The 456,764-nt window shown below is 53.7% G+C and carries 442 protein-coding genes, 12 pseudogenes and 1 riboswitch (1 of these 455 only partly in view); of the genes and pseudogenes, 228 read left to right on the forward strand and 226 right to left on the reverse strand.

The window, feature by feature from the left end:
• The 13 genes from AC6I8D_RS20370 to AC6I8D_RS20430 all read right to left on the reverse strand — a co-directional run.
• A protein-coding gene (locus AC6I8D_RS20370) for a phage integrase Arm DNA-binding domain-containing protein (protein ID WP_497820749.1) crosses the window boundary here: on the reverse strand, positions 1-42 show its 5' end (the start). Its footprint begins 1,086 nt before the window's first position; 42 of the gene's 1,128 nt are visible here — the first part of the coding sequence; it begins with the start codon at positions 40-42; its stop codon lies off the left edge, out of view.
• Positions 20-268, reverse strand: coding sequence for an excisionase (locus tag AC6I8D_RS20375; protein WP_497820750.1), 249 nt, complete (start codon positions 266-268; stop codon positions 20-22). The genes AC6I8D_RS20370 and AC6I8D_RS20375 overlap by 23 nt, the downstream gene beginning before the upstream one ends.
• 125 nt (positions 269-393) lie before the next feature.
• On the reverse strand, positions 394-648 hold the full coding sequence (locus AC6I8D_RS20380) for an ANR family transcriptional regulator (protein WP_497820751.1): 255 nt from the start codon (positions 646-648) through the stop codon (positions 394-396).
• A 1-nt stretch (position 649) separates the two neighbouring features.
• A complete protein-coding gene (locus tag AC6I8D_RS20385) occupies positions 650-1,723 on the reverse strand; it encodes a RecT family recombinase (RefSeq protein WP_497820752.1) in 1,074 nt (357 codons plus the stop codon).
• Positions 1,720-2,538 carry a PD-(D/E)XK nuclease-like domain-containing protein gene (locus AC6I8D_RS20390; protein WP_497820753.1) on the reverse strand — a complete coding sequence of 273 codons (819 nt, stop codon included), beginning with the start codon at positions 2,536-2,538 and terminating at the stop codon, positions 1,720-1,722. Before AC6I8D_RS20390 ends, AC6I8D_RS20385 begins: the two co-directional genes overlap by 4 nt.
• Entirely contained in the window at positions 2,535-2,831 is a 297-nt protein-coding gene (gene gamL, locus AC6I8D_RS20395) for a host nuclease inhibitor GamL (RefSeq protein WP_497820754.1), read from the reverse strand. Before gamL ends, AC6I8D_RS20390 begins: the two co-directional genes overlap by 4 nt.
• The gene (locus tag AC6I8D_RS20400; RefSeq protein WP_497820755.1) at positions 2,828-3,037 is read right to left on the reverse strand and encodes a hypothetical protein; all 210 of its coding nucleotides are present in this window, start codon (positions 3,035-3,037) and stop codon (positions 2,828-2,830) included. The genes gamL and AC6I8D_RS20400 overlap by 4 nt, the downstream gene beginning before the upstream one ends.
• A gap of 137 nt (positions 3,038-3,174) precedes the next feature.
• Positions 3,175-3,399, reverse strand: a complete 225-nt coding sequence (locus tag AC6I8D_RS20405; protein ID WP_069729679.1) for a hypothetical protein — start codon at positions 3,397-3,399, stop codon at positions 3,175-3,177.
• 104 nt (positions 3,400-3,503) lie between these two features.
• On the reverse strand, positions 3,504-3,710 hold the full coding sequence (locus tag AC6I8D_RS20410) for a ParE family toxin-like protein (RefSeq protein WP_122983653.1): 207 nt from the start codon (positions 3,708-3,710) through the stop codon (positions 3,504-3,506).
• A gap of 186 nt (positions 3,711-3,896) precedes the next feature.
• Positions 3,897-4,169 carry a hypothetical protein gene (locus tag AC6I8D_RS20415; protein ID WP_497820756.1) on the reverse strand — a complete coding sequence of 91 codons (273 nt, stop codon included), beginning with the start codon at positions 4,167-4,169 and terminating at the stop codon, positions 3,897-3,899.
• A gap of 56 nt (positions 4,170-4,225) precedes the next feature.
• Positions 4,226-4,444: a hypothetical protein gene (locus AC6I8D_RS20420; RefSeq protein ID WP_497820757.1), complete on the reverse strand. Its 219-nt coding sequence runs from the start codon at positions 4,442-4,444 to the stop codon at positions 4,226-4,228.
• A 69-nt stretch (positions 4,445-4,513) separates the two neighbouring features.
• Positions 4,514-4,789, reverse strand: coding sequence for a hypothetical protein (locus AC6I8D_RS20425; RefSeq protein ID WP_497820758.1), 276 nt, complete (start codon positions 4,787-4,789; stop codon positions 4,514-4,516).
• An 873-nt stretch (positions 4,790-5,662) separates the two neighbouring features.
• The gene (locus tag AC6I8D_RS20430) at positions 5,663-6,325 is read right to left on the reverse strand and encodes a LexA family protein (RefSeq protein WP_497820759.1); all 663 of its coding nucleotides are present in this window, start codon (positions 6,323-6,325) and stop codon (positions 5,663-5,665) included.
• Between the two features lie 115 nt (positions 6,326-6,440).
• Between AC6I8D_RS20430 and AC6I8D_RS20435 the strand changes: the two genes are divergently transcribed.
• From AC6I8D_RS20435 to AC6I8D_RS20455, 5 genes are all read left to right on the forward strand, one after another.
• Entirely contained in the window at positions 6,441-6,686 is a 246-nt protein-coding gene (locus AC6I8D_RS20435) for a helix-turn-helix transcriptional regulator (protein WP_497820760.1), read from the forward strand.
• Positions 6,687-6,730: 44 nt separating this feature from the next.
• Positions 6,731-7,933 (forward strand): DnaT-like ssDNA-binding domain-containing protein, encoded by a 1,203-nt coding sequence (locus AC6I8D_RS20440; protein ID WP_497820761.1) that lies wholly within the window; start codon positions 6,731-6,733, stop codon positions 7,931-7,933.
• A gap of 690 nt (positions 7,934-8,623) precedes the next feature.
• Entirely contained in the window at positions 8,624-9,994 is a 1,371-nt protein-coding gene (locus AC6I8D_RS20445; RefSeq protein WP_497820762.1) for an MFS transporter, read from the forward strand.
• A gap of 12 nt (positions 9,995-10,006) precedes the next feature.
• Entirely contained in the window at positions 10,007-10,930 is a 924-nt protein-coding gene (locus tag AC6I8D_RS20450) for an NAD(P)-dependent oxidoreductase (RefSeq protein WP_497820763.1), read from the forward strand.
• Between the two features lie 15 nt (positions 10,931-10,945).
• Entirely contained in the window at positions 10,946-11,638 is a 693-nt protein-coding gene (locus tag AC6I8D_RS20455; RefSeq protein ID WP_497820764.1) for an RraA family protein, read from the forward strand.
• 21 nt (positions 11,639-11,659) lie between these two features.
• On the opposite strand, the gene AC6I8D_RS20460 is transcribed toward AC6I8D_RS20455, so the two are convergent.
• On the reverse strand, positions 11,660-12,556 hold the full coding sequence (locus AC6I8D_RS20460) for a LysR family transcriptional regulator (protein WP_497820765.1): 897 nt from the start codon (positions 12,554-12,556) through the stop codon (positions 11,660-11,662).
• 90 nt (positions 12,557-12,646) lie between these two features.
• Between AC6I8D_RS20460 and AC6I8D_RS20465 the strand changes: the two genes are divergently transcribed.
• The 4 genes from AC6I8D_RS20465 to AC6I8D_RS20480 all read left to right on the forward strand — a co-directional run bounded on the left by AC6I8D_RS20465 (position 12,647) and on the right by AC6I8D_RS20480 (position 16,189).
• The gene (locus tag AC6I8D_RS20465) at positions 12,647-12,988 is read left to right on the forward strand and encodes a hypothetical protein (protein ID WP_497820766.1); all 342 of its coding nucleotides are present in this window, start codon (positions 12,647-12,649) and stop codon (positions 12,986-12,988) included.
• Between the two features lie 1,027 nt (positions 12,989-14,015).
• A complete protein-coding gene (locus AC6I8D_RS20470) occupies positions 14,016-14,762 on the forward strand; it encodes an SDR family NAD(P)-dependent oxidoreductase (RefSeq protein WP_497820767.1) in 747 nt (248 codons plus the stop codon).
• A gap of 208 nt (positions 14,763-14,970) precedes the next feature.
• Positions 14,971-15,501 carry a nuclear transport factor 2 family protein gene (locus tag AC6I8D_RS20475; RefSeq protein ID WP_497820768.1) on the forward strand — a complete coding sequence of 177 codons (531 nt, stop codon included), beginning with the start codon at positions 14,971-14,973 and terminating at the stop codon, positions 15,499-15,501.
• Positions 15,467-16,189: an SDR family oxidoreductase gene (locus AC6I8D_RS20480; protein WP_497820769.1), complete on the forward strand. Its 723-nt coding sequence runs from the start codon at positions 15,467-15,469 to the stop codon at positions 16,187-16,189. The genes AC6I8D_RS20475 and AC6I8D_RS20480 overlap by 35 nt, the downstream gene beginning before the upstream one ends.
• Positions 16,190-16,286: 97 nt before the next feature.
• Here AC6I8D_RS20480 and AC6I8D_RS20485 read toward each other — a convergent pair whose 3' ends face one another.
• From AC6I8D_RS20485 to AC6I8D_RS20500, 4 genes are all read right to left on the reverse strand, one after another.
• A complete protein-coding gene (locus AC6I8D_RS20485) occupies positions 16,287-17,072 on the reverse strand; it encodes an EamA family transporter (RefSeq protein ID WP_497820770.1) in 786 nt (261 codons plus the stop codon).
• A gap of 186 nt (positions 17,073-17,258) precedes the next feature.
• Complete coding sequence (locus AC6I8D_RS20490) at positions 17,259-18,242, reverse strand: saccharopine dehydrogenase family protein (protein WP_497820771.1); 984 nt, start codon at positions 18,240-18,242, stop codon at positions 17,259-17,261.
• Positions 18,239-18,643: a VOC family protein gene (locus AC6I8D_RS20495; RefSeq protein ID WP_497820772.1), complete on the reverse strand. Its 405-nt coding sequence runs from the start codon at positions 18,641-18,643 to the stop codon at positions 18,239-18,241. Before AC6I8D_RS20495 ends, AC6I8D_RS20490 begins: the two co-directional genes overlap by 4 nt.
• A gap of 17 nt (positions 18,644-18,660) precedes the next feature.
• On the reverse strand, positions 18,661-19,404 hold the full coding sequence (locus AC6I8D_RS20500; RefSeq protein ID WP_497820773.1) for an SDR family NAD(P)-dependent oxidoreductase: 744 nt from the start codon (positions 19,402-19,404) through the stop codon (positions 18,661-18,663).
• Positions 19,405-19,499: 95 nt separating this feature from the next.
• Between AC6I8D_RS20500 and AC6I8D_RS20505 the strand changes: the two genes are divergently transcribed.
• On the forward strand, positions 19,500-20,450 hold the full coding sequence (locus tag AC6I8D_RS20505) for an AraC family transcriptional regulator (protein ID WP_497820774.1): 951 nt from the start codon (positions 19,500-19,502) through the stop codon (positions 20,448-20,450).
• 141 nt (positions 20,451-20,591) lie between these two features.
• On the opposite strand, the gene AC6I8D_RS20510 is transcribed toward AC6I8D_RS20505, so the two are convergent.
• Both AC6I8D_RS20510 and AC6I8D_RS20515 read right to left on the reverse strand, forming a co-directional pair.
• Entirely contained in the window at positions 20,592-20,984 is a 393-nt protein-coding gene (locus AC6I8D_RS20510) for a VOC family protein (protein ID WP_497820775.1), read from the reverse strand.
• A 16-nt stretch (positions 20,985-21,000) separates the two neighbouring features.
• Complete coding sequence (locus tag AC6I8D_RS20515) at positions 21,001-21,600, reverse strand: TetR/AcrR family transcriptional regulator (RefSeq protein WP_497820776.1); 600 nt, start codon at positions 21,598-21,600, stop codon at positions 21,001-21,003.
• A 137-nt stretch (positions 21,601-21,737) separates the two neighbouring features.
• Between AC6I8D_RS20515 and AC6I8D_RS20520 the strand changes: the two genes are divergently transcribed.
• The 3 genes from AC6I8D_RS20520 to AC6I8D_RS20530 all read left to right on the forward strand — a co-directional run bounded on the left by AC6I8D_RS20520 (position 21,738) and on the right by AC6I8D_RS20530 (position 24,258).
• Positions 21,738-22,484: an SDR family NAD(P)-dependent oxidoreductase gene (locus tag AC6I8D_RS20520; protein ID WP_497820777.1), complete on the forward strand. Its 747-nt coding sequence runs from the start codon at positions 21,738-21,740 to the stop codon at positions 22,482-22,484.
• 498 nt (positions 22,485-22,982) lie between these two features.
• Complete coding sequence (locus tag AC6I8D_RS20525) at positions 22,983-23,360, forward strand: Ltp family lipoprotein (protein ID WP_497820778.1); 378 nt, start codon at positions 22,983-22,985, stop codon at positions 23,358-23,360.
• 424 nt (positions 23,361-23,784) lie between these two features.
• Complete coding sequence (locus tag AC6I8D_RS20530; protein WP_497820779.1) at positions 23,785-24,258, forward strand: NUDIX hydrolase; 474 nt, start codon at positions 23,785-23,787, stop codon at positions 24,256-24,258.
• Positions 24,259-24,441: 183 nt separating this feature from the next.
• Here AC6I8D_RS20530 and AC6I8D_RS20535 read toward each other — a convergent pair whose 3' ends face one another.
• The 3 genes from AC6I8D_RS20535 to AC6I8D_RS20545 form a co-directional block, all read right to left on the reverse strand.
• Complete coding sequence (locus tag AC6I8D_RS20535; protein ID WP_497820780.1) at positions 24,442-25,827, reverse strand: hypothetical protein; 1,386 nt, start codon at positions 25,825-25,827, stop codon at positions 24,442-24,444.
• Positions 25,828-26,187: 360 nt separating this feature from the next.
• A complete protein-coding gene (locus tag AC6I8D_RS20540; RefSeq protein ID WP_497820781.1) occupies positions 26,188-26,451 on the reverse strand; it encodes a hypothetical protein in 264 nt (87 codons plus the stop codon).
• A gap of 967 nt (positions 26,452-27,418) precedes the next feature.
• Positions 27,419-28,587, reverse strand: a protein-coding gene (locus AC6I8D_RS20545; protein ID WP_497820782.1) for an IS3 family transposase whose coding sequence is annotated in 2 segments (ribosomal slippage) — positions 27,419-28,338 and positions 28,338-28,587 — 1,170 coding nt in all. Because the reading frame shifts where the segments join, the coding sequence is not laid out codon by codon here.
• Positions 28,588-28,661: 74 nt separating this feature from the next.
• Here AC6I8D_RS20545 and AC6I8D_RS20550 point away from each other — a divergent pair.
• Positions 28,662-28,754 (forward strand): annotated as a pseudogene (locus AC6I8D_RS20550) (LysR family transcriptional regulator); the annotation flags it as partial.
• Positions 28,755-28,929: 175 nt separating this feature from the next.
• Positions 28,930-29,580, forward strand: a complete 651-nt coding sequence (locus tag AC6I8D_RS20555) for a GntR family transcriptional regulator (protein WP_497820783.1) — start codon at positions 28,930-28,932, stop codon at positions 29,578-29,580.
• A gap of 41 nt (positions 29,581-29,621) precedes the next feature.
• Here the strand turns inward: AC6I8D_RS20555 and AC6I8D_RS20560 are convergent, their stop codons facing one another.
• The 6 genes from AC6I8D_RS20560 to AC6I8D_RS20585 are packed head-to-tail and all read right to left on the reverse strand — an operon-like array spanning position 29,622 to position 35,082.
• Entirely contained in the window at positions 29,622-29,840 is a 219-nt protein-coding gene (locus AC6I8D_RS20560; protein ID WP_497820784.1) for an FmdB family zinc ribbon protein, read from the reverse strand.
• Between the two features lie 9 nt (positions 29,841-29,849).
• The gene (hydA, locus tag AC6I8D_RS20565) at positions 29,850-31,274 is read right to left on the reverse strand and encodes a dihydropyrimidinase (protein WP_497820785.1); all 1,425 of its coding nucleotides are present in this window, start codon (positions 31,272-31,274) and stop codon (positions 29,850-29,852) included.
• 18 nt (positions 31,275-31,292) lie between these two features.
• Positions 31,293-32,234 (reverse strand): dihydrodipicolinate synthase family protein, encoded by a 942-nt coding sequence (locus tag AC6I8D_RS20570; RefSeq protein ID WP_497820786.1) that lies wholly within the window; start codon positions 32,232-32,234, stop codon positions 31,293-31,295.
• Between the two features lie 22 nt (positions 32,235-32,256).
• Positions 32,257-33,399, reverse strand: coding sequence for an NAD(P)/FAD-dependent oxidoreductase (locus AC6I8D_RS20575; RefSeq protein WP_497820787.1), 1,143 nt, complete (start codon positions 33,397-33,399; stop codon positions 32,257-32,259).
• Positions 33,396-34,811: an FAD-dependent oxidoreductase gene (locus AC6I8D_RS20580; protein WP_497820788.1), complete on the reverse strand. Its 1,416-nt coding sequence runs from the start codon at positions 34,809-34,811 to the stop codon at positions 33,396-33,398. Before AC6I8D_RS20580 ends, AC6I8D_RS20575 begins: the two co-directional genes overlap by 4 nt.
• Entirely contained in the window at positions 34,798-35,082 is a 285-nt protein-coding gene (locus tag AC6I8D_RS20585) for a (2Fe-2S)-binding protein (RefSeq protein ID WP_497820789.1), read from the reverse strand. The genes AC6I8D_RS20580 and AC6I8D_RS20585 overlap by 14 nt, the downstream gene beginning before the upstream one ends.
• 158 nt (positions 35,083-35,240) lie before the next feature.
• Between AC6I8D_RS20585 and AC6I8D_RS20590 the strand changes: the two genes are divergently transcribed.
• From AC6I8D_RS20590 to AC6I8D_RS20615, 6 genes and pseudogenes are all read left to right on the forward strand, one after another.
• Positions 35,241-36,059: a transporter substrate-binding domain-containing protein gene (locus AC6I8D_RS20590; RefSeq protein ID WP_497820790.1), complete on the forward strand. Its 819-nt coding sequence runs from the start codon at positions 35,241-35,243 to the stop codon at positions 36,057-36,059.
• 66 nt (positions 36,060-36,125) lie between these two features.
• Complete coding sequence (locus tag AC6I8D_RS20595; protein WP_497820791.1) at positions 36,126-36,794, forward strand: amino acid ABC transporter permease; 669 nt, start codon at positions 36,126-36,128, stop codon at positions 36,792-36,794.
• A complete protein-coding gene (locus tag AC6I8D_RS20600; RefSeq protein ID WP_497820792.1) occupies positions 36,794-37,483 on the forward strand; it encodes an amino acid ABC transporter permease in 690 nt (229 codons plus the stop codon). Before AC6I8D_RS20595 ends, AC6I8D_RS20600 begins: the two co-directional genes overlap by 1 nt.
• Positions 37,461-38,198: an amino acid ABC transporter ATP-binding protein gene (locus AC6I8D_RS20605; protein WP_426768581.1), complete on the forward strand. Its 738-nt coding sequence runs from the start codon at positions 37,461-37,463 to the stop codon at positions 38,196-38,198. Before AC6I8D_RS20600 ends, AC6I8D_RS20605 begins: the two co-directional genes overlap by 23 nt.
• A gap of 15 nt (positions 38,199-38,213) precedes the next feature.
• Positions 38,214-38,456, forward strand: a pseudogene (locus AC6I8D_RS20610) (alanine--glyoxylate aminotransferase family protein); the annotation flags it as partial.
• A pseudogene (locus AC6I8D_RS20615) lies at positions 38,417-38,851 on the forward strand (DUF4113 domain-containing protein); the annotation flags it as partial. The pseudogenes AC6I8D_RS20610 and AC6I8D_RS20615, both read left to right, overlap by 40 nt.
• Before the next feature lie 166 nt (positions 38,852-39,017).
• Here AC6I8D_RS20615 and AC6I8D_RS20620 read toward each other — a convergent pair.
• A pseudogene (locus AC6I8D_RS20620) lies at positions 39,018-39,122 on the reverse strand (phage integrase family protein); the annotation flags it as partial.
• Between the two features lie 111 nt (positions 39,123-39,233).
• Positions 39,234-40,181, reverse strand: a complete 948-nt coding sequence (locus AC6I8D_RS20625) for a LysR family transcriptional regulator (RefSeq protein WP_497820793.1) — start codon at positions 40,179-40,181, stop codon at positions 39,234-39,236.
• 167 nt (positions 40,182-40,348) lie between these two features.
• Here AC6I8D_RS20625 and AC6I8D_RS20630 point away from each other — a divergent pair, with 167 nt between their 5' ends.
• The 4 genes from AC6I8D_RS20630 to AC6I8D_RS20645 all read left to right on the forward strand — a co-directional run bounded on the left by AC6I8D_RS20630 (position 40,349) and on the right by AC6I8D_RS20645 (position 44,540).
• Positions 40,349-41,467, forward strand: coding sequence for a metallophosphoesterase (locus AC6I8D_RS20630; RefSeq protein ID WP_497820794.1), 1,119 nt, complete (start codon positions 40,349-40,351; stop codon positions 41,465-41,467).
• A 247-nt stretch (positions 41,468-41,714) separates the two neighbouring features.
• Positions 41,715-42,917, forward strand: a complete 1,203-nt coding sequence (locus AC6I8D_RS20635; protein ID WP_497820795.1) for an MFS transporter — start codon at positions 41,715-41,717, stop codon at positions 42,915-42,917.
• On the forward strand, positions 42,914-43,753 hold the full coding sequence (locus tag AC6I8D_RS20640) for an SDR family NAD(P)-dependent oxidoreductase (protein WP_497821053.1): 840 nt from the start codon (positions 42,914-42,916) through the stop codon (positions 43,751-43,753). Before AC6I8D_RS20635 ends, AC6I8D_RS20640 begins: the two co-directional genes overlap by 4 nt.
• A gap of 79 nt (positions 43,754-43,832) precedes the next feature.
• Positions 43,833-44,540, forward strand: a complete 708-nt coding sequence (locus tag AC6I8D_RS20645; protein ID WP_497820796.1) for a dienelactone hydrolase family protein — start codon at positions 43,833-43,835, stop codon at positions 44,538-44,540.
• Positions 44,541-44,865: 325 nt separating this feature from the next.
• Here the strand turns inward: AC6I8D_RS20645 and AC6I8D_RS20650 are convergent, their stop codons facing one another.
• Complete coding sequence (locus AC6I8D_RS20650) at positions 44,866-45,663, reverse strand: SDR family NAD(P)-dependent oxidoreductase (RefSeq protein WP_497820797.1); 798 nt, start codon at positions 45,661-45,663, stop codon at positions 44,866-44,868.
• 301 nt (positions 45,664-45,964) lie between these two features.
• On the opposite strand from AC6I8D_RS20650, the gene AC6I8D_RS20655 reads away from it, so the two are divergent.
• From AC6I8D_RS20655 to AC6I8D_RS20665, 3 genes are all read left to right on the forward strand, one after another.
• Positions 45,965-46,708 (forward strand): SDR family oxidoreductase, encoded by a 744-nt coding sequence (locus AC6I8D_RS20655; protein WP_497820798.1) that lies wholly within the window; start codon positions 45,965-45,967, stop codon positions 46,706-46,708.
• Between the two features lie 206 nt (positions 46,709-46,914).
• Entirely contained in the window at positions 46,915-47,769 is an 855-nt protein-coding gene (locus AC6I8D_RS20660) for an alpha/beta fold hydrolase (protein ID WP_497820799.1), read from the forward strand.
• A gap of 478 nt (positions 47,770-48,247) precedes the next feature.
• Complete coding sequence (locus AC6I8D_RS20665) at positions 48,248-49,030, forward strand: SDR family NAD(P)-dependent oxidoreductase (RefSeq protein WP_497820800.1); 783 nt, start codon at positions 48,248-48,250, stop codon at positions 49,028-49,030.
• Positions 49,031-49,210: 180 nt separating this feature from the next.
• Here AC6I8D_RS20665 and AC6I8D_RS20670 read toward each other — a convergent pair whose 3' ends face one another.
• The 4 genes and pseudogenes from AC6I8D_RS20670 to AC6I8D_RS20685 form a co-directional block, all read right to left on the reverse strand.
• On the reverse strand, positions 49,211-50,098 hold the full coding sequence (locus AC6I8D_RS20670; RefSeq protein WP_497821054.1) for an NAD-dependent epimerase/dehydratase family protein: 888 nt from the start codon (positions 50,096-50,098) through the stop codon (positions 49,211-49,213).
• Between the two features lie 118 nt (positions 50,099-50,216).
• Positions 50,217-51,191, reverse strand: a complete 975-nt coding sequence (locus AC6I8D_RS20675; protein ID WP_497820801.1) for an alpha/beta fold hydrolase — start codon at positions 51,189-51,191, stop codon at positions 50,217-50,219.
• 619 nt (positions 51,192-51,810) lie between these two features.
• Positions 51,811-52,125, reverse strand: a complete 315-nt coding sequence (locus AC6I8D_RS20680) for a site-specific recombinase (protein WP_497821055.1) — start codon at positions 52,123-52,125, stop codon at positions 51,811-51,813.
• Positions 52,108-52,272 (reverse strand): annotated as a pseudogene (locus tag AC6I8D_RS20685) (sodium-independent anion transporter); the annotation flags it as partial. The pseudogene AC6I8D_RS20685 and the gene AC6I8D_RS20680, both read right to left, overlap by 18 nt.
• Positions 52,273-52,765: 493 nt before the next feature.
• On the opposite strand from AC6I8D_RS20685, the gene AC6I8D_RS20690 reads away from it, so the two are divergent.
• The 6 genes from AC6I8D_RS20690 to AC6I8D_RS20715 all read left to right on the forward strand — a co-directional run bounded on the left by AC6I8D_RS20690 (position 52,766) and on the right by AC6I8D_RS20715 (position 55,834).
• Positions 52,766-53,362, forward strand: a complete 597-nt coding sequence (locus AC6I8D_RS20690) for a helix-turn-helix transcriptional regulator (RefSeq protein WP_497820802.1) — start codon at positions 52,766-52,768, stop codon at positions 53,360-53,362.
• Positions 53,363-53,380: 18 nt separating this feature from the next.
• Positions 53,381-53,665 carry a hypothetical protein gene (locus AC6I8D_RS20695; protein ID WP_497820803.1) on the forward strand — a complete coding sequence of 95 codons (285 nt, stop codon included), beginning with the start codon at positions 53,381-53,383 and terminating at the stop codon, positions 53,663-53,665.
• A 47-nt stretch (positions 53,666-53,712) separates the two neighbouring features.
• Entirely contained in the window at positions 53,713-54,420 is a 708-nt protein-coding gene (locus AC6I8D_RS20700; RefSeq protein ID WP_497820804.1) for an antitermination protein Q, read from the forward strand.
• A 219-nt stretch (positions 54,421-54,639) separates the two neighbouring features.
• On the forward strand, positions 54,640-54,861 hold the full coding sequence (locus AC6I8D_RS20705) for a class II holin family protein (RefSeq protein WP_497820805.1): 222 nt from the start codon (positions 54,640-54,642) through the stop codon (positions 54,859-54,861).
• Between the two features lie 3 nt (positions 54,862-54,864).
• The gene (locus tag AC6I8D_RS20710; RefSeq protein ID WP_497820806.1) at positions 54,865-55,374 is read left to right on the forward strand and encodes a lysozyme; all 510 of its coding nucleotides are present in this window, start codon (positions 54,865-54,867) and stop codon (positions 55,372-55,374) included.
• Entirely contained in the window at positions 55,358-55,834 is a 477-nt protein-coding gene (locus AC6I8D_RS20715) for a lysis protein (RefSeq protein ID WP_497820807.1), read from the forward strand. Before AC6I8D_RS20710 ends, AC6I8D_RS20715 begins: the two co-directional genes overlap by 17 nt.
• A gap of 405 nt (positions 55,835-56,239) precedes the next feature.
• Here AC6I8D_RS20715 and AC6I8D_RS20720 read toward each other — a convergent pair whose 3' ends face one another.
• Positions 56,240-56,698, reverse strand: a complete 459-nt coding sequence (locus tag AC6I8D_RS20720; RefSeq protein ID WP_497820808.1) for a hypothetical protein — start codon at positions 56,696-56,698, stop codon at positions 56,240-56,242.
• Positions 56,699-57,155: 457 nt separating this feature from the next.
• Between AC6I8D_RS20720 and AC6I8D_RS20725 the strand changes: the two genes are divergently transcribed.
• The 28 genes and pseudogenes from AC6I8D_RS20725 (at position 57,156) to AC6I8D_RS20860 (ending at position 82,338) form a co-directional block, all read left to right on the forward strand.
• Complete coding sequence (locus AC6I8D_RS20725) at positions 57,156-57,731, forward strand: terminase small subunit (protein ID WP_497820809.1); 576 nt, start codon at positions 57,156-57,158, stop codon at positions 57,729-57,731.
• Complete coding sequence (locus tag AC6I8D_RS20730) at positions 57,718-59,190, forward strand: phage terminase large subunit family protein (protein ID WP_497820810.1); 1,473 nt, start codon at positions 57,718-57,720, stop codon at positions 59,188-59,190. The genes AC6I8D_RS20725 and AC6I8D_RS20730 overlap by 14 nt, the downstream gene beginning before the upstream one ends.
• Positions 59,191-59,262: 72 nt before the next feature.
• Positions 59,263-60,606 (forward strand): DUF4055 domain-containing protein, encoded by a 1,344-nt coding sequence (locus AC6I8D_RS20735; protein WP_497820811.1) that lies wholly within the window; start codon positions 59,263-59,265, stop codon positions 60,604-60,606.
• Between the two features lie 104 nt (positions 60,607-60,710).
• Positions 60,711-61,463, forward strand: a complete 753-nt coding sequence (locus tag AC6I8D_RS20740; protein ID WP_497821056.1) for a DUF6651 domain-containing protein — start codon at positions 60,711-60,713, stop codon at positions 61,461-61,463.
• Between the two features lie 14 nt (positions 61,464-61,477).
• Complete coding sequence (locus tag AC6I8D_RS20745; protein ID WP_497820812.1) at positions 61,478-62,626, forward strand: P22 coat - protein 5 family protein; 1,149 nt, start codon at positions 61,478-61,480, stop codon at positions 62,624-62,626.
• 65 nt (positions 62,627-62,691) lie between these two features.
• Entirely contained in the window at positions 62,692-63,546 is an 855-nt protein-coding gene (locus AC6I8D_RS20750; protein ID WP_497820813.1) for a hypothetical protein, read from the forward strand.
• Positions 63,547-63,580: 34 nt separating this feature from the next.
• A complete protein-coding gene (locus tag AC6I8D_RS20755) occupies positions 63,581-63,766 on the forward strand; it encodes a hypothetical protein (protein WP_497820814.1) in 186 nt (61 codons plus the stop codon).
• A 13-nt stretch (positions 63,767-63,779) separates the two neighbouring features.
• Positions 63,780-64,172: a hypothetical protein gene (locus tag AC6I8D_RS20760; protein WP_497820815.1), complete on the forward strand. Its 393-nt coding sequence runs from the start codon at positions 63,780-63,782 to the stop codon at positions 64,170-64,172.
• Between the two features lies 1 nt (position 64,173).
• Entirely contained in the window at positions 64,174-64,815 is a 642-nt protein-coding gene (locus tag AC6I8D_RS20765) for a hypothetical protein (protein ID WP_497820816.1), read from the forward strand.
• 1 nt (position 64,816) lies between these two features.
• Positions 64,817-65,620 carry a hypothetical protein gene (locus tag AC6I8D_RS20770; protein ID WP_354474534.1) on the forward strand — a complete coding sequence of 268 codons (804 nt, stop codon included), beginning with the start codon at positions 64,817-64,819 and terminating at the stop codon, positions 65,618-65,620.
• A 46-nt stretch (positions 65,621-65,666) separates the two neighbouring features.
• Positions 65,667-67,220, forward strand: coding sequence for a phage tail protein (locus tag AC6I8D_RS20775; RefSeq protein WP_497820817.1), 1,554 nt, complete (start codon positions 65,667-65,669; stop codon positions 67,218-67,220).
• A 32-nt stretch (positions 67,221-67,252) separates the two neighbouring features.
• On the forward strand, positions 67,253-67,684 hold the full coding sequence (locus AC6I8D_RS20780) for a hypothetical protein (protein WP_497820818.1): 432 nt from the start codon (positions 67,253-67,255) through the stop codon (positions 67,682-67,684).
• Positions 67,685-67,694: 10 nt separating this feature from the next.
• Positions 67,695-68,105: a hypothetical protein gene (locus AC6I8D_RS20785; RefSeq protein ID WP_497820819.1), complete on the forward strand. Its 411-nt coding sequence runs from the start codon at positions 67,695-67,697 to the stop codon at positions 68,103-68,105.
• Between the two features lie 145 nt (positions 68,106-68,250).
• The gene (locus tag AC6I8D_RS20790) at positions 68,251-68,688 is read left to right on the forward strand and encodes a hypothetical protein (protein WP_497821057.1); all 438 of its coding nucleotides are present in this window, start codon (positions 68,251-68,253) and stop codon (positions 68,686-68,688) included.
• 269 nt (positions 68,689-68,957) lie between these two features.
• A complete protein-coding gene (locus AC6I8D_RS20795) occupies positions 68,958-70,010 on the forward strand; it encodes a hypothetical protein (protein WP_497820820.1) in 1,053 nt (350 codons plus the stop codon).
• Positions 70,011-70,026: 16 nt separating this feature from the next.
• Positions 70,027-70,527: a hypothetical protein gene (locus AC6I8D_RS20800; RefSeq protein ID WP_497820821.1), complete on the forward strand. Its 501-nt coding sequence runs from the start codon at positions 70,027-70,029 to the stop codon at positions 70,525-70,527.
• A gap of 73 nt (positions 70,528-70,600) precedes the next feature.
• Positions 70,601-72,880 (forward strand): hypothetical protein, encoded by a 2,280-nt coding sequence (locus tag AC6I8D_RS20805; protein ID WP_497820822.1) that lies wholly within the window; start codon positions 70,601-70,603, stop codon positions 72,878-72,880.
• A gap of 255 nt (positions 72,881-73,135) precedes the next feature.
• Complete coding sequence (locus AC6I8D_RS20810; protein ID WP_409520458.1) at positions 73,136-73,399, forward strand: hypothetical protein; 264 nt, start codon at positions 73,136-73,138, stop codon at positions 73,397-73,399.
• Between the two features lie 296 nt (positions 73,400-73,695).
• Entirely contained in the window at positions 73,696-74,685 is a 990-nt protein-coding gene (locus tag AC6I8D_RS20815; RefSeq protein WP_497820823.1) for a hypothetical protein, read from the forward strand.
• Positions 74,686-74,687: 2 nt separating this feature from the next.
• Positions 74,688-75,803, forward strand: a complete 1,116-nt coding sequence (locus AC6I8D_RS20820) for a phage late control D family protein (RefSeq protein WP_497820824.1) — start codon at positions 74,688-74,690, stop codon at positions 75,801-75,803.
• Positions 75,800-76,414 carry a baseplate assembly protein gene (locus AC6I8D_RS20825; RefSeq protein WP_497820825.1) on the forward strand — a complete coding sequence of 205 codons (615 nt, stop codon included), beginning with the start codon at positions 75,800-75,802 and terminating at the stop codon, positions 76,412-76,414. Before AC6I8D_RS20820 ends, AC6I8D_RS20825 begins: the two co-directional genes overlap by 4 nt.
• On the forward strand, positions 76,407-76,772 hold the full coding sequence (locus tag AC6I8D_RS20830) for a phage tail protein (protein WP_497820826.1): 366 nt from the start codon (positions 76,407-76,409) through the stop codon (positions 76,770-76,772). Before AC6I8D_RS20825 ends, AC6I8D_RS20830 begins: the two co-directional genes overlap by 8 nt.
• A 4-nt stretch (positions 76,773-76,776) precedes the next feature.
• Complete coding sequence (locus AC6I8D_RS20835; protein WP_497820827.1) at positions 76,777-77,925, forward strand: baseplate J/gp47 family protein; 1,149 nt, start codon at positions 76,777-76,779, stop codon at positions 77,923-77,925.
• Positions 77,926-78,588, forward strand: coding sequence for a UCP028438 family phage-derived protein (locus AC6I8D_RS20840; RefSeq protein WP_497820828.1), 663 nt, complete (start codon positions 77,926-77,928; stop codon positions 78,586-78,588).
• A gap of 64 nt (positions 78,589-78,652) precedes the next feature.
• Positions 78,653-80,158 carry a gp53-like domain-containing protein gene (locus AC6I8D_RS20845; RefSeq protein ID WP_497820829.1) on the forward strand — a complete coding sequence of 502 codons (1,506 nt, stop codon included), beginning with the start codon at positions 78,653-78,655 and terminating at the stop codon, positions 80,156-80,158.
• Positions 80,131-80,601, forward strand: a complete 471-nt coding sequence (locus AC6I8D_RS20850; RefSeq protein WP_497820830.1) for a tail fiber assembly protein — start codon at positions 80,131-80,133, stop codon at positions 80,599-80,601. The genes AC6I8D_RS20845 and AC6I8D_RS20850 overlap by 28 nt, the downstream gene beginning before the upstream one ends.
• Positions 80,602-81,168: 567 nt before the next feature.
• A pseudogene (locus AC6I8D_RS20855) lies at positions 81,169-81,561 on the forward strand (uroporphyrinogen decarboxylase/cobalamine-independent methonine synthase family protein); the annotation flags it as partial.
• A 627-nt stretch (positions 81,562-82,188) separates the two neighbouring features.
• Entirely contained in the window at positions 82,189-82,338 is a 150-nt protein-coding gene (locus AC6I8D_RS20860; RefSeq protein ID WP_497820831.1) for a DnaT-like ssDNA-binding domain-containing protein, read from the forward strand.
• 300 nt (positions 82,339-82,638) lie between these two features.
• On the opposite strand, the gene AC6I8D_RS20865 is transcribed toward AC6I8D_RS20860, so the two are convergent.
• A complete protein-coding gene (locus AC6I8D_RS20865; protein WP_497820832.1) occupies positions 82,639-83,484 on the reverse strand; it encodes a helix-turn-helix domain-containing protein in 846 nt (281 codons plus the stop codon).
• Positions 83,485-83,686: 202 nt separating this feature from the next.
• Here AC6I8D_RS20865 and AC6I8D_RS20870 point away from each other — a divergent pair, with 202 nt between their 5' ends.
• Genes AC6I8D_RS20870 through AC6I8D_RS20880 form a run of 3 tightly spaced genes read left to right on the forward strand, consistent with a single transcriptional unit; the run spans position 83,687 to position 88,312 of the window.
• On the forward strand, positions 83,687-85,249 hold the full coding sequence (locus tag AC6I8D_RS20870) for an alpha-L-rhamnosidase-related protein (RefSeq protein WP_497820833.1): 1,563 nt from the start codon (positions 83,687-83,689) through the stop codon (positions 85,247-85,249).
• A gap of 17 nt (positions 85,250-85,266) precedes the next feature.
• A complete protein-coding gene (locus AC6I8D_RS20875; protein ID WP_497820834.1) occupies positions 85,267-86,664 on the forward strand; it encodes an MFS transporter in 1,398 nt (465 codons plus the stop codon).
• Between the two features lie 10 nt (positions 86,665-86,674).
• A complete protein-coding gene (locus AC6I8D_RS20880; protein WP_497820835.1) occupies positions 86,675-88,312 on the forward strand; it encodes a carbohydrate porin in 1,638 nt (545 codons plus the stop codon).
• Positions 88,313-88,485: 173 nt separating this feature from the next.
• Here the strand turns inward: AC6I8D_RS20880 and AC6I8D_RS20885 are convergent.
• A protein-coding gene (locus AC6I8D_RS20885; protein WP_497820836.1) for an IS3 family transposase occupies positions 88,486-89,666 on the reverse strand; the annotation gives its coding sequence in 2 pieces (ribosomal slippage) (positions 88,486-89,402 and positions 89,402-89,666; 1,182 coding nt in all).
• 662 nt (positions 89,667-90,328) lie between these two features.
• Between AC6I8D_RS20885 and AC6I8D_RS20890 the strand changes: the two genes are divergently transcribed.
• Positions 90,329-90,676 carry a cupin domain-containing protein gene (locus tag AC6I8D_RS20890; RefSeq protein WP_312757839.1) on the forward strand — a complete coding sequence of 116 codons (348 nt, stop codon included), beginning with the start codon at positions 90,329-90,331 and terminating at the stop codon, positions 90,674-90,676.
• Positions 90,677-90,824: 148 nt separating this feature from the next.
• Here the strand turns inward: AC6I8D_RS20890 and AC6I8D_RS20895 are convergent, their stop codons facing one another.
• Positions 90,825-91,556, reverse strand: a complete 732-nt coding sequence (locus AC6I8D_RS20895) for an aspartate/glutamate racemase family protein (RefSeq protein ID WP_312757841.1) — start codon at positions 91,554-91,556, stop codon at positions 90,825-90,827.
• A gap of 474 nt (positions 91,557-92,030) precedes the next feature.
• On the opposite strand from AC6I8D_RS20895, the pseudogene AC6I8D_RS20900 reads away from it, so the two are divergent.
• Positions 92,031-92,291 (forward strand): annotated as a pseudogene (locus AC6I8D_RS20900) (methionine synthase); the annotation flags it as partial.
• 166 nt (positions 92,292-92,457) lie between these two features.
• Here AC6I8D_RS20900 and AC6I8D_RS20905 read toward each other — a convergent pair.
• Both AC6I8D_RS20905 and aspT read right to left on the reverse strand, forming a co-directional pair.
• Entirely contained in the window at positions 92,458-94,050 is a 1,593-nt protein-coding gene (locus tag AC6I8D_RS20905) for a bifunctional aspartate transaminase/aspartate 4-decarboxylase (RefSeq protein WP_497820837.1), read from the reverse strand.
• Between the two features lie 19 nt (positions 94,051-94,069).
• A complete protein-coding gene (gene aspT, locus AC6I8D_RS20910) occupies positions 94,070-95,755 on the reverse strand; it encodes an aspartate-alanine antiporter (RefSeq protein WP_497820838.1) in 1,686 nt (561 codons plus the stop codon).
• Positions 95,756-96,186: 431 nt separating this feature from the next.
• Between aspT and AC6I8D_RS20915 the strand changes: the two genes are divergently transcribed.
• A complete protein-coding gene (locus AC6I8D_RS20915) occupies positions 96,187-98,031 on the forward strand; it encodes a sensor histidine kinase (RefSeq protein WP_497820839.1) in 1,845 nt (614 codons plus the stop codon).
• 3 nt (positions 98,032-98,034) lie between these two features.
• Complete coding sequence (locus AC6I8D_RS20920) at positions 98,035-99,348, forward strand: sigma-54-dependent transcriptional regulator (RefSeq protein ID WP_312053786.1); 1,314 nt, start codon at positions 98,035-98,037, stop codon at positions 99,346-99,348.
• Positions 99,349-99,511: 163 nt separating this feature from the next.
• On the opposite strand, the gene AC6I8D_RS20925 is transcribed toward AC6I8D_RS20920, so the two are convergent.
• A complete protein-coding gene (locus AC6I8D_RS20925) occupies positions 99,512-99,664 on the reverse strand; it encodes a hypothetical protein (RefSeq protein WP_497820840.1) in 153 nt (50 codons plus the stop codon).
• A 1,028-nt stretch (positions 99,665-100,692) separates the two neighbouring features.
• On the opposite strand from AC6I8D_RS20925, the gene iraP reads away from it, so the two are divergent.
• The gene (gene iraP / locus AC6I8D_RS20930) at positions 100,693-101,058 is read left to right on the forward strand and encodes an anti-adapter protein IraP (RefSeq protein WP_031377586.1); all 366 of its coding nucleotides are present in this window, start codon (positions 100,693-100,695) and stop codon (positions 101,056-101,058) included.
• Between the two features lie 522 nt (positions 101,059-101,580).
• Here the strand turns inward: iraP and AC6I8D_RS20935 are convergent.
• From AC6I8D_RS20935 to AC6I8D_RS20945, 3 genes are all read right to left on the reverse strand, one after another.
• Positions 101,581-102,111 carry a GDYXXLXY domain-containing protein gene (locus AC6I8D_RS20935; protein ID WP_497820841.1) on the reverse strand — a complete coding sequence of 177 codons (531 nt, stop codon included), beginning with the start codon at positions 102,109-102,111 and terminating at the stop codon, positions 101,581-101,583.
• On the reverse strand, positions 102,104-104,311 hold the full coding sequence (locus AC6I8D_RS20940) for a DUF4401 domain-containing protein (RefSeq protein WP_497820842.1): 2,208 nt from the start codon (positions 104,309-104,311) through the stop codon (positions 102,104-102,106). Before AC6I8D_RS20940 ends, AC6I8D_RS20935 begins: the two co-directional genes overlap by 8 nt.
• A 197-nt stretch (positions 104,312-104,508) precedes the next feature.
• Entirely contained in the window at positions 104,509-104,889 is a 381-nt protein-coding gene (locus AC6I8D_RS20945) for a winged helix-turn-helix transcriptional regulator (RefSeq protein WP_312757854.1), read from the reverse strand.
• 99 nt (positions 104,890-104,988) lie between these two features.
• On the opposite strand from AC6I8D_RS20945, the gene AC6I8D_RS20950 reads away from it, so the two are divergent.
• Positions 104,989-105,720 carry an SDR family NAD(P)-dependent oxidoreductase gene (locus AC6I8D_RS20950; RefSeq protein WP_497820843.1) on the forward strand — a complete coding sequence of 244 codons (732 nt, stop codon included), beginning with the start codon at positions 104,989-104,991 and terminating at the stop codon, positions 105,718-105,720.
• A gap of 103 nt (positions 105,721-105,823) precedes the next feature.
• Here AC6I8D_RS20950 and AC6I8D_RS20955 read toward each other — a convergent pair whose 3' ends face one another.
• The 7 genes from AC6I8D_RS20955 to AC6I8D_RS20985 all read right to left on the reverse strand — a co-directional run bounded on the left by AC6I8D_RS20955 (position 105,824) and on the right by AC6I8D_RS20985 (position 113,805).
• Entirely contained in the window at positions 105,824-106,387 is a 564-nt protein-coding gene (locus AC6I8D_RS20955) for a TetR/AcrR family transcriptional regulator (protein ID WP_312053795.1), read from the reverse strand.
• A gap of 240 nt (positions 106,388-106,627) precedes the next feature.
• Positions 106,628-107,329, reverse strand: a complete 702-nt coding sequence (locus tag AC6I8D_RS20960; RefSeq protein WP_312757857.1) for a glutathione S-transferase family protein — start codon at positions 107,327-107,329, stop codon at positions 106,628-106,630.
• Between the two features lie 507 nt (positions 107,330-107,836).
• The gene (locus AC6I8D_RS20965; protein WP_497820844.1) at positions 107,837-109,150 is read right to left on the reverse strand and encodes an amidase; all 1,314 of its coding nucleotides are present in this window, start codon (positions 109,148-109,150) and stop codon (positions 107,837-107,839) included.
• Positions 109,151-109,202: 52 nt separating this feature from the next.
• Positions 109,203-110,513, reverse strand: a complete 1,311-nt coding sequence (gene hisD / locus AC6I8D_RS20970; protein ID WP_312053801.1) for a histidinol dehydrogenase — start codon at positions 110,511-110,513, stop codon at positions 109,203-109,205.
• Positions 110,513-111,649, reverse strand: coding sequence for a nuclear transport factor 2 family protein (locus AC6I8D_RS20975; RefSeq protein ID WP_312053802.1), 1,137 nt, complete (start codon positions 111,647-111,649; stop codon positions 110,513-110,515). Before AC6I8D_RS20975 ends, hisD (AC6I8D_RS20970) begins: the two co-directional genes overlap by 1 nt.
• A gap of 114 nt (positions 111,650-111,763) precedes the next feature.
• Complete coding sequence (locus AC6I8D_RS20980) at positions 111,764-112,738, reverse strand: nuclear transport factor 2 family protein (RefSeq protein ID WP_312053803.1); 975 nt, start codon at positions 112,736-112,738, stop codon at positions 111,764-111,766.
• A complete protein-coding gene (locus AC6I8D_RS20985; RefSeq protein WP_497820845.1) occupies positions 112,735-113,805 on the reverse strand; it encodes a LacI family DNA-binding transcriptional regulator in 1,071 nt (356 codons plus the stop codon). The genes AC6I8D_RS20980 and AC6I8D_RS20985 overlap by 4 nt, the downstream gene beginning before the upstream one ends.
• Before the next feature lie 299 nt (positions 113,806-114,104).
• Here AC6I8D_RS20985 and AC6I8D_RS20990 point away from each other — a divergent pair, with 299 nt between their 5' ends.
• The 6 genes from AC6I8D_RS20990 (at position 114,105) to AC6I8D_RS21015 (ending at position 120,202) form a co-directional block, all read left to right on the forward strand.
• Positions 114,105-115,343 (forward strand): MFS transporter, encoded by a 1,239-nt coding sequence (locus AC6I8D_RS20990; RefSeq protein WP_497820846.1) that lies wholly within the window; start codon positions 114,105-114,107, stop codon positions 115,341-115,343.
• A gap of 70 nt (positions 115,344-115,413) precedes the next feature.
• On the forward strand, positions 115,414-116,739 hold the full coding sequence (gene hisD / locus AC6I8D_RS20995; protein WP_312053810.1) for a histidinol dehydrogenase: 1,326 nt from the start codon (positions 115,414-115,416) through the stop codon (positions 116,737-116,739).
• Entirely contained in the window at positions 116,739-117,503 is a 765-nt protein-coding gene (locus AC6I8D_RS21000; RefSeq protein WP_497821058.1) for an SDR family NAD(P)-dependent oxidoreductase, read from the forward strand. Before hisD (AC6I8D_RS20995) ends, AC6I8D_RS21000 begins: the two co-directional genes overlap by 1 nt.
• Positions 117,500-118,237, forward strand: a complete 738-nt coding sequence (locus AC6I8D_RS21005) for an alpha/beta fold hydrolase (RefSeq protein ID WP_497820847.1) — start codon at positions 117,500-117,502, stop codon at positions 118,235-118,237. The genes AC6I8D_RS21000 and AC6I8D_RS21005 overlap by 4 nt, the downstream gene beginning before the upstream one ends.
• A complete protein-coding gene (locus AC6I8D_RS21010) occupies positions 118,224-119,015 on the forward strand; it encodes an HpcH/HpaI aldolase family protein (RefSeq protein WP_312053813.1) in 792 nt (263 codons plus the stop codon). The genes AC6I8D_RS21005 and AC6I8D_RS21010 overlap by 14 nt, the downstream gene beginning before the upstream one ends.
• A gap of 11 nt (positions 119,016-119,026) precedes the next feature.
• Positions 119,027-120,202: a cupin domain-containing protein gene (locus AC6I8D_RS21015; protein ID WP_312053814.1), complete on the forward strand. Its 1,176-nt coding sequence runs from the start codon at positions 119,027-119,029 to the stop codon at positions 120,200-120,202.
• A 265-nt stretch (positions 120,203-120,467) separates the two neighbouring features.
• On the opposite strand, the pseudogene AC6I8D_RS21020 reads toward AC6I8D_RS21015, so the two are convergent.
• The 5 genes and pseudogenes from AC6I8D_RS21020 to AC6I8D_RS21040 form a co-directional block, all read right to left on the reverse strand.
• Positions 120,468-120,581, reverse strand: a pseudogene (locus AC6I8D_RS21020) (LysR family transcriptional regulator); the annotation flags it as partial.
• Between the two features lie 62 nt (positions 120,582-120,643).
• Positions 120,644-121,906, reverse strand: a complete 1,263-nt coding sequence (locus AC6I8D_RS21025; RefSeq protein WP_497820848.1) for an MFS transporter — start codon at positions 121,904-121,906, stop codon at positions 120,644-120,646.
• A 115-nt stretch (positions 121,907-122,021) separates the two neighbouring features.
• Positions 122,022-122,867, reverse strand: coding sequence for an NAD(P)-dependent oxidoreductase (locus AC6I8D_RS21030; RefSeq protein ID WP_497820849.1), 846 nt, complete (start codon positions 122,865-122,867; stop codon positions 122,022-122,024).
• A 10-nt stretch (positions 122,868-122,877) separates the two neighbouring features.
• Complete coding sequence (locus AC6I8D_RS21035; RefSeq protein ID WP_497820850.1) at positions 122,878-123,879, reverse strand: transketolase family protein; 1,002 nt, start codon at positions 123,877-123,879, stop codon at positions 122,878-122,880.
• Positions 123,876-124,745, reverse strand: a complete 870-nt coding sequence (locus AC6I8D_RS21040; RefSeq protein WP_312757873.1) for a transketolase — start codon at positions 124,743-124,745, stop codon at positions 123,876-123,878. The genes AC6I8D_RS21035 and AC6I8D_RS21040 overlap by 4 nt, the downstream gene beginning before the upstream one ends.
• Positions 124,746-124,972: 227 nt before the next feature.
• On the opposite strand from AC6I8D_RS21040, the gene AC6I8D_RS21045 reads away from it, so the two are divergent.
• From AC6I8D_RS21045 to AC6I8D_RS21085, 9 genes are all read left to right on the forward strand, one after another.
• Positions 124,973-125,866: a LysR substrate-binding domain-containing protein gene (locus AC6I8D_RS21045; protein WP_497820851.1), complete on the forward strand. Its 894-nt coding sequence runs from the start codon at positions 124,973-124,975 to the stop codon at positions 125,864-125,866.
• An 848-nt stretch (positions 125,867-126,714) separates the two neighbouring features.
• Positions 126,715-127,692: a hypothetical protein gene (locus AC6I8D_RS21050; protein WP_497820852.1), complete on the forward strand. Its 978-nt coding sequence runs from the start codon at positions 126,715-126,717 to the stop codon at positions 127,690-127,692.
• 448 nt (positions 127,693-128,140) lie between these two features.
• Positions 128,141-129,427 carry a site-specific integrase gene (locus tag AC6I8D_RS21055; protein ID WP_497820853.1) on the forward strand — a complete coding sequence of 429 codons (1,287 nt, stop codon included), beginning with the start codon at positions 128,141-128,143 and terminating at the stop codon, positions 129,425-129,427.
• 2,299 nt (positions 129,428-131,726) lie between these two features.
• Complete coding sequence (locus AC6I8D_RS21060) at positions 131,727-133,133, forward strand: hypothetical protein (protein ID WP_497820854.1); 1,407 nt, start codon at positions 131,727-131,729, stop codon at positions 133,131-133,133.
• A gap of 176 nt (positions 133,134-133,309) precedes the next feature.
• On the forward strand, positions 133,310-133,486 hold the full coding sequence (locus AC6I8D_RS21065) for a hypothetical protein (protein WP_312053829.1): 177 nt from the start codon (positions 133,310-133,312) through the stop codon (positions 133,484-133,486).
• Positions 133,487-133,656: 170 nt separating this feature from the next.
• Positions 133,657-133,947 carry a hypothetical protein gene (locus tag AC6I8D_RS21070; RefSeq protein WP_312053831.1) on the forward strand — a complete coding sequence of 97 codons (291 nt, stop codon included), beginning with the start codon at positions 133,657-133,659 and terminating at the stop codon, positions 133,945-133,947.
• A 396-nt stretch (positions 133,948-134,343) separates the two neighbouring features.
• A complete protein-coding gene (locus AC6I8D_RS21075) occupies positions 134,344-134,733 on the forward strand; it encodes an Exc2 family lipoprotein (RefSeq protein ID WP_312053832.1) in 390 nt (129 codons plus the stop codon).
• Positions 134,734-134,756: 23 nt separating this feature from the next.
• Positions 134,757-135,140, forward strand: coding sequence for a hypothetical protein (locus AC6I8D_RS21080; protein ID WP_312053834.1), 384 nt, complete (start codon positions 134,757-134,759; stop codon positions 135,138-135,140).
• 14 nt (positions 135,141-135,154) lie between these two features.
• Entirely contained in the window at positions 135,155-135,346 is a 192-nt protein-coding gene (locus AC6I8D_RS21085; protein ID WP_312053835.1) for a hypothetical protein, read from the forward strand.
• A gap of 119 nt (positions 135,347-135,465) precedes the next feature.
• Here the strand turns inward: AC6I8D_RS21085 and AC6I8D_RS21090 are convergent, their stop codons facing one another.
• Complete coding sequence (locus AC6I8D_RS21090; RefSeq protein WP_497820855.1) at positions 135,466-135,771, reverse strand: hypothetical protein; 306 nt, start codon at positions 135,769-135,771, stop codon at positions 135,466-135,468.
• 294 nt (positions 135,772-136,065) lie between these two features.
• Positions 136,066-136,935, reverse strand: a complete 870-nt coding sequence (locus AC6I8D_RS21095) for a LysR family transcriptional regulator (protein ID WP_312053836.1) — start codon at positions 136,933-136,935, stop codon at positions 136,066-136,068.
• Positions 136,936-137,037: 102 nt separating this feature from the next.
• Between AC6I8D_RS21095 and AC6I8D_RS21100 the strand changes: the two genes are divergently transcribed.
• A complete protein-coding gene (locus tag AC6I8D_RS21100; protein WP_312757886.1) occupies positions 137,038-138,000 on the forward strand; it encodes an NAD(P)H-dependent flavin oxidoreductase in 963 nt (320 codons plus the stop codon).
• Positions 138,001-138,214: 214 nt separating this feature from the next.
• Here AC6I8D_RS21100 and AC6I8D_RS21105 read toward each other — a convergent pair whose 3' ends face one another.
• Positions 138,215-138,733 (reverse strand): GrpB family protein, encoded by a 519-nt coding sequence (locus AC6I8D_RS21105; RefSeq protein WP_497820856.1) that lies wholly within the window; start codon positions 138,731-138,733, stop codon positions 138,215-138,217.
• Between the two features lie 182 nt (positions 138,734-138,915).
• On the opposite strand from AC6I8D_RS21105, the gene AC6I8D_RS21110 reads away from it, so the two are divergent.
• A complete protein-coding gene (locus tag AC6I8D_RS21110; protein ID WP_497820857.1) occupies positions 138,916-140,274 on the forward strand; it encodes an esterase-like activity of phytase family protein in 1,359 nt (452 codons plus the stop codon).
• A 365-nt stretch (positions 140,275-140,639) separates the two neighbouring features.
• Here the strand turns inward: AC6I8D_RS21110 and AC6I8D_RS21115 are convergent, their stop codons facing one another.
• From AC6I8D_RS21115 to AC6I8D_RS21160, 10 genes are all read right to left on the reverse strand, one after another.
• A complete protein-coding gene (locus tag AC6I8D_RS21115; protein WP_312053843.1) occupies positions 140,640-141,134 on the reverse strand; it encodes a glutathione peroxidase in 495 nt (164 codons plus the stop codon).
• A 435-nt stretch (positions 141,135-141,569) separates the two neighbouring features.
• Positions 141,570-141,962 carry a VOC family protein gene (locus tag AC6I8D_RS21120; protein ID WP_497820858.1) on the reverse strand — a complete coding sequence of 131 codons (393 nt, stop codon included), beginning with the start codon at positions 141,960-141,962 and terminating at the stop codon, positions 141,570-141,572.
• 211 nt (positions 141,963-142,173) lie between these two features.
• Positions 142,174-142,875, reverse strand: coding sequence for an O-methyltransferase (locus AC6I8D_RS21125; RefSeq protein WP_497820859.1), 702 nt, complete (start codon positions 142,873-142,875; stop codon positions 142,174-142,176).
• Positions 142,876-143,184: 309 nt separating this feature from the next.
• Positions 143,185-144,177: a zinc-dependent alcohol dehydrogenase family protein gene (locus AC6I8D_RS21130; RefSeq protein WP_312053845.1), complete on the reverse strand. Its 993-nt coding sequence runs from the start codon at positions 144,175-144,177 to the stop codon at positions 143,185-143,187.
• Positions 144,178-144,530: 353 nt separating this feature from the next.
• Complete coding sequence (locus AC6I8D_RS21135; RefSeq protein ID WP_497820860.1) at positions 144,531-145,196, reverse strand: helix-turn-helix transcriptional regulator; 666 nt, start codon at positions 145,194-145,196, stop codon at positions 144,531-144,533.
• A gap of 300 nt (positions 145,197-145,496) precedes the next feature.
• Entirely contained in the window at positions 145,497-146,039 is a 543-nt protein-coding gene (locus AC6I8D_RS21140) for a TetR/AcrR family transcriptional regulator (RefSeq protein WP_497820861.1), read from the reverse strand.
• Complete coding sequence (locus AC6I8D_RS21145; RefSeq protein WP_497820862.1) at positions 146,039-148,027, reverse strand: FUSC family protein; 1,989 nt, start codon at positions 148,025-148,027, stop codon at positions 146,039-146,041. The genes AC6I8D_RS21140 and AC6I8D_RS21145 overlap by 1 nt, the downstream gene beginning before the upstream one ends.
• Before the next feature lie 89 nt (positions 148,028-148,116).
• Positions 148,117-149,181, reverse strand: a complete 1,065-nt coding sequence (mdtN, locus tag AC6I8D_RS21150; protein WP_497820863.1) for a multidrug transporter subunit MdtN — start codon at positions 149,179-149,181, stop codon at positions 148,117-148,119.
• Positions 149,182-149,208: 27 nt separating this feature from the next.
• Positions 149,209-149,484, reverse strand: a complete 276-nt coding sequence (locus AC6I8D_RS21155) for a YtcA family lipoprotein (RefSeq protein WP_202966903.1) — start codon at positions 149,482-149,484, stop codon at positions 149,209-149,211.
• 518 nt (positions 149,485-150,002) lie between these two features.
• Positions 150,003-150,512 carry a cytochrome b gene (locus tag AC6I8D_RS21160; RefSeq protein ID WP_312053855.1) on the reverse strand — a complete coding sequence of 170 codons (510 nt, stop codon included), beginning with the start codon at positions 150,510-150,512 and terminating at the stop codon, positions 150,003-150,005.
• A gap of 840 nt (positions 150,513-151,352) precedes the next feature.
• On the opposite strand from AC6I8D_RS21160, the gene AC6I8D_RS21165 reads away from it, so the two are divergent.
• Positions 151,353-152,222 carry an alpha/beta fold hydrolase gene (locus AC6I8D_RS21165; protein WP_031375198.1) on the forward strand — a complete coding sequence of 290 codons (870 nt, stop codon included), beginning with the start codon at positions 151,353-151,355 and terminating at the stop codon, positions 152,220-152,222.
• A gap of 131 nt (positions 152,223-152,353) precedes the next feature.
• Here AC6I8D_RS21165 and AC6I8D_RS21170 read toward each other — a convergent pair whose 3' ends face one another.
• On the reverse strand, positions 152,354-153,766 hold the full coding sequence (locus AC6I8D_RS21170) for a hypothetical protein (RefSeq protein WP_497820864.1): 1,413 nt from the start codon (positions 153,764-153,766) through the stop codon (positions 152,354-152,356).
• 679 nt (positions 153,767-154,445) lie between these two features.
• On the opposite strand from AC6I8D_RS21170, the gene AC6I8D_RS21175 reads away from it, so the two are divergent.
• Complete coding sequence (locus AC6I8D_RS21175) at positions 154,446-155,009, forward strand: DUF4142 domain-containing protein (RefSeq protein WP_312053859.1); 564 nt, start codon at positions 154,446-154,448, stop codon at positions 155,007-155,009.
• A 288-nt stretch (positions 155,010-155,297) separates the two neighbouring features.
• Here AC6I8D_RS21175 and AC6I8D_RS21180 read toward each other — a convergent pair whose 3' ends face one another.
• From AC6I8D_RS21180 to AC6I8D_RS21190, 3 genes are all read right to left on the reverse strand, one after another.
• Positions 155,298-155,837 carry a GNAT family N-acetyltransferase gene (locus tag AC6I8D_RS21180; protein WP_312053860.1) on the reverse strand — a complete coding sequence of 180 codons (540 nt, stop codon included), beginning with the start codon at positions 155,835-155,837 and terminating at the stop codon, positions 155,298-155,300.
• Positions 155,838-156,378: 541 nt separating this feature from the next.
• On the reverse strand, positions 156,379-156,714 hold the full coding sequence (locus AC6I8D_RS21185) for a HigA family addiction module antitoxin (RefSeq protein ID WP_312053862.1): 336 nt from the start codon (positions 156,712-156,714) through the stop codon (positions 156,379-156,381).
• A 73-nt stretch (positions 156,715-156,787) separates the two neighbouring features.
• Positions 156,788-157,084, reverse strand: a complete 297-nt coding sequence (locus AC6I8D_RS21190; protein WP_312053864.1) for a type II toxin-antitoxin system RelE/ParE family toxin — start codon at positions 157,082-157,084, stop codon at positions 156,788-156,790.
• Positions 157,085-157,506: 422 nt separating this feature from the next.
• Here AC6I8D_RS21190 and yajD point away from each other — a divergent pair, with 422 nt between their 5' ends.
• Positions 157,507-157,854: an HNH nuclease YajD gene (gene yajD / locus AC6I8D_RS21195; RefSeq protein WP_063879236.1), complete on the forward strand. Its 348-nt coding sequence runs from the start codon at positions 157,507-157,509 to the stop codon at positions 157,852-157,854.
• 71 nt (positions 157,855-157,925) lie between these two features.
• Here yajD and AC6I8D_RS21200 read toward each other — a convergent pair.
• The 3 genes and pseudogenes from AC6I8D_RS21200 to AC6I8D_RS21210 form a co-directional block, all read right to left on the reverse strand.
• A pseudogene (locus tag AC6I8D_RS21200) lies at positions 157,926-158,826 on the reverse strand (sulfonate ABC transporter substrate-binding protein).
• A 142-nt stretch (positions 158,827-158,968) separates the two neighbouring features.
• On the reverse strand, positions 158,969-159,163 hold the full coding sequence (locus AC6I8D_RS21205; RefSeq protein WP_312054114.1) for a hypothetical protein: 195 nt from the start codon (positions 159,161-159,163) through the stop codon (positions 158,969-158,971).
• A 21-nt stretch (positions 159,164-159,184) separates the two neighbouring features.
• Complete coding sequence (locus AC6I8D_RS21210) at positions 159,185-159,535, reverse strand: DUF3147 family protein (protein WP_497820865.1); 351 nt, start codon at positions 159,533-159,535, stop codon at positions 159,185-159,187.
• 658 nt (positions 159,536-160,193) lie between these two features.
• On the opposite strand from AC6I8D_RS21210, the gene AC6I8D_RS21215 reads away from it, so the two are divergent.
• Complete coding sequence (locus tag AC6I8D_RS21215; RefSeq protein ID WP_312053869.1) at positions 160,194-161,483, forward strand: MFS transporter; 1,290 nt, start codon at positions 160,194-160,196, stop codon at positions 161,481-161,483.
• A gap of 10 nt (positions 161,484-161,493) precedes the next feature.
• On the forward strand, positions 161,494-162,492 hold the full coding sequence (locus AC6I8D_RS21220; RefSeq protein ID WP_497820866.1) for a 4-hydroxythreonine-4-phosphate dehydrogenase PdxA: 999 nt from the start codon (positions 161,494-161,496) through the stop codon (positions 162,490-162,492).
• 203 nt (positions 162,493-162,695) lie between these two features.
• Here AC6I8D_RS21220 and arsC read toward each other — a convergent pair whose 3' ends face one another.
• From arsC to AC6I8D_RS21240, 4 genes are all read right to left on the reverse strand, one after another.
• Complete coding sequence (gene arsC, locus AC6I8D_RS21225) at positions 162,696-163,124, reverse strand: arsenate reductase (glutaredoxin) (protein WP_497820867.1); 429 nt, start codon at positions 163,122-163,124, stop codon at positions 162,696-162,698.
• 48 nt (positions 163,125-163,172) lie between these two features.
• Positions 163,173-164,456 carry an arsenic transporter gene (locus AC6I8D_RS21230; RefSeq protein ID WP_497820868.1) on the reverse strand — a complete coding sequence of 428 codons (1,284 nt, stop codon included), beginning with the start codon at positions 164,454-164,456 and terminating at the stop codon, positions 163,173-163,175.
• A 94-nt stretch (positions 164,457-164,550) separates the two neighbouring features.
• Entirely contained in the window at positions 164,551-164,904 is a 354-nt protein-coding gene (locus AC6I8D_RS21235) for a metalloregulator ArsR/SmtB family transcription factor (protein WP_497820869.1), read from the reverse strand.
• Between the two features lie 268 nt (positions 164,905-165,172).
• Positions 165,173-165,796, reverse strand: a complete 624-nt coding sequence (locus AC6I8D_RS21240; RefSeq protein WP_497820870.1) for a pyridoxamine 5'-phosphate oxidase family protein — start codon at positions 165,794-165,796, stop codon at positions 165,173-165,175.
• Between the two features lie 223 nt (positions 165,797-166,019).
• On the opposite strand from AC6I8D_RS21240, the gene AC6I8D_RS21245 reads away from it, so the two are divergent.
• From AC6I8D_RS21245 to AC6I8D_RS21255, 3 genes are all read left to right on the forward strand, one after another.
• A complete protein-coding gene (locus AC6I8D_RS21245) occupies positions 166,020-166,829 on the forward strand; it encodes a helix-turn-helix transcriptional regulator (RefSeq protein WP_497820871.1) in 810 nt (269 codons plus the stop codon).
• A 99-nt stretch (positions 166,830-166,928) separates the two neighbouring features.
• Positions 166,929-168,344, forward strand: coding sequence for an NAD-dependent succinate-semialdehyde dehydrogenase (locus tag AC6I8D_RS21250; RefSeq protein ID WP_031377717.1), 1,416 nt, complete (start codon positions 166,929-166,931; stop codon positions 168,342-168,344).
• 166 nt (positions 168,345-168,510) lie between these two features.
• On the forward strand, positions 168,511-169,263 hold the full coding sequence (locus AC6I8D_RS21255; RefSeq protein ID WP_312757925.1) for an alpha/beta hydrolase: 753 nt from the start codon (positions 168,511-168,513) through the stop codon (positions 169,261-169,263).
• Between the two features lie 121 nt (positions 169,264-169,384).
• On the opposite strand, the gene AC6I8D_RS21260 is transcribed toward AC6I8D_RS21255, so the two are convergent.
• Positions 169,385-170,827: an amidase gene (locus tag AC6I8D_RS21260; RefSeq protein ID WP_497820872.1), complete on the reverse strand. Its 1,443-nt coding sequence runs from the start codon at positions 170,825-170,827 to the stop codon at positions 169,385-169,387.
• Between the two features lie 118 nt (positions 170,828-170,945).
• On the opposite strand from AC6I8D_RS21260, the gene AC6I8D_RS21265 reads away from it, so the two are divergent.
• The 4 genes from AC6I8D_RS21265 (at position 170,946) to AC6I8D_RS21280 (ending at position 173,502) form a co-directional block, all read left to right on the forward strand.
• Positions 170,946-171,521: a TetR/AcrR family transcriptional regulator gene (locus AC6I8D_RS21265; RefSeq protein ID WP_312053885.1), complete on the forward strand. Its 576-nt coding sequence runs from the start codon at positions 170,946-170,948 to the stop codon at positions 171,519-171,521.
• Positions 171,522-171,538: 17 nt separating this feature from the next.
• On the forward strand, positions 171,539-172,087 hold the full coding sequence (locus AC6I8D_RS21270; RefSeq protein WP_497820873.1) for an NUDIX domain-containing protein: 549 nt from the start codon (positions 171,539-171,541) through the stop codon (positions 172,085-172,087).
• A gap of 838 nt (positions 172,088-172,925) precedes the next feature.
• A complete protein-coding gene (locus AC6I8D_RS21275) occupies positions 172,926-173,117 on the forward strand; it encodes a con-10 family general stress protein (protein ID WP_072051044.1) in 192 nt (63 codons plus the stop codon).
• Positions 173,118-173,262: 145 nt separating this feature from the next.
• Positions 173,263-173,502, forward strand: a complete 240-nt coding sequence (locus AC6I8D_RS21280; RefSeq protein ID WP_084227913.1) for a biofilm development regulator YmgB/AriR family protein — start codon at positions 173,263-173,265, stop codon at positions 173,500-173,502.
• 325 nt (positions 173,503-173,827) lie between these two features.
• On the opposite strand, the gene AC6I8D_RS21285 is transcribed toward AC6I8D_RS21280, so the two are convergent.
• From AC6I8D_RS21285 to AC6I8D_RS21300, 4 genes are all read right to left on the reverse strand, one after another.
• Positions 173,828-174,232, reverse strand: coding sequence for a (R)-mandelonitrile lyase (locus tag AC6I8D_RS21285; RefSeq protein WP_031377662.1), 405 nt, complete (start codon positions 174,230-174,232; stop codon positions 173,828-173,830).
• Between the two features lie 71 nt (positions 174,233-174,303).
• On the reverse strand, positions 174,304-175,068 hold the full coding sequence (locus AC6I8D_RS21290; protein ID WP_497820874.1) for an SDR family oxidoreductase: 765 nt from the start codon (positions 175,066-175,068) through the stop codon (positions 174,304-174,306).
• A 24-nt stretch (positions 175,069-175,092) separates the two neighbouring features.
• On the reverse strand, positions 175,093-175,323 hold the full coding sequence (locus AC6I8D_RS21295) for a tautomerase family protein (protein ID WP_497820875.1): 231 nt from the start codon (positions 175,321-175,323) through the stop codon (positions 175,093-175,095).
• 296 nt (positions 175,324-175,619) lie between these two features.
• Positions 175,620-176,504: a LysR family transcriptional regulator gene (locus tag AC6I8D_RS21300; RefSeq protein WP_497820876.1), complete on the reverse strand. Its 885-nt coding sequence runs from the start codon at positions 176,502-176,504 to the stop codon at positions 175,620-175,622.
• A gap of 370 nt (positions 176,505-176,874) precedes the next feature.
• Here AC6I8D_RS21300 and AC6I8D_RS21305 point away from each other — a divergent pair, with 370 nt between their 5' ends.
• The 7 genes from AC6I8D_RS21305 to AC6I8D_RS21335 all read left to right on the forward strand — a co-directional run bounded on the left by AC6I8D_RS21305 (position 176,875) and on the right by AC6I8D_RS21335 (position 184,621).
• Positions 176,875-177,333 (forward strand): (2Fe-2S)-binding protein, encoded by a 459-nt coding sequence (locus tag AC6I8D_RS21305; RefSeq protein WP_312053894.1) that lies wholly within the window; start codon positions 176,875-176,877, stop codon positions 177,331-177,333.
• Positions 177,330-179,567, forward strand: a complete 2,238-nt coding sequence (locus AC6I8D_RS21310; protein WP_497820877.1) for a xanthine dehydrogenase family protein molybdopterin-binding subunit — start codon at positions 177,330-177,332, stop codon at positions 179,565-179,567. Before AC6I8D_RS21305 ends, AC6I8D_RS21310 begins: the two co-directional genes overlap by 4 nt.
• A gap of 24 nt (positions 179,568-179,591) precedes the next feature.
• Positions 179,592-180,932 carry a c-type cytochrome gene (locus AC6I8D_RS21315; RefSeq protein ID WP_497820878.1) on the forward strand — a complete coding sequence of 447 codons (1,341 nt, stop codon included), beginning with the start codon at positions 179,592-179,594 and terminating at the stop codon, positions 180,930-180,932.
• A gap of 170 nt (positions 180,933-181,102) precedes the next feature.
• Positions 181,103-182,314, forward strand: coding sequence for an MFS transporter (locus tag AC6I8D_RS21320; RefSeq protein WP_497820879.1), 1,212 nt, complete (start codon positions 181,103-181,105; stop codon positions 182,312-182,314).
• Positions 182,307-183,329, forward strand: coding sequence for an XdhC family protein (locus AC6I8D_RS21325; protein WP_497820880.1), 1,023 nt, complete (start codon positions 182,307-182,309; stop codon positions 183,327-183,329). The genes AC6I8D_RS21320 and AC6I8D_RS21325 overlap by 8 nt, the downstream gene beginning before the upstream one ends.
• Before the next feature lie 48 nt (positions 183,330-183,377).
• Positions 183,378-183,863, forward strand: coding sequence for a (R)-mandelonitrile lyase (locus AC6I8D_RS21330; RefSeq protein ID WP_497820881.1), 486 nt, complete (start codon positions 183,378-183,380; stop codon positions 183,861-183,863).
• 8 nt (positions 183,864-183,871) lie between these two features.
• Positions 183,872-184,621 carry a carboxymuconolactone decarboxylase family protein gene (locus tag AC6I8D_RS21335; protein WP_497820882.1) on the forward strand — a complete coding sequence of 250 codons (750 nt, stop codon included), beginning with the start codon at positions 183,872-183,874 and terminating at the stop codon, positions 184,619-184,621.
• A 51-nt stretch (positions 184,622-184,672) separates the two neighbouring features.
• Here AC6I8D_RS21335 and AC6I8D_RS21340 read toward each other — a convergent pair whose 3' ends face one another.
• The 4 genes from AC6I8D_RS21340 to AC6I8D_RS21355 form a co-directional block, all read right to left on the reverse strand.
• On the reverse strand, positions 184,673-185,023 hold the full coding sequence (locus AC6I8D_RS21340; RefSeq protein WP_497820883.1) for a cyclophilin-like fold protein: 351 nt from the start codon (positions 185,021-185,023) through the stop codon (positions 184,673-184,675).
• Between the two features lie 662 nt (positions 185,024-185,685).
• Positions 185,686-186,555: an ATP-grasp fold amidoligase family protein gene (locus AC6I8D_RS21345; protein ID WP_312053906.1), complete on the reverse strand. Its 870-nt coding sequence runs from the start codon at positions 186,553-186,555 to the stop codon at positions 185,686-185,688.
• 5 nt (positions 186,556-186,560) lie between these two features.
• On the reverse strand, positions 186,561-187,796 hold the full coding sequence (locus AC6I8D_RS21350) for an oligosaccharide flippase family protein (RefSeq protein ID WP_312053907.1): 1,236 nt from the start codon (positions 187,794-187,796) through the stop codon (positions 186,561-186,563).
• 987 nt (positions 187,797-188,783) lie between these two features.
• Positions 188,784-189,158 carry a hypothetical protein gene (locus tag AC6I8D_RS21355; protein WP_312054095.1) on the reverse strand — a complete coding sequence of 125 codons (375 nt, stop codon included), beginning with the start codon at positions 189,156-189,158 and terminating at the stop codon, positions 188,784-188,786.
• Between the two features lie 460 nt (positions 189,159-189,618).
• On the opposite strand from AC6I8D_RS21355, the gene AC6I8D_RS21360 reads away from it, so the two are divergent.
• Together AC6I8D_RS21360 and AC6I8D_RS21365 are read left to right on the forward strand one after the other, a co-directional pair.
• Complete coding sequence (locus tag AC6I8D_RS21360) at positions 189,619-190,740, forward strand: serine hydrolase domain-containing protein (RefSeq protein WP_497820884.1); 1,122 nt, start codon at positions 189,619-189,621, stop codon at positions 190,738-190,740.
• A gap of 120 nt (positions 190,741-190,860) precedes the next feature.
• The gene (locus AC6I8D_RS21365; RefSeq protein ID WP_312053909.1) at positions 190,861-191,439 is read left to right on the forward strand and encodes a TetR/AcrR family transcriptional regulator; all 579 of its coding nucleotides are present in this window, start codon (positions 190,861-190,863) and stop codon (positions 191,437-191,439) included.
• Here AC6I8D_RS21365 and AC6I8D_RS21370 read toward each other — a convergent pair.
• Positions 191,426-192,307, reverse strand: coding sequence for a LysR substrate-binding domain-containing protein (locus AC6I8D_RS21370; protein WP_312053910.1), 882 nt, complete (start codon positions 192,305-192,307; stop codon positions 191,426-191,428). The two genes, AC6I8D_RS21365 and AC6I8D_RS21370, sit on opposite strands and share 14 nt — an antisense overlap.
• Positions 192,308-192,404: 97 nt before the next feature.
• Between AC6I8D_RS21370 and AC6I8D_RS21375 the strand changes: the two genes are divergently transcribed.
• The 3 genes from AC6I8D_RS21375 to AC6I8D_RS21385 are packed head-to-tail and all read left to right on the forward strand — an operon-like array spanning position 192,405 to position 193,632.
• Positions 192,405-192,719: a carboxymuconolactone decarboxylase family protein gene (locus AC6I8D_RS21375; protein WP_497820885.1), complete on the forward strand. Its 315-nt coding sequence runs from the start codon at positions 192,405-192,407 to the stop codon at positions 192,717-192,719.
• Positions 192,710-193,099, forward strand: a complete 390-nt coding sequence (locus AC6I8D_RS21380; RefSeq protein ID WP_312757947.1) for a tautomerase family protein — start codon at positions 192,710-192,712, stop codon at positions 193,097-193,099. Before AC6I8D_RS21375 ends, AC6I8D_RS21380 begins: the two co-directional genes overlap by 10 nt.
• Positions 193,096-193,632 (forward strand): DUF4865 family protein, encoded by a 537-nt coding sequence (locus AC6I8D_RS21385; RefSeq protein WP_497820886.1) that lies wholly within the window; start codon positions 193,096-193,098, stop codon positions 193,630-193,632. Before AC6I8D_RS21380 ends, AC6I8D_RS21385 begins: the two co-directional genes overlap by 4 nt.
• Here the strand turns inward: AC6I8D_RS21385 and AC6I8D_RS21390 are convergent.
• From AC6I8D_RS21390 to AC6I8D_RS21405, 4 genes are all read right to left on the reverse strand, one after another.
• Positions 193,612-194,214, reverse strand: coding sequence for a LysE family translocator (locus AC6I8D_RS21390; protein ID WP_497820887.1), 603 nt, complete (start codon positions 194,212-194,214; stop codon positions 193,612-193,614). The genes AC6I8D_RS21385 and AC6I8D_RS21390 overlap by 21 nt on opposite strands.
• A 32-nt stretch (positions 194,215-194,246) precedes the next feature.
• Positions 194,247-194,624 (reverse strand): RidA family protein, encoded by a 378-nt coding sequence (locus AC6I8D_RS21395; protein ID WP_312757953.1) that lies wholly within the window; start codon positions 194,622-194,624, stop codon positions 194,247-194,249.
• Between the two features lie 48 nt (positions 194,625-194,672).
• Complete coding sequence (locus AC6I8D_RS21400) at positions 194,673-194,999, reverse strand: hypothetical protein (RefSeq protein ID WP_497820888.1); 327 nt, start codon at positions 194,997-194,999, stop codon at positions 194,673-194,675.
• 118 nt (positions 195,000-195,117) lie between these two features.
• Positions 195,118-195,813 (reverse strand): B3/B4 domain-containing protein, encoded by a 696-nt coding sequence (locus tag AC6I8D_RS21405; RefSeq protein ID WP_312757957.1) that lies wholly within the window; start codon positions 195,811-195,813, stop codon positions 195,118-195,120.
• Between the two features lie 43 nt (positions 195,814-195,856).
• Between AC6I8D_RS21405 and AC6I8D_RS21410 the strand changes: the two genes are divergently transcribed.
• On the forward strand, positions 195,857-196,459 hold the full coding sequence (locus AC6I8D_RS21410) for a helix-turn-helix domain-containing protein (protein WP_312053922.1): 603 nt from the start codon (positions 195,857-195,859) through the stop codon (positions 196,457-196,459).
• Here the strand turns inward: AC6I8D_RS21410 and AC6I8D_RS21415 are convergent.
• Positions 196,456-196,974: a MarR family winged helix-turn-helix transcriptional regulator gene (locus AC6I8D_RS21415; RefSeq protein WP_312054097.1), complete on the reverse strand. Its 519-nt coding sequence runs from the start codon at positions 196,972-196,974 to the stop codon at positions 196,456-196,458. The genes AC6I8D_RS21410 and AC6I8D_RS21415 overlap by 4 nt on opposite strands.
• Positions 196,975-197,110: 136 nt before the next feature.
• On the opposite strand from AC6I8D_RS21415, the gene AC6I8D_RS21420 reads away from it, so the two are divergent.
• From AC6I8D_RS21420 to AC6I8D_RS21435, 4 genes are all read left to right on the forward strand, one after another.
• Positions 197,111-198,265, forward strand: coding sequence for an MFS transporter (locus AC6I8D_RS21420; protein WP_497820889.1), 1,155 nt, complete (start codon positions 197,111-197,113; stop codon positions 198,263-198,265).
• An 86-nt stretch (positions 198,266-198,351) separates the two neighbouring features.
• Entirely contained in the window at positions 198,352-199,044 is a 693-nt protein-coding gene (locus AC6I8D_RS21425; RefSeq protein ID WP_312757961.1) for an aspartate/glutamate racemase family protein, read from the forward strand.
• A gap of 48 nt (positions 199,045-199,092) precedes the next feature.
• Positions 199,093-199,422, forward strand: a complete 330-nt coding sequence (locus AC6I8D_RS21430; protein WP_312053926.1) for a DHCW motif cupin fold protein — start codon at positions 199,093-199,095, stop codon at positions 199,420-199,422.
• A 234-nt stretch (positions 199,423-199,656) separates the two neighbouring features.
• A complete protein-coding gene (locus AC6I8D_RS21435) occupies positions 199,657-200,388 on the forward strand; it encodes a YoaK family protein (RefSeq protein WP_312053928.1) in 732 nt (243 codons plus the stop codon).
• A gap of 46 nt (positions 200,389-200,434) precedes the next feature.
• Here AC6I8D_RS21435 and AC6I8D_RS21440 read toward each other — a convergent pair whose 3' ends face one another.
• A complete protein-coding gene (locus AC6I8D_RS21440; RefSeq protein WP_312053929.1) occupies positions 200,435-201,160 on the reverse strand; it encodes an SDR family oxidoreductase in 726 nt (241 codons plus the stop codon).
• 99 nt (positions 201,161-201,259) lie between these two features.
• On the opposite strand from AC6I8D_RS21440, the gene AC6I8D_RS21445 reads away from it, so the two are divergent.
• A complete protein-coding gene (locus AC6I8D_RS21445) occupies positions 201,260-202,144 on the forward strand; it encodes a LysR family transcriptional regulator (protein WP_312053930.1) in 885 nt (294 codons plus the stop codon).
• A gap of 24 nt (positions 202,145-202,168) precedes the next feature.
• Here the strand turns inward: AC6I8D_RS21445 and AC6I8D_RS21450 are convergent, their stop codons facing one another.
• Complete coding sequence (locus AC6I8D_RS21450; protein ID WP_312053932.1) at positions 202,169-203,185, reverse strand: substrate-binding domain-containing protein; 1,017 nt, start codon at positions 203,183-203,185, stop codon at positions 202,169-202,171.
• A 471-nt stretch (positions 203,186-203,656) separates the two neighbouring features.
• On the opposite strand from AC6I8D_RS21450, the gene AC6I8D_RS21455 reads away from it, so the two are divergent.
• Positions 203,657-203,851, forward strand: coding sequence for a hypothetical protein (locus AC6I8D_RS21455; protein WP_497820890.1), 195 nt, complete (start codon positions 203,657-203,659; stop codon positions 203,849-203,851).
• Between the two features lie 638 nt (positions 203,852-204,489).
• Positions 204,490-204,789, forward strand: a complete 300-nt coding sequence (locus tag AC6I8D_RS21460) for a hypothetical protein (RefSeq protein WP_312053935.1) — start codon at positions 204,490-204,492, stop codon at positions 204,787-204,789.
• Positions 204,790-204,937: 148 nt separating this feature from the next.
• On the opposite strand, the gene AC6I8D_RS21465 is transcribed toward AC6I8D_RS21460, so the two are convergent.
• The 4 genes from AC6I8D_RS21465 to AC6I8D_RS21480 form a co-directional block, all read right to left on the reverse strand.
• Positions 204,938-205,192 carry a biofilm/acid-resistance regulator YmgB/AriR gene (locus AC6I8D_RS21465; protein WP_312053937.1) on the reverse strand — a complete coding sequence of 85 codons (255 nt, stop codon included), beginning with the start codon at positions 205,190-205,192 and terminating at the stop codon, positions 204,938-204,940.
• A gap of 168 nt (positions 205,193-205,360) precedes the next feature.
• Entirely contained in the window at positions 205,361-205,654 is a 294-nt protein-coding gene (locus AC6I8D_RS21470; RefSeq protein ID WP_312053939.1) for a hypothetical protein, read from the reverse strand.
• 182 nt (positions 205,655-205,836) lie between these two features.
• Positions 205,837-206,082 (reverse strand): regulatory protein YcgZ, encoded by a 246-nt coding sequence (ycgZ, locus tag AC6I8D_RS21475; RefSeq protein ID WP_031375952.1) that lies wholly within the window; start codon positions 206,080-206,082, stop codon positions 205,837-205,839.
• A 251-nt stretch (positions 206,083-206,333) separates the two neighbouring features.
• Positions 206,334-206,786, reverse strand: a complete 453-nt coding sequence (locus AC6I8D_RS21480) for a hypothetical protein (RefSeq protein WP_312757969.1) — start codon at positions 206,784-206,786, stop codon at positions 206,334-206,336.
• A gap of 300 nt (positions 206,787-207,086) precedes the next feature.
• Between AC6I8D_RS21480 and AC6I8D_RS21485 the strand changes: the two genes are divergently transcribed.
• From AC6I8D_RS21485 to AC6I8D_RS21500, 4 genes are read left to right on the forward strand one after another with little or no spacing between them, the layout of a single operon-like run.
• The gene (locus tag AC6I8D_RS21485; protein ID WP_497820891.1) at positions 207,087-208,001 is read left to right on the forward strand and encodes a metal ABC transporter substrate-binding protein; all 915 of its coding nucleotides are present in this window, start codon (positions 207,087-207,089) and stop codon (positions 207,999-208,001) included.
• A complete protein-coding gene (locus tag AC6I8D_RS21490; RefSeq protein ID WP_312053943.1) occupies positions 207,998-208,813 on the forward strand; it encodes a manganese/iron ABC transporter ATP-binding protein in 816 nt (271 codons plus the stop codon). The genes AC6I8D_RS21485 and AC6I8D_RS21490 overlap by 4 nt, the downstream gene beginning before the upstream one ends.
• Positions 208,814-208,815: 2 nt before the next feature.
• Positions 208,816-209,676 (forward strand): iron/manganese ABC transporter permease subunit SitC, encoded by an 861-nt coding sequence (sitC, locus tag AC6I8D_RS21495; RefSeq protein ID WP_312053944.1) that lies wholly within the window; start codon positions 208,816-208,818, stop codon positions 209,674-209,676.
• Positions 209,676-210,515 (forward strand): metal ABC transporter permease, encoded by an 840-nt coding sequence (locus AC6I8D_RS21500; protein WP_497820892.1) that lies wholly within the window; start codon positions 209,676-209,678, stop codon positions 210,513-210,515. Before sitC ends, AC6I8D_RS21500 begins: the two co-directional genes overlap by 1 nt.
• Positions 210,516-210,537: 22 nt before the next feature.
• Here the strand turns inward: AC6I8D_RS21500 and AC6I8D_RS21505 are convergent, their stop codons facing one another.
• Positions 210,538-211,434, reverse strand: coding sequence for a LysR family transcriptional regulator (locus tag AC6I8D_RS21505; protein WP_497820893.1), 897 nt, complete (start codon positions 211,432-211,434; stop codon positions 210,538-210,540).
• A gap of 435 nt (positions 211,435-211,869) precedes the next feature.
• Here AC6I8D_RS21505 and AC6I8D_RS21510 point away from each other — a divergent pair, with 435 nt between their 5' ends.
• The 5 genes from AC6I8D_RS21510 to AC6I8D_RS21530 all read left to right on the forward strand — a co-directional run bounded on the left by AC6I8D_RS21510 (position 211,870) and on the right by AC6I8D_RS21530 (position 217,352).
• Positions 211,870-212,358: a (2Fe-2S)-binding protein gene (locus AC6I8D_RS21510; protein ID WP_312053949.1), complete on the forward strand. Its 489-nt coding sequence runs from the start codon at positions 211,870-211,872 to the stop codon at positions 212,356-212,358.
• The gene (locus tag AC6I8D_RS21515; protein WP_312053950.1) at positions 212,355-213,347 is read left to right on the forward strand and encodes an FAD binding domain-containing protein; all 993 of its coding nucleotides are present in this window, start codon (positions 212,355-212,357) and stop codon (positions 213,345-213,347) included. Before AC6I8D_RS21510 ends, AC6I8D_RS21515 begins: the two co-directional genes overlap by 4 nt.
• A complete protein-coding gene (locus AC6I8D_RS21520; RefSeq protein WP_497820894.1) occupies positions 213,344-215,689 on the forward strand; it encodes a xanthine dehydrogenase family protein molybdopterin-binding subunit in 2,346 nt (781 codons plus the stop codon). The genes AC6I8D_RS21515 and AC6I8D_RS21520 overlap by 4 nt, the downstream gene beginning before the upstream one ends.
• A 110-nt stretch (positions 215,690-215,799) precedes the next feature.
• Positions 215,800-216,366 carry a nucleotidyltransferase family protein gene (locus tag AC6I8D_RS21525; protein ID WP_497820895.1) on the forward strand — a complete coding sequence of 189 codons (567 nt, stop codon included), beginning with the start codon at positions 215,800-215,802 and terminating at the stop codon, positions 216,364-216,366.
• Positions 216,363-217,352, forward strand: a complete 990-nt coding sequence (locus AC6I8D_RS21530) for an XdhC family protein (protein ID WP_312053955.1) — start codon at positions 216,363-216,365, stop codon at positions 217,350-217,352. Before AC6I8D_RS21525 ends, AC6I8D_RS21530 begins: the two co-directional genes overlap by 4 nt.
• Here AC6I8D_RS21530 and AC6I8D_RS21535 read toward each other — a convergent pair.
• Both AC6I8D_RS21535 and AC6I8D_RS21540 read right to left on the reverse strand, forming a co-directional pair.
• Positions 217,290-218,495, reverse strand: a complete 1,206-nt coding sequence (locus tag AC6I8D_RS21535) for an ABC transporter substrate-binding protein (protein WP_497820896.1) — start codon at positions 218,493-218,495, stop codon at positions 217,290-217,292. The two genes, AC6I8D_RS21530 and AC6I8D_RS21535, sit on opposite strands and share 63 nt — an antisense overlap.
• On the reverse strand, positions 218,482-220,611 hold the full coding sequence (locus tag AC6I8D_RS21540) for a TonB-dependent siderophore receptor (protein WP_497820897.1): 2,130 nt from the start codon (positions 220,609-220,611) through the stop codon (positions 218,482-218,484). Before AC6I8D_RS21540 ends, AC6I8D_RS21535 begins: the two co-directional genes overlap by 14 nt.
• Before the next feature lie 469 nt (positions 220,612-221,080).
• Here AC6I8D_RS21540 and AC6I8D_RS21545 point away from each other — a divergent pair, with 469 nt between their 5' ends.
• The 4 genes from AC6I8D_RS21545 to rluF all read left to right on the forward strand — a co-directional run bounded on the left by AC6I8D_RS21545 (position 221,081) and on the right by rluF (position 225,695).
• Complete coding sequence (locus tag AC6I8D_RS21545; protein WP_497820898.1) at positions 221,081-221,971, forward strand: MurR/RpiR family transcriptional regulator; 891 nt, start codon at positions 221,081-221,083, stop codon at positions 221,969-221,971.
• Positions 221,972-222,162: 191 nt separating this feature from the next.
• On the forward strand, positions 222,163-224,145 hold the full coding sequence (locus tag AC6I8D_RS21550; RefSeq protein WP_497820899.1) for an autotransporter outer membrane beta-barrel domain-containing protein: 1,983 nt from the start codon (positions 222,163-222,165) through the stop codon (positions 224,143-224,145).
• A gap of 77 nt (positions 224,146-224,222) precedes the next feature.
• Positions 224,223-224,708: a GNAT family N-acetyltransferase gene (locus tag AC6I8D_RS21555; RefSeq protein WP_497821059.1), complete on the forward strand. Its 486-nt coding sequence runs from the start codon at positions 224,223-224,225 to the stop codon at positions 224,706-224,708.
• Between the two features lie 111 nt (positions 224,709-224,819).
• On the forward strand, positions 224,820-225,695 hold the full coding sequence (rluF, locus tag AC6I8D_RS21560; protein ID WP_497820900.1) for a 23S rRNA pseudouridine(2604) synthase RluF: 876 nt from the start codon (positions 224,820-224,822) through the stop codon (positions 225,693-225,695).
• A gap of 69 nt (positions 225,696-225,764) precedes the next feature.
• Here the strand turns inward: rluF and AC6I8D_RS21565 are convergent, their stop codons facing one another.
• Entirely contained in the window at positions 225,765-226,838 is a 1,074-nt protein-coding gene (locus AC6I8D_RS21565) for an SDR family oxidoreductase (RefSeq protein WP_497820901.1), read from the reverse strand.
• A 98-nt stretch (positions 226,839-226,936) separates the two neighbouring features.
• Here AC6I8D_RS21565 and AC6I8D_RS21570 point away from each other — a divergent pair, with 98 nt between their 5' ends.
• From AC6I8D_RS21570 to AC6I8D_RS21585, 4 genes and pseudogenes are all read left to right on the forward strand, one after another.
• Positions 226,937-227,851 carry a LysR family transcriptional regulator gene (locus AC6I8D_RS21570; protein WP_497820902.1) on the forward strand — a complete coding sequence of 305 codons (915 nt, stop codon included), beginning with the start codon at positions 226,937-226,939 and terminating at the stop codon, positions 227,849-227,851.
• 109 nt (positions 227,852-227,960) lie between these two features.
• Positions 227,961-228,632: a hypothetical protein gene (locus tag AC6I8D_RS21575; RefSeq protein ID WP_312757991.1), complete on the forward strand. Its 672-nt coding sequence runs from the start codon at positions 227,961-227,963 to the stop codon at positions 228,630-228,632.
• Between the two features lie 540 nt (positions 228,633-229,172).
• Positions 229,173-229,349, forward strand: a complete 177-nt coding sequence (locus tag AC6I8D_RS21580; RefSeq protein ID WP_497820903.1) for a hypothetical protein — start codon at positions 229,173-229,175, stop codon at positions 229,347-229,349.
• Between the two features lie 151 nt (positions 229,350-229,500).
• Positions 229,501-229,830 (forward strand): annotated as a pseudogene (locus tag AC6I8D_RS21585) (beta-barrel domain-containing protein); the annotation flags it as partial.
• A gap of 87 nt (positions 229,831-229,917) precedes the next feature.
• Here AC6I8D_RS21585 and AC6I8D_RS21590 read toward each other — a convergent pair.
• The gene (locus tag AC6I8D_RS21590) at positions 229,918-230,481 is read right to left on the reverse strand and encodes a TetR/AcrR family transcriptional regulator (protein ID WP_497820904.1); all 564 of its coding nucleotides are present in this window, start codon (positions 230,479-230,481) and stop codon (positions 229,918-229,920) included.
• A 110-nt stretch (positions 230,482-230,591) separates the two neighbouring features.
• Between AC6I8D_RS21590 and AC6I8D_RS21595 the strand changes: the two genes are divergently transcribed.
• A complete protein-coding gene (locus tag AC6I8D_RS21595; RefSeq protein WP_497820905.1) occupies positions 230,592-232,010 on the forward strand; it encodes an amidase in 1,419 nt (472 codons plus the stop codon).
• A 78-nt stretch (positions 232,011-232,088) separates the two neighbouring features.
• On the opposite strand, the gene AC6I8D_RS21600 is transcribed toward AC6I8D_RS21595, so the two are convergent.
• On the reverse strand, positions 232,089-232,940 hold the full coding sequence (locus AC6I8D_RS21600; protein ID WP_312757373.1) for a Vmh family MBL fold metallo-hydrolase: 852 nt from the start codon (positions 232,938-232,940) through the stop codon (positions 232,089-232,091).
• A 193-nt stretch (positions 232,941-233,133) separates the two neighbouring features.
• On the opposite strand from AC6I8D_RS21600, the gene AC6I8D_RS21605 reads away from it, so the two are divergent.
• The 3 genes from AC6I8D_RS21605 to AC6I8D_RS21615 all read left to right on the forward strand — a co-directional run bounded on the left by AC6I8D_RS21605 (position 233,134) and on the right by AC6I8D_RS21615 (position 235,260).
• The gene (locus AC6I8D_RS21605) at positions 233,134-234,018 is read left to right on the forward strand and encodes a LysR family transcriptional regulator (RefSeq protein ID WP_497820906.1); all 885 of its coding nucleotides are present in this window, start codon (positions 233,134-233,136) and stop codon (positions 234,016-234,018) included.
• Between the two features lie 46 nt (positions 234,019-234,064).
• Positions 234,065-234,484, forward strand: coding sequence for a bleomycin resistance protein (locus AC6I8D_RS21610; protein ID WP_497820907.1), 420 nt, complete (start codon positions 234,065-234,067; stop codon positions 234,482-234,484).
• A gap of 464 nt (positions 234,485-234,948) precedes the next feature.
• Complete coding sequence (locus AC6I8D_RS21615) at positions 234,949-235,260, forward strand: YmdA family protein (protein WP_497820908.1); 312 nt, start codon at positions 234,949-234,951, stop codon at positions 235,258-235,260.
• 281 nt (positions 235,261-235,541) lie between these two features.
• On the opposite strand, the gene gabP is transcribed toward AC6I8D_RS21615, so the two are convergent.
• Together gabP and gabT are read right to left on the reverse strand one after the other, a co-directional pair.
• The gene (gabP, locus tag AC6I8D_RS21620) at positions 235,542-236,957 is read right to left on the reverse strand and encodes a GABA permease (RefSeq protein ID WP_312757380.1); all 1,416 of its coding nucleotides are present in this window, start codon (positions 236,955-236,957) and stop codon (positions 235,542-235,544) included.
• Positions 236,958-237,033: 76 nt separating this feature from the next.
• A complete protein-coding gene (gene gabT / locus AC6I8D_RS21625) occupies positions 237,034-238,320 on the reverse strand; it encodes a 4-aminobutyrate--2-oxoglutarate transaminase (RefSeq protein WP_312053983.1) in 1,287 nt (428 codons plus the stop codon).
• A 110-nt stretch (positions 238,321-238,430) separates the two neighbouring features.
• Here gabT and pdxR point away from each other — a divergent pair, with 110 nt between their 5' ends.
• The 7 genes from pdxR (at position 238,431) to AC6I8D_RS21660 (ending at position 247,077) form a co-directional block, all read left to right on the forward strand.
• Positions 238,431-239,921: a MocR-like pyridoxine biosynthesis transcription factor PdxR gene (pdxR, locus tag AC6I8D_RS21630; RefSeq protein ID WP_497820909.1), complete on the forward strand. Its 1,491-nt coding sequence runs from the start codon at positions 238,431-238,433 to the stop codon at positions 239,919-239,921.
• 425 nt (positions 239,922-240,346) lie between these two features.
• Positions 240,347-240,688 carry a hypothetical protein gene (locus AC6I8D_RS21635; protein ID WP_497820910.1) on the forward strand — a complete coding sequence of 114 codons (342 nt, stop codon included), beginning with the start codon at positions 240,347-240,349 and terminating at the stop codon, positions 240,686-240,688.
• A 33-nt stretch (positions 240,689-240,721) separates the two neighbouring features.
• A complete protein-coding gene (locus tag AC6I8D_RS21640) occupies positions 240,722-240,958 on the forward strand; it encodes a hypothetical protein (RefSeq protein WP_497820911.1) in 237 nt (78 codons plus the stop codon).
• Positions 240,959-241,244: 286 nt separating this feature from the next.
• Positions 241,245-243,392, forward strand: a complete 2,148-nt coding sequence (locus AC6I8D_RS21645; RefSeq protein WP_497820912.1) for a glycoside hydrolase family 3 C-terminal domain-containing protein — start codon at positions 241,245-241,247, stop codon at positions 243,390-243,392.
• Positions 243,393-243,503: 111 nt separating this feature from the next.
• Positions 243,504-244,871: a glycoside hydrolase family 10-like protein gene (locus AC6I8D_RS21650; RefSeq protein ID WP_497821060.1), complete on the forward strand. Its 1,368-nt coding sequence runs from the start codon at positions 243,504-243,506 to the stop codon at positions 244,869-244,871.
• A gap of 83 nt (positions 244,872-244,954) precedes the next feature.
• Positions 244,955-245,695, forward strand: coding sequence for a nitroreductase family protein (locus tag AC6I8D_RS21655; RefSeq protein ID WP_312053990.1), 741 nt, complete (start codon positions 244,955-244,957; stop codon positions 245,693-245,695).
• A gap of 179 nt (positions 245,696-245,874) precedes the next feature.
• A complete protein-coding gene (locus AC6I8D_RS21660) occupies positions 245,875-247,077 on the forward strand; it encodes an MFS transporter (protein WP_497820913.1) in 1,203 nt (400 codons plus the stop codon).
• A gap of 64 nt (positions 247,078-247,141) precedes the next feature.
• On the opposite strand, the gene AC6I8D_RS21665 is transcribed toward AC6I8D_RS21660, so the two are convergent.
• Both AC6I8D_RS21665 and AC6I8D_RS21670 read right to left on the reverse strand, forming a co-directional pair.
• Positions 247,142-247,357: a YdgH/BhsA/McbA-like domain containing protein gene (locus AC6I8D_RS21665; RefSeq protein ID WP_312053993.1), complete on the reverse strand. Its 216-nt coding sequence runs from the start codon at positions 247,355-247,357 to the stop codon at positions 247,142-247,144.
• 107 nt (positions 247,358-247,464) lie between these two features.
• Positions 247,465-248,382, reverse strand: a complete 918-nt coding sequence (locus AC6I8D_RS21670; RefSeq protein ID WP_497820914.1) for a LysR family transcriptional regulator — start codon at positions 248,380-248,382, stop codon at positions 247,465-247,467.
• A 161-nt stretch (positions 248,383-248,543) separates the two neighbouring features.
• Between AC6I8D_RS21670 and AC6I8D_RS21675 the strand changes: the two genes are divergently transcribed.
• Positions 248,544-249,224: a type 1 glutamine amidotransferase domain-containing protein gene (locus tag AC6I8D_RS21675; RefSeq protein WP_312053996.1), complete on the forward strand. Its 681-nt coding sequence runs from the start codon at positions 248,544-248,546 to the stop codon at positions 249,222-249,224.
• A gap of 1,035 nt (positions 249,225-250,259) precedes the next feature.
• Here AC6I8D_RS21675 and AC6I8D_RS21680 read toward each other — a convergent pair.
• On the reverse strand, positions 250,260-250,421 hold the full coding sequence (locus tag AC6I8D_RS21680) for a hypothetical protein (RefSeq protein WP_497820915.1): 162 nt from the start codon (positions 250,419-250,421) through the stop codon (positions 250,260-250,262).
• Positions 250,422-251,033: 612 nt separating this feature from the next.
• Here AC6I8D_RS21680 and AC6I8D_RS21685 point away from each other — a divergent pair.
• Positions 251,034-251,213, forward strand: coding sequence for a con-10 family general stress protein (locus AC6I8D_RS21685; RefSeq protein ID WP_031377499.1), 180 nt, complete (start codon positions 251,034-251,036; stop codon positions 251,211-251,213).
• Between the two features lie 389 nt (positions 251,214-251,602).
• On the opposite strand, the gene AC6I8D_RS21690 is transcribed toward AC6I8D_RS21685, so the two are convergent.
• On the reverse strand, positions 251,603-252,523 hold the full coding sequence (locus AC6I8D_RS21690; protein ID WP_312757396.1) for a LysR family transcriptional regulator: 921 nt from the start codon (positions 252,521-252,523) through the stop codon (positions 251,603-251,605).
• 162 nt (positions 252,524-252,685) lie between these two features.
• On the opposite strand from AC6I8D_RS21690, the gene AC6I8D_RS21695 reads away from it, so the two are divergent.
• Positions 252,686-253,201, forward strand: a complete 516-nt coding sequence (locus AC6I8D_RS21695; protein WP_497821061.1) for an SRPBCC family protein — start codon at positions 252,686-252,688, stop codon at positions 253,199-253,201.
• A gap of 1,020 nt (positions 253,202-254,221) precedes the next feature.
• Positions 254,222-254,746, forward strand: a complete 525-nt coding sequence (locus tag AC6I8D_RS21700; RefSeq protein WP_312054002.1) for a phenolic acid decarboxylase — start codon at positions 254,222-254,224, stop codon at positions 254,744-254,746.
• 9 nt (positions 254,747-254,755) lie between these two features.
• On the opposite strand, the gene clcA is transcribed toward AC6I8D_RS21700, so the two are convergent.
• Positions 254,756-256,156 carry a H(+)/Cl(-) exchange transporter ClcA gene (gene clcA, locus AC6I8D_RS21705; protein WP_312757398.1) on the reverse strand — a complete coding sequence of 467 codons (1,401 nt, stop codon included), beginning with the start codon at positions 256,154-256,156 and terminating at the stop codon, positions 254,756-254,758.
• A gap of 107 nt (positions 256,157-256,263) precedes the next feature.
• On the reverse strand, positions 256,264-256,563 hold the full coding sequence (locus AC6I8D_RS21710; protein ID WP_312054005.1) for a YicS family protein: 300 nt from the start codon (positions 256,561-256,563) through the stop codon (positions 256,264-256,266).
• Between the two features lie 165 nt (positions 256,564-256,728).
• Here AC6I8D_RS21710 and AC6I8D_RS21715 point away from each other — a divergent pair, with 165 nt between their 5' ends.
• Both AC6I8D_RS21715 and AC6I8D_RS21720 read left to right on the forward strand, forming a co-directional pair.
• Positions 256,729-257,940 (forward strand): FAD-dependent oxidoreductase, encoded by a 1,212-nt coding sequence (locus tag AC6I8D_RS21715; protein ID WP_497820916.1) that lies wholly within the window; start codon positions 256,729-256,731, stop codon positions 257,938-257,940.
• Positions 257,941-258,105: 165 nt separating this feature from the next.
• A complete protein-coding gene (locus AC6I8D_RS21720) occupies positions 258,106-259,878 on the forward strand; it encodes a sensor domain-containing phosphodiesterase (protein ID WP_312054008.1) in 1,773 nt (590 codons plus the stop codon).
• A 36-nt stretch (positions 259,879-259,914) separates the two neighbouring features.
• On the opposite strand, the gene AC6I8D_RS21725 is transcribed toward AC6I8D_RS21720, so the two are convergent.
• The 6 genes from AC6I8D_RS21725 to ascF form a co-directional block, all read right to left on the reverse strand.
• On the reverse strand, positions 259,915-260,850 hold the full coding sequence (locus AC6I8D_RS21725) for an ABC transporter substrate-binding protein (RefSeq protein ID WP_497820917.1): 936 nt from the start codon (positions 260,848-260,850) through the stop codon (positions 259,915-259,917).
• Between the two features lie 23 nt (positions 260,851-260,873).
• Positions 260,874-261,638: an ABC transporter permease gene (locus tag AC6I8D_RS21730; RefSeq protein WP_497820918.1), complete on the reverse strand. Its 765-nt coding sequence runs from the start codon at positions 261,636-261,638 to the stop codon at positions 260,874-260,876.
• Complete coding sequence (locus tag AC6I8D_RS21735; RefSeq protein WP_497820919.1) at positions 261,635-262,375, reverse strand: ABC transporter ATP-binding protein; 741 nt, start codon at positions 262,373-262,375, stop codon at positions 261,635-261,637. The genes AC6I8D_RS21730 and AC6I8D_RS21735 overlap by 4 nt, the downstream gene beginning before the upstream one ends.
• Positions 262,372-263,088: a thiaminase II gene (gene tenA, locus AC6I8D_RS21740; protein WP_497820920.1), complete on the reverse strand. Its 717-nt coding sequence runs from the start codon at positions 263,086-263,088 to the stop codon at positions 262,372-262,374. Before tenA ends, AC6I8D_RS21735 begins: the two co-directional genes overlap by 4 nt.
• 81 nt (positions 263,089-263,169) lie before the next feature.
• Positions 263,170-263,272: riboswitch (TPP riboswitch) on the reverse strand.
• 123 nt (positions 263,273-263,395) lie between these two features.
• Positions 263,396-264,826, reverse strand: a complete 1,431-nt coding sequence (locus tag AC6I8D_RS21745; protein ID WP_312054016.1) for a 6-phospho-beta-glucosidase — start codon at positions 264,824-264,826, stop codon at positions 263,396-263,398.
• Between the two features lie 31 nt (positions 264,827-264,857).
• Positions 264,858-266,318: a PTS cellobiose/arbutin/salicin transporter subunit IIBC gene (gene ascF, locus AC6I8D_RS21750; protein ID WP_312054017.1), complete on the reverse strand. Its 1,461-nt coding sequence runs from the start codon at positions 266,316-266,318 to the stop codon at positions 264,858-264,860.
• Positions 266,319-266,571: 253 nt separating this feature from the next.
• Between ascF and AC6I8D_RS21755 the strand changes: the two genes are divergently transcribed.
• On the forward strand, positions 266,572-267,585 hold the full coding sequence (locus AC6I8D_RS21755; protein ID WP_497820921.1) for a LacI family DNA-binding transcriptional regulator: 1,014 nt from the start codon (positions 266,572-266,574) through the stop codon (positions 267,583-267,585).
• A 3-nt stretch (positions 267,586-267,588) separates the two neighbouring features.
• On the opposite strand, the gene AC6I8D_RS21760 is transcribed toward AC6I8D_RS21755, so the two are convergent.
• Positions 267,589-268,338: a DeoR family transcriptional regulator gene (locus AC6I8D_RS21760; protein ID WP_497820922.1), complete on the reverse strand. Its 750-nt coding sequence runs from the start codon at positions 268,336-268,338 to the stop codon at positions 267,589-267,591.
• Positions 268,339-268,413: 75 nt separating this feature from the next.
• Complete coding sequence (locus AC6I8D_RS21765; protein ID WP_497820923.1) at positions 268,414-269,676, reverse strand: DUF1479 domain-containing protein; 1,263 nt, start codon at positions 269,674-269,676, stop codon at positions 268,414-268,416.
• 255 nt (positions 269,677-269,931) lie between these two features.
• Between AC6I8D_RS21765 and AC6I8D_RS21770 the strand changes: the two genes are divergently transcribed.
• Positions 269,932-270,753, forward strand: coding sequence for a Cof-type HAD-IIB family hydrolase (locus tag AC6I8D_RS21770; protein WP_312054104.1), 822 nt, complete (start codon positions 269,932-269,934; stop codon positions 270,751-270,753).
• 36 nt (positions 270,754-270,789) lie between these two features.
• Here the strand turns inward: AC6I8D_RS21770 and AC6I8D_RS21775 are convergent, their stop codons facing one another.
• Positions 270,790-271,182 carry a winged helix-turn-helix transcriptional regulator gene (locus AC6I8D_RS21775; protein ID WP_312757418.1) on the reverse strand — a complete coding sequence of 131 codons (393 nt, stop codon included), beginning with the start codon at positions 271,180-271,182 and terminating at the stop codon, positions 270,790-270,792.
• A gap of 110 nt (positions 271,183-271,292) precedes the next feature.
• Between AC6I8D_RS21775 and AC6I8D_RS21780 the strand changes: the two genes are divergently transcribed.
• Positions 271,293-272,342: an NAD(P)-dependent alcohol dehydrogenase gene (locus AC6I8D_RS21780; protein ID WP_312054023.1), complete on the forward strand. Its 1,050-nt coding sequence runs from the start codon at positions 271,293-271,295 to the stop codon at positions 272,340-272,342.
• Positions 272,343-272,567: 225 nt separating this feature from the next.
• Here the strand turns inward: AC6I8D_RS21780 and AC6I8D_RS21785 are convergent, their stop codons facing one another.
• The 3 genes from AC6I8D_RS21785 to AC6I8D_RS21795 all read right to left on the reverse strand — a co-directional run bounded on the left by AC6I8D_RS21785 (position 272,568) and on the right by AC6I8D_RS21795 (position 275,034).
• Positions 272,568-272,924, reverse strand: a complete 357-nt coding sequence (locus AC6I8D_RS21785; protein ID WP_497820924.1) for an SDR family oxidoreductase — start codon at positions 272,922-272,924, stop codon at positions 272,568-272,570.
• 297 nt (positions 272,925-273,221) lie between these two features.
• Entirely contained in the window at positions 273,222-273,920 is a 699-nt protein-coding gene (locus AC6I8D_RS21790; protein ID WP_497820925.1) for a RipA family octameric membrane protein, read from the reverse strand.
• Positions 273,921-274,134: 214 nt separating this feature from the next.
• Entirely contained in the window at positions 274,135-275,034 is a 900-nt protein-coding gene (locus AC6I8D_RS21795) for a LysR family transcriptional regulator (RefSeq protein WP_312054028.1), read from the reverse strand.
• Positions 275,035-275,675: 641 nt separating this feature from the next.
• On the opposite strand from AC6I8D_RS21795, the gene AC6I8D_RS21800 reads away from it, so the two are divergent.
• The 5 genes from AC6I8D_RS21800 to AC6I8D_RS21820 all read left to right on the forward strand — a co-directional run bounded on the left by AC6I8D_RS21800 (position 275,676) and on the right by AC6I8D_RS21820 (position 279,037).
• Positions 275,676-276,251: an NAD(P)H-dependent oxidoreductase gene (locus AC6I8D_RS21800; protein ID WP_312757423.1), complete on the forward strand. Its 576-nt coding sequence runs from the start codon at positions 275,676-275,678 to the stop codon at positions 276,249-276,251.
• A 13-nt stretch (positions 276,252-276,264) separates the two neighbouring features.
• Entirely contained in the window at positions 276,265-276,561 is a 297-nt protein-coding gene (locus tag AC6I8D_RS21805) for a YciI family protein (protein WP_312757425.1), read from the forward strand.
• Between the two features lie 41 nt (positions 276,562-276,602).
• Positions 276,603-277,625 carry an aldo/keto reductase gene (locus AC6I8D_RS21810; protein WP_312054106.1) on the forward strand — a complete coding sequence of 341 codons (1,023 nt, stop codon included), beginning with the start codon at positions 276,603-276,605 and terminating at the stop codon, positions 277,623-277,625.
• A 35-nt stretch (positions 277,626-277,660) separates the two neighbouring features.
• A complete protein-coding gene (locus AC6I8D_RS21815) occupies positions 277,661-278,035 on the forward strand; it encodes a DUF1330 domain-containing protein (protein ID WP_312757426.1) in 375 nt (124 codons plus the stop codon).
• A gap of 282 nt (positions 278,036-278,317) precedes the next feature.
• Entirely contained in the window at positions 278,318-279,037 is a 720-nt protein-coding gene (locus tag AC6I8D_RS21820; RefSeq protein ID WP_409519750.1) for a putative quinol monooxygenase, read from the forward strand.
• Positions 279,038-279,290: 253 nt separating this feature from the next.
• Here the strand turns inward: AC6I8D_RS21820 and AC6I8D_RS21825 are convergent, their stop codons facing one another.
• Entirely contained in the window at positions 279,291-279,503 is a 213-nt protein-coding gene (locus AC6I8D_RS21825) for a hypothetical protein (protein WP_312054036.1), read from the reverse strand.
• 241 nt (positions 279,504-279,744) lie between these two features.
• On the opposite strand from AC6I8D_RS21825, the gene AC6I8D_RS21830 reads away from it, so the two are divergent.
• Positions 279,745-280,053 (forward strand): hypothetical protein, encoded by a 309-nt coding sequence (locus tag AC6I8D_RS21830; protein WP_312054038.1) that lies wholly within the window; start codon positions 279,745-279,747, stop codon positions 280,051-280,053.
• Between the two features lie 58 nt (positions 280,054-280,111).
• On the opposite strand, the gene map is transcribed toward AC6I8D_RS21830, so the two are convergent.
• The gene (map, locus tag AC6I8D_RS21835) at positions 280,112-280,897 is read right to left on the reverse strand and encodes a type I methionyl aminopeptidase (RefSeq protein ID WP_312757429.1); all 786 of its coding nucleotides are present in this window, start codon (positions 280,895-280,897) and stop codon (positions 280,112-280,114) included.
• Positions 280,894-281,139: a ParD-like family protein gene (locus AC6I8D_RS21840; RefSeq protein WP_312054041.1), complete on the reverse strand. Its 246-nt coding sequence runs from the start codon at positions 281,137-281,139 to the stop codon at positions 280,894-280,896. The genes map and AC6I8D_RS21840 overlap by 4 nt, the downstream gene beginning before the upstream one ends.
• 920 nt (positions 281,140-282,059) lie before the next feature.
• On the opposite strand from AC6I8D_RS21840, the gene AC6I8D_RS21845 reads away from it, so the two are divergent.
• Positions 282,060-284,051 (forward strand): BCCT family transporter, encoded by a 1,992-nt coding sequence (locus tag AC6I8D_RS21845; protein WP_497820926.1) that lies wholly within the window; start codon positions 282,060-282,062, stop codon positions 284,049-284,051.
• A gap of 207 nt (positions 284,052-284,258) precedes the next feature.
• Here the strand turns inward: AC6I8D_RS21845 and AC6I8D_RS21850 are convergent, their stop codons facing one another.
• A complete protein-coding gene (locus tag AC6I8D_RS21850; RefSeq protein ID WP_497821062.1) occupies positions 284,259-286,436 on the reverse strand; it encodes a TonB-dependent siderophore receptor in 2,178 nt (725 codons plus the stop codon).
• 430 nt (positions 286,437-286,866) lie between these two features.
• Between AC6I8D_RS21850 and AC6I8D_RS21855 the strand changes: the two genes are divergently transcribed.
• Together AC6I8D_RS21855 and AC6I8D_RS21860 are read left to right on the forward strand one after the other, a co-directional pair.
• Complete coding sequence (locus tag AC6I8D_RS21855; RefSeq protein WP_497820927.1) at positions 286,867-287,784, forward strand: LysR family transcriptional regulator; 918 nt, start codon at positions 286,867-286,869, stop codon at positions 287,782-287,784.
• A gap of 132 nt (positions 287,785-287,916) precedes the next feature.
• Positions 287,917-289,128, forward strand: a complete 1,212-nt coding sequence (locus AC6I8D_RS21860) for an MFS transporter (RefSeq protein WP_312054046.1) — start codon at positions 287,917-287,919, stop codon at positions 289,126-289,128.
• Positions 289,129-289,334: 206 nt separating this feature from the next.
• Here AC6I8D_RS21860 and AC6I8D_RS21865 read toward each other — a convergent pair whose 3' ends face one another.
• Positions 289,335-290,264 carry an alpha/beta hydrolase gene (locus AC6I8D_RS21865; protein ID WP_312757437.1) on the reverse strand — a complete coding sequence of 310 codons (930 nt, stop codon included), beginning with the start codon at positions 290,262-290,264 and terminating at the stop codon, positions 289,335-289,337.
• Between the two features lie 118 nt (positions 290,265-290,382).
• On the opposite strand from AC6I8D_RS21865, the gene AC6I8D_RS21870 reads away from it, so the two are divergent.
• The gene (locus AC6I8D_RS21870; protein ID WP_312757439.1) at positions 290,383-291,291 is read left to right on the forward strand and encodes a LysR family transcriptional regulator; all 909 of its coding nucleotides are present in this window, start codon (positions 290,383-290,385) and stop codon (positions 291,289-291,291) included.
• Positions 291,292-291,482: 191 nt separating this feature from the next.
• Entirely contained in the window at positions 291,483-292,577 is a 1,095-nt protein-coding gene (locus AC6I8D_RS21875; RefSeq protein ID WP_497820928.1) for a tyrosine-type recombinase/integrase, read from the forward strand.
• Positions 292,578-292,594: 17 nt separating this feature from the next.
• Here AC6I8D_RS21875 and pagP read toward each other — a convergent pair whose 3' ends face one another.
• On the reverse strand, positions 292,595-293,167 hold the full coding sequence (gene pagP / locus AC6I8D_RS21880; protein WP_497820929.1) for a lipid IV(A) palmitoyltransferase PagP: 573 nt from the start codon (positions 293,165-293,167) through the stop codon (positions 292,595-292,597).
• Between the two features lie 452 nt (positions 293,168-293,619).
• On the opposite strand from pagP, the gene fhuE reads away from it, so the two are divergent.
• On the forward strand, positions 293,620-295,845 hold the full coding sequence (gene fhuE, locus AC6I8D_RS21885; protein ID WP_497820930.1) for a ferric-rhodotorulic acid/ferric-coprogen receptor FhuE: 2,226 nt from the start codon (positions 293,620-293,622) through the stop codon (positions 295,843-295,845).
• A gap of 63 nt (positions 295,846-295,908) precedes the next feature.
• Here the strand turns inward: fhuE and AC6I8D_RS21890 are convergent, their stop codons facing one another.
• The 12 genes from AC6I8D_RS21890 to AC6I8D_RS21945 all read right to left on the reverse strand — a co-directional run bounded on the left by AC6I8D_RS21890 (position 295,909) and on the right by AC6I8D_RS21945 (position 311,821).
• Positions 295,909-296,754, reverse strand: coding sequence for a VOC family protein (locus AC6I8D_RS21890; RefSeq protein WP_497820931.1), 846 nt, complete (start codon positions 296,752-296,754; stop codon positions 295,909-295,911).
• Positions 296,755-296,774: 20 nt separating this feature from the next.
• Entirely contained in the window at positions 296,775-297,914 is a 1,140-nt protein-coding gene (locus AC6I8D_RS21895; protein WP_497820932.1) for an amidohydrolase, read from the reverse strand.
• Between the two features lie 2 nt (positions 297,915-297,916).
• Positions 297,917-299,026 carry an alkylhydroperoxidase domain protein gene (locus tag AC6I8D_RS21900; protein WP_497820933.1) on the reverse strand — a complete coding sequence of 370 codons (1,110 nt, stop codon included), beginning with the start codon at positions 299,024-299,026 and terminating at the stop codon, positions 297,917-297,919.
• Positions 299,027-299,038: 12 nt separating this feature from the next.
• Positions 299,039-300,043 carry a putative FMN-dependent luciferase-like monooxygenase gene (locus AC6I8D_RS21905; protein WP_312054058.1) on the reverse strand — a complete coding sequence of 335 codons (1,005 nt, stop codon included), beginning with the start codon at positions 300,041-300,043 and terminating at the stop codon, positions 299,039-299,041.
• Positions 300,040-301,674: a dipeptide ABC transporter ATP-binding protein gene (locus tag AC6I8D_RS21910; protein ID WP_497820934.1), complete on the reverse strand. Its 1,635-nt coding sequence runs from the start codon at positions 301,672-301,674 to the stop codon at positions 300,040-300,042. The genes AC6I8D_RS21905 and AC6I8D_RS21910 overlap by 4 nt, the downstream gene beginning before the upstream one ends.
• Positions 301,671-302,522, reverse strand: coding sequence for an ABC transporter permease (locus AC6I8D_RS21915; protein WP_497820935.1), 852 nt, complete (start codon positions 302,520-302,522; stop codon positions 301,671-301,673). The genes AC6I8D_RS21910 and AC6I8D_RS21915 overlap by 4 nt, the downstream gene beginning before the upstream one ends.
• The gene (locus tag AC6I8D_RS21920; protein WP_497821063.1) at positions 302,519-303,460 is read right to left on the reverse strand and encodes an ABC transporter permease; all 942 of its coding nucleotides are present in this window, start codon (positions 303,458-303,460) and stop codon (positions 302,519-302,521) included. The genes AC6I8D_RS21915 and AC6I8D_RS21920 overlap by 4 nt, the downstream gene beginning before the upstream one ends.
• 13 nt (positions 303,461-303,473) lie before the next feature.
• Positions 303,474-305,108, reverse strand: a complete 1,635-nt coding sequence (locus tag AC6I8D_RS21925; protein ID WP_497820936.1) for a TIGR04028 family ABC transporter substrate-binding protein — start codon at positions 305,106-305,108, stop codon at positions 303,474-303,476.
• Positions 305,109-305,278: 170 nt separating this feature from the next.
• Positions 305,279-306,514: an MFS transporter gene (locus AC6I8D_RS21930; RefSeq protein ID WP_497820937.1), complete on the reverse strand. Its 1,236-nt coding sequence runs from the start codon at positions 306,512-306,514 to the stop codon at positions 305,279-305,281.
• Positions 306,515-306,608: 94 nt separating this feature from the next.
• Complete coding sequence (locus AC6I8D_RS21935; protein ID WP_497820938.1) at positions 306,609-308,963, reverse strand: GNAT family N-acetyltransferase; 2,355 nt, start codon at positions 308,961-308,963, stop codon at positions 306,609-306,611.
• A 1-nt stretch (position 308,964) separates the two neighbouring features.
• Positions 308,965-310,257: a lysine N(6)-hydroxylase/L-ornithine N(5)-oxygenase family protein gene (locus tag AC6I8D_RS21940; protein WP_497820939.1), complete on the reverse strand. Its 1,293-nt coding sequence runs from the start codon at positions 310,255-310,257 to the stop codon at positions 308,965-308,967.
• A 10-nt stretch (positions 310,258-310,267) separates the two neighbouring features.
• Entirely contained in the window at positions 310,268-311,821 is a 1,554-nt protein-coding gene (locus tag AC6I8D_RS21945) for a pyridoxal phosphate-dependent decarboxylase family protein (protein WP_497820940.1), read from the reverse strand.
• A 216-nt stretch (positions 311,822-312,037) separates the two neighbouring features.
• Between AC6I8D_RS21945 and AC6I8D_RS21950 the strand changes: the two genes are divergently transcribed.
• From AC6I8D_RS21950 to AC6I8D_RS22020, 15 genes are all read left to right on the forward strand, one after another.
• On the forward strand, positions 312,038-312,223 hold the full coding sequence (locus AC6I8D_RS21950) for a hypothetical protein (RefSeq protein WP_312054074.1): 186 nt from the start codon (positions 312,038-312,040) through the stop codon (positions 312,221-312,223).
• A gap of 519 nt (positions 312,224-312,742) precedes the next feature.
• On the forward strand, positions 312,743-313,747 hold the full coding sequence (locus tag AC6I8D_RS21955; protein WP_312054075.1) for an MsnO8 family LLM class oxidoreductase: 1,005 nt from the start codon (positions 312,743-312,745) through the stop codon (positions 313,745-313,747).
• A gap of 23 nt (positions 313,748-313,770) precedes the next feature.
• Positions 313,771-314,925 (forward strand): amidohydrolase, encoded by a 1,155-nt coding sequence (locus AC6I8D_RS21960; RefSeq protein ID WP_497820941.1) that lies wholly within the window; start codon positions 313,771-313,773, stop codon positions 314,923-314,925.
• Between the two features lie 83 nt (positions 314,926-315,008).
• Positions 315,009-316,322: an LLM class flavin-dependent oxidoreductase gene (locus AC6I8D_RS21965; protein WP_497820942.1), complete on the forward strand. Its 1,314-nt coding sequence runs from the start codon at positions 315,009-315,011 to the stop codon at positions 316,320-316,322.
• An 11-nt stretch (positions 316,323-316,333) separates the two neighbouring features.
• Entirely contained in the window at positions 316,334-317,275 is a 942-nt protein-coding gene (locus AC6I8D_RS21970; RefSeq protein WP_497820943.1) for an ABC transporter substrate-binding protein, read from the forward strand.
• Between the two features lie 10 nt (positions 317,276-317,285).
• Positions 317,286-317,798 (forward strand): GNAT family N-acetyltransferase, encoded by a 513-nt coding sequence (locus AC6I8D_RS21975; RefSeq protein ID WP_312757468.1) that lies wholly within the window; start codon positions 317,286-317,288, stop codon positions 317,796-317,798.
• Positions 317,799-317,807: 9 nt separating this feature from the next.
• Positions 317,808-318,734 (forward strand): amino acid ABC transporter permease, encoded by a 927-nt coding sequence (locus AC6I8D_RS21980; protein WP_312054081.1) that lies wholly within the window; start codon positions 317,808-317,810, stop codon positions 318,732-318,734.
• Positions 318,718-319,512 (forward strand): amino acid ABC transporter ATP-binding protein, encoded by a 795-nt coding sequence (locus AC6I8D_RS21985; protein WP_312054082.1) that lies wholly within the window; start codon positions 318,718-318,720, stop codon positions 319,510-319,512. Before AC6I8D_RS21980 ends, AC6I8D_RS21985 begins: the two co-directional genes overlap by 17 nt.
• An 8-nt stretch (positions 319,513-319,520) precedes the next feature.
• Positions 319,521-320,417 carry an ABC transporter substrate-binding protein gene (locus AC6I8D_RS21990; protein ID WP_497820944.1) on the forward strand — a complete coding sequence of 299 codons (897 nt, stop codon included), beginning with the start codon at positions 319,521-319,523 and terminating at the stop codon, positions 320,415-320,417.
• A gap of 167 nt (positions 320,418-320,584) precedes the next feature.
• Positions 320,585-321,145, forward strand: coding sequence for a non-canonical purine NTP pyrophosphatase (locus AC6I8D_RS21995; RefSeq protein ID WP_312054085.1), 561 nt, complete (start codon positions 320,585-320,587; stop codon positions 321,143-321,145).
• Positions 321,142-321,936, forward strand: a complete 795-nt coding sequence (locus AC6I8D_RS22000) for an SIR2 family protein (protein WP_031377692.1) — start codon at positions 321,142-321,144, stop codon at positions 321,934-321,936. The genes AC6I8D_RS21995 and AC6I8D_RS22000 overlap by 4 nt, the downstream gene beginning before the upstream one ends.
• Before the next feature lie 147 nt (positions 321,937-322,083).
• Entirely contained in the window at positions 322,084-322,425 is a 342-nt protein-coding gene (locus tag AC6I8D_RS22005) for a YebG family protein (protein WP_312054090.1), read from the forward strand.
• A 422-nt stretch (positions 322,426-322,847) separates the two neighbouring features.
• The gene (licT, locus tag AC6I8D_RS22010; RefSeq protein ID WP_312757473.1) at positions 322,848-323,681 is read left to right on the forward strand and encodes a BglG family transcription antiterminator LicT; all 834 of its coding nucleotides are present in this window, start codon (positions 322,848-322,850) and stop codon (positions 323,679-323,681) included.
• Between the two features lie 170 nt (positions 323,682-323,851).
• On the forward strand, positions 323,852-325,717 hold the full coding sequence (gene bglF / locus AC6I8D_RS22015) for a PTS beta-glucoside transporter subunit IIABC (protein WP_497820945.1): 1,866 nt from the start codon (positions 323,852-323,854) through the stop codon (positions 325,715-325,717).
• A gap of 12 nt (positions 325,718-325,729) precedes the next feature.
• Positions 325,730-327,124 (forward strand): glycoside hydrolase family 1 protein, encoded by a 1,395-nt coding sequence (locus tag AC6I8D_RS22020; protein ID WP_497820946.1) that lies wholly within the window; start codon positions 325,730-325,732, stop codon positions 327,122-327,124.
• Positions 327,125-327,307: 183 nt separating this feature from the next.
• Here the strand turns inward: AC6I8D_RS22020 and AC6I8D_RS22025 are convergent, their stop codons facing one another.
• Positions 327,308-328,435 (reverse strand): Fic family protein, encoded by a 1,128-nt coding sequence (locus AC6I8D_RS22025; protein ID WP_497820947.1) that lies wholly within the window; start codon positions 328,433-328,435, stop codon positions 327,308-327,310.
• 519 nt (positions 328,436-328,954) lie between these two features.
• Between AC6I8D_RS22025 and AC6I8D_RS22030 the strand changes: the two genes are divergently transcribed.
• A complete protein-coding gene (locus tag AC6I8D_RS22030) occupies positions 328,955-330,895 on the forward strand; it encodes a methyl-accepting chemotaxis protein (RefSeq protein ID WP_497820948.1) in 1,941 nt (646 codons plus the stop codon).
• A 50-nt stretch (positions 330,896-330,945) separates the two neighbouring features.
• Here AC6I8D_RS22030 and AC6I8D_RS22035 read toward each other — a convergent pair whose 3' ends face one another.
• From AC6I8D_RS22035 to AC6I8D_RS22055, 5 genes are read right to left on the reverse strand one after another with little or no spacing between them, the layout of a single operon-like run.
• Positions 330,946-332,028 carry an ABC transporter ATP-binding protein gene (locus AC6I8D_RS22035; RefSeq protein ID WP_497820949.1) on the reverse strand — a complete coding sequence of 361 codons (1,083 nt, stop codon included), beginning with the start codon at positions 332,026-332,028 and terminating at the stop codon, positions 330,946-330,948.
• 2 nt (positions 332,029-332,030) lie between these two features.
• Positions 332,031-332,978, reverse strand: coding sequence for a carbohydrate kinase family protein (locus AC6I8D_RS22040; RefSeq protein ID WP_312055702.1), 948 nt, complete (start codon positions 332,976-332,978; stop codon positions 332,031-332,033).
• Between the two features lie 2 nt (positions 332,979-332,980).
• Complete coding sequence (locus AC6I8D_RS22045; protein WP_312055701.1) at positions 332,981-333,820, reverse strand: carbohydrate ABC transporter permease; 840 nt, start codon at positions 333,818-333,820, stop codon at positions 332,981-332,983.
• On the reverse strand, positions 333,810-334,718 hold the full coding sequence (locus AC6I8D_RS22050; protein WP_312055718.1) for a carbohydrate ABC transporter permease: 909 nt from the start codon (positions 334,716-334,718) through the stop codon (positions 333,810-333,812). The genes AC6I8D_RS22045 and AC6I8D_RS22050 overlap by 11 nt, the downstream gene beginning before the upstream one ends.
• A gap of 9 nt (positions 334,719-334,727) precedes the next feature.
• Positions 334,728-335,975, reverse strand: coding sequence for an extracellular solute-binding protein (locus tag AC6I8D_RS22055; protein ID WP_312757486.1), 1,248 nt, complete (start codon positions 335,973-335,975; stop codon positions 334,728-334,730).
• Between the two features lie 296 nt (positions 335,976-336,271).
• Between AC6I8D_RS22055 and AC6I8D_RS22060 the strand changes: the two genes are divergently transcribed.
• Positions 336,272-337,447, forward strand: coding sequence for an ROK family transcriptional regulator (locus tag AC6I8D_RS22060; RefSeq protein WP_312055699.1), 1,176 nt, complete (start codon positions 336,272-336,274; stop codon positions 337,445-337,447).
• 36 nt (positions 337,448-337,483) lie between these two features.
• Here the strand turns inward: AC6I8D_RS22060 and AC6I8D_RS22065 are convergent, their stop codons facing one another.
• From AC6I8D_RS22065 to AC6I8D_RS22075, 3 genes are all read right to left on the reverse strand, one after another.
• Positions 337,484-338,758, reverse strand: a complete 1,275-nt coding sequence (locus AC6I8D_RS22065) for a Glu/Leu/Phe/Val family dehydrogenase (RefSeq protein ID WP_312055698.1) — start codon at positions 338,756-338,758, stop codon at positions 337,484-337,486.
• A gap of 483 nt (positions 338,759-339,241) precedes the next feature.
• Entirely contained in the window at positions 339,242-339,631 is a 390-nt protein-coding gene (locus AC6I8D_RS22070; protein WP_312055697.1) for a DUF1090 domain-containing protein, read from the reverse strand.
• A 131-nt stretch (positions 339,632-339,762) separates the two neighbouring features.
• On the reverse strand, positions 339,763-340,542 hold the full coding sequence (locus AC6I8D_RS22075) for a MerR family transcriptional regulator (RefSeq protein ID WP_312055696.1): 780 nt from the start codon (positions 340,540-340,542) through the stop codon (positions 339,763-339,765).
• Positions 340,543-340,904: 362 nt separating this feature from the next.
• Between AC6I8D_RS22075 and AC6I8D_RS22080 the strand changes: the two genes are divergently transcribed.
• Positions 340,905-341,300 (forward strand): hypothetical protein, encoded by a 396-nt coding sequence (locus AC6I8D_RS22080; RefSeq protein ID WP_312055695.1) that lies wholly within the window; start codon positions 340,905-340,907, stop codon positions 341,298-341,300.
• A 145-nt stretch (positions 341,301-341,445) separates the two neighbouring features.
• Here AC6I8D_RS22080 and AC6I8D_RS22085 read toward each other — a convergent pair whose 3' ends face one another.
• Together AC6I8D_RS22085 and AC6I8D_RS22090 are read right to left on the reverse strand one after the other, a co-directional pair.
• On the reverse strand, positions 341,446-341,919 hold the full coding sequence (locus tag AC6I8D_RS22085) for a nuclear transport factor 2 family protein (RefSeq protein WP_312055717.1): 474 nt from the start codon (positions 341,917-341,919) through the stop codon (positions 341,446-341,448).
• Between the two features lie 151 nt (positions 341,920-342,070).
• On the reverse strand, positions 342,071-342,505 hold the full coding sequence (locus AC6I8D_RS22090) for a 6,7-dimethyl-8-ribityllumazine synthase (RefSeq protein ID WP_312055694.1): 435 nt from the start codon (positions 342,503-342,505) through the stop codon (positions 342,071-342,073).
• A 586-nt stretch (positions 342,506-343,091) separates the two neighbouring features.
• Here AC6I8D_RS22090 and AC6I8D_RS22095 point away from each other — a divergent pair.
• The gene (locus tag AC6I8D_RS22095; protein WP_312757493.1) at positions 343,092-343,799 is read left to right on the forward strand and encodes a phage antirepressor KilAC domain-containing protein; all 708 of its coding nucleotides are present in this window, start codon (positions 343,092-343,094) and stop codon (positions 343,797-343,799) included.
• A gap of 135 nt (positions 343,800-343,934) precedes the next feature.
• Here the strand turns inward: AC6I8D_RS22095 and AC6I8D_RS22100 are convergent, their stop codons facing one another.
• Positions 343,935-344,732, reverse strand: coding sequence for a MetQ/NlpA family ABC transporter substrate-binding protein (locus AC6I8D_RS22100; protein WP_312055692.1), 798 nt, complete (start codon positions 344,730-344,732; stop codon positions 343,935-343,937).
• 304 nt (positions 344,733-345,036) lie between these two features.
• Here AC6I8D_RS22100 and AC6I8D_RS22105 point away from each other — a divergent pair, with 304 nt between their 5' ends.
• Positions 345,037-345,429, forward strand: coding sequence for a cupin domain-containing protein (locus AC6I8D_RS22105; RefSeq protein WP_312055691.1), 393 nt, complete (start codon positions 345,037-345,039; stop codon positions 345,427-345,429).
• 31 nt (positions 345,430-345,460) lie between these two features.
• Here the strand turns inward: AC6I8D_RS22105 and AC6I8D_RS22110 are convergent, their stop codons facing one another.
• From AC6I8D_RS22110 to AC6I8D_RS22125, 4 genes are all read right to left on the reverse strand, one after another.
• Positions 345,461-346,144: a molybdate ABC transporter substrate-binding protein gene (locus tag AC6I8D_RS22110; protein ID WP_497820950.1), complete on the reverse strand. Its 684-nt coding sequence runs from the start codon at positions 346,142-346,144 to the stop codon at positions 345,461-345,463.
• Positions 346,144-347,196: an ABC transporter substrate-binding protein gene (locus AC6I8D_RS22115; protein WP_497820951.1), complete on the reverse strand. Its 1,053-nt coding sequence runs from the start codon at positions 347,194-347,196 to the stop codon at positions 346,144-346,146. The genes AC6I8D_RS22110 and AC6I8D_RS22115 overlap by 1 nt, the downstream gene beginning before the upstream one ends.
• A gap of 205 nt (positions 347,197-347,401) precedes the next feature.
• Positions 347,402-347,746, reverse strand: coding sequence for a cupin domain-containing protein (locus AC6I8D_RS22120; protein WP_312757499.1), 345 nt, complete (start codon positions 347,744-347,746; stop codon positions 347,402-347,404).
• A 143-nt stretch (positions 347,747-347,889) separates the two neighbouring features.
• Positions 347,890-349,098: an aldose 1-epimerase family protein gene (locus AC6I8D_RS22125; RefSeq protein ID WP_497820952.1), complete on the reverse strand. Its 1,209-nt coding sequence runs from the start codon at positions 349,096-349,098 to the stop codon at positions 347,890-347,892.
• A gap of 405 nt (positions 349,099-349,503) precedes the next feature.
• On the opposite strand from AC6I8D_RS22125, the gene AC6I8D_RS22130 reads away from it, so the two are divergent.
• Genes AC6I8D_RS22130 through AC6I8D_RS22145 form a run of 4 tightly spaced genes read left to right on the forward strand, consistent with a single transcriptional unit; the run spans position 349,504 to position 352,571 of the window.
• On the forward strand, positions 349,504-350,067 hold the full coding sequence (locus AC6I8D_RS22130) for a peroxiredoxin (protein ID WP_497821064.1): 564 nt from the start codon (positions 349,504-349,506) through the stop codon (positions 350,065-350,067).
• 24 nt (positions 350,068-350,091) lie between these two features.
• Positions 350,092-351,330, forward strand: coding sequence for a protein-disulfide reductase DsbD family protein (locus tag AC6I8D_RS22135; protein WP_497820953.1), 1,239 nt, complete (start codon positions 350,092-350,094; stop codon positions 351,328-351,330).
• Positions 351,331-351,388: 58 nt separating this feature from the next.
• A complete protein-coding gene (locus AC6I8D_RS22140; protein WP_312055686.1) occupies positions 351,389-351,940 on the forward strand; it encodes a sigma-70 family RNA polymerase sigma factor in 552 nt (183 codons plus the stop codon).
• Positions 351,927-352,571 carry an NrsF family protein gene (locus AC6I8D_RS22145; RefSeq protein ID WP_497820954.1) on the forward strand — a complete coding sequence of 215 codons (645 nt, stop codon included), beginning with the start codon at positions 351,927-351,929 and terminating at the stop codon, positions 352,569-352,571. Before AC6I8D_RS22140 ends, AC6I8D_RS22145 begins: the two co-directional genes overlap by 14 nt.
• Before the next feature lie 55 nt (positions 352,572-352,626).
• Here the strand turns inward: AC6I8D_RS22145 and AC6I8D_RS22150 are convergent, their stop codons facing one another.
• The gene (locus tag AC6I8D_RS22150) at positions 352,627-353,013 is read right to left on the reverse strand and encodes a VOC family protein (protein ID WP_497820955.1); all 387 of its coding nucleotides are present in this window, start codon (positions 353,011-353,013) and stop codon (positions 352,627-352,629) included.
• Positions 353,010-354,173: an MFS transporter gene (locus AC6I8D_RS22155; RefSeq protein ID WP_497820956.1), complete on the reverse strand. Its 1,164-nt coding sequence runs from the start codon at positions 354,171-354,173 to the stop codon at positions 353,010-353,012. The genes AC6I8D_RS22150 and AC6I8D_RS22155 overlap by 4 nt, the downstream gene beginning before the upstream one ends.
• A gap of 141 nt (positions 354,174-354,314) precedes the next feature.
• On the opposite strand from AC6I8D_RS22155, the gene AC6I8D_RS22160 reads away from it, so the two are divergent.
• Positions 354,315-355,085, forward strand: a complete 771-nt coding sequence (locus AC6I8D_RS22160) for a DeoR/GlpR family DNA-binding transcription regulator (RefSeq protein ID WP_497820957.1) — start codon at positions 354,315-354,317, stop codon at positions 355,083-355,085.
• A gap of 98 nt (positions 355,086-355,183) precedes the next feature.
• On the forward strand, positions 355,184-355,588 hold the full coding sequence (locus tag AC6I8D_RS22165) for a GFA family protein (protein WP_497820958.1): 405 nt from the start codon (positions 355,184-355,186) through the stop codon (positions 355,586-355,588).
• Positions 355,589-355,625: 37 nt separating this feature from the next.
• Here the strand turns inward: AC6I8D_RS22165 and AC6I8D_RS22170 are convergent, their stop codons facing one another.
• The 3 genes from AC6I8D_RS22170 to AC6I8D_RS22180 all read right to left on the reverse strand — a co-directional run bounded on the left by AC6I8D_RS22170 (position 355,626) and on the right by AC6I8D_RS22180 (position 359,913).
• Entirely contained in the window at positions 355,626-356,111 is a 486-nt protein-coding gene (locus tag AC6I8D_RS22170) for a helical membrane plugin domain-containing protein (protein ID WP_312055680.1), read from the reverse strand.
• On the reverse strand, positions 356,111-359,083 hold the full coding sequence (gene fdhF, locus AC6I8D_RS22175) for a formate dehydrogenase subunit alpha (RefSeq protein WP_497820959.1): 2,973 nt from the start codon (positions 359,081-359,083) through the stop codon (positions 356,111-356,113). The genes AC6I8D_RS22170 and fdhF overlap by 1 nt, the downstream gene beginning before the upstream one ends.
• Positions 359,084-359,409: 326 nt before the next feature.
• The gene (locus AC6I8D_RS22180) at positions 359,410-359,913 is read right to left on the reverse strand and encodes a helix-turn-helix domain-containing protein (RefSeq protein WP_312757517.1); all 504 of its coding nucleotides are present in this window, start codon (positions 359,911-359,913) and stop codon (positions 359,410-359,412) included.
• Between the two features lie 849 nt (positions 359,914-360,762).
• Here AC6I8D_RS22180 and AC6I8D_RS22185 point away from each other — a divergent pair.
• The gene (locus AC6I8D_RS22185; RefSeq protein ID WP_312055677.1) at positions 360,763-361,383 is read left to right on the forward strand and encodes a response regulator transcription factor; all 621 of its coding nucleotides are present in this window, start codon (positions 360,763-360,765) and stop codon (positions 361,381-361,383) included.
• Positions 361,384-361,510: 127 nt separating this feature from the next.
• On the opposite strand, the gene AC6I8D_RS22190 is transcribed toward AC6I8D_RS22185, so the two are convergent.
• The 4 genes from AC6I8D_RS22190 to AC6I8D_RS22205 all read right to left on the reverse strand — a co-directional run bounded on the left by AC6I8D_RS22190 (position 361,511) and on the right by AC6I8D_RS22205 (position 363,192).
• Complete coding sequence (locus AC6I8D_RS22190) at positions 361,511-361,915, reverse strand: response regulator transcription factor (protein WP_312055676.1); 405 nt, start codon at positions 361,913-361,915, stop codon at positions 361,511-361,513.
• Between the two features lie 41 nt (positions 361,916-361,956).
• A complete protein-coding gene (locus AC6I8D_RS22195; RefSeq protein WP_312055675.1) occupies positions 361,957-362,211 on the reverse strand; it encodes a XapX domain-containing protein in 255 nt (84 codons plus the stop codon).
• Positions 362,208-362,438, reverse strand: a complete 231-nt coding sequence (locus AC6I8D_RS22200) for a DUF1427 family protein (RefSeq protein ID WP_497820960.1) — start codon at positions 362,436-362,438, stop codon at positions 362,208-362,210. The genes AC6I8D_RS22195 and AC6I8D_RS22200 overlap by 4 nt, the downstream gene beginning before the upstream one ends.
• A 61-nt stretch (positions 362,439-362,499) precedes the next feature.
• Positions 362,500-363,192: a hydrolase gene (locus AC6I8D_RS22205; RefSeq protein ID WP_233988720.1), complete on the reverse strand. Its 693-nt coding sequence runs from the start codon at positions 363,190-363,192 to the stop codon at positions 362,500-362,502.
• 302 nt (positions 363,193-363,494) lie between these two features.
• Here AC6I8D_RS22205 and AC6I8D_RS22210 point away from each other — a divergent pair, with 302 nt between their 5' ends.
• The 4 genes from AC6I8D_RS22210 to AC6I8D_RS22225 are packed head-to-tail and all read left to right on the forward strand — an operon-like array spanning position 363,495 to position 368,284.
• Entirely contained in the window at positions 363,495-365,372 is a 1,878-nt protein-coding gene (locus tag AC6I8D_RS22210; RefSeq protein WP_089561783.1) for an amidohydrolase, read from the forward strand.
• 2 nt (positions 365,373-365,374) lie between these two features.
• Entirely contained in the window at positions 365,375-365,797 is a 423-nt protein-coding gene (locus AC6I8D_RS22215) for a DoxX family protein (RefSeq protein ID WP_031374438.1), read from the forward strand.
• The gene (locus AC6I8D_RS22220; RefSeq protein ID WP_497820961.1) at positions 365,784-367,412 is read left to right on the forward strand and encodes an MFS transporter; all 1,629 of its coding nucleotides are present in this window, start codon (positions 365,784-365,786) and stop codon (positions 367,410-367,412) included. Before AC6I8D_RS22215 ends, AC6I8D_RS22220 begins: the two co-directional genes overlap by 14 nt.
• Positions 367,413-367,462: 50 nt before the next feature.
• Positions 367,463-368,284 (forward strand): alpha/beta fold hydrolase, encoded by an 822-nt coding sequence (locus AC6I8D_RS22225; RefSeq protein WP_069729745.1) that lies wholly within the window; start codon positions 367,463-367,465, stop codon positions 368,282-368,284.
• Between the two features lie 45 nt (positions 368,285-368,329).
• Here AC6I8D_RS22225 and AC6I8D_RS22230 read toward each other — a convergent pair whose 3' ends face one another.
• From AC6I8D_RS22230 to AC6I8D_RS22255, 6 genes and pseudogenes are all read right to left on the reverse strand, one after another.
• On the reverse strand, positions 368,330-369,055 hold the full coding sequence (locus AC6I8D_RS22230; RefSeq protein ID WP_497820962.1) for a pirin family protein: 726 nt from the start codon (positions 369,053-369,055) through the stop codon (positions 368,330-368,332).
• Positions 369,056-369,234: 179 nt separating this feature from the next.
• A complete protein-coding gene (locus tag AC6I8D_RS22235; RefSeq protein ID WP_497820963.1) occupies positions 369,235-370,215 on the reverse strand; it encodes a LacI family DNA-binding transcriptional regulator in 981 nt (326 codons plus the stop codon).
• An 84-nt stretch (positions 370,216-370,299) separates the two neighbouring features.
• On the reverse strand, positions 370,300-371,346 hold the full coding sequence (locus tag AC6I8D_RS22240) for a sugar phosphate isomerase/epimerase family protein (RefSeq protein WP_497820964.1): 1,047 nt from the start codon (positions 371,344-371,346) through the stop codon (positions 370,300-370,302).
• A gap of 23 nt (positions 371,347-371,369) precedes the next feature.
• Positions 371,370-372,599, reverse strand: coding sequence for an MFS transporter (locus tag AC6I8D_RS22245; RefSeq protein WP_312055668.1), 1,230 nt, complete (start codon positions 372,597-372,599; stop codon positions 371,370-371,372).
• A gap of 162 nt (positions 372,600-372,761) precedes the next feature.
• Positions 372,762-373,667, reverse strand: coding sequence for a DMT family transporter (locus tag AC6I8D_RS22250; RefSeq protein ID WP_312757528.1), 906 nt, complete (start codon positions 373,665-373,667; stop codon positions 372,762-372,764).
• A gap of 263 nt (positions 373,668-373,930) precedes the next feature.
• Positions 373,931-374,008: pseudogene (locus AC6I8D_RS22255) on the reverse strand (type II toxin-antitoxin system Phd/YefM family antitoxin); the annotation flags it as partial.
• Between the two features lie 301 nt (positions 374,009-374,309).
• Here AC6I8D_RS22255 and lplA point away from each other — a divergent pair.
• Positions 374,310-375,326: a lipoate--protein ligase gene (gene lplA / locus AC6I8D_RS22260; RefSeq protein ID WP_497820965.1), complete on the forward strand. Its 1,017-nt coding sequence runs from the start codon at positions 374,310-374,312 to the stop codon at positions 375,324-375,326.
• 38 nt (positions 375,327-375,364) lie between these two features.
• Here lplA and gap read toward each other — a convergent pair whose 3' ends face one another.
• The 3 genes from gap to AC6I8D_RS22275 form a co-directional block, all read right to left on the reverse strand.
• Positions 375,365-376,366 (reverse strand): type I glyceraldehyde-3-phosphate dehydrogenase, encoded by a 1,002-nt coding sequence (gap, locus tag AC6I8D_RS22265; protein WP_497820966.1) that lies wholly within the window; start codon positions 376,364-376,366, stop codon positions 375,365-375,367.
• A 335-nt stretch (positions 376,367-376,701) separates the two neighbouring features.
• Positions 376,702-376,914: a transcription antiterminator/RNA stability regulator CspE gene (gene cspE, locus AC6I8D_RS22270; protein WP_312055664.1), complete on the reverse strand. Its 213-nt coding sequence runs from the start codon at positions 376,912-376,914 to the stop codon at positions 376,702-376,704.
• 439 nt (positions 376,915-377,353) lie between these two features.
• Positions 377,354-378,553 carry an MFS transporter gene (locus AC6I8D_RS22275; protein ID WP_497820967.1) on the reverse strand — a complete coding sequence of 400 codons (1,200 nt, stop codon included), beginning with the start codon at positions 378,551-378,553 and terminating at the stop codon, positions 377,354-377,356.
• 303 nt (positions 378,554-378,856) lie between these two features.
• On the opposite strand from AC6I8D_RS22275, the gene AC6I8D_RS22280 reads away from it, so the two are divergent.
• Positions 378,857-379,879: an FUSC family protein gene (locus AC6I8D_RS22280; protein ID WP_497820968.1), complete on the forward strand. Its 1,023-nt coding sequence runs from the start codon at positions 378,857-378,859 to the stop codon at positions 379,877-379,879.
• A gap of 17 nt (positions 379,880-379,896) precedes the next feature.
• Here AC6I8D_RS22280 and AC6I8D_RS22285 read toward each other — a convergent pair whose 3' ends face one another.
• The 3 genes from AC6I8D_RS22285 to AC6I8D_RS22295 all read right to left on the reverse strand — a co-directional run bounded on the left by AC6I8D_RS22285 (position 379,897) and on the right by AC6I8D_RS22295 (position 381,928).
• Complete coding sequence (locus tag AC6I8D_RS22285; protein ID WP_312055662.1) at positions 379,897-380,052, reverse strand: hypothetical protein; 156 nt, start codon at positions 380,050-380,052, stop codon at positions 379,897-379,899.
• A 351-nt stretch (positions 380,053-380,403) separates the two neighbouring features.
• Positions 380,404-380,835: an SRPBCC family protein gene (locus AC6I8D_RS22290; RefSeq protein ID WP_312055661.1), complete on the reverse strand. Its 432-nt coding sequence runs from the start codon at positions 380,833-380,835 to the stop codon at positions 380,404-380,406.
• A 199-nt stretch (positions 380,836-381,034) separates the two neighbouring features.
• Entirely contained in the window at positions 381,035-381,928 is an 894-nt protein-coding gene (locus AC6I8D_RS22295; RefSeq protein WP_312055660.1) for an ABC transporter six-transmembrane domain-containing protein, read from the reverse strand.
• A 95-nt stretch (positions 381,929-382,023) separates the two neighbouring features.
• Here AC6I8D_RS22295 and AC6I8D_RS22300 point away from each other — a divergent pair, with 95 nt between their 5' ends.
• From AC6I8D_RS22300 to AC6I8D_RS22310, 3 genes are all read left to right on the forward strand, one after another.
• Positions 382,024-382,599, forward strand: a complete 576-nt coding sequence (locus AC6I8D_RS22300) for a TetR/AcrR family transcriptional regulator (protein ID WP_312055713.1) — start codon at positions 382,024-382,026, stop codon at positions 382,597-382,599.
• 479 nt (positions 382,600-383,078) lie between these two features.
• The gene (locus tag AC6I8D_RS22305) at positions 383,079-384,464 is read left to right on the forward strand and encodes a diaminobutyrate--2-oxoglutarate transaminase (RefSeq protein WP_312055659.1); all 1,386 of its coding nucleotides are present in this window, start codon (positions 383,079-383,081) and stop codon (positions 384,462-384,464) included.
• Positions 384,465-384,478: 14 nt separating this feature from the next.
• Positions 384,479-385,945 (forward strand): pyridoxal phosphate-dependent decarboxylase family protein, encoded by a 1,467-nt coding sequence (locus AC6I8D_RS22310; protein WP_312055658.1) that lies wholly within the window; start codon positions 384,479-384,481, stop codon positions 385,943-385,945.
• 58 nt (positions 385,946-386,003) lie between these two features.
• On the opposite strand, the gene AC6I8D_RS22315 is transcribed toward AC6I8D_RS22310, so the two are convergent.
• On the reverse strand, positions 386,004-387,320 hold the full coding sequence (locus tag AC6I8D_RS22315; protein WP_312055657.1) for an MFS transporter: 1,317 nt from the start codon (positions 387,318-387,320) through the stop codon (positions 386,004-386,006).
• 206 nt (positions 387,321-387,526) lie between these two features.
• Here AC6I8D_RS22315 and AC6I8D_RS22320 point away from each other — a divergent pair, with 206 nt between their 5' ends.
• Complete coding sequence (locus tag AC6I8D_RS22320) at positions 387,527-387,814, forward strand: VF530 family protein (protein WP_312757543.1); 288 nt, start codon at positions 387,527-387,529, stop codon at positions 387,812-387,814.
• Between the two features lie 73 nt (positions 387,815-387,887).
• On the opposite strand, the gene mqo is transcribed toward AC6I8D_RS22320, so the two are convergent.
• On the reverse strand, positions 387,888-389,537 hold the full coding sequence (gene mqo, locus AC6I8D_RS22325; protein WP_497820969.1) for a malate dehydrogenase (quinone): 1,650 nt from the start codon (positions 389,535-389,537) through the stop codon (positions 387,888-387,890).
• 312 nt (positions 389,538-389,849) lie between these two features.
• On the opposite strand from mqo, the gene AC6I8D_RS22330 reads away from it, so the two are divergent.
• Together AC6I8D_RS22330 and dcuR are read left to right on the forward strand one after the other, a co-directional pair.
• A complete protein-coding gene (locus AC6I8D_RS22330; protein WP_497820970.1) occupies positions 389,850-391,484 on the forward strand; it encodes a sensor histidine kinase in 1,635 nt (544 codons plus the stop codon).
• Positions 391,481-392,200 (forward strand): two-component system response regulator DcuR, encoded by a 720-nt coding sequence (dcuR, locus tag AC6I8D_RS22335; RefSeq protein ID WP_312055653.1) that lies wholly within the window; start codon positions 391,481-391,483, stop codon positions 392,198-392,200. Before AC6I8D_RS22330 ends, dcuR begins: the two co-directional genes overlap by 4 nt.
• Here the strand turns inward: dcuR and AC6I8D_RS22340 are convergent.
• Both AC6I8D_RS22340 and AC6I8D_RS22345 read right to left on the reverse strand, forming a co-directional pair.
• Positions 392,194-393,162 (reverse strand): FAD:protein FMN transferase, encoded by a 969-nt coding sequence (locus AC6I8D_RS22340; RefSeq protein WP_497820971.1) that lies wholly within the window; start codon positions 393,160-393,162, stop codon positions 392,194-392,196. The genes dcuR and AC6I8D_RS22340 overlap by 7 nt on opposite strands.
• Positions 393,163-393,224: 62 nt before the next feature.
• Positions 393,225-396,002 (reverse strand): flavocytochrome c, encoded by a 2,778-nt coding sequence (locus AC6I8D_RS22345; protein ID WP_497820972.1) that lies wholly within the window; start codon positions 396,000-396,002, stop codon positions 393,225-393,227.
• Between the two features lie 586 nt (positions 396,003-396,588).
• On the opposite strand from AC6I8D_RS22345, the gene AC6I8D_RS22350 reads away from it, so the two are divergent.
• Together AC6I8D_RS22350 and fumA are read left to right on the forward strand one after the other, a co-directional pair.
• A complete protein-coding gene (locus AC6I8D_RS22350) occupies positions 396,589-398,097 on the forward strand; it encodes an anion permease (protein WP_031374416.1) in 1,509 nt (502 codons plus the stop codon).
• Between the two features lie 159 nt (positions 398,098-398,256).
• Entirely contained in the window at positions 398,257-399,903 is a 1,647-nt protein-coding gene (gene fumA, locus AC6I8D_RS22355; RefSeq protein ID WP_312757546.1) for a class I fumarate hydratase FumA, read from the forward strand.
• A gap of 37 nt (positions 399,904-399,940) precedes the next feature.
• Here the strand turns inward: fumA and AC6I8D_RS22360 are convergent, their stop codons facing one another.
• The gene (locus AC6I8D_RS22360; protein WP_497820973.1) at positions 399,941-400,597 is read right to left on the reverse strand and encodes an NAD(P)H-binding protein; all 657 of its coding nucleotides are present in this window, start codon (positions 400,595-400,597) and stop codon (positions 399,941-399,943) included.
• An 88-nt stretch (positions 400,598-400,685) separates the two neighbouring features.
• Positions 400,686-401,753 carry an SDR family oxidoreductase gene (locus AC6I8D_RS22365; RefSeq protein WP_312055647.1) on the reverse strand — a complete coding sequence of 356 codons (1,068 nt, stop codon included), beginning with the start codon at positions 401,751-401,753 and terminating at the stop codon, positions 400,686-400,688.
• 100 nt (positions 401,754-401,853) lie between these two features.
• Here AC6I8D_RS22365 and AC6I8D_RS22370 point away from each other — a divergent pair, with 100 nt between their 5' ends.
• The 4 genes from AC6I8D_RS22370 to iolG all read left to right on the forward strand — a co-directional run bounded on the left by AC6I8D_RS22370 (position 401,854) and on the right by iolG (position 406,566).
• On the forward strand, positions 401,854-402,756 hold the full coding sequence (locus tag AC6I8D_RS22370) for a LysR family transcriptional regulator (protein ID WP_312055646.1): 903 nt from the start codon (positions 401,854-401,856) through the stop codon (positions 402,754-402,756).
• A 379-nt stretch (positions 402,757-403,135) separates the two neighbouring features.
• A complete protein-coding gene (locus AC6I8D_RS22375; RefSeq protein ID WP_312757551.1) occupies positions 403,136-404,578 on the forward strand; it encodes a sugar porter family MFS transporter in 1,443 nt (480 codons plus the stop codon).
• A 136-nt stretch (positions 404,579-404,714) separates the two neighbouring features.
• Positions 404,715-405,542, forward strand: a complete 828-nt coding sequence (locus AC6I8D_RS22380; RefSeq protein ID WP_497820974.1) for a TIM barrel protein — start codon at positions 404,715-404,717, stop codon at positions 405,540-405,542.
• Between the two features lie 13 nt (positions 405,543-405,555).
• Complete coding sequence (gene iolG / locus AC6I8D_RS22385) at positions 405,556-406,566, forward strand: bifunctional inositol 2-dehydrogenase/D-chiro-inositol 1-dehydrogenase (protein ID WP_497820975.1); 1,011 nt, start codon at positions 405,556-405,558, stop codon at positions 406,564-406,566.
• Positions 406,567-406,603: 37 nt separating this feature from the next.
• Here the strand turns inward: iolG and AC6I8D_RS22390 are convergent, their stop codons facing one another.
• The 18 genes from AC6I8D_RS22390 to AC6I8D_RS22475 form a co-directional block, all read right to left on the reverse strand.
• Complete coding sequence (locus AC6I8D_RS22390; RefSeq protein WP_497820976.1) at positions 406,604-408,097, reverse strand: MDR family MFS transporter; 1,494 nt, start codon at positions 408,095-408,097, stop codon at positions 406,604-406,606.
• Between the two features lie 292 nt (positions 408,098-408,389).
• Positions 408,390-410,189 (reverse strand): O-antigen ligase family protein, encoded by a 1,800-nt coding sequence (locus AC6I8D_RS22395; RefSeq protein ID WP_497820977.1) that lies wholly within the window; start codon positions 410,187-410,189, stop codon positions 408,390-408,392.
• A gap of 286 nt (positions 410,190-410,475) precedes the next feature.
• On the reverse strand, positions 410,476-411,264 hold the full coding sequence (locus tag AC6I8D_RS22400) for a LuxR C-terminal-related transcriptional regulator (RefSeq protein WP_497820978.1): 789 nt from the start codon (positions 411,262-411,264) through the stop codon (positions 410,476-410,478).
• Between the two features lie 303 nt (positions 411,265-411,567).
• Positions 411,568-412,059 carry a FidL-like protein gene (locus AC6I8D_RS22405; protein WP_497820979.1) on the reverse strand — a complete coding sequence of 164 codons (492 nt, stop codon included), beginning with the start codon at positions 412,057-412,059 and terminating at the stop codon, positions 411,568-411,570.
• Positions 412,031-412,771: a winged helix-turn-helix domain-containing protein gene (locus AC6I8D_RS22410; protein WP_497820980.1), complete on the reverse strand. Its 741-nt coding sequence runs from the start codon at positions 412,769-412,771 to the stop codon at positions 412,031-412,033. Before AC6I8D_RS22410 ends, AC6I8D_RS22405 begins: the two co-directional genes overlap by 29 nt.
• An 842-nt stretch (positions 412,772-413,613) precedes the next feature.
• Positions 413,614-415,113 carry a hypothetical protein gene (locus AC6I8D_RS22415; RefSeq protein WP_497820981.1) on the reverse strand — a complete coding sequence of 500 codons (1,500 nt, stop codon included), beginning with the start codon at positions 415,111-415,113 and terminating at the stop codon, positions 413,614-413,616.
• An 11-nt stretch (positions 415,114-415,124) separates the two neighbouring features.
• Positions 415,125-415,544 (reverse strand): YuaE family lipoprotein, encoded by a 420-nt coding sequence (locus AC6I8D_RS22420; RefSeq protein ID WP_312055636.1) that lies wholly within the window; start codon positions 415,542-415,544, stop codon positions 415,125-415,127.
• 18 nt (positions 415,545-415,562) lie between these two features.
• The gene (locus AC6I8D_RS22425; protein WP_312055635.1) at positions 415,563-416,405 is read right to left on the reverse strand and encodes an MrpH family fimbial adhesin; all 843 of its coding nucleotides are present in this window, start codon (positions 416,403-416,405) and stop codon (positions 415,563-415,565) included.
• A gap of 98 nt (positions 416,406-416,503) precedes the next feature.
• Positions 416,504-417,043 (reverse strand): fimbrial protein, encoded by a 540-nt coding sequence (locus tag AC6I8D_RS22430; protein ID WP_312055634.1) that lies wholly within the window; start codon positions 417,041-417,043, stop codon positions 416,504-416,506.
• A complete protein-coding gene (locus AC6I8D_RS22435; protein WP_497820982.1) occupies positions 417,040-417,558 on the reverse strand; it encodes a fimbrial protein in 519 nt (172 codons plus the stop codon). Before AC6I8D_RS22435 ends, AC6I8D_RS22430 begins: the two co-directional genes overlap by 4 nt.
• Positions 417,559-417,567: 9 nt before the next feature.
• Positions 417,568-418,098 carry a fimbrial protein gene (locus AC6I8D_RS22440; RefSeq protein ID WP_233988549.1) on the reverse strand — a complete coding sequence of 177 codons (531 nt, stop codon included), beginning with the start codon at positions 418,096-418,098 and terminating at the stop codon, positions 417,568-417,570.
• A 15-nt stretch (positions 418,099-418,113) separates the two neighbouring features.
• On the reverse strand, positions 418,114-418,641 hold the full coding sequence (locus AC6I8D_RS22445) for a fimbrial protein (protein WP_312055632.1): 528 nt from the start codon (positions 418,639-418,641) through the stop codon (positions 418,114-418,116).
• A gap of 7 nt (positions 418,642-418,648) precedes the next feature.
• Entirely contained in the window at positions 418,649-419,287 is a 639-nt protein-coding gene (locus tag AC6I8D_RS22450; RefSeq protein ID WP_497820983.1) for a fimbrial protein, read from the reverse strand.
• A 54-nt stretch (positions 419,288-419,341) separates the two neighbouring features.
• Complete coding sequence (locus tag AC6I8D_RS22455) at positions 419,342-420,085, reverse strand: fimbria/pilus periplasmic chaperone (protein WP_409455995.1); 744 nt, start codon at positions 420,083-420,085, stop codon at positions 419,342-419,344.
• Positions 420,086-420,194: 109 nt separating this feature from the next.
• Complete coding sequence (locus AC6I8D_RS22460) at positions 420,195-422,813, reverse strand: outer membrane usher protein (protein ID WP_312757578.1); 2,619 nt, start codon at positions 422,811-422,813, stop codon at positions 420,195-420,197.
• Positions 422,813-423,349, reverse strand: a complete 537-nt coding sequence (locus AC6I8D_RS22465) for a fimbrial protein (protein ID WP_312055629.1) — start codon at positions 423,347-423,349, stop codon at positions 422,813-422,815. Before AC6I8D_RS22465 ends, AC6I8D_RS22460 begins: the two co-directional genes overlap by 1 nt.
• Positions 423,350-423,414: 65 nt before the next feature.
• A complete protein-coding gene (locus AC6I8D_RS22470) occupies positions 423,415-423,954 on the reverse strand; it encodes a fimbrial protein (RefSeq protein WP_312055628.1) in 540 nt (179 codons plus the stop codon).
• 916 nt (positions 423,955-424,870) lie between these two features.
• Positions 424,871-425,746 carry a LysR family transcriptional regulator gene (locus AC6I8D_RS22475; protein ID WP_312055627.1) on the reverse strand — a complete coding sequence of 292 codons (876 nt, stop codon included), beginning with the start codon at positions 425,744-425,746 and terminating at the stop codon, positions 424,871-424,873.
• 130 nt (positions 425,747-425,876) lie between these two features.
• Between AC6I8D_RS22475 and gstA the strand changes: the two genes are divergently transcribed.
• Positions 425,877-426,482: a glutathione transferase GstA gene (gene gstA / locus AC6I8D_RS22480; protein ID WP_312055626.1), complete on the forward strand. Its 606-nt coding sequence runs from the start codon at positions 425,877-425,879 to the stop codon at positions 426,480-426,482.
• Between the two features lie 277 nt (positions 426,483-426,759).
• Here the strand turns inward: gstA and AC6I8D_RS22485 are convergent, their stop codons facing one another.
• From AC6I8D_RS22485 to AC6I8D_RS22495, 3 genes are read right to left on the reverse strand one after another with little or no spacing between them, the layout of a single operon-like run.
• A complete protein-coding gene (locus tag AC6I8D_RS22485) occupies positions 426,760-428,019 on the reverse strand; it encodes a glycerate kinase type-2 family protein (protein WP_312055625.1) in 1,260 nt (419 codons plus the stop codon).
• 2 nt (positions 428,020-428,021) lie between these two features.
• Complete coding sequence (locus tag AC6I8D_RS22490; RefSeq protein ID WP_312055624.1) at positions 428,022-429,110, reverse strand: tartrate dehydrogenase; 1,089 nt, start codon at positions 429,108-429,110, stop codon at positions 428,022-428,024.
• Positions 429,111-429,128: 18 nt separating this feature from the next.
• Positions 429,129-430,439 carry an MFS transporter gene (locus tag AC6I8D_RS22495; RefSeq protein ID WP_069727982.1) on the reverse strand — a complete coding sequence of 437 codons (1,311 nt, stop codon included), beginning with the start codon at positions 430,437-430,439 and terminating at the stop codon, positions 429,129-429,131.
• Between the two features lie 128 nt (positions 430,440-430,567).
• On the opposite strand from AC6I8D_RS22495, the gene AC6I8D_RS22500 reads away from it, so the two are divergent.
• On the forward strand, positions 430,568-431,476 hold the full coding sequence (locus tag AC6I8D_RS22500) for a LysR family transcriptional regulator (RefSeq protein ID WP_312055623.1): 909 nt from the start codon (positions 430,568-430,570) through the stop codon (positions 431,474-431,476).
• Positions 431,477-431,932: 456 nt separating this feature from the next.
• On the opposite strand, the gene AC6I8D_RS22505 is transcribed toward AC6I8D_RS22500, so the two are convergent.
• A complete protein-coding gene (locus AC6I8D_RS22505; protein WP_312055622.1) occupies positions 431,933-432,823 on the reverse strand; it encodes a LysR family transcriptional regulator in 891 nt (296 codons plus the stop codon).
• 129 nt (positions 432,824-432,952) lie between these two features.
• On the opposite strand from AC6I8D_RS22505, the gene AC6I8D_RS22510 reads away from it, so the two are divergent.
• Positions 432,953-434,266, forward strand: a complete 1,314-nt coding sequence (locus AC6I8D_RS22510) for a nucleobase:cation symporter-2 family protein (protein WP_312055621.1) — start codon at positions 432,953-432,955, stop codon at positions 434,264-434,266.
• Positions 434,259-434,744, forward strand: coding sequence for a nucleoside deaminase (locus AC6I8D_RS22515; protein ID WP_497820984.1), 486 nt, complete (start codon positions 434,259-434,261; stop codon positions 434,742-434,744). The genes AC6I8D_RS22510 and AC6I8D_RS22515 overlap by 8 nt, the downstream gene beginning before the upstream one ends.
• Before the next feature lie 369 nt (positions 434,745-435,113).
• Here AC6I8D_RS22515 and AC6I8D_RS22520 read toward each other — a convergent pair whose 3' ends face one another.
• The 3 genes from AC6I8D_RS22520 to AC6I8D_RS22530 all read right to left on the reverse strand — a co-directional run bounded on the left by AC6I8D_RS22520 (position 435,114) and on the right by AC6I8D_RS22530 (position 438,374).
• On the reverse strand, positions 435,114-436,373 hold the full coding sequence (locus AC6I8D_RS22520) for a diguanylate cyclase domain-containing protein (protein ID WP_312055619.1): 1,260 nt from the start codon (positions 436,371-436,373) through the stop codon (positions 435,114-435,116).
• Between the two features lie 402 nt (positions 436,374-436,775).
• Positions 436,776-437,279: a P-loop nucleotide/nucleoside kinase family protein gene (locus tag AC6I8D_RS22525; RefSeq protein WP_312055711.1), complete on the reverse strand. Its 504-nt coding sequence runs from the start codon at positions 437,277-437,279 to the stop codon at positions 436,776-436,778.
• A 150-nt stretch (positions 437,280-437,429) separates the two neighbouring features.
• Entirely contained in the window at positions 437,430-438,374 is a 945-nt protein-coding gene (locus AC6I8D_RS22530) for a LysR family transcriptional regulator (RefSeq protein WP_046289312.1), read from the reverse strand.
• 33 nt (positions 438,375-438,407) lie between these two features.
• Between AC6I8D_RS22530 and AC6I8D_RS22535 the strand changes: the two genes are divergently transcribed.
• The 3 genes from AC6I8D_RS22535 to AC6I8D_RS22545 are packed head-to-tail and all read left to right on the forward strand — an operon-like array spanning position 438,408 to position 440,146.
• Entirely contained in the window at positions 438,408-438,905 is a 498-nt protein-coding gene (locus AC6I8D_RS22535) for a DMT family transporter (RefSeq protein ID WP_497820985.1), read from the forward strand.
• A complete protein-coding gene (locus tag AC6I8D_RS22540; RefSeq protein ID WP_031374403.1) occupies positions 438,906-439,367 on the forward strand; it encodes a DMT family transporter in 462 nt (153 codons plus the stop codon).
• Between the two features lie 26 nt (positions 439,368-439,393).
• The gene (locus tag AC6I8D_RS22545; protein WP_497820986.1) at positions 439,394-440,146 is read left to right on the forward strand and encodes an SDR family NAD(P)-dependent oxidoreductase; all 753 of its coding nucleotides are present in this window, start codon (positions 439,394-439,396) and stop codon (positions 440,144-440,146) included.
• A gap of 234 nt (positions 440,147-440,380) precedes the next feature.
• On the opposite strand, the gene AC6I8D_RS22550 is transcribed toward AC6I8D_RS22545, so the two are convergent.
• Complete coding sequence (locus tag AC6I8D_RS22550; protein WP_031374401.1) at positions 440,381-441,253, reverse strand: LysR family transcriptional regulator; 873 nt, start codon at positions 441,251-441,253, stop codon at positions 440,381-440,383.
• A gap of 286 nt (positions 441,254-441,539) precedes the next feature.
• On the opposite strand from AC6I8D_RS22550, the gene AC6I8D_RS22555 reads away from it, so the two are divergent.
• Complete coding sequence (locus AC6I8D_RS22555) at positions 441,540-442,643, forward strand: oxidoreductase (protein WP_312055617.1); 1,104 nt, start codon at positions 441,540-441,542, stop codon at positions 442,641-442,643.
• Positions 442,644-442,952: 309 nt separating this feature from the next.
• Here the strand turns inward: AC6I8D_RS22555 and AC6I8D_RS22560 are convergent, their stop codons facing one another.
• Entirely contained in the window at positions 442,953-443,858 is a 906-nt protein-coding gene (locus AC6I8D_RS22560) for a LysR family transcriptional regulator (RefSeq protein WP_497820987.1), read from the reverse strand.
• 385 nt (positions 443,859-444,243) lie between these two features.
• On the opposite strand from AC6I8D_RS22560, the gene AC6I8D_RS22565 reads away from it, so the two are divergent.
• The gene (locus AC6I8D_RS22565; RefSeq protein WP_497820988.1) at positions 444,244-444,537 is read left to right on the forward strand and encodes a DUF1330 domain-containing protein; all 294 of its coding nucleotides are present in this window, start codon (positions 444,244-444,246) and stop codon (positions 444,535-444,537) included.
• Positions 444,538-444,710: 173 nt separating this feature from the next.
• On the opposite strand, the gene AC6I8D_RS22570 is transcribed toward AC6I8D_RS22565, so the two are convergent.
• The 3 genes from AC6I8D_RS22570 to hprR all read right to left on the reverse strand — a co-directional run bounded on the left by AC6I8D_RS22570 (position 444,711) and on the right by hprR (position 447,632).
• Positions 444,711-445,289 (reverse strand): RBBP9/YdeN family alpha/beta hydrolase, encoded by a 579-nt coding sequence (locus AC6I8D_RS22570; protein ID WP_312757598.1) that lies wholly within the window; start codon positions 445,287-445,289, stop codon positions 444,711-444,713.
• Positions 445,290-445,603: 314 nt separating this feature from the next.
• The gene (locus AC6I8D_RS22575; RefSeq protein ID WP_497821065.1) at positions 445,604-446,959 is read right to left on the reverse strand and encodes a heavy metal sensor histidine kinase; all 1,356 of its coding nucleotides are present in this window, start codon (positions 446,957-446,959) and stop codon (positions 445,604-445,606) included.
• Positions 446,952-447,632, reverse strand: coding sequence for a response regulator transcription factor HprR (gene hprR / locus AC6I8D_RS22580; RefSeq protein WP_312055614.1), 681 nt, complete (start codon positions 447,630-447,632; stop codon positions 446,952-446,954). The genes AC6I8D_RS22575 and hprR overlap by 8 nt, the downstream gene beginning before the upstream one ends.
• Positions 447,633-447,769: 137 nt before the next feature.
• On the opposite strand from hprR, the gene uraH reads away from it, so the two are divergent.
• From uraH to AC6I8D_RS22595, 3 genes are all read left to right on the forward strand, one after another.
• Positions 447,770-448,180 (forward strand): hydroxyisourate hydrolase, encoded by a 411-nt coding sequence (gene uraH / locus AC6I8D_RS22585; RefSeq protein WP_497820989.1) that lies wholly within the window; start codon positions 447,770-447,772, stop codon positions 448,178-448,180.
• Between the two features lie 5 nt (positions 448,181-448,185).
• Positions 448,186-448,677: a GlcG/HbpS family heme-binding protein gene (locus AC6I8D_RS22590; RefSeq protein ID WP_312055612.1), complete on the forward strand. Its 492-nt coding sequence runs from the start codon at positions 448,186-448,188 to the stop codon at positions 448,675-448,677.
• 257 nt (positions 448,678-448,934) lie between these two features.
• Positions 448,935-449,678 (forward strand): SDR family oxidoreductase, encoded by a 744-nt coding sequence (locus tag AC6I8D_RS22595; protein ID WP_312055611.1) that lies wholly within the window; start codon positions 448,935-448,937, stop codon positions 449,676-449,678.
• A gap of 198 nt (positions 449,679-449,876) precedes the next feature.
• Here the strand turns inward: AC6I8D_RS22595 and AC6I8D_RS22600 are convergent, their stop codons facing one another.
• Positions 449,877-450,497 (reverse strand): LysE family translocator, encoded by a 621-nt coding sequence (locus AC6I8D_RS22600; protein WP_312757607.1) that lies wholly within the window; start codon positions 450,495-450,497, stop codon positions 449,877-449,879.
• A 965-nt stretch (positions 450,498-451,462) separates the two neighbouring features.
• The gene (locus AC6I8D_RS22605) at positions 451,463-451,603 is read right to left on the reverse strand and encodes a hypothetical protein (protein WP_156475007.1); all 141 of its coding nucleotides are present in this window, start codon (positions 451,601-451,603) and stop codon (positions 451,463-451,465) included.
• Positions 451,604-451,778: 175 nt separating this feature from the next.
• On the opposite strand from AC6I8D_RS22605, the gene AC6I8D_RS22610 reads away from it, so the two are divergent.
• Entirely contained in the window at positions 451,779-452,165 is a 387-nt protein-coding gene (locus AC6I8D_RS22610; RefSeq protein WP_312057417.1) for a Rid family hydrolase, read from the forward strand.
• 663 nt (positions 452,166-452,828) lie between these two features.
• Here the strand turns inward: AC6I8D_RS22610 and AC6I8D_RS22615 are convergent.
• The 3 genes and pseudogenes from AC6I8D_RS22615 to AC6I8D_RS22625 all read right to left on the reverse strand — a co-directional run.
• Positions 452,829-453,020 (reverse strand): annotated as a pseudogene (locus AC6I8D_RS22615) (helix-turn-helix transcriptional regulator); the annotation flags it as partial.
• A gap of 104 nt (positions 453,021-453,124) precedes the next feature.
• Positions 453,125-454,582: an MFS transporter gene (locus AC6I8D_RS22620; RefSeq protein WP_083069410.1), complete on the reverse strand. Its 1,458-nt coding sequence runs from the start codon at positions 454,580-454,582 to the stop codon at positions 453,125-453,127.
• Positions 454,583-454,685: 103 nt separating this feature from the next.
• The gene (locus AC6I8D_RS22625; RefSeq protein WP_061704204.1) at positions 454,686-455,432 is read right to left on the reverse strand and encodes an SDR family NAD(P)-dependent oxidoreductase; all 747 of its coding nucleotides are present in this window, start codon (positions 455,430-455,432) and stop codon (positions 454,686-454,688) included.
• 128 nt (positions 455,433-455,560) lie between these two features.
• On the opposite strand from AC6I8D_RS22625, the gene AC6I8D_RS22630 reads away from it, so the two are divergent.
• Positions 455,561-456,409, forward strand: a complete 849-nt coding sequence (locus tag AC6I8D_RS22630) for a LysR family transcriptional regulator (RefSeq protein WP_061704203.1) — start codon at positions 455,561-455,563, stop codon at positions 456,407-456,409.
• A gap of 27 nt (positions 456,410-456,436) precedes the next feature.
• Here the strand turns inward: AC6I8D_RS22630 and AC6I8D_RS22635 are convergent, their stop codons facing one another.
• Positions 456,437-456,748, reverse strand: coding sequence for a chorismate mutase (locus AC6I8D_RS22635; RefSeq protein WP_073999548.1), 312 nt, complete (start codon positions 456,746-456,748; stop codon positions 456,437-456,439).
• Positions 456,749-456,764 lie beyond the last annotated feature (16 nt).

Below are 456,764 nucleotides of genomic sequence, written 5' to 3' on the forward strand. Positions count from 1 at the left end.
AAGCCCGGGTATAGTTACGTTATATTTTCTTGGTCTGGCCATCTTCAAGGATCCTTTTCAGCACAGGGTTATCATCTGTGTAAACCGCGGGCTTACCCTGCGTTCCTGTAAACCGGGCAGACCGGTCCACGCGCCAGCAGTTTCCGACCTTAACTGGAAGGGGATATATCATGCCGTTCTTCGCGTATTTGCTGAGAGTGGCGATTCCCGGAACGGGTTCACCAAACTCTTCTGCTGCCCATGCGGTTAATTTGATCATACGGGCCATAATTTTTTCCGCATAATTTCTGCTGTTCTGATCTGATGCCGCGTCTCACATGACTTCTGCGGCGAGCATAATATTTTATTCCGCTTTATCCGGGACCGGCCCGTGCCTGGTAACAGGCTGTACGGTCACGGTAAGCTGACAGGTTTGCTGTCATTACCATCGCTTTTTCCCCAGGCATTGCGTTTTGCCGTCTGGCAGAACTGTTTTCTTAATCCGGCCCACTCCCTGTCTGCTTCAGAGCAGGGCAGTGAACGCGCTTTTTCCCATAATGTTGCTGCACGACCATACAGGTTCAGCCTTTCAGCCCTGGCGGCCTCGATGGCATACGAACCATAGGTCGTCAGGATTTCCCCGCTGACGGGGTCTTTCCATATCCACATTTCACTGCTCCTGTTCAGTACCCGGCTCAGAGGGCATACGGCCTGTCTTCTGCTCACTGAGTTCTTCTCTTCTTATACGCGCGACATCCGTTGCCTTACTCAGCAGGTTAGTGTCATCCGACAGCATCTGGGCTGCGTAGCGGTAGCAACGGGCCAGCTCATCAATGGTCTCTGCCTTCGCAGCTGCCTCGGTGAAATCAGCCAGGAGCGTTTCTGCCGTTCGCTTTGCCGGTGACGGGCTTTCGGGCGTTCCCTGAGAGGTCCTGGTCACGGCGTTTTTGCCGGCAGTTTCTTCTGATGTCGTCAACGGTTCTGAACGTTCTGCCGGCCTGGCCTCCGGTTCAGTGTGCTGAGCCGGTCTGGTTTCCGTCTGGGCATTGATGAGGGCATTCAGATCTTCTGCTGTTTCCACCGGCGTGATGTCACGCATAGGAGGCGTCTCTGACCCGATCTCATCCGGGGTATAAACCCCGAGAATGACATCCGGACAGTGCAGCCGGGCCCAGCGCTTCACTGCCAGGTACGCTAACTGCTGCTTAGGATCCGTGGCCCAGAGCGGTGAGTTTCTGGGCTGTGCCTGGGAAAGCAGTAATTCAAGGACCCGGGGATGTTTCTCGCCTTTCATGGTTGCCCAGACACGTACGCCGCATTTCTCCTCATCTGTGAACGTCCAGGCCTGAACGTAAAATTTTTTGTCGCTGTCTTTTGCAGATGTTTTTTCTTTAAACCTGCCGATAACGTTTTCCCAGGGGCCGTACCACTCGTAATGAAGGCGATCATGAGTCGGTGCCATGCTCGTGATGACCGCGTTCACAAGTTGTGCCTCATACCCCAGAACACCGTGAACGAGGTGGGTTTTCTGCGCCACCGCGAAGGGGTTCATGCCCCACTGAACCGCCTGCATGCTTACGGCCAGGCAGTCGGAAGCATTACCTTTCAGGTGTGCAGGGACGGTAACGTGTCCCTCAGCCATGACAGCAGCAAAGCGGATGAGCTTATCGAGCCCGTCCGGGCTGAATACGGCCGAGCGGCTGTCTGTTCCGGTCAGGGATGTTTCGGTCATGTCGTTACTCATAGTCTGTCCTTTTTCCGGGCCCATTCAGGGCGTGAGATTTCTTGAATGCCACCCCAGTTACCTGTGATGACGCAGTCATGAAAGCGGTTCAGGTCACGCCGGAACAGATCGTAACCGGCTGCGACATCATCCCGGCTCAGCTCATAGAGGCGTACCGGATAGCGGCCACAGTCAGCCGATTCGCTGACGGCGATAAAAATGAACTGCGGGGTCTCACCGAAGTGCCGGCGGAAACCTTCGCGATACATGGCGACCTGGACGTGATAGCGGAACTCTTCGATGTGTCGCGCGAAGCGCGCCATGTCAGCGACTTTCTTCACATCCACCATGACGGGGCGCTCTGTCAGGTATTTATCCGGGCGGATGCGGCACAGCTCGTCTGTTTCATCATCCATCCAGTAGATGGACGCTTCACACTGCCCCGCGGCTTCCAGAAAAAAGCGCGCGCCGTGGTGGGAAAAGACGCTGTCGCGCATGAGCCAGAGTCTGCGGCCCTGTTCAGCGTCCATAACCTTTCTGCCGCTCTCAGCACACTCCTGCAGAAACTGTTTTTCGTCCGCCTTGCCAGCAGTGGTCCGCCGGTTAAATTCCGGCGCGACGATAAAGCGCGCATCAAACGCATCGGGTTCAAGCAGCAGGCAGTGCAGGGCAGTGCCCATATCCAGTGCTGTGATCTTCTCATCGTCGACCGGCGCATTTTTCCGCCAGAGGTAGATCGCCGGATCAACTGCAATATCATCCAGCTGTGATTTGCTGACGCCCGGGCCCGACTGATAGGCCTCATTACTGAGGCCAAAATAAATACCGGGTTTCATTGCGCAGGTTCCTCCCACCCAAGCACGACCTGAAGCTCGTAATTGCGGGTCGCCTGCAGGTAAGCCAGTTTCGTAATAAAATCGATGTAAGTCTCATTTGCTTCCAGATGAGCACAGCATTTCTTCACCTCAGGATGCAGGTTCCAGTGGCGGAACAGATAAAGATGATCCGGAAAGCAGGTCAGAAGTCGCTGTGCCTCATCATCGATCCACTGCTCCTTCCTTATCGCCTCCTGCTCCTGCACATCAAGCAGGTCCTTGTGTCTTTCCAGCAAAGCATATGGCGTCATCATGGCTGACCCTCCTTAAGCAGAATTCCGATAACACGATCGAAAGCCACCTGAATCAGCGGCAGTGGTGGTTGAGGTGGCAGTGCCGGAGAGGATGACGATGAAAAACTGGCACCGGTAACGATGTTTTCTGCTGAAAACTCGATATCGCGGATGGCGTGAGAAGGGCGAGCAAAAGCGGCATCGCCCCTGATGGCTGGTTGCATCATGGGAAATGGTCCTTTGAACAGTTGGGTTAAACGAATACGCTTAGTGAAAAGCCGGGCTGGCTGTCAGAAAGAGGTGTGGCCAGAAGGTAAAATGGAAATTTACCGGACAAGACCACAACCCGTTAAAGGGGGGTAGTTCAATACTCCTCCTCTTGTCTTGCGGCGTTCAGCGCGGCAAAGATACTCACCGGATCACCTGATATCAGTGTCCGGAGAATAATAATGCCGGTAGTTGTGACATCAGCTTCAGGGGCGGCTTCCAGTGCAGCCTCAACAACACGGATATGCTCAGAAAGACATAAAATGAAGCTCTTGATGGTGAGTATCGAACGCACACCATTGGTGATGTAATCAATTTTCACGGTTACTCCTTAATCGCGCTGGCCCGTCCTCAGCAGAAGGTCAGTGATTAAACATTGATGATTGGCTGCCTAAGCCAGCGGGGTGCCTAAGCGAAGCGCTGGCCTTAAATCTGTTTGTCATAATCTGCGTGACTGAGCAACTCCCAATGCTGTCCGTTATCTCTGGAGAGGAGCCGCCATTGCGGGGTGACCCGAAGCGTGAGGTATCTGTCACGACAGGTTCGCCTCGCCCGGATTTGTCCGGCACGCCATGAATGGATAATCCTTTCGGCGCGCTGTTTGATCCTTACCGGAGCACGAGGTTTCGGCATGAGCGCAACCTCATCTCAGCAGCACAGGCTGCCGCGAGTTTCTGAACAATAGGCACCATTCGGTTCAGCGAACCGGGTATGCCGATGAACATGCTATTACGGGCAGGGATATTCATGTCTCGTCTCCGTTGAGGTATAAAAAAACCGCCACAGCGGGCGGTTATGTTTACGTTATGAGAGACACCGTTATGACTGGTTATCCTCTTCTGCCTCTGGATCTGCACAGCAACAGCAGCCTGAAGGCCGTAAATCAGGGTGAATGTCGACAATAGGCGTGAGGGTTGAAGTCAGTAATTCATCCATTGAGCCCATTACGGCGCGCCGGTATGTTTCTCCTTCTTCTTTACTGATTTTTCCCTCCTTCTCACTCGCTTCGAACATATTTATTAATGAACACAGCTGATAAGCCACATTCAGCAGCGCTTCTGTGGCTTTTTCTGCAGTCTCACGATGTTGCATGATGACCTCCGGGTCAGGTGAATATGCTGTCGGTAAAGGGCTGGCGGAACGGCCACTTAAAGTTCGTATTTGCCTTTTTCATCTATGACGATGAGGCGTGTATTTCTGATGAAATCACTCATGTTCACGCCCACATCCTGCCAGTGGGCCAGCGCAAGCAGCACATCGCGGCGGGACTGGCAGTGACAGGCATTGACATACGCCTGCACGTGAACAAGAGCGAGGCTGCGCATTTCTTTCTGGCTCAGCACACGCGAAGGTTTGTTTTTGTGCATAGTTTTCTCCGGGTTTGGACGAAAAAAAACCGCCTTAATGGCGGTTTATGACTCAGGGGAGGGTTAAGGTTAAAATTGCTTGTTACCATCTCCTTCGGCTTCTGAATCGGCACAGCAGCAGCATGCAGGGCCTAAATCAGGATAGGCAGCAATAATAGGGTCCAGTAGTTCGGCATAAAGGATTTCCAGGATCACATTGACCTTGTGCATGTGGGTACCTGCCTGTTCTTCTGTAATTTTGCCCTCCTTTTCGTAACTGAACATCTGTTCAGCCGACATGTTGAGTACATCGGAGACCATATGTACGGTCTGGCTGATACGCACTGCAGCTTCGCGATATAACATAATTACTCCTTAGAAGAGTTTGCCATTCTGGCAGAGTGATAGGGTGGCAGAGCACGAGAGGCTCTGTGTGAGCATCTTCGTGATAAAAAAAATCCCGCACGAGGCGGGATAAAAGAGCAGGCACTTGGTCAGTTAGTTAACACTCGTAATTATGGAATCAAGCTGCCTGAACATTCAGAACTGCATGGTGCTAAAGCCCCCCTGACAGTGAAGTTATAGTGGTGTTCAGCTTCACAATTCTGAATGAATGCAGAAACCATTCCCGCTAAACCTCGTTCTGAACTGCGGTAATGGTTTCCAATAAGTCATGGGAAAAGGGATGACTCAGAGTAAGCAGGGTGATTTATTTTTGACGGGCTTACTCTTCCCGAAGCAGAGACGTCGGGCGTCGCGTATCAGGATTAACTCATGAGTCGATGCTGATTGATGATGACTACTGATGTGTATCAGTGGTGACCGTGGGTCAAACCTGCGACCACAAACGGGGCACAGGGCACTGTGCTTCTTCATGAAAACCTCCATCAACAAAGGAAATGACACTGGCAAGTGCCATCTCGTTTGTTGAGAGGAAGGTGGGTTCTGCCACTTCGGGATCTTGCGCTTGTGCACTCCTCCCGCCCGACGGTATGCTGCGCCGTTCAGCATGCTTAAGTAGAAAGTTTATCTTCCAGCCTTAACTAATGTGTCACAACGGATGACACAAAACTGGAACAACTAAAAAATACATATTGTATTAATATTAGTCAATACAATTTGTGCTATAAATGGTAAATAATTGCAATTATATGATTTACCGGTAATTTTATTCAGTTAAGAACTAAGCAGATAAGCTTTACTTGAAATTTGTATTGTCGTAAGCAATCTAAACGATCGTCAAAGCCCTTCAAGTTTGGCTTCTATAACTACCCCAATGATTCGACAGTTACTATCAAACGGGATCATGTGATAACTAGGGTTAAGAGGCTTGAGATAATGTTGACCTGCATCAATAACATACTTCTTAAAGGTTGCTTCGTTTTCCTTTTCAAGTTTAGCAACTACTAATCTGCCATTAGCGGGTTCAACAGCTGGATCTACCAAAATTTTCATCCCTTCCGGTATACTTAAGCCGGTTGGAGCAGTCATAGAATCACCTTTGACTGTCAGCCAAAAGCTTTTTTCGCTGGCTTTAGCTGTTGTCTGTGACCAATCCTCAATATCTTTAGAGTCAAAAGGTTCCAGAGCTTCAGACCAATTTCCTGCTGATACCCAGCTTATTACCGGGAAGCTTTTGACCTCGTGGTGAGGTTGCGGATCAGAGACATTTAAAAGCGCTTCATCTGGATAAATTACCATACCAGAGGAGCTTAGAATCAGTTCCTTGAGACCCAACACTTTCATCATTGCAGATATATCTTCAATGCTTGGCTCGCGGCGTCCATTCAGCCAATGGCCAATCGCACCTTGGGTTTTGCCCAAAGCCTCTGCAAGCCTTTCCTGTGTAAGGCCAATTTGTTTCATTCTGGCCTTAGCCAGTTGATTCCATGGAATATGCATACGCAAATTATTACGAAGCGTATTAATTCTAACAACACACAAAATGTATTAACCCTCTTGCCTGTATTTAGTACGATATGTATTATTAACTTCTTTCGTTGTTTTGGAGTTCCCTATGTGTCATCTAAAGACAATTCGACAACAAATTAATGTATCTCAATCTCTTCTGGCTCAAAGAGTTGGATGTAGCCAAGGCGCTATCGGACATTATGAAAATAAGCGCCGAAAACCTAACCTCCAGACTTGCAGAATGTTAGTGCATGCGCTTAGAGAGTTAGGTGCCGACGTTGAGCTAGATGATGTCTTTCCTCCCGACCCTCACTTGGTTCCAAATGCTTATCCTTACCATCAATACCTTTAGCGTCACTATTGGTCTAACGATTTTTGACTCAGGGAGGTGCCGTTATGTCAGAAAACTGGATCAAAATGCGTACTTCTCTGAAGTCACACCCCAAAGTTAATGAGATTGCTGCTCTGCTTGAGAACCCGGCGGATGGCAGTGAAGGGTTCGATGTCTCTGTCGGCGGACAACGCTCCACACTTATGACGCGTAACGTGACGCGGTGCGTCACGCTCGCGGCGCTTCATGCGATCTGGAGTGCCGCCAATGAGCACACCAGTGACGGCGTGTTCCATAACGTCGATCTCAGTTACTTGGATGTTCTGGCAGAATTCGATGGATTCGGGGAAGCGATGGCCGCTGTCGGATGGGCCATCTTCGATGCGGAAAACCGCTGGGTCATTCTGCCTAACTTCTGTGAAAATAACGTTCCCGAATGCAAGCGGGCTTCAACAGGTGCTGAGCGGCAGCGGCGCTATCGTGAGCGTCAGAAGGCAAAGCGTAACGTAACGGGTGACGTAACGCATAACGTAACGGAGAGCGTAACGCGTGACGTAACGGTGACGTTAGATAAGATAAGAAAAGAAGATCTAAAACAAAACACACACACCGCGCGCGCGAGGACTTTTCCGGATTCTGTGGATAACTTTGAGGCTGAACAGCCACAAACCCAGACAGGTCAAGGGCTGAGAGCAGGGCAGGGTGCTCAGGCGGCACAGGTAGCAACGGTCAGATACCCTGTCACAGGGCGTAACCGTAACGTTACTGAAGACGTAACGCATAACGTAACGGCCGGCGTAACGCGTAACGGTGATGTACAACGTTACGTTTCTGACCAGCGTTACGGTGACACACCTCCTGGCGTAACGAACATTCGTAACGCATCCGGCGTAACGCAACGAAACCCTGCAGAACCTGTCCCTCTGAATGACCCGGCAGCAAGCATGCGAACATGCCATATCTTTTCGCCGGTACCACAGGAACGGTTCGCCATGCATCCTGAGTGGCAACCATCTTCTGACCTGATTCAGATTGCAGCAGAGGCAGGCATGACGCTTGATAAACCCCCGGAGCCGTCTCAGATAGCTGAGTTCTGCGCGTTCTGGCGATCGGAAGGAAAACAGTTCAGACAGGCGCAGTGGGACCTTAAGCTGGCTCAGCGGCTGGCGGAGGGACAAAAGTTAAAGGTGAAAAGGGCGTCACGCCGTGACGTGAACGCGATAGCTGATGCGCCCTATGAAATTCCGGAGGGGTTCAGGGGGGCGTGAACGTGACAGGCATCATGTTGCTCTTAGTCCGCTTTGAGCGAAAAGCAGACGTTCTGTTTGCAGCTGATATGGCAGTGAGCTGTCCAGATTAGGAATGACCTTCAGATATTTCAGGAACGCTATAATTTCCGCGCAGCATGACTACAAAGGGCGGATAAGAAGCAGTAACCGTGTAAACCTCAGGTATGCGGGCAGCACAGGCAGGAAGAGCCGCTGTCCGACCATAAGTAGCGGCTCAGGTATCTGAAATCGTAGAGGATCTGGCATTATTTACAGAAATAGGCGATTAGTCTGAACATTGCGGGAAATGAAGGTAAACCTTGATTCTGAGAAAAGAAGCATTGCATCGCTAAAATGTTTTATAACAACATGGAGGCTGATTTATCTGAGCAACATATGTGATCTGCGTTGAATTTTTTTCATATGCCTGTAAAGAATGCTTTTGTGAAGCGACTTTCATAAAACAAAACGAAGAGTGATTTTCATCACGCATTGAAACGTAAAATTATTAATTTAGGCGACGAAGATCACATTATTTATACTGTATCTTTTGATTATATCAAAAAATGTTGCTCATTCGAAAAATTCATAACCCCTCACCGATAAATTTCTTTAACAGATTTGTCACAGTACAGGTAATTATTTTACTGAAGCAGTGACCCTACATCTGTAAACAACCAGGATAAATATATGACAACGACATCTCCCAAAGCTGGAAAATATCGCTGGGTAGTCGCCGTAATGTTTTTTATGGTGTACATGATTGCTGGCGCGGACAGGGCTAATATCGGTGTGGTGGTGCCTTTCATTAAGAAAGAATATCACCTGACAAATACAGATATTGGCATGCTCGCCAGTCTTTTTTACATTACTTACGCTGCGGTGCAGATCCCCTCTGGCTTTTTATTCAGCAGGTTTGGAATTGGACGTATTTTATCCGGCTGTATGATCCTGACCTCGCTGTCGACCCTTTTGATGGGCTTTACGACCAGTGTACTGCAGCTAAAAATTGCCCGAGCGCTACTGGGTGCCTCTGAAGGCCCGCTTAATATCGGCATTGTATCCATTATTAACCGCTGGTTCCCTGCCCGTGAAAAAGGATTAGCGACCGGCATTTTCATGTCGTCAATAAAGTTTGCGCCAGCTTTTGTGCCTCCCCTCTGTGCTTTCATTGTATTTAACTGGGGATGGCGTGAAGTGTTTTATATTTTTGCTGTTCCTGGCTTTATTATTGCCGTCTTGTGGCTTTTCCTGGTTAAAGATGACCCATCGAAAAGCAAATTCTGCTCAGAAAGTGAAAAAGATTACATCCTTAATTCAGATGCTAATGAGCGCGCATTAAATAAGAAGTCAGGGGTTGTTGAAAAAACCAGATTTGATTTCCTTATCCGTGCCCGTCGCGTTGAGAAACTGAGCACTTCCCGTCAGATATTTTCATCATGGAATAACTGGGCATGTGCAATAGGTTATGGCCTGATGGTAGGCATCACCTACTCAATAATGACCTGGATCCCGACTTATCTGGTCAATGTTAAACATCTTTCAATACTCAGTATGGGCTTCGTTGCATCTGCTCCGTGGCTGGGTGCCATCGTTGGCAACATCCTGGGTGGCATGATGTCTGATCGTCTTTTCAGGAAGAGACGTAAGCCGGTTATGTTTATCACTTCAGCCTCAACGGTAGTGATGATGTATGTACTGATCAATACACCATCTGTACCTGCCCTGATTGCCGTGCTTTTCTTTGTCACCGGCGTACTGCTTAACATTGGATATTCAACGTTTCTCGTTTATCCCATGGGTCTCGTAGAAAAAGAAAAAGTTCCTTTAGCCGTTTCAGTCGTGAATACCGTTGGTTCCGTTGGAGGTGCTGTCGCGCCGTTTGTCGTCGGACTGATTCTTGATTCAGGCGGCTGGGATCAGGTGTTTATTTTCCTCAGCATCAGCTCTCTGGTTGCGTTTATGTTGCTAATAACCATGACTGAGCCACTGGAGAAAGAACACACACATGCTGAGCCAGCAGTAAGCACAGAAAAACATCAGATAGGTCACCAGTTATAACAAGGAGTAGGTATGAAAATTTATGTGCTCGATCCTGTACATGAAAGCGTCATTGCTAAGGCACGCGAAAACCATGAAGTTGTGGCATATCCCGAATCACGTGACCGTGACTGGAGAAATGAGGCCGATGCCCTGATTGTCCGTACCTGGGTGGTAAGCCGTGAGGATCTTGAACAGGCCAGATGCCTGAAAATTGTTGCCAAACATGGTGTGGGCGTTGACAACATTGATATTAATGCTGCCAGAGAGCTTGGCGTAATTGTCACTAATACACCGTCAGCGAATGCAGTCAGCGTTGCGGAATACGTAGTGGCTTTAACACTGTCACTTTATCGCAACGTAAATATCTATCCTTCCAGGCTCAAGCAAGGCGTGTTCCGCGCTGAGCCGGCTGCATTTGAAATTGCGGGCAAGACAGTCGGCCTGATTGGCCTTGGGGATATAGGCGGGCGCGTCGCAGCAATATTTACTCACGGGTTTGGGGCAAAAGTCGTGGCCTATGATCCCTTCGCCTCCGACAGCACCTTCAGTAAATACGGAGCTGAGCGGGTAACAGAGCTGAATGTTCTGCTTGAATCCAGCGACATAATCAGCCTGCATGTCCCGCTGACAAAAGCAACGAATAACCTGATTTCTGCGGAGCAGTTACGCATCATGAAAGCGGAAAGCATTCTGATTAATGTTTCCCGTGGCGGTGTGGTTAATGAGGCGGATCTTTATGATGCATTAAGAAACAGCGTTATTTTTGCTGCAGCCTGTGACGTATTCGTGGATGAACCTGTTGATCCTGCTCACCCGTTATTATCCCTGAACAATTTTATCGGCTCACCGCACGTAGCCGGGACCAGTAATGAATCTCTGGTCCGTATGGGTATGGGCGCGCTGGAAAATATCGAAGCCGTCCTGAGCGGCTCAGAACCTAAAAACGCAGTTTGAATAAAGGAGTCAGAAATGCGCACGACTAAATTTGATCAGCTGGTTGCGTTTGAACGCCTGCCAGAAAGTGTAATTTCACGTGCACGCGAGTATCAGGCAGCAATCCTGTCAGATGTTGCCGGTCGTCGAGGTGCACTACACAGCGCTGTTGCGCCATTGCGAAATGACATGAAACTGGTCGGTACGGCTTTTACGGTTGAAGTCAGGCCTGGTGATAACCTGATGTTTCATGTTGCACTGGCATTAGCTAAACCAGGAGATGTTATCGTTGTTGCTGGTCACGGTTACGGTTCCGGAGCACTGTTTGGGGAACTGATGGTGAAACAGGCAGAGGCCGCAGGACTGGGCGGTTTTGTAGTGGATGGTGCTTCGCGTGATTTTGACACAATCAGTCACTCCTCAATGCCGATTTTTGCTGCAGGGCGCAACCCGGCCGGTCCAACTAAAAACATTGACGGTAAGATTTGTCACCCCGTTTCGCTGGGTAACGTTTCAGTCTCGTCTGGCGATCTGGTGGTAGGTGACTGCGATGGCGTAGTCGTCATTCCCGCAGCGGAGGTTGAACAGGTACTTGAGGCTGCGGCTAAAAAAGTTGAGCAGGAAGGACAGCGACTTGAAGAAATTGCCAGCGGTATCCTGGTTTCGCCCTGGCTGGATGATGCACTTCGTGCTGCAGGTGTAATCCAAAAGGATGAGACGCTTATTTAATTTTTAAATTTAATTAAGTTATCAGTTATCTTTTAAATCGTAATTAGCGTATTCAACAGCAATATTCGCCATCGCGGAAATTGACAGCCTTGTATCGTCTTTTTTCCAGCAGAAAGAATATTCTATCTGAGGGAGTGGCACATCGCATAAATGAGCTGTCAGTTCTCCGCGTTCAGAGAGTTTTTTTACCAGGCTTTCAGGAAGCAGGCTTATTCCGACATCAGCAATTGTCAGTGCAACAATGGCATTAAGTAAATTACATGAAATGAAACGCTTTGGATTTATTTTATGCATGGCAGCCCATGTATCATATGCACTTTTTAACTGAGATTCGCTGGTCATAGTAATATGAGGATGAATGCTGATTTCCTTTAAATTTAATCTGCGGTTTTCAGGAATACGTTGTGGAGAAGAAGCCCATAAAAAATTAACGACAGACAAAGGGACGGAGTTAAAACTGTGATTACTGTAAGAACTGAAGGGTAATATAGCAAAGTCAATTTCACCCTTTAACAGTTTTTTGGAGAGTGCAGATGCGAGATCAACGTGAGACTCAAGGGTAAGATTTTCATTATCCTGATATAAACGTGCCGCGAAGGCCGGAAACCAGGTTGTTGCCGTAAGCTCACTGATACCAGCCCGGTAAAAGCCCCCAATCCATGTATCACCTGTGGCAGATTTAACGATTTCATTCTCCATCTGCAGCATCTGATGGGACAGGGCCAGAATGCGGTGGCCTGAGTCGGTCAGAGAGATGTTTTGCGTTGTACGAGTGAAGAGGGATCGTCCTAATGTGACTTCCAGTTCCTGAATACGCTTGGAAAGCGTTGACTGTGTAACGTTCAGTTTGTTCGCTGCAGCACTGAAACTACCCAGACTGGCTGCCCAGTAGAATGCTTCGAGCTGTTTCAGTGTCATAAGTGTTTCCTTCAGGTTTCTTTGGGCAGTAAGAGTAACGGGTAGTGAGAGCCAGCTCAGTTTACAGTTCTGGCGGGAGGTTAGTACATTATGCAAAATAAAAAGTTGCTTTTAGGGATGAACGATCCAGTGCTGAAAGCTTTTCAGAACCCATATGCGCGTGAAATGATTGACCGCTTTCAGGAACTCGCGTCTGAAGACAGAGAAACAGAATGGCAAATATTTAACTCCCTGACTTCCGGGTTTATAAATAACTGGAAATGGAAGTCGAATGAGATTAAATGCAAAGTATTTATTCATGCCAGTAAAAATTTTGAAACGAGACAGGATATTCTTTTTTTTACGGTGAAGCTAAGCGGTATATATATTAATGAGTTCATGAAGCCTGTCAGCTTTCAACTGCCTTTAAGTAAAGGGAAGTATGAAATATGACGCTGGAAAAACGCTATAGGTTATGATCTGTCCGGCAATTACCGCACTAATTCAGGTGTGTTTAGCAGAGTAAAAAAGTATAGCAGCGATGAGCAACTCATATGGCAAGGCCGGGTTAATGTATTTGACCGTAGCCTGTTACGGGGAGCAAATAAAAATCACACTCTGACTGGTTTAACTTACAAGCTCAGTCAGAGCGTAAATGAAGGATTAAGAAATTATGTCATGCTTTACGATGTGCTTTTTCAGTACACCATGCAGACGTCCAGGCGAAGTATCTCATTTGCAGAAAACTTAAAATTGAAAACTAAATCACATAATACTGATGATTCAATCGTCACAGGCAAATAATAAACCACTGCGATTATTGAACTTTCTAATCCTGCATATAACATTCAGGTTTGTTCAAATATCACAAATTGAATACATAAAGGTCCGCTTCTGGCACGAAGCGGACTGATGCAGTCCCTTTAGGCATGCAGGCGCAGTGGGATCTGAAACTGGCTCAGCGGCTGGTAGGGGGACAAAAGTTTAAAGTGAGAAGGGCGCCACGCCGTGACGTGAACGCGATAGTTGATGCGCGCTATGAGATTCCAGAGGGGTTCAGAGGGGGCTGAGCATCAAGAGCCATGTTGCATATAGTGCGTGATGAGCACAAAGCAGACGTTGCCATAAACGGTGTAACCTGTTCTGACCACGCAACATACCAATACAGCGCTTTTTCTCAGACTAAAACTTTGCAAGCTCGCTGAACCACCAGAGAATTTCAGCATACAGCAATATAGCCTGTGCAAAAGTTACTTTTGCATCACGCACAAAGGCAGTATATCCCAGCCTGTTTTTTATTTCATTTCGGTGATAATTTCACCAACATAGTGACCGCTAAAATCTTTAGCATCAAATGTTAAGTTTAACTTATTGATTTTATTTAATTAAAAATTGTTGGTGTAATTTCCTGTTGTGTATCGTGCTGTTTGAGTGTAGTGATCACTACATTCTTAGCTCACAACAATCAGGACAATACACAATGGCTCAGTCTTTTCAGAAAAAAATCGCAGTTATAACTGGCGCGTCATCCGGCATTGGTCTGGGAATAGCACAGGAGCTTTCAGCACTTGGCGCAACCGTAATCATTACCGGGCGAGACAAAAATAAACTGGAACTGGCAATCAGTACGCTTGGGCCGGATGCATGTCAGTTTCAGGTGGATGTATCCAGCCTCACCGAACTGGATAATTTTTATAAGCAAATATTGTCCCGGTTTGGTCGCATCGACATCCTGGTAGCAAATGCCGGAATGGGCGAATTTGAACCCCTCGGGCAGATAACCCCGGAGAAGTTCGATCGTCAGTTCACAACGAACGTCAGGGGTATCACGTTTACCGTTCAGAAAGCATTACCACTGATGAAACCAGGCAGCAGCATTGTAATTACAGGTTCAACGGCCTCAATTAATCCCGGTCAGGGCCTCAGTGTTTATGGAGGCACCAAGGCTGCTTTACGTGCAATGGTACGCAGCTGGATTCTGGACATAAAAGGTGCTGGCGTTCGCATTAATATCCTCAGCCCCGGACCGGTGGATACTCAATCCTTACACGATTTCCTTCCCGAACCTGCTGACGCCATCCTGCAGTCTTTGCGTGACCGCAGTCCGATTGGTCGCATCGGCCAGACAGACGAAATAGCAAAAGCTGTTGTTTTCCTTGCCAGTGATGATGCCAGTTATATCAACGGCGCGGAAATTTTTGCCGATGGCGGCGCATCTCAGATCTGAACATTGTTACTGAAGAATGAAGGTCTTGGGCAAAATGATAGTTCCTCCTTCAAGAGGAACCGGCCCTACTGGCACGACGTGGTCCGGCACAGATGCTTCGTGCCGGAAGGGTACCTGTTGCGCTAATTTTCAGTGGCATTATTTAACGTGATTCGCCGGGTATATGCGTGGCGGATCTATTTCCATCCTGATATGAAGAGAATAAATTATGGTTAATTCAGTTCACGCAGAAAATGAACAACGTTATTTCGATGAATTAAAAATTCAGCGGTTACTTGCTTCTTACGTCCACAACCTGGATGACGGAAAGTTTGCAGAGAACGCCGAGTTATTTAAATATGCTGAATTTACTGTTCTCAGTGATACGGTACATGGTAGTGAAGAGGTCGAGCAGTTTTTTAACCGTGGCGTTCAGCGCCATAAGGATGGAACTCCCCGGACGTGGCATAACGTTTCTAATGTGCTGATAGATGTATCCCCATCCGGTAGTTCAGCCACTTGCGTCAGTTATTTCACTGTACATCAGGAGCTCGAGGGGTTTCCATTGCAGCCTATATGTACAGGGCGGTATTACGACAGTTTTGAAAAACATGACGGTCAGTGGCGTTTTACGTCGCGCAACGTTGTTCCCCGGCTGATGGGCGAACTTCAGTTTCACGTAGGCACGCCCCTCGACAGTTCACAGACTGAGGGGGGTAGTGGAGATGAAAAAGACCGCGCTTGTTACCGGGGGCAATAAAGGGATTGGCTTCGCTATAGTCAGAGGCCTCGCAAGAACGGGTATGTCAGTCTGGATGGGTGCGCGTGATCGCAGTCGTGGTGAAGAAGCAGTTGCCATCCTGCGACAGGAAGGTCTTAACGTCAGGCTACTGGAACTGGATGTTGCAGATGAAGCGAGCGTGCAGAACGCTGCTGCAGTACTTGCGCATGAACTGGGTTCTCTCGACGTTCTTGTTAATAATGCGGGCATTCTCAGTGACGTCATCACACCTCCGAGCCAGGTCAGTATTAAAGACATGAAAGCGGTTTATGAAGTCAATCTCTTTGGCCCGGTACGCGTGACGCAGGCCTTTCTGTCGCTGCTTAAAGCTTCTGGAGAGGCCCGGATCGTTATGATGAGCAGCGGCGTGGGTTCTCTGACGCTGATTACCGATCCAACTTCGATATATTCAGGCGTTAATCTCCTTGATTATACCTCTTCGAAGGTCGCCCTGAATGCTGTGACGGTTTCATTTGCAAAGGAACTTGAGCCCTTTGGGATCAAAGTGAACGCTGTTGAACCCGGCCATGTACGAACCGATTTAAATGCCAACACCGGCTTTCTGACACCGGATGAAGGGGCTGCAACGGCAATAAAAATGGCGTTAACGGGACCGGACGGACCTACAGGTGGTTTCTTCGGCAGTCACGGACGCCAGCCCTGGTAACAGAGGATGTCCGTTCACCTGATACAATAACCGGGATGTCGGGAAAACAGACAAGCTACTGACTCAGCCGACAAACTGTCAGCCCGATGTCCTATCATTATCCACTGCGGTACGCAGTAAATTTGACTTTTCTATACCCGTCCATCAGTGCCAGAACGGCAAGCCATATCGGGACATATGCTAACAGTGATGACAGTGTCAGTTTTTCTTCCGGCAGAAAAAGTGATACCAGAGACAATAATAAAGGTTCGACATAAGACAGCATGCCAAACAGCGTAAACGAGAGACTGCTGCTGGCAAGCAGAAAGCAGAGTAATGCAGAACAACTCAGTAAGCCCAATCCTGTGACTGTGTGCCACCCACCGGTGGATAACCATTCATTTCCGCTCCCCTGATAAATCAGAAGAACAACTGCCGATATTATGAGAAATAAATTCTCTGCTATCACGCTGAAAAAAGCGTCGCTTTTAAGCTGACGTTTAATAATTAAATAGGACGGATATCCCAGCATAACCACAAGGGCTACAAGAGAAAGTGAACGGACCATTAGCACTTCAGCCGTAACGCCGCAAGCAGCACAGCAATTTTCTGCCATCCCGATATCGTTTCGCCGTATAGGGCTCTGCCGGTTATTACCATGACCAGAGGAAGCAGAAAGTAACCGAGTGCCAGTGACCGGCTTTGCCCGTTGACCGGAGCTCAGCAGAAAATGATTATCTGCAGGCCAGGCAGCGCTGCGCAGACACACGTTGCAGCGAGCAGCTACATACTTTTTACCACTGATAATAAATAGCGCCGGAAAGGCTTTAGCTTTTTTCGAAAAGCCAGCGCCAGTATCAGCAACAATGCAGTGGTTAAAGCACGCAATCCGGCTATCTGCCATCCGTTCAGCGGATACAAAAATACACTGTAATAACAGAGTACAGAAAACAGTACTGACGACAGTAATGCCAGCGTGATGCCCGTGAGTGCAGACATATTTCCCCCTGCCGTGAATCAAAATCAAAGCAGTGACGTAATGCGGTGCACCGGCCAGCTCAATGCTGACCGGTGCACCTTATTAACAGAGTCAGGAGAGCTGGAGCCACGTACCCGAAATACTCAGCGCAAACTCACTACCAAAAACGATCGCCGGCGTCTGAAAACCAGGGAAACTGTCACCGTTCAGGACACGCCTTGCAGCCTCTGTGGCCGCAAGTGGCGTATAGGAATATCCGTTAACCGTTCCAATCACAGCCCGGTTGATCTTCCCGTCAGCCCCGGTAACCTCAGCAACAGCGCGTGCGCGGTTTGCATCGCGTTCATCCTGCCCGGGCCCTTCAGGAAGCAGGGACAAATCACCCTGCGGAAAGGCATCTCCAGTCACATGCACAAACATCTCAATATCCGGAATGCCGGTTGAATGCCATGCTGTCACCAGATCGCCAAAGGAAAGCGGCGCACAGGCCACAGGGCCTTCACCAAAATCAAACCAGCCGGGCTGCGCATCCTCTTTCGTCATCAGAATACCGTTAACACGTTCCAGCAGGCCGGCTGCGATTATTTCGCCTGCGCTGACGGCAGACCCCCGGGACATCGTTCCGGCCACCTGTAATGCTATACGCAACCGTCGTGGTTCCGGTACATGCCGCGCAAGGCGAACGGCCAGGCAGTCGGTTGGCACCACGTCCCAGCCCACGCCCGGCAGCAGCATACTCCCGGCCCGCGCCGCTCTTTCTCCCAGTGACTCAGCCAGCCGGTAAACGTTAATTTCCGCTGTGATATCAAGGTAATGAATGCCCAGGTCTATACAGGCTTTCATCAGCGGTTCTGCCGTAGCGGCAAACGGACCGGCGCAGTTCAGCACAACGCCGACGCCTGCAAGCTGCAACGCAGTTTCAGCAGCGTCCTCCAGGCCAAATACCCGCATACTGACGTCAAGTTCACCGGCAAGTGCGGCCAGCCGCTGCCTGTTTCTGCCGGCAATAATAGTATTCAGGCCGGCACTTTTAGCCTGCGCAGCGATCATGCGTCCCGTGTAACCGGTGGCGCCATAAATCAGTAATGTTTTCATGGTTGAGGGTGCTGCCATTCTTTATAAACAAATTCAAGGCTGTATCCATCGGGGTCGTAAACGCCGGCGGCGTAGTAGCGGGGATCGTAGTGAAGCCGGGCACCGGGTGCGCCATTGTCAGACGCGCCGGCACGCATGGCTGAAGCATAGGCTTCATTCACCATTGTCTGATTTCGCGCAACAAACCCGACATGTACAGCAGCTGGCGCAACAGTTCCTTCGCGTAGCCAGAAAAAGATCCGGCCCTGAGCCCCGAACCCTTTCAAATCCGGGTGGCCGGGCGGCCCTTCTTTTCCGTCATAATCATGACGAACTGTGATGCCGAGAGGGGCAAGCGCTTCCGTATAGAAACGGACAGAACGGTCTGTATCGCTGACCGTTAAGAACAGATGATCGAGCATAAAACCTCCGGAAGAATTTAGATTTGGTAGCCGCCGGCAACCTCGATGGATTGTGCGTTAATCCAGACGCTGTCATCAGAGACCAGGCCTGCGATAACCCGGCCGACATCGTCCGGCTCCCCCACGCGTTCCAGCGCGGTTTGTGAGGCGAGCAGAGACTCAAATTCATCATTCAGTCCTCCGCCAAGCGACGTACGGATTGCACCCGGAGAGACTGCATTTGCCCGGATGCGCCGCGGCCCGAACTCTTTGGCCATATAGCGGGTCAGTACTTCAAGGCCGCCTTTAAAGGCAGCGTAGGGCGCAACACCTGCTGTGGCCACGCGCGTGGTGGCGCTGGTAACGTTGATGATGTGTCCTCCATCGCAAATCAGAGGCAGCAGCTTTTGGGTCAGGAAAAAAGGGCCCTTCAGGTGTACGGCAAAAAGACTGTCGAACTCACTCTCCGTGACCGTTTCAATCGGGTTAAAGAGCCCAAACCCGGCGTTGTTTACCAGCACGTCAATCTGCTCACATTCCCAGGTGACACTGACTATGTCCAGTAAGGCGTTGCGGAAAGTGCCGAAGGTTTCGGTGCAAGCCACATCCAGATGCAGCGCAACGGCACGGCCGCCTGACGCTTCAATCACCTTCACAACGCTCAGGGCAGATTCAGGATGGCTGTTATAAGTCACAATCACCCCCATCCCTTTAGCCGCGCACTGCTGCGCCACGCTGGCGCCGATCCCGCCACTGCCGCCGGTAATCAGTACAATTTTCATTATTTCATCCTTTCTGTCTGCGATAGAAAAAGGATAAAACTTCCCGGACAGGCCAGCCTCTGCGTTCCTGCTCGATTCTTGCCTTTTTCTGCTTTATGCTCGCTTTAATCATCATACAGAGGAAGCTGACTTTGATACTGGAACCCCTGCTTGAAGAGCTGCGTCTTCTGGCCGCTCATGCCCGAAACTGGCGAACCGAAACCGGTATCCCCCGTGTGGCAATGGTGCAGGGTGACGTTCCCACACATGCACTGGCTGCGGTCTATGAGCCGATGGTTAATCTCATATTGCGAGGCAGTAAATCCATGACGGTGGGAGACCGGGTGTTTAATTACAATCCTGCTTCTTACTTTGTTATGTCGGTAGATTTGCCAGCCGTAGGCGAAGTCCATCCCGAGGCCACCGGTGAGCCGTATCTCGCGGTCAGCCTGACCCTGACGCCGGAACGGATTGCGACACTGCTGGCTGATTTACCTCCCGTGAAGGCTGATTCACAGTCGGGTGCTTTTTCCGTTGCTGCCGTCACGCCAGAACTGCTAGATGCCTGGGTAAGAATGCTTCGCCTGATGAAAAGTCCTGAAGATATCCCTGCTCTCGCACCGGTGTATGAACGTGAAATCCTTTATCATGTTCTTAAAGGCCCACATGGCTGGATGCTGAGGGATATTGCTTCACCGGGAACCATGCTGGCGCGGATAGGTAATGCGATTCGCTGGATAAGACATAATTTTGCTGATGAATTTGTGGTTGAATCACTGGCCGGACAGGAAGCCATGAGCGTATCGGCCTTTCATCGTCATTTTAAGTCTGTGACAAACATGAGTCCGGTCCAGTATCAGAAGCGCGTCCGTCTTCTTCATGCCAGAACCAAATTACTGGCGCGTCAGCAGAGCGTCACGTCTGTTGCCATGGAGGTGGGTTATCGCAGCGTGCCCCAGTTTAATCGTGAGTACGCCCGTTTCTTTGGCCGCTCTCCTTTAAAAGACGCTGCAAGTCTCCGGAACGACGCTGATGATGCGGAAAGCTCTCTGGATCACCACGTTTAATGCGGCAGTGAATTTTGCTGCCGCAACGAAGCAATAACTCACCTCACGATATTTCACTCCGTGGATAGCCGCCAGGGAAAACCCAACAGGCAGTAACTCAGACGTGGTTCAATTTCGCAAAGTGACGGCCGGCACTCTTACTCATTCTTTCTGACAGACGACTTCGATGTTATTACCGTCAGGATCAAGGATGAAAGCCGCATAGTAGTGTGAATGATAATGATCGCGAATTCCCGGCGCGCCATTGTCTCTACCGCCTGCCTGTAGAGCTGCACGCCAGAATTCGTCGACTATGGCCCGCTCACTGGCAGCAAAAGCCAGATGTGTTGAAGCGCCTGTTATGTCTTTATCATGAAGCCAGAGCCTCGGGTATCCCTCCGGGCCCAGCCCGTGCCGGGCACCACCCGTTAAAGTACGCTCCGGAGGCACAGAAATGATCAGGCTGAACCCCAGCGGGGCGAGGGCTGCTTCAAAGAATTTGAGCGATACCAGAGCATTTTTTACAGCAATTTCAACATGATCGATAACAGACATAACTTTTACCTCCTGGTTAAACATTTTTTGGCGTCAGGAGAGCGCTGAATGCCTGACCGGCCAGCTGAGCCACGGCAGTCAACCTGGCTTTTGATAATCCCGTTACTGCGGCTGCAGAAAAGCCTCGCAGCGTTGTCACGACATAATCAGAAAGCTCGCGGTCCCGTGCTGGTTCATACTGCCGGATATAATTTCTGATGAACTGAATTCCTGCCTTACCATAGCGACCTGCCAGCTCCCGGGCCTGCGGATCATTGGCACGCATACCTTCAGCCACAAGACAGCCTCGCTGGACCGGGGATCGGGCGTATAAACGTGCAGCAGTCATAAAAAGATCTGCAACCGCCTCATTCAGCGGCCTGCCCGGAGTCAGAATTTTGTCAGCTGGCAGGTTTCCTTCTGCAACATAGAGATCCAGGCAGCGTTCAAACAGCCCTGCTTTACTACCGTAAGCGGCGTAAAGGCTGGGAGGATTTATATTCAGCGTCTTTGTCAGTTCCGTGATACCTACAGCATCATAACCACGCTGATGAAACAGCGCTTTAGCCGTCTGCACGCCGGACTCTCTGTCAAGCACCCGCCTGGGTGCTTTTATTGTTTTTTCGGTATCGCTCATAGGTTTTTTTCCGCTGCATCAGAAGTGTTTCTGAATGCCATCTTAAAACTTTCTTATAGTGATCGCTACAAGAAGTTAGTGACAGCCTGTTCAGGTTTAAATATAGTGACCACTACAAACAAACATATGGTGCAATTATGAATCAGTTGTTTAAGAGAAAGGTGGCCGTTATCACTGGTGGCGGGAGCGGCATTGGACTGGCTATAGCGAAAAGCATGAGCGATGAAGGCGCAGATGTCATTATCACTGGCCGGAATGCAGAAACCCTTCAGGAGGCGGTAAAGGCTCTGGGGAAAAATGTAAAAGGTATTGTTGCTGATGTCAGCAGCATGGTTAGTATTAATGCGCTTTATGAACAGGTTGAAGCGGAATTTGGCCACATTGATATTCTTGTCGCTAATGCCGGCGGTGGGGTCCATGCTCCGCTTGGTGAAATCACTGAAAAACAGATCCACGACCAGTTCGCTACCAATGTTAAAGGTGTTGTGATGACTGTCCAGCAGGCTTTGCCCCTGCTTGGGAAGGGTTCAAGCGTGATTATCATTGGTTCGACGGCATCAGTAGACCCGGGTCCAACCATGAGCATTTATGGTGCGACTAAAGCCGCTGTGAGAAACATGGTGAGAAGCTGGATTACAGAGCTGCATGGAACGGATATACGCATAAACATCGTCAGTCCGGGTCCTGTGAATACAGAGTCGCTCAGAGCCGCATTTGGTGATAATGCCGAAGAGGGGATCGCCTTCCTCACCGCTAAAAGTCCGCTGGGGCGTATCGGAGAGCCGGAAGAAATTGCCTCTGTTGTTTCTTTCCTGGCCAGTGATGCCGCAAGTTATGTGAATGGTATAGAGCTGTTTGCTGACGGGGGCGCCTCTCAGACCTGACAGAGGATAGGTACGTTCATTTAACACAAAATTACTCTCGCTCACCTGTTGTGTTGGCCCGGAACACAGATGTCCTCTTATGGCTGTGAGTTCAATGGGTCGACGCAACACTATCTCTTAAAGAAAGGAGATACTCTCTTAACCTTCAACCTGTTTCTTAACCAAAGGGCATGTATCTAACTGGGTTGTACTGATTGTCCACTATGAGCGAAAAGCTGACGTCAAAATGAAAGCTACAGGGAAGTCCTGCCACATTAAACATAACATTTCAATCGACTCAAGTTCATATCTATCTTGCCGATAAACACAGTGCACTTTACAAACTTTTTTTAAATCAACGGAGTCTTCAATGGCAACGACTCTTTACCGGGCTAAGTGCTTGGATTGAAAACATGAATGGATAAGTCGTACTGGATATGGAACGCCAGATTACTGCCCAGAATGTCGAAGCCGTCGAATAGCAACAAGCCCAATCGGATAAACTAATGGGGTGTTAAAATGAGTTTTTTGAAGACAGTACTCACTGCAGCTTTGTTTGTCGCAGCGCCCACATGGGCGGGAGATTTAACTGGACCTCAAAATAATGCCGTTAGATCTGCGAAGCAGTATCTCAGTATGACGGGCTTTTCACGGGACGGACTTATTCATCAACTCTCATCGGATGCAGGGGATGGTTACGATATTTCTGACGCTACGGTAGCAGTGGACAGCCTGAATATTGATTGGAACCAGGAGGCGGTGAAATCTGCGAAGGAGTATCTCAGTATGACGGGCTTCTCATGCAAAGGCCTCATTAAGCAACTTTCCTCAAGTGCCGGAGATAAATACACCGTAGACCAAGCAACATACGGGGCAAAACAGGCAGGTGGCTGCTAAAAAACGATGTGGTTTAAGTGATGGTTACACTCGAACTGAACTGCTCCCCGCAGATTAGTACATACCGATGTTAGCAACGTTCGCTTCTGGCACAAAGCGGTCTGGTGCAGGCCCTTTAGGCATTCAGGCGCAGTGGGATCTGAAACTGGCTCAGCGTCTGGCGGTCGTGCGAAAGTTTAAGGTGAGAAGGGCGCCACCGCGCTACGTGAACGCGATAGCTGATGCGCCCTATGAAATTCCGGAGGGGTTTCGGGGTGAGTGAGAGCAACAGGAAGTATGGTGCACTTAGTCCGCCTTGAGGAAAAGCGGACGTTGAGTGAGATTAAAGCTGTAAGAAATTACAGACCTATAGGGCGATTCAGGCTGCAATTTATGTTTATATAAATATTGATAATCAGTATTCAAGCTTTTTTAAGGGGGATATGTGCGCATTCGACCATCATCTCGATTGATCATTCTTTCGCCTGAAAATCATGTCCTGCTCTTTAGGTTCTGTCATAAAGATGATGCTCTGAGGGGAAAAACATACTGGGCAACTCCGGGAGGAGGGCTTGAAAAAAATGAATCTTTCGAGCAGGCCGCTATACGCGAATTATTTGAAGAAACGGGATTGAAAGGAACATTAACAGGACCAGAAATAGCGTCCCGAACCTTCAAAATGATGCTACCAAGTGGGGAGACAGTACTTGCTGATGAGCGTTTCTTTATGATTAATGCAAATACAGTAGATCTCGATCGTTCAGGATGGAGTAGCAATGAAAAGAAAGTCATTCGCGATCATCATTGGTGGACAATAGAAGAGCTAATGCACACTAATGAGACAATTTTTCCACGCGACTTAATCATTAACATACTTGAAAGCAAGTCAGCCGGATCTTCGACGTTAACTGCGTCATGATATCTTGAACGTCCGCTTCTGGCACAGAGCAGACTTTTGCGAGGGGCAAGGTCTGCTAAGAGCGAGGAGCGGACGTAGGAAATTGTTCTTTCCACCCAACGATAACGTGTGTTAATCAGCGGGAGCAGGTCATGAAACGCGGTGAAGAGTTATGTTCCCAGTATCGCCCTACTCCAGCCACGTTCAACGCGTGATTTTTGCGGCCTTATCTTGCTCCCAATGTGTGACACCTTCGACCCCACGCGTCGAGTCAGATGCAAGCATCAATGACTGTCTAGGGAAGAGCCCCATCAAATGCGGCACGCGGCCAAAGTCTTGCACGGTCTCAGCCCACTCATAGTTTTCCTCTAAGGGATAATAATTCACGGCATGCAGGAAAGCACCCAACACGGTTGTTTTAGAGGCATCGTAGGCCGAGATATTCTCCATGTTTTTATCCCTACGTAGTTCTTCGATATCTATGCCTTCGCAAGTCTCATACCAAATGTGCACTACGCCAGCACGATCAGGGGGAATCTGCATAACTCCATCATTGAGCAAGCTCTTGAAATGTTTGGATCTGAGGCCGAGAGAAATCTCATGATCGCAGCGCCACTGAGCTCCAACGCACTTTGCAACATCCTTTACAAAAAAGTTGAGAATGTCGTTATTGGTGCCAGGACGAATAACTCGCTGAGCGATAGTCGAGATACTTCGTTTCTCATTGCTATCCAGGCCCCCAAATACCAGCAATTCATGCTGTGGGCTATTGGCTCTGACTGAAAATTTTCGGTAGTGACGTTTGAGTCCTAATTTGTCGATGGCTCTTATTCCCACACTGATTGAACTCACATTAGCTTTTCCCGTCCCCCCTTTAATGGCTAGATTCACCGCTTTAATAACGTCTGCCGGAGTCACACTGGCGACCTGCTCATGGAAAATTATATCCACAATGTTCCACGGTGCGACTTTGAGCATATGTTGGCTCAATTCATGCCAGATCTTGGCCCAGCCTTGCTCTTCGGTCTTGGAGTACTTGTTTTGCTTATCCGACCTTTTGCACTCAACGTAGAACTCCAGATCACCTAACTTGACGAGCATATCCGGTGATTTTTTGGTCTTTCCATCGGGCCAGACAATGCTATTTTCCGGGATGAAGACAACCTCATAGCCGTTCTTTAGGTAGAACGATGCCGTCAACAGCTCAAAAATTTGAGTTTCTGGTTTGTTGTTATTTGCTAGCATTTTGTCCAGAACATCATCGACGTATGGGACTTTGCGAAGCTGGTCTGCAACAGCACCTATGGCCATAGCATAGGGGTAAATCCGCCTGCTGCTGTAAGTAGCATCACTATATGGAAAATCATGAGACAGATACGAGGTCAGAATGTACCAGTCGATGTCATCTTCTGCTGGTAAGAAGAGCTGGGGCTCTATCGGCAGATTGATGTTGAACTTAGACTCCTTCTCTCGTATGCGCTTCAAATATGCAGCTTTGCGAGCAGCCCAAGCCTCAGTTCCAAGCCTGTCCACAAGCAACTGATAAAAAGCTTTTGTTCTTAAAAGCTCAACCCGACTGACAATATCCATTGCGGTCTCTCCTGGTACTGGTAGTTGTATAGAGTCATTATCGAGATATGTCATTTTCAACTTATTGAGGGGATTATTCCTCAGAAATCTCAGTTTGCTACCACAAAGAGATAGAAACTCTGTATCGCATTCTGTGTAAGTATCCTATCCAAGCGGACCATAAGTTTTTTATATATCTGACGTCCCGCAACGTCCGCTCTTGGCTATGAGTTCTGCGTTTCATGGCAACGTCCCCCTTTATTTAAGGATAGCGTTGCATCGACCCGTTGAACTCACAGCACATTGCAGACGTCTGAATATAACAAAGATGGCCCCTCCGCTTCCCCGCCGGGACGAGGTCGATTAAGGGTGGATACGTAGCTAGGGATTAGAATGGAAGATAAATCCTTCACTATCTCGAGCTTGATAATAATAGGTTTCAAATTCAGCACGATTAATACTAAATGCAACGTGATGGTCTTGACCTAACCCTGCGAAAAGGATATCAGCCTCTTTACAGCGGAATACTTTAAGCTCATCGTTTTTTACGATCGTTAACCGCCCCATGCGGGTTCCTGCAGTAATTTTCGCATCAAGAGCCAGCTCTGGATGTTGATCTGTTCTTACCGAAACTCTTAGCATCACCAGGTTTCCTTATGATAAAGCGGGTCAGTGTCGTGTGAGTAAGGCAGCGCAACATTACTGTAATACTGCGATCAGTCACGGAAGTAAGGCTCCAGTGCTTCCGGCTGCTGCATCTCCACCCCATGGAGATAACCGGCATATTCATACGCTATCCTGACGGGTCTAAATCCACGTTAACCCTGCAACGATTTTTCTGCTGCGTGCTGCTGGATTGTGTGACATAAGCTACTTCATCTGGAATGTGAAAATGTATGTAACTCCGTCTTCGTCAACAAAGGCACTGTTGAAAGGATCTTGTGAGCCCTTCGAATTCGCTATAGCGTCCGCCCGAAATTTGATATGAGAAAATGGTTTGCATTTTATTTCTAGTTTATCAAAAGCCTGGCGTGCACTGGGAAACTCCATACCATTTACAGAAACCTTATATCTGCGTCGTCTGGCAGCTTCAGACTCACTGGGTGTTGCATACCTCGACATAAGCTATTCCCTCTTAAGTAGACTGAGTAACCATATTATTTATATAACTGAAATATTTCATCCCATAAAACTTATAACACTGGGAGAGGGGGATGTGATTTTTTTTTGCAAAAATAATGTGGCGGAACTAAACAGAAATTGCTCTGAAGGAAGCTGACTATAACCCAAAATGGTTAAATTTAATAAGAAATATTCTATCGAAACGATTCGGTATTGAAATTACTTCTAATTTGATGCTGATCAAGTTTTAAAATAATTAACTGATTAGATTCATAGGCAGTTTAAGTACTGATTTCCTGCTTTTTCAAGGTAAATGGCATGTGTACTTTGTGTTTTTGTTGCCAAAAGTGTGGCTCAAATAAGTTCATATTCACTCAACGAGATCAGGTTCAGAGGATGCCGCATGGAGCTGCCTGCGCAATATGCCGGTACCCTATGACCGTGAGTTCATGCTTCGCCAGACAACGGTACGTACAACGTGATGTAGTGGTCAACAAAAACTGGCCACCGAGTTAGAGTTTTTCCAGTATCGGGTTTCCGATTCATTTGGTGGTAACCCACCATTATAGTCGTGCGGTCTTAGTGCACTGTAATATCCAACGATATAGTCCGTTATGGCGTGAGCTGCATCGCTGAAGCTTAAGTAACCCGTCACCGGCACACATTCGTTCTTCAGGCTTCTGAAGAAGCGTTCCATCGGGCTGTTATCCCAGCATTTTCCGCGCCGGCTCATACTCTGTCTGATCCTGTATCGCCACAGTAACTGCCGGAACTGCCTGCTTGTATAATGACGACCCTGGTCGCTGTGGAACATCACCCCGACGGGCTTACCGCGAGTTTCCCATGCCATTTCCAGCGCTTTCATGGTGAGTCTGCTGTCCGGCGAGAACGACATTGCCCAGCCCACTGGTTTTCTTGCGAACAGGTCGAGAACAACGGCGAGGTACGCCCAGCGTTTACCTGTCCAGATATAGGTCACATCACCGCACCACACCTGGTTGGGCTCCGTTACGGCGAACTGTCGCTCAAGATGATTCGGGATAGCAACGTGCTCATGACCGCCACGCTTATACTGGTGAGTTGGCTGCTGGCAACTCACCGGTCCCAGCTCTTTCATGAGCCTGCCAGCAAGCCAGCGCCCCATCGGGTAGCCTCTCTGGGTTGCCATTGTGGCGATGCTTCTTGCTCCGGCCGAACCGTGGCTGATGCCATGCAGCTCAAGTACCTGACTGCGTAATACAGCCCGTCTGCCGTCCGGCTTTTCAGGACGGTTTTTCCAGTATTTGTAGCTGCTGCGATGAACCCCGAACACATGGCAGAGTGTGGCCACAGGATAACGCGCCCTGAGTTTCACGATTATCGAGAACTGTTCAGGGAGTCTGACATCAAGAGCGCGGTAGCCTTTTTTAATATTTCGTTTTCCATTTCAATATGTTGCATCTTCTTCCTGAGTTCACGTATTTCGATTTGTTCCGGCGTTGTCGGGGAGGCTTTTGGCGTTTTGCCCTGACGCTCATCACGCAGTTGTTTGACCCATTTCGTCATCGTGGAAAGACCTACATCCATAGCCTTAGCGGCATCAGAGACGGTGTAGTTTTGGTCGACAACCAGCTGAGCGGATTCGCGTTTGAATTCAGGACTAAAATTTCTTCTTTTCATTGGAGCACCTGTGTTGTTCTGAGGTGAGCATATCACCTCTGTTCAGGTGGCCAAATTCAGTAAACCACTACACTATGCGCTCTAACATGCTTGAGTTAATGGGTATTTTCGTACAAGTTGTCGAGCTGCGAAGTTTCACTAAAGCCGCTGACACTTTCCAACTGCATTGCAATGCACATGGTTTAACATTCGGGGTAAAGCCCTTTGTTACCAGCTTTGTTGGCGTTAATTGCCCTAAAAAGATTGATTAGTCGTAATGTTAATTCTCAAATTTTTATACTTTTCCTTTCGTATATGTAATGTATACTTTCACTAAAATCCTTCATCATCAATGAGAGTTACGTGACCGCAGTCAAACAAACCTCCGCAGATAAGTTAGGCGAACTGGCCTATCAAACGTTGCGACGAATGATCCTCGAAAAAACCCTTCGTAGTGGCGGTGCAGTGGTGGAGGGAAGACTCGTTGAAGAACTCAACATTTCACGTACTCCTTTGAGAGAAGCACTCCTGAGACTTGAAGGTGAAGGTTTACTTGTCCGGGGTAGCGGTCGTTCTTATTCCGTTCGCTTTATCAGCGCACAGGAATATTTTCAGACTATGAAGGTACGTGAGTTACTGGAAACTGAAGCTATCACGCTGTCCATCAGCAAGATTGACTCAAGTCTAATTGAACAGCTTATCCATCAGGTTCAATCGCTTGCGGCGGCCCAGCCTGAACAAGCTTACTGGAGTGTTGACGATAAGGTTCATACACTGTTCGCTCAGCATTCAGGCAATGAGGTACTGGCTCGAATGATTGAGCAGGCCCGCACTCAGAGCCGGATGTTTGAACTGATCACGCCTTTTAACCGCATCGAAGAAGACCGTGAAGAGCATCTCGCGATTCTTAATGCCTGGAAAAGTGGTGATCCCTCGCTGGCCAGCCAGGCTGTAAGGACGCACCTCCGAAACCTGTCGGCTTTCGTGATGAAAAGACTGACTGGAGGCAATTAAATACGGAAGGGTATGCCGCAAGGCATACCCTTCATTACCTGTTATTTGATCTGCCCGGGGCAGCAGGGACAACCCTCAACATGTAACGGGTTACGCACCTGGGCCCCGGGTTTACTGCGCAACAACACCGACTGAAAGCTGGGCTTGCGATCGGCGTTCTTTTGGCAGATCGGGCAGGGCGCTGGTTCATCACGCACAGCAACTGAACGGCACAGTTCAAATGTGCCGCAGTCTGTACAGAGATAGTCATAATAAGGCATCGTATTCTCCTACCACTTACCCACTTCACCGCGCGCTATAAAGCGGCCCTGTCCGGTTTTACCCACCCATTGTTCATCACTGACCAAAAGCTCACCACGCAACATCACTTTTTTCACTTTACCCTGCACCTGATGTCCTTCGAACAACGTGAAGTCGACATCGCTATGTTGCGTCGCTGCACTGATAGTGTGTTTTTCATTGGGGTCGAAGATAACGATGTCGGCATCACTTCCCACGGCAATCGTGCCTTTCTGGGGGAACAGACCAAACAGCTTCGCCGGCGCGGTGGACATCAGTTCAACAAAACGGTTTAACGAGATTCGACCACTACGAACACCGCCGTCGTACACAACGGTCATACGAGTTTCAACACCAGGCACGCCATTGGGAATTTTAGAGAAATTATTCGCGCCCAGCGGCTTCTGATTAATTTTTCCTAAGTGCCCCTCTTTCATACAATACGGACAGTGATCGGTAGAAATCAGCTGGAGATCATCGGTCTTCAGTGCCGTCCACAGTGCATTTTGCGCTTCTTTTGAACGCAATGGGGGGCTCATAACAAAGCGTGCCCCGTCAAAGCTGTCGGCTTCATCACTGTCAGCATAGGATGATTCATCAAAGAATAAGTAATGCGGGCATGTTTCCGCAAAGACCGGGATACCCAGGTCACGCGCTTCCACCACATGCTTCAACGCTTCCTTGGCTGAAAGGTGAACAAAATAGACCGGCGCTTCAGCCAGCTCTGCCAGCTTGATCCCTCGATGTGTAGCTTCCCCTTCCAGCAGAGCGGGGCGCGTGAGGGCATGATGACGTGGGGAGGTGTGTCCCTGCGCCAGTGCTTCCTGAATAAGTAACTCCACGATGGTGCCGTTTTCAGCATGCAGCGCCACCATTCCGCCATGCTGACCGACCAGACGCATAGCCTGGAAGATAGCGGCGTCGTCGGACATCACCGTACCTGGATATGCCATAAACATTTTGAAGCTGGAGACGCCCTCATGACGAATGGCATAGCGCATATCCTCCAATACCTGCTTATCCACCTCAGTAATAATGACGTGGAAACCATAATCAATGCTGGCGACGTTATCTGCTTTCGCCTGCGCACGTTCAATTGCTTGTAAAGGGCTGGTGCCATGCTCCTGTAGAGCGAAATCGATAATGGTCGTCGTGCCCCCATAGGCGGCTGAACGAGTCCCAGATTTGAAATTATCGGCTGTCACCGAGGGGCCGAACGTGTTTTCCATGTGGGTATGGCAGTCAACGCCGCCCGGGAACAGCATCATGCCGGCTGCTTCAATGATTTGGCAGGCTGCAACAGGTTGCAGGTTCAGGCCAATACTGACGATCTTTTCATTTTCGACGAGAATATCGGCGTGATAGTCATCCACTGCCGTGATTATCCGCCCACCGCGAATCAGAGTGCTGGTCATGTATTTCTCCGCTTGTGCTTAAGATGTAACGCTAAATGATTGTGCAAACGTCAGCGCTGCCGCTAACCGTTCGAGCTGTGCGTCATCTACAGCAGGCACAGGCGGACGTGGCATCGCATGGGGAAGATGTCCGGCGAGATATAAGCAGGCTTTCAGGCGTGCATTTGCATGGGTTCCTGGCCAGGTGCCGTAAATCTCCTTTGCCAGCGGATAGACAAACTGATGCAGGCGCTGTGCTTCGGACAGATTTTTCTCCTGCACCGCGTTATAGAGCGCTACCACCAGTTCCGGCACCACTGCAGCAAGGCTGACCAGACTTCCGTCAGTACCCAGGGTGAAACACGTCAGGAGATGTTCATCGCCAGAGGCCATCACCGCCACGTGTGGCGCAACTTCACGAACCAGCCGCAGGTTTGCCTCATAGGTTGCCGTTTCCCAGCTCCCTTCTTTAACCGCGACGACATGGGGCAAGCACACAAGCTGTTTGAGTAAAGCGGGAGGATAAGCCATCCCGCCGCAACCGACGCCTGCCTGGTAAAGCATCATCGGCAAACTGGCGTTCTCATTGGCGATTCGATGATGATTAAGTACCGTTTTTTCATCCGTGGAGAGTGTCCAGGAGTAGGGAGGAAAAAGCAGCAGGGCATCAGCACCGGCAGCTTTCGCATCGTCTGCCTGTGCCTGTGCGTCATAGCTGTCTTCAGCGTTGAGACCGGCCACCAGCAGTATCTCCGGTGGGCATACCTGTCGAGCCAGTGTGATTACCCGACGTTTTTCCTCCAGGGTAAGTGCAAAGTTCTCACCCGCATGGCCGTTAATTAACAAGCCACGTATGCCCGGCACCCGCGAAATCTGCTGTAAATGCGCGATGAGGTTCGTTTCATCTATGTGGCGGCCTGATTCATCCATTGGACAGACCGTGGCTGCATACACACCCTGGTAGTGGTGTAACTCTTTCATTTTATTATTAGCCTCTGGATTATTAAGCGACCACATTGTCGGCATTGGGCAGGAGTCGTGAGGGATTAAACAGCGGCATTTCTGGCTGCTGGCCTAATATCTGTTGTGCCAGTAGCTTGCCCATATAAGGTCCGCTGGTATAACCGGAGTGAACGCAACCAATCACATACAGTTCTGGATGTTGTGCAATCGGGCCGATCATCGGCATGGCATCGGCAGTTTCTGATTCCAGCCCCAGCCAGATACGTGAGACCCTGGCGGCAGCCAGTGCCGGGACAGCGTGTTGTCCCAGCCGCAGGTTACCGATCAGGTTCTCAGGGATGGTTTCTCTGCCGCCCAACTCACGTGAACCGATGCCTTGCCAGCCACCACCAATGACCACAGTGCCATTAGCAAATTGCTTCATTGAGAGCAGCCCGTTAGCGATACTCAATACAGAGCGCATAACGGGGGGCATTCTTTCGGTGACAATCAGCTGATTTATCAGTGTTCTGACCGGTATCGTGATGTCCATCATCGCCAGCATAGGCTCCAGCCACACGCCCCCTGCCAACACTAACCGGGAAGCATTGATGCTCTGGCTACGATCTTCAGTGGAAACGCGATAGCCCACTTTTTGCCGTTCAATATGCCCGACCGGGAACTGTTCTATTATGGTCACACCGGCCTCGTGCAGCGCTGAATGAAACGCTCGACCCGTGAGGTAAGCGCTGGCGAAGCCGTCAATCTCACAGAAGGCGGCGGCTTTTATCGAAGCGTTGATGTTGGGATCGACCTTGCTAGCTGCCTGTGGTGAAATCACAGAGATATCTGCGCCAAATTCACGACGTGCGGCGGCCCGCTCCTCCAGCATCGCCACTTCGGCATCCGTAAAGGCAAGGGATAAGCCAGGCGCAGGCGTTGCCAACACCCCCTGACCCAGCCATGTTTCCGGCCGCATCCACATTTCCCAGGCTTTCATTGCATAAGGCACCAACGCTGCCCGGGTCATATGCAGGGTTAACGTTCCGGCATTTACGCCAGATGCGCCCCGGCACAGGGCATTGCGCTCCACAACCGCCACGCGCATCCCGGCTTTCGCAAGAAATAAGGCGGTTGAGCAGCCCATCACGCCGCCACCGACGATACACACATCTAAGTGTTCAGAAGAGATAAGTCCATTCACAGTGGCGCCGCCTTAGGAATAGGAATATCCGCGTAGTCGTACTCGCCGGTCATATCACTGATGGTCAGCGGGCGCAGCGGCGTACGGGGCGAGAAAATCCCGACGGTTTCACGCGTCACGCCCAGTTTTGTTGCTAAAATTTCGGCGGCGATATCACCACAGGTTCTTCCCTGGCATGGGCCCATCCCGCAGCGTGTCCAGGCTTTCAACTGATTAACATCATGCGCTCCCGCCTCTCCAGCCTGTTCAATTTCGGCCCGTGTCACGTCTTCACAGCGGCATACCACCGTATCCGGCGGAATAGCGGTGACGTGCCCCTCACGTAACGCCATCATCGCCGCCATTTTCTGACCAAAAGCCGCGGCCTGCTGCCAGGCTTTATTGATGGTCAGTGCTTCAGAAGCGGAGGAGTCATCACCGCGAAGCAAAACGGCACAGGCCAGGCCGACGCGCTTACCCTGCTCTGTCGCTGCAGCGGCACCCCGAATCCCCGCACCATCACCCGCAACGAACAACCGTTCACGACTGGTCTGACCGTTTTCATCGGTCTGCGCAATCCAGCCCCCTGCGGCACGAGAATAGTGATGTTTTGCGTGCAGTAAGCGCGTGACATCGGAAGAGGGCGTCAGGCCGTGTCCCACGACAACACAATCTACCAGAATCTCAATATGTCGGCCGGTGACAGGGCGGGCCGAGGCATCACAAGGGGCAAGTTCAGCCAGTAACTGCTCACCCTGCGCGGTAACTCTTACCAGCGTATGGCGTGAATAGATCGGAGTTCTGGCCCGCAGGATTGATAGGCTGTAATGCAGACTTTGCTTAAATATGGCCGGACGATTCAGCATCGCAGGCGCGTTTTTAAGCCACTCGCTGCGTGACGAAATATCGACAATCGCTTTCACCATGCCACCGGCCTTAAGGGTTCCACCCGCTACCGCTGCCAGCAAGGGGCCGCAGCCCGCCACAAGCGTGGTTTTACCCGGCAAAGTACGTTGTGATTTGAGTAAGATCGTTGCGGCTGCCAGTCCTATCACCCCCGGGAGCGTCCATCCTTCAAACGGCACCACACGCTCCGTGGTACCGGTAGCCACCAGCAGCATGTGCGTAGTACAGGAAACAGAACCTTCCGGTCCAAGTGCGTCAACACGGTAGTCACCCGTTACCGCCCACACGACATGCCCCAAAAAGGAGCGGACATTGCTTCGTGATAAAGCATCGCGCAGGTTTTCGCCGGTCCTGAATTCAGAGCCATCTATTTTTTGGTCAGACACGATCGGCGCACGGTAAACCTGTCCGCCTGCGGCCTCATTTTCATCAAACAATGCGACACGCAGTCCTTTTGCTGCAGCCATTAACGCGGCGGATACCCCTGCCGGGCCGGCGCCCAGCACAATCAGGTCATAATGATTCATAGGGATCGGTTTCCAGCACTGAATGAACAATCAGGTTTGCCCTGGCCTCAGTTTTGCAAGCTAAAACCCGCTTACCCTCCACCGTGACCAGACACTCCTGACACGAACCCATCAGGCAAAACATTCCTCGAGGCTGATGTAGATGAGGACTAAAGCGCAACGTTCTGACGCCGCTGGAAAAAAGCGCGGCGGCAATACTCTGGCCTGGTAACGCCATATATCCCTGATTGTTGAAAACGAACTGAACGTTTTTTCCTGAAATGTGCTGCATAAAGTCTTCCTTTCTGGTCGACAACTGCTCATTGAGGCTTGACAAGATGGAACGCATGGTATCGTATATCAATCGTATATGTAAAGCATACGAAACTTATATCGTTGGTGATTTGCCAACATCAGGGTAAGCAATCAGTTAATCTCAGGAGTAAAATAATGAATAAAATTAGTATGTTGGGGAGACTGGCTTTGGCAGGTTGCATTGCCAGCGCGTTGATGAGCGCAACAACGGCCAACGCACGACCGCTGGAAGAAATCATGAAATCTAAAACGCTCATCGTGGGCGTTAACCCAAATTTGCCGCCGCTGGGGGTGTATGACGATAAGAATCAGATTTCAGGTTTCGATGCGGCTGTAGCCAAGAAAATTGCCAATGCAATGGGTGTCAAACTGGAGCTGGTTGCGGTTGGGTCGAACGACCGCGTGCCCTTTATCATGTCGGACAAAATCGATGCGGTGATGGGTGGGATGACACGTAATGACGATCGCATGAAAGTGGTGGATTTTACCAATCCGGTTAATACCGAAGTGCTGGGCATACTCACTACCGATAAAAAACCGTTTAAAAAATGGCAGGATTTAAATGACCCGTCCGTAAAAATGGTGCAGGTCCGCGGCACAACCCCAATCAAATATATTCAGGATAATATCCCTAAAGCACAGCTGTTGATCCTCGATAACTACCCGGATGCGGTGCGAGCCATTTCGCAAGGGCGCGCAGATGCTCTGATTGATGTGCTCGATTTCATGCTGGATTACACCAAAAAATATCCGACCAAATGGCAAGTCGTCGATGAGCCTATCGAAGTTGATTATGACTGCATCGCAGTCAGCAAAGGCAACACAGCACTGCGCGAAAAACTCAATACTGAAATTGCCGCCCTTCATCAGTCCGGCTTTATTGGCTCCAGCTGGAATAAATGGTTTGGGCACGCCATGTTGCATGATCCGACCGCCTCGCCAACGAAATACTGAGTTTCGTTTTAATTACATCGGGCGTCCGAAATCTGGGGCGCCCTTGCTTGCCTGAGTGTCTTGCTGATGAACCTGAACTTTTTTCCCATTCTTAACCAGTTGCCATACCTGCTAGGAGGAGCCTGGATAAGCCTGCAACTTGCGGTGCTGGCTTTCGCCCTGGGTATGATAATTGCGATGATCTGTACCAGCATCCTCCGCTATGGTCCGAAGCTGACAGGAAAGTGCATTAATGCCTACGTAATTTTTGCCACTAACACCCCGCAACTGGTGCAGATCTATTTTCTGTTCTTTGCGCTGCCGGAAGTGGGGATTCTACTGTCTCCCTTTACGGCCGTACTGATTGGCGCCACCTTCAATGCCGGTGCCTATTTGTGTGAAATTCAACGTGCCGGGTTTGACTCGGTACGGCGTCTGGAAATCGAAGCTGCGGAAGTATTGGGTTTCTCTCGTATCCAGGTCATTCGATACGTCATTTTTCCCCATGTTATTAAAGTGATGTTCCGTCCACTCTCCAACCAGTTCATCGTCATGACGCTGGGGACCTCGATGGCCTCCATGTTTGGCGTTGAAGAGCTCACCGGTCGTACCTATAACCTGAGTTCACAAACCTATTTGTCAGTGGAATCCTTCTCCGTGGCAGCGGTTATCTATATCGCGATAACTATTCTCGCGACGTTTGCTTTAGCCATTATGGGACGTTATCTGTTCCGGGTCAGGACGGGAGTACTTTGATGGGTTATATCAACTGGGCTGAAATCACCGGACTGTTCTCGTATTACAACCTGCTGCTGTTATTTCAGGGGCTGGGTATCACCCTGGCGCTTTCGGCATTTGGATGCCTGATTGGTTTTCTGGCAGGCTTTGTACTGGCGGTAGCCATTAACACGAAAGCGGCCATTCTTGGGCCAATACGCAGCGTGGTTCACGTTTACTTCTTTATTTTTCGGCGCATTCCCTTTCTGGTGACGTTGTTTCTGGTGTTTTTCATCAGCCAGTACTCCGGACTCCGTTTCTCTACCTTTACCGTCGCGTTGATCAGCGTCTGTATTATCGCCGCCGCCTATCTGGGAGAGATCATCCGAAGCGGACTGGAGTCGGTGCACCCTAATCAGTGGGAAGCCGCAGTGACCCTGAATTTTTCTTACCTGCAAATGCTGCGCCACGTCATCATTCCGCAATCCATGACCGTGGTCATTGCGCCGACCTTTAGCTTCTTCGTCATGTATATCAAAGACACAACGCTGGCTTCGCAGATTGGCGTAATGGAACTGACCTCCGCCAGCAAGATCCTGTCCGATAAGGGCTATTCCGCCACGCTGGTGTATGCCGTCGTCTTAATACTTTATTTCATTGTGTCTTATCCGCTATCGCGTCTGGGTAAGCGTCTGGAGAGAAAAATTGCCACAGCTCGACATCATTAATTTAAAAGCCGCGTATAACGATCAGCCGGTACTGGAGAACGTCACCTTATCCGTTGAGAAGGGCGATATTGTCAGTCTGATTGGTCCTTCAGGCTCCGGCAAAAGTACGCTACTGCGCGTGCTGATGGGATTACTGCTGCCAAAAGAGGGTCAGGTTCTGCTGAAAGACAAACCCGTAAATTACACCAACAGAAGTGAGCTGCGTCAGTTACGTGAGTCCATTGCTATTGTGTTTCAGCAATACAACCTGTTTCAGAATATGACTGTACTGGAAAACGTCATGATCACCCCGACCAAAATTAAAGGGTGGCCAAAGAAGCAGGTGGAACAGGACGCGCGTCGTTTACTGGAACGTGTGGGGCTTTCGCATCGTATTGATGCGTACCCGGACCAGCTTTCTGGAGGCCAGCAACAGCGCGTGGCGATTGCACGTGCACTTGCGTTGAAGCCGACGATATTGCTACTGGATGAGGTGACGGCAGCGCTTGACCCGGAGATGGTGAACGAAGTGCTTGATACCATCCGTGAGCTGGCTTCTGAAGGGATCACTCTGTTCATCGTTTCCCATGAAATGAGTTTTGTTCGTGAGGTTTCATCGAAGGTGGTGTTCATGGCTGATGGCCAGGTGGTTGAAACCGGCTCACCGCAGCAAGTGTTTGATGCGCCAACTCATGAACGCACGCGCCAGTTCGTCAGTAAAATTTTACGTCATTAACAGCAGGAATACCTTTTGGACAAGCATGTTTTCAGTCAGATAAATCCTCCGCAGCGGCTGTTGATGGGGCCCGGTCCGATCAATGCCGATCCACGCGTGTTACGCGCTATGTCGGCACCGCTTATTGGACAATATGACCCTGCGATGACAGCATATATGAACGATGTGATGATGCTGTATCGTTCCGTTTCCCGCACTGACAACCCATGGATGCTCTTGGTCGACGGCACTTCACGCGCCATATCGGCGTATTTATTAAGACCTCCCCGTTTGTAGAAGGTGATGTTTATTACGGCAATGTGGCCAGCGAGAAGCTGTTGCACCCTACGCGGGATACACGGGACATTATCGCTGCAGCCATGAAGACGCTGGATCGCATCTGGATTGGTGGGCATCGCTATGCCAAAGCAGGAATTATGCTGGGTGATTTTTTCCGACTGGCGTGGCGCAGCTGAAACTGTTTTCTGACGAACACCCCCGCGAGAACAGCGAAGCGCTGATGAAAATCATCGACAGCATAAACACCACGGGACTAGGACAGATATGGTTTGCCGGAAAAGGCGTAGATCAGGCCTGGCAGATGAAACGAGAGATATTATCCCCCCGCCTATACCACTCGATGGAAGGATATACCTGTAGCCCGCATTAGCTGACTTCGCCTGCCTCCTGTCATAGGAAAAACAAATGAAAGTTCAATGCTCAAATTTTTATTTCTATCAAAGCTTTATGTGGAATGGAAAGTCTACAAAGTTTAAATAGTACTAAGTTGTCTGGCGGCTCCTGTTCGTAACTGACGGTTTTTGTACGGTGACAGCTTCATCATTTTTTCAGCATGACCACTGGATCAGTTCCCGGCATCTGAAACCGCGTCAGATGTCGCTCCGCAATATCCAGAGCGAACACCCGCGTGTATATCTCGGTAGACTTCGCCTTAGAAATGAAGTTGTTAAATGACAGGCTGTATTGAGAATAGCGATATATGCTCTCTAATCTTTCCGTATTCGCCCGGCGGTCTTTTTAACCTGTCCGCTTTCGTTAGGGTAAATCTTCAGCAGTCCTCTTTTCCAGCTCTATCTCTTCGCGCAGGACATCAATAAGTTCCCTTAGCCCCTGTGGAATACGTCGGTGCCCCGGATAATAGAGGTGCATAGCCGGTTCTATCGGCGCCCAGTCAGGCAGCACGATTATCAGTCTGCCGTCCCGGATATGTTGTGAGACCCGGTTCTCCAGGCAGTACGTAATGCCGGTTCCGGCAAGAGCAAGCTCAATGGCCAGCGTGGTCTCGCTGACGCAAATCTGTCCCGGCACATCAATTGCGCGGTACTCATCACCCTTGCTGAATTCCCATTTGTAGATAATTCCCTGGCCGGTTCTCAGCTGAATGCAGGCGTGGGCGCGCAAATCTTCAGGCGTCACCGGAACAGGGCGATGGTAGAGATAGCGGGGAGAAGCCACGGCAACCCACTTCAGCTCTGCTCCCAGCTTGATGGCAACCAGATCTTCAGGAACGGTCCCGCCGAAACGTATGCCTGCATCAAATCCTTCAGAAACAATATCCACCATTCTGTCATCGACGCTGATTTCTACTTCAACTTCAGGATACTGACTTAAAAATTTCGGCAGATGCCGGGCCATGATAAGCCGGGCACCGTCGCTGAGCACGTTCAGCCGCAGGCGTCCGACCGGTCGATCCCGCATCCGGTTAATTTCGTCCAGGGCGTCACCGATTTCACGAAAGCCAATATCCAGCCTCAGGGCAAGGCTGGCACCTGCTTCGGTCGGGGCCACCGTCCGGCTTGTGCGGTTAAGCAACCGGACTCCAAGACGAGCTTCAAGATTACGCACGGCGTGGCTGAGCGCTGAAGTGGTTATACCAAGCTCAACGGCAGCTTTAGTAAAGCTTCGCAGCCGCTCCACGACACGAAAAGCATTCAAATCCGCCAGATCGCTGCGCGAAAGACGGGAAACAGGTCTGACTGGCATTGGAAAGCCTTACATAGATGAGCTGAATTCAATGCCACATGCAATAGCACTAAATATTACCAGGTTATTGAGATGTTAAGTTTAGTTAAATTCACAAATAGGATGCAAGCGGTACGCTGTGTTTTATGCAACCGTACTGATTTGTTCATCATTCTGGAGCTGAAAGGATGTTTCATATATGGACGCTGCTGCCGGCAGTGTATGTCTGCCTGCGCTTTGTAAAGCTGTTGGGCTTTAACAAAAAAGTGAAGTGCCTGCTTGGATTGATTGTCGTGGCCGGGTGCGAGTTCCACTTAATCAGCCGCCTTATCTTTGGCACCATGTTTTCGCCCGAACTGCCGCAGCCGGTCATGCTCCTCCTGGGATGGATGTTTGGCTGCACGATATTTCTTGCGCTTATGCTGCTGCTTCAGGACATGTATTTTGTTTTCTGCCACCTGTTTTTACGTCGTGCTGTTACAGCCAGATCAGGGATCAGAATGGTAATGCTGGCGGCTGCAGCGCTGCTTTCCGCCGCAGGCGTATATAACGCCATAAAAGTTCCCGCCGTTAATCGTTCAGAGCTGACGCTTCAGAAGCTGCCGCGTGAGTTTGATGGTTTTACCCTCGTTCAGCTGACTGATCTTCATGCAAGCCGCCTCCTGACCCGGTCATGGATGCAAAGCGTAATGGATAAGACAAACACGCTTCATCCCGATCTGATCGTCGTCACCGGGGACATGGCGGATGGCACGGTTGCAGACCGCCGGGCTGCTGTTTCACCGCTGGCTTCCCTTGAGGCACCGTACGGGGTGTATGCCATTACCGGCAATCATGAGTATTACTTCAACGCTGATGAGTGGGTGGAAGAGTACACCCATCTCGGCCTGCGCTTTCTCAGCAACAGTCATGTCCGCCTGACGAAAGGTAATGCCTCCATTGTTCTGGCAGGCGTGACTGATGACGTTGCCCCCGAATATGGAGGTCCGGGACCTGATCTGATGAAAGCTCTCAGCGGGGTGTCCGCAAAAGAGGTGGTGATCCTTCTGGATCACCGGCCGGGTAATGCGTCGGAGAGTGCCATTGCCGGCGTGAGCCTGCAGCTTTCCGGTCACACTCACGGGGGCATGATCCGCGGGCTGGATATAGCGGCAGGCCCCGCTAACAACAACTTTGTTTCCGGACTTTATTCGGTCGGCAATATGGCGCTTTACGTCAGTAACGGAGCCGGGCTGTGGAACGGTTTTCCGCTGCGGCTGGGAAAACCGTCTGAAATAACATTTATTACCTTACGTGCGAAGCAATAAATCAGAGTTTAGTTGAGTTTAATTCAATAACTCACCGGATTTACTTCAACAATGGGCGTAGCTTTCTGGTTTATAGTTTACTTCGCTTCAACTATGCCACTGCATTGTCTCCCTGCCCGGGCGGGCAGGGAGACAACATCAGCCCTTCTGGCTGAAGACTGCTGCTCCTGAGGGGCAGCAGTTTATTTTTTACGGTTCCTGAGACCTGCAGTGAATAACTATTCTGATTTATGGAGACCCTCAGGTTATGACTGAACAAACTGACGGCCAGGTACAAGGACGGGTGAATGCTCCTTCCGGCCTGCTTCCTGCCATGCTTGCTCTTGGTGCTGGCGGCCTTTGTATCGGAACCGGCGAGTTTGCACCGATGAGCCTGCTTCCGGATCTTGCTAAAGGAACCGGTGTTTCAGTACCCGCTGCAGGTGGCTATATCAGTGCCTACGCTGCAGGTGTGGTGATTGGCGCTCCGGCCATTGCCGTGCTGGCCGCGCGCTGGCCGCGCAAGGCGCTGCTGATGGTACTGTTGTTGATTGCACTTACCGGTTACGCTTTCAGCGCTGCAGCCTGGAGCTATCCGACTATGCTCGTCGCCCGCTTCATTGCCGGACTGCCTCACGGTGCCTGGTACGGTGTGGCAGCGCTGGTAGCCGCCTCAATGGTTCCCGCCGGACAGAAGGCGCGCTATATCGGTTATGTCATGCTTGGGCTTGCCGTGGCCAATGTTGCTGGTGTTCCGCTGGTAACCTGGGCCGGGCAGTCACTGGGATGGCGGACGTCGTTTGCGGCGGTATCGGCGGGCCTCGTACTGACCGGTATTATGGTATCGCTCTTTGTCCCGACGGTCCCGGCTGACGGTAAAGCCTCTCCGTTAAAAGAGCTCAGTGCACTGCGCAGTCCGCAGGTGCTGATGACGTTTGCTGTCGCGTCCGTGAGCTTTGCCGGCATGTTCGCCGTTTACAGCTTTATTACGCCGGCGCTGACGGAGGTGAGCGGATTTAAGCTGTCCACAGTCCCGTGGATCCTGGTGCTCTGGGGGGCGGGCATGGTCACGGGGAATATTATTGGCGGCCGGCTGGCCGACAGAGCGCTCATACCGGCTATTTACGGCATGCTGCTCTGGAATCTCGCGATGCTTGCTCTTTTTGCCCTGGTCTCAGAATGGAAAATGCCGGCGCTGATTGCGCTCTTTTTACTGGGGAATGGATTTTCGCTCGTACCGGCACTGCAGTCACACATGATGAATATTGCCGGTGACGCACAGACGCTCGCTTCATCACTCACGCACAGCGCGTTCAATATTTCTAATGCGCTGGGTGCGGCCTTTGGCGGTCTTGCCATCGCGGCCGGCGGTTCCTGGATTTCAACGGGATGGGTCGGCGTAGCCTTTGCCGTCATAGCCCTTGTCCTGATGTACCTCTCAGTTCATATCACCAGAAGGAGTCAGACATGAAAGAATCAGTCATTAAACCAGGCCGCGTCGCGGTCATTACCGGTGCAGCAAAAGGGATTGGTGCCGCAGCGGCACGTCGCTTTGCCAAGGAAGGCATGCGCCTGAGCCTGTTCGACCGTGACTGTGATGCGCTCAAGGCCTTTGCAAAGACGCTGAACGCTGAATACCGCCTGGTCACGGGAGACGTCACGAATGAGCAGGATTTGATACGCCTGCGGGACATGACCCTTGATGCCTTCGGAGAAGTAGCGCTGCTGATGAACAACGCAGGCATTAAGCACGGGGGCGGCCCGTGGGATACACCCGCCGACTGGCGTCTTCAGATTGAATCCAATCTGCTCTCAGTGGTCACCCTGCAGCACCTTTTTATTCCGTTTATGCTGGGCATGAACAAAACGGCGGCCATTGTGAATCTGGGCTCAAAGGAAGGAATCACCACGCCGCCGGGTAATGCGGCTTACAGCGCAGCAAAAGCCGGTATTAAAGTGCTTACCGAACAGCTGGCCCATGAGCTGCTGACCAGTGCAGGTGACAGGGTCACAGCTCATCTGCTGGTTCCTGGTTTTACCTGGACCGACATGAACTTTCCGGGCATGCAGGCGGATAAGGATGAAAAGCCGTCAGAAGCTTGGACGGCAGATCAGGTCATTGATCATTTTATCGAGCACTATGAGAAAGGCGATTTTTACATTATCTGTCCTGATAACGCCGTCAGTCCTGAAATGGATGCAAAGCGTATTGCATGGGCCAGTCAGGATATCATCGAGAACCGACCGGCGCTGTCCCGCTGGCACCCGGAATGGAAGGATGCATTCAGCCAGTGGATGAATAAATAATCTCTGACAGCGTACAGCACCGGACTCGGGCCTGGTTTTGTCGGTCATAGTTGTCCGGACAAGGCAATAAGGATGAAGAATGAATATTGTGCAAAAAGAGATCAGCTATTACTGCGGCGAAACACGGCTGTGTGGCCTGCTCGTTCATGACGCCGATGGCCAGTGCCCACGCCCGGGTGTCGTTCTTGCGCCTAACATGATGGGCATCACAACGTCAAATATCGGACAGGCCATAAGGGTGGCAAAAGAGGGGTATGTTGTGCTGGTCGCCGATTTGTATGGCTTCCAGCCAGTTTCCGCTGAGCAGGCTTCGTCTGCAATGAACGCGCTTAAGGATACGGATGAAGAGCGCAAGAGGATGAAAGCTGCGCTTCAGGCCCTGGCCACCGATCCTCTGACGGATGCGCTCAGGCTGGGAGCAATCGGCTTTTGTTACGGCGGTCACTGCGTGCTGGAGCTTGCCCGAAGCGGAGCTCCGTTGCGGGCTACTGTCTGTATCCACGGAACGCTCAATACTCAGCGTCCTGCCGCCAACGGGGACATTAAAGGACAGATTCTGGTCCTCAACGGAGCAGACGATCCTTTTGTCTCTCCTGAACAATTGGCGCAGTTCAGTCACGAAATGGCTTCTGCGGGTGCAGGCTTTCAGCTGGTCAACTACGCCCGTGCGGTACATTCCTTTACCTATCCACTGGCAGACGTTCCGGGAAGAATGGAATATAACAAGACGGTCAGTAATCACGCCTTCCGGACGGCATTCAGCGTGATGGATGAAGCCTTTTTATAATCACTATCCGGATACGTTTACCGCTCCGGACCGCATCAGGCCAGAACGATTTTTTTCTTCGCTCTCAGCTCGTTAACCATCTCTTCCGGCGCACTGGTATCGGTGATAATAGTATTAATTTTTTTGAGCGTCAGAACCTGATTAAACCCCTTTCACCCAAACTTTGTTGAATCTGTAACCACGATGACCTGCTTTGCCGCAGATGCCATGACTCCGCTGGCTGAGTGGGATATATAACTGGTCGTCAGAAAGGGTTTTACTTCGTCCGACCCGCAGATCGGACGTATAATAATGCCTGAAGAAGCTGATTCAGCAGGGCGGAACTTTATTTTTTGCTGGCTGAACCCGGCTCAGAAATAATGCGGTGACGCTGTGCTTTTTGTGACTCGCTCTGGAGACGATTAAGCACGTCTCCCTCATGCTCCGCTTCATCATTGCCATAAACATATTCGTGACCGCTCATCAGAGCATACCAGGCGCGCTCAGCCACTTCGTGCGGCTTAGTCGTCTGCGAGGCACCTACGCTGGTATCGGACTGGCCGGCATTTTTGAAGAAATTGGTTTCGGTAGCGCCGGGCATCAGCAGGGTCATATTCAGGCCGTTACCTTTCAGCTCATTGCGGATCGCCCAGAAGAAAGAGTTTACAAAGGCTTTGGAAGCACCATAAACGGCTTCAAATGGAATAGGTGCCGTACCCGAGACAGAGGATGTCATCAGAACATGCCCACCGCCGCGCTTAACCATGTCTGGCAGAAAAATTTTAGACAGGTGTACGTAGGAGTCCACATTCAGCCGGATGAGCTGCAGCTCCTTTTCAAGCTCAGTACCTCCGATAAAACGTCCTCCCAGACCCTGACCCGCATTGATAACCAGTGCATCGATGCTGTGACCGGCGTCATCGATCTTCTTCTTGAGTGACTCAACCTGCTCATAACTGCTCAGATCGGCCGAAAGTGCATGTACGCTGCCACCGAACTGACGGAGCTCGTCACAAGCTTTATTCAGTTTCTCTTCATTCCTTGCAACGGCGATAATGTCATAGTCATTTTTAGCAAAGACTTTTGCCAGTTCAAAACCAATCCCGTTTGAAGCCCCGGTAATAAATGCCAGTTTCTTACTCATTATTTTCTCCTCGTTTTCAATAAAGCCCAGTAAGCATGGCATCAAAAATAAGTTTTTGTTCAGTAAAAGAGTGGAAGCATAAAAAAATATGACAATATATGTCTTTTTTGCATTAAATATCATTGAGTTAGATAAGGATGAGTCAGTTTCAATGCAATGTTGAATTAAATGAAATGTTAATACCATTTATTCGTCTAATCTTAATTCGTTATCTTCACTCTGTTTTTATCCATATGAAAAAAATAGATATACGCATTTATTTTCCAGCGTTTATTAAATTCAAGCCCAGGAGTGTTTTAATATGTCGTTAAGTAAAGATACTGTCACAGTGATTACCGGAGCATCTTCGGGTATTGGTGCAGCAACCGCCCGCAGGATTGCGCAGTCAGGTACCCGTATCATCCTGGCTGCCCGCAGCGAAGATAAACTAAAAAAAATATCTGATGAGATTAATGCAGAGGGCGGTAATGCAGAATATCGGGTAACTGATGTAACGGATACAGACGATGTTCGTCAGCTTATCAGCAGCGTTAAAGAAAAATACGGGCGAGTCGATCATCTTATTAATAATGCCGGCCTGATGTTATTTTCTGACTGGGCAGACACAGCCGTAGATGACTGGAACAAGATGATAGATACCAATATTCATGGTTATCTTAATGCTATCGCCGCCACACTGCCGGTATTCCTTGAACAAAAGCGCGGACATATTCTGAACATGAGCTCTGTCGCAGGACTGCATACCGGGGCTTCCAGTGGTGTATACAGCGCAACAAAGTTTTTCATTCGCGGTGTAACCGAAAGCCTGAGAAAAGAAGTTGGAGTGAGTAATGGCATTCAGGTTTCCATGATCAGCCCGGGTGTGATCGACACGGGCTGGGCCGACAAAGTTAATAATAGTAAAGGTAAAGACGCCGCCAAAAAACTTAATGAAATCGCCATTACTCCTGAGCAGGTTGCGGATGCCGTCGCCTATGCGCTCGATAAACCAGAAGATCTCACTATCAACGATATAGTCATACATCCGACACGCCAGGACTGGTGATCCTTTATTTAATAAGCTGCCGAGATTATTACAGAGTCGAATGCACAAGCTATGTGCTCGGGATAATTCTGTTTCCGGAGAGAAAACTACCTTTCATTATTTTTCTCCGGAGGTTCAGTAAGTCCGCCATTTAAATTCACTCCTCAGGATTTCACAGCCTGTAAATTTCCCCGGAACCCCACTTTTTAATTTATGGAGATCGCATAATGTCTGAAGTTTTTTCGCTGGAGACAGAGCAAAAGGTAAAAATTGGTTATTCAACTGAAGGGAATGGGGATAAGGTATTGCTGCTTATCCACGGCTATCCCCAGACCTCACTGGCATGGCGCCATCTGATAAAACCCCTTACAGATGCAGGATTCAAATTGATCATTCCGGATATGCGGGGAGCTGGCAGATCTTCACGCCCCGTTGACGGCTATGACAAGAAAACGCTGGCATCAGACATGGTCAGTATACTGAACGAGCAGGGGGTAACCGGCCCCGTGCATGTCGCAGGTCACGATATTGGCATGATGGTGGCTTTCGCCATGGGCGCTTTTTTTCCTGAACGAGTAAAGAAACTTGTACTTATGGAAGCCCCTCTTCCCGGCACACGTGGCTTTGACGCAGTCAATGCAGATGATTCCCGCTGCTGGCACTTCCATTTTCATCAGGCAAGAGACGTTCCGGAAGCTCTGACGCGGGGAAATGAGGCCTTTTACCTTGAGCGTTTCTTTCACGATCTGGCCTGGGATTATCAGGCAATAGATCCTGCAGCATTTGAACACTATGTCCGGGCCTTCAGCCAGCCAAGTGCCATGCGTGCAGGTTTTGAGCTATACCGCGCCTTTGCCAGAGATGCCGAAGACAATAAAGATTTTATCAGTAAAGGTCAGCTTAAGATGCCGGTACTGGCAGCGACGGGTGAGGGAAGCCACTTTACTAAAATAATGTCGGGCATGATGGCAGAAGTTGCTGAACGCTGGGAGCATGTCGTTATCGGACGTAGTGGACACTGGATCCCTGAAGAAAATCCTGAAGAACTGGTTGCTCATATGTTGATGTTTTTAAAAGCATAAGGGCATTCACTGCCTCCGGGCAACCTGTTTTCAGGCCCTTCCTGAATGCGTTTAAATCACCAGGCCTGAGGCAGGAAAATTTTCTTCAATCGACCAGAAAGAGCAGTTTATATTTTCGCTATATCTGAAAAAAGCATGACAAACATAAAACATCATCATCTTTCTGATCCTGAAATGATGAAAATCGTCAAAACATCAGAGTTCATGGTGTCCGGACACATAACCTGAAAGATTTATCACTCTCCTTTCCCCGTGACGCATTAGTTGTTTAAAGGGAGTACGCAAGGTAATTACGACCTGGTTGCAACTGACAGTGTGGCGTCCTGAGCAGGATCTGATGTGAAAAATGAGACACTTTTTAATTCTTTTTAGGGCGTCGGTCATGCTCTCTCGCCCTGCGCATGCTGGCACAGGGCTTTCACCCAGTGAGCGTCAGGTACGCTCATCTCTGATATAAACGTTTAGCCGGAGGGTTAAGATGAAAAAACCACTTGCACTTGTCACAGGTGGATCTGCCGGAATCGGTCTTGAAATAGCGCGTCTTTTGGCGGCAGATGGTTATGATCTTGTCATTACAGGGCATGGAAAGCGGGTGTTTGATGCAGCAGACGAGTTAAGACAGTCTGGAGCTGAAGTTTTTCCTGTGCAATCCGATCTTTCAACAGAGGAGGGAAACAAAACTGTCCTGGATGTGCTGTACTCCAGGACTCAGGCACCGGACGTCGTAGTGCTTAATGCCGGCATTGCTACCGGTGGGGCTTTCATCGACATTTCTCTTGAGCGACACCTGCAACTTATTGCGCTAAATGTTATCTCGCCAGTGCGAATTGCGCATGCTTTGATTCCTGGTATGATCGCTAAGGGTGGTGGAAAGATTCTGCTGGTCAGTTCGCTTTCAGCAACGACCCCAACTCCGTATGAGGGTGTTTATGGTCCTTCAAAGGCATTCCTGTCATCCTTTGGCTACGGCCTACGTGAAGAACTTTCGGGCACCGGTGTGCAGGTAACTCTCCTTCATCCCGGAGCAACCGCAACCGGATTTCATGCCAGCGCCGGTATGGGTAATACCGGATTTGGAGACAACAGCTGGAAAAACGATCCGGTAATGGTCGCGCGGCAGGGCTATGAGGGAATGAAACGAGGTGAGGCAAGTGTGGTCGGTGGGGATGAAGCCACTCAGGAGGCGGCCCTTGAGCATCTTCGCCTTTCTGAAGAAGAAAAAGCACGACGTCATGCAGTTATGGCGCGGCCAAAAAATTAGTACCGTGAATGTCATATGGTGCAGACTGGCTTCAGCATTTCGTTTTTGAAGGCATAAATGTCGTAAGCCACAGGACTGCAACCGTTCTGCTTTACGTGATGCCAGCCTGCTTCTTATTATTCATCGAATAAAGTTCAGGCTGGCAGTTTATTACCGGATTAAAACCACCTCAGCCTGGTTTCAGGCACCATCAGTCCAGCGATGTTGAGGTTTATAGCCTAAGACGCGCATGGCTTTTTCACTGGAAAGCACTGATTCATTGCCTTTGAACTCTTTTCGACGTTCAGTGCAAGGATAGTATTTTTCCAGTAATTCCTGAGTCGGTGTGTGCATACAGGTGACATCACTGGTGATGAAAAACTCATCTTTTCCACGCACATCGTACTCAAGTGCAAGTTCGACAGACTGCGCAACATCGCGAACATCGACATAGGTCCACATGTTCCAGAGGCGTTGTGTGGGATCATCCTGCCAGGCGTCAAATTTTGCATATTCTTCCGGATTCATAACGTTCGATAAACGCAGACAGGTAATGCGCATATCCGGATTATTCAGGCAGAACTGACGGGCCATTTCTTCACCCAGAACCTTGGTCAGCGCATAAATGCTCAAAGCACGATGCGGATAAGATTCATCGACTGGCACATAAGGTGCCTCCCACTGATCATAGGGTACACCGGTGGCTACTTCACTGGCTGCCCACACGATATTTTTAATGCCCAGACGACGTGAGGCTTCAAATACGTTAAATGTGGCCACCATGTTATTCTGGAACTCTGCTGAGTCCGGGATCATGCGTGGATGCGGGAGACTGGCCAGATGTACAACAGCATCGAAAGCCTGGGGCTCGGCGGTGGCATAAACATCTTCACCTGCAGATGAAAGCGCATCAAGCGTGGCACCAAAATCCTGCAAATCAGCAATCATGGTAGGATCGCTGAATTCATCATTTTTCACCCGATCAATGAGAAAAATATCATAACCGGCATCCTTTAAACGTTTAACAGTGACCTGCCCAATTTTTCCACAAGCCCCGGTGATAGCTACACGTTTTTTCTTATCAGACATCATATTTTCCCTTTCTTCTTTTAAACACGTCATTAAGCATGGCAACAAATGAAGGGTTTTCTTTGAAGGAGGATGTATAGAGCGTTGAGTTTTACTCAACACTCTGTCAGCCTGGATATTACGATATTGATGTGTTATTCAGGAAAAACTGTTTAAGCTCTTCAGCCAGCTTTTCCGGCGCTTCAAGTGCCAGACTGTGACCACATTGTGCAAAAACAACCGACCGCACGGGGCCGATCACACAGGGCTCAATCTGACGCGAAACATGCTCGCCCATAAACTCCTTTGCACCGATCGCCATTACCGGCACAGAGAGCTTTTCACCCCGAAGCCGGTTATTAATCTCTCCATTTTTTATTGTTGCCCGGTATGAATTCAGTACGCCCTTCAGGCCGCCAGGCGCTTCCAGACAGGTGATCCATTCATCCACCGCTTCGGCTTCAAAAGCTGCAGGATTCCATGTCTCCTGCTTCATAAAGTGCCCCCAGTACTCCCGTTCTTTACCGGTTATCAGCATCTCAGGTATATCGGGCAGCCAGAGAAAGGGGATGTGCCATAGCCAGACGCCGTCCTGGTTAAACCGGCGTGAAATATTCTGGCGTGTGAAAGCTGAATGCTCTTCAAGTAAATCGCCGGATAAAAGCATTTCGCAGAACGAAAGCGCCCGGACCTTATCGCGATAAACCGCAGACATGACATAACCGTATTCTGCACCGCGGTCTTCACCATGGATAAAGTAACGGTCATGACCGAGCGTGTGCATCAGATCATCAAGATCGCGGGCATTAGTCAGAGAGTCATAACCCTCTTCTGCGTCAGGCTTATCGGTGTCGCCGAACCCACGCAGGTCGGGAGCAACTATGAAAAAATGCGCCGACAGTAATGGGATCAGCCTGTACCAGTAATAATGAGTTTTAGGCGTTCCGTGTAAGAGAAGAAGCGGTTCTCCCTGGCCTGCCGTCACGTAATGCATACGAATACCATTTACCCGGGCACGGTGATGGGTAACGGCGTCCCCGTTATGATCATAAATCTCAGGCATACAACCTCTGCAGTTTGAATTCTGTTGAACCGGTTGGTGCTGCTTTTCCATTTTATTTACCCGGAAAAGAGCGCTCCTCTAACTGTAGAAGCGGTATGAACGTGGTCATTAACCTGACATCAACGCTTCGTTGCAAATAATTCAACCCGGCCGTTACGGTCAATTCTTCAGGCACTATACTGAGATGCCTGCGCCTCCCGACAGGAATGTCGGTTGAATGAAATTTAAGGGCCAGGAAAAGGGGGTAATCAATCAGGTTGCTTGAGCAGATAATATTACGAAAGCTCGGGCATAGTGGGTTGCTGCTGATGCAGTCTTGTCGTATGTATGAGTTTTAGCTCATATAAACTTTCCTCAAAGAAAAATAAGAACAGATAAACAAAGGGGCTGTTTAACTGACCTGGAACCATACATTGAAAAGAAAATGATTTTGGTGAAGGGTTGAACATAATCAAATGAAAAAGTTAAGTATTTTATACACCCCGTATTTGTTATACGCCATTTGAGTATCCCCTAATGTCTTAACCTGAAATCATCCATATCACCTTTAAGTTTATACCTCAAAGTCATGCCCCTTTTGGTCATAACTTAAAAGGTAGTGGTGCGCTCTCCATTGGTTGATAAACTCTGATGAATTGTCATGCCCGCTTTCTGCGCAATGCAGCCTGAATCATTCGTCAAACCTTACACTCAGCTTTTTCAGCGCCTGTTCAACTTTTTTTTCATCCTGTTCTATAACGGCTTTCTCATCAGGTGTGAGCGGGACTTCTTCAAGATAACGCCTGATAGATGCTTTACTCTCCAGTATCAGCCCGCGCGCGCTGTCTTTCAGCAGGTTAAAATCACAACCTATACATGCCATTCTGTGCGTGCAGCTGCTCCAGAAGGGATTAGTACAGAAAGAGTCGCCCAAATCATAATATGTCGCAGGCCCCGTGAGGCTGGCTGCTGCCGAGTCATGGTTAATCAGCACGCCAAACGCCAGATTGTGGGTTGCAATCCCCACCTCGACGGTCGACAGCATTACAGCGCTGTTTGAAACAGGATGAGGGTGCAGGTTTGCAACCGGGCGCCAGAATAATGTACCGCTGAGAATCTTAATAGTCACCGCGAACAGCGATGCCACCGGTATCCATAAATGAGAAGGAGTACGCAGATCAGGCTCCGGATTGAAGAACTACCAGACTCAGACTGTCTGATAGCTGGTTTGCCCAAAGCCTGGGTTTTTAAACTGATAACGCATGCAGAATTATGAATATATTAGCATTTAATTCTCACATTTTACTATTTATCAAGATGCAAATTATTTTCCTTTTTTACAGCGGATGAGGTGTAGTCACTGGGCGGCACTAATGACAGATGCCTGTATTTATTCTGAAAGATCTTTTTCCTTCTTTGTTATTAGGAATTATGACTACTAGGATTCTGAAAGTTTCTCTTAATTCAGATTTCACTTAAATGATTAATCATACAATTCAATCACTAAGAAGATATTTTCTGGGTTACATATTTTTCCGGGCAAACGATTGCATTGAATATTTTCAGGGATTTGAGTAGTAATAACATTCGTTTGTTTATGGGCTGGTTTGATTTTTGACTTGAGTTTCTGAGATGGAAGGCAGGATATGAAAAGCAACGAACGCTGTGTGGTTGTAATTGGGGGCGATAACATTTTCCATTATGGCCTTTTCAGGCTGATTGAAACTGAATGTATGAGAAAGCACTTATCCGTTCTTTATTATAATGACGTAAGACAATTCCGCTTAAACTTAGCAAGCAGGAATTATGGTAGTTTTCATCTTGCTATCCTGTGCCTGGGATATTACGAATTTTTCCCTTGCTGGTTCAGCACGTTTTTAACGTTATTGCGGAAAACAGAGGGCAATGTTCTGGTATTTACTGACAATCCTAAGCTACTCAGTAAGCGAAAAAAGAACCTGCTAAACCGTGTCTGTGACATGGAATATGTACTGGACATATCCATGCCGGTCGCTTACATCTCATTCCTGCTTGAGCATTATCTGAACAGGAAGCGCGCACTGGCTGAAACCTGTAAAATATCGATGCGTGAGCTCGCCGTTATTGATGGCTTTCTCAACGGTGTTAATGCCGAATGTCACTCATCAAAGCTGGGCATTGAGATCAGGACGCTTTATCAGCACCGGAAAAACTGCGCGAACAAACTCGGTGTCAGAAATCTCAAAGATTTACTCAGGCTTTGATCATCGGGGGGAAGTAACGTGCCCGTCATCAATATTCATAAAATCGACTGGTTCAGGATACTCACAGACATGAGCCGTTCCGGTTACTCGCTGCAGGACATCGCGAACGAACTGGACGTGGTTGCCTCAACGCTCATCGGGTGGAAGAAAGGGGCAAGCCCCCGTCACCATACCGGGGAAGCTCTCATTGAACTGTGGTGTCGGGTAACAGAGAAGGGCAGGCATGAGTTGCCCAAAGAAAAATTTGTTCAGAAATTCATTTTTCACTCGTCGGAACGTGCCAGCCGTCATTCAGAAAAATGAATCCGGACCGACTCATAGTGCCGGTAAGTTTTTACCGGCACAGAGACATGAAGATGAAGCTTGAAAACGTTGTTAAATATCATTGCCCGCGCTCCGCTACGCCCGTTGTTCGCCTTTCATCACTGTCGCCTGAGGCCATGACCGGCAGCGATGTGATGACTGCTCTGGGTATGATGCAGAAACGTGCCCCCCTCGGTTATGCTGCCTTCTCTGGCAAAATGAACCTCAGTCGCTACGACAGTCACCGCGCCATACAATTGCTCGCGATGATTGGCCTGAAGGAGTCTGTGCGTTATCCGGCCCTGTTAAAACTGGATAAGGAAGAACGCATGGCCGTCATCTTTATCATCGCCACCTATGCATTTCTTGATTACTCACGCAGCCCGGATACTGAATTACCCTGTCATGCCTGCAACTGCACCGGACTGCGTAAAGGAAAGCGCTGCAGCAAATGTGAAGGAAAAGGTATTGTTCGTGCAGCGTGTAAAGACTGTAAAGGCCGCGGGCAGTCAGTTAACCGGAGCAAAACCCGGTTTCAGGGTATACCGGTTTATCAGTCCTGTAAGCGGTGTGCCGGACGGGGCTTTGAGCGGCTCCCTTCGGCTGTCGTGTTCAGGGCCGTGTGTCAGGTGACTCAGGCTATCTCGCTGGATACGTGGAACAAAAGTGTAAAGCAACTGCCAGAGTTCCTGATTACAGAGCTGCACAAAGAAGAGGCATGGGCTGAGAAACAGCTTAGATACATCACCCAATAGCACGCTATTTACAGGTCTGTTATCTTATCGCTTGCTATTTACTTTTCCATTTTTTGTGTTAGATTAGCTCTAACGATGGGTTAATGACCCCCGAAAAAGTTTTATGAAGCCCTGGCATCTTTGTCAGGGCTTTTTTTTATGGCTGGATGTGCCGTCAGTTGATCATTCCCATTTCCCCTCTCCGGCTTCACATCTCAAAACACTGCGCGGCAGGACCTGATGAGCAAACTCACAACCGGTGTGGCTTATGGCGTATCCGCGGGCGAAGTTATCCATGGTGTCCTGACATTTTTCAGTCCGGAAGAGTGGAGTGCCGTGGGTGTTCTGGCCGGCATCAGTCTTGCGACCGTCACCTGCATCATTAACTGGTATTACCGGCGCAAGGCGACACTGGCAGAAATCAGGGCTCTGCGCTGTACCTGCCAGGAAGAACCGCACTGAATCATGGTCATTTCTACCGCGCTGCGTAACAGACTTCTGGCTGTAGCCGGTGCGGGTGCCCTGACTCTGGCAATCACGCTGCTGGGCGGTCCGGATGGCGTTGAAGGGCGCCGCTACATTCCCTATCGGGATGTCGCCGGCGTACTCACGGTGTGTGATGGTCACACCGGCGCAGATATTGTCAGAAGCAAAACCTATAGCGATCGGGAATGCGACAGTCTGCTGCGCGCTGACCTGCAACCTGTTCAGGTAAAAGTTGATAGCCTGGTAAAGGTCCCCCTCAGTGAGTACCAGCGGGCTGCGCTATACAGCTTTGCATTTAACATTGGCATTCCCGCCTTCTCAGAATCGACGCTGCTCAAAAAGCTCAATGCCGGTGACCAGCCGGGAGCATGCGACGAGCTCCGCCGCTGGGTCTTTGCCGGCGGCAGGAAGTGGAAAGGGCTGATGAACCGCCGGGATATTGAGCGTGCACTTTGCCTGGCGGAGGGAAGTGATGACCTTAAAGTTTAAGCTGTACCTGATCCTTGTGCCGATGGCTTTGGTGACTGTTTCATCCGCTGCATCATTTGTCCTTTACTACCGAGCCAATGCGGTCGAGTACAAAACCCAACTGGATAAGGTAAGCAGTAGCCTCAGACTGGCGAACGCCAGCATCGCTGATATGCAGGTCCGTCAGCGCGATGTGGCTGTGCTCGATGCGAAATACACAAAGGAATTAGCCGATGCTCAGGCCGCTATCGATAAGCTGCAGCGTGATGTTGCTGATGGCCATAAGCGGTTGCTGCTGCACGCAAGCTGTCCCGCCATGCCACCCGGTAAAACCTCCGGCTCCCCCAGCATGGATAATGCAGCCAGCGCCCGACTTGATGACGCCGCTCAACGGGATTATTTCACCCTCAGAAACCGAATCGAAATCGCCATAAAACAGATAGCCGGACTGCAGCAGTACATCAGAGAGCAGTGCAAGTAAGGAAAAAATTATTAAAGTCACAAAGCCCTCTACCGATACCAATCTATGAAATTTTAATTACATGGAGAGGTAGTTATGCGAGGTCAGTGCCCTTATTGCAGTCGTGAATCAAACTTCAGAGAAGAATCATTTGGTGAGTTAACAAAGTCACTCTTCTCAGGTATTGGAGCGTTCATCACAAAATCAAAAGTTGGTATGGTCGCTACTGTGGCTGGAGAAATTGGCAGCGGAAAGTGGGAGAATTTCAGGTGTGTCTCTTGTGATCGCAAGGTGCATACCTGCGGTGGGTGCGGTTCAATTGAGCACTATCAAGATTTTGGCGCAGTATGTTCTAAATGTGGTTATCGATAAATCCTGCTTTGATCATCACAAGGCGCATTTGCGAGTGCGCCTGATGATGGAATATCATTTGCAGCCTAATTCCTTTAATGTTTTGACAACTACAGGAAATGCAGGGAATTTCCATGGATCAACGAAATCCGGATGGAGTGTTGTTCCTACAAGGTTTCCTTTATTGTCGTATAGCGGGTCGGAATGGATTGTTTCGTAATCGTGATTTTGTTTATCTATAACTTTTAAAATTTTGCGCAATGACAATGATGGGCATGTGCTAGCCTCATTTTTGGATGTCGCTTGTGCGGCTGCCCTAATGAAGCCAGAACAGAATGCCCAGTCAGCTCTGCTTTGCTTTGACTCAACGGATTCAGCTCCATTTGAACATGCCCGGTAGAGCTCGCTTGTGTCCGGGTACGACATGTGGTCTGAAGCACTGAGTGGTGCAATGACAGGTAAATCGAGAGCACTATCATCTGCTTGAGAATGGTAACTAATGAGGAGCAGCAGGCTTAGGTAAATTTTCTTCATTTTTCAGATACATTCGGTTTTTGTTGTCATTATTATGTCAATTTTAGAGACAGATAAAAATCCGAAAAGAGAACGATAGTCACCCTGTTGAACGTTGCCGGAGTCGCGTTAAGGCTTAATGCATCAAGACATTAAATCAAGGCTGCTCCATCACAGTTAGGGTGTTCACATTTGGCTAGTTTGCCGTTGCGAACGTTGTTCGCTTTTGAAGAAAGAAATAGAAATGCGTATAGAAAATGATCTGGAAGCAATCAAGCCAAGCTTACACCGAATTGCTTACGGTGGGCCTTCTATCGGGAATCTTTGGGTTATAATTGTCGAAGTTATTGTGTTTAACCTGCTCCTTGGTTGCAGACGATGTGTTTAAGAGAAAGAAAAAGTCTCAGCGCAAAGTGTAAAACATATCTTTAATTTTTATCCAGGGCTCGCTTCGGCGAGCTTTTTTATTGGATTGAATATGACAAAGCTCACCAACAAACAAGAGCTGTTTGCTCGTGAGTTCATCAAAGACCTCAACGCCACACAGGCGGTTATTCGGGCAGGGTTCAGCAAAAAGTCAGCCCGTAACCAGGCTTGCCGCCTGATGACAAATGATGACATTTTGAACCGTATTGCTGAGCTGAAAGCTGAGCGTAATGATCGCGTTCGGGTGGATGCCGATTATGTTCTGCTCCGCCTCGTCGAGATTGACCTGATGGACGTTCTCGACATCATGACAGATGACATGAGCATTAAACCCGTGTCGCAATGGCCCGCATCGTGGCGCCGATACCTGAGTGGATTCGATCTGGCCGAGATGTTTGAAGGTCGAAGCGAAGAGCACAAAATGGTCGGCATCCTGAAAAAGATCAAATGGCCGGACAAGGTCAAAAACCTTGAGCTGCTCGGTAAACACATTGCAGTGCAGGCGTTCCGCGAGCAGGCCACGACATCTCTGACAGGCAAAGATGGTGGCCCACTTGAGGTTGCGCTGCTTTCACGCGAGGAATACCGGCAGGCGCGCCGGGAAATGCTGGAGAATGACGACTGCTGACTTCAGGACTGCTGCACGCCGTATAGAGTGTGAAGAGGACGGGCTCTACTTTGCCCGCTACTTCTTTAAGCAGCGCACCGGCAGCAGAATGATCGTCGCGCCACATCATCAGGTGATCCAGCAGGCACTGGACAGGGTGATTAATGGTGACATTCGGCGACTCATCATCAACGTCCCGCCGGGATACACCAAAACTGAACTGGCGACCATCAACTTGATGGGCCGCGGGCTGGCGCTGAACCGCCGCGCCCGATTCATGCACCTGTCTTATTCCCACAATCTGGCGTTACTGAACTCCTCGACCACGCGCAGCATTGTTAAGTCTGCGGCCTTTCAGGCGATGTGGCCCATGACGCTGCGCGATGATGCAGACAGTAAAGGCATGTGGTGGACCGAATACGGCGGTGGGGTATATGCCTCGTCTGCTGCGGGACAGGTTACCGGCTTTCGTGCCGGGCATATGGAGCCGGGCTGGCAGGGGAGTCTTATAATTGACGACCCGGTAAAGCCTGACGATGCCTACAGTGAGCCGGTGCGTAACGGGGTAAACACCCGCTTTAACGAAACCATCCGTTCCCGACTGGCGATCGAGACCACGCCTGTCGTGATCATCATGCAGCGTATCCATTACCACGACCTCAGTGGTTATCTGCTGCGGGGCGGTAGTGGCGAGATGTGGCATCACCTGAATCTGCCTGTACTGATTGACCGCAACCAGTCTTACGCGTTGCAGTATGCTGAAAACTCACACGCGATACCTATTGAACACGGGTTGCCAGATGGCTGGCTCTGGCCGTTCAAGCATAATGAATCGCATCGGGTGCAGCTGTTTTCACACCGGCGCACCGCTGAAGCGCAGTACATGCAGCGTCCGCGCCGTTTCAATGCTGAAGGCGCGCTCTGGACAGAGGCAATGTTGTCCGGAGCGCGAGCACTGGATATCACTCTGCAGCCGTCACGTACGGTGGTCGCCATCGATCCTCAGGCCACCAACAGCGAAGAGAGTGACGAAACCGGAATAATTGTGGCCAGTTCATACGGACGCGGTAACGATCGTCTCTTCTCCGCTGACGCGGATTACTCCGGTAAATACTCACCGAATGGCTGGGCAAAGCGTGCCATCCGGGCCGGTGAAGAACACCACGCTGAAGCCATCGTTATTGAAACCAACCAGGGCGGAGATATGGCAGAAGACACACTGCGCAATGCGGGCTTCCGTGGGCGCATCATTCGCGTTCATGCCAACAGGGGCAAGTTTGCCCGGGCAGAACCCATCTCAGCGCTCTACGAGCAGGGGCGGGTGGCGCACCGTGGCAATCTCTATCAGCTGGAGAATCAGCTGCTGGAATACGTGCCCGCGACAGCTAAGAAATCGCCGGACCGCCTGGACGCGCTGGTCTGGGCAATCACAGAACTTTTCCAGCCGAAAGGCACCACTGTCCGTCCATTTTCTGCCTGACAGAACATTATCATGAGCAACGACGTCCGGAAGAGATCGCCCAAAATTGAGTCATTGGCCGGCTGCTGGCCGATGATTACTGCACTGCTGGACGGTACGGCGGCCATGCGCCTTGCGGGAAAGACCTGGCTGCCCAAATGGCCCAACGAAGAGGATGCGTTCTATCAGAACCGGCTGGCAGTGGCCACGCTGTTTCCGGCGTTCTCCCGTACGGTCGAAGTCCTGAGCGGTAAGCCGTTCTCCCGGCCGGTGACGTGGGATGAGAAAGTCGTGCCTGCCCGGATAAGCGAGATGCTGACGGATGTGGACCTGCAGGGCACTAATCTCCATTCCTTTCTGGCTGATATCTTTGAAGAGGCGATGGCATACGGTCTCTGCGGTATTCTGGTTGAACACCCGCGAGCCGATAAGCCGCTTTCCCTGGCCGAAGAACGGAAACGGGGGCTGCGGCCATACTTCGTCAAAGTGACCGCGAATAGCCTGCTGGACTACGATTCAGAACGCGTTAACGGTCAGGAGACGTTCACCATGTTGCGCTTTGTCGAAGTGGTGAGTGAACGTGATCCGGAGAATGAATTCACTGTACGAGAAATTGAGCAGGTCAGGGTGCTGAATCCGGGCCGATGGCGCATCTATCGCGAGAAACCTGATACCACATCCGGCGCGCTTGAGTGGCAGCTGCACGACGAAGGCACCACCAGCCTGAATAGAATTACTTTTGTCCCGGTTTATGGCGACAGGCGCGGCTTCATGAACGGCAGACCACCGCTTGCGGAGCTGGCCTGGCTTAACGTCGAACACTGGCAGTCACGCAGCGACCAGCAGACTATTCTGCATGTTGCCCGCGTGCCGGTACTGTTCGGTAAAAAACTGGGTGACGGGCCCATCTCGGTGGGAGCTGCGTCGGCCATCATGTCGGAAGAAAATGAGGCGGATTTGCGCTATGTCGAGCACAGCGGTAAAGCCATCGAGGCCGGGCGCACTGACATTATCGACCTTGAGGAGAAGATGCGGCAGATAGGCGCCGAGCTGCTGGTGATCAAACCCGGCCATCGCACCGTCGTGCAGACGCTGGCAGATAATGAGGCGGGGACCAGCGCCCTGCAGCGCATGGTGTGTGACCTCACCGATGCAGCCCGGCTGGCGATGCAGTATCTGGCGGAATGGACCGGTGAGAAAGACGGTGGACACGTCACCATCTTCAGTGACTTTGGTGCCACCACGCTTGCCGAAGCATCGGCAGACTTCCTTGTGAGCATGTATCGGACGCGTGCGCTTTCAGACGAGACGCTCTTCAACGAAATCCAGCGCCGGGGCCTGATTAACAGTGAACTCCGCTGGGCAGACGAGCAGGGGCGTATCCGTGCCATGCCGCTACCCTCGTCAGATAAACCGGTAACAACCGCTCCGGCTTAACCCCTCCAGGCTCATGCATTTGCATGGGCCTTTTTATTGCCGGCCGCTGTGGATGCAGCGCGGCGCCACGAGCCGGATGGCTCCTGTCTGGTTGGATAACCTTAATGAAACTTAAACTCGATGAGAACGGCCATGTTGTCGTAAACGATGGCAAGCCTGTGTACGTGCAGGATGACGGAAAAGAGGTGATGTTTGATGCGCCCGGTACGCTGCAGACCATTTCGCGTCTGAACGGTGAGGCGAAGTCACATCGTGAACGTGCCGAAGCCGCGGAAATCCTGTTGAAGACCTTTGAAGGCATCGACGATCCGGCCGCTGCTCTGGTCGCGCTGGATACCGTGAAAAATTTGGAGGACAAAACGTTGGTAGATGCGGGCGAGGTTGAAAAGGTCCGCACCGAAGCCCTCCGGGCACTGGAAGAGAAGTACGCGCCGATCGTTAAAGAGCGCGACGATCTGAGCCAGAAACTCACGGCGGAGAAAATTGGCGGCAGTTTTGCCCGGTCGAAATTTATCGCCGAGAAGATGAGTATTCCGGCTGACCTGGTGGAAGCCCGCTTCGGCAGCAATTTTCAGGTAGTGGATGATGCCGTCACGGCATTTGACCGCGAAGGAAACAAAATATTCAGTGCGATCAAACCCGGCGAAGCAGCCGGCTTTGATGAAGCGCTGAGTATTCTCGTTGAACACTACCCGTATAAAGATCAGATCCTCAAAGGCACCGGTGCATCAGGCGGCGGTTCCGGCGGCGGCAATGGTCACACCAACCCCAACATGCTCACCCGTGAACAATTTGAATCCCTCAGCCCTCAGGAGCAGAGTGCGAGAGCGTGCGCGGGTCTGCAGATTACCGATTAACAGGACATCCCTGAATGGCTAATACCCTTACCCAACTCATTCCCGACCTCTATCAGTCGCTGGACATTATATCCCGTGAGCTCTGCGGGTTTATCCCATCCATAACACTCGACGCAACCGCAGAGCGCGCGGCACTCAATCAGCCGATCCATATTCCTGTGACTCCTGCCTCAGAAGCTGAAGATGTGAAACCTGGCCAGTTGCCACCGGATGACGGTGACCAGGACATTGGCAACGTGCCGCTGGCCATCACAAAATCCCGCATGGTGCCGTTCCGCTGGGAAGGCGAACAACAGAAGGGGATCAAATCGGGCCCGGGTTATCACGGTATCCGACGCGACCAGGTCACCCAGGCAATGCGTACTCTGGTCAATGAAATTGAAGAGGATCTGGGCCAGCTCTTCTGTCGTGCGTCTCGCGCAGCGGGGGAAGCGGGTAAGACACCATTCAAAGATACCCTGACTGACACGGCACAGGTGCGTAAAATCCTCACCGACAACGGTGCGCCACTCAGCGATCTGCAGTGCGTCATTGATACCACTGCGGGTGCGGCATTACGCACCATGGCGCAGCTGACCAAAGCCAATGAGGCGGGTACCACTGCGCTCCGTTCGCAGGGGACTTTGCTGGAACTGCACGGCTTTACCCTGCGTGAATCGGCGGGTGTGGCAGAAAACACGGGTGCAAAATCAGAAAAACTGTCTGTTGGTGACGACCTTGAGGCTGGATCCGTGATCATCCCTGTGGCTGCTACAAGCACCAACACAAAACCTGATATCCCTGATTCTGTCAGTCCGGGGAGTGTTGTGCTGCTGGGTAAACATAAATATGTAGTAGCTTACGTAACACCAGGGGAAGCCATCATTATTAATGAGCCGGGATTGCTGGAGGATGTGAAAGCTACAACCAAATTCGACGTTGTCAGTGAATTTGTTGCCAATTTTGCCTTCAGCCGCTCAGCCATCATTCTGGCTACCCGGGCACCTGCATTACCTGAAGAAGGTGATATGGCGGATGACCGCATCATGATCACCGACCCGCGCACCAACATGTCGTTCGAGGTCTCCATGTACAAACAGTACCGCCGTGTGCGCTATGAAATCGCCGCGGCATGGGGCTGTCAGAACATCAAGCCGGAGCATACGGCAATTTTAATGGGGTGATTAAATAATAAATACCTATAGAATTGGTTGTTGGTTAAAATAAAGTCTCTTAAACGGGAGGCTCTATGCTTGGAAAGTACGGTTTGCACCCGTGTGATATCAAATCATGCCATGCTGGAAATCGGTTTGGTCGCCTGCAGGTTCTTGCTGTTGGTGTAAAAGGTAGCTATCGGTATTACGCAATCTGTAAGTGTGATTGCGGAGCGGAAAAAGCTATTCGTGTTGATGGGTTAAAGTCTGGAGTCGTGCTTTCTTGTGGTTGCCTGCAAAAAGAGGTAAGCACAAAACATGGAATGTACACTTCTCCACACTATTCCAGATGGAGGGGCATGCTTGACCGCTGCGAGAACCCAGCCTCACCTTCCTTTCCGAACTATGGCGGGAGAGGGATTAAGGTCTGCGAAAGATGGCATGACTTAGCTAATTTTATTAGCGACCTGCCAGACGGGTTTAAGCTTGGTATGGAGATTGATCGCATCGACAACGATGGGGATTACTGCCCCGAAAATATCAGGTGGTCAACCAGAAAAGCCAACACATGCAACAGACGCAGCACAAGGCTTATCACCCACAACGGCATCACCAGAACATCATCAGAGTGGTCGCTGCTGCTTGGCGGCGCTCATAACCTCGTTTCTGAGAGAATTGATGATTTTGGATGGAGCGAAGAGCGTGCTGTAACAACCCCGGTTGCTGACAGGCATGAAAACATACTTCAGGCTCAGCAGAAAAGATGGGCCGGGCATGTGAAAAAGCCCAAACGCGAGACTAACCCTAAAGCACCACGCACGGTGGAACTTAATGGAAAGCAGGTCACTGCACTGGATATATCAAAAATAACTGGCAAGCCAGCCACTCTCATCAGGAAGCAGCTTTTTGAGCGAGGATGGCCGGTTGAAAAAGTGATGAGTAAAAAATAAGGGCTTCGGCTCTTTTTTATTTTCGGAGATAAAAATGGCAGGACTTACCCGAGAACTGCGCGCTGAGCGTGAAGCGCAGACACAGGCTGACAATGACAGCATTCAGTGCGTCATGATGGTTCGTGATGAAGCTACGTACCCGGCACCACACACTGCTCAGGTTAACTCTGATGAAGTGCAGAATTACTACTCCGGCGGCTGGGTAGTGGGTAAAAGCTAACAGGCGATGAACGATGCTGAATCCGCAGCAGCAGGCCGACGCACGTCGCTACATGGGCTATCCCATGCTGGGTGACACATCGCCCGACGACCGTAGTGATGCGGCTTATGCGCTGGTCACGTCAGGTCGGTACCAGACGCTGGCGCACCGGCTGGCTTCGCTCCGGGCTGAAGAGGAAGCCATTGTGGTGAACTATCTGGCGACGCTGGCAGGTCTGGAAAGTGGTATTGCCCGTGCGGCAGACAATCTTGATACGGATAAGGCTGCTGTCTGGCAGCGAAACCGCTCAGAAGTGTCAGACCGCACGCGTCTCTACAATCAGTGGCGACGTCAGCTGTGCGGACTGCTCGGTATTCCACCGGGACCGTCGCTGGGCAATGGCACTACACCCGTTACCCGGTGCTGACATGGACGCGTATCAACTGGCCGCGAAGGTGAACCAGGGTAACGGTAAGGCGGCGAAACGTCTGGGCAGTATGGCCCGTCATTACCGTGCGACGTCACCATTCAGCCCTTTAAACGGAGAACCGCTGCAACAGCTCACTGCGTCATTCATCACCGATTATGGCTATATGCGGGCGGCACGGTTTGGTCAGACCGCCCGCATTGGGATCTTTGATGCGGCGGAATTTGAAGTGGGCGATATTCTGGTCTCAGCAGAAGGTACATTTTACGTGGCAGCGCTGCCGCTGTTACAACCCATCCTGTGTGTCAGATCTGAGCGGCTCGTCAGTATCAGCCGTACCTGTCAGGCGGGTTCCGGTGCCGGGCTTAAGGAGTACGGTGGCACCACCGTCGCGAATGAAACGCTCATCATGTCCGGCTGGCCAGCCAGTATTATTCTGAGCCGGGGCGGTGAGCACAGCCAGCTGAAGTTACCGGGTGAAGTGCGCAGCGCGTGGCATAACATCCTGATGCCAGCGTACAGGGAGCTGCCTGTGCATACGGGGGACTTTGTGACGGATGATACGGGTCATCGTTATGTCATCAGCGGCACCGAACTGACAGCCATGGGCTGGCGGTTCACTGCTTTACAGGTGACGGTATAACATGGCCAGCGTCGATGATGTCTCACATTTCCTGGCAAGGCGGGTCGCTGACGTGGTGTATCCCGGCGGCATTCAGTTACCCGGCATCGTTAATGCTGCGGTGAAAATCTATCCAGGCTGGCCAGTGTCTGGCGACTTACAGCAGGATATCGGGAAGGGCGGCGTTCACATCTCTGTATGGCCATTACCGGCAGAACGTAAAATTGGTAGTGCGCTGGGCAGGCCCTGTCGGGTCATTGCGAAAGGCAGACCCTCCCTTCAGATTACCGTAAACGGCAGCTTGATAGGCGTCTACGGTGTGGCTTCGGCGTTCACTAACGTGCGGGTAAGCCTTGATGAAAAGGAATTCAGCTTTCAGTTCAGAGCGGGAACCACGGCTGCACAGGTGGTTCACTCACTCACTGTATTGTTACCGCTGTCATTCATAGTGGGCAGCAAAGTGTGTGTCCTTATGGTTAAGCATATTAAGGCTCTCGTGACGACCGCAGGCACGGCGGTGAGGGAGTTGCGCAGGCAGATAAAAGATTTTCAGATTACCGTCTGGGCACCCACACCTGTGCTCAGAAACCGGATCGGCAGTGCCATTGATGTTGCTCTGTCTGAGCAGTGTCACATCGATCTTGACGATGGCGCGCCCGCGCAGCTGCTTTACGCCCGACAGTTCGATTCGGACAGGTCGGAAAACTGGCATGTTTACCGGCGCGACCTGATTTTCAGCGTTAATTACGCCACAACGCAGACCCTGACCGCACCAGAAGTTACCCGAACCGTTGTTACCCTTAACGGGCAGCAGACCACGCGGTAACACCTTTTCTTTTCAGCATCAGCTCATTAATCCGGAGTATTTATTCATGCCGATCTATTCAACCGGCGACCTCAACACGTCTGCATTAACGGCACCTGACCTTTACGTCCAGGTTGTTCCGCCACGAGCGCGTTATATTAACGGCGTGCCGACCGACGGGCTGGGGCTGGTGGGTGTGGCAAGCTGGGGGCCGGTTAACAGCGCTTTTCGCATCAGCTCAGATAACGATCTTGCATTTTTTCTGGGCACGCCGAAAGAACGGACGTACGACTTATCCACGGCCGTTGCCATTTCACTTCAGCTGGGTGCCTCAAACCTGAACTGCGTTCGCGTCACCAATGGCCGCGACACGCCTGCCAGTGGCAGGCTCTGTGAAAAGGCCGGTAAGTCAGCTCTGCAGCTGGCGGCACTCTACAGCGGGACGCGTGGAAACCGTATTATCGCGGGCATCGGCAGCGGAACCGCGGTTAACTCGAAAAAGCTGACCATCAGTCTGCCGGGAGTTAGTGCTGAGGTGTTTGATAACCTTACGGGCGAAGGCGATGCGCTCTGGAAAGCCATGGCTGAAGCGGTGAATCAGGGCCAGATGAATATCCGGGGTCCCAGCCAGCTTGTGCGGGCGACGGTTACCGAATCTGAAGCGCCTGCCCAGGCTGCGGTTAAAGAGGTCACGTTTAGCGGTGGAACTGACGGTGCGACCGGCATCACTGATGCTGTACTCCTCGGTACCGACAGCATTGAAGGACCACGTAAAGGCATGTATGCCCTGCGTGGCACTAACTCTCAGGTCATCAATCTGATTGATGTGACCGGCAAAGAGTGCTGGCCCGCAATGGCAGCGTTTGCCCGCTCGGAGGGTGCCTACATCATCGCGCAGGGCGCGGCTTCAGCCGGATGTAAAACCCTCTCCGAAGCACTCAACAGCTCAGGCGTAGACGACTGGCATTTCAAGCTAATCGTGGGTGACTGGCCATCCTGGAAGGACACTGCTAACGGTATCAACCGCATCGTTGCGCCGGCAACGTTCGAGGCGGCGAATATTGCAGCCCGATCACCACATATCTCCACCCTCAACAAACGCATCCCCGGCATCATTGCCACCGAGCGGCAGCTTGCAGGGCGACCTTACTCGGTACCGGAAATCGGTGCCATAAATTCAGCACGCCTCGACGTCATCACCAATCCCTGTCCGGGAGGCAATTACTTCGGCATGCGGTCAGGGCGTAATACTTCCTCCAATCCGACGCAATGCGATGACACCTACACCCGCATGACCAACTTCCTGTCGCTGACCATTGCGGCGAGCTTCGGAAGCGTGGTGGGTGACAATCAGACCACAGACCTGCGCCGGGAGACTAAAAGTACGCTGGAGTCCTTCCTGTCAAACCTTGAGACGCTGAAGATGATTGGTGATCCGAATGGCGGGCCGGCTTTCGCGGTGCGCCTCGATGCGACGAACAACCCGGATTCCCGCGTTGCGCTGGGCTACATGACGGCCGATGTGCAGGTGAAATACCTGAACGTTGTACGCTATTTCCTGGTGAACCTGGAAGGGGGCGGCAGCGTGTCCATCTCCGTCTCAAATGACTCATCCCGCTAACGGCTGCTGCACTCTTAATCCGGAGATAACCCATGCCAACTCTTGGCTATACCGTAGGCCGCGACATTGCTGTCGATATCAATACGCCCACGGGCAGGCTGCGCATTCCCAAAATTATCAGTTTTGACTCTAAGCCGCAGGTCTCGACCCAAAAAATCACGCCACTGAATGGCATTACTGACGAACTGCAAATCCCCATCGGCTGGCATGGCACCATCACGGCTGAACGTATGGATGCCACGCTCGATGATTTCTGGGCGAAGTGGGAAGACAACTATTACAACGGCATCGATCAGCCCCGCGGCACCATTACCGAAACCATCACCGAAGCGGATGGCACGGTCAGCGTGTTTCGGTATGAAGGCGTGTCGTTTCACCTCACCGATGCCGGGAACAAGCAGGGCGAGAAGACGGTGAACCAGACCCTGTCATGGACGGCAAACCGCCGTAAAAAAGTGAACTGAGGAATAAATAATGGTGCAGGTCAGAGTGCATGAAACGTCACCGCCCGCAGTGGCGGAATCTGCGGTGAAATCAAATCAGGTCAGGGATGCTGGTGGGCGCATCATTACCCTGCGCGAGCTGGACCCGGTGCAGGAATCCCGCCTGACGGTTGCGGTCGGTCCGGAAATGTCCATCAACGTGATGTACATGAACATGTATGCCTTTCCGGTTGCGGCGGTTGCTGACATTGACGGGGACGAATATCCGGTGCCACAGAACCCGAAACAGATTGAGAGCATGCTGGCCATCCTCGGTAAAAGCGGGCTTAAAGCGGTGAGCGCCTGGCTGCGTGAAAAGTCGAAAGAGGAAGAAGATGAGGCCACGGAGACCGCTGCAAAAAACTCGCACGGAACCCCGGGTTCATTAACCAGTGCTGGCTGATGAAGTCCGGGGTTCCGTTCAGCGTTATTTTTCCCAGCCTGACAGCGCTGATGCCCCATGAGCGCATTGCGATGGGTGTGGTCATTGGCGAGCTTGAGGGCGGTGCTTATAACTGGAACACGGGCAGGTGGGAGGAGGGTAAGTGATGGACCTTGAGCAGTTTGCGCATGAACTGTCTTCTGCCTCAGCCGAAATCACCACCGGGCTGGAGGCCAGCTTCCGCGCTATCGTCAAAGAGATTGTGGAAATGGCGAAAGAAGAAATTGGCGTGTACCAGCCGGCTTACGGGCCGTTTGATGCCTGGGCTCCGCTAGCTGAATCGACCAAAGCCGATCGTGTTCGGCAAGGTTACTCCGAAGACGAGCCACTACTGCGTTCTGGCGAGCTCAGAGACTCAATCGAGAGTGAAGTTGTAGGGCTAGCTGCCATCGTCGGGATCAAAAGTGACATCGGGCTCTGGCAGGAGGTCGGTACTGAACGCATACCACCGAGACCGATTATAGGACCGGCGTACGTTCGGAGGATTGGCCCGCTGATGGAAGCAATTGAGCAGGCGATTTTTAAAGGCTTTAAGGCTTATTGATTAGAATTATGTGAGTTAGCCAGCGACTAAAGTCTACTAATGTAATAGCGTTAATAAGATCAAATTAGACTCACACATCATCATAAATTTATTTAATTATCAATTTCTTAAAAAAATTTCAAGATAGATTCCTTCTATCAACTTGCCAAAAAAACAGTGCTGTGTTTTTATACAGTCATATAACTGATCATAATTACAGCTAACCAGCCAACAGTTAAACATTTATGATTGATTGATTTTAAGATTAGTCTAATACCAATGGAGTCTGAATGGCTGGCGAAAGTAAACAAAAAGCAGTGCACTACAAAAGGGCTGTCATAAAAAACTCATGCTCATCATTGCAAACGATACTCGAAGATGCAGTAGGCGTTGGAGGTGCCTTTGAAAAGGTTGATCACAGACAAGAATATCTAGTTCCTGGGGATGACTCAGGCGGTGCAAGATTCATTAACAAAAGTACAAACTTTAAAACCTTATTTTTTGGTCAATTGATTTCCTTCGAAAAAGGCAGAAGCCAAGCATTACTTACGATGAATGGGGATGTGTCATTTTATAACATAAAGTCTATAACCTCTAGTCAGATAGCTATTTCAAGCGATAAAGATGAAGAAGGCGAAGAGCAGGTTGATGGTGCGAAAAGAGAGTTTGTTGACTCCTTTCTTTATTTTGGAGTTTATGGAAATCATATAGTGATGATGCAGTCTAGTGCTTTACGATCTAAAGATTTAGAGACTCATCTTAACTGGTTACTTAAAGGCGCAGGTGTTCTTGATTCTTCATCGGAGATAATACTGCAGGATAAACCAACAGAAGAAGCATTTCGTCAATTACAAAACGCTCCAGTCAAAAGTATAAAAATAGGTGCTCCAGTAAAAGGCAGTGCTGTAGAGAATCCTTCAAGTGAAAGGTCTTTGGTTGAAGTTAATCAGGTTAGAAAAATAAAATTTATGCCTGAAGGTAAAGGTGGGGATGTCATCGCCGCAGCAGTAGGTGAAAACTGGGTCGAAAAATTAGATCTAAAAGAAGCGTTGGATGAAGCGAATTTGCAAGTTCAAATAGAAATAACCTATCTCAGAAAAACCACCAAAAGAGGTCAGCAAGTTATTGATTCCATAGCTACTTCCTTGCGTCATATGGATGATGAGGATTTTCAGATAGAACTCAAAGGAGGGGGGGTGTTGGTCGGCAAAGACCTGCGCCTTTCGGGAAATTTAAGTGTAAAGTATCATAATGGTTTAGTTGATGAAGATGACCTTTATTTAAAAATGCATAAGTGGCTAAATTCTAAGATAAGTTTAGGTGATATTGATGATGTTACATGACTAAAGGTGAGTTGAAATGTTAAAATATTTTATAGGATACGCATCTGCTTTTACTGGAGGTGCTTTGCTGTTTTATTTTTTAACATTCCTTCTGGGTAATAACATCATTATTCCACTTGGTATGCTTGGCCTGCTACTACTTCCTGTAGCCGTTTGCTCACAAGTGATATACAAAACTAATGAGTTAAAAGAAAGTGCATCTCTTAAAGCCGCCGAACAGAGAAGGCTTGATTATTACATATCAAAGAAAATATTCCGGTGTTACTGCTGGCTAGTTTTTTATATCTTTACTGCTTTGTTGTTGCTTGTTGTTTATTATCTTGGTGAGGCAAAGTACATCTTTATCAAAGAGGTCGTTGTCGTTGTTGGTGGCCTATTTGGAGTATCGTTATCCTCCATACTCCATTTACACATGAAGTATGTGGAAGTTTCTGACTTTAAAGCTCATTTGATTCAAAGAGAAAATAAACTCAAGAGACAAAGAGAATTATTAAAAGGCTTAAGAGAAAAGAGTTAGTCCGTTGCAACAATTAATTAATAAAATAGCCCGCCTTGGCGGGCATATTTTATGCCTGTAAAAAGAGGTCCCAATGGATGTTCAGGCTTACCGCGTTGCCGTGCGCCTTGCGCTGGATGACCAGATCACGCGCAATCTGCTGCAGGTGAGTCGAGATGTGATCGAACTCAATAAGAAGTTCGTCACCATTACAAAGAACATCAAAGCTCTGACCAGCGCCGCCTACGAAGCAACATCTGCGCTGCGAGCACTTAATCGCTCTCTGAATAATCAGTTTTCTGGCGCATCCCGCGGTGCGCGTGAGTATGCCGGTGCCATCCGGGAGATTGCAGACCAGGCACAACGCATGAACCGTGCTTCCCGTAATGCGCCGCTGCTGGCGGGAAGTTACGGTACGGCAATGACGCTGCCTGTTCTCGCCGCTGGCGCTGCAGCTGCAGGCGGCAGCGGCGGATATGGCAACCATGGCGGGGGACCTGCGCTGCCTTCGCCTTCAGAACAGGGTGGCTGGTGGCATGGCTGGCGTAACGGTGTGCCACCGGGCGGCTGGGGCGGCGGCGCAGGGCATGGCGGAGGAAATGGTTATTCCCCTGGCGGAGGCTCATATTCAAACGGCATGACCAACCTGGCCACCGGCTATATGGGTTTCAGAATGCTGAAGGGCTTTGTTGATGAGGCGGCCCGCTACCAGACCATGACCGAGAAGTTCAGACAGTTCGGCATGAGTCAGGCTGCGACAGAGGAAGCACAGCATTTCGTGGAAACCACACGTGTCAGAGGCTCATCTGCTACTGACATGCTGAAATATCTGGTGGAGGCGCAGGGGGTATTCAGCGAATCCGGTGCAAAAACGCTTGATGAGCAGCTGCGCGCGGCAAAACTGGCAGCACCGGTGCTGGCGCGTCTCACCTTCGCCTCACGCGGACTGGATGAGCATCAGCGCGAAGCCACCACCGCTAAGCAGATGGATATGCTGCGCTTCACAGAAACTGCGGGTGGCCTGAAAAGCCCTGAGCGCTTTAATGAACTGATGGACGCTGTTTTTCGCGCCATTCAGTCTTCAGGTGGCAATGTCGATTTCACCCAGTACCGTCAGTTTATGGCCAAAGCGGGAACCTCCGCGTTCAGCCTCAGCAATAAAGCATTATTCGCCGAGCTTGAGCCCATCATCGGTGAACTGAAGGGCAGTTCAGCAGGTGATGCGCTGATGACCGCTTACAACCGGTTGAACGGTATTATCAGGCTGCCTAATCAGGTGACTCATGACCTGATGAAAATGGGTATCTGGGATGCCAGCAAAATTGAACTCAACAGCCTGGGCGGCGTAAGGCGTTTCCGGGGCAATCCGCTTATCAACCCGCAGCTCTTCAGCAAGTCACCGGTTGAATACTATGAAAACGTCATCCTGCCAATATACCGCAGGAATCATTACACGGATGAGCAAAAGCAGCGTGAGAACGCCCTGATATTCGGGCGGACCGGCGGCAAAATGTTCAGCCTGATCGACAGGCAGCTTGAGACGATTCATCATCGTATTGAAGCCTATGGCATCGCGCGGGGACTGAATGATGCCTATGGTGCAGTCGGGAGCACCTATAACGGCAAAGCGATCGACTTCCACAAGAAATGGCAGAACCTGCAGCTGATAATGGGCAGGGATGGCGGCCTGCTGGACACCTTCACGCATGGGCTGGACAGCCTGACGCACTCACTTAAGCGAATGACAGACATTGCACACAAATACCCTGAGATGGCGAAGTTTGCAGGGCAGGCAGCGCTGGCCGTTACGGGCCTGGCGGGTATCAGCGGTGGGTTCTGGCTCATTAAACATGCGGCTGGTGCATTGCTGTCACCGCTTAAGCTGGCGGGCTGGGGCATCGATCTGCTTATCGGGAAAAGCGCCACCACGGGGCTGACCGGACTCACTGCCGCGCTTACCGGGCTGCCTGGCATCATCTCTGCCGTAACGCTGGCGGCCCTGTATCCGGGAAGCACGGTATCGCATAGCCGGGAAATGGCGGAACGTGACCGGCTGGCTCGTCAGAATGCGCTTGATCACGGGATTGACTATAAGCCCTGGACGCCTTCTCAGTCGGACTTCGACAGACAGCAGCTTCGGGAGCAGGGGTATCGTAAAACCGGCCGGTACCCACCGGTACCGCCAGTGACCGCAAGTCACGACTCACAGCCCGTCAACCTTCTGATGACGTACGAAGGGCGCCAGGTGCTGGTGGCTACCGTAATGAGCGGCATCAGTAAACAGGCCTCCAGGGCACCTTCCACCACCAGCGCTTTTGATCCATCAATGCTGATGGTTTATCCGGGTCAGCCCGGCACACTCTCAACACCCTAGCGGCAGGTTCAGTGAACCTTCGGCCACTAAATTCAGTAGCCGTCATGAAACAGAATAAAGCCCTTAAGAAGCCATATCAGGGGCATGTCTACGGGCTTTATCGACATATGGTTTTTGTCAGGTAATTCGTCACACCAGAACAGGCAATATATTGCCTCTTTTTCACTCGATTGCAGCCTGTTGTGCTGAGCTAATTTATTCCTCTCACTTCTGGAGGGGATCTTGAATAAAAGTAAAATTATCTTTTCTATTCTTATGGCCACCAGTGTCTTTTGGGCTGGTATGTCTGAGGCGAAAACGTCGAAGCAAACCGATGATCAAATCCGTCAGCTTATTATCGAAGATTCAATCGCATCATATCCCGGTGTGTGTGCATGCCCTTTTAACTCTGCGCGAAATGGCAGCAGCTGCGGGAGGCGAAGTGCGTGGAGTAAGCAGGGTGGATATGCACCGGTGTGTTATAAAAAGGAAGTCTCAAAGGAAATGGTTGATGATTGGCGTAACAGTCATGCCTCGTGAATTAACCAGCTCCAGCAGGTTTTAACCCATAAGCCTGGACGGTCAGCAGACAACGGTGCGTAAAGGTTAAGCCCACCGTAAACTTTTTGCTGACCTGTTCACTGTTAATCAGTGCGTCAGATACCGGTTAAGGTGGGTCTCCGCTCAGGGCTGGTGATAAGAACTGAATACGGCTCTTACGTCATCAACAACAGTGATTCTGGCATATCCGTTTTTTTCAAACTTCATGATCTTCCGCTTTTCCCGGCTGTTCCCATATCCCGAAGTCAGTCACTCCTGATACAGGCAAACGCAGCATGTCACTACTGAATTCACTGACGCAGTATGCTCAGGGTATCGATCCGACGATTACACGCCTGATGTTAGGTGAGTTCGAATTCATGCAATTTGAAGTCCCTGAACGCATTGCCATTCGCGGCAGGCAGAAAACCGTACAGCATCAGCTAATTGGCGGCCGGCGCATTATTGATGTGCTGGGTACCGAGTACGAGCCCCTGACCTGGTCAGGCATTATCATCGGGTCACTGGCCGGTGAACGAGTGCGTGCGCTGGAGCTGATGCGGGATAAAGGGCACCCCGTAGTGCTGACGCTGGATGATTATCGTTTTACAGTCGTGATTACAGCTTTCAGCCCGGTCTATGAATTTATCTGGCGCCGCCCTTATTCCATCGAGGTGGCAGTTGTCAGCAATGAGGGCTTCCCGGATAAAATGGATGCACTGACCGGAGCCCTGCGAGGACTGATCGACAGTGACCTCGGACGTACACTGGGGCTGGCCAATATCATCAACATTGATGCCGTCACGCAGGCAGTTAACGTCCTGCATCTGGCCGTGAAGCGGGTTACCGATTTTGCCCATGCCACGGTTGGGCAGATACAGGTGGTTATCAGGCCGCTAGTCGCCGCACGCAACATCGTTGAGCATGAGCTGGCATTACTTGAAGCCGCAGCCGCAGACATCACATCACTGGGAGGTTTGGTGCCCGGTAATCCCATTTCAAAAACCGTCAGCAATCTTCTCCTGCAGTTAGATCACACCACGCGCATCCCCGCCCTTTACCGCCTGCAGGAAATACTGGGGCGGCTGAACAAAAACGTGAACTCTGGCCAGACGGCTGATGGTGTCAGAGCGGTGACGCTTTCGGGTGGTAACCTGTATCAGGTGGCTTCAGAGCAGTATGGCGATGCGTCTCTTTGGGCCAGCATTGCCGAGGCAAATGACCTCACCGATCCGCATCTGAGCGGTATCCGCACACTTAAAATTCCCACCAGCCCGGCGAGTTAACAATGGACGTCAACAACTCCCTCACTGGATCCAGCGCCCGCCATATCAGCGGGCGTTGTTTTTTAAATGGAATGGACGTGCCCTTTGTGTCGTTCAGCATAGAGAACAATGCCTTTCGTGGCGCCGGGACTTTTGATCTTATGCTGGCCATCTCAGCACTGCCCCCGGCCATGAGGATGCTGAACTGGTGGGCGTTGCAGACCTCCATCAGGGTCGAGCTTTTCATATCGATCATTACCCGGGCAGGCACTGATGAGAAAAAGCACATCACTGGCAATATCGATAGCTGGCATTACGATCCGGCACGGTTTGAGATATCGGCAGAAGGGCGCGATTTCACCGCCAGGCTGATTGATGCAAAGACTCCGGGTGAAAGCTTCAGGAACCTCACCAGCTCACAGATAGCGACCATGCTGGCACAGCGTCATGGTCTGACGCCGGTGGTCACGGCAACGACGCAGCGGGTTGGTGAGTATTACCAGATTGATACGGCGCATCTGACCGGCGAGCAGACTGAATGGGACCTCATTACCACACTGGCGGGTATTGAAAACTTCTCAGTTTATGTGAACGGCGACAGTCTGCACTTCGAACCCAAACGGGACCCGGCGAGTCCCGACGACTATGTCATCCGGTGGCAGCCGCCAGGCATGCAGGCGTATCCACAGTGCAATATCTCCGATGACCTGTCTTTTTCACGCTCGCTGACCATTGCAAAAGGGGTGTCGGTTGAAGTGCTGAGCTGGAATGCTAAGCGAAAGAATAAACAGTCCATGGCCTCTTACCCAGGCCCGGGCAAAAGCACAGTCCCCGGAAAAACCTCATCTGAAACTCAGGTCTATCGCGTCATACGCAACGGATTAACGCCAGAGGCAGCCCATGCGCTGGCGCAGTCCATCTACCGGCAGGTGGTACAGCACGAGATGAAATTCAGCGGCTCAACGGCAGGCGACAACCTGCTCATGCCAGACATGCAGGTAAGAATACAGGGTACAAAGAGCCCGTTCGACCAGATTTACCGCTGCGATCGGGTGCGGCGCACATTGAGCCTGGAAACAGGCTACACGATGCATATGTCGGGTAAGAACCACGGCACGGCACTGGAAATCGGGCGATGAGAGCGCTGCTGAATATCATGGCGGCAACGGCACGCCAGAGTAGTGCGGGTGAAAGCGGCACGCGACAGGGCATCATCACCGCCTATGATCCGGACAGTTATGCAGTAAAAGTTCAGCTGCAGCCAACGGGAGAAGAAACAGGCTGGATACCGCTCAGCTCACCCTGGGTAGGTAATCGCTGGGGAATGGCCGCAGGCCCGATGATAGGTGCAGTGGCAGAGGTCGAATTTGATTCGGGGCTCACTGGTGTGGGTATGGCAGCGGGGCAGTTTTATAACGATGAAGACCGTTGTCCTGGGCCGCCTTCGGGGGAATTCTGGCTGGTGCATCAGAGCGGCTCGCTCCTGAAGTTCCTTAACAACGGGGAGGTCATGCTGAGTGCAAAAGAGAGGCTCATCTATGACGCACCGGCACATCATTTCACCGGCGGCGACGTCCTGATGAATGGCAATCTTGTCGTGAAGAAACAGATCAGTGACCTCAATGGTAAGTCGGGTACGGTTGATAACATCCGGGTCATCTATAACGGGCACAGACATCTGGAGACTGGCAGGGGAAGTCTGTCCATGACGCCGGACAGAACAATAGGTCAAAAATTATCTCATGTATGACATCTGGCATTTCACCGGTGGTGATCTGAATATTTCACCGGCTGGCGATCTACGACCGGTCAGCAGCACGGAGCGCGGGAAACAGCGCATCCTTCGACGGCTTATGACCAACCCGGGTGAATATCTTTTCCATCCGGAATACGGCGCGGGGCTCGGCGCCAAGGTAGGTGACGTCGTTCATGTGAATGAATGGAAGGCGCTGATTCGTGGACAGCTTCTGCTTGAGGAGGCTGTTGCTCAGCAACCGCCACCGGAAGTTACGCTCAGTCTTATCAGTCAGGGTGTCAGTGTCATCATCCGTTATACCGATGCCATCGCCGGTACCCCGGAAACCCTTATATTTGACGTGTCGGGCTAACTGTATGACTTCTTTGAATCTGAAATCCTTTGCAGAGCTGGTGAGTGATCAGATTGCAGCCCTTCAGGGACGGGGCCGGGGGCTGGTGGATTTGTCTGTCGGCAGTATTCTTCGTTCACTCGCAGAGTCAAATGCCGGTGTAGTGATGTGGATACAGCAGCTTATTGTCAGGCTGCTGGTAACAACCCGTGCGTCTACCTGTACCGGCGAAGACCTTGATAGCTGGATGGCGGACTACAGCTTTATCCGGCTGTCAGCAGTACAGGCAACCGGAACAGTGACATTCAGCCGCTTTACCGCAAAGCAGCCGGCACTGATCCCTGTGGGTTCCAGAGTCAGTACAGCAGACGGTACGCAGACCTATACCGTTATCGAGGGCATGTCGCGTTCTGACATGGCTAAAACTGAATCGGGTTACGACCCCGGGCAGGTCGCTTATTTTATGCGTGCCGGTGTGCGCTCTGTTGAGGCGATGGTCAGAGCGGAAAATGCCGGCGCGGCCGGTAATGCACAGATCGGCATGGTGTCCGTCATCATGGGATCGGTACCTGATGTTGATACCGTTACCAATACCGCTCATTTTTCTGACGGCAAAGATGCCGAATCAGACGATGATTTCCGGACGCGCTTTGTGGCGTGGATTTCTTCGCTGTCCCGGGCAACGAAATCAGCTATCGGGTATGCATTATCCACGCTGCAAAGTGGTATTACCTACACCCTGACAGAAAATGAAATACCTGATGGCCAGCATAAACCAGGATATTTCTACGCCATTATTGATGATGGCAGCGGCAATCCAGGTGATGATCTGCTTAATCGCGCCCGGCGCGCCATCGACGATGTGAGGGCTTTTACCGTTGCCTTCGATGTGTTTGGCCCCCGGGTTATTGAAGCAAGAGTCTTTATGGTCATTACAACTGACGCTGCAGATAAACATGCTGTGGTCGCTGCAATGGTTCGTGCTGCGATTGAAAATTACATTACAGGCCTCAGACTGGGACAGCTGCTCTCCTGTTCACGTCTTTCGAGCATTGCATATGATACCAGCCCACTTATCACTAATGTCACATCGGTAACCCTCAACGGCGGAACGTCTGATCTTCCGGCGACGGACAAAGAGGTTATCCGTGTCGGCAGCATCGTGGTGAGTTAAATGGCGAAAGGTGATCAGGACGAAATTAAAGGCAGGCTCCGGGAACTGCTGCCACCCGCATGGTTCAGTTCGGACAGCCCGATTCTGGATGCTATTTTAACGGCAGGTGCACAGGCTCTGGCCTGGTGCCATTCACTCCTTACCCTGGCGGGATTACAAACGAGGATTGGCACGGCTTCAGAGGGATGGCTTGATCTGATAGCACATGATTTCTTCGGAAAAGAAGTGCAGCGGGCTATGGGTGAGCCCGACGAGGTGTTCAGAGATCAAATCAGGAATAGCCTGTTCAGTGAAAAGGGAACGCGGCAGTCCATCACTGACACGCTTAAGAATATGACCGGACACACGCCGGTCATTTTTGAGCCACAACGGCCTATGGATACAGGTGTGTACGGTGGCCCGATGACGGGTTACGGCGCAGCAGGCGGATATGGTTCCTGTGTTCTGCCGTGTCAGGCATTTATCATTGTGCACCGGCCGGCGGGAGCGGGGATCCCCTGCGTCGCCGGGTATGCTTCTGGCACTTCAGGTTACAGCATCGCCTCCCGCGGCGAGTATGCGTCTCAGAAAATGATCTACGGCTTTGTTAAAGACCCGCAGATTTACAGCGCCATAGCAGCAATCAAACCCGAAGGGACCCTTGTCTGGGTGCGCATTATATAAAACTACGTCTTACCGTATTCAGTTCAGGGCTGCCTTAAGGGCGGCCTTTTTTACAGGAGATAGTATGGATCGCCAGATTGTGTATCCGGGCGCTATTCCGCTTGAGACTGACCTGCTCAACACAAATAAATACGCGATGACTGGTCTGTCAAAACTCGCGTCAGTCTTGATGGGAACGGCTACTTATCTGCGTGGGCTGGTATGTACGCCCTCTGTTCCTGCTTCGATGACCATCCGTGTCGGACCCGGAGAGATTTACAGTCAGCAGAATATCGATAATACCGCGTATTCTTCACTTGCAGCCGATACGTCAGACACCATCCTGAAGCAGGGGGTTGTGACTACGACCACGGAATTCCCGCTGAAAGCGCCGGAGAAGGCAGGATACAGTATTAACTATCTCATTCAGGCTGCTTATGCCGATCAGGATTCTGGTGCGACTTTACTGCCGTACTATAACGCGGCGGAGCCATCCGTTGCGTTCAGCGGCCCCGGCAACTCAGGTACAGCACAGAATACGGTACGCGCAGGTGTCTGTGAGCTGGTACTCAAAGCGGGTATTGCTGCAAAAACCGGCTCACAGTCAACGCCATCCGTCGATGCAGGCTACATTGCGGCGTGGGTTATCACCGTTACACATGGCACATCAGCTGTCACTGGGGCGAATATCGCTGCAGCAGATAACGCCCCTTTTTTACCGGAAGTGGGGCTGGTTACAGCCATTCAGCAGGGCTCAATGACCTGCGCCACGGACAGTGGAGAATCCAATACTTATGTTGCGCGTATAGTTCCGCCGCCGCCTGCATTCAGCGATGGAATGCGGCTCGCTTTTAAGGCCAGAAAAGCAAATACAGGACCTGGTACGCTCTCCATAAATGGAAGCGCTGCATATCCCATTTTCTCATCTGTAAATACCGAACTGCTTGGGGGTGAAATTGTCAGCAGCGGAACCGTTGAAGTCCGTTGGGACAGCGCCTTAACCGCCTGGATTATGTGCGGAAGCGCAGGCGGGGCCTTGCCGGTGGCTGAGGCCACCGGGCCCGGTCATGCGATTAATCTGCGTCAGGCGGATGAACGGTATCAGGCTAAAGGCTGCGGGCACTTTCTGCCTCTCACTGGTGGTAAGCTCGACGGGGATCTTCACATTAATGGGAGCCTTGATGTACTCGGGGAAATCCGTCTGGTGGAGGCGAAGCTTTCTGACAACGGGGATATTACTGGTAAACGCTGGGGACAAAACCAGAATGACAGCGGGTTGTTATCAGAATGGATCCAGCGTGAAATGAAAAATGCATTGGACTGCGGTGAGGCGGGCGATTACTGGTGGTACAAGAATAAGCTTAGCGGCCTGATTTTTCAGGGTGGGAAATTATCGAGAGAAGATAACAGGACTTCTGTATTGTTTCCGTTGACGTTCCCTTTCGCATGCTGGGGGGTTCAGGTGACGTTAACTAAAACCGGCCATAAAAGCACCTACAACCCCAGTATCCATTCTTATTCAAAACGTGAGTTTACCATCTTCCTTGGTGAACAGGAGAAAGCATGTTTCTGGTGGAGCATAGGGAAGTGATTATGATTTATGGATTTAGTGCAAAGACAAACTCATTCTATCTGATGGACAGTGAGGCCGATTACAGAAAAAATGGAAGCTGGCCGGATGATGTAAAGCCTGTATCAGATGAAATCTGGGCAAAATATTGCGTGCAGCCACCCTCAGGTAAAGCACGCGGCGCGGATGAGCAAGGCTTGCCTTGCTGGGCAGATGCGCCCGAGCCTGATAAGCACTCGCTTTACGAAATGGCACTGCAAAAAAAGAGTTATTTACTTTCAGAAGCCGATCGTGAAATCCGGATGCTGAATGTTGTATCCGATGTGGGTGAGTTGACCAGAGAAGAAAAAAACAATCTAATGAAGTGGAAAACCTACCTGGCAGCTTTATACCGAATTGATCCTCATGATGCTCCGAATATAAGCTGGCCGGTTGAGGTCGCTGAAAATTTGACGGAAGATTAAATGCGCAAAAAAATATCCGCCCCACCAATGAAAGGGCAGATTAATATGAGGTGATGCAACATGAATGCTTAACAAGCATTCTTTTATTATTTGTCTGGCGAATCAGTAAAACAAGACGACTGCTTGTTAATCGATCAGTCAGGATTTTTATTCGACGCTGATGCTATATGGCTTATCTTAGCAATCTCAATTCGCAGGGCAAGCATAAGCGGTAAAAAAAATGATTTTTTTATTGTTGAATTCTGGGGTATATAAAAAGATAAGAAATTCATAAAGATAGTTGTCATCATGAATTCCTTTTTATTAATCAACCCAGGCGGCCGCTGAGCAAAAAAAATAAACGTGACAATTAGTGTGCAACACCTCTGTGAGGTAAAGGTTGCGCTTGTTTTACAGCAGGTGTGTCGGGACAGTCCTGCTCAAAAACTCTTCATTTTTCTTCTGCAAAACCTTTGATATCTTTTTGAAAAATCAGAGGATTATGTTTTTTAAAATTTGCAGGTCTTTGTCTGTGAAATTATCAATCATATCCTTTTAAAACATATAGATAACTCAGGTTGTGGTCGCTATGGCTACGGTATCAAAGCCAACACCGACTGGAAGAAGACGCTCGGCACCGAGTGGCGGCAGTATGAAGAGGTGTTCCCTAAGCTGCAGAAATCAGCCATCGACATCATTTCGCTGGAGTGTCAGAACTCGCGCGTGCCGATGGATCTGATTGAACTGATCCGCGGCAAAAAGGTGATGGTGGGGGCAATTGACGTGGCAACTAACGCCGTTGAAACCGCCGAACAGGTCGCCAGTACCCTGCGTAAGGCGCTGCAATTCGTTGATGCAGATAAACTTTATCCGTCGACCAACTGCGGCATGGTGCCGTTATCCCGTCAGGTCGCCAGCGGCAAACTGGCTGCGTTAAGCGCCGGTGCGGACATCGTGCGCCGGGAAATTCTCGGCAAATAATCCCCCTTTCTGCACATCTGAAAAGGCTCAGTCCGGACGGTATAATCCGGCCGGTTTTCCGAGATCTCCCGGACTGAGTACATCTGAATCTGCGCCGTTTTAGCGGCTGTAAAAAGGGTCTTCTGCAAAACCCCTGCAAAACTCTTCTGCAAAGCGGATTATTTTTGACCGCCAGATGCTTCCATCCCTGGTCACGATCGTCGTTATATTTATCTGTCATCTCCTGTCTTTTATGACCCAGCAGCGTACGTGTAACGTCGATCTCAATTAGTGGATGTCCTGACAAAATTCGATAGCTCCGGTGAAGCGATGGCCACTGTCGGATGTGCTATTTTCGATGCGGAAAACCGCTGCATAATTTTACCGGATTTTCGTGAAAACAATGTCCCTGTAAATCAGTGAGCTTCAAAAGGAGCAGTGCGGCAGCGGCGTTATCGTGAGCGTCAGAAGGCAAAGTGTAACGTTACGACGCAGCATTACGGTGAAACATCTCCTGGCGTAACGGACATGCGTAACGCATCCGGGGTAACGCAACGAAATCTGGCAGATCCTGTGCCTCTGAATGACCCGGTAGCAAGCATGTGAACATGTCATATCTTTTCGCAGGTACCACAGGTACGGTTCACCATGCATCCTGAGTGGCAACCATCTTCTGATCTGATTCAGATTGCAGCAGTGGCAGGCATAACCCTTGATAAGCTACCAGAACCCGCCCAGATTGCTGGATTTCGCGCATTCTGGCGATCAGAAGGGAGACAGTTCAGACAGGCACAGTAAGGCCTGAAGCTGGCTCAGCGACTGGCGGAGGGGTAAAAGTTTAAGGTGAGAAGGGCGCCGTGACGTGAACGCAATATCTGATGCGCCCTATGAAATTCCGGAGCGGTTCAGGGGTAGGTGAGGTAGCAGACAGCACCTGTTATGAGCAAGAAGCGGACATTTTCTTGTAAAAAAAGTGGTGGTGAAGTCGCACAATCAGTTATCGGAATTCTTTGTTAGCTCATTTCTATCGTAGATACTGCGGTGGTGAGAGTCAGCGTTTTGGCGTGCACTGTTCAGCTATGGCAGTTCTCAATATTTTTATTTTCTTCGCAGTAACTGATGAAACAGTCGTTCCTGGCTAGGAGTATGTCCAAAAGCATCCTTATAGCAGGTAGAGAAGTGGTTGCTGTTAGTAAAACCACAATCAAAAGCTATTGCCGTTATGAGATCATCTGATTCGCGAATCTTTGCCCGCGCAGTCACCAGACGTAATCTTTTAAGGAAACCTTCAGGGGTCATACCGGTTGTTTCTTTGATTTGCCTGTGAATGGTACGACGCGTCAGCAAGAACTGGGCTTCAAGTGCATCCCAGTTTACTTCATCAAAACAGTTTTCCTGTAACCAGCTGATTAGCTGGTAGGTTCTGAATTTAGTATGGCTTTTGCTCGCCTGCTGTGTGGAATGTGTTATCGACATGATGAGCTGGAAAAATACAGCCTCCTCGTGAGCCTTGCCCAGCTCTGTTACATCACCGTCAGTTTTTATAGCAGAAAGGTGCTGCGTAATACTGAGGATTTGCTGCCTCTGTTCAGGGTTTATCCATCCGGGCTGACAGGAATTATGTCGCTGGAGTTGATTCAAAATAAAATCAACATTTGTCAGGTATTTAAATCCGGTAGTCTTGTTAATCAGAATGTTTGTAAGCTTAAGTGTGCCAAGTTCATCATAAAAATGGAAATCACCGGATCGGACATAAAACACATCACCTTCCTGTACATAGCCAGGCTTACCGTTCAAAACATGCAACCCGTGGCCTTGTTCAACCATAACTAATTCATCGAATTCATGGCAATGCTCACGATCGTTGTCTTCCGGATTACTGGTGTATACGGAAAACTGGTCACTGGTTTTTGCGAAGTATTCGTCAATATGAAGCTTATACATTTTGCATGTTTTTCGGTTCGGACTTAATGGCACCACACTAAAAGAATCCCGTTGCACTATCCAGCCGTGATGTCGGTTTTGTGATGCTGCCCGGCCCTACCTTTTCCTGACTGACAGTAAACGCAGATCGATGTCTTAAGAAGAAACGCCACCATATCAGGACGAGCCCTACCATCTTCTGCATCAACTGAAGGAGATGGTAATGTCACAGGGTTTTCAGCAAATTAAACAGCATATAACTAACCGAAATGAAATTTTCCTGACCAAAGCCAGGTTAGCCGATCCGGTTATCAACAAGCACGCAGTATCTCCCGTCGGGGAGGTACACATGATAAGGGATAATTCTTTACGTCACGGCTGGCGCGCAGAGCCGGGAAGAACTGTCAGGCAGCTGGAAGAAATCGTGTGGTACGGCGGTGAGGAATTCATTCTGGATCTGGGTACGCACTGCGTGGGATATCTGGAAATATCTGCCGAAACAGTGGGCAGCCCACAGGATGCCCCGGTGCATATGAAGTACATCTTTGGTGAAATTACAGCTGAAGTCGCCGAGGATTTCTCTGCTTATCAGGGCTGGCTGAGCAGCTCCTGGCTACAGCAGGAAGATAAATACTATGACGTAATGCCTGAAAAGATCGTGCTTGAAAGACGCTACTGCTGTCGTTACATAAAAGTGCGCATTATTGCGACATCCCGAAAATTTGGCGTCCGGCTGAGCAATGTTCAGTTCATCAGCGTAACGTCTGCGGCCGGTAAAAATCCGGGCAAGATTTTCAGCGATCCTCTGCTTCAGAAAATCGATGATATCAGCGTGCTGACGCTCAAAAACTGCATGCAGTCGGTTTTCGAGGACGGCCCCAAGCGTGATCGCCGTCTCTGGCTCGGTGATTTACGCCTTCAGGCACTTGTGAACTACGCCACCTTCCAACATAACGATCTCGTGAAACGTTGCCTGTATCTCTTTGCTGGCGTGACGCGTAACGACGGCATGGTTTCGGCAAACCTGTTTATGCAACCTGAGGTACAGGCGGATGATACTTACCTCCTGGACTACTCACTCTTTTTTGTCGCCACGCTGGCTGACTATTTTCAACAGACTAATGATAAGGAATCTGCCCGGGAGTTGTGGCCCACGGCTAAACAGCAAATAGATCTGGCCGTAAACCGCCTTGATGCACAGGGCGTCTTCAGCGACTCCGAAGAGTGGTGGGCGTTTATTGACTGGCATGAATCACTGAATAAACAAGCGGCCGCGCAAGGGGTGTTTATATATTGCGTTAGTAAAGCCATTACGCTTGCAAAAGCTGTCGCTCCGGAGAGCCTTCATTACTTATATGCACTGAAAGAACGTCTGGTTAAAGGGGTGATGACTTCGCTCTGGGATGAGCAGTCTGGTTTCTTCACGAGTGGAAAGTTTAAACAGGTTTCGTGGGCTTCTCAGGTCTGGCTGATACTTGCCGATGTCGGAGATGTAAGTTTTCAGAGAGAGCTACTGGACCGCTTACACAGCACATCACCCCAAATCCACATGAAAACACCTTACATGATGCACCATTACGTTGAAGCCTTACTGAAATGCGGCAAGCGTGATGAGGCCGTTAACGTCATAAAATCCTACTGGGGCGCAATGGCCGATTTTGGTGCGGATACATTCTGGGAAGTCTTTGATCCTGCGGACGCCAGCCTCTCTCCCTACGGAAGTCCAGTCATTAACAGTTATTGCCATGCATGGAGCTGTACTCCATCGTGGTTGCTTCGTAAATAATAAAAAGAGAGAACATTATGACCTCTACCCTAAAATTATGGCAACAAAGGCTGGGATACGGTATAGCAGATTTTTCCTGTAATCTGGTCTGGCAGTTAATTTCTTTATATTTGATGTTTTTCTATACCGATATTATGGGGCTTCCCGGCTACTATGCCGGCATCATGTTTCTGGCTACCCGATTAATTGATGGGGTCGCTGACGTCCTGATGGGGCTTGTTATTGATAATACCTCGACTCGCTGGGGACGCTGCCGTCCGTGGCTGCTGATTGGTGCTGTTCCTTTTGGCCTGCTGTGTATTCTTGCCTTCTGGGTGCCTGATTTTTCTTTAACCGGAAAAATTGCTTATTCCTTCCTTACATATTTATGCCTTTCACTTTTATATACCCTGGTGAATATTCCGTTCAGCGCCATGCTTCCGTTTCTCACAAGCGATGCGCGTGAACGTACAACCCTATCCACCATCCGCATAATACTGGGTTCTTTAGGTTCTACATTGGTTGCCGTTGCGACACTTCCGCTGGTTAAATCACTGGGGAACGGTAACCAGTCTGACGGGTTCTTATATACAGCTGTTTTGTTCGGGTGCATTGCCAGCTTTTTCCTGCTTATCAGTTTCAGATTTGTTGAAGAAAAGATTCATGTTACACAGGAAAAAATGACGATAAAAAGAGCCTGGCTAGGTCTTAAAGATAATGGACCATGGAAAATATTTGCCACTAATATCATTTTCATGTGGGGAGCATTTTTCTTTCAAACAGGTGCGCTTGTATATTTTTTTACCTATCAGGTCGGCAGCGATGAAATAACTTCAGCAGCCGCTGGGATTTCAACGTTTGTTCCCCTGCTCGGTACACTGACGGTACCCTGGCTTTCTGCAAGAATGAAAAAAATTAATTTATACCTTCTTGCCAGTCTTATAAATCTTGCCGGAATGCTTCTGATGATGCTGAGCAATGAGGTATGGATTTTGCTGACGGGTGCGTTTATTCTTTCTGTAGGTGCAGGCCAGCGCCTGGCTATTTATTTTTCAATGCAGGCGGATCCTGTAGATTACGGTGAATGGAAGACAGGTATTAATACTGCCGGAATACTGACTTCAGTGAACGGATTTCTTGGGAAAGTGGCAATGGCCGGCGCTGGAGCCGTAACCGGAATTTTACTCTCTTCTAGTGGTTATGTAGCAAACCAGGTACAGACACCTGCGGCTTTGTTTGCGATAAAGGCTTGTTATTTATATATCCCCGCTTTGCTGATTGTTATTTCAATGGCCTGGATGCGTTATTTTTACAGGCTTGATTATCAGTATGAGAACATAAGGCGAGAATTAGATGACCAAAAAAAAAGCCTCAATGCGGTAAAAAAAATCGCTGATGAGAATATAATTTCAGAGCTTAAAGCTGATTTAAAATAACGGAACCGCTATGCACCTAAATAAATCTAACGCTGCGCTTGCTTGCGCGCTGGCGGGGACCTTGTTGTATTCTTCGTCGGGACAGGCAGCATCAAAATTGAGTGTTGAAGAAAGACTTGCACTGCTGGAAGCACGTCTCAGTCATGCGGAAGAAGAGGCCAAAAGAGCCAGGCAGGAGACGCATAATCTGGAAGTGAAAGCCAGTCGGGCTGAACAGCGTGCTGTAGCGGCCGAAAAGAAAGTTGCGGCTATACATGTCAAAGAAGCTTCTGCAACGCAAGCCGTTGACGGGCTGGCTGACAGTTCGCTTCAGACCGATGTCAAACGATCTGAAGACGACAATAACGGCTTCGAGTTTTCAGGATATGCACGTTCAGGAATGCTGATTAACAATAACGGACGAGGAGCCCGGGGCGGGCCTGGCGTATCGCCAGCCAGTTCTATCGGAGGGGATGCGCATGTCGGGCGGCTGGGGAATGAGAAAGATAACTACGTCGAACTCAGCTTTATTAAAAACATGCGGTTCAGTGACGGTTCTCACGCGAAATTCAAAGCCATGCTGGCAGACGGCGCTAACAATCCGGACCCCTGGGTACAGGACAATGACAGCCATCATATGAATATCCGACAACTTTATGTCGAAATGGGTGACTTACCAAGCTTTGGCAGCGTGTTCACAGATTCAACACTCTGGGCGGGTAAACGTTTTGACCGGGATAACTTTGATATTCATTTCACCGACAGCGATATAGTCTTTTTGGGAGGCACCGGTGGCGGTATCAATGACGTCAGATGGACGGATAAACTGAGCAGCGATTTTTCCGTTTATGCAAGGAATTTCGGAGATTTGGGCAGCGACAGATATGACGATAACGATGTACAGAACGTTATGCTGACGGCCAATACATTCTGGAACAACTGGCAGTGGATGATTACCGGCATGAGCGCACAGGGAAACGATGATCTGAAAGATAACACTTCGACCACTGGCAGTTACGCTTTACGCAGTGATAATACGGCCAAAAGCGGTATTTACAGCATGTTAGCGTACCATGATAAAGAAAAATTCTACGGCATCACGCGAGGATCTTCTGAGTCTGCGCTGCAATTCGGTCGGGGACTCGGTGCAGAAGCGCGGCAGCCGGGAAGTGACGGTGATCTGACGGCAGAGGCTAAAAGCGTTCGTTTTGCATCGTATGGCATTCTTCCTTTAAACAGCACTTGGGAAATTGCCCCTTCGGTAATCGCGCAGCACAGCGAAGATCGTTATCGGGACGGTGACAGGTATGACTGGGCTACTTTTAATCTGAGGGCATCGCAGGCAATTACGCAGAATTTTGCATTGCTCTACGAAGCATCATGGCAATACATGAACCTGAATTCAAATGGCCGCACATATATGAATGACGGAAATGTTGCGAATTATCAGCGCGTATCCGGTGATTTTTACAAGCTGACTTTTGCTCCAACTTTTAAAGTGGGTGATGTGTTCGACATTAAAGCGCGACCCGAAATCCGGTTCTTCGCAACGTACATGAACTGGTCAAAGGAACTTGATAGCTATGCTTTAAATGATGATTTTGGCAGCGTTGGATTTACTTCGGGCGGGACCTGGAATTTTGGTGTTCAGGCTGAAGTCTGGTTTTGACATACGTCACTCGTGATTATCAGGAGATGAAAATGGGGCCGAATAAGGCCCCGTTTTATAATCTGTGATTTCCTTTACAGGTTTACTATTTGCCGGCGCTCAGACTTAATTGCTCGTGAGTCAGGTAAAATGCTTTTTATAACCGACATCAAGTCTTCAGCGAACTGTAGTGGTCAACAATAACTGGCCACGGCTTTTGAGTTTTTCAAGAACAATCTTTCTGATTCATTCGGCGTCAAACCACCATTATATTGATGGGGTCTGGGCTGGCTGTAATATCCTGTGATGTAATTCGTTATTGCCTTGCTGGCCTGGCTAAAATTCGCGTAGCCATTATCCGGTACCCACTCTGTTTTCAGGCTTCTGAAGAACCGTTCCATTGGGCTGTTATCCCAGCAATTTCCCCGGCGACTCAGGCTTTGCTTTATCTGATATCTCCACAGTAATTGTCTGAAATTCCTGCTGGTAGAGTGGCTGCCTTGATCCGGGTGATACAGTAAATCAGCCGGCTTTCCTCGCGCTTCCCAGGCCATGGACAGCGCTTTAGCTGTCAGTGCAGAATCCGGGAAAAATGACATAGCCCAGCCAGCCGGTTTACGGGGAAACAGATCAAGCACTACGGACAGATAAGCCCAGCGTTTACCCGTCCAGATATAAGTCACATCACCGCACCAGGCCTGATTAGGCCCGGTTACAGCAAACTGGCGTTCCGGATAATTGGGGATCTCTACGTGTTCCTTAGACGCCTTCTTATATCGATGGCCAGGCTGCTGACAACTGATGAGACGAAGCTCTTTCATCAGCTTTGTTGCCCGCCAGCGGCTCAGTTTTATACCTTTGGTTGTGAGCATCGCGGCAATATTACGAGCACCTGCGGAACCATTACTTTCGCGATAACTTTCACGAACAAGACTGAGTAATGTCACTCGCGTGGCATCAGGCTTTTTTGGTTGCCGCCAGTATTTATAGCTGCTGCGATGAACCCCAAACACATTGCACACAACGGCAACGGGAAACCGCGCCCTGAGTTTCTCAACTAATGAGAACTGTTCAGGGAGTCTGACATCAGGAGCGCGGTAGCCTTTTTTAATATATCTCTTTCCATTTCAACGCGTTGAAGTCTTTTCTTTAGCTCACGTATCTCAATCTGCTCAGGTGTCATGGGTGAAGCTATGGGTGATTCTCCCGCTCGCTCATCTTTCAGTTGTTGAACCCATTTGTCCATCGTGGATTTGCCGACACTCATCGCTGTGGCAGCGGCAGCGGCGGCAACGGTGTAGTGCTGATCGAGTACAAGCTGAGCAGCTTCGAGGCGAAACCCGGGGCTAAAATTGCGTCTGTTACGTCCGGTCATAATGTCACCTGTTTTGACTATGAGGTGATGATATCACCTCTGTTCAGGTGGCCAAATTCAGTGTGCCACTACACCTGGCCAAATCCCCCGCCTCCACCGGTAATAACAGCTCTTTTACCTCTCAGCATCTTCATTCATCCTTTTCCTGATGACTATGTGTGGATGTAGATATATATGAGGAAGTTAAGTGACATCTTTCAGTTAATGCCTTTTTACATAGGGAACAGAAATAAGCTGCACTTCAAACTGTTTAGCGTGTGTCAGGGGATTAGCAATGTGCGTTTCTGGCACAAAGCGGTCTGGTGCAATTCCCTGGAGCATGCAGGCGCAGTGTGACCTGAAACTGGCAGAGCGTCTGGGTTGAGAAGGTCACTACGGCAAGATGTGACGTGAATGCAATATCTGATGCGCCCTATGCGATTCGGAAGGGGTTCCGGCGTAGGTGAGAACAACAGGCGCCATATTTGAGCGGACTAAGAACTTTAAGGTCCCGTTAAAATGCTGCTATGCCGATACATTCATGCCTGTCAGAGAGGCTGAACGGTGTAGTTCAGCGCTGTAGGGAATTAATTAAAAGTATACCAGTTGCGAAACGATAGCATTTATCAGTATAACTTTCTTAAGGTCTTGATAGACGGGCAGATGTAAACAGGAGAAGGGCGATGATTTCAAAGGAAAATGCAGAGCATTATTTCTGGGGCGATGATTGCGAAGGCTGGTATCTGGTAAACCGTCAGGACATGCTGGTTATTCATGAAAAAATGCCTCCAGGCACGTCTGAAAAGCGACACTTTCACTCCGTTTCCAGACAGTTTTTCTTTGTTCTCAATGGCGTTCTTTCTATGGAGCTGGAAGGCGAATTGCACAATATTAACGCTTTGCAGGGGCTGGAAATTCCACCGGGGTCAAAGCATCAGGCCAGAAACGACACCGGGTCTCCGGTAGAATTTATTGTCATTTCACATCCGACGACACGAGGAGATCGTTCTGACCTCCCTTCATCCTGCTGACGACTTTTGAACAACGGCTATGGCCTGTCTTAACGTAAGGCCAGCACGCTATGTGTTAACCTGCCTGCGTGTTTGCAACACCTGCTTCTGGCACAAAATAGTTCTGTTCAGGCGCATCGTTCGCCATTAGCGAGAAGCGGACAGCAGGTTAGCCGTTATTATGGCTGCCGCCTGTCGTTTCCGCGGACAGTCGCCTGTAGTTTTTAATGGTCGCGCTGGAAAGGCCAGCCGCCGTATCCACGATGACAAAGCTGAAAGCATTTTCAGTTATCAGGGGACTAAGATCTGTACAGGCAATCAGAAGAGCCTCAACCTCAAGATTTGCCACTGCAGACATTAAATTCTGCCACTCTGCCTGTACATCGGGGTCATGAAAACCGCTGGTTTTAACCCGTCCAATCAACGAAGTGGTCATGTCACGAAGCAGAGGTGAATCAATAATCTCTTTACCAGAAGCTTCAATCCGCGCCTGATAGAAACCTGCTTCCAGCGTAGGTTCTGTAGCCAGAACAGCTACTCTGCTGACTTCTGCAGGCAGTGACTCCAGAGCGCAGTCTGCGATATGAAGCAGTGGAATACCCGCGCTCACCGCTTTCATTTCCGCAAAATAGCAGTGTGCAAGGTTACAGGGAACGGCTATCAGACTTACTTTTGCCTGAACGAGTTCGGAAATACCCTGCTGCAGGGCTGCGATCATCGCATTATTATCAATTTTTTTGCCCGGCCAGAAAGGCGTTGGCAACGAGATGATATGCATTTTAGGAAAATCCATATCATATTTCGCGCCGTATCCGACCTGGCACTCTGTCACCAGCATATCAATGAACGGGGCTGTAGACCGCGGCCCCATACCGGCAAGCACCCCTATAGAAACAGTCATCGCCAGTGCCTCCTTTCGACATTCTCTTTGTGGTGGACGAATTATCACTGAGTTGACTGAAAATTGACAGGCGTTTGATTTTTCTTGTTATTTAAGAACACTGTTTATAGTTATCGTTTTGCTTCCCGTCAGTGACAATGTCGCGGGTAAGAACACATCTGTGGAATAGGCATATCTGACTATAACCAGCACAATCATTCAGAGCTGTATCCACCGTGTTCTACTGGTAAAACTTATGATGTTATCCTGGGCAAAGGTCAACAATAGCGTCTGTTACATGGCGCCGGAACTCAATCAGTGCATCTCCAGTATGAGGTCGGGGACTTAACCCTTTTTTCCAGCCCATCAGAGTCGCGGGCACCACATTCACCTCTTCCGCAATAGCCTGGAGTGAGCAGCCTTTACCGCTGATATCTGATAGGACCTGAAACCAGTTGACCTTGTAAATATTTCTCATAGACATAACGGAACACGCATAGTGATAACGGCTATGACATTAAAGCCAACACCGACTGAAAGAAGACGCGGGTTACCTAGTGGCGGCAGTATGAAGAGGTGTTCACTAAAGAAATCAGCCAGCGACATCATTTCGCTGGAGTGCCAGAACTCGCGCGTGCCGATGGATCTGATTGAATAGATCCGCGGCAAAAAGGTGATGGTGGGGCAATTGACGTGGCAACTAATGCCGTTGAAACCACCGAAGAGGTCGTCACTACCCTGCGTAAGGCGCTGCAATAACCCTTTCTGCACACCTGAAAAGGCTCAGTCCGGACGGTTTTATTATCAACCGGACTGAGCTAAGTCTACCTGCGCTGTTTTCACCAGATAATAAAGAAGTCTTTGGCGAAACGCCTTGAAGGCCTGTCACAACGCAGTATTTTTAAATCAAGCTAGCTAGTTGCTATACATTATTCGCATTTTTGAATTCCAGATAATATTCATCTGCCATTTTTTTCAACAGACGCCCGATATTAGCGTATTGGTATTCATTAAGATTGGCCAATGAAACCCGGCCAGATGGATGCTCGCTACCAAAACCTTTCCCGGGAAGTAGTACAATTCCCGTTTCGGAAGCAATGCGGAAAAATAACTCATTGTGGGAGAAGTTACTCCTGACCCATGATGCAAAATCAGTATCATATAACTCTGTCGCAATTTTTTCCAAATCGAGCAGGGTATAATAGTCTACTGAATGTGAATCTTGTGGTACTGATACACCCAGCTCGCGATATAGAGTAGATTGACGCTGCCGAATAACCTTTTTAAGTGTATTCTTGTAGTTATTGTTTTCATCCATCAGGGCAAATAAAGAAAACAATACCATCTGGATTTGTTGCGGCAGAGATAAGCCTGCGGTATGGTTTAAAGCGACGGCGCGGCTATCAGCAACCAGTCTGTCAATAAAATTTAAATCTTCTACATTAGTGATGATAGAAGTATAACGTCGATTTAATTCCTCTTTATTCTCAAGTGGTAGTTCCTTAATCTTATCATCTAAAATGTTATTTTTATGGATGGCGATCGTTCCCAAACGCCAACCGGTTGCACCGAAGTATTTTGAGAATGAGTAGACCAGAATTGTGTTGTGGGGACATACAGAAAAAAGCGATTTAAAATCATCTGCAAATGTTCCATAGACATCATCTGTGATAATAATTAAATCTTTACGGAAATCTTCAACTATTGTTTTGATCCTGCACAGGCAGCGTTCGTCAAGTTTGACTGAGGCCGGATTGCTTGGGTTAACGCAGAAGAATACTTTGATTGCTGGGTCTTTCAATTTATCAAGTTCTGCATCACTGTATTGCCAGTTATTTTCAGCGTCAGAGTTTATTTTCACTATCTCAAAAGCATACTCATCCAGCTGTGGAATTTCAATGTAGGGTGTGAAAACGGGCATACCGATAGCCACTTTATCCCCTTTTTTGACCAGGTGGTTTTTCTCTAGTGAATCAAAGATATATGCCATGGCAGCCGTTCCACCTTCAACGGCAAAAATTTTAACATCCTCAGTCGAAGCATCGCTGCCTGACATTTCGCGTAGCAAATAATGGCTAACGATTTTTTCGCTAATTTCCAACATGCGCGATGGTACCGGATAATTGCAACCCAGAATACCTTCCACCATTTCTTTGAGATAGGCCTTGCCTGGCAAACCTAGCTGATCTTTTACATAGCTTAAAGAGCTACGCAAAAAGCCCACTTCCGGAAGGTGAATGTTTTCATTAGTGAAGCGTTCAAAGCGCTCAACAATGCCTTCCCCGTCAGGGATGCCGCCGATATCTTGCTTCATGTAAGAATAAGATAGTTCAGATTCACTCGCGGCAAACAAACCTAACTGGAAAAAGGCACGGCGGGGCAACGTTGCAAGGAAATTAGGATTTCCACGCCCTGCGTTAAGCATAATATGATTCTGATTGTTCGATGCCAGCTTAATTAATTCATCTTTGAGTTCAAATGGACTGAGCTGGGAAAGTTTTTTTAAATCGTTCATATTCAGGTCTCTTTATTGGTTATACAAAAGCAACAATTAATGGTCCTAACAGCGTCAGGAATACATTAGCGAGGGCATAGGTGATTGCGAAAGGCGCGGTAGGAACTGAATTGCCGGACTTTGCAAGAATCTCACCAAATGCGGGATTAGCACTACGTGCACCGGATAAAGCGCCAGCGAAAACAGCGGTATTGTCATAACGTAAAATATAACGACCAATTAGCATTGTGATAAGTAAAGGAACAACTGTTACCACTAATCCAATGACAAAAATAGATAAACCACGTTCAGCTATAGTGTGTATTGCTTGTTGGCCGGATTGTAATCCTACGACAGCAACAAACCCGGCCAGGCCTAAATCTCTTAATAATCCAGAGGCTGCTGTAGGCATATTACCCCTGACCATATGGCGCGAACGATACCAGCCAAAAAGCAGTCCGGAGAACAGCGCGCCACCACCTGCACCTAAGGTTAAAGGTATATCGCCGAGATGAACTACTCCAAGCCCAACCAGTAAACCTGCAGCAATACCTAAACCATGATAAATAAAGTCAGTTTTTTCATTAACCGTGATGATCGGGCCTACACTCTGAGCAAGTCTTTGTATATCTTCATCCAGACCATATACGGTTACAACATCACCGGGTTTCACAATGGTTGAATTTAACAGTGGAATTGATCTTTGACCTCTGCTTAGGCGCAAGAAGTAAACGCCGTGGCGCAGGGTTTTATTTGTTAAGAGTAATTGAGCAATTGTTTTGTCTGCATATTCTTTACCAGAGATAATAATGTCTCTGGTTGCTACTACCATATCCATACCATCCCGGTCATTTGTTTCCGGGCCCAACGTTTTTTCAAGTTGAATGATTCCTGAACGACGTCCTACGATTAATAAAACATCGTCTTTTTCAATGACAAGATTAGAGCTTAGGCCAATAATCTTACCATTACGCTTAACTCTCTCAATTGTAACTTTACCGGATGTGCTCAGACTCTCTATGTGTGAAATAGTTCGGCCTGCTGCTTGCCCGGCTTTATATACTCTTCCTACAAGTTGGGGAAGCGCTGACGTTTCTCCGGGACAGTAATTCCTTTGACCATTTAAAAGTTCAGCTTCAGCTTTAATGGCATCTTCTCGCAAGCCGCGTCGCATGAACCAGGGAAGAACATTCACACATAAGATGATGGCACCGAGCGAACCAAATATGTAGGTTACGGCGTACCCTATAGCAACATTTGATTGCAGGTTTTGTGTCACAGATGCGCTTAAACCTAATTTATCTATAGCAGAACTAGCGGTACCAATAATTGCTGATTGAGTTAATGCACCCGCCGCGATGCCAGATGCAGTCCCTTTGTCCAGGTCATATATCCTGGCCAAAATGACGACAGTTGCGAATGCGGTAAGAGCCTGAACAGCAGCAAGAATGATTTCTTTTATAGACTTCAATCCCAGTGAACTGAAGAATTGAGGCCCACTCTCGAAACCCACTGCATAAATGAAGAGTGCAAAAAGAACGCCTTTGATGCCGTCATCTATAGTAACTCCAAACTGACTAAGAATGACTGAAACAACCAATGCGCCAGCAACACTACCAAGCTGGAACTTACCAAACCTGAATTTACCAATCCAGGCGCCAAAAGCTAATGCGATGAATAATGCTATCTCCGGGCTCATTTGGAAAATGGAATGTATAATAATCACAACGAGCAACCCCTCTTAAAGAAAAGCCTGTTAAGAATAATTTAGAAGTAAGTCACATTGAAAGATGGAGTCTGGTGCAGTGTATTAATATTAAGTAATACCCTGATTTCATATCCGCCGTTTTCGGGAATGAGTATATTTCTTTGCCGGGATAATAAATTATGATCAGGATCAATCCAGGAGTCTGGAGTAATTATTAAATAATTGAATTTTTAAAATAATTCGGCTAGCCGGAATGAATTTTCTTTTCTGGTTCGGAAATCCGGATTTCACTGTTTTTTAAGATGGTGGCTTAATTTTTTTAATGCCTCAGCGTCAGGGCTTTTCACCAGCGGGGGGATCATATGTTCATTCTGTTTATAAAGTTGCTTAATTTATTACGTCTTTAGACTATAATGGGTCGCTTCTGCAAAACGATCAGGCGAGATAGTGTGAAAATCAAAATTGGAAAGTTTGGAGTTCGCTCTGGATTTTTCGTGCGCGGTAGATTTTTGTTACTGATGATAATGATTGTTATTATTATTTCCTCATTGACTATCATTTATGATGGTGTGCATAAACGTATAAAATTTCTGAATACTGAACTACATCAGAAGGGTCTTGAGTTAACGTTGAGAGTTAAGCGTTATGAGTTCATACCTTACTCTCTGGCTACCAATGAGCATATCATCAACTTTTTGGAAATCGTCGATAAAAACGATGAGGATTATGTTGAATTAAATCGATATCTTAGCGCGATAAAAAAACAAACTCATGCACTGGCTTTATATCTCTTAGATGATCGAGGGAAGGTTGTTGCCAGTAGCGATGATGATGACGATAAAAGTGCTATAGGTTACAATTTATCTCATCGTCCTTACTTTCAGAAGGTTGAACCCAATAAAACCATTGGCTATTTTGGCGTTGGAATATCAAGCTTGATATCAGGGTATTATCAGGCGAATGGCATCTATGTTAATGGTGTTAAAAAAGGGGTGGTAGTTACAAAAATAAATTTGAATGACCACATAAAGAATAAAAATAACAACTATCACACAGTTTTGCTGGATAGAAACAAGATCGTTGCATATTCCTCCAATCCTGACTGGTTCTATCATGTGGTCAATAAACTTGCACTGGAAGATAGTCAGAAAATTATCAATGAAAAAAGATATTATAATGCAGTAATTCAGGGGGAGGATGTTAAATGGGAACTCTCCCTGGGTAATCGTGCTGGAATAGCCTTAGTAAATAACTCACATTATGTTTATTACTATAACTACATTCCGGAAATAAACATGATCATTGCGGGTCTGGTTCCACTAAGCCAGATAGTATGGGCTGTGCTGCCATCCATTGTCGCTGTAAATTTGACGTTGGCTTTGATACTGATACTCATTTATGCAATGAATCAAAGAGGACAAATTATTAAGCTTAGGTTTGAAAAACAGCAAGCATTAGAAATAAAAAAAGAAAAGCTGGAGTATATTGTTAACCAACGAACAAGTGAATTGTTTGAACGAAGTAAGCAGCTTGAGGCGGAGATTCAGGAGCGGATGTCAACCGAAAAAGCGCTGAGAGATACACAAAATGAACTATTACATAAAGAAAAGCTAGCTACCATCGGAAAGCTGTCGGTTGGGCTGGCACATGAAATTAATCAACCCTTGTCAGCTATCAATATGTTGTCAGCGAATGCACTGAAACTAATCGATATAGGTGCCACAGATGAAGCAAAAGATAACCTTTTAAGGGTTTTAAAATCTGTTGATTTCATTGGCCGACTCAGTAATCAGTTACGAACTTTTTCCAGATCAAAAGATGATTCAGTCGGCCCGGTGTCGGTAAGCGCGAGTTTAGATAATGCCATGTTGTTAATAAGCCATCTTTTCAGGCAGAATGATTGCAGATTTACTAAACTTTCAACAGATGTTGATGTTTGGTGTATGTGTAATAATATAAGATTAGAACAAGTGTTTGTTAACCTGCTAAGTAATGCGCTTGATGCTGTAATAGAAAACCAGACTGCAAGGATCGTAACTGCTGAATGGGCTATTGAAAATAACTTTGCTGTAATTAAGATTGAAGATAATGGGGTAGGAATTTCAGAAGAAAATGCAGAAAAAATCTTCGATCCCTTTTTTACGACTAAACTAAATCGTGGTTTAGGCCTGGGCTTATCAATTTCTGCCGATATCATCCAGTCTTATAATGGGACGCTCAGTGCGGAGAATGGAAAGGCAGGTGCGTGCTTTGTTGTACGTTTGCCGCTAGCTAATATTAACCAGGATAACTGATTTATGAACAATATAGACGTACTAGTCATAGAAGATGATTCAGATATTCAGTTAGGCTGTGTCCAGGCTTTAAAGCTTGAAAAATTGCATGCCGTTGGTGTTTCTTCGGTAGAAGAGTCTCGCTATCTTTTACCCGCGTTGCGCCTTCATGGCGTTATAGTGACAGATATGAAACTACCGGGTAAAAGTGGGTTTATTTTTCAAAAAGAGTTTAATCAGACAGATCCAGATGTACCGGTTATTATCATTACAGGGCATGGAGATATTGAGACGGCTGTTGAAGCTATGCATAATGGAGCTTATGACTTCCTGACTAAGCCCTTTACTCCCCAGCAATTAATTAATATTGTTTTTAGAGCATTGGATAAGCGCCGGCTAATTCATGAAAATAATCAGTTGCGTCGTAAGCTCGCAGACGCAAATACACTCGATAACAAATTAATTGGAAACTCGATTGCCATTCATGAATTGAAAGAAAGAATAAAAGATGTCGCTGTGACTCCGGCTAACATAATTGTTTATGGTGAGACAGGCACAGGAAAAGAACTTGTCGCCAAATGTATTCACGAAATTAGCGAAAGGGCAGGGCCTTTTGTTGCATTAAATTGTGGGGCTTTACCTGAGTCTATTTTTGATATCGTTTTTTTTGGCTGTGATTCGGGCGCATTTCCTGGAGCACTAAAAGTTCGAATTGGTAAAATTGAATATGCAGACAAAGGGACGCTTTTCCTTGACGAGATTGAAAGTCTGCCATTAGCGATGCAAGTTAAGCTTGTAAGGGCTCTGGAAGAAAGATCTTTCGAACGTTTAGGTTCAAATGAAAGCATCCCGGTTGATGTTCGAATTATTGCTGCGAGTAAAACCAACCTGTCAGAGCTTGTGCAAGCTGGATTATTCCATGCTGGATTATACTTCAGACTTAATGTGATAAACATTGAAGTTCCTCCCCTACGCGATAGAGTTGAAGACATCCCCTTACTGTTTAATCTCTTTGTGAGTCAGTTTGCTCTGACCTTTAAACGCCCGATACCAGAAGTAAAACAGCACTATCTGCGTAACTTAATGTCCGATAACTGGCCGGGTAATGTCAGAGAGCTACGCAATCAGGCTGAGAGGTTTGTACTCGGTATTCATGACGCTCATGATGACAGTAATGATGAGAAAACATTAACACAAATGGTTGAAAGCTTTGAGCGAAGCATCATTCTTGTCGAATTGCATCAGCAAGGCGGAAACTTAACAAAAACTGCGGATGCGCTGAAAATTGCCAAAAGCACTCTTTTCGATAAAATTAAAAAATATTCTCTTAAGTATTGAGCTGGCTAATCTTTGAGCGCGCCCTGAATGCCTGTATCAAAATGCACACCGCACGCTTCTGGATTAACTTTTTACAGAGGATCTACTTTATAGCGCTGCTGCCGAGCGCTTGTTTGATCTGCTCGTCGTTAAATAACACACCACTGTGCTAGTCATGTCTTCATCAGTCACGTGATGAGACACCATAAAGAAACGGTTTTCCGACGAACAGGTCATCAGTACCCTCCACGAAGCCGAAGCCGAAGCCGAAGCCGAAGCCGAAGCCGAAGCCGAAGCCGAAGCCGGAATTTCGCCCCGGAAACTCTGCCGCAGGCATGTTATATCAGACGCCACTTCGTAATCAGCATAATCTCCATTCCCGGATTTTAAACAGCTGGCACTGATATAATCCTGATCAGCTTATTAGTCAAAACGGCTAAAAATCTTTCCGGTACTATCTCCCTTGCGCGCGCGTTATGGGAGGCCCTATGCCATGCATTCAGTCAGTGAAGGTGGGCTGGTGCCTTGCTCTTTGTGAGTCGGGCCGGACGATGACTTCTCAGTCTGCAGCTGATGGTACCAGACCAGGTGGACTGACATTAATACTAAGGGGTTTACGCCCCTTTTTTGAATGCGATTTTGATGAGCTACAGCGCTGCCAATGGCAAGGCAAAGATAACAGTTAAATTATTTACAGTCGGGAATTCGTGAAAACCATCAGAATTCCGGGCAATTTGGCTCCCATACCAGCCACCGCTGGCCCGGAAAGTTTATTACCAGGTAATAAGTAATCGAATACGGCCGTAATGCTCGGGCTACCGTGGCAGTGTGCCTGCCGTAATGCCTCAGGCCACCAGCGGCAGGCTGGCGGCGTTAAGCGAGGATGCTGATATTCTGAGGCTGATTAAAAAGGCTCAGGGTCGGTCCGGTTTTGAGCTGTTTTCTTCAGCCAGAAAATCTTTCTCATCAGCCCGGCAGAGGACGAAAATTCTGTTCTCCTTCAATAAATCGTTGCTGACGTAAATGTGCTTGTCAATTAACGCTAACCTGCCATGCTGGGCCCTCTTTTACCGGGGATAACCCTGATGTGTATTCATGAGATTCGCTAAATTTCGCTGCCCGTTCTGCGGTGACAGGAAGTTTACCTATTCTCTCCTGTCTGACATGAAGAAAGGTGCTCACGGAGCAGTCTGCTTTGGATGCGGCAGGCCGGTTACCGTGGCAAATTTTCAGAGGCTTACGCTGGTCAAAAAATAGCGTAATCCGACAGCGGTTTTGTTCATTATTTCCTGCCAGTGAAAATGGTTAATCAGCGTTTCCTCAACCTGATTAACTGCCAAATATAGGTTTTATAGAGTATTTCCCATGAAAAACGTTGTGTTAAGCATGCTTGCCAAAATCTCTAAAATTGATGCGGCAACCAAACAGTTAACTGCCCGCGTCGAGGCTCAGTCGCTTCTGATCAGCGCGCTGGTGCTTGCTGTGAGTAAGCAGGGCGGTGTGACTGAAATGATGGAAAGCGCCGGAAAGGCCATCAATACGATTATTGAGTCCGTGGATACCGATGAGGTGCTGAAATCGGATGCGGCTATTCTGCTGCACGAACTGCAGGACTTACTCATGATGGCCAGGACTGTTGATGGTGCCGCAGCTGAAATCGATCAGGATGGGCTTTCTGACATCACCGGCGTTTCTGCCGCAGAGGATGTGCAGCGTAAAAACGAGCAGTAGCCGAATACCTGCCGGGCTAACCGCCGCTTATTACTTCTGCAATTGCAATCTCTGTACCAACGACTATCAACGTTTCCCGGGGAGATGCGCCGGGAAACGAGCCCGCGTCGTGTGCACGCTGTTAAGCATTACGAAGGATACATACTTTACCGTGCCACATCCGGTAGCCGGCAACCTGGGTAAGCAGACAGAACCTTCTGCGCGGTAGCGTATCAACAGGATGCTGCACCAACCATAATCTGCCTGTGGTACTCCGCTTCTGTCCCGACCGCCTTACTCACCCGATTGGCCGTTGCCCGCTTATAACAAATCTCCGCCCGGTTTAACTCAGCAGATTGCACTGGCAACTGATGCCCGAACTTTCAGCGCCTTAGTAAATATCAGCGCTAAGGCGATGACCGATAACCGGTTCCACAGACCAGCAAGGGCTTGGTGGCGATCCGCGACGTGCATCCTGGCAGGAAGGATCTTAAAGCCGCCTGTCAGAGTAGTTTGTGGCAGGTCACCGAGCATCGGGCATAGTTAAGGCTGAATCGCTTTACCCTGCTCATCAAGCAGATCGGTCAGGAGTGCCGTGCCATCGCTCCCGACGCGGAATGCCCCGTAACGTGCCTGCGCGAAACGCTCGCCATGGCCTTCCTGAAAGAACCAGGCGTTGGTGCCGACGGTCAGCGAGCCAGAATGTTGATGGTATTTCACCCGTAACTGATTCGCCTGCAGAGGCTCACCGTGATCAAACCGGGCCTCAGTCGCATGACGCTGCGCATCGAGGTCAACAATCAGCGTCCCGCTGGTGGGCAGGCAGGGCGCTGACAGAGTCGCGCCGCAGGTCTCAGCCTGCTGGTACAACCTCAGTTCCAGAGACCGGGTCAGGGCATAATTCAGCGCCATGTAATCACCCTGCATCAGGGAGCGCGGGTCAACCGGCGCAAGGGGTAAAATCATGACCGCGCCCTGTTTCAGCAATTGCTCTTTTTGCCAGATGCTGACATTGACGGCCGCCAGCGCCAGCGCTATCACTGCGCCTGCCAGCCATCGGCTCTGTTTACGCATTCTCACTGGCACCTCCGATCGGTGCGGGTAACACTTTTTTGACTCCCCAAACCAGCCCCAGTAAAACCAGACCACCGACCATTAGCAGCAGGGATTTTTGCAGCAGAGTAACCGCCAGAAAGTAATACCAGCCAATGACATACAGCACCATGAACCCGCCACTGACCACCAGTAATTCCAGACTTCCCTGATAACGCGCCATCAGTATCAACCACAGGCCCAGTCCAATACCCGGTGCATAGAGGGCGACAGCCCCGCAGAGAAGGGCGGCGGGCAGTGTGATAATCGAAAACAGCGGCTGGCCGTTCCTTTTCTGACTGAGTGCACTCAGCACTAAGCCTGCCGCGATCCCTGTGCCTGTCGCAGACTGAAGCGTAGTCAACTGCGCAGTTGACCAGATGAACTCCGTGAGATACGCCGCGTTTATCCCTAGCAAATTTAGCAACATCAGACCAGCCGGGATGCCATACAGCAGGGGATGTACCGCGTCAGCATACGGCCCTGCCTGTAACCTCAGCTGATGACTGACGATCCACAGCCACCAAGACGTTATTGCCGCCACCACTGCGCAAACAGCAAGGCGGCCAGCCGTCGGCGTCAGGGACAGCCGGGCCAGAGAATGGCCCGCCAGCACCAGAAAAAAGGTCAGGGCAGTGATGGCCATAAATCGATAAGTGCGGTCGGGCATAGCCACCGCCATCGCGGCCAGGATCGGCACCGCACACAGTGAACTGAGCATAAGGAAACTGACGTCATTGCTGTGGATTTGCAGCAGAACGCCGGATATCAGCCCGCAGGTCGCCGCAATTGCCCATGCCAGCCCGAGGTGATGTTTACCGTCACGCTGACTGCGCAGCAGGCCGCGCGCAATGACGGCGAGCAGCAGCGAGGGGAGAATAAGAGTGGCGGCATTCGGTTGGTCGAGTAAGTCAGCGGTATAGAGCAGCAGTACCAGCAGTAACAGAATGATGATCGCTGCGATCCAGCCACCGACGCTTAGCGCCAGCCTCAGATACCAGGGCAAGTCGGACGCGTGATCGCGTTGCTGAATTTCCTCAACCTGCGAGGCGCTTAGCAAACCCTGCTGTCGCAACGTGTCTGTCAGTAAGGTCAGCCTGGCCGGAACCCGATCGATCGGCTCCTCTTCAACCAGTTTGCGCTGCCACTTCAGCAGGATCGAACCATTTACCGCTAACCAGAATGCCATCAGGGCACCGGTCAAAAACAGATCACCGGTATCGTAGGCGTAAAGAAATAACCGCATGATTAGCGCACAACCAACAACGGTCAGACTGGCGATGCCCAGCGTCAGCATGCAGAGATCCTGATAGCGGTAACGGTACAGGTAATAGCCTGCCAGCAGGGTGATTACCCAGCCGACCGTGATATAAGTAAAGGGGTTGGCACCGCCCCAGTCAGCGATGTTCCCGGCCACGATGGTGGTCAGCAGCAGCAGTAAAAATCCTGCCATCACCCGTGAGAACCAGCGACTTGCCAGCCAGCTCTCAGGATGATGCGTTATCGCCCGCCAGGCCAGCGCTTCCCTGATAATCAGGCAGGCGGCCAGCAGCGCCAGATATCCGTGAAGCACCGCCGTCGGGAGTCGGGTGAAGCTGTCAGACACGGCGAGATCCAGCAGTGAGGTCGGCATCGTGGTGTAATAGAGCTGGAACGCCAGGTTAGCGACCAGCCAGCTGCAAAACCACAGGCTGTTTTGCCGGGCAATCAGCGCCAGCGGCAGAAGAACGCATAACCAGGCCCGGAATAGCTCCCAGCTGTCAGCCCCGGTCTGATAAATCTGCCCATACAGCGCAAACAGGGCGCCGAAACTTAACCCTGCTGCCAGCAATGCGCTGCGTGCCAGCGTGCTGTACCAGCGCCACCAGACCACCACCGCCAGCGCGACGATCAGCAGTTCGGCCAGCGCAAATTTCTCCATCTTCGGCAGCCATGCCCAGTTCCAGGCAACAAAGAACACCGATCCGGCAACCAGTGAAAGTAGTCCCAGACAGCAAAGAACCGGGATAAGAAACTGACGCCATTGCGTATCTGACGGTCTGATACCACAAAAAGCATAAATACGCTGACAGGTCTCCGGAGTCAGGCTCCCTCCTTTCACCAGGCGTGCAGTCTGACGGCAAAGATACTCTGCCGTGCGTGACGGCATACCGGTTATGCCCTCGGGTGCAATCTCCCTCATACTTTCCCTGCCTCTGTTTGCGGAGTTACTTTTAATGTTAACGACGGGTCTTCCCTGCGATCAATCCGCGTCTCGGTGAGTAACGCTCTGCTGAGCGGCAGAGCCGCGGATAAGTTTGCTGAATAAATGTAATCATCTTTTCGCGCACATAACAGCGTCAATCAAAGGCGACGGGTGGACCCGGATCGCAGGATGATTCAGCAAATTTCTTCCGCATGCCGGGAATCATACCGCAACTGAGCCTGCTCCATTTCCGCACCATGTTTTAGCGCCCATCCATACAGCGCACTAAAAGGCTCCTGAAGCGTCTGTGCCAGTGATGTAAGACTGTACTCCACACTCACCGGCGACGTCGGCAGTACCTTTCGATGCACCAATCCATTGCGCTCAAGCCGCTTAAGCGCATCAGACAAGGCTTTGTGCGTAATCCCATCCAGTCGGCGGCGAAGTTCATTGAAGCGCACGGGTTCACTACAAAGTACGGTGAGAATTAAAATTGACCATTTATTGGTGATGTTCTCCAGCACCGGTCGGGTTTTTCCTATTTCTGTCAGGTCATTACTCTCAATTTGAGCCATAGCGATATATTCCTCGATACCTGATATAAACAAAGTGCGTAATTGTTATTAAGTATAAAAATTATATCATCTGTTTTCCATCCCGACAGGAGTGAGCAGATGCGTAGATTAGAGAATAAAGTTGCCCTGATACTCGGCGGAGCAAAAGGCATTGGTCTGGCTATCAGCCAGCGATTTGCCAGTGAAGGTGCAACGACCTGGCTGACCTCGCGCCGAAATGAAGAGTTGGAAGCAGCCAGCCACACCATAAAGGGCACCGCCAGGCCCGTTCGTGCTGATGTCAGCCAGGTAAGCGAACTGACACGGATAGTTGATGTAATCAGGGCAGAGTCTGGCCAGATAGATGTGCTGGTCATCAATGCCGGAATGGCGGAATACTCGACGATTGATGACGTCACCCCGGCACATTTTGATGCTATTTTCGGCCTGAATGTGCGTTCACCGCTTTTTGCTATGCAGGCTGCACTTCCCCTGATGAAGAAGGGCGCGAGCGTCGTTTTGATCGGGTCGATTGCCGATGTGATTGGCACGCCGGGATATGGCGTATATGGCGCCAGTAAAGCAGCACTTCGTTCTTTTGCCCGCACATGGACAAAAGAACTCTCCGCCCGTGGCATTCGAATAAATGTTGTCGCCCCTGGCCCCATCGATACGGAAATGATGCTTGCGGCCTCTGAAGAGCTACGTAATGGGATAATCAGCACCATTCCGTTATCAAGAATGGGCAGACCTGAAGAAGTTGCTAATGCTGCACTATTCCTCGCAAGCGATGAAAGCAGTTATATAGCCGGAGCAGAAATCTGTGTGGATGGCGGCATGACGCAAGTATGATCAATGACGTTCAGTTTTACTAACACCAGAGAAAGGCTGAATGAGAGACGAACCGGGCTATTACCCGGTTTTATCTTTCGCCAAAGCGGGTCGCTGTCAGTGGCTATGCAGGCAGAGGCCCGGACGCGCGATATGAATCGACCAGCGCATCGAAAAGCGAGATATCCGAGCGACTTCTGGCAAAAAGCTGGGCACCAACAATAGCGGCGAAAATTGCCCGTGCTCTGGATTCACTCTCACTGGATTCGCACACCTTCGCAGCCACCAGAAGCTTACTGAGCCATGCAATGTTTACTTCAGCAAATTTCTGAATTTCTTTCGTCATTTCAATCGGTAAAGTATCAGTTTCAGCGCCCATGAAACTGCCCAGGCAGAGACGATTGTCGGCCTCAAGCGATCTGCGGAAGATTTCAGGAAAGCGACGCAGCGCGTCAATCGGAGATGGGCTTTCTGATTCGATCATCTCGAGTGCGAGCGCACCGTCCTCCCAATAGCGTCTGGCAACGGCAATACCCAGATCGGCCTTGCTGGGAAAATGGTAGTAAATACTCGCCGCTTTGATACCAACAGCTTCCGCGAGGTCGCGGAAATTCAAACCATTGTAGCCGTGCGATTGGGCAATTTTTTTGGCCGCCAACAAAATGGCTTCCTTAGAATTGACGCTCATCCTGGTACCTTTCGTCCTGCGACGTTCTGTTCAATAAAGAAGGCCATTTTACAGCAAACACCTAACGTGTGACAGGTAGATTGTCAGTGGAGCAGTGCGTTCATGTGATCAGGGCGCGCAGGCTTAAGCCGTTCCATCATGATTCAGCTGGCGGCATCGCCAGCCAACTGAGTCGCTACGGTCACCGGGAAAGTTAAAGGATGGCGATCCCGGCGTACCGGCGTTTTCATTGAGAAGCTATTACCGGGCTGGCGAATCCAGCTCAGGAATGCCGCTGCTGCGATCGGCGTAGGCTGCCTGGAAAGCAGGACGTTTTGTCCAGCGCTGCCAGTATGCATCCAGGAACTCAAAACGCTCGTCCAGTGGCGTGGCATTGACCGGGAATTTCGAGAAGGCGATGGCGGTTGCCAGCGTAATGTCCGAGAAGGTCGGGGCATCGCCGCCGAGCAGCCATTCGCGGCCGTCTGACAGATGACGATTGACCAGGGCGGCGTGAGCCAGCGCTTCCTTACGGCAGTGTTCGCCCCAGGCCTCATTTTTGGTCAGTTCCAGCTTGAAGCCGAGTCCGGTGTGCAGCACATGGAACGCGGTAACGATGCGGTACAGGATGTGCACCCAAATCCGGTTATCCCACATATTATCCAGCCCCTGTTCCAGTGCGGTCTCTCCCATGATCTTGCGACCGGGATACTCCTGATCAAGATAACGAACGATGGCAGCCGTTTCGGAAATATAGCTACCGTCAGCCAGTTGAAGGGTAGGCGTTTCGCCCCACGGATTCATATTCAGATGACGCCAGCCACGCTGTTCACCGACCGGCGACATGTCATAGATGGTTTCGGCAAACTGGTCAGCGATGCCCTTTTCGTGCATGAACAGACGCAGACGCTGTGGATTCGGAAAGGCTGAAGGCGAAGTGAAAAGCTGAAGTTTAGTTGTCATGGTCGATCCTTTAGGTTGGTGGCTGGGTTGCCTAACTAACGTTAGGTAGATAAACCTTAGCGGGCGATTTGACCTGCGTCAACACCTATCTAACACTTGTTAGGTAAATATTTTCTCTGCCGTCCCGGTTAATACGCTATCTCAGCGTCTGCACAGCTGAAGGTGAGGGGAATGAGGTGGAACGGCCGGGCGATGCACATTACCGGTAAGATCGAATGAAAATGACTGTTCAGGTGCAGTGCAATGTCGCATTGCTGGCGACTCACTGCGGTACGAACCCAAAGCCAGCCGGGCCAGCCTGACGATATCGCAGCAATACAGAATCGGCTTCGCTCTTTGGCGAAGGCCAACGCTCTGACCGAAGCCTGTCTGAATAAAACAGCCTGACCTGATGCCGACGCACACTCTTCAATCAGCAACGCAAGCGTTCTGATTCTGGCCCCGGGATTACCGTCAGTGTATTCATTGCCGACCGCGCCTCTCTCCGTTGCAGAGGCAAAATTGCAGTCATATCTGCTGTAAAACGGTTTCACATGCCAGTGCTAATGAGAGTAAAAAATGCTCATCCCGCGTTTTGGCGAGTAACTCCATACCAACCGGTAAACCCTTGCCGGTGTTACCACAGGGCAGTGTGATGGCAGGCAATCCGCTAATCGCTGCCAGCTCAGGAGCGCAGCCCGGTGGCATTTTTTCAAGACTTACCGGTTGTCTGGCGACGGTAGGATAGAGAAAGGCATCTATACGATAGTGCTCTGCGCTGCGGTTTAGATTCAGATTTAACCTGCGCTGAAAGCGACGGCCATTCAGCCATTCTGGTGTTTTCAGACTTTGCCATTTAAGCATCTGTTCCAGCAGCGATAGGTATTCAGGCAGATAGTCACCGGAGGCGATGATCGCTTGCAGACTGGCTGGCCCGTTTTGCTGCAGCTTCAACCAATGATTAAACGCCACCTGAAATTCATACAGGCTCAGACACTGCTGAGATTCAACCTCTGTCAGAATGGGCAGATCCACCTCAACTATCGTTGCACCCGCCATCCGGAGCTGGTCCAGCGCCTGGTACCAGGTTGTAAGCTGAGCCGGATCTTCGCCTTCCAGCGCACGAATGACACCAAGGCGTACTGAACGCAAACCCACGGCTTCAGGTTTATCCGGCTGGATGCCATGTATAATCGCGTGCAGAATCGCCGCATCCCTTACGCTGTGGGTCATCGGACCGACGGTATCTTTACTGATGGATAAGGGTGCTACGCCCTCAAGCATGCTGCGCCGGAAGGCAGGGCGTAACCCCACCAGGCCGGTGTAACTACAGGGAATGCGGATTGAACCGCCCGTGTCGGTACCCAGTGCCGCGTCGGCCATACCGGCAGCGACGGCAGCGGCACAGCCGCCGCTTGATCCACCCGCCGTCACCGTCAATTGCAACGGATTAAGCACATCACCGCCAATCGAGCTGCGCGATCGAACGTCAAAAGCAAACTCAGACATATTCGCTCTGGCGAGAATAATCGCCCCCGCAGCACGCAGGCGTTGAATGACCCGCGCGTCGGATGCCGCTCTTACTGTGCTCAGCCCTTTGCAGCCGAGTGTTATTGGCAGAGAAGCACATGCGATATTGTCTTTTATGATTATCGGGATGCCGTGCAGCGGGCCCAGAATATTACCGCGCCGCCTTAGGTGCTGATATTGTTCAGCCAGCCTCATCGCGGCGGCATTAACGCCAATAATTGCATTGAGGTGATGCTGATCTGCCATCGCCTGCAGCCGCCGGGCAATCTCGGCGCGACAGTCCTGAGGCGGTATAAGACGCATTGCGCGCATAGAGTGAGTTCCTGGAAAAAATGAGGCAGACCAGGCCTGCCTCGGTCATCAGCTAATCCCGCGTGCCTGCGGTAATGCCGTCGATATCCTGCGGGCGCAGGCGGATCTCGGCTGCACGACGGTGGGCCTGCATGCCCTCGGTGCGGCTCTGACGGATGGCCGGCTCGGCGATGGCCGGGATCCCCTGTTCATCAATCCACTGATGGGTACAGACTTTGACATACGCGCCGACCCACAGTCCGCCGGTGTAGCGAGCCGCCGCCATGGTCGGCAGCGTATGGTTCGTTCCGCAGCATTTATCTGAGAACACCACGCTGGCATTCTGGCCGATAAACAGCGAACCATAGTTGCGGATCTTTGATGCGGTGGCGTGCGGATCGCGGGTATGCACCTGCAAATGTTCGGTAGCGATATAGTCGGCAAAGGCGACCAACTGTTCTTCCGTTTCGCAGACCACGATTTCGCCCTGACGACGCCAGGCTTCTCCCGCCGTGGCGGCGGTCGGCAGGTTGCCCAGCTGGCGCTCGATCTCGGCAAGGGTACGCTCGGCGATCTCGCTGCTGGTGGTCGCCAGCCCGACGCGGGTATGGATGTCATGCTCCGCCTGCGCCAGCAAGTCGGCGGCCAGAATGCGCGGATCGGCGCTCTCATCCGCCACGGTGAAGATCTCGCTTGGCCCGGCAAGCGCATCAATCCCCACTTTCCCAAAGACCTGGCGCTTCGCCTCGTTCACAAAGGCGTTGCCGGGACCGACAATTTTATCCACCGCCGGAACGCTCTCCGTTCCCCAGGCCATGGCGGCGATGGCCTGCGCGCCGCCTACTTTAAAAATGCGATGTGCGCCTGCGAGGTGGCAGATGGCGATCATTGCCGGATGCGCGCCCGGTGGCAGACAGGCGATAATCTGCTCACAGCCCGCAACCGTAGCCGGCACAATCGACATCACCGGCGCGGAAAGGATCGGGTAGCGTCCGCCCGGCACGTAGCAGCCTACCGTCTGCACGGGAATAATGCGGTGCCCAAGGTGCACGCCCGGAAGCGTCTCGACTTCCAGAGGCAGCATCGTGGCGAACTGCGCCTGGGCAAAGCGGCGGACCTGAGAAATGGCAAATTCACTGTCGCGGCGGGTCTGCGGATCCAGACCGGCCAGCGCCTGTTCAATTTCAGTGGCGCTGACTTCAAACTGCTGCGGCACCACCTTATCAAACTGCTGTGAAAAATCCCTGAGCGCCGCGTCCCCTTCCTGTCTGACCCGCGCAATGATGCCGCTGACGGTGTCGGTCAGGGAACGGTCGGCTTTCTCATCCTGCCCCAGCGGGCGTTTAATCCAGCTGACCTGGTTAACAATCGTTGCCGCAGACATTATGCTTTCTCCATCTGACCAAGATTAATTTGCGCCAGCAGCGCCAGGTGATCGTAAAGCGTCCACTCATCGATAATTCTGCCGTTCACGATGTGATAGTGCGACATCCCCATCACGAACAGACGTTCTCCGGTCGGTTTGCCAAGCTCGCCATAGCCCAGGTGATGGCCTTCCATAATCCAGCGGATCGCCACCTTCACGCCGCCTTCATCGCACGGCGTCGAGCAGATATGCTGCGGCAGCCATGCGCCGTCCGGGATCATGCCGATCAGCGCCAGCGTCTGATGCGTCACCGATGCCACGCCATACAGTTCTTTCATCAGCGGGCCGTGGTACTGCACGTTGGGGGCATAAACCTGTTTAATTTTGCCCAGCATCCGGCGGTTATAAATCTCGTGCATCCAGCGCAGGCACTGCTCCTCGGTATCGGTATGCGCGATGGAGATGTCGCACGCCATCTCGGGCGGATATTGCCCCAGCATGCGCCCGTTCTCACCGATATCAGTGACGCGGAAGCCTTTATCAAATTGCTCTTTCGCCATGCCGAAGGCGATTTCGGCGGTATTCAGCCCCAGCTGCTTCATCAGTGACATGTTGTCGCTGACCACCCACTCGCGATAAATCTTATTCTCATGGATCATGCAGTCGGCTACGGTGCGCGTGACAAAAGTGCGGTTGGTGGGCTGACCAAGGTGGCTGAACTGGGTATGACGTCCGCTGCCGGTCACCAGATGCGAGGTATAAAAGCCGTCAACGTCATTTCCGTTCCAGATCACCTGAGTTGCCATGCCACGCCGTTCGGGGAAAGCCACCAGTCTTTTCAACGTGTCCTGCACCACGTCTTCACGGGTATAAAGCGTTCCCAGCGCGTTATAAAGCACGCAGTTATGGGTATAGTGGGTATAAATTAATCCCACGTCGCGTTCATCCCATATTTTGTGGGTGCAGCGAACAATGTAATCAACAATATCCGTATAGCACTCATCAAAACCTCTTAAAGATTGCGCGCGCGGGCGTTTCTCCGGCACTAAATCGATAAAGTCTCGCCGTTCAATCTGTAATACCGGATCATCACGTTGAGATTTATTTTTTTCGGCTGTTGCTGGTGCTTTATTTGTTACTTCAGTTGAAGACATGCGACCTCCCGCATTGATGTACAGAGTATTTTCAGACAATAAGATCTCTGCCCCTTAAAATAAGGAGAGAGCATTGCCGCAAAATAAATTGCGGCGAATAATTAAAGTCGGGCTTTATTGATTAACGATTTGTGACCAGATAGCTAATTCATCGATGCCAAGATATTCGCGAATAATTAATCCATCGCGTAATTCAAGCTGGCTGATACCGGTAATAGAAATGGGCTTGCGGGTTGGCGCGCCAAATTTACCGTAGCCGTCATGCCAGGTTAACAATGACCAGCGCAAAGAAATACGGACAGGCTCATTAGCATCTTTACGCACAGTTAAATGATGAAGCTGGGTTTCGCTGTCGGCAAACGAGGCGCGGTAGCCCGAGAGCAGGGCGCTGATTTCCGCCTCGCCGGTTCCTGTACAGTGGCCGGGTGCATATAAGGTGGCGGCCGGATGGTATAAACCGGGCACGATACCGCTGTTACCCCCTGCCCACATCGTCAGGTAGCGTTCAATTACCCCCGAAATGGGGCCTTCAACATCATCGCCTTCAGGGCCACCAGCCCAGCGTGCGTCAAGCACTTCGGCGGATGCGTTTTCCAGTCCCAGTTGATCACGGGCGCTGTTCAGGCTCAAGGCAAAATCACGCACGTTTAGCCCCAGTTGTGCCAGTATTGCCGCGCGATCCTGCAACAGCCACTCCTGACGTATCGCACCGTCCGCGCAGATGCGATCGGCCCAGGTGCGAACCCAGACGCTCTTGCCGGTTGGGGCACCGAAAAAGCCTTCACCCTGGTGGCGAATAGAGGCCACGGTTCGCTGTGAAACGTAATAATCGCTGTCTGTCGTTTGCGTGTAGAGAATATCCTCAGTCAATACGCTGCGCTGCGGGAAACTGTACATCGCTTCCAGGGTATGGCGCATAAACTGCGACAAATCAGTCAGCTGTTTTTCCGGCGTAATAAATACCACCGGCGTAGCATAAAAATCAGCCAGCTGACCAATATCCTTTTCTTCCCAGACGACGTGAGTCAGCGTGGTAATAAACTGCTGGATAGAGTCAAACTGGGGGCTGAAGCCAGGTAATCTGTTCATTTGAACTCCTGAGGCTGAAACAGGGATACACCCTCTTTTTCGATGATGCCGCTCAGTGGTCGTCGGGCCGAGTGGCGTACTATCAGCATGCCCGGTACGATAATCTGCTCGGGTTCAATAATGCCGCTTTCTATTTGCTTCATCAGCAGTTCAATTGCTGCTTCCACCATCTCCTGAACCGGCTGTGATACCGAGGTCAGGGCATATGAAGGCCAGCCGGAGGGACCCGTGTCGTCGTAACCGATCACCGACACGTCCTGAGGAATTTGCAGGCCGAATTCGTAACGGGCAACGTCCATCACCGTGATCGCCATATGATCGTTGGCGACGAAGATGGCATCGGGCACCGATGGCGCTGAAAACAGGCGATAGGCAGCACGTATGGTTTGCTTCGTATCATAGTTTCCATTAACCACCTGAACATCGTTAATGCCTTGCTCCTGCAGTGCCGTCAGGTAGCCATGCTGACGGATGATGTTCACTGAAGAGTCGGCAGCGCCGCCGACGTAGGCGTAACGCTGGTGTTCTCCGGCCATCAGAAACTCAGCAATCTGCCGCGCTGCCGCTTCATTATTGCTGTTCACGCTCGAGGTCATGCCGTTTTCCTGACTACGGTTAAACAGCACCACCGGTATGCCTGCCGCCAGGCACTCTTCGGAGAGATCCAGCGACAGCGTGACCGACGCCAGCACAATGCCATCGACCCGGTATTGCATGATCTGATCGAAAATCCGATCGACATTGCCCTCCCGGTCGCCAACAAACAGCAGCAGGTGGTAATTGAGGGTATCCAGTTTCTGCGCCAGCGCTTCCAGCACCTGGGGATAGAACTGATTATCGAAATAGGAGATCACTACGCCGATGATGCGCGAGCGGGCGGTGTTCAGCGAGCGGGCAATGGCGTTTGGGCGATAACCCAGCTCCCGGGCAGCCTTGAGCACTTTTTCACGGGTCGCCGGAGAGATACTGGCTCCAGGCGTAAAGCTGCGTGATACCGCTGACTGTGATACGCCTGCCAGCTGTGCCACCTGCTGCGAGGTGACTGCTGCAAAACTCTTTCGTTTCATGATCCCGCTTCCTCCTGCTGGGCGCTTCCTGTCGTACTGATGCCGCCGTCAGAAAGAGGGCGTTTTTTATACTTACACCATCTTTGCATGCGTATGCAACCAGCAAAATTAATTTTTGAACAATGTTAATCAGGTCACTTTACAAACATGAAACCTTTTCGTAACTTAAATTTTGAATACGTATTCATGCCGTTTCATGCCGTCAACGATACCGTGCAAATGGAGTGACAACCAGAGGGAAGCGCCGGTAATGCCGTTCTTGATTGGTTAAAAACCATTAATTTTCAGAGGTTCAGACCATGTTCCGAGCACTACTCCGCCGACCTGAAGCCCGGCTGTTTTTTATCATCAGCATTTTGTTTTTTATCTGTATTCACAGTATTGACGCCTTTCTCGCTCCCATGATGCTGGCGCAGGGCATAGAACCGCAGGTGATGGGTATTATCATGGGGGCAAGTGGGCTCGCGACGCTGCTGATCCGTTTTCCGCTGGGGATCATTTCGGATGTGGTAAAAAGCCGCAAAATTTTTATTCAAATTACCCTGTTGTTACCGGTATTTACCTGGCCTCTGGCCTGGCTGGAGCCAAATGCGGTCACGCTCTATCTGGCGAAAGCAGCGGATGGCGTCACTGCTGCAACCTGGGTTTTGTATAACATTCTGTTTATTCGCTACTTTGATCGTAAAGAGGCCCCGGCTGCCGTCGCACTACTGGCGCTGGCAGGACCGGTTGGCGTGTTTATTGGCAATTGCATTGGCGGTTTATTAATCCACTATTTTGATAACAACATTGCCTTTCTGCTCTCCTGTGTTTCCGGCTTACTGGCGCTGATCCTGACCACCCGAATTAGCGACGCACACGATTCGGTCCAGGCTCCCACGCTCAGGGCGTGTATCAGCGGTGCGCGTAAACAGCTTAGCGATCGCTCGGTGTGGATGATTGGTATTCTGGCGACCATTGTTATTCTGGTGCCGTTCGCCACCCGCGATACCCTGACGCCCATCTATGCCGAAAAGCTGGGTGCCAGGGCAGGGATTCTGTCGCTGTTAAGCAATATCCATCTGATCTTCTATGCGCTGGCTATCGCGTTGTGCAGCGCGGTTTTTTACCGCCGTCTGGGCGTAATGAAAACGGCCGGGGTGGGGATTATTTTGCAGGTACTTTCCACGCTCGGCATTCCCTTTACCGATAATATGTATCTTATCTATGCCCTGCAGGCGCTGGCGGGTTTCTCCTTTGGTATGGCCTTTGCCGCATTTATGTCACTCAGCGTGATAAATACCACTCCGGATGAGCAGTCCACCCGTATGGGGCTGTTTCAGACCATTTATTCGCTCGGCATGTTTATTGGTCCGGTAATGATGGGCGTCATGCTGCAACACGTTAATCTGTCGTCCGGCTATTTTCTGATTGCCGCGCTTTCCATTATTGCCGTCGTTATTACGCCGCTCTCGGTGCGCTGGGTGAATAACCGTCAGGTAAACCGGTCCTCTGAATTATCCGCTAACGGGCAATTCGCTTCAGTACGCGACCAGTAATCTCTACAGCTAAGTATTTAATCCCGGTTTGCCGGGAGGAAGTCTCATTGCCATTTAACAGGAGTACCCGATGCCACAATTTTTAAAAACCAGTAAACCCATGCAGGAACGCCAGCAATCTCAACGCCAGATTAGAGAAACGGTTGAACTTATTCTGGCGGATATTGAACAGCGCGGGAATAAAGCGATTCGTGAATTAGCCATTAAATTTGATGGTTACGATCGCCAGGATTATCGTCTGAGCGAGGCTGAAATTTCGCACTGTATTAAACAGCTCAGCCGCCAGGATATTGCGGATATCGAATTTGCGCAGGAGCAGGTGTTTAATTTCGCCCGGCAGCAAAAAGCCTGTCTGCTGGATCTGGAAGTGGAGACCCGCCCCGGCGTAATTCTCGGACATAAAAATATTCCCATCAATGCCGTAGGCTGTTATGTGCCGGGAGGGAAATATCCGCTACTGGCCTCGGCGCATATGTCGATCATCACCGCCAACGTTGCGGGCTGCTCGCGCATTATCAGCTGCGCGCCGCCCTTCAACGGGCAACCGGCACCGGCGATTGTCGCTGCCCAGAAGATGGCGGGCGCCACGGAAATTTATGCGCTCGGCGGCATTCAGGCCATCGGCGCGATGGCGCTTGGCACCGATACGCTCGCCCCGGTGGATATGCTGGTGGGGCCTGGTAACGCTTTTGTGGCGGAAGCTAAACGACAGCTGTTTGGCCGGGTTGGCATCGACCTGTTTGCCGGACCCACCGAAACGCTGGTGATTGCCGATGAAAGCGTCGACGCTGAAATGTGCGCCACTGACCTGCTCGGACAGGCTGAACACGGCGTCACCACGCCGGCCATTCTGTTAACCAACTCTGAACGGCTCGCCAGACAGACCCTGCGGGAGGTTGAGCGACTGCTGGCAAAACTGCCTACTGCGGATATTGCCCGCCGCGCCTGGGAAGATTACGGCGAAGTGATCGTCTGCGACAGCTACCAGGAGATGTTGCAGCAGGCCGATCGCATCGCCTCCGAACATGTTCAGGTGATGACCGAACGTGACGACTGGTTCCTGGCCAATATGACTAACTACGGCGCGCTGTTTCTTGGTCCGCGGACTAACGTGGCCTACGGCGATAAGGTTATCGGCACCAACCATACTCTGCCCACCCAGAAAGCTGCACGTTATACCGGCGGGCTGTGGGTCGGCAAATTTATGAAAACCTGCACCTGGCAAAAGGTGTTAAGTGATGAGGCCACGGCGGAAATTGGCAGCTACTGCTCGCGCCTCTCTCTGCTGGAAGGTTTTGCCGGACACGCCGAGCAAGCCAATATCCGCGTGCGCCGCTATGGCCAGACGGATGTGCCTTATGCGTCGCCAGCCCCGATCAGAGAGAAAGTGAAATGATGCGGCTGCCGCATACGCCCTCATTCTCACTTCACGGCAGACGGGCGCTGGTGACCGGCGGTTCGAAAGGGCTTGGTTTCGCCTGCGCGGTAGCACTTGCCGAGGCCGGGGCTGAGGTGTGGATCGCCGCCCGCAATCCCGACGATCTGGCGGACGCCGTTGCGCTCGCCGCCGGTGAACAACTGACGCTGCATTCGCTGGTGCTGGACATTACTGCCTCACCACAGGTGGAAGAAACCATTAGCCTGCTGCCGGTGATGGATATTCTGGTCAATAGCGCCGGACTGGCACGCCATCAGCCCTTTCTGGAGGTGAGTGGCGAGAACTTTGATGCGGCGATGGCGCTGAACCTGCGGGCGACTTTTTTTGTCAGCCAGCAGGTTGCGCGGCGCATGCGTGAAGCGAAGAAGGGGGGCGCCATCATCCATATTTCATCGCAGATGGGACACGTCGGCGGGCCGCAGCGTAGCGTCTACTGCGCCTCGAAATTTGCACTCGAAGGGCTGATGCGCGCCATGGCGCTGGAGCTTGGCGAGGCCGGGATCCGGGTGAACACCCTCTGCCCGACCTTTATTGAAACCGAACTGACCCGCCAGTCGCTGAACGATCCAGACTTCCGTCGCTACGTAATGAGCAACATAAAGCTGCCTCGCCTCGGACGCGTGGAAGATGTAATGGGACCGGTAGTCTTTCTCGCCTCGGATGCGGCGGCAATGATCACCGGTAGTGCGCTGATGGTGGACGGAGGGTGGACCGCAGCATGACTTCACCCTTTATCGATAACAGTGACGTGCCGCTGGTGCTGATTGGCGGCACGCTCTGCAATGTCCGGCTGTGGCAACCGCTGATCGCACAGCTGAACGTTGCGGCGGTAATCTGCCTGACCTTATCCAGCGATGCGTCGGCGGAAGCCTGTTCCCGGCGGCTACTGCAAATACTGCCGCCGCGCTTTCTGCTGGCGGGATTCTCGTTGGGGGCGATTGTCGCGCTTCAAATCACGGCCGATGCGCCGGAGCGGCTGGCGGGGCTGGCCTTGCTGTCGGTCAATCCGCTGGCGGATCGTCCGGAAAACGCCGTTAGCCGTCGGGCAGCGGTGAGGATGGCGCGCGAGCAGGGGCATGGCGAATGGCTCGCTGCCACGCTCTGGCACCAGTACGTTGCGCCGTCCAGCCTCACTAACCGAAAGCTACAGGATCTGCTCTGTCTGATGGCACAGGAGACCGATCCCGACACTTTTGCCCGGCAGACCGAAATGGTGATCAGCCGTCGCGATAACCGCGATGCGCTGGGCCTTCTTGCCTGTCCGGTGCTCATCCTGAACGGTGAGTTCGATCCGATATGTACGCCAGCGCACCATCGTCTGGTGGCTGACAGCATCCCCGCTGCCACCTGGTTAACCCTCAGTTCATCTGGTCATTTTTTTGTTCTCGAAGCGGCAGATAAAGCAGCCGTTGCGGTCAGGAAATGGATTAAGGAGTCTCTCAATGCGAGTAAATAAGCTTAAAACGGCGTTTGCTGAACAGCGCCCTGTGATTAATGGCTGGCTGGCCATTCCTTCCAGCTACAGCGCCGAAATTGCCGGGCATCAGGGGTACGATGCCGTGACGGTCGATTTGCAGCACGGCATGATTGATTTTGCCAGCGCGCTGTCAATGCTACAGGCGCTCTCGGCCACGCCCGCTGTGCCGGTGGTGCGGGTTGCCGATGATACCCCGGCGCAGATCATGCGGCTGCTGGACGCGGGAGCCTACGGAATAATCTGTCCGATGATCTCAACGCCGGAACAGGCACAGCGTTTCGTTTCGGCCTGCCGCTATCCACCGCTGGGGACACGGTCCTTCGGGCCTGCGCGAGGCTTGCTCTACGGCGGAGCAGATTATCCGCAGCATGCCAATCGCGAGATCCTTACCCTGGCAATGATCGAAACCCGCCAGGGGCTGGCAAACATTGATGCGATCCTGGATACCGACGGGCTGGATGGGGTTTTTATCGGACCAAACGATCTCTCTCTGACGTTGACCGGGGCCGCCAGCGCCGAGTCCGCGCATCCCGATATGCTCTCCGCGATTGAACGGGTCGTCAGCAAGTGTCGCGAAAAGCACAAAATCGCCGGTATCTTCTGCACCTCCGGTGCTGCGGCAGCGCAGCGTATCGCGCAGGGATTTCACTTTGTCACGCCCGCTAACGACGTTATGCAACTAGGCCGCGCCTCGCGCGAAGCGATCGCGATCGCCCGCGGCAACGACATCCCCACTACCGGCGCGTCCGGTTATTAACAGGAGCTGATATGAAAGTCATTACCTTAACCTCTGAACAAGCCCGCAGTCGCCTCGTCGCGCCGGAAGATATGGTCTCCTGCAATCTGGCCTTTATTGACTGCAAGCTGCCGGGTTCGCATCTCAAGCAGAATTATTCCTTTATCGGGCCTGGCGTCACGCAGTCTGCTTCGCAGGTGGTGAACATTCCCGAGCCGCACGGGTTTAACATCGGCGCAGCGGCAATGCCGAAGGGTGTCACCAATAACCTGCATCTGCACTTTACTGCTGAGGTATTTTTACTGCATGAAGGCAGCTGGCGCTTTCGCTGGGGAGCGAACGGTGAGCACGAAGCGGAGTTCAGCGCACCGGCGATCCTGACCATTCCCACCTGGATATTCCGCGGCTTTACTAACGTCAGTAAAGAAGATACCTGCGGCATGGTGTATACCGTGCTGGGCGGCAATAACACCGGCGGAATTATCTGGCACCCATCGATACTGGCGGCGGCCAGCGAGCATGGGCTTTATCTCAGCCAGGATAATATGCTGATTGATGTCAATGCGGGTGATACGTACCCCGGCGCATCGGCGCTGTTGCCGCCGCTGGCCGCAGAGGAGATTGCCGCTTTGCGTGATTATTCCGTAGAAGAGATGCGTCAGCGGGCCGTCACGGGTGAAGAGCGTCAGTGGTCGTCAGACGGGTTACTGGATGCAATTCTGCCGGGCCACGGCGGCGAAATTGCTCCGGTTATTGGCTATGGCATTTCACAGGATCGCCACAGCGCGCCCCCAATCGTCCAGCCGCACGGCTTTTCCGTGGAGTGGCTTCGCCTGCGGGACGACCACCAGGTAGGGCGACACCTTTGTCCGGACATTCAGGTCATCATGGTGTTTAAAGGTACGCTGGAGGTGAGCTGGAATCAGGACGGTGAAGAGGTCAGCATCATCGCGCCTGATCGCTCGGTGGTATCCGTGCCGGCCAACAGCTGGCGGCGCTACCGTGCCATTGATGGCGACGCGGAGTTTATTCTTACCACGCAAGGCGATCAGCGCAAGCGCCTCTACTGGGATGAGGCGATTTTGCAACAGGCCAGAGAACGCAACCGCGGACTTGATCCCGATGGCTATGTCAGCAAGCTGGATATTCTGCCGGTCACTGCGCGCTGTGCGGGTGCCAGAATAGAGCGCCTTTTTGCACAAGGATAATGAACCGGCCGGCGGGGTGGCTCCGGCGATTTTATTGCCTGCACGTGCCGCTGGCTTATAACCGGCTCTTTTACAAGGATAATTATCTGTTCAGCGGCACCTGAGTCTGGCACCGCGTCTGACGAAAAGGTAATCGTACCGGGTGGCCGGACGAGAGGTTAGCCTGACAGCGCCACGCCATATCATCCGCCTGAGAGGGCAGGCGGACGTGAGCTAGGGTTGAAATAAAGCGGACCTTGACGGCACAGGCGCGACAATTGCAGATAATGCGGTCGATCCCGTCAGCAAAGGCGCGCACAGCGGGAGAATGAAACCGCTGATGTGGATATAACATCGTCACCGGCACTGCTGACGGCTGCCAGTGTGCCAGAATTTCAACCGATCATGCGCCCCTGAAGCGCTGACCAGGCGATCAAGGGCGCGTTGGAACTTACTGGGTTATCAGCTGTGGGTTGGATTTACAGCACGGGTGACGACTTTGTTTTTCTCACTGAGCCGGGCGGGGGCGGTTTCAGGGGTGCGTAATGCGCACCAGGTAGAGAGAACGCCCAGCAGAGAGAAAATAATGGCCGGTCCGATCCAGCCAACCATGCTATAAACGCCGGTGGCAATAAATGGCAACAGACCCGCTACAACAGAAGCCATGTTGTAACCCAGTGATATACCGGAAGAGCGTATATGGGCCGGGAATTGTTCAGAAAACCAGCTTGATTCTACAGAGAAAATCGGGTCATGACTCAGCAGCAGTGATAATGCAATCGCTGTAATTACCAGCACCACCGCGCCACTGTTGATCAACATAAACATTGGGACACCGAATGCTATGGTGAACAGGGCTCCAAACAGAAAGACCCGACGGCGACCAATTTTGTCACTGAGCGCGCCGTATAAAAGATGACTGCCCAGGCCAAGCGCAGAGCCGATGAGCGTCCCCCATAGCACGTGACGGGTATCGGTAATTTCGGCAAGGACGACATAGGAGAGCATAAAACTCGTGGTGATATAGTAACCACCCGTTTCAGCCAGCCGTAACCCTACGATATTCAAAATCGTTCGCCAGTCGCGACGAATAACTTCCAGTGCCGGTTGCTTAACGATGCGCTTCTCCGCTTTCGCTTTTTCAAATTCGGGTGATTCCGCAACGCTCATTCGGATAAAGATACCGATAGCGACCATAATGAACGATATCAGGAACGGTACCCGCCAGACCCAGTCACCTTCAAACAGTGCGCCAGAGAGAAGGAAAGCTCCGTTAGCCAACAGCAGGCCAAGCGGTATGCCAAGTTGCGGAACAGCGCCATAAAAACCCCGTTTTCTCTCTGGTGCATGCTCAAACGCCATCAGTACTGCACCTCCCCATTCCGCACCAAAGCCGATGCCCTGGATCATACGTAGCAGAATCAGCAAGATGGGAGCCAGAACACCGGCCTGCTCATAAGTCGGCAGAGCGCCAATCAGGACTGTCGCCAGTCCCATGGCCAGCAGCGACCAGAACAGGACAACTTTGCGGCCATAGCGATCGCCGAAGTGACCCGCCAGATAACCGCCGACGGGCCGCATCAGAAAGCCCACCGCAAGTGTCGCGAAGGCGGCCATAATACCGACAATCGGCTCGCTGGTATGGAAGAAAATTTTTCCAAACCACGCAGCGGCTGCCGTGCCGTAAATAAAGAAATCGTAGCTTTCAACCGCCGAGCCAATCATGGAGGCGATAGAGACTTTGACCGGGTTATTTTTATGATTATCAGGTACAGAGGAAGTTTTCATGGTTGACCCCGTTACGATGGGTTATCCGGGCGATCCGGATAACCACTTATGGCTACTGCCAGGTTTCAATGACCCGGCTGTCATCACGTTGCCCCAGGCCAGCTTCTGCTGCAGCCAGATAGCGGGTATGAGCCACCTTTAACAGCGGCACCTCTGCCTCGCATGCCGCGGCAGCTTCTGCCACCAGACCGCTGTCTTTGACGAAAATGTTAATCGCGCTGGACACCTCGACACCGGTTCCCTGTAACATACGAGGACCACGGTCAGATAACATCCAGGAGCCTGCCGCGCCGCCTTCAACCAGGGGCAAGACCTGCGCCGGATCCAGTCCAAGCGACTGAGCGAGGTTCAGCGCTTCGGCTGCGGCGACAATGTGGACTGCGCAAAGATGCTGGTTAATCACCTTGATTCCTTGCCCATCGCCCGGCCGGTGACCCACCGTTTTCACCCGGCCCAGAGCCGTGAGAATCGGGGCGACATAGTCGAGGGAATCGTTGCCACCTGCGGCAAATATCACCAGTTCACCGGTGCTGGCCCGCGCTGTACCGCCGGTTACCGGCGCATCAACCACGCTGGCCCCGCTTCGCTGCAGCTGCTCCGCGGCTGCAATAATGGCTTCGGGGCCAACGGTTGACATGATCACCCAGTGCTGACCGGATACTGTCGGCAATGCCTCCTCGACCAGTGCTGCAAGCTGCTGAGGTGTGGCAACCATCACCACCACCACATCAGCTTTGCCTGTCAGGGCATAGCGCTCCGTGGCTGCAATACCCTGAGTGCGCGCCCGCAGTCTGGATGCCTCCGCGACATCAACACCCTCTACCTGATGCCCGGCTGCTTTTATCTGTAAGGCCATTGGCAACCCAATCGCGCCCAGGCCGACAAATACAACGTTCATTTCGTGCTCCTTAGGCAAGCCAGCCTTTAATCGTGCTGACCATGGATGAGGTGGAGATGCCATAGCGATCGTGCAGCGTGGGCAGGGCGCCAGCCGCCAGAAATTCGTCAGGTAACCCGATATGACGGAACACAGGCATGACCTGCGCACGCACTAATGCCGTCGCCACCGCTTCGCCAAGGCCACCTATTACGCTGTGATTTTCCATCACTACAACCAGACGACCGCTGCGGCGGCACTGTTCCAGAATCGTCGCTGTATCGAGCGGCTTAATGGTCGGCACATGCAGCACGGCAACGTCTACCTTGTCTTGGGCCAGCGCTTTTGCTGTTTCCAGCGCCCGCATCGTCATAATGCCGCTGGAGATGAACAACACGTCGCGTCCATCCCGCAGCAGTTTGGCTTTACCCAGTTCAAACTGATAGTCGTACTCATCCAGTACCAGCGGAACTTTTCCACGCAGCAGGCGCATATAGACCGGTCCGTTGTGATCGGCCGCAGCCGCCACTGCCTGTTCAGTGTCCAGAGCATCGCAGGGGTCAATAATGGTCAGATTAGGAATGCCGCGCATTAGCGCGATATCCTCGGTGGCCTGGTGGCTGGGCCCATATCCGGTAGTCAGACCCGGCAGCGCCGCGCAGATTTTCACATTAAGGTTCTCCTCGGCGATGACCTGATGAATGAAATCGTATGCGCGACGGGTGGCAAAAACGGCGTACGTAGTGGCAAACGGGATCATTCCTTCTTTGGCCATGCCGCCGGCCGCGCCCATAAGCAGCTGCTCCGCCATTCCCATCTGAAAATGGCGCTCAGGAAACGCCTGAGCGAAGATATGCAGGTCAGTATATTTAGAGAGATCGGCGGTAAGCCCCACTATATTTGCCCGGCTTTGCGCCGCTTTGACGAGTGCATGGCCAAAGGGAGCCGGGACCGTTTTCTGTCCTTCTGCCGCGATTGAAGCAATCATGGCCGAGGTGGTTAAACGGGGTTTCTTTTCTGCAACGCTGCTCATACGCGTTCCTCCTCTGCCTTATCAAGAATTGCTATGGCCTTTTGCCACTCATCAGCATCCACGCGGATGAAATGGTTCTTCTCACGTGCTTCCAAAAATGGGACGCCTTTCCCCATCAGCGTATCCAGCAGAATGACGCGTGGTTTTGGCTCTTTTAGCTGACGTGCGCGGTCGAAAGCCGCTTTCACTGCTGCGATATCGTTACCGTCGACACGCTGTACATCCCAGCCAAAGGCCAGCCACTTATCGGCCAGCGGCTCAAACCCCATCACCTTTTGCGAAGGACCATCAGCCTGCTGTTGATTAATATCGACCAGCGTGATCAGGTTAGCGAGTTGATGATGCGCGGCCGACATTGCCGCTTCCCAGGTTGCGCCTTCATCAAGTTCACCGTCTGACATGGAGTTGTAGACAAAGGCTGAGTTGCCTTTATGACGCAGCGCCAGCGCCATACCCACGGCGATGGAAAGTCCCTGGCCCAGCGAGCCACCGGACATCTCCATACCTGGCGTGTAGGTTGCCATGCCTGACATCGGCAGGCGGCTCTCATCTGCGCCGTAAGTATCCAGCTCCTCTTCAGGGATCACGCCGGCTTCAATCAGTGCAGCGTAAAGGGCGATTGCGTAGTGACCGTGTGACAGCAGAAAGCGATCCCGTCCTTCCCATTCCGGATTAGCAGGATCGAACCGCATAGCGTGGCACCATGCTACTGCCAGCATGTCAGCCAGACCCAGCGCCTGGCCGATATATCCCTGTCCCTGAACTTCCCCCATTCTTAAGGCGAAGCGGCGTATACGCCAGGCATGCTTTGCCAGTCTGTTAAGTACTTCAGCCGATGCGATGTCGGGCTCTGCAATCGTGCTCATTTACTGCTCCTCTTAGGACGTTCAACATATAACAGGCAGGATTTGCGGATAGAGGATGTTGAATCAGCGTGCTAACTTATTCACGCATGGGTGGCATCATTCATACGGCAGTCGAAAAGACCGCGCACCTCAAGTCCCGGCCTGTCCGGGCATGCAATGAGCTTAGGGTGTGCAGGTCAGCGCTGACAAAAGCAATTAATACAACTACTGGTGAAAAGGATTCATGAATGACGCTTTTGCGATTAGCGCCTCTCAACCTGTTACGTACTTTCGAAACAGCTGGCCGGACAGGATCTTTTGCGCTCGCAGCCGCTGAACTGGAACTGTCGCCCAGCGCCATCAGTCATGCCATTCGTAAACTGGAAACCCTGCTAAAAGTTCGGCTTTTTCAGCGCAGCACGCGGGAAATCACGCTAACGAAAGAGGGGGCAATACTGCTTGAGCACATACAGCGCGGGTTCAACGAAATGCAACAGGGGCTTTCATTAGTTACGGCTGATGAATCCAGACCTTTACGCCTTCATACCGCTCCGAGTTTTGCTCATCAGTGGCTGTTACCCCGGCTCGGCAGTTTTATACGTGAGAACCCACAGATCGATCTGCGGCTTTCGGCCAGCACCGAATATGCGCGTTTTGAGCAGGATGACTTCGACCTCGACATCGTATATGGCGAACCTCGACCATCCCCCTATGAAAAAATTCCCCTTGCCGTAGAGGAACTTACGCCTCTGTGTTCCCCACTGCTGGCTGAAAGGCTAATGAAGCCGGAAGATCTCTATGCGCTGACATTGATTCAGTGTGATGTGCAGTTATATCAGTGGAAAGGGTGGTTTGAGGCGAATGATATGAAGCCGCCCCGACATTACGGGCTTCGTTTTGACCGCAGTTTTATGGCCATTGCTGCCGCAGTCGACGGGTTAGGGGTTGTACTGGAATCGAAGTTGCTCGCTGAACGCGAAATTGCAAGCGGCAGGCTGGTATGTCCGTTGGTGAACAGTACCAGTGAAATCCACTACATCGGACATTATCTGGTTTTTCCGCAGCATCAGCACATGCATTTTGCGCTGGAGACCTTCAAAACGTGGCTACTTAGTGAACTTAATCTCGCTCAGCTCAGATGATCCTGCTCACATTTTTACGGGTGATGAAGACAGGTTATTCCTCAGATAAAAAGCATTTTTGTGAGGGTTCTCACCTGCTCTCACTGAGGCAATGCGTCAATCAAACTGGTCTTTAAATCTATCTGCATGTCTGCGTTATCGGCAAAGATTGGGCTAAGAGCGGAATCAGACAGCGTTAATCAGCTGATAAATACTGTTGAGTTAACCGGAGTTATCGTCCGTTTCTTTTACTCGCTTCGGACATCCTGAAGCGGAGTCAGATGCAGATGGCGCGAGTCAAAAGCTAACCAGGGCCTTGATGGAAAGGGGAGCGGATAAACCCTCGGCTACTATGATGATAATGGTGGCTACTGGAATTAAACCGCCTTTTCAGACGAATTTTCGCGTAAACAGAACCAATACAATCACTTCAAACACCTGCCGGGCATGACCCGCGCGGCGTTCAGACGATGAAAAATATCCCACATAAAAGTTAACCGCAGTTTGATAACTGTATTAACCACGGAAGCGGTCAACGCCGCGACTTTTTCAATGCTGCCGCCGCTTCAGTAGATAAGCAGAATGCAAATAACCTCAAGGTTCAGCCGCTAGCCCATTCATCAGTTGTCATCTCTGACATGCTCTTTACTCGTCATAGTCGCTTCACGCTCGCCAGCCTGCTTAAAAGAGGTTCGGATTTTTTAGTTACAAAACACGCTGAAAGCCGCGTAATTAGCTGCATTCGATATTTACTGTTAAGTATGTCGAACAATTGATCCTGATCAATATCCAGGTACCGGTTGGCAGACATAATTCATTCCACGAAAAAAGCACTCCTTAAACCAAACCACCCGAAACGGAATAAATTAATGAAAACCTCAATCAGCATGCTCGCCTTAGTTGTCGCTGCTACCGCTTCTTTTAACGCTGCTGCGGCTGACCAATTCAGCGCGGCAGATCAGGATCTGTCTAACGCCCTTGCTAATGCTGCAACACATCCGAACCAGGGTACGTTTGATAGCGTCCACAATGTGTATAACCGCACTAAACTTGCGGAACACACTACCGCAGCCCCGACAACCACCACAACGGCACCGGCAGCCAGTCAGCCTTCACAGGCTGAACTGCGGGCTAAATTCAACGCCATCAAAGGCGAACGCCTGACCGATGCAAACGCGCAGCGTACTGCAATGCAGACCGCGGCGCTTAATGAGGCTTATCAGGCGCAGCAGGCTGATCTTCGGGCTAAATTCAACGCCATCAAAGGCGAACGCCTGACCGATGCAAACGCGCAGCGTACTGCAATGCAGACCGCGGCGCTTAATGAGGCTTATCAGGCGCAGCAGGCTGATCTTCGGGCAAAATTCAACGCCATCAAAGGCGAACGACTGGTCGACGCTAATGTACAGCGCACTGCAATGCAGACCGCGGCGCTTGCTGAAGCGCAGCAGATTGCAAATTACGGCGTTAAATTCAATTCTGCAGGCGCGCCGGTTAACGTGGTAACCGCCAGCGTAATGACTGCGGCTAAACCGACGCAGACGGCATCGATCAACGTTGCCGCCAGTGCCCTGGCAATCAAAGCCCCTCAGGCCCCCGTTTCAGTCACCATCAACGGCGTGCAAATTAACACCACAGCGGCCGCCCTGGCAGCCGTTGCACCTGAAACACAGGTTGCTGTGCCACATGTCGCCATGCTGATCCAGCGTGCTGGTAATGCCGGTAATGGCCACGCGGCACACAGCGGCAATGTACAAGGCGACAACAACGGACAGAGCAACGCTCACAACTCTGCGATGGGCGGTCGGGGCATGAGCAGCGGCCATAGTCCGGCATCGAACTTCTAAACGTTTGGGTAAGCAAATATCGAAAATAAGAGCGGCCGCTGCATCACATTTGCACATCTCGTTGATGGAGTAATGCCGCCTCTGACTAACCACCCCGGTAAGCCTGACCAGCTGGCATTGCGAAAGAATCAGATGATGTTTTATCCAGTCTCCCGCGTTCTGCCGACGCAATGCGCTTTACACCGCTTAGCCGGTGAAGCTGACAAAATCGAAATACAGCGGCAATAAGGGGTGAGCGCCCTGTAAAGAGAGATGCGCCATCGTGCGTAAGGCAGTGCAGGAGGTGTTGACTGGCGACAACATCCAACCACGCGCAGGCATTGTCCTGCGCGTTGCCAGCGCTGAGGCAATTTCACAGAAAGTTTATTGCATTTATCGCAGGCGTCCGTCGCAGGCCTTACAACTGCCGCCAGCCGGTAACAATCCACACCTACACAGGGATTTGACCATGAAACAGCAAACTATCGCGACTGAAGAGCAGCTGGCAAAGCTGCCAATCGGTAAACCGGCCATCGTGGAAAATGGCGGGCTTATAGGCCTGCGCGTGAAAAAGGATTTATACCGGCATCAACCGCGCGTTGTCTTTGAAGTTAAGTCGCCTGGCAGTAAACGCTGGCAGCGGCTGGGCAAACCTGGCGTCACCACGCTGGACACGGCAAAGAAACTGCACCGGCAGTACCTGGATACGTATCAGCTAATCGGCAGCGGCGATCGTGCCGCTTTTGCCGTGACCGCATCCACGGATGAAATGATTACCGAATGGATGCAGCAAAAATACGGGGAAGCCGTGGGGGACTGGGCGCACGCGAAAGGCCATTTGCGGGCATGGCAAATTCACTGGTCGCCGGTAATCGGCGGCAAGCTGTTTCGGGAGCTGACCTATCATGACGTGCTCAACGCTTATACCCAGCTGATGCAGGCATCAAAAAAGAATCTGTCGGTGATCCGTAATGGCTTCGTGTGGCTTAACCGCACCGCGCTATGGGCGTTCGGGAAATATCAGATCTCGAAGGGCGACCAGGGTGATGAACCCCTCTACCTGCCAGGCTCAGCGACTGAAGCAGGCTGCGCGCACGACGGAGAGCAACTGCCAAAACAGCAGGAACGGCAGAATAAGCTACAGACGCCGCAGCAATTCAGCATGCTTTATCATGCGTTACCGGCAGACGATGATGCAGGCATTATTTTGCGTCTGCTGATGCTGACCGGTTCGCGAAAAATGGAAGTAGCCGACATGGAATGGCAGGAGCTGGGCGACAATTACTGGTTTATCCCGGAGAACACCCGGACCAAAACCAAAAAAGCTAAATTTGTACCGCTGCTGACACCCTGGCGGGAGCTGATCCCGGCCGCGCCAGCTGACCCGGTAGCGGGGCAGAAGGTATTCGAAACCAGCGGGCATTGGTCTGAGCTGAAAGGCGAACGGCGGTATATTTCAAATGGCATTCTTCCCAGCCGCTTAAATTACGTGCTGGCCAGGACGCTGAAGCAGTTAAAGCAGGATTATCCGGCATTTCCTTCGGTCACTGTACATGACCTGCGCCGCAGTTTCGCATCGCTGGCTACCGCTAGCACCGGCGCGCATATTAACCCGGCCGTGGTAGAACAGATGATCGGCCATAAGCCGCCACATAAGAAAACGTTGCAGCAGGACGAGTACCGTATAAACATCCACGATAAAACGATTAACGACGGCTGGCGGCAGTGGTCTGAATGGCTGCTGGCCAGGCTGTAAACACGAAAGCGGGCGACCCAAAGGCCGCCCGCTTAAGACCGTCGGGAACCACCCCGACGGATTTACCACCCGAAAGACAGAAGGAATAAGTCTGCTTTCAGGCGGCCATTATACGCGCAAGCCATAGCGGGATGCCAGGTGGAAGACACCTTTTGCAAAACCCGCTTACTGTTGATTGAGGTTTACGCTGTGTGGATGTTGAATGGTGGCCCGCGAAGAGATGACCGCGGCAGCCGTTTCTGAACGCAAAATTGACACTGGCCGACCTGGTATCCTGTTGGGAGTAATACCCGGACCAGAACGGCTACAGGTATAGCTTGCTGCTGGTGTCTCCGACGGGCATTCGATTTGCTGTTCGGGGTTGCATGACTTCTGCTATGAACATTAAGGGACATGAGCAGCTACGCCGGGCTGCGCACTTGATGACGTTTGTTTCTTCAGCTTTTTCAGGAATGCCTGGTGCTGATCTGTAATGGTGACTTCAGGATCTGCAACTTACTGCGCAACTTTTGCCTCCGCTGACGAAAATGTTTATAGCGTTCACGCTATTTGCCATCATTTCATCGCAGCGACGCTGAGGCTGCTTTTTATCCGGCGCGGCATGAATGACGTTATTCCGCGTCTGACCTTCTGCCGTAATATCCTCCCGGGCTGAACCAGCAGTCAGAAGCGTTTAAAGACCCGCGCGCTGGGAATTGCCAGCAGATAATAATTAACGAATAGGATCTGCCTGCCTCTTTTACCGAACGGCCCATTAGGCTGGCGTTGCATCGTATTGCCGGATAGCCGAAGTCTCAGGCGCGGCTAATAAAGCTTAAGGTCAGCATTTAAAGACAGATGCTCACCAACCTCATGCAACACCCCACCAATCAGTCAGCACCTCTGGCTCAGCAAGGATCGGCCAGTTTGCATTGACGGAATTCAGTGCCTGGTGACGTATACATAATTTTTCAGAATGGTGTCGCGCACCTGACATGCTGTTATCCCAAATAATGTCCAGTCTTACGATCGGCTCAAATAATAAGACAAGGCCAGCCACCATACTCAACAAAAAATCTAACAGGAACAGTTTAGCAAGGCTGTGGTGGCCTTTTGATCGTCCCATCAGGCCGGTTAATTGGCTCAATAACCGGCAGAATGAGCGGTATCAGTCAGCTTACGAGCCTAACAAACACCAGACGGATAGCATTTTTTGCTCAATAATTTTCTTTGCAAAACAAGTAATTAAAATGTGCGTGTAACCGCATTCATTTTATCAATATCAAAAGCTGATCAAGATCAAATTTCACCTCGACGTTGCGGCGTAAATTGCGCTTTCTGAAGGCGAAAGAGCAGATATTAGCCGTGTAATCGATTTCATTTGTGGCCTGTCTCTTACCGCCTCCGGCATCTGTACTGCAAGGTTTTCAGGGCTTTTAACGGAACCAATATGAAGTATGGAAGCGCATGTTTGCTAGTCCAGACTCTGGAAATCGTTAACGGGCATGCCCCCATTATTGAGTGCTTCACTATCGAGGGGCAACGCTGCTGAAAACAGGAAGTAACAACGGTTTTTAATTGCTTATTATTTCATGCCATGAGCAGTTAAGGCTTAGTAGCGCTTTAGATAAAGATAGTTTGTAGATTACGTTACATCGTTGCACCTGACCTGAAGGAACAGCAACTTTGCATTCAAAGCGTGATCGTGTCGTATTAATGAATTCAATTTGTAATACTCTGTCCGCATTGACCAGGTCTTATAATGTCTGCATTTATATTTTAGATGAATTAAAGCGTAGGTGGAGAAAAACTATAAGTTTCAAGTGGAAATTGATGTGACAATAATGGGGTCTTCAAACAAAAAAATTTTATAGTAAAAGATAAGTGCCCGGACTGTTAAAATTCTGGTAGGGGTTTTTAAGATTTTCACAAATTATTTTATTAGCAGTAAAAAGACCTCGTCGATTAAGACGAGGTCTTTTAGGGATTTCAATCTTATGGCTGGCGGGCCAGAAGACTGATTTCCATTTGTGATTTACACATGATGTCATAAATCAACTTTAGCGAGTTCATTTTAATGAAAAGATCCATTGTAGCTGTGACCATTAGTGCGATTTGCGGATGGGCGATTAATACAGCACATGCAGACGCATTAACTGAGTCTGTTGCCTATGCGTTGACACATGCGCATACACAAACAGACTGGGCTGAAGCGGCGCGAGGCTGGAATAACTTAAATACGACGCAACAGGCAACACTTGCGAACTCATTCCAGGCTACGGGTAAATCTTCATATATTGCGGACCTGATCGGAAGCCAGATGAGCACCAGACCGGGCGGCGAGTGGGTGAACCAGCCGACAACGTATTCTGATGAAATCGCCGGTAAATTGCGGGTAATTGATAACCAGCGCCGTACCGAAAACCAGAAAGTAGATCCGGTTGTTGCTGTGCAAGCACAGCGTGATGCGCTGGCGGCTGCGCACCGTGGCATCGCCGACGTTAAGGCCGCGCCTGTCACCACCACTGAACCGCCGGTAGCCCGGTCCGTGCAGGAACAGCGTGATGCGCTGGCGGCTGCGCACCGTGGCATCGCTGACGTTAAGGCCGCGCCTGTTACCACCACTGAACCGCCGGTAGCACGGTCCGTGCAGGAACAGCGCGATGCGCTGGCGGCTGCGCACCGTGGCATCGCTGACGTTAAGGCCGCACCTGTCACCACCACTGAACCGCCGGTAGCCCGGTCTGTGCAGGAACAGCGCGATGCGCTGGCGGCTGCGCACCGTGGCATCGCCGACGTTAAGGCCGCGCCTGTCACCGTCACTGAACCGCCGGTAGCCCGGTCTGTTCAGGAACAGCGCGATGCGCTGGCGGCTGCGCACCGTGGCATCGCCGACGTTAAGGCCGCGCCTGTCACCGTCACTGAACCGCCGGTAGCCCGGTCTGAACAGGAACAGCGTGATGCGCTGGCGGCTGCGCACCGTGGCATCGCTGACGTTAAGGCCGCGCCTGTCACCACCACTGAACCGCCGGTAGCCCGGTCTGTGCAGGAACAGCGCGATGCGCTGGCGGCTGCGCACCGTGGCATCGCTGACGTTAAGGCCGCGCCTGTCACCACCACTGAACAGCCGGTAAAAGATAGCGATGCAACTGCATACCGCACCGCCGTTAATGAACAGATTGCACAGCAGCAGCGCAATGATTCCCAGCAGCAGCGCAATGAATCACAGCAGATCCAGACGGCTGCCAACGACGTAAAAGCAAATGCGGCGGGCATTCAGACTAACGCTGCCGAGGTTCAGGCAAACCGCACCGCCATTCTGGCGGACGGCGAAGCGATCCAATATAACGCGGCTCGCATCGATACCAACGGCGAAGCCATCAGCGCTAACCGTGAAATCATCCAGCACAATAGTGCTCGCATTGATCAGAACAGCGCCCGCCTGGACAATGCAGAGAAGAGCATCAAGCACAACTCTGACCGCATCGCAGAGAACAGCAAAAAGATTAAGCAAATCGGCGATAACGCTGCCGCTATGTCTTCTCTTCACTTCGACGCTAACCACGATAGCTGGGCGCTCTCTACGGGTACAGCGAACGGAGAGGGCGCAGGCTTCGCCGCCGGGGTGCAGAAAGGGGTAACTGAACACACTGCCGTATCTTTCCAGGCGTCTACCGATTCTTTCGGCGGCTGGATGGCTGGAGCAGGTGTGCACGGCGACTTCTGATAAATCTAAACCCGCCTGTGCGGGTTTTATTATCGCGCACTCGTGCACGCATGTGGGAGTGGCCCTATGCGATGGTTTGATATTGCTGCGCTGACTGTCTTGCTGTTCGTTATGTTGGCGCTTTCATGTTTCATAACGATAGCCGCGCTTACGCAGGCTTTTGAAGGGTGGATGTGATGAATACTGATCAAGTAAAAGCGTGGTTGATGGTGCACGCGAATGGTACTGAGCTGGTAACACAGCAAGAAGAGCACGCGAAACAGGTGGCGCAACTGAAGTTCTGGACGGTTTATCCACTGAAACCAGAAGAGGGAAGTAATGCCGCTAACGTGGGGATTGTCTGCACAGGTTAGACACTTTCGCGATGAACTCCGCCGCGAGCGTCACCGCTGACGCGAGTCAGAGAAGCGGTTCGCACAGACCCGCTAGTGGATCCAGATACAGGCGGAAATGAATTATCAGGTTAATTTGTGGCACAGGGACGCGCCGCCTGCTCAAAAGATACCAGAGGTGTCAGATTATTATGAATAAGAAGGGAATGTCGGTTCAAATCGTCATTACAGCGACTGATGCTGAAGGGCACGCGGTTGAAGTCATGAACTGCACACAGCAAGATAACGGCGAAGCGATGAAGGTTCATATGAATGTCGTTGACGAATTTCAGACTATTGCCGTGATGGCAATGGCGGCAGCGGCATCCAGCGTACTACGTAAAGGCGAACCGTGCGATTGTCCGGTTTGTACCGAACGCCGGGCGTTGGCTGTGGCGGCGGGAGTGCCTGAAAAGGTTGCTAAACGCGCAGTCCTTCATTAACGTTCAAAATCACGCCCGGGAGTGAAAGCACTTTGCCGGGAAACCGTTCAGTTTGAGGGTGAGGATAGTTTCAGAATAAACAAACTGGCAATTGGTTTTCCGTTGTTGCGGTTTTTACTGAACCTGCATGTTCTGAAAAGCATATTTCCGCGGCAGTTTTCGGTGGCGCTTATGGCCGGATAAGTTATGCCTGAACTCAACGTTATATGTCAGTCGCTATAATAAAAAATGTAGCCATGCAGAATATAGTCTCAGAATAATCATCTAAAAAAGAAGTTAGTTATGTGTGATTTACAGCGCAAAGCAATAAGTAAAATCGCTGTTCAGCCCAAGGCGGCAGGGTTGTTAACGATTTAACTAATGCAAAGCCGACATGACACTAAAGGCATAATCAGTATGGAAAAGTTATTCGCTGTTGCCGTTATTGCAGCGTTAATGACTGGCTGTATCACACAGACATCCGCTCAGCAACATGCCAGGCATTACGTCTATTACTTTATGGAGGCCGATAATATCAATAGGGCGGTAGATAAAATGAGTTCTGTAAAGGCTTTGCAGCCTGCATTTGAGTATATCTACGATGCAGGGAAATCGGCTCGCAGTGCAGGTTTAACGGCGATAGAGGCTGAAGCCGAAGCTAAACGCATTACACTGCAAATGAACGGTGAAACCAACTTTAGTCATTATAACGGCCAATCCTTCTCGCAGTCTTGGTCTGACCGGGAGCGGAAAGGCTTAAACGCTGATATTCAGGCTACTTTTCTTGATGGGTATGATGGGAAATGATGAAAAAATTACAGGTTATTGGTGTGGTGCTGACGGTGGTCGGTTGTTCTTCTGCTTCTTCGCGCATGGCTGATTGCCAGGCACAAGGCGTCAGCCGCGATATCTGTTATATGGCAGAGCAGAACCGCCATACAGCAATGGTTGGCGCAGCCGAGAAACAGGCGCTTGAGAATGCACAAATCGCTCAGGCGGCCCATAAATCTGCCGCCGGAAAGTGGCGCTATAAAAATGTAGTGGTATCACGTGATAAACTGGGCATCGTCAGCATAGACGGCAAGCCAGCCATCAAAACTGAAGAAAATGCCGGTAACCAGGTGTTTGCGGCCGGTATCAGTAATGTGATTTTTTACAAGAATGGTAAAGTCGCGCTCATGCAAAATGGCCAGTTTGAGGGCTGGATGAAGTGAGGCAGGATGAAGATTTGAAACTTATTCGCCAGCTGCATCAGGAAACCATGCTGGCGATGCAGCGGCAGATCCGTGACGAACGTGAGGTGTTATTCCTGCCTATCGGGATATGGAAAAAAATCTCTGTCTGTGTCGCTTCCGTTGTGTTCGCCTTTATTCTGGTTGAATGCCTGCGCGGCAACGGCATTCACTGGCCAGTAAGTTAATATCTGACAAATATAAAGGGAGTTCCGCTCCCTTTATAAATCGGCAAAGATCGGCGGCATTTTCGCCTGCCGTCTTTTCATACAACCCTTGCTGAATTGAACCGCGTATTTTTAGGGGTTCAGTAAACAAGAACGACAGATTTCGATGGCAGACGATACAGCATCTCTATCAGAAAGATCCGACGACATCTGCAACGTGCAAAGAAAGCCTCACTGTCTGCCGGCAGCAACTGCAGCAGCAGTGGCGTTATTAGCCTGACACTGCTTTCGTCAAAACCCTGGCAGCGTTTCTTTATTACATTTCTAAGTTCGTCAGCTGTTATTTCATAACCATCTATATAATAGATTCTTGCTGCGTTTTGATTCAAACCCCGATGATTGAAATCAAGACTCAGTGGATTGGTAATGAACTCAACGGCGCTCATACTTTCAAACCATGCGATATACCTGACTATTTTCTGCATCTGGCGGATTCAACCTCTTCATGCGGACCGATCACGTCGGATAATGCATAGCGGTGCTAACACGTATTGATTGCAGATAAACCGGGTGGCGGCGTCTCAAGTGCCGTTATCACGTCAGGCCGCCAGCGGCAAACTGGCGGCGTTAAGTGCGGGCGACTGCATCGTACTCCGACAATTTCCTGGCGAATCATCTACCCTTCAGCACCGCTGAGCAGGCTGCGTCGGGGTAACCGGACAGATTATTTTGCTATCTCGTTACTTGAGCTTTTTTGTCCATTCTGAGCAAAAATCCAGATACGCTCGCACCAGGGTTGACGGATGTTTATGGCGGGCATAGACCAGGTGCAGCGGGAGGCTTTGCGTGGCTATCCCGGGTAATAGCTGTATCAGTTCACCGCTTTCCAGCCAGGGCCGGACAGATATATTCAGCAACTTAGCGACACCCATTCCCTGCAGAGCATAATGAAGTAATCCCTGAACGTTATTAGTGGTAAAGAAGGGCGCGTATTTTACTTTTTCCGCTTCCGCGTTCCATTCAAAAACACCGCGATTCAGCGTTTCCCACGCGGCAATCGGTAGCCGGGCCATTTCAGTCAGCGTCTTCGGGGTGCCGTGACGCGTCAGTAATGCCGGGCTGGCTACAAACACCGTTTCCATATTCATGACGGGCTTAGCGATCACCTCATCGGTTTTTAAATCGCCCATTCTCAGCGCCACATCGATACCATCTTCGAATAAATCGACCACCCTTTCACTGGAATGACAAAATACGCTGATATCAGGATAGCGTTGCTGAAATGCGATCAGTAAATCCCACCACAGTGAGAACTCAGGCGGGACCGACAGGCGCAATTTGCCCTGAAGCGTGTGGGCTGAGGTGACAGACTTTTGCGCATCTTCCAGCAGTTCGACGCCCAGACGGGCCTGTTCAAAAAATTGTTGCCCGCGATGGGTGGGTTTTACCCCCTGTCGTGAGCGTTCCAGCAGTTGCACCTTCAGGGCCTGCTCAAGCTCATTAATCTTGCGGCTCAGGGTGGAGATCGGCACGCCCATTCTGTCACTGGCCGCCGAAAAACTGCCGGCATTCACCACGGCGATGAACAATTTCGTAGCGTTAAAATCCACTGTGTTTTCCATATATGGGCATCAGGTTTCTATTTTTGACGATTCCTTTCCATTATGTAAAGCGTAACATTTTGCCTGTGTAATTTTCTGCAGGAGCAAAAAATGAATAATCGCGTCACTAAAATCCTGAATATTCGCTATCCGCTGATACAGGCACCGTTGTACTTCCTGACCAATGCGGAACTGGTCGCTGCCGTTTCAAATGCTGGTGGGCTGGGTACGCTGGGTCCGCACGCCGGTCAGCAAAGCCTGCCGGGCTCACGTTATGTGGCACTGGACCGCATGCGGGAAGAGATCAGAAAAGTGAAAAAGCTGACCAGCAAACCCTTTGCTGCCACCGTGATCAACGGCCCGGCCATGGATTTTTGGCGGCCCACCGCAGAAATGCTGGTTGAAGAAGGCGTGGAAGTGGTGCTACTCAATGAGCTGCTGGACGCTGAAATTTTTGATTTCTTTAAAAGCCACGGCATAAAAATCCTTTATCGCGCCCTGACGCCGACCATCGCTAATTCAAAAGAAGCCGAGCGATTAGGGGCTGACATCATCATCGCCACCGGATTTGATGAAGGAGGCACCGTGCCAACCCGGGTGATTGGCACCTTCAGCATCGTTCCGATGATCGCGGATAGCGTAAAAGTCCCGGTCATCGCCGCCGGCGGTATTGGTGATATCCGTGGCGTGCGTGCTGCCCTGGCGCTGGGAGCGGAAGGGGTTTATGCCGGCAGCCTGTTTTTAACTGCAGACGAGAACCCCGCCGCTGACAAGGTTAAACGGCTGATTGTCGACTCAACGGCGGAGGAGTTACTGCTGTTCCGCACGCTGCCGGCTTATTACCGTACTTTACCCACCGATCTGAGCCCTGCACTGGCAGAACTGGATGCGCAGGGCACCGATCGGGACGCCATGTTCAAAGCGATGAACGGCTATCACTCGCTGTGGCAGGCCATGAGGCTCGGCAATTTTGACCAGGGCATCGTGTCCACCGGGACCGGTATTTCCGTCATCAAATCCATTCGTCCGGCGGCAGATATTGTTTCTGAACTTATGCAGGACTTCAAAGAGTAACAGCGCACCGTTAACGCCATTACTCAACAGACTGACCGCGACGCCTGAAAGAGTCAGGGCAGGGTAAGGTGGCAGAGGGGAAAGCGGGTGATGACTGCAGCAAGCGAAGCGTGTCAGATACCACAGCCAGGACAAGACAAACGAGGCGTGAGCTGAACAATGCTGACCATAGCCACAGCCACAGCCATTCACCCTGAGACCCGGACGACTGGCTCTATATCTGACGCTGCGGATCAATCAGCGCCAGCTGCAGATGATGCTCTATAAAGTCTGCTTTGAATGCGCTATAGCGATGCGCATCGTTGTTATACAGCGATGCTGCCGCGCGCTTTATCCCGGCATATTTTTCGGCGATATCGCTGTTTTTCCTCAGGTAATCACGGAAAGCAAGATGTCTTAATATCTGTGTATCGCCGACTGCAAACGCATGTAGCTGATGGCTGCGCCTGTCACCACCCTTAATGAAGTAGCGTCGCCCTGCAATTCCGTTCTCACCGCGCGCAACGTATCCGGCGCGGGCCATTGCAGAGCGGTATTTATCCAGTGGGTTGATATCGTACACTTCCAGCAGTATATCGATAACGGGTTTTGCTGCGAGGCCAGGCACCGCCGTACTGCCAATATGATGAATATCTTTAACTATCTCACCTAAAAATGTCTTTATTAAGGCACTTTCTGCCTTAAACATTTCCGGCCACTGTTTATCGTACGGGACCACAACAACTGACCGCATAGCTAGCTCCTCTTTGCCCGATGCTATTTACCCTGTCACAGAAATATACCTTCATCCCCGCACCATCCCGCTTCTTAACGAGGTGAAATCAAGCTGTTAGCCGCCTAAGTTTGCCGGGCATATCATTTAACTGTCATTTGTCTCCCTTAAGATGTCAGTTTTCCTTCATGGACGTTAACATTATGAAAATAAAAATCATTGCCTTGATTCTCGGTTGTGCGCTCTCTTTATCAACGTTAGCGGCACAGCCTCAGGCTGAGCACTATATTGTCAGTTTTCCCGAAGGTACGCGCGTAAGCTACAGCGGCGCTTTCGCCAGCGCGTTTCCACAGGGTTTGCCGGTAGGGATCGGCTCCGGCTTGCTGTTTACCGGCAAGCAGGGCGACGCGCTCACCTTCGAAACCGTCACCGATCGCGGACCGAATGCCGACTCGCCTGATGTGGGTAAAAAGGAGGCGAAAATTTTCGTTACGCCAGACTTCGCCCCGCTGCTGATGAAGATTCGGGTGCAGAACGGCAAAGTGGAGGCCACGGATGCCCGGCCGCTGCATGACGAGAAGGGCAATGTGAACGGCTTACCGCTACAGGATGGCGTCATCGGCTCAACCAATGAAGTCGCGCTCAGCGATACCCTGAAAGTGCTGCATGGCGATAACCGGGGTCTGGATACGGAAGGCATTACGCCTGACGGCAAGGGCGGATACTGGCTGAGCGATGAGTATGGCCCGTTCCTGATTAACGTTGATCAGCGCGGTAAGATTCTGGCGATTCACGGGCCGCAGGCCGCGGAAGGAGAGAAATCGATCGCCGGTGGTCTGCCGAATATTCTTAAGTGGCGCCAGCCAAATCGTGGCTTTGAAGGCCTCACCCGCATGCCGGATGGCCGTATTATCGCCGCGGTGCAGAGCACGCTGGATATCGAGGGTAAAAGTAAAAAGCAGGCGCGCTTTACCCGCCTGGTCAGCTTTGATCCGGCGACCGGGAAAACCGCGATGTTTGGTTACCCCATCGACAGCGAGGCTTACGCTAAAAACAGCGACGCGAAAATTGGCGATATCGTGGCGATCGACAATCAGCATATCCTGCTGATTGAACAGGGCAGCAGCAAAGACGACGCAATGCGTAACCTTATTTATAAGGTGGATCTGAGCCGGGCTACCGATCTTGCCGCATTCGATAAGCCTGACGACTACCCGGAGTTTGACGATGAGAACACGCTGGCGCAGCGCGGCATTAAGCTCGCGGCTAAAACGCGGGTGGTCGATTTACGTCAGCTCGGCTGGCAGCAGGAGAAGGCCGAAGGGCTGGCGCTGATTGACAATAAAACCCTGGCGGTGGCTAATGACAATGACTTTGGCGTGAAAACGGTGATGAATAAGCCGGTTGAAGGCAAGAAGCGCAAGGATTATCGGGTGAACGAGCAGGGGACGCTGACGGTCGATGATAAGCCGGTGGCCACCACTATCGGCCTGAAGCCGCTGGAGAAACCCGAGTCAGATAGCGAGTTGTGGATCGTAACGCTGGCGGAACCGCTGAAATAAAGCTTCTCCTCACTCCAGGCTGTCTCCGTTAATCGCATCACGGATTGTAAAAGAGCCGGATTCAGCCTGGCTTTAGCGTCGCCAGATAATACCCGCCGCTTTATCATCAGGTGAGGCAGTACGCCGCTCTGCGTTTAACCGGTCAGACGTCCCTTCACCGTGTTGCCGTTGGGTTTAGCCATGCAACAGCGTGGCATTCAACAGCAGCAGCTCACTTTTTTAACGCTGTTACCCCGGCCGTCTATGTTACAGACAGCGCTGCGGCCGCTAATAAACATGCGGTGGCAGCGCTTGCGCGAGGCGCGAAGGTCGCCTTATCCAGCCGGAATCCGCGTGCCGCAAGATCTTAAAGCGAATGGCTGAAACTAAGGTTTTGCGTCGGTTTCAAGCGCAGCCAGAATGGCGGCTTCCATTTTCTGCGGGGTAGTGATCGGTGCAAAACGCCTGAGCGGTTTGCCGTTACGTCCGATCAGGAACTTGGTGAAGTTCCACTTGATCCGACCCCCCAGCACGCCGGGCAATTGGTCTTTCAGGTACCGAAACAGCGGGTGCGCGGCGGCTCCATTGACGTCTACTTTCTCAAACATCGGAAAGCTCACGCCGTAGTTGATCTGGCAGGTCTGGGTGATTTCGTCGGGCCCGCCGGGTTCCTGCTTTCCAAACTGGTTGCAGGGAAACCCAAGCACCACCAGACCCTGGTCAGCGTATTTCTTATACAGCGCCTCAAGGCCTGCGTATTGCGGCGTGAAGCCACAATGGCTGGCGGTGTTAACCACCAGAACCACCTTGCCAGCATAGTCGGCCATCGGGACAGGCTGGCCACGCAGGCTGGTGGCAGTCAGTTGATGAAAAGGGGTCATGACGGCATCCTCAAAGCAGAATTATTTGACGTCGACAGTGCAACGTCGTGCGATGCTGCACGCGCTGTGAGGCGGGGCGAGCAGCAGATATTATGACGTCAGGCTTTACGGCAAGGTCAATGAAGTCGGCGGTTATGCTGGCTTCAGTCTGGTAACAAGCCTTTTTGGCCCCGCCACTCTGCTCTGTTCGCGTGCTCATACTGTAGGCGATACCTATTGATCGCGCCGAATAACAAGGTGACCGGGACTGACCTGCGGCCCGGAGTTTAACGCACCCTCATCTGACCCGTGTCCATTTTTGCCACCAAACCTGGCATTTTTTCCTCATCCTGCTGCTATGTGTCTGGAACGGAGGTGAGCTGCTCGACGCTGTTTTTTGCTGGCTGCTGAGCAGAGGCAGGCCTGGCGCGTGTGGAAGGGCTAACAGCGACATTCTCAGGCAACGTTGCTCAGTATCTGTTTTGCCTGAATGTAATCGTAAGAGGTCACTTCAATCTTGTTGTCACTAAGATCGCTAAAGTACACCGACATCGAAACATCGTGGTCATTTATGGTGAAAGGGATTTCATTGTGTTTGAGGCGGGGTAATAGGGAGCTAAAAAAGGGGGCTTCCACGCCGAACGCCATGGTATGGCCAGGATGCTGAGATTTTCTCAGGAATAGAGAAAGCGATGCGCCATGATTCCTTATCACCAGCGGTCCACCCTGGTCGTACCAGAAGGTGAGCGCGCTATCGCGTGAAAATCCGAGGATAGCGTTATACCAGTTTTCTGCCTGCGAAATATCCTCAACGTAAACATGTATATGATCAATATTGGCGATCTTCATACTCTGTCTCCCTGCGGTGTATTACCGGCAATACTCGCTGAAGTATGACGAATAAACCATCCGCAACGTGCCTGATAGTCCTCACCCCGCACGTGCGATCAAATTTCACTGTCACTCAGATTGAAACGATGGCGCTATTTCATCTGAAGCAACGCTTTAAACACCGGTCAAAATCCGCCGGACATCAATAATTTTTTAGTGAGAATATCAATCACAGGGTCTTAACGATAGCTATGACAAAGCCGTCCCATCCCTTTTCGCCCACAGTCTGTATGGCGGTGGCTTCAAGGCGCTGATCCTCCGATATCATTTGAATAAACTTGCGGAGCCCTTTTACGTTAGGATCTTCATTATCGGCATCAAGGACTTTACCGCCACGCACCGTGTTATCGCCAACAATAACCGTACCAGGTTTCGACAGTTTGATTGCCCATTCCAGATAATGTGGGTTATTCACTTTATCGGCATCAATAAAAATAAGATCAAAGGGGCCGCTAAGCGTGGGCAAGAGATCCAGTGCAGCACCGGTGAGCAGTTTAACGCGCTCAGTAAGTCCTGCCTTATCTATATTCTGACCGGCAACTTCAGCATGATGCTTATTGAACTCAAGGGTCGTTATGCTTCCGGTTGGGGGTAGAGCTCTTGCCATCCAGATCGTGCTGTATCCTCCAGGCGTACCAATTTCAAGCACCTGTACAGCACGTGTCATCCGGATGAACATTGCCAGCATTTTGCCTTGTAATGCAGATACATCGTGTGTCGGTAGCCCTTTCTCTGCATTGTTGGCGAGCGCATATTTTAAGTCTGAATCTTCAGGGGCAAGCTTATCAGCAAACCAGGCGTCGACTTGTGTCCATCTTTCTGAGTCCTGGGAGGGATAATCAGGGATTCGCTTTAAGCATCCGTTCTCCATTAATTATTTTATAATCAGTTTAGCTGTATATTGTTTCAGTTTTTAATATGTCAGATCGGCTACAGATTTAAAATCTGTAAGGACCGTCACGTTTACCTTGAGCCTGGTTCGCATAGTCCTGACATCAGACAGACCTGTCACAGCCATCAGCATCCAGGCTGTTTGCCGTCCTTTTATATGGGTTTGAGTTCTGACCGGGCGGATTATTCATCAACAACATGGCCGCCGGATCCCGGTCAGGCCCTGCACGTCTGGTTAAAAGGATGCAGTTACTGCACGGCCCCGCAGGTGAGCCGTGCAGCAGACGCTTTATTCAACAGTGACAACGATTTTACCTACCTGACCGTTTGCTTCCATATAACGGTGCGCATCAGCAATTTCATCGAACCTGAATGTTTTATCAATTACCGGTTTAAGTTTGCCGCAACGCAGGCCGTCGGTGACGAAGGTTTTTGCGCGCGCCATTTTTTCCGGATCGGTGGTGATTTCGAACAGCTCATAGCCACGCAGGGTGAGGTGTTTACCAAGAAGTTCGAACACCGGTACCTGCATGTCACGGCTATCGAGCGCGCCATACTGGAAGAACACTCCCTGGGGTGCCATGACCCGCATCAGCTTTGCCACGTCCGGGCCGCCTACAGGATCAAAGACAATATGGGCACCCTGATCATTGGTCAGGCGATTGATTTCAGCGACCATATCCTGTTCTGCCGTGGCGATAACGGCGGCTGCCCCGGCTTTAATCAGCATCTCACGCTTCTCGCTGGTGCGGGTCAGGGCCACAGGGTTTGCGCCCAGCATATTCGCTATCTGAATGGCTGCCAGCCCAACGCTACTTGAGGCTGCGCGGATGATGACATTCTGCCCGGCCTGCAAATTACCGTACTCAACCAGCGCACCGTAAGCGGTTACGTACATCATCCAGCTCGCGGCGGCCTGTTCAAAGGAGAGATTTTCTGGCTGTTTCACCACCGCATGTACAGGTGCGTTAACCCGTTCGCCATACATGCCGTATTCACTGAACATGAACGACGGGATCACGCTGACTGCATCCCCGCAGGTAAAACCGTCGACGTTTTCACCGACTGCCTCAACCACGCCAGCCGCTTCATAACCCAGACGCGCCGGGAACTCGGGTTCGATCACATACTGACCCGTGCGGTACATAATTTCCGCCCGGTTAACACCTATTGCCTTTACGCGAATCTGAACTTCTCCTGCAGCCGGTGGCGGCACCTGTAGATCAACAATTTCCAGAACCTCGGGACCACCGGTGCGGTTAAAGGTAACAACTTTAGACATTTCAGACCTCGTCAGTTAGCGGGATAGCTTACGGATAGCGCAGAGCGCACACCCGATTTATTTGCGAATAGTCTACGTGGTTGTCATCGCTGTAAAAATAGTGGTTGAGGAACGACAGTGTTATTAATCCGGTAACAATCATCGGTCTCAGTAAACCTGTCTGGCTAAAACCTCACCGGAGCAATATCATCACCTGAAACCCGCACAGGCCTGTCGTGTCGTCCGCTCTATCCTGCCGTTTCACTTGCTCCGTTAGCTGAAAATAAATCAGGCAGGAAAGTTGTCGTTGCCCGGCCGCGATGAATGCGGGTCGGGAACTTTAACAGCAATACCAAAGCCTGTAATAAGCCAGATTATCCATCGACGGACAGGCTTTGTTTCTGCTCCTCCTGCCATAGTGTTTTCCACGCGTTTGATTCAGGACTGAATATACCGGTAAATCCTGGATTAGATTTATACACATACTCCAGAAATGCTGGCTGCCTGAACCCCGCTTTGGTCACGATACTATTACGGTGGTGATAGAGGGTTTTTATCGCGCAACCCAGCTGTCTGGACAGGTCCGGCAGACTGACACCGGCGATAAAAAAGGGCAGCAGCCGACGCTCCGTCAGCGTCAGGCTGACCGGTCTGACACGATCTGCTCTTATCCGGGATACCGACTGTTCGGCGATTTCTCTGATCATCGGCGCAAGCAAGCTAATATCCTCTGTCTGTGACAGGATCCTGTCACCCCGGCTGGTTGCCGGGAAAACCCGCCCGGTATGTTGCTGAGTCAGCCAGACCACAGAGATATCCTCCCGACAGGCCCGGAGGGTATTGAACGTCAGCCATTCGCCCCGGAAAAATATCAGGCTGTCCACGGCAACGATGATGTTGCGGGCTTTCTTCACCTGCCGTGGTATAGGTTGGCTGGCATAGTCCATCCTTAGACAGGTCATCTCTGGCAACAGGTCAGTCAGGCCCGCAAATAACCAGTTATTTTCGGTCATCACAATAAGAAGAGGTTTATCCATCATATTAATCTCCCTGATTTACACGTATTCAAAACAGCCTGATATTTTCATGCGACATAGCGATACAACAACAGGATTCTGCCGGTAAATGTTCTATTTACAGACTGAATTCTTCGGCTCTTCGCTATTGCATAATCGGCTGTAAAATTAAACCTGCACCGGCAGGCGGTTTTATAATAAATATGGCGTCGATAGGTTTGTCTTTATCAGTAAAAGGCAAGCCCAAAAGAATAAACAACCTTCGGGCCTGTTCAGAATTCCAGCCTGTTAAACAAACATGCTGAAAGACGACATCTGAGGGTATTAATGTGCTTTCATGAATTCGATGATTGTCTGCAAACCATTATTATCATTTTTATGATATTGCAGGGACAAAATCGATCCCCAGAACATTAACCGGTATGGCGTGATCTCTTCGGGCAGTTCCTCAAGGGTTTTGACATTGAAAAATACCTGGAATCGCTGATCGAGTGTCTGTCCCACCGACTCCCGCAGATCTTTATCCGCAAACGTCGCCTGCCATATTTCCATGATCAGAACCAGCGGATTGTGCACCGGCTGTTGCTGCATAAACTGGATTAACTCCAGGATCCGTGTCTTACAGTCTGAGGTGCTACTGGCCGGTATCTGCTGTAAAAGCAGGGGGAGGAGTTCATTTAAGAGATCATATCGGCCGGTGGGAAAATGATAACGCAGGGCACCACGAGTGACGCCGGCCAGTTCGCAAATTTTATTCTCACTGAAAGCGACATAACCTTCCTCAGCAAGGATATCTCGTGCCGCAGCTATCAGTTTCTTTTTGGTCTCATCCGCATTACGGCGGATCATCTCCATCTTCATCAGCATCACACTCCGGATACATTCATTTTGTTGTCATACGGCCAGGCAGGCACAGAGCAGCAGAGGCTGACCAGTTCACGGCTCCTGAGCAGAAGGGGACTGTTCAGGACCGCGTCACTTTCCACCTCACTCTGCTGCATATCAGCCATTAGCGGATCTACCGGTGTGGCAATAGCCGGTGCAGAGCCCGGTTCACTTTGCAATCCCTCGGCATAGCGCGTCATCCCGGCTGACAGGCTCTGCAGCAGACGACGGGCAAGCGTAACCGCCTCATGCTGTTCAGGATCCCCGGCAGAATGCGCATACTCGGTTTCCAGCCTGGAAATTGCAACGTGGATCTCACGCAGTTTACCCAGCAAAGTCTGACAGGTTAGCGTCAGCTCTTCATTATTGTTGCTGCGCCAGTTAGGTTCGAGCGCCACCTGGGCCAGTAGTTTTTGTGCGGCATCCAGTTTAAACCAGCCTTCCGCCTGGCTGTTGGTTTTCCCTTCCACCAGGCTCATTCTTGCCGCCATAGATTGAAACAAGCCCGCCAGGGCATGACGCAGTGTTCTTCCCTCCGTTTCCGGCCAGATCAGGCTGTGTATCAGGGTCGAAACCGTAATGCCCAGTAAGATACCTACCAGCCGGTCGCGAATTTCTGACAGGTCCGGGTGGGGAGAAAAGCTTGCGAACATGGCCAGCGAAAACGCGAACAAAATCTGAACCCCGGCATAGCTGGTTCGCTCGGAGCCGGCCGTCACCCAGCCGCTGAGGGCGATCGCCGGTATCACCATCAGCAACAGTCCGGTTATTGAGTCGATGTGAGGCAGGATAAAGATTGTGCAGAATAACGCTAGCAGACTGCCGACCAGGCAGCCACCGATCCGCAGCAGGCTTTTATGAACTGAGGCGCCAAGGCCGGGTACGGCAACAATGATACAGGTGAGCATCGAGGTATGAATGCCAGGCCACTGGACGCTGGTATAAAAGATATAACAGAGGGCAACTGCGAGTAATGTCTTGATGCCGTATTTAATATAGTCATATGAAAGCGCTGCTTTCGGCCGGGCAGTCGCGGGAAGCGTGTCGCCTGATTGCTGAGGTTCGCTGCGTTGTGCGTCCAGCAGGGAGACGCTGCGTAGCGCACTGTACATTTCCTGAAGACAGGCTGGCAGGGCGTCAATTTGCGACCGATCCGCCGGCTCAGGAAGATAGCGCCGGTTGTCCCGCAAACACTGAAGAAAGGAACGGCACTCGACGGCCAGTTTGCGGCAGTGATTGGAGGCCGTGTCGGTTAAGCCGCCGTGCAGACTGGCCAGCTGACGTGAGGCAGAATAAAGCCGTTCAGCGGTGGCGATTTCGGCGAGGTGCTTTTCCTTATTGGCGCGAAACGGCTGCGACCGCATGATGGAGAACCTGAGACAGCTGTGTAACGTCAGCACACTGGTCTGGATCTCTTCCAGCGTGACTGGCGTCGTCGGCTTGCCTGCAGCTGCTGTTTCCAGCGCCCGGCGAGTCGCCGTCAGGATCCTGTCCAGCTCCTGCTGCAACTGTCTGACCGGCTCCACCGGCAGCAGCAGCGTATTAACGATATGCGCCACCACAGTGGCATAACAGCCGGCCACCCACGACCACAGACAGTTACGCAGCAACATTTCGCCATCTGAACTGAGATCGACAAAGCTTTGTGCGTAGGTGATGGTGATAGCGACGGCAAAATAGAGAAAGCCCCATTTTCTGGAAGATCGCATCTGATACAGCAGAATAAGCAACGCAACAGAGACGCTCAACAGACGGAGCATCGGCACATCAATGGTGAATTTCAGGATAAGGATCGCCGCCGCGACTGCCGCGGTATTCACCAGCAGGAACAGCGGAAATATCATCAGGGTTAATACAATGTTTTTCTGGGTGGCAAAAAAAACCACCAACAGAGAATAGGCAAGCTGCGGGACGCCCAGCGTCAGCGAAGTGATGATGACGATGACGGAAGAAAGCAGATACCGCAGCATGGCATTATAACGCCCGGGGAATCCCCTTAACTCCTGCTGCAAAAAACGAAGCAGAGCACTGGTTTTTCCGCCGGTGATGGCTGGCGTTGTCATGCTGCAATACCCTTCCTTTCATGTCGCAGACGGCCGGAATGCACTTTCACTACCGCAGAGGTTCCCATTCTGAAAAGCCGACGGTCAGGAGCTGTAATGCGAATGCGTACCGGGAAGCGCTGGGCAACACGCACCCAGTTAATATTGCGGGCAACACTCGGTAAACCACCCTGTAACGACCCGCCATCATCGGGATAAACCCCATATCCAATGGAGTCTACGGTTCCGCTAAAATGCTTTCCGGTATCACTCATCAGATAAACATCGACGCTGTCACCGTTGTGAATATGTTTAAGTTCAGACTCGCGGTAGTTTGCCACCACGTACCAGTTCTTACTGTCAATCAGGGTAAAAACAGCCTGTCCTGTGCTGACGTACTGACCGCTGGTGGTTTTTAATGAGGTGACACGGCCTTCAAACGGCGCCCGGATAACGGTATGTTCCAGATTAAATTCGGCGGTGGAGATATCTGCTTTGATGACTTCACGTTTCGCAATCAATGCCGCTACGCTGCTGACCGCAGCATTAGCCTGTTCAGCTTGCAGTCTGGCTGACTGTAACTGCGCCGCCGATGCACGCTGCCGGGCTCGCGCCTGATCCAGAGATTCCCCGGAAACGTAGTTTTTTCCGCGCAGCGCGTCCATTCGTCGCAGGGTAGCCGCATCCTGCTCAGCCGTAGCGCGGGCGGCATCAACCCGTTTTACTGCCGCCTGTGCATTGAACTGCTGCGCACTGACGTCGCGCTGGGTAAGAATAATTTGCTGCTCCAGCTGGGCAAGGTTTGCCTTTTCGCGTATTAAGGCATCGTGATAGGGACGAGGATCTATTTCGAATAAAATATCTCCCTGACGAACAAGATTATTCTCTTTCACCGGCATTTTTATGATCACCCCGTTAACCTGAGGGGCGATGGTTATGGTATCAGCATAAACATAGGCATCATCAGTGCCGGGTGTCTGATCAAATACCCAGATTAACCAGAATAATATTGCCAGCGTAAGCACTGACAGCGCCAGAATAAACCGCCGCTGTCCCGCGCCATTTTTTAACTGAATAGACATCTGTTTTCCATGGTTAACAAATTGAGATTAATAAAAAAACAGGATCCACAATCCCATTGAGAAAAGGGTGATCAGCAGCGGATAAGTCAGGATATAAGGTGTGAGCCACGCATTTTTCCCATACCGGGTTAGTGACAGGTATATTGCCGCTGAGATCAGGCAACCACCGGAAATGCAAAATAGCCAATCCGGGAAGTACGCGCCCAAAATATTGACCGAGGGAGAGTGCGCTGCACAGCCGCTTAGCTGAAAGATGACGGCAGCCAGCAGAATTTTTCTGTATTTCATAAATAAATGCGTCATTGAATTTTCACATACCCTATATCAACCCGACGTCGACATACAACCCTGTATTTAGTAGGTGTATTCGGTGCCTCGGGCAAGGCTGTGACGCTTTCTGGCACTAACAGAAGGCGTCGTATGGCGTCTTTCAGCCGGACAGAAAGGTGAGGGACAGCGCTAATCCAGACCTCTGGTTTGCTGCCCGAAAAGGGGAGAGCTACGGGTATTTGCGGTCCACTCAGGCAGCGGTGGACGCTGCTGACGGCAGGTTAGCCGCTGTGAAGAGTACCAGACGCAGACGGGTTTACTGCCGCTAGTGGGAGCGAAGCCAGCGAGTATTGATAACGATTCACTGCTGCCCCTCCCTGGCGGGCATCGCCGTGAGACAGGCTGGATTATTTGGTGCAGCCTGACAGACTTCACGCCCGTCAGGCATTAATCTCACGCCCCCATTCTCTGCTAACACCCGACCTCTGACAGCGGTGATGTCAGGTTGATAATCACAGTGAATTGAGGCGCATTTGTAAAACGATATCGGCTTACCAGCCCATGCGCCGCAGTAATGGCTTACCTCTACGCTGATGCTTAACGACGGCTAAAATATGTCCGATTACCAGCAGCGCCAACGTCATGCAGGAAATAATATGCACCTGATTAAAAACGGTCGTAATCCCGGGGTCATTAATCGGTTGAGGTAACGCAATCAGGCCAAACACATTAATCGGTTTTTCCATCATCATCACGCCAGTAATCAGGACTAAAGCAATATTGCTGTAAAGCAGGAAGTGTCCTGCTGCAGCAAGCTTTTCTTCTTTATGACTGAGTAGATTATCGCTGGGTTTTCCGTGGCACCATGCAAACCATATTCTTAATATAAAGAGAGGGATATAAATTGTTGTAACGGAGACATTGATAAATCCAATCCAGCGTGCGCACTGCGGAGCGTGATTAAATAATGCCACATAGAATCCGCTGAGCGTGGCCCAGATGATAATAACGGCGGAGATCCAGTGCAACCAGATCTGCGGTAATGAATAACGCGGTAACACAAGGTTAATTCCCTATTACTAAATTTCTTAAGTGCATCCATGACACTTTCAATAAACACTGTCGTGGAAATTGGCCGCGCACTTTAAGCAATGCACAGAAGGGTGGCTATAAGATCATTCTCATAAATAAATAGCCTGATTTACTTTATTCTTCCGAGATTAAACCCCCTCGGAATGCATATTTAGTTCCAGATAAATTAAGAGGGAAATATTATTTGTCAACTCAGGATGTATTAAAAATTATTCTTTTTGAGCCTTGATTTCGTATTAAATGCCGGATCGCTGAAGTGGCCTTAAATGTCCTGTTGCTCTAGGGTAACCACCTGAAGTTAAACGTATTAAATGTTACCAGTCAGCTTTTTAATAAATTACGCCGGGCGCAGGCTCAGGCCGCGCCTTATCGCTTTTGAGCCAAATCTGACAAGCCTGACGCCTGCTGGTTCCCTGTCTGGTTATGCTGTTTAATATCAGGGGCGGAGATGCGTAAATAATAGTGCTTTGGCCGTTAATTATCGGACCACGACCGGGAACAGTCAGGGAGCAGGATATTTTGCCACGTTGCCGGAATATTCTCATTGGGCAGTGACCTGATTCTTAAAACTCCCGGTACGGGCAGCAGCAATATCATCAGGTGTTTCCTGAACAACAAACAATCAAACGCTATGCCCTATCGGATGCCCGACCATTTCTGATTTCCGGCCTCAGTCTGCCGATTATTGCTGAGTTTTTGATTACTTATCTCACTCGCTACAGCATTTTCAGTATTCAACTGTGGCAGAAAAGGATTAATGGCAGACTCCAGCCTATAATCTCATCAAATACCTGGCGCGGGGATCGCCTATGTTTGAAGGATTTACCCATACACAACTCAGCCTGTCAGAAGCGGTGCTCAATGTCCGTTATGGCGGTAATGGTCCTCCGGTGCTGCTGCTCCACGGACACCCGCGAACCCACGCAACCTGGTCAAAAGTGGCGCCGGAGCTTGCGAAATCTTTTACCGTCGTTTGTCCTGATTTACGTGGTTTCGGCCGCTCTTCAAAGCCTGCTGACCAGCCTGATCATGCTGGCTCTGCTAAAAGAGCCAAGGCAAAAGATTGTATTGAACTGATGAACCAGCTGGGTTTCAGGCAGTTTGCGCTGGTGGGACATGACAGAGGAAGCTATACAGCCTACCGAGCTGCGCTGGATTATCCTGACCGAATCACTCGCCTTGTCGTACTGGATTGCATTCCCATACTCGAAGCCCTGAACCGCTGTAATGAGAAATTTGCGCGGCAGTGGTACCACTGGTTCTTCTTTGCTCAACCCGAAAAACCAGAGCGGGCGATCCTCGCCGATCCGGACAAGTGGTATGGAGGCCAGCCCGAAACCATGGGAGATGAAGAATACAGTGAGTTCAGACGAGCCATCCACGATCCGGAAACGGTACATGGGATGATTGAGGATTATCGCGCCGGTCTGGGTATAGACAAAGAACACGAACTTCATGACCGTCAGAGCGGACGGATGATTGCATGCCCGACGCTCTGTTTATGGTCAAAATACGACGATCTGGAGGCGTTATATGGCGATATAGTGGGGATCTGGAAAAACTGGGCAGCCGATGTCACGGGTAAAGCCATCGCCAGCGGTCACCATATGGCAGAAGAGGCACCAGACGAATTAACCGCTGAACTCCGTCATTTTCTTTTACAGCAGGTGCCACCCTGAAATAACCTCTAGCTGCCTCTGTGACACATAATCGACCGATCGCTGGTTTTTCCACGAGAGTGCATGACTTAACCCTCAGGGGATTATTCAACTATCAGGCTCACCGATTAAAGCGGCGAGCCTGATTATTATTAACGCATCACTTTGACATCTTCCAGCGTGACCAGGCTTTCAGGTTTACCACTTATTTGCGTCGCGACCGGGACGAAAATATTGAGGTCCTGCAGCCAGGCAAATTTATCACTGCTACCCGGTTGCCCTTCGTCAGTTTCATCACACTTAACCAGCAGATATTTCCCACTAAACTCAGGTGAAATTTCATGCGCATCCCCCTGATCGGTTACGTCGCAACGTAACGCTGAAGCAGTGACTTTCTTATCGGCATCAATGCTTTCCCATTTCGCCTGATAGTGTTGTCCGGTCACTAACGGGAAACGCAGATCCGTCTGCAACGTGTTGAGCCGCGAAGCACCATTACTGATGGACATTGTGAACTTCAGCTGTAGCTGATTAGCCAGCGTTAAACGTTGCACCGTCCAGATACCATAGTCTTCCAGTTTGCGTATATAACCATCTGCTTGTGCATCCAGCTGTACTTTAACCTTACCCAGGGCGCTGACCGTGGTATAGCGAACCTGCTTAAAGCGCGGAAGCGCCCAGGGTTTAATCAGTGACTGTGCCTGATGCTCAATGGCGGCTGAAAGAGGGAATTTACTCAGCCACTGCGGATTATTATTGCTCAGATCGGGCATTGATGGCCCCATCAGCTTTGATGCTGGCTTATTAGCCGCAGGGACAAAGTGTCCTTCGGCTCTGAAAGTTTTTCCTGCGGGTAACTGGCAGAGTTGCTCAAAGCGTTGGGTCATTTGACCGTCAATTTTGAAGCTACTCTTGCGACGAATGATATCAGCAGTGATGAGTGAATCGGTAACGCGGCCTTCACTGTCGAAGTTCATCGCAGCCACCGCATCACCCTGATGGGTTTTACAGTTATACAGGTAATGCTCAATCTTTAATTCAAGCGGGGCGTCATAAGGCGGTTCCCAGATGATATCTGCAAAGTCATATCCCATGCGCACCGATAAAATATCACCAATATGCTCAATGCTATTCACATCGACAAGGTTGGTAGTACCGTACTCAGACGTGGCTGATAATTTTTCCCAGCGTGCCTCTTTTATCGGTAACTGACAAACCTTGCGAATATCCTCTGCCGTCATTTGACTGTCATCCTGTGCAGGCGCATAGCGGAGGTAACTGTTGCCGTAAAAGCGAGCTTTAGTAAGCCCGCTCTCATTCAATAAATCCTTGTACAGAAGCTGTGCCGTGCGGTGCTTACAATCAACGGATCGCCATTGCTGCGCTGTTTTTCCATTATTGAAGTTTAATGACACCATGTAATTCACCCGATCGTGGATTTTGGTGACCGAAAAGGGGTTAGTTTTGCCGCCGGTCAATACAGGATTTTCCGCAGCCTGAACCAGAGAAAAGGGCAGCAGCGTCAGAAAAAAAAGTGGGCGGATTAAAGGGCGTACGCAGTACATACATGTTCCTTCATATAGTGTAAGAAAGGGAGTTATCGTCATCAGCAGGTTGATCGTTAGTCTTGTTGTCAGAAAAAACGGGTATGAGGTTAGTGCTGCCGCTTCTGTACAAAACTGACAGCTGCTGGTCATGCAGCCTGTTACAGGAAAAAAGGCGTTCATTCCGGCTAAGAACGGCGTATGTCAGCAAGATAATTGCTTCGTTCCGGCGCTGGTCATCCAGTCAGAACGATAATTATCTGTTCGCTCAGCTACGCAAAACCCGATAGCGTTGCGCTCGCCCTGAATATACCTGACGGCGGCCGTGCTGGCATTAAGCGAAGGTAAATCCGTATGATAAATCTATTCTGATTATTGCTGCGGCCCTGACCCTGATTATTGTCTGCCTTAAGAAGCAAAAACTGTTTTTAGCGATGCGGCAGAGCGCATTCGCTGGATAAGTAACGCGTGTGGATAAACGGGATGCGCTGATTCTCGCCCTTCGCTTTAAATTCGCCCGGTGCGATCCCCGCTTTTTTATTTCGTCATTTTCTGCCGTTCGGCTTTGCGGAAAATAGCGCATTCGGCTGTCAGACATCATTGATCCACTATACTGACCAGTGAAGACGTTATTCCACGACGAGACTGTTCACGGGTAAACAATTAATACTGACCTCACCATGATTATCAGGAGAGCAAAATGCAAAACAGTAAAACCCTGAAAGGGCTGCTGGCCGTATCGTTATTCGCAGCAATGTTCAGTGCTGTCGGCGTACACGCACAGACTACGACCAGCGCGGCGGACGCTGCAATGCAGAATGGATCGAAGGCTCAGCTTAGCGCCGACGACGAAAAAGCGTTGAAAGACATGGCACAGGCCAATATCAATGAAATTGCCGCTGCAAAGATCGCACTGACTAAGGCTGAAAGCAGCAAAGTCAAAGCGTTTGCCCAGCAGATGGTTAAAGACCATGGCGATGCCCTGACCAAAGTCCAAACGGTGGCCCAGCAAAAGGGCGTAACATTGCCGACCGCGCCGGACGCCAAACATAAGGCTATGGCTGCCATGCTGGAAAAACAGAGCGGCGGCGCGTTTGACAAGATGTACATGGAAAATGCCGGCACAATGGACCACCAGATGGTGCTGTCGACGCTGCAGAGTGATGCCAGCAAAATTAAAGATCCGGATGTGAAGGCGCTGGCCGACGCGCACACCCCGGTTGTTGAGCAGCACCTGAAGTCCGCCCAGCAGATGTCGATGTAAGCGGGCATAGCAGCAGATAAGTTAACCGGTTGTCCGGTGGGCAATGTGCCCTGCGGTCTGGACAACCCGTCACCAGCGGGAGAGTTGACCGGATTCAGCAAATTATCCGATGTCAGTTCATTACCCTGGTCGATCAATCACCTTGTCGCGACAAGAATTCGGCCCGGCCGGAGGGCGTTAATATCCCGGTGCCAGCTGCATTGGCGGCAGTGTCGAAAACGATACCCGCGACACGCCAGCCGGATGAAAACCCGGCCGTCGCCTGAAAAAGCCCGCCAGACCGGCGATTTATTGCCGCATGCACCACTCATCACGGGTTATTTCCCACAACTGATAATCGAGCACGCCAGCGACATAGGCTTTTTTACCGGTTTCGATTAGCCGCATGCCGGAATGACGTGAAATCGATACCGAGCCGGCGTTGATTGCGGCTTTCGGCACTCGCATCACCGGACGGCCCAGCGTCCTGAACCAGAAGTCATTCACCGCCTGGCACGCTTCCGTCATGTAGCCGCGTCTTTGCCATTCAGGCACCAGCCAGAAACCGCGGTTATCATTTTCCAGATCGCGCAGTTCAATCAGACCGATAAGTTCCTCAGGTTTTTCCTGCCGCCTGATGGTCCAGCACCATGCTCGCCCGGCCTGTATCGCCGGTAAGGCGATATTGTCGACGTAATCCTGCGCGGCGCCGTCGGGGTAGGGCCAGGGCACGGCAGCCGTCAGATAACGCACAATTTCCCACTGCGGGAACCGCGCCTGAATAGCCGCTGCGTCATGGCGCTGAAGGGGTTCGAGCAGCAGTCGTTGAGTCTCAAGCTGTGGCGTCATGCTTCCTCCGTGTTGCGGTTAACCTACACATTGATGTTGCTATGACAGCGCGCGCGTTTCAACCGGTCGGGATGATTATCGTCTCCCCGCACCCGACAGGCAGCGTAGTCTTTCCGCTTAACAGACTGCACCACGCACTCTTATCCCTCGTCTGCCCGGACTGCTTCAATGCCGGCGTTTAACGAGATCAAGGTAATTTGAGTGGCGATAAAGTCGGCGCGCATGGCGCAACTCCTTACGCGTTGGATAACGTGCCGTTAACCCAGGCGGCAGTCATCATTGCGGGCTTGCCCACAGTCAGACACAGGGCGCAGATCTTCTTGTCCGTCGGAAGCTCTGAAAAGAAGTAAGCCGCTGGTGGGCGGCTTGTTCACCAACAGAAGAGTCACCCGGTATGCTGGCTTGTGCCGTCCGGAAAAGTTTGAAAAGAACACCATCAGCCCGGGCTGATGGGGAGGGTGCAGAAAGTCACTGGTCGCGTGTCGGCGCAATGTTCTGAGGGAAATAAAAAGCCCGCTGTTAAGCGGGCTGGTGGCGAAGGTTAGGCGACTTTCTTCTTAGCTTTGCTGGCAATAAATTTGGTAGCGGGAACGATGCGGCTAAATTCTTCTTGCGCGCGGGTGTCGTTCTCTACTTCCCAAAGATCTACAGCAGCCTGAAGGTTAAGCCAGAAATCAACGGACGTATCGAATGCTTTAGACAGACGGAATGCCATGTCAGTAGTCAGTTTGCGGTTATTGTTAACCAATGCGCTTACACTATTGCGATGCACATGCAGCATTTCCGCAAGTTCGTTGATTTTAAGATCTAGCGGCTCCAGGTATTCGTACAGCAGGATGTCACCTACGGTAGTTGGTTTTCTGGTTGCCTGTTTCATTGATATTCCTTGAGGGTTTTTGAGTATCATTGGTAAATCAAAAGGGGCCAGGGCCAACTGGCACGCCTGTCTTTTAATATTTATGCGGATCCAGATAGAGATCTTCCGCTTTTCCGTCCACCCATTTAAATATTAAGCGATATTGCTGGTTAATGCGTATTGACGAATAACCCTCCAGTTTGCCGTTTAACTCTTCATACCTGTTGCCGGGTGGCGATCTCAAGTCCAGATAAGTAACGGCAGCGTTGATAAGGTCAAGTTTGCGAGCCAGGGTGGTATGTATGTCTGGAGGAATCTTTCTATGCGGTGTTGAGTGCAAAAAAAAGTCCTCCAACCATACATCACGGAAGCTTTCTATGTGATTTAGCATTCTATTCAAGCCTCTCTATATTTTATGCAATCATGATAGCGCACCGTTGCACGGTGCGCAAGTGCGTTATGGAGAGTGAGTGTCACAGGTTAATGAGTGGCTCGTTTACGCTGCGCGATAATGCTGAAGGGATCTTCTCTACCGTGTCTGGCCAGGAGATGTCGCAGCCGGTAGAGCGTCAATCAGTGCTGGCGCTGTTTATTTTCCAGAGCATTAATTTATTGGCCTGCAGCGCCTTGAGGCGCAGATAGGGGTTTGACGTGCCCGCGTTGCTTTGTTGATTGGCGTCCGGCAGCGCAGGATTTGCCACGCCGCTGACGGCGAAAAGCGGACTTACTATGCAACTTAATGTACCCTGTTAAGCAAGCTGGCTGGCTCAAACACTCCCCCCAGGAAACTCTTGTTAACAGGTAACATCGGCAATGGCTCTGATCCCGAAAAATTACACGCGGCTGGAAAGTGGCTATCGTGAAAAAGCGTTGAAAATCTATCCGTGGGTGTGTGGACGTTGCTCACGCGAGTTCGTTTATTCGAACCTGCGTGAATTAACCGTGCACCATATCGATCACGATCACACCAACAACCCTGAAGATGGCAGCAACTGGGAGTTATTGTGTCTTTACTGTCACGACCACGAGCACTCGAAGTACACCGAAGCCGATCAGTACGGCACCAGCGTGGTGGCGGGAGAGGACGCGCAGGATGATGTCGGCGCAGCAACTTACAATCCGTTTGCCGATTTAAAGTCGATGCTGACGAAGAAGAAATAAATCTCACCGGCGCTGCCGATCGGCCATTCTGCATCCGGCCGCTCAACAGCGCTGATTCATCGACCGGCGCTTTATTTTTTATCCAGTGACCAGGTCGCGCTGCGGACGTCTACTTTCACCGGCAATAGCCCAATTCCGGTAAATTTATCGGCCAGCGCCTGCTGCTGCGCAAATACCTCTGGCGTCATACGCTGCGCACCGTAAGGCATTCTCGCCAGCGCACGTTGCCAGATTGGCTGCGGCAGGCCGGTTGACGAGGACATGATTTTTGCCGCCTCCTGCGGATGCTGATTGGCCCAGCTACTCAGCGCGCCAGGCTGATCGACCACCTGCAGCGCGGTTTGCGGATAGCTTTCAGCAAACTTACGGCTGGCAAGATAGAAGGTGTAATGCGGTACCAGCCCTTCGGCATTTTTTATCAGCCGGGCGTTGGCGTTGGTTTCCACTTCAGCGTAGTAGGGGTCCCAGATAACCCAGGCATCGACCGCGCCACGCTGAAATGCGGCGCGCGTATCCGCCGGTGGTAAATAAACCGGGGTGATATCTTTATAGTTCAGTCCCGCCTGCTCCAGCGCCGTCACCAGCAGATAGTTGACGTCCGACCCTTTATTCAGCGCCACCCGCTTACCTTTCAGGTCCGCCACATTTTTGATGGAGGAGTTGGCCGGCACTACAATGGCTTCGGTTTGTGGATTGGCCGGGGAGTGCGCCAGATAGACCAGATCAGCGTTAGCCACCTGCGCAAAGGTGGGCGGCGCATCACCGGTGGCGGCAAGATCAATACTCCCCACGTTCAATCCTTCCAGCATCTGCGGCCCGGCGGGGAACTTCGACCCAGCGCACCGCGATCCCCTGTTTTTTAAAACTCTCATCCAGCGTTCCGCGATACTTCAGCAGGGCAAAGATATTGGCTTTCTGAAAGCCGATGTTAACCGTCTGGGGTGACTGTTCAGCCTGGGTAGTGAAAATCATCCCCGCCTGCGCGGCGACAATAAGCGCACTGAGTAAAACTTTTTTCATCTCTCTTTACTGAGTCTGGTTGTCATCCGCGCAACATAACAAACGGCGCGTAAAGCGCTTAGCGATGAAAAATTCTATGCTTAGCGAAAGAAAGTTATTGCTGCCAGACCGAATCCCGCACATTTCTCGCCCGATTAAGCAGGCCGGGCGCATAGCAGCGGTCAGCGATGACCTGCTGCTCACGAATAATCGCCTGGTTCATCCACTGGGTCTGATGACGGCGCCGCGCTAATAAACCGCTTGAGGCCCGGCAGCCTCTGGCGCGGCGGAACAGGTTTCTCGACGGCATTTCGCGCCAGATGGCGCAGCATTACATCAGCACAATGCCGAACCGCTTTAACAGCATCGCCCAGAGCGCAAGCAGCAGCAGCGTCAGGCCACAGCACAGGACCAGCGTCAGCCAGAAGCCGGTACGCTGATAGAGAAACGGAAACAGGATAAACATCGGCAGGGTCGGCACCACATACCAGAAGGTGTACCAGGCGTGGGCAGAAATTTTCTCCGCCGTCTGGCCTTCCAGCTTCATCCACACCAGCACCAGCACGGTGACCAGCGGCAGGGCGGCAAGCAGCCCGCCGAGCCGATCGCTGCGTTTGGCCGTTTCGGAGATCAGCACCACCATAAAGGCGGTAATCGCATATTTTGACACCAGCCAGAGCATATTTTTCCTCATTAATCAGTGAGCCGCTAGCCGGAGGCGGCAAATCCGCTCGCCCGGTGCTTATCAGCAAATGAAACATCAGCAGGCGATGAAGGTTAGCACAGACCTGCGCTGCGCTTGGGGATGGCGCCAGGTTGTCAGGCAGCAGGTTAATTAACCTTACCGCCAGTCAAACAGCTCAAGGCCCTGAAGCACGTCTTATCCGCCGTGTCAGTGCGCCGGTAGCGAAGGTCTGCCACAAATGCAAAAGCTGTGCATCTGTGCATCATGCGAACATTAAAATTAACCCGGCCAGTGAGCTTTTGTTAGCGGCTTACCCCTTGATTGTTCATATGTTCATCTCTGCATCGGTTTGCTGAGACACACCTCACAACCTCAACGATGAATACCCTTTAGCCCGTTAATTGTGATTGTACTCACAATCGGCAGTCAAAAAATAAGCGATAAAATATAACAAATGAACAACATTGGTTCATATGCACGCAGTGACCGCTGCTGTTAACGCTAATGAAATAAGGGACGACAATGCCAGCTCATACCCTGCGCTTCAACGGTGATAGCCGACCGTTTCCCTCTACGGGATAGATTACCCGTTACGTTGCATCGCGTCGCCTGACAGCGACCCCCAACCTCTGACCTGAACACACAAGGTTCATCTATGAAAAACCGCTACAGTACGAAAATACTGGCGCTTTTTTGCGCCCTGTCATTTCTGATGTATGTCGATCGCGTCAATCTGTCGACGGCTGCCGGGTTGATCAAGCAGGATTTAGGCCTCAGCAATACCGATCTCGGGCTTATTTTCTCCGCGTTTGCCTATACCTATTTAGTTTTCCAGATCGTTGGCGGCTGGTTTGTCGATCGCTACGGGGCGCGCAAAACTATCATTATCTGCGGCAGCATCTGGGTAGTCGCTACCGTCTGTACCGGCTTTGCCGGCGGTTTCGCCTCGCTGTTTCTGTCACGGATGTTGTTAGGCATTGGTGAAGGTGCCGCGCTGCCTTCTCAGGCGCGTGCCATGACCTTCTGGTTCTCCAGCGAAAAACGTGGTTTCGTCCAGGGCATCACCCACTCCTTCTCCCGCTTTGGTAATGCTGTTACACCGTCACTGGTGGCGCTGCTGGTGATGCTGCACTCCTGGCGCTTCTCGTTTATCGCATTAGGGGTGATCACCGCGGTATGGCTGGCATTCTGGATCGCCGGATTCCGCGATAATCCGCATCTGATCGCCGACATGAGTGAAGAGGAGCGCAAAGTTCTGCCGAAACCGGATGCCAGCCTGACGGTTAAAACGCCCACGCCGTGGAAGGCGCTGCTGAAACGTATTGGCCCGACCATGGGCGTCTATTTCTGCTACGGCTGGACCGGCTGGCTGTTTTTTACCTGGCTGCCCACCTTCTTTATGAACGGTCGTGGCATGGATCTGAAATCGTCCGCGCTGTTTACCTCGGCGGTCTTTCTCTCCGGCGTGGTCGGCAACACGGTCGGTGGGGTAGTCAGCGACCGGATCCTGAAACGCACCGGCAATGTGGTCGCTGCGCGGCGTAACGTAATTATCTTCAGCTTTCTTTCGGCCGGATTACTGCTGATACCGGTGATCGGCTCCACCGATATGACCGTGATTACGGTCTGCCTCGGCCTGGCCTTTTTCTGCCTCGAACTGACGATTGGTCCGATCTGGGCGGTACCGATGGAGATCACCCCTAAATATGTCGGGGTCGCCAGCGGGCTGGTGAATGCCGGATCGGCGGTGGCGGGGATAATTTCACCCATTCTGTTTGGCATCATCATCGACAAAACCGGTAACTGGAGCCTGCCATTTTACGGCTCGGTGGTGCTGCTGATGGTGGGCATCGTGCTGACCTTCTTTATGCGTCCAGATATTCCCTTGTCTGAAGATGCTCCTTCTCGCGGCGCGGTTGAGCCGGTTAAAAATGCGTATCACTGAGGAAATCCTGATGAAAAAACCTTCTATTGCACTGGTGCTGGGCGATCCGGCAGGTATTGGTCCGGAGCTGGTGGCGAAAGTGCTGTCACAGCCGGCGCTGCGCGCGCTGGCTAACGTGATTATCATCGCGGACCGCCATGAGCTGGAAAAAGGCATGGCGATTGCCGGTCAGCGCTTCGACTATGACGAAATCACTGATACTGCAGCAATTGCGTTCACCGCTGACAGGCCGCTGCTGCTCAATCACGACTGGTCCCGGCGCACGCCGTTCCACTACGGCAGCGCCAGTGAACAAAGCGGCGTTTATATTCTGGAGACGCTGGCCCGTGCCGTCGAATTAACCCAGCAGGGTATAACTCAGGGGATCTGCTTCGCGCCGCTGAATAAGCAGGCGATGCACATGGGTGGGCTGAAGCATCGCGATGAGCTGCACTGGTTTGCTGAGCTGCTGAAGTTTGACGACTTCTGCTGTGAGGTTAACGTAGTCGACGACCTGTGGGCGGGACGCGCGACGTCGCACATACCTTTCCGCGATATCGTGAAAAACCTCAGCGTTAACGGCGTGGTGGAGACGATTTCACTGATGGATCGTACGCTGCGACAGGCGGGCATCGCTGCGCCTAAAATTGCGGTGCAGGCGCTTAACCCGCACGGCGGCGAGAATGGCCTGTTTGGCGATGAGGAGCAGACGATTATCCAGCCGGCGATGTCACAGGCCAGAGCGCTGGGGATTGACGTTTACGGGCCTTTCCCGGCGGACACCACCTATAAAGCGGTGGAAACCGGCAAGCTGGATGCGGTGGTATCGATGTACCACGACCAGTTCGCCACGGCGCTAAAAATGCTGGGCTTTGAGCGCGGCGTAACGGTTCAGGGTGGGTTGCCGGTCCCGATTGCCACCGCCAACCACGGCACCGCCTACAACCTGTATGGGCAAAATCTTGCCACGCCCTCGGCGTTTGAGAATGCCTTCCGCCTGCTGGTAAAAATGGCAGGCAGCGCTGGTTAAGATGGCACAGTGATCCCGGCTGACAGCCGGGATCGGTCGGTTTAACGGGGCGGATCGTCGCACACCCCACCAGCACCCCTTCGCCTGAACGCGCCGCGCCGGTAAACCTCTGCAACAGCTAACGCGATGACGGTGGCGCGGCAGATTCCCGGTTATTCTCTGCCGCGCCGCTGCCTGAAAATCGTTAACTTCGTAGAATGAGGTTAATCACCGATGCGGTTACCCTGCTGATCAATCACGGGCTCTCCGTCCTCTTTACTGAACGCGCCTTGCTGCCGATCCGGCAGAATATCCAGCACCTGCTCAGAAGGACGGCAGAGCCGGGTGCCGCGCGGCGTCACCACGATTGGGCGGTTAATCAGCAACGGGTAAGCCAGCATCGCGTCCAGCAACGCATCATCACTCAGCTGCTGATCCGCCAGCCCCAGCTGCTGATAGGGCTCGGTATTCTGGCGCAGCAGGGCGCGCACGCTGATGCCCATCTCTGCGATCAGTTTTTTAAGTGTTTCGCGGGTTGGCGGCGTCGCCAGATAAAGGACGATTGCCGGCTCGACCCCGCTGTTGCGGATCAGGGCCAGGGTATTACGCGAAGTGCCGCATTCCGGGTTGTGATAAATAGTGATGTCTTGCATAAAGTATTCTCCATTACGGAACGGCACTGGCACGTTCCGCTTGTCAGCTCAGAAAGAGAGTCGCAGCGCCAGCGCCGTCAGCGTAACCAGCAGCACCGGCAGCGTCATAACGATCCCCACGCGGCAGTAATATCCCCAGCTGATGGTGATGTTTCTCTGCGCCAGAACGTGCAGCCACAGCAGAGTCGCCAGGCTACCGATCGGGGTAATCTTCGGCCCCAGATCGCAGCCGATGATATTGGCGTAGACCATCGCCTCTCTGACTACGCCCTGCGCGCTGCTGCCGTCGATGGAGAGCGCGCCCACCAGCACCGTCGGCATATTGTTCATCAGCGAAGAGAGCAGGGCGGTAAGCAAACCGGTTCCCAGCGTGGCGCCCCAGACGCCATGTTCAGCGAAGCGGTTCAGCACGGCGGAAAGGTAGTCGGTCAGGCCGGCATTTTGCAGGCCATACACCACCAGATACATGCCGAGCGAGAAGATAACGATCTGCCAGGGCGCGCCTTTCAGCACCTTGCCGGTATCAATCACCCGACCACGACAGGCCACGGCCAGCAGGATAGCTGCCGCCACCGCCGCCACCAGGCTGACCGGCACTCCCAGCGGTTCCAGGCCGAAGAAACCGACCAGCAGCAGAATCAAAACCAGCCAGCCAGCGTTAAAGGTGCGGCGATCCCGAATCGCCTCGCCGGGTGACTTCAGCTTGCACAGGTCATAGCTGTGCGGGATATCCCGCCGGAAAAACCACAGCAGCATAACCAGAGTGGCAGCAACCGAAGCGAGGTTTACCGGCACCATCACCGCAGCATAGTCACTGAATCCGAGCCGGAAGTAGTCCGCCGTCACGATATTCACCAGGTTTGAGACGATCAGCGGCAGGCTGGCGGTATCGGCAATAAAGCCTGCCGCCATCACAAAGGCCAGCGTTGCGGCGGGGCTGAAACCCAGCGCCAGCAGCATGGCAATCACAATCGGAGTCAGGATTAATGCCGCCCCGTCATTGGCAAACAGCGCAGCGACTGCCGCCCCCAGCAGCACAATCGCTGCGAACAGCCGACGGCCTCTGCCGCCGCCCCAGCGGGAAACGTGCAGCGCGGCCCATTCAAAAAAGCCGGACTCATCCAGCAGCAGGCTGATGATGATCACCGCGATGAAGGTGGCGGTGGCGTTCCAGACGATGTGCCAGACCAGCGGGATATCGGCTATCTGCACCACACCGCTCAGCAACGCCAGGGCGGCACCGAGCGTGGCGCTCCAGCCAATGCTTAATCCTTTGGGTTGCCAGATAACCAGCACCAGGGTGAGGACGAAAATCGCGCTCGCCAGAAACATAGCTTCTCCTGTTGAATAGCGTCACCCGGCCAGCCGGGCTGTAGATACTGAAGCGAAACATATCCGTTATTTCGAATATATAAGGGCAAAATTTTTAGATGCAGATCGGCTTGCCGTTGGTGGTGGCATTGTCGCGCTCGGCCTGCTGACGAAGCAGTCGAATCTCATCCTGCTGGCTGAGATAAGCCTGCTCGATAATCATGGCGGCCCAGGCAGGCATATGGGGAGACAAACGATAGTGGATCCATTTGCCGTCGCGCCGGTCGATAAGCAGCCCGTGTTGCCGTAATAAAGCCAGATGACGGGATATTTTCGGCTGGGGCTGTTGCAGCGTCGACGCCAGCTCACAGACGCACAGCTCGCCTTTTTCACGCAGTAATAGCACCAGATAAAGTCGGGTTTCGTCAGAAAGGTTTTTGAACAGCTGAAGCGGGGTGATTTGCGACATGATAGCATCCTGTGACCGTAGCCGATCAGTGTCAGACTTTCGCCACGCCGGGTCAATAACATATTTACTTTTTCGAATTTGTTTTTTGATGGCTGGCAGCATGCAGCGGCGGAGGTAATCAGCAGCGCCGTGCTGAAACAGCCTATCGACAGTGCTGCTGGCGTGACAACGCCGGTTACCGCACCCTCCACAACATTAACCGGGCAGCAAGGCGTGGCGCGTCGGCCATCGCTGGCCAGCGGTTGACTGTGTCAGCGTGCTGAAACACTCAGTACAGGGTGTTTTTCAACCGCTCCGGCAGGGCTTTATCATACGCCTCGCCATCGATCGCTTTACCGGCGATCTGGTTCAGGATACTGCCGGTGCTGGGCAGTTGCTGACGCTCAATCTGTATCGTCGGGTCCCATAATCTGGCGCGGATAATGGCGCGACTGCACTGGAAAAAGACGCTCTCTACCGCAATGCGCAAGACGGTTTTGGGGGATTGATTGTTGACGGCGAAGCGGGCCATCAGCGCTGGATCGCTGCTGATTGTCGCCTTGCCGTTGACCCGCAAGGTTTCGCCAATGCCTAGTATCAGAAACAGCAGCGCCACCCGGTTGTCGTGCAGAATATTGCGCAGGCTATCGATGCGGTTATTGCCTCGTCGGTCGGGCAACAGCAGCGTGCGCTCATCTTCTATTTCAATGAAGCCCGCCGGATCGCCGCGCGGTGACACGTCCAGCCCGTCCGGACCGGAGGTCGCCAGCGCCACAAACGTTGAGGCTTCGATAAACGGGCGATAAGACGGATGAATATGGTCAGTCACCTTGGCCAGTGAAGGTGTTGCCACCGCGCCGTAAATCTGCTCCAGTTCTGCCAGCTCAGTAATCGAGGTTTTCTCTTCAGTCATCTTATCCACTTCCGTTTTAATCGGGGATGTCCGCTACAGAGTATGGCTAACGTCGCCGGGTTTCCACACCTCATGCCGGGTCACTCACCTCAACCCGCGGGCGGCGAAAGAGTGTAAGTAAGCGTGAGCGAAGGCTTTAATAAAAACACCGTATTGATATAAAAACAGCGGGACGTGTCAGTTGTTCGCAGAACCACAATAAAAATGTTAAAGGGGATGCCAGATGGTAAAAAAAACCACACCAGAGCAACGGCGTGAATTAGGGGCTTTTTTGATTAGCCGGCGGGCGAGGTTAAATCCGCAGGAATATGGGCTGCCGAAAGGCGCGCGCCGGACGCCCGGCCTACGCCGCGAAGAGGTGGCGATTCTGGCTGGCGTCAGCGTCAGCTGGTATACCTGGCTGGAGCAGGGCCGCGAAATTAAGCCCTCTGCCGACGCGCTGCAGCGAATCGCCAGCGTGCTGAAACTCAACCGGGTCGAATCATCCCACCTTTTTGCGCTGTCGCCCAGGGAACAACCGGTGCCGCGTCAGGCCGATTCGGGGGTGACGGAAGGTCTCGATATGCTGGTCAGGGCCATCGATCCTATTCCGGCTTACGTGCGCAATGCCCGGCTGGATATCCTCGCCTGGAATGACGCGATTGCCGACCTGTTCATCGACTACGGCTCGCTCAAGCCGCACGAACGCAATACGCTGCGGCTGCTTTTTCTCTATCAGCCCTATCGCACCCTGATCCTCGACTGGGAACAGATGGCGCGCGGAATGATCTCGGTTTTTCGCGCCTCCCGGGCGCATGCCCAAAACAAAGCTCCGTTTGATGCGCTGATCAAAGAGCTGTCAGACAACTCACCGGAGTTCCACGGATGGTGGCAGGACACCGACGTGCAGGGCATGAGCGAAGGCAGTAAGCGCCTGATGCACCCGGTTTCCGGACACATCGAATTCACCTACGTGGCGTTAACCCCTGAGGGCAGACCCGACCTGTCACTGGTGACCTATATCCCCCGACACGTAGCCAGTGACTGCCAGTAATAGGATAACAACACGCCTTCCTGGGCTGAAATGAGATGCCTAAGATGGATTTAACGCAGCACAACCGCGCTGCATTTCATCTCTCAGGAGGCAGTCAATATGTCATCTCAATCAGCCCGACCCGATTCAGTTTCCGCTCCGCTGGCGGTATCACGCAATCCCGCCACCGATGAGCTGATCGCCACCTATGCCGGCCAGACGGCGCAACAGATAGAGCAGCTGCTGGAGCAGAATGCAGCAGCATTTCGCATCTGGCGGGCCACTCCGCTGCGTGAGCGGGTGGCGGCTTACCGTCGCCTCGCAGTGGTGCTACGTCAGCGTTCTGACAACCTGTCGGCCTTGATCAGCGCAGAAATGGGCAAAACCCTGAAGGCTGCCCGGGCAGAAGTAGAGAAGTGCGCCGTCACCCTTGAATGGCTGGCGGAAAATGGTCCGGCGGTGCTGGCCGACGAACCGGTGGCTGTTGATAACGACGATCGGGTGTATGTCTCCTGGTTGCCGATTGGCACCGTACTGGCGGTGATGCCGTGGAACTTCCCGTTATGGCAGGTTATTCGCGCGTCAGGTCCGATTATGCTCTCCGGCAATGGCTTCATCCTGAAGCACGCCCCGAACGTTATCGGCTCTGCTTATGCCCTGCAGGACGCTTATGAAGCCGCCGGTTTCCCGGTGGGGTTATTCACTAATCTGATTGCTGACAATGACACCGTTGCGCGGGTCATTGAAGACGATCGTGTGGCGGCGGTCACCTTAACCGGCAGCCTGCGCGCCGGTTCAGCGGTGGCGGCCATCGCCGGTAAGGCACTGAAAAAAAGTCTGCTTGAGCTGGGCGGTTCGGATGCCTTTATTGTGCTGGCCGATGCCAATATCGACTTGGCGGTGAAGGCAGCCGTTGAGGCCCGCTTCCAGAACGCCGGGCAGGTCTGTCTGGCCGCCAAGCGGTTCATTCTGGAAGCCCCGATTGCCAGCGAGTTTACCCAAAAGTTTGTTAAAGCGGTCAGCGCGTTGAAAGTGGGCGATCCGCTCGATCCGCAGACCGATATCGGGCCGATGGCCAGAAAAGATCTGCGCGATGAACTGCATCATCAGGTTGAACGCACCCTGTCAGCCGGTGCCACGCTGCTGCTGGGCGGAACAAAGCTGGCGGGAAGCGGCAATTTTTATGCGCCGACGGTGCTGGGGAATGTGGTGCCAGGTATGGCGGCCTTTGATGAAGAGACCTTTGGTCCGGTCGCCGCCATCAGCGTGGCGGAAAATGCTGAGCATGCCATTGAACTGGCGAACCAGAGTGATTACGGGCTGGGCGGCAATCTCTGGACCGGTGACGTGACGCGTGGACAGCGGCTGGCGCGCCGGATGGAAACCGGCGGCGTATTCATCAATGGTTTCTCCGCCACCAATGCCCGCATCCCGGTCGGTGGAGTGAAAAAGAGTGGCTACGGTCGCGAACTCTCCCATTTCGGCCTGCGGGAATTTACCAATGCGCAGGCAGTCTGGGCTAAACAGCCGGTCTGAGCCGGGACGCGTCGGTTACGGCAGCTAACGGCCTGCTGGCCGTTATTGCCGCCCGATCCGGCGCGCGTTGCAGATTATTTAAATTAAACAATACGCTGGCGATGACCCGCTCCGGCAGGACGCGTTACGCCGCAGAATCGCATTCAAAACTGATAAGGTGAATCACATGTTTAAAAAATCAATGGCTTCAATCGCGTTAGGTCTGGTTATGTCGGTGTATGCAGCGTCCTCTCTGGCGGAGCCGGTAAAAAATATTGTGCTGGTCCACGGGGCTTTCGTTGATGGTTCTGGCTGGAATCCGATCGCTAAAATACTGGGCAAAGCGGGATACAAGGTTTCGATTGTGCAGGAACCGCAAACCTCACTGGCGGATGACGTCGCTGCGACCCAGCGCGTGCTGAAAATGCAGAGCGGGAAAACCCTGCTGGTGGGCCACAGCTACGGCGGGATGATTATCAGCGAGGCGGGTAACGATCCTTCGGTGGCGGGGCTGGTGTATATCGCGGCGATGGAACCGGATGAAGGTGACTCGTTACTGAGCCTGGCGAAAAAATATCCGCCTGCTGCGCACTCTATCGCGGAAACTGACGATCACTTTCTCTATCTGAAACCTGAATCGTTCCACGCTGACTTTGCCGCGGATTTACCGGTAAAAGAAACCGATCTGCTGGCGCGTTCCCAGGTTATGCCAGCCGTCGCGGCGTTTAATGCACCTGCAGGCAAACCGGCATGGAAAACCAAACCAAGCTGGGCGGTGGTCGCCAGCACCGATCGGGCGATCAATCCTGAACTGGAGCGCTTCATGGCTAAGCGGGCTAACAGCAAGGTGACTGAACTGAAAGGGAACCACGCCATTTACGCGTCACAGCCGCAAAAAATCGCCGCCATCATCGAAGGCGCAGCAAAATCATTAAACTAACCTGCCATCACCAGCAGAAGCAGCGATCAGTCTGCTTCTGCTGTGCAGTTATCCGCGTCGTTCTCTGACCTTACCCGCTGTTGCCTGACACCGCCGGTGTTGCCAGCAGAGAGCTAACGGCTTATCCCGCGCAGTCGCTCCCGGCCCAGATAGCGGGTTTTCGGTGATGCCATGGAAACGCGCGCTCCAGCTGACCTGCCAGTTTCAGTAACACCGCCTCCTGATTAAAACCGGCTATAAATTGCATGCCAACAGGCAGCTGATTTGCCGGACTGAATCCCAGCGGGACCGACATCGCCGGCGTGCCACAGACGTTAGCCAGCGCGGTAAACGGCGAATGATCAAACACGTGATGCATCCAGCCGCGCCCATCCAGCTGATGCTGTTGCTGATTGTACTCACCCAGCCGCGTCGGTAACGCTGGCAGTACCGGCGTCAGCAGCAGGTCGTACTGCTGATAAAACTGCGCCATCTTCTGCGTGACGCTGTTACGCATCTGCATCGCCGCGATGAAATCCGTTGCCGTCAGGCTATGGCCCAGTTGCCACAGCGCCAGATTGGCTGGCTCCAGCGTTTCGTGGTTGACCGGTCTGTTCATCGCGGCCGCCAGTGCATCTATCCAGGCGGCGGTATTTGCCGCCCAGAAGCGGCTGTTCATTTCAACAAACGACTCCCAGCTGCCGATTTCCAGCGAAACCTCTTCAACCTGATGGCCCAGCGAAACAAGCTGTGCGACGGTCTGTTCCAGTGCGCCAGCGACTTCCGGCGCAGTGCGGGCGCCATTCAGCGGATGCGTCATGACACCGATTTTTAGCCGGCCGGGATCCTGAGTGACGCAGGCGCGCAGGCTTTGCGCGGAGGCGGGAATGGTGAAGGGATCGCCGGCCTGGTTGCCCTGAAGCGCATCCAGTAACGCCGCGTTATCTCTCACCGTGCGGCTGAGAAAGCCATGCACTGCAAGCCCGGACCAGACTTCATCAACATCCGGTCCCATGCTGATGCGGCCACGGCTCGGTTTTAAGCCAAACAATCCGTTTGCTGAAGCCGGAACCCGAATCGATCCTCCGCCGTCGGTGGCATGCGCTGCCGGCACCATACCGGCCGCCACTGCCGCCGCCGAGCCGCCGCTTGAGCCGCCCGCACTGTAGGCCGGATTCCAGGGCGTCGCGGTTTCCCCCTGAAAACGCGATTCGGTGGTGGTGCTGGTGGCAAGTTCCGGGGTGGTGGTACGTCCCAGTAACAGCAGACCGGCCTGGCGCATGCGGTGCGCGAGGTTTGAATCGTGAGGCGAAACGTGACCGGCCGCCAGACGGCTGCCCAGTTCGTTACCGCGACCTTTAACGGAAATACCCAGATCCTTGACCAGCATCGGCACTCCCTGAAACGGACCGTGCGGCTGGCTCTCTTCCTGCTGCCAGATTTCAATCACGGCATTGACCTCAGCGTTAACCTTATTGATGGCGTTAATCGCGGCGGCTTTGACTTCTGCGGGCGTGACGTCGCCCTGGTTAATCAGCTCAGCGAGGCCAGTAGCATCGCAGGCGGTGTATTCTGAAGGTTTCATAAGGGTCCGGTTAGTGGCTGACAAGACGAACAGCGACTGTGCGTGTATACTGTTTAGTATCGAGTGATACCGATCGGTATCGTAGTATACTAATTAGTATCGTTGCAAGGAGTGAAGAGTGACGAGAGAGATCCAACCGCGATTGCCGCCGCGAGAACGCATTCTTCAGGCTGCTGAAAAGCTTTTCTATCAGGAAGGCATTAACCGGGTGACGGTAGATGCGATAGCAGAACAGGCAGAATCGACTAAGATGACGCTCTATCGCCACTTTGCCTCTAAAGAAGTGCTGGTTCTGACGTGGATAGGACGATTGATTGAAGATTACAGTCAGATCTTTGATCGGCTTGCTGAGCAGTTTCCTGACAATCCGGCCGCCCGGATTAAGGGATTTGGCGAGTTTATCGCCGCCAATCTCAGCGGGACGCTGAAGCGTGGCTGTCCGTTTACTAACACCCTGGCGGAAACAACCGGGCATTATGCTGAGGTCAGGGCGCTGATATTTGCCCATAAGCAGCGGCAATTTCACCGGCTGGTGGCGCTTTGTCGCGAAGCCGGTGCCAGTCAACCGGAAACAGCGGCCAAAGAGATCACGCTGATGCTTGAGGGACTGCAGGTGGTGGCTCAGAATGCAGGATTCGACGGCGCGGCTGAGTTTGTGCTTGAGAAGTTAAACGCGATGGTAAAAGCATTCTGATAATCAAGGAGACAGTGATGCGTGCAGCAATAACCACAGTCACATCGACAGAAATTTATCGAAACCGCTGGATGACGCTCAAAGAAGATCAAATTCTGCGGGCTGACGGCAGCCAGGGCATCTATTCGGTGATTGAGAAAGACGATTTTGTCGTCATCGTTGCGGTGCAGGATGATGAAATCTATCTGGTCGAACAGTACCGTTATCCGCTGGGGAAGCGCACGCTGGAATTGCCCCAGGGAAGCTGGGAGCACGCGCCCGATGCCGCCCCGGCGTCAATTGCTGCTGGCGAATTGCGTGAAGAGACCGGTCTGGTGGCGGGAAAGCTGGACTATGTCGGCTACCAGAAACTGGCACAGGGGTACTCTTCTCAGGGTTACCATATTTTTCTGGCGACAGAACTCAAGTTTGAGGGGCAACAGCTCGAACAGGAAGAGCAGGATCTGCAGGTAAAAAGCATCAAAGTAGCCGCATTCAGGCAAATGATCCTCGAGGGAGAGATATCTGACGCTACCTCGGTGACCGCTTTTCTGTTGACCTCGGCAAAAAACCTGCTCAGCAGTTAGCCAGACCGCAGGCAGGCGGGCAAAACAGACCCTTTCGCCGCCTGCTGAAGACGATGCTAAGGCCTCTTCACCTGAGTCAGATTAGGGGGTGTCAGCGACAAACATTCCCGGTAGCCTCTGGTGATTAATGGCGCATTAACGGTTGTTGCGGTGGGTTAATACCACGCAGCGGCAGCCCGGTAGTCTGACATCTCTGCTGAGGGAAGAAAGCAGCAACTGTAAGGTGTCAGCACCTCCTTAACCGAATGCCGGCTTCACGGGCTGGCGTAGTTTCCCGACCGGCAGGCCCCAGTGAGTTACCCTTCAGATCATTAAGCGTAGTACCATATTAAAGTGCATGGCGCCTTGCTATCCTGTTGAATAGTCAGGCTAGCGGTTTTTTATTCATATTTAATGCTGGGCTTACCAGCGAATCCTCTAATAGTTGGCTTATAATTAATCAGCTTACATGCGGCCACATTTAATTTTTTATATCGCTTCGCTTAATTTATGAATAATATTCAGGCGATGGCTTTTTATTCACCAGAATTCGTTGTTAAACGAAAGTTAAATAAAATTATTCCTGATTATTCAATTTGGTTAAAATGTGATGCTGATCACATATTTCACATTTCAGAAATTTATACCTTTGGTGAAATTACTGTACAGTTTTATAAATTAAATAATTGAAATGTAATTAAATTTAATTTTGCTAAGACAGTTTTAGCCAAAAAGCCAAACGGCAAAATGACTTTATTTGATTAAATATTTTTCTTGAAAATAATCGCTTCAGTTTTAATATTTAAATTGTTCTGGTGGGGTATTTGTTTATTTGTGTACATTCAGTTGAGGTGAAATTATGCAACAACAAAAACGGCGTGGTGGATCGGGTAATTTTGCCGAAAATCCGGAGCGGGCGCGCGAGGCGGGACGCAAAGGCGGACAGATAAGTAGCGGAAACTTCAAGAATAATCCGGAGCGTGCGGTTGAGGCGGGTCGACTAGGGGGTAAAGTGAGCCGCAGGCCGCCTGCGGAAAAAGCCGCCGGATAAAGTCTCAGATCGAAAATCCTGATGCTGTAATTTTAAGCGTTAATTTAACGAGATTAAGATAAACCATGCCCGGAAATTCTGGGTCAGGCTTTCCTTATACCTGGCAAGAGAGCAGTGGCAATTATTTTATCGTGCTGGGGCCGGTATGCGAGATAATAATAGCGAACTGCTGGAACACTTTCTGAATAGAATGAACCTTAACGACGAGGATGCCGCACACGCGCTGGTGGTGGGGGTGCTTGTTTGTGAGTTGATGCGCTCGGGTGAAGCCATTAACCGGAAGACCCTGTGTTGTAAATTAGTCAGACAGCTTGAGCTCTGTCAGTCAATGGAGGAAGAACGCACCTATTACCGGACACTTCGCCTGCTTTTTGGCCGGCAGTAACGTTAGCGGCCCAGGAGAACTGTTTTCAGATAATGATCTTATTTCCTGAAAAGGGAGTCAGGAAAGATCCACGCTTCTTTTGGTGGAAGAGATCGTGATGTGATTTTACGCAATTGTTAGCGTTCAGCCCGTATTGACGGGCTTTTTTATTCAGACAGCTGACAGATTGATCCTCCGGCTGTTATTTACCGTTTCGGACGATGAAGGCTGGCGATTCTCAGGTGATGTTCAGCTTACTGTTCAGCGTAAAGTCTGAAAGCGGGTCAGATAACGGCTACGCAGGCATCCGGGTGACCCGAATGCCTGCCCGCAGGGTGAAAGCGCGTTAACGGATTTTGCCGTATTGTTCGTCAGTGACATGTTCCAGCCACTCGACGACTTTTCCTTCTTCATTTTCCTGGATAGCGATATGCGTCATGGCCGTGGTTGCACTCGCGCCATGCCAGTGTTTTTCAAACGGGGGGATCCAGACCACATCACCGGGCTTAATTTCCCGTGCGGTTTCGCCCCAGGTCTGAACATAGCCGGAACCTGCCGTGACGATCAGTGTCTGACCGCGCGGATGGGTGTGCCAGGCCGTCCGTGCACCGGGCTCAAAGGTTACGGCACCGCCACTGGCGCGGGCAAATTCGTTGGCCGGAAACAGCGGATCGATACGCACGGTACCGGTAAACCACTCTTCCGGACCGACCATTGAAGGCTGAGAGCCACATTTGAAAATATCAGTCATTTTATTGTTCCTTACTGATTCAGGGTGAGTAATGTTTGTTGTATCGGCTGCTGCATCAGGGGGCAGCGGATTTACTGCACGGTATAGCCACCGTCAACGGCCAGTGCATGGCCGACCACAAAGCTGGCACCCGGACTGCACAGCCACAGCACGGCTGCTGCCACTTCCTCCGGCAGGCCGAGACGACCAATCGGTTGTAGCTTCAGCAATTCATCCATCGCTTCGGGCTCTTTTTCCAGCATCTTCCCGACCATTGGCGTGCTGATGATGCCCGGACAGACCGCGTTAATCGTAATGCCGCGCGCGGCGTATTCCAGTGCCGCACTTTTGGTCAGACCCAGCACACCATGTTTGGAAGCGTGATACACACCGCGGCCGGCAATACCGACCAGTCCGCCGAGAGAGGAACAGTTAACGATGGCACCCGATTCCTGAATGCGCATCTGCTGAAGTTCATATTTCATACAGTTCCAGATGCCACGCAGATTCACCGCATTAACCCGATCGAACTCCTCTCCACTGGCATCGGCTGTTTCAGCCACCGGGCTTTGAATTCCGGCATTGTTATAAGCCGCATCGAGTCGGCCAAAAGCCGTCACCGCCTGGTCGACCACATTTTTAACCTGTGCCTCATCGGTCACGTCGCACACTACTTCAAGCAGGGTATAACCTTTATCGCGTAGCGACTCTGCCGCCTGTGATAAGGCCTGCGGATTAAAATCAGCCATAACCACTGCCGCACCCGCTTCACAGAAAGCGCGGGCGGTGGCAAAACCCATTCCGGAGGCTGCGCCGGTTACCAGCGCAACTTTTCCGCGATAGTCATAATTAATCATCTTAGTCCCGGATAGTGATCAGAATCAGAGTGAGTAGCCTGGTTTTTTATAGAGCCTCGCCAGGCTGGGCAAAATAATCGGATCGTAAACTTCTGCTTTCCAGTTAGCCGCACTGACGCGGGTGAGCGGCAGGGAGATCGCGGCCTCATTGATATTCAAATGACGTATCAGTACCGCACACAGATCTTCAGCCATGGCGTCAATTTCTGTGTCCGTCATTTCCTGCGGATTAAACGTCAGGCTTAAATGCGGCATCGCTGATCCTTAATGGTTTTGTTAAACAGGGGAACAGTGACGCCTGTTCCGGTAAAAGAGTCTGGGCTGAGAACGCTGCGCTGTGAAGCGCGCTGTCGGAAATAAGCTTATGAGTGCCATTCATGAATAACGGCAAAGGCATGGGCGGCAGGTGTATTATCGGCGTGGCGGGGTGGCGTAATCACCCCGGTCAGCTGAGGCAGTCCGTCCGGCCGGCGCTGGATAGCGCTATTGAGAATGACAACCGGCGGCCAGGGCGGCGACTAATCTGCGGAAACAACTCTGCGGAAACAACCTCAGGCTTTGCCGCGGTATCTGACCGCATCGACAAAGGCCACGAAGGCAGAGGAGGTATGGCGGCGGTTGGGATAGTAGAGATGAAAACCTTCAAAGGTCGGGCTCCAGTCGGCCAGCACTTCAATCAGCGTGCCGTTTTCGATGTGCGGTTTGGCCATCGCTTCCGGCACATAGGCCAGACCAATGCCATCCAGCGCGCCATTCAGCACGTGTACGATGCTATTGGAGATGAGCGGTCCGTTGACCCGGATATTCAGTTTGCGTCCCGCTTTTTCAAACTCCCAGGCATAAACACTGCCGGCAGGCGAATGGCGGATATTAATGCAACGATGCTGGGCCAGATCCTGTGGAATAACCGGTAACGGGTGGACGTTAAAATAGCCGGGTGTCCCTACCACCGAAAGGCGCCAGTCTGGCCCCATGCGAACCGCGATCATATCTTTACTGATTGATTCGCCCAGCCTGATGCCGGCATCAAACCGTTCTGACACAATATTGGTGAAGCCATAGTCAATCGAGATTTCGACGCTGATATCGGGATATTTCTCCAGAAACGCCGGCAGCATCGGGCGTAATAATCCTTCTGCGGCATCGTCTGAGCAGGTAATTCGAATATTGCCGGCTGGCGTATCACGTAATTCACCGATGCGCTCAATTTCATGCGTAATCTGCTCAAATAACGGCGCAACAGATTGCAATAAGCGTTCTCCGGCCTCGGTGGGCGCGACGTTACGCGTGGTGCGCGCCAGCAGGCGAACCCCGAGCCGCTCTTCCAGATTGCGGATGGTGTGGCTTAACGCCGACGGGCTGACGCCCAGACCCGCCGCCGCTTTGGTGAAACTCTTCTCGCGCGCCACAGCAATAAATGCCTGTATATCATTCATCGGTTCAGTCCTTTATTTGTGACTTATATTCACAAGCAGATGCAGATTATCCGATCTAATCAGCTTCGGCCAACGCCTTTATAATTAACCCGACGGTAGCGATGGCGAATTAACAGCGGGCTATCCATACCTATGTCGGCAGAGCGTAGGAATAAGCGCCACCAGGCCGCGCTATTTGTGAATTGAATTCATCAGGGCATTCAGACCAGCGCTATTAATCATGCGCTTAATCTTTGTCAGGATAATCTGCCCGCTTAAACATGTTATTCATCTTTTTCTCTGCTGCCGTCTTTTGATGCGCGTTGGGCTAAATGCGCCTTAGCGATTAATTGACTTCCGGGCAATGTCACCCCTCTGGAGCGGAAAACCTATGGAACTGCACGTTAATAATCAAACCTATCAAACCGATGCCGAGGCGGATACGCCGCTGTTGTGGGTGATTCGTGACGATTTGGGGATGACCGGCACCAAATATGGCTGCGGCCTGGCGCAATGCGGCGCCTGTTCGGTATTGGTGGATGGCCAGATCGTCCGATCCTGCGTGACGCCGGTAGAGAAGGTCGCCGGTAAACAGATCACCACCATTGAAGCCATTGAGGACGATGAAGTGGGCCGACGGGTGGTGGACGCCTGGGTCAATCTTCAGGTGCCCCAGTGCGGCTACTGCCAGTCGGGGCAGGTGATGGCGGCAACGGCACTGTTAAAACAGACCCGCCAGCCAACGGATGAGCAGATTGCCGCAGCGATGATCAACCTGTGCCGCTGCGGCACCTATAACGCGATCAACGCTGCCGTCCATCGGCTGGCCGCTGAAGGAGAGAAAGCATGAGCCGCCGCATGCCTGATACCAGGACGTTTGGCGAACAGCCGGTCAATCTCTCCCGGCGTCGTTTTCTGATTTCGGGTAGCGGTCTGGCGGGCGCGCTGGTGCTGGGCGTCGGGCTGCCGGTCGGACAGAGCCGTGCACAGTCCGCCGCGGCCGCAATGCCAGCCGGTACCCGGGTACCGGCCTTTCTGGAAATACGCGCGGACAGCTCAGTGAAATTTCTGTCGCCCTTCATTGAAGGCGGGCAGGGGATTTTCACCGCCATGGCGCAGATTGTCGGTGAAGAACTGGACGCCGATCCGGCATCCTTTGTGGTGGAGAACGCGCCGCCTGGTTCGCAATATCAGGTAATGGATAACGGGATGCGCATCACCGGCGGAAGCCAGTCGGTGCGGACCAGCTATACCACCATGCGACGGCTCGGCGCGCTGGCACGACAGATGCTGATCGAGGCCGCTGCCGCTGAACTGGCGGTGCCGGTTACCAGCCTGCACACTGAGCCGGGACGGGTGATCCATGGCGAATCAGGGCGCTCATTACGCTATGGCGAACTGGCTGCGCGGGCGCGTGAGCTGCCGGTACCCTCAGTCGATTCGGTCAGCCTGAAAGATCCCGCTCACTTTCGCTGGATTGGTAAGCCGGTTCAGCGACTGGATATGCATGAAAAATCGACCGGCAAGGCGATTTACACCATCGACTGCCGGGTGGATAACATGCTGCACGCGGCCGTACAGCACGCGCCGCGGCTTGGTCTGACGGTGGGTACGCTGCGCAATGCCGCACAGGTCAGCGCGATGAAAGGCGTGCATTCGGTTCATCAACTGCCCGGCGCCGTCGCGGTGGTGGCCGAACGCTGGTGGCAGGCGAAACGTGCGGTTGAAACGCTGCAGGTTGAGTGGCTGGAGCCAGAGACGCCAGACGGCAGCTATATGCCCGCTGACTTCTCCTCTGATGCGTTCGCCGCCGTGCTGGCTCAGCAGCCTGGCGACGGGGAAAACGCTGAGGTTCGTGGCGACCTTCAGCACGGACTGGCTGAGGCGAAGAGCACCTTTAGCGCCCACTACCAGAGCCAGTATCTTAACCACGCCCAGCTTGAGCCGCCGTCCGCGCTGGCACGTTTTAATTCCGACGGCTCGCTGGAGTTGTGGATCCCCAATCAGGCACCGGAAATGTTCCAGGCCGACGTGGCTAAGCGTACCGGCCTCAGCCCGGATAAGATCATTATCCATTCCCCGCTGCTGGGCGGTTTTTTTGGCCGTCACTTCCTCTATGAGTCCGCGATGGTCTGGCCACAAGCCGTCCAGCTGGCCAGGGCGGTTGGGCGGCCAGTCAAACTGATCTGGAGTCGTGAAGAGGAGTTCCTGCGCGATACCCATCGCCCGATGGCCGCGGTGCGGTTTCGTGCCGGACTGGATGCCGACGGCTACCCGCTGGCGCTGGAGGCGGTCAGCATCTGTGAAGGGCCGACCGAGGGGCTGGCCGGTCAGCACGGCGACACGCTGGATCCTACCGCGGTGGAAGGGTTATCGGGCAAAGCCTACGCCATTCCGCACGTTCGTATCGCGCAGATTTATCATAAAGGCCCGGTGCGGCTGGGTTACTGGCGATCGGTCGGCAATTCGATGAATGACTTTTTTTATGAATGCTTCCTCGATGAAATTGCCGAGCGGGGCAGGCTCGACCCATTGGCGCTCAGGCTGCATCTGCTGAAAGGCAATCCGCGTCTGACCACGCTGTTGCAGACGGTGGCCGATCTTTCCGGCGGCTGGCAACCCGGCCCGTATACCGCCGCGGACGGCAGCCGTCGGGCGCGGGGCGTGGCGATGGCGTCACCGTTCGGAACCGAGGCCGCCGCAATCGCCGAGGTCTCTATCGAAAACGGTGAAGTCAGAGTGCACCAGATTTGGCAAGCAATCGATCCGGGTAGCATCGTGAATCCGGCGATCGTCGAGGCGCAGGTCAACGGCGCCGTGGCGCTCGGGCTCTCTCAGGTGCTGATCGAAGAGAGCGTTTATCAGCACGGGCAACCGGTGGCGCGTAACTTTGATATGTATCCGATTTTGCCTCCGTCGCGTATGGCGAAGGTGCAGGTCCGCATTGTCGAGAGCGGGGCAAAAATGGGCGGAATCGGTGAGCCGCCGCTGCCGGCGGTTCCGCCTGCCGTCGCCAATGCGGTCTCACGTCTGACCGGGGAGCGGGTGCGTAGCATGCCGCTGTCCCGGATTACCTTCAGCTGAGCTACATCGTAAAGGGCATGCATTATGAAACATAAAAAGCTCAGCCTGACACTGCTGGCAGCCGTCGTAGCCGCCAGCGCGACTGCTCTCTGGCTGTTTAAAACCCCGGACTCGCCGTTTGACCGTGCCAGTTCAGCGGCATCAGCATCATCGGCCGACCTGATCCAGCGCGGTGAATATGTCGCCCGGCTCAGCGACTGTGTTGCCTGTCACAGTACGGCAGGCAGCGCCCCGTTCAGCGGCGGTCTGGCGATGGCCACGCCGGTCGGCAAAATCTATACCACCAACATTACGCCGGACGATGACAGCGGTATCGGACGCTATTCGCTGGCCGATTTTGATCGCGCGGTGCGTCACGGCGTGGCACGCGACGGGCATCGTCTCTACCCGGCTATGCCGTTTCCCTCCTATCAAAAACTCTCCGATCAGGATATCGCCGCGCTCTATGCCTTTATGATGCACGGCGTGAAGCCCGCATCCCGTGCCAATACGCCTTCCGATATCCCCTGGCCGCTCAATATGCGCTGGCCGCTGGCGTTATGGCGCGCGGCTTTCGCGGCGGGTGAGCCATGGCGGGAGAACGATGAGCAGAGTGCGGCCTGGAATCGCGGCGCTTATCTGGTGGAGGGGCCGGGCCACTGTGGCAGTTGCCACACCCCGCGCGGGCTGGCGTTTAATGAAAAAGCGCTGGATGCCAGCAGCCCGGATTATCTTGCCGGTGCCTTACTGGATGGCTGGTATGCCCCCAGCCTGCGCAATGATGCCAACAGCGGATTCAGTCGCTGGAGCGAAGACGATGTGGTGACCTTCCTGAAGACCGGCCGCAATCAGCACGGCGTGGTGTTTGGTTCGATGACCGACGCATTCAACAACTCAACCCAGTTTATGCACGATAGCGACCTGCAGGCGATTGCGCACTATCTCAAGTCTCTGCCGCCCGGCAGTAACAACGCCGGCCCGCGCTGGCAATACCCGTCACAGACCAGCCAGCCCGCGCACAACGATCTGCCCGGCAGTCAGATCTACACCGCGCGATGCAGCAGTTGCCACGGAGCGGATGGTCGCGGTCAGGCACCGTGGATCCCACCACTGGCGGGCGCGAGCTCAATGCAGGTCGATCCCGCTTCGGCGATTAACGTGGTGCTCAACGGCTCGGCGCGGGTGGTGTCGCAGGGGATACCCGATGCCTACCGGATGCCGCCTTATCGTAAACAGCTCAGCGATCGGCAGACGGCGGAGGTGCTGAATTTCATTCGCAGCGCGTGGGGCAATCAGGGTGAAAAAACCGACGCCGGGGCGGTGAAGGTGATGCGCGAAAAAACCGATCCCGCCAGCAGCGAAGTGATTATTTTACAGATGCGCTAAGCCAGCAGAGGCGGTTGCGGTTGCCGGGTTGCTGTTACCGATGGGGCAACTGCGATCGCCAGATGGCGTATTGATGAATTTACCTCACAATTGCATCCGGTTTACCGCTATTAATTAAACTATCCCTTCCGGGATAAGATTGCGGCATTGTCTGACTAGCAGGAATGAAAATGTCTTCGGTAAATCTTAATGCGCCGGGTGCGCAGTCACATCATGCTGCCTGGGGCGCGGTGTTCTCAATGGCGCTGGGCGTGGTGGTGTTAATCGCCTCAGAATTTATGCCGGTCAGCCTGCTGACCCCGATCGCCAGCGATCTCAGCATCAGTCAGGGTCAGGCGGGACAGGCGATCTCGATCAGCGGTTTGTTTGCGGTGCTCACCAGCCTGCTCAACACGCCACTCACCGGGCAGCTGGATCGTAAAAAGGTGCTGGTGACCTTTACGCTGCTGCTGACCCTCTCCGGTCTGGTGGTGACCTTTGCGGTTAACGGCATCATGTTTATGCTGGGACGCGCGCTGCTGGGCGTTGCCATCGGCGGATTCTGGTCAATGTCTACCGCCACGGTGATGCGGCTGGTGCCACGTCACGCGGTGGCAAAAGGGCTGGCGCTGATCAACGGCGGTAATGCGCTGGCGGCCACGGTTGCGGCACCGCTCGGCAGTTTTCTCGGCCAGTATATTGGCTGGCGCGGGGTCTTCTTTATGGTGGTTCCGCTCGCTATCCTGGCGTTCATCTGGCAATGGCGCAGCATTCCTTCACTCTCCGGCTCCGCGACTAAAAATAGCGCCTCGCCGCTGCGGTTACTGAAACATCCGCATGTGGCACTGGGAATGACCGGGATAATGTTCCTGTTTATGGGCCAGTTCAGCATCTTTACCTATCTTCGTCCCTTCATGGAATCGGTAACCGGTGCCAGCGTCGACGCCCTCTCTTTTATCCTGCTGCTGCTGGGCGCTGCCGGTCTGGTCGGGACCTGGTTGATCGGCCGGTTACTGGCGCATCGGTTGTTTATCTGGCTGGTGCTGATCCCGCTGGCGATGGCGCTGATCGGCGGGCTGCTGATTGTTGAAGGCGGCTCACTGTGGGGCACCGGTCTGCTGCTGGCGCTGTGGGGACTGATTGCCACGCCTGCGCCTGTCGCCTGGGGATTGTGGCTCAGCCGGGCGCTGCCGCAAGAGGCTGAAGCGGGCGGCGGCTTAATGGTGGCGGTGATTCAGATGGCCATTACCCTGGGCGCGAGCGTTGGCGGTGCGCTGTTCGACGCTGCCGGCTGGTGGAGCCCGTTTGCCTTTGGCGTGGTGGTTCTGCTCTGTTCGGCGCTGTTTGCGCTACTGGCCGCTCGCTATGGCCTGGCGAGTCAGGCGCAGGAGCAACATGCGTAGCCCTGATCTGCAGATACTGCAGACCGCCCGGCGCTGGGCCGAAACCTCAGCGATCTGGCTGTGCACCGTGCTGCACACCTACGGTTCATCGCCCCGTCCGCCGGGCGCAATGATGGTGATTACCGCGGATGGCCGCTATAGCGGATCGCTGTCGGGTGGCTGCATTGAAGAAAGCTTCATTGCGCGCATCCGTGATGGGGATTTTTCTGCGGCGAGCCAGCGGGTGCGGTATGGTGAAGGCGGCTATGCCCCCGACAGGGCGCTGCCGTGCGGAGGCGTGCTGGATATTCTGGTTGAAAAACGCCAGCCGGGAAGCGAGACCCTCACTTATCTGTCGAAGATGATCGAAGCACTGAACAGCGCCAGCGCGCTGACCAAAAAAGTGACGCTGCCTGCCGCCTGCCATTCACTTGAACCCGCCCCGTATATCCGGCGCACCCGGGTGACGCTTGACCACCAGCAGATCGAACTGACCCTGTGCGCGCCTGCGCGGGTGATCATTGCCGGTCTCTCCAGCGTGGCGGTGTACTGCGCTAATTTCGCCGTGGCGCTCGGCTTTGAAACCGTCGTTTGTGAGCATCGTGACGAGGTGATGAACAGCCTGGCGGCGGAGGTGAATGACGGGGTGGTATGGATTAACCAGTTTCCGGCGGCCTGGCTGGAGCGCGAAGGCTGTCATTCCGGCACCGCCATTCTGTCGTTAACCCACGATCCCCGCATCGACGATCTCACCATGATGGAAGCCGTTAACCTGCCAGCCTTCTACCTCGGCGTGATGGGATCTCAGCGCAACAGCCTTAATCGTAAAGCGCGGCTGGCGCGACTGGCAGAGATGAGTTCCGAACAGCTTAACCGTATCCACGCCCCGGTGGGGCTGGAAATTGGCAGTAAAACCCCGGCGGAAATAGCTCTGTCGATCATGGCCGATGTGGTTCGCTACAAAAATGGTGCGGCAGCCGGGCAGGAGTTCTGCCCGGCATCGTTTAACGCCAACGGTATCCGGCAGAACATTTAATCGCTGTCATTATCCTCAACCTCTCTCCCTCAACTCGTAAGGAGCCCTATGAAAAAAGTTACCCTTGTTGCGCTGGCACTGGCGCTGACCGCCTCCGCCGTCTCCGCTCAGGAAACGGCTTCCAGCATCCGCTTATCTCACAGTGGTGATCAACCTTCCGTGAAGGGGTCAGCAGACTATTTCACCGGTGCAGTGCGTATTGATGCGCCTTTTCAGGCCACGGCACCGGCACGGACCGGTGGCGCGACGGTGACGTTTGAGCCGTCTGCCCGCACCGCATGGCATACCCATCCGCTCGGTCAGACACTGATTGTCACGGCAGGCGTGGGCCGGGTGCAGGAATGGGGAGGGCCGGTGCGTGAGATCCGGCCGGGCGATATTGTCTGGATCCCGGCCGGGGTTAAACACTGGCACGGTGCCGCCCCGCAAAACAGCCTGTCGCATATCGCTATCGCAGAAGCGCTGGACGGCAAGGTAGTCGACTGGATGGAAAAGGTCAGCGATCGGCAATATGCCGCGGCTGAAAAATCGTAAGGATCCTAATGATGAAAACCTTAAATGCTGCACTGATGCTTTGTATGGCACTGGCCCCGTCCGTGGCGCTGGCAGATGCCATGCCCGATGCAGAACGCAAAAAAATAGCGGCTCAACTGCAGAAACAAACCCAGCCACTGTCGTTACAGCAGAAAAACATAGCCAGCATTGCCGCCTATGCGGCCATCGGTGATGTAACCGGACTGAACGCGGCGTTGAATCGCGGTCTGGACGCTGGCCTGACCCTGAGCGACTGTCGCGAAATACTGGTCCAGCTGTATGCCTATGCTGGCTTCCCACGCAGTCTGAATGCGCTGGGCGAGTTGATGAAAGTGACCGAAAGCCGACGGCTGGCGGGAAAACAGGATCGGCTGGGGCAACAGCCTGGCCCGCTTCCTGCGCCAGAGGCGATGGCGGCCGCCGGTAAACGCAACCAGACCGCGCTGGTCGGCAGCCCGGTGAAAGGACCGCTGTTCGATTTCGCGCCGGTAATGAATGATTATCTGCAGTCTCACCTGTTCGGTGACATTTTTGAGCGGGACAATTTCAGCTGGAAAAATCGTGAGCTGGCGACGGTCGGCGCGCTGGCCGCGATGGACGGGGTGGAGCCGCAGTTGAAAGCGCACCTGGGCATCAGCATCAATACCGGCCTGAGTGCCGAGCAGTTGGGCGAACTGGTGCCGTTTTTCAGCGAGCAGCAACAGTCCGCCTGGGCTGAACGGCTGCAGGCCGCGCTCGATTCAGTGGCGCAACAGTAGCAAATAAGCGCCATGCAGTGCATGGCGCTTTTCGCAGGAAAGAATCAATCCTTATTCGGGTGACAACGTCACGCTGACCGTTGCTGCTTTCATGCTGTCATGCTGTTCTAACGCCTCCGGTGCGTCTATCCGGCCAATCCGCGTATAGCGGTAGGTGGTATGAAAGCTTTTATAAAACAGCACCAGCGTATTGTTGCCATACAGCATCACATCGCCAGCCTGAATGGTTCCGGTGACTGCCGGTCCGACCGGCAGATCAAAAGCCAGATCGACATATTTTTCGTTGCCGTTCAGTTCAACCATTTCCACGCTGAGCGGCAGTTTGTTTATCAGGGCGCGGGACGCCGCGTTATCGGCTGGAATCAGGCGGTACGACTGATTATCGATCTGAATTGTGATCATTCTGTTTTTACTCAAGGCCGGGCCGGTAGGTTGGTTTATCGCGGCGAACGCAGCGCCTGGGCTGGCGATGGCCGCAATCATTATCGCTAGTGTAACGCTGAAACGTCTGTGACGCGATGTGGTGTGAAGCATCAGAACGGGCAGGATCGCTGTCATGATAAAGACCTTAATCCGGAAGATGAGCCTTAGAAGTGTACACGGTCAGTCTGACCGTCAGTTAACATTTTAGCTTTACGCAGGGTTGTGGCGTTGCACCAGCGACCGGCTTTGAGGATGCGCGGAAGCAGAACGGCGCGTTTTGTAGCTGACTGATCCCTGTTGAGCAGCTGTCAGCGGAACACAACTCACGCAGACTGAGGCTACGTGCTCTGAAAACAGGCACAGCGGCTGGCTAACCTGCATTGATATTTAGCGCCGTCTTACCCTTATACCCTGTGATAGCGGGTCAGCGCTATGCGGGGAGATTTTGGTGTGGAGCAGGGGGAGAATCTGTCGAAGCTAATCCTGTCATAAGCAGTGTCAGGCGCTGCAAAGCGCGAATTTAAAACCGGCTAACCTCTGTTATGAGCGAAAAGCGACGGGAAAATAGTTAACCGGGGTGCGGAGCAGGCTGGAAAGTGTTTAACCTGCTCCGGCAGGCAGTAAATTCATTGCTGGTAAGACTAAAGTTTTAGCTGGCTTCCTAAAATAACATCGGCTTCCTGCAATGTGACATCCAGTCCCGCAGATGGGGTGAATGTCAGCTCGCCAAAAATAACGTTGCCATTGAGCAGGTAGAAGTCGGCCCGGACAAACTTAAAGTCAGCGGCGAGTTTAACCGCATAATCCCGCATTTTTTTGAAACCTTCAGGCATTTTTGGGTAATCGTTTTTATTGATTAACTCAATGGTGTCTTCAAATGGAAGCGGGGTCCAGTCCATATCAAAATAGTAGAATTTTGGGGTGCCTTTCTCACGCTCCATGCACACCATTACTGCATAAGGCTTGCCATTAAAACAATAGAATTTATAATCATCAGGAAACCCCCCGCGATCATTTTCAATGTATTTCTCGCATAAGATTTTTCTTTCTATTCTCTTATACTGTGGCTCTATAAAGTTGGTTGAAAAGTCCTGCTTCAGCCATTTGTTTAGTTGCCTGCTGGTTTTCGCAATGTCCAGTGATGCTTTGTTATGACATATAATATTGTATCCGGCGCCATGGTTACACTTAAGTGCAAACCTGTCGGGTAATGCCCGGTAGTCAATCTCCCGTGAGTCATCATAGACACCGTAGAGTTCGTTAAGAATTTCACCACATCCTTTCGATTTGACATACTCTCTCACCTTGTACTTATCCGCGCACAGGGTGTAAATATCATCATTTAACTCATTGAACTTGAGCCACTGGATTTTTTCATTAAAGTTGGTAGGGTTTGTTAAGTTCAGTTTTTTTCTGAACTTGATGTAGTAGTGCGTTTTAGCGCAAAATTCAGGGTACATGTAGGCGCTAAATTTTAAAGCTGACTTGACTGTGTGTTTTATCATGTTCATTAAAATTATCTCAGTTTGAAAATATTAAGATGCATTTTGATGATTGTTTTGTTTTTGAAGAAGTAATTGAGTAAGGTACAGGATGAAATCTCAACGATTAAAAAGCAGTATGCCGCACCGTTAATCCCGAAAGCATTTATCATTAACCAGGATAACGGTATGGTTAACAGACAACATAACAACATTTTCCTGGCCAGGTAGTTGTACCCGGACTCTTTTATCATATAGCGGTAGCAAATTGTTCCTAACGACGAGAACATGGTGCCAATGATAATGATGGGAATGATCTTTACCGAATCCATATACTTTTCGCCATAGAGTAAATGTATGACAAAATCGCCAAATATATAGAATCCGCCCAGCGCAATGAGAGAAAACAGAATGACAAGTCGGTTGATTTTAATCAGTAACGCTTCAACCGTTAGCTGATCTTTCTCACTGTATATCTTTGAAAAGAAGCTAGTTATTAACGCAAGAACAATAAATGACCATGCACCTCCTAAGGTTAACGCAACGCTATAAACACCCAGATTTGAATAAGAGAGGATTTTAGCTAGAAAAATGCTCGATATCTGCGTGTATATATCGGCAGACAGGCTGGATAAAATCAGTGCACCTCCGGCGAATAACATGTGCCGGTTATAGACTGCAATCCCCTTACTGTTCTCTTTTATTTCAGTTGTACGGTTAAAATAAATAAGGCGCAAGATATAAGGTATCAAGGGGATAATGATGATAGGGATAGTGAAGTAGTACACTGGCAGTTTAAAATGGGCCACACAGTAACGAATCAACAGCGCGATGGATAAACCAATTACGTTGGTTATGGTGTTTATTTTTGATTTTAGCTGGGTGTTATTGTAGATAGAGAAAAAGTCCATCACGATAAAGTAGGTGGCAATGCAGTTGGCGACGCCAAATAAAAAGACGATAAAGTCAGTGAAAAAATAGAGATAAATTAATACTGCGCCTGATGACAGCAGAAAGAAAAAGCGCCGTTGGTTTTGGGTGTGCATCGCCAGTGCAACGCCGGAGCTGGTCTTTTCACTCATGCGTTTAAAAATAATGTTCTGACCACCAAACCACGAGAGCGTCTGTACAAAGATGAAAAGAGAGGTTGAGATATTTATCTTACCAAAGTTTTCCGGGCCAACGTACTTTGCCATCAGTGCGTTGATATAGATTAAGCCGATAATGTTGACTGACTTCTCAAGCATGATCCATATCGAGTTGGAGTACATTTAATATCTCTCATGAACAATTTTTCAATGCTGTAGTGCGTGATTAATGAAGCAAGCCTAAAACAGGCTTACCGTTTATCTTCTGAGTTAATTTACTGTCGGGCTTAGAAGGTTTTTATATAATCAAATAACGTCTCAGCATAATGTTGTCTAACCGGAATGAAATTTATTTGGTTGACAGTGTGGCTGCTTAAATAAGATTAGTGAAGGTTTTTTTTAATGAATCAGATTAATGACAGTGATTTTAGAATAATGAGGCCACTGGTTAATTGTGTCGCATAATTGGATAAGGTGCGAACAGGAAGGATGATCTTTCTGCTGGTTTTGCGTGATACCCACATCGGGTCATTGAGGTTTACCGGTATGCTATCGGATGGCGGGCCGGCGTTTCATTTCTCCCGTCTTCTGTCCGTAAAGTTACCGGGTTAACGCAGCCAGTTTATTGGTGTCCATATTAGCTGAGACCTCTATTTCTGAATGGCTGCTTCGCGATTGGCCGCAGGAAAAGAGATCCTGACGGTGTAAATTTGCGTCCTGAGCGAATTTGCCTCTTGTCTGAGCCGTTTAACCGCACGTTACTGTTATTCGCTATAGGCTTCTTCTTTGTGCACCTATTCTCAGGGCGCTTATTCTCAGTACATTTATTCACAGTACACCGATTCGCTGATCATTCATTCTCTGAACGCTTATTCTCAAAAAAACTGCGCCCCGCTGACCCGGCTCCAGACAGGTGAGGTATTGGGGCTGAAGACAGGCAACAGGCTCTGCATCCAGCATTTGTACGGCCAGAGTATTACCGGCATGAGATGGCAGATGGGCAGGTTATTAGCGCAGAGTGAGCTATCGCGTTGGTGGCGGCATCAGCAACTTTTTCCGAGGCAAAAAAACCTGTTAGTTCAGTCGCGAATACCGCCGTTTGGCTGCTGAGCCGCCGAAGCGGGATACAGCCGGTCACCGCTTACAGGCCAGCTAATCCGCACCCCTGCTTTACTCTTTGCTCAGCGTGAGCGAGGCGTGTCCGGCATGCTTCAGCGAGACCGCGGTGATCAGGTTATCCGCGACGGTCAGCGTCAGAACACGATTATCGTGATACCAGCGTCCCTCATTGGCTTTCCAGCCGTCAGCAATCAGCTGACCGGAGGCGACATCTATCGATTTGCCGATCAGCTGATCCAGCTTCAGGCCGGAGGCAGGGGCGTTTACGCTGTTTGCCTGATTCTGCGCTCTGGTTTTTCTGATGTCGCAGGTGCCGTCGGCGTCGGTCATCTGGCTACAGCCGCTGCGCTCAAGCTGGGCGCGATAGGCGCGGCTGATAGCCTGCGCGGGCGTCGCAATGCAGCTCAGTGCCGTCACAATCAGCATCGCCGTTAAAATGCGGGAACCCGCAGGAGCTGTGATGTTCATGGTATTTCCTCGTTTATGATCAGCTTTGCTGACCCATAGATGATTTCAGCCGCTCTGGTTAAGCTGCTCTGATTAAGCCATCCTTACAAAGCCATCCGTACAAATCATAGTGCCGATGGCTTCATTGGTCAGAGCCGCTGACCGATAATGACCGGCAATGCCGCCGGTCTCAAACTTAGCCATGACCGGCGCCAGGCTGACCGCGCGAATCTACCTGTGCCGCGTACGACGTGAGTTGATCGCGGTCAACGTCGGATTCCGTTGAACGACCTGCACCAGCCGACGCGCTTTCAGGCGGCGTTTTGCAAACGCGATTCATCGGCATAAAGTCCGGTTTTAACGCGTGCAGCCGGCATGAAGAAAGCAGCGTCAGCCGTGATGTGTTGCATGCTTAACAGGCTAACCGTGAGGAACCGCAATGACCGTCAGTGCCGAACCGCTCATCAAACTGCTGGATGAAAAGACCCGCAAAGCTTTTCCGGCGATATCGATTGCCATCGGCAAAGCAGACCGTCTGATCTGGCAGTTCGCCGCGGGATATGCTGACCTCCGTAACCGCCAGCGAAATTCAGCTGATACCGCATTTGGCATTGGCAGTATCACCAAACTATTTGTCGCCGTTATCCTGCTGCAGCTTAGCGAAGAGCGGCTAATAACGCTTGACGATCCGCTCTCTGCCTGGCTGGAACCAGCACAGCTGGCGGGTATCGCCAATGCCCGGGTGGCGACGGTCAGACAGCTGTTATCACATTACGCCGGGATCCCCAGTTGGGAAGATCAGCCTGGCTGGATCCATGCGGCGCGCGGTAAAGATAGCGTCGCAGATAAGGTCTGGCGACCGGAGGAAGCGCTGGAATATATCCACGGCAAACCGGCACTGGCTCTGCCTGATGAACAGTTTCACTACTCCAACAGTTCCTTCACCCTGCTGGGGATGCTGATTGAACGGGTCACCGGCAACACGCTGGAGGAGACGTTAAACCAGCGCATCTTCAGGCCGCTCTCGCTTAAACAGACCCGGCTGGAGGGCTATCCGCTTTCCGATCGGCACAACGTCGCCACGCGATATCATCGGGCGGACGCACATTTCATCCAGCACGCCGGCGTCGCCGAATGTTTTACCCCTGAGCGCGCGGCGATGATCAATGTTTCTGCTGCCAGCCTCTCAGTTGAGTGGGCCGCTGGCGGGATGGTTTCTACCGCCGGGGAGTTGATGCGCTTTTGTCTGGCGCTGAAAAACGGCGCGTTAGTTAACCCGCAAAGTCTGCGTGAGATGCAACGCTGGCGGCCGGCCGGCGAGGGGCAGATCGGCTTAAGCCTGTTCACAACAGATTCTGCTTTTGGCCCGGCTATCGGTCACGGCGGCAACGTGCTGGGTTACAGCGCCTGTGCCTGGTGGTTCAGAGAAACCGACTGCGCGCTGGTGATATTAACCAATCTCGGATCGATGCATGCGGCGGCAGAAGCGGACTGTGCCAGCCGGTTATTCAGCAACCCAGCGATCGTCAGACTGGCGCATGAAATTTGCGAGGGCGGCTAAAAAGCCGGAAACCGCACGTTGCTGCCCATGCATCGCCCGATAAGGTAAACTGCCGGTGATAAGTTAATGCAAATTATTTGCTTTAACCCGCCAGATTGCAGCTGAGAGCAGGAGGAAAAGATGGCAAAGGAGATGATTCGTCAGGGCGGACGCAGTGCCCGAATCCAGCAGGAAGTTCACCGGGCGGTGAATCAGTTACTCAAAACTACCGATCGTGCGGCGATAACCCTGCCGATGATCGCTGAACGGGCCGGGGTTACCCCGTCCACTCTCTATCGACGCTGGGGCGATCTGTCTCAGTTACTGGCCGATGTGGCCGTGGCACGGATGCGGCCGATTGCTGAACCGGAGGACACCGGTGAGATGATCGGCGATCTGACGGCGTTCATCGTGCAGTATGCCGAAGAGATGTCATCAAAAGTCGGACGTGAAATGCTGGCCGACGTGATCGGCAGCTACAGCGGAGACGCCAGCCAGAAATGCTGTGGCTACACCTTGCAGCATCTTGAGACGCTGAACAGCCGGGCGCTGGCGCGCGGTGAGACAGGCTTTGACGTCGGGCAGGTGATTGATGGGGTGGTGGCACCAGTGATGTACCACATTCTTTTTAACGATCGGGAAGTGTCAGCCAGCTACTGCCAGTCGCTGATTCAGCGGCTATTTGATGGTGCCGCCGACCGGCATGCTATCGCTGAGTAAAGGGCAAGGCGGCGTCGATGATCAGCTGTTGCAGTAGCGCCTGCGCCGGGTCATCCGTGGTCTCTGGCGTCACCAGCGCAATGCCGATATGGCCGGGCGTCGGCAACAGCCCGGATGCAATCGCCAGCTTTTCCGGCATTCCGGCGCGGGTGCGTAGCGTCAGGCCTAAGCCCGCCTGTAACGCCGCCCAGATACCGCTCAGGCTGTGACTGGTAAACACAATCCGCCACGGGATGCCTGCGGCATCCAGCGCGGCAGTGGCCCGCGAGCGCATCACGCACGGCGCATCAAACGCCACCAGCGGCAGCGGGTCGCCGCGCTGCAACCGGTCGGCCAGCGTGAAATCAGGATGATGTATCCAGGCTAACGGGCACTGACCGACCCGCTGACCCGCAGCGTGCGGATCGGCCTGCCACACCAGCGCAAGGTCGAGTTGATGCTGCGCCATCGCGCTCAGCAGCGGCTGATTGCGGTCGACGCGCGCGGTTATTGTGACGCCAGGATGCTGGCGACTGAACGCCCCAAGGATCGCTGGCATTAACGTCTCGCCAAAATCTTCCTGCATGCCGATGCGGATTTCACCCTTCAGCCCATCACCTTTCACTGCCCGCAACGTCTCATCATTCAGCAGCAGCAAACGTCTGGCGTAGCTCATCAGCAGTTCACCGCTTCGCGTCAGTTGCAGATGCCGTCCCTTTTTCATCACCAGCGCCGTGCCGCATTGCTGCTCGAGCTTTTTAAGCTGGGCACTCACCGCCGAGGTTGAGCGGCACAGTTGCCGGGCCGCCAGCGCGAAGCTACCGGCTTCTATGCCGGTGACAAAGCTGCGCAGTGCATCGATATCCAGTGACTCGGGAACTCTGTTCATGATCATCCTGTAAAAGTGGATGGCTTGTGCGGATTAATTTGATTTTCAGGATTATAGCGCTGCGCGACACTCAGTCTATCAACACGGGAGAGAAAAAATGAAAGAGACGCTGAATCGGGAAACATTGATGCACCTCGCACCGAAGCTGGCTGAGCTGACCCAGCAGGTGCTGTTTGATGATATCTGGCAGCGCAGCGCGCTGTCAGCGCGTGAACGCAGTCTGCTGACGCTGGCGACGTTAACCGCGCTGGGCCGCGTTGAGCAGTTGCCCTGGCATATTGATTTCGCGCGTAAAAATGGGCTGACGCAGCAGGAGCTGATCGAGAGCTTTACCCATCTGGCTTTTTACGCCGGCTGGCCCGCCGCAGTGACTGCGCTCAGCTACCTTGAGGAGCACAGCAGATGCCGTTAACCCGTATCACCCTTGGCCAGGGTTACAGTGAGGCCCGGTTACAGCAGATCTCCGCACTGTTGCATCAGACGCTGGTGGCTGAGTTTGCGGTGCCGGTTGATGATTGTTTTCAGCTGATCGAGCAGCTGCCAGCCCGTCAGCGAATTTACAACCGTCACTACCTGAGCGAAGGGCGCAGCGAGGATTTCATCCTGTTCCAGATTACCGCCGGTCGGCCACGCACCCGGCAGCAGAAGCAGCGCTTTTATCAGCAGCTGTGCGCCGGATTGCAGAGCACGCTGGCGATCGATCCGGATGATGTGATGGTGATTATCCAGTTCAACAGCAGTGAAGAGTGGAGCTTCAGCGGCGGCAGAATGCTGGCGGAGATGATGTCATGATGGTGATGCATTACCGCTTTACGCTGCCGGCAGATTACCCGATGGCGACGATTGAGCAGCGTATCCGGCTGAACGGCGCGCGGCTGGACGGATTTCCGGGTCTGGTTGCCAAGGCTTATCTCTACGTCCGGCGGGATGATGACCAACTGGCAGTGGCAGAGAACCGCTACGCGCCGCTCTATTTCTGGCAGCATGCGTCAGCCATGCAGCGTTTCCTGCAAAGCGCGGGCTTTCAGCGGCTGGTGGAGGATTTTGGCTGGCCGGTGATCGAGAGCTGGCTGGCGCTGAACGGCGATGCGTTGCCGTATCAGCTCGATCAGGCGCGCTTTATCACGCTGCGCCGCTGGCCGATCGCCCCGCACAGCAACCTTGCCGATCTGGCGCAGCATACCGGCTTCAGCGCCTGGGATGTCAGCCGCTGGCAGGGGCTTAGCGTTACGGCGTCAGCGGTGCCACCCGTAGATGAGCAGGAAGTGTATCGCATCGGTTACCTGGCCCGCGGTGCGGTGGCGTCAGGGGATCAACGCGGATAAGGCGATAGCCAGCAGCACGGTTCCGCCAAGTGTGTTGATATATTCACGCAGCGTGGCGGTGCTGATGGCGCGGGTTGAGCTCATCAGCAGCTGGCTGGCAGCGCCGAGCCAGCCGGCCATGATCACAATATGCACCGTGGCCAACAGCAGGAAGTCGCGTACATGGCCGCTCTGGCCGGTAAAGCGCGACACCACGGTCAGGTAAAGCAGAACGGCTTTGGGATTGAGCAGGTTGGCCAGAAAAGCCTGTGACAGTGTCACCGGTTGCGGAGCGGGGCTGACAACCGGCTGGCGGGCACGCAGCCAACTGATTATTAACTGGCTAGCCAGCCACAACAGATAAGCGGTGCCGGCGATCTGCAGAAGATGAAACAGCGAGGGAAAAGCCATCAGCATCGACGAAACGCCTAATCCCACCAGCAAAGCGTGGCAGTAGATCCCCAGTGCGGTAGCCACAATGATGGTCGCGACGCCGCGCCATCCTTCAGCCAGCGCGCTGTTAATCGCCAGAGTAAAACTGGCACCCGGCGACAGCGCTATCGGTAAGATGGCAACAATGAAACCGCTATAATCGAGTGGCATGGTAACGGGTTACGCACAGCGCGGTGAGAGATTCACAGAGCAAAAATCGCCTCAATCTCAATGCGTAAATCCGTCGAAAACAGACCACTGACCTGCACCAGGGAACTGGCGGGCAGATGGCTGCCGTAGTGACGGAACAGCACGGTGCGCAGCGCCGCAATATCGCTGAAGGCGGTGATAAAAATGGTCACCTTCAGCAGGGCGGCCAGCGACGTCTGCTCAGCGTCGGCGATCAGTTTAAGCTGTGAAAAGATCGCTTCCGCCTGTTCAGCGATGTCACCCTGCTGTGCCGGGGTACCAAAGGCGGTCAGGCCGGAAACGTAGAGGGTATCGCCATGTTTCACCGCATGCACGTAAGGCGCTTTTACCTCGCCGAGCTGCGGATAATTGATGCGTTCAGGTTGCGGCATGCTATTTCCTTGCGGGTTTGAGTCAGTGCGGCTCTTTTGTTAGCGATTTCAGCGTTTCAGTAACTGCTGGCAGGCGAGGTTATCGGTTGCCGCCTGGCGTTGCTCAGCGGCGCTCAGCTGTTGCCAGTGGTCGATCACCTGACCCGCCAGCGCCGGTTTGAAGGTGATTTTCTGCAGTGCATAGTCAGAATTGCTGCCTTCGATAATCTGCTGCATTTGCGGCAGCAACTGTGAGTTATCATGATGATCGATGCCGCAGAATATCGCAACGTAGTACGCTTTATCCTCGCTGCTGAAATGCGGAATTAACCACCAGCCCGCCAGCGCCAGCACCGTCAGCAGCGGTACCAACCACCTGAGTTTACCCTTAACCAACGCTACCCCCGGTTATCTGCAGAAGAGGTCCGGCAGGGAATCGCCGGACACAGGGCGCGTATCCTGCCATATATCCGGCTCGGCGTTAACCGATGCTGTCAGGCGGTTGAGGTCAGGTTTACGCGCTGGCGGCGTCTATCAGGCGTGCGTCGATGGTGGCGTCCGGCATCATCTGTTGCAGACCGGCGATCAGATCGTCACTGGCCTGTTGCAGCGCCGTCAGCGGCATCGCTGGCAGGCTTTCAAGGATAAACCACATCTGACGCGCCTGCGCATCCAGCCGGGTGCGCACCCCCTGACGCCAGTTCCAGCGGCGGCAGGTTACGCCCCGATCGTCGCGCCAGATCACTTCTCCCGGCTCCGGCGACTCATACACCACGTCGCCTTGTTTGACCGTATCGAATGACTCGCTGCCATCGGCGATCGTCAGCCGCGGCGCGCCGACGTAGGCGGCAATGTTTTCACCGCCGACCGGCAGCGCATACTGAATGCTGATGGCGTTATACAGATCGACCACCGGATCGATAGCCGGCATTACGCCATCGCGCATTACCCGTTTGCGCAGTGCATCCGCCGAGCAGGGAGTCCGTTTCGCCTTCGCGCCAAACGCTTTGAACACCTCTGCCCACGCCGCGAGATGGGCGTCGGCCCACTCCACATCCTGCTCCAGCAGCTGGTGGCAGGCCCGTTTCAGCGCCTGTCCGCCAACCTCAGGTCGGGTGACTGGCGCGGCCTCCACCACAATGCTGATGGCACGAAAGCCGGGTGCCAGCGCAAATACGGCCGGGTCGATTGACGGATCAACAGATAACATTGGATAATCTCTCAGTGACTAATTTATTTCATAGTAATGACCGATGACCAAAAAAGTCAATATATCGACCGATGCCGGCGCTGACGTGTCGAGCGTCAATCAGGCTGTTTCTGACAGCATTAAAAACTGGCGTAAAAGCCAGAAACTGTCGCTGGATGCGCTTTCCCGCCGGGCCGGCGTCAGCAAAGGGATGCTGGTAGAGATTGAGAAAGGCGAAGCCAATCCCAGCATCGCTATTTTATGCAAAATTGCCGCCGCGCTGGGCGTGTCGGTGGCGGATATCGTCAATGTGACCCATACGCCCGCCGCGTGGCTGATTGATCAAAGCGCGATACCGACGTTGTGGCAGGGCGAACAGGGCGGTCGCGCGCAGCTGCTGGCCGGTACCCGCGGGCCTGACATGATTGAGCTGTGGCGCTGGCAGATGTTTGCCGGTGAAACCTTCCGCTCCGAAGGCCATCCGGCCGGTACGCTGGAGTTGCTGCACGTCGAGCAGGGCAGCCTGGCGTTAACCGTTGGCGATCAGACGCTGGTGGTCGGGCCGGGCTGCGCGGCGGTGGCGCGAACCGATATGCCGCACGCCTACGCCAGTGCCGATCAACAGCCGGTGATCTTCACCATGACGGTTGCTGAACTGCACCATTAATCTTGTTCTTCGGCTGCGGTAACCGCTTCACCGGCAAACGGCAGCAACAGCGTTTTCAGCATGCCTTCCAGCGCGCTGCGTTCCGCCCGCGAAAGCGGTGCCAGTATCGCGTTCTGGGTGGCGGTATGGACCGCCAGCGCCTGTTCAATACAGCGCTGACCCTGCGCGGTGAGTCCCACCAGCATACTGCGCTTATCATCGGGTGACGCCACGCGCGCAATCAGACCCCGCTGTTCCAGCCGCTTAAGACGATGGGTCATCGCGCCGGAGGTGACGAGCAGCGAGGTATACAGCTGGGTCGGTGACAGACAGTACGGCGTCCCGGCCCTCCGCAACGTTGCCAGCACGTCAAATTCTCCTTCATGGAAATCAAACTGCTCCAGCGCCTGACTGCGTGCTTTTGCCAGATGTTTCATCAGGCGCAGCATCCTGCCGACGATGCGCATTGAGGAGGCATCCAGCTCTGGCATCGCGCTGTCCCACTGGCTGACGACAAAATCGATATGGTCCTGCATCATTCACCTGTTCACTGTGTGGCTAATTTGTCGGGTTGTGCGCAGCCTATTAACGCCGGCCGCTATTTATCTTAACGTTAAGATAAGTGGTGACAGCCTGCCGCTGTCAGCGTTAATCCTCTCTAGGGAGTCGGCTATGCAAAACACCCGCTTATTACCCGCTATCTTCGCACCGATCGCCTTTCTTGTCGGGCTCAATCTGCGCCCGCTACTGGCGATTATCGGCCCGCTGTTTCCGGCATTGCAACAGCAGGCCGGTTTGTCGGCGACCACCTTTAGTCTGCTGACCACGCTGCCGGTGGCCATGATGGGGCTTGCCGCACTGGCTGGCCCGTGGCTGCTTAAGCGTCGCGGTGCGGCACGCGGCATTGCGACAGGGCTGTTCTGTCTGGCGATCGCCTCGCTGTGGCGTGGCTTTTCGCTCTCGCCGCTGTCGTTAATCCTGACCGCGCTGGCGGGCGGCGCGGGAATCGGCGTAATACAGGCCCTGATGCCGGCGCTGATCCGCCAGCGCTATCTTCACGCCGCCCCGACGCTGATGGCGTTATTCAGCACCGGGATTATGGCGGGCGCGGCGCTGATGGCGGCGGGTGCAGATCCGCTATTTTCGCGGCTCGGTTTACCTGCGGCGCTGGCGATGGCTGGCGGGCTGGCGCTGATCACTCTGCTGGTCTGGCGGTCAGCGAATCCGCACAGTCCGGCGGACCGCGCGCCGTCTGTTGGGGTAGCAGCGCTATCCGCGTCGCGCACCTTATTACTGTTACTGTTTTTCGGTATTGGAACCGGCGCCTATACCCTGGTGCTGGCCTGGCTGCCGCCGTTTTATATCCAGGCAGGCTGGAGCGCCCGCAACAGCGGCTTCCTGCTCGCCGGGCTGACGCTGACCGAAGTGGTTGCCGGACTGGTGATCTCTGCCGTTCAGCAGCGCTTTCCCGATCGCCGCCGGTTACTGCTGCTGGTGCTGACGCTGTTACTGGCCGGACTGATCGCGTTGATTGTTGCGCCGGGTGCCATGCCGCTGCTGTCGACGCTGCTGCTCGGCCTCGGGATCGGGGCGCTGTTTCCGCTGTCGCTGATCGTCACGCTCGATCATGCCCGCAATGCCACTGAGGCCGCCGTGCTGTTGTCGCGGGTGCAGGGCGGAGGGTATCTCATCGCCTCCATTATGCCGTTGGTGGCTGGCGGGGTGCGTGACAGTGGGGTATCGCTGACCAGCGCCTGGCTGATGATGAGCGTCGGGGTGGTGGTGCTGATGGCGATCGCCTGGCGGTTCAGACCGCAGGCAAACTGAATAATCAGTCGCAAGTGCTGACAAACTGATTGCTGATACCGCGCGATCTGGCATGCTGCTGTTTGGTCACATTTTCAGGAGCCGCAATGAAAGTCATTGGTCTGTTAGGTGGAATGTCATGGGAGTCGACCGCGCTTTACTATCGCATCCTCAATCAACAGGTTAAACAACGGCTGGGTGGCCTGCACTCGGCGCAACTGGTGCTTTACAGCGTCGATTTCCAGCCGATTGAGCAGCTGCAGGCGGCGGGGGAATGGCAGCAGGCGGGCGAAATACTGGCCGCGGCAGCGCAGAATCTGGAGCGTGCCGGCGCGCAGTTTATCGTGCTGTGTACCAACACCATGCACAAAGTGGCCCCGCAGATCAGCGCAGCGGTCTCTGTGCCGCTGCTGCACATCGCTGATGCCACCGGGCGACGGATTCAGCAGGCGGGATTACGCAAGGTGGGGCTGCTGGCGACCCGGTTCACCATGGAGCAGGCGTTTTATCGCGGCCGGCTGGAGCAGCAATTTGGTCTGCAGGTGATTGTCCCGGAGGAAGAGGACCGCGCGTTGGTTCATCAGGTGATTTACCACGAGCTGTGCCTCGGCACGATCAATCCGGCTTCGCGCCAGCGCTATCGGCAGATTATGCAGCAGCTGGTGGATCAGGGGGCAGAAGCGATCATTCTGGGATGCACCGAAATCACCCTGCTGGTGGATCACAGCGATGCCAGCGTGCCGTTATTTGATACCACGCTGATTCACGCCGAAGAGGCGGTGATCCAGGCGCTGGCTTAGATCTTTTCACCCAGGCAGCAGACTGGCTGCCGTTTCCCCGGAGCACGCATGAAAATTGATAATTTGCCGTTTGGACTGACGCAGTGGGAGCAGGTGGAAGAAACGGTTCATCCTGGCGATCGGGGCGAGGCGATTTGGCGAACCCTGCAGTTCAACGATATACGCGTCAGGATGGTCGATTATTCGCCTGGTTATCTCGCCGACCACTGGTGCGTTAAAGGCCACATTCTGCTGTGCCTCGACGGGGAGCTGCATACCGAACTGGCCGATGGACGCCGCTTTGTGCTGACGGCAGGCACCAGTTACCAGGTGGCAGACAACGCTGAACCGCATCGTTCTTCAACGCCGGTTGGCGCGCGACTGTTCATTGTTGATTAACCTGCCGCAAGCCGACAGCCGACAGCCGACAGCCGACAGCCGACAGCGCTGTCGGCGATGACGCAAAACGTTACGTTGACAGTTGTAGAGGTAAACTGAAACTGCTTTATAAAAATCAGCAAAATTAATGGCTTATTTTATCGGAGTAATCTGTTTCTGACAGGAAAATTTCTTATCAGCTTGTATGCTTGAAGCGGTTAAACCCGTTTGCATTCACCTGATTTGGGGAATCCTGTGCTGATAAAAAAGAAGAAAGTCAGATCGCATACTGAAGATCGCCTGCTGGCACTGGTGCTGGCCACCACCGCGGGCATCCTTAACGCCATGGCGCTGGGCGCGTTCGGTTTTTTTCCGTCGCACATGACCGGTAACACTTCCCAGATATCCACCGAAGTCACCACCAGCGATCTGCACCAGCTGTTGTTTCTGCTGGCGCTGATTACCGCCTTTGTTATGGGCTGTACCGTTGCCCGACTGGCGGTGATCGTCGGCCAGAAACACCGGCTGCGCACCATCTTCTGTCTGATTATTCTGGCTGAAGGCGTCGCCCTGACGGCGGCATCCCTGTTTGAGATCATGTTCTATACGCCGCGCTTTAACGGTGAAGTACTGGTGATGCTGGGTTTCCTGATGGGGATTCATAATGCTACCTCGACCCAGCTGTCGAACGGTCGCGTCAGATCAACCCATATCACCGGCACCTTAACCGATGCCGGTATCGCGCTGGGATCGTGGTTATCGTCGCATGTTTCGCACGATGAAAGCGCCGATCGCCGATTCTTCCAGAAGGTGCTGCATACCCACCTGACCACGGTGTTTTCATTCCTGGTCGGCTGTATTGCCGGTCTGCTGCTGTTCAAAACCTACGGCTTCAACGCCATGATCGGTTTAGGGCTGTTTCTGATGCTGGTGGCGCTGACCGCAATTGCCGTTACCGTGCAGCGGAGCCGCAGAAGCTTCTATTGATCGATGTTGACCGCGGCCCGATGCCAGCACGGCATCGGGCCGGGGCTTACTGCTGGGTGCGGGTTGGCCGCACCACAATCTCATTCACGTCTACCTCCTCCGGCTGTTCAATCGCGTAGCGCACCGCCCGGCCAATAGCATCTGGCTGCAGGGCGATGGCCCGATACTGCTGCATCGCCTGCGCCGCGGTCGGGTCAGTAATGGTCGCCGCCAGTTCACTTTCAACCACGCCAGGGTGTACACAGGTGACCCGAAGCTGACTGTTCTCCTGTCGTAACCCGTCTGAAATTGCCCGCACCGCAAACTTGGTGGCGCAATAAACCGCCGCAGTCGGTGATACTGCCAGTGCGCCAATCGAGGCGATGTTGATGATATGGCCGGACTGCCGGGCCAGCATCGGCGGCAGCACGGCGGCAATGCCGTACAGTACCCCTTTGATGTTGACATCGATCATCTGATCCCATTCGTCGACCCGCAGCGAGGCCATCGGTGAGAGCGGCATGATACCGGCGTTATTGATCATCACATCGACCCGACCCCACTGCGCCAGCGCAAACCCGACAAAGTCTTCCAGCCGATCGCGCTGGGTGACGTCCAGCGCTTTTACCGCCACCTCAGCGCCATTGAACCGCAGCTCTTCGGCCAGCGCGTTAAGCCGCTCTTCACGCCGGGCACCGAGCAGCAACCTCGCGCCGGTTTTCGCCAGTTCACGGGCGATGCCCGCACCAATGCCGCTGGAGGCACCGGTAATTAAGATTACTTTCTGCGTCATAACATTTCTCCTGTTGTGATGTCGCTGGTGATCTTACGACGGCTCGACTATAAAGATAATCCACCCACTGCTTCATAGACTGGCAACTAAAACTAACCAATGAATGCTGATAAAAATGCGCTGGAAGTGTTTGTAATCGTGGCGCAGACGCGTAATTTTCGTCTGGCGGCCGAACAGCTGGGCGTCACCCGGTCAGCCATCAGCCAGACCCTGCGACGTCTGGAGGATCGGCTCAACCTGTCACTGATGCAGCGCACCACCCGCACCATTCAACTGACCGAAGCGGGACAACGGCTGTATGCCGAGGTGGCACCGGCGATCAATCAGCTGAACCGGGCCATTAGCGATATTGCTGAACTGGCCGCAGAGCCGCGCGGGCAGCTGCGGCTGGCGATCTCCTCGATCGCCGAACGCATGCTCGGCGGAGAATTGCTGGCGGGCTTTATGGCCGCCTATCCGCAGATCGAGCTGGATATCACCGTCACCGATGAAGAGTTTGATATTGTCGAGCAGGGTTATGATGCGGGCGTGCGGCTGGGAGAGGTGATTGCGCAGGATATGATTGCGGTGCCGGTCTCCGCCGCGCAGCGTCAGGTTGCCGTGGCCTCGCCGGACTATCTGGCGCGGCACGGGACGCCGCAGCATCCACAGCAGCTGATTGAGCATCGTTGCATCGGCTGGCGAAAAGGACCGGGTCTGTCACCTTATCGCTGGGAGTTTGCTGAGCAGGGGCGTGAATTTGATGTGGCAGTCAATCCGCAGCTCACCACCAATGATATGGGCGTGATGATTCGCACCGCCTGTGCCGGTGGCGGGATTAGCTTCGGCATGGAAGAGACGTTTCAGCCCTACATTGCGCGCGGGGAGCTGGTGACAGTGCTGGACGCGTGGTTACCGGCCTTTGCGGGATTTTATCTCTACTTTCCCAGCCGCAAAAACCTCGCACCCAAGCTACGTGCGCTGATCGATCACGTGAAGCTGTAGTGCCTGGCGGTAGCGGCGGCAAGGCTAAGTGGTCATGTTGTAGCGGGTGATAATGTTAATTTTTGAGTAAGGCGCCAGTGGCTCCGAGGCGGGCAGAAAGCCGTGAAATTCCAGCAGCGTTCTGAAGGCATGCTGAGCATCAAGCTGTAAATTATGTTCGATCAGCGCATCAATTTTGCCCGCCTGCATCAGTGCGCGATTTTCGCGATCCAGATCGTGACCGATAAAAGCGTTAATGGGGCGGTTTTGCTCTTCAAAGGCGCGCAGAATGCCTGGATTACCGCCACCGACGGTGTAAACCGCATCCGTTTCGGGATGGGCCTGTAAAAATTGCTTAAGCGACTGATACATCAATGGGTCAATGCCGTAACCTCCCGCTACCACGCTGACCCGATGCTGTGGCGCAAACTGCTGCATCGCCCGTTCAAAACCTTCAATACGCTCCTGCTCACCGATAAAGTCTCTACTGCCGGTAATCGCCACAATGTGCGACTGCGCCGATCGCAGCCATTTGGTCATTAAGAAGGCGGCAACTTTACCGGCATCAAAATTATCCATACCAATGTAGCGCAGGCGCGCACTGGTCGGCAGATCGCTCATTACCGTCACCACCGGTATCCGCTGCTTAAGCAGCATGTCGATAGCCGGATTCAGCAACTCAGAGTGGGCCGCCTTGAGAATGATGCCGTGGCTGTGCAGCGCGCTTTTACTTAACAGCGCGTTAATCTCGCTGGCGGTTAACGTCTCGCTGAAGTGAAAGCGCAACTGGAGTTTAAAGCTGGCAAAGCTGGCTATCTGACTGCTGAACGCCTCCCGCACCAGCTCACGAAAGCGATCGGGCGTGTGCATGATGACATCAAAGTAAAGGGTTCTGCCTTTCGCCAGCGCGGTTTTCTGGAGCAGCTCAAGGTCGGCAATTGCCTGGCGGATACGATGCTGGGTTTGCGCATGCACCCGGCCACGCTGATGCAGCGCCCGGTCAATCGTCGCCAGGCTTAAGCCGGACTGGGCTGCAATCTGTTTTAAGGTGAACTTAGCCATGCGTCACTCGTGAGACGGGGAAATAAGCGTAGTTTTATCACACTGTTGGCGCGAAACCGCAGCGGCTTTGCCTGACAGGAAACTTTTTTTATCCGCCATCCGGCAGGTCAGTAAATGAAACCGGTGAACGGGAAGAAACTGGCTCCTGACGATGAGGCATCAGACAGTGCCGGTAAAGCATCCATCAGTCAACGGATCACCTCTGACTGCGCCGGTATGTTTCATAATATGAATATTCTGAGCTGTCTGCTTAAAGGGGGGGATAAATATATTGCAGCAGTTCCAGCGCGATATCTGGCGGTAATATCTTTGCCGTTAGCCCGGTAACGAAATAGTACCAGATATTATTCTGAGCCAGTATGAATAATAACCTTTTCTGCCGCTTCGCTTATATTTCCCTGAACCGGGTACTTTTGTTTTTTGTCTTTCAACGGTGTTAAACTGTATATGCATACACCGTCTGGAGGTCGTGTGAAGTACGATGAAGAAAAAGATATTCGCGCGCTGGTTGGCGCTATTGTCGGCGATCTGATTAAGACAGGGCAGCCTGTTCATTTTCATGATATTACCGACGCACTGTTTCGCCTCAGCGAAGAGACGCGCGATAGCCGGCTGAAAGCGCTTTGCCATGAAGCGATCGGCTTTTTTACCCGCAAGATGCACTAAGGCCAGTGGCGTTGAAAATAAACGCCCGCCTTGCTCAAAACCGCTTCTTTATTTCTCCCCCCTGGGCAGCACGGATTTTTACCTAAACTCTGCTTCGGTGTAGAACGGCGGGCTTAATAATGACGGTTATCAGCGGAGAATTATTCAGCGTGTCTGCCAGTGTGCTTATTCTCCGGACCACGCCTGTGGGCCTGTAGGCACATCGTTACCTGAAAATACCGCCCTTGCCAGATAAGACTATTCTTACTTAATCGGCTGCCAGCCTGTACGCTGAATATTACGCAGCATCGGTGACAGTCACTGATTGAGCTCCCTGAGTCGTTGCCGGACCAGCGCTGGAATAAGAGACGTGAACCGGCGCAGCACGGGAAAGCGACTCTGTGACCGGTTTTAACGTTCTGCGAGTAATGACGCCAGGCCAGTCTTTAGTGATGGCTGACGTCAACGGCGGCACGGTGAAACAGTTTCATTGCCGGGCGCAACGCGTTATAAAGAATCTTCACCGGGGTAACCCTGAACGGCCTGCCATCGGGCTGTTGACGCTGCGAGACCAAACCAGACCAAAGTACGCTGCATCACCTGTCTGTTAAGCAACAGCAGGTCGATTAACCGGGGTCAGCGCAATTAAGGATATGACCATGATCTTTTCGGATGTTGAAACACACTATATCAGCAGCAATCAGGACAGTCGGCTGGTGAGATACGATGTTATTAAAATTGATGATGATACTTTTGTGGTTAAAGTGATTGATAATAAAGCACATAATAACACCCAGCGTGACTATTTCACTGAAATTGCGACTCTGACCATTACCCGTGATGACTTCAACCTGGAAAATAATATTGGTTCTGCTTCAGTGGTCAGAAACCGTATGCCGACCACCTTCAATGGTCATGTGCTGGTGAAATGTCAGCAGCATCGTGATTCACTGGATTAACGGCTCTATTGGCTGACGAGAAGGGTGTTGTTCGGTGTGCCGGGCTGGCAGACCGGCTGAGCAAGGCGGGGAGGGGAGTGGGTATAATCGTTGATGCCGACGAGATGTTCCTGCGCAATCATCACCCTGACTGCGCAGGAAGCCTGCATCAGACTCCGGCGTCGTCCGGCGTGCGGCCAACAACGATTTCCAGCGTTTTACGTAATACATCCAGCTTAACCACGTCTGAGGTACTCTCCAGCTCGGCGATCAGATAAAGGATGATCGCCTTATTGGTTACGCGTCCCTGTTCGGCGACGATATTTCGGATGATCCCGCCCAGTAATTCGGTTTCCGGAGCAAGCTGGTCGCCTGCGCTGCGAAAATAGTCAATGAGAGTTGAATCTGAAGATGAGTGTTGCATGTTTTTCTTTCTCTGCGGAAAATTCGGTAGTTGCATCGACTTAAGTCAGAATCGAGTGTAGTCGCTATTACTGTTTTGCCCAGACGACCGGCAAACTTTTTTCTGATAAGCCTCAGCGCTTCGTTAACACGTAAATTATGGTAACAAGTTCCGCAAAAAACGGATCGTTTAGTGTTTTTTTGAACCTTCAGGCGGACCATCATTGTTTAAACGGTGTGAAGCATTTTCACGATCGGCAAGCGTGCTGTTGGTTCGCTTACGCGCTGCCACCATCCCATTACGCACTTCAGTAATCGCCTTGCGGATCGTTGTCACCTTAGCTTCTTCGTCCGTCTCGGCGGCCATCAGCTCCAGCTGATTGATCAGGGCATTGCTGGACACCGGTTTGTCTGACTTAAGCAATGTCAGTACGGCTTCGCCGATCATGACATCTGTCAGTTTCTCATCATCACTTCTGTACATACTGGTTTCTCTGATTTACGAATTAATGGCCACGTTGCGGCTCCTGATGTAGAAACAGGCGCCGTTGACGGGGCGCCTGAAACGGGACAGCAACACTGGGCTTCGTTAATGCGAAAAATAGTCCGATCAGAATTGCTGTGAGCTGAGGCGTAATGCATCTTCATCAACGCCGGGTATCAGTTTTACTCTTCCCGACGGAAAAGCAGCCCGATCAGTTCATGCAGATGACTCTCTTCCTCCGGCGTAGAGGCAAGTTCCAGCCGGCGCAGCAGTTTGCTGCAAATAGCTTTACGACTCAGATTATGACCTGCGCGCAGAATTTCAACCACAATCTCACCCAGCGTCTCCTGCTGTGAAGGCTGACTGGCTTGATTGAAGTAACGGGCAATGTCGCTGATGGCTTCCGGTGCATGTCCGTTCTGACGCATAGTGTTGTCCTCAGATGGTTAAAATGTATCGCGCTGTGGATGCGCAAGTTATACATCTTTAAAAAACTTGTACAGAATTTTGAATTCCCGGAATGATTTTTTTTGTGCAAAAAATGCTATGCTTTATTAATCAGGCTGTTACGAAGAGTTTACTGCGAGGTTAAAAGCGTGTTCTGGCGGCTTTTTCAGCGTTTAATGAATCCGGCCTGTACAACACCTGCACAGGCCGACAGTCTGGCAGACCGTTCAGGTCAGCTTTTAAATACAATATCATCAGCAGAATCAGTGCTCATTTTGTCAGCGTTCAGCGGATTCGATAACCAGCCAGCCTGCTCAGTGTTGCGTGCGCCAATGGTTTTGAAACTTTTTAACCATTGTCGTACCTGTTGCAACTGTTCGAGACGGTTCTCATCCACTTCTGATGCAGACATCGCTAGCAACTCACCCATCAGCAATTCTACATTGACCTCCTGACTGTCCTCGATCAGGTTCATTGCTGCTTCGCCAATGATGACATTCGCTTTTTCGTCGCTGGAAAAATACAAATTATCCTCCCTGGTTTTGTTGCGGTAAGTAACGTTCACTGTAGCAAAAAAATTCGCTGAATTTAATTTGTCCTGTCTATCAATTCGTGTCTTTTGATTGTTATCAGGCGCAAGGGGCAGCGTAACCTCCCGGCTGACCGGGCATTTCACTGCTTTCATCGCCCCACCTTTACCGGCTGCTGCGACGGTAAACAACGACTTTCAGGACAGTTCTGAGCGGACACTGGCGACCCGTCACACGGCATCTTTCCGCCGCCTTTACCGATATGCCTTCAAAAGCCACGCTTAAATAATTCAATTTATTCAATGAATAACAGTGGCTGTTTACACAACTTCTCATTCCGCAGTTGATGCTGAAGAAACTTCACAAAGGGAGCCTGTCGTAAAGTTATAGCCTGTGCTATAAAAAATAGCACAGGCTAATTATGTTTAATTTTAATCATATCCGGAGATCGTGCGATGGCCCCGATAAAAAAAAGCGTAACGCTCATTTTCAGCCTGCTGCTAAGCGCGCTAATGTCCACCAGCAGTTATGCAGCAGAAAAATTTAAGGTCGTCACCACCTTTACGGTGATTGCTGATATGGCAAAAAACGTGGCGGGCGATGCGGCAGAGGTGAGCTCAATTACCAAACCGGGTGCCGAAATTCATGAATATCAGCCGACGCCGGGTGACATTAAACGTGCGCAGGGCGCGCAACTGATTATGTCGAACGGGCTGAACCTCGAACGCTGGTTCCAGCGTTTTTATCAACACCTGGACGGCGTACCCGAAGTGGTGGTGTCGCAGGGCGTTAAACCGATTGGCATTGGCGAAGGCCCGTATAACGGCAAGCCCAATCCGCATGCCTGGATGTCTCCTGATAATGCGTTGATTTATGTTGATAATATCCGGGATGCGCTGGTGAAGTACGATCCTGCTAACGCCGAAACCTATCGGCAGAATGCCGTTGCCTATAAGCAAAAAATCACTGCGGCGCTGGCACCGCTGCGCCAGCAGGTGGCCGCGATCCCGGAAAATCAGCGCTGGATGGTGACCAGTGAAGGCGCGTTCTCCTATCTGGCGCGCGATCTCGGTTTGAAAGAGCTTTATCTCTGGCCGGTTAACGCCGATCAGCAAGGAACGCCGCAGCAGGTCAGAAAAGTGATCGATCAGGTTAAGAAACAGGCTATTCCGGCAGTTTTCAGTGAAAGTACCGTCTCTGATAAACCCGCCCGACAAGTGGCGCGCGAAACCGGCGCTTATTATGGCGGAGTGCTCTATGTCGACTCATTAAGTCAGGCTCAGGGTCCGGTGCCGACCTATCTCGATCTGCTTCGGGTCACCACCACCACGCTGGTCAACGGCCTTAATCATGGGAGGAGTGCGCCATGAGCGACACTATCGTGGTTTCCGACGTGAGCGTCACCTACCGAAACGGCCACACGGCGCTGCGTGATGCCAGCTTCAGCATTCCCGGCGGCTCAATCGCCGCGCTGGTCGGCGTGAACGGATCGGGCAAATCGACCCTGTTTAAAGCGCTGATGGGCTTTGTCCGGCTCTCCGCCGGCACGATTTCGGTGCTGGGTATGCCGACCCGTCAGGCGCTGCGCCAGAGCCTGGTGGCTTATGTTCCGCAATCTGAAGAAGTGGACTGGTCTTTTCCGGTGCTGGTTGAGGATGTGGTGATGATGGGCCGCTACGGCCACATGGGGCTGTTGCGTCGGCCTAAACGCCATGACCGCGACATTGTTGATGAGGCGCTGGCGCGGGTCGATATGCTGGCGTATCGCCAGCGACAGATCGGCGAGCTTTCCGGCGGTCAGAAAAAACGGGTTTTCCTTGCACGGGCGATTGCCCAACAGGGCAGGGTGATCCTGCTGGATGAGCCGTTTACCGGGGTTGACGTCCAGACCGAGGCGAAAATTATCGCCCTGCTCGGCGAACTGCGTGATGAAGGTAAAACCATGCTGGTCTCGACCCATAACCTTGGGTCGGTCACCGAATTCTGTGACTACACGGTGATGGTCAAGGGCACTATTCTCGCCAGCGGTCCGACCCGCACGACCTTTACCACCGCCAACCTTGAACGGGCATTTAGCGGCGTGCTGCGCCACGTTGCGGTCAACGGGCTGGACGATCAGATCATTACTGATGATGAACGTCCGTTTATCGCGCCGCGCGCCTCGCTTCACGACGGGAACTGACCATGAATCTGCTACTGGAGCCGTTCGGATACCACTACATGCTCAACGCGATGTGGGTTTCTGCCATGGTCGGCGGACTCTGTGCGTTTCTCTCCTGCTACCTGATGCTTAAAGGCTGGTCGCTGATTGGGGATGCGCTGTCGCACTCGATCGTGCCCGGCGTGGCGGGCGCTTATATGCTCGGGCTACCGTTTGCGCTGGGCGCGTTTCTGTCGGGCGGACTGGCGGCCGGCAGTATGCTGTTGCTCAATCAGCGCACCCGCTTAAAAGAAGATGCGATCATCGGACTGATCTTCTCTTCGTTTTTTGGCCTCGGCCTGTTCATGGTGTCGCTTAATCCGACCTCGGTAAACATTCAGACTATAGTGCTGGGCAATATCCTGGCGATTGCGCCGGCTGATATCCTGCAGCTGGCGCTGATCGGCGGCATATCGATGATCATTCTGCTGTTTAAGTGGAAAGATTTAATGGTGACCTTTTTCGATGAGAACCATGCCCGTGCTATCGGCCTGCGGCCGGAACGGTTAAAGATCCTGTTCTTTACCCTGCTGGCGGTTTCGACCGTTGCGGCACTGCAAACCGTCGGGGCGTTTCTGGTGATCTGTCTGGTGGTGACGCCCGGCGCCACCGCCTGGTTGCTCACCGATCGCTTTCCGCGCCTGCTGATGATTGCGGTGGCGATTGGCAGCATCACCAGCTTCCTCGGCGCCTGGGCGAGTTATTATCTCGACGGCGCAACCGGCGGCATAATTGTGGTGGCGCAGACGCTGTTATTCCTGCTGGCGTTTGTCTTCGCACCGCAGCATGGCCTGCTGGCGAACCGGCGTCGCGCCCGCACCGATCCGGATAAGGAGCCTGCCTGATGTGGATATTTGAACCTTTCCAGTTCGCCTTTATGCAAAGCGCACTGCTGATCGCGCTGGTGGTGGCGATCCCCTGCGCCTTACTGTCGGTCTTTCTGGTGCTGAAAGGCTGGGCGCTGATGGGCGATGCAATGAGCCATGCGGTGTTTCCCGGCATTGTGCTGGCCTGGATGCTGGGCATTCCGCTGGCGATCGGCGCCTTTGCCGCGGGACTGTTTTGTGCCGTAGCCAGCGGATTTCTGCAGGACAACAGCCGGATTAAACAGGACACGGTGCTGGGGATTGTCTTTTCCGGCATGTTCGCCGTCGGGTTGATTCTGTATATCGCGGTGAAGCCTGAAGTGCATCTCGACCATATACTTTTCGGCGATATGCTCGGCATTACCCGCGCCGATATCATCCAGACGCTGATTATCGCCGCGCTGATTGTCACTGTTATTGCGCTGAAATGGCGCGATCTGATGCTGTTCAGCTTTGATCCGCAGCAGGCACAGGTGTGTGGTTTGCCGGCCCGACTGATGCATTACGGCCTGCTGTGTATGGTGTCGTTAACCATTGTAGCGACGCTGAAAGCGGTGGGCATTATCCTGTCGATCTCGCTGCTGATCGCGCCGGGTGCCATTGCGGTCCTGCTGACCACACGTTTTTCCCACGCGCTGCTGATTGCGGTGCTGGTGTCGGTGCTGGTGTCACTCAGCGGCGTTTATCTCTCTTTCTTTATCGACAGCGCACCGGCGCCGACTATCGTGGTGCTGTTTGCGCTGGTGTTCATCGTCGCGATGATCGTCTCCGGTCAAAAAACGCGGCGGCTGGAGCGCCAGCCTCGGCCACTGCCGTAATCCTGGGGTGCGTTATTGCCGCTTACTCGCCGCGATAGCGCACCGCCTCAATCAGCCGGGCGAATGCCCGGGTATGCTGTTTGCGGCTGGGATAATAGAGATAGTAGCCGGCAAACGGTTCACACCAGTCGGCCAGTAGCTGCACCAGTCGGCCCGACGCAATGTGCTCAGCGACAAAGTCCTGCGGCACATAGCAGATGCCCATACCGCAGAGCGCTGCATCAATGCGTGCCGCCAGAGTATTAAAAATCAGCTGACCCTCGACCCTGACCCGAATCTCCTTGCTGTCGCGCATGAATTCCCAGCTGTACAGTCCGCCGCGCGTCGGTAACCGCATATTAATGCAGTTATGGTTTTGCAGATCGTAGGGGGTGGCAGGTACGCCATGCTGCTCAAGGTAGTCGGGCGAGGCGACCACGCACATATTCCAGTCCGGACCGATGCGCACCGCGACCATATCTTTTTCGATCTGCTCACCCAGCCGCACGCCCGCGTCGAAGCGGCCACTGACGATATCAGTCAGGGTGTTATCCACCGAAAACTCGATATTCACTGCGGGGTAGCGCTGCAGAAACGGCTTAGTCAGCGGCCACAGCGTCGACATCAGCGCATGTTCACCGGCCGTAATGCGGATGTTGCCAGCGATCTCCCCCTGGGTATCGGTAACGCTGACCAGCTCGGACTCAATCTCACTGAATAAAGGCGCGATGTTTTTGATCAGGCGTTCGCCCGCCTCAGTTGGGGCAACGCTGCGGGTGGTGCGGGTCAGTAAGCGCAGGTTAAGACGCTCTTCCAGTCCACGGATGGCGTGACTGAGCGCCGATTGCGATACGCCCAGCTTTGCTGCCGCGCGGGTAAAGCTGCGCTCCTGAGCCACCACCACCAGATACATCAGGTCGTTAAAATTTTCTCTTAGCATCGTCTTTCTGGCTCGCTAAACCTGCTGCTACTGCCTGCGCAGGTCGATTCCATGATAGTGCGGCCAACGTGCCGCGCGCTGGCCTTAACCTCAGCCTGCAACAGAATAGGGCAAATTCCCCCACAGCATTGATGAATTCTGTGCATTAAAGCTGTGAAGATGATTAATAAGTTCAGTTGTTAAATAACCTATATATATCATATCGATAGAACAGAAAAAGAATAAATTAGCCGCAGTGCAGGGGATCTGTCTGTCACGTCAAAAGGGGACTTTTTACCCGCTGCGCCAGCGGATGGCTGAAAAGCTGCTAAAACTAAAGACGTGCATACGCGCGCAAAGCTTAGGGTTATCCGGATTCTCCCCGATTTATATCCCGTCCGAAACAGACTAATAAAAAAATTACACTTTTTAGCCCCCAACAATGGGAAGCAGACAATGTCAGAAAAAATATCGCTAACAATGCAGGTCAACGGCCAGCCATACCCGATGCAAATCGATCCCCGTGTCACTTTGCTTGATGCGTTACGTGAGCATCTGAACCTTACCGGCACCAAAAAAGGCTGCGATCAGGGACAGTGCGGGGCCTGCACGGTACTGGTTAACGGTCAGCGGGTGCTGAGTTGTCTGACGCTGGCCGCTCAGGCTGACGGCGCTGAGGTGACCAGCATTGAAGGACTGCAATCTGCCAGCGGTGAATTACACCCGGTGCAGCGTTGTTTTGTCGAAAACGACGCCTTCCAGTGCGGCTACTGTACGCCAGGCCAAATCATGTCGGCCGTCGCCTGCATCAAAGAGGGCCATGCCGGATCGGACGATGAAATTCGTGAATACATGAGCGGCAACCTGTGCCGCTGCGGAGCCTATCCGCACATTGTCGATGCCATTAAACAGGCGGCAGCCGAAATGGCGAAGGAGTCCGCATGAACCCATTCCACTGGAAAGTCGCGCAGTCAGCCAGCGAGGCCGCAGCGTTAAAACAGCATTCTGGCAGTCAGATTCTGGCGGGCGGCACCACTCAACTCGATTTGATGAAATGTGGCGTGTTTAACCCGCCGCAGCTGATTGGCATAAACGGCCTGACCGAACTCCGCAGCCTGAGTTTTGATGATGACAAAATCAGCGCCGGCGCGCTGACCACCATGAGCCAGCTGGCCGATCATCCCGCCTGTCAGCAGCATGCGCCCGCTATCTACGGCAGCTTATGGCAGGCCGCGTCGCCGCAAATCCGCAATATGGCCACGCTGGGCGGCAATTTACGGCAGCGCACCCGCTGTGCCTATTATCGCGATCCGGCGACTTTTTCGGCCTGTAATAAACGTAATCCCGGCTCCGGTTGTGCCGCACGGCAGGGCGTAAACAGTAACCACGCTATTCTGGGTGCCAGCGACAGCTGTATTGCGGTCTATCCGGGTGACCTGGCGGTGGCGCTGGTGGCGTTTGATGCGGTAGTGATAGTACAGAATCAGCAGGGCGAGCGTCGCCGGATCGCCATTGATGATTTCTTCCTGCTGCCGGGTGAGACCCCGGATCAGGAACACGATCTGCGCGATGACGAGATCATTGTGGCGATTGAAGTGCCACAAACCGCTTCCCTGCAACGCTCACACTACCTCAAAGTGCGCGATCGCAGTTCCTATGAGTTTGCCGCCGCCAGCGCAGCCGCCGGGTTCACGCTGGAAAACGGCGTGATGCGTCAGGTGCATATCGCGCTGGGCGGCGTTGCGACTAAACCCTGGCGTGCCACGCGGGTTGAGCAGGCGTTAGAGGGACAGCCATTTAATGAAGAGACGGTATTCCAGGCCGCAGAGCTGATCAATCAGGAAACCCAGGCGCTGGAGCATAACGCCTATAAAGTGAAGCTGGCACCGCGCGTAATAGCGCGTGCGCTAATGGCAGCAGGAGAGATCGCATGAGTGAAGTAAAGCCTAACGACCGCCAGGCTCAACAGGCGCGGTCGGCAGCAGAGATCCCTGACGCTTCCACCGCCGACACGGCGACGGCACAAGCCAGCAGCCCGATTGAAGGATTGGGCGCGGCCCGATCGCGCGGTGACGGCCGGGTGAAGGTTATCGGTGAAGCGCGTTATGCCATCGAACATCAGCCAGAAAATCCGCTGTACGGGGTCGTACTCCAGTCAACCGTTGCCAGCGGTCGCATTTCCCGCCTGTCAGCCGAAAAAGCCTTGCAGGCTGATGGGGTGCTGGCGGTCTATACCCATCTGAATCCGTTAAAGATTAACAAGCCGACCGCGATTGCTGATGGTGGCGCAGCGCAGTCCACCTACACCCCGATCCAGGATGATGTGATCATTCACAACGGCCAGAATATCGGCATCGTGATCGCCGAAACCTTTGAGCAGGCGACCTGGGCCGCCTCGCTGGTCGAGATCGACTATGAAACCACGCCGGCGCGGGTGTTTGCCACCGACGAGGGCGTCGAGCATAAGCAGATGTCAGAGCAGGACATTGATCTGGGCGATGCGACCACCGCGATGCACAGTGCCGAGGTGCGTATCAACCAGCGTTATACCACCCCGCGCGAATACAACATGCCGATGGAGCCGCATGCGTGCATCGCGCACTGGCACGAAGGTCAGATCACGGTCTGGGAACCCAGCCAGTGGGTGGCGGGCGCGCAGGTTGAAATCGCCGAATGGCTCGGGATTGAGACCGAAAAAGTACGCATCATTTCACCGTATGTCGGCGGGGGTTTTGGGTCCAAACCGGTGCCTTATACCCACGTTGCATTAGCCAGCGTCGCGTCGCGCGCCCTGAACCGTCCGGTTAAAGTGTCGCTGACCCGACCGCAGACCTTTACCGGCCTGGGTGGACGTCCGGCGACCTCCCAGCAGCTGGAACTGGGCGCTTCACGTGACGGTAAAATTGAGGCGATTATTCAGCGCAGCTTCAGCGAAACCTCGCTGATTGATGTGTTTGCCGAAAACTGCAGCAAAGTGACCGCCCGGATGTACGCCGTCAGCAACGTGTCGGCACAGCATCAGGTCCGGCCGATTAACACCGTCACGCCTGGCTGGATGCGTGCGCCGGGCGAGAATCCCAGTGCGTTTGGCCTTGAAGTGGCGATGGATGAGCTGGCCTATGCGCTGGACATCGATCCGCTGGAACTGCGTCTGCGCAACTGGGCAGATAAAGATTATCAGCTCGATCTGCCGTGGAGTTCGCGTCGGCTGAAAGAGGCGTACCAGAAAGGGGCAGAAGCGTTTGGCTGGGATAAGCGCATTATGACGCCGCGCTCCATGCGTGAAGGCCGTGAGCTGATTGGCTGGGGCATGGCCTCCGGCACTTATCCGGTCAACCGGCTGCCGGCCGAAGCGAAAATCATCCTGACGCCGCAGGGCCGCTTTGTGGTGCAGTGCGCCGGCGCAGATATCGGAACCGGCACTTATACCATTCTGGCGCAAACCGCTGCGGATCATCTCGGTGTCCGGTCGGAAACCATTGAGGTTGAGCTGGGTGATACCGCGCTGCCGCGCGCAGGCGTGGCAGGCGGATCGCAGCTGGCGGGTAACCTGACGGCGGCGGTGAACGATACCGCGCAGAGAATGCGCGAACGGTTGCTGGCTCTGGCCAGTGAGCTGCCCGCGTCGCCGCTCAACGGCCTGCCGGTTTCGCAGTTTACCCTGCAGGATGGCGCGATTCAGCACAGCGGCGGTACCCGCATCTCTCTTACCCAGCTGGCGACGCTGGCTCCGGCCGACAGCCTGAGCGTGAAAGGCGGCACCTTCCCGGACGATATGCCGCAAAGCGAGCGCGACAAAATCGTGCGTAACCTCAACGACATGAGCCGGCCAGAGGCGTTTTCTGCCCACAGCTGGAGCGCACAGTTTGTTGAGGTGCGGGTTGATGAAGATTTCGGCACCATTCGGGTGAAACGCATGGTGGCGGCACTCGACAGCGGTCGGCTCTATAACCCTAAACTGGCGCGCAGCCAGTGGATCGGCGGGATGATCATGGGCGTCGGTCAGGCACTGATGGAAGAGGGGATTATCGATCCTCGCAACGGTCGGGTAATCAACAATAACCTGGCGGACTATCTGGTGCCGGTTAACGGTGATATTCCCAGCATCACCACCATCAACGTCGGCGAACCTGACTTTGAGGCGACCACCATGGGCGGTAAAGCGGTCGGTGAGCTGGGCATCGTTGGCGTGGCGGCGGCGATCAGTAATGCGGTCTTCCATGCTACCGGCAAGCGGGTACGTGACCTGCCGATCACCCTCGACAAAATCATCTGATTACGGCGGATGCCGGGCCGGCTGCAATTGATGCCGCCGGCGTTGAGATCAGGTTTACGGGCGCAGGGCCAATCCTGCGCCCGTTTTTATCGCCAGCGGGAGAGGCTGTTTTGAAGATAGCGATTGTGATGATGGCGGCGGGCTTCAGCCGCCGTTTTCGTCAGCAGAGCGGTGAACACAAATTGCTGGCTCAACTGAACGGCAAGCCGCTGTTACAGCATACCCTGCAACAGGCGGCGGCCAGCGGTCTGGATCTGTTTGTGGTAACCCGTCCGGAGCAGGCAGCGATTCGGGCGTTGATCGATCCGGCGACGGCGGTGCTGTGCGACAGCCACGGGTTGGGTGATTCCATTGCCGCCGGTGTTGCTGCCAGCAGCGAATACGACGGCTGGCTGATCGCACTCGGTGATATGCCGTTGATCACCGCCGACAGCTATCGGGCCGTCAGCGCAGCGCTGGCCGATGCGGCGGTGGTCAGACCCTGGGTCGACGGCATACCGGGCCATCCGGTCGGCTTTCAGCGGCACTATTACCCGCTGTTAACCGGCTTACTGGGTGATGTGGGCGCGCAGGCAATAGTCAAACGTGACGCGGTTCGCTTGCCCCTTAGCGATCGCGGCTGTGTTTATGATATTGATCTGCCAGCTGATTTGCAGGCGATAAAGGAATTTTCATGATTACGCTCGATCAACGGGTGATTAACGCGGCATTAAGCAGCTGCGAAGCGGGGCAATCCGTCTGGCTGTGTACGGTGTTACGTACCTACGGTTCGTCGCCGCGTGCGCCCGGTACGCTGATGACGGTCAATCAGGCGGGCGCATACTGCGGTTCGCTGTCAGGTGGCTGCATCGAAGAGGACTTTTTAGCCCAGCTGGCGACCGGCGCTTATCGTGCCAGCAGTCAGCAGGTGCGTTATGGCGAAGGTGGTATGCGGCCGAATGTCAGTTTGCCGTGCGGCGGCAGTCTGGAAATTATGATTGAATATTTGCCGCCCGATACCGCCAGTCTGGATCTGCTGCGCGCGATGCAGCGGGCGCTGAGCGGCCAGCAGCCGATGGTGAAGCTGATCCGGCCCGGTGAGCGCGCGCAGTGGGAAGCGATGGCGGCGGATCGGCTATTGCCCGCACTCAGCGTCAGCGACCAGCTGGTACGCTTACCGGTCGGCGCGATCCCGGAACTGCTGGTGGCCGGCTACTCCAGCGTGGCGTTTGAATGCATCCGGCTGGGCCAGATGCTGGGATTTCATGTGCGGGTTTGCGAGCATCGTCCCGGGATGCTCGATGAACTGGAGCGGCATTTCGGCGCAGCGGATAACGTTACGCTGGTGCGCCAGCATCCGGCGCGCTGGCTGGAGCTGAACGGGGCGCATGCGGCCGTGGCGATCGTGGCGCTGACCCACGATCCACGCATTGATGACCTGACGATGATGGAAGCGATCGCCACACCCGCCTTTTATATCGGCATCATGGGATCGGTGAAGAACAGCGAAAAGCGTCGGGCGCGGCTGCAGCAGATTGCGGGGATGGATCGCAGCGAGCTGGACCGCATCCATGCCCCGATTGGCCTGCCGATTGGCAGTAAAACCCCGGCGGAGATCGCGCTATCGGTGATGGCTGATATCGTCCGGGTGAAGAACCTCGGGCGTTCGCTGCCGGCTGCCTGACGGCGGGGCATTGATCGGCGCCAGCCGATAGAGGTAGCTGCCTGACAACGGAATCGGCAGAAACTCCTGGAACATCTGCCTGAGCGTCTGCTGCGGATCAACATCCTGGAACAGCTCAGGATAGAGCGTGGCAGCGAAAAACTCGGTTGCGACCACATGCCATGGGCTGAGATAGAAGTTGTGCCACAGCGCACCGCTGTGTCCATCACGCAGCGCCCGCAGCTGCTTCAGGCCATTTTGCTGTTGGGTCAGTCTCAGCAGGCTTTCGCGGGTCTGGGCGGCTGAGACGGCCGGACCCAGCGTTAAGGCTCCCGGATCATCAGCGTTGCCGATCCCGGTCGCGAAATAGTAGTCAGGCTGGGCGGCAATCACCTGCTCCTCACTCAGCCGTCCGAACACCCCTTTAACCTGCTGGCTGGCAATGTTCTCGCCGCCGGCAAAGCGCAGCAGTTCGCCAAGGTTGCCGTTTACTGAGGTGACGCAGCATTCGCTGCGCCGTCCGAGATGCAACTGTAGCAGCACGGTCGGTTTCGGCCCGTGATAGCGTGCCAGCCGGTTGGCTATTCGCTGCATGTGGCTGCGATAAAAACGATTGAAGTCGGCTGCCCGCTGCGGCTGATTGAACACTTCGCCCAGCAACGTCATGCTGCGCTCACTGTTTTTCAGCAGATGAACCCGCAAATCAACCTTCAGCACCGGAATCTTTGCCGCTTTCAGCATCGTTTCCAGCTGCAGCCCGGCATCGCTGTTGCGTGCCAGCTGCGGCAGGATCACCAGATCGGGCTTCAGCGCGATCACCTGCTCCGGATTGATGTCATTCACGCCCTGCTGGCCGAGGGCCGGAATCGTCAGCATCTGCGGAAACTGGCGGGCAAAAATCTGCCAGGTCTGCGGATCGTACTTCTTCAGATCCTGCGGCCAGCCGACAATCTGCTGAAGCGGATTACCGGGCGTCAGCAGCGCGATGCTGTACAACATCCGGCTCTCGCCCAGCACAATCCGCTGTGGCCGATCCGGCACGCTGACCGTTTGTCCGGTGATATCGGTCAGGGTGCGCGCCCCGGCTGGCGAACTGGCGCAGGCCAGGCCGATCAGTAACAGGCTGTTACGCAGCAGACGGGCGAGCGGATTAAAATTCAACACTGGCTTGTACCATCAGATTACGGGTTTCGCCTTCGCGGACGCGCAGGTTGCCGCCGCTTGAACTGTAATAATGTTTATCGAACAGGTTATTCAGATTGAGCCGCAGCTGGGTTTTCTGCCCGAACAGACGATGATTCCAGGCGACAAAGCTGTCGGCCACCACATAATCCGGCAGGGTGAAACTGTTATCCGGATCGCCCGCACGGCTGCCTGTATAGCGTGCACCGCCGCCCAGCCGGAAGGTGCCGGGCAGGCTACTGAACTGCAATTCATGGCTCAGATAAAGCGCCCCGGCCTGACGTGGCGCATTTTGCAGCCGGTTACCGTTGTTATCCGGATTGACCCGATCCTTAATGATTTCGGCCTGGTCATAGCTGTAATTAGCACTGAGATCCCAGCCGGGTGCGATTTCACCATTCAGCTCAAATTCAGCGCCGCTGGAGCGGGCTTTATCAATCGCGCGGGTGGTGCCGTTAATGCTGAGCGACATCGATTTTTCATCAATGCGATACAGCGCGACAGAGGCAAACAGTTTCGGTGAGACTTGCCATTTGCTGCCGATCTCCCAGCTGGTGCCCTGTTCAGGTTTGCCGACGTTGCCCGCGTCGTCCACGTCGGTGGACGGCGTGAAGGATTTACTCACGCTGGTGTAGAACGATAACGCGGGCGTGAGTTTATAGATGATCCCGGCCTGTGGCAGAAACGTGTTGCCCTCATCGTTAAGCGTTTCGACCTGCGGATCAAAGCCTTTAGAGGCGCGCTGTTCATAATGCTGATAGCGTCCGCCAAAGACAACGGTCCACTCGGGTGACAACGTCACGCTATCCTTGGCGTAGATCGAACGGCTATGAATGCGGTTAAGGTTGTTAGCGTTAGCGCTGTTTTCTGTGCTGCTGTCAGTCAGCGGCGACAACTGGTTATATTCAGGCTGGAAGAAATTGAAGTTACTGGTCGCCTTGCCCTGATACTGGTGGGCGCGATAAGTCTGGTTCATCTCATAGTCGGTGCCGACCACCAGCGCGTGCGACAGTCCGGCGATCTCCGGGTTGCCCAGCAGATCCCAGCTCAGGTATTTGGTCTTGTGGTTGAAGCCTCGATTGGCATCGGCCCGACGGGTCACCGCACCGGTGGTGACATTGACCGCCGTCACCCGGACTTCATTGTTGTCATAGCGACGCTGGTTCCAGCCGAGGGTGAAACGGGTACGCCACTCATCATTAAATTGCCATTCGTAGTGCGCATTGAGGGTTTTGTTGTGCCCCCAGGCGTGGTTAGCGGTGTCATCCAGACGATCCTTATAACCGATGTCGATCGGCTTGCCGTCAATAAACGCAGTGCCGCGATCGTAAGGAATGTCATAGCGGTAATCGGCATAGCTTATTAAAAAACTCGCCTGATCGCCGTACCACTGTAAAGACGGGGCCAGCAGAGTATGTTGCTCACTGCCAAAGTTACGCCAGTAATCCTGCTTCTGCTGCTCAGCGATCAGTCGAAACGCAAAGCCGTTACCCAGCGGGCCGGTCACATCCAGCGTACCTGCGCCGCCACCCTCGCTGACATATCGGCCGCTGACTGTGCTGTGCCAGTTATATTGCGGTTTTTTGCTGACCACATTGATCACCCCGCCGGGATTCTGAATACCGTACAGCAGCGAGGCCGAGCCTTTCAGCACCTCAACGCGTTCGGTGGTGGCATCGAAGTTGAGTCCCTGACTGCTGCGGATGCCATCACGATAGATCGATCCATCGGCATTACTGCCAAATCCGCGCCGGACAAAACCATCTTCGGTGCCGGCCAGCGTATTCGCTTCCGCTACGCCACTGACAAAGCGCATCGCATCCGCCAGCGAACTGGCCTGGTAATCCTCCAGCTGCTGCTGGGTGACCGTGCTGATCGATTGTGCCTCATCCAGTCGCGCGGTGGGCATTTTGCTGGCCACGCTACTCTGGCTGTTGGTGTAACCCGTTTGCGGATTGTTGTCGGCGGTTACGGTGATATCCGGCGTGCCGGCAACGGTTGCAGCCTGTGCCTGCATCACAAACAGCGCGCTGCCGATCGCCATCGCCAGCGCCGAATGGCGTGCCGGAGTTGTACTTTTATCTGAACGGTTGGTCATTTTTTCTTTTCATGTCTGAAGCGAGTCATGCTTTACGGTTCAGCACAGCGCGGGCTGCTGCTGACCGCCCTGGCGGTATTCTGCAAAACGCAGAGAATAAACAGTGATCGGACGGCGATAGCGGCGCGGATCAGAAGGGCAATCTGCGGCGACGACAATACTTCTCATCTGTAATTGAGAATCATTCAAACATTGGCTGGTGTAGTAGTAAACATAAATAATGATGAAAACACTACAGAAAATCGGAGCCGGACCTGGCCATTAAATGGCGGGATGACAACGTTTAATACGTTGATATATAAATTTAAATAATAAAATCCTGTATTGATGACCGACTAAATCCCCAGTATTGTCAGGTCAATGACAGCGTGGATTATCTTGCTAACTACAGCGTTCAGGTTAAAATCAGCGCGCTTCAGCGCGGGTGAACCCTATTGCCCGACCGACCACTCACCCAGCAGGATTAAAAATGAAACAGGCAAGGACCGGCAAAAATCGGGTCGATGTTTTTGGTGAGCGCCTGCGTTCGCGGGAAAAGCAGCTGTCGCCCCGGCTGCTGGCGGTGGCCCGTTACATCGATCAACAACGGGAAACGGTGCTGGAAAGTACCGCGATGGAGATAGCGCAGGCGAATCAGACCTCCGATGCCACGGTGATCCGGGCGGTTCAGGCGCTGGGCTTCAGCGGCCTGCGCGACCTGAAACAGACGCTGCAGGCGTGGTTTGGTCCGTCGCTGACCTCTGAAGATAAGATGATCACCACCGTCAGCGAAGTGACCAGCGACGTTAACAGTTCGATTGATTTTGTACTGGAGGGGCACCGGCGCGCCTGTGAGGTAATGTCGCTGCCGCACAACCGGGTCGCCGTCGCCGATGCGGTGGCGCTGCTGGCGGAGGCGCGTCAGGTGGCGATTTTTGGCATTAACGCCTCCGGGATTCTGGCGGATTACAGCGCCCGCCTGATGAATCGTATCGGGCTGCCGGCGTTTTCCCTTAATCGCGCCAGTATTGCGCTGGCCGAACAGATGCTGGCACTTCAGCGCGGTGACGTGCTGGTGATGATGGCGCAACAATCGGCGCACCGCGAAGGCACTACCGTGGTCCGCGAGGCAAAACGGCTGGGAATTCCGATTATTTTGCTGACTAATGCCACCGAGTCGTTTTTTGCCCGCGAAGCCGATGTGGTGATTAACGTTCCGCGCGGCGGTGAAAACGGCCGGATTCCGTTGCACGGCACTATTATGGTCTGTCTGGAGATGCTGATCCTTTCGGTGGCGTCCACGCTCCCGCAGCGCACGGTCAAAACCATGAAACGGCTGCAGGATCTCTATCGCGGCCTGAAACCTGCCGGTAAAAAATAGTCCCTGCAGTGCCCGGCGGTCGTCATCTCTGCCGGGCGAGACACCGCAGCTGACCAAATTTTCCCGCTTTGAGATCCCGATCGCGGCTTTTCTGCTGCCATTTTCTGCTGCCGACTACGCTTACTTTGCTTTGCGAGATTGAGCCTCTTTTTTGCTTCTTTTAATCCCTGTTACCTTGTGCGGAGCCGAAGATGAAATCCTTTCACGCGCGACACCAGCTCTCCAGTGCAGCGATAACCACCCTGAGTCTGCTGTCGCCGCTGCCGGCAGCGGCCTGGAGTCAACTCACCGTGTTTGGCGATAGCCTGAGCGACGGTGGCAATGTGGGCCGCTTCACCTACGATGCGGCGTCCCATCCGTTATATGACGAGATACTGGCGCAACAGCTGAATCAAACCCTGCAGCCGTCGTCCCAGGGTGGCAGTAACTATGCTGCCGGAGGAGCGGTGGCGGTGCCGGCGCTTAATCCGCAGTACAACAGTCAGGATCAGGTCGACCGTTATCTGGCCGCCAGTGGCGGTCGCGCTGACGGCAACGGCCTCTATATTCACTGGATCGGCGGTAACGATCTGGCTGCAGCCGCCGCCGATCCGCTGAATGCGGTGCAGGTGATCGATAACAGTGCCCGCTCTGCGGCCGACCAGGTCAGCCGGCTGCTGGCGGCCGGAGCGGGAACCGTGGTGGTGCCGACGGTGCCAAACGTTGGGGCGACGCCGGCTTTGCTGCAGGCCATCCTGCAACCGCTTGGCCCGGTGGCGGAACCGGCTATAGCAGCGCTGTTCCAGTCGTTAAGCAGCGTCACAACGCCCGATCGGGCGGCGCGTGAGCAGGCTATTGAGGCGGCATTCCGCCAGGCTGCCGATCAGATCCCGGCCATTCCGCTGGTGCGTGAAGCGATCGCCCGACAGTTGTTTGCCGCCTGGCAACTGTTAAGCGACACTGCGGCGACGCTGACCGACCGTTATAACCAGCTCGAAGAGCAGGGGCTGGTGGCGACCGGCGGCAATATCGCGCGGGTCGATATCAACGGACTGTTCAATGAGGTGATCGACAATCCGGGCCAGTACGGCATCAGCAACAGCGCAGGCATGGCCTGTCCGCCTGGCGTCTCGGCAATGGATTGCACCTCGGCCACGCCGGGCTTCTCTCAGGCGCAGCAGTATCTGTTTGCGGATCGTCTGCATCCCAGCCCGGCGGTGCATGCCCTGATCGCTGACTATATTCAGTCGGTGCTGGATGCGCCGTTGCAGGTGGCGGCGCTGAGCCAGTCGCCGCTGATGCTGGTGAGGGATGCGCGGAATACTCTGGAAGGGCATTTGCAGCAGCAGCGCCAGCAGCCCGCCGACGCTGGACAGTTTACCGTTTTCGGTGGCTATGCCGGTCAGTCACGGAATTTCCGCGGCGACAGTTATCAGGATGGCGATGCCACCACCGCCAATGGCGCGGTCGGTATCGGTTATCAGCTAAACGACAGCTGGCAGGCCGGGGCGATGTTTTCCGCGACGTCGCAGCGTCAGGAGCCATCGTCACGTTACGACTACCGACTGCGTGGCAATCTGGTGGCGCTGTGGAGTCAGCTGCGGCTGTTTGATCAGGGCTGGATTAACGCCGATCTGCACTATGCCGATCTCGATTTTGATGATATTGAGCGTCAGGTCAGGCTGGGACCGGCCACCCGGACCGAGCAGGGCAGTACTGATGGTAAGCTGCTGGGAATGCGCATCGAAACCGGCTGGGATCTGCCGCTCGGCCAGTATGTTTCCACCGGTCCGGTTGCCAGCTATGCGCTGGATTATAGCCGGGTCTCAGGCTATCAGGAGCAGGGCAATCGCAGCAGCGCCATGCGCTTTGGCGATCAGACGCTGCACTCGCAGGTCGGGTCTGTCGGCTGGCGCATCGACAGCAGGCAGCTGTTGATCAATCCGTGGGCGCAGGTCAGTTACAACCATCAGTTTGGCGACAGTGACTCTGCGGTGACGGCCGGACTGAAATCGACCCGCACGGCGTTTACCCGCACCCGCGAAGCAGGCGATGATAACTGGCTGGATATGGCGGTCGGGGCCAGCGTGCCGCTTGGCACGGCGGTGACCGCGTTTGCAGGCGTCTCTGCGGTGGCGGGCAACAGCGAATATCATCAGGTGAGCTGGAACGTCGGGCTCAATGCGCGCTTCTGATCGGCGGCGATCGCACTGCAGGGAAGCGGTGTGATAACGTAGCGAGACGGTGCGCATTAATGAGGCAGGAGAGGATGATGAAGGTCAGACGGGCTTCACCTGAAGAGGCAACAATCTTGTGGGATATCAGAAACCAGGCGATTCGCCACGGCTGCCAGTCGGTGTATGCAGCCGAGGTGATTGCCGCCTGGACGCCGGACCGGATGCCCGTCAGCTTTCCGGCGATGATCCGCGAGAATCCTTTCCTGGTGATCGACGGTCCTGACGGCCAGCCGGTGGCAACCGGCTCGCTGGATCTGGCGGCCGGCAGCGTTGAGGCGATCTTTACCCTGCCTGGCTTCACCGGCCAGGGGCTGGCGGGCGAGATTATTGAGACCATCAAAGCGGAAGCACAGCGCCGTGGCTACCGGCGGCTGACGCTTGCATCCACCCCTAACGCCGCCAGCTTTTACCTGCAGCATGGCTTCGAGTTGCTGGGAGAAAGTGTTTATCCTTCAAAGCTGGCCGGCAGTGGATTGCGCTGTATGGATATGGCCATTGACCTGTCAGCGCCGTCTGACTGAGTCACGCCGTTAAGCCGGGCCGGGCCGCGCTTCAGCAGCGGAAAAGTTTCGCGCGCAAACACTTCGCAAGCCCACGCCGGTAAGGTATAGTCCGCGTTTTTTGGAGGAACCATGCTGACTCACTCATCAACTCGTCTCAACAAATACATCAGCGAGAGCGGAATCTGTTCTCGTCGCGACGCCGATCGATATATCGAACAGGGCAACGTTTTCATTAACGGCAAACGCGCCACTGTCGGCGCGCAGGTTTTTGCAGGCGATGTGGTGAAAGTGAACGGTCAGCTTATCGAGCCGCGTGATGAAGATGATTTAGTGCTGATTGCGCTGAACAAACCGGTCGGCATTATCACGACTATGGAAGAGGGTGAGCGCGACAACATCAGCGATTTCGTGAACCACAGCAAGCGGGTCTTCCCGATTGGCCGTCTGGACAAAGATTCTCAGGGGCTGATTTTCCTGACCAACCACGGCGATCTGGTCAATAAAATTCTGCGTGCCGGTAATAATCACGAAAAAGAGTATGTGGTTACCGTTGATAAGCCGATTACCGATGAGTTTATCGCCGGAATGGGCGCGGGCGTGCCGATGCTGGGTACCGTGACCAAAAAGTGCAAAGTTAAAAAAGAAGCGCCTTTTGTGTTTCGTATCACCCTGGTGCAGGGGCTGAATCGCCAGATCCGCCGCATGTGTAAGCACTTTGGTTATGAAGTGACGAAGCTTGAGCGTACCCGCATCATGAACGTCAACCTGAAAGGTCTGCCGCTGGGGGAATGGCGCGATCTGACCGATGACGAACTGATCGAACTGTTTAAACTGCTGGAGAACTCTTCTTCAGAAGATAAGCCGGCAAAGAAAGCGCCGGCTAAAACCGCCGCAGCAAAAAAAGCGCAGAAAAGCCCGGCCCGTCCGGCTTCTGGCAAAGCCGAGCCTGACAGCGCCTCACGCAAGCGTTTTGCGCAGCCGGGACGCAGGAAGAAAGGGCGCTAATCGATATGCCGCGCAGCCAGCCAGGCTTTCCGGCCGCGCTGTCTGCGTTCGCCATTGTCACTGAGGCGCTCAGGGAATAATTCTGGCGGCGCGAAAGCGGGCAAACAGATCGCAGAACATCCGGTCGGTTGCGCGGTATTGATGAAACCCCGCCTGACGGATTTTGCTGCCGTCGCCAAACATATCGTAGTGCCAGCCGAAGACGAAATCGGCAAAGCTGCCGTCACTGAGCGCCAGAATATCGGGCTGAACCAGTTGGTTAGCCGCAGCGATATCCCGCCAGCTGTGCCGATAATCGCCGAACAGTTGCTGCAGGGATAAGCAAACGGGCGGCGCGATCTCAAGATCAAACCACGCCGCGATCACCGGCCACAGCTCACTCCAGCGCCATAAATCACCATTATTCACGTTAAACGCCTGATTGCGTGCGTCGGATGCCTGTCCGGCCCAGATCGTGGCGTCGGCCAGTAATTCAGCGTCGGTAAAGTCGACCAGTCTGTGCCAGGTCTGCGCTGAACCCGGGAAGCGCAGAGGCAGCTTTTCAGCGCGACAGAGTGAGGCATAAAGCGCCAGACTCAGCGCCAGGTTCATGCTGTTGCCCGGGCGGTCGCTGCCGACCACGCCGGGACGCAGCGCGCTCCAGTGCCAGGCTTTACCCTGTTGCCGGTCGGCCAGCCAGCGAAGCTGTTCGGCATTAAATTCAGCACCCGGTACGCCAGCATCGCTTTCTCGCGCCGGCGTTTTGAACGGTCCGAGATGAGCACCGTAAACTTTATATCCCTGCATCAGGCTGACATGCTGTAGCGGCGCGACCGGCTCTATGCTGCTGACCAGGTTTTGCAGCATCGTCACGTTGGGTTTCACCATCGCGGCCCAATCTGCGGCGTTGAGCCAGGCACTGTAAAAAATATGCGTGACCTGAGTCAGAGCAGAGAGCCGCTGTTGACTCTGCTGCTGATCGAGCAAATCAACCGACAGCAGGTCAGCCAGAGCCTGTTCTGACTGCTGCTGGTCCGACTGTCGCTGGCGGCTCAGACTGATGACCTGCCAGTGCTGCGCAGTTAAGGCACGAATAAGTTGCTGGCCCACGATACCGGTCGCGCCTGCCACCAGCGCGACGTTTTTTTTCTGACTGTTAATCATGATAGCGATCTCATCTGGAGTGAAATCACAGTCTCACCTGGGCTTCTTTGTGATTAAATCCCCTCTATACCGATAACACTTATTAAGAAATCCACTAAATGCAGAACAAACTGACTGCGAATCAGTCATTCATTCGCGTTGCCGAAGCGGGATCGTTTTCAGCAGCTGCGCGACAACACGGGATGAAACAGTCGGCGATAAGCCAGCAGGTGGCGGCACTAGAAGCCGATCTGGGCGTGGTCCTGCTGCACAGAACCACCCGCGCGATGGCGTTAACCGAAGAGGGACAGCGTTATCTGCAGCAGGTCAGGCAACTGTTACACGCCATGGATGAACTGGAGCAGCAGTTACGGCCGACGTCGCAGCCGCTGCAGGGGAAATTGCACATTCAGTTACCCAGCGGGCTGGGCCAGCGCTTTATGCCGCAGCTGCTGGCGTTTCAGCAGCAACATCCGGCATTACGGCTGGAGGTGGCGCTTGACGATCGCTTGTCCGATCTGATTTCTGAAGGCGTCGATGTCGCCATCCGTCTCAGCGAAGCGCCGCCGGCCGGCCTGGCTGTCCGCATGCTGGCCACGATTGAAACAGTGCTGGTGGCCGCCGCTGACTGGGTAGCGCAGCATGGTCAACCGCTGACGCCCGCCGATTTACAGCGTCATCCTCACATTCGCTTCAGTGGCCTTCAGCCGGATGCGCCGTTGCGCCTGGTCTCAGCACAAGAGAGCGTTTCGCTCGCGGTAGAATGTGTCTTTCGCTCGAATAACAGTCACTCGCTGACAGAGGCTATTGAAGCCGGGCTGGGGATAGGCGGCATACAGACGTTAATGGCCAGTGAGGCGCTGGCGGCCGGTAAGCTGGTCAGAATTTTGCCTGACTACCGGCTGCCGGATCGCTATCTCTATGCCATCTTTCCCGATGCACGTTTCATTCCGCACAAGGTACGTTTGCTGGTGGGCTGTTTTGAACAGAAGCTTGCCGCTTTGCAGCAGCAAAGCCTGCAGCGGCAGGATTAACCCCTGCCTCAGCACCAACGCCGCATAGCCGACACATTCAGAAGATGACCCCTTTTCAGGGTTCAGAGGGCGTGGCAGGATAAGCGCAAAATGTTAAGGAGAGTGCCTGATGTTGCTGAAAGGTATGAACGATCCGCTGTTGAAAGCGTATCAGCATCCTAAATCACGGATGATGATTAGCCGCTTCAGAGGGCTGGCAGGCGATCGTAAACTCAGTGACTGGCAGGTGTTTTGTATTCTGGTGACCGGATTTACCAATTACTGGTATGTACAGGCGGGTCATTTCAACATAAACGTCAGCTGCAGCAAAACACGGCAATTTGATTTCATGCAGGATTTCCTGCATGTTTCGGTGACGCTGGAAGGACTGATTTGTGATGATAACTTCCGCTGTCCCGACTTCTTTTTGCCGCGTTACGATGTGCCCTATGAATTCTGCCGCTGGCGCAGCAAGCGTGGCTACGACTCCTCTCTGACCTATGTCAGTAACCACGGTGTGAAATCGCATAAGGCGATTTTTGTCGCTTCAGATGACGCCGCACGTGAAGAGCGGGTGATGAAGTGGGAAGGAATGGTTAACGTCTATGATAAAACCTTTTTCACCGTCGCCAGCTTCAGCACCACGCATGACTTCCTGGTTAAAGACATCACCAAAACGATTCACGAAGGGTTGGTGAAACATCTCAACTTCTACCGGGATTTATTCAGCTATATCTTCCCGTCACCAGCAGCAGCACGGCTGCAGGCGCGAGATGACCGACGTCTGCTGAACAAAATGTAGCCTGCCGTTTTCACCGCTGTATTGCGCAGCCAGCGGGCTGGGTATCTGGCGCTATGATCTTCGCCGAATGGTGGAGTTCAGCGCTTTAATCAGCGTATGGCTCGCGGCTTGCCTGGTAATTTCGCTCTGGAATTATTAACGATGTAATTTATTGCTGTAATTTATTGCTGTAACTGATTGGGACGATTATTTGATCGTTCGTGATTCAGAGCGTGGCTTTCTGCCGGGTCATTATGGCTATTGCAGGTCAGATGAATTTTTCCGTAATTGATAGCGGCTTAACGCCCGTTAACGGAAGCGGTAAACATAATCTCTTATCAATTGTCTTCAGCATTTACCTTAAACTCACATCAATCACTGCGGGTCAATGTGCCTCAGCAGCCTTTTTCAAATGAAGTCCATAGCAGTGACGGAAAACCGCCTCAAAAGATCTAAGCCACAAAAGTCGATGATAAATTCCAGTTCGAACGGGAAGATACGGTTACCGGTGAGCATTACCAGTTCATCGTAAAGAATGTCAGTCAGACAGAACTGCCGTTTATGCTCGCGTCGGGCCCGGACGGCGTCTTATATGCTGATGAATATGACGCCGCTGGCGGTTTTTATTCGCTGACCTCAGATATGGTTGAAGCTGCGGGTATCGATAATATGCTGATTGCCGGCGACGCGCTTGCGGGTGGTGCGGCATTAGCCGGTATTGCCATCTTCTTTCCTTAGGGCGGCAAACATCACAGCTCTTTCTCTTCAGCCGCAACGAACCCGGGTGACAACACCGGCGCTGTGGTTGATGACAACAAAACCAGCGATCCAGCAGGTGTGACAGTCACCCAACTGATGCTGAGTGACGATGCCGGCAACCCGATTGCCGATCGCCCCGCGTGATGTGGCCTTTATCACCCCGGGTCAGCGCGCCGTGGTCAAGCTGACCGCGTATGACTTTAATATTTACGGCGGGCTGGAAGGAGAGGTTGCCTCAATATCACCTGATACCATTCAGGATGACGTTCATCGCGATCAATATTTTTACCGGGTCTACATCCGGACTGATAAAGATTCTCTGGTCAACAAAAAAGGGAAACACTTTCCGGTTTATCCAGGAATGATCGCCATGGGAGAGATCCACACCGGCAGCAAAACCATTATGGAGTATTTACTTAAGCCGCTTAACCGGGCCCGGGAAGCGCTGCGTGAACGGTAAGCAAATCCGTCGCGGGTGAATCCCTCACCGCCCTGGCGGTGAGGGTGAGTAAAGCGCCAGGGATAGCGTCAGACCGCAACCTGGCGCTTAAGCCGGCAGCAGACCAGCCACCTGATAATCGGTTATCAGCGCATCAAACAGCGAAATGTCGGAACGACTGCGGGCCAGCAACTGTGCCCCGGCCACGGCGGCAAAAATGGCCCGCGCCCGTGCCTGACTCTGCTCCACGTCAGTCATGCCGGTTTCCTGCAGGCGCGCCGCCAGCCAGGCAATATTCACATCGGCAAAATGCTGTACCTCGGTTTTCACCGCCTCGGGCAGATCGTCATATTCTGCTGACATAAAGCTGCCCATGCAGAGCCGATTCTCGCTCTCCAGCGAACGGCGGAAAATATGCGGATAGCGGTGCAGACAGGCCGCTGCCTCCGGGTTTGATTCACGCAGTGCGTCAAGATCGGCGGCGGTATCTTCCCAGTAGCGTCGGGCGACCGCCGCCCCTAATTCCGCTTTGCCTGGAAAGTGGTGATAAATGCTGGCGGCTTTGATACCGACTTCACTCGCCAGCTGGCGGAAATTGAGGCCGGTATAGCCATGGGCTTGCGCACTTTTACGCGCCGCGGACAGGATCGCTTCTTTTGCATTCTTACTCATTGTCTCTCCTCCGGTGAAGCTATCATCCTACCATTTGGCAGGTAGTTGTTGACAGTGGAAAATAAGCGATCTACTGTTTACCTACCAAATGACAGGTAGGTAAATTTAACATGCAAAATCCACTCTTTTTTAACGATGCGACAGAACTGGCTCAACGCATTCGCAACGGCGAGGTTTCACCGGTCGAAGTGGTTAAGGCGCACCTTGATCGCATTGAACAAACTAATCCGCAGATCAATGCGATTGTCACGCTGGCAGAGAATGCGCTGAGCGAGGCTAAAGCGGCCGAGCAGGCTGTCCGTTCAGGTCAGGCGCTGGGACCCCTACACGGCGTCCCGTTTACCGTTAAAGATTCGATCGACACCGCGGGCGTGATGACGCAGCGCGGATCGCCAATCTTCAAAAATCGGATGCCGACTCAGGATGCCACCAGCGTGGCGCGGATGAAAAAGGCCGGCGGCATTCTGCTGGCTAAAACCAATCTGCCTGAATTTTCATACTGGATTGAAAGCGACAATTTACTCAGCGGCCGCACCAACAATCCGTGGGATCTGACGCGCACGCCTGGCGGCTCAAGCGGAGGCGAATCTGCCGCCATTGCCGCCGGGATGTCGCCGCTCGGCCTCGGCACCGATCTGGCCATTTCGGTTCGTGGTCCGGCGTCTCAGACCGGTATTACCTCCATCAAAGCCACCCATGGCAGCATACCGATGACCGGTATCTGGCCGCGCGCACCGCGTCGCTTCTGGCATGTTGGTCCAATGGCGCGTTCGGTACGCGATATTGCGCTTGCCTTCTCGCTGCTGTCGGGTCCGGATGGGCAGGATGCTTTTGCGACTGCTGCTGCCCGCCCGCAGTCGGGCGAGGCCGTTGGCGATCGTCCATTGCGGATTGGCTGGATGACCGGACCCGGCTTTGGTCCGGTTGATGCGGACGTGGCGGCAGTGGTGAAAGCGGCGGCGGCGGCGCTGCAACAAAGTGGGGTGCAGGTTGAGGAGGTGGGGATTGCAGCGCTGGAACGTGATTTTGCGCTGGAGGTGTTCAACCGTCTGCACGTGATGGAGATGAAGCCTGCGTTTGCGGCAGCTGTAGCGGGCCGGGATCCGGCGGAAATCTATAAAATGGCCACAACCATGCTGTCACTGCCCGATACGCCGCTGCAGGCGTACATCGACGCGGAACAGGCAGCCGAGCGAATCCGCGATGGCTATGCCGAATACTTTTCGCGCTATGATGCGCTGATTACCCAGGTGCTGCCGACACCGGCTCACAAGCATGGAGTTGAACAGCTGGTGATTGATGGGCAGACGGTGGATGTCAGCTGGCTGCAGGCGGCCACGGTCCCGCTTAACGTCACCGGATTGCCAGGGATTGCCTTACCCTTTGGTCAGAGTAGCGAAGGTTTGCCGATCAACATTCAGATCACCGGGAAATGGCACGATGAAGCGACAATTCTGGCTATTGCCGCGCGGCTTGAAGCGTTAAGTCCGGTTAAAGGTCTGCATCCTGCACTGCTGACTGGCGAGTAATTCGGCAACATCTGTTGCAGCTGACGACTCGCCGCCCGGGAGAGCGGCGGGTCAGGGCAGGTGAATAATGCGTTCAGCTTACCACTTCATCTCGCCGGTATTCACTTTGGCACTCAGTTCCAGTGACCCTTCTTCTGCCAGCTGTGGCCAGGCGGCTTTGACCGCGCCGATCACCTGCGATGAGGTTTTATATTGCGCCAGGGCCGCGTCAAAGCTTTTGAGGTAATTCAGGGTGAAGTCTACCGCCTGACTCCCGGCCGGGCGTTCGCCGAGGTAGTGACCTGGAATGACATTTGTCGCTTTCAGCCCCTGCATTTCAGTCAGCACCTTGCGCCAGGCGGCGCGGCTTTCTACCGTCTGCGTATCGGCGGTCCAGACATGAATGCCGGACGAAATCGCCGTTCCACCCAGGATGGTTTTTTCTGACGGGACCCAGACGTAAGCGGCGTATTCATCCGGATGACGCAGCTCCAGCACTTCTCCATCGATGCTGAAGCGGGTTTGATCGGTGACTTCAGGCAGGGTCAGTTTATCCGGCGCGCCCTTCTTCATCTGCGGCCCCCAGTACTGCAGCTTGGCCTGATGCGTCTGCTGAATATGCTTCACCACGCCCGGCGTCGCAACCACCTTCACGTCAGGATAGGCCTTCACAATCGGTTCCAGACCAAAGTAAAAATCAGGATCGCCCGAGGTGATGACGATCTCTTTCAGCGTTTTACCGCTACGTTTAATCATCTCAACCAGTTTTTCACCGTCGATGGTGCTGAACTGCGCATCGAACAGAATGGCTTCTTTCGGTCCGCTCACCAGGGTTGAGGAAACGGCAAAAATACCGTTGTGCTGCGGGTTGTAGGTTTCGAACTGCAGCGGGGCCGCCGTGGCGGCGGTCGAGGCCAGAATTAGCGTTAACGGTAACAGCGTGGTTTTCATTTTTAATCCTCTGAGTAGCGGGAGTCATTTCCTGACCAACCTCTGCAAAGTCGTCAGGAGAGAACACCGGCGTCGCCGATGACTCAGCCGCCTGTGTTCTCTGCAGATCACAGCGCTATTTTACGGCTTTTGTTATCTGATAGAATTCCCGCAATCAGAGATGCTGAGTTTCATAAATCGTACAGGTGATGAGATGGATCGCGTGACAGCTGCGGCGGTGTTTAACCGGATATGCGAGTTGGGCAGCCTGAGTGCGGCGTCACGGGCGCTGGGCATTTCGCGGCCGATGGTCAGCCGCTATCTGGAGGAGATGGAAAAGTGGGCCGGGACCCGCCTGCTGCACCGTTCATCGCGTCGGTTAACCATCACCCCCGCCGGCGAGGCGATATTGCTGCGAACCCGTCAGCTGGCACGGCTTTCGGAGGAGATTGAGCAGGAGTCGACGCAGGCGATGCCCGCCGGTACGCTGCGTATCGCCTGCGCGCATTTTACCGCGACTCACCTGGTCGGTCCGGCAATTCCCGATTTCCTTAGACGTTATCCGGCGCTGCGTATTGAGCTGGAGATTAACAATCAGCCGGTCAGCCTGATCGGCGAGCGCATCGATCTGGCGATCCGCATCACAGACGCACCGGAGCCGGGTGCGATTGCCCGTCGGCTCGGCGAATGTCGCTCGGTTCTGTGTGCCTCGCCGGGCTATCTGGCGAAACAGGGAACGCCACGGACGCCAGAGGCGTTATCGTCGCACAACTGCCTCTATTACAGCCGATTTGCCGGACAAAGCTGGCATTTTACCGCCCCCCAGGGTGAAAAGATCGCCGTGGCGGTCAGGGGAAATTTCAGTGCCGGCATCTCATCGCTGTTGTGTGATGCGGCTATTGCCGACTGCGGGGTGGCGATGGTGCCCGAGCAGGAAGCCCGCAGCAGCCTGGCGAGCGGCAAGCTGGTGCAACTGCTCCCCGACTACCGGCCACAAACATTCGGCATCTGGGGACTCTATCTGTCGCGCGAGCACCAGTCCGCCGCGCTGCGGTTGTTTCTCGATGAGCTGCAGGGCACTATCGCTCAGATAAGCTGATCGGACCGATTCCGGTAGTTAAAAGACAGGATAAAAGGCGCTATAAATGATTGATGACAAGCCGATCTACTGGAACCCGATGGTGCCAGAGCTGACCGTGAGTGATTTCGCGGCTTCATTATTTTTCTATGTCGATATCATCGGTTTTGCGCTGAAGAACCGGCGCAAGGATCCGGATTTCGCCTATCTCAACTTCGGCGACGCACAGTTAATGATTGAGCAATATCACGCGCAAGGCTGGAAAACCGCGCCACTGGAAAAACCGTTCGGACGTGGAGTTAATTTTCAGATTGAGGTTGAGGCAATTGAACCGATACTTTTACGCCTTGAGCATAAGGGCATTCCGCTGTTCCGGCCGGTGCAGGACAATCATTATGTGACAGGAAACACAACGATGTGCCAGCGGGAGTTTCTGGTGCAGGACCCGGACGGTTATCTGCTGCGTTTCAGCCAATACCTGGCCTGAGACACCGACTGGTGCGTTGAACAGATATCGCGCGGCTGTTATTTCCTCTGTCTGCTTGCTGGCGCGGCTTAGCAAACTGCCCCGGCTGCTGTAATACATTTCCGGATAATATCGATAATCATGTCAGCGTTAAACTTTCAAGCCGCCGTTAGCGTTTCTGCCGGGTAACAAGCGGATATTATTTTATTCGCATTAGACGGTTGCCCGTCAGGCCGGAAAGTTTGTGCTCAGGCTGAATAAAAAGATCGCCAAAGAACTTTAAATTTTTGCGGCTTAGCTATACTCACTTTTGACTGGCCCTGTTCAATTGCATGGCCGATCTGCCTTATTTAGACGCTGTTACAGTGAATAAATCAGCGATCGCATCTGACGCTGATGGTGCCTGTCCGACTCTTTGTTATCGCTGAACTTTATTGATGGGTGCCGCGGCCGATAAGGGTTAACGTCACCCAGGAGAATGCGTAATGAAAACACGTTTAATTGCCTGCCTGGCCACGCTGCTCTTCACCCCAATCGGACACACTGCCAGTGCAGAGAGTCTGCCTTCTTCAGCCTCGATCAACTTTAGCGGCAGCATTTTCAATGGCTCCTGTAATATGGATGTGAAGCGCAATCCGGTTGGCTTTATCTGTTCTGATCCCCAAAGTGGAAAAACGGTGGCGCAATATGTCGATGTGCGGAAAGCACAGACGCTCGCTCAGCTGCCAGTGAGTGTCAATACGGCGTGGCTGGATGCTGGTAAACGTAAAGGCATTGTCTCAGTGACCTATCTGTAAAATTACCGCCTCTGTTGCCATAAACCGAATCATAGGGCCGCGGTGTGATTGCCGCTGGCCCACTTTTGTCGTGAAGCTGTACGGGGGGATTTAGTGCTGGTTTATTTCTGGTGAAATTAGCCCGCAGGCGTTATCAACCTCGCAGCTTTACCGGCGTGAACGGTTTAATCCGGCAACAGGCTGTAGGAGATAGCCGGTTACTTTTTACAGAGCGTCTGCCGTGCCTGGGATGAATCGGCGAATCACGCCCCTCCCTGGGCGTGTGGATGGAGAGAGAATGATCAGGAGTGATCGGAAGAGTGCAGCGGGAAAAACTTCGCGCTCTGCCGTTTTTCTCTTTTGCGGTGCAAAAGATAGCTGGTGGCAATGATCACCAGCGTTAACCCGCCGGTTGCCAGCAGCTCAGCCTGATGATCGGCATCAAACAGCATCACCACCAGCACCGTAACGATAAACAGGATGGTGAACCAGGTGAGGCCGGGAAAGAGCCACATCCGATAGCTCAGCACTTCACCGGCTTTTTCACGTTTTTTACGCAGCACCAGATGCGATGCAGCGATCACCAGGTAGACCAGCAGCGCAATAGCGCCGGAACTCGCCAGTAAAAACTCAAATACCGCGCTCGGAGCCAGATAGTTGGCGATCACTGCCAGGAAGGCCGCGCCAGTAGAGAGCAGTACCGCAACCCACGGTGTGCCGCTGCGGTTGGTGCGGGAGGCGGCGGCGGGCGCATCTTTACGGCGTGACAGTGAATAGAGCATCCGCGATGAAGTATAGAGCGCCGAGTTGAGGCAACTGCACACCGCCATCAGCACCACCAGATCAACGATCAGCCGGGCATGCGGGATGTTCATCGCCTGTAGCACCGTCTGCCAGGAGCCCTGTTGCACCAGGCCCGGCGTATTCCACGGCACCAGCGCCACCACAAAGAAAATCGACAATAGATAAAACAGCGCAATACGCCAGATGACCGAGTTAGTTGCCTGGGTGATCTGCTTACCGGGATTCTTCGACTCTGCGGCGGCGATAGTCACAATCTCGGTGCCCATAAAAGAGAACATGGTAGTCAGGATCGCGGCCATCACCGCACCCATTCCGTTCGGCATAAAGCCGTGGGTATCATAAAGATGTGACAGTCCCTGAGTTCCGCTGCCCGGCAACCAGCCCAACACCGCCGCCGCCGCTACCCCGAGAAACAGAATGATTGCGGCAATTTTAATCAGCGCAAACCAGAATTCAAACTCGCCATAATTTTTCACACTCAGCAAATTGGTGACGGTGAGAATAAGTGTGATGGCGAGAGTGAACTGCCAGATAGCCACCTGCGGATACCAGGCGTGCAGTATGGTTCCGGCCGCATTGGCCTCCAGCGGGATCACCAGCACCCAAAACCACCAGTAGAGCCAGCCGATGGTAAAGCCAGCCCAGCGGCCGAGCGCCTTGTCGGCATAGGTCGAAAACGAGCCGGAATCAGGCGATGCGACCGCCATTTCGGCCAGCATCCGCATAATCAGCACCACCAGCGCACCGGCTGCCGCATAGGAAATCAGTACTGCCGGTCCCGCCTCTGAGATGGCGTGGCCGGAGCCAACAAACAATCCAGCGCCAATGACCCCGGCGATGGAGAGCATCCGCACATGGCGCGGTTTCAGGTTTTGCGCCAGCGCATCATTATTCGCAGTCTGCGTTATTGTCATATCATCGTCTCCGACGCTGCGCCCGGGGGGACCCGGACGAGCAGGGGAAAGAGCCCGGCTGAATCAGCCGGGGGAATCAGGCCGGAACGGCACCTTGTGTCGCGGGTGCCAGAGACTGGCTGAGCACCGCGCTCAGAATATCCAGCGCCTGGCTGAACTGCGCATCGGGAATAGTGAGTGGATAAAGGAAACGGATCACGTTGCCTTTTGCGCCACAGGTCAGCAGCAGCAGGCCACTCGCCATTGCCGCCTGCTGCACCGCCTGTGCATCGCCGGGCTGATGAAACTCCATCGCCACCATCGATCCCAGCGCGCGGACGTCGGCAATCGCCGGATAAGTGGCATGATGTTTTTGCAGTTCCGCCTCCAGCCTGGCGCCTAATGTCACGGCGCGCTGACACAGCTGTTCCTCTTCAATCACATCCAGCACCGCATGCGCGGCGGCAATCGCCAGCGGATTACCGGCATAGGTGCCGCCAAGGCCACCGGGTGAGGGCGCATCCATCACGCCGGCCCGACCGGCAACGGCGGACAGTGGCATCCCGCCTGCCAGGCTCTTGGCCAGGGTGATGATGTCCGCTTTCACCGGATAGTGCTCCATGGCGAACAGTTTGCCGGTACGGGCAAAGCCGCTCTGGACTTCATCCGCAATCAGCAGGATGCCGTGGCGATCGGCCAGCTCGCGCAGTGACTGCATAAAAGCCAACGGCGCAGCGTGGAATCCGCCTTCGCCCTGCACCGGTTCCAGCACAATGGCGGCGACGTCGTGCGGCGCAACGTCCTGACTAAAAATGTCGTCAAGGCTGCTGAGTGCCGCTGCAACACTGATCCCTTGTACTTCGCTGGGGTAGCGGGCGTGCCAGACTGAGGCCGGCATCGGACCAAAATCTCGCTTGTACGGGGCCACTTTGCCGGTCATCGCCATGGTCATAAACGTCCGGCCGTGAAAGGCGTTGCCGAAGGTAATGATGCCGTGACGACGGGTATAGGCTCGCGCCACTTTGACGGCATTTTCAACCGCTTCCGCGCCGGTGGTGAAGAATGCCGTCTTCGCCGGCCCGGCAATCGGTATCCGCTGATTGATGCGCTCAGCGAGTGCGATGTAACTTTCATACGGGGTGATCTGAAAAGCAGTATGGGTAAACTTGGTTAACTGATCGGCGACCGCCTGTTCAACGCGCGGATGACGATGACCGGTGTTCAGCACCGCGATGCCGCCAGCGAAATCTATCCAGCTGTTGCCAGCCTGATCCCATAAGGTGGCATTCTCCGCCCGGGCAACATACCAGTCGCAAAGCGTACCGATACCCTTAGGCAGTGCCGCGGCTTTGCGTTGTTGCATCAGACTGTTTTTTTCGCTCATTTGATCCACCTCGCTGTATTGCGTATTTACAATTCCCGACAAACACGCTTATTTAGGCGTGTGGCGCGGTGAGTTGCCAGAGCCAATTGTTGAAGCAGGGGTGGAGCCAATTGCAACTGTTGTACGCAGATCATCTATTAGCGCGGTTACAGTTTGAACCCGCCGGCTCATTGCATCAGCGCCTGCTGAATTGTATGCAGGCGGCGATTATTGAAGAGGTGTTCCCGCGCGGCGGAAAACTGCCGCCGACCCGCGATCTGGCGCGCGAGCTCGGGGTGTCGCGCAATACGGTGATGCATGTTTATGAGAGCCTGATGGCGCAGGGCTACGTCACTGCACGAACCGGCAGCGGCACCTGGATTGCTGAAACGCTGCCAGAAAATTGCCTGCAGAGTGATGCGATGCTCGATACCCAGCCGGTGGCGCTGCCACTGCCGGCGACGCTGTCAAAACGTGGCGCAAGTTTGCTGGGGCATGCTACCGCCTCACCCTATCAGTGGGGTGCATTTGTACCCGGCGCGCCGGACGTTACCGAGTTTCCCCATAAATTATTCAGTCAGATTCAGGCCCGTCTGAACCGGGAACCGGATGTTCACCGGCTGGTCTACAGTAGCGGCGGCGGCTGCCCCGATCTGCGTCATGCGCTGGTGGACTACTTGCGCGTGGCACGCTCAGTTCGGGCTGATGCCGATCAGATATTGATCACCGAAGGGGTGCACCAGGCGGTGGATCTGGTGACGCGGGTGCTGTGCGATCCGGGCGATCGGGTGTGGATGGAGGAACCAGGCTACTGGGGCACCCGTAATCTGTTGCGGATGAACGGTCTGGATATTCGGGCGATGCCGGTTGATGAGCAGGGGATGGTGCCGGACAGCGGACCGGCGCCTAAAATGGTGTTTGTGACACCGTCACACCAGTATCCGCTGGGTGTACATCTCAGTCTGGCGCGGCGTCAGGCGCTACTGGCGCTGGCCCGCCGTCATCACAGCCTGATCGTGGAAGATGATTATGACAGTGAGTTTCGCTTCTCCGGTCAGCCTTATCCTTCGTTGCAGGGGCTGGAAGCGGACGCGCCGGTCATCTACATGGGTACCTTCAGCAAAACGCTTTATCCGGCACTGCGGATTGGTTATCTGGTGGTGCCTAAGCCGCTGGCGCAACCGTTACGCATCGCTGCGGCAGAACTGTATCGCGGCGGGCATTTGCTGATTCAGCGGGCGCTGGCGGAGTTCATCCGGCTGGGCCATTACATGGATCATATCCGCCGCATGCGGTTGCTCTACCGTCAGCGACGTCAGTTTTTATGTAAGCTGATTGAACGCTATCTCGGCGCGTCCTTCTTGCCGCCGATCAATCATGACGCGGGCCTGCATCTGGTGATGCCGCTGCCGCCCGGAACAGATGATGTGGCTATTGCGGCTCAGGCGTTAACGCGCGGCGTCAAAGTCCGGCCGTTATCGCAATACTATATGCATCCGCAGCACCAGCGCGGTCTGCTGCTCGGCTATGCCTGCGTTAACGAACGGCAATGTCAGGATGCGTTCGGCACGCTCAAAGCCTGCCTGACCTCGGCGGGTATCGAATTCACTCCGCAGCGCTAAAAGCTCTGTAGCGCTTTCAACGGTCGGCAGGTTGCCAGATGAGCGATATCAGGTTAAACGTGCCAGCCTATCTTTTTACCCGATAAGAGGGTTGTCTGGTGCTATTACCTGCTGCATAGAGGGCATCACACATTGAATTTGATTATTAAATGCTACAGAATGATGGGAGAGCCACATTCGGGTCTGCATTTAATGGGGAATGTGAAATTACGCACATATCTTTAAAAAGCATCAAGGCATTTCAGCTTTATTTATTGTTAATTCATTGCCAATCGGGCCTGCTTTATCACAATCTTCTTTTGTTTCAACTACGTTAATTTAAAATATTGGCTGAGACACGTTTTGATTATGCTTCACTTAATTGATATGCCTGTTCTGCAGTACAGTTCTCTTCAGGTAAGAATAAATATTGAAGAGGATTAAAAATGGAAATGTTAAATAAAATGCAGTTGACGTTTATCGCAGGTGCAAGTGGAGCTTATGATCCTGCTTATGCTGGCGCAGGCACCCGAACCAGTCAGTACGGTAGCCGTTCTGGCAGTCACCATAATATCTTTGTTCCAGACAATGGCTTTCTTCAGCTGGTCGCCGCTCATCCTGAACTGAAAGACTGTCTCAATGGTATTTTGGGCGGAATGGTTGCGGGTTCGGTAGGTGGCGCAGGTACGGCCGTAGCCAGTGCTATCGGTGGTGGTATCGGTTCCTGTAATAACAATACCGGCAGAAATAATGCTCGAGGAAGTATTGGTGGCCAGTACACCTGGTAAAATACTTAGCAGCAACGATAGCTGAGGGAAAAGATGGCAAAATTAATCTGCGGTTTAGCTGCAATGGCAGCAGTGCTTACAGGTGCCGCTTTCCTTAGAGGCGCTGGCGTAACATATTTAGAGTGGTATTCTTTGCCAGCAACAATTTCAAAGGCAGTGGTAACAGTCGCAACGCTTGCAGCGTTTGTTAAGGTGTTTTTATTTTTAATATCACGTTTTTTCACCAATCCGAACAGTAGTAAAGAAAGTAAATCTTGGTTTCCGCATTAAAAGTAAATAAAAAAGCCCGCATCGTCGGGCTTTTTTATTTCCGTCATAACAACGGTAGCGGACACTGACCACGAGGTTGTAGCAATAGCGATTGTCATTCATTGGTATCTGTAACGGTCCAAAGGAGTACAGCATTTATGCCAGCTAAGCACTTTTATCGTCTCTGCAGGGACCATAACTCGCCGATGGAACGGATACCCGGAGCTGGATTAATCACAGTTTAGGCGCTAACCGTCCCGTTTAACGCTAGTCTTGAATAACGCTCACCCTCTTCAGGAAGAAAATCATGACAAGCCGCTGGCAGGACCGGACGCTGAACGCTGATGAACGCGCGCAAAGTGTAGTAGAACAGATGACGATGGATGAAAAAATGCGCTGGCTGAGCGGACCGATGGCAATTCCGGCGCCAGGTGAGGCCCGAATCCCCGGTGCGTTAGGCTCGGCTGCCTGTTATCCGGCGATTGAGCGGCTGGGTATACCGGCGATGCAACAATCTGATGCCAGTCTTGGCGTCGGCAATCTGGCTAACGTACGGCCCGGCGATAATGCCACCGCGCTGCCTTCTTCGCTCTTACTGGGCGCGGGCTTTGATCCGGCGATGGCGGAAACCACCAGTAATATGCTGGGGCGGGAGGCTCATGCAAAAGGATTTAACGTGCAGCTGGCGGGCGGTGCCAATCTGATCCGCGAACCGCGTGGCGGGCGAAATTTCGAGTATATCTCCGAAGATCCGCTGCTGACCGGCATCATCGCCGGACACGCGGTAAAAGGTATTCAGTCACAACATGTGGTCTCCACCGTGAAACATTTTGCGCTCAATGCACAGGAAACCGGACGGGTGCTGGTCAGTTCCGATCTTGATGAACAGGCGATGCAGCAGTCGGATCTGCTGGCGTTCCGGATTGCTATTGAACTTGGGGAGCCGGGTGCGGTGATGCCGGGTTATAACCTGATCAACGGCGAGTGGGCCAGTGAAAACCGCCATCTGTTACAGCAGGTGCTGAAAACCGAGTGGGGCTTCAAAGGCTGGGTGATGTCCGACTGGGGCGCCACCCATTCTACCGAAAAAGCGGCGCTGGCCGGACTCGATGTTCAGTCCGGCAGCAATCTGGACCCAGAGCCATTTTTTGGCGAGCCGCTGCGGCGGGCAGTAGAGCAGGGACGGGTCCCGGCTGAGCGGCTGGATGAGATGGTGAGACGGCAGTTACGCAGCCTGTTTGCGGTCGGGGCGATTGACTTCCCGGCCCGGCCTGGCGTGCCAATTGATTACACCGCGCACCGGCTGATTGCGCAGCGGGCGGCAGAAAATGGCCTCGTGCTGCTGAAAAACCACGCTCGCTGTTTGCCGCTGGCACTCAATCTGCCACGACTGCTGGTGATTGGCGGCCACGCTGACCAGGGCGTGTTATCCGGCGGAGGCTCCTCTTCAGTCACGCCGATTGGGCATTTTGCGGAGCAGGGTGCTGCCATCATGGGCGTGCCGGTGCCCAAAGTTTATCATCCTTCCTCGCCGCTGCACGCCATCCGCTGCCAGTCGGGCGCGGCCCGGGTGGATTATCTCGACGGCAGCGATCACGCCGCGATTGCCTCGCAGGCCGCCGGAGCTGATGCAGTGATTGTGTTTGTTGAATCGTGGAATACCGAAGGACAGGATCTGCCCGATCTGGCCCTGCAGGATCAACAGGACCGCCTGATTAGCGCGGCGGCGCGTGCCAATCCACGAACCCTTGTGGTGATTGAGTCAGGCGGTCCGGTTAAGATGCCCTGGCTGGAGGAGGTCAGCGGCGTGCTGGCGGCATTTTATCCCGGCTCGGGCGGGGGAGAAGCGATTGCCGGAGTGCTGTTTGGTCGGGTGAATCCATCAGGTCGCCTGCCGGTCACCTTCCCGCGTGATGAAAACCAACTGCCGCGCCCGGCGATGAGCGATCCCGCAGTGACTACCTCCAATCCGGGTGAACCGCTGCGCGGTGGCGTGTTTCACATCGATTACAATATTGAAGGCGCTGATGTGGGTTACCGCTGGTTTGAAAGGCAGCGATTGAGCCCGCTGTTTCCTTTTGGTTACGGCCTTTCCTACACCTCCTTTTCGGCCGACAGCCTGCAGATCACCCAGCAGGATGAGCAACTCCACGCCAGCGTAGGGGTAAAAAACAGTGGCGAGCGAGCTGGCGCAACGGTGGCTCAGCTGTATGGCCGACGGATTGATGACCCAGGCCAGACGTGGCGTCTGGTGGGTTTTCACAAAGTGATGCTGGAGGCAGGTGAAGAGCGGACGATACCGATTGGGATTGAACCTCGTTGTCTGGCGGTGTTTGACCCCGCAAGCCGAAGCTGGCAGCTCGCCGCTGGCGATTATCAGTTCAGGCTGGCTGACCACGCGCTTGATGACGGCATCAGCCAGATCATCACCTTGTCAGCGTGGCGCAGCCACTAGCCAACCGGTATCAGTCGGCGGTAATGACGCAGCCAGCGGGGGGACGGGAGAGAGACGGTTTCATCGTCGTAACGCATTGACTTTTAATCCCGGTCATCGAGAATGTCCCTTTTGCGACCTGACCAGAGTTTACTGGAGTTCATCATCGCCGTTTATTACCGTCCCGGCCCGACCCGGACCTTTATCAGGCGAGGCGTGGCGCTGGCTACCGCACTGCTGCTGATCGGTTGTGCCTCGCAGCCGCCGCGCTCGCTGGTCACCCCGTTCCCACCGGTTACCAGACAGCCGTTGCCGGTGACCCCACAGCCGCAGAGTAAACAGCCGGTGCGTGGCGTCTGGATAGCCACCGTTTCGCGTCTCGACTGGCCGCCGGTCGAATCGGTCAACGGCAGTGCGCCTGCGTTGCGTATCAGCCAGCAGCAGCGCGCGCTGATCGCTAAGCTGGATAATCTGAAAAGTCTCGGCATCAATACGGTGTTCTTTCAGGTTAAACCTGATGCCACCGCGCTGTGGCCATCAAAAATTTTGCCGTGGTCAGATATGCTGACCGGCAAAATCGGTGAGGACCCCGGCTACGATCCGCTGCAGTTTATGCTGGATGAAGCGCATAAGCGCGGTATCAAGGTACACGCCTGGTTTAATCCCTACCGCGTCGCGGTGAACACCAAACCTTCCACCGTCAGTGCGCTGAATCGCACCCTCTCGCTGCATCCGGCCAGCGTATTTGTGCTGCACCCGGACTGGATACGTACGGCCGGCGACCGTTTTGTTCTTGACCCTGGCATACCGGAGGCGCGTGACTGGATCACCAGCATCGTAGCCGAAGTTGTCGCACGTTATCCGGTCGATGGCGTGCAGTTTGATGACTACTTTTATGCCGAATCGCCCGGCTCGATGCTCAACGATAGCCAGACTTTCCGCCGCTACGGCGAGGAATTTGCTGCTAAAGCAGACTGGCGGCGACACAATACCCAGCTGCTGATTGAGCAGGTATCCCGCACCATTAAACAGCTGAAGCCAGAGGTCGAATTTGGCGTCAGTCCGGCCGGCGTCTGGCGTAACCTGTCACACGATCCCGCTGGATCGGATACCCGAGGCGCAGCCGCCTATGACGAAGCCTATGCGGATACCCGTCGCTGGGTGCAGCAGGGACTACTGGATTACATCGCACCGCAGCTCTACTGGCCTTTCTCGCGCCAGGCCGCACGGTATGACGTACTGGCTAACTGGTGGGCTGAAGTGGTGAAACCGACCAAAACCCGGCTTTATATCGGGCTGGCGCTGTATAAAGTGGGCGAACCGTCAAAGATTGAACCTGACTGGACCCGACTGGGTGGCGTGCCTGAGCTGAAAAAGCAGCTCGACCTGAATGAATCGAACCCCAATATCGATGGCACCATTTTGTTTCGCGAGAATTACCTTAATCAGCCTCAGACCCGCCAGGCGGTGGAGTATCTCAGAAGCCGCTGGGGCAGGTAGCAGAAGGCGCAAGTGTAAGGCCAGTGCGGTTAAGATTTTCCCCGCAGTTAACTGTTATTCTTGGGCTTTATAAGGGGAGAACTATGAGCAACCTGATCGATATTTTTACCAGCCACAAAAGTGAACGCAGTTTTACAGAGCAAGCGGTCGATGATGCGGTTCTGGATCGGATAATCAGTACCGCCTATCGCGCGCCGACGTCGGTGAACTCGCAGCAGGTTTCAGTGGTGGTGACGCGTGACGCCAGCCGACGCGCTCAGATCGCCGCGATAGCCGGCGGCCAGCCGTGGATTGCCAAAGCACCGGTATTTATTACCTTCGTGCTCGATATGCATAAATCGGATCTGGCCATATCGGCCATCGATCAGCAGCAGATTGCCCATCAGAGCATTGAAAGTATTGTCTCCGGCTCCACCGATATCGGCATTGCGCTGGGCTCGGTAATGGCAGCCGCGCGAGCGGAAGGATTGGGTATTGTCCCCATCGGCGGTATTCGTCGCGATCCGCAGGCGATGATTTCGCTGCTGGAGTTGCCGCCTCTGACTTTCCCGATTGCCGGTGTGGTTATCGGCCACGTTGATCAGCCTGCGCATCAGAAACCGCGTCTGCCGATGGCGACCTTCCGCCATGAAGAGACCTATCGGACTGAGCAAATGGCGCAACACATCGCTGCCTATAACGATGAGATGGTCCAGCACTGGAAAAACATCGGACGCAGTGATGGCGAAAGCTGGAGCGAAAGCGTCAGCGGTTACTATAAAAACATCTACTTCCCGAACGTACTGCCCGCGCTGCTTAAACAGGGTTTCGGCAACGATAAATAAGCTGCTTAGCTAAAGCGTAGTTGGCCTGCGCCAGCTCTTCTCAGGGCCAGTCGTAACGTGGTATACGGCTGGCCTTTTTCATTTTGTTACGATAACTCGCCGTAACCTTCCTGGCGCTAAACCATAATTCCTCTTTTAAACGAAGCGCAAACGCATGACTTCGCTTTCAGGGAAATTTTATGTCTCAGCGTTCTCTCACCGCTCTCTGTCTGATGAGTTTTTTTCTGGCCGACGTACGTGACGGCCTCGGGCCGTTTTTGGGTATCTTTCTGACCCAACGCCACTGGCGGCCCGACGAGATCGGACTGGTGATGACCGTTGGCGGCATCGCCGGACAGCTGGCCACCTTGCCTGCCGGCATTATGGCGGATGCCACCCGACATAAAAAAATTATCGTGCTGTTGGGTTGCCTGGTGATTACGTTCGCCACGCTGCTGCTGTGGTTCAGCAATCAGAGCTGGGTAGCGATGGTGTCGCAAATCGTGGCGGGCATTGCTGCGGCGTTTATTGGCCCTACGGTAGCAGGTATCACTCTGGGATTAAGCGGCCAGCCTGGTTTTAACCGGCAGATGGGGCGTAACGAAGCGTTTAACCACGGCGGTAATACCGTTGCCGCGCTGCTGGCCGGTTTTGCAGCCTGGCACTGGGGAATGGGCGCGGTATTTATTCTGATGACAATGATGGCGATATTCGCGGCTGTCGCCACGCTGGCCATCCGTGGAGATGAGATCGACCATCAGGTGGCGCGCGGTTATGAAAAGCAACAACACGCGGCTCCGGCTCAGGGGTTGTGGGTGCTGATGCGACAACCCGCGTTGCTGATGGTCGGGATTACCCTGCTGCTGTTTCACCTTGCCAATGCCGCGTTATTACCGATGCTCAGCATGCGTGTCGCGTCAGCGGGCACCGACGCGGCGGTCAGTCCCGGCCTGTATGCGGCCGCAACGGTGGTGATATCACAACTGGTGATGATTCCGGTTGCGCTGTGGGTGTCAAAGCGAATTGGGACGCACGGTTATCGTCCGCTGATTAGGGTGGCGCTGTTAATTTTGCCGCTGCGCGCGCTGCTGGCGGCCAGCTTCTCCGAACCGATATTCGTGATACCGGTGCAGATGCTGGACGGTATTGCCGCCGGAATACTTGGCGTGGCAGTTCCGGGCTATATCGTCTGGTTGTTACGCGGTACCGGCCATGTTAACGCCGGGCAGAGCGTGATAATGCTGATGCAGGGAGCCGGTGCTGCGCTCAGTCCGGCCCTGACTGGCGCCATCGCCGCTCGCTACTCCTACAGCATCGCCTTTTACGTACTGGGTGCCATCGCACTCTGCGCACTGATTCTCTGGTGGCGCGGTGGGACAGATCCTGAAACTCGCCTTGCCTGATTCAGCCACAAAAAAGGCTGCCCGGTGGGCAGCCGTTTCTGGCAAATCCGTTTGCGACCATCCGTTATTTATACAGTTCAGCGGTCATATGAACACGATTATTGGTGTTCGCTTCGGTGATTTTGTACTGTGCGCCCTGTTCCTGAGCCTGAGCGGCGATTTTCGCTTCTGCGCCATCCAGAGTGGAAGAGGTAACAGAGACACTTTGTGCGAAGCTGCCAAATGAGATCAGCGAAAGAGCGGCGAGGGCGGCGATAGAAGTCGATTTAATGGTTTTCATGGTCATATTCCTGTTGGTCAGAGAGGAGGTTACTGCCTCCGATAGGAATAATGATAACCAAGGTTACTATACCAATATTGATAATTAGTGCGGTTATGATGATCGCGCTAATCAAGTTGCTGACTGGAGGAGAGCGTCTGCGCCACTTCAATCATTAAGCCGCGCAACCAGCGGTGAGCCGGATCGTCGCGGTAACGCGCGTGCCAGCCCATTTCAACCGGAAAGGTGCCAAGGTCGACCGGAGCCGGTAGCACCTTCAGCCGCGGATCTTTTGCCAGCTGCTGACAGATCAACCGGGGCAGCGTCGCGCAATAGTCGGTCACCGCTATCATCTCCGGCACCGCCAGAAAATGCGTGACTGATACTGCAACCTGACGGCGCAGCCCGCGCTGCTCCAGCGCCTGGAACAATCCGGCTCGCATCCGGCCGGGCGGCAGCACATTGACATGCCTGAGCTGCTCATACTGTTCCGCGCTCAGCTCGTCAGTAACCTCAGGATGATCGGCCCGAACCACGCACGCCAGCCCTTCATCCATCAAATGCTGTACCACCAGGTTATCGGGCGGCACAACGATGCGTCCCAGCACCATATCTGTGTTGCCGGAGATGACGCCGGTTTCGGCAATGTCGTTGCCAAACGGCGTCAGCCGCAGACGAATGCCTGGGGCAGTGGTGCGCAGGCGCGCCACAATGGTCGGCATCATGACGAATTCAACGTAGCTGTTAGGGGCCAGTGTAAAGAGCCGGGTGGCGTGGCGTGGGTCAAAATCCTGCTGGCCGAGGATAACTTTGTCGATCGCGCCGAGCGAGGCTGCAACCACTTCGGCGAGCTGTTCCGCCATCGGCGTTGGACGCATGCCGTAGCGTTCGCGAATAAACAGCGGATCGTTAAGCGTTTCCCGCAGCCGGTTTAACGCATTGGAGAGCGCCGGCTGGGTAATCCCGAGCCGCTCCGCAGCGCGGGTGACGTTGCGCTCCTCCATCATCACCAGCAGGACAGGCAGTAAATTCAGATCGTATTTCATTGAGCTATAATGCTATGTGAATAGCTGAAATTGAAGAAATAAATTTCAGAAATATGTCCAGCCAGGTAATGATGGCCCGGTCAACAGAGAATACGGCTGAACAGCAGCCGGTTCCGAACCCTAAACTTTAGCCTGAACCGATACACAGAGACGGAGCAAATATGAAAATTTTAATGGTACTCACCTCGCATGATCAACTCGGCAACACCGGCAAGAAAACGGGCTTCTGGCTGGAGGAGTTTGCCGCCCCTTATTACGCTTTTACCGATGCGGGCGTTGAAGTAACGCTGGCGTCACCAAAAGGCGGCCAGCCGCCGCTCGACCCGAAAAGTGATGAGCCTGGTTCACAGACTGAACAAACCCGTCGCTTCCATGGTGACAAAGAGACTCAGGCAGTACTGGCTGCTACCGTCCGCCTCGATTCAGTTTCACAGGATGCGTTTGACGCTGTTTTCTATCCTGGCGGTCACGGTCCATTGTGGGATCTGGCCAACGACAAAAACTCAATTGCATTGATTGAACAGACTCTGCAGGCGGGTAAACCGGTAGCGCTGGTCTGTCATGCGCCGGGCGTACTGCGCGATGTCAAAAGCGCCGATGGCGAGCCACTGGTAAAAGGTAAGAAAGTGACCGGCTTTACTAACACTGAAGAAGAGGGCGTTGGCCTGACCAACGTGGTGCCTTTCCTGGTGGAAGATGTGCTGAAACAGAATGGCGGCATCTATTCTCGCGGTGATGACTGGCAGTCTTATGCGGTGCAGGATGGTCTGCTGATTACCGGTCAGAACCCAGGTTCTTCGGTTGAGACAGCTCAGCTGCTGATGAGCCAGCTGTCGAACTAATTGGCTGATTGTATTACCAAAGCTTGACCGCTACTTGACCGCTAAAAGGCACCGGTAAGGTGCCTTTTTTCGTGTCACGCGGGTCGCTTCTTTATTCAGTGCTCTGTTCACTTCGCTGCGTACCAGGTGGCTAAGCGCGCAGTCCCGGTAACGGAGAATGTATCGACGGTTCGTACCCGAAGGCAAGGGGGCAATAATGATATAATCACCAGGCTAATTATTCAGTATAAATAGATTAGAATTCTATTTTTATTCGTAGTGATAATAAAACTGCGGGGGGTCTCATCCTGCCTGAGAATGATTATTAACGCTATTGCTAAGCTACTGAAGATATAAACATGTTTTTAAAAACAGTGTTGACTTTGAAATTTAAAATCGTAAAGTAAGACACATCAGCGGCAAACAAGACGTCTCTGATAAAGTAAGTTGAAGTTTGAGTTAAATTAGTAAGCACTCCTGTTAAATTGAGTTATGTATTAATAGCACTGTTGAATGGAGTATCGTTAGTAAAAAAGTAGTAACTAGTAGTCAGTAAAGTAGTTTTAGTAAGTTGATGTTATTGCAGTAAAAAGTATTCGCGATGATGTAAGGCCTCGTAGTTCTGAACGTTTACGTTACGACAGGATACGATTGCGGTTTAAACGTCGTAATGAAAGTAAGGCAACGCATCAAAGAGTATATATCGCGATGGGGGTGTGCAGGTTTATCCGGGCCTGACCTGTCTTTGTCTCATAAAAGACTATCAGGTGGTGAAAACCGCTAATGATAATGAGTGACTTCAGGTGTTCATTATTATCCGCAGGACCTGTTCATAAATAGCAGTACCGAAGCAGTAAATCTCAATTAAGTTCCTTAATGGTAAATGTTAAATCGGTAGTACCTTAAAAGCCCTGGCTAACTCAGTCAGGGCTTTTATCATTGCAGGCAGGACAGAAACAGCAGGGCAGACGATCTGTTTTCGATTGCAGGGTTACCGACTGACCCGCAACACAAGCAATCCGCCACTCCACCGCACCAGCCCGGCAAAGCCATCGCTCACTTTTCAAACTTACCAGCCTGAGGTCCCAGCGCGGTAAGCCTGCCAGCTAACTCATTGATCACACCAAACCAAAGAATCAGTCTGGCGCTCCCTGCAATTGAAAAATCAATCCAGCAATCCAATCCAGCAATGTACTTCAGCTCAACCCAATCCTGCATAACGCCACTGGTCTGCTATCAATTCTTTGTAGACAATCATGTCTGCAGAGGTGTAATCAGCCAAACCCTTTTATCGCTGCCTGACCTGACAGCCAATGCTTGTTGCGATGAAACATCTGAATCAGTAATCGCGCATAACAGGACGTATAGCGAGTCATGGCACTATTGCCTGCCGGGAAAAGCGCGTCAGAACAGCGTTTATCTTCGCCTTGTTAAGTGGGTTCATGCTGTCGATTTGCCAATTAACATTCTGATGCCGCAGTAGAGTTGCACGCTTCAGGACTAAGCCAAACGCTGAACATTAAGCCGCTGCGTTTTACATGCCATTTAACTTTTTAAACAAAAGTAAAAAAGTATTACTCAGCGAAAAAAGGATGATAACCGATCGATTTGGGTAAGTGATTAGCGCAAATATATTTTTCTTGTTTACCGTCTTGCTTATTATCCGCGCTATCTCGCTTCGGCTAAATATAAATCAGGGCCAGGAAGTTGTAATAGGCTTGCAGCGCGAAAAAGCCCGGCTAGACTTATCACTGCAACACGAAAACGGCTGGCGTAATAGAATTATGCTGGTTGCCATTAATCAAATGACAATATGTTCAGGAGGAAATTATGGCCGAACATCGTGGTGGTTCCGGTAACTTTGCAGAAGATCGTGAAAAAGCATCTGAAGCAGGAAAAAAAGGCGGACAAAACAGCGGCGGTAACTTCGCTAATGACCGTGAAAAGGCTTCAGAAGCCGGTAAGAAAGGTGGCCAAAACAGCCATGGTGGTGGACGTAAGTCCGAATAAGAAGGCACCATTGAGTGCTTTTTAACCACCAGCCCCGGCTTTCTGCCGGGGCCTGTTATAGTCCCTGTTGTCATCAAAATGTTGTCATCAAAATTAAGTTTCAATTCTTCCAAAATTGATATCCAATCACTTAGCCTTAAATTCTTTTCCTGCTTTCAATTGCTGATGTTAAATTCCACTGGCTATCCCCGCTAATTTCACTCTGAATAATTCTGCATAATAGAGAACCGCTGCAAGAGAAAAAATGTTGTGCAGCTTTGCTTATCTGAATTCGTGATATATATATCGCCATAACGGCGCTTCATTTTCTCTGTTCGCTGATTATTGCCAGTGGCCGCATTGAGTGACAAAAAAACGGGCTGGCCGATCAGCCAACCCAATCGAGGTAGTCATGTAACAGAAAGTGTCGTCTCATCAGCAACAGTGATTAATAACTGCCGTAGCCATTGATGACCTTTGTGCCGATGGGTTCGTTGATGCCAGGCCAGTGTTTTGCTAAAGCCAGGCAGGGTAAGCGGCGGCGGCAGTTGGGTCAGACCCGCGCCAGGGATCGCCAGTCGACGTGGCACCACACTGATTAAATCACTGAGACGCAGGATCTCGGGCAACACCAGAAAGCTGCATACTGACACCGTGACCCGCCGGCTGCGGCCCAGGGCAGCCAGCGCCGTATCTGTTACTCCGCTGAAGTTACCGCCAGGATAGGAAACCAGTGCATGCTCCAGCGCACAAAAAGCATCCAGCGTCAGCGGTCCGGCGCTTGCCAGCGGATGATCGTCGCGTAGCAAACAGACATACTCCTCATCAAATAAGTGACGGGTATGCAACTCCTGCGGCGTGGTGTCAGGCGTCAGCAAGGCCAGATCGACCGCTCCGCGTTCAAACTGCTCCTGCAAGATCTCATTATTGACCGGGACCACCGCCACCCGAATGCCGGGAGCCTCGCGCCTTAAACGGGCTATAAACGGGACGATTACCGCACGCAGCGCATAATCTGTCGCGGCGATCTGCAACGTCATCTCAGCCGTTAACGGATCAAACTGTTGTGGCTGCAGCAACTCCTCCACTTCCGCCAGTATCGCTTTAACCGGCGCAGCCAGTTCAAGCGCCCGCAAAGTTGGCACGATACCGCGCTGAGCTCGGGTAAACAGCGGATCGTCAAAACTGTCTCGCAGCCGGGTTAACATGCCGCTCACCGCAGGCTGGGTCAGCGATAATCGCTCGGCAGCGCGGGTAACGCTGCGCTCATCCAGTAAAGCATCCAGCGTTTTCAACAGATTTAAATCGACGTTGTGAATGTTGCTGCGCATTTTCTTCTCGCGGCTGGTCAGTCAGACAAGCAGTTTTTGATATTAGTTACGATGATATCATGCATTAATTATCACGATTGGCGTTATTTCAGCGTCGCCCTGATACTGCCTCGGTTCGCTGCATAAGCGCATTGTCACCTCTAAAGGCAGGATAAAATGAAAATGAATGCAATTAACTGGCCGGAAGCTTTTGTACCGGGCTATAGCGATAATTTTTGCTCAAATGAAATGATTGTCGCCGAACTGACGGTGCAGCAAATCTGGCGATTGCTGAGTGAACCCGCACGCTGGTCCGACTATTACGCCAACTCAGCTAATGCGCGTTTTTATGACAATAAAGGTCCGGTACTGGAGCAGGGAGTACGCTTCTATTTCGAGACCTTTGGCTTCCCGGTTGAGGCTCAGGTGACAGAGTGTATTGCACCGGCAGAAGGCGAGGCTGCACGCCTGACCTGGCACGGTTGGGCGGGTGAAGCGGGTGCCGCCGATCGACTGGATGTCCTGCATGCCTGGCTGATTGAGGCTCTGCCGGGTAACCGGGTTCGGATACTGACTCAGGAGACGCAGAATGGACAGCCGGCACGCCAGCTGGCGGTCACCAAACCTAACCCGATGATCAATGGCCATCAGGACTGGCTGGATGGACTGATAGCGGCTGCGAAGGCGGCCAGAGCCTGAGGCGAGTGGTCTGGCACCAGTGGTTGCCAGACCGCTAACTTTGCCCGCCTGATTGATCACTCCGGCACTGAGTACGGGTCTGCTCTTTATCCCGCACGCTGAACGGGTCGTGGTAGCGCTGCATCATTTGCCGGCAGGCTTTATCAATGGCCGCATCATCATATTCGTTGAGGTTAGCCAGTAAGATCCAACCCGCCAGCGCTGTGCTGCCTTATCCGGTCGCGTGTAACATCACGATGCCATTTCCCTCAGCAACATGAAAAGTTGATCGATGTGATTAAGTCTGGCTAACACGGGGCTGGCAGTGTCGATAATCGCTCGCCGGGTGGATGTACCCGCGGCAATCCCCTTGTCCAGCGTGAGCAGCCGTGTCATCACTAACAGCGTTGCCAGAGAAATGCATCCCCGGAATCAGCCCAGTGCAATCAGGCGTAGCGTAAGGCGTTCCAGCGAGGAAAAAATCCACGCCCGCTGTCAAAATCAATCAGATAAATCAATGCCGCAAACAGCAGGTTTATAATTTCACGGTCGACTTTTTCGCCTGCCCGACTCTTTATATAGCAATCAGTCGCGCGTCTGCTACACCATCCTGTCTGGGCGTCAGATTGAGCGGCCAGCAAATTCTGCTGCATTAGAAAGAGAATTTTGCAGGCATCATTCAGGGAAAGATCATAAAAAATCTGGTTATAATCGTGGTAAATGCAAACGCAAACCATAACTCCCTGAATTGTATATTTATTTTAAAAATAGCAGTGGCGAGATGGTTAGCGACGAGTAAGAGCATTAAGATGTGGCGTAATAAATACCCGATTTAAAACAATCACCTAAAATGGATTGTTCACTGCGAAACAGGTTTGCAGAAATAATGTGACCGCTGTTTTTCAGCGGTTTTTACGGTTTCGCATGGTAAAAGAAAATTCCTGGTCCATATTAATTACTTCGGCCAGACGGCCAGATTTATGACGTATGCTTTATTCTTTCCTTTTATTTTCACAATGCCTGATGACATAAGGAACTAAGATGTCCACTGAATCTGTCAACGATATATCCAACGATTTATCACAGTTTGTCGGTACACATTTTGTTTATACCTATGATAATGGCTGGAAATATGAATGGTATGCGCGTAACGAAACCACCTGCGATTACCGCATTCATCAGGGGCTGGTAGGGGGGCGCTGGGTCACTAATCAGAAAATGAACGCGGTACAGTTTGCACCGGGCATTTATAAGGTCGACTGGCACGAACCCACCGGAACCTGCGTCAGCCTGCTGTTTGATCTGTCACGTAAAATCCTCCACGGCACCATCTTCTTCCCGCAGTGGATTGCCGGTGAAGGCCAGCATCCGGAGAAGACGATTTGCTATCAGAACGATTTTATCGAGGATATGCATCGCTTCCGTGATGAAGGACCGGCCTATCCGTACGTCATCATTCCTGAATTCGCCCAGGTCACTTATATGAAAAATGAGGGTGCGGATAACGACGCGGTAATCGATAAAGCGCCGGGCCAGTTGCCCAGCGACTTTTTTGACGGAAAATAACCGCTCAGGTTATCCGCCCTGCTGTGGGCGGGTAACCTGTTGCTGGCGTGCCAGGGTACGGGCGAGGATTGAAGAATAGAGCGGTTTGCCACCCAGAAACTGGGCCAGCAGCGTGGCACCGAGGCAGGTAATGATCATCGGCAGGATCAGCTGATAATTATCGGTCATCTCCAGCACCAGTACGATGCCGGTCAGTGGCGCACGCACCGATGCCGCAAACAGCGCCCCCATACCGGCGATAGCGAAGGTGCCTGGATCAAGTTGATAGAGCGGAAAAAGCTGGGTCATCGCCACGCCAAATGCGGTACCCAGCAGCGTGCCAAGTGCCAGCATCGGCGCAAATATACCGCCAGGCGCACCGGAGCCGAAGCAAAGCAGGGTGGTTATCAGCCGGACGATAAAGATCAGCAGTAGCAGGGCGAGAGGGAACATCCCGTGTACCGCCTGCGGTATCAGTTCTGACCCGCCGCCCGCTCCGGGCGCAAACACCAGCGACAGCACCCCACATCCACCGCCGAGCAGGGCGCCTGCCAGTACCACGCGAGCCGTTTTACCGGCATACAGGCGGGCAAACAGATCCTGAGTCAGGAATATCAGACGGTTAAACAGCACCCCTACCAGGCCAATAATCATCCCCAGCACCAGATAAAGCCACAGCGTCTGCACCGGTGCATCAGCCAGTTTACCAACCGAAATAACCGCCTGCTCACCGTTGAAACAGCGATAGACGATGCTCGCCATGATCACGCCGGTGAACACCGCTTTTATTGAAATCAGGTTGTAGCGGAATTGGGGACGCATCTCTTCAATGATAAACAGGATACCGGCCAGCGGCGCATTAAATGCCGCGGCCAGCCCGGCGGCGGCCCCGGTCGCCAGCAGCGTATGGCGCGACTCGTTGCTGCGCAAGCCGATGATATCAATCACCATGCGGCCAATATTCCCGCCCAGCTGAACGGTAGGACCTTCCCGCCCCAGCACCATACCGGCCCCGAGCGTGCCCATGCCGCCAAAAAACTTAACCGGAATCACCCGCCACCAGCGCACCGGCCGCAGCTCTTCCAGTGCGCCTTCGATTTCCGGAATCCCTGAGCCGCCCGCTTCAGGCGCGAAGCGCTTCACCAGCAGATAGCCGACCATCGCCAGCAGGGCAGAGACAGCAAACGCAGCAGCATAAAGCGGCCAGCCCTCGATTATCGCCGGAGAAATTGTGGTGGCACGCCACTGCTGGATCGCCTCAACGGCGCGGGCAAACGCCACACCAGCCAGGCCAACCAGCGTCCCGACCAGTGCAGCACACAACAGCACCGCCAGCGGGGTTTTATCACGATAGAGGAGCGCACGGAACATTCGGCTGCGCGCAGCCAGCGTGCGGGGAACATACACCGATTGCGGTGATTCTTCATTCATGCGGGAGAGTTCTTGTTTGAATCGAGCCAGGCCTGACAGTTTACTGAGGCAGGCCTGGAAAACAAAATCTCATATCAATGAATATGTAAATGCTCAGGCGCTGAAGACTAGCCCGCCTGCGGTGGACATACCACTTGCGCCATCCGTTCGCGGTAGGCTGAGTTATCGTTATTTTTGAGCGCCTGTGCCGCAGCAATCAACGGTGCTTTATCATTTTTATCGTTCAGAAAGGTCTGGCGCAGCGCTTCATCTGACAGAGACGGCGGCAGCTGGCATTTTTCACGCAGATCGTCGGTGATCTGCTGCTGTCTGAGGGCAAATTGCAGCGTTTGGTAAGCTGAGTCTGCCAGGGCAAGCGGGCTTAACAGCAGCGAAATAACCAGGGCACTGCGAACCACATTAATCATGATGATCTCCGGCGACCGGTAACCCACAGCGGGCCCTGAGTCGTTTTCAGTTAGAATTAATCGCGATAAATGCGTAGCCTGACAGCTGAATCGTTACCAGCTTACGGCTAAAGCGTCGCGAATCACTGACTAATCATAGCAATACTGGTGCCAGAGGGAGCTGAGATGCAGCCACATTCCACTGAAATTCTCGCCGCAGACTGTTGTATTGTCGGCGGCGGCCCGGCCGGACTGATGCTGGGATATCTGTTCGCCCGGTCAGGCCTGCGGGTGGTCGTCATTGAAAAGCACGGCGATTTTCTGCACGATTTTCGCGGCGATACGATTCATCCTTCGACGCTGGAGATCATGCATCAGCTGGGGCTGCTGGAAGAATTGTTGAAACTGCCGCACCAGCGCGCGGAAAAGCTGGAAGCGGAGATCGCCGGTCAGAGCATTACCATGGCAGATTTTTCGCGGCTGCCGGTGCAGTGCCGGTTTATCGCCTTTATGCCACAGTGGGACTTCCTTAACTTCCTCGCCGGGCAAAGTGCCCGCTATGCTGGCTTTACGCTGCTGCAATCGACGGCGTTTGAAGACTTTATCTACGATAACGACAGCGTCAGCGGGGTTATTGCCACCCGCGGCGACCAGCGACTGCATATCCGCTGCAAAGTAGTGATTGGCGCGGATGGCCGCCACTCGCAGGTCAGAGCGCGCGCCAGCCTCACCAGCCAGACTTTCGGGGTGGCGCGTGATGTTATCTGGTTCCGGCTGAGTAAGCAGCCAGACGATCCGGTGTCAGGCATGGGGCATAAAGGCCCGCGGCAAAATTTCATCGTGATCGATCGCGGTGACTACTGGCAGTGCGGACTGACGATCCCGAAAGGCGAATTCGAGGCGCAGAAAGCGGCAGGGCTTGAGGCTTTTATTGCGCAGGTTGCCGCCGTCTCGCCGTTTGGCGCACCGCGTCTGGAGGAAATCAGCAGCTGGGATCAGTTTAAGCTGCTGTCGATACGCATTGACCGGCTGGATAAATGGGCGAAACCGGGCGTGCTGTGTATTGGTGATGCTGCCCATGCGATGTCGCCGATTGGCGGCGTCGGGGTCAATCTGGCGATTCAGGATGCGGTGGCGACCGCCAACCTTCTCACCGGGCCGCTGCTGGCCGGTGAGCTGAGCCTGCGCGATCTGGAAAAGGTCCAGCAGCGTCGGCAATTCCCGACGGTGGCAACGCAGTTCCTGCAAATCAAAATGAGCCGTAATAAAGCCAGACGAAAATCACCCGGCGGCAGCAAAATTCCGGCTATTATCCGTCGGCTTCCGTTTCTGCGCTTTGTCTTTGGCCGGCTGATTGGGTTGGGGTTTCGCACCGAATCACCGGTGTTGAATAAGTAACGGAAAGAGGTAAATGATTTCGACAGCGATTAGATATCATGCGACACTGTTTCACGCTGAAATTAATGACAGCCAGCATCGCTACTTATCTGAAATTTGGGCGCTATTTACATCTTTTTAAGCTAAATTATTTTCGGTTTTTGCGCCTGTATAGGGGAGATTTCAGTGCATAACGAACAAAATGGCCGTGACGAGAAACGTCTTAATGCGGTTAAAGCACTCCTGACGCCTGATGAAGCCAGGGATGAAGTGCTGGAGAAGTTTGTGCATCTTGCCAGTCAGGTATTAGGGATCTCGGGCAGTTTTATTTCGATTATTGACGACCATAATCAATATATTAAGGCTTCACGTAACTTCGATCTTAAACAGTCGACCCGCGATGAATCCCTGTGTCGCCACGTGATTGATGGTGAGGGCCATCTGGTGGTGGTAGATACACTGCTGGATTCACGCTTTGCCGTGCACCCGTTTGTTGAAGGCGAACCGCATATTCGTTTTTATGCGGGTGTGTCACTTGAGAACCTCGACGGCGCCGTGCTGGGCACACTCTGCGTGACCGATACCCAGCCGCACGCTTTCTGCTCAGAGAAACTCGCTACCCTGAAGTTGCTGGCCAGACTGGTGACCTCGTTTCTGGATGCCTGGAACAATGCCGGTTTCGCCGATGTGATTACCCATCTGCCCAATCGCCCACGGCTAATCCGCGATATCCAGCAGCTGATGGTCACCGCACCGCACAGCCGTTTCCGTCTGATCCTGATCGACTGCATCGATATTCCGCGCGCTTATGAACTCTCCCGCACCGTCGGCATTGCGCCGATGGAGAAGCTGCTGCGACAGATGGCCGAACAGGTTGCCGCCCGACTCAATCTGCCTGCCGGTGATACGCTTTATTCCTTTGCCCCCGGTCGTTTTGCGCTGATTCAGCCGTGGTCGGGCCGCTACACGGCGCACAATATGATCGACGTGCTGCAGGGAATGAAAGCCGATCTGTCGGAAAACATTACCCTCGATCTGGCTATCTTTACCGGCGAAACCGGGTTCGTGCCCGGCCAGATTAACGCCAATGAGATGGTCCGTCAGGCGGTCAGCGCGCTGCATGAAGCGATAGATGAAAACATCAGCGCGATGTCGTTTGATGAAAGTTACGACACCCGTCGTACCGACGACTTTATGATCATGAACGATCTGGCGCAGGCGCTGAAAAAGGATGAAGGCCTCTATCTGGCGTATCAGCCGAAAGTCTGCCTTAAAACCGGTAAAACTGTCGGGCTGGAGGCGCTGATTCGCTGGCATCATGCCGAACGTGGCGAGCTGTTCCCGTCTGAGTTCGTGCCTTTAGCCGGCAAAACCAACCTGATCTCTGACCTGACTAACTGGGTCATCGATCATCTTATCGAGCAGCTCGCGCGCTGGAATCGCGAGTACAGCCTGATTCCGGTGTCGATTAACGTCAGTGAGCGGGACTTCTCCAAAGTGGAGTTTGCCGATTCGCTGCTGGCGAAACTGCAGGCGGCACAACTGCCAGCTTCGGTTATTGGCATTGAGTGTCTGGAGAATGAGCTGATCACCGAGAGCAACGTTGCTATCCGCGGTCTGGAAGCGCTGAAATCGCACGGGTTTGTTATTTCGCTCGACGATTTTGGGACCGGCTACAGCAACATCAGCTATCTGCAGGATATCCCGCTGGACGTGATTAAAATCGACATGTCGCTGATATCGCGTATGGCTGAAGATGACTCATCAAAAATCATCGTTAAGCGGATTATTCAGATGCTGAAAGAGCTGAATTATACCGTGCTGGCGGAAGGGGTGGAGACCGAGGCGACGCTGTCATTACTGAAAGAGTACGGATGCGATCAGATTCAGGGCTATTTCTTCTCTAAACCGCTGCCTGCCAGCGACATCGAACACTGGCTCTATCAGAAACCGTTGTGATACTAAGCCCGCAGCAATCGCTGCGGGCTTAGCCGATCACTGCCCGTCGATAGCGTAACGCTCAACCGGAGTTATCTTTTTAATCAGCCGGTTATCAAACAAAAACTGCTCGTAGGCCTGATAACGGGCTCGGTCCAGCTTCGCCGGATCGGCAGCAAACAGCGGCAGCGAAGCCTGCCACGCCTGATGGTTGAGCGGCGTATTCAGTTCAGGATGCCGGGCGGCAAAAGTCTGCCAGCTGGCTTCAGGATGGGCCTGCAATTCCGCGTTGCCGCGTTTCAGCGCCCGCAGGAATTTTTTGATTTTCTCTGCCTGCGCGTCATCGCGGTTCGCGACAATAATCAGCTCGTCATAGGCGGGCACGCCATAATCCTCGACCTTAAACACCACCGGATCTTTACCCTGCAACCTGATCTCCAGCGCTTCAATATTCCGATAACCGCCAATCACCGCATCCACCTGGCCGGTCAGCAGGGCGCTGGTCAGCTGGAAATTGACGTTAACCAGTTTAACCTCGCTGGCCTTCAGACCGTCATGTTGCAGCATCGCCTCCAGCGTGGCCTGCTCTATCCCGCTGACCGAATAGCCGATCCGTTTGCCCTTTAAGTCTGCCGGTTTTTTTACCGTCTTATCCAGCGTAATCAGGGTATTCAGCGGGGTGTTTATCAGGGTGCCGACCCGCATCAGCGGTAATCCCTGATCAGCAAAGAAATGCAGCTGCGGTTGATAGGTAATGGCTAAATCTGCCTGCTTCGCCGCCACCAGCCGCGGGGGCAGAGCTGGATCGGACGGTGGAACCAGCGTGACATCCAGACCTTCCGCCTTAAACGCGCCAATTTGCTGCGCCACCATTATCGGCGCATGGTCTGGGTTGATATACCAGTCGAGCATCAGCGTCAGTTTTTCTGCTGCATGAAGCGGGCTGGCGAGTGCTGCGCTGATGATCAGCGCCGACAGAACAGGTTTACGCATCGGATTTTCTCGCAGGATAGAGGTCATAAGGAATTATCGGGCGCCCAGGCGATCAGGCGGCGAAGCAGGGCATCGACCGCCAGCCACAGCGCCAGCGTCATCAGCACCAGAATAAACAGCGCGGCAAAACAGATATCACTTTGCATCCGGGCGTTGGCGTTAAGCATGACGTAACCCAGACCTTCGGCCGAACCGACCCATTCGCCAATAATCGCGCCGATTGGCGCGATGGCCGCGGCCATCCGCAGCCCCGAGCCGAGCGCTGGCAGGGCGGCCAGCAGCCGGACATGGCGCAGTTGCGATCCTCGTGAAGCGCCCAGCGTGCGAGCCAGATCGAGATAACCCGGACTGACGCGGCGCAGGCCATCATAAAAGGCCGAGGTCACCGGGAAGAAAATCACCAGTACCGCCATCGCCACTTTGGCGCTCATGCCGAAGCCAAACCACAGCACCAGCAGCGGTGCCAGTGCAAAGACCGGAATCGCCTGGCTGGTGAGCACCAGCGGCATCATCCAGCGCTGCAGACGTGGCGAAAACGTCATGCCGAGCGCCAGCAGGCAACCCAGTACTACGCCAATCGCCATTCCACTCAGGATTTCAGTGAAGGTGATCAGGCTGTGATAGCCGAGCCAGCTCTTACTGGTCCAAAGCGCCTGCGCAACGGCCGCCGGTGAAGGCAGCAGAAACGCCGGCACCGGCAGCAACGTCACCAGCCACCACAGCGCAATCAGGCCGCTGCACAGCGTGATGCCACGCCACAGCGGGGCAAAGCGGCTGAGCTGTTTCATAGCGTCACCTTAGCCAGCTGTTGCAGCAAAGCGGCCTGGCTGCGAATCACGCCAGCATCATCAGGCGCGCGCGGCGGCTGACCCGCTAATGGCGGGCAGGGTTCAATGCCTGAGCCGGTCAGCACCCGCATATGATGGCTGAGTCGGCAGGCTTCCGCCGCGTCGTGAGTGATCAGCAACACGGTATGTTGCGCCAGCACCCCGGCGGCCAGGGTCTGAATCTGGCTGCGGGTCAGCGCGTCGAGCGCGGAAAAGGGCTCGTCCATCAGGACAATCGGCTTTCGTGCATATAAGGTGCGCGCCAGTGCGGCCCGCTGCCGCATGCCGCCAGACAGGGTGGCGGGCCGGGCCGTTGCGTAGCGAGTCAAACCAACCCGCGCCAGCAGATGCTGCGCCCAGTCGCGGTCCGGTTTTTCGCCGTGCAGACGACTGGCCAGGCAGACGTTTTGCTCCACGCTCAGCCACGGATAGAGCAAATCCTGCTGGCCCATCCAGGCGATCCGCCCGGCCAGCGGCAGGCCATCACTGCCGCTGACCAGCCCGGATGTCGGCGGCGTCAGGCCAGCAATGACGCGCATCAGGCTACTTTTCCCGACGCCGCTGGCACCCAGCAGCGCAGTGAAGGCCGCGGCGGGGATCTCCAGGTCGAGTGAGTCGAACAGTCGATGCGAACCGAAATCCAGCCTGAGCTGACGGACAGAGATGCCCGGTGGCGATAACCGCGTTGAACCGTTCATCGGGATGCAGTCAATGAGTCATTCAGGCCCATCTGCTGCTGGTCGAGGCCCATCTGCCAGAAGTCGGATTCCAGCCGGGTGGCGGTAGTGAATATCGTCGCCAGTTGGTCGAATCGCTCAGCCCCGGCGCGCTGTTGGGCCAGCGTTTCAAACAGATTCAACGCCGCGCGAACACCGGCCAGATAATCGGCATCGCCGTAATTCTGAATCCAGTCGGCGTAAGGATTGCCTGCGATCACCGTCGCGGGATGGTGTAACAGCGTCAGGCCGATTTCAGCATAGCCGGCAACGCACGGCATTAGCGCGGTCATCAGCTCAAGCGCATCTCCGCTGTGGCCGACGTCCAGCACGTAACGGGTGTAGTTGATTGTTTCAACGGCTTCGGCCTGGCTGGCCAGCACGGCTTCGCTGATCCCCCACTGCTGGCAGTAAGCCACATGCAATGGCAGTTCATTGACGATGGCGTTGAGAGATGCCGTTGCTGCACGTAACGCTGCCGGGTCGTGCAGTTTACTGACCAGCAGCCCATAGGCGCGGGCAAAGTGCAGCAGAAACAGATAATCCTGGGTGAGGTAATGACGAAAAGCGGCAGGAGGCAACTGGCCCTGGCCGAGCTGCTGCACAAAATCGTGCGACACGTAGGCGTGCCAGTGATCGCCCGCCTGGTGACGCAGGCGGCCATAAAAGCCGGTGTCGAAAAGCGCAAGTGACATAGGATCTCCATTAACGGTTCGTTAACATAAGGAGATCCGGGCATACGATGAAGAACAGGCAAAAACGCAGAAGATGATGCAGAAACGTTGCCGACCCGTCCCTTCGCTGGCATGACCCAGATCAGGTTCAAAGGGTTCGGCTTGCGCCATCTCAGCCCATTACAGGACACCCCTCGGAGACGTTTGTTATACGATAATTATCTGCTGAATACAACGGCACGCCGCAGTCCAGCTCAACCAGTCGCCCGCTTACTGCTGCGGGTCGGCTGACCAGAATAGCCTGTTCTGTCGATACAAGGTGACAGCGTCACTCCAGATCTTCACCATTGCTGGCGATCACTTTTTTATACCACCAGAACGATTTTTTCCGGCTGCGCGCCAGCGTGCCGTTGCCCAGATCGTCACGATCGACATAAACAAATCCGTAACGTTTACTCATTTCGCCGGTCGAGGCGGCAACCAGATCGATGCAGCCCCAACTGGTATAACCCATCACCGGCACACCGTCCGCAATCGCATCGCCCATCGCCCGGATATGTTCACGCAGATAGCTGATGCGGTAATCATCTTCAATCTCACCGGCGTCATTAAAGGTATCCCGTGCGCCCAGACCATTTTCGACCAGAAACAGCGGCTTCTGATAGCGGTCATACATCATATTCATGGTGATGCGTAAGCCAAGCGGATCAATGCCCCAGCCCCATTCACTGCGCGTCAGATGCGGGTTGGTCAGAGATTTCACCACGTTGGCGGCGCTGCTGTTAAGCTCGTTCATCTCTGCTGACGCGCAACGCGAGGCGTAGTAGCTGAACGAGACAAAATCGACGCTGTTTTTCAGAATCTCAGCATCGCCGTCGTCAATCTGCAGGCTGACCCCTTTTTCCCGAAACAGGCGGGCCGCGTAGGCGGGATAGTATCCGCGCGCCTGCACATCAATAAAGAACAGGTTTTCGCGGTCTTTTTCCAGCGCCGCCCAGACATCTTCCGGTTTGCTTGACCATGGATAGAAGTTGCCGCCCGCCAGCATGCAACCGACCTGATTAGCCGGATTTATTTCATGGGCGATTCTGGTCACCAGCGCGCTCGCCACCAGCTCATGATGGGCCGCCTGATACTTAACCTGCTCATGATTTTCACCTGCTTCAAACACCAGCCCGGCACCGGAGAACGGACTGTGCAGCAGAATATTGATCTCATTAAAGGTCAGCCAGTACTTCACCAGACCGTCAAATGCCTCAAAGCAGCTGCGGGCATAGCGGGCAAAAAAGTCGATCATCTTGCGGTTGCGCCATGAGCCATATTCAGTAACCAGATGCATCGGCACGTCAAAGTGACACAGCGTAACCAGCGGTTCGATATTGTATTTACGGCACTCTTCAAACACCGCCCGGTAAAAGGCGATCCCCTGCGGATTCGGCGTCAGCTCATCCCCATTCGGAAAGAGACGGCTCCAGGCGATAGAGGTGCGAAATACGCTGAATCCCATTTCCGCCATCAGCGCAATGTCTTCCGGATAGCGATGATAGAAGTCTATTGCGTCGTGGCTGGGGTAAAACTCATCGTCACGCAGGGTGAAACGTTGCTCCAGGCCTAACTTCACCGGCATCCGGTGCGGACCGTGGGGGATCATGTCAACGGTGGTTAAACCCTTTCCGCCTTCACGATAGCCTCCCTCAGCCTGGTTGGCGGCTAACGCGCCGCCCCATAAAAATCCTTGCGGGAATCTTGATTCAGACATGAAATCCTCTGTTTTGGGTCAGAATTGCCGGTTAGTTGGCGTTAATCGCGTTGGTTCGTTCGGTCACCGAAGCCGATGATGGCGCAGCCGCAGTCGTAGAATCCGGCTCGGTTTCAGGAATGTCCTCGAAACCTAAAATCAGCGTCAGCACAAACGACAGCACTACCGACAGCACCATCACCGCCGCCACCCAGACGATGCTCATCGGATTAGCGGGGTCGAAAAATTGTACGCTGGTGAACAGGCCGGGTGAGGCCATCGAGTGACTGGCCAGCCCGCCAATGCCGGCTACCGCGCCACAGATAAAGCCGCTGATTAAACAGGCGATCAGCGGACGTTTCAGCCGGACCGCCACGCCATACAGCGCCGGTTCTGAGATGCCTGCGATAATCGCTGATGCCGCCGCGGCCAGAGCGGTCTGGCGCAGTTCACGGTTTTTGGTTCTGAACGCCACCGCCAGCGACGAGCCACCCAGCGAAAGGTTGGCGCCGATTTCAGACGGCATGACCATTCCCTCTTTGCCGGTTTCAGCAATGGTCTGGATGATGGTCGGGGTAAATACCCGGTGCATCCCGGTCATCACCAGCAGCGGCCAGATGGCACCCATAATCGCCACTGACAGCCAGCCGAGATAGCCGTGAACGGTATACACCAGCGCCGAAATCCCGCTGCCGATCCAGATACCAATCGGCCCGATCAGGACGATGGCGATCGGTGCAGCAATCAGCACAATCAGCATTGGCTTAAGGAAGTTTTTTGTCACCGCCGGGGTGATGCGATCGACGCCGCGTTCGATGTGCGACAGAATCCAGGTCATCACCAGCGCCGGAATAACCGTGTAGGTATATTTCACCGCGGTCACCGGAATAAAGGCAAATTCCACCGGCTGGCCCTGTGCCGCTTTCGCCATCAGCTCAATGAAATTGGGATGCACCAGTACCCCGGCAATGGCAATCGCCAGCGACATGTTGGTTTTGAATTTCAGCGCAGCCGACGCTGCCACCATCACCGGCAGGAAGAAGAACGCTCCGTCGCCAATTACATTCAGGATCACCAGGGTTGATGACCCTTTTTCAAACACCCCAGCCATATCAAGAATCATCGCCAGCAGCTTGACCATCGATCCGCCGATAATCGCCGGAATTAACGGGGACATGGTGCCAACCAGCGCATCGAGAATCCCTGCGCCAATCCCTTTTAAGGTCAGTTTGCGCTTCACCGGCGCAGCGGTGCCGCCGCCAGGCGAACCTAACGACATCACCGCCTGATAAGCCTGCGAGACATTATTGCCAATGATCACCTGGCACTGGCTGTCGTTATGCACCACACCCATCACGCCATCGATGGTTTTTAATCGCGCAATATCGACCTGCGTCTGATCTTTAACCACAAAGCGCAGGCGCGTCATACAGTGGGTGAGCGCCTCAATATTGGTGAGGCCACCTAACGCGTCAACGATAGCGCGTGAAACCTCGTCATAGTTTCTGGGCATGATGGATCTTCTCTGTAGGGTAATCGGTCAGTGTTATGTTTTGTGCCCTGACTAAGCGGCAAATAGGAAACCGGTTTCACAAAATCATGAAGATGTTTATTGCATGCGACAAGCGTTAAAAATAATCAGTTTTTGATTCTGTGATGTAAGTCACCACCAACGATAATGAAATGCGATGCCGTACCGGTGAAAATATTTCCAATAATGAGAGGCTTAGGTAGACTGCTAACAGGCGCAGTGAAGGAGCAGTGAAATGGCAACGATTCAGGAAGTAGCAGCGCGGGCAGGCGTATCAAAAGCCACGGTATCGCGGGTGTTGTCAGGCAACGGCTATGTCGGGCAGGAGAAGCGCGAACGGGTACTGCAGGCGATAGCCGAAACCGACTACCGGCCGAATCTGCTGGCGCGTAACCTGGCGACCAAATCCAGCCAGACCATCGGCCTGGTGATCACCAATACGCTCTATAGCGGCAGTTACTTCACTGAACTGATGGCCCACTCGGCGCGGATGATGGAGCAGCAGGGGCGTCAGCTTATTCTGGCCGACGGCAAGCATACTGCGGAGCAGGAGCAGGCGGCGATCCAGTTCCTGCTCGATCTGCGCTGCGACGGAATTATCATCTACCCGCGGTTTCTCTCAATCGACGCGCTTGATGCCATCATCTCCCAACACCGGCAGCCGATTCTGGTGATTAATCGCCGCTTGCGCATTAACGCCAGCTACTGCATTTACATCGATCAGCAGGCCACCAGCACCGATGCTGTCAGTCAGTTGCTGGCTCGCGGACATCGTGAGATCGCCTTTATCACCGGATCGCTGGATTCACCGACCGGCATGGAACGCTTGTCGGGGTATCAGGCCGCGCTAAAGGATGCGAAGATTGCGCCTGAGCCGCAGCGGATTGTGCAAGGGAAGTGGACCGCGCAGAGCGGCATGGCAGCGGTCGATAGCCTGCTGGCGCGCAAGGTGGCGTTCACTGCGATTGTCGCCAGCAACGATGAGATGGCGATCGGTGCCATCAAGCGCCTGACCGAATGCGGCATTGCGGTTCCGCAGCAGGTGTCGGTGCTGGGCTTTGATGATATTCCGCTGGCACCCTATATCACGCCTTCACTGTCGAGCATCAAACTGCCGGTCACCGAAATGATCAACGAAACCATTGGCCGGCTGATAACCATGCTGGATGGCGGTGAGTGGCGACCGCGGCCGCCATTTAACGGCAGCCTGATCCTGCGTGATTCAGTGGCTGACGGCCCTGCGGCGTAAAGCTTAGCCGGTAGTGATCTGAGTCACCTCAACCTGCTGCTCCTTCAGCTGCTGCAGGGTAGCGGCATCGAGCTGATCATCAGTTATGACCCAGCGGATCGGGTAACCTGAGGAGAGCGGATAAGGCTGAATCTGGCCAAATTTCGAGCTGTCGGTTAGCGCATAGCTAGCGGCTCCTTTTGCCAGCACCGCATCAACCACATCACAACGCAGCATATTGCGACCGGTAAAACCGCTTTCCGGGTGCCAGCCATCGACCCCGACAAACGCCTTATGGAAATGGGTCTGCTGAATACAGTAACGGGTGAGTGGACCGACCATCGACTCGCTGCTTTTTTGTAGCAGACCGCCCAGTACGATCACTTCGCAGGCGGCTTCGCGCAATAACTGGGCGATGTAGTGACTGACGGTGATCAGGGTGATATCACTGCGTTGCGCCAGCGCGCGCGCCAGCAGAGCATTGGTGCTGCCGCCTTCAATAAATACCGACTCGCCGGCATTGACCAGGCGGGCGGCGTGATCGGCCAGCGCCTGCTTAACCGGATAGCGGGTATTCATCCGGGTGCCCACATTATCGCTGTCGATCGCCAGCGCAGAACCGTGGATCCGCCGCAATAAGCGATCGCGCTCCAGCAGGGTAAGGTCCTGACGCACCGTCACTTCTGACACGCCCGTCAGCTGCGCCAGTTCGCTGACCGCAATGGTGCCGCGGGTATTAACCAGTTGAATAATCTGATGATGTCGTGGATTCATAAGCCAGCTTCGCAGAACAATAGTCGCTGCAGTTTAACAGGGAAAACACCGCGCCGGAGCCGACGCGGTGATAATTCAGGCTAAATCCAGCGCCCGCCGGCCATTCTGATTCAGATCGGCCAGCGTGAAGCGCTGCTGCCAGTTCGCTTCGTAATCTTCAGGCGGAAAATCTGCGGGCGAACGCCCCTGTTCCAGCGCCCCGGCAACCTGTCGGGCATAAGCCCGGTTCTTGTCGCACATCGGTGCGGCCGGAATGTACATCACATTGCCCCAGCCCTGCTGATCTTCTACCGGTGCCACCGCGTGAATGACATCGCAATGCCACCAGACGGAATCCCCCGCCTGTAAAGCAGGGATTGAACTGAGTCCGGCGATCAGATGAGGATGCCATTTTTCATTGATCGGCAAGACCCGCCCCGGTTCTACCCCGCACAGTTCATCGTCCGGGACATCGGATAACAGCGGACGCAGCAGCACATAGGCCATCGCCTCCGGTACCGGTACCACATGCAGCAAACCCTGGCCGGGAATCATATCTGACAGGGCGGTCCAGCCCTGGAAAGTGCGGAAAACCGAGCATTTGGTGGTATCAGGCAGATCATATTCATCGACTTCAGTGCGATGCGCGGCATCCCACGGATCGTATGCGGCAAAATCACCGCTAAACAGTTTGCCAAATACCTGCTGATAAGCGGGCAGCAGCCAGCGTTCAAGCGCGCCGGAATCAGTATGCGCACCCAACCCTTTTGAGGTGGTGCCCGGCAGCCGGCGACGGATACGATCGGGATAGATTACGCTGACATCCGGATCAAACCACTGCTGTCCCTGCGAATCGAAAGTCCATAGCCGATTGAGGAAGGATTGTACCTGGGTCATGGCGTCACTCTGACGCGCCTGCATTTGCGCCTGCGACCAGTAGATCGGGTATATTTCTGGCCGTGACGCTTCCAGGCTGCCAAAGAAGTTATCGCCAGGACCGCGATACTGCTGGTCAAAGTCATTCAGTTCGAGGTAATCAAGCATCGACTTATCCCACGCCAGTGCCTGCTCGCGATCAAAATTCTGTTTGATGACCACGCAGCCGCGTCGTTTGATCTGCGCCCGGGTTTCATCTGAAACCTCACCTCTGGCCAGAGTTTGCATCTCCACGATGGGCCAGGCGCTGCCTGTTCGCTGCTCATCAGCCTTTGCTTCGGCAATCGCCGCTTCAATTTTGTCACACACCTGACGGAACAGCGCTTCCACGTCACCAATCTGGCTACGCAACTGCTGTTTCATCTGGCGAATCGCTGCTTTGACGTCAGCAGGCAGTGGGGTAGACCGGGAATTAATTTTCATCTCAGGCTCCTTAACGTGTCAGGGTTGAGTTACGATTGAAATTTATTTAACCTTCATTCGTAAGTTACGGCTGAGATTAACATCCTTGTAACCATGAAAAACGTGCGCTGTAACACAAGTTTCTTACCGGAACGCTCTGAAAGCCGTTAACAAACTCACTATTAACATTCTCAATAATCCACACAGCGAGTAAGCTTTATGAATCAATTCAATCAGCCGAAAGGACACGACGGCGCAGGTATAGGGGCAGGAAAGATGGCGGTTAAGATGATTGCGGTGGATATGGATGGCACCTTTCTGGATGACAACAAGCAGTACAATGTCCAGCGGTTCTCACGTCAGTATGCGTTGCTGAAGCAGAAGGGCATTCGCTTTGTGGTCGCAAGCGGTAATCAGTATTATCAGTTGCAGCGCTATTTTCCCGAGATTAAAGATGAGATTGCCTTTGTGGCGGAAAACGGGGCATGGGTCTCTGACTGCAACGAAGAGATTTTTTGTGGCGAGTTAGCCAAAGAAAAAGTCCATCAGATCCTCGATATTCTGGCGCACGAACCGGATATTGCGGTGGTGGTCTGTGGTCGAAATGGCGCTTATGTGCATTCATCCGCCTCTGATGAGGTGCTGGCGATGCTGGCGAATCATTATCACCGGCTGGAAAAGCGTGATGATTTATATGACATCGACGACACCATTTTCAAATTCTCCCTTAATCTGGCGCATGAAGACGTCGATGCGCTGCTGCAACGACTGCACAACCAGCTGGGCGAACTGGAGAACATCATGCATCCGGTCTCCAGCGGCTTTGGCTTTATCGATCTGATTATTCCCGGCTGCCACAAGGCGCACGGCATCGCGCTGCTGCAGGAAAAATGGGGCATCAGCGATTGCGAAGTGCTGGCAATTGGTGACAGCGCTAACGACATTGAGATGTTACGCCAGGCCTGTTTCAGTTTTTCAATGGCGAATGCGGTTGATTCGGTGGCTGCGGTCGCGCGCTATCAGACCCAGAGCAACAATGACGAAGGCGCGCTGAATGTCATTTCCCGGGTTCTGGCCCGCGAATTCCCCTTCGACTGATTCTTCACGCTTAACAGCAGGGCGACGGGCAGATCGTCACCCTGCTGTCTGCTGGCTTTCGCGCGCATGGCGCTCCATCTCATCCAGCGCTGCCTGATTTTCCAGTCCCCACTGATACATCTGTTCAATCGGTTCCGCGAACCGATGACCCAGCGCAGTCAGGCTATATTCCACTTTTGGCGGCACCACCTGATACACCTGACGTGAAACCAGCCCTCGCTGCTCCAGTTCCCGCAGCGTCTGAATCAGCATCTTCTTAGAAATACCCTGCAGGCTGCGTTCCAGTTCACCGGTCCTGGCACGGTTTTCTGGCCAGTGATAAAGCGCGTGCAGCACCATAGTGCTCCATTTTACCGCAAACAATTCCAGCAGGCGGCGCGGCGGTGAATCAGCATAAAAGCAGAGTTTTCCCTCAACCCAGACCGGCATAACCTTTCTCCCTTTGCATGGTTACCAAAGGGTAACTACTACCAAAATGGTGACCTGGTGTCTATAGTGTGCCGCTTTCTTTACCGCTATAAGCCACTACGAGGCGACAGATGAAAATTAATGCACTGGTTGCATCACAGGCCACCCAACCGTTACGAGCCGGGCAGGTTGAGATTCGCGATATACAGGCGAACGATGTCATGATTGAGGTGCTGTACTGTGGCGTTTGTCACTCAGACCTGCACATGGCACGCAATGAATGGGGCGTCAGCCGCTATCCATTAGTTGCTGGCCATGAAATTGTCGGCCGGGTAGCCGCAGTGGGTGACAGCGTCACGCAGTTTACGATGGGGCAGACCGTTGGGGTTGGTGTGATGGTTGACGCCTGCGGGCAATGTCATTTTTGTCAGCAGCAGGAAGAACAGTATTGTGAGACGGGCTTCACGCCGACTTACAACGGCATCGATAAGTATACCGGCGCATCAACCTTTGGCGGTTATGCCAGCCAGGTAATCGCCGACCAGAATTTTGTGGTTTCGGTACCCGATAACCTTGCATTGAACGCGGTGGCTCCGTTACTTTGCGCCGGCGTTACCGTCTGGTCGCCGCTGCGTCATTTCAATGTCAAAGCCGGCAACCGGGTTGGCGTGGTAGGTCTGGGTGGGTTAGGGCACATGGCGGTTAAACTGGCCAGTGCGCTGGGCGCAGAAGTCACTTTATTTACCACTTCGCCAGAGAAAGGGGCTGATGCACGTCGTCTCGGCGCCAGCCAGGTGGTGGTCTCACGTGATGCCGCCCAGATGGCAGAGTGCCAGGCCTCACTGGATATCATTCTGGATTGTGTTGCGGCTCCGCACGATCTTGATCCTTATCTGGCGACGTTAAAAACCAATGGTCAGCTGGTACTGGTCGGCATTCCCGATCAACCGCATCCCTCGCCGAATGTTACACCGATGGTGTTTCGTCGGCTCAGCATCAGCGGCACCTCGATTGGCAGCATTAAAGAGACGCAGGAGATGCTCGATTTCTGCGGCCAGCACAATATTACCGCTGACGTTGAGATGATTAGCGGCGAGGAAGTTGAAACCGCCTTCGCGCGTATGCTGACCAGCGATGTCAAATATCGCTTTGTGATTGATATGCAGAAAACCGGCTGGTAACAGCACCACGGTCTGCCTGTGGGCAGACCGCAAATTCGGGGTCGTCAGCTCGCATAGTGGGTTACAGACCAGCACTCGTGAAGGAAAGGGCAGTGAATGGATTTGAATCGTTAGTGCATGTAGTTACAACATACTATTAATCGAAACAGTAACGCACACTTCAGCTTCAGCGCTGACATCTTTTCAACAGTAATACAGCCCGCTCACTGTTATTGATTCAGCACATCAACCGCGGGCAAAATCAAATCTGACCTGCCCGCTCCGCTGCTTACAGGGAAGAAATATAATTTCGTTCACACCGACATCGTCAGGCTCGTTTATCGCAAATGCGACCATTCGGGCATAAGTCTCTGCGGGAATACCGACTTTACCAACGCAGGCCAGATTTGCCGACTTAACGTCTTTGTCGCTGATAGGGTCAGGCAGTTCTGCAGAAACCGCCCCCGGAGAGAGGAGAGTTGCTCTGACGTTATGCTCACTGGCTTCTTTACGTAATCCTTCAGTCAGCGCACGAACGGCATATTTAGTCGCCGGGTTAACTGCCGATCTGGGGGAGATGGTGCAGGGTACTAAAACCATCATGCTGACGCTCGATTCACAGAACGTTATTCACACCGTAGCATTGATGGTGCCTGTTAAACCTGTCAGAGCAGCTCAATCAATCCACTTTCGGTTGATTCACTCGATGACGCAGTGACAGATGCTTTATGTCGTCTGGTCAAACTGCTTGCTGATCCAGCTGGAGACCTTTATTCGTTGATTAGCCAGAAACTTACAGGGTGAATAAGCCTGGGTGATCTCACCAGCAGTCGACTCAGCAAAAAAAAGCTACCCGGTGAAAATGCCGGATAGCCTGTAGTGAGTCAGCCTGAGGAGGCATTACTCTTTGGATTTTTGCTCTTTTTCCTTCTCCGCATCCGCTTTATCTGCGTCATCATTGTCTGCGACGTGGCTGAACGGCTTAAGTAACTGGATATCCAGAATGACGTACACCATAGTGCTGATAAACAGTGAGATCACACTACCGAACACGCCGCTGGTGGTGAAGGTGAGATAGTTGTAGATCACCAGCCAGGTGAGGCAAATAAACAGCGCCAGCGAAATGGTCAGGTTAGCGACGGAATAGTTACTGGTGCCTGCGCCCTGGGTGTGTGTCACTTTAAACAGGTTGCCGATGGAGTATTTTTCCAGCACCAGAATGGTTTTTTCCCAGTTGCGCTGCTTACGGGCGCTGGCGCGGGTCAGAAATACAAACAGAATCGAAATAAAAAAGCCGGAGAAGGCGATCAATACCGGAATCGCCTCCAGAGCATATTCAATGCTTTTATGTCCGCTGCTGCTACTGAGATCCAGCGTTAACGAGGCACCCAGCGCGGCATAGAGAAAGATAAACAGTAACAGAAAGGTCAGGCTGCGCTTCCAGTCACCTTCGGCTTCGATGTTTTTTTGTTGGATGGCTAACTGCAGTGACTGCTGGATTTGCCCGGCCTGCGGCGAATCAGCGTCCAGAGTCTGGCAGGGCGCAGCAAAGAAGTCGTTCATGAACAGCTGATCTTCTTTGTGGATAGAGATTTTCATCGGATACCTGTGTCAGAAAGGATGTCCGGTTATTCTAATCAGCCTCGCCTGAATTAACAGGAACTTTGTGCTGAAACCCTTTCGCTGATTTTTATTTATCAAGCCAGGCCAGCGGAGCAGGCAGATTTCCACTGGTTATCCGCTCTTATAATCTGAAACTGTATCTCTTTTTTGCTGTGGCTGCCCCTCAGCAGTGTCATTATGACTTAACCGGCTAACTTTCTGTCTGATTTAATAAAAAATCAATCAGCACCTTCACTCTGTTGGTTTTCCCCGCGCTTTTCGGGTAATAAACATACACAGCCGGGTAGGTCTTCCAGTAGCGCTCCATAACGGGAATCAGCTTCTCACGGTCCGGTTGCAACCGGTGAACCGGTTCAAATAGTCTTCCAATCCCCAGTCCGTGACGTATCCCATCCGCCATAACGTCAATATCGTTGCTGATTAACTGGCCGGGCATTTCAACTGTCAGTTGCTCGCCATTATCATTCAGTAGCAGCGGAAGGATACGATTGTTGGTGATGAAGCGATAGCCGATAAGCTTATGCTGATAAAGGTCAGCGGGCACCACAGGCGTACCGTATTCTGCAAGATAGGCCGATGAGGCATATAATCCTTCCCGAAAGGGTTTCATTAGCGGGCGTGCCACTACGCCCCCCTCCAGAATATCGCCAAAACGGATACCCAGATCGAAGCGATCCTCAATGATATTTACGGTGCCATCAAAAACCGAGATTTCGAGCCGGATAGCCGGATACCGTTGGCAAAATGCGGCCATCACCGGCTTAAGTAGCAGCAGATAAGCAAAGCGAGAGAGAGTAATCCGTACCAGACCTGACGGTTCCTGATTCTGCTCCCGAATACTTTCCAGAGATTGCTCCAGCGTTTCCACCGCTCCAGCGGTTTGATCCAGCAACTGTTGCCCGATATCAGTCAGTTCAATGTGCCGTGTAGTGCGGACAAAAAGCGGATACCCGATATGTTTCTCTAACAGCTTCAGGGCGTTGCTGACCGAAGGAGGGGAAATTTCAAGCTTCCGGGCGGCAGCCGTAATGCTGCCTTCACGCGTAATAGTTTGAAAGATACGTATCTGGTTATAAAGGGCGTTATTCATCGCGTCATCCTGAAGCATTATCCGGCTCATTATTAAGTACAGGCTAAATATCATCAAGTCAACGCCCCCCTGATTTGACTCAAAGGTGAACCCGGCTTTCCGTGGATGCAGCGGACTGCTGAGTTCAGGAGATTAAATGGGCTTTCATGGCTGGGTAGGGCCGCTTTCGGCGCCATACTGAACATAATTGCCCCTCTGTCACTTCGTTTTCGCTGCGTTTCGAGCGTTTCCGTCAGGAACATTCGCGAGGATAGCTTCCATCAAAACTGACCGGATAAGGCTTGTCGCGCTGGCGAAGCCGTCAGCACCATCGGCAATTTAGCTGTTACATCAGCCTCGAAGTGAAGTGTGAAGTGATAGCCGCGATTAAATCAGCATCATCAGCTATCCAGTGAAAGGCGAACCGGATTTAGCGTCCATATTTATTCTGACTGGACCGACTCGTCTCTGTCGGCTCTGAAAGATGCCGTTATTAACATGATGATTTTCAGCGGCGTGAAGTACGGCACCAGAATACCAGGTAAAACAGGCGGCGATTGTTAGTTACAGGCTAAAAGTTATTAAGCCAGTACTGCTCTAAAATAAATCCTCACACCGACCTATACTGAAGCCACTCAAGTAAAAATATTAAGTCATTGAAAATGAATAATATCCTGATTATCTCCGGCCATCCCGATCTGAATGCATCCATTGCTAATGCCACCATACTGGAAGAACTTGCTGCTGCACTGCCTGAGGCTGAAATCCGGCGTCTGGACGGGCTTTATGCTGACAGTAAGATCGATATCAAATCAGAGCAGGAGAGTCTGTTGAAAGCAGATGTGATTGTCTGGCAGTTCCCATTTTCCTGGTATTCGCTGCCGGGGCTCATGAAGCTTTGGCTTGATGAGGTTTTTATTCACGGTTTCGCGCATGGTTCAACAGCAAAACTTGGCGGTAAAAAGCTGATTCTTTCATTCACAACCGGCGCACCGGATGCACTGTATGCGCCAGAAGGGTTATTCGGGCATCGCGTCGAGGATTACCTCCTGCCGTTAGAAACGACGGCCAGGCTTTGTCATCTGGAACTGCTTGAGCCGGTTTATACCTGCGGCATCAGTTATGTCGGCAGGGACCACCAAAAAATCATGCAGCAAAAAACGCTCGCCCGGCAGCACGCATTAAGGCTGGTAGCAGTCATCAATTCGCTCTCTTCTGATATGCAAGCAGCCAGCTAAATGAGGAACTGAGATGTTCATTATCACGATTACGGTAAGCGACGCGATTTCAGCTGAACAATATGAATCACTTTTCAGCGGGCATGCCAAATGGTTCAGGCATTATTTCCAGACCGGAATATTTGTGGTTGTTGGTCCGTATGCCGATCGTGAAAGATCGGGGGTCATTATTGCGAATGTTGAGAGTCTTGAGGCCCTCACGACAATCCTGAAAGAAGACCCCTTTTATCCCGACCTGGCGACCTATGAGGTACGGCCGTTCATTGCCAAAATGATTGCAGAAAACCTGCATCAGCTTCAGCAAGGGTAAATCAAAGTCTGCCACGGAATGATCAGCGAGGATTTAACATGATGCAGTACACCACTCTGGGTAACAGTGATTTACGCGTATCCCGTATCTGCATGGGATGTATGGGCTTTGGTGATCCTGCCACCGGACAGCATCGCTGGACGCTGGGTGAAGCGGAAAGCCGCGAGATTATCCGTTACGGACTTGAGCAGGGCATCAATTTTTTCGATACCGCCATCGCCTATCAAAACGGATCCAGCGAGCGTTTTGTGGGGCGGGCGTTGCGTGACAGTGTAAAACGCGAGGAGGTAGTGGTAGCAACAAAATTTCTGCCACGAACGCCCGAGCAGATTACCAGCGGCATCAGCGTTAAACAGGCAATGACACAATCGCTCAATCAGAGCCTGCGCAATCTCGGCATGGACTATGTCGACCTCTATATCTACCACATCTGGGATTATAACTCGCCGGTCATTGAGGTGCTGGAAGCGCTGCATGCGGCAATCACCGGCGGTAAAGTGCGCGCCATTGGGATATCAAACTGCTATGCCTGGCAGCTTGCGAAAGCGAACGCGCTTGCCGGGCAGGAAGGGCTGACCCCGTTTGTTTCCGTTCAGAGCCACTATAACCTGATCATGCGTGAAGATGAGCGTGAGCTATTTGGTCTGTGCGCAGAGGACAACATTGCGTTGACGCCTTACAGCTCTCTTGCCAGCGGACGTCTTGCCAGACCGGCTAATACCCTTACGCGACGGGCTGCTGAAGATGATTATGCCAAAGGAAAATACGACAAAACTGCTGAGCAGGATCGGGTGATTATCGATCGGGTGGCTGAACTGGCCAGGCGATATGATGTTTCTATGACCGAAGTGTCGCTGGCATGGCTGCTGACAAAAACAACTGCGCCTGTGGTGGGCGCCACCCAGAAACATCATATTGACGGTGCCGTTAATGCCGTAAAACTGCAGCTTAGCCCGGAGGATATTGATTATCTGGAGGCGTGTTATCAGCCACATGCTTTAACCGGGATTATGGCTCAAAACAGCCCGAAAACTAAAGACACGAAGCAGGTATGGACGCGATAAATAACCGAGCGGCAAATTTGAACAGGAGAGAAAGGGTGAATAAAATAATGCTGGCGGCGCTGGCGACGATGTTGAGCATGACATCCGCGCTGGCGGCAACACCTGCTTTTTATGTCGCAGAGTTTCAGGCAACAGATCGTGAAGCAATAAAACCCTACAGTGCTCAGGTCGAATCGACCTTCAGGCATTACGGCGGGCGTTTCATCGTACGTGGTGGGGAACCTGATGTTAAAGAAGGTTTTGGCGCACAGGGTAGGCTCGTCATTATCCAGTTTGACAGTCTGAAAAACGCTCAGGACTGGTATAATTCGCCTGAATACCAGCAACTGATTCCCATACGCCACCGCGCCGGCAATTCAAGAACCTATATAGTTGAAGGTCTGCCGGGACAGCCGGATGCTAAACCTTAGCGAGGTTAGCCTGCAGGGAACATTACACACCGCAGCGGCAATAAAATTGGTATCAGATATGACAGAAGGAAGGGTTAAAAATATCTATCACCGCAAAGCTTATACGGCTGATATTTATCTCGCCACTTCTCGATTGATATTAAGTTCCGGAGCAAAATAATTACCACGGCGCGCTTCTTGTCTCATCCTGATGATACCCATGCGTTGCAATCAACGCTCACAGGTATCAGGGCAGAACGGCCGAGACGCCTGAAGAGTCATCCTATGATATAAAGGTATTCCGTGAAAAATATAAGCGTAATTTTCGTTAGTCTGATAATGAGCGGGGCCGCCATAGCGAAAAGCCCTTATTTTCCAGACGGCACCATAATGAATATTTTTGAGTTCAGCATCAAAGCTGATAAAAGCCAGCGATATGATGAGATCGCAAAGGAGACCATTACGAAATCAGTTGACCAGGAGGAGGGGACGCTGGCCATGTATTCCCTGAGGCATAAGGAGGATGCGCGACACGCTTATATGATCGAACTGTATAAAAACAATCAAGGTTATCAACAACACATTAATGCCGAACGCTATAATAACTTCGTTGCCCTGGCGCCTGAGATTATTGAGAAGAAAAGGCAGATAAGGGTAATACCACAGTTTCTTGGTGATAAACACGTGGTCCGGAATGCAGAAACCATAAACAATCTGGTGATAGTCGATGTAAAACCTGAATTCCAGCAGGCATTCAAAAAAATCGTCCTGCCGGAAATGGCGGAGTCAATCAAAGTAGAACCGGGCGTGCTGGCTATGTATGCCGCTACTGAGATCAAAAACCCTTTTCGCTGGTACTTCTATGAAATTTACGCCAGTGAGGCCGATTACCAGCGGCACAGAGAAACGCCACACTTCCGGACTTACATCAGGAAAACGGCAGAGATGACCCGCCTGAAATCCGCCATACCAGTAAGGCCGGTCTTGCTCAGGAATAAAGGTGGACTCAACGCGGCGCAATAGCGGGCGGCTCTGGTTAACAACACTTGTTTTGCAACAGCTGGCTGTCACTCCCCGGTTACAGCCAGAGAGGCGTTGGTTAGGTGATGACGTAAAATCAACGAAAGTGTTGCCCTGAATGACCGGTCGACCAAAGCGTGTAGTACCCGCCCGGCGTGAGCGACATCCCCCCCCGGGATCCGGTTCAATCAGGCTGAAAATGACTTCTCTGTCGGTAAGATACTGATCGAGACCTTCAGCGAACCCAACACGATAGCTACAAATTGCGTAATTTGAACTGCTTTATAGCATCATTAATGTTGTTGGTGTCGAGAGTGGCAATGCATTGATTACCATTGAACACTTCGTAATGGGCGTTGTGTAACTGAAACAGCAAATCTTTGCCGCGAAAATGGATGCGTTTCTGTTTTACGCCTATCCCATGCCGTCGCAACAAAGCCTGCGACAGTCGGTCGGTCTCTTTTGCCATAGCCTCAGCTCCCCGGCAGTACGTGGTCACTGCCATTAAACCTGATAAAGATGAGTTTTATATTAAGAGATGTCCTTATTTTTAACAGGGTCAACGCACACATTTTCGGTGAGAATCGCGCTGATAATAACCAGCCCGGCAGGTATAACCTGACCGATAGCGGATTAATGCTAATCAGCCCACTGAAGCAGCCGCGGATGCGGTACACTTGGCCGGTGAATTCACCACTGGACACGATGCTATGAACGACAAGAAGATGATCTCGATTGATCAGTTCAACGCTGATGAACGACTGGCTGTAGAGGAAACGTTCAACGGGCTGGTGCAGAAGTATCGCCAACGGACCGGCAAAGAGCCTGATAGTAAAAAAGAGAAAGAATTCAATACCGAAGCGCGACAGCTCATCATGTCGAACAAGCTTGAGAAAGAGAGAGTACAGGCAGAAAAGGAGAAGAAAAAACCGCTGCGCCGGAAAAAGCCATCATCGCTGGCAGCAAGTGAAGTGGGTGATTTCAACTGGGCAGCCTCAGTGGTTAAAGGCCGCAGATAAACGATCTCTGCGCTATCAGGTCAGAATGAGCCTGAGGTCTTACCCTCAGGCTGCAGGCTCAGATCGGCGCATAGTCGCCGGTACCCTCGGGCCATGGCGTTAACAAATCAAATCCATCTTCAGTCACCGCCACGGTATGCTCCCATTGTGCTGATAAAGAACGATCTTTGGTCACCACCGTCCAGCCATCCGACAGCACGCTGGTGCCGGCTTTACCGGCATTAATCATCGGCTCGATGGTAAATATCATCCCGGCTTTAAGCGGCATGCCTTCTCCCGGCGTACCGTAATGCAGCACCTGTGGATCGGTATGATAGATTTCGCCCACGCCGTGGCCGCAATATTCACGCACCACCGAGAAGCCAGCCGCTTCCGCCACACGCTGAATTGCCGCACCGATGTCGCCCAGCGTCGCGCCCGGACGAACCGTTTTAATCCCGGCTACCATCGACTGATAAGTGATATCAACCAGGCGTTTAGCGCGTACTGACGGCGTACCGACGAAATACATCCGGCTGGTATCGCCGTACCAGCCATCTTTAACGATCGCTACATCGATATTCACGATATCGCCATCTTTCAATTTTTTGCTGGCGGGAATGCCGTGGCAAACCACGTGGTTAACCGAGGTACAGGTGGTACGGGTATAACCGTGATAACCGATGTTAGCCGGAATCACCTTCAGCTCATTCACTATGAAATCGTGGCAGATATCATCAAGCTCTTCGGTGGTGATACCGGGCCGAACGTGCGGCGTAATCATCGCCAGCACCTGCGCGGCGGCATGTCCGGCCGCGCGGGCCTTTTCAATCTCTTCCGAAGTATGAATTTTAACCGTGTTCATGACACATCTCCTTGTGAAGTGAGACTTTCTTGATGAAGTAAATGTCGGATATCAGAACTGCCTTCCAGTTCTAATCGAATCAGCATCTGTGCGAGCTGCTGCTGGGTCAGTTGCGGATAGAACTCCGCCAGCATTCCCAGCTTGAGCCAGTGCTCTGCCTGCGCATTGATCGATCGACTCATCGCCTGGCTGGCAATGCGCAGATTTTCATGCATCAGGTCGGAAATTTTAACGATGCCCATGTAAACCCTATATGAAACGTATATGTTTTATATATAGCTTAATGACAACGATATGATTTGCAAGGAGACTTTCTCACCGGTGTGGAAATGTCTGGAATTCATATGAAAATCAAGAGCATGTCTTATACCAACAGATATTCATCTGCGCATGAATCGGAATACTTTTTGGACATCGAAAGATCTTTGATTTCATGCAAGGTCGGCGGGGCCGCCTCCTCACTTAAACCGTACTGCGCCTAAGCTCGTGTAAATGCCTGCGTCAGTTTGTCCGAACGCACAGGGCAGGGATAACGCCCGTGACGGTGGATAGCTGAATAAATGAGGTGCTGAGAAAGGTAGTCCTGGCGGCAGATTCCGATGACGTCACTCAGCCTCATAGCGAGTAGAGTATCATCACCTCATCGATGCGTGTGATGAGGCCATTTGCCACTGTTTCAGCAGGCAGAAGTAGCCTGGTTTCGAACATTCGATGATTCCGGCGTGTCTGCTGATGCGTAAAGCTGCTGCCCACTACCCCAAAGCAGTTTACTACGGGTTTATCAAAGCGCTGCTGGTGATATGGGATGTGAACAGCCGCTTAAATTTTATAGCAGACACAGGCGGTCATGTCCTGGTGTCAACACAGTGGCGATTAAGACCTGAGACAACCCCACTAAACACTTCAGGGCGCATTCTGGTTTAATTGTTATTGTTTCACCTTTTACTCTTTGACGCCTGAATCAGTCGTGTGTTTTTAGGTCGCATGACGATATGAACAATGCCCATCTTTCCGTGTGCATCAAGTAGATTTTGATAAAGGTTGTCAGGAAGTTATGCCAGGCACGAGAAAAAATCCTATAAAATTCGTTCGTTTCCTGAAATTTTCATCTGCTCTGTCATAATGGCTGTTACATTCAGAAATGGTCTAGCAGAGAGGTTATATGTCTCAACCAAAAATAACAGAGCAAACTCAGCGAAGTAAAATCAATCCTCCGGTGTTTTACAGCTCCGCCATACTGATATTTTTTATCGTTGCTTTTGCCGCAATTTTTCCTGAACAAGCTGACAAGCAGCTCAGCGCGCTGCAAAGCGGCATCTTCGCCAATGCCAGCTGGTTTTATATACTGACGGTTGCTCTGATACTGATGAGCGTCGCCTATCTGGGCATGTCCCGGTTTGGTGACATCAAGCTGGGCCCCGACCATTCTGAACCCGATTTCAGCTATGTCTCGTGGTTTGCCATGCTGTTTTCAGCGGGTATGGGCATAGGGCTGATGTTCTTTGGCGTGGCGGAGCCGGTAATGCACTACATGGCACCGCCGTCAGGCACACCGGAAAGTGTGGAAGCCGCCAAGGAGGCCCTCCGCATCACCTTCTTTCACTGGGGGCTGCATGCCTGGTCAATCTACGCCATCGTTGCATTGATACTGGCCTTCTTCAGTTATCGCCACGGCCTGCCGCTGACGCTGCGCTCAGCACTCTATCCGATTATTGGCGAAAAAATTTATGGGCCGATAGGGCATGCCGTAGATGTTTTTGCGGTTATCGGTACCGTGCTCGGTGTAGCAACCTCGCTGGGTTATGGCGTCCTGCAGGTCAATGCCGGACTCAACCATCTCTTCGGAATTCCGGTTAACCAAACCATACAGGTGATACTGATTGTGGTTATTACCGGACTCGCCACCTTGTCTGTGGTATCGGGACTGGATAAAGGGATCCGTATCCTTTCAGAAATTAATCTGACGCTGGCGGTGCTGTTGCTGGTTCTGGTTGGTGCGATGGGGCCAACGGTTCTGCTGCTGAAATCGTTTGTTGAGAATACCGGCGGTTACCTTTCAGAAATAGTAAACAAGACCTTTAATCTGTATGCCTATGAGCCTAAATCCAGCAAGTGGCTGGGAGGCTGGACCCTGTTTTACTGGGGTTGGTGGCTGGCCTGGTCACCCTTCGTCGGGATGTTTATTGCCCGCGTTTCGCGTGGACGAACCATCCGTGAGTTCGTTACCGGTGTATTGTTTGTGCCAGCCGGTTTCACATTGCTGTGGATGACGTTTTTCGGTAACAGCGCTATCTGGCTGATCGTGAGTAAAGGCGCTCGCGACCTGGCAGAGACCGTACAGTCCGATCAGACCCTCGCGTTGTTTAACTTTCTTGAGCACTTCCCCTTTAGTTCAGTGCTGTCGTTTATTGCTATGGCCATGGTTGTCGTCTTTTTCGTGACGTCAGCTGATTCCGGCGCGATGGTGGTTGATACCTTAGCGTCAGGAGGCACCGATAATACGCCGGTCTGGCAGCGTATTTTCTGGGCTTCAATGATGGGTGTTGTTGCCATCGTGCTGTTACTGGCAGGCGGCATGAAAGCGCTACAAACGGTCACCATCGCCAGTGCGTTGCCCTTTGCGATTATTCTTCTGGCGTCGATTTACGGGCTTTTCAAAGCGCTGCGAATTGATTATTACAAACGTGAGAGTAAGCAGATCACCACCATAGCCTCACCGGCTTCACGAAATCCTATTTCCTGGCAACGCCGGTTGAGGAACATTGCCTATTTTCCCAAGCGTTCAAATGTAAAACGATTTATGAATGAAGTTATTCAGCCTGCCATGCATATGGTCAGCGGCGAACTGCTCAAGCAAGGCACCGCTTCTCATCTCAATGATAGTGCAGACGACCGGGTACATTTTGAAGTGGATCTGGGAAATGAACTCAACTTTGTTTATGAAGTTCGCCTCCGCTCGTATATCCAGCCAACTTTTGCCCTTGCCGGATTAGGCGATGAGAAAAAAGAAGAGCATCGCTACTACCGTGCCGAGGTATACCTTAAGGAGGGCGGGCAGGATTACGACGTAATGAGCTGGACGCAGGAGCAGATTATCAACGATATTCTGGATCAGTACGAAAAGCATCTGCACTTTCTGCACCTGGTACGTTAATAACCGGGGCCGGGCTCACTGCCTCAGGCCCGGATTAAGACGCATAGTGTGTCGATTCAGCCCAGGCATCTTTGCCCGGGCTTTTTTATGGTCAGAAGTGTTGTCGCTGTATCCTGCTCAATCCCCGTTCACCTCGCAAAACGCTGCGCGCAGGCGCGATGAGCCGCAATGAAGAAAAGCGCTTCCAGCCGGAAGCGCCTGTCACAATCAGAAGGACATGGTCAGGCCGGCATAATAAGCCCGGCCCGGCTCATTATAGGTTGAGGCACCTTCGGCTTCACGGTAGATACGCTTATCCAGCAGGTTGTTAATACCGGCATTGGCACGCAAATTTTTAGTGATGTCGTAATTGAGATTCAGCCCAAAGATGGAATAGGCACCGACTTCACGGGTCGACATCGGCGAACTTGCTTCGGTGCGTGACTCTGCATTTTCACGCGGCTTCTGGCGGCCATACATTGTCCAGTTCAGGTTGGTTGAAAAGTCCTGAGTCACCTGCCAGTCGAGCAGGGTATTGATGGTGTATTCCGGGATGATCGACAGCGGATTACCGGTCTTCTTATCCTTTGACTCAATCATATACGTCGCGTTGGTACGCCATTCCAGCATATCGCGCACCAGTGGAATGGTCATATTTCCTTCCAGCCCCTCGACCACGGCTTTACCGCCGTTGGACCATTGCAGGATATTGTTGCCGTTAGAGGCAAAACCAATACGCTCGGTTCCGGCGACGATCTTGTTCTTATAATCGTTGCGGAACCAGGTAAGCCCTGCGATATAACCGTTCTGACTATACTCAATGCCCAGCTCTTTATTTATGCTGATTTCCGGGTCAAGATTTTCATTACCGAGCAAATAACAGCTGCCGCTGGTTACACCAATCGGACAACCGTTACCGCGAGTAGCCAGTAAATAGCCTTCGGTTGACTGATAGAGGTTAGGGGCTTTAAACGCGCGCGCAATACCGGCTTTCAGCGTGAAGTTATCGCCTAAACCCTGTGAGATATTGAGCGATGGGCTCCAGTTCGCCCCGAAACTGTCGTGATAATCAAAACGCAGACCGGGGATCACTTCTGTGCTGTCGGTCGCCGCAATGTTGTCTTCAAAGTAGAGTGAGCTAAGAGTAGCGCTGTTTTTACTGCTGCGCGCGCCAGCATCACCGCTCACATCGCCAATGGACACATTCGGCGCACTGGTGCCATTCATCGAGCTGGGATCGTTCAGTTCATCGCGGTTCCACTCAGCCCCAAGCGTGACGGTCTGTTCACGCACTAACTCCAGCGGGAAACTCACTTCGCCACCGGCCCGGTAACTCTCGAAGCGACTGGTTGAAAAGGTGTTGCTGTTAATCCGTCCTTCACCGCTGCCGGCGGTGCCTTCGTTCAGGCGGGTATTGTTGGTTTTTTCATAATTGAAGGTCAGTTTCGACTGCCCCCAATCCCAGATACCGTTGTGGGCGATGCCGTAGGTCTGGCGGTAGAGGCGGTTAGTTTCTGACCCATCCAGCGATTCAATCAGGGCATTGCCAGCACCGTTGCTGTATTGGGTGTCGCCGGCGTAGATATTTCCCTGACGACTGTAACCGTAGCTGAAATCAATCACCTGTAACGGGGTCAGTTTCCACGACAGCACGCCGTTAATATCTTTGTTGCGCACCCCTTCGCGGCCAGCAGCAGCGGAACCGTTTTGCGACTGGTTTATATCGAACGCATCACTGTCGGTTTTGTTGATGTTGCCGTATAACCGCATGGTCAGCGCGTCACCGGCCAGCGGGCCGCTGAGGTTAAAGTTAGCGCGGCGAGTAGCACCTTCTTTGTCATCTTCCGGCTGATTGGTGAACAGCGACAGCGAACCGTGCCAGTCATTGGTCGGGCGCTTAGTAATAATATTGACCACGCCACCGGCAGCACCAGAGCCGTAGCGGGCAGCCGCCGGACCGCGGATCACTTCGATACGTTCAACCATTTCGGCCGGTACCCAGTTAGAGTCGCCACGGGAATCGCGCTCGCCTCGCCAGCTGTAACGCACTGAATTTCTCGAGGTGGTGGGTACGCCATCAATCAGGATCAGGGTGTTTTCCGGGCCCATGCCGCGAATGTCGATCTGGCGGTTATTCCCGCGTACCCCGTTAGCACTGTTACCGGTCAGGTTAACGCCCGGCATTTTGCGAATGATGTCGGAAAGGTCATTGACCGGCGGACTTTTTTCAATGTCCTGCGCGGTAATCACCGAGACGCCCGGCTGTTGCTTTAACTCCTGTTCAGCAGTGACCAGCATTGTTTGGTCATCAGCCAGCTTTTCTGTTTCAGCCTCGTTAGCTGCAGAGGCGGAGGTGCTCAATATTCCCGCCAACAGCAGCGCAACGGGGCGCTTCCGGACATGCATAGTTACATTCACTTAGAAAATCTCCCTGAATCGTTAAGGTATGTAAGCAAATGCGTATGATAATGAGAATAGTTATCATTGTATATCCGATCTGGATAACTTTACATTCCTTCACGTTAGGCCGTTTAATGTACATTGCGGGGGGCTGGTGGGCGGGTGACTGAGCAGAGCAGGTAGTCAGTTCCTGTCGTTCAGCAGGGAAATGCATTTAACATCGTCCCGAAACACAGGCGACGAAAGCTGCCGGCGAACAACAGTAATCGGTGAAAGGGCTGCAACAGACCGCCTCTGCGGCAGACGGGCAGCAAAGCGATCCGGCTGTAAACGCTGGCGGATTCATTCCGTAAGCGCCGCGGTAGTCCTTTTCGCACCGGGTTTTTTAGGTAATATCACGCTCCCGATATTTTCACGATAGTTCACCAGGAACAGGATGGATAATTACAATCAGCTACTGGCTTTCATCTGGGCCTATGAATATGGCAACTTCTCTGCCGCCGCACGGGCTAAAGGATTAACGCCTTCTGCGATGAGTAAACTGATTGGTCGGCTGGAGGCCAGACTGCAGGTCAGGCTGTTCGTTCGCGGGACGCGCGCGTTAAAGCTGACGGAAGAAGGGCATGTCTATCTCAAAAGCGCCCGTGCGGTGGTGGATGCGATGGCCGAAGCTGATTCACTGGCCGAAGATATGCCTAATCAGATCAGCGGCCAGCTAAAGATACGGACCATGACGACCTTTGCCCGCTACCAGATCCTGCCCTGGCTGCCTGCTTTTATTGCGGCTTATCCCGCGCTGAAAGTGGATATTGAAACCGGGCCGCTTTATCAGGATCAGTTCGACAAAGGTCTGGATCTGGCTATCTATGGTGGCGTGCTGGCCAGCTCGTCACGTATTGCCCGTCGTATCGGCGAAAGTCAGTGGATTACCTGTGCTTCACCGGCATACCTCAGCCGGCACGGCATCCCGTCCCATCCGCGTGATCTGATTGAACATCGCTGTTTTCACTTCAACTTTGAAAGTCACTGGAACCAGTGGGTTTATACTGAAGACGCTCAGAGCCGGATTTTTCCAGTAACGCCGGTGGCTTCACTGTCGCAGGGTGATTTACTGCGCGATCTGGCTATTCAGGGCGAGGGCATTGTCCGGCTGGCTGATTTTCATATCCACCGTGATATCGGGCAGGGAAAATTGGTGCCGCTATTGACCAATTTCCAGTCGCCGATCAGAGAGCCGCTCTATCTGATCTACGCCAAAAGAGAGCATCTCAGCCCACGCATCCGCTGTTTTATCAACTTCATGGAACAGCAACTTGCCCTGCATCCGTGGCACATTGAGACCGTCACCGGTTAACCTTCGCGCTCCTCTTCAAAGCCCACTGTGAATCTTCGTCACAGTGGGTTTGCCTGCGGCTCGAATCCCATCCAGAAGGGGTTGTGATAACGTTCTGTCGACGTTTCACCAATTTCCTGGATAGCAAAACTGATGATCCCGACGACAAAATCCTCACAGGCAGGACTGGCACTGGCGCTGGCCTTTTTTTCAGGCATGCTCAGTAGCAGTCTGCCAACGCCGCTGTATCCGGTTTATGTCAGCTTATACCGGTTCAGCGCCTCACAGATTATGGCGGTGTTTGGCGTTTACGCCGCCGGTGTTCTGCTCGCACTGCTGTTTACCGCGAAAGTAAACGTCCGGCCGGAAGCCTATACCCGACCTGTTTATACCGGACTGGGATGCGTATTGATTTCATCGTTGCTGATGATGTTTGCCGATAATATTACGCTGCTGCTGATTGCCCGGTTAATAACCGGTTTAGGTTCAGGTATATTAATGGCCTATATTAACCGCTCGCTGATAAAAATATTCGCAACGGAAGTCAGTAATCATGCTGCGCTGATCGCTTCCGCCGCCTTAATTCTGGGTCAGGCCATCGGTCCGTTTATTACCGGCAATATCGTACAGCATAATTTTTACAGCTTAAAAGCCCCGTTCATTATTTTACTGGTGCTGGTTTTACTCTCCCTTTTCGCCATCTGGCGTTGCCGCGAAATTGTGAATAAACCGCTCCAGCCGGTTGCTCATCCGCAGCAAGCCCTGACGCGCCACCGCCATCGGCCGCTCACTCTCAGAGATGTTTACCTCTGCTGCATGGCGATCTTTCTGTCGTGGGCAATGGCATCAACTCTGATGTCTCAGGGTCCGACGCTGGCTCACAACGGCTACGCGATCGGCAGCGTGCAGATGGTCAGTTATTGCCTGTCACTATTCCTGCTTACGGCGGGCATCACCCAGTGGCTGATGCGAAAAAGGCACCATTACTCTTCGCTAAAAATCGGGGTGAGCACGCAGCTGGCTGCGATATTACTCGCCCTGGTCAGCGTGCACCTTGTCAGTCCCGCCCTGGTTCTGGTTGCGGTGATTGCAGAAGGCTTTGCTTACGGGGCGATACTGGTCGGTGCGGCAACCATTGTGAATCAGGTTGCCCGCCAGCAACAGCGGGCACATCTTATCAACCTGCTGTATATCACCGGCTATGTGGGTAACTGGCTGCCCTTTGCGCTGAGCATTATGATGGATCACTATCCACTGCTAAAAGCCCTGAGCGAATACTTAATAGTCTGTAGCCTGCTAGCATTTTGTATTGCTTTCGCCGCGCAGGTTTCAGCGCGACAATTATATCAATCACCGATGGCTTGACTATCCGCTACGGTGAAAGTGAAAACCATAACCTTCGATAAGCGAAGGATAAAATAATTGCTGCTGTTCCATTTAATAATGATTAACACAGCGATATAACATGGCAGGTGTAATCGTGCCAATGACACCTGCCATAAGCCTGATGAAAAAGATTATATAAGGACAAGAATGCCTGTTGCAGCAGGCTGATGCAGTATAACGATTTATTATTTTGCGGCATCTGGCAGCAGTTGCCGAATAAAGCTGACCGAGCTTTCCATGGCCTGAACTGCTTCCGGCTGCAGCCCGGTGAAAAAGTGCCACGCATGGAACATTCCCGGCCAGACTTCCAGATTAACCCGGACGCGATGATCACCGAGGTGACATGCCAGTCGCATCGCGTCGCTTAACATCAATTCATTTTCCCCAATCTGTATAAGAATCGGCGGCAAGCCGGTCACGTCGGCAAACACCGGGGATGCCATCGGATGATTTGGTAGTGCGTCACCGAGGAAGGTGCGTGCGAGAAAATCGAGTCCAGCCCTGGTGTTCAGCGGATCAAGGCCCTCTCTGTTTGTCATGGATGCGCCGCTATGTTCAAGATTTGCCCACGGCGAAATAGCGACGCCACCGGCTGGCAGAGGTAATCCTTTATTACGGGCGGCCACCATCACTGTCACCACCATTGCGCCGCCAGCAGATTCACCCACCAGTACGATTTTGCTGGCGTCATAACCCTGTTCTGTCAACCACTTATACGCTTGTAAGGTATCAGTTATCGGCGTCGGAAAAGGATATTCTGGTGCCAGCCGATAATCTGGCATATAGATACGGGCACCCAGCATACTGGCATAGTTACCACCAATGCCGTGATAGCCCGCCGGCTCACCGACGATGTAAGCACCTCCGTGAATATACATCACGACAGCGTCGGTTTTGATGGTCGCTGGCGTAACGAGCGTCCCCGGCACGCCACCCATATCGACGTCACTAAAACTGACGTCTGCCGGTGCCTGATTTTTTGCCAGCATACGGGTATAAGCGGCGCGAATTTCACTCATCGGTGTCGTGACATCTGCACCGGTGATGACAGGCGCAAGACCAGCCAGACTTTCAGACCACGCTTTGACAGCCTGTTTAGTTTGTGGATTCAGCATAATTCTTCCTGTTTTAATTTGTTCAGTTATTTAGCGAAAACTTATAATATCCGAACATTAAGGGAATGTGCTTCCCATATCCGGGTACGGTCACGCCCATTTAACCGGAACAGCAACAATGGAAATTAACAGCATTAATGACATCGCGGCGTTTGTTGCCGCCGTTAAAGCAGGCAGCTATACCCATGCAGCAGGTTCACTTGGCATCACGCGTTCGGCGATAGGAAAGAGCATCGTCAGGCTGGAAACCCGCATGGGTGTCAGACTGCTTAATCGCACTACCCGCAGCCTTAGTCTGACTGACGAAGGTCGGGTCATGTTCGATAGATGCCGTCAGATACTGGACGATCTGGACGAGATAGATGCGGCAATGGCGATGCGCCGCATACAACCGGCTGGAACGCTACGGCTTAGCGCACCCCTGTCTTTTGGTCAGCGACATATTCTGCCACTGTTGGATATTTACCTGAAAAAGTGGCCGCAGCTTCGGGCTGAAGTGTCGTTTAGCGACAGATTTGTTGATCTGATTGAAGAAGGTTTTGATATTGCCGTACGCATAGGCGAGCCACGAGATGATTCACGTATTCTGACCCGAACCATTGCCACACAGAAAATTGTCACCTGTGCCTCACCGGAATATCTCAGCTCGCGGGGGGAACCTGAGACGCCACAGGCGTTAATCGAACACGACACTATCTTTCTGCTGAGCGCAGAAAAAAGACGTAGCTGGCGGTTCGAAACACCGCAGGGCACATTTATCTATGAAGGACCTGGCCGATTAAATCTCGATAGTTCTGAAGCAATAAGAGCCTCGGCGTTATCAGGCTTTGGTATTGTGCATCTGCCTACCTATCTGATCGGTGAGGACCTCCGCAAAGGGCGACTGATCCCCATCCTTCAGGATTATCCCTTTACTGCCGAACCGATACGCCTTATTTATCCCAGTAAACGCCATTTATCACCGCGGATACGCGCGTTTATAGATTTGCTGGTTGAGCGTTGGCAACAACAATTACCCTGGGAGTAGCGGGTCCCGGGGTCTTCTTTTTAAGAGCAATTTATCTCTCAATATCGACCGGGGAAAATCCCCGCCAGCAGCCTCAGATTTTATCAGAACGCGTCATTGTGACTCCAGACTTATTAGGTCTGGAGTCACATCACAATACGCGTTAAAATTTGCCGCCTTGCAGCGAAGAAGAGAACAGGTAAAGGATCATTGTGACGGTTGCAGAATTACGTTCGCCCCATGTTGGCCGCCATGTGTTGATCTGGCTGGATCAGGTCAGAGCCGCCTCTTTGGGTGAACTGGATAACTTTGGTGATGAAGGCTCGGTTGAGCAGGTGATGAAAGTCTGGGTCAAATTATCACTGCTGGTCAGTCGCCGCCGCCCGGAAATCGCCGTGTCATCATTACTGAAACATGTGCTGCCAAACATCGGATCGCAGCCGCTTAAATCGATCAACCGTTTACGGCTCAACCGCCTGTATAACATTTTGATTGCCGACGGTAAGAAAGAAGAGGCGCGGCGGGTCTTCGCCCTGACTAAACAGTTTCTCGCCTGGGCAGAGATGCAGGGCTATCTTGATCATTCACCGATCGCCTCAATGAAAAAACGTGATGTTGCCGGACGCGCGACGCCGCCGCGCAGTCGCCAGCTGACCGATGCTGAAATCTGGGTGTTCTGGCATGGACTGGATAACTGGGCTTTGTCTGAGCAGGCGCGCTGGGCGCTGCGCTTGTGCCTGGTCAGTGCACGACGGCCCGATGAAATTGTGCAGGCGCAAAAAGCGGAATTTGATCTGACACTCGGCCTGTGGAAGCAGGGCACCCGCAACAAATCACAACGGGAACATATCCTGCCGATTTCGCCGCTGATGCGTCAGTGCATAGATGCGCTGATGCGCGCCACCGATCCTGACTCACCCTGGCTGGTGCCGGCACCGCGCGATCCGCAGTTACCGTTGTCGAAAGGTGCGCTGAATCAGGCATTGCGCCGCATGATCCGCGCCCCGCGTGGGCTGGGACTCGACGCCTTTACCCCGCGCGATTTACGCCGCACCGCGCGTTCCAAACTTTCCGCGCTGGATACCCCGAACGACGTCGCCAGAAAAATCATGAACCACGCGCTGGAAGGAATAGATAAGGTGTATGACACGCACGATTATCTGACGCAAATGCGCAGCGCAATGAACGCTTATTCGGCGGCGGTAGAACAGATCATCGGTTGCGAAAGTTACCTGGCGTTACGCCATCGCTTCGACGGCGAAACGCTGACCCTGAATGAAAGTTCTATTATGGCCATGTCAGCCTAAGCGTTCAGGCCTTATTTTCATAAATGGTAGCGCAGCCAGGCGAAATAGACGTTGCCATTATTGTGCGTGCCGGGAATATAGGTCATCTGAAAGTCGAGCTTAGCGTATCCGACAGACGCCAGCGGCAATATCGCCGGTAGCGGAATATATTGCCAGTTATGCCTGGCGGTAACACCGGCGGTATATCCGGCCCCCCAGTGGAATTTTTCATCCGCTAATGGCCGCCAGGTCGCTAGCCAGCCATAACCACCAAAGGGTTCCCACTGATTAAAAGAATCCCTGAAGGTCATAATATAGAGGCCATGCCAGTTACCTTTTTGGTCATAACGGGATATCCCTCCGCCGGCACCCCACGGCCTTTCATTATACTTATCAATGTGTTCACGATCGTAGGTTGCCCGGTTATGCCAGGTAATCGCCGGCAGATAAAAGTCGATGCCGTCTGGCTGCTGCCATGTGGTGGCGACGTTATTACTGAAATTTTCCCAGCCGGTGCTGACACCGTGCGCAACAGAAGCGGCACCCGCCGGGAGAGCACTGCAAACGATAATAATAGCTGACAGAGTGCGCATATTTTTATTCAGGCGCATAAATAAATTCCCGTTTTAAGCCTAACTCATGGCGGATAACGCCAAATGTAATAGCGGGGATTCTGTCATTTAAACAGACAATTTCATTTAAATGAAAATTTATTGGCGACGGGTTTTCGCTCCAGTTTGATAATGAATGTTTCTGTTACCAACCCCAACGGATAATTTACACACCCATCATCAGTCAATACCGCCGATCTCTGATCCAGCCAGCAACTCTCGGCGACGCATACCAAGTCCTGAATAAATTCGCATCATTTGCTAACAAATTCTTGCAATGATAATCGCAATGCGTATATTTCTCATTTGTTTTAAATAAACATCACACTCGCGCCCAGGCGCTCAGGGAAGGGTTTTGGTTCCTCAAACCATAAGCAGGGCAGACATGCCAGCAGGAAGCATGGTCGTGAACAGTGGCAGCATAAAAATCATAATAATTTGAGGAATTAACGATGTCTTTTGATGTTCAGCATGCCAGGGAAAGGTGCGTGTCGGCCCGTCAGCGCCCGCTACGCTACTCCTTACTGGCCGCCATGATTGCCACCTCGCTGGCACATAATGCCGCCCGTGCCGCAGAAACGTCTCCGCCAGCCGCCAGCGACAACCAGACCATGACGGTCAGCGCCTCAGCACAAACAGAGGGCGCGGCAGCGTCATCTCCGGCCAGCGATTACAGCGTCCCGGTGACCCGCGCGGGCACCAAAATGCTCGGTACGGTGCGTGATGTGCCGCAGTCTGTCAGCATTGTCAGCAAGCAACGAATGGAAGATCAGCAGCTTCAGTCGCTGAATGATGTGCTCTCTAACACCACCGGCATCCGCGGGATCAGTGGTGATATGGACCGCACCAACTACTATTCACGCGGCTTCATGATCGACAACTACATGGTTGACGGCATCCCAACCGCGTTCGCCGCACGCTGGAACCTCGGTGACGCCCAGACCGACATGGCGCTGTATGAGCGGGTCGAAGTGGTGCGCGGCGCAACTGGCCTGCTGACCGGGCCAGGCAACCCCTCCGCCGCCATCAACATGGTGCGCAAGCACGCCGACAGCAAGGAATTCGGCGGCACCGTTTCCGCCAGTTACGGCAGCTGGAACAAGCAGCGTTACGTTGCCGATCTTTCCGCACCGCTGAGTGAATCGGGCAACGTGCGTGGCCGACTGATTGCCGGCTGGCAGGATAACAACAGTTTCATTGAGCGTTACGGCGCGAAAAAGCAGTTTGTCTATGGCGTGGTTGACGCCGACCTGACCGATTCGACCACGCTGTCGGTCGGCTATGAGTTCAGCCAGGTGAATACAGACTCCACCATGTGGGGCGGTGCACCACGCTGGTATACCGACGGCAGTCAGATTCACAGCCGTCGCGGCTACAACACCGCGCCGGACTGGGCCTATAACGATAAAGAGAACCGTAAACTGTTTGTGAACCTGAAACAGGACTTCGATAACGGCTGGAACATCACGCTGAATGGCGCGCACAACGAGATGCGGCTCGACAGTAAACAGCTCTATCTTGACGGATTCTTTGATAAGAATACCGGCGTCGGATACTCCTCCTACGCCAACTATCCGGTGGTCGGCGGAACCGGCTACAACACCGGCAAGCGTAAGGTGGATGCGGTTGATGCCTTCGCCAGTGGTCCCTATGAACTGTTTGGCCGCCAGCATGAACTGATGGTCGGCGTGAACTACAGCCGTCAGGACAACAAATACTTCAGCACCTTCGAAAATATCTCTCCTGAGTCGCTGGGTAATTTCAATGATTATAACGGTCAGTATCCGGAATCCGACTGGACGCCACGTTTGCCCGCCAGCGACACCCAGCTGGTGCGCCAGAAATCAACTTACATGGCGACCCGCCTCTCACTCGCCGATCCGTTGCATTTGATCGTCGGTGCCCGTTACACCAACTGGAATCGCGAAACCCCGACCGGCGAGATGGAGAAGAACAACACCACGCCTTACGGCGGGCTGATCTTTGATTTCGCTGAAAACTGGTCCGCTTATGCCAGCTACACCTCGGTGTTCCAGCCGCAGGATTATCGCGACGTCAACGGCGCGTATCTGGCGCCGGTGATCGGTAAAAACTACGAAGCGGGCCTGAAATCTGACTGGATGAACAGCCGTTTTACCACCTCACTGTCGGTGTTCCGTACCGAACTGGATAACGTCGGCGAAGCCACTACCCAGACGGTAAAAGGCTCGGGTGATGTGGCCTACATTGGCCGTAAAGGCGTGGTCAGCCGCGGCGTAGAGTTTGAAGTCAACGGCGCACTGACCGATTACTGGCAGATGACCTTCGGCGGCACGCGCTACATTGCAGAAAACCGCGACGGCAGCACCTTTAATCCGCAACTGCCGCAGACCAGCTTCAACCTGTTCACCAGTTATCGCCTGCCTGCGCTGCAACAGCTGACGCTGGGCGGCGGAGTAAACTGGCAGACCCACGTCTGGAACGACGTCGGTGCACCGGAAGGCAACGGCACCTGGCGCGCCCGTCAGGGGAGCTATGCGCTGGTTGACCTGTTTGCCCGCTATCAGGTCAGTAAAAACCTGACGCTGCAGGGCAACCTGAATAACCTGTTCGATAAAGAGTACGACACTAACGTCGCCAGCTCGGTGGTTTATGGCGAACCGCGTAACGTCTCGGTTACTGCCAGCTACACCTTCTGATCATCCCCGATAAAACGCCTCAGCAGAGGCGTTTTTTTTACGATATTCCGCTGGCTGCCGGCCTCAGGTAAAGCGTAAGGCCAGATGAAAACCCTGTCCTGCTTCAACCAGAATCGCCTCCGGCTGTTGTTCAAACCTGACGTCGCCCGCCAGCAGCGCCGTTTTAACTTTGGCCAGATCGTCGCTAACAAAGCCCAGCGCTACCATCCGCGCACTGCCATCATAATCTTCCGGCAGCGGCCCAAAGCGCTGCTGCGCATAGTCTGCCGAGGCAAAACGCACCGTGGCAGCACCGGCGCGTAACACAAAAGCGCCTTCCGGACAGGCGATAATTTTTCCGCTGCCAAACAGGTGGCTGTAGACCTGCGCCGACAGGGCCGGGTCCTGCGCCACAATCACGAACTCACTGATATTGCGCACACCGTTCGGATGCGCCTGCCACGCCGGCTGCCACACCGCTTCCGGCGTCAGATGCTGACAAAAAAAACTGCGGCCGTTGGGGATTAAAGACGGGCGCAGTCGCACGGTGCGAAAACGCGCTTCAGTCACCGCGCCATCGGGCAGGGTAACCGGCCGGTGAAAGCTGGCGGGGGGATCGCCATCCAGATCCTGCCGCTGCAGATGCTGATATTCACTATCGGCCTCGCTGCTCTTCCACACCAGACCGCTCAGCCCAGGTGGCGCTTGCCACAGATCGGCACGGCGGGCGGCCTTGCCCGGCTCATAGCCTAATAACTCAAGATAGTTTTCGCCGAACACAGCCAGATGGTTACTGGACCCCAGCGAGTGATGACCCCGTTCGGTCAGCTGAAACCCGAGGCGACGAAACAGCGCGCTGGCCGCATCCAGCTGATCGGCGACATTGATCACAGCGTGATCGAGAATCGGTTGTGGGACAGGGACAGACATCAGCAGATTCCTTCTTTTGGTCATTGTGCCGCCACAATCTGCAACGCGCGTGGCGCCAGGCGGGTGAAGTAGTTCACCGCAGGCTCGATCAGCGATTCATCAGGATCGAAACCGGCATGATGCAATCCATACGTGCTGGCGCTGCCGATACTGACGAATGCCCCAGGCACCTGTTGCAGATAGAAAGCGAAATCTTCGCCGCCCATCTGCGGGGTGGCGGCGCGCTCGGCCAGATAGCCGGTTTCCTGCGCCAGTTCCAGTGCCACATCTACCCAAGCTGGCGTATTGATCAGTGCCGGTGGGCCTTCCGTCCATTCCAGTTCGGCGGTGGCACCAAAGCCGGCGGCGATGCCCTGAATTAATGCGCTAATCCGCTGCGGGATCTGCGCCCGAATCTCGCTGTTATGGGTTCGCACCGTGCCTTCCAGCTCGACGCTTTCTGGCAGCACATTCCAGGTGTTGCCGGCGGTAAAGCGCGTCACGCTCAGCACTACCGTCTCGAGCGAACTGAATACCCGGCTCGGCAGCGTCTGCAAAGCGGTCACAATGTGGCTGGCAATCACAATAGAATCGATGCCTTCCTGCGGCCGCGCGGCGTGTGCGCCTTTGCCCTTAACCCGGATGACGAAGCGATCAACGTTAGCGTAGAACGCGCCCGGGCGGGTCCGCAGCGTCCCCAGCGGCAGATCAGGCGCATTGTGCAGGCCAAAGATGGCCTGCACCCCCTCCAGCGCCCCGGCATCGATCAGCTGTCGTGCGCCGGTAAAGGTCTCTTCCGCCGGCTGAAACAGGATCCGCACCCGGCCAGGCAGCGTGGCTTCACGCTGTTTCAGTTGCAGGGCAACACCCATCATCACCGCCGTATGCAGATCGTGACCGCAGGCGTGCATCACCCCCGGTTGCTGTGAGCGCCACGGCCGGTCAGTAATTTCATCAATCGGCAGCGCATCGATATCGGCACGTAGTGCGATCAGCGCCGGTCCGTCGCCCATCTCCGCCACCACGCCGGTTTTCAGTCCCAGCGGCAGCAGGCGGATGCCCGCCTGTTCCAGCCAGCGGGTAATGCGTTCGGTGGTAGCGAATTCCTGACTGGATAATTCCGGATGCTGATGCAATTCGCGACGCCACTGCACCAGTTGTTCAGTTGAAAACGATGTCATGGTTATCCCTGTTGTTGCGGCAGAAAAGGTTCACCCAGCGTCAGCATCAGGCGGTTCGCCCAGGCAAAAAAGGCACTGGACTGGATCAGATCGAGCAGGGCAAGCGTGTCCAGCCCCTGATCACGCACCGCATCGATATGCTGTTGCGTCAGCCGCACCGGTGTGATCGATAGCGCCGCCGCGAAAGCGATCAGCGCCTGCCAGCGCGGGCTTTGACCGTGGGACAACACCGCACCCGGCGCCACGTTCAGCAGTTTCTGAATCGCATCATCCTGCTTCGCTAACTGACTGGCTTTGCGCGCATGGACCGACGCGCAATAGATACAGCCGTTAACCTTACTTACTACCGTTGCCGCCAGTTCCCGTTCAGCACGTGGCAGACCGCCGGCGGTGTAGAAAATGCCTTTATCGGTCAGGGTGCGCTGTTCCAGCAGCGGCAGGTTACGCGCCAGCAGAAGGAAATAATCGGAGTCGCTATGACCAAATTTAGCCAGCGTAGCCTGTTCATCCGCACTGAACTCCGCCAGCGGTTTCGCCGCCAGCCAGGGTTCCCAGCCCAGTTCACGCTGGGTAAAGGCGGTAACGGCCGTCTTGCCGCTGGCGGTGTGCGGCGCATCGTGCCAGTGACCAGCCACCACCGGCGGCGCGTCAGCCTGTGCCACATCGCCCTGTAATGCACGCAGACCGGCCAGCAACCGGCTCTGGAAACTGATAAAAGCCACCAGCTGCGCCAGCGTGACAATGCCGCGTGGGCTCCAGCCCGCCTGCTGCAATTCGGCAATGTGTGCCGGTGCCGCGCTGACCGGTTCGAAGGTCAGGCGTCGGGCAAACGCTTCGGCGGCCCGATCGCGCTCAGAGACGCCGCCCGGCTGCGACGATCGCAGGTGTAAATAGTGTGCCTGCAGGCCCGGCTGGTCATGCCACTCCGCCAGCTGCGCGGCCAATGCCAGCCGTTCAGGCAGCGGAAAATCATCCTCCTGCTGGCCGAACAGCACCGCATAACTGCCCTGGGTATGCTGGGTGGCGGCGTGGCGGACCTGGCGCGCTTGTGCCAGGTCAGAATCGGGGGCGATATCGGCCAGTGCGTTTAGCAGATCGTCAGCTTGAGTCATAACGTGCTCCTGTTAGCGAGGTTCGCCAGCCGCACGAAGCGCTGGCGCAAGATGTTCGGCAATCAGTTCGATCGAGCGCAGCGTGTCAGCATGCGACGGCTCAACGGAGTGCACCTGAAAAGAGATATCGGTGACGCGCAATAGCGTGCTGTCCTGTGCCAGCGAGCGCTGAACCGTCGCGACATCCCCGACGTGGGCATCAAACTGCGCCAGCAGATCGTCGAAGCGTTCGCCGCGCAATTGATGTCCGCCCGCGCGATACTGTTGCGCCTGCTGGCGAATGCCCGGCTCGGCCACCTGGCGTGCATACGCCGTCGAGTCCGCGACAAAAGCGGTGCGGGAGGCGAGAATGCGGGGCGTCACGCCCGCCGGTAGCGCCGCCAGATAGGCATCAATCAGCGGGTTTTGCAGCGCATCAAGCGGTAACGCCGGTTGGTCGGCCGGGCGCGGCTGGGTGCGGGACAGCATCAGACCGTGTCCGCCCTGTGCCGCGCGTACCGCACCTTCCACGGAGAATGTGGCGATCCAGACGCGATCGGCCAGTTGTGTCGCTGCCGGATAGAGATGGTTATCAGGATGGCCGAGCGAATCGCCTCGCCAGGCGCTGAGCAGGGTATGCAGATGTTCTGCAAACGCCACGCCTCGCGCGTCAAAACGCTGACCAAATGCGTGAAATGACGACGGCGTACCGCCCGATCCCAGCCCGATTTCCAGCCGGCCATCCGCCAGCTGATCCAGCACCGCAGCGTCTTCGGCGACCCGCAGCGCATTCTCCATCGGCAGGGTGATAATGGCGGTACCGAGCCGGATAGAGCGGGTGATCGCTGCAACGTGCGCCAGAAACAGCAGCGGTGACGGCAGCCCGCCTTCATCCTGATGAAAATGGTGCTGCGCCACCCAGGCGTTATCAAAACCACATCGCTCCGCGTGCTGAATCTGTTCGGTTGCCAGCCGGTAACGCTGCTTTGCAGGCACCTTATCCAGCAGGCGGGTAAAAAAGCCGAGGCGACGGGTCATGCTGACTCCTTAGTCTTCAGGGAAAGCGTGTTCAATGGAATAAATGGAGGGATGGCGTCGATTAATTCACGGCTGTAAGGATGGCGCGGGGATGAGAACAGCGTGACAACGTCACCTTGCTCCACCGCCTGTCCGGCTTTTAACACCGTCACGCTGTCGGCAATCTGCCGCACCGTGGCTAAATCGTGGGTAATAAACAGATAGGTCAGCCCCAGATCCGCCTGTAACTGCTGCAACAGATCGAGGATCTGCGCCTGTACCGTGACATCGAGCGCCGAGGTCGCTTCATCCAGCACCAGTATCTGCGGTTCGGCGATCAGCGCGCGCGCCAGCGCTACCCGCTGACGCTGGCCACCGGAGAGCTGATGCGGCCGACGCGACAACAGGCTCAGCGGCAGCGCCACTCTGTCGGTCACCGCCTCGACCCGCTGCCGACGCACTTCGCGGCTCAGGCGCTCAAAGTTACGTAACGGCTCTTCGATGATCTCAAACAGCGTCTGACGCGGATCGAGCGAGGCAAACGGATTCTGATAAACAAACTGGATTTTGCGTCGCAGCTGACGCAGTGCTTCACCGCGCAGTCCGTTGACAATATCGCCGTCCAGCGTCACCGTACCGCTGTCCGCCGTTTCAAATCCCATGACGATGCGCGCCAGCGTGGTTTTACCCGATCCGGATTCCCCGACCAGCGCATGGGTGGTGCCGCGTGCCACCTGAAAACTGACCTGATCCAGCGCCTGTAACCGCTGCTGTTTACCGAGGGCAAAACTTTTTGCGATAGCGGTAACCTGGATGGCGGGGGCAGAAAAATTCGCCCGCTGAGTCTGAGTGCGGGTACGCCGTTGCGGGGTGGCGTCCTGCAGCAACTGACGGGTATAGGGGTGTGCCGGCGCGCTGATCAGACGGGTCGCCGGAGCAGATTCCTGAATTTCACCGTGGCGGAATACCATAATCCGGTCAGCCCGCTGGGCCGCCAGCGCCAGGTCATGCGTTACAAACAACACGGCGGTTCCCGACTCACGCCGCAGTTGATCCAGCAGGTCAAGAATGCGCTTTTGCACCGTTACATCCAGCGCGCTGGTTGGCTCATCAGCGATAATCAACGCCGGTTGCAGGGCAAGCGCAATGGCGATCAATACCCGCTGCTTCATCCCGCCCGACAGCTGATGTGGAAACTGGTGAACTCGCTGTTCCGGATGGCTAAGCCCGACGCGGGTCAGCAACTCAATCACCCGCTGCTGACGATCGGCGCTGGAACTCGCCCGGTGCAGACGTAGAATTTCTGCCACCTGCTCACCGATGGTTTTCACCGGATTAAGGGAATTGCCGGGGTCCTGCGGCACCAGACTGATCTGCGCACCGCGCAGCGAATCGAAACGCTTCTGCGACCACTGACTGATATCGACGCCGTTGAGCCGGATTTCCCCGCGATCGCGGCGGCCGTTATCCGCCATCAGCCCGATAATGGCCTGCGCGGTGGTGGTTTTGCCCGATCCGGATTCACCCACCAGCGCCACCATCTCCCCGGCGTTAAGCGTAAAGCTGACATTGTGCACTACCGGTTGCCACAGATTGCCGCTGCGATAACTCAGGGTAAGTTGATCGACGGCGAGTAACGGTTGCCTGCTCATCGCTGGCCTCCTGACAGTTGCTGACTGATACGGTTAGCGGCGAGCACGACAGCCACCACCACCACGCCAGGAAAAGTGGTCAGCCACCAGGCGGTGGCCAGATAATTACGGCCTTCGGCGATCAGTAATCCCCATTCCGGGATCGGCGGCGGCGTGCCGTAGCCAAGAAAACTCAGGGTTGAGAGCGCCAGAATGGCCTGCCCAAACTGCAGTGCGGCATAGGCGATGACCGGGCTGAGCGCATTCGGCAGAATGTGACGCCACAGCACGGTGAAAAAGCGGCCGCCGCTGCCATAGGCCGCTTCGACATAGTCGCTGTGGCGGATGCGCACCACTTCAGCGCGCGCCAGCCGGGCGAAGCTGGCGATCGAGGCGGTGCCCACCGCCAGCGCCGCGTTCACCGTGCCGAAACCGAGCAGAATCAGCAGGCTCAGCGAGAGTAACAGCGCCGGAATTGAGAGCAGCACATCGACCAGCCGCATCAGTACCGATTCGGTTTTACCGCCTGTCGCACCGGCGATCAGGCCGAGCGCGGTGCCGATAACCAGTCCAATCGCCACCGCAATAAACGCCGCTGACAGCGAGTGTGACGCGCCGTAAACGATGCGGGCAAACAGGTCGCGTCCCAGCTGATCGGTACCCAGCCAGTGACCGGCCTGCGGCGCCAGACGCTGGGCGCCAGCCACGCCTTCAACCGGGCTGGCATCTGTAAACAGGCCAGGAAACAGCGCCGCCAGCATAGCCAGCAGCATCACCAGCGCCGCCAGCCATAAGCCGGGCTGCCGGCTGACAGCGCCTCTCTTCGCCCGTGCCGGGCGTCGCGCCGCGGCATAATCAACCAGACTCATGGTGTGCCTCTCAACAGTTGTAAGCGCGGATCAAGCAGCGGCATCAGCAAATCCACCACCAGGTTAATCACCACAAAGCCCAGCGCTGAAATCACCACCACCGCCTGCAGCACCGCCACGTCCTGATTATTCACCGCCTGCTGTGTGAGCTGGCCAAGGCCGCCCAGACCAAACACCGTCTCGGTGATCAGCGCGCCGGCGATCAGTTCACCCAGCAGTAAACCGGCCACCGTCAGCACCGGCAGCAGGGCGTTACGCAGCACGTGCCGCCACAGCACGTAGCCTTCGCTGGCACCTTTGGCTCTGACTACCGCCACAAACGGTCGGGTTGAGACCTCATCAATACTGCGCAACAGAATCTGCGCCAGCGGCGCGGAGATCGGGATCGCCACGGTGATAATCGGCAGAATCAGTCCCTGCCACGGCGAGGGATTGATCACCGGTATCCAGCGCAGCTGAAATGAGAACAGCTGTATTAAGGCGATCCCCAGCCAGAAGGTCGGGACCGAGATCAACAGCGCCGGCAGCGATTGCAGCAGATTACGCAGGCCGCGCAGCGCCGGATGGCGCGAGAGCGCCGCCAGCGCAAACGCCAGCAGCGTCGCCAGTAAAAATCCGCACAACGCCAGACGCAGGGTGCCCGGCAGATTAGCGACCAGCAGCTGGCTGACCGGCACGCCCGCCTGAACCGAATAGCCAAAGTCACCGTGCAGCATGGCGGCCAGCGTATGCAGATATTGCTGCCACAGCGGATTGTCCGCGCCATAAGCCTGACGCATCTCAGCAATCTGCTGCGGGCTGAGACCGAGATCCGGATTCTGGAACTTAATCAGTACCGCATCGCCCGGCAGCACCTGCAACAGGAAAAATGACAGGGTAAAAGCGGCCCACAGGACCAGCAGTCCCAGTCCTGCCCGATGCAACAAGTAGTGGCGCATCATCAACTCCGGTTTAATGTTTTTCCAGCCATGCGCCATACAGCGCCGGACGGCCTACCGCTTCAAACTTCACCCCTTTCAGCCAGGGTGCACCGGCATAAACCTGTGGCTCTTCGAAGATAGGAATGACGTAGGCCTGATCGAGCAGATAACGCTGCACCTCGCCGGTCAGCTGGAGTCGTTTGCCCGGATTGACCTCGGCTGAGATCGCCACCAGCAGCTGATTAAGCCGGTCGTCGCGGAAGTTTTTGACTTTGTCGCTGGAGCCGCCTTTCTGCAGCAGGTTGTCGCGGTTAGCCGGATAGAAGCTGCTCTTAATCACGTCAGGATCGGCACGGCCAACTTCGGTGACGTTAAGCGGGGTTTTAAGCGGATCGAGATTATCCAGCGTTTTACTGCCGGCATCACCGGCCTTCACCGTCAGCGCGACACCCACCTGACGCCACTGCTGCGCCACCAGTTGCAGTACCTCTTTGTTCTGCGGCTGCGGTAAGGATTCATACACGGTAAGCGCCAGCCGCTGACCCGCTTTCTGACGAATGCCGTCGGCACCCGGCTGCCAGCCTGCCTGATCCAGCAATGCCCTGGCTTTCGCCAGATCGAAGGTCAGTTTGTCAGCCAGATTGACGTAACCCGCCGCGCTTTTCGCTACCACCGAGGTGGCCTGCGGATAGTTAGCGGAGAACAGCGTATCCACTACCTGCTTCGCGTTGGTGGCGTGCAATAACGCCTGACGAACCCGGATATCGCTGACCAGCGGATTATCCGGGCGGAAGCTCAGGCTATCGTTGACGCCCCGGGTCGGCGCGGCATAGATCGGAAAGTTCTGTTCGCTGGCCTGTTTCTCATCATAGGCCTGAACCTGGCGGATAAAATCGGCCTGACCGGCCAGCAGCGCACCAATGCGCACGCTATCTTCCGGCGTAACCAGCACTTTGATGCCGTCAAGATTGGCCGGACCCTGCTGCTGACCGTTTACGGGTCCCCAGCGGTAATCTTTACGCGCCACCAGGTCGACTTCGCGCCCCAGCTTTTCATCGCTGATCACAAAGGGTCCGGAGCCGATAATATGGCGGGCGTCGCCCAGCTGATCGAAGCTGCGCGCCAGCGTGCTGAGTGAAACCAGCCCGGAGCCGATAGTGGCAGTGCCCTGCAGGAACCCCGGTGACGGCTGTTTAAAATAGAACTTCACCGTCAGCGGATCGATGACTTCGCTGTGATCGTAATTATTGATCACCTCTGACACCGGCAGGCGCAGAGCGTTGTTACCCAGCCCGTAGGTATCGAAGTTTTTCGCCACCGCATTGGCATCCAATGGCGTGCCATCGGAGAAGGTCACGCCGGGACGAAGTTTAAAGGTGTACTGAGTTTTATCGGCGTTGGTGGTCCAGCTCTCGGCAATCCAGGGTTCCACCTGCAAAGTTTCCGGGTTCTGCCAGGTTAACTTGTCGGTGATCTGATTCAGAATACCGCCATTCGGATAAAAGCCGCCGGCAGGAGGATAGAGATTGGTATGTGCCTGCTGCTCCAGATAAATCAGCGTGCCGCCTTTGACCGGTGCGGCCACGGCATTAACGGCAAAACTGCCGGCGAGTAAACTCAACACCAGCGCAGGCGAACGCGGCGCACGGTGAAAAAACGTCTTCATAATGAATTCCTTTGTTATCAATTGTCTCAGCAGACAGAATCATCATCGAATGACGCAACTCGCAGATAAACTAATGAATTGGTCATAGCTTATCTGAAAAAAATAAATGCCCGGCCGGAGCGATGTGATCAAAAGAATGGCTACTGCCCGCCGGGCGGCCAGGGTGAAGATTATTGCGTCGTGCGCAGCGCCTGGCGGCGCTGATTTTCACGTAAAAAACCGGCTAACAGCGCCAGCCACAGCAGACCGCAGCTGAGATTAACCAGCCTGAAACCCCGGCTGCCGCTGCTGAACCAGGCGGCTTTGGCGGCTTCAATCCCCAGCGCAATCACCAGGATGCTCACCATTCCCAGCATCGCCGCCACGCTGCCTTTGCCGGCATGGCTGGAAAACAGCGTCAGGCGATAGAGTCCGGCACTGATCAGCCCGGTGCCGAAGCCATACAGACTCAGCCCCGCCGTCAGCCAGCCATAGCTCTGCGTGTCGACCAGCACGGCACAGAGGGCGATCGCCAGGCCGCAGACCACCGGCCAGGCCCCCAGCCGCAGCGGTTGCTCAATCGACAGACGGCTGGTCAGGCGGCTTAGCGTCAGGTTACCGGCGATCATCGCCGCGAAAACCGGCAGCTGCAGCAGCGCATAACCCATCCGGCTCAGCCCGGCAGACTGGATCAGAATCACCGGCGATAACGCCACCCACGTCATGCAGGGCACGGTCACCAGGCCAATTGCCAGCGCACCGCGCATCACCTGTCTATCACGCAGCAGCGCAAGGTAGCCTTTGCCTATTGAGGCCAGCGACAGCGAGGCGGTCCGATCGCCCGAGGTTTCCGGCATCGCGTACCACAGGCCCGCCAGCGCCACTGCGGTCAGGGCCGCAAACAGCGCGAACAGGGTGCGCCAGTCACCGACCGATAGAAACGCCGCGCCCGCCAGCGGACCGGCCAGCGGTGCCAGCAGCGCGACATTGGCCATCAGCGCCATGATTCTGACGCTGCGCGCTTCGCTGAAGGCTTCCTGTACGGCGGCGTAGCCAACCGCCCCAATAAAGCACAGGCTGAATCCCTGCAGAAAACGCAGCAACACAAACTGCCCGATACTGTGCGCCCAGTGGGTTGCCAGACAGGCGAGCATAAAAAAGGCCACGCCGGACAGCATCACCGGGCGCCGACCGACACGGTCGGAGAGCGGACCCAACAGCCATTGCAGCATGATGCCCCCGGCGAGATAAGCCGACAGCGAAGCGGAGACCCATTCCGGCCCGACGCCATACTGCTGGGTCACCAGCAGCATGCCCGGCTGGATCATGTCATGGGCGAAATAGGTGGCAAATTCAAACAACACCAGCGACAACGGGAAAATGAACGGGCGGCGCGTCCGGTGGAAAACCGAAGGTAAACAAGCCATGACGTAAAGCGTCCTGAAGTGAAGATTGCTGAAATACAACAACGCGGCCACCAATGTGACCGCGTCACGTAACCCGAAATCTGCCTGCAGACGATCAGCGCCAGCGGGCAATCGGGTTTTCCAGCGTGCCGGCAAATTTAAGATTTTCAGCCGGATCGGCGAGGTTGATCATCTGCTGATTATTCGCCAGCTGCAGGCGATTCAGGCAGGATCGGGTGAAGGTCGGGGCGAACAGGTCGTAGCGCGAAAACTTGCTGGCTAATTCCGGATGTGCCTGCTGGTAATCTTTGACGCACTGCGCCACTGCCTGCCAGAAATCGTCCTCCGCCAGCGTCGCCGATTGATGCAGGATCGCACTGATGAAGCGGAAGATGCAGTCAAACACGTCGGTAAAGATCGACAGCAACTTGAGGTTTTCCGGCACCTCAACCGCCAGTCGCTGCACCTTGTCCGGCAGTACCGCATCCGGATTCATCACCGCAATCTCCTCGCCAATGTCTTTCATATAAGCACTGACCGGCACGTTATTTTCCAGCAGCATAATCAGGTTCTCGCCGTGGGGCATGAAGACCAGATCGTGCTGATAAAAGCAGTGCAACAGCGGGCTGAGATAGCAGCGCAGATAGCGTTCGATCCACTGCCTTGCCGGCACGCCGGAATCTGCGATCAGCGCCGGCAGTAAAGCCTGCTGATGCTGATCGATGTGCAGGAAAGAGGCCATGGTCATCAGACGCTGGCCGGGTTTAAGGCTGGCCACCGGGTTGTCGCGCCACAGTGCGGCGAACATCTTCTTGTAGGCAGAGTCGCCTTTAATCGCCTGCTCGTAATAACGATTGTGATACCCGACCGCCGCCACTTCCCGCAGGATGCGGAAGTCGCACGCCTGCAGCCATGCATCGTCAGCCACTAATTTTTCCAGCCACTGATTTATGGCGGGTGTGGTCGACATGTAATAGGGCGACAGGCCGCGCATAAAGCCCATGTTAAGCACTGACAGCGCGGTTTTGACGTAGCGCCGGCTCGGCTGGCTGCGGTTAAAGAAGGTACGGATCGACTGCTGCGCCTGGTAGCGATCGTCACCGCTGCCAAGGTAGACAATATCCTGATGAGCAATGTCGGCCGCAAAAACCGTCAGCAGCTTGTTCTGCCACTGCCAGGGGTGAACCGGCATCAGAATATACTCTTCCACCGCCAGCCCTTTGGCGATCAGTTGCTGATGAAAGGCAGACACCGTCGCTTCACCCAGCTCATCGCGCATCAGTTGTTCATAACTCAGATCGCTGATGCTGGAGAAGTGCGCATTGCGCTGATGTACCGCTACCCAGGTCAGCTGGATCGGCGCTGCCGCTTCAGGGGCAAACGCCAGATAGTCGCGGGCGTCAAAACCGATACGGCCATTGTTAGCGACAAAGCAGGGATGTCCTTCGGTCATGGCGGCTTCGACCGTCTGAAAATCTGCCTTCACCAGCGCCTGGCTGTCGGGATTATTCTTTTGCAGCTTATACACGCTGCTGCACAGCGTGCTGCTGATCTCTTCCATGTAGGTCGCCAGCAGCGCCTGGCTAATGCCGATCTGCCGATTAAACTCAACGATGAACTGCAAGGCATCCAGCGGCAGCGCATGACCGTTTTGCTGTTTGCTGAGCGAATCCGCCGCGATTTCCCAGTGATCCAGCGCCAGCCGGGCGGCGCGGAAATGATAGCTCGCTTCGCCGCCCGGCACCGCCAGCGCATAGTTGCCCGGACGGGTTTCCGCCGGGGCGATAATTTTTTCATGCGCAAATTCGGCAATCGCTTTGCGGATCAGCAGACGGTTAGCCCGTGCCCAGTGGTCGCCCGTCAGATGCGCACCGTTGAGTAACGAGGGGATGGTATTCATAGTCTGTGACTCCTGCAGTAGCGCATGTTGATAATCTTCACGCTGGCAAAACGCCAGCCAGGCGGTCTTGTGACCCATATCGATGGTGTGCTGATAACGGAAACCGGCACGCTGGTTCAGCCGATGGATTTTTTCGTTGCGCACATCCGGCTCAACCACCACCCGACCGACCTCTGGCCGGCTGAACAGATAGTCCATCGCCAGAGTGAAAACCTGCCAGCTAAAGGCCTTAATCGGCTGACTGGCGGGCGCAATCAGGATGTGCATGCCGTAATCATCCGGTGCGGCCGGATAAAACTTGCCGACCTCATCGTCACAGGCGCGATAGCATTCGATCAGGCAGATCGGCCGCTCATCGCAGCAGCCGATCAGTGCTGCGTGGGGATCGGTGGCGGTCAGCGTCTGGTAAAAGGCGCTGACCTGCTCAAGGCTCTGCTGCTGCATTCCCCAGAAGCGGGCATAGTCGCGGCTGACCCACTGGTGAATCAGCGGCATATCGGCGGCGCGTAACGGTCTGAGGCTGAAGTTGCCAGCCGGACGGGCGGCGCTGAAAATTACGTGTGATGACATATCAGTGCTCCGATTGTGCCGGGAAGGTCTGGAAGGCAATTTGACGTTCAACCGGATAGATTTCCCGTCCGGTCAGTTCGCGCAGTAACACCGAATTGCGATAGCAGGCCATGCCAAGATCGGGCGTGACGAAACCGTGGGTATGCAGTTCAGCGTTCTGGACAAAGATTTGGTTGTGATAATCGATGCTGTAGTTGCGCTGTACGTCGTAGCGCCCCTTGTCATCCCAGCGCAGCCGCTGGCTGATGCCCTCAAGGAACATCGGTGGACGATAGTGATAGCCGGTCGCCATCACCAGCCCTTCGGTCCGACGGGTGAAGGTGCAATCCTGCTCTTGCTGATGCAGCGTCAGTTCAAATTCCCCCTGCGGCAGCCAGCGCATCCCGGTCAGAGCCGAGTGGGTAAACAGGTTGACGTTCAGATCGCCGTCCAGCTGCTTGATGTACATCAGATCGTAAATATCGTTGATCAGGCTGCTATTGATGCCTTTATAGAGATTTTTATGACCGGCGTTCAGTTCGTCGCGCCGGGCTGGCGGCAGATCATGGAAATAATCCACCCATTCAGGCGAGGTCATCTCCAGCGTCAGCTTGGTGTATTCCAGCGGATAGAAACGCGGCGCGCGGGTGATCCAGTTGAGCTGATAGCCAAAGCGGTCAATGTCGCTCAGCAGATCGTAGTAAATTTCCGCTGCGCTCTGGCCGCTGCCTAACACGGTGATCGAACGCCGCGCCTGCAACGCGGCTTTGTGGCGCAGATATTCGCTGGAGTGGGTCAGGCGCGCGCGATGCGGAGTGCTGCATTCCGGCATCCAGGCGGTGGGGCCGGTGCCGAGAATCAGCTGGCGTGCCAGCCACTGCTGCGTCTCGCCGCTGACGGTATTGGTAACGCTAAGCCGGTAAGCGCCAATCGACTCGTCGTAGCTGACATAGTCAACGTGACGGTTCCAGCGCAGATTACTCAGTTTCGAGCTGGCCCACTGGCAGTACTGGTTATACTCTTTGCGCATCAGGAAAAAGTCTTCCCGGATATAAAAAGAGTATATCTTTCCCTTTTCCTTCATGTAGTTAAGCAGGCTATAGCGACTGGTTGGATCGGCCAGCGTCACCAGATCGGCCATAAAGGGGGTCTGCAAATGGGCGCTTTCCAGCATCATGCCGGTGTGCCAGTCAAACCCCGGATTCTGGTCAAGGAAAAGACCGTTCAGTCCTTCAACCGGTTCACTCAGGCAGGCCAGGCTAAGGTTAAACGGGCCGATACCAATACCGATAAAATCATAGACAGTGTTGTTCATGTTGGCGCTCTCACTGATTGGCTGCTTGCAGCGCAGACGCCCGCAGATGCTCGCGGCCATAATGCGCAATCAGGCCGATAACGTCTTCAATATTGGCGGCAGTGGTGGAGGGGTTCAGCAGGGTGAATTTCAGATACTGCCGGCCATCAACTTTGGTTCCGGCAATCACCGCATTGCCCGATCGAAACAGCGCTTTGCGGATCGCCGCGTTAACCTCATCGATCTGGCTTTCACTGATGCCCGGCCGTGGCAGATAGCGGAAAATCTGCGTGGTCAGCTCTGGCGCATGCAGCACCTCAATGGCCGGATGCGCGCTTAACAACCGATGCGCGGTTTGGGTCAGTTGCAGCAGGCTATCGAAAGCCTGACCCAGCGCCGCCGGTCCCATCACGCGCAGCGTCAGCCACATCTTCAGCGCATCGAAGCGGCGGGTGGTCTGAATACTTTTGTTCACCAGGTTTGGCGTGCCTTCCTGCTGAGCGCTGAGCGGGTTGAGGTAATCGGCGTGGTGCGTGACATGCTTCAGATTCTGGCTGTCGCGCACCAAAAACGCGCCACAGCTGACGGTCTGGAAGAAGGATTTGTGATAGTCAACGGTGACAGAATCCGCCAGTTCAATACCGCTCAGACGAGCATGATGTTGTTCTGAAACCAGCAGGCCACAGCCGTAAGCAGCATCAACGTGCATCCACAGGCCGTAACGCTGGCAGAGGCGGGCGATATCAGGCAACGGGTCGATGCTGCCAAAATCGGTGGTGCCGCTGGTGGCGACGACCGCAATCGGAATCAGTCCCTGATCGTAACAGCGCGTAATTTCCTGCTGCAGTCGCTGCACATCCATCCGGTAATGCGCATCATGATCGACCGGGATCACCGCGTCATAGCCCAGTCCCAGAATTGCCATCGATTTCTGAATGCTGAAATGGCTCAGTTTTGAAGTGAAGACTCGCCATTTTGAGGCGCTCTCCGGCAGGCCGCGTTGCTTGATCAGATGACCGGCATGATGGGCTGCGCACCAGCTATCACGTGCCAGCAACATCGCCATCAGGTTGGATTGGGTGCCGCCGCTGGTAAAAATACCATCTGATCCGGCGGGCAGGCCGATGCGGCCCAGCGTCCAGTCAATCACCTTTTGCTCGATCAGCGTACCGCCGGCGCTCTGGTCCCAGGTATCCACCGAACTGTTGACCGCCGCCATGATCTGCTCGGCCATCAGCGAGGGAAGCACTACCGGACAGTTGAGGTGCGCCAGATATTTAGGATGGTGAAACCAGACTGCATCACGCAGATAGAGCTGATTCAGCTCCGCCAGCGCGGCGTCGTTACTGCCAAGTGGGCGATCTAAATCCACGTCGCTGAACTCAGCCGCCAGTTCATGAGGAAGAATGCCGCTGAACGGTTTCTCCACGCCTCTTACCGTACGGGTCATCAGTGCCAGCACCTCCTGCGTCTGCCGCGACCAGGCTGCCAGTTGCCTATCGTTGAACAGTGACGCGGCGGGAGCGCTGACGGGAGCCAAATCCGGCACCTGCGATGCCGATTGAACAGATGAGCGTAATACCATGTTGAGTTCCTGTGCTTAACCAGTAAACCCTGCCGGCGTATAACCGTCAGTGTGGGCGTCAGCTCAACAGCTCCAGTAAACATTAAGTTAACTAACCAGATAAAAACCCTGCTTACGCAGCGGGATAGCGTTTCTATCTGTAAATTATGAAATTCCGTAGTTTATTTGTGGCTAAATCAGCGTATATCGCTGAAATTTGTTATGCTTGGATTGTAAATGTTAATCATTATCATTCAATATTTTTGTGACGGGAATTTATTTGTAAATGTTTCTAATGTGGATAATGTGATTAAGATCACTTTTATCCGCTCTGGCGCTGGAGGGCAGGCGGAAAATTCTGCTATGGGAGGGGCGGTTTTGAACTGCTTTTTAACCTGGACGCCGTCAGCCGGTTTCGGTTAACTGAGGCCCGAAGCGTCTTTAGCCGGATACTGATAGGGTGACTTAATCACCAGACGGCTGACTGACTTTTCGGCTTCGCCTTCACCCGCTCGCCAGCACAGTTAATTCTCTGCACCGCACCACAACCTCGCTTTTAAATCTCAACGGCGAAAGCGGAGGTTATAAAAAAATAGCGGGATATTTCAGGCGACTTTCCGGCATCAGCCTATTTAGCCGCGGGTTTTATGTGTCGATAAAGCGATCTTTTATTGAGCGTTGGCTTTGTTGACTGCTTAAGACACTTTTCTGCAATCCATTGCTGATAATTTTGCTTTATGCCGGCAATAGTCAGTTTATCAATAACTGAATAATTCAATAAAATTCATAACTTTCTGTTTTTAAGATTGTTTTCACATCAATTCATTATCCTGCCTGGCACTGATATGAATAAAGTAAAAATAGTTAAAACAATATGATGTTTTACCAAATATAAGCCTCGCTCCACACTGGTCAGCAACCGAAATAATAAGGATCAGGTGAATGGCATATCGATTAAGTCTGTTAGACAAAGCGCCCGTTGCTGAAGGGGAATCGCCAGGCGCAGCATTGCAGCGCACCCTGCAACTGGCGCAGTTGGCTGAACAGTGGGGCTATCACCGCTTCTGGCTGGCGGAACACCACAACACCGCACAGCTGGCCAGCCCGTCACCGGAATTGTTGATTGCGTGGATCATTGCCCAGACCCGGCATATCCGCGTCGGTTCGGGCGGGGTGATGCTCCAGCATTACAGTCCTTATAAGGTGGCGGAAAACTTTAATCTGCTGGCGTCACTGGCACCGGGCCGTATCGATTTAGGGATCGGCAAGGCGCCAGGCGGATTACCCCTTTCTACCCGTGCGCTTCAGCTGGGTGTGCAGCCGTCAGAGAAGGGCAGCTTTGCCGAACAGCTGCAGCTGCTGGATAGCTGGCTGAAACCCGACAGCCACAGCAGCGCCGATGACGATGAACGTTTGCAGGCGACGCCGCTGCCGTCCCGGCCGGTGAACCGTTTTCTGCTGGGTGCCAGTGAAGAGAGCGCCCGACTGGCCGCCAGTCTCGGCTGGCAGCTGGTGTTCGCGGCGCATCTGAACGGTGACCGTCAGCTGCTGGAGCAGGTGCTCGCCACTTACTCCAGCCTCAGCAACGGTCAGCGCGCGCTGGTGGCGGTGCAGGTGGTGGTGGCCGATTCACCGGCGGGTGCCGATCTGCTGGTGGCCAACCTCCGTCACTACCACGTCGCGGTAAAAAATGGTCCCGCCGTCAACGTCGCCAGCCTCGAACAGGCCGAACGGTATGTGCGCCAGGGCGGGTATGTTGATTACCTGATTGAGCCGCGCACCCCGTCGCTGCTGAAAGGCACCGCAGCGCAGGTTCATGCCCAGCTGGATGCGCTGCACCATAACTTTGGTATCGATGAGTTCATTATTGATACGCCGATCAGCGAACCGGTTGCGCGTCACCATTCGCTGGCCCTGCTGGCAACGCATCATCTGGTCGCAGCCTGATCGTCCTTCAGCGGAGAATCATCATGAAGCCGAATGCATTACAACTGATTGAATGGCGGCGCGAGCTGCACACCTGGCCGGAGCTGTCGGGTCAGGAGTTTGCAACCACGGCACGGCTGCGCCGCTGGCTGCAGGAGGCCGGCATCCGGCTGCTTGATTACCCGCTTGAAACCGGCGTGGTGGCGGAAATTGGACAGGGTGAAACGGTGATCGCCCTGCGTGCTGATATTGATGCATTGCCGATTCACGAGGCGAGTGGCGTACGGTTTCATTCCCGTCATCCTGGCGTCATGCACGCCTGCGGCCACGATCTGCACAGCGCCGTAATGTTAGGTGCGGCGCTGCAGCTCCGGGCGATTGAGCCGCAACTGGCGGGGCGGGTACGCATTCTGTTTCAGCCCGCCGAAGAGATCGCCCGCGGCGCGCGTCAGTTTATCGACGCTGGCGTACTCGACCAGGTGCAGGCCATTTTTGGCATGCACAACGAACCAACGCTGCCGGTCGGGACGTTCGCTACCCGCGGTGGCGCGTTCTACGCCAACGCCGACAAATTCATTATTCGCGTGACCGGCAAAGGCGCGCATGCTGCCCACCCGGAACAGGGCGTCGACAGTATCGTGGTCGCCAGCCAGATCATTCAGGCCTTACAGGGACTCACCAGCCGCAGCTTCAGCGCGCTCGACAGTCTGGTACTGAGCATTACCCGGATTGATGGCGGCAAAACCTGGAATGTCCTGCCTGGTGGCGTCGAGTTCGGCGGCACCGCCCGAACCCACGATCTCCAGCTGCGGGCCGAACTGGAACAGCGGGTGCGCACGCTGGTGGAAAACTTTGCCCAGGCCAGTGGTGCAGACGCGATGCTGAGCTGGCATCCGGGTCCGCCGGTGCTGGTCAATGATGATGACTGGGCGCACTTCAGCAGCGAGGTGGCGCAACAGCTCGGTTACCGGGTGCAGCCAGCCGGACTGCATCTGCTGGGTGAGGACTTTGCCTTCTATCTGCAACAGGTGCCTGGCGTATTCGTCAGCATCGGCAGCGCCAGCGACTATGGCCTGCACCACGCCAGCTTCAATCCGGATGAAGCGCTGATCGCCCCCGCGGCAAACTACTTCGCTCAACTGGCCCAACAGGCGCTGCAACAGCTCAACGCGCGATGTCGGGAAGCCATTCTGACCTGATTTCATTATCTGCTGACATCCCCTTGCGGCTGTCGTGAAGACCGCCGTTCAGGCAGCGCTATGACTAAAAAAGAGAGAGCATCATGAGCACAAGACAACTTCGGCTGGGTACTATTCTGCACGGCGCGTCCGGCAACATGTCCGCCTGGCGCCATCCGGCGGCGCAGGCCGATGCCAGCATCAGTCTCGATTACGCCAGAAAGATCGCCCGCAAAGCGGAGCAGGGCAAGCTCGACTTTCTGTTTGTCGCCGATGGTTTATACATCAACGAAAAGTCGATTCCGCACTTTCTCAACCGCTTTGAACCGCTGACGCTGCTGTCGGCGCTGGCGGGCGTCACCGAGCATCTCGGGCTGGTTGGCACCGTTTCAACTTCCTACAGCGAACCGTTCACCGTGGCGCGCCAGTTTGCCAGCCTCGATCATCTCAGCGGTGGCCGCGCCGGCTGGAACGTGGTGACTTCGCCGCTGGAAGGCTCGGCTAAAAACTTCTCGCGTCAGCAGCATCCGGAGCACGCCTTACGCTATCGCATCGCCGATGAGTATCTGCAGGTGGTGAAAGGCCTGTGGGATTCGTGGGAGCAGGATGCTTTTGTGCGCGACAAGCAGAGCGGCCAGTTTTTCGATCCGGCTAAGCTGCATACCCTGAATCATCACGGTGATTTCTTCCAGGTTCAGGGGCCGCTTAACATTGCACGCACCCCGCAGGGCCGTCCGATTATCTTCCAGGCCGGGGCGTCAGAGGATGGCAAAAAGCTGGCCGCCCGCCATGCCGATGCCATCTTCACCCACCAGCCAACCCGCGAAGAGGCGCAGGCCTTTTACCGTGACGTTAAACAGCAGCTGGTGGCGAACGGCCGTCAGCCAGAGGATCTCCACATCTTCCAGGGCGTGAGCGTGATTGTCGGTGACGACGCCGACGACGTGGAGCGTCAGTACCAGACTACCGCCGCGCTGGTGTCGATTAGCGATGCACTCAACTACCTTGGCCGCTTCTTCGACCATCACGACTTCTCACAGTATCCGCTCGATCAGCCCTTTCCTGATATCGGTGACATCGGGCAGAACAGTTTCCGCAGCACCACCGATGAGATCAAACGCAAAGCGCGTGAGCAGGGACACACCCTGCGCCAGGCGGCACTGGAGGCGGCAACACCCCGTCCCCTGTTCCACGGCACGCCTGAAGAGGTGGCAGACGGCCTGCAGCTGTGGTTCGAAACCGACGCCACCGATGGCTTCATTATCAACGGCGGCACCCCGGATACCTTCGAACGGTTTGTTGACCGTGTGGTGCCGATTTTGCAGGCGCGCGGCCTGAGCCGTCGTGACTATCCCGGTAACACCCTGCGCGACAGTTTTGACCTGACGCTGCCGGTCAATCAGTTCACTTCACAATAAGAGCCTGTGCTATGCAAAAAAATAAAAGACTCATCGCCCTGATTATTCTGGCAGCCAGCGGCAGCGCCCTGGCGGACGGCACCAGCGTGGCGTACAACGGCCAGCGGGTCAGCCTCGACGCCAATAAAACGCCGATTCACAGTAGCAAAAACCCGCAGGCGGTGGCGCAGCTGCCGGCCGGTCATCGCTTTGCGGTGCCGGGTTCATTTACCGTGGCGGTGGCGGCGCAGAACTCTCCGCCGCTGACGGTGTTCTCCGATGACAACAAAACCCTGCTCGGCAGCGAAGTTGATATCGCCCGTCTGGTGGCCGACAGCCTCGGCCTGAAGCTCAATGTGGTGCCGACCTCATGGGAAGACTGGCCGCTGGGTGTCGCCTCCGGCAAATATGATGCCGCGATCTCTAACATCACCGTCACCAAAGAACGTAAAGAGAAGTTCGATTTCGCTACCTATCGCAAAGACTCACTTGGCTTTTACGTCAAAACCAACAGCCCGATCACCGCGCTGACCAAAGCGGAGGATATTGCCGGACTGCGCATTATCGTCGGCTCCGGCACCAATCAGGAAGCGATCCTGCTGGCGTGGGATAAACAGAATCAGGCGAAAGGCCTGAAGCCGTTTACGCCGATTTATACCAAAGATGATGCCGCCCAGACGCTGGCGCTGCAGGCCGGACGGGCCGACGCCTATTTTGGCCCCAACGTGATTGGCGCATGGAAAGCGGCGCTTAACGGCAAAACCCGGCTGGTCGGCAGCGTCGATGGTGGCTGGCCGAAAGCGGCCCACATCGCAGTGACGGTGAAAAAGGGCAGCGGCCTGGCTGAACCGATCAGCACCGCGCTGAACGGCGTAATGAAAAACGGCGACTACCAGCAGGTGCTGAACCGCTGGGGCGAAGGGGTGGAGCGGATCGAGCGTTCCGAAATTAACCCGGCCGGACTGGGCGATTAAGGAGCAGACGATGAGTGAAGCCATTTTTCGTGAAGTTTCGCCCGAGGCGGCGGAACTGCAACCGATTCTGACCGGCCTGTTTGGCGAATATGCCGCCCGCTACGGCGACTATTTTGCCCGCCAAAAGGAGCAGGAGCTGACCGAGTGGTATCTGCCGCCGCAGGGATTGTTCATTGTGCTGGAGCGTGACGGCGAGATCATCGCGATGGGAGCCTATAAGCCTTATGACCCGCAGACGGCGGAACTGAAACGCATCTGGACCCGCAGCGATCTGCGCCGTCAGGGGCTGGCGCTGGTGGTGTTGCAAGAGCTGGAGCGGCGTGCGCTGCGGGCCGGCTATCAGCGGCTGTTTCTCACCACCGGGTTCCGCCAGCCGGAGGCGGTGCGGCTTTACACCGGCCATGGCTATCAGCCGCAGTTTGATCTGAGCGGGGATCTGGAACGTTATGGTCAGCCGCCGCACGATGGCCGGCTGCGTTTTATTAAAGTGATTGGCGTGCCGGACGTCGCACAGGCGAGTTAAGGAGGGACAATGAGCAAGCATCAACATCTGCAGGTGGTGCCGGCGCGTTACCCGGCCCGTACCGTCGGGGCGATCGTCGCCCTGTTTATTCTGGCGGGGGTGATCCAGTCGGTGGCGTTTAATCCGCGCTGGGAATGGGGCGTGTTTGCCCGCTGGTTCTTCGATCCGGTGATCCTGCATGGTCTGGGTCAGACGCTGTTGCTGACGCTGCTGGGGACGGTGTTCAGCCTGATTTTTGGCGGTCTGCTGGCGCTGGCCCGCCTCTCCTCGTCGTGGCTGCTGAGCAGTCTGGCGTGGGGTTATATCTGGCTGTTCCGTTCGCTGCCGCTGATTGTGGTGCTGATCATCCTGTACAACTTCTCCTATCTCTACGACACCCTGTCAATTGGCATCCCGTTTACATCGCTGTCGTGGGGCGCGTTTCAGACCATTAACGTGCTCGGCCAGTTTCCGGCGGCGGTGATTGGCTTAACCCTGGTGCAGGCGGCCTACAGCGCGGAGATCATTCGCGGCGGGATTCTGGGGGTCGATCACGGTCAGGTCGAAGCGGCCTCCGCACTGGGACTGTCGGCAACCCGCCGCACCTTCCGCATCATTCTGCCGCAGGCGTTACGCGCCATCATTCCCACCGCCTTTAACGAGATCATCAGCCTGGCGAAAGGCACCGCGATGGTATACGTGCTGGCGATGCCGGAACTGTTTTACACCATCCAGATGATCTACAACCGCAACCAGGAAGTGATCCCGCTGCTGATGGTCGGCGCCGCCTGGTATCTGATTATCACCACCGTGCTGTCGGTGATTCAGCACAGCGTTGAACGCTGGCTGGCCCGCAGTGTGACCCGCGAACCGCAGCCGTCGCGCTGGCGGCAGTGGCGCAACCGCGTCACGCCTCTCAATCCAACCGAGGAGATCAGCCATGTCCGAAGCCATTGATTACCGCACATCACACACCACCGGAGCCATCAGCATTACCGGCGTCAGTAAAAGTTTTGGCAAACACAAAGCGCTGGATGCAGTGTCACTGTCGCTGGATCCGGGATCGGTAACGGTGATCCTCGGTCCTTCCGGCTCCGGCAAATCGACCCTGTTGCGCACCATCAATCATCTGGAGCGGGTGGATGAAGGGTTTATCCAGATTGACGGTGATTACATCGGCTATCAGCAGCGCGGCGATAAGCTCTACGAACTGAAAGAGCAGGCGATCCTGCGTCAGCGCATCAACGTCGGCTATGTGTTTCAGAATTTTAATCTGTTCCCGCACCTCAGCGTGCTGGATAACCTGATTGAGGCACCGATTGCCCATCGACAACTCACCAAAGCGGCGGCGATTGAGCGCGCCGGTGAGCTGCTGGATATTGTCGGCCTGCGGCATAAAGCTGACGCCTGGCCGCGCCATCTGTCAGGCGGCCAGCAGCAGCGTATCGCCATTGCCCGGGCGCTGATGCTTAACCCACGAGTGATGCTGTTTGACGAACCCACTTCGGCGCTCGATCCGGAACTGGTCGGCGAGGTGCTCGACGTGATCAAAAAACTGGCGCGCTCCGGCACCACGCTGGTGATCGTTACCCACGAGATTGGCTTTGCCCGTGAAGTGGCTGATAACGTGGTGTTTATGGTCGACGGCAGAATCGTAGAACAGGGCAGTACCAGCCAGGTGCTGAACAATCCGCGCCATGAGCGAACCCGGCGCTTTCTGGCGCGCGTGCTGTGAGGGTGACGATGAAGCTGAGCCCTCTGTCATTGCTGCTGCTGTCGCCGCTGGCCACTTTCGCCGCTGAACAACCCGACACCCGGCAGAATGAAACGCCGATTCATGCGCCCGCCAATCCGGCGGCGATCGCCAAAATTCCGCCAAACTTTACTTTTATTGAGCCAGGCACCCTGACGGTGGCGACTTCCGCCACCAACTCGCCGCCGCTGTCGCTGCTGGCGTCGGATAATGTCTCGCGGATCGGCAGCGATCCCGATATTGCCCGGCTGCTGGCCGACAGTCTGGGATTAAAACTGAAGCTGGTACCGGCATCGTGGGAGGACTGGCCGCTGGGGATCACCGCCGGCCGCTACGATGTGGCGATGTTTAACATCGCCGTGACCGAAGAGCGCAAAAAGAAGTACGATTTCGCCACCTATCGCGCCGATAATCACGCTTTCGTGGTGAAGATCGACAGTAAAATCAGCGCGATCATTGCGCCCGCCGATATCGCCGGTAAACGCATCATCGTGGCGTCCGGCACCAATCAGGAGCGAATCCTGCTGAGCTGGGATCGGCAAAACCAGGCCAAAGGGTTGCCGGCAGTCACACCGATCTATCTGACCGATGACGCCTCGGCCACGCTTTCCCTGCTGTCGGGACGTGCCGATGCGATGTTCGGGCCGCACTCGATGGCAGCGTGGAAGGCGGCGTCACGCGGACAAACGAAACTGGTTGGCAGCGGGCCGTTTCGCGCCTGGGTCGCCGTCACCACCAAAAAGGGCAACGGGCTGGCACCCGCACTGCAGGCCGCCATTGATGGCACCATCAGCGGCGGTCAGTATCAGCAGGTGCTGACGCGCTGGGGCGAACAGGATGAAGCCATCGCCCACTCTACGGTGAATCCCCCCGGTATTCAGTACTGATCCTGCTCTGGCGCTTCGGCGCCGTTTATTCTGCCGGTTCTTCCCCCGTGGCAAAACGGCCATCACGGCTGCGGACCACATAATTGCGCTACACTCTCCAGCGTTAGTGATCTATCCTGCCCGCCTGTCGATTCAGCGCGCGGTGGAGCAATTAACCTGGAAGCCCCATGAAAATCAGATTCCTTTCTGCCAATGAGCAAAAGCTGGCGGAGGTGCGCAAAATCCTCGAACCTGTCGGGGTCGAAGTATTGCCTATCTCCCGTCGTATCGAAGAAATTCAGACTGAAAACGAACTCGACCTGGTGCGCGATAAGCTGACCAAGGCCTTTTCACTGATTGGACGACCGCTGTTCGTTGAGCATACCGGACTCTATCTGGATGGCCTGAACGGGCTGCCGGCCGGGCTGACCCGCATCTTCTGGAACCGGCTGGATGCGGAGCGTTTTACCGCCCTGGTTCAGGGGCTCGACAGCCAGGCCGTGACGGCTAAAACCGTGCTGGGCTACTGCGATGGCCGCAAAATGTATCAGTTTTCCGGTGAGCTGCGCGGTACCATCGCCGCGGAACCGGCCGGGACACGCGGCTTTCAGTGGGATTGCGTCTTTATACCGCAAGGTTACGATCAGACATTTGCCGAAATGGGTGAACTCAAGAATGAGATTTCGATGCGGCGCATCGCGCTCGATCGCTTCGCCACTTTTTTGAAAACGGCTCGGGGAGTCGCATGAAACCTGAACTTAAACGTGCTTATGATTCCGGTAAGCTGATTCTGTTTGCCGGCGCGGGCATCTCACGCAATCTCGGCTTGCCGGAGTGGCATGAGCTGATTGCCCATCTCGCCAATGAGCTGGGTTACGATCCGAAAATCTTCAACACCTATGGCACCCATCTGTCGCTGGCGGAATATTACAAACAGAAGAAAGGTTCGCTCGGCCCGCTGCGAAGCTGGATGGACCGCGAATGGCATCGCCCGGATATTGATGTCCGGACCTCAGAAATCCACACCATGATCACTCAGGGCAACTTTTCCCGCATCTATACCACCAATTACGATCGCTGGCTGGAAGCGGCGCACGATGCGCATGGCGTCCCGTATTACAAAGTGGCTAACGCCGCCGATCTGGTGTCGCTGACCGAAGATAAACGCCACATTATTAAGCTGCACGGCGATTTCGATGATGACACCTCTATTGTGCTGGATGAAAGCAGCTACTTTGAACGACTCTATTTCGATTCGCCGCTCGACATCAAACTGACCCATGACGTGATGGGCAACTCGGTGCTGTTTGTCGGCTACAGCATCAGCGATTTCAATATTCGGCTGCTGTTTTACCGGCTGACAAAAATGTGGGGCCGCACCGGGCTGGCGACGGCGCGGCCGAAATCGTATCTGTTTACCAACCGCAATAATCCGGTAGCAAAAGAGGTGCTGGGGCAGTGGGGGATTGAGATGATCGTCTCGGAAGAGGATGACCCACGTAAAGCGCTGGCCGATTTTCTTGAGGCGCTGCTGGTGTAGCCGGCAACGCGCCTTCCCCGGCAGAGTAGGTAAAGTTTGTGCCCGGTTAAGGTTATGCCGGGGATAACCGATAAACTCTATTCTCTGCTGGCAAAGCATCATCGTCGTGATATACTGTATGCATACACAGTATCAGAGGGCAAAAACATGGCTGTCGAAACAAAATTTGTAGTCGTCAGAAAGGGTGAAGAGAAGATGACGTTTGCCAATAAGAAAGAGGCCGATGCCTACGACAAAATGCTCGATATGGCCGAAGCCTTCACCGACTGGCTGTTACAGCATCAACCCGCACTGGATGAGACGCAGGCGGAAACTCTGGGCCTGCTGATCGCCGAGCAGAAAGATGCCGTGCAGCATATTCTGCGCACCAGCAAACTGCCTGAGCCGGTTGCCGCTGCAACCCGTCAGTCTGAGACGGCATCAGACAGCGCCGATGACAAGGCTGAAGAGTCGGGCAGTAAAAAAGTCCGTGCGGTAAAAGCAGCCTGATCCGATTTACGCCGGAAGCGATCCTTCCGGCGTTATTGTTTTGGCTGTCTCTTGCACCGATGCTCACCTTATGCCGCTTGCTTGCCATCCCTACCCAAAATCCCTGCCTGAAACGACCGTTGCTTACACCGCTTTGCGTTGAAAAAGCGTTATTCTGAAAATTGCCACCTATACATAGCGTACGCCGTTATGCCTGCATTTAAGGCGTTTCGCGGTGAACCCGTAGCGGGTTATATTTTTGAACGCGCCTTGCTGCAAATCACGTCACCAACAACGATCTGTATCACGTTTCTTTTCGTAACTGATTGAGGCTGCGATTGAAACTGCTACAGTAGCGCCACTGGATTGTTACTGCTTCGGCAGGCAAAACCTGATTTTCTGGCTTCTGCCGGAGGTCAGGTTTTTTTGTTTCTGGGGTTCCAATGAAAATCGCCAAAATTCTTAATAATAATGTGGTGGTTGTTCAGGATAAACACGGCGGCGAGCAGGTTGTTATGGGGCGCGGGCTGGCCTTTCAGCAGCGCGTCGGCGACACGCTTGATCAGGCGCGCGTTGAGAAGGTTTTTGCGCTGCAAAGCGATGAACTGATGCATCGGCTGGGGGATCTCTTAAAGCAAATTCCGCTGGAGGTGATGACCACCTGCGATCGCATCATTCAGCTTGCCACCCAGCGGCTGGGGATCTTGCAGGAGAGCCTGTATATCACCCTCACTGACCACTGCCATTTTGCGATTGAACGGCAGCATAAAGGCCTGACCATAAAAAATGTGCTGCTATGGGAGATTAAACGGCTCTACCCGAAAGAGTTTGAACTGGGGCAGGAGGCGCGGGCCATTATCGCTCAGCGCCTGAACGTCCAGCTGCCCGAAGATGAAGCCGGCTTCATCGCCTTACATCTGGTCACGGCGCAGCTCAACAGCGAAATGCCAGAAGTGATGCACGTCACGCGGGTGCTGCAGGAGATCCTGCAGCTGGTGAAATATCAGTTACAGATTGAATACGATGAAGAGTCGCTGAGCTACCAGCGCTTTGTCACTCACCTGAAGTTTTTTGCTCAGCGAATGCTGACACGTACCGTGGTGCAGAATGACGATATCTCACTTCATCAGGCAGTGAAAGATAACTACGCCAAAGCCTGGAAATGTGCCGAAAAACTGGCGCAGCACCTGCAAAAAAGCTATCAGCGCGAGCTGACTGCAGAAGAAATTATGTTCCTCACCCTTCATATCGAGCGGGTGAGAAAAGAAGCACGCTAAAACGCGATAACTGGATTGTCCTGAAACTGGATTGTCCTGAAACCGGATTGTTACTGCTTAACGCAGGCAAAACCTGAGCGCGGCCTGAACACACAGGCTGCTCTCGGGTTTTTTTTATTTTTTTACCCAGTCATTCGGCGCCTGCGGGCCATGGCTATAAGGAAATCAAGATGGATTATCACGCGTTGGCGAAAGATATTCTCGGCCACGTCGGTGGCAGAGAGAACATCGTCAGTCTGGTACATTGCGCCACCCGGCTTCGCTTCAGGCTGCGGGATCACGGCAAAGCCGATGCCCGCAGCCTGAAGGAGAATCCGGGCGTGATCATGGTGGTCGAAAGCGGCGGTCAGTTTCAGGTGGTGATAGGCAACCACGTCCACGATGTCTGGCAGGCCGTCAGCAAAGAAGCCGGTCTGGCAGAAGACGCGCCCAGCGTACATGATAAAAAAGGTGACAAGGGCAACCTGTTCAACCGCCTGATTGATATCGTGTCAGGCATTTTTACCCCGTTTATCGGTATCCTGGCCGCCTCCGGTATTCTCAAGGGCTTTCTGGCACTGGCGGTGGTTTGCAACTGGCTGACCCCCGACAGCGGCAGCTACAAAATCCTGTTCGCCGCCAGTGATGCATTGTTCTTTTTCTTTCCGCTGGTGCTGGGCTATACCGCCGGGAAAAAATTCGGCGGCAACCCGTTTATCACCATGAGCATTGGCGGGGCGCTGACCCATCCGACCATGATCGCGGCTTTCCAGGCCAGCCAGCAGGCGGGGGCGGTGAGCGAGGATTTTTTAGGCATACCGATAACCTGGATTAACTACAGCGCCTCAGTGATCCCGATTATTCTTGCCGCCTGGCTGAGCTGCTGGCTGGAAAAGCAGAGCAGCCGCTTTCTGCCCTCCTCAATGAAAAACTTCATTGCCCCGCTGATCTGTATCGTGATCACCGTGCCCCTGACCTTTCTGCTGATTGGGCCGCTGGCGACCGGAATGAGCCAGATGCTGGCAAACGGCTATCAGTGGATTTACCAGCTGGCTCCGTGGCTGGCGGGCGCGGCGATGGGCGCGCTTTGGCAGGTCTGCGTGATCTTCGGTCTGCACTGGGGACTGGTGCCCTTAATGATCAATAATCTGGCGGTGCTCGGCCACGACAGCATGGCACCGATTCTGTTGCCTGCGGTAATGGGGCAGGTAGGGGCCACGCTCGGGGTGCTGTTGCGTACCCGTGACGCACGGCTGAAAGTGCTGGCCGGGTCGTCGGTCACCGCCGGAATTTTCGGTATCACCGAGCCGGCTGTCTATGGCGTTAACCTGCCGCTGCGTCGCCCGTTCTATTTTGGCTGCGTCGCCGGGGCGATCGGCGGTGCCATTGTCGGCTTTAGTGATACTCACGTTTATTCCTTCGGCTTTGCCAATATCTTCACAATTGCCCAGATGATCCCGCCGGGTGGCGTCGATAGCACGCTGTGGGGCGGCATCATCGGCACTCTGGTAGCGCTGGTGCTGAGTTTTACTCTGACGCTGCTGGCGGGCGTGCCAGCAGCGCGCCGTCCATCAGAAACCGCGTTGCCGGTTACCTTGCGTGAAAATGAGGTGCTCTCACCGATGACCGGTAGCGTACTGGCTCTCGACCAGGTGCCTGATGCTACGTTCGCCAGCGGCCTGCTCGGCCAGGGCACCGCGATTATTCCCTCCGGAAATCAGGTTATTGCACCGTTTGCCGGCGTGGTTGCCTCTCTGTTCCAGACCCGACACGCAATTGGCTTGCTGAGCGACAGCGGAATCGAGCTGTTGATTCACGTCGGGATCGATACCGTCAAACTCGACGGCAAACCCTTCATCGCCCATGTGAACGTCGGCGACAAGGTGCAGCCGGGTGACCTGCTGCTGACCTTCGACCGTCAGGCGATTATTGACGCCGGATACGATCTGGCGACCCCGATCATTATCAGTAACAGCGATGCGTATCAGCAGGTGGTGACCGTTGCGGCCAGCGCCGTGGTTGCCGGTGCGCCGTTGCTCAGCGTAAGCCACGACTAAAAGGAGCAGGTGATGAAGAGTTTCCCGAATACATTTTTATGGGGCGGCGCACTGGCCGCAAACCAGGTTGAAGGCGCTTATCGCGAAGAAGGCAAAGGGCTTTCCACCTCTGACGTCCAGCCGCAGGGCATCTTTGGTCCCATCGTCGAGCGTGAGCCCGGCAGCAGCAGCATTAAAGATATCGCCATCGATTTCTACCATCGCTACCCGGAAGATATCAAACTGTTCGCTGAAATGGGCTTCAGCTGCCTGCGCGTCTCTATCGCCTGGACGCGGATCTTCCCGAACGGTGACGATCCGCAGCCGAATGAAGCCGGGCTGGCGTTTTACGACCGGCTGTTTGATCAACTGGCGGCACACCGCATCACGCCATTAGTGACGTTGTCACACTATGAAATGCCGTGGCAGTTAGTGAAGCAGTACGGCGGCTGGGGCAACCGCCAGGTGATTAGGTTCTTTGAACGTTACGCCCGCACCGTTTTTGCACGCTACCAGCAAAAAGTGAAGCACTGGCTGACCTTCAACGAAATTAATATGTCGCTGCATGCGCCAATGACCGGCGTCGGACTGCCGGACGGCAGCAGCAAAAGCGAAATCTACCAGGCCATTCACCACCAGCTGGTGGCCAGTGCGCTGGCGGTCAACGCCTGCCACGAGATCATTCCTGACGCTCAAATCGGCACCATGCTGCTTGGCGGCCTGGTCTATCCGCTGACCTGCAAGCCCGATGACGTGCTCAAAACCCTGCAGGAAAACCGCAGCTGGCAGTTCTTTGGCGACGTGCAGTGCCGCGGCAGTTATCCTGGCTACATGCTGCGTTTCTTCCGCGATAATGGCATCCGACTGGATATCACCGATGCCGATCGCCAGGCGCTGAAATCGACCGTTGATTTTATCTCGTTCAGCTATTACATGACCGGCTGCGTAACCGCCGACGAAGCGCATAGCCAGCGCGCGCGGAGTAATATCCTGAGCATGGTGCCGAACCCGCATCTTACCAGCTCGGAATGGGGCTGGCAGATCGACCCGGTCGGACTGCGTACGCTGTTAAATGTGCTGTGGGATCGCTATCAAAAACCGCTGTTTATCGTTGAAAACGGCCTTGGTGCCAGGGATGAGCCCGATGCAACAGGCAGGGTGCAGGATGACTATCGCATCAGCTATCTTAACGACCATCTGGTGCAGGTCCGCGAGGCGATCGACGATGGCGTTGAGGTGCTGGGCTATACCAGCTGGGGACCCATCGATTTGGTCAGCGCGTCAAAAGCTGAACTCTCTAAGCGCTACGGCTTCATCTACGTCGATCGGGATGATTACGGGAACGGCTCGCTGGCGCGCAGCCGCAAGAAGAGTTTTTACTGGTACAAAGAGGTGATTGGCACCAACGGTGCGTCGCTAAAACAGTAATCGACGCAGTACGCTGTTGTCGCGGCGAGCACCTTTTCGCCGCGATTTCGCCGCGATGCATCCTGCCGCCGCGCTACTCATGCGCCGCAGCGCCTTTCACCCCGTTGTTCTCTTACTGTTTATCCGGACGTTGCTGGACACTCCGCTAACAAGATGGTCGTTTGCCAGGTTGTCTGCTGATTATCAGCGTTGATCTTCTGCTGTATTGACCTGATAGCGCGTACTGCGACCGCCGCCTTCCAGCCGGTAAAGACAGCCTTTCTCCAGCAGATCGGCTAAATGACGTGTCGCGGTCGCCTTACTCACTTTCGCCACCTTCTGATACTGACTGGCGCTAATCCCGTGCTCAAAGCCCTGTTCGCCGCCATCTAATAGCCGGTTGAGTACTTTTACCTGCTCTTTGCTCAGGGCCAGGCCCTGATGCCGCAGCCAGAAGCGTGCTTTTGCCTGGGTGCGGGCAACGGTGCCGATCGCCTGCTGCAGGCTCTCATCCAGTATGTCGAGGAACCACACCAGCCAGTCGGTAATATCCATCCCGCCTTTCTGCGTCTGTTCCAGGATGCGGTAGTAATCCGCGCGGTGAGCCAGAATTGCCGGTGACATCGCGTACAAACGGATGCTCTGACTGTCAGCCTGCGCCAGTGCCAGATCGGTCAAGGCGCGGGTGATACGGCCATTCCCGTCATCAAAAGGGTGCAGGGTAACAAACCACAGATGGCAGATTGCGGCGCGCAGCAGCGGGTCCAGCATCACATCCTGTTCGCTGCGGTTAAACCACGCAATAAACTCTGTCAGCTGCGGCTCCAGTCCGCTGCGCGGCGGCGCTTCAAAATGGACCGTCGGACGATCGATGCGTCCTGAGATCACCTGCATCGGCTCGCTGCCGCGCAGGGTGCCGACGCTCAGACGCTGCACTGACCATTCATCGGCCGGAAATAACCAGCGATGCCATTGGTAAAGACGCGCCAGCGTGAGCGGCTGGCTGCGGTTGTTGATGGCATCCAGCATCATCGCTGCCAGCCCCTCTGATCGATCCGAAACCGGATAAGGCTGTTGTTCGGTCACGCCTAAGCGGCGCGCCAGCGATGAACGTACCGACTGCACGTTGACCCGTTCTTCTTCAATCGCCGAGGAGGAGAGGATGTTGCTGAGCAGAGTGTCGAGCGTTTGCGCCTGATTGCCGGGTTGCAGGCTGGCGCGGCCCAGCAGTAAACCGCGCTGCTGCTGCAGATGGCGCAAACGCGGTAACAGTGCGGCCTGCTGCCAGTGAAACTGCGGCCAGTCGGCCTGTTGCCATATCCAGTCAGTCATCGTATCCGGCTCATCATCAGGTCAATGAGCCGAATAAGTCTGGTTATTCGGCTCACATAATGAGTCGATTGTAACGAAGATTTGGCTCACAGACCACTTTGTCAGCCACGAGACACAAAAGAAAACAGGACCCGAAGGTCCTGTCTGTTTAGCGGGAGAACTGCAAAAAGGTGTCTGAGTAATAGTGAACAATCCAGGCGACATACGCTAACCAGATGATCATCCCGCCTGCTAAGCCAATTTTACCGGTCATTGATTTTTCTCCACCGTGATGAGGGAACAACAACGTCTGTTTACATAAACTGACAGTAGTGGCGGCGGCCGGTATTGTTTTAGATCAAAGTAAACAGATTCATTGCCGTTGCCATAACCCCATTGAGATCAACTTCCCGCTTTTTTTAACCGGCCAGGCCAGTCGGTTGCGTAATTAAAGTTCAAAAAAACGGCGCCGATAGATGATCTCAGGAGCACCAGAACAACAGGGAGGTCGCGAAAAGGGTAAATTCCAGGGGAATCAACATGGCCAGTCAGTTAAAAGATAAAAAGAAAATGAGTACCCGAGCGCAGATGCTCATTACCGGCGGCTTGACCATTATGCTGGGATTTACCGTGACCATCGGTGTCCTCAGCTGGCAGTCAGGTAAAGAGCAGAAGGCGCTGGCAGAAAAGTATCTGCAGCAGATTGCCCAAAGCCGCGGCTTACAGGTGCAACAGGAGCTGAGTCATGCGCGTGACGTGGCCAGCCATCTGGGACAAAGCCTGATCGCGTTACCCCATGCCGGCGTTACCGACCGTAAAGTGGTCGATAAGATCATGGAGTATTCACTGCGGGCCAATCCTGACTATCTGTCGATGTCTGTGATCTTTGAACCGAACGCCTTTGATGGCCGCGATGCCGAATTCGTGAACCAGCCGGGCCAGGCTCCGCAGGGCCGTTACGCCTGGTTCGTTGACCGCGACCTGGCGGGTCAATTCGCCATGCATCCGCTGCTTTCAATCCTGACGCCAGGTCAGGGTGATTACTATCAAATCCCGCAGCAGTCGAAAAAAGATACCCTGATCGAGCCTTACAGCTATGCCTATAACGGCGTGCCGACCTTACTGACCTCGGTGGCGGCGGCAATTATCGAACAGGGCACGCTGAAGGCGATTGTCACCTCCGATATTTCACTGGCGTCACTGCAGCAGAAGATAAATCAGATCAAACCGTGGCAGGGAAGCGGCTATGCGCTGCTGCTTTCCAACAGCGGAAAGGTGGTGTCATCTCCGGTCAAAGAAGAAGCCGGTAAGCTGTGGAAAGGGCAAACCGATCATTTTACTTCGGGCGTGGTGCAGCATTTTGATGCAGTACTGGGTGAAGACGCCTTAATGACCTGGCAACCGGTGGTCATTGGCAATAGCGATAAACCCTGGTATCTCGGGGTGGTGGCACCGGTGAGTCAGGTGATGGCCGCCGCTAACCGCCAGCTGAGCTGGGCAATTGGCCTGATGATCGTCAGCATTCTGCTGGTCGGAGCGGTGCTGGGCCTGCTGTTTAGCCGTAAAGTGTTGCGTCCGATTGGTGGCGAACCGATTGAGGCGGCGAAAATCGCGCTGGCGGTAGCGGATGGCAAACTCGACAATGCCATCGCCATCAAAGCGGGCGATCGCAGCAGCCTGTTCTTCGCGCTGGAAACCATGCAAAGTCAGCTGCGGCAGATCGTCGGCCAGATTAAAGACGCCAGTGAATCGGTGCGTCAGGGTGCGGGCGAAATTGCCAGCGGCAACCTCAACCTGGCATCGCGTACCGAGCAGCAGGCGGCCGCGCTGGAGCAGACCGCAGCCAGTATGGAGCAGATCAGCGCCACCATCCGCCTGAACGCGGATAATGCGCAACAGGCAACCAGCCTGACGGAAAATGCCACCCACATCGCCAGCCGCGGTGCCACGCTGGTAGGCCAGGTGGTTCAGACCATGGCGCAAATCGATGACAGTTCTAAGAAGATCGGCGACATCACCACCATGATCAACAGCATCGCCTTCCAGACCAACATTCTGGCGCTTAACGCTGCGGTGGAAGCGGCACGCGCCGGCGAGCAGGGCCGTGGCTTTGCGGTGGTGGCATCTGAAGTGCGTAATCTGGCGCAGCGCAGTGCCAGTGCGGTGAAGGAGATCGCGGCACTGATCGAGGAGTCCAGCGTGCGGGTTGAAAGCGGCGTCAGGCTGGTGAACGATGCCGGTAAGACCATGCAGGAGATGACGCAGGCGGTTAATTCGGTGCAGGGCATTATCGGGGAGATCGTTTCCGCCTCGGATGAGCAGGCGCGCGGCATTACCCAGGTGACGATTGCCGTTAACGAAATGGATGGCACCACCCAGCAGAACGCCGCGCTGGTGCAGCAGATGTCGGCCGCGGCCAGTTCACTGGAAGACCAGGCGCAGCAGCTGGCGCAAACGGTCGAGCAGTTTCATCTGGCTTAACGTAACCGCTGATGATAAAGAAAACCCGCCGATGGCGGGTTTTTTATTGCTTACTGTTCGATCAGACGCTCACCGCTGTGCGCATCGAACAGATGCATCTTGTCCGGATTGACGGTCACCGGCAGTGTACCGCCCGGCGTCGCCTCGCTGCGCCCGCTCTGTTGCATATGCAGCGCGAAACCCTGCCAGTTCAGATGCAACAGCGTCGATTCGCCGGTAATCTCAACGATACCGACATCGGCTGGCTGACCACCCGGCGCGCTGATCAGATCGTGAGGCCGCACGCCGAGTGTTACCGGCTGATCCGTCTGCTCACCTGCCGCACGGTGCCAGCGAGGCGCTAACGGCAGCCACTGTTGACCACACAGCACCCCCGGCACGCCATTACGCGGCTGAAACTGCGCATCCAGCAGATTCATCGGCGGCGAACCGATAAACCGCGCCACAAAAGTATTCACCGGACGATCGTAGATCGCCAGCGGTGTGCCCTGTTGCACGATAACGCCATCCTTCATCACCACAATCTGATCTGCCAGCGTCATCGCCTCGACCTGATCGTGCGTCACATACACCATGGTGGTTTTAAAACGCTGGTGCAGCGATTTGATCTCGGCACGCAGCTCCATGCGTAACTGCGCATCAAGGTTTGACAGCGGTTCATCGAACAGGAACACCTGCGGATTACGCACCATCGCGCGTCCCATCGCCACGCGTTGCCGCTGGCCGCCCGAGAGCGCCCGTGGATAACGTTGCAACAGCTGGCCGATGCCGAGAATCCCGGCAATGCGGGCGATCTTGCTTTTCTGCTCCTCGCGCGCCACCTTTTTGACCTGCATGTGGAAGGCCAGATTCTCTGCCACCGTCAGGTGCGGATAGAGCGCATAGCTCTGAAACACCATGGCGATATCGCGGTCAGCGGGATCGAGGTCGTTGATGCGCTTTTTATCGAGCATGATCGCCCCGTCAGAGACGCTATCCAGCCCCGCCAGCAAACGTAATAAGGTCGATTTACCGCAGCCCGAGGGACCGACCAGCACGGTAAAACTGCCGTCGGGGATGGTGAGATCCAGCGGATGCAGCACGCTCTGCTTACCGTAGCGCTTAGCCACCTGTACAAGTTCAACACTGGCCATAATTAGCGCACCTCATGTGAAAGTTGGAGTTGTTGCCAGCCGGGATAGCGGCGCGGTGAACTGCTGATTGCCTGGGAGGCAACATCGATGCCCCAGCGCAGCGCGGTTTGCGTCGGCAGGCGATAAAGCAGCGCGGCAAGAAAACCGGCGTTGAAACTGTCCCCGGCGCCGATGGTATCAACCACCGTTACCGGTTGCGCCGCCACGTGCAGCGTTTCGGTGGCAGACCACAACCGCGCGCCATCCGCACCGCTTTTCACCACGCAGCCACCCCGGCCACTGAGCCGGGCCGCCAGCTGAGCCGCGCTTTGCTCCACGGATGCGCCACTGGCTAAGCCGAGCGTTTCGACTTCGTTCAGCAGCAGCCAGTCGCAATCGGCTAACCAGCGATGAAGCTGCTGGCGAAGTTCATCATTCCAGCCAGCGGGAGGCCAGCCGGTATCGACCGCCACCGTAAAACCGCGTTGCTGTAGCGCCGACAGCAGCGCCGGATACGCCTGATAGAGTTCCAGACAGAGGAAGGTGCCGCACAGCAGAACGATATCGCCCGCTACGGCCTGCGCGGGCAGCTGGGTCAGCACATCCGCAGCGGTCATTTGCGTAATATGGCCAAAGTTGCTGATAAACGAACGTTCGTTGTCCGGATGGGTGACGCCCACCGTCAGCGAGGTTTCACAGCGATAGCGCGGCCAGTGCGCCGCACTGTGCGGGAAATGGCTGGCGAGCCAATGGCTAAACCCGTCATCGCCCTGATTGGCAATAGCGCGGTGCGGCACCTGCATCGCCTCCAGCGCCAGCGCACAGTTACCGGCTGAGCCGCCCGGACGCAGTTCGCTGTGTTGCAGCATCACTTCGGTGCCTCGCTGTGGCCAGTCGCTCAGCGTGCCCATGATCAAATCCACATTGATATTGCCCACCACGTACAGCGTGGATGAAGTCGTCTTTAGCATTGTTATCCCTTACTTCCCCCACTGGCCAGACCGCTAACCAGCGTCTTCTGCAGCCAGATGGCAATAAACAGTGGCGGCACCGAGGCCAGAATGCCGATAGCGGCGATAAGCCCGTCATCGGTGGCCCGTCCGGCCGTAAAGCCAGCAATGGCGACCGGCAGCGTCTGGGCCGAAATATTGCTGGTAAACAGCAGCGCATAGAAAAATTCATCCCACGCCAGCAGCCAGCCAAACAGCGCGGCCGCGCCCAGCACTGGCTTTGCCAGCGGCAGAGTAATGCGCAGCAGCACCTGCCAGAAGCGCAGACCATCGAGGCGAGCGGCCTGCTCGATATCACGCGGCAGCGAATCGAACTGGTTCTTCAGCATCCAGGTGAGAAACGGCAGGATCAGCGAGCAGTAGACCATCACCAGCCCAGGCCGGGTGTTCAGCAGATCAAGCTGCTGGAGCAGGAAGTAGAGCGGCAGCACGAAAGCCACCGGCGGCACCATGTAGATGGCCAGCGCGCCAAACAGCCAGCCGTCGCGACCGGCGTAACGGGAGAAGCTGAAGGCTGCCGGAATCGCCAGCAGCAGGGAGATCGCGGTTGCGACGCTGGCGACCAGCAGGCTGTTGCCCAGCGCATGCAGAAAGATATTGCCTGGCTGATTCGGCGCCAGCGACACCAGCCCGTGATAGCGACTAAAATCCCACTGCCGGGGCAGCCACTCAAGCGGGACACGCGACAGATCGCTGGCAGAACTGACGCTCATCAGGAACAGCCAGCCCATCGGGGCCAGAATAGTGATCGCCACCAGCAGCGCCGCGCCGTAGCGTAACAGCCGCCGCAGTTTAGTTTTCATAAGCAGAACTCCGACGGCGCTGACGCCATAACATCAACAGATAGAGGGTGATCAGCAGGGCGCACATCAGGGTCATCAGCATTGCGTAGGCCGCACCGCTGCCGGCCCGCAGATAACTGAAGGATTCCTGATAAACAAAGAAGCTCAGGGTTTTGGTGCTGTCCACCGGCCCGCCGCGCGTCATGACATAAATAATGTCGAAGATTTTAAAGGCATCAATGGTGCGCAGGACCAGCGCCACGCCCAGCGGGGCGACGATCGCCGGGAAGGTGATCGCCCGGAAGCGGCGCCAGGCGGACGCTCCGTCCAGTCTGGCAGCCTCAAACAGATCCTCAGGAATCGATTGCAGCGCCGCCAGCACCAGCAGCGTCACCAGCGGATAGTTCTTCCAGATATCCGCGAACATCACCGCATTAAGCGCGGCATCCGGTGAGCCGAGCCAGCTGCGGTAACCGTCGAGAATACCCAACTGGGTGAGCAGGGCGTTGATGCTGCCATAGTCCGGGTTGAAGTTAAGCCGCCACATCATCGCGTTGACGATGGTTGGCAGCGCCCACGGCAGTATCACCAGCACCCGCAGAATATTGCGTCCGGCAAATTTCTGGTTTAGCAGCAACGCCACCAGCACGCCAATCACGCCTTCAAAGGTCACCGAGACGAGAGTGAAATAGAGCGTACGGCCAATCGACGCCCGAAAGTCAGGGTCGCTCAGCGCGTAAGCGTAGTTTTCCAGCCCGATCCAGCCTGGCGTTTCCCCGCTGCCAATCAGCGCAGCATCGGTAAAACTCAGCCAGATAGTGCGCAACAAAGGCCAGGCGGTAAGCAGCAGCATCACCAGCAGCATGGGTGCCAGCAACACCCATGCCTGACGCTGTTCGCGTTGACGCAAACTCAGCATCATGACTCCTTAACGCAGACGCGCAGCGCTTTTATCCACCGCCGCCATCGCATCTTCGGCGGTGATCTTACCCAGTAACACCTGCTGCAACTGCTGCTGAAGCTGGTTCGAGAGGCGTGAATAGTCGGCCGTCTCCGGACGTGACAGCATCACGTTTAGTGACTTATCCGCCGCAGCGATCAGGCTCTCCTGATCTTTTTTTACCGCCGGGTCCTGATAAGACGATTTCCAGATCGGCAGGCTGAGGCGGGCGTACTGGTTCTGGACCGGCTGTGAGGTCATATACTGAATGTACTGCCACGCCTGCTCCGGATGGGTGCTGCCTTTAGCGATACCCAGCCCCATTGAGCCGTTTACGCCGCCCGCCTGGCCTGGTGCATCACCCGGCGCTGGCATGATGCCAACGTCGCCCGCCACCTTACTCTGCTTAGGATCGTTGGCCATGTTGTACATATAGGTCCAGTTAAGCGCGAACGCCGCGTCACCGTTGGAGAAGGATTTACGCACATCCTCTTCCAGATACTCGCGTGAGGCCGGATTACTCAGCCCATCGTCGAGCGAACTTTTCATCAGCTTTAACGCTTTAAGCGAGGCCGGGCTGGAGAAGTTGAGCTTACCGTTTTGATAGAACTGGCCGCCAAAGCCCGACACCAGCGTGGTGTAGTCACATACCAGCGCTTCGGCCTGCGACCAGCTCCAGACCAGCGGATAGTTAACGATTTTTTTCTGCTTGATGATTTTGGCGTCGTCCAGTACCTGCTGCCAGGTCTGCGGCGGGGTGGTAATGCCCGCTTTGCTCAGCATCGCCTTGTTGTAATAGAGATATTTGGTATCCAGAATCCACGGCATTCCCAGGGTTTTGCCCTTATAGATCACCGTGTTCATCGCCCCCGGGAAGACCTTATCTTTCTCTTCCGGCGTAAGGCGGGCGCTGACATCCTGCAGCAGATCGAAACGGGTAAATTCAGCCGGCCAGATAGCATCGAACAGCACCACATCGTAGCCATTGCCACCAGCACCGCGCGCCGCAACAATCTTGTCGTGCAGCGCTTCATACGGCACAAACTCCAGATTGACGCTGACATCCGGATGCTGCTTTTGAAAATCCTGGGTCATGGCACGAATATCATTTTCGCTGTAGGCCGCCTGAGTCATAAACAGGGCATTGATCTGGCTGGCCGCAACGGCACTGCCAGCGCTGAGCATCAGCAGGGCGGTAACGCCCGCTTTGAGTTGAGGGGTAAAACGCTGTGACATGATCTTCTCCACTTTGCAGCAACAGGATGTCGATTAATTAAATCAATTTGATTGATTTAATCAGGGGCGTAATCTGAGGCAGTTATTGCACTGGCCTGGAAAGTAATAAGCAAACGGCGTGCCATAAAAATCGCAGCAGATGAAACAATGCCGTAACAACGCTGAAACTCAGACTGCGCTTTTACGCTAAAACTGCCTATCCTGTTCGCCCGGATTTGTGTGCAGGTTCAAAGATATTATTTGCCCGCGCCGCCACTGGGACTAATACTGTCGGTCCCGCTGAAATGGAAAACAACATGAAAACCTCGGGCACTAACCTTGAACATGCGCGGGCGCACAATCGACGCGTGGTGATTGAAGCCATTCGTCTGCATGGCGAGCTGACGCGTGCAGAACTGGCGCGAATGACGGCGCTGACGCCGCAGACGGTCTCCAATATTGTGGCGGAACTGGAGCAGGCAGAACTGCTGACCAGCCGCCAGCCGCGCCGCAGTGGACGTGGCCAGCCGTCGATTCCGGTGACGCTGAATCCCACCAGCGCCTGGTCGATCGGCATTCATCTCGATCATCAGACATTGCTGCTGGTACTGGTCGATCTTAGCGGCGAAGTGCACCTGCGCCGCCTCGTTATGGTGCAAAAGCCCCAGCCCGCTGCCACCCTGGCGCGCATTGCTGGCGTGCTGGATGAGATGCGAACCTTTCTCGGTGCGCAGTGGAGCAAAGTTCTCGGCATTGGCGTGGTGATGCCGGGGCCGTTTGGCGTTGAGGGCATTTCCTCAGTTGGCCCCACCACCCTGAACGGCTGGGAGCAGGTCGATATTGAAGCCGAACTCAGAACCCTTAGCGGATTGCCGGTCACGCTGGAGAACGATGCCACGGTAGCCGCCATCGGCGAACGCTTTCACGGCGTTGCGCGCCAGCTCAACTCGTTTATCTATCTCTACATTGGCACCGGCCTCGGCGCGGGGATTTTTACCGATGGTCACATCTATACCGGCCACGCCCACAACGCCGGCGAGATAGGGCACATAGTGGTTGAACCGGGCGGACGTGACTGTTACTGCGGTAACCAGGGCTGCCTTGAACGCTACGTTTCGCTGCAGGCCGCCTACGAATTTTGCGGACTCGACCCGATGCGGGCACTGCCGGAAGATCTGTTGCAGATTGAACCCGCACGGTTTGCGGCGTGGATTGACAGCGTGTTGATCCCGTTGCGCCAGGCGATCAATATTCTGGAATCGGTGTTTGATGCTGAAGCAGTGATTATTGGCGGGATGATGCCGGAGACTTTACTGGAGCAGATCGTGCAACGCTTACCGCCGCTGTATCAGTCGGTGCGCGGACGTTATCTCAATGCGATGCGCCTGAAGACAGGAATGACCGGAAGCGATACCGCTGCGCTGGGCGCTGCCGCCTTACCGATCTTTGATGAGTTTAATCCTCAGTTTCAGGTGCTGATGAAGCAGGCGTAAAAACGGGCGCTGCCGGTGAGGGCAGCGCCCGGTTGATTAGCCAGGGTAGATACCGCGATCTTTACGCGCCATCAGGATGCGCTCACACGCCACGATGTACGCTGCGGTGCGCAGTGAACAATCTTTCTCTTTGGCTTTCTCCCAGACGTGGACCATCGCGTCGGTCATGATCTTGTCTGAGCGACGGTTGATCTCATCTTCGCTCCAGAAGAAGCTCGCCATGTCCTGCACCCACTCGAAGTAGCTGACGGTCACGCCACCGGCGTTACAGACCACATCCGGTACCACAATAATGCCGCGCGTCGCCAGCATATCGTCAGCATCGGGGTAGGTCGGACCGTTAGCGCCTTCCAGCACAATTTTGCAGCTCAGGATTTCGGCCCGTTCACGGGTAATCTGACCTTCCAGCGCCGCCGGGATCAGGATGTCCATTTCCGTGGTCCAGAACGCCTCTTTATCGATGGCCTGCGCGCCCGGATAACCGGCAATCTGCTTGTGGGCGATCTGCCATTCCGTCAGCGCAGCCATGTCGATGCCGTCGGCATTGAACAGCGTCGCGGTATGGTCCTGAATCACCACCACCCGCGCACCCGCTTCATCAAACAGCCGGGCTGCTTCGCTGCCGACGTTACCGAAGCCCTGCACCGCAACGCGTGCGCCTTCAACATCAATGCCGGCACGACGTGCCACCTCACGGCCGGTGATAAACACCCCGCGACCGGTGGCTTTTTCACGACCCAGTGAACCACCCAGATGAATCGGCTTGCCGGTGACAACACCGGTGATGGTTGTGCCGTGGTTCATGGAGTAGGTGTCCATCATCCACGCCATGACTTTGCTGTTGGTGCCGACGTCTGGCGCAGGAATATCTTTTTGCGGTCCAATGATGATGCCGATCTCGCTGGTATAACGGCGGGTCAGTCGCTCCAGCTCCCCGTCGGACAGTTTGAAAGGATCAACGCGGATGCCGCCCTTGGCACCACCGTACGGCAGGTTAACTGCGGCACATTTGATGGTCATCCAGGCGGAAAGCGCCATCACCTCATTGAGGTCAACATCCGGATGGTAGCGAATACCGCCTTTGCCCGGACCGCGCGAAAGGTTGTGCTGAACGCGATAGCCTTCGAAATGGCGGATTGAGCCATCGTCCATTTGCAGAGGAATATCGACAATCAATGCACGTTTTGGATGACGCAAAGTATCTATCCAACGTGAAAGATCGCCTAAATAGGGCGCAACCCGGTCGATTTGTTGTAAGTAGGTGGACCAGGCAGATGTACTGCTTTCAGACGCATAAGATAACTTATCCATAAAAAACCTTTCTTAATGAAGTTATTTATTGTGTGGAGCCGTGGAGACAGAGCGCAAATCACTGCGCCGCTATAATCTAACACTCCTGAAACAAATAAGATGGTGATGTAAGCACGCCAGCAGCGCAGATTGCGCCATTTTGGGGCATTTGCAGTGAATAATTATCCGCATTGGGTAGCCGCCATAGGCGAATAATCATGCGCAGGGAGCGCATAGTGGCTGCATAGAAAGGGAAATATCGCCATTTTTCAGATCTTTGAAGGCGTTCAAAAAGTTAAATAATTGATCATCGCCATATTGACTTTGCTGCACCAATTAAGTGCATGAGAATAAGTAATCAAAGGATGAGATTAAGTAATAGATTAAGGCGGGATAGTGCAGTCTATTCAGACAATTAGCGTTGGCGATCGGGTCGGGGGGGAAAATAACCGGAAGTCAAAGCATGCAGGGATGAGCCAGCCTGTGTGGCTGGCTCTCGCCAGATTATTGATGCAGGGCCTGTTCCGCTTCCTGCAGTTCCTGACGGGCTTCAGCCAATTTCTGTTGACGCTTTTCAATTTTACTGGCGCTGCGCCCTTCAGCCTGCGCTTTGGCCAGTTCCTGTTGCCGCTCCTGCACCTTTTGCTTTTTCTCAGCCACTTTCTGCTGTCGCTGCTGCAACAGACCGCTGTCAGTGCAGTGGGCGTTAACTTCGCTCAGCGCTTTTTCAAGACCGGCAACCTGGTGAGTATTATTGTGCTGGCGAGCATAGGAGAGCTGGGTTTCAATCTCCTGCTTTTTGGCGGCACAACCGGTCAGGTCACTGGCTGCCTGAGCAACGGTAAAGGTGGCAGGCAACAGGCAGAAGCTGAGGGTAAGCAATATTTTTTTCATTATCGTCTCGTCAATGAGTCTGTGTGGTGGCGTCAGTATACGCAGCCATCTTAAGAGATTCTTAACCAAAAGAAATATTTGCCAGCAGGCGGAGAACAGGGAGGGGGAACCGGGGAAAATGCTGCCTGCAGTCAGGCAGCCGAAGAGGTTTTGCTCTGGAGAATACCAACATAATGCAGATTACGATCGGGACCGCTCAGCATCACCGGCTCGCCCGCCTGACGCTGCTGTTCAAAATAGTCCTGCATCGTCTGGCTGATACCTGCACCACACCACATCACATGATGCTGATGTAAATCGGTTTTCGCCGCCGGCTCACCGGTGGTGTGCGAGGCGACATCAACGTTGAAGCCCATCGCCGACAGCCGAATCGCTTCCAGCCAGATTTCGGTTTCATCGCGTACGCTGACCGCTTCCAGAAAGAGCGGAATATTGCTTTCACTGCGTGATGCCGCACGCATCACCTTGTCAGCCTGCTGTTGCACCGACTGCTGGAAACGTCCCAGCCGTCGTACCGCACCCTGACGACGATCGGCTCGCAGCCAGTCGCTGAGCGGACGTAACAGATTAAAGATAAAATCATCGCCGCTGTAGTCGCTCGACATCTTGTGCATCTGGCGCGACAACGACAATGGGGTACCAAATTCGAGTTGCCACAGCATATCGCCTTTACGTGCTGTCCAGCCCGCGGTGGAGATAGCAGAGTCGCTCGCCTGTCCCTGTTTAATTTCCTGTAGCGTCGCGCCGGTTGCGGTTAAGGCAACCAGACTTCGGACTTCGCTTAACTGCGCGTCGCTCCATTGATCCTGAGTTGTCTGCGGTGATAACAGGCCCTGTTTCATCCAGCTTTTCAGATTCGCTGGATGCGTGCCCGTCATTGCGCAGACTGTTTCAGTAGTAAGAGAATACATATCGTGCCCTCTGATGAGGGGAAGGCCGCCGGTATTATCCGGGGATGAACCGCCACTATGAACCTCATAACGAGAAATTGATAGAGGGCAAACTGCGTTCAAACAGCAGCATAGCGGCGTGACGCTGCGCTTAACGGCTGAGTAAAATCGGTTAATTACTGGCTGATCAGGTGGTTATATGATCAGGTATCTGCCGAATGAAAAGCTGTGTATTTATTCAGTAAAATTTATTTACGCTAAAACAGCACTATTAAGCTGCTAATCAGCCGATTTTTAAGAGCATACCGACCCGTCAGCCGGTTACATCCTTCAGGCAAACCGTTAAAATAGGCGGCTCAAATGACCAGGAGAAAGAGTGCCAGATGCCTTATCGTTTTACACTCGCCGCCGTGACGGCTGCCGTTGTACTCACCGGTTGTGCCCGCCACGCCGTTAACGATGCGCCCAGTGAATTTGCTGCTGGCCCGACGCAGATCGATGTCTCACACATCAAAACCCGTGCCGACGATGGGTCCAACGTTTTTCTGACGGTGGACGGTAAAGATGCCGGCCCGTTACCCAATGGCGAAAGTATGCTGCTGCATGTTCCGGCAGGCAAACATCAGGTTGGCGGATATGTACCAACGCTGTTCGGCCTTGGTCGGGTTACCATTGCCCCGATTGAAGTGACAACGTCACCTGACGACGTCAAGAAAGTGGCTTATACGGTCACCCGTAATAAAGCATCATTTGTCGAAAATCCTGACGAACAGGGTTAAGCGCACCATTGATGACAGCGCTCGCCCAGCGGAAAGCCTCGCTGGGTGCAGTCGTGCCGCCATAAATTCGGGTGCGGCACAGGCACTACACGGGTACCAGATAGGGACTACATAGGTAATACATAGTTACTACAGGCCAGCGTTACTACAGGTTAAGTTCGCTGAGTGAAGGATGGTCATCGGGACGGCGGCCCTGCGGCCAGTGAAACAGTCGCTGGTTTTCAGTGATGGGCAGGTCATTAATGCTGGCGTGACGCTGCATCATTAGGCCATTGTCGTTGAAAGCCCAGTTCTCATTGCCGTAAGATCGATACCACTGGTGACGGGCATCATGCCATTCATAGGCGAACCGCACCGCAATGCGGTTATGGTGAAAGCTCCACAGCTCTTTAATCAGCCGGTATTGCTGCTCCCGCAGCCATTTCTGCTGCAGAAAAGCGACTATCTCCGCGCGACCGGTAATAAAGGTGTCGCGATTACGCCACTGGCTGTCGACGGTATAGGCCAGCGAAACCCGTTCAGCATCCCGGCTGTTCCAGCCATCTTCTGCCAGACGAACCTTTTCGATAGCCTGTTCGGCCAGGGTAAAGGGTGGCAAGGGCGGGCGAGGCTTCTCCATCATCTTCTCCTTAATCAGGCTGCGGCAGCCAGAGCCGTCGCGGCTGCGCCGTTCGCAGCACAGCGATTTATCGGATAGTTTTAGCCGGATGGCTGGCTGAGAGTGGCATCACCCTCAGCCGCTAATTTCAGTAAATCGCCGGTTTGAGTAATCAGAGTGCGATCGCATGAATCTGGCTGACAGCGCGGGCAGCTTCTTTGCCTTTCTTCACGAAGTGTTCAGTGTAGAAATCAATAAACTCCGGGGCCGGCTGGAAGTTATGCGGCGTTAACGACACCGAGAAGATCGGCACGTTAGTGGCCAGCTGAGCCTGCATCAGGCCGCTGACAACCGCCTGCGCGACAAAATCATGGCGATAGATACCGCCATCGACAACCAGTGCGGCACAGACCACCGCGTCGAATTTGCCGGTCTGAGCCAGACGTTGCGCCAGCAGCGGCATTTCAAAGGCGCCTGGAACATCCCAGGTTTTAATTTCATAGGGCGTTCCGCGACTTTCCAGTTCCTGTTCGAATCCGCTCTGGGCCTGAGAAACGATTTCGCTATGCCAGTTTGCTTTTATAAAGGCGACTTTCAACGGCTGCATAACTTACTCCAGTTAAAGTGACATCGGCAGGCTGACGGCTCAAATGAAGCGCCTGTGCCCCGAATCAATGTGTTTTGCCCGGATGGCCGCATCAATCAATCAAACGGCGGCGATCGGGCAGTCAGTAGATTGGCGCGCCCTGAAACGCCAGTCAGGACACGTCTCGTGGTCCTGAATAAGTCAGTAAGCAGGGCGTTCAGCCGCGGCGAAAAGTGATCCCGACCGCCACTACTATACTGTAATGTAAAGAATCTGTGACCGACTTTATTGATCATACTGTGTTTCAGGCTGAACCGCGCGAGACTAATGCAGGCAATGCCGCGAAGCCTATATAGCCTTGACGTCCTCACCGCCATACCGTGACAGAATCTTCACTGCTTTTCGCTTCACCCCTACAGCGGCAACGTTAAACCTCACTCTGGCGAAACCGCTCTCTCCCCGGTAAAAATCCTTCTGCAACTGCCGTTTTGCGTAATGAGTTCCGGTTACGCAATTGCTCAAATAAAATACTGGATATTTGAACAGGTGTTTGTATAATAAATCTACTGCCCGCTGGGTATTGGTAGAGTTAGTGAGGGGTTAACCCATGATGATTTCGACTGAAAGCCTCAAATCACTGGAACAATCGGTCACAATGAGCAGCCGTGAACTGGCACAGATGACCGGCATCACGCATGGAGAAGTTAAGCGGTTAATTAAAAGTCTGGAAACCGCCCAGCGCCTGTCGCAACCGATAATCGTCAATGATTATGAGCGGGAAGGGGAAGTGCGTCAGGAGTACCGGCTGAACAAACGTGATTCGCTGCTGGCCGTGGCGCGCCTGTCGCCAGGCTTCACCGCTGAAGTGCTCGATCGCTGGCAGGATCGCGAAAGAACCACGCATCTGCCCGATTTCACCAATCCAGCGGAAGCCGCGCGCGCCTGGGCTGAGCAGTTTGAACAGCGGCAGGCGGCAGAGCAGCAGCTGGCGCTTTCTGCCCCAAAAGCGGCTTTCTTTGATAGCTTTGTTGAGGTTGAAGATTCGCTGGGTTTTCGTCAGTTGTGCAAAATGCTAAAGGTCAAAGAGCCGGATTTCCGGCAGTTCCTGCTGGAACGCAACATTATGTATCGTGCGAAAGGGACGCTGACACCACAGAATTACCATCTGCAGGCCGGTTATTTCACGCTGCACTCCGGTGTAGGTGAAAACCAGCACGCCTTCTCCCAGGCACGTTTTACCTCAAAAGGGGTGAAATGGATTGCCAGCCTGTGGGCCGGGCATGTTTCAGCGCAGCCAAAAGGCGCCGCCGCCTGACCGCGGCGTTGCTGAAATGATGCACTGGAATAAAGCAGAGAAATATCCCGTTATCATTGCATGTACGCCTGAAGTCCGTGCATAAAAAAAGGCCGCAACACTGTGCGGCCTCTCAACATTCAGGCGTAAGGTTAATTACCAGCCTTTGATGGCATCGCCTTTATAAACTTCTTCAGCCTTGGCCGCTACTTCAGGTGACTGCAGCGCCGATTTCAGCTTCTGAATTTTATCACTGTCTTTATTATCTTCGCGTGAGACCAGGGCGTTGACATAAGGAGAGGCTGCACTTTCCATAAATAAGCCGTCACGGTGCGCTGATAATCCAGCCTGCGCCGAGAAGTTGGTATTGATAATCGACAGAGTGACGTTTGGATCGTCCAGCGTGCGCGTCAGCTGCGGCGTATCAACTTCAACCAGTTTCAGATGTTTTGGATTCTCAGTAATATCCAGTGAGGTCGGTAAATAGCCGACACCCTCTTTAAGCTTTATCAGGCCCTGGGCTTGCAGCAGTAACAGGCTACGTCCGAGCGTGGTCGCTTCGTTAGAGATGGTGATCGTTGCGCCATCCTGAAGCTCACTGATATTTTTGATTTTGTGCGAGTAGCCAGCAATCGGGAAAACAAAGGTCTTACCGACCACGGCAAATTTGTAGCCACGTTCTTTGGATTGATCTTCCAGGTAAGGCAGGCTCTGGAAGGCATTTGCATCGACTTCTTTATTATTCAGCGCTTCATTAGGCAACACGTAGTCGTTGAAGTTAAGCACTTCCACATCCAGCTTATATTTCTCTTTCGCTACCTGCTGTACTACCTGCCAGATCGCTTCATCCGGCCCGGTATTAATCGCCACTTTTACTTTGTTGTCGTCATCCTGATTGCAGGCGGATAATAATAAAACAGAACTGGCGAGTAACGCCGTGAACAGACCTTTCATTATCGGATATCCCTTAGGTAATAGATGCCATCAAAGATAATACAGAATCGTTATGATGCGTACTGACTGACGGATATATCTTATAACCACAAACGCCAGTATTGCTCATAAAGTAAACGCAACAAACCCAACGCTGATAATTCAGAGAACTATTACGGGCGGGGGGCGTGCGATATTCTTCCTGGGGTAGCGATGACATGCTACATAAAGCAGATGCGCCGAAATGGCGACTTTCTTCTATGCTTATCCCGCTAAGCAGACCAGACAGGTTTGCTCACAGTTAAATTAATAACAGGGATTTACCATGTCAAAACAGGATAACAACGCTTCCGGGATTAACGCGGTCGAAGTTATGCGCAGCAGTCAGGCCTGGAACGGTGAGGAGATTGAATGTTACCCGGCAGGCCAGCCCGAACTGACGGTGATGCGGCTGTCACTGCCTGCCAACACCTCTTTACCCTGGCATACCCATCCGATGCCTAATGCGGCGTTTGTCCTGTCCGGTACCTTAATCGTTGAAGATAAACAGAGTGGCGAACAGCAAACCTTTAAGGCCGGAGAAGCGCTGAATGAAACGGTTAACAGCGCGCATCGGGGTTTTACCCTCGATCAACCGGCCGAACTGGTAATCACTTACGCCGGAGTGAAAGGGCAGCAGCTGACGGAGCCACTGCCGGGTGAACCGGAAGAGTTTTAAGGCTTAAACGGCAGGGCGCTGAGCGATGCGGCTAATCGCCAAATCCGGCCTGACGCAATACGGCTTTTGCCTGTGCCGATACTAAAAATTGCGCCAGCCGCTCTGCCTCGGGCGTGATGACCGCACAACCATAGGCCACGCGCGGGTTATACGCTGCCGGGATATCAATCACTGTCAGCCCGTCAACCTGGCGCAGGGCGGTCTGATAGCTGGAATAGCCAATAAACAGATCCGCCCGGTTTTCCCTAAGCAGCCATTCCGCCGCCAGCCTGCCGTCCGGCACCGGTACAGAATCACGTCCACCGACCAGTGGCATTGCACGCTGACGAACCGCCTCGCCAGCCGGGCTCATCCGGCTAAAAAGCGCCTGGGTATAGTCGCCTGAAGGATCGGTGCCCGCCGTTGACGTTGCCAGCCGCAGTTGATTACGGGTGAGCAGGGTGAACCAGTCGTCATCGGCTTGCAGCACCTCGTTTCGCACCGTCAGGCAGAGCGTATTGCTGGCAAACGCAATCACCGACAGCGCCTGCCCGTTATCCAGCAAGCTCTGCGGATGCGCCATATTGGCGGAGGCAAACAGATCGCAGGGTTCTCCCGCTTCAATACGTTCGCGTAGCAGTCCGGCCGGGCCAAACAGGCTGTCGACTGAGTGCGGAAAGTAGGCCATCAGCGCCGGCCAGACGCTTTTCAGGCTACCAGCCGCCAGCACGCGCATCAGTCGTTGCCCTGCCAGGAGGTTCGATAGAAGCGCTGATACCAGTCGTTCGCCAGTTTGCGCATATCCACATCCTGAAACTTCGCCGGATAGAGTTTTTTAGCCATCCACAGTTCACCAATACCCATCGCTTCCGGCATCGGATAGCCCCAGGCTTTGGCGTAATCCGGCATCAGATAGACCCGATGGTTTTTCACCGCCGAAATGGTCTGCCACTGCGGTGAGTGCTGGATTTCAGCGACCACCGACGGATAACGATCCTGGACAAAAATCACCTCAGGATCCCAGGCGATCACCTGTTCCATTGAGACGGTTTTAAATCCGGTCACGGTTGCCGCCGCCACGTTGACGGCACCCGCGTGCGCCATCATCAGACCGGTATATTTGCCCGAGCCATAGGTGGTCAGCTGCGGGTTCGCCATATAGGCGCGAACGCGTTGGTTGGCCGGAATTGCCTTCAGGCGGTCACTGACCATTTTACGGCCCCGATCGGTGGCTTCAATCAGCGCTTTCGCCTCAGCCGGTTTATTCACAATCTGACCGATAAGGGTAATACCCTCGCGTAGCCCGCTGTCGTAGGCGGTTTCTTCATCGGCCAGAGTCGGGTTCATTTTTGCTTTTTCGCCCGCCGGATCGTGGCGCAGTGAGATAGCCACCACCGGGATGCCCAGCGCGCTGATGCTGTCGATCATCGCCTGTGGCGCGTAATTGGTCACAAACACCACCTGCGGATGTAGCGCCACCAATTTTTCAGGGTCGACATGGGTGAGATCGCCCAGCGCCGCTTTCTGGCTCAGCGTCGGCGCCAGCCGGGCATAGCTGTCACCAAGCTGCTGCTTCCAGTTTGCCATCACACCGACGATTTTATCGGTCGCATTCATCTGCACCAGCAGATTCAGCGTCTGATGCTGAAGCACCACCACGCGATCAACACGATCGGGAATCGGGACCTGACGGCCAAGCTGATCGATAATCTGTCGCGATGCCTGCGAGGTGAGCGGAAAAACTATCAGTAAACCTGCCATCAGTAACGGTAAAACTCGCTTAATCATAATGTCCCCTGATTTTCGATATGCAATGAATTATACAGCGCTTGCGGCAAAAGGTCCTGATGCAAATCAGCCTATTCTGGTGTTGGGACCGGCAATCAGGACAAATAAGGAGTCCTTATTAAGTGCGTATAATCTATCTTATGTTAAATTAACGCTCTCACACAGAGAGTCAGACTCTCGCACCTAACCCCTGCTGCTCTTTGCTTTATTGCTCCGCCACATCAGAGCGGTCACCGCGCGTCGATGGATGAGAAATGACGATGAACTCAACTGCACTATCAGATTCGTTTCGCGCCTGATGCTTTGCCTGTGGCGGGATTTCGATTCCCTGCCTTGCGGCAATCTGATGCTTTTCACCCTCAAGTTCCATGGTCAGCACGCCGTCGAGCACCAGGAAAAACTGACGTGAGAGCGAATGGAAATGACGATTTTCCTGCGTGTCGGCCGGCATTTTCTCGTGAATAATCAGCATATCCTGACGCTTCAGCAGATACCATCCATCGCAGCCATCTCCCCATTGATAGTGCTCTGCATTCTCTTTTGAAATCATTACGCCCTCGAATTCCGCTATAAAAGAATCTGCTATTATTTGCTCAACGCGGCAGCCCACGCTAGCTGATGAATAGTTCAGATTATCAGCAGAAAAAAATCCCGCAACGGCAACTGACGTAAGCGGGATTGTTATCTTACCGGTTACTCTTTGGCGATTGGCGTCTCATTTACATCAATTTTCGTCTCGCCCTGAATAGTTTTGATCCGTTGCTCAACGTCTTTTACCTGTTCACTGTTATGCAGCAAGGTATAAGTCAGATCAAAAGCGGTACTGGCACCGGGTTGTAATTGCTTAACGCGTTTTTGTTCACGTTCAATGGTAACCGGATAGGCATAGCTGGTGCCGGGTTCAATGCCGGTCACATAGCCCTGTTTCAGCGTGTCGGTATTTTTCCACAGCGACAGCACCGGTAACTGGCGGGTATCAAACTGGATCGACGCACCACTGTTACCGGCTTTATTCACCACCGCAGCCACTGACTGATGATTATCATCAGCGAGCGGTTTGACGTTAAACACCATCTCATCGAAATCTTTAGTTGGCCCCTGATAGGTTTGCCAGGTTTTCAGGCCAGCTTTGGCATAGTCGTTAAACGGGCTGATGCCGGACATTGGCGCGAGGAAGCGCGCCCCCTCTTCCAGGATCGGTGTGCCAAAGTTGCTGTGATAAATAATCTGATAATCGTGCGGGTAGTCGCCCTGATTGGTTAACACGTCATGCAGGCTGAAGCTGTTGCTGCCGGGCACGTAGCGCAGTTCGGTCTGGGTCTGCAAGTCGGCTTTTTTAAAGGTGCTTTCTTTAATTAAGCCGCGAATGCGAATTTCATGCGGCGCAGCGTCAGCCACCTCCACTTCCAGCTGTGAAACCGGCGTATTACCGGCTTTACCGTGCAGCGTATAAATTTTACCGTCGGCGGTCACCGGGTGGCCGGTCCATTCATAACCGCAGCGCACCATCATCTCATTGAAACCTTCCAGCCAGCCCAGCCCGTTGCGGCTCTCCAGATTGATAAACGCCGGGTTTACCACCTCTTTCACCGGTGAATCCCAGCCCATCCGGCTGCCAAAGCCTTCAACCCGCAATATGTTCATACCGCGAGTCGGACTCAGGGTGATGGTAAGGCCGTCCTGACTACGGATCACCAGAATTTTACTACCTTCCTGCTTACCGCCGTGCAATACCTTCTGCTCAATGCTGAACGGTTTGCCTGACAGCTTCAGCTCACTGCTGGAAATCTGCCAGTTTCCTTTATCCGTGCCCTGTTCAGCACTGGTCAGCACCCAGCTTTTTGCCGTAGCAGAGCCAGAAACCACCATCGCAAGTACCGTTAACGCCAGTTTAATCTTCATTTTTTATCCCTTTTGCTGAATCGGTTTACCTTGATTTAAGGCAAATCTAGGGATTTAACGCCTGAAGAAACGTGACACGCCTCACCTGCTGAAAAAAGCGCGGATATTTGCTTCATTAATGCGCGTTAAATCACAAAAGCATGGGATCAAATGTCGAGTTACATCCGGTTACGTGAACCAGACGGCTGTTAGCTTTATACGATTCAGCGATGAATCCGCTACTCGCCATTATTCCGTCGCGCTGCGTCCATTGCTTCAGCGATATTTCATTTTGCTCTGCCGCTTTTCGCCACCTGATAAAAAAGAAAAAATAATTATCCTGGCGCGCAACTTTTTTGGCTGACCAGCGAACCTGTTCATAAGGTCACCAGGCGACACCGCCTGCCTGTTAATGGAGAGAGAATGATGCCAATGAAAAAATCCCTGAAAACTCTGGCTGTTGCCACCCTGATGGCGCTGAGCGTGCCGGTCAGTTCTGCCTTCGCCGCTCTGCAGGTCGGTGAAAAAGCGCCGGATTTTAAGCTGGAAGCCGCGCTGGCAGGTAAAGCCACTACCTTCTCATTGCAGCAGGCGTTGCAGAAAGGTCCGGTGGTGCTCTACTTCTTCCCGGCGGCCTTCAGTGCTGGCTGCACGCTGGAAGCGCACGACTTTGCTGAAGCAACCGATGAATTTAAACAACAGGGTGCGACAGTGATTGGCGTGACTGCGGGCAATACCGATCAGATTGCCAAATTTTCGCAGCTGGAATGCCGCGATAAATTCACCGTTGCAGCCGATCCTGGTGCGAAAGTGGCAGCCGAATATAAAAGCACCATGGAGATGAAGGGCCAGAAGCTCTCTGACCGTACCTCCTACGTTATTGCGCCTGATGGCAAGATTTTGCTCAGCTACACCGATAAAAATCCTGATGCCCATATCCAGAAAGCGATGGACGCAGTGAAAAAATATCGTCAGGCCAATCCGGCTTAATTCCATTTTTCGAGTAGGTTTATCATGCTGACTGCCCTCGCGGCCGCCTTTCTGGGCGGTATTATTCTCAACTTAATGCCCTGCGTGTTTCCGGTTATCTCATTGAAAGCGCTGAGCCTGATCCGCCACCACGACAAACCGGCTCATGCCCGTATGGAAGGGCTGGCGTTTCTGCTCGGCGTGGTAGTGACCATGGTTGCACTCAGCGCTGTGCTGCTGCTGGCGCGTGCCGGCGGTGCTTCGGTCGGTTGGGGATTCCAGTTGCAGTCACCGCTGGTAATCGCCGTGTTGATACTGGTGATGCTCGGTTCAGCACTGAATCTGCTCGGTTTGTTTGAGGTCGGGCTGTCAGTACAACGGGTTGGTGGCGTAGGCAGTGACCGTGGTGGTCTGATGGGATCGGCACTGACCGGTGCGCTGGCGATTATAGTCGCCACGCCGTGCAGCGCGCCCTTTATGGCCAGCGCTGTCGGTTACGCCCTGACCCAGCCGCCGCTGGTCAGCCTGGTGATTTTTATCGCGCTGGCGCTGGGTTTTGCCGCGCCCTTTACCCTGATCTCGTTTTTCCCGCTGCTGGCTCGGATCTTACCGGCCCCCGGCGGCTGGATGATCACCCTTAAACAAGGTCTGGCTTTTCCAATGCTGGGCGCTGTTGGCTGGTTAATCTGGGTGCTGGAACGTCAGGCGGGATCGGCAGCGCTGGCGGCAATCCTCGCCTGCTGTCTGTTATTCAGTTTTGCTGCATGGCTGTATGGCATGGCGCAGAAACGCCGTATGCTGGGTCGGCGTCACTGGGCGCTGCACCTCGCGACCGTCTTTTTCCTGGCGTTAGTGGCTCCGCCACTACTCAACCTGAACAGCTTTGCTGCGGCACCGCAAAACGAAGAAGCCTCGCAGGCCGCCGCAGCCGTAGCCTGGTCGCCACAGAATGTTGACGCCATTAAAGGCCAGGGCAAACCGATTCTGGTTAACTTTACCGCGTCGTGGTGTATTTCCTGTCAGGTCAACGATCGTACCTCGCTGTCGACGCAGGCGGTTAAAGCAGCGATGGCACGCACCAGTACTATTTACATGGTGGCGGACTCAACCAAATATAATCCTGATGTTGAACAGGCGCTGAGTGACTTTGGTCGGGGTGGTCTGCCGCTGTATGTAGTCTATCCCGCCAACGGCGGTAAGCCGGTGGTATTGCCGCAGGTGCTGACGCCGGGTATCGTCATTTCAGCTCTTGAGCAGGCAACGGAGAACGGAAAGAAAACGTGAATCCCATGATGAATCGACACCGTGGCAGCCCGCCAGACGGTTAATCTGCTGATGATGAATGCCAGAAACTGACAACCGCGCGCGGCTGTGGCCACAGCTGATGGCCCGCGCGCAGCAAGGCGACAGAGACGCCTATAACCAGTTGTTAAAAGCGATGGTTCCGGCCATCCGCGCTTTAGTGTGCAAAAAAATCAGTGACGCTACGCTGGTCGAAGATGTGATTCAGGAGACCCTGCTGGCGATTCATCGGGTACGACATACCTACGATCCTCGTCGACCGATTTTGCCCTGGGTGGCGGCGATCTCTTCCGCCAGGGCGATAGATGCGCTACGTCAGCGCGGTCGCCGTCAGGAAGTACAGGATGAGGATGCGCTGATTCAGCAGCCGGCCGACAGTGCTGATAGCGCCACGGCGTCAGATGAACTCACCGGTTATCTGGGTACGCTGCCGCTGCGACAGCGCGAAATTGTCGAATCGGTCCATCTGCGAGAGCAAAGTCTGGCGCAGGCGGCCGCCGAAACCAACCAGTCGGTATCAGCGGTCAAATCCCTGCTGCATCGAGCCATGCTTAACCTACGAAAATATGGAAGCAATCATGAGAAATCATGACCCGTTTATTGATCGACTGAGCCAGTCCGCTCAGCCGGTGCGCCGTGTCTGGCCGACACCCTGGCGCGTCACCGGCTGGATAGCCGCGGCGTTGCCCTGCGGCGCGCTGAGCAGTTGGGCGTTTCATACCCGGCTGACCGACTGGTCACAGCCTGATGCGACGATCGCGCTGATCGCGCTGCTGCTATCGCTGATCATTGCTGGCAGCAGCCTCGCTGCGGCATTTACCCTGAGTATTGCCGGAAGAAAAGTGTCCGGCATGGGCTGGCTGTTGCTGCTGGCTGGCATATGGCTGACGCTCAATCTGCTTAACATGTCCTCATCACGACCGCCTGCGGGCGCGGGCCGCTTTGGCGAAGGCATACACTGCTATCTGTTTATGCTGTCCGCCAGCCTGCCGATGATGCTGCTGTCGGTGATTGCGCTGCAACGCACCCGCTCACTACATCCGGGGAAAAGTCTGGCGCTGGCCGGCTGCGGCAGCGCATTCAGCGCTTCGATGTTGCTGTCGCTGTGTCATGATACCCAGCTGCATATGATCGATTTTCTGATGCATCTCGCAGCCGGGTTCACGATTGTTGCCATCACGGTACTGGCAGGACGGCGCTGGGTGCGGTTAGGCCAGGCCTGATACACCCACGTCGCCGCCGGTGAGGCGGCGCACTTCTGCCGGGATAAACGCCAGACTATTCCGCAACCAGCTCAATCAGATTACCGTCAGGATCGCGGATAATCGCCTCATAGAAACCATCGCCGGTCCGGCGCGGCGGCGCGATTAATATGCCACTGTCAGCCGCGCGAGCCGCCATCTCATCCACCTGTTGCTCATTACCTACCGCAATAGCGATATGCGCCCAGCCCGTTATTTCCCGGCCGGTCTGCCCTGCGTCCAGTTCGGGCAGCGTAATCAGTTCGATTGTCGCCCCTTCGCGCAGCCGCATAAAATAAGAGGCGAAGCCGGGACGGTTTTTACTGAGATAACGCTGATTACTTTCGGCACCAAACATCACCTGCCAGAAAGCGCGCTGCGCCTCTGGATCGCGGGTCCACAGCGCGACGTGGGAAATCTTCATGCGTTACTCCCCTTCGCTGTTTTTTGTCCCAGGTCCAGCGTCATTGAGATCGCACCAACAACCAGCATCAGCAGAATAATCAGCGAGAAGGCGAACGACAGATGGGTAAAATGCGCCACATAGCCAATCACGGCGGGACCACTCAGGACGCCCATATAGCCAAGCGTGGTGATCGCCGGTACCGCGATGGACTGTGGCATCACCGTCTGCTGCCCTGCGGCGGAAAACATCACCGGGACGATATTGGCACAGCCCGCGCCCACCAGGGCATAACCCAGTAACGCCAGTGGCCAGGAGCTGATAAAGGTTACGATTGCCAGGCCTGCGGCAGCAATTAACGCACCGCCCAGCACCACCGGAAAGCGTCCCAGCGACAAAATAATGCGGTCGCCGGTCAGGCGCGCCGCCGTCATTGCCACCGCGAAAAAGGTATAGCCCAGCCCGCCCAGCGCTTCCGGAATAGCCCGGACATCGGTCAGATAGACCGCACTCCAGTCGAGCACCGTGCCCTCGGTCAGGAACACCGCGAAACAAATAATACCAATAATCAGGACGCTACCGCGCGGTATCGCAAAGGCGGGACCTTCAGAAGGGTTAGCATAGCTCAGCAGTCCGGCCGCGCTGTAGAGCGTCATTAGCACCACCGCTGCAACCACCAGTAAGCAGCTGACCAGCACGCTTAACCCCATCGCCAGCAATAACGTCATGAGTCCCGCGCCTGCAATCCCGCCAACGCTGTACATCCCATGGAAACCGGACATTAACGGCACCGGAGACTGCTTCTCCACCAGAATCGCCTGAATGTTCATAGCGCAATCGGTGACGCCGATACCGACGCCAAACACCAGCAGCGCCAGCGCCAGCCACAGCGGATCGTTCAGCACCGACAGCCAGGGCGTACTGATAATAATCAACCCAATCGCCACCAGAATCACCCGGCGGCAGCCGAACCGGCTGGTCAGCAAGCCGGTGACCGGCATGGCGATCAGCGCGCCCATCCCCAGACACAGCAGTAGCGTTCCCAGCACCGCTTCATTGACACCGGTATTGGCACGCGCAAACGGGACAATCACTGCCCAGGCTGCGGTAACAAAACCGGCAAGAAAAAAAACAACCCGCGTTGCCAGCGTCGGAGATACTGCAGTTTCGCGAAGCGCCATACCGATCCTTTTTAAAAATGAATGCCAGAGGCCAGCCATCTGCCCTGATCAAAGCCTGCCCGCCTCTGACCCTATTGACAGCAGTCAGCGGCGGCGTGATGATGCTCACTATAGCTCGATTGTGATTATTCAGGAGTATTAATGCTCGATTATGCAGTTTTCCCGCAGCAGCGACAAGCGCTGATCCGTGAGATTTTGCAGCAGACCGGACGCGTGGTCTGCGCGGATCTGGCACGCCAGATGGCGGTCTCGGAACACACTATCCGCCGGGATTTACATGAGCTCAGTAAAGAGGGCTTTTGTAAAAAGGTTTATGGTGGCGCAGTATTGCCGCTGCCGGATGCAGGCAGTTTTAACGATCGAAAACAGCAGGATCATGCAGGAAAAGCCTTGATCGCGCAGCACTGCGCCAGCCTGATCAACAGCAACAGCTGTATTTTTATTGATGCCGGCACCACTAACCTGGCGCTGGCGCAAGCCCTGCCAGCGGATCTCACGTTAACCGTGGTGACCAATGCACCTGATATTGCGGCGGTGCTATTAGCGCATCCGCGCGCAGAGGTGATCATGCTGGGCGGGCAGATGCAAAAAAGCACTGGCGGCTGCGTCGGGCAAACTGCCATTCAACAGCTGCGTGGCATGCTATTCGACCAGGCGTTTATCGGTGGCTGTGCAATGAGCCCGGAAGCCGGACTGACCGGTTTTGACTATGCCGATTGCGAATTTAAAAAAGTGGCGATTGAGCAGAGTAATCAGGTGATTGTCGGCCTGACTGCCGAAAAAATCCCTGCGGTGGCCCGGTTCAAAATCGCGGAATGTCAGGCGCTTTCACTGCTGGTGGTGGAGAAAAAACTGGATAAAGCCTTGCTGAGTGCCTTCGGGGCGCATGACCTGACGCTGATTACCGTTTAATCCACAGCGCGCCATTTTACCGCGCTACACTGTGGTGACGGCGTAAACGCGGCTGACGATATGACGCCCGCCGATACGCACTTATCCAGGAGATCGCGATGCAAAATGAGATGTCGGCACAATGCCATTGTGGTGCAGTGGCGTTCAGCGTGACGCTGAAAGATGGATTCAACACGGTACGGCGCTGTAACTGTTCGTTCTGCCGGATGCGGGGTGCGGTGGTGGTATTTGCCAGCCAGATAGACGTGACGCGCGGCAAAGAGCAGCTCACCGAATACCGCTTTAACAGCAAGCAGGTCGGCCACTACTTCTGTTCAGTCTGCGGCATTTACACCTTCCATCAGAGCCGTTCCCAGCCCGATCAGTATGGCGTCAACGTTGCCTGCCTGGCGGGCGTTTCACCGTTTGATTTTACCGATGTACCGGTCAGTGATGGCATCAATCATCCCAAAGATGGCGGCGCGGGCGGCGTCGCCGGGCATCTGATCTATAAACCGGCCTGAATCACAGAGGGTGCGTTCGCGCACCCTCTGTGGCGGATTAGTCCAGACTGCTCTTGCCGCTGAAGCGCGTAATCGGCTTTTGCTCTTCACCGTCGATTTGCCGCGAGAAAACCTTGAGGGCTGATAAAACCGGACTCAGACCTCGCCACAGTTCATCATCATTCAGCAGCCGGATAATGCCGCGAATGCCCGGCGCGGCTTTGCCGCTATTGGCTTCTTCCCTGGCCGGTTTAATCGCCATCGCCGCATCGCGCAGGGCGAGCAGCAGGTGGTTAAACCGCTCCGGCGGAACGCTACCCAGCGTCATCATCAACAGTGAAAGATTTTGCAGCGCGCTCTGGGTGCCAGGCTGATTGAGACCTGACACCAGAATCTTGCCAATCTCGCTGTTTGATTTCACCAGATCGTTCGCCAGTCGCAAAAATCCGTGCTGATGCAGACTTTCGATTAACTCATCCATCGCTTCTCTGGCGGTCTGCTCAGTACGGGTCGGCGTAACCTGATATTTCATCCTTTCTGCCATCAGAATTTCTCCGGTTTTTCAACGTGTTCGGGCGGTTCGCGATAGCCCTGCTGCTGCCATTTCTGTTCCACCGGCAGGTGATCCAGCGGCGTGCGTTTGCCATAACGAAAATTGTGTAACGGAATGGGATTCGGCTGGATGCGCCGTTCCACTCGCTTCATATTGACCGCCACCTCTTTATAGGCTGGCGTGTTTACGTCCGGATCATGATGTTCGCCGGTCAGGGTATTGACGCCATCCTTTCCGTGGTGGATCGGCATAAACAGTACGTTACCGGCCACCCGATCGGTGATCACTACCGGCACCTCCAGCGAGCCGCGCCGGGAGGAAATGCGAACCCACTCGCCTTCGGTCAGACCGCGCTCGGCGGCCAGCTGTGGCGAGATCTCCACAAACGCATTCGGCGACAGCGACATAAAACGGCCGCCCTGCCCGGTCTGGTTGGTGGACTGGAAATGCTCCAGCATCCGGCCATTGTTGAGCAGCAGGTTATATTCGGCATCTTCCTGCTCGGCCGGCGGCTGCCAGCGTAAGGGGTAGAGCCGCGCTTTGCCGTCCGGGAAGTGAAACTGTTCGGTATAAAGAAGCGGTGTACTTTCACCGCTGGCGTTCACCGGCCAGATTTGCGACTGCCAGCCCACCAGTTGCTCGTAGCTGACGCCAGCGAAGATCTCCGCGATGCCGGCGGCTTCAGCCATAATGGCGCCCGGATTCGGGTAATACCACGGATGCCCCAGCCGCGCGGCCAGATCGGTGAAAATTTGCCAGTCCGGCCGGCTGTCGCCAAGCGGAGCCATGGCAGGCGAGAAATGCTGGATGCGCCGCTCGGTATTGACGAAGGTGCCCTCTTTCTCCACGCTCGGGCAGCCCGGTAATACCACGTCGGCGAACTCTGCGGTGCGGCTCATAAAGATATCCTGCACCACCATGAATTCCAGATTACTGAAGGCTTCATGCACGTTGGTGGAATCCGCATCGGAAAACGCGGTTTCTTCGCCGGTGATATACATGGCGCGCAGTTTGCCTTCATGGGCGTGCTGCACCATCTTGAAGTTATCCGCGCCCGGCTGATCGGACAGCGCTTCAGGATCGACGCCCCAGGCGCGCGCCCATTTTTCCCGTACCGCAGCATCGCTGACTTTTTCATAGCCCGGATAAACATTACTCAGGCAACCGAAGTCACTGGCACCCTGCACGTTATTATGGCCGCGCATCGGATAGCCGCCGGTACCGGGTCGGCCGTAATTGCCGGTCACCAGCAGCAGGTTGGATAATGCGGTGCTGGTGTCCGCGCCGTGGCTGTGCTGGGTAATGCCCATCGCCCACAGAATACAGGCGCTGCCTGCCTGGCCGATCATCTCGGCTGCCGCTGTCAGCTCTTCCTCACTCAGACCGCAGGTTTCGCTGGCAAACGCCAGGGTAAAGGGGGCAAGCGATTCACGGTATTCTTCCACCTGATTGACCCGCTGTGCCAGAAATGCCCGATCGGCATAGCCGTGATCAAACATATATTTCGCCATCGCCGACGCCCATACCAGGTCGGTGCCGGGCCGGATGCGCAGATAGCGATCGGCACGCTCGGCCATTTCATGACGACGCGGGTCAACGACCAGCAGTTTCTGACCCTGATGTTTGTGGCTCTGTTTAATGTGCGAGGCGATAACCGGATGGTTCTCGGCCAGATTGCTGCCGACAATAATGATCAGTTCAGTCTGCTGCAGATCGCGAATAGTGCCGGCATCGCCGCCGTAGCCGACGGTGCGAAACAGCCCTTCAGTCGCCGGGTTCTGACAATAGCGCGAGGAGTTATCAACGTTGTTGGTGCCAAAAATCAGTCGGGCAATCTTCTGTGTCAGATAAGCTTCTTCATTGCTGGCTTTACTTGAGCCAATAAATCCAATCGCATCGCCGCCATACTGCCGGGCAACCCGGCGTAAACCGTCGGCGACGCGCTGCAGCGCTTCGTCCCAGCTGGCGGGCCGGAAGCGGCCATTCTCACGAATCAGCGGCGTGGTCAGACGCTGCGGGCTATTGACGAAGTCCCAGCCAAACTTACCTTTCACGCAGGTTGAGATGCCGTTTGCCGGTGCATCCGCCACCGGTTGAACTTTCAGAATGTGGCGATCGCGGGTCCAGATCTCAAAACTGCAGCCCACGCCGCAATAGGTGCAGACGGTTTTGGTGCGTTTGATTTCGGCCTGGCGCAGTGCCACATCGATTTTTGACACGCCGGTGATCGGTTCCATGCCGATACTGTTTTCCAGCGTTTTGACGAAATCGATCAGCGGACGTTTCAGTCCTTCATCCATCGCGGTGAACGGTCCTGCATCCGGCTGCATGGTTTTTTCCAGCAGCGCGTTACACGGGCAGACCGTGACACAGTGTCCACAACTGACGCAGCTTGAGCCGGCAATCTCGGTGCCGCCATCCCACAGCACCCGCGGATGCGCCTGGGTGTAGTCTATCGACAGCGTTTCATTGACCTCAACGTTCTGGCAGGCCTCCACGCAGCGGCCACATAAAATGCACTGGTCAGGATCGTAGGTATAAAACGGATTGGAGTGATCTTTAGCGTACGGCTTAGGCTGATGTGGATAGTACTGAATCGGAATATGCATATCCGCTACAGCATTATGTAAAGTGCAGTCACCGGTATTGTGTTCACAGACCGTGCAGTAGAGTTCGTGGCGGTTAAGCAACCGATCCATCCCCTCTTGCTGTGCCACTTCCAGCGCAGCGCCTTCACTCTGCACCTCTAATCCGTCATGGGTACGTAAGGTACAACCGCGCACCCGCTCGCCATTGGCATCGACCCAGCACACATCACAACTCTGTAACGGTGCCAGGGCCGGGTGATAACAGACATGGGGCAGTTTTTTTCCCTGCGCATCAAGAAAATCAATCAAGGGTTGATCAGCTAACCCGGTTAACCGTTCACCATTAAAAATAATGGTGCAATGTGCTCCGCTCATATAAGCCTCATGAAGAGATTGCGAATAGCTTCCAGCCGAAAAATATCCCTGTATTTATAGGGTTGACTCTTCAGCTTAGTGAGGATTAACAGCTGCGCCACGGAAACCGCTACGCTTGTTGCGGTTACTCTCTGAATCGTAAAACGTTTTAAAATGTAATGACTTTTTACCGCGCGGGAAAAGCCGACAGCCGCCACCGACGCAGCTGTTTCTTTTGATTAGAGTTATTGCTTAACACAGTGGAGGAATAGCCTGCCCGCGAGCCTTTCAGTGCAGCGCTGCCGTCACAGCAGCACGGCTCGACTGGCATTTATCCTGAACCCCCTTCAGGCGGCACAGAACAGAGGGGAACCATATTGCTGTGACGCCAGCGCCAGCCGCAGCCAGGGCGCGGTGTCGGGATTAAGCCGTTCAGACAGGTAACGCTCACAGGCGGCCAGATCGTGACCATATCGATTGCGAAACGCGCCGGGCGTCAAAGTGAGGTATTTACGAAAGGTGCGGGTGAAATTCTGCTGGCTGCTAAAACCGTTTTCCACCGCAATATCCAGCAGCCCCTTATTGGTGGCGATTACTGCCACCGCCGCGCGCATCACCCGGCGCAGACGGATATATTCGCCGAGGTTATAGCCGGTGCGGTCGCGGAAGGCGCGCTGAAAATGCCAGTGACCGTAACCGCTTTTGCTGGTGATGGTTTTCACCCGCACCCGTTCATCAAACAGGTTTTGTTCAATCCACGGCAGAATATCGCTGACCACGGCGTCCATCGCCCTGACGCTACTGCTGCCCGTCGCAGGCAATGTTGCCTGTCTGCTTAGCTCCTCACACATAGGCCCTCCGCGCTGAAAGTGACTGAATCGCAACCGGCATGCTGTCCGGCTGAAGCAGTGACGATTATTCCGCTCAGCGTCGCAGATGGATAGTTATACAAACGGATAGGTTAAGGCGGCACCAACGCCTTTAAAGCCACCTGCTGCTGCGGAGCAGAGGCTGGGCAAGAGGGCATTAATTAGTATGTTGTAACTATGAGCAGTAACGTCGGTTGCCGCCAGACGGCAGCGATAAAGAATTCTCTCAGCAGGATAATGATTCCCGGCGATGTAGTACTGGCTTTCGTCACCCGGCGCTAACCATCATCCGCCCTTTTTCACCCGGGATGATGAATACTAAGAATTGCTGGCCCTGTTTTTATCCTGCGATAAAAAAGCGGCTGCCACTGAGATGCCAGACATAATAAAAAGTAATTACGTCCGGGCAGAATCTTTTTGTCACAATGCTCTGTTTACTGCCTGGGCCGATCGCCTTATTACGCTTAACAGCATTATGGATTATTTCCGCTGGCTAGTTGCACTATTCAACTGTGGATTTATCTGACAACAAAAAATGACGTAAAGATGACAGAAATAATCCGCTTTGAAGCCCGTTACACGGCGACTGAAACATTGTTTCATCGCGCCATCGGTCGCCACTTAGCTCATCATTTAACCATTATTTTCAATAATTTATCCGTATCTTATAAAGGATGTAATTTATAGATGATAATGAAAATTGTTATGATAAGATTCTGTAAACACCGGTGGTTTTCTGTGGCTGACAGGCTAAGAGTGAAATAACTGCTGATCACTTTACACCACCCAGGTTTGATACTTCTCTCAACTGCTGGCTGGAATGAGATCTCTATGAATCACATCGTATATATCGTTGATGACGACGCTGCGGTAACGACAGCCCTGAGTAATCTGCTCAGTTCCGACAATTACGAGGTTATTTCTTTTTCTTCCGCTGATGATTTCCTGGCGCACGACTTCGCCCCGCTTCCCTGCTGCCTGATTCTGGATATTAATATGCCGGGCGCGGATGGGTTTGAAGTCGCTCAGGTGTTGATTGATCGCGGTTACACCATCCCCACCATCTTCTTAACCGGCTTTGGCACCATTCCTGTTACGGTGCGGGCGATGAAAACCGGCGCCTATGAGTTCCTGACCAAACCGGTTGATCCTGACCGTATTCTGCAGGCGGTGTCAGAAGCCATGCGCATTGCGGAACAGAATATGGCGACCTCGCAGGAGAAACGTGAGATGACCCTGCGCCATCAGACGCTGACCCCCCGTGAAAGTGAAGTCATGTTGCTGGCGATCAGCGGGCTGCTGAATAAACAGATTGCCGCAGAGATGGGCGTCAGTGAGATTACCGCCAAAGTGCATAAGCGGCGGGTGATGGAGAAGATGAATGCCCGATCGTTATCCGATCTGGTGCGGGCAGCGGAACGGCTGAATATCGCCAACACCCGACGCCGCTGAGGCTGCCGGGTAACCGGTAGGATCAATAAGGTTGCCCGATCCAGCCTCACCCTGGCTTGCATGATGCAAAACGATCACCCACCCGGCGACTGCACGCGGCCAGGTTATTCCCTGCGGCAGTCGCCAGCTAGCCATCGGTCAGGCTGGTGCGGCTGCCCTCGTCGTCAGACAACTCACTGCGTATCAGATGCAGAAAGGCATCAACATCGATCGGCTTGCGAAAAAATGTGAGCGCACCCAGCGCAATGGCGTACCACAGAGTGGTCTCTTCCAGATCGGCTGAGATGAAAATCACCGGTGGCAAAGCGGGTCGCTGTTTCAGCAGCGTGAACAGCTCAAAACCGCTCATCCCTTTGAGTCCGACGTCAATGATCAACATGCTCACCTCAGAAAGCGCATTGTCATCTGCCAGTAACGCCTCGCCCGACTCGAATAGTCGTGTGGTGTAGCCGTCAGAATGCAGCAAATTGCTCAGTCCACTGCGGACTGAGCGTTCATCATCAACAATGACAATACGCTGTGACAGCGTCATGCAGTTATCCTCTGAAAGTCCTTACCTGCCTGGCAAAGGACTTAGGGTGCTTTATCGCCGCCCGGCGGCGGTGTACCACTGATTTTGGGTACACATTCGTGGCGGAACCACGCCAGCGTCACTGGCTGTCGACGGATTAAGCGTTTTCCCAGCGGAATCAACTGCTCACCCACCAGCATGCCAAACAGCCCCACCAGCGCAATCACCGGCGGTGCCGGGGAATTCACATCGATCAGGGCATAGACTATCCCGGCGAGCAGCCCGACAATCAGCGAAACAGCGTACGATTTCATCATGATCGGCTTACCTGATGTGAAGTGAGAGTGGCTGGATCGGCCGGCTGCAGCAGCGCGGTCGCCGGTCTGGCCGTGGGCAGCCAGGCATGCATCAACGCGCCGCCCAGCAACATGCCCAGCAGGCCGACCAGCGCAATCGCTGGCGGTGCGGGCGACCGGACATTGAGCAGCGCATACAGCAAGCCGATCAGCACGCCTGCGCCGAGTGAAATAATAAGAGGAAACATATCAGGCTCCTGTTCTGCGGCGGTGCTGACCGGCATCAGATGCCGATCAGCAGGCTGCAACTTAGCGTACAGGCGCGTGAACAGGCGCCAGCGTGCGGTGCTCGCTCTTCTGACGTGATGGCGCTTTATGCACCATGGTGTAGGCGTAATCCACGCCAATGCCGTAAGCACCAGAATGCTCTTTGGCGATGTTCATTACCGCGTCATAGGTATCGCGGTTAGCCCAGTCACGCTGCCACTCCAGCATCACCTGCTGCCAGGTAACCGGAACCACACCGGCCTGAATCATGCGTTGCATGGCATAGTCATGTGCCTCTTTGGTGGTGCCGCCTGACGCATCAGCCACCATATAGATCTCATAATCCCCTTCCAGCATCGCGCACAGCGCAAAGCTGTTGTTACACACTTCGGTCCACAGACCGGAAACCACCACTTTTTTCTTACCGTTGGCCGCCAGCGCATCACGCACTTTCTGGTCATCCCAGGAGTTCATCGAGGTGCGCTCTAAAATGTCCTGACCGGGAAATACATCCAGCAGCTCCGGATAGGTGTGACCCGAAAAGCTTTCGGTTTCTACGGTGGTGATGATGGTGGGAATGTTGAAAACTTTGGCCGCTTTCGCCAGCGCAACGGTGTTGTTTTTCAGGACCTGACGATCGATTGACTGCACGCCAAACGCCATCTGCGGCTGCTGGTCGATGAAAATGATCTGGCTATTGTGTGGCGTCAGGACTTCAAGCTTAGCGTTGGACATGTGTTCACCCATAGAGGTTAAGTAACTGGATTTCCGTAAACCGTAACGGAGCAAAATGAACAGCCAGAACGCGTAAATGCAGGCTTTCTCTTCAGGCTGCTGGCTGTCTGGTCGCAGTGTAGGCCGACCGGCGAAGCCAGACTATTATCTCTGCGTATAACTATACGAAGGTATAGGTATCCCTTCGTATAACTAGACGCTCCGACTGACCACTCACCATAATCCGTTCTATTCGTGCCCTGCTCCCTGCAGCGCACTTCCCTGTCCCGCGGCAAGTCGGACAACCCCATTCAGGAGGATCTATGGTTACGCTGGGTAAAGCAGAACTGATATTAACCAATGGCAAATTTCACACCGTTGACCGCAGCAATCCGTTTGCCGAGGCCGTCGCCATCCGCGAAGGCAAATTTGTCGCAGTCGGCTCGCTGGCGGAAGTGATGGAATACCATTGCGACGGCACCAAAGTGATCGATCTGAAAGGTCACACCGCCGTGCCGGGTCTAAACGACTCACACCTGCATCTGATCCGTGGCGGTCTGAACTACAACCTCGAATTACGCTGGGAAGGCGTTCCTTCGGTTGCCGATGCGCTGCGTATGCTGAAGGAACAGGCGTTGCGTACGCCGTCACCACAGTGGGTGCGGGTGGTAGGTGGCTGGACGGAATTCCAGTTTGCGGAACGCCGGATGCCGACGCTCGACGAGATCAACGAAGCTGCGCCGGACACGCCGGTGTTTGTGCTGCACCTCTACGATCGCGCCCTGCTTAACCGCGCCGCGTTAAAAGTAGTGGGCTACACCAAAGAGACCCCTAATCCGCCGGGCGGTGAAATTCAGCGCGACAGTAACGGTAACCCGACCGGCATGCTGATTGCCCGCCCCAATGCGATGATCCTCTACGCCACGCTGGCCAAAGGACCGAAGCTGCCGCTGGAGCAACAGATCAACTCTACGCGCCAGTTTATGCGCGAGCTGAATCGCCTCGGCCTGACCAGCGCCATTGATGCCGGCGGCGGGTTCCAGAATTATCCCGAAGATTATCAAGTCATTGCCGAACTGCATCAGAAGAAGCAGATGACGCTGCGCATCGCCTATAACCTGTTTACCCAGCGGCCAGGCCACGAACTGGAAGATTTCGAAAAGTGGACCGATATGCTGACGCCGGGCCAGGGAAGTGACTATTTCCGCCACAACGGCGCGGGCGAAATGCTGGTGTTTTCGGCGGCCGACTTTGAGGATTTCCTTGAGCCGCGTCCTGACTTAGCGCCAGGCATGGAAGATGAGCTGGAGCGCGTGGTGCGTCATCTGGTCGAGCATCGCTGGCCGTTCCGCCTGCACGCCACCTATGACGAATCGATCAGCCGGATGCTCGACGTGTTCGAGAAGGTCAACCGCGATATTCCGTTTAACGGGCTGCACTGGTTCTTTGACCATGCGGAAACGGTCACCCAGCGCAATATTGATCGTATCAAAGAGCTGGGCGGCGGAATTGCGGTCCAGCATCGCATGGCGTTTCAGGGTGAATACTTTGCCGAACGCTACGGCATTGAAGCCACCCGACATACCCCGCCGGTGGCACGGATGCTGGAAACCGGCGTGCCGGTCGGACTCGGCACCGATGCCACCCGCGTCGCCAGCTATAACCCGTGGACCGCACTTTACTGGCTGGTTTCCGGGCGCACCGTCGGCGGCATGCAGATGTATGACGTCAACGCCCGCCTCGACCGTGAAACCGCACTGATGCTCTGGACCCAGGGCAGCGCGTGGTTCTCCAGCGAACAGGGTAAAAAAGGCCAGATTAAAGCGGGTCAGCTGGCGGATATGGCGGTATTAAGCAAAGACTTCTTCAGCGTGCCTGAAGAGGAGATCAAAGGCATTGAATCGGTGCTGACCGTAGTGGATGGCAACGTGGTTTATGCCGCCGGTTCATTCACCTCCGAAGCGCCGCCGGCCATTCCGGTTCTGCCAGAGTGGTCTCCGGTGGTCAACGTGCCGGGCCATTACCGCAGCGCTCCGCCAGTGGCGCAGAGCCGCGTCGGCATGATGCCTGCTGCTCACCACTGCAGTGGACCGTGCGGCGTACACAGCCACTCACATGATATCGCGCGCGGGTCCAGCGTGCCGGTCGCCGAAGATAACGCCTTCTGGGGCGCGCTCGGCTGCAGCTGCTTCGCGTTTTAATCATGAAGACCTTATTCACTCAGCCGCCCCGGGTTAACGCGGGGCTGTTCTTCCTGCGACTGGCGGGCAGCCTGCTGCTGTTACATGTACACGGGCTGCCTAAAATTCTGCATTTCAGTGAAGAACTGACGCGTATCGAGGACCCGTTTGGACTGGGTCCGATGATGAGTCTGCTACCGGCCATTCTGGCGGAGGTGGTATGTCCGATATTTATCATCCTCGGCTGGGGTACCCGCCTTGCCTGTCTGCCGATTATTGCGGTACTGCTGGTGGCGATGCTGGTGGTTCATCCCGGCTGGTCGATTGCTGAAGGCCAGTTTGGCTGGCTGTTGCTGATCATCTTTACCACCCTGGCATTAACCGGGCCAGGCGGCTGGCGGCTGGGTGCCAGCGCTCAACAGGAGGTGCGCCATGGCGCAGGTTAATGACATTCACCAGCTGGATCAGGATGTCAGCGACGCGCCGAAGGCGAGCGCTGTTTCTCCGATGCAGCCGCTGCGTCAGCCGGTATTTCGGATGCTGTGGATTGCCACGGTGGTCTCCAATATCGGCTCGTGGATGAACGATGTCGGCGTCAACTGGACCATGCTAACGCTGAGCGCCGATCCGCTGGCGGTGGCGCTGGTGCAGGCGGCCAGCAGTCTGCCGATGTTTCTGTTCGCCCTGCCGTCGGGCGTGATGGCGGATATCGTTGACCGTCGCAAATACCTGCTGTTCTCCCAGCTGTGGACCTTTATCGCCGCCGCCGGGCTTACGGTACTGGCCTATACCGGCCACGTTACGCCAACGGTATTGCTGGCCGCCGCCTTCCTGCTCAGCGCCGGTGCCGCGATGAGTTCGCCACCGTTCCAGGCGATCGTCCCGGATCTGGTGAGCAAATCGGAGCTGGGTCCGGCGATTGCGCTGAACTCGCTGGGCATCAATATCAGTCGCGCCATCGGCCCGGCGCTGGGCGGATTGATCCTCTCCTTTACCGGTCCGTGGATGGTGTTTCTGCTGAATGCGCTGTCGGTGCTCGGCGTGGCCTGGGTGCTTTATCGCTGGAAGGCGGAACCCAGCGTTCAGCGCCTGCCGCCGGAGCACTTCTTTCCGGCCGTACGCGCCGGACTGCGCTATGTTCACGCCGCACCGGTGTTACGCAACGTGCTGGTGCGCACGGTCGCCTTCTTCCTGTTCGGCAGCGCCGGCTGGGCTTTGCTGCCGCTGGTGGCGCGGCGGGAACTCGGCCTCGGTCCGGGTGGTTACGGCATTATGCTCGCCTGTATCGGCATCGGCGCGATTACCGGCGCGGTGATGCTGCCGCGCCTGCGCCGCCGCTTCAGTTCCGATCGGCTGATGGTGCTGGCCAGCCTGTTATTCGCCCTGACCATGCTGGCGCTGGCTTTTGTCCGTCATTTCTGGCTGCTGAATGCCTGTGAGTTCTTTACCGGCTTCGCCTGGATTGCGGTGCTGTCAACGCTGAACCTCGGTGCGCAGCGCAGCGCAGCCAAATGGGTCAAGGCGCGTGCGCTGGCGGTCTACCTGACGGTCTTCTTTGGCTCAATGACGCTGGGCAGCACAATCTGGGGACAGCTGGCTTCCCACTTCAGCATTCCGGTTTCACTCTGTATCGCCACGCTCGGTATGGTACTGGCCAGCAGCACGGTATGGCGCTGGCGGCTGGATCAGGACCCCGATCTGAATCTCGATATGATCGGTGATGGCGTTAACGCCCCGGTGCTGGATATTCGTCATGAACGCGGTCCGGTGATGGTGAATTACGAATACCGGATTAATATTGAACAAGCCCATGCCTTTGCCGTCTGCATGCAGGATATGCGTCGCGTCAGGCGTCGGGGCGGTGCCATCAACTGGTCAGTCTATGAAGATATTCTCCAGCCTGGCATTTTCGTCGAAACCTTTGTGGTGGGCTCCTGGGTAGAACATTTACGCCAGAAAGAGCGCTACACCATCAACGATCAAAAAATCCAGCGTCGGGTTAACGCCTTTCATCAGGGTGAAAATCCGCCTGAAGTTCGATACCTGGTGGCACCAGCCTGACCGGCTGTACAGCAACCTTTCATTCATCACGTCATGTAGAGGGCAATACCATGAGCACACTCAAAACCACCGACGGCACCCATATTTATTTCAAAGACTGGGGCACCGGTAAGCCTGTACTGTTCAGCCACGGCTGGCCGCTGGATGCGGATATGTGGGACAGCCAGATGAATTTCCTGGCAGAGCGCGGTTACCGGGTTATCGCTTTTGACCGTCGTGGCTTTGGCCGTTCCGAACAACCCTGGACCGGCAACGATTACGATACTTTTGCTTCTGATATTAACGATTTGATTAATCATCTCGATCTGCAGGATGTCACACTGGTGGGTTTCTCAATGGGCGGCGGTGATGTGACGCGCTATATCGGCCGTTACGGCACTGCTCGCGTGGCGGCACTGGTATTGCTTGGCGCGGTAACGCCGGTGTTCGGCAAAATCGCTGATTACCCGCAGGGCGTCGATCTGTCGGTGTTTGCCGGTATCCGCGATGGCCTGCTGAAAGATCGTGCGCAGTTCATCAGTGATTTCGCCACGCCGTTCTACGGCCTTAATGCCGGTCAGACCGTTTCGGAAGGCGTGCTGACCCAGACGCTGAACATTGCGCTGCTGGCCTCACTGAAGAGCACCGTTGATTGCGTTACCGCCTTCTCCGAGACCGATTTCCGTGCCGATATCGCCAAAGTAGATGTGCCGACGCTGGTGATCCACGGCAGCAACGACCAGGTGGTGCCGTTTGAATCCACCGGTAAAGTGGCCGCAGAGATGATTGAAGGATCAGAACTGAAGGTCTATGACAATGCGCCACACGGTTTCGCGGTGACGCATCAGGATCAACTGAATCAGGATCTGCTGGCGTTTTTGAACGCGCGTTAACAGCAAAAAACTGCGCGGTGCAGGCCGCGCAGTTTTTATTAACGGTTAACGGGTCGGATGATTGACTTCATTTGGCCGCAGGTCGAACACCAACACTTCTGCCTCTTTACCGCCACTGAAGGTCAGTGATTTCTCGTCACGCACCCGCGCACCGTCTCCGGCATTAAAATGCAGTCCATTCACGGTGATACTGCCGCGCGCCACATGAATATAAGCGTAGCGATCGTCCGGCAGCGTCAGGGTGTGCTGCTCATCTCCGTCGAACAAGCCCGCATAGATGCGGATATCCTGCCGCACCCGCAGCGCGCCGTTTTCCCCTTCCGGCGAAACGATCAGTCGCAAAGTACCGCGTTTATCCGCTTCACTGACCGAAACCTGCTGATACCCCGGCGGGCTGTTTTTCTCTGCCGGCACCACCCAGATTTGCAGGAAATGCACGCCATCGGTACTGGAGTGGTTAAACTCACTGTGCGTCACGCCACTGCCGGCGCTCATCAGCTGCACGTCGCCGGGCACGATAACTGAACCGGTGCCCATCGAATCTTTGTGCGCCAGCGCGCCTTCCAGTACGTAAGAGATAATTTCCATATTGCTGTGGGGATGCGCACCGAAGCCACGTCCTTTCGCCACCCGGTCATCATTAATCACCAGCAGGTCAGAAAAGCCAACCTGTTTCGGGTCCCAGTAGTTGGCAAAGGAGAAGGTGTGACGTGAATTCAGCCAGCCGTGATCACCGACGCCGCGTTGTTCTGACAATCTTTGCTCAATCATGTTCTGCCCCTTTACATGCTGTTTAATGGTGTGAAGCGCGAGTGCCCTTCGTTAGAAACAGCATATAAGTAAACCCGATCGTCTAACAATGACGTCAAAAGCCAATCACTGTCACAGATTAGTGGACAATAAAGCTAAGCGGTATCGCACATGACATCGGGAGGCTGATGAGAAGGATGTTAGCTGCTGGCGCGCAGGATTAATTCACCGGTCATGATAATGCGCTGCGGCGACGCGTCGGGCCGGGCAATTTTCTGCAGCACCAGTTCACACGCCTGACGGCCTATCTCACGTGACGGCTGGGCCAGAGTGGTCAGCGGTGGCGACACCATGCCGGCCAGTTCGGTGCCGTCAAAACCCACCACCGCGATATCGTCCGGGATGCGCAGACCGGCCTGCTGAATGGCAGCCATTGCGCCCGCGGCAAGCGTATCAGAGACGGCAAACACCGCGTCTGGCCGGATTTCATTCTGCAGCAACAAATTCATCGCCGCCTGACCGGCGCTAAAACTCAGCTCACTGGCGTAGGCGATTGCCTGCCAGCTCAGCCGTTGTTGACTGAGCTGTTGCAGATAGCCCTGCTGACGCAGACGGGCATAGTTGTAGCTCAGATCGTGATTAATCAGGCCGATGCGCTGCCGTCCCTGTTCAGCCAGATATCCAACCACCTGTCGGGCGGCAACGCGATCGTCAATACCGACACAGGAGGTGCTGCCACTGTCGTCATATTCCGCACACTGCACCCACGGCGCGGTGCCAATCAGCTGACTCAGCTCGGACAGTTTGCTGAACGCATCCATAGTGATGATGCCATCCACCATTTTGCCGGAGAGCAGCTGCAGGCTGGAACGCGACCGCCCGATATCCGAACCTGAATTGCACAGCAGAATGCGATAACCGTTTTTCTCAGCCTGCTCCTCAATCCCTTTCACCACTTCAGCGCAAAACGGGTTAGAAATATCCGAGACCATCACCAGAATCATGGAGCTGCGCGCGGTACGCAACTGACGCGCCAGCAGGTTAGGCTGATAATTACTCTCTTTGATCGCCTGCAGCACCTTCTGGCGATTGCGATCTTTGACACTGTCGCTGTTATTTAACACCCGTGAAACCGTGGCAACCGAGACCCCGGCCAGCCGGGCGATTTTCTGAATCGACATTATGGCAACCCTTGCTCAAATCGGTGACAGGCAGGCTAACACATTTTTCTGCACCGCTGCGTCGCCCGCCCGACCTTCAGGGACTCAGTCCAGCCCCAGTTGCCTGCGTACCGGCGCCGCGGCGGCGGCAAAATCGTCAAAAGCGCGATCGGCGACCGGAATAATATGGCGATGGATAAACTCTGCGCCTTCACGCGCGCCGATCTCGCCCTGTTTCAGGCAGCATTCCCATTCCAGTACCGCCCAGCCTGGGTAATCGTACTGCGCCAGTTTGCTGAAGATGGTTTTAAAGTCGATCTGCCCGTCGCCTGGCGAGCGGAAACGTCCGGCCCGCGCCAGCCACGGCTGATAGCCGCCGTAAACGCCACTGCGGCCATTGCGCAGAAACTCGGCATCCTTTACGTGAAACGCTTTAATCCGCGAATGATAGATATCGATAAACTGCAGATAATCGATGTGTTGCAGATGGAGATGGCTGGGATCAAACAGGATATTGCAGCGCGGGTGATGATTGACCTGCGCCAGAAATCGCTCAAACGTCACGCCATCATGCAGATCTTCGCCCGGATGAATTTCATAACAGAGATCGACGCCGTGCCGGTCAAAGGTGTCCAGTACCGGTAACCAGCGGCGCGCCAGTTCGGCGAAGGCTTCATCGAACAGCGCCGGGCTTTGCGGTGGCCACGGATAGAACCACGGCCAGGCCAGCGATCCGGAAAAAGTCGCATGCGCCTGCAGGCCAAGTTTTTCCGAGGCCGCCGCCGCGCGCTTTAGTGTGGCTATCGCCCACTCGGTTCGCCTGGCCGGATCGCCGCGCAGCGCAGCCGGAGCAAAATTGTCGAAGGCAGCATCAAACACCGGGTTCACCGCAATCAGCTGCCCTTCCAGGTGGGTTGAGAGTTCACTGACTTCCAGCCCATAGCCTGCCAGCAGACCGCGGATATCATCACAGTAGGTCTGGCTGGTGGCCGCCTGCTCAACATCAAAAATCGCGGGCTGATGACAGGGGATTTGCAACGCTTTATATCCCAGTCCCGCCGCCCATTCAGCCAGTCCGGCCAGTGAATTAAACGGGGGTCGATCGCCAATAAATTGCGACAAAAATATGCCCGGCCCTTTTACTGTTTTCATCTCCGCCTCCTTAAATAAAACACTCAATCCCGATACCTGAACGAGAACAGAAAAATAATCGCAATCAGCGCCGCCGCTACCGCCGGGATCCACCAGAAAATCGCCCAGCTCTCCGCGCTGGCATTGCCCGCCACCAGCTGGTTATAGAGCGCGCCGGAGATCTGCGATCCCAGCAACATGCCAATGCCATAAGTAAACATCACCACCATGCTCTGTGCCTGACCTTTGACCTTTTCACCGGCAATGCGATCGGTATAAATAAAGCCCACCACAAAGAAAAAGTCATAGCAGACGCCGTGCAACAGGATGCCGAGATAGATCAGGCTGCGCGTCTCGTCACTCATCCCCAGCGCAAACAGCGCATAGCGAACAAACCAAGCCGCCATGCCAATCAGCAGCATGTATTTGACGCCAAGCCGACGGAACAGCAGCGGGATGATCAGCATAAAGACGATTTCCGACATCTGCCCCAGCGACATCAGCGTACTGACGTTCTGAATCCCGGCATCCGCCAGCCAGGATGCGGTGAAGGCATAATAGGTGCCGAGCGGAATCGAAATCAGCGTGGCGCACAGCGCGAACACCAGAAAATGACGCAGCTTAAGCAACGCAAAGGCATCGGCACAGAACAGGTCCCGCACTTTGAGCGGCAACCCTTTGGCCGGGGCCGGCGTATGCGGCAGCGTCAGGCTGTAGATAGCCAGCACCAGCGAACTCAGTGCCGCCAGCTGGAAAACCGCAGTACTGGCGGAAATGCCGGTTACGCCAATAAATATCCCCGCCACGATCCAGCCGATAGTGCCAAACACCCGGACAACCGGAAAACTTTTCTCACTGCTGGCCAGGCTGTGAAAGGCAATGTTATTCGACAGCGCCAGCGTCGGCATAAAGCAGAGGGTATAGCCGAATAACAGCGCAATCAGCAGCGCGCCGTTTTCAGCGATCAGCGCCTGCGGCACAAACCACATAATCACCGCGCCCGCCAGATTCATTACCGCCATCACCTTTTGCGACGGAAAGAAGCGATCCACCAGCATACCAAGCACGAAAGGCGATAAAATCGAGGCGATCGGCCCGGCCGAAAACGCATCGCCAATCAGCAGCGACATATTATGCTGGGTCATTACCAGACCCAGGGTGACTGACCAGCTGCCCCAGATGAAAAACTGCATAAACATCATCAGGGAAAGACGTGGAACCAGCAGCCGCTGCTGCATGCGCTGACGCGCACTCTCCTGCACTGTCGCTATCATCAGAACCTCGCCATTTATCATCGATTACCGATTAGTAAGCTGTAAAGTAATCGATTACAAATGATCAAACTTTCGCCGCGATCACAGTTCATCCGGCCGGGAGCAGCGCCGATCGGAAAACGCGATCGCGGCGAGGTTTTAGCTGAAGTAATCGGCAAGGTGTTAAGAGCTGGCGTTAACAATCCGGCTGCGGCGAAAGCGGTAACGCTCATACAGCACTGAATAGAGCCCGCCAGACACCACCAGAATTGCGCCGATGACGGTAGTGGATTCAGGCAGATTCCCCAGCAACAGGTAACCCACCGCCACCGACCACAGCAAAGTGGTGTAATCAAACGGTGCCAGCAACGAGGCTTCGGCGTAGCGCAGACTTAAGGTCATCAGAATCTGCGTGATGCCGCCCAGCAATCCACAACCCACCAGCAGCAGCAGTTGCGATCCGTGCGGTATTTTCCAGCCGCCGATCAGGGTGATCAGTGAGGTTAAGGCGGTGGTCACCGCGAACCAGAAGGCAATTGCACCCGGCTTCTCTTTCCCGTTGAGAAACCGTATCTGCACCAGCGCGCAGGCGGTACAAAACGCCGCCATCAGCGCCAGTAAAATTCCGGCAGAAGCCGACAGCGAGAAGCTGGCATTGAATGACAGATGGCCGGAGAACATCACCATGATGCCGCTGAATCCGGCCACCACCGCCACCCAGCGATGATGCCGCACCTTTTCACGCAGCAGCAGCGCCGCCAGCAACACGGTAAACAGCGGAGCCGCATAGTTAATCGCGGTGGCATCGGTCAGGGAGATATACAGCAGCGACAGGTAGCTGAAATAGAGGCCGCCGGTGCCCGCCAGACCGCGCAGGAAATGCCCGCGAACATTCCGGGTGCGGATGCCGTCCAGTACGCTGCCCTGTACCCGCAACCAGATCATCAGCGGCACCAGCGCCAGCACCGACCGGAAAAAGATCACTTCACCGACCGGAATAGCGCCGTCCAGCCCTTTTACGCAGGCCAGCATCAGCGTCGAGCTTAACGCAGCCAGGATTTTCATCACTATGCCAGCAGAGGCATTCATAACGGCAGGCACCTATCGGGACGAGTAAAATAAGCAGCATTATCAGTGCGCTTACGCGACGTGAACTTTAATACTGACATAATGGCGCACCGGGATGTGCCGGGATTGGCTGACAGACGGCATTTAATGTTTTTTTACCGCTGCCGGACAGCAGGAATGATTCAGGGGAAGATCGGGATGGAAGATGGATGCCGCAAGGGAGAGCGGGTTCAAATGTTACGACCGTGTTGCCAGTCTTTTATGATCATCAGGTAACGCCGCGCTTCGTCAGCTTTAACTGTCGCCATCGGATTTTTTTTTAGTTCGCTGGCGCTGGTGTCGCTCAGAATATTATGTGGCATAAACCCTTCAGGACGGTTTAACCGGTTTTTAGGCAAACAGCCTGATGAGCTGTTAACCAGTCACAGAGCGCGGATTCAGGCACTTTCGACAAGCTGAAATGCAAACTAAGGTGCGCGTTTCAGCCATAGGATAGTGACAGCGCCGCTAAGGTCCGTTCTGTCATCATAATCTCCCGGTTCCCCGCTCCCAAAGTCCGAAATCCGCAGGATCTCTACCCGCTTAATGTCGCTACGCTCTGCTGTTACACTGTGTCATCTGCCTGACAGCCGGGCGCCCTCTCTTAAGGAACGGGAGTAATTGATGTCCTCGTTACGTTTATTGTTATCTGAGTCGAACGATCCCTGGTTTAACCTGGCGGTGGAAGAGTGCATTTTCCGTCAGATGCCAGCGACCCAGCGGGTACTGTTTTTATGGCGCAATGCGGAAACGGTGGTCATCGGCCGGGCACAAAACCCGTGGAAGGAGTGTAATACCCGGCGGATGGCAGAGGATGGCATCCGGCTGGCGCGTCGCAGCAGCGGCGGCGGCGCGGTGTTTCACGATCTCGGCAACTGCTGCTTCACCTTTATGGCCGGTAAACCGGGCTATGATAAGAGCGTTTCAACCGCAATTATCCTGCGTGCGCTGGCGAAGCTGGGCTTGCCGGCCGAAGCGTCAGGACGTAACGATCTGGTAGTCAGCACCGCCGACGGACTGCGCAAGATATCCGGATCGGCTTATCGGGAAACGCCCGATCGCGGCTTTCACCACGGCACTATTCTGATCAACGCCGATCTGTCACGGCTGGCAGATTACCTTAATCCCGACGTTAAAAAATTGCAGGCCAAAGGCATCACCTCGGTGCGCGCCAGAGTGGCGAATCTGGCAGAGTTAAGCCCCGGCATCAGCTATGAAGCAATTTGTGCGGCGGTGACCGAAGCTTATTTCGAACATTTTAATGCCGACTGCGAGCCTGAGTACATCTCACCGGCGGCGCTGCCCGATCTGCCGGGCTTTGAACAGCAGTTTGCCCGCCAGAGCAGCTGGGAATGGAATTTTGGTCAGGCACCGGACTTCTCACATCTGCTGGATCAGCGGTTTAGCTGGGGCGGCGTTGAGATTCACTTCGACGTTGAACGCGGTGTTATCTCGCGCTGTCAGATTTTTAGCGACAGCCTTAATCCGACGCCGCTGGAAACGCTGGCGCAGCGGTTACAGGGCATCGCTTACCGGCCCGAGGCGCTGGAGGCGGTGTTGATTCAGCTCAGCGCTGATTTCCCGCAACAGCAGCAGGAGCTAAATGAATTGCAGCAGTGGCTGGTAGCCAGCCTGCGTTAAAGGCGAAAAAGGCCGTTCGTGAGAACGGCCTGACCGGCTTAAAGATTGACGAATTTGTGCAGCACCCGCACCAGCTGGGTGACAAAGCCATATTCGTTGTCATACCACGAGACGGTTTTAACCAGTTGCAGCTCGCCCGCTTCACTGATTTCGGTCTGGCTGGCATCAAAAATCGACCCGTAAGGCAGGCCAATCACGTCGGAGGAGACAATCGGATCCTCGGTATAGTTAAACGACTCGTTGTTTTCGCACGCCTGCTTCAGGGCGGCGTTAATCTCATCGACCGTTACCTTCTTCTCCAGAATCGTCACCAGCTCGGTGACCGATCCGGTTTTGGTCGGCACGCGCTGCGCATGCCCTTTCAGCTTGCCTGCCAGTTCTGGGATCACCAGACCAATCGCCTTCGCCGCACCGGTGGTATGCGGAATGATGTTCTCTGCTGCTGCGCGCGAGGCCCGGAAATCTTTGCCGCGCGGCCCGTCCACCAGAGCCTGGGTGCCGGTGTAAGCATGGATGGTGGTCATGGTGCCGACTTTGATACCGAAACTGTCATGCAGCGCTTTCGCCATCGGCGCCAGGCAGTTAGTGGTGCAGGAGGCAACTGAAACAATGGTGTCTTCAGCGCTAAGCGTATCGTGGTTGACGTTAAACACCACGGTCTTCATCTCCCCCGCTGGCGCAGAGATCAGCACCCGTTTTGCACCCGCATCAATATGCGCCTGCGCTTTTTCTGCCGAGGTATAGAAGCCGGTACATTCAATCACCACGTCTACACCCAGCTCGCTCCACGGGATGTTGCGCGCCTCTTTCTCGGCGAACACGGTAATGTTTTTGCCGTCCACCTGCAGCGCTTTGTCACCCGCCTCAACGCTGAACGGAAAAGCGCCGTAGTTGGTGTCATATTTCAGCAGGTAGGCCAGCATTTCCGGCGAGGTTAAATCGTTAATAGCCACGACTTCAACCGCTTCCTGCTGCTCAAGAATGCGTCTGAGGACCAGACGGCCGATACGTCCAAAACCATTAATGCCGATCTTCTTCATTTGGATCTCCAGCATGTCAGTATGTCAGGGGTTTTTGTTACGCGTTCAGCATCAGCGTAGTAAGCCGCGCGCCGATGTTATGGGCTAAAAATAGCATCAGGCCAGGCTGAAGAAGGGGCAATCTATGCGCCGGAGAGGAAAATCGATCACCGCAGGGAGAAAGTTGCAAAAGGTAATAATGAAAGTCGGCGCAGGAATAATAATTATTATAATTTCAATTCGGGCTAAAAAACAAAAAACCCGCACAAGGCGGGTTCTGTTAATTATCAATTTCAGGCTTATCTGCTCAGGTTATTACCGTCATCGCGATTGTAAGCGTAATTGACAATTAAAATTTACAGCGGGCTGACGTTAGCTGCTGATGGGCCTTTAGCGCCGTTTTCAATAGTGAATTCGACCTGCTGACCTTCATCCAGAGTTTTATAATCGCTGCCCTGAATTGCAGAGAAATGTACGAATACATCTTTGCTGCCGTCCTGAGGAGAGATAAAACCAAAACCTTTACCAGCGTCAAACCATTTTACTAAACCAGTCATTTTATTAGACATCAATACTTCCTTAATTTATGAGCCACTAAGTGGCGAAGATGGCCTGTCTTTCAGAGGGATACTTACTAGGCACTTAGGAGGAGACTCACGAAGAAGGGGTATCTTTTGATATCGCTTGCACTGAGGACTGCTTTACTAAAACTGCTTTCATAAGGTCTGTGTTCCAAACCGATGACGCTATTAAGCCACGCTTCACCGCTTTTATCAAACACTATTTTAATTTAATTTTAACATCCAGACGTCCGGAGCGCTTTTAATCGCAACGCCAGGTTTTTCATTCGGGGAAAATTCGCGCTTCGCCTGGTGACAAAATAAGATGGTATATCGGGAAAATAAATAACCCGGCGCGGGATGATGCCGGGAATATTAAAGCTAAAAAGGGTCAGATTAAGCGCAACGATAAACGCCCTTCCTCATCGTTGCGCTGCCGATTCGGCGTTTAGGCCGGTTCAGGCTGCTGGCGTGCGGCATGACGCGCGGTGACGCTGAACACCAGCAGACCGGCAATTCCCAGCGCTACGCCAACCCAGGCGGTTGAGATCCAGCCATAGCCCAGCGACACGGTCAGCCCGCCCAGCCAGGCCCCCATCGCGTTGGCAATGTTCAGCGCTGAATGGTTCATTGCGGCCGCCAGCGTTTGCGAATCATTGGCGACGTCCATCAGGCGAATCTGCAGCGACGGCAGCAGTACCGAACAGGTGCCGATCAGGAAAGTTGCCAGTAATCCGGTTGCCACGTGTTGCACCAGCAGTGGGAAGGCGGCCATCACCAACACGTTCCACAACAGCGTCCAGCCAATAATATTCAGTACCGCACCGTCAGCAAGCCGACCGCCCACCAGGTTACCAATAATCATCCCCAGTCCGAACGCCACCATCGCCCACGGAATCAGCGCAGCTGACATTCCGGCCAGGTTAATCAGGGTTGGCGCGATATAACTGAAGATGGCAAACATACCGCCAAACCCTACCGCACCCACCAGCAGCGTCAGCAGTACCTGAGCATTTTTCAGCGCACCCAGTTCGCGCAGCGGGTGCGCATCCGCATCGCCTGGTGTGTAAGGCACGTAGCGACCAATCAGCAGACAGGTCAGCACCCCGATTGCACCAACAAAGGTAAACACCACGTGCCAGCTGAACAGCTGCCCGATCCACGATCCCAGCGGTACGCCAATCAGCGTCGCGACCGTCAGCCCCAGCATCAGTGACGCCAGCGCTCGTCCGCGGCGTTCGATCGGCACCAGCGAGGCGGCCACCAGTGACGCCACGCCAAAGTAGGCGCCGTGCGGCAGGCCGGTCAGAAAGCGCGCCACCAGTAGTCCGTGATAGCTGTCAGCCATGGCGCTGGCGACATTCCCCAGGCTGAACAGTGCCATCAGGATCAGCAGCAGAGACTTGCGCGCCATCCGTGCGGCGAGCACGGCAATCACCGGCGCGCCCACCACCACACCCAGCGCATAGCTGGCGATGGCATTACCGGCCTGCGGCTCGGTGATGGCTAATGAGCGTGAGACGTCGGGCAGCAAGCCCATCATGATGAACTCGCCGGTGCCGATGCCAAAACCTCCCAGCGCCAGTGCCAGCAACGCCCAGCGGGCAAAGCCGGCTGCGTCGGTTTGACGATTATTTTTTAACAACATATTTTCCCAATGGATTGAACAGATAACAGAACCGCAGAGCCGGATAACGGGCACCCCGTCGCCCGGTCAGCGCCGGCAGACTATAGAAAGGAAGCCCCGCCTTAGCAACCCGATATGTGACACAGCGCACACTTTACCCGGCGATACAGCGCTTATCCGGCGACTGCGATAGCGCAACAGCCGGTAAAAATCTGGCTGAGAGATGAGATCTGGTTCACACTTTTGTCAGCGGCAATGTTGCCATTGGGATTCAGATCAGGGAAACGCCGTGACGTGAACAGGTCTCAACAACTCAGACATGACATGCGATTAGCACTCTGCTGCGTGCCCGCTATCCTGTTAATTTTTGGCATTGGCCTCGCGACCCAGCATCTCAGTGAAGCCAGCGTAATGGCCAGCGGTGCGTTGCCGCTGGCGTTTGGTGCCAGTAAAACCTGGGAGGGATCGTCAGCAAAATTGCTGCTGGCGACGCTGCTCAGCCTCGGGCTGTGTGCATTTTTCGGTGCGCTGACCAGCAGCCTGCTGCTGTTTATCAGCGGTTCAATGCTGTTCGCCGCCGGCTATGCGGTAATAAGCGGCATTAACGGCACCGCTGGCTGGGTGGTACAACAGTCGGCCATCGGCTGGATGATATCCGGCTATTTCCCAGGCGACATCAGTCACGCCGCCAGCCGGGCCGGGCTGGTGTTGCTCGGCGGTGCAGTGCAGCTGATGCTGATTTGCCTGCTGGTGCGTGGCGGAGACTTCCGGTTGCAATCGCTGACCCGCTTTACCTGGCGCAGCGCTGTCCGGCGGCTGCAACACGCCACGCGGCCAAAAATACATCTGCGCTGGTCGGTGGTGTTTGCCGTGATCGCTATGGGCACGGCGCTGCTGACGGTTCACCATTTCTCGCTGCAGAACGGCTACTGGACCGGCATGACCCTGCTGCTGTGCCTGCGCAGTCATTTTCGTGAATCACTGCTACGGGTGCCCGCCCGCACCCTTGGCACTCTATCGGGTTGCCTGGCGGCAGGCATGCTCAGCCACTATCTGCATCAGCCTGCGCTGCTGGCGGCGGCATTTATTCTGTCCGCCTATATCGCCTTTACGCTTTCTTACCGGCTGGCAAACGGCTCGTACTTTGTATTCACCTTCTTCGTCACGCTGATGGTGGTACTGATGATTTCGCTCACCGGTCTGGTGCAGGGCAATGTGGCGGAGGATCGTCTGCTGGCAACCGCCATCGGCAGCGGCTTCGCGCTGGCCGCGATTTTGCTGACCCGACTGGCGGCAGCCGTGCAGGCGAAGCTGAGCGGAAACGCGGATTTCGAGACGCTCTACTGACAGTCCTACGCGGCGGATTACGGCTCCTGAAACGGTTGCCGGGAAGGATCGAGCACAGGCCTGGTCACGCCCGGCACAAACTGCCTATCCTGAGCGCCGACAAAGCGGGTCGGCATCGCCGCATCGGTCTCAACCAGATCAACAGCCTCATCCACCAGAATCACATTCTTCAATTTACGATAAACCGCCAGCACAATCAGTGCTGGCTGCGAGTCATGCCAGCATCACCGGCATTGCGCTTCGCCCACTGCAGCTCCGCCAGTAACCAGCAAGGCAGAGATAACCGTTTTGACCCGGCCGGGCAGCGCATCCTTGCATTACCGATCGGTTACACAACCGTCGCACCGGCACCGATATAGCGGCAGACGCCTGCCGGTTCAGCAATTGGGTCCAGGTCGCTACGGGTAGCGCAGAGTGACGCTGTCACTTTTACGGCAGCGCCCTCGGTGAGCGCACATCGTCAACCGGCGGCATCTGCCAGCCCGGAGGATGCGGATCGCCAGATTTAACCTTGTGATAAGTCGTCAGGCGTTTTTTGCGCCATGATCCACTGCTGAGCGGGATTCAGCCCAGCTTTTCAGATGCTGTAGCACCTCACCCCAGCGGGTATTGCAAAACGGCAGATGCGGATCGCGATCGGACCAGCCACTGTGACTCAGCGCCACAATGGTTTGATCGGGTCCGAAATCGGCCAGCGTGAAGCGCAGGGTTTTCCCCGCCGGGCTATCAGGCTCGTCGACCGAAACCTGCACCAGCTCTTCGTCCGGCACCATTTTTTCGGTTCGCCAGCTGATATGGGCGTGCGGATTGGGTCGCAGGGTCAGAATTTCGCCCGGTGCAATCGTTCCTTCAACCACACCCAGATGCCAGCTGGCGAGTTGGGTGATATCGGTCAAAGCGGCATAGACCTGGCTGCGTGCAGCGGTAATTTTGATGGCGTGATGTAGTGTAATCATATGAACTCCCCCAACAGCGGGTGAAAGCCGTAACAGAAAGTATATGTGTCAATACGCAGTGACGTTGATTCTGTTTAGCCCTCTCCCGTTATGCGCCACCTGTTATCGATGTCAGACCCGACGCCACGCGAGCTGGCGTCGGGTAAGGCTTGCGTCTGCCAATGTCACGCTTCACTGCGGCAGGCCTTTCACCCGCCGCTTAGAGCTCGCCGGTATTGACCCGACGACCAATGTCTTTGAGCTGCGAATATTTCTCCAGCAGCTGCGGACCATCATCCAGACTCATGGCAAACATCCACATATAGGTCATCACCGAATAGAGGTGCCCGGCCTGAATGTTGCCGCGACCGGACATGGCAAAGATGGTCACGCCAAACAGCAGCGCCGCGACGCTGCCTATCGCCAGATAACCCAACGCTTCCCGATCGGATAAGCGAATACGCAGGCTGGCCAGCACCTGATAGTGACGTCCCAGCGCCGAAGGGCTGGCAGCGCCGACCAGCTGCACCTCTTTTTCCAGCCGGTTATTCAGCCGACCAAACAGCGCGTCATTTTTGCGGGTAAAACCTCGCAGGAAACAGGCGAAGAACAGCAGGATCGCCAGGCAGCCCGCGCCGGTCCAGAACTCAATCACCAGCAGCATCACCGCTGCCCCGCTCATCGACGCCAGCGAGGTGATCAATACCGGCAAATGCTTCTCAAAGAAGTCGACAAACTCGCGTGACAGGGCGACGCGCGCTGCAATAGTCGAGGCGTTATGTTGCTCATGTCGCTGTGCCACAATCACCGGCACCGCCAGTTCGGCATAAATACGGGCGAAGGTGCGGGTATCCACGCTGCGCCGTGCGGCACCGATCGCCCACATCACAAACACCATCACCGCATACAGCAACGCATGCCACGCCTGGCCAGTCACAATGGCATTGATGGCAAAACCGGCCAGCAGTGGATAGAGCAGGTACATCATATTTTCTGCTACCACCAGCAGTAGCGTCAGCATCAGCTTTCGGCTGTGTCGGCGTCCGAGCCTTTTTAATGTCAGAATAGCGCTGCGTGCGGCGGGAACCGGCAGCAGAAGTTTCGGGGAAGGCATAAAATTATTTTCTGATAAGATGAATCCTGAGCGGTTGCTCAAGAGCGAAAAGCAGTGTATTTGAGCAATTGCTCAAAGTCAACGAGAGAGCGATGATGAAACAGTCGGCGGAAGCGCTAAGAATTAAAATCCTTGAGGGTGCAGTGGCGTTATTTATTGAGAAAGGCATCGGGAAAGTGACCACCCGGGAATTAACCGAATCCGTGGGTATTTCGCGCAGCCACATCTATCACTATTTCAGTAACTGGCAATCGCTGTGTCTGGCGGCGCTTGAACGTTTCATGCACAACGAATTTGCGCACTTCTCCGCGATGCTGGCAGCCGTCCCGCCGCAGCAGCGCCTTGGGCTGTTGTTTGAAAGCTATCTGCCCAACTCGCCGGACGCGGTCTGGCAGCTTTACGCTTCGTTCTGGCAACTGGCGAGTCATGATCCGGATTATGCGGCGCTGGCGGAAGAGATGACGGAAAAATGGCAGGGGCTGATGGAGAGTCTCATCGCTGCTGAGGTCAAAAACGGCACGCTGCGCGTAACCGATGTGGCTCGCACCGCACGCCAGCTGAGTGCCATGCTCAATGGCTACGCCGATCTGCTGACCATCAATCCTTCCGCAGCCAAAGCCGCTGAGGCGCTGGACGATCTGAATCATTTTGTCGGACAAATGCGCGGATAACGTCTTTTTAACCGTTGCGGTTAACGCCAGCAAAGCAGGTCATTTTTAATTAATTGTTAATAAAAGGTTTAATATTTTAACGAATTGAATGGCTGACTGCGATTATTTAAACCGCCCGACAAAACGACAATAATGCCGGCTTTTCTTTTTTTAGCGGCGCTTTTTCGGTTAACGTTTTCCCGCGGAAACGGTTGTTTACACAACTGGTTATCCGTCATCTCAAGTCCATGAGGCCGGGTAACGCCGTGTTTTTACGTGCTTTATTAAAAGCCTCTGAACAGATCCCCGCTGATAAAAACGCTCATAAAGCAATCAAGCTGTTGATAAACATAGCAAATAATCCGTAAACCGCCGATAAAATTAATCATTGAGTCGGACCTTAAAAACCAATATATTGGCCGCGTTTTATCGACAGCCATTACTTTTTTTATTCATTTATTCAACTGCGACGTTACACCCGTCCCGGTTGTAGGAGAGATATGATGACGGATAAAGTCCGTATTGATAGTTTGAATGCGCAGACCTTAAACGGAAACAATGAAACCTATTTAGCCCGTCAGGCTGAATTTGAATCAAACGTTCGAAGTTACCCACGTAAATTGCCGTTCGCAATTGCGAAAGCACAAGGTGTCTGGATCACTGACGTCGAGAATAATCAATATCTTGATTGTCTTGCCGGTGCCGGAACGCTGGCATTGGGCCATAACCATCCAGACGTTCTGCAGAGTATTCAAAATGTCATTACCAGCGGCTTGCCGTTACATACACTCGATCTGACTACACCGTTAAAAGATGAGTTCTCTGAGTACCTGCTCTCTTTACTGCCGGGCCAGGGCAAAGACTATTGCCTGCAGTTCACCGGTCCGTCTGGTGCGGATGCGGTTGAAGCGGCCCTGAAACTGGCGAAAAAGCACACCGGCCGTTCCGGTATTATCAGTTTCTCAGGCGGTTATCACGGTATGACCCACGGCGCGCTGTCGGTGACCGGTAACCTGTCACCGAAAGAAGCGGTCGACGGCATGATGCCGGAAGTGCAGTTCATGCCGTATCCGCACCTCTATCGCTGCCCGCTGGGCCTTGGCGGTGAAGCGGGCGTTAAAGCGCTGAGCTACTACTTCGAAAACCTGATTAATGACGTTGAGAGCGGCGTGCGCAAACCTGCGGCGGTGATCCTTGAAGCGGTTCAGGGTGAAGGCGGCGTTAACCCGGCGCCGGCGGAGTGGCTGCAGCGCATCCGTAAAGTCACCCAGGAACACGGCATTCTGCTGATCCTTGATGAAGTGCAGGCAGGTTTTGCCCGCACCGGTAAGTTCTTTGCCTTTGAACACGCCGGCATTGAGCCGGACATCATCGTGATGTCCAAAGCGGTCGGCGGCGGTCTGCCACTGGCGGTACTCGGCATTAAAAAACAGTTCGACGCCTGGTCACCGGGTCATCACACCGGCACGTTCCGCGGCAACCAGCTGGCGATGGCAACCGGCCTCACCACCCTCAAGCTGCTGAAAGACAATAACGTTGCTGACAAAGTCGCGGCGCAGGGCGAGTGGCTGAAAGGCAAACTGGGCGAACTGCAACAGCGTTATCCGGTGATCGGTAACGTGCGCGGCCTGGGTCTGATGATCGGTATCGAGATGGTGAAACCTGACGAAGCCGCCGATCACATGGGCAGCTTCCCGGCCGATGGCGAACTCTCGGCGCTTGTTCAGAAGAAATGTTTCGAAAACGGCCTGATTCTGGAGCGTGGCGGACGTCACGGTAGCGTGCTGCGTCTGCTGCCGTCACTGCTGATCACCAATGCAGAACTGGACGTGTTTATGGATAAATTTGAAAACGCCCTGCTGTCAGCTGGCGTGAAACCAGTTTGAGTGGAGTGAATGCAATGTCCCGGTTAAACCCGATTCTGGCGGCCTCAGCACAGAGCACCGAGGCCTACCAGCAGGCGATTGCCCAGAGTAGCGCGGCGGTCGTTAAGTGGCTGGAACAACCTGAGATGTATCAGGGCAAAACCGTCGCTGAGCTGCGTGAACGTATTACGCTGGACTTCAATCCTCAGGGCCTGGGTAACCAGGCCGCGATTGAACGCGCTATCGAATACTTCCTGAAAGACAGCCTGTCGGTGCATCACCCACAGTGTGTGGCGCACCTGCACTGCCCAAGCCTGGTGATCAGCCAGGCGGCAGAAGTGTTGATCAACGCCACCAACCAGAGCATGGATTCGTGGGATCAGGCACCTTCCGCCACCATCATTGAGATGAAGCTGATTGAATGGCTGCGTACTCAGGTGGGTTACCAGCCTGGCGATGCTGGCGTGTTCACCAGCGGCGGCACCCAGAGCAACCTGATGGGTCTGATGCTGGCGCGTGATGCCTGGTTTGCCCGTCAGGGACATTCGGTGCAGCAGGATGGTCTGACCGGCGATCTGAAAAAGATTAAAGTCTTCTGCTCGGAAAACGCGCACTTCTCGGTTCAGAAGAATATGGCGCTGCTCGGCCTAGGCTATCAGTCGGTGACGCTGGTTAAAACCGATCGCTTCGCCCGCATGGATCTGGACGATTTACGGCACAAACTGGCTCAGGCGCAGGCCAACGGCGAGCAGGTGCTGGCAATTGTCGCGACCGCCGGCACCACCGATGCCGGTGCGATCGATCCGCTGCGCGAGATCGCCACGCTGGCAGCAGAACAGCAGATCTGGGTTCACGTCGATGCGGCCTGGGGCGGTGCGTTGCTGCTGTCCGAACAGTATCGCGACTATCTGGATGGAATTGAGCTGGTGGACTCCATTACGCTCGACTTCCACAAGCAGTTCTTCCAGACCATCAGCTGTGGTGCTTTCCTGCTGAAAGAGGCGCGTCACTATGAGCTGATGCGTTATCAGGCGGCCTACCTGAATTCAGAGTTTGATGAAGCGCAGGGCGTGCCGAATCTGGTGTCGAAGTCGCTGCAGACCACCCGTCGTTTTGATGCACTGAAACTGTGGATGGGTCTTGAAGCGCTGGGTCAGAAACAGTATGCCGCGATCATCGATCACGGCGTGACGCTGGCGCAGCAGGTTGCTCAGTACATTGAGCAGCAGGCCGCGCTGGAGCTGGTGATGCAGCCGCAGCTGGCGAGCGTACTGTTCCGCTATCGCCCGGCCCATCTGGCGCACCTCAGCGACGCGGATATCGCGCTGCTGAATCAGCGTATCGGTGATGCACTGCTGGAGTCAGGCCGTGCCAACGTCGGCGTCACCGAATTCAACGGCGTCACCTGTCTGAAAATGACGCTGCTGAATCCGACCGTTACGCTTGAAGATATTCAGATCCTGCTGACGCTGGTGGAAACCACCGCCCAGCAGCTGGTGTAAGTGACCGGTTGTTAAAAAGGCTCCCACGGGAGCCTTTTTTATGCCGGCAACAGCCGGTTTAGCGCGATGGCGGCTCATCCAGCAGCCGCAGATGGTCATCTTTGTTGAGGGTCATCAGCGCCACAATGCTGATCAGCGCGGTAATCATCACGTACCAGGCGGGAATATCCAGATTACCGGTCTGCCTGATTAAGCCGGTGATAATCAACCCGGCACAGCCGGAGAAGACCGCGTTAGAGAGCGAATAGGCCAGCCCCAGCCCGGTATACCGCACGCGGGTAGGAAACATCTCCGCCAGCATCGCCGGTCCCGGTCCGGCCAGCAGTCCGACAATCCCGCCAGCAATAAACACCACCAGCGCCTTCAGCCCGAGGCCGCTGCTCGTCGCCTGCAGCACGTTAAGCAGCGGCAGCGACAGCAGCAACAGCAGTACCGCCGCCGTTACCATCACCGCGCGGCGGCCAATTTTATCGCTCAGTATGCCGGCCGGAATGATGGTTGCGGCAAAGCCGAGGTTCGAGATCACCGCAATCAGCAACGCCTGATTAAACCCGGTATGCAGCGAAGCCTGCAGGTAGGTCGGCATAATCACCAGGTAGGTATAGCCGGCGGCCGACCACACCATCAGCCGGCAGATACCAAGCAGAATAGTTTTCAGCGTCGCGCCGAGGCTGGCATTAACCACCTCAGGCGCGGGTTGTGACTGCTGCCGGATAAACGCCGGGGTTTCTTCCATCTGCACCCGCAGCCAGAGCGCCAGCGCACCTAAAGGCAACGCGAGGAAAAACGGAATACGCCAGCCCCACGCCAGCATCTGCTCCGGGGTTAACAGCAGTGACAGCAGCGCCACAATGCCTGCGCCCGCCAGCAGTCCCAGCGCCACGGTAAACGACTGCCAGGCCCCGAAGAGGCCACGCTTGCCGCGCGGCGCGAATTCGGTCATCAACGAGACCGCCCCGCCATATTCGCCGCCCGCGAACAGCCCCTGCAGGATACGCAGCGCGGTAATGATCAGCGGAGCCAGCACGCCAAGGGTAGCGTAGGTCGGCACCAGCCCGATGGCGGTGGTCGCCAGCGTCATCATGATCAGCACAAAAATCAGCGTCGGCTTGCGTCCGATGCGGTCGCCCATCCGGCCAAAGATAATCGCGCCGAGCGGACGGAAAAAGAAGGCGATGGCGAACGAGGCATAGGTCAGTAAGATTCCGGTCAGCGCCGACTCCCCCTCAAGCTGGAAAAAGTTCTGCGCAATCAGGGTGGCAAGAAAGCCATAAACAGCAAACTCATACCATTCAATAAAATTCCCCACCGAACCGGCCAGCAAGGCACGTTTACGACTGGCGGAACTGAGCAGCTTATCAGCGGCGTCGGACATGGCAGGTGATCCTTTTTGTCGTGGCATCAATCGCTTATGATTAGCACAATCGCTGATAAATTGCCCGGGCATCTGTGGTCGGCGTTAACTCAGCCACAAAACGCCGCGCCAGGGCACGGTTAACCGGCTTTTTGCTCCGGGGTGCTTGCACTGCGGCGCAACGATCGGCAGGATGTGCGCAATTAACTGAACCGGGCGGATAAACCATGAACGCACATACTTCAAAAGATCCTCTGCACGGCGTAACGCTCGAAATGCAGGTAAACAGTTTAGTGGCGCAGTATGGCTGGGCTGAACTGGGAAAACGGATCAACATTAACTGCTTTAAAAGCGATCCCAGTGTGAAATCGAGCCTGAAGTTTTTGCGCCGCACGCCGTGGGCGCGGGCAGAAGTTGAAGCGCTCTATCTGGCGTCGTTAGCGGAGAAAACCCAGCCGGCAGCTGCGCCTGAAGAGGATCCCTGGGCAGGCTGGCGAGGCAATAAGCCGGAGTAATCGCGGTTGCCAGAGCAATAAAAAAAGCCCGCGTCGGGTAACCGGCGCGGGCTTTTTGACGATCAGGCGATGATTACAGCGCCATATCGTGTTGCGGTGATGCGGCCGATTTTTCAGCCGGCGCAGCTGGTGCGGCTGGCGCATGGTTATCCATATGGATCACCGGCGGCGTGGTCAGTTGCAGCGTTGACGCGGTGTCATTCCACACCTGCTGCAGCAACGGCACGTTGTCATTCAGTTTCTGGCCGTAACCCGGGATCATTTTATGAATCTTCGCCTGCCATTCGGCTGACTTAAACTCTTCCGGGAACAGTTTCTGCATCACGTTCAGTGCGATTGGGGCCGCAGTTGAGGCACCCGGTGACGCACCCAGCAGTGCAGCAACGGTTTTCTGCTGATCGGTCACAATTTCGGTGCCCAGTTTCAGCACGCCGCCCTTCTCTTCATCTTTTTTGATGATCTGTACGCGCTGACCGGCCTGAATCAGTTTCCAGTCCTCTTTCTTCGCATCCGGATAGTACTCTTTCAGCGCAGCAAAGCGGTCATCGTCAGTCAGCATCACCTGACCCACCAGGTATTTCACCAGGTCGAAGTTATCCATCCCAACGTGGGTCATCGGGATCACGTTGTGGGTGGTGGTGGTGCTCAGCAGATCAAACAGGGAACCATTTTTCAGGAATTTGGTTGAGAAGGTGGCGAACGGTCCAAACAGCACCACGCGCTTGCCATCCAGGTAACGGGTATCCAGATGCGGAACCGACATCGGTGGCGCACCGACAGAAGCCTGACCGTACACTTTGGCCAGATGACGATCGGCGATCGCGCTGTTTTCAGTCACCAGGAACGAGCCGCCCACCGGGAAGCCAGCATAGTTTTCAGCTTCAGGAATGCCGGTTTTCTGCAGTAACTTCAGCGCGCCGCCGCCGGCACCGATAAAGACATATTTCGCATCAACCGCACGCTCAGTGCCGTTTTTAGCGTCTTTAATGGTGACGTGCCACGAGTTGTCGCCGTTGCGTTTGAAGTCAGTCACTTCGGATGAAGTTTCCAGTCTGAAGTTATCATTTTTCTTCAGGCTGCCGATCAGCTGGCGGGTAATTTCACCGTAGTTAACGTCGGTGCCGACCGGCGTCCAGGTCGCGGCCACTTTCTGCTGTGGATCACGCCCTTCCATCACCAGTGGCGCCCATTGCGCGATCTGCTGATGATCGGTAGAGAACTTCATGCCCTGGAACAGCGCGGTTTTCTGCAACGCCGCGTAGCGTTTGGTCAGGAAGTCGACGTTGTCGCCCCAGACAAAGCTCATGTGCGGTGTCGAGTTAATGAAGCTGCGCGGATCGTGCAACACGCCTTCTTTGACCTGCGCGGTCCAGAACTGGCGAGACACCATAAAGGCTTCGTTGATTTCCAGCGCTTTGGTAACGTCAATCGAGCCGTCTTTACGCTCAGGCGTATAGTTCAGCTCCATGTTGGCAGAGTGACCGGTACCGGCGTTGTTCCAGCCGTTAGAGGATTCCAGCGCCACGCCGTCGAGTTTTTCCACCATTACCTGTTTCCAGCCTGGCTGTAACTCTTCCAGCATGGTGCCCATTGAGGCGCTCATGATGCCGCCGCCAATTAACAGTACGTCGGTTTTCTCTGGTGAAGTTTCAGCATGAAGCGCTGAAGAAACAAGCAATGCCGCGAGGGAAAGTGCAGGAATAACTTTTGTTGATTTAATCATTTCGCAATCTACAGTTAACTTAATCGTACTGGTTAAAAAAAGTCCTCAAAGTTTAAAATAATGTTATTTATGAGTTAATGTGAAAATAGTTATAAAATTAAAAATAACCATGCTGCCTTAATTTAATTACAAAAGGCATACGAAAGTTGCTAACTATTTTAACCACACATTAAGGGTGTGCTTTGAAATATTCAATCCCTTAAGGCAAATAATCTGACCGATTTTTTCCTGCAGCCTGCGCGGCTAAACCTGTACTGGTGCGGCGTCTTAGCGTATGTTGCCTGGCGAACCACTCACCCGTGCTGAACACCGATGAAAAGCCAATCACAAAAAAGATACGCCGTGAATAAACGCCCGATGAAACTCAGTACGTTGACCACGCTGATGATGACGGCGGTAATCTTTACCGTCCTGTTGTGCGTCCATCTGCTCTATTTCATCCAGATAGATAATTTTGCGCAGTCGCACCTGAAAGATAAAGCGATGGCGGTGGCACGCACCGTGGCCGACAGTCCGGAACTTCAGCGCGGACTGCGACGCCCCGATGGCCGCGAGCTGATACAGCCGGTTGCCGAGGCGGCACGCAAACGCAACGACCTGCTGTTTGTGGTGGTCACCGATATGAACGGCATCCGTTATTCGCATCCTAATCCCGACGCGATCGGCAAACATTTCATTGGCGACGATCTCAATCCGGCGCTGGCTGGGCGGGAAAATGTCGCGGTCAATCACGGTGTGCTGGTCGAAGCACTGCGGGTGTTCACCCCGGTTTATGACGACAGGCATCAGCAAATTGGCGTGGTGGCGATCGGGATTGCACTCAATGATGTGGCGGCGCAAATTGCGAAAAGCCGCTGGAACATCGTCTGGACCAGCTTATTTGGCGGCATTGTCGGTTTACTGGGTATTTATATTCTGGTCAGACGGCTGAAGACTATTTTGCTCGGGCTGGAACCGCATGAAATTTCCAGCCTGTTTGAGCAACGCCAGGCGATCCTTAACTCGATTAAGGAAGGGGTGATTGCGGTAGATGAGCACTCCCGCGTCAGCCTGATAAACCAGGCTGCGCAACAGCTGATGCACGAAACCACCCGCAAAATGCCCCTGAGTGGCGAAAGCCTGCCGGAAGAGAGCGTACTTCACCGCCACCAGCAAGATGCGCTGCACCAGGGCAAAGCCTGGCACGATCAGGAACTCACCATCGGCGGACGTATTCTGATCAGTAATACCGTGCCGGTGCGCAGCCGCGAGCGGATTATTGGTGCGGTGACCACCTTCAGGGACAAAACCGAGATTAGCCAGCTGATGCAGCGTCTGGACGGCATGGTAAACTATGTCGATGCGCTGCGTGAACGCTCCCATGAATTCATGAATAAGCTGCATGTTATTCTGGGCCTGCTGCACATGAAAAACTATGCACAGATGGAAGAGTACATTCTGAAGACGGCGAACAACTACCAGACTGAAATAGGTTCGCTGTTACAGAAAATCAAATCACCGGTCATTGCCGGCTTTTTATTGAGCAAAATCAACCGGGTGACCGATGAAGGCCATCAGTTGATTATTGATGAAGCCAGTTTTCTGCCCGACTGCGGCAGCGAACAACAGAGCGCCGTGTTGGTTACCGTGCTGGGTAATTTAATTGAAAACGCACTGGAGGCGCTGGACCCGGAACACGAAGGGGAAATCCACCTGATGCTGCATTATCAGAATGGCTGGCTGGCCTGTGAAGTCAGTGATGATGGCCCCGGAATTGACGGATCGCAGCTCGACGCCATTTTCGAACGTGGCGTCTCGTCGAAAGGAGACGATCGCGGCGTGGGGCTGTTTCTGGTTAAGCAGCAGACCGAAAGCCTGGGCGGCAGTGTTAGCGTCGAGTCGGAGCCGGGTGTGTTCACCCAATTTTTAGTGCAACTCCCGTGGGAGAGAGGAAGAAAAGTCGAATGATCAATGTCTTAGTTGTCGATGATGATGCTATGGTTGCCGAGCTGAATCGCTGTTACATCGCTCAGATCCCCGGCTTTACCTGCTGTGGCACCGCCTCGACATTACAGCAGGCCAAAGAGCAGTTACTGCAGGCAGATTCACAGGTCGATCTGGTGCTGCTGGACATCTATATGCAGCAGGAGAACGGTCTCGATCTGCTGCCCGAACTGCGCAGTGCCGGACGCCCGGTTGACGTGATCATCATCTCTTCCGCGGCTGATGCGGCCACCATCAAAACCTCGCTCAATTACGGTGTGGTCGACTACCTGATTAAACCGTTCCAGTTTGCTCGCTTTGAGGAAGCGCTGACCGGCTGGCGGCAGAAAAAAGCGCTAATGGATAATCATCAGTTTTATCAGCAGTCGGACGTTGATCAGCTATTGCACGGCAATCCGCCGGGTGCCAGTGAGCAGAAACGACTGCCTAAAGGCCTGACACCTCAGACGCTGCGCACCTTATGCCTGTGGATTGATGCCCATCCGGGCACCGAATTTTCCACCGATGAGCTGGCAACGGAAGTGAATATCTCGCGCGTTTCCTGCCGGAAATACCTGATCTGGCTGGCGCAGATTAATATTCTGTTCACCAGCATTCACTACGGCGTCACCGGTCGGCCAGTCTATCGCTATCGTCTGCAGCCGGAATACCACACCCTGCTGAAGCAGTATTGTCAGTAAGCCAGCCGGTAATCCTCGTCCAGCAGGCGGAAGGAAAAGTGACGTTGTGACGAGCAGATGACCTGCTTATCGCGGGTCACAAATATCGCTTCAATAGCGGGCAAATCGGCGAGGCAGGCGATGCCTTTTTCCACGCCCATGCCATACAGCAGCGTGGTGTAGATATCGCCATCAATCGAACGATCGGAGATCACCGTCACGCTCAGCAGTTCGTTATCGAGCGGATAACCGCTGCGGTCATCCAGAATATGGTGATAGCAGACGCCCTCCCGTTCGAAATAGCGCTCATAAATACCGGATGTCACCACCGACTTATCGGCCACGTGGATCACCCCGATCAGCGCATCCGCCACGCCGAACGGTTTTTTCAAACCAATCGCCCAGCCGGGTGACGCCTCTTCTTCCGGGGAGCCTACCGTCTGAACGTTACCGCCGAGGTTAATCAGCGCGCTGTTGACGCCCTGCTGACGCAAAAACGCCTGTACCCGATCGGCGATATAGCCTTTGGCGATCGCCCCGAGATCGATTTCCATCCCGGCTTTTGCCAGCATCACGCTGTTCGACGCCGGGTCGAGAATCACGTCATGCGGATTGGTCAGTGCCAGACAGGCCTGTAACCGGTCAGCCGGCGGCACGCTGTGCCCCTGAAAACCGATTTTCCAGCACTTCACCAGCGGACCGATCGCCAGGTTAAAACGGCTTTCGGGCAGCAGGCTGACGGCATGGGCGCAGGCGATCAGATCGAATACCGGCTGACTCACCACCACCGGATGCTGACCCGCCGCCTGGTTGATTGCCATCACTTCAGAACCGGAACGGTTGACGGTGAACAGGTTCTCCTGCTGTTTAATCAGGCGGAAGACCTGGCCGGCGAGGGTTTCATTGTGTTCGAACAGTTTGAGCAGAATGGGCGAACCCATCAGAACCGCGGAGTAAGCATAGACACGCGCATCAGTTAACATAGGCGACTCTACTTTAAGCAAGGAAACCGGCACCCGCTGAGTGCGGATGCCGGAGAGAGCGATTATCGTTTCGCGTAAGCTGCCGCGTTACCGCCCGCCAGAATACCAAAGATGATGATATCGGCGACGGCGTTACCGCCGATGCGGTTAGCGCCGTGGATGCCGCCGACCACTTCACCGCAGGCCCAGGCACCGTTAATCACCTGCTGCTGGCTATCCAGCACCGCGGTAGTGGTGTCAATAGTCACACCGCCCATGGTGTGGTGAACGCCCGGCGCCACGCGGATGGCGTAGAACGGACCTTCGCTCAGCGGATGACGCAGCGCGGTCTGACGGCCAAAGTCTTCATCTTTCTGCTGGATGACAAAGCCGTTGTAGCGGGCCAGCGTCGCTTCCAGCGTGCGGTGTTCCATGTTGAGTTTCACCGCCAGTTCCCCGACCGTTGGCGCGCTGACCACAAAGCCTTTGCCGATATATTCATCGGCCGCTTTGTTATTCATCCGCACCTGCTCGTCAAACACGATCCACGCACTCTTCTCAGGCAGCGCAATGATTTGCGCCGAGACTTTGTCACGGGTTTCCATTTCGTTGTAGAAACGTTCGCCCGCCTGACTCACCAGGATAGCGCCGCCACCGCGAATGGACTCAGACACCAGATACGAGGTGGTCTGTTCAACCGTCGGGTGAATCTGGATTTCGCCCATATCGACCGTGCCGGCACCGATTTTGGTCAGCATAGCGATTCCGCTACCGGTCGCCCCTTTGTGGTTGGTGGTGACGAAGCCATCCAGTTCTGGACGGTATTTCACCACCAGCTCGCGGTTAGCACTGAAGCCGCCGGTCGCCACAATCACGCTTTTCGCATTCAGAATGCGGCTGTCATTGTACTCATCGACCACTTTCACTCCAGTCACCGCGCCGTTCTCATAGAGGATTTCAGCGACAGAGGTTTCCAGCAGCACTTCAATATTGCGGGCGTTGATATTTTTCACCAGCCCGCTGATCAGGAATCCGCCGACCGCTGAGCGATCCGCCGGACGGTGAGTACGATCGATGCTCATACCGCCGGTGATGGTGATGTCATTCAGTTCGATGCCGTGGTCGGCCAGCCAGTCAATCGCTTCCGGCGCCAGGTCCACGAACTCACGCAGCAGCACCGGGTTGTTTTTGAATTTGCCGCCTTTCAGCGTCTCTTCATAGAACAGCTCTTTGCTGTCCTCGATGCCTTTCAGTTTCTGGAAGCGGGTTTCCGCCGCGTTCATGCCGACCGATGCTTTGATGGTGTTACCGCCGATGGTCGGCATCTTCTCGATAATCACCACGCGCGCGCCTTCATCGTGTGCCTGAATCGCCGCCGCCAGGCCCGCACCGCCGCTGCCTACCACTACCACATCATAATTCTGCGGTGCGTTAGGGTTGCCGCCCTCTTCAATCACATGTGCTTTGCTGGAGGTGGTCAGGGCGCGCGAAACCGCTTTCTTCAGCGCTTCACTCTGGGTGGTCGCACCGGTGATCGCATCAACGTGCGGGCTGTTGGCCACCAGAATACGGTTACGCAGGCTCTCAAAGGTGGTGGTGAAGTCGACGTCCAGCGTGTCATCCGGCACCAGTGAGATGTCGGTGATACGGTCGGTATCCAGCGTGACGTTGATTTTCAGCTTCAGTGCTTCAGCTTCCACTTTCTCCTGATAGACGCCCGCTTTGTATTTGCGGCCCGATTCGCTCATGTCGCGGATCATCGCGTCAACCAGCGAGAATCGCCACAGCGGTTCCGGGATTTTCAGCTCTTCACGTTTGTTACTGTCGATATAGAGATCGAGATGCTCGTTGTTGATGATGCGGTCAGCCCAGTTCGGGTAGGCAATACAGGCTTTGCCTATTGCTACCAGATCGTAGCCTTTTTCCAGCGCCATCTCAGCGTCTGATTTATTCACCACGCCGCCGACGCCAATCACCGGCACTTTGGCCAGCACCGGCGAACGCATCGCGATATATTTTTCGATTAGCGGAGTGGGATCCTGAGTATCCACAATCGACGGGCGCAGCAGCTGGCCCACCGAGAAATGGACGTAGTCCAGTCCGCGTGCCGCCAGTTTCTCCAGCAGATAGAGCGTATCGTCAAAGCGGATGCCGGGCACTTCAATCTCTTCCGGCGAGAAGCGATAGCCGATGATGAAGGAGTTATGCGCAAAGCGCTCCGCCATCTTATGGGTGATTTCCAGCACTTCCAGCGGGAAGCGGGCGCGGTTGTCGCGGCTGCCGCCCCATTTGTCGTCGCGCTGATTTGAGTTCGGTGAGTAGAACTGCTGGATCAGGTAGGTATTGGCACCGTGGATCTCCACCCCATCAAAACCGGCCTTAATCGCACGGTTCACCGCATCACCAAATTTGGTGATCATGGTATCGACTTCTTCCGCCGTCAGCGCCAGCGGTTTAGTTGCGCCTTCACGCGGTGCCGCGATTGCGCTCGGGGCGACCGGCGTTTTGCCGCCGATCAGCTCCGGTTCGACCATGCGGCCACCGTGATAAATCTGCAGAATCGCGGTCGATCCCTCTGATTTTATCGCGTCAGCAATGCGTTTCAGGCCAGGGATTTTGTTGTCGCTGTCGATGGCAATCGCGCCTGGGAAGGCCGGACCACGGTTGTCGATAAAGCAACATTCGACGATCACGGTGCCGATGCTGCCCGCGCGGGCACGATAGTATTCCACCAGCTCGCTGGTCACCGTACCGTCATAAAAACCGGTACAGGTGGTCATCGGTGCCATCACTAATCGGTTTTTTAACACCGCGCCGTTAGGCAGCGTCAGGGGAGTGAGAATCGGGGTGAGAGTATTCATGCGATAAACTCCAAGATTTAAAAGTCTGGAAATTTTTAGCGGACGCAAAGTATCGCTTAATTAAGTGGTCCGATGTCATGACCCAAATATACCATTTTCTTTGCTTATATAAGCGATAAATTTACTTTTTAAACTTTTAAACCTTTTAGAGTTTTTATTTGCCGAAAACAGCAAGTGAAGTTATATTAATTGTTAACCAAGGGTTACCAAAAATCAACCCTTGGTTTGCATTAAAAACAAAGCCTTGTGTATCAACAAGTTATAACATACACTCGCCAGCGTACCGGCTTGCCAGCAGTCGATCCGGATCACAAAAAGGGTGCTACAGCCAGCAACGGGATATAAAATAAAAATAAATGTTAAAAATCAGGAATAACGATTTATTTTTATTGATCTGGATCAAAAATCTATATTTTCAGAAATCGCATCATATTCACATCGGATTAAAACGCTGCTGGATTTAACAGCAGAGTGCCAAAAAAATTCAGGCATCACGGTTTATTCACGTCATAACGAATAATAAAGAAAGCAGTCAGTGAAGTACCGGGGCGCAAATCGCATTCTTCTCAACTTGCAGACAAATACTATGAAACCACTCTCAGCTGTGAATGAACCGCCAAAAGCAGCCCCTGCTGCGGCTGGAAAAAAGAAAGCTATCATGCTGGCGTTACCGGTGTTGGTCGCCGTGCTCCTGCTGCTGGTGCCGGTACCGGCCGGTCTCGAACCCTACGCGTGGCACTTCTTCGCCATTTTTGTTGGGGTGATTGTCGGGCTGATTTTTGAACCGTTACCGGGCGCGGTGATCGGTCTGACCGGTGTGGTGGTCATCGCCCTGTTCAGTCAGTTCCTGTTGTTCAGTCCGGCGGAGCTGGCGAACCCGAAATTCAAACTCGCCAGTGAGTCGTTTAAGTGGGCGGTCAGCGGCTTCGGCAACTCCACCGTCTGGCTGATTTTCGGTGCCTTTATGTTCGCCGCCGGGTATGACAAGACGCAGTTTGGTCGTCGACTGGCGCTGATACTGGTGAAATACCTCGGTCGTCGCAGCCTGACGCTCGGCTACGCCATTACCTTTGCCGACCTGTTGCTGGCACCGTTTACGCCTTCAAACACCGCGCGCAGTGGCGGGACTATCTACCCAATCATTGCTAACCTGCCGCCGCTTTACGGCTCTAAACCTAACGACCCAAGCGCCCGTAAGATCGGTTCTTACCTGATGTGGGTGGCCATCACCGCCGCCTGTATCACCAGCTCAATGTTTCTCTCTGCGCTGGCCCCGAACCTGCTGGCACTGGCGCTGGTGAAAAGCGTGATCGGTTTCGATATCTCATGGGGCATGTGGTTCCTCGCCTTCCTGCCGCTGGGTGTGTTACTGATTCTGACCATGCCGCTGCTGGCGTACTGGTTCTACCCGCCTGAAGTGAAAGTAAATGACGAAGTGCCGAAATGGGCCATCGCTGAACTGGCAAAACTGGGCAAACTGACCCGTAACGAAATCCTGCTGCTGGTGTTTGTGGTCTGTGCCCTGCTGATGTGGATTTTCGCTACCGCCTGGATTGAACCGGCTATGGCGGCGCTGCTGGTGATTATTCTGATGCTGTGGACCGGGGTCCTGAACTGGAATGACATCACCAGCAACAAAGCGGCCTGGAATACCTTTGCCTGGTTCGCCACCCTGGTGGCACTGGCCGATGGCCTGGCCCGGGTCGGCTTTATCGCCTGGTTAGGTAAAGAAGGCGGCATGCTGTTGCAGGGATACGACCCGCAGGTTTCCGCAGTGGTGCTGTTAATCGCCTTCTTCCTGCTGCACTACCTGTTCGCCAGTACCACCGCGCATACCACCGCGCTGTTACCGGCAATGCTGACCATCGCGGCATCGATTCCGGGCATCAACATGCCGGTCTTCTGCCTGATGCTGTGTACCTCACTGGGTGTGATGGGCATCATTACCCCTTACGGTACCGGACCCAGCCCGATTTATTACGGCAGTGGTTATCTGCCAACCAAAGACTACTGGCGTCTGGGCACCATCTTCGGTGCCATCTTCCTGGTGTCGATGATGCTGATTGCCTATCCGTGGATGGTGTGGATGTTCTGACGAATACAACATGCAGATCAACGCGTTATAAGATACCATTCCATGCCTTACCCGCCGCCATCCCGGCGGCGGGTAAATATAATAAACGATTAATTCGCCTATGATGCTGACCCTCGCCGCCTGACAGCGGCGGCTCAGCGGATCATTAAGTGAGAAAAAATGTCGAACAAACCTTTCTTCTATCAGAATCCCTTTCCTCTTACCCACGAGGATACCGAATACTATCTGCTGAGCCGTGAGCACGTTTCCGTCGCCGAATTTGACGGCCAGGAAGTGCTGAAAGTGGCACCGCAGGCCCTGACATTACTGGCGCAGCAGGCGTTTCATGACGCCTCGTTTATGCTGCGTCCGGCGCATCAGCAGCAGGTCGCCTCGATTCTGGACGATCCGGAAGCCAGCGATAACGACAAATATGTCGCGCTGCAGTTTTTGAGAAACTCCGAAATCGCTGCCAAAGGCGTACTGCCGACCTGTCAGGATACCGGCACCGCCATCATCATGGGTAAAAAAGGCCAGCGGGTCTGGACCGGTGGCGGCGATGAAGCGGCGCTGTCGCAGGGGATCTATAACACCTACATTGAAGATAACCTGCGCTATTCGCAAAATGCGGCGCTGGATATGTATAAAGAGGTCAACACCGGCACCAACCTGCCGGCGCAGATCGATCTCTATAGCGTGGATGGTGACGAGTATAAGTTTCTGTGCATCGCCAAAGGCGGCGGCTCAGCCAACAAAACCTATCTCTATCAGGAAACCAAAGCGCTGCTGAGCCCAGGCAAGCTGAAAAATTACCTGGTCGATAAGATGCGCACGCTCGGCACCGCAGCCTGCCCGCCGTACCACATCGCGTTTGTGATTGGTGGCACCTCGGCGGAAAGCACCCTGAAAACCGTTAAGCTGGCCTCCACCCATTATTACGATGGCCTGCCAACTGAAGGGAATGAGCACGGCCAGGCGTTCCGTGATATCCAGCTGGAGCAGGAACTGCTGGAAGCCGCGCAGCAGCTCGGCCTCGGCGCGCAGTTTGGCGGTAAATACTTTGCCCATGATATCCGGGTGATCCGTCTGCCTCGTCACGGTGCCTCCTGCCCGATTGGCATGGGCGTTTCCTGCTCGGCAGACCGCAACATCAAAGCTAAAATCAACCGCGATGGCATCTGGATTGAAAAACTGGAAGCTAATCCAGGTCGTCTGATTCCTGAAGCGCTGCGTCAGCAGGGTGAAGGCGAAGTACTGCATGTCGATCTCAACCGCCCGATGGAGCAGATTCTGGCGCAGCTGTCAGCCTATCCGGTCTCCACGCGTTTGTCGCTGAGCGGCACCATCATCGTGGCGCGTGATATTGCGCACGCTAAGCTGAAAGAGCGCATCGATAACGGCGAAGGCCTGCCGCAGTACATTAAAGATCATCCGGTCTATTACGCTGGCCCGGCCAAAACGCCTGAAGGCTACGCCTCTGGCTCACTCGGCCCCACCACCGCTGGCCGCATGGATTCCTATGTCGATCTGCTGCAGGCGCACGGCGGCAGCAAGATTATGCTGGCCAAGGGTAACCGCAGTCAGCAGGTTACTGATGCCTGTCAAAAACATGGCGGTTTCTACCTGGGCAGCATCGGGGGTCCGGCTGCGGTACTGGCGCAACAGAGCATCAAGCGTCTGGAATGCGTGGAGTATGCTGAACTGGGTATGGAAGCGATCTGGAAAATTGAGGTGGAGAACTTCCCGGCCTTTATCCTGGTCGATGATAAAGGCAACGATTTCTTCCAGCACATTGAGCGGCAACACTGCGCGAAATGCGTTAAGTAATAAAAAAGCCCCGATTACGGGGCTTTTTTTTGCTGGCTTAATAGCGCTGTAATCGTTGCAGCGCTGCTTCAATCGGCCGATCGCCGCTAGTCAGCTCGATAATCTGATACCTGATTGCCGGATTTTCAATCAGGCCGACCAGCGTGGCGGCAACGTCATCACGCGGGATTTCCCCGTACGGAATCGCCAGATCGGCTTCTACCCGACCGGTGCCTGCGGCATCGGTGAGCGTTCCCGGACGCAGGATCACCCACTCCAGCCGGCTCGCCACCAGCCGCGCATCCGCCAGCCGTTTGACCCGCATATAGTTTTCAAAGCCTTCTGAAATCGCTTTACCGCGACCGGCATCCGGAAACGCTGAAACCAGAATAAAGCGGGGTACACCCGCCTGTTCCGCCGCCGCGACCGCCAGTTCCAGCCCGTCGCCGTCAATCGCATTGGTCAGCGCAATACCCGCGCCACCGGCACCGGCGGTGAAAACCACCACCGCGTGACCAGCCATCTGTTGCGCCAGCTCGTCAACCGTCAGCTGCTGAATATCACCTGATACCGGCTGTGCGCCAGCGGCCTGCAGGGTAGCAGCCTGCTCCGGTTTCCGGTGCAGCGCCGAAACCGCGTGCTGCTTAGCGCTTAGCTGGCGGGTCAGTCGCAGACCCACTTTACCCGCCGCGCCGATAATAAAACATGCCGCCATAATTTCAGTTCCTCTGTTAATTCAGCGAGAGCAGAAGTATAGCCATCAGCCAGAGACAAACCAGGCGCCTGATGCGGCGCCTGTTGACTTACTGCGGGATCACTTTTTCCGCTTTCAGCTTATCGAACAGCTGAGTAAAGGAGTCAAGCGTGCTGCGATAGCCGGTAAAGCCCGCTTTGCGGCTTTTGCTCATGTCGGTGAAGGCTTCCATCGGACGACCGAGATCGGCGTCGGTGTGCCACCAGGACGCGAGCTTATTGAGGTCCGCTTCGCGCAACTGATGACGCTGAGCAATCTCCTGCCAGGCGCTGGCCGCTTCCTGCATCCGCCCTTCCAGCGGCATCATCTGCGCCGGGTATTCGGCCGCCTCGATACCGAAATAGTCAGCCAGCTTCGGCCACATCCAGTTCCAGCGGAACACATCACCGTTCACGGCGTTGAAATCCTGATTGGCCGCTGCGGGAGACGTCGCCGCCCAGTGCAGCTGTTCAGCCAGCAAACCGGCGTCGGTCATGTCAGCCACGCCATTCCACTGCTCTGGCGAGCCGGGGAATATAAACGGCCAGCCTTTCTCTTTGCACAGCGTGGCATACACCGCCAGCGTCTGGCCCATGTTCATTGCGTTACCGACCGCGTAACCGATAATGGTGTGCGGACGATGAACGCTCCAGCGGTAGTCATATTTTTCCGCACCGGCAAACAGCTCATCTTCCTGCGCATAATAGAAGTTGTCGACCGGCTGACGGCCCTGTTCTTCACGGAACGGCGTCACCGGCACCGCACCTTTGCCGTAGGCTTCAAACGGACCCAGGTAGTGCTTAAGACCGGTTACCAGCGCGACGTGTGCGCCCTTCAGCCTTTCGCCCAGCGCCTCAATGACGTTGCGCACCATGCCGCCATTAACCCGAATGTTCTCTTTTTCGTTCTCCTGACGCGCCCAGACGCTGAAGAAAACGGCATCCGGTTTCACCGACTTCAGTGCCTCGCGCACCGCGTCAGCATCGGTCAGATCGGCTGTCAGACTGGTCGCGCCTTCCGGCACCGCGCCGCGTCCGCGTGACAGACCGGTCACGTCCCAGCCCTCCTGCTGCAGTTTATCCGCCAGTGCTCGGCCGATAACGCCGCTGATACCCACAATCAAAGCCTGTTTTTTCATTTGATTTCTCCTCGTTTTGCGTAATGCTAAGCCTAATAGAGAATTGAGTTCTTATCTCTGGCATTAATTCACAGCATTCTCAACCTGAGTTCATTAATCGATGCACGATCAGCGCCTCAAAGATATCCTGCCTTTTGTTGCCAGCGTGGAATGCGGCAGCTTTACCGCTGCCGCTGAGCGCCTGCATGTTACCGGCTCGGCGGTCAGTAAAAGTGTCAGCCGGCTTGAAACAAGATTAGGTTCCCGCTTGCTGGAACGCACCACCCGCAGCCTGCAATTGACCGATGCCGGCAGCGCCTATTACCAGACCTGCCTGCGTATTCTGGAAGATCTGGCCGAGACCGAAGCAGTGCTGGCGGCGCAGCGCACCATTCCCTCCGGCCGCCTGCGACTGGCGGTGCCTAACACCTATGGCCGGCTTAACGTGATGCCGTTGCTGATGCCGTTCTGTCAGCAACACCCGGAACTGGCGCTTAACCTGAGTTTTTCCGATCGGTTTGTCGATCTGTTTGATGAAGGGGTGGATGTCGCGGTGCGGATTGGCGGCGCGCCCGACCTGCCCGCCTCGCTGGGCTGGCGTAACATGGGCCGTGAGCAGATGCTGTTCTGCGCCGCGCCGACCTATCTCGATCGTGAAGGCCGGCCGCACAACCAGGCGGGGTTGCTGAATCACCGCGCCATCCTTTATCAGCGCGTTGACGGCAGCACCAAACCCTGGCTGTTTACTACTGAAGATGGTCAGCCGAACTGGCGCGATGTGCCTTACCGGATGGCGTTAGGTGATGTGGATGCGCAGATGCAGGCGGTGAAGGCGGGACTGGGGGTGGCACAAATGCCTTCCTGGCTGATTCGCCAGTCAGTCGCTGCCGGAGAACTGGAGATCGTTCTTCCCCAGCTGCAACCCGACGGACTGACGCTCAGCGTGGTGTGGCCTCGTCGCAAACAGTTTCTGCCCAAAGTGGATGCGCTGCTCTCTGCCCTGAGCGGGCTGGTGATCCGCTAATCTGACGGCGCGGACCTTCCGGTCGCGCCCGTCGTCCGCCTGCCGGCTGTTATTTTAATTTCCCCCAGCGTTTGGGATGTTTATTTCATCCTGAGGTGTTTCACCTGGAAATAAGACAATTCCAGCCCCTTTGTTTCGACATTTCCGCCTGCTCTTCTCATGGTGACGCTTTATTCCCCCGCGAAATAACCGGCTTAAATTTAAGCCCTTTATTCATGTTCTGATGGAATCCCATCAAAATAAAAAGGCCGGAAGGCTTGAGCTCACAAAATGAAAACTAAATTCCAAATATAATTTAACCCGAAATATAAATATCAGTAGGGTGAATGCTCCTTCATGTTCTGACGTTTTACCTGGCCTGTTTTCACCTGGAGTTTTCATGGAAAAAGAACTGTATATCTCGTCGAACCCGGCATCTGGCCCTAATAGCGCCACCCGTACCGAGCCGTTTGTGAAGATTATTGCCCTGGTAGCGACGCTGGGCGGACTGCTGTTTGGCTACGACACCGGCGTGGTGTCGGGCGCGCTGCTGTTTATGCGGGGCGATCTGCACCTCACCCCGCTGACCACCGGACTGGTCACCAGCTCGCTGCTGTTTGGTGCCGCTTTTGGCGCACTGGCCGCTGGCCACCTGGCGGATAGCCTCGGCAGACGCCGTATCATCATCGCGCTGGCGCTGATTTTCGCCTTTGGCGCAGTGGGCTCAGCCATCGCCCCGGACGTGGAGTGGATGATCGCCTCACGCCTGTTTCTCGGATTCGCGGTAGGCGGTGCCGCTGCGACGGTGCCGGTCTATATTGCGGAAATCGCGCCGGCCAATAAACGCGGCCAGCTGGTGACGCTGCAGGAGCTGATGATCGTCAGCGGCCAACTGCTGGCCTACATCTCCAACGCCACCTTCAACGATATCTGGGGCGGCGAAAATACCTGGCGCTGGATGCTGGCGCTGTCGATTGTGCCCGCCATTCTGTTGTGGGTTGGCATGATATTCATGCCGGAAAGCCCGCGCTGGCACGTGATGAAAGGCCGCAGTCAGGCGGCCCGCGAGGTGCTGGAGAAAACCCGCGCAGCCGAAGATGTGGAATGGGAACTCGAAGAGATCGAAGAGACGATTGAAGAGAACCGTCAGCAGGGCAAAGGCCGGCTGCGCGATCTGGCTACGCCGTGGCTGATGAAAATATTCCTGCTCGGCATCGGTATCGCCGCCATTCAGCAGCTGACCGGCGTGAATACCATCATGTACTACGCGCCGACCATGCTGACAGCCGCTGGCCTGAGTAACGATGCCGCGCTGTTTGCCACCATCGCTAACGGTGCGATTTCAGTAGTGATGACCCTCGTCGGCATCTGGTTGATTGGCAAAGTCGGCCGTCGTCCGCTGGTGCTGATTGGTCAGATGGGCTGCACCTGCTGCTTATTCTTCATCGGGCTGATCTGCTGGCTGATGCCGGAATATCAGCAGGGTGCGGTCAATCTGCTGCGCGCTTATCTGGTGCTGGCGGGAATGCTGATGTTCCTCTGCTTCCAGCAGGGTGCGCTGTCGCCGGTAACCTGGCTGCTGCTGTCGGAAATATTCCCGGCCCGGATGCGCGGTATCTGCATGGGTGGCGCAGTCTTTTCACTGTGGATCGCTAATTTCGCCATTTCGATGGCCTTCCCGCTGTTATTAGCCGCCTTTGGTCTGTCGGGTGCGTTCCTTATTTTCGCCCTCATCGGCATCGGTGGTTCTGTTTTCGTCATGAAGTTTATTCCCGAAACCAAAGGAAGAAGTCTTGAGCAGGTAGAGCACTATTTCTACGCGCTTTATAACGGCAAAAAATAATGCTGCCGCATGGAGCCCGCAGAGATATCACTTTCGCTTAACGACGGTCAGAGAGGAAATAGCGACCTTCACCGATTAAATAACTGAATACGATTAAACCCGATTATTACGCACCCATGACTTTCAGGAAATGACTATGAGCTTATCTATTCCACAGGCCCGTTTTTGTGTAAACCGCAAAATTGCGCCCAATCTGAGCATCGAACGTTTTTTTAAGCTGGTGACGCAGCTGGGTATTCATAAAGTCGAACTGCGCAACGACATGCGCAGCGGACGCGTTACCGACGATCTGACCGGTGAACAGGTTAAGGCGCTGGCGCGCCAGTCAGACATTGAGATCGTGACCATCAATGCGGTCTACCCGTTTAACCAGCTGAACGATGAATTGCTGCAGCGCACCCGACAGCTGCTGAGCGATGCCCGGGCGGTTGGTGCCGAGTCGCTGGTGCTCTGCCCGCTGAACGATGGCACCCCGATCAGCGCGGCGGATACCGTTGCTGCGCTGAAAACTTTAGGGCCGCTGTTTGCCGACTACGGCATTCAGGGACTGGTGGAGCCACTCGGCTTTCCGCAAAGTTCGCTGCGCTCGGCAATTCAGGCGCAGGCGCTGATCAAACAGGCCGATGTACCGTTCCGGCTGCTGATTGATACCTTCCACCATCATCTGTTTGAGGATGCTGAAAACGGCTTCGAACAGGAGATTGATGTGCAGCAGATCGGGCTGGTTCACCTGTCTGGCGTCACCGATCCGCGGCCGGTCGCCCAGCTTACCGATGAAGAACGCATCATGCTCAGCGCCGACGATCGCTTACGCAGCAAGCAGCAGGTCGAGCGGCTGGAAAAAATGGGCTACACCGGCCTTTACGCCTTTGAACCGTTCTCATCGGTGATGAATGACTGGCAGGAAGCAGACATCATCCGCGAAATTCGCGACAGCATTCAGCTGTTGAACCACTCAGCCTGATTAAGGAAGCACTATGACTATCAATATTGGCGTTATCGGAACCGGTGCGATCGGTCGCGAACACATCCGTCGTTGCAGCACGGTATTGCAGAATGCGCGGGTGGTAGCACTCAACGACATCAATCGTGACAACTGTCAGCAGGTTGTCGATCAGCTGACGCCTGAAGCGCGTATTTATGATAACGCGATTGAGCTGATCAACGATCCGCAGGTCAATGCGGTGCTGGTCACCTCCTGGGGTCCGACCCATGAAGCCTTTGTGCTGGCCGCTATCGAGGCTGGCAAAGCGGTGTTCTGCGAGAAGCCGCTGGCGGTCACCGCCGAAGGCTGTCTGAATATTGTTGAGGCAGAGATCAAGGCGGGTCGCCAGCGGGTGCAGGTCGGATTTATGCGGCCGTATGACAGCGGCTACCGGGCACTGAAAGCGGTGATCGACAGCGGCGAGATTGGCGAACCGCTGATGCTGCACTGCGCGCACCGTAACCCGGAAGTGGGTGACAGCTACACCACCGATATGGCCATCACCGATACGCTGATCCACGAACTGGATGTGCTGCGCTGGCTGCTGAACGATGACTATGTCAGCGCACAGGTGATCTTCCCGCGCAAAACCCGTAAGGCCTCGTCACACCTGCGCGATCCGCAAATCGTGTTGCTGGAAACCGCCAAAGGTGCGCGTATTGATGTCGAAATTTTTGTTAACTGTGAATATGGCTACGACATTCAGTGTGAAGTGGTGGGTGAAAGCGGCATTGCCCGCCTGCCTGAACCGATGTCAGTGCAGCTGCGCAGCGCCGCGAAGCTGTCAACTACCATCCTGACCGACTGGAAAAAGCGTTTTATTGACGCCTATGACGTCGAGCTGCAGGCGTTCATTAATAACGTTATCTCTGGTGAGATGACCGGTCCCTCGGCCTGGGATGGCTATGCGGCTGCGGTGGCAGCCGATGCCTGCGTCGCGGCGCAAAATTCCGGTCAGATTGTGCCGGTTAAGATGGCGGAAAAACCGGCGTTTTATCGCTAAAAGCAACGCTGCACGGCGGGTTCCGCCGTGCATTTGCTCAGCCCTGCGTTCCTTTTTTCAGCGGCTCCTCACGCATCAGCAGCGACAGGATAAAGGCCAGCACCATGACGCAGGCCGCCATCATAAATGCCGCATGAATCGCCGCGCTAAACGCCTGCAGATAATCGTGCCGGATATCAGCCGGCAGCTGGTTTAGTGCCGCGGGCGAGATCCCGGGAGGCAGCTGGGTTCCGGCCGGCATCAGCGCTTCAAGCTGCGATTTCAGCACCTGACTGAAAATGGTGCCAAACAGCGCTACGCCAATTGAGCCGCCAATCGAACGAAACAGCGTCACCGACGAGGTGGCTACGCCGGTTAGCGCCGGTTCAATGCTGTTCTGCACCACCAGCACCAGTATCTGCATCACCATGCCCAGCCCCATCCCCAGCACCGCACTGAACAACTGAAGCTGCCACAACGGCGAGGTAAGGGTAATGGTGGTCAACAGTGCCAGCCCGGCGGTCGCCAGCAAGGTACCGACGATCGGGAACAGGCGATAACGCCCGGTTTTGCTGATGATGCGTCCGCTGATAATAGAGGTGGTCAGCAAGCCGCCCATCAGCGGCAGCAGCTGCAGGCCCGCCTCGGTTGGCGTGGCGCCTTTCACCACCTGCAGATAGAGCGGCAAAAAGGTGACGCTGCCAAACAGCGACAGACCAATAATGAAGCCGATCAGGCTACTCAGCACAAAGCTGCGGTTGCGGAACAGCGTCAACGGAATAATCGGCTCCCACGCCCGCCGCTCTTCATAGATAAAACCAATGCAGCCGACCAGGCCGAACGCCAGAATGCACCACAGTTGCGGGTCGGACCATGGCCGGATGGTGCCCCCCTCGCTGGTAAACAGGGTAATGCCCAGCAGCGCCATACTCAGGCAGATCGCCCCTGGATAATCAATTTCGTGCCGGGTGCGTTTACCGCCTGAATTAAAGACGATGCCGATCACCAGCAGGGCGAACAGACCGAGCGGCAGATTGATATAGAAGATCCAGCGCCAGGAGACGTGCTGCACAATCGCACCGCCCAGCAGCGGTCCCAGCACCGTGGCCAGCCCGAACACGCCGCCGAATAAGCCCTGATATTTTCCCCGTTCAGCCGGGGGGATCACATCAGCCACTGCCGCCATACTGACCACCATCAGCCCGCCGCCACCCAGTCCCTGCAGCGCACGGGTCAGCACCAGCTGCGTCATATTCTGCGCCAGACCACACAGCGCGGAGCCCAGCAGAAACAGCACGATCGCAATCTGCAGCACCCGTTTGCGGCCAAACAGATCGCCGAACTTTCCGTACAGCGGCACCACAATAGTCGATGACAAGGTGTAGGCCGTGACGATCCATGACAGCCGATCCAGCCCTCCCAGCTCGCCGGTGATGGTTGGCAGCGCAGTGGAGACGATGGTCTGATCCAGCGCCGCCAGCAGCATCACCAGCAGCAGCGCGCTAAATAATAGCCGCACCGGGGGCGCTTTCCCGTTGGGCTGTTCCTGCATTCCGGTCACCTTATCAAACAAAATTCACCCTATCCTGTTGTTTTTGATGGAAACATAATGGTGTCTGGTAAAAAAACGCCCCTCAGAATTCCACAAATACAGCTGTTTTCCAACGGGATATCAACAGACTGGTTGAATAAACAATCGGTTCACCACCGCAGAAGTTCGCATTATCGCGGCTCAGCGCCAGGTGCAATCTGGCGCTCCCAGGCAGAACGCACAGGACTCAGGCGACGGATTGCTGCGTAGTTTTCGCCGCAGCAGCTTAAGCAGACTGGCCATCCAGCGCGGTTCATTCATGCCCTTGCATAAATCGTTCATCATGGATGAACACACGTGCCGCATTGGCGCGCAGACGTTCATAAGTCGTATGGTCGCCCCGGCGTTGCGCAATGATCATCATTGCTGCACTGACTTCAGGATTGTTATGAACCGCGAGCCACTTTTCTCCCCAGATGTAAAACTCCCCTACCGCCTGAGATCTTTGCAAAAATCCTGGCGTATTGGCTATCAGCAGGTGTTGATCGTAGTCCAGCCGTTCTGCCTGCGTCATCGTTCGCCAGCTCACCACCGGCAACGTGGGTAGCAATCCCTGGTTCATCTCCGCTTCAGCCTGGGTCAGCATCGATTGCGTAATAAAACCTGCTTTCAGTCCAACAACAATCACCCACCCCCCCAGCAAAAGCGGAATCGTGACTGCACGTCCAAAGCCAGATACGTTGACAGGCTGCAGAACTGAATCGGGTAAACCCGTACGAAACAATACAAGCAGCAGCATGAGATGAGGCGTGGAAAGATAGAGTGGATTCTCCAGCATCATATGGATCACCACAGGCAGACCCGTCAATGGTAGCAGCCAGCCAGCCCTGTCCGGATCGAGTGAGTCACGCAGCCGAAGGATGAGTGGCCAAATCCAGATACCGGCTAATAACAGCAAGCCTGCCAGGGCAATGATTCCGCCTTCGGCCCAGACATACAACGCTTCATTATGCGGGTGCGTAACGGTGTCACTCTTTTGTACTAAACCCAGGGCCGCCACCGCCGATGGGAATTGCGCTTCGAAGCTACCCAATCCGCTGCCGGCCCAAGGGTGCTGTTCAATCATTTCAGCCGTCGCTTCAAGCATCAGAACGCGTTCAACGGTAGATTTTTGGTGTATCAAATCGGCGTGCTGTCCTGCGGGCATTGCCCATAAGCCAATGCCTGAACAGCATCCTGCTAACGAGACAATTAACATGCCTTTCCACAACGCCGCTTTAACATTGATTCGCGGCTGGCGTCGCCAGTCGGCTAATCCGGTCAGTAGCATGGATAGAATCACACCGATCATTCCGGTTCGGCTCTGGCTAAGCGTTATTGCCGCGCATAGCGGATACAGGGGAAGTAGCCAAACGAGTCTGCTTCTGCGTGTGGCTGCGGTAAGCGCAAGATAGAGCGTTACTGCTGCGCCCGTAGCCAGCCAGCTTGCCAGCAGGTTACGCTGCTGAAAAATGCCATAGGGTGAAGTGCCATAAAAATCCATCAAACGCAGGGCGATCTCCGGCAGCCAGGCCTGCATCATGGCTTCGCCAGCCTGCAGCAGAGAAGATAAAACCACCAAAGCAAGTAAAATGCGTCGCTTAGACGACGTAAGGCTCACCTGACAGAGAGCCAGACAAAACAGCAGCGCTCCAGCGATTCCTGTCAGACGTGGCACGGCATGGTTTCGCCACAAAGCGGATGATGTCCAGCACCATGGCAGCCACAGCATAGCGACTGCCAAAAAAGCGATGAACATGAAACGTGATATCAGGATCTCTCCGCTTCGCAACACATTCAGGAGTGCAGATAAACTGCACAAAAGCATCACACTCCATGCAAGGATGTTCTGAGGCATTTCCAGCCCTGTTCCGCCATTATTTCCGAAATAAATCGGCAGAATAACAATCAGGTAAAGCGTGATGAGAGTCAGCGTTAATGCGCCGCGTGAGAGAAAAAACAGCTTCAACTCAGCTGCCCATTTTCGTTGCGTCTTGCGGATTATGTTCATTTTCAGTTCAGTCGGGATGTTAAGTTGCTTTAAGCGCGGGAAGTGATAATAAACACCGGGCATGATGGTTTCATATTGTGGCAATTAAAAAATGACGACCGTAACGCCAGGCGTTATTAAACCGTCACCAGCATCTTCTGATGCTGGCTGCTCTTCGCCCGTTTATCTATGCCAGAGGAGTTATCATTACAGAAAGATGAAACAATTCCGCGCCTGAACGCGGCGTGTTCAGATGAGCAGCGCAGCAGGCAATATACAGCTTTCCACCCACCAGCCAAAAACCCTGACGGTAATTAATATAAATTCATTGCCAGAATATTTATCATTATCAGTAAAGCCTGTTAAAAAATCAGCAGTCGGCGGTTCTGCTACACAATCTCTCCAGGCAGGGTATGGCGGTATACAGTTGTGTTATTGCTCGCATCGCCCAGGCCTCTTCTTTACGATCGCTGATGCCGAGTTTGTCGACGGCTTTATATTTATGGGCGAGGACTGTTTTGCTATCAATATTTAACACACGGGAAACATCGCTGGTTCTTTTGCCTTTCCCCAGTTCCGCCATAACCCGAAGTTGCCGTTTACTCATCCATTTCCTGACAAAAAACCGCTTAAATTGTTTTTGTACCAGGCACGATGAAATCATCTCCGCCAATTGCTGAACGCTCACTGTAGAGGGAATTAATGAAATCCCTTCTACAATGGCATCCTCGCCGCAAAAAGTGGCAGGCAATTCCTCGCTGATAATAACCTGTTTAATTTTATTGTGATTCCTCCGAATTTTCAGAATATCCGGAATACTTTCATAAAGCTCATTAGCGGTGTTAAATAGCCATATGACTGCCTTTGGATTAAACTCATCGACTACAGACTGAACCTCTGCTTCCTTAGACGTTACCTTGAGATGTACAGAGTGATTGCTGGCTAAAATATGCCGTACGCCCATTACGGCGTAATCATTGCCGGCAATCATCATCACCTTATCAATCTCCACGGAGGAGATATTCATGCGCGGTTTCAAATAATATTCACTGCCGCTTTTTTCATCTGACAGGTATCTGACGTTATTTCTGATGTTGCCGTCCCAAAAGTCAGGAATAACTAAATTATTGCAATGATGGCGAACGCTAGCATTTCTCATATCCAGAGCCTCTCAAATTCGTACCGGTTTATCGCCACCGTTAAAAGGGTGAGATCAACAAGTCACGAACGGTATCGGTGATGAGAGTAATTATGTCCCGCCAGCGCCGGGACCAGTTCATTATATTTTATATTGCTTGATATATAAATTTATACTCTGACAATATAAGCGTTAGCAGCTTAAATCTCTGGATGAACGACTTTCTGAATCAGCAGGTCGACGCGGCGTAAACAACATAGCATGACTCAGCAGCGGCTGCAGGTTCAGGCAAAGGATCAATCAGGTTAGCCTGAAGTCATGGCTTTACCGTTTAACGCATAAATGTCGGGGCCCCACCATATTGCCAATCAGATACCCATTGTTCAGTTTAACCACAACCAGGTGGTCGGTCTGCTCTGAGGTATGCGAGTAGATATATTTAGTGAAAACGGCATCATCCAGATCATCACCTTTGTATTTAGCGACGTTAACTTTGCTTAACGCAAAATTTTTCTGGTCGGTTTTGTCAAAAGAAAAATGCATAAATCGTTCAAATGAGTAAAGTTTACCCGTTTCTGCAATTTTACGCGCTTCGCCGGAAAACATAACGTTGCCCTGCCCGTTACTGGAAAAAGTAACGGACATAGTGCCTTTCAGGTATTCCCAGACACCATCGTTCGGTACAGTATAAAATGTTGATACGCAATCTACTCTGTTATCTCTTTTCTTCAAAAAACCAAAAAACGCCAGAGTGATCGCCAGAATAATAATGACGACAAATACAGTCCTAAACCTTTGGAAATTCATAAACATCATAGCATCCTGCGAATTTTTGACTGCCATCTTTTTGATAAGTACACCGGGTTATAAACGCTGCGCCCTGGCCATTTAAAACAACCTCATCGGAAGGATGATAAATATATACATCATTACCGATACAAGGCGCATATTTATCTATCATCTCTTTAGCAAGCCTTAATTTAACTTCAGCGGTTTCAGGTGAATTTTGATACAGCATATAAACATTGCAACGCCCAACACCACCTATTTTGAAAACATTATTTTCATCCCATCCACCACGATTGATAAATGCGTAACCGATTATCGTAATGGCCAGTAAACAGACAGCAGAGGTTATAATAATCTTGTTACCCGGTTTTTTATTTTCAATGACTACCGGCTTCCCGACGACATCCAGCTGCTGAACCTTCAGATTTTCAGGCATTAAAAAGCCCGCGCGGGTTATTGTTTTGATCAATTCACCTTGAAAACCAAGTTGCTCAAATTTTTTTCTGAGCAAGGAAACATACTGATTCAAGGTATTATTGGACGCATTAGCGCCGTAATTGCTCCATATCTCATCAAAAATATGCTCCCGGCTCATCACCTTACCCCGGTTTTCCAGCAACAAGCACAGTATTCGTGAGGCTGTCAGCGGAAGTTGCGTTTTTTCATTTTCACTTAAACGATGCCAGATAGCGTTATTGGCTTCATCGTAAAAGAAATCCTCTTCAATGATGTACATCATTCCTCTTCGAACCCATGATTAACAAAAACAGGATCTATTTTTTGCGTTCTAAACCGACCCGATGAAACCGGATACTCTTACGGTTAAATTCTACGACCGCGATCACGGTATTTTCTCTGACTGCCGCATTCTCCCTGAGTTAAGACAGGCGGCAAGGTGGCCTGTTCTTCGTGACAATGATCAACGCTTTCGCGTGAGACAGTCACCTGATCCCTGTATGCCCTGAACAGCAGAATATGACGGTCTCTGCCGTTTTAAAATTATGCACCGCAACAGTAATAACATCAGGCTGCAAACTATTCAGTCTGATTTTAAAAAATTGCGTACATTTAAGCAGGTACCGGGATTGATACTAACCGATGCAAAAATATCAATCAAAGAAGATGGAGGAACAAGGTTGAACAGCAGCGGCAGTTCGCTGACTTCATGCCGTCTGTAGATGATGATGCAGTCCGCACCGGCACGCTCAACGCTATGCAAGAGAGGCCCCCCTTCATCAGATGAAGCCCTTCGACAGACTGATACCTCACCACTGATATCACTATGCATAACCGGGCGGCAGCCGGCCCGGTTTTAGCAGACAGAGTCTCATTCCGCGTTATGCGCGCGGGTTTCTTTCCAGCAACTCAATGCGGGCGCTGATTCCGGGTTATCAGCCGCGAAAATGCTGGCTACAGTCGGCAGCCGACATCAGACCGATGAAATAATTAACGCGCGTTACTGTCATCTTTAGGCCTGTGTTTAAAAAAGCGTTTTATCAGGATAGGCGCATTTTGGCTGGTCAACACCACATCATTCAAACTCACCTGGACAGGCAGACTTAAGCAGTGATGCAGTTCCGCTCAGACACTGTGCTGAGGCAGCTTCTCTCCTCGCAGGTGGTATTCCATTACCGTATAAGGGCGTACACCTGGCGGCAGAGGATGTTCACCATAGACGGTTTTGGCCAGGGCATAGGCAACGACCTCTCCCCCTTCGCCGGGCAAACGCATACCATCCTTAACGATCGCAGGCATATCATCATCAGCACGTAAAATCATGGGAGGCACCCGGCTGATAACTGTTCCGTCGACAACCTCTTCAGTCATCGAGAGCATGACCGGCTGCCCCGCTGACACGGCTTTCCCGTTGCGTACCCGATACCAGACAATGCCGTTTGCCGATTTCAGCGGCTTGCGCCCTGTCGCCAGCGAACGAATTTTTCTCTCCCCCTGCATCACCTTTTGCGCGACAGCAACCTGTACGGCTTTAACAAAGTCAGCCTGTGCCCGTCCGGCTTCTTTTGGCTTCAGGCGAACGGCTGTGCTCAGGCCATCTTTGATGCCTGCCTGGAAGGTGACATTATCAATATCGATACCGGCATCGCGCCAGTCATCCAGCCGGGCATGAAGTCCTTTAGCCATCATCACTCCGGCAATATAGGCCTGACGGTTCGCCGCGCTTTTCAGGTCTGGCGTGATTTGCTGGTGCATTTTTTCACGCAGTTCTGCCAGCGTGGTGGCAGCTTGTTTCAGCTCATCACTGCGGCGGTTAAGCGCCTGTTCCAGCTCGCTGGCTGCCTGTTCCTTCTGTTTGAGTGAATTCAAAAGCTCTGTGACCGTATTTTGACTTCCGGTCAGGGCATTGTTTTTATGGATCAGCTCGACCTGATTTTTCGCCAGATTTTGCTTTAACACCAACAGTTCCCGATCGCGTTCTGAAAGTTTTTGCTCAAGCGCCTTAATATTTTGCTGCTGTTGCTGACGCTGTTTAACATCCGTAGCAGTCAGCAACTGTAGCTTGTCCTCCCGCTGTTTAAGATCGGTGTTCAGATCGCTAATCTGACCGTTCAGCCTGGCAACCTGTTGCTGGCTTTGTTGTAACGCATCTTGCAGGGCGGCAACCTCCGGTGATTCGGATGAGGCGGGGTTTTTTACCTGGGCACTTTCTGCTACTGCAGGTTGACTGCTGGCTACTGCTGCAGGATGATTGCTGGCCTGTGCCAGGGCATCCTCCAGTTGCTTGTTCAGCTGTTTAATGGTTTCAACATCTGTTTTATGCTGGCTGGACAGTGTATTTATCCGCCGCTGCAAAATTAAATCAGCAACCGGCTGCTCTTTCCTTTTTCCAGGCTGTTTCAGATTAGAAATGCCCGTTTCCGCTTCATTTGTTGCCGGTTGCGGTGCTGACTCAGCATGATGATGAGCCGCCACCATCGCTTCGAGGCTCCAGCTTTCATCAGACGGCTGTGATAACAGGGACTCGGCGGCAGATGAAGAGATCGTTCCCGCAGCAACCCACTCAGGCAGGATCAAAAAGAGAGCAACGGCAACCAGTCTTAAAGGTGAAGTGAAGCAGCGCACAGCTGTTATCCTTAGCGAACGTCAATAGCCTGGTTAATCAGGGTCTGGGCCAGCGCGCCCTTGATGCGATAACAAAGGTTGACCAGCGCGTACTGAAAGCGCGGACGGGCCAGCTCTGCCACCTCCGGGCTGACGTCATCTTTCACCGACATAAACCCGGCGGAACTTTTCATTAGCCCGTCGTATTGCGCCAGATATTTGCGATATTCGGTCATGTTGACGGTGCGCAGGGATTCCAGATCGCGATTGCACTGAGCAAGGGGAGATAAAGACGACCTCACTTCATTTGTTACTGACTCAGGCGAAACCTTTTCTCTTTCTGGAGTGGGTTGGGATTTGAGCGCCACATTTTCCCGTGCGCTGCAACCCGCAATGCTCGTCATCATCACCATGGTGATCAAACAAAACCCGCAAATAATAAATTTTTTCATTCTATTCACCCGGAACACTTATTGATAGTTCACCACCAGCGGTGCTGAGCCAGAAAAAGCCCCTTCCGTTGGCGTGCCTTCAAGTGTTGCAGTAATTTTCAGCGCACTGATCCCCGAGGGAACCGCCTGCGTCGCACTTAATTCTTTATTATTGATTTTTAAGCCTGCCTGCATACCATTGGACAAGGGAATGCTATTAGTGCCATTAACAGACTGAAAACTAATATTCATCGCTGCGGTACAGGAAAGACTAACGCTATTTTCTGCCTTTGCTCCCGCGGCACTCTTTTTGGCAATATCACCAAAAGGGATATCTACAGAAGCATTTTTAAACGAACAGGTTTCATTGTTCGGCATCGGGAATAAACAGGCTCCGGACATTGATGGCGGTGTCCAGAACCTGTTATAAAAACCAATGTGATGCAATACCACGCCAAAACATACATCTTTTGGATAAACATGCTGCGTACCGCCAGCTTGTGAAAATGAACCTGTGATATTACCAACGTGACTTGAAAGCTCACGTAGCGTCCATGCGCCATTAATATCATTTGGTGAAATGAATGTAGGGAGCCCGGTACCTGTACCGTCTGTCGTGTGAATGGCGAAAATAGCCAGCCGGCAATGCGTGCCACCCCAATAATCAGCCTCACATTTGTCTGCAAAATCTGGCATATCCATTAATTTAGTATCAGCTAGTTTGTCATCAACAAAGATATTTCCAACGGCGACAGAAGCTTCGTAGTATTGAGACGCCGGCCCTACTTTATAAATATAGGGCCATGCTATCATCGCAGCCTGCGAATGCGTGATAATATTTAAAATCAAAAAAATACCCATTAATATTTTTTTTGTGTTCATTTTCCACATCCAGATTAATTTAATAAGACGAAGACCCAAATAAAGAAATATTTAAGTCATGGGGCGTCCTGGTTTTATTGATGTCAGCGAACAAAAAACTATGGATATTCCAGTAAAAACGTGGTCACAGCTTCAAAGGTGCCCTTCCCGACAGTTCTGTTTTTAACCCCTGCATCACTGGCCTGAATATAAGATGAAAACTTCAACTCAGTGGTGCCGGAATTTAACGGATATCCTCTGGTTTGCTGATTAACCGCAATATCGCCGCCATCCGCGGCCTGAATACCAATGGCCAGATGGTCAACACCATTCCGGCTGGACAAGGCGAGTAGCCCTGGCTGTTCTGCATCTTCAGTACCGGTAAAGGTCACTTTCACCTGGCTCCCCAGCGACAGGTCGCAATCCTTTAGCAGAATATGAAACGGAAACTGCCAGGTGCGCGGCGGGGTGTAAAAATAAAAGTTTTTATCCGGAATGGTGCCGAAATCAACCAGCACATTCTCGCCGTCGCCACCGGTGGCCACGGTACAGGGTTCTGCCACCAGCGTGCCTTTGAAGTCCACATCCGAAGAGGCCGCCTGCACCGGCATATGCAGCATAACGCTCAACAAGACCAGCAACATAAATAGCCTGTTCATGCGACCTCCACGGTGAGTTTCACCGTCGCGCTAAAAGGACGGGCGTCTAACTCTGTAGCCGGATCTTTAACCGGAACCGCCGTCAGTACGGGTACCGCTTTATAGCCGAAGCGAACGGCCTGATTAAGTTTTTGTGGCTTGCCATTGCTTTGTAGCTGGATGCCCAGTCCGTTGACGTCCGTTTCTACCGCTGATTCATCAAATGCGACGGCCTTGCCTTCAATTTTTAGTGTCAGGTCAGGTACATCTGCCCCCGCATAGTTAGTGCACGACACCGTAAAAGGGACGGGTTGCTGATAACGCTTGCCATCGATTTTATGGATCCCGACTGCGTCACCAAAATTCACCAGCTGCCGGCCGTTGTTGGCATTGATGGAACACTCAACCACCCTTAGCGTACCGTGAAACTTTGCCGGGCCTTCAATGGGAGCGGCATACAGCGCAGGTGCAAGTAATAATCCGCCAATCAAAACCGAATAAAACCAGCCGCTACGGGTTTTGTTTACCATTTCCATTCCATTACCTCAGGGTATTTGCACCGCCAGCGTGGCCGTTGCGTTAAAATCCCCGCCGGCAAATTTAGCCCCTGGCTCTCTCACCAGCATGGCCAGCATTTGATAGGTTCCTGCCCCTTTACTCAGCGGATACCAGGTGCTGGGTACAATGTTTGACATATTACTATCATTAATCGCCACGATAACGCCTAAACTCGGGACATCGGTTGACAGCGCTAAATTATTAAAGGATGAGGCATTACCTTTAAACTGATACTCCACTCCGCCGGTAAACCCGTTGGTGCAGGAAATGGTCATCGAGAAAGGTTGCGCACTGGCACCTGATGAAACAGCCATGTTGGTGCGCGTCTTCCCTTCTGTAATGTCATCAACTTTTACATCGCCAAAATCGACATCTACAGCACTGGCACTGCAGCTACCGGCGATCAGGGTTCCGTGAAACTTCACCGTCGCATCAGCCATCGCCGCCGGAGCCAACAGGCTTGACAGCAGCAGCACCGCACTCACGTTAACCGCGAGATTCTTTATTTTTTTCAGCATGATTTTCTCCTCTTCTCAGCTCATCTGCAGAACCAGCGTGGCCGAGGCGTTAAATTCCCCGCCGGGAAGTTTGACCCCAGGCTTTGTCGTCAACCCGGCGGTAATGTTGAAGCTGCCGGTATTGGATGACAGACCAAACACCTGCTTCACGTCATAAAATGTGTTCAGATCCAGCGCACCGTAAGCCGTGGCGCTGACGTTACTTAATGTGATGCCAAGACCGGGCACATCCGTTGTCAGCGCCTGGTTATCAAACGATGACGGCGTACCGACAATTTTCATTTTTACGGTACCGGCTGGCGGGCTGTCGCAGGTGATTGAGACCGGAACCTGCGCCGTGGCGGAGTAAACCTGATCAACCTGCACGTCGCCAAACTCGACGCTGACGGTCTGTCCGTTGTTCACGCTGCAACTGCTTGCCACGATCGTCCCGCTGATGTTGATAGTCAGTGAATCGCTATCCGCCTGCACTTCACCGATCACGGTCATCAGGCTGCAAAGCAGCAGGAGGCGCACGAGGCGTTTAAAGATGGGGTTTGTCATATCAACCTCAGTCATAGCTCAGCCGGAAATCTGCTACCGCTCGGAACGCGCCCGGCACCATCGGCCCCGGAACACGTTCAGCAACCACCGTCCACGCCAGGCTGTTATCGCCCGGGGTGAGAAGTTGAGGGACACCATGGCTCCCCAGACGAATGTCACGGTTGTGGCTATCAGTCAGGCGCAGAGCAATGCCCTCAACCCCGTTAAGCTTCATCAGCGAAGGATTGCTAAAGTCTGCCGGTGCAGTAAAGGCGACACTGACCACCGGCTGATCCAACCCCTGAATCGTACTGTCGGTGTGCTCATCCATCAGGTGCCCGGATGCCACCAGACAATCCTGCAGCCGCACGCTAAAGGGTACCGGCTGACTGCGCGCGCCAGGCCGGCTGAGATCACCGGAAGCCAGCGTGCCGAGGTCAACCGTCTGGTCCAGCGAATCCATAACCAGTCGGCAGGGGGAGTCGACCAGTTGACCGTAAACGTGCAGCAGGCCATGTTCTCCATCCACGTCCTTAAAGGATGCTCCGACGCTCATTTCGGTTCCGGCTAACAGCATCACAGCACTCAGCAGCAGGGTACCTCCCAGCGTGCCCGTCAGAGCGGATTTCAGCATGCCGGCGCCCGTGCCTGATGTCTCTTTTTTCATATCTGTTTTCCTTATTCCTGCACGGCGGGCCGGGACGTTTTCTGCCTGCCGTGATTATTTAGAGGTGTTTGATGCGACTTTGCAGACAGAGCCATTACAGCTAAAAGTCAGCACCGGCCGGCCGCCCCAGTCGTTGATGTAGGCGATATGTGGCTGACTGCCCAGCGCGGCAGCGCGCACCCCAAGGTCAGCAGAGCTTTGTGGTGCCAGCATCAGCGGCTTCATCTCAGTTTTGCCGTCTGCCACCAGCGTGACGTAATACGGCGTCGGGTTAGTCACCTGATAGCGATCTCCCTGACGCGTCAGGGTCAGCTGTTCCTGCCACGGTGTCTCGCTGCTGGCACCTTTCTTCACCAGGGCAGTCGGGCGATAAAACATTTTCACTCGCGTCTGGAGCGCCAGCTGCAGCACGTTTGCCTTCTGGCTCTTTGGCGGGATTTCACGCAGGTTAAAGTAAAACAACGACTCACGATCCTGCGGCAGTTTTGCTGTGGCATCTGCCGACAGCTGGATTTTCACCAGACTTTTCGCACCCGGTTCAACCCGCTGCAAAGGCGGTAAGGCCATCAACGGCGACTGAATTTTTTGCCCGTTGCTGTCTTCGACCCACGCCTGAGCGAGATACGGCAGTTTGGTATTATCATTGCGGATGTTGACGCTCATGCTCTTCTGGCTGCCATCAAAAATCACCCTGGTTCGGTCAAGTGCCACAGCGGCATTGGCTGCCTGCATAGCCGTCAGGCTCATCAGCGCTACGGTAACCGCAGCCTGCACAGAAGGAAGTAGCTTACTTTTCATGTTGAGTGTCTCTCTGTTATTCAGTGGTGTGAGTGCCGTCCCTGGCCGCACCGCCCTGTGCTTCCTGTTTTACCTGCCGCTCTCCGGCAACAGGCTCTATGCCTGACATTTAGTGGTCAGATTGTTGTGATAGTCCCTGTCCAGCCTTCACTGTCTGACAGGTCAGGAATAACGGTAATCCGCTATCCGCTGCAGGCAGCTTCTGTGGCACCCTGAACTGACAAACCGGGGTTTCATTTTCACGCACTTCCATCTGCACACCCGGTTCAACGCCCGCCAGCCACACGCTGCCGTTGTCATCCACTACGCCTACCTGATGCGTATCGCGCCAGACTACCGAACCGAACGCCGGGCTGCTGCCATCGGCAAACTTCATGACGGCCATCAGCTTGCGGCCCATCATCACATCCAGTTTGCGGTAACCAATGGCTCCCTCGGTCATGGTCAGTTCGGTGAGCGGATGACTGACTTCCATATCATCGCCAAGACTGTCTACATCCACCCCGGCACTGCTGCGCCAGTAGCCATTCATTCCGGTGACGACCGCCTTACCAAAGTGATTGGTGTGCTGCACAACCGAACTGTTTTTCAGCGGGACACCGGCAGCCTCACCGGTATCCAGCATCAGGCGGGTTCCGCCGTTAGTACTGACCGGATGCAGTGCCGCACCGTGGCGGGTAGCGGTAGCCCCACCCTGTACCGAAAGCCCCACTGAGCTATATTCCCCTTCGCTGTAGCTGGCACTCAGTGATCCACGCGCCACGTCGCCGTTATGGGTCAGGTAGCCACTGGCTGTTTTACGGTTTTTCGCATCGGTGCCGGCCTGCAGGCTGTAACTGTTGTTGTTATCAATGCTGTCATACCAGCCAGCGGTCTGTGAGATGCCGCTGCGGGTACTCTGCGCGTTGTAGCTGACGGATCCCCCGTTGCTCCACGGAATGCTCAGGCTCAGGTAGGCACCGTCGTCTTTAACTCCCCAGTACTGGCTGCGATATCCGGTCAGACTAATGCTGATATTTTTCCAGCTGCCAATGTCGAGGTACTGCGACAACGTTACGCTGTAGCGATCCTGATCCGGACGATCCCAGTAGGTCCGGTGGCTATAGTTGCCGAACAGACTCATTTTGTAGTCGCGTAGAGCCTTGCTCATGGTGATGGTGTACAGCTCTTTCTGACGGCCGCGCGTCATACCCCATGACCGGTCATCGAAGCGTGTCTCCAGATAGTCACTCATCGACATAAAGTCTTTCTCGGCGAAGCGGTAACCCGCAAAGGTCACCTGCCCATCAATTTTTTCAAACCGTTTGGAATAGCTCAGGCGGTATGATCCCCCCTGTTTTTTCTCCCCGTTGGGCAGAGTGGCCTGCGACTCGGTCACGTCGAATGACACTGCACCAAAGGCCAGCAAGTCACGCCCAATACCCACAGCCAGCGCGGCATAGTTCTTTGAGCCCACCAGACCGCCAAACAGTGACCAGCCGTTAGAAACCCCCCAGGAGAACTCACCGGTGGCGAACGGATCGCCCTGCACACGGTGCTTCCAGTCTGTCGGCTTCCCGGCAGCCAGCTTGTAGCGCACCATTCCCGGACGTGTCAGGTAAGGGATCTGTGCCGTATCGACTTTAAAGGTCTGCACGCGTCCATCCTGCTCTTCAACCCGCACATCCAGTGTTCCCGCGACGGACTGACTCAGCTCCTGAATACGGAACGGACCCGGTGCCACCTGGCTCTGGTATATCACCCGTCCTTGCTGACTGATGGTGACCTTCGCGTTGGTTCTCGCCACCCCGGTTACCTCAGGCGCATATCCTTGCAGGTTAGGCGGCAGCATATTGTCATCAGTGGCAACACTGGCCCCGACAAAACGAAAGCTATCAAACAGTCCGGAATCGAGATCGGCCTCACCGAGCGTCAGCTTTGCCCCCAGCCCTGGCAGAGCCCGATAGAGGTAATAACGGCTCCACTGAAAATTCTGGCTGGTGTGGCCGCCGGTACTGTACCGTTGCCCCTGCCAGTCAGCACGCAGACGCCATGGGCCAATATTGGCTCCCGCGGTCCCGTTACCACTGACACTGCTGCTGTCGCCGTCACGGGCTGCAAACTGCTGCGTGGCGTTGAGGTTATAGTCAAACAGCAGCCCCGCAATGCCCTCATCCCAGCGCGAAGGAGGATCCCAGTCAGGCGAGGAGTACTCCAGATAAGCCTGAGGAACGGACACACGGAGTGATCCACTGCCCAGATCGCCGGTAGCGGTCATGCCTGGCACCGAGGTCATATTCAGGCACTGCTGGCCGTTCAGTGTTTTCCACGCCAGCTTCCCGGCGACGTCTTCTTTCAAACCCAGCAACTCCACCATCTCGGTGGTCAGACAGGGTTCGCTGCCGTGCGGATCATCTGGCGGAACCGCAAAGGTCACCGTCACTTCGCGGACTTCAGATCCGTTGACTTTCAGCGTCAGTGGATAATCACCCGGCATCACATATCCGGAACGGGCAAAGTGGCTGACGTCAATGTTGCTGCGGTCTTTGACATCCATCACATCAGTGTTGAACTCGGTCACTTCCGCAGCTGCGGGTATCGCTTCCTCACTCAGGGAATCCGCTGACGCAGGCAGGCTGTCTTGCGCCGTTACCCTGCCAGCCGTGCCGCTCAGGGCCAGCGCCAGCATAATTGCCTGCGTCAGCGGATTTAGCGCGGGAAACCTGCCGCCATGACGAAAGGGTTTCATTAGTCGTACTCCATAAAATATCGCAGGGTGGTGTAATAACTTCCCGGTTGAAGTGGATGGCTATCGCCCATTAGTTGCATGCGGTAGTGCAGCGCCATCTTGCCTGGGACAATTTTTATCGGTGGCACGGGTTGATTTGGTGTAACCGGTGTGCCGATCTCATCCAGAATGGCCACCCCTTCGCCGCTCCCGCTCCCCTGCAGAGCGAATAAATTCGGACCATCCGTCGCCCCTTCAAATGTGATCCGCACATCCTTCCAGGGTTGATGCGTCTGGCTGGCGTTTTGATTGAGTACGCAATTGACCAGATGCACGGTGAAAGGCACTTGCGGACCATGACCGTCATTAATCAATTCACTGGCAGGTACGTTTCCCAGTTCTATACTTTGATCGGCATCCGATGTGGCAATCGCGCAGGGGGTGTCGATAATGCTACCCTGCACCTGGATATGCCCATGCCCATGCCCCGCAGCCACTACCGGATGTGCCATGCACAGCAACACCATCGCTGCATAAAAGTGTCTGTTCATCATCATTCAGGTGTGTCGGTGTATGACGGTGCCCGCAGGCGGGCACCGTAGGATTTCAAAGACTCTGAGACTTACTGATAAGAGAGTACGAAGTCAGCGGCACCAGAGAATGAACCTGGAACCACAGGCTGGCCGTCACCTTGCAGGTAAGCAGACATAGCGATGGTGGTATTGTCCGCCGTCAGGGTAGTTGCAGCAGATTCCTGACCCAGCTTGATTTGTTTTTCAGATGCGTCGTTGATAACGATCGCCGCACCACTTGCAGTACCTGAAACACCCCATGCGTCAGGCATGTTAGTATCTGCGGTACCACTCCAGGTTGCAGTCACTGTTTTATAGGTGCTGATATCACAATTTTCGAGCGCAATTTCAAACGGAACCGGAGTAGATTTACCGTTATTTGCCAGAGCTGAATTAGATACCTGTCCCAGGTCAACGGTCTGATCTGCGGTAGCTGGAGAGATTGAGCATGGTGAGTCAATAATTTCACCTTTAAAATGTACGGTACCGTGACCCTGACCACCAACAGTGCCCGATGCCGCAGCATTTGCGAAACCGCTAACCATAGCCATGCTTAAACCCATTGCCAGTGCAATTTTTGAAAACTTCATTTATATTTTCCTGTTTAACGTTATTGCCAAAAAACAAAGTTACACTCATCTGATTCCAAAATAACAACACCATGTCCTGGTCAGGCGAATGCATTTGACGGCGGCAATAATATAAAAACGAAAAGTTTTGTCAAATTATGGCAAAAAGAGTAACGCTAAAAATAAGATCCTTTAAAAACAATTACTTATAGTCAGGGGAGCGCAAAAACAAAATAAAAAACAGAGCACCAATGAAATTAAAGACAATACGTCCCCACCGATCAGATCAGAAGGAAAAAACAACATTTTATAGGGAACTCATCGCATAAATAGACTTAGAAAAAAAATCGGAAGAATAAAAATTACTTTCATTAGCAACAATAAAACAACACAACGCCGCGTAAGTCGGGATTAAAAAAAATTAAATGTTAAAAATTAATATAAACTTAAAGCTTTTGATTAGGAATATTCTACTGATCGCATTTATCATGCCTGAGGATTCGATTTACACAGTCAGGTAAAATTATTACGAATATTCCTAATGGACTGTCGGATGCGCCTTTCTGCCGCCGATCAATATAGGAAATTTCGCCTCAGGATATTGGGTTGTTTTTTTCGCCTTTACTCTTCGCTACACGCCTTTACCTGATTTTTCTGCCATCAACCTTATTGCGGCCGGTAACTTTGCCGTAAAACGATCCGATCTTGCCTGCATTGGATCAGCGGAAAGCCCATTTTATAGTCAGTGCCCGACTGGAAGCAGGACGCGTTGAGCGTCGGGGAGGAATCAGGAATCAGGAATCAGGAATCAGGCTGCTGATAACATGATCGACAGTCAGCAGAATGCCGGTTTTTTGCTGATGGCAAATCTGACGTTGGCGTTTTGCACCCGCTGCAGATGTTTCATAAGGTGAAGAAAGGATTAACGGTTCATCACTTATCTTGCTTCACGCACTCCTTTAAGCAGAGCCTGCGTCGCATCAGACGCGTTTCCGGATGGCGAACAGACCAGCCCGAACTCACGGTGTATCGGCGGTGTCAGCGGCACCACACACAGGTTACGCAACTCCTCCGGCAGGGCAGATTCAGGCACCAGGGCGACGCCCATATCTTCACCCACCAGCTTACAGGCGCTGATCCAGTCGCGTACCGTCATGCGGATGTCAGAGAGTTGCAAACCCGCCTTTTCCATCAGGCTTTTGCCATTCACTGCACATCCGCCGGTCGCCAGAATAAAGGGCTGGTCTGCCAGTTCCGCCAGCGTAATGCCATCCGTCCTGGCCTGCCGTGCCTGCCGGCTACCGGCCTGCATCACCACTACCCACGCATCCTGCCCGATGACAACCTCAGCACGACCGGGGAGAGCGTTCATCACCACGCCCAGTTCGACCCTGTCTGCAGCCAGCCACTCTTCGACCTCCTCATCTGAGCCTTCGAGGATGACCACTTCAATAGCAGGATGCAGACGCTTAAAGTCCCGTAGCAGGCCGGGCAACAAGGTGGAGGTCACGGAAGGAAAACTGGCGAGCCGGATGCGCCCGCTGTTTAACCCCCTGCTCTTGTCAGCCAGCACGCGGATTGCCTCCAGCTGCGACAGCATGTTTCTGGCGTGTTCGATAACCTGCTGACCCAGCGCGGTAACACCGATGTACCGTCGCTCGCGGACAAATACCGCAAAGCCCAGAGACGCCTCCAGCTGGGCGATAGCCTGGCTGGCACCGGACTGAGTCATTCCTGTCTGTTCTGCGGCACGCGTGATGTTGCAGGCGTCCGCCACCGCAACCAGCAAGCGCCAGTGTAAAAGATTCATCATGATTATCAGTAGCTCAGCTAATAGTTACCTTCTGGATCATTAATTTTACAGCGCACTGAGCGTCAAATACAGTGAGTTCAGCAACGCGCAGGACGTTGCCCGACGGCTTTTCACTTTAAACGGAGAAAATATGAAACTTTATTACGCCCCGGACACCTGTTCGCTGTCACCGCACATCGTGCTGCGCGAACTGGAACTTGAGTTTGAGCTGGTGAAAGTCGACAACCGAAGCAAGCTCACCGCTGACGGACGCGACTTCCGCACCATAAACCCTAAAGGTTATGTCGCGGCGCTTGAACTGGACGATGGACAGATACTCACTGAAGGCCCGGCCATTGTGCAGTATCTCGCGGACAGCAAACCGGAAAAGGGGCTGGCCCCGCCAGCGGGCAGCTGGGCCCGGGTGCGTCTGCAGGAATGGCTTAACCTTATCACCAGTGAAATCCACGCGGGTTCGGCACCGTTGTTCAACGCCACGCTGCCCGAAGACGTCAAAGCGATTTTTCGTGAGAAGCTGTTCCGGCAGTTTGATTTGCTTGCGGCAGCGCTCAACGAAAAAACCTACCTGAACGGATCGACCTTCAGCGTTGCTGATGCCTACCTTTTCACGGTGCTGGGCTGGTGTAAATTCTTCTCATTCGACCTGCAGCGCTGGCCTGCGTTGTCGGCATATATGGAAATGATCAGCGCGCGTCCGGCTGTGCAGGCCGCATTACTCGCTGAAGCGTCTCAGTAAGATCATCCGCCGCTTAATGCATCTCACAACCGTTGAGCGGCTGCCAGCGGGAAAGTCCGCTTATCGATTAAGCGGACATGACCCAACCCGGTGTGCTCAACATCCCTACGCATAAATGCCACTGCCTCAGCCTGACAACGCGTTCAGGTTCAAACTCACCTTTATTATCCTCCTTCGTTCTGCCGCTGATTTTTCATAAATTCAGCCCGGCTTAAACCGTTCGCTTTTTCACTTGATGAGCATCATCGCTGCTGTGTTCATCAGACAAAGCAACCGGTTAGCCTATTAATATCGCTCTGATGTCATTAACATTGGTTAACGTTGGCCCGGTGATCAGCAGATCATTAATCGCATGAAAATAGCGGTAACTGTCATGCGCATTCAGATAGCCAAGCGCATCAAGCCCACAGGTTTTACCGCGCAACAGCGTATCAGGAAAAATCATCGCACCGGCCGCATCCTCGGTGCCATCAATACCGTCACTGTCTCCCGCGATGGCCCAGATTCCACTTTCCCCGCGCAGTGCGCAGGCCAGCCCAAGTAGAAACTCGGTGTTACGCCCGCCTTTACCTGCCTTTCCCTCGCTTACCGTCACCGTGGTTTCGCCGCCTGACAGCAACACTGCTGGCCCCTTCAGCGGGTAGCCGTGCTGCTTCACTGATTTTGCGATGCCCGCCATGACGGTGGCGACCTCCCGGCTCTCACCTTCAATGGCGTCGCCGAGTATCAGTGGTGTAATACCGTGACGACGTGCCGCACTGGCTGCGGCCTGCAACGCCATCGCGGGTGTGGCAATCATCCTGACCTCACCGACCGGCTGCCTGCCTGACAACGCCGACGGCTGGCTCAGCAGATGGCGAACCGCGGCGGAGACCGGAATAGCGTAGCGTTCGAGCACCTTCAGCGCATCTTCTGGTGTGCTGCTGTCAGCCACCGTCGGACCGGATGCCACATCCGCCGGATTATCACCCGGAACATCGCTGATAATCAGCGAAACCACCTGTGCAGGCTGCGCCAGTGCCGCCAGCCTGCCACCTTTTACTGCCGACAGATGACGCCTGACCAGATTCATCTCTCTGATGCTGGCACCGCTGTGCAGCAGTGCCCGGGTAACAGACTGTTTATCGGCCAGCGTGATACCCGGCGCGGGTAATGCCATCACGGCGGAGCCACCGCCTGATATCAGCGCCAGCACCAGATCGTCGGATGTCAGGCCGCGCAGGGTTTCCAGAATCAGCATCGCCGCCGTTTCACTCATCGCATCTGAGACCGGATGAGAAGCCTCCAGAATGCGGATACGCCCGGCAGGCACGGCATGACCGTAGCGCGTCACCACCACGCCACTGACCTCTACATCTGGCCAGGCGGCATCGACAGCCGCTGCCATAGCGGCCGACGCCTTGCCGGCCCCGACGACAACACAGCGGCCAGCGGGTTTCGGCGGCAGCGCGGCCGGCACGACAGGCCCGGGACGGGCGCTGTCAACCGCCTGCTTAAAGATATCCTCCAGTATCGCTGCGGCCCGATCGTTTCTCATTATCAGGCACTCTCGGCAACGGTTGAACGGGATTCGATAAACTGCACCACGGCACGCGTGACATCAGCCGTTTTGGCCGTGCCGCCCACGTCGGGCGTCAGGATGCCGTGGGTGCAGACGTGTTCGATGCCTTCCATGATCAGCGCAGCGGCCTGATGCTCGCCCAGATGCTCCAGCATCTGTACCGCCGTCCAGAAGGTGGCGATCGGGTTGGCGATGCCTTTACCGGTGATATCAAAGGCTGAGCCGTGAATCGGCTCGAACATGGAGGGAAAACGTCGCTCAGGATCGATATTCGCGGTAGGCGCTACGCCCAGGCTGCCCGCCAGTGCACCCGCCAGGTCGGATAAAATATCGGCGTGCAGGTTGGTGGCGACGATGGTATCCAGACTCTGTGGATGCAGCGTCATGCGGTGTGTCATGGCATCAACCAGCATTTTGTCCCATTGCACATCCGGAAACTCCTGCGCCACCTCAGCGGCAATTTCATCCCACATCACCATGCCATGACGCTGCGCATTGGACTTCGTTACCACCGTCAGCAGCTTACGCGGGCGCGATTGCGCCAGTTTAAAGGCATAACGCATGATGCGCGTGACGCCGACGCGGGTAAAAATCGCCACTTCGGTGCCGACTTCTTCCGGCAGCCCCTTATGGGCGCGGCCACCGTTACCCGAATATTCGCCTTCGGAGTTTTCGCGCACGATCACCCAGTCGAGATCGCCCGGCCCGCGGTTGCGCAGCGGCGACGTAACGCCGGGCAGAATTTTGGTTGGCCGCACATTGGCGTACTGATCGAATCCCTGGCAAATCGGCAGGCGCAGCCCCCAGAGGGTGATGTGGTCAGGCACATCCGGTGCGCCCACCGCGCCGAAATAGATCGCATCGAATTTTTTCAGCGTCTGCAAGCCCTCTTCCGGCATCATCACGCCGTAGCGTTTGTAGTAGTCAGAACCCCAGTCGAAAGTCTGAATATCAAATTTCAGCTGCGGATCGCGCTGTGACAGCGCCCTGAGAACATCAATGCCGGCTGAGATGACCTCAGGACCGATACCGTCAGCAGGAATAGCGGCAATAGAATAGTTACGCATGGTATTTCTCCGTGTCGATTAATGAGTGTGAGGTTGATGAAGTTCTGTGGTCTGTGGCTTTTTCGCTTTTCCGGCCAGAATCAGTACCGTCAGGGCTGAAACCATCAGCAGTCCGGCCACGAAATAGAGTCCCCAGGTGTAGCTGCCGGTTTGCTGGCGGATGATGCCAATCATCATCGGCCCGACAAATCCGCCGAGGTTGCCAATCGAGTTGATAGCAGCAATGCCCGCCGCCGCTGCCGGCCCGCTGAGAAACAGGGTTGGCATGCTCCAGAGCGGCGGCTTGGATGCGCTGATCCCCACCGTAACCAGCGTCAGGGCGATAATCACTGAGAAAAGGGTCGTGACGCTGCCGGCGTAAATCAGTCCGGCCGCTGCCAGCAGGCAGGCAGCAATAACGTGCCAGCTGCGCTCATGGGTCCGGTCGGAGTGGCGCGCCCAGAGGATCATACCGAGAACACCAAGCACCGCCGGGAAGGCATTAAGAAAGCCGATCTCTAATGATGAAGCACCGAAACTGTGAATAATCTGGGGTGCCCAGATACCCAGGGTATAAAGGCCGGCTGAGGTACCAAAGTAGACCAGCGCCAGCGCCAGTACCCGCTTATCCGCCAGACCACGCCATGCGCTGCTGTGGCTCTGGCCCACCGCCCGCGCCTGCTCTTCAGCCTGCATGGTGTTTTGCAGCCAGGTCCGCTCTTCTTCAGTCAGCCATTTGGCTTTGGCCGGTCGGTCAGTGAGCCAGAACAGCACGACGATGCCCAACAGTAAGGCCGGGACCGCCTCCAGCACGAACATCCATTGCCAGCCGGCGAAGCCCATCAGCCCGTGCATTTCCAGCAGTGCGGCGGAGATCGGTGAGCCAAGCGCGGTGGAGAGCGGCGCTGCGGCCATAAAAATGGCGGTAACCTGCGCACGTTTTACCGCCGGGAACCAGTAGCTGAGATAAAGAATGATGCCCGGAAAGAAACCGGCCTCGGCCACGCCGAGCAGAAAGCGGAGAATATAGAAACTGGTGGTGCCCTGTACAAACGCCATACAACCGGAGACCAGTCCCCAGGTGATCATGACGCGGGCAATCCAGATTCGGGCACCGACCTTATGCAGAATCAGGTTAGACGGGACCTCAAACAGAAAGTAACCGAGAAAGAAAATTCCGGCACCAAGCCCGAAGACCATCGGCGAAAAGCCCAGGTCCTGATTCATGGTCAAAGCGGCAAAGCCGATATTAACCCGGTCGAGAAACGCGATAAAATACAGCAGCATGATAAAAGGAATAATCCGCAGCGTTACTTTGCGCATTACCTTTTTTTCGAGGTCATTATGCATAGCAGGATGCTCCACAGTCAGGTAGGGTTGTTATTGTTTTGTTGTGAACTCAGTATGCTGTTTTGACAGGCGTTATCATCGGCAAGGGTTTATATAAATAATTTGAATAATCTGAATGCGGGCAATAAATGGATATAAATCAGCTGAGATGCTTCGTGGTATTGGGTGATGAACTTCACTTTGGCAGGGCTGCCCGGAAGCTTGAAATGATGCCTGCGTCACTCAGCCGTTTTATCCGGCTGCTGGAGGAGGATTTAGGCATACGCCTGCTGAATCGTTCGACCCGCAATGTTTCCCTGACCCGGGAAGGCGCTGAGTTTCTGAGTGAAGCCAAATCCGTGGTGGCAGATTTTGATGGGTTGCGGCTGAGGTTTCGTAAGAATATGACATCGCAGAAAAAGACCCTGCGGATCGGCGCGATTGACAGTGCGGCAAGAGGATTACTGCCGAAACTGCTCAATCTGTTTGTTAGCGCGTTTCCCGATGCGGATATCCATATCAGCGAAGATAAATCACACAGCCTGATCCCACGACTGACCTCCGGCTGGCTGGATCTGGTGTTTGTTCGGCCACCCGAACAGACCGACGTCACTCTGACCACCCGCTTTATTGCCAATGAAACCTGCGTGCTGGCGGTGCCTGCCGATCACCGGCTGGTGGATTACCAGCAGGTGAGTATCGAAGATTTTTGCGATGAGCCCGTCATCGTGCCGGAAAGACGTACCCGACCTCACAGCCATGACCTGACGATGAACCTGTTCAGAGCGGCGGGCAGGTATCCGGTGATAGCGCAGTATGCCGAGGAAAAACAGACCATCCTGAGCTTCGTTGCCGCCGGGCTGGGCGTGGCGCTGGTTCCCTCCTCTTACCGCAACATGAACGCGGACGGTGTAAAGTACCTGCCGCTGGCGCCAGCCGACGACATCCAGGGATTGCCGCTGTGTGTGATGTGGCACCAGGGAAACCGGGACAGGTATGTCAATGCTGTGCTTAACCTGCTGGCGGACAACAGTGAGACACTGACGAAAGACCTGTAGTCACAGGATTCACCGGTCAGCTGAAATTCGCCGCTGACGCTACGGCGTTGATCGTTTGCCCCCACAGATCCGACAGACCCGGTGCTACCGCGCCTGTTTCAAGCCGGACGCCACGACGCGCAATCTCCCGTTTATTCCCATTGCCTTGTGGTGCGTAATGTTTACTGCGCCGCGACATGTGCCGCGATAAAAGCGCCTGATTGCCGGAACCTTACCGCGATAATCGCGCTCCTCTCGCTGTGGCGCAGCAGACGTGCGGTTACTGACGCCCTATGTTGCAATAGCCGTTTGTCGGTTCGCGTTCTGGCAGGAAGGTCAGCCGGGACTTCGCCCGCAGGCCCTTAAGGTATTCGCCAACAGTATGCGCCAACAGGGCGGCAGCGGTGCCGCCTGGTGCCAGTAGCGAGCATCGCTAAATCCTCACCGGATCCCTTATCGGACAGCGAAATATGACAGCTATAGCGTCGTTCTGTTGCCCGCATTATCCTGCTCAAAAATTTTATGCTGCACTAAACGATCGCGCAGCCAGATTTGCGCTTTGCCGGCTGTCGCCTGTTTTGACCACAGCAGATCCACCGCCACGATCCAGTCGGTGTGAGGATATTCCCGCTGGCGTAATTCTATCAGCCTGCCTGTTTGTAATTCGCGATGAACGAATTCGCGTGGCAGCGACGCCCATCCCAGCCCCGCCAGTGCAGCATCCAGCATTGCACTGTAGCTTTCCACGCGCCACAGCATCGGGCTGCCCAGATATTCGGTGGTGGCGATCTTTTTTTCCTGTGAGCCAAACGTGATGTGACGCCAGTTGTGCAAATCGGCAAAGGAAACCGGGATCTGTTGAGCAAGCGGATGATCAACACTGACAACGTGTACCATCACCAGCTTACCCAGTTGAGTGAACTGAATGGTTTCACTCTCAACAGAATGGGAAAGGGTGATACCCAGATCAACCTCACCGCTCTTCACCATTGCTTCCACATCGCCGCGAAACGGTTCCTTGATATGGATATCAACTTCAGGAAAGGTCATAGAGAATTCATATAGCACCGGCGCAATCGTGACGTAGGGCAATTCAATTGCAAGGCTGACATGGCTCTCAATCTGGTGGTTGAAGGCATTTACCCGCTGATCAAAAGCATGACATCGCTCCAGTATGGTTTTGACATATTCCCGCAGCACTTCCCCTTCTGGCGTAAGCCTGACCTGCCTTGGCGTCCGCTCAAATAGCGCAATGTTAAGTTCAATCTCCAGATTGCTCATCGCCATGTTCACCGAAGACTGAGATTTCTTCAGATGACGCGCAGCAGCCGAGAAGGAGCCAGATTTGGCAACCTGTTCAAACGTCATAAGTTGTTCTAATGAATATTTCAAAATACCTCTCAGCTTTCAATTTTTGTGAAAACAGCTCACTTACTTTAAACATTTTTTTACCGATAGAGTGGATTCTCTGTTTAATAAATTGCGATTGGGATGCTTATGGAAACGTTGATTGCAGAAAAGCCAACTCAACACTCGCTGAGTGTCGGGCGGATAGCGTCGCTGGGCTTCCAGCATGTGCTGGTTATGTACGCCGGTACGGTAACGGTGCCTTTAATCCTTGCTTCGGTGATGGGCTTAAACGCCTCTCAGACGGTTACGCTGGTCAACGCCTGCCTGCTGACATCCGGACTCGCCACGCTGCTTCAGTCGGTTGGCTTAGGCCGCTTTGGTGGCAGGCTGCCGTTAATCCAGGGGTGCTCGTTTATCGTGCTGGCACCAATGGCGATGATTGGTCAGACGTTCGGAATTACCACTGTTTTTGGTTCTGCAATCGCCTGTGGATTGTTTACCGTGCTTATCGCGCCGCTTTTCAGTCGCTTAGTGCGTTTCTTTCCACCGATTGTGATTGGGTGCGTTATCACTATTATTGGCATTTCGCTGATGCCGGCAGCGGCGATCTGGATTGGCGGCGGCAACCCTGATGCAGCGGATTTTGCCAGTCCCTCTCACCTGTTACTCGGTCTGGCTACGCTGCTGATCACGCTAATCTTCTACTGTAAAACGCGCGGAATCATCAGGAATTTCAGCATCCTGGCGGGCATGCTGGCGGGAACCCTGATCGCTTTCACCGCCGGATTAACTGATTTCTCCGCCGTCAGTCACGCCGCATGGATCGGTATCAGTATGCCCTTCTCCTTTGGTCTGCCGGTGTTTTCACCGGTGCCGGTTTTTGTCTCCTGCCTGGCGATGATCATTGTCATGACAGAAACAACCGGCAACGTCCTGCTGATTGATAAGCTGATCGGTCGTCCGACAACGCCACAACGGCTTGCCGATACGCTACGCGCCGACGGGCTTTCAACCATGATCGGCGGTTGTCTTAACAGTTTTCCCTATAATGCGTTTTCGCAAAACGCCGGGCTGATCATGCTCACCCGTATTACAAGTCGTTCCGTGCTGGCTGCCGCGGGTCTGATCCTGGTGCTGCTCGGCCTGTTTCCTAAACTGGGTGCCATTGTTGCCGCCATTCCTCGTCCGGTACTGGGCGGCGTGGGCTTGTTAATGTTTGGCATGACGCTGGCGGCCGGCATCCAGCAACTCAAAGACGTCAGCTTTGTCAATGAAAATAATATTCTTATTGTGGCGGTATCAATAAGCGTCGGCGTCCTCCCCATGGCTTTCCCGGCCTTATTTCATTCTCTTCCGTCATCATTAAGATTAATTTTTGACAGCGGCATTTTTATGGGCGGATTCACCGCTGTTTTACTCAATGCATTACTGAACAGCAGAAAGGGAGAACAAAATGAATAACCCGACGGATATAAAATTCCTTAAAATGTCGAATGAGGTTGGCAAGCGCGCTATCACGTTAGGTAAACATCCTTTTGGTGCGGTGCTGGTTGCCCCTGACCGGAAAACCGTGCTGTTGACACAATGTAATATTGATAGCGTTAATCATGCGGAATCGACACTGGCACGCATCGCGGCAAGCAATTTTTCTGCGGAATATCTCTGGAACTGCACGCTTTACACCGCGGTAGAGCCTTGCTGTATGTGCGCCGGTACGATTTACTGGGCCAATATCGGCCGGGTGGTGTATGGCATGAGTGAAGCGCGTTTGCTTGAATGTACCGGCAATCACGATGAAAATCCGACCATGAGTGTTCCCGCCGCCTATATTTTTGAGCACGGCCAGAAGAGAATCGAGCTGACAGGTCCGGTAGCGGAAATTGAGGAAGAAACGCTTGAGTTGCAACAGGCGTTCTGGGCAACCCGACGCAAGGCTTAATTTTATACGGCTACTCTGCCGCTATTTTAGCGCCAGCCAGATTATTGCTCTGTCAGCCTTTTGCCGGGCAGATTAAGCGCAATATCAAATAAGCGACGGGTCTCCACTGCCAGCAGTCATATTATATTCATTGTTTAGCCTCTGCCGTTGATCATGATTTGTTGGTTAACGGCAACGCTACCTCCCGACATTTTTAACTCGTCTCAATACGGGCTGCGTCTGGTTTGACTTATTTAAAACGGACTGTAATTTGATGGTCATTAACACCCGATTATGCGGTCGGTCTGCGGCCGCTCATCGCTTTTGCCAGACCAGCTGCCTTCACGGTCACCGACGCCCCGATTTATCAGGGAAACGATACCGGCTTAGCTAAGGGCCTGCTGGCTGCGGTGCAGGATCGAAAAACTGATATGAGCCATCACGGCGCGCTTTTGCCTGGTACATCGCGATATCGGCGTGCTCAAACAACACTTTTGCCGACACCGTTCCGGACTCCGCAAGGCTGATGCCAATTGATGCGCCGATAGCAACTTGCGTGCTATTGATAACCAACGGCTGTTTCAGGCTGTCAAGAATGCGCTGCGCGATGGCAGATGCCGCCTCACTGCTGCTGCACTTTGCCGCCACCACAAATTCGTCGCCGCCCAGTCGGGCCACCGAGTCACCCGGCCGCATGCAGTGCTGTAACCGTTCGCTGACCTGCTGCAGCAAGGCATCTCCCGTGGCGTGCCCCATCGAATCATTGACCGCCTTAAAGCCATTCAAATCAATAAACAGCACAGCGGTGTAAGCCAAATCGTCGTCCTGCGCCAGCATGCAGCTAACCTGATCGTTAATCCAGGCGCGATTAGGCAAGCCGGTCAGCGTGTCGCGGGTAGCCAGTTTCTCAAGCTTACGGATCCGTTCCTTGTCACGCGTGATGTCACGCGAAACCAGCACTGCGCCAATGTTACAGCCGGTGGCAGGATCGCTGACGCCGCAGGCCTTGGTGCCCAGCGTTATGTAGTGGCCATCGCGATGCAGCTTGCGTACCTCGACCACGTCCGGAAGCACGCCGCCGTTGAACAGGCGTAGCAGCGCATCCATGGCCGGCGCACGGTCGTCTGGGTGCAGGTAATCCACCACCCGCTGGCCGATTATCTCTCCGGCGGACCAGCCGATCATTTCGCTGTAGGAGGGCGAGATTGAAACGTACCGACCGTCGGTGTCGCAATGGGCGATCAGGTCTGTGCTGTTTTCAATCAGCAGCCGGTATTCCGCTGCCGTACGCAGCGCATCCTCCAGCGCTTTGCGCTGCCCGGTGATATCAAGAATGAAGCCGCTGTACTGCAGGCGAGACGCAGCCGACGGGCAGCCCGGCAGACCTGAAACAATCACATACCGCGTCATGCCGTCCAGACAACGGATCGGCACTTCGAGATGAAAAGGTTTCACGCCTTCCAGCGCGGTAGTCAGTTGCAACGCGATTCGGGCATCATCATCAGCCTGTGCAAACCGCAACCATGCACTGAGCGTAACGCCTTTCAGTGCTGGCATCAGGCCCGTCGGACTCTCCTGACTGGCGATGCAAATGCCCTCGGCGTCCGTGGACCAAACAGCGGAAAAAGTAGGTTTGATCACAGTGTTCATGGTGGTCGGCTCCGTGGTTGGCTGACGATACTACACAAGCTTAAAACTCATCGTGACAGACCTCGTGATCGTCAAAATAACCGCCCCGCCCGCCAGAAAGAGGCATCGCCACGCGGTTCAGTCGGGCAAATGTCAGTCCTGCGCAATGTCTGAGGCACCGGCCTGTGCGGCAGCGATTTGTGCGGTAATCATTTGTCAGCCGGAAGGTGCAAAAAATCAGCGATGACGGCATTCAGCATCAGAAGAATGCGTCGGAGTTTATCGGCTGGGCAGCCGGTAATCTTTAATCAGGCGAGCTTTAAACCGCGTTGCCGCCTGCTACGGTCACGGTTTTTATCGATGGCTGGGTGGCGCGACAGAGACAAAGCGTTCATTGCTTTCAATGATGCGCGCCTGAGTCGTTCAGTTCTGCCCGCTCGCGGTAAGGATCCGGTCAACGCACTGTTCAGCGGATAATTTTGCGGTGTCCAGTTGCAGATGCGCTCTGTTCCAGGGTTCATAATGGCGATTGATCACCGCCTGCCAGTCAGGCACTTTTAAGCCCGGGATGTCGGATTGTCTGTTCTCTACGCGCGATCGATGCTGTTCAGCATCCGAACAGAGAATTTCAATTTCCAGAAACGGAATATCTGACGATAGGGCTATCTCCCGGAAAGCATCACGTATCAGGTTAAGGTCATTCACCGAATCAGTGATCACGGTTGATCCCAGTCTGAGATTGTCCCGCGCCAGCGCATACAGTATGAAATAGCCCTCAGGCCCAATCTCCCTGAAATGCGCCGATCCGTTCCGCAGCGCCTGTTCGACCGTATCAACGCGTAAATAAACCGCGTTTAATCGTTGGGATAATCGCTTTGCGATAGTGCTTTTTCCGCAACCCGGCAGTCCACTGAAAATGAAGAACATCATCACTCCTGTTAAATTAGCGCTGCAACGGTAAACCTCACGCGTCTGCACTGCTAACAAACCCCGTTCGCCTGAATGAGTCGCGGGTAACAGCCCGCTTTGTACCACAAGCAGGCTGTCAGTGCCTGACTGCAACGTCGAACTTTTGGCTTATCTTTTTTGTTGCTCATATTTCCAGTAAACCGGCTGCCCAAATTTGCGCAAGAAGTAATCTATGACCGTGCGCGTATTTAATGCAGGAAATTTGCTGCCCGGATACAGCATGAAAATCGACTGGCCGGCTTCACCTGTAGACACTTCATAATCCATGAGCAGCTCGGTGAGGTGACCGGACTTAAGCAGGCTACCTATCTGCCAGTCCGGAAAAAGGACAATACCGGCTCCGTCCTCGGCCATCCGGATTAGCGATTCAGCACTGTCAGACATGACTTTGGGATGTTGGCTAATGTTGTACTGTCCCTCTTTGCCTGAAAAACACCAGCGTGGTATTCCCATATGCCCACGATAAACAAGCAAATGGTGTTGCCGTAAATCTTCCGGCACCTCAGGTATGCCGTATTTATGCAGGTATGAAGGACTGGCAGCAAGATGCCAATTCTGATCTGCAATAAACCGCCCATGCAACGCCGAATCTTTCATGCCAGCGATACGTAACACCAGATCAGAGGCGTCAGACAGCGGATTAACAAATTCGTCAGTGAGACTCAGATCGATCGACAGTTTTGGATAAAGCTCACTGAGTTCCGCCATCAGGGGAGATATGTGCCTTATACCGAAAGAAACCGGCGCATTAAATCGTATCCGCCCTGATGGGACATTCATGCGTTCGCTGACAAGCGCTGACGCACTGCTGACCTGGTCAAGTATCTGCCGAAAAGCGCTGGCATAAATTCGCCCCTCTTCAGTGGGCACCACAGCACGTGTACTCCGGTAAAGCAGTTGGGTTTCCAGAGAAGCCTCAAGTAGCTGAAGAGTGCGTGAAACAGAGGAGACCGCTATCCCTTCCCGCCTCGCCACTTCAGAAAAATTTCCCGTTTCCATAATGCTCATAAACAGCTGCATGGCACGAATATTAATGTGAGTTAAGTCTTTCATCTGAGCGTAATCTGCAAAGGTGTTTGCAGGATTATGCTCTTTTTCGCAATAGACTTCCTGACTAACATTTCCCTTCTGACGGAGAAACTGATTATGAAATGGTTAAGTCTTTTATTGGTTATCGTGGCAGGAATGGGGCTTGGAACAGAGGCGGGTATTCTGGGACCGCTTGGTGGCGTAGTCGGTCATTACTGGGCCACGCTTTGCATATTCGGCACAGGAACGGCACTGCTTTTCTTTATTTCAATTTTTTTTGGCCGACGTCGTCCTGTATCCATTATGACTTTGCCTGGCTGGCATCTCTCGGGCGGGCTATTAGGCCCCTGCTACGTCGTCATTATGACCGTTGCTGCGCCAGTAATTGGAGTGGCAATGACGATGACAGGCATCCTTGCCGGGCAGATAGCTAAAAGTCTGCTTATCGATCACTTTGGCTGGTTTGATACCCGGCGTCGCCCGGTCAACATGAGGCGAGTCATTGCACTGTGCTTAATTGCTGGCGCGCTGGCTCTTATTGCCGGAGGAAAATGAATGTTGATGATAATGATTTTATTAAGCCTGACAGGCGGTTGCCTGCTCAGCATTCAGGCTGCCATTAACGGGAAGCTGGGGCAGGAAATAGGTGCGCTTCATGCCACATTTATTAACTTCCTGTCCGGAACCGTACTTTCAGTTTTGCTGGTGATGTTTCTTGAGCCCGCCCACACGCAGTCACTTATGGATGTGCCTAAGTGGCAACTTAGCGGAGCTTTTTTCGGGATTTTGTACATCTTATTAATGATTTTCGCGGTTCGCCAAATCGGAACCGCGGTTGCAACCGTCGGCGTTATTCTCGGCCAGCTGGGTATGAGTTTATTTATTGATACTTCAGGGTTGTTTGGTAACAGCGCTATACCACTGACCTGGAACCGCATTGCAGCACTCGTTCTGCTGATAATCGCATTGTATTTCATCTTTACCAGCAACCGTGATCAGTCACAAGCATCTGGCTGATATCTGAAATTTTTCAGGAGAGCATTATGGATTTATATCTCAAAGGTAAAAAGGCTGTCGTCACCGGGGCCAGTCAGGGACTGGGCCGCGCCATTGCACGCACACTGGCTGAAGAAGGTGTAACGGTATTTGCTACAGCACGTAACGCCTCTCTGCTGAACGAATTAAAGCAGGAGTTCATTTGCGCTGGCCTGCCTGAACCGGTTATTTTTGTTCAGGACCTGATTTCACATGAAGCACCTCACGCCATAGCCGACGCGGCACTTCAAACCATGGGTCGGGTTGATATTCTTGTTAATAATGCCGGTGCCAGCTGTCCACTGGAACCGGTGGCTCCTGACGAGATCTGGGATGAGGCGATGAACCTCGGCTTTACCCGTCAGCGCCAGTTGACGCAGTTTCTCTTACCACACTTTATCGACAATCAGTCAGGGAGCATTCTGAATATAACGGGCACGACTGAGCCAACACAGGTCAATGCGTCTGCGGTTTCAAAAGCAGCCATCGCCGTATGGTCGAAAGGACTTTCTGAACAGATTGGGAAACACGGTATTACCATTAACTGCCTGCAGCCGGGGCTGCTTGATACTGCCCAAATCCGCAGACTTTTTCCTGGTGAGGCGCGTAAAGAATTCGCCGAGCGAGAGATTGCAATGAAAGATTTCGGCGAGGCTCAGGACGTCGCTAATATGGCGACCTTTCTCGTCTCTCCCCGTTCACGGTATATCACCGGGACCGTCGCCGTAGTTGATGGCGGCATGCGCCGCTGGTCCTTCTGACAAGCAGAAATGCCCGCTCTGGTCAGGTCTTCAGGGTCATCAGGTTAGCGGCCAGAATGCTATTCAGTTGTCTGGCGTTCTAAGCAGACCAGTGAGCAGGTAATGGTCTGCTTTTACACAGGTATACTTCAGCCAGCCACTGTCATTTTTCAGCGCTGGCTATGGCTGCAACGGCACGGTAAGCCCATGAGGCGAACACGTTACGGAAAAGCATACGGCAATGCCTGCTCAGGCTTAGCCGAGTGAAGCTTTTAGCGCATCTATAAAAACATTAACGCGCTGTGGCAGATATCGCGAGGTGGGAAGCAGTGCCCACACCGGTAGATTCTGCGCGTCAACATCCATGAAAGTCACCTCCTGTAACGTACCTTCGCTAAGTTCTTTTTTGACGTCCCATAAAGTAAGCTGCGCCAGCCCCATTCCCTGAACACAAAACTCCCGAATGCTTTCAACGTTGCCTGAACTGAACCGCCCATCCACGCTCAGGCTTGTACTCTGACCGCTGGATTGAAATGTCCACTGCAGGACATTTGTAAGCCTCAGGCAGTTATGCTCAGTCAGCTCACTGAGTGTGGCAGGAACACCGTACTGCCTGAGATAATCTGGTGAGGCGCAGACTACACGCGGATTATCCACAATTTTGCGGGCTATAAGGCTGGAATCTCGCAAGGGCGCAATTCGCACCGCGACATCAATTCCGCGTCCGACAATATCGACCACGTCTTCGCTGAACTGCAGATCGATTCGTAGGTCAGGGTTGGTTTCAAGTAGTTCAGGAATCAGTGGAAGCAGGTAGCGCCGCCCGAACCCTGACGGCGCAGTAACCCTCAGCAGGCCAGACGCGCCTTTCGAATCGGGGGAAAAAAGACCCTTTGCACCCTCTTCGGCCTCAACCAAAGCACGGGCATACGGAATAAACTCTATCCCTTCCTGGGTAAGGGATACCGAACGTGTTGTTCTCTGGAGCAGACGAGTCCCCAGTTCACGCTCTAACCCGGCAAGTCTGCGTGAAACGGCCATTGCCGAGATGTCCAGCCGTCTCGCAGCCTGGGACAGGCTGCCGGCTTCAGTGATGGTCAGAAAAAGCTGTACGTCACAGACGTTCATGATGTTTTTACACTACCCGTGAAACGTTATTATCAAGCCCTGTAGGGAGGTTGATTTATACTTTTTAAAGCATGTTTGATTGATCATCTAAGAGTGCATTGAGCTTTATGCCCGCCACATTCTCTCTGTCAGCCGGATTTCATTTAAGCACAACCCAATATGCATCAGCGGCGTACGGTGATTATATCAGTTTATGATATACCAGCTTATCAGTCCCATGCGTTTATAGCTGCATCATTAAAAGATATCTTTCCCTTACTGTTACTTATCTGATCCGGGGAAAAATATGTCTGCATCACCGCTTTTTAACAGCTTTACGCTCAAAAATATCAAACTGAATAATCGCCTGGTAGTGGCACCGATGACCCGCGTGTCGGCCTCGGAATGCGGTATCGCCAGCAATCGCATGCTTTCTTATTATGAAGACTTCGCCCGGGGTAATTTTGCTCTGATCATTACGGAAGGAATTTATATTGATAATGCCTGGTCACAGACCTATGCGTATCAGTCGGGCATTGTTTCATCCATGCAGATCGCTGCATGGCGCAAAATCACTGAGGCAGTTCATGCTCAGCAGGGAAAGGTTATCGCACAGATCCAGCATTCCGGTGCGCTTTCTCAGGATAATTTCCATACGGAGGGTACAGTTAGCGCCTCTGCTGTTGAGCCTGAAGGCACGCAACTCACTTTTTACCGTGGCAAGGGCAAGTACCCTGTTCCGCGTGAGCTTAATGACGCCGAAATTCAGCAGATTATCCATAGTTTTGCGGATGCAGCGGCGAACGCGGTCCATGACGCCGGTTTTGATGGCGTGGAAATTCATGGAGCTAACGGCTATCTGCTTGATCAGTTCTTTACCGATTACACCAATCTTCGCGAAGATAAATGGGGTGGCGATACGGCGGGGCGTCTTACATTAATCCTTGAGGTCATTAAGGCTGTGCGTACCCGACTCGGCGCTGAGTCGATTATTGGCATCCGGATTTCTCAGAGTAAGGTAAATGATTTTCATCATAAATGGGCTCACGGAGAAGACGATGCGCGTACTGTTTTTACGCTGTTAGCCCAGTCAGGCATTGATTACCTGCACCTGACTGAATATGAAGCCTGGCAGCCTGCATTTGAGAGCGGACCGCTATCACTTGTCGCGCTGGCTCATAAATATGCGCCTGATTTAACAATTATCGCCAATGGCGGCCTGCATGAACCACAGCGTGCAATAGAGGTGCTATCAGCAGGCGCTGATCTGATAGCACTGGGCCGGGGGGCGCTGGCGAACCATGACTGGCCAAACCGCGTAAAAACCGGTAGGCCGCTGGCAGAATTTGATCGTGACATCCTCGGTCCTGTAGCAGACATTAAAGATAGCGAATTACCAGCAAGCTGCTGATTGACAGCGAAAAAACTTTGGTCGATAGTCAATCCAAAACGGGGGATCGCTTGATGAAGGGGGCTCTGTCTGGGAAACGATTCGTCTTGTGCTGGCTCAACCGCGTAGTTTCCCTATAAGTTGCATCTATTTTTAAGGTCCAGCACGAGAAGATCTGAATGTCGGAGCTAAATCTGGTGACGTCAAAAAGGGGGGCAACGTCCGCTTTTCGCTCACAGCGGACCTTATGTTCTAACTTTATGCCCGCTTTGTACCACAAGCAGACATGGTGCGCTTCATCTTAGCTAATGTGAGAGTCACCCCAGCCAATCAGTCAAAATAGGGTTTTAAAATTTCTTCAGTCCAGTGCATAAAAGCCCTGACACGCCGGGACAGATTTCGTCGATGCGCGACGACAAAACTGGCACTGAGCGGCTCGGGACGCAGATCGGCAAGGATTTCCACCAGTGCACCGCGCTCAATATAGGGCGCGAGTGTGGAGTAACCGCCCTGGATTAAGCCCAGCCCGGCCAGCCCCGCCTCATGATAGGCCGGTACGCTGTTGACCCGCATCGCGCCGGGTAACACCAGAAATTTGTAGCCGTCACCCGTCGGATATTCCCATCCATCAGGCTTCGAACCAAAGCTCCGCTGGTAATGCACCATCTGGTGTTTCTGATTGAGAAGATCGTCAATCGTCTGCGGCATCCCGAAGCGCGCCAGATAGTCCGGACTTGCTGCATTGATCATGCGTAGCTGCCCCAGAGGGCGGGCAATCAGCTGGTCATCTACGATCGACCCCATGCGGATGACACAATCAAATCCCTCATGGACCAAATCAACACGGCGATCGGTGCTTGAAAGCTCGATCTCCAGTTCAGGGTGGGCTTCCAGCAGCTGAGGCAGAGCCGGGATCACCACGCTTTGTGCCAGCACGGCCGGCATATCAACCCGTATCCTGCCGCGCAGTGACATCCCATCGTGAGAGAACATTGACTGCAGCTCTTCGGCTTCCGATAGCAGGTCTCGTGCGCGTGAATAAAACGCCCGCCCATCTTCGGTTAACTGCACCGTCCGCGTGGTGCGGTGCAGCAGCGTGGCACCGGTCTCCTTTTCAAGTTCACGCACCACCAGTGAGGCGCGTCCTTTCTGAATACCCAGGCTTTCAGCTGCCTGAGTAAAACTCTTCATCTCCGCCACGCGGGCAAAAATAATCAGCGCCTCGAGGTTTTTCATTGTTCCCCTTAAGAGTAACAGTGCGTTATTTCTTCGGTTATTTATCACCATATTAATAGCTAATAGACTGCTTTCACACCGCGGATAACGCATAACGCGATCGGCAATGACGGAGAAATTTCTCCCTGAAAGGCTTAACCGCTTTGCGGACTGTCACTGGCTGGAGGCTGAAGCAGGGACTCAGGTTGCCCGCGTCATTCAGATAACTGTCGGTTCCGCGGGAATCAGGGCGCAGGGGCAACATAGTAAGAACCTTGTTACCCGCCATTCGGCCTGTTGATCGGTTGAAAGATTTTAAACACCTCATCCCCGTTCCGCATTGGGTTAACGCCAGTCGCGTTGCCTTACGCTGGAATTTACCACCGCTAAGAAAGGATAAAGAGAAATGAACAAAGGTTATTTAATCGCTCACGTGACCGTATCAGACCCTGTCGCCTACGCTGAATATGCCAGAGCGGCTGGCGAGGCAATGCAGGCGTTTAATCCGAAGATTGTTGCCTGGTCAGGGCAGTATGAAAATCTGGAGGGAGAAGCGCATGAACGGCATGTGGTTTTTGAGTTCGACTCTTTTGCCGAGGCCAGACGTTTTTATCAAAGCCCTGCCTATCAGGCCGCCAGGTTGCTGCGTGCAGGTGCTGCATGCGGAACGTTTGTGCTGGTAGAAGGGGCCAGCCTTTAAACGCTACCTCATCTGTTTTGCGCTCGCAGTGAATCCGGGGTGCAGAATCACGTCAGCACCCGGAGTACCACCCGGATTAGCCGGAAAATACCACGGTTAATCATCTGATGAGCGACGCTACCTGACTAAAAAGCGGTAAGGTAGCGCGCAATCGGCTACGGCAACTGACGGGGTTAGTTCCGCACAGCGTCTGTATCTGCCTGTTCTGTTTTGCGTAAAGCAACGCCGGTAAAGTTTTCAAACAGACGCTCACCGTCCGGCCATTCACCATAGCCTGCGGCCGTATGCAGATGTCCCGCGCCGCTGAACAGTCGGGTTTCGCATCCCCAATCCAGCGCCAGCGAGCGCGCCCGTGCTTCGCTGAGGTGCTGATCATTATCGCTGTGAATCAGCAGCGCACTGTACCCTAACCGGCCCGACGGCAAGGGGCGCTGCTGTCGGATAGGCACGATGGCGGTTTCAGCATCGACGTCTGCCGGCGCCACCAGAATCAGCGATTTTATCCGGCTGGATGCGTGGGTTGCGGCCCACTGGACCACCGCTACCGCGCCACAGCTGTGGCCCAGCAGCACAATGTCGCCCTGGGTTTCAGCAATCACCTGATCAAGTCGCTCAACCCATGCAGCAGAAGGCGAGTTCCAGTCATCCTGCTGAACGCGGACAACGTTGCTGTATTTCCTTTCCATAAAAGACTGCCAGTGTTCCGGGCCTGAATTGGTATATCCCGGCACAATAAGGTAGGTGGTGGTCATTCGTTTCTCGCGTCAGGGGAATTGGCGGAAGAAAGGAGGATGACGGATCCAGCCGTCATGCCCTTTCCTCTTGTCAGGGATTTCATCAGATGCAGGAAACAAATGCCAGAGGTCAATTCCCGGCTCACTCTTCAAAGAGATCTCTGTGCGCGACATCCGCGTTATCCCGGCTAAGATCCGCTTCCGTTCAGGCCCGGAGGGTGAATTTGCACGGGCGGGTAACAGAGTATGGCGTTGCGATCCTCGCGGATTAAAGCGCAATCACCCACTCATCATCCCCTTTCCGGAGGCAAAGCGTGCGCAGCGTGTCTCTGTCAGGAAAGCAGGCGCAGGCCAAAGATATTCTGCCCTTTGTCGTGCCGGTAGTAAGCACTGCCACCGTGTAAGGTGGCGATTGCCCGCACCAGCGACAGTCCCAGCCCGCTTCCGGCGGTGTGACGGACGTTATCGCCGCGCCAGAACCGTTCGAATAATTTTTCTGGCTCCGCCAGCTGTTCACCGGCGTTCGACACCTCAATCTCAACGCAGTCAGCATGATGAAACGTATTGACCCGAATCACGCCTTTTTCAGGTGAGTAACGAATCGCGTTGATCAGCAGGTTACTCATCGCACGCTGGAACAGCATTTTATCTGCGGTGAGGCTGCCTTCGGCGTTGAGTTCAATCACCTTCTCCTGCTCTTCCGCAACCGGCTCAAGAAAGTCGATCAGCGCTTCCAGCGCATCATGCAGCGGGAAGTCCTGTTTATTGAGTCTGATATTGTGGTGGGTGGCGCGCGCCAGGAAAAGAATGTTTTCAGTCAGCCGCGACAGGCTCTCCAGCTCTTCAATGTTGCCTTCGAGCAGCGTCTGGTACTCAGCGGCTGAGCGTTGATGCCCCAGCGCAACCTGATTCTGGCCCAGCAACACATTAATCGGCGTGCGGATTTCGTGAGCCAGATCGTCAGCAAACTGCGTCAGGCGGATAAAGTCTGTCGATAAGCGCTGGCGCATAGCATTAAGCGCGTTGCCAATCGGCAGCAGCTCCTGCGGAATAGCCTGAAGCGGCACCGGCTGATTTAACCGGTCACTGGCCGTTTCTGCCACCATGTTACTTAACCGGCCGATCGCCCGTAGTCCCCGGCGAATAAGCAGCGGACTGACGGCGGCGCACAGCAAAATGGCCGCCAGTGAAACCAGAATGCTTTGCTGGCGATAACGCTCCAGCATCAGCGCTCGCTCGCGTGCGACCCGGGCGAGCGTAATGGTGACCGGCCCGAGCGATGAATTTGCCCGCAGGCTTAACGCCGCCGCTTCGGTATTGTCCGCGTTGATCCAGCGGTGCAGTTGTTTCTCACTGGGTGGACTGTTGACCGGCGTGGGCGAGAGGTCGGGCAAGATAATCCCGGTATGATTAATGCTGACGTTTTGCTCATGCTGCGAGCGGATGCTAAGGATATCCTGATGGATATCGACCATCCGATTGAAATAGAGCGGCAGCGAACTGGGATGTGCGCCATCTTCAAGCAGCTGCCTTAACTGCGCCGCCCGGTTAATCAGCGTTTGATCGTCACGCCAGACCAGTTCGCTGCGTAAGGCGTTATACAGGATCAGGCTGATGCCGCCGCAGGCCATCGCCATAATCAGCGTAAAAATCACCGTCAGCCGCAGCGTCAGAGAAGGGCTATACACCATCGACCGCCTTTTCTGACAGGCAATATCCCATGCCTCTTACCGTCGTAATCAGCTTTTGAGGAAAAGGATCGTCGACTTTACGGCGCAGGCGGCGGATAGCGACATCGACAATATTGGTTTCACTGTCGAAATTGACGCCCCAGATCTCGCTGGCCAGCAGGGTGCGCGGCAGAATCTCACCGTGACGGCTGGCGAGCAGCCATAACAGCATGAACTCTTTGCGCGTCAGCGTCAGTGTGACGCCGTCACGCATCACCTGAAAGCGCGCGGAATCCATCACCAGATCGCCGACCCGCAGCAGGCTACTGTGCGGTTGCTGCTGCCGGAGCTGATTCCTTACCCGGGCCAGCAGTTCAGCAAAGGAAAACGGCTTGACCAGGTAATCATTTGCCCCCAGCTCCAGCCCTTTCACCCGGTCATCTACCGAGTCTCTGGCGGTCAGGCAAATCACCGGAATATGACTGGCGGTACGCAGGGTTTTAAGTACCTGCCACCCATCCATTCCTGGCAGCATAATATCCAGTATTACCAGGCTATAGGGATGCGACAGCCCAAGGTGCAGGCCATCCCGTCCGTCTGCGGCGTGATCCACGATGTAGCCCGCTTCCTCCAGCCCCTTACGCACCCAGGCGCTGGCCTTCTGGTTATCTTCAATCAGTAATAGTTTCATCGGCGCAGTTTGCCATGAAATTTATCACCGCCCCAACGTTTCAGCGCCAGATGACAATATGGTCATCTTTCTGACAGGCAGAAGGAACCACCGCACCGGTATAACAGCAGGACGATTAACACCGGAGTATTAAAAAAATGAAAAAGAGTCTCACTGCGCTGGCGCTCGCCACGCTGCTTGCCGTTCCCGCAGTCAGCTTCGCTGCCAGTAAAAATCCGCTGAGCGTTCATGTGCTGAACCAGCAAACCGGGCTTCCGGCCGCAGAGGTTGAGGTGATGCTGGAACAGAAACAGGGAGAAAGCTGGAAAGTGCTGAACACCGCCAACACCAACCAGCAGGGTCGTATTGATGCCCTTTGGCCAGCAAAGCCGTTTGAAGTGGGTGACTATCGGGTGATTTTTAAAACCGGTCACTATTTCGCGGCACATCAACAGCAGAGCTTCTTCCCGGAAATCCCGGTGGAGTTCCATATCACCAATACCACGACCACCTATCACATTCCGTTACTGCTCAGCCAGTACGGTTATTCCACCTATCGCGGGAGCTGAAATAAATGAAACGTTTACTGCTGGCAGTGATGCTGACAACCGGACCTGCCGTGGCGCTCGCTGCTGAGCCCGCCTCCGTTTATGACATGACCCAGGCGCTGAGCAATCAGCTGGCAACCGAGGCCCTGTCTGCCTGCCATAGCATGCATCGTCAGGGCGTGGTGGCGGTGGTGGATCGGGGCGGAAATCTGGTGACGCTGATGCGGGATGACAACGTGGGACCTCACAATACCCAGGCGGCCTGGCGTAAAGCGTTCACAGCGCTCTCCACCAAAACCCCAACCAGACAACTGACCATCAAGGCGCAATCATCACCGGAAAGCGCCAACCTGAACACGGTTAATGAGCTATTACTGCTGGGCGGCGGCGTACCGGTGCAATATCGCGGCCAGTGGATCGGGGCTATCGGCATGGCGGGCACCGGTGGCGCAGAGTCCGACGATCAATGTGGCACCGAAGCAATTAACAAAGTGCTGGGTAACGGCAAGCAACAGTAATCACCCTGCGGTGCGGCGGATGTTATTGCTGTCAAACGCGGGGAAGAAACGCTTCCCCGCGCTGTTAGATCAGTTGCCGCCGGAACGTCTGCTTTGTGCCAGAAGCGGACACTGCTAATCCCCTTATACGCACTTAAACAGTTTGCAATGCTGCTGATTTATTCCTCAGATAAAAATAGCACTAATGGAAAGATGTCACTTCGCTTCCTTATGTATATCTCCATCCATCGATATTTATTAATCAAGGATGCACAAATATGCTGAGAGGTAAAAGAGCTGTGATCACCGGTGGCGGCAGTGGATTTGGTCAGGCGCTGTGCGTGTGGCTGGCGCGAGAAGGTATCGAGGTGGATTTTTGTGCGCGGCGGGCAGAGGATATTCACGATACCTGGAGCATCATCGCTGCTGAAGGTGGCGTGGCAAAAGGGTATATCTGTGATTTAACCCGACCTGAATCCCTTTCTCAGTTTTCTTCACAGCTGTTAACTTCAGAAAAGCCTATAGACATTTTAATTCTGAATGCTGCTCAGTGGTTGTCAGGGAGATTAGATGATCAGCCTGACACAGAAATTATCAATACCGTCAGTTCAGGCCTCACAGGTTCGATTCTACTTACTCAGGCTCTGCTGCCTGGGTTAAGACGTTCAGAAAATGCTGATATTGTCTCAATTATATCTACATGTGGAGTCCCGAATTTTACGGATTCTATTGCGCACCCAGCCTTTTTCGCCAGTAAACACGGGCTTAGCGGGTTTACAACTAAACTTGCACAGCAGTTATCTGAAGAAAATATACGTGTTACCGGGTTGTACCCTCCGGATTTCGAAATTACAGGGATAGACACTTCTGTCGATAGTCAATCCAGAATGGGTGAACGTCTCATGAATGGACGAGCGGTCTGGGAAACAATTCGTTTTGTGCTGATACAGCCTCGAAGTTGCCATATAAGTAGCATCTATTTTCAGGGTCCAACTCGCGAAGATCTGAACACCAGGAGCTGAAGGGGATGACGGAGAGCAAAATGGTCAACGTCCGCTTTTCGCTCATAGCGGACCTTGCCATGCACATGTGTCCGCTTCGTGCCAAAAGCGGAAGTAACTTCTGATAGTTTGTGTGGATCAACTGGGAGCATGTCAATTGTCGATGCAACCCAGACTTTACGACAACTTTAGTTTTAATCAGTAGGCTGAACAGAGCGCTTATCGAGTGCTAAAAGCCAGCCTGGCTGCAAAGCATAAAAAGAGTCCCCCGGTTGCACGATCCATTGCTCTGATGACGCGGCTTTTTTTCAGTATGCCGGACGCAAAGTGTGTAGACATGATAAGAGTGACTGACCACAGCGTGCCAATCAGGACATGGATGCTGACAAGTATAAATGTCCAGATTAAGGGTGAGTGCCCGGCAGGTATGAACTGAGGTAAAAACGACACATAAAAAATGCCAATTTTTGGATTGAGTACATTTCCAAGCATCCCTTTTACAAACCAGTTTCCCTGAGAAGATGTATTGCCATCATTTTCACTGAATGACGATCGGGGACGCCTGAGCAACTGTAAGCCCAGCCAGCACAGGTAGCCCGCTCCGCAGATTTTCAGAATTGTGTAAGCAAGCTCTGAAACCGCTAGCAGAGCCCCAAGCCCGAGTGCGACAAGCGCCCCCCAGATGAAACAGCCGGTATCGATTCCAATGGCGGCCTGAAAAGCTTTCTTCCCACCTTCGGCACAGGCAGTTCGAAGGATCAGTGCTGTATCAAGACCAGGAGTAAGGGTAAGCAACAGTGCTGCAAAGGAGAAAGCGAGAAGTGAATCGGTGACTGACATTTTCTTTATCCGAAAGAGCGGATGCTACCTACTTATTTTCGGCTGATCAATAGGTTGAAAAATAGTTCTGGAAAAAATAACAAAAAATTGATGGTGAGGGGATCAGATCATCCTCGTTAAGGCCGTATTCAGTTTGTCTTCAGATAATATTTCGGCTTTTCGCTCTTAGCAGACCTTGCATCCGGAACGTCCGCTTTATGCCAGGAGCGGACTTTCAACACATGGCGGTTAACTGGTTTATTTCGCTGAACACGACGTCTCTGGTCAGCACCCGGAATAGTCATTTCACTGCGTGCTGATTAGTACCCGGAATTTATGGCTGTGACTATTTTTGGCTTTATGCCAGCACGACTCCCTGTTGCACTATCCCCTGAGCGACTCCTGCGGCGGCAGGTTTGCACTGGAGCGTATTTCAGAAACGCAGGGTAAAGATATTGCGCCATCGGCATGCACGTCACCACCGTGACACCCGGCTCATTCCTTACGGACCGCGTGGGACGTTCGATGGTATGAAGCGCCCGAATGATGCCTGACACGCTATTCGGGCATATTCGTCAGACACGGGAGGCGAAAAGCGGAAAACAATCCGGAAATTCCGGCAAGCCTGCGCAGACCATACTGGCGTTGAGAGGAACCCGACGCCACCGGCGCATCTGTTGTAAGGCAGTGATGCCCAGGGGTTAGCCGGTCAAAAACTGGCGGCCCTTAATCAGGAAATTGTCTGGTGGAAGGATCTTACGCGTTCAACCGCTGACGGCTGAAACAGACGGCCACTGATCTGACTTTCCGGACTGAAGACGCGATCAGATTCCGATGCATAGACGGTGCACCACGTAAGCGAAAACAGAGAGTTTAGCGGCTTGCTGGTCGCTGCCTCGCAGCCAGCTGAGCCTGTTGTGTCAGCGTTGAGATCCGCGGGGGCGGACGCGCGGAGCAATCCGAGCCGTGCCGGATAAGCCGGGTACTCAGCGCTGTCCCGACAGCCAGGCAGACATTATGTGACGCGCAACGATAAAGCTATGGATCATGGCTACGCCGCTGTGACTGTTGCCCGGCATGCTGTAAAAATTGCCGCCCATCCCGGCGACGCTAAGCGGTGTCCCCATTGCATACCGGGCAGAATGACGACGTTGATTCAGGCGCAAAAAGATAAATGCTGGCGATACATTTAGATTAAGTTAACCGGGTCAGAGAAATGAATAGTAAGCCAGCGGCGCTTTGCACGTTATGAAAGCGTTGAATAGAATCGGCATAGGATGACATCATCAACCTGAGGCAAGCATGAAAAAATCGATCGTTCCTGAAGACTTTAAGCATTATTTCGATGACTGGCACTTCTCTCCGGTCATCGATGCAGAGGGTACGGTGTATCTGTCAGGTGTAACTGCAGTGCGAAAGGATAAACCCATTAGTAAGGATCCAGAAGAACAGTTTCACGATGCCTTTTATAAGCTTGGCGTTTATTTAAAAGCCGCCGGTTTAGGCTATGAACATATTCTGGAGATGACAACGTTTCATATTGACCTGAAAAAACATAGCGCACTGTTTTCTCATGTTAAAGATAAATATATAAAAGCGCCTTATCCGGCATGGTCTGCCATAGGCGTGTCGGAATTTATCCCGGAGAATGCACTGGTGGAAATGCGGATTGTGGCTAAAAGAGGATAATAGTTATAAATCCTGCGATACAGATGAGGTCTGTCAGAAGCGAAAAGTGGACTCCGCCAGCGCTTGTTTCTGACTACTCTGCCTGACTCAGAAAAAGGTTCTTGATTATTTTATCCCTGGCTATCGTCACCTGACTACCGGGGGTATGATTACCGGACTGGCATCAGCGATTTACCCCATTTAACTGCATCGTTAGCATAACACTGATTGCCAGTGAGATAATCTACTGATAGCCCTTTAGCAGAGCTCGCAAGACTACCCGGCATTTGACTCTTTACGTTCCTCCTCATCGACCTCACGTGGAAAATAGATGAAGCCTGACGGCGCCCCCTTGACAGGGAAAAATAAATAGTCGTTAAACGTCATTATCCATTACGCACGGGAAGCCGGGCCGGATAATGCCATCTCTTAGAAAATCCGTTAATTTACTTTTTCTTTAACTACATAAACACCACTATCGCGCCTCAACCTTTTAACCCTCTTACCAGGCCCTGTCTTTTAACAATAAATAAAAAAGATGACTGCAATCCTTACGCTCACATCTGGCACAAAGCGGCTATCAGATTTGCTATCCCTGAAATAGCCAGAAATTCAATGCCCGTCTTACTAAGGCGATGATACAAATACCGGCGTTTGCTGTACGGGCGCAACAGAAAAATGACGCTACATGTGTTTTATCTTCTCTGCCGGAGACCGGCCAGACCGACATTTAAACTCCCGATTAAACGTCGACAGACTTTCAAATCCTGCTGCGGCCGCAGTCATCTGCTGACGAACCATCAGCATATGCGGCTGGTAAAAGCGGGCTGATTTTACATACTGCATAGCCAGCATCCTGATATTGCGTGTGAAATGATGACGAAGCAATCAGATTCCAATGCACAGGCGGTGCACCATGTAAGCGAAGACAGCGGGCTTATCAACTGGCTGCTGCCTCGCAGCCAGCTGAGGCTGTCATGTTATCGTTGGGATTCGCGGGCCTGGCTCGCGAAACTCTCCGGGCCGTGCCGGATAAGTCGTGTACTCAGCGCAGCCCCGATAGCCAAGCAGGCGGCCATTGTGAGAAGCGCAACAATAAAGGCATGGGTAATGGCTGCGCCGCTGTGACTGCTGCCCAGCATGCTGTAAAAAATGCCGCCAATCACGGCGACGCTAAGCGCCGTGCTGATCTGTAAGGTGGCGCTGGTTATTCCCGCAATCATGCCTGAGAACGATGGCGCGACCTGGCCCGTAACCATCCGCACCAAAGTTGGCATCGCCAGTCCCTGCCCCATACCGGTCACAAAAAGCAACGCGGCGAGCGGCAGCATGGCGGGCGGTTTGCCCGTCAGCGTCATGGCAATCAATCCTGCCATGCCCGCCAGCCCGGCGGTTTCACATCCCATCCCGATTGCGCTCAGGTAATGACCGGTAAATCGCCTCAGCCAGGGCGTCAGTAACGGACCGATCAGAAAACCCACGCCAAACGGCAGAAAAATCGTGCCTGCGCTCAGCGCATTTAAATGCAGTGCGCCCTGCAGATAAACCGAAAACAGAAGGAAGAAGGTGCCAATGGAATAAAACAGTAAAACAATTACGAGTCCCTGCCCCAGCCCTGGGGCGCGTAATACGTCCGGATCCAGCAGGGGCGATCCGCCCTTCTGGCTGAGCCGTTGCTCATAGCGCCATAACAGCACGGCCAGCAGCGGGAAGGTAAGCAATAACATCCACGTCCACCAGGGCCATTCCGCTTCACGCCCTTCAATCAGCGGTACGATCAGCGCGCTTAGCGTTAATGTGGCCAGCAGTGTACCTACAGGATCAAGCCGCTGCGCCACCCGCGCCCGCGTTTCTTTCAGCAGCGGCAGACCAAAAAGAACGACCAGGAGTGCCACTGGCAGGTTAACCAAAAAAATCGCCCGCCATCCCAGATGGAACAGGTCGGCTGAAATCAGGATCCCACCCAGGACCTGTCCGATCACAGAGGCCAGACCAAACACCGCGCCATAGATACTCAGTGCTAAGGGTCTCTCCGCTTCGGGAAAAATGACCTGTACAGAAGCCAGCGCCTGAGGGGCCATAATGGCAGCCGTGGCGCCCTGTAATATCCGTCCGGCTATCAGTACCCAGGATGATCCGGCAAAACCGCACAGCAACGATGCCGCAGCAAACCCAATCAGCCCGATAAAGAACATCTTTCCGCGACCGTAGATATCACCCAGCCGGCCACCGGTGATCAGGGTCACGGCATAAACAGCAGCATAGGATGAAATAACCAGCTGTTCCGCCGAGGAAGTGGTGCTCAGCTCATTCTGAATAGCAGGCAGTGCCACGTTAACAATAAAGAAATCGAGCGGCGGCAAGAATGCCCCGACCAGTAAGATAATAAACATCGCCCAGCGGCGCGGCTCAGCGTGCGGGATGCTGTGTGCCGACATAGATCACTCCTTATGGAACAGTTTCCCAGGTAAGGACACGTGGTAATCGGGAATGTTGAGTTCGCAGGGCAGGTCACCCCGCTGAAACGTAACGCCGTCCCGGTCAGCGCATGCCACCGGAGGCGAGGATCACCTCACCGCTGATCCATGCCGCCTCGTCTGAGGCGAGAAAGGAGACGATCGGCGCAACGTCCTTCACCTGTCCGATGCGGCCGAGCGGCGTCTGCTCCTCATTCCATCTCTGGAAGTCTGAGTTCATCGCACCAGCGCTATGGCTTCCTTCGGTTTCGATCAGGCCAGGATTGACTGCATTGACGCGGATTTGCCGGGGGCCCAGCTCTCTGGAAAGCACACCGGTGATGGCGTCGATCGCGCCTTTGGCCCCGCTATAAATGGCGCTCTCCGCAAGAAAAACGCGGGTGACGAACGAACTGATGTTGATGATGCTGCTGCCTTTACCCAGGTGCGGCACGGCTGCGGCGCTGACCAGTAAGGGGCCCAGCACATTGATGTCGAACTGCCTGCGGTAAAGCGCCTCGGTGCTTTCCTCAATGCTGGCAAACTGATAAACACCGGCGTTGTTCACCACAATGTCCAGCCGTCCGAAAAATTCGAGTGTGGTGTTAATGAGTAACTCAACCTCTGGCTGGCGGGTGACATCCGCCGCGACGGCCGTTGCCTTTCCGCCAGCAGCTTCAATCGCCGCAACTACCTTTTCTGCCCCGTTTCTGTCTGAGAGGTAATTGATGACAACGTCTGCACCGTCAGCAGCCAGCTGGCGGGCGATCCCGGCGCCTATACCTTTTGAACCACCGGTAACGAGGGCAACTTTGCCTTTGAGTCTGTTCATACTTTCGCTTCCTGTAAGAGCCGCCTGAGGCGACGGAGTGAAAGAACCTATGGTGATACCTGCAAAGTTGTTTGAGAACTGACACTTTTGTATATTGGCCGTTCATTTTTGAACGGTGGGTTCAGCGTATGGAGTGGGGAGATGTTCAGGTCTTTCTTGCCGTCATCCGTAACGGCTCGTTCGGCAAGGCGGCATTGAGTCTGGGCGTAAGTCATCCGACGGTCGGACGCCGCATTAAAGCACTGGAGGATGAGGCGCAGCAGGCGCTGTTCCGTCGCACAAAAGAAGGTCTGGTGCTGACCGATGCCGGTGATGGCGTCATGAAACTGGCAGAGGCGATGGAAAATTCCGCGCTGGCACTGGAGCGACGTCTGGCGGGTAATCACGACCGTCTTGAAGGAATACTGCGCATCTCCGCCGCAGAATGGTTTACTAACACTGTACTGGCACCCGTGCTGAGTGAACTGACGCGCCGTCATCCGGCAATTGTGCCGGAGGTGATTGCCAGTTTCCGCCTGCTTGATCTGTCGCGCCGTGATGCGGACGTCGCGTTTCGTATCGTTCCCTTTACCGATCCGGATATCGTCCAGCGCCGCCTGATGAGTGTGCCCTACGCGCTTTACGGGACGCCAGAAACGGCACAGGCGCTACTGACAGAGCCCTCATCGGTGGGTTTGATCCTGATGAATACCGGACAGTCACATTTTCCTGACGTCGCCTGGCTGCTGGAGAAGTTTCCGCAGTCACGACCTGCCTTTAAAAGCACAAGCCGGGCTGTGCAGGCACAGATGTGCCTGCGGGGAATGGGCGTCGCCGTACTGCCTCAACCGCTGGGTGATACCACACCTGGCCTGCAGCGCATAGCAACGTCCGATTTTCCACCTTCACGGGATATCTGGGTCGGATACCATCAGGATCTGCGTCATATGGACCGCCTGCGCGCCTTGCTGGACCTTGCAGACAGGATGCTGATCTGAACGTCATGTCGCTCAGGTCGCCGCTTCTCAGGCCGGTCTCTCCGTGTGAGATGCTTTCACTTCCCCGTGCCTGCGGACCACTTCATCAATAATTGTGCGCATAAATCCTTCCACAAAATTCGCGTCAAGACCTGCACTCTGCCCGATTTCTCTGAATCGGGTGAACTGCAGGGTTTCTCTGCCTGTGTCAGTTCCTGGCAGATGATGTGCGGCTTTGAGCTCACCCACTTTATGCGTGCAGCGGAAACGCTCAGCAAGGATATGGATAAGCGCAGCATCGAGATTATCGATCGTCAGCCGATACGAGAAGAGCTCTGCCTGATGATCATGAGAACACATTGCTTCACCTCTGACA

The organism is Pantoea sp. X-Soil-MYKO-1785 (genome assembly GCF_059730675.1).

Coding starts and splice junctions, on each gene's coding strand:
- AC6I8D_RS20505 (WP_497820774.1), top strand. CDS start 19,500: ATGCTCGCTTTAATCATCATACAGAGGAAGCTGACTTTGATACTGGAA.
- AC6I8D_RS21550 (WP_497820899.1), top strand. CDS start 222,163: ATGAAATCCTTTCACGCGCGACACCAGCTCTCCAGTGCAGCGATAACC.
- AC6I8D_RS21600 (WP_312757373.1), bottom strand. CDS start 232,940: ATGAAAACCACGCTGTTACCGTTAACGCTAATTCTGGCCTCGACCGCC.
- AC6I8D_RS22250 (WP_312757528.1), bottom strand. CDS start 373,667: ATGAATGCCTCTGCTGGCATAGTGATGAAAATCCTGGCTGCGTTAAGC.
- AC6I8D_RS21270 (WP_497820873.1), top strand. CDS start 171,539: ATGCGTGCAGCAATAACCACAGTCACATCGACAGAAATTTATCGAAAC.
- AC6I8D_RS20935 (WP_497820841.1), bottom strand. CDS start 102,111: ATGCGTAAACAGAGCCGATGGCTGGCAGGCGCAGTGATAGCGCTGGCG.
- AC6I8D_RS22150 (WP_497820955.1), bottom strand. CDS start 353,013: ATGAAGATTTCCCACGTCGCGCTGTGGACCCGCGATCCAGAGGCGCAG.
- iraP (WP_031377586.1), top strand. CDS start 100,693: ATGAAAAACGTTGTGTTAAGCATGCTTGCCAAAATCTCTAAAATTGAT.
- AC6I8D_RS22375 (WP_312757551.1), top strand. CDS start 403,136: ATGGAAAAAGAACTGTATATCTCGTCGAACCCGGCATCTGGCCCTAAT.
- AC6I8D_RS20710 (WP_497820806.1), top strand. CDS start 54,865: ATGGTCATTTCTACCGCGCTGCGTAACAGACTTCTGGCTGTAGCCGGT.
- AC6I8D_RS20705 (WP_497820805.1), top strand. CDS start 54,640: ATGAGCAAACTCACAACCGGTGTGGCTTATGGCGTATCCGCGGGCGAA.
- AC6I8D_RS21925 (WP_497820936.1), bottom strand. CDS start 305,108: ATGAAGACGTTTTTTCACCGTGCGCCGCGTTCGCCTGCGCTGGTGTTG.
- AC6I8D_RS22280 (WP_497820968.1), top strand. CDS start 378,857: ATGCGATTAGCACTCTGCTGCGTGCCCGCTATCCTGTTAATTTTTGGC.
- AC6I8D_RS20925 (WP_497820840.1), bottom strand. CDS start 99,664: ATGCCTGCGGCAGAGTTTCCGGGGCGAAATTCCGGCTTCGGCTTCGGC.
- AC6I8D_RS20450 (WP_497820763.1), top strand. CDS start 10,007: ATGAAAATTTATGTGCTCGATCCTGTACATGAAAGCGTCATTGCTAAG.
- AC6I8D_RS21795 (WP_312054028.1), bottom strand. CDS start 275,034: ATGAATAACGCCCTTTATAACCAGATACGTATCTTTCAAACTATTACG.
- AC6I8D_RS21285 (WP_031377662.1), bottom strand. CDS start 174,232: ATGACTGATATTTTCAAATGTGGCTCTCAGCCTTCAATGGTCGGTCCG.
- AC6I8D_RS20750 (WP_497820813.1), top strand. CDS start 62,692: ATGCTTGGAAAGTACGGTTTGCACCCGTGTGATATCAAATCATGCCAT.
- AC6I8D_RS22430 (WP_312055634.1), bottom strand. CDS start 417,043: ATGAACAGGCTATTTATGTTGCTGGTCTTGTTGAGCGTTATGCTGCAT.
- AC6I8D_RS21715 (WP_497820916.1), top strand. CDS start 256,729: ATGCAGCCACATTCCACTGAAATTCTCGCCGCAGACTGTTGTATTGTC.
- AC6I8D_RS20725 (WP_497820809.1), top strand. CDS start 57,156: ATGACAAAGCTCACCAACAAACAAGAGCTGTTTGCTCGTGAGTTCATC.
- AC6I8D_RS22040 (WP_312055702.1), bottom strand. CDS start 332,978: ATGCTAAAGACGACTTCATCCACGCTGTACGTGGTGGGCAATATCAAT.
- AC6I8D_RS21775 (WP_312757418.1), bottom strand. CDS start 271,182: ATGCCGGTCTGGGTTGAGGGAAAACTCTGCTTTTATGCTGATTCACCG.
- AC6I8D_RS20785 (WP_497820819.1), top strand. CDS start 67,695: ATGGTGCAGGTCAGAGTGCATGAAACGTCACCGCCCGCAGTGGCGGAA.
- AC6I8D_RS20445 (WP_497820762.1), top strand. CDS start 8,624: ATGACAACGACATCTCCCAAAGCTGGAAAATATCGCTGGGTAGTCGCC.
- AC6I8D_RS21065 (WP_312053829.1), top strand. CDS start 133,310: ATGAATACTGATCAAGTAAAAGCGTGGTTGATGGTGCACGCGAATGGT.
- AC6I8D_RS20385 (WP_497820752.1), bottom strand. CDS start 1,723: ATGAGTAACGACATGACCGAAACATCCCTGACCGGAACAGACAGCCGC.
- AC6I8D_RS20480 (WP_497820769.1), top strand. CDS start 15,467: ATGAAAAAGACCGCGCTTGTTACCGGGGGCAATAAAGGGATTGGCTTC.
- AC6I8D_RS21965 (WP_497820942.1), top strand. CDS start 315,009: ATGAGCACAAGACAACTTCGGCTGGGTACTATTCTGCACGGCGCGTCC.
- AC6I8D_RS22065 (WP_312055698.1), bottom strand. CDS start 338,758: ATGGATAAGTTATCTTATGCGTCTGAAAGCAGTACATCTGCCTGGTCC.
- AC6I8D_RS21920 (WP_497821063.1), bottom strand. CDS start 303,460: ATGCGCCACTACTTGTTGCATCGGGCAGGACTGGGACTGCTGGTCCTG.
- AC6I8D_RS22590 (WP_312055612.1), top strand. CDS start 448,186: ATGAAACGTTTACTGCTGGCAGTGATGCTGACAACCGGACCTGCCGTG.
- AC6I8D_RS21995 (WP_312054085.1), top strand. CDS start 320,585: ATGAAAATCAGATTCCTTTCTGCCAATGAGCAAAAGCTGGCGGAGGTG.
- fumA (WP_312757546.1), top strand. CDS start 398,257: ATGTCGAACAAACCTTTCTTCTATCAGAATCCCTTTCCTCTTACCCAC.
- AC6I8D_RS22410 (WP_497820980.1), bottom strand. CDS start 412,771: ATGATGTACATCATTGAAGAGGATTTCTTTTACGATGAAGCCAATAAC.
- AC6I8D_RS21430 (WP_312053926.1), top strand. CDS start 199,093: ATGAAAATTGATAATTTGCCGTTTGGACTGACGCAGTGGGAGCAGGTG.
- AC6I8D_RS21050 (WP_497820852.1), top strand. CDS start 126,715: ATGAAAACCTCAATCAGCATGCTCGCCTTAGTTGTCGCTGCTACCGCT.
- AC6I8D_RS22045 (WP_312055701.1), bottom strand. CDS start 333,820: ATGAAAACTAAACTGCGGCGGCTGTTACGCTACGGCGCGGCGCTGCTG.
- AC6I8D_RS22395 (WP_497820977.1), bottom strand. CDS start 410,189: ATGCCCGGTGTTTATTATCACTTCCCGCGCTTAAAGCAACTTAACATC.
- mdtN (WP_497820863.1), bottom strand. CDS start 149,181: ATGTCTATTCAGTTAAAAAATGGCGCGGGACAGCGGCGGTTTATTCTG.
- AC6I8D_RS20960 (WP_312757857.1), bottom strand. CDS start 107,329: ATGACAACTAAACTTCAGCTTTTCACTTCGCCTTCAGCCTTTCCGAAT.
- AC6I8D_RS21245 (WP_497820871.1), top strand. CDS start 166,020: ATGGTAAAAAAAACCACACCAGAGCAACGGCGTGAATTAGGGGCTTTT.
- iolG (WP_497820975.1), top strand. CDS start 405,556: ATGACTATCAATATTGGCGTTATCGGAACCGGTGCGATCGGTCGCGAA.
- AC6I8D_RS21440 (WP_312053929.1), bottom strand. CDS start 201,160: ATGACGCAGAAAGTAATCTTAATTACCGGTGCCTCCAGCGGCATTGGT.
- AC6I8D_RS22460 (WP_312757578.1), bottom strand. CDS start 422,813: ATGAAACCCTTTCGTCATGGCGGCAGGTTTCCCGCGCTAAATCCGCTG.
- AC6I8D_RS20590 (WP_497820790.1), top strand. CDS start 35,241: ATGAATAAAATTAGTATGTTGGGGAGACTGGCTTTGGCAGGTTGCATT.
- AC6I8D_RS21950 (WP_312054074.1), top strand. CDS start 312,038: ATGTTAATCATTATCATTCAATATTTTTGTGACGGGAATTTATTTGTA.
- AC6I8D_RS20490 (WP_497820771.1), bottom strand. CDS start 18,242: ATGAAAACATTACTGATTTATGGCGCCACCGGTTACACGGGACGCATG.
- AC6I8D_RS22140 (WP_312055686.1), top strand. CDS start 351,389: ATGCCAGAAACTGACAACCGCGCGCGGCTGTGGCCACAGCTGATGGCC.
- AC6I8D_RS22400 (WP_497820978.1), bottom strand. CDS start 411,264: ATGAGAAATGCTAGCGTTCGCCATCATTGCAATAATTTAGTTATTCCT.
- AC6I8D_RS20535 (WP_497820780.1), bottom strand. CDS start 25,827: ATGGATATTGTCAGTCGGGTTGAGCTTTTAAGAACAAAAGCTTTTTAT.
- AC6I8D_RS20640 (WP_497821053.1), top strand. CDS start 42,914: ATGAAAGAATCAGTCATTAAACCAGGCCGCGTCGCGGTCATTACCGGT.
- fdhF (WP_497820959.1), bottom strand. CDS start 359,083: ATGAGCGGAGCACATTGCACCATTATTTTTAATGGTGAACGGTTAACC.
- AC6I8D_RS21340 (WP_497820883.1), bottom strand. CDS start 185,023: ATGATCACAATTCAGATCGATAATCAGTCGTACCGCCTGATTCCAGCC.
- AC6I8D_RS21175 (WP_312053859.1), top strand. CDS start 154,446: ATGCAAAACAGTAAAACCCTGAAAGGGCTGCTGGCCGTATCGTTATTC.
- AC6I8D_RS20635 (WP_497820795.1), top strand. CDS start 41,715: ATGACTGAACAAACTGACGGCCAGGTACAAGGACGGGTGAATGCTCCT.
- AC6I8D_RS21390 (WP_497820887.1), bottom strand. CDS start 194,214: ATGCCACTCGATTATAGCGGTTTCATTGTTGCCATCTTACCGATAGCG.
- AC6I8D_RS20485 (WP_497820770.1), bottom strand. CDS start 17,072: ATGGCAGATAGCCGGATTGCGTGCTTTAACCACTGCATTGTTGCTGAT.
- AC6I8D_RS20920 (WP_312053786.1), top strand. CDS start 98,035: ATGAACAATATAGACGTACTAGTCATAGAAGATGATTCAGATATTCAG.
- AC6I8D_RS21290 (WP_497820874.1), bottom strand. CDS start 175,068: ATGATTAATTATGACTATCGCGGAAAAGTTGCGCTGGTAACCGGCGCA.
- AC6I8D_RS20940 (WP_497820842.1), bottom strand. CDS start 104,311: ATGAGGGAGATTGCACCCGAGGGCATAACCGGTATGCCGTCACGCACG.
- AC6I8D_RS21685 (WP_031377499.1), top strand. CDS start 251,034: ATGGCCGAACATCGTGGTGGTTCCGGTAACTTTGCAGAAGATCGTGAA.
- AC6I8D_RS20805 (WP_497820822.1), top strand. CDS start 70,601: ATGGATGTTCAGGCTTACCGCGTTGCCGTGCGCCTTGCGCTGGATGAC.
- AC6I8D_RS22240 (WP_497820964.1), bottom strand. CDS start 371,346: ATGAAAACAGTAAAAGGGCCGGGCATATTTTTGTCGCAATTTATTGGC.
- AC6I8D_RS21530 (WP_312053955.1), top strand. CDS start 216,363: ATGATTACGCTCGATCAACGGGTGATTAACGCGGCATTAAGCAGCTGC.
- bglF (WP_497820945.1), top strand. CDS start 323,852: ATGGATTATCACGCGTTGGCGAAAGATATTCTCGGCCACGTCGGTGGC.
- AC6I8D_RS21540 (WP_497820897.1), bottom strand. CDS start 220,611: ATGACCAACCGTTCAGATAAAAGTACAACTCCGGCACGCCATTCGGCG.
- AC6I8D_RS22050 (WP_312055718.1), bottom strand. CDS start 334,718: ATGCTGAGTTTGCGTCAACGCGAACAGCGTCAGGCATGGGTGTTGCTG.
- AC6I8D_RS21505 (WP_497820893.1), bottom strand. CDS start 211,434: ATGCTAAGAGAAAATTTTAACGACCTGATGTATCTGGTGGTGGTGGCT.
- AC6I8D_RS21125 (WP_497820859.1), bottom strand. CDS start 142,875: ATGGAGAACGGATGCTTAAAGCGAATCCCTGATTATCCCTCCCAGGAC.
- AC6I8D_RS20720 (WP_497820808.1), bottom strand. CDS start 56,698: ATGAAGAAAATTTACCTAAGCCTGCTGCTCCTCATTAGTTACCATTCT.
- AC6I8D_RS20810 (WP_409520458.1), top strand. CDS start 73,136: ATGGCCACCAGTGTCTTTTGGGCTGGTATGTCTGAGGCGAAAACGTCG.
- AC6I8D_RS22470 (WP_312055628.1), bottom strand. CDS start 423,954: ATGAAGTTTTCAAAAATTGCACTGGCAATGGGTTTAAGCATGGCTATG.
- AC6I8D_RS20825 (WP_497820825.1), top strand. CDS start 75,800: ATGAGAGCGCTGCTGAATATCATGGCGGCAACGGCACGCCAGAGTAGT.
- AC6I8D_RS21735 (WP_497820919.1), bottom strand. CDS start 262,375: ATGAACGGTTCAACGCGGTTATCGCCACCGGGCATCTCTGTCCGTCAG.
- AC6I8D_RS20965 (WP_497820844.1), bottom strand. CDS start 109,150: ATGCGCGCAATGCGTCTTATACCGCCTCAGGACTGTCGCGCCGAGATT.
- AC6I8D_RS21940 (WP_497820939.1), bottom strand. CDS start 310,257: ATGAACAACACTGTCTATGATTTTATCGGTATTGGTATCGGCCCGTTT.
- AC6I8D_RS20600 (WP_497820792.1), top strand. CDS start 36,794: ATGGGTTATATCAACTGGGCTGAAATCACCGGACTGTTCTCGTATTAC.
- AC6I8D_RS21385 (WP_497820886.1), top strand. CDS start 193,096: ATGATGGTGATGCATTACCGCTTTACGCTGCCGGCAGATTACCCGATG.
- cspE (WP_312055664.1), bottom strand. CDS start 376,914: ATGTCTAATAAAATGACTGGTTTAGTAAAATGGTTTGACGCTGGTAAA.
- AC6I8D_RS20465 (WP_497820766.1), top strand. CDS start 12,647: ATGCAAAATAAAAAGTTGCTTTTAGGGATGAACGATCCAGTGCTGAAA.
- AC6I8D_RS22505 (WP_312055622.1), bottom strand. CDS start 432,823: ATGACGTTTGAACAGGTTGCCAAATCTGGCTCCTTCTCGGCTGCTGCG.
- AC6I8D_RS20510 (WP_497820775.1), bottom strand. CDS start 20,984: ATGTCTGTTATCGATCATGTTGAAATTGCTGTAAAAAATGCTCTGGTA.
- hisD (WP_312053810.1), top strand. CDS start 115,414: ATGCCACAATTTTTAAAAACCAGTAAACCCATGCAGGAACGCCAGCAA.
- AC6I8D_RS20430 (WP_497820759.1), bottom strand. CDS start 6,325: ATGCATATTCCATGGAATCAACTGGCTAAGGCCAGAATGAAACAAATT.
- AC6I8D_RS22540 (WP_031374403.1), top strand. CDS start 438,906: ATGTTGATGATAATGATTTTATTAAGCCTGACAGGCGGTTGCCTGCTC.
- AC6I8D_RS21755 (WP_497820921.1), top strand. CDS start 266,572: ATGGCAACGATTCAGGAAGTAGCAGCGCGGGCAGGCGTATCAAAAGCC.
- AC6I8D_RS22275 (WP_497820967.1), bottom strand. CDS start 378,553: ATGTTGTTAAAAAATAATCGTCAAACCGACGCAGCCGGCTTTGCCCGC.
- AC6I8D_RS21040 (WP_312757873.1), bottom strand. CDS start 124,745: ATGAGCACGATTGCAGAGCCCGACATCGCATCGGCTGAAGTACTTAAC.
- AC6I8D_RS21520 (WP_497820894.1), top strand. CDS start 213,344: ATGAGTGAAGTAAAGCCTAACGACCGCCAGGCTCAACAGGCGCGGTCG.
- AC6I8D_RS20415 (WP_497820756.1), bottom strand. CDS start 4,169: ATGCAACATCGTGAGACTGCAGAAAAAGCCACAGAAGCGCTGCTGAAT.
- AC6I8D_RS20515 (WP_497820776.1), bottom strand. CDS start 21,600: ATGAGCGATACCGAAAAAACAATAAAAGCACCCAGGCGGGTGCTTGAC.
- AC6I8D_RS20780 (WP_497820818.1), top strand. CDS start 67,253: ATGCCAACTCTTGGCTATACCGTAGGCCGCGACATTGCTGTCGATATC.
- AC6I8D_RS21315 (WP_497820878.1), top strand. CDS start 179,592: ATGAAACATAAAAAGCTCAGCCTGACACTGCTGGCAGCCGTCGTAGCC.
- AC6I8D_RS21030 (WP_497820849.1), bottom strand. CDS start 122,867: ATGAACGTTGTATTTGTCGGCCTGGGCGCGATTGGGTTGCCAATGGCC.
- AC6I8D_RS22360 (WP_497820973.1), bottom strand. CDS start 400,597: ATGGCGGCATGTTTTATTATCGGCGCGGCGGGTAAAGTGGGTCTGCGA.
- AC6I8D_RS21215 (WP_312053869.1), top strand. CDS start 160,194: ATGAAAAACCGCTACAGTACGAAAATACTGGCGCTTTTTTGCGCCCTG.
- AC6I8D_RS22560 (WP_497820987.1), bottom strand. CDS start 443,858: ATGAAAAACCTCGAGGCGCTGATTATTTTTGCCCGCGTGGCGGAGATG.
- AC6I8D_RS21005 (WP_497820847.1), top strand. CDS start 117,500: ATGACTTCACCCTTTATCGATAACAGTGACGTGCCGCTGGTGCTGATT.
- AC6I8D_RS20460 (WP_497820765.1), bottom strand. CDS start 12,556: ATGACACTGAAACAGCTCGAAGCATTCTACTGGGCAGCCAGTCTGGGT.
- AC6I8D_RS21730 (WP_497820918.1), bottom strand. CDS start 261,638: ATGAAACAGCTCAGCCGCTTTGCCCCGCTGTGGCGTGGCATCACGCTG.
- gabT (WP_312053983.1), bottom strand. CDS start 238,320: ATGAGCGAAAAAAACAGTCTGATGCAACAACGCAAAGCCGCGGCACTG.
- AC6I8D_RS21210 (WP_497820865.1), bottom strand. CDS start 159,535: ATGCTCTGGCTGGTGTCAAAATATGCGATTACCGCCTTTATGGTGGTG.
- AC6I8D_RS22075 (WP_312055696.1), bottom strand. CDS start 340,542: ATGTATTCTCTTACTACTGAAACAGTCTGCGCAATGACGGGCACGCAT.
- AC6I8D_RS22625 (WP_061704204.1), bottom strand. CDS start 455,432: ATGAACAGACTCAAAGGCAAAGTTGCCCTCGTTACCGGTGGTTCAAAA.
- AC6I8D_RS22365 (WP_312055647.1), bottom strand. CDS start 401,753: ATGAAAAAACAGGCTTTGATTGTGGGTATCAGCGGCGTTATCGGCCGA.
- AC6I8D_RS22510 (WP_312055621.1), top strand. CDS start 432,953: ATGGAAACGTTGATTGCAGAAAAGCCAACTCAACACTCGCTGAGTGTC.
- gstA (WP_312055626.1), top strand. CDS start 425,877: ATGAAACTTTATTACGCCCCGGACACCTGTTCGCTGTCACCGCACATC.
- AC6I8D_RS22120 (WP_312757499.1), bottom strand. CDS start 347,746: ATGATTTCAAAAGAGAATGCAGAGCACTATCAATGGGGAGATGGCTGC.
- AC6I8D_RS21980 (WP_312054081.1), top strand. CDS start 317,808: ATGAGCAAGCATCAACATCTGCAGGTGGTGCCGGCGCGTTACCCGGCC.
- AC6I8D_RS22205 (WP_233988720.1), bottom strand. CDS start 363,192: ATGTCCAACGCTAAGCTTGAAGTCCTGACGCCACACAATAGCCAGATC.
- AC6I8D_RS21490 (WP_312053943.1), top strand. CDS start 207,998: ATGAGCGACACTATCGTGGTTTCCGACGTGAGCGTCACCTACCGAAAC.
- fhuE (WP_497820930.1), top strand. CDS start 293,620: ATGTCTTTTGATGTTCAGCATGCCAGGGAAAGGTGCGTGTCGGCCCGT.
- AC6I8D_RS20735 (WP_497820811.1), top strand. CDS start 59,263: ATGATTACTGCACTGCTGGACGGTACGGCGGCCATGCGCCTTGCGGGA.
- AC6I8D_RS21170 (WP_497820864.1), bottom strand. CDS start 153,766: ATGTACTGCGTACGCCCTTTAATCCGCCCACTTTTTTTTCTGACGCTG.
- AC6I8D_RS22245 (WP_312055668.1), bottom strand. CDS start 372,599: ATGATAGCGACAGTGCAGGAGAGTGCGCGTCAGCGCATGCAGCAGCGG.
- AC6I8D_RS21375 (WP_497820885.1), top strand. CDS start 192,405: ATGAAAGAGACGCTGAATCGGGAAACATTGATGCACCTCGCACCGAAG.
- AC6I8D_RS20990 (WP_497820846.1), top strand. CDS start 114,105: ATGTTCCGAGCACTACTCCGCCGACCTGAAGCCCGGCTGTTTTTTATC.
- AC6I8D_RS22110 (WP_497820950.1), bottom strand. CDS start 346,144: ATGCGCGTGCTGGCGGCTGGTAGCCTGAAAAGCGTCTGGCCGGCGCTG.
- AC6I8D_RS22485 (WP_312055625.1), bottom strand. CDS start 428,019: ATGAGAAACGATCGGGCCGCAGCGATACTGGAGGATATCTTTAAGCAG.
- ycgZ (WP_031375952.1), bottom strand. CDS start 206,082: ATGCGTCAGAACGGACATGCACCGGAAGCCATCAGCGACATTGCCCGT.
- AC6I8D_RS21035 (WP_497820850.1), bottom strand. CDS start 123,879: ATGAGCAGCGTTGCAGAAAAGAAACCCCGTTTAACCACCTCGGCCATG.
- AC6I8D_RS20690 (WP_497820802.1), top strand. CDS start 52,766: ATGAAAAGCAACGAACGCTGTGTGGTTGTAATTGGGGGCGATAACATT.
- AC6I8D_RS22090 (WP_312055694.1), bottom strand. CDS start 342,505: ATGCAGCCGTTGAAAGTCGCCTTTATAAAAGCAAACTGGCATAGCGAA.
- AC6I8D_RS21015 (WP_312053814.1), top strand. CDS start 119,027: ATGAAAGTCATTACCTTAACCTCTGAACAAGCCCGCAGTCGCCTCGTC.
- AC6I8D_RS21235 (WP_497820869.1), bottom strand. CDS start 164,904: ATGTCGCAAATCACCCCGCTTCAGCTGTTCAAAAACCTTTCTGACGAA.
- AC6I8D_RS22080 (WP_312055695.1), top strand. CDS start 340,905: ATGCCTTATCGTTTTACACTCGCCGCCGTGACGGCTGCCGTTGTACTC.
- AC6I8D_RS21855 (WP_497820927.1), top strand. CDS start 286,867: ATGGATAATTACAATCAGCTACTGGCTTTCATCTGGGCCTATGAATAT.
- AC6I8D_RS22105 (WP_312055691.1), top strand. CDS start 345,037: ATGTCAAAACAGGATAACAACGCTTCCGGGATTAACGCGGTCGAAGTT.
- AC6I8D_RS21935 (WP_497820938.1), bottom strand. CDS start 308,963: ATGTCATCACACGTAATTTTCAGCGCCGCCCGTCCGGCTGGCAACTTC.
- gap (WP_497820966.1), bottom strand. CDS start 376,366: ATGAAGAAGATCGGCATTAATGGTTTTGGACGTATCGGCCGTCTGGTC.
- AC6I8D_RS21145 (WP_497820862.1), bottom strand. CDS start 148,027: ATGCTGCGGTATCTGCTTTCTTCCGTCATCGTCATCATCACTTCGCTG.
- AC6I8D_RS21605 (WP_497820906.1), top strand. CDS start 233,134: ATGGATCGCGTGACAGCTGCGGCGGTGTTTAACCGGATATGCGAGTTG.
- AC6I8D_RS21665 (WP_312053993.1), bottom strand. CDS start 247,357: ATGAAAACCATTAAATCGACTTCTATCGCCGCCCTCGCCGCTCTTTCG.
- AC6I8D_RS20675 (WP_497820801.1), bottom strand. CDS start 51,191: ATGGAAAAGCAGCACCAACCGGTTCAACAGAATTCAAACTGCAGAGGT.
- AC6I8D_RS21010 (WP_312053813.1), top strand. CDS start 118,224: ATGCGAGTAAATAAGCTTAAAACGGCGTTTGCTGAACAGCGCCCTGTG.
- rluF (WP_497820900.1), top strand. CDS start 224,820: ATGCTGACTCACTCATCAACTCGTCTCAACAAATACATCAGCGAGAGC.
- AC6I8D_RS22390 (WP_497820976.1), bottom strand. CDS start 408,097: ATGCAGGAACAGCCCAACGGGAAAGCGCCCCCGGTGCGGCTATTATTT.
- AC6I8D_RS22530 (WP_046289312.1), bottom strand. CDS start 438,374: ATGAAAGACTTAACTCACATTAATATTCGTGCCATGCAGCTGTTTATG.
- AC6I8D_RS21870 (WP_312757439.1), top strand. CDS start 290,383: ATGGAAATTAACAGCATTAATGACATCGCGGCGTTTGTTGCCGCCGTT.
- AC6I8D_RS21745 (WP_312054016.1), bottom strand. CDS start 264,826: ATGTCTGAATCAAGATTCCCGCAAGGATTTTTATGGGGCGGCGCGTTA.
- AC6I8D_RS21395 (WP_312757953.1), bottom strand. CDS start 194,624: ATGCCGCAACCTGAACGCATCAATTATCCGCAGCTCGGCGAGGTAAAA.
- AC6I8D_RS21845 (WP_497820926.1), top strand. CDS start 282,060: ATGTCTCAACCAAAAATAACAGAGCAAACTCAGCGAAGTAAAATCAAT.
- AC6I8D_RS20755 (WP_497820814.1), top strand. CDS start 63,581: ATGGCAGGACTTACCCGAGAACTGCGCGCTGAGCGTGAAGCGCAGACA.
- AC6I8D_RS21790 (WP_497820925.1), bottom strand. CDS start 273,920: ATGAAAATCTCTATCCACAAAGAAGATCAGCTGTTCATGAACGACTTC.
- AC6I8D_RS21320 (WP_497820879.1), top strand. CDS start 181,103: ATGTCTTCGGTAAATCTTAATGCGCCGGGTGCGCAGTCACATCATGCT.
- AC6I8D_RS20840 (WP_497820828.1), top strand. CDS start 77,926: ATGGCGAAAGGTGATCAGGACGAAATTAAAGGCAGGCTCCGGGAACTG.
- AC6I8D_RS22230 (WP_497820962.1), bottom strand. CDS start 369,055: ATGATTGAGCAAAGATTGTCAGAACAACGCGGCGTCGGTGATCACGGC.
- AC6I8D_RS21895 (WP_497820932.1), bottom strand. CDS start 297,914: ATGACATCGTTTTCAACTGAACAACTGGTGCAGTGGCGTCGCGAATTG.
- AC6I8D_RS21185 (WP_312053862.1), bottom strand. CDS start 156,714: ATGAAACAGGCAACCAGAAAACCAACTACCGTAGGTGACATCCTGCTG.
- AC6I8D_RS20945 (WP_312757854.1), bottom strand. CDS start 104,889: ATGGCTCAAATTGAGAGTAATGACCTGACAGAAATAGGAAAAACCCGA.
- AC6I8D_RS20665 (WP_497820800.1), top strand. CDS start 48,248: ATGAAAAAACCACTTGCACTTGTCACAGGTGGATCTGCCGGAATCGGT.
- AC6I8D_RS22145 (WP_497820954.1), top strand. CDS start 351,927: ATGAGAAATCATGACCCGTTTATTGATCGACTGAGCCAGTCCGCTCAG.
- AC6I8D_RS21250 (WP_031377717.1), top strand. CDS start 166,929: ATGTCATCTCAATCAGCCCGACCCGATTCAGTTTCCGCTCCGCTGGCG.
- gamL (WP_497820754.1), bottom strand. CDS start 2,831: ATGATGACGCCATATGCTTTGCTGGAAAGACACAAGGACCTGCTTGAT.
- AC6I8D_RS22020 (WP_497820946.1), top strand. CDS start 325,730: ATGAAGAGTTTCCCGAATACATTTTTATGGGGCGGCGCACTGGCCGCA.
- AC6I8D_RS21240 (WP_497820870.1), bottom strand. CDS start 165,796: ATGACTGAAGAGAAAACCTCGATTACTGAGCTGGCAGAACTGGAGCAG.
- AC6I8D_RS21570 (WP_497820902.1), top strand. CDS start 226,937: ATGCAGAACAAACTGACTGCGAATCAGTCATTCATTCGCGTTGCCGAA.
- AC6I8D_RS21700 (WP_312054002.1), top strand. CDS start 254,222: ATGTCCACTGAATCTGTCAACGATATATCCAACGATTTATCACAGTTT.
- AC6I8D_RS22445 (WP_312055632.1), bottom strand. CDS start 418,641: ATGACAAACCCCATCTTTAAACGCCTCGTGCGCCTCCTGCTGCTTTGC.
- AC6I8D_RS22525 (WP_312055711.1), bottom strand. CDS start 437,279: ATGTTCTTCATTTTCAGTGGACTGCCGGGTTGCGGAAAAAGCACTATC.
- AC6I8D_RS21575 (WP_312757991.1), top strand. CDS start 227,961: ATGTTGCTGAAAGGTATGAACGATCCGCTGTTGAAAGCGTATCAGCAT.
- AC6I8D_RS20830 (WP_497820826.1), top strand. CDS start 76,407: ATGTATGACATCTGGCATTTCACCGGTGGTGATCTGAATATTTCACCG.
- AC6I8D_RS21770 (WP_312054104.1), top strand. CDS start 269,932: ATGGCGGTTAAGATGATTGCGGTGGATATGGATGGCACCTTTCTGGAT.
- AC6I8D_RS21710 (WP_312054005.1), bottom strand. CDS start 256,563: ATGATTAATGTGGTTCGCAGTGCCCTGGTTATTTCGCTGCTGTTAAGC.
- AC6I8D_RS21130 (WP_312053845.1), bottom strand. CDS start 144,177: ATGTCTAAAGTTGTTACCTTTAACCGCACCGGTGGTCCCGAGGTTCTG.
- AC6I8D_RS20500 (WP_497820773.1), bottom strand. CDS start 19,404: ATGAAAATTGTACTGATTACCGGCGGCAGTGGCGGGATCGGCGCCAGC.
- AC6I8D_RS21680 (WP_497820915.1), bottom strand. CDS start 250,421: ATGCAGGATTGGGTTGAGCTGAAGTACATTGCTGGATTGGATTGCTGG.
- AC6I8D_RS21280 (WP_084227913.1), top strand. CDS start 173,263: ATGCGAGATAATAATAGCGAACTGCTGGAACACTTTCTGAATAGAATG.
- AC6I8D_RS21890 (WP_497820931.1), bottom strand. CDS start 296,754: ATGTCTGTCCCTGTCCCACAACCGATTCTCGATCACGCTGTGATCAAT.
- sitC (WP_312053944.1), top strand. CDS start 208,816: ATGAATCTGCTACTGGAGCCGTTCGGATACCACTACATGCTCAACGCG.
- ascF (WP_312054017.1), bottom strand. CDS start 266,318: ATGCCCAGAAACTATGACGAGGTTTCACGCGCTATCGTTGACGCGTTA.
- AC6I8D_RS22320 (WP_312757543.1), top strand. CDS start 387,527: ATGAACGCACATACTTCAAAAGATCCTCTGCACGGCGTAACGCTCGAA.
- AC6I8D_RS21515 (WP_312053950.1), top strand. CDS start 212,355: ATGAACCCATTCCACTGGAAAGTCGCGCAGTCAGCCAGCGAGGCCGCA.
- AC6I8D_RS22310 (WP_312055658.1), top strand. CDS start 384,479: ATGTCCCGGTTAAACCCGATTCTGGCGGCCTCAGCACAGAGCACCGAG.
- AC6I8D_RS22195 (WP_312055675.1), bottom strand. CDS start 362,211: ATGATGAAATCGTACGCTGTTTCGCTGATTGTCGGGCTGCTCGCCGGG.
- arsC (WP_497820867.1), bottom strand. CDS start 163,124: ATGCAAGACATCACTATTTATCACAACCCGGAATGCGGCACTTCGCGT.
- AC6I8D_RS21565 (WP_497820901.1), bottom strand. CDS start 226,838: ATGATTAACAGTCAGAAAAAAAACGTCGCGCTGGTGGCAGGCGCGACC.
- AC6I8D_RS21660 (WP_497820913.1), top strand. CDS start 245,875: ATGTCTCAGCGTTCTCTCACCGCTCTCTGTCTGATGAGTTTTTTTCTG.
- AC6I8D_RS21450 (WP_312053932.1), bottom strand. CDS start 203,185: ATGGCTAAGTTCACCTTAAAACAGATTGCAGCCCAGTCCGGCTTAAGC.
- AC6I8D_RS21690 (WP_312757396.1), bottom strand. CDS start 252,523: ATGCGCAGCAACATTCACAACGTCGATTTAAATCTGTTGAAAACGCTG.
- AC6I8D_RS20525 (WP_497820778.1), top strand. CDS start 22,983: ATGAGTTTTTTGAAGACAGTACTCACTGCAGCTTTGTTTGTCGCAGCG.
- AC6I8D_RS21615 (WP_497820908.1), top strand. CDS start 234,949: ATGAAAACACGTTTAATTGCCTGCCTGGCCACGCTGCTCTTCACCCCA.
- hydA (WP_497820785.1), bottom strand. CDS start 31,274: ATGACCAGCACTCTGATTCGCGGTGGGCGGATAATCACGGCAGTGGAT.
- AC6I8D_RS21960 (WP_497820941.1), top strand. CDS start 313,771: ATGAAGCCGAATGCATTACAACTGATTGAATGGCGGCGCGAGCTGCAC.
- AC6I8D_RS21305 (WP_312053894.1), top strand. CDS start 176,875: ATGGAACTGCACGTTAATAATCAAACCTATCAAACCGATGCCGAGGCG.
- AC6I8D_RS22210 (WP_089561783.1), top strand. CDS start 363,495: ATGGTTACGCTGGGTAAAGCAGAACTGATATTAACCAATGGCAAATTT.
- AC6I8D_RS22515 (WP_497820984.1), top strand. CDS start 434,259: ATGAATAACCCGACGGATATAAAATTCCTTAAAATGTCGAATGAGGTT.
- AC6I8D_RS20895 (WP_312757841.1), bottom strand. CDS start 91,556: ATGACTGTTTCTATAGGGGTGCTTGCCGGTATGGGGCCGCGGTCTACA.
- AC6I8D_RS21120 (WP_497820858.1), bottom strand. CDS start 141,962: ATGAAGATCGCCAATATTGATCATATACATGTTTACGTTGAGGATATT.
- AC6I8D_RS22115 (WP_497820951.1), bottom strand. CDS start 347,196: ATGATTAAGCGAGTTTTACCGTTACTGATGGCAGGTTTACTGATAGTT.
- AC6I8D_RS21760 (WP_497820922.1), bottom strand. CDS start 268,338: ATGAATCCACGACATCATCAGATTATTCAACTGGTTAATACCCGCGGC.
- AC6I8D_RS21155 (WP_202966903.1), bottom strand. CDS start 149,484: ATGACGCATTTATTTATGAAATACAGAAAAATTCTGCTGGCTGCCGTC.
- AC6I8D_RS22220 (WP_497820961.1), top strand. CDS start 365,784: ATGGCGCAGGTTAATGACATTCACCAGCTGGATCAGGATGTCAGCGAC.
- AC6I8D_RS22025 (WP_497820947.1), bottom strand. CDS start 328,435: ATGACTGACTGGATATGGCAACAGGCCGACTGGCCGCAGTTTCACTGG.
- AC6I8D_RS21420 (WP_497820889.1), top strand. CDS start 197,111: ATGCAAAACACCCGCTTATTACCCGCTATCTTCGCACCGATCGCCTTT.
- AC6I8D_RS21165 (WP_031375198.1), top strand. CDS start 151,353: ATGTTTGAAGGATTTACCCATACACAACTCAGCCTGTCAGAAGCGGTG.
- AC6I8D_RS22190 (WP_312055676.1), bottom strand. CDS start 361,915: ATGACGCTGTCACAGCGTATTGTCATTGTTGATGATGAACGCTCAGTC.
- AC6I8D_RS21810 (WP_312054106.1), top strand. CDS start 276,603: ATGCAGTACACCACTCTGGGTAACAGTGATTTACGCGTATCCCGTATC.
- AC6I8D_RS22295 (WP_312055660.1), bottom strand. CDS start 381,928: ATGCCTTCCCCGAAACTTCTGCTGCCGGTTCCCGCCGCACGCAGCGCT.
- AC6I8D_RS20630 (WP_497820794.1), top strand. CDS start 40,349: ATGTTTCATATATGGACGCTGCTGCCGGCAGTGTATGTCTGCCTGCGC.
- AC6I8D_RS21255 (WP_312757925.1), top strand. CDS start 168,511: ATGTTTAAAAAATCAATGGCTTCAATCGCGTTAGGTCTGGTTATGTCG.
- AC6I8D_RS20815 (WP_497820823.1), top strand. CDS start 73,696: ATGTCACTACTGAATTCACTGACGCAGTATGCTCAGGGTATCGATCCG.
- AC6I8D_RS21100 (WP_312757886.1), top strand. CDS start 137,038: ATGAATAATCGCGTCACTAAAATCCTGAATATTCGCTATCCGCTGATA.
- AC6I8D_RS20790 (WP_497821057.1), top strand. CDS start 68,251: ATGGACCTTGAGCAGTTTGCGCATGAACTGTCTTCTGCCTCAGCCGAA.
- AC6I8D_RS21780 (WP_312054023.1), top strand. CDS start 271,293: ATGAAAATTAATGCACTGGTTGCATCACAGGCCACCCAACCGTTACGA.
- AC6I8D_RS21415 (WP_312054097.1), bottom strand. CDS start 196,974: ATGCAGGACCATATCGATTTTGTCGTCAGCCAGTGGGACAGCGCGATG.
- AC6I8D_RS21635 (WP_497820910.1), top strand. CDS start 240,347: ATGGAAATGTTAAATAAAATGCAGTTGACGTTTATCGCAGGTGCAAGT.
- AC6I8D_RS22180 (WP_312757517.1), bottom strand. CDS start 359,913: ATGTGTGAGGAGCTAAGCAGACAGGCAACATTGCCTGCGACGGGCAGC.
- AC6I8D_RS22555 (WP_312055617.1), top strand. CDS start 441,540: ATGTCTGCATCACCGCTTTTTAACAGCTTTACGCTCAAAAATATCAAA.
- AC6I8D_RS21405 (WP_312757957.1), bottom strand. CDS start 195,813: ATGTTATCTGTTGATCCGTCAATCGACCCGGCCGTATTTGCGCTGGCA.
- AC6I8D_RS21675 (WP_312053996.1), top strand. CDS start 248,544: ATGAAAATTTTAATGGTACTCACCTCGCATGATCAACTCGGCAACACC.
- AC6I8D_RS22155 (WP_497820956.1), bottom strand. CDS start 354,173: ATGGCGCTTCGCGAAACTGCAGTATCTCCGACGCTGGCAACGCGGGTT.
- AC6I8D_RS21360 (WP_497820884.1), top strand. CDS start 189,619: ATGACCGTCAGTGCCGAACCGCTCATCAAACTGCTGGATGAAAAGACC.
- AC6I8D_RS21325 (WP_497820880.1), top strand. CDS start 182,307: ATGCGTAGCCCTGATCTGCAGATACTGCAGACCGCCCGGCGCTGGGCC.
- AC6I8D_RS20650 (WP_497820797.1), bottom strand. CDS start 45,663: ATGAGTAAGAAACTGGCATTTATTACCGGGGCTTCAAACGGGATTGGT.
- AC6I8D_RS22565 (WP_497820988.1), top strand. CDS start 444,244: ATGAACAAAGGTTATTTAATCGCTCACGTGACCGTATCAGACCCTGTC.
- AC6I8D_RS21355 (WP_312054095.1), bottom strand. CDS start 189,158: ATGCTGATTGTGACGGCACTGAGCTGCATTGCGACGCCCGCGCAGGCT.
- AC6I8D_RS21445 (WP_312053930.1), top strand. CDS start 201,260: ATGAATGCTGATAAAAATGCGCTGGAAGTGTTTGTAATCGTGGCGCAG.
- AC6I8D_RS20775 (WP_497820817.1), top strand. CDS start 65,667: ATGCCGATCTATTCAACCGGCGACCTCAACACGTCTGCATTAACGGCA.
- AC6I8D_RS21850 (WP_497821062.1), bottom strand. CDS start 286,436: ATGCATGTCCGGAAGCGCCCCGTTGCGCTGCTGTTGGCGGGAATATTG.
- AC6I8D_RS21510 (WP_312053949.1), top strand. CDS start 211,870: ATGTCAGAAAAAATATCGCTAACAATGCAGGTCAACGGCCAGCCATAC.
- AC6I8D_RS21300 (WP_497820876.1), bottom strand. CDS start 176,504: ATGAATGATATACAGGCATTTATTGCTGTGGCGCGCGAGAAGAGTTTC.
- AC6I8D_RS20850 (WP_497820830.1), top strand. CDS start 80,131: ATGTTTCTGGTGGAGCATAGGGAAGTGATTATGATTTATGGATTTAGT.
- AC6I8D_RS22160 (WP_497820957.1), top strand. CDS start 354,315: ATGCTCGATTATGCAGTTTTCCCGCAGCAGCGACAAGCGCTGATCCGT.
- AC6I8D_RS21260 (WP_497820872.1), bottom strand. CDS start 170,827: ATGAAACCTTCAGAATACACCGCCTGCGATGCTACTGGCCTCGCTGAG.
- AC6I8D_RS22535 (WP_497820985.1), top strand. CDS start 438,408: ATGCTCTTTTTCGCAATAGACTTCCTGACTAACATTTCCCTTCTGACG.
- AC6I8D_RS21725 (WP_497820917.1), bottom strand. CDS start 260,850: ATGCGTAAACCTGTTCTGTCGGCGCTGATCATCAGCGCAGCACTCGCC.
- AC6I8D_RS21480 (WP_312757969.1), bottom strand. CDS start 206,786: ATGAAAGCAGTGAAATGCCCGGTCAGCCGGGAGGTTACGCTGCCCCTT.
- AC6I8D_RS21765 (WP_497820923.1), bottom strand. CDS start 269,676: ATGAAAATTAATTCCCGGTCTACCCCACTGCCTGCTGACGTCAAAGCA.
- AC6I8D_RS22300 (WP_312055713.1), top strand. CDS start 382,024: ATGAAACAGTCGGCGGAAGCGCTAAGAATTAAAATCCTTGAGGGTGCA.
- AC6I8D_RS20400 (WP_497820755.1), bottom strand. CDS start 3,037: ATGATGCAACCAGCCATCAGGGGCGATGCCGCTTTTGCTCGCCCTTCT.
- AC6I8D_RS20380 (WP_497820751.1), bottom strand. CDS start 648: ATGTGGATATGGAAAGACCCCGTCAGCGGGGAAATCCTGACGACCTAT.
- AC6I8D_RS20740 (WP_497821056.1), top strand. CDS start 60,711: ATGAAACTTAAACTCGATGAGAACGGCCATGTTGTCGTAAACGATGGC.
- AC6I8D_RS20580 (WP_497820788.1), bottom strand. CDS start 34,811: ATGAATCATTATGACCTGATTGTGCTGGGCGCCGGCCCGGCAGGGGTA.
- AC6I8D_RS20865 (WP_497820832.1), bottom strand. CDS start 83,484: ATGTATAAGCTTCATATTGACGAATACTTCGCAAAAACCAGTGACCAG.
- AC6I8D_RS21370 (WP_312053910.1), bottom strand. CDS start 192,307: ATGAACAGAGTTCCCGAGTCACTGGATATCGATGCACTGCGCAGCTTT.
- AC6I8D_RS21135 (WP_497820860.1), bottom strand. CDS start 145,196: ATGATGGATAAACCTCTTCTTATTGTGATGACCGAAAATAACTGGTTA.
- AC6I8D_RS20980 (WP_312053803.1), bottom strand. CDS start 112,738: ATGAACAGATTACCTGGCTTCAGCCCCCAGTTTGACTCTATCCAGCAG.
- AC6I8D_RS20870 (WP_497820833.1), top strand. CDS start 83,687: ATGTCACAGGGTTTTCAGCAAATTAAACAGCATATAACTAACCGAAAT.
- AC6I8D_RS21070 (WP_312053831.1), top strand. CDS start 133,657: ATGAATAAGAAGGGAATGTCGGTTCAAATCGTCATTACAGCGACTGAT.
- AC6I8D_RS20625 (WP_497820793.1), bottom strand. CDS start 40,181: ATGCCAGTCAGACCTGTTTCCCGTCTTTCGCGCAGCGATCTGGCGGAT.
- AC6I8D_RS21900 (WP_497820933.1), bottom strand. CDS start 299,026: ATGACTCAAGCTGACGATCTGCTAAACGCACTGGCCGATATCGCCCCC.
- yajD (WP_063879236.1), top strand. CDS start 157,507: ATGGCTCTGATCCCGAAAAATTACACGCGGCTGGAAAGTGGCTATCGT.
- uraH (WP_497820989.1), top strand. CDS start 447,770: ATGAAAAAGAGTCTCACTGCGCTGGCGCTCGCCACGCTGCTTGCCGTT.
- AC6I8D_RS22330 (WP_497820970.1), top strand. CDS start 389,850: ATGAAAAGCCAATCACAAAAAAGATACGCCGTGAATAAACGCCCGATG.
- AC6I8D_RS22545 (WP_497820986.1), top strand. CDS start 439,394: ATGGATTTATATCTCAAAGGTAAAAAGGCTGTCGTCACCGGGGCCAGT.
- AC6I8D_RS20410 (WP_122983653.1), bottom strand. CDS start 3,710: ATGCCGAAACCTCGTGCTCCGGTAAGGATCAAACAGCGCGCCGAAAGG.
- AC6I8D_RS21555 (WP_497821059.1), top strand. CDS start 224,223: ATGAAGGTCAGACGGGCTTCACCTGAAGAGGCAACAATCTTGTGGGAT.
- AC6I8D_RS22225 (WP_069729745.1), top strand. CDS start 367,463: ATGAGCACACTCAAAACCACCGACGGCACCCATATTTATTTCAAAGAC.
- AC6I8D_RS21970 (WP_497820943.1), top strand. CDS start 316,334: ATGCAAAAAAATAAAAGACTCATCGCCCTGATTATTCTGGCAGCCAGC.
- AC6I8D_RS21610 (WP_497820907.1), top strand. CDS start 234,065: ATGATTGATGACAAGCCGATCTACTGGAACCCGATGGTGCCAGAGCTG.
- AC6I8D_RS21905 (WP_312054058.1), bottom strand. CDS start 300,043: ATGACCCGTCGCCTCGGCTTTTTTACCCGCCTGCTGGATAAGGTGCCT.
- AC6I8D_RS20475 (WP_497820768.1), top strand. CDS start 14,971: ATGGTTAATTCAGTTCACGCAGAAAATGAACAACGTTATTTCGATGAA.
- AC6I8D_RS22550 (WP_031374401.1), bottom strand. CDS start 441,253: ATGAACGTCTGTGACGTACAGCTTTTTCTGACCATCACTGAAGCCGGC.
- AC6I8D_RS21090 (WP_497820855.1), bottom strand. CDS start 135,771: ATGAGCGCCGTTGAGTTCATTACCAATCCACTGAGTCTTGATTTCAAT.
- AC6I8D_RS21350 (WP_312053907.1), bottom strand. CDS start 187,796: ATGTACTCCAACTCGATATGGATCATGCTTGAGAAGTCAGTCAACATT.
- AC6I8D_RS22370 (WP_312055646.1), top strand. CDS start 401,854: ATGCACGATCAGCGCCTCAAAGATATCCTGCCTTTTGTTGCCAGCGTG.
- AC6I8D_RS20950 (WP_497820843.1), top strand. CDS start 104,989: ATGCGTAGATTAGAGAATAAAGTTGCCCTGATACTCGGCGGAGCAAAA.
- mqo (WP_497820969.1), bottom strand. CDS start 389,537: ATGATTAAATCAACAAAAGTTATTCCTGCACTTTCCCTCGCGGCATTG.
- AC6I8D_RS20420 (WP_497820757.1), bottom strand. CDS start 4,444: ATGCACAAAAACAAACCTTCGCGTGTGCTGAGCCAGAAAGAAATGCGC.
- AC6I8D_RS21640 (WP_497820911.1), top strand. CDS start 240,722: ATGGCAAAATTAATCTGCGGTTTAGCTGCAATGGCAGCAGTGCTTACA.
- AC6I8D_RS21470 (WP_312053939.1), bottom strand. CDS start 205,654: ATGTACAGAAGTGATGATGAGAAACTGACAGATGTCATGATCGGCGAA.
- AC6I8D_RS22215 (WP_031374438.1), top strand. CDS start 365,375: ATGAAGACCTTATTCACTCAGCCGCCCCGGGTTAACGCGGGGCTGTTC.
- AC6I8D_RS21580 (WP_497820903.1), top strand. CDS start 229,173: ATGCTCGCGTCGGGCCCGGACGGCGTCTTATATGCTGATGAATATGAC.
- AC6I8D_RS21055 (WP_497820853.1), top strand. CDS start 128,141: ATGAAACAGCAAACTATCGCGACTGAAGAGCAGCTGGCAAAGCTGCCA.
- AC6I8D_RS22035 (WP_497820949.1), bottom strand. CDS start 332,028: ATGGCCAGTGTTGAACTTGTACAGGTGGCTAAGCGCTACGGTAAGCAG.
- AC6I8D_RS21220 (WP_497820866.1), top strand. CDS start 161,494: ATGAAAAAACCTTCTATTGCACTGGTGCTGGGCGATCCGGCAGGTATT.
- AC6I8D_RS21670 (WP_497820914.1), bottom strand. CDS start 248,382: ATGAAATACGATCTGAATTTACTGCCTGTCCTGCTGGTGATGATGGAG.
- AC6I8D_RS20760 (WP_497820815.1), top strand. CDS start 63,780: ATGCTGAATCCGCAGCAGCAGGCCGACGCACGTCGCTACATGGGCTAT.
- AC6I8D_RS21075 (WP_312053832.1), top strand. CDS start 134,344: ATGGAAAAGTTATTCGCTGTTGCCGTTATTGCAGCGTTAATGACTGGC.
- AC6I8D_RS21985 (WP_312054082.1), top strand. CDS start 318,718: ATGTCCGAAGCCATTGATTACCGCACATCACACACCACCGGAGCCATC.
- AC6I8D_RS22380 (WP_497820974.1), top strand. CDS start 404,715: ATGAGCTTATCTATTCCACAGGCCCGTTTTTGTGTAAACCGCAAAATT.
- AC6I8D_RS22005 (WP_312054090.1), top strand. CDS start 322,084: ATGGCTGTCGAAACAAAATTTGTAGTCGTCAGAAAGGGTGAAGAGAAG.
- AC6I8D_RS21945 (WP_497820940.1), bottom strand. CDS start 311,821: ATGGTATTACGCTCATCTGTTCAATCGGCATCGCAGGTGCCGGATTTG.
- AC6I8D_RS21830 (WP_312054038.1), top strand. CDS start 279,745: ATGAACGACAAGAAGATGATCTCGATTGATCAGTTCAACGCTGATGAA.
- lplA (WP_497820965.1), top strand. CDS start 374,310: ATGTCCTCGTTACGTTTATTGTTATCTGAGTCGAACGATCCCTGGTTT.
- AC6I8D_RS20770 (WP_354474534.1), top strand. CDS start 64,817: ATGGCCAGCGTCGATGATGTCTCACATTTCCTGGCAAGGCGGGTCGCT.
- AC6I8D_RS22315 (WP_312055657.1), bottom strand. CDS start 387,320: ATGTCCGACGCCGCTGATAAGCTGCTCAGTTCCGCCAGTCGTAAACGT.
- AC6I8D_RS20860 (WP_497820831.1), top strand. CDS start 82,189: ATGCATCCTGAGTGGCAACCATCTTCTGATCTGATTCAGATTGCAGCA.
- AC6I8D_RS21105 (WP_497820856.1), bottom strand. CDS start 138,733: ATGCGGTCAGTTGTTGTGGTCCCGTACGATAAACAGTGGCCGGAAATG.
- AC6I8D_RS20570 (WP_497820786.1), bottom strand. CDS start 32,234: ATGAAAGAGTTACACCACTACCAGGGTGTGTATGCAGCCACGGTCTGT.
- AC6I8D_RS20700 (WP_497820804.1), top strand. CDS start 53,713: ATGAAGATGAAGCTTGAAAACGTTGTTAAATATCATTGCCCGCGCTCC.
- AC6I8D_RS21045 (WP_497820851.1), top strand. CDS start 124,973: ATGACGCTTTTGCGATTAGCGCCTCTCAACCTGTTACGTACTTTCGAA.
- AC6I8D_RS21365 (WP_312053909.1), top strand. CDS start 190,861: ATGGCAAAGGAGATGATTCGTCAGGGCGGACGCAGTGCCCGAATCCAG.
- AC6I8D_RS22095 (WP_312757493.1), top strand. CDS start 343,092: ATGATGATTTCGACTGAAAGCCTCAAATCACTGGAACAATCGGTCACA.
- AC6I8D_RS21645 (WP_497820912.1), top strand. CDS start 241,245: ATGACAAGCCGCTGGCAGGACCGGACGCTGAACGCTGATGAACGCGCG.
- AC6I8D_RS22500 (WP_312055623.1), top strand. CDS start 430,568: ATGGATATAAATCAGCTGAGATGCTTCGTGGTATTGGGTGATGAACTT.
- AC6I8D_RS20595 (WP_497820791.1), top strand. CDS start 36,126: ATGAACCTGAACTTTTTTCCCATTCTTAACCAGTTGCCATACCTGCTA.
- AC6I8D_RS22425 (WP_312055635.1), bottom strand. CDS start 416,405: ATGAACACAAAAAAAATATTAATGGGTATTTTTTTGATTTTAAATATT.
- AC6I8D_RS22060 (WP_312055699.1), top strand. CDS start 336,272: ATGAAAACCTCGGGCACTAACCTTGAACATGCGCGGGCGCACAATCGA.
- AC6I8D_RS20875 (WP_497820834.1), top strand. CDS start 85,267: ATGACCTCTACCCTAAAATTATGGCAACAAAGGCTGGGATACGGTATA.
- AC6I8D_RS20425 (WP_497820758.1), bottom strand. CDS start 4,789: ATGTTATATCGCGAAGCTGCAGTGCGTATCAGCCAGACCGTACATATG.
- AC6I8D_RS20645 (WP_497820796.1), top strand. CDS start 43,833: ATGAATATTGTGCAAAAAGAGATCAGCTATTACTGCGGCGAAACACGG.
- AC6I8D_RS22070 (WP_312055697.1), bottom strand. CDS start 339,631: ATGAAAAAAATATTGCTTACCCTCAGCTTCTGCCTGTTGCCTGCCACC.
- hisD (WP_312053801.1), bottom strand. CDS start 110,513: ATGTCTGCGGCAACGATTGTTAACCAGGTCAGCTGGATTAAACGCCCG.
- AC6I8D_RS20390 (WP_497820753.1), bottom strand. CDS start 2,538: ATGAAACCCGGTATTTATTTTGGCCTCAGTAATGAGGCCTATCAGTCG.
- AC6I8D_RS20795 (WP_497820820.1), top strand. CDS start 68,958: ATGGCTGGCGAAAGTAAACAAAAAGCAGTGCACTACAAAAGGGCTGTC.
- AC6I8D_RS21825 (WP_312054036.1), bottom strand. CDS start 279,503: ATGGCAAAAGAGACCGACCGACTGTCGCAGGCTTTGTTGCGACGGCAT.
- AC6I8D_RS21295 (WP_497820875.1), bottom strand. CDS start 175,323: ATGCCGCATTTAAGCCTGACGTTTAATCCGCAGGAAATGACGGACACA.
- AC6I8D_RS22000 (WP_031377692.1), top strand. CDS start 321,142: ATGAAACCTGAACTTAAACGTGCTTATGATTCCGGTAAGCTGATTCTG.
- AC6I8D_RS22450 (WP_497820983.1), bottom strand. CDS start 419,287: ATGAAAAAAGAGACATCAGGCACGGGCGCCGGCATGCTGAAATCCGCT.
- AC6I8D_RS20435 (WP_497820760.1), top strand. CDS start 6,441: ATGTGTCATCTAAAGACAATTCGACAACAAATTAATGTATCTCAATCT.
- AC6I8D_RS22350 (WP_031374416.1), top strand. CDS start 396,589: ATGAAACCACTCTCAGCTGTGAATGAACCGCCAAAAGCAGCCCCTGCT.
- AC6I8D_RS21840 (WP_312054041.1), bottom strand. CDS start 281,139: ATGGGCATCGTTAAAATTTCCGACCTGATGCATGAAAATCTGCGCATT.
- tenA (WP_497820920.1), bottom strand. CDS start 263,088: ATGTCACTTGCGCTTTTCGACACCGGCTTTTATGGCCGCCTGCGTCAC.
- AC6I8D_RS21380 (WP_312757947.1), top strand. CDS start 192,710: ATGCCGTTAACCCGTATCACCCTTGGCCAGGGTTACAGTGAGGCCCGG.
- AC6I8D_RS22490 (WP_312055624.1), bottom strand. CDS start 429,110: ATGCGTAACTATTCTATTGCCGCTATTCCTGCTGACGGTATCGGTCCT.
- AC6I8D_RS21310 (WP_497820877.1), top strand. CDS start 177,330: ATGAGCCGCCGCATGCCTGATACCAGGACGTTTGGCGAACAGCCGGTC.
- clcA (WP_312757398.1), bottom strand. CDS start 256,156: ATGAATGAAGAATCACCGCAATCGGTGTATGTTCCCCGCACGCTGGCT.
- AC6I8D_RS22235 (WP_497820963.1), bottom strand. CDS start 370,215: ATGTCGATTCAGAAAATCGCCCGGCTGGCCGGGGTCTCGGTTGCCACG.
- AC6I8D_RS20585 (WP_497820789.1), bottom strand. CDS start 35,082: ATGCAGCACATTTCAGGAAAAAACGTTCAGTTCGTTTTCAACAATCAG.
- AC6I8D_RS21865 (WP_312757437.1), bottom strand. CDS start 290,264: ATGCTGAATCCACAAACTAAACAGGCTGTCAAAGCGTGGTCTGAAAGT.
- AC6I8D_RS20670 (WP_497821054.1), bottom strand. CDS start 50,098: ATGTCTGATAAGAAAAAACGTGTAGCTATCACCGGGGCTTGTGGAAAA.
- AC6I8D_RS21485 (WP_497820891.1), top strand. CDS start 207,087: ATGGCCCCGATAAAAAAAAGCGTAACGCTCATTTTCAGCCTGCTGCTA.
- AC6I8D_RS20745 (WP_497820812.1), top strand. CDS start 61,478: ATGGCTAATACCCTTACCCAACTCATTCCCGACCTCTATCAGTCGCTG.
- AC6I8D_RS21230 (WP_497820868.1), bottom strand. CDS start 164,456: ATGTTTCTGGCGAGCGCGATTTTCGTCCTCACCCTGGTGCTGGTTATC.
- AC6I8D_RS20440 (WP_497820761.1), top strand. CDS start 6,731: ATGTCAGAAAACTGGATCAAAATGCGTACTTCTCTGAAGTCACACCCC.
- AC6I8D_RS22030 (WP_497820948.1), top strand. CDS start 328,955: ATGGCCAGTCAGTTAAAAGATAAAAAGAAAATGAGTACCCGAGCGCAG.
- AC6I8D_RS21955 (WP_312054075.1), top strand. CDS start 312,743: ATGGCATATCGATTAAGTCTGTTAGACAAAGCGCCCGTTGCTGAAGGG.
- AC6I8D_RS21695 (WP_497821061.1), top strand. CDS start 252,686: ATGAATGCAATTAACTGGCCGGAAGCTTTTGTACCGGGCTATAGCGAT.
- AC6I8D_RS20975 (WP_312053802.1), bottom strand. CDS start 111,649: ATGTCTTCAACTGAAGTAACAAATAAAGCACCAGCAACAGCCGAAAAA.
- AC6I8D_RS22125 (WP_497820952.1), bottom strand. CDS start 349,098: ATGAAGATTAAACTGGCGTTAACGGTACTTGCGATGGTGGTTTCTGGC.
- pagP (WP_497820929.1), bottom strand. CDS start 293,167: ATGCGCCTGAATAAAAATATGCGCACTCTGTCAGCTATTATTATCGTT.
- AC6I8D_RS22635 (WP_073999548.1), bottom strand. CDS start 456,748: ATGTGTTCTCATGATCATCAGGCAGAGCTCTTCTCGTATCGGCTGACG.
- AC6I8D_RS22600 (WP_312757607.1), bottom strand. CDS start 450,497: ATGTCAGTCACCGATTCACTTCTCGCTTTCTCCTTTGCAGCACTGTTG.
- AC6I8D_RS21000 (WP_497821058.1), top strand. CDS start 116,739: ATGCGGCTGCCGCATACGCCCTCATTCTCACTTCACGGCAGACGGGCG.
- AC6I8D_RS22340 (WP_497820971.1), bottom strand. CDS start 393,162: ATGTTAACTGATGCGCGTGTCTATGCTTACTCCGCGGTTCTGATGGGT.
- AC6I8D_RS20655 (WP_497820798.1), top strand. CDS start 45,965: ATGTCGTTAAGTAAAGATACTGTCACAGTGATTACCGGAGCATCTTCG.
- AC6I8D_RS22305 (WP_312055659.1), top strand. CDS start 383,079: ATGATGACGGATAAAGTCCGTATTGATAGTTTGAATGCGCAGACCTTA.
- AC6I8D_RS21545 (WP_497820898.1), top strand. CDS start 221,081: ATGAAACAGGCAAGGACCGGCAAAAATCGGGTCGATGTTTTTGGTGAG.
- AC6I8D_RS21110 (WP_497820857.1), top strand. CDS start 138,916: ATGAAAATAAAAATCATTGCCTTGATTCTCGGTTGTGCGCTCTCTTTA.
- AC6I8D_RS22170 (WP_312055680.1), bottom strand. CDS start 356,111: ATGGCAGAAAGGATGAAATATCAGGTTACGCCGACCCGTACTGAGCAG.
- AC6I8D_RS22100 (WP_312055692.1), bottom strand. CDS start 344,732: ATGAAAGGTCTGTTCACGGCGTTACTCGCCAGTTCTGTTTTATTATTA.
- AC6I8D_RS21275 (WP_072051044.1), top strand. CDS start 172,926: ATGCAACAACAAAAACGGCGTGGTGGATCGGGTAATTTTGCCGAAAAT.
- AC6I8D_RS21460 (WP_312053935.1), top strand. CDS start 204,490: ATGATCTTTTCGGATGTTGAAACACACTATATCAGCAGCAATCAGGAC.
- AC6I8D_RS20835 (WP_497820827.1), top strand. CDS start 76,777: ATGACTTCTTTGAATCTGAAATCCTTTGCAGAGCTGGTGAGTGATCAG.
- AC6I8D_RS20730 (WP_497820810.1), top strand. CDS start 57,718: ATGACGACTGCTGACTTCAGGACTGCTGCACGCCGTATAGAGTGTGAA.
- AC6I8D_RS21335 (WP_497820882.1), top strand. CDS start 183,872: ATGATGAAAACCTTAAATGCTGCACTGATGCTTTGTATGGCACTGGCC.
- AC6I8D_RS21860 (WP_312054046.1), top strand. CDS start 287,917: ATGATCCCGACGACAAAATCCTCACAGGCAGGACTGGCACTGGCGCTG.
- AC6I8D_RS22185 (WP_312055677.1), top strand. CDS start 360,763: ATGAATCACATCGTATATATCGTTGATGACGACGCTGCGGTAACGACA.
- AC6I8D_RS22420 (WP_312055636.1), bottom strand. CDS start 415,544: ATGAAAAAATTTATTATTTGCGGGTTTTGTTTGATCACCATGGTGATG.
- AC6I8D_RS21345 (WP_312053906.1), bottom strand. CDS start 186,555: ATGAACATGATAAAACACACAGTCAAGTCAGCTTTAAAATTTAGCGCC.
- AC6I8D_RS22085 (WP_312055717.1), bottom strand. CDS start 341,919: ATGGAGAAGCCTCGCCCGCCCTTGCCACCCTTTACCCTGGCCGAACAG.
- licT (WP_312757473.1), top strand. CDS start 322,848: ATGAAAATCGCCAAAATTCTTAATAATAATGTGGTGGTTGTTCAGGAT.
- AC6I8D_RS21595 (WP_497820905.1), top strand. CDS start 230,592: ATGCAAAATCCACTCTTTTTTAACGATGCGACAGAACTGGCTCAACGC.
- AC6I8D_RS21140 (WP_497820861.1), bottom strand. CDS start 146,039: ATGCTGATGAAGATGGAGATGATCCGCCGTAATGCGGATGAGACCAAA.
- AC6I8D_RS20955 (WP_312053795.1), bottom strand. CDS start 106,387: ATGAGCGTCAATTCTAAGGAAGCCATTTTGTTGGCGGCCAAAAAAATT.
- AC6I8D_RS21500 (WP_497820892.1), top strand. CDS start 209,676: ATGTGGATATTTGAACCTTTCCAGTTCGCCTTTATGCAAAGCGCACTG.
- AC6I8D_RS21465 (WP_312053937.1), bottom strand. CDS start 205,192: ATGCAACACTCATCTTCAGATTCAACTCTCATTGACTATTTTCGCAGC.
- AC6I8D_RS22130 (WP_497821064.1), top strand. CDS start 349,504: ATGCCAATGAAAAAATCCCTGAAAACTCTGGCTGTTGCCACCCTGATG.
- AC6I8D_RS21190 (WP_312053864.1), bottom strand. CDS start 157,084: ATGCTAAATCACATAGAAAGCTTCCGTGATGTATGGTTGGAGGACTTT.
- AC6I8D_RS22405 (WP_497820979.1), bottom strand. CDS start 412,059: ATGATGTTTATGAATTTCCAAAGGTTTAGGACTGTATTTGTCGTCATT.
- AC6I8D_RS21060 (WP_497820854.1), top strand. CDS start 131,727: ATGAGCACCAGACCGGGCGGCGAGTGGGTGAACCAGCCGACAACGTAT.
- AC6I8D_RS21990 (WP_497820944.1), top strand. CDS start 319,521: ATGAAGCTGAGCCCTCTGTCATTGCTGCTGCTGTCGCCGCTGGCCACT.
- AC6I8D_RS20560 (WP_497820784.1), bottom strand. CDS start 29,840: ATGCCTTATTATGACTATCTCTGTACAGACTGCGGCACATTTGAACTG.
- AC6I8D_RS21205 (WP_312054114.1), bottom strand. CDS start 159,163: ATGCCGTCGAGAAACCTGTTCCGCCGCGCCAGAGGCTGCCGGGCCTCA.
- AC6I8D_RS22055 (WP_312757486.1), bottom strand. CDS start 335,975: ATGTCACAGCGTTTTACCCCTCAACTCAAAGCGGGCGTTACCGCCCTG.
- hprR (WP_312055614.1), bottom strand. CDS start 447,632: ATGAAACTATTACTGATTGAAGATAACCAGAAGGCCAGCGCCTGGGTG.
- AC6I8D_RS22290 (WP_312055661.1), bottom strand. CDS start 380,835: ATGATTACACTACATCACGCCATCAAAATTACCGCTGCACGCAGCCAG.
- AC6I8D_RS22200 (WP_497820960.1), bottom strand. CDS start 362,438: ATGTTTCCTCTTATTATTTCACTCGGCGCAGGCGTGCTGATCGGCTTG.
- AC6I8D_RS22605 (WP_156475007.1), bottom strand. CDS start 451,603: ATGGGGACACCGCTTAGCGTCGCCGGGATGGGCGGCAATTTTTACAGC.
- AC6I8D_RS20715 (WP_497820807.1), top strand. CDS start 55,358: ATGACCTTAAAGTTTAAGCTGTACCTGATCCTTGTGCCGATGGCTTTG.
- AC6I8D_RS22455 (WP_409455995.1), bottom strand. CDS start 420,085: ATGAAAAGTAAGCTACTTCCTTCTGTGCAGGCTGCGGTTACCGTAGCG.
- AC6I8D_RS21800 (WP_312757423.1), top strand. CDS start 275,676: ATGAATAATATCCTGATTATCTCCGGCCATCCCGATCTGAATGCATCC.
- AC6I8D_RS21025 (WP_497820848.1), bottom strand. CDS start 121,906: ATGATTGGCTCGGCGGTTGAAAGCTACGATTTCTTTATTTACGGCACG.
- AC6I8D_RS22520 (WP_312055619.1), bottom strand. CDS start 436,373: ATGAACACTGTGATCAAACCTACTTTTTCCGCTGTTTGGTCCACGGAC.
- AC6I8D_RS20800 (WP_497820821.1), top strand. CDS start 70,027: ATGTTAAAATATTTTATAGGATACGCATCTGCTTTTACTGGAGGTGCT.
- AC6I8D_RS20820 (WP_497820824.1), top strand. CDS start 74,688: ATGGACGTCAACAACTCCCTCACTGGATCCAGCGCCCGCCATATCAGC.
- AC6I8D_RS20880 (WP_497820835.1), top strand. CDS start 86,675: ATGCACCTAAATAAATCTAACGCTGCGCTTGCTTGCGCGCTGGCGGGG.
- dcuR (WP_312055653.1), top strand. CDS start 391,481: ATGATCAATGTCTTAGTTGTCGATGATGATGCTATGGTTGCCGAGCTG.
- AC6I8D_RS20985 (WP_497820845.1), bottom strand. CDS start 113,805: ATGAAACGAAAGAGTTTTGCAGCAGTCACCTCGCAGCAGGTGGCACAG.
- AC6I8D_RS20845 (WP_497820829.1), top strand. CDS start 78,653: ATGGATCGCCAGATTGTGTATCCGGGCGCTATTCCGCTTGAGACTGAC.
- AC6I8D_RS21180 (WP_312053860.1), bottom strand. CDS start 155,837: ATGACGCCACAGCTTGAGACTCAACGACTGCTGCTCGAACCCCTTCAG.
- AC6I8D_RS21655 (WP_312053990.1), top strand. CDS start 244,955: ATGAGCAACCTGATCGATATTTTTACCAGCCACAAAAGTGAACGCAGT.
- gabP (WP_312757380.1), bottom strand. CDS start 236,957: ATGACAATAACGCAGACTGCGAATAATGATGCGCTGGCGCAAAACCTG.
- AC6I8D_RS22630 (WP_061704203.1), top strand. CDS start 455,561: ATGGAGTGGGGAGATGTTCAGGTCTTTCTTGCCGTCATCCGTAACGGC.
- AC6I8D_RS20905 (WP_497820837.1), bottom strand. CDS start 94,050: ATGAACGATTTAAAAAAACTTTCCCAGCTCAGTCCATTTGAACTCAAA.
- AC6I8D_RS21425 (WP_312757961.1), top strand. CDS start 198,352: ATGAAAGTCATTGGTCTGTTAGGTGGAATGTCATGGGAGTCGACCGCG.
- AC6I8D_RS22435 (WP_497820982.1), bottom strand. CDS start 417,558: ATGGAAATGGTAAACAAAACCCGTAGCGGCTGGTTTTATTCGGTTTTG.
- AC6I8D_RS22595 (WP_312055611.1), top strand. CDS start 448,935: ATGCTGAGAGGTAAAAGAGCTGTGATCACCGGTGGCGGCAGTGGATTT.
- AC6I8D_RS20455 (WP_497820764.1), top strand. CDS start 10,946: ATGCGCACGACTAAATTTGATCAGCTGGTTGCGTTTGAACGCCTGCCA.
- AC6I8D_RS22345 (WP_497820972.1), bottom strand. CDS start 396,002: ATGAATACTCTCACCCCGATTCTCACTCCCCTGACGCTGCCTAACGGC.
- AC6I8D_RS22475 (WP_312055627.1), bottom strand. CDS start 425,746: ATGATGAATCTTTTACACTGGCGCTTGCTGGTTGCGGTGGCGGACGCC.
- AC6I8D_RS22165 (WP_497820958.1), top strand. CDS start 355,184: ATGCAAAATGAGATGTCGGCACAATGCCATTGTGGTGCAGTGGCGTTC.
- AC6I8D_RS22465 (WP_312055629.1), bottom strand. CDS start 423,349: ATGATGATGAACAGACACTTTTATGCAGCGATGGTGTTGCTGTGCATG.
- AC6I8D_RS22620 (WP_083069410.1), bottom strand. CDS start 454,582: ATGTCGGCACACAGCATCCCGCACGCTGAGCCGCGCCGCTGGGCGATG.
- map (WP_312757429.1), bottom strand. CDS start 280,897: ATGAACACGGTTAAAATTCATACTTCGGAAGAGATTGAAAAGGCCCGC.
- AC6I8D_RS22135 (WP_497820953.1), top strand. CDS start 350,092: ATGCTGACTGCCCTCGCGGCCGCCTTTCTGGGCGGTATTATTCTCAAC.
- AC6I8D_RS20470 (WP_497820767.1), top strand. CDS start 14,016: ATGGCTCAGTCTTTTCAGAAAAAAATCGCAGTTATAACTGGCGCGTCA.
- AC6I8D_RS21115 (WP_312053843.1), bottom strand. CDS start 141,134: ATGACCCCTTTTCATCAACTGACTGCCACCAGCCTGCGTGGCCAGCCT.
- AC6I8D_RS21930 (WP_497820937.1), bottom strand. CDS start 306,514: ATGGCTTGTTTACCTTCGGTTTTCCACCGGACGCGCCGCCCGTTCATT.
- AC6I8D_RS20660 (WP_497820799.1), top strand. CDS start 46,915: ATGTCTGAAGTTTTTTCGCTGGAGACAGAGCAAAAGGTAAAAATTGGT.
- AC6I8D_RS20375 (WP_497820750.1), bottom strand. CDS start 268: ATGGCCCGTATGATCAAATTAACCGCATGGGCAGCAGAAGAGTTTGGT.
- AC6I8D_RS22440 (WP_233988549.1), bottom strand. CDS start 418,098: ATGCTGAAAAAAATAAAGAATCTCGCGGTTAACGTGAGTGCGGTGCTG.
- AC6I8D_RS21330 (WP_497820881.1), top strand. CDS start 183,378: ATGAAAAAAGTTACCCTTGTTGCGCTGGCACTGGCGCTGACCGCCTCC.
- AC6I8D_RS20495 (WP_497820772.1), bottom strand. CDS start 18,643: ATGCTCGATCATCTGTTCTTAACGGTCAGCGATACAGACCGTTCTGTC.
- AC6I8D_RS21975 (WP_312757468.1), top strand. CDS start 317,286: ATGAGTGAAGCCATTTTTCGTGAAGTTTCGCCCGAGGCGGCGGAACTG.
- AC6I8D_RS20520 (WP_497820777.1), top strand. CDS start 21,738: ATGAATCAGTTGTTTAAGAGAAAGGTGGCCGTTATCACTGGTGGCGGG.
- AC6I8D_RS21805 (WP_312757425.1), top strand. CDS start 276,265: ATGTTCATTATCACGATTACGGTAAGCGACGCGATTTCAGCTGAACAA.
- AC6I8D_RS21910 (WP_497820934.1), bottom strand. CDS start 301,674: ATGAGCAGGCAACCGTTACTCGCCGTCGATCAACTTACCCTGAGTTAT.
- AC6I8D_RS20890 (WP_312757839.1), top strand. CDS start 90,329: ATGATTTCAAAGGAAAATGCAGAGCATTATTTCTGGGGCGATGATTGC.
- AC6I8D_RS20765 (WP_497820816.1), top strand. CDS start 64,174: ATGGACGCGTATCAACTGGCCGCGAAGGTGAACCAGGGTAACGGTAAG.
- AC6I8D_RS22570 (WP_312757598.1), bottom strand. CDS start 445,289: ATGACCACCACCTACCTTATTGTGCCGGGATATACCAATTCAGGCCCG.
- AC6I8D_RS22495 (WP_069727982.1), bottom strand. CDS start 430,439: ATGCATAATGACCTCGAAAAAAAGGTAATGCGCAAAGTAACGCTGCGG.
- AC6I8D_RS21410 (WP_312053922.1), top strand. CDS start 195,857: ATGACCAAAAAAGTCAATATATCGACCGATGCCGGCGCTGACGTGTCG.
- AC6I8D_RS21785 (WP_497820924.1), bottom strand. CDS start 272,924: ATGATGGTTTTAGTACCCTGCACCATCTCCCCCAGATCGGCAGTTAAC.
- AC6I8D_RS21915 (WP_497820935.1), bottom strand. CDS start 302,522: ATGAGTCTGGTTGATTATGCCGCGGCGCGACGCCCGGCACGGGCGAAG.
- AC6I8D_RS22610 (WP_312057417.1), top strand. CDS start 451,779: ATGAAAAAATCGATCGTTCCTGAAGACTTTAAGCATTATTTCGATGAC.
- AC6I8D_RS21590 (WP_497820904.1), bottom strand. CDS start 230,481: ATGAGTAAGAATGCAAAAGAAGCGATCCTGTCCGCGGCGCGTAAAAGT.